The 449,568-nt window shown below is 72.1% G+C and carries 407 protein-coding genes, 6 tRNA genes, 1 other RNA gene, 1 pseudogene and 1 riboswitch (2 of these 416 running past the window's edge); of the genes and pseudogenes, 218 read left to right on the forward strand and 197 right to left on the reverse strand.

Annotation, left to right across the window (positions count from 1 at the left end; all coding sequences use genetic code 11):
- Window positions 1-287: the 3' portion of a metallophosphoesterase family protein gene (locus ACZ6B1_RS03890; RefSeq protein ID WP_468774686.1), read on the forward strand. The gene continues 208 nt to the left of window position 1, outside the view; 287 of the gene's 495 nt are visible here — the last part of the coding sequence; the start codon falls outside the window, past its left edge; the stop codon is at window positions 285-287.
- A gap of 37 nt (window positions 288-324) precedes the next feature.
- On the forward strand, window positions 325-924 hold the full coding sequence (locus ACZ6B1_RS03895) for a GNAT family N-acetyltransferase (RefSeq protein WP_468774688.1): 600 nt from the start codon (window positions 325-327) through the stop codon (window positions 922-924).
- Window positions 925-953: 29 nt separating this feature from the next.
- Here ACZ6B1_RS03895 and ACZ6B1_RS03900 read toward each other — a convergent pair whose 3' ends face one another.
- The 7 genes from ACZ6B1_RS03900 to ACZ6B1_RS03930 form a co-directional block, all read right to left on the reverse strand.
- Window positions 954-1,610 carry an SRPBCC family protein gene (locus tag ACZ6B1_RS03900; protein WP_468774690.1) on the reverse strand — a complete coding sequence of 219 codons (657 nt, stop codon included), beginning with the start codon at window positions 1,608-1,610 and terminating at the stop codon, window positions 954-956.
- Between the two features lie 16 nt (window positions 1,611-1,626).
- Window positions 1,627-2,733: an XdhC family protein gene (locus ACZ6B1_RS03905; RefSeq protein WP_468774691.1), complete on the reverse strand. Its 1,107-nt coding sequence runs from the start codon at window positions 2,731-2,733 to the stop codon at window positions 1,627-1,629.
- The gene (locus ACZ6B1_RS03910; RefSeq protein ID WP_468774693.1) at window positions 2,726-3,853 is read right to left on the reverse strand and encodes a vWA domain-containing protein; all 1,128 of its coding nucleotides are present in this window, start codon (window positions 3,851-3,853) and stop codon (window positions 2,726-2,728) included. Before ACZ6B1_RS03910 ends, ACZ6B1_RS03905 begins: the two co-directional genes overlap by 8 nt.
- Before the next feature lie 194 nt (window positions 3,854-4,047).
- Window positions 4,048-4,923 carry an AAA family ATPase gene (locus tag ACZ6B1_RS03915; RefSeq protein ID WP_468774694.1) on the reverse strand — a complete coding sequence of 292 codons (876 nt, stop codon included), beginning with the start codon at window positions 4,921-4,923 and terminating at the stop codon, window positions 4,048-4,050.
- A 15-nt stretch (window positions 4,924-4,938) separates the two neighbouring features.
- The gene (locus tag ACZ6B1_RS03920; protein WP_468774696.1) at window positions 4,939-5,793 is read right to left on the reverse strand and encodes an FAD binding domain-containing protein; all 855 of its coding nucleotides are present in this window, start codon (window positions 5,791-5,793) and stop codon (window positions 4,939-4,941) included.
- Entirely contained in the window at window positions 5,790-8,276 is a 2,487-nt protein-coding gene (locus ACZ6B1_RS03925; RefSeq protein WP_468774697.1) for a xanthine dehydrogenase family protein molybdopterin-binding subunit, read from the reverse strand. The genes ACZ6B1_RS03920 and ACZ6B1_RS03925 overlap by 4 nt, the downstream gene beginning before the upstream one ends.
- A complete protein-coding gene (locus ACZ6B1_RS03930; RefSeq protein WP_468774699.1) occupies window positions 8,273-8,755 on the reverse strand; it encodes a (2Fe-2S)-binding protein in 483 nt (160 codons plus the stop codon). Before ACZ6B1_RS03930 ends, ACZ6B1_RS03925 begins: the two co-directional genes overlap by 4 nt.
- Before the next feature lie 262 nt (window positions 8,756-9,017).
- Between ACZ6B1_RS03930 and ACZ6B1_RS03935 the strand changes: the two genes are divergently transcribed.
- Complete coding sequence (locus tag ACZ6B1_RS03935) at window positions 9,018-10,988, forward strand: GTP-binding protein (RefSeq protein WP_468774701.1); 1,971 nt, start codon at window positions 9,018-9,020, stop codon at window positions 10,986-10,988.
- A 78-nt stretch (window positions 10,989-11,066) separates the two neighbouring features.
- On the opposite strand, the gene ACZ6B1_RS03940 is transcribed toward ACZ6B1_RS03935, so the two are convergent.
- Window positions 11,067-12,320 carry a YncE family protein gene (locus tag ACZ6B1_RS03940; RefSeq protein WP_468774702.1) on the reverse strand — a complete coding sequence of 418 codons (1,254 nt, stop codon included), beginning with the start codon at window positions 12,318-12,320 and terminating at the stop codon, window positions 11,067-11,069.
- Window positions 12,321-12,457: 137 nt separating this feature from the next.
- Between ACZ6B1_RS03940 and ACZ6B1_RS03945 the strand changes: the two genes are divergently transcribed.
- The 11 genes from ACZ6B1_RS03945 (at window position 12,458) to ACZ6B1_RS03995 (ending at window position 24,036) form a co-directional block, all read left to right on the forward strand.
- The gene (locus ACZ6B1_RS03945) at window positions 12,458-13,117 is read left to right on the forward strand and encodes a TetR/AcrR family transcriptional regulator (RefSeq protein WP_468774704.1); all 660 of its coding nucleotides are present in this window, start codon (window positions 12,458-12,460) and stop codon (window positions 13,115-13,117) included.
- A 115-nt stretch (window positions 13,118-13,232) separates the two neighbouring features.
- Window positions 13,233-14,258, forward strand: coding sequence for an alcohol dehydrogenase (locus ACZ6B1_RS03950; RefSeq protein WP_468774706.1), 1,026 nt, complete (start codon window positions 13,233-13,235; stop codon window positions 14,256-14,258).
- Window positions 14,259-14,581: 323 nt separating this feature from the next.
- Entirely contained in the window at window positions 14,582-14,707 is a 126-nt protein-coding gene (locus tag ACZ6B1_RS03955; protein WP_351673548.1) for a hypothetical protein, read from the forward strand.
- 132 nt (window positions 14,708-14,839) lie between these two features.
- Window positions 14,840-16,237: an MFS transporter gene (locus ACZ6B1_RS03960; RefSeq protein WP_468774707.1), complete on the forward strand. Its 1,398-nt coding sequence runs from the start codon at window positions 14,840-14,842 to the stop codon at window positions 16,235-16,237.
- Window positions 16,221-17,462: a tetratricopeptide repeat protein gene (locus ACZ6B1_RS03965; protein ID WP_468774709.1), complete on the forward strand. Its 1,242-nt coding sequence runs from the start codon at window positions 16,221-16,223 to the stop codon at window positions 17,460-17,462. Before ACZ6B1_RS03960 ends, ACZ6B1_RS03965 begins: the two co-directional genes overlap by 17 nt.
- A complete protein-coding gene (locus ACZ6B1_RS03970) occupies window positions 17,459-19,375 on the forward strand; it encodes a B12-binding domain-containing radical SAM protein (protein WP_468774711.1) in 1,917 nt (638 codons plus the stop codon). The genes ACZ6B1_RS03965 and ACZ6B1_RS03970 overlap by 4 nt, the downstream gene beginning before the upstream one ends.
- Complete coding sequence (locus ACZ6B1_RS03975) at window positions 19,375-20,313, forward strand: multinuclear nonheme iron-dependent oxidase (RefSeq protein WP_468774712.1); 939 nt, start codon at window positions 19,375-19,377, stop codon at window positions 20,311-20,313. The genes ACZ6B1_RS03970 and ACZ6B1_RS03975 overlap by 1 nt, the downstream gene beginning before the upstream one ends.
- On the forward strand, window positions 20,303-21,094 hold the full coding sequence (locus ACZ6B1_RS03980) for a hypothetical protein (RefSeq protein WP_468774714.1): 792 nt from the start codon (window positions 20,303-20,305) through the stop codon (window positions 21,092-21,094). Before ACZ6B1_RS03975 ends, ACZ6B1_RS03980 begins: the two co-directional genes overlap by 11 nt.
- Entirely contained in the window at window positions 21,091-21,948 is an 858-nt protein-coding gene (locus tag ACZ6B1_RS03985) for a JmjC domain-containing protein (protein WP_468774716.1), read from the forward strand. The genes ACZ6B1_RS03980 and ACZ6B1_RS03985 overlap by 4 nt, the downstream gene beginning before the upstream one ends.
- Entirely contained in the window at window positions 21,945-23,000 is a 1,056-nt protein-coding gene (locus ACZ6B1_RS03990; protein WP_468774718.1) for an aKG-HExxH-type peptide beta-hydroxylase, read from the forward strand. Before ACZ6B1_RS03985 ends, ACZ6B1_RS03990 begins: the two co-directional genes overlap by 4 nt.
- Window positions 22,993-24,036, forward strand: a complete 1,044-nt coding sequence (locus tag ACZ6B1_RS03995) for a metallopeptidase TldD-related protein (RefSeq protein WP_468774719.1) — start codon at window positions 22,993-22,995, stop codon at window positions 24,034-24,036. The genes ACZ6B1_RS03990 and ACZ6B1_RS03995 overlap by 8 nt, the downstream gene beginning before the upstream one ends.
- Before the next feature lie 28 nt (window positions 24,037-24,064).
- On the opposite strand, the gene ACZ6B1_RS04000 is transcribed toward ACZ6B1_RS03995, so the two are convergent.
- The 4 genes from ACZ6B1_RS04000 to ctaC all read right to left on the reverse strand — a co-directional run bounded on the left by ACZ6B1_RS04000 (window position 24,065) and on the right by ctaC (window position 28,754).
- Window positions 24,065-25,597: an MFS transporter gene (locus ACZ6B1_RS04000; protein ID WP_468774721.1), complete on the reverse strand. Its 1,533-nt coding sequence runs from the start codon at window positions 25,595-25,597 to the stop codon at window positions 24,065-24,067.
- 168 nt (window positions 25,598-25,765) lie between these two features.
- Window positions 25,766-26,101, reverse strand: a complete 336-nt coding sequence (locus tag ACZ6B1_RS04005) for a hypothetical protein (RefSeq protein WP_468774722.1) — start codon at window positions 26,099-26,101, stop codon at window positions 25,766-25,768.
- Window positions 26,098-27,792, reverse strand: a complete 1,695-nt coding sequence (gene ctaD, locus ACZ6B1_RS04010; RefSeq protein WP_468774724.1) for an aa3-type cytochrome oxidase subunit I — start codon at window positions 27,790-27,792, stop codon at window positions 26,098-26,100. The genes ACZ6B1_RS04005 and ctaD overlap by 4 nt, the downstream gene beginning before the upstream one ends.
- Window positions 27,789-28,754, reverse strand: a complete 966-nt coding sequence (gene ctaC / locus ACZ6B1_RS04015; protein ID WP_468774726.1) for an aa3-type cytochrome oxidase subunit II — start codon at window positions 28,752-28,754, stop codon at window positions 27,789-27,791. The genes ctaD and ctaC overlap by 4 nt, the downstream gene beginning before the upstream one ends.
- Before the next feature lie 314 nt (window positions 28,755-29,068).
- Between ctaC and ACZ6B1_RS04020 the strand changes: the two genes are divergently transcribed.
- On the forward strand, window positions 29,069-30,451 hold the full coding sequence (locus tag ACZ6B1_RS04020; RefSeq protein WP_468774728.1) for an aminotransferase class V-fold PLP-dependent enzyme: 1,383 nt from the start codon (window positions 29,069-29,071) through the stop codon (window positions 30,449-30,451).
- A gap of 40 nt (window positions 30,452-30,491) precedes the next feature.
- Here ACZ6B1_RS04020 and ACZ6B1_RS04025 read toward each other — a convergent pair whose 3' ends face one another.
- Window positions 30,492-31,466: a carbohydrate kinase family protein gene (locus ACZ6B1_RS04025; protein WP_468774730.1), complete on the reverse strand. Its 975-nt coding sequence runs from the start codon at window positions 31,464-31,466 to the stop codon at window positions 30,492-30,494.
- Window positions 31,467-31,625: 159 nt separating this feature from the next.
- Here ACZ6B1_RS04025 and ACZ6B1_RS04030 point away from each other — a divergent pair, with 159 nt between their 5' ends.
- Both ACZ6B1_RS04030 and ACZ6B1_RS04035 read left to right on the forward strand, forming a co-directional pair.
- Window positions 31,626-31,835 (forward strand): hypothetical protein, encoded by a 210-nt coding sequence (locus ACZ6B1_RS04030; RefSeq protein ID WP_468774732.1) that lies wholly within the window; start codon window positions 31,626-31,628, stop codon window positions 31,833-31,835.
- A gap of 101 nt (window positions 31,836-31,936) precedes the next feature.
- A complete protein-coding gene (locus tag ACZ6B1_RS04035; protein WP_468774733.1) occupies window positions 31,937-33,757 on the forward strand; it encodes a hypothetical protein in 1,821 nt (606 codons plus the stop codon).
- A 95-nt stretch (window positions 33,758-33,852) separates the two neighbouring features.
- Here the strand turns inward: ACZ6B1_RS04035 and ACZ6B1_RS04040 are convergent, their stop codons facing one another.
- Entirely contained in the window at window positions 33,853-34,209 is a 357-nt protein-coding gene (locus ACZ6B1_RS04040; protein WP_061919812.1) for a HesB/IscA family protein, read from the reverse strand.
- 264 nt (window positions 34,210-34,473) lie between these two features.
- On the opposite strand from ACZ6B1_RS04040, the gene nadA reads away from it, so the two are divergent.
- The gene (gene nadA, locus ACZ6B1_RS04045) at window positions 34,474-35,658 is read left to right on the forward strand and encodes a quinolinate synthase NadA (protein ID WP_468774734.1); all 1,185 of its coding nucleotides are present in this window, start codon (window positions 34,474-34,476) and stop codon (window positions 35,656-35,658) included.
- Between the two features lie 63 nt (window positions 35,659-35,721).
- Here nadA and ACZ6B1_RS04050 read toward each other — a convergent pair whose 3' ends face one another.
- From ACZ6B1_RS04050 to ACZ6B1_RS04060, 3 genes are all read right to left on the reverse strand, one after another.
- Complete coding sequence (locus tag ACZ6B1_RS04050) at window positions 35,722-38,820, reverse strand: efflux RND transporter permease subunit (RefSeq protein ID WP_468774736.1); 3,099 nt, start codon at window positions 38,818-38,820, stop codon at window positions 35,722-35,724.
- Window positions 38,821-38,979: 159 nt separating this feature from the next.
- Window positions 38,980-39,657 carry a response regulator gene (locus tag ACZ6B1_RS04055; protein WP_468774738.1) on the reverse strand — a complete coding sequence of 226 codons (678 nt, stop codon included), beginning with the start codon at window positions 39,655-39,657 and terminating at the stop codon, window positions 38,980-38,982.
- Window positions 39,654-40,874 (reverse strand): sensor histidine kinase, encoded by a 1,221-nt coding sequence (locus ACZ6B1_RS04060; RefSeq protein ID WP_468774739.1) that lies wholly within the window; start codon window positions 40,872-40,874, stop codon window positions 39,654-39,656. Before ACZ6B1_RS04060 ends, ACZ6B1_RS04055 begins: the two co-directional genes overlap by 4 nt.
- Before the next feature lie 162 nt (window positions 40,875-41,036).
- Between ACZ6B1_RS04060 and ACZ6B1_RS04065 the strand changes: the two genes are divergently transcribed.
- On the forward strand, window positions 41,037-42,434 hold the full coding sequence (locus tag ACZ6B1_RS04065) for a DUF3616 domain-containing protein (protein WP_468774741.1): 1,398 nt from the start codon (window positions 41,037-41,039) through the stop codon (window positions 42,432-42,434).
- A gap of 74 nt (window positions 42,435-42,508) precedes the next feature.
- Here ACZ6B1_RS04065 and pspAA read toward each other — a convergent pair whose 3' ends face one another.
- Together pspAA and ACZ6B1_RS04075 are read right to left on the reverse strand one after the other, a co-directional pair.
- Window positions 42,509-42,787 (reverse strand): PspA-associated protein PspAA, encoded by a 279-nt coding sequence (gene pspAA / locus ACZ6B1_RS04070; RefSeq protein WP_468774743.1) that lies wholly within the window; start codon window positions 42,785-42,787, stop codon window positions 42,509-42,511.
- Between the two features lie 34 nt (window positions 42,788-42,821).
- Window positions 42,822-43,613 (reverse strand): PspA/IM30 family protein, encoded by a 792-nt coding sequence (locus tag ACZ6B1_RS04075; RefSeq protein ID WP_468774744.1) that lies wholly within the window; start codon window positions 43,611-43,613, stop codon window positions 42,822-42,824.
- Window positions 43,614-43,891: 278 nt separating this feature from the next.
- Here ACZ6B1_RS04075 and ACZ6B1_RS04080 point away from each other — a divergent pair, with 278 nt between their 5' ends.
- The 3 genes from ACZ6B1_RS04080 to ACZ6B1_RS04090 all read left to right on the forward strand — a co-directional run bounded on the left by ACZ6B1_RS04080 (window position 43,892) and on the right by ACZ6B1_RS04090 (window position 46,456).
- Window positions 43,892-44,518 (forward strand): DUF3043 domain-containing protein, encoded by a 627-nt coding sequence (locus tag ACZ6B1_RS04080; protein ID WP_468774746.1) that lies wholly within the window; start codon window positions 43,892-43,894, stop codon window positions 44,516-44,518.
- 80 nt (window positions 44,519-44,598) lie between these two features.
- Window positions 44,599-45,303, forward strand: coding sequence for a class I SAM-dependent methyltransferase (locus ACZ6B1_RS04085; RefSeq protein ID WP_468776018.1), 705 nt, complete (start codon window positions 44,599-44,601; stop codon window positions 45,301-45,303).
- A gap of 82 nt (window positions 45,304-45,385) precedes the next feature.
- Window positions 45,386-46,456, forward strand: coding sequence for a S1C family serine protease (locus ACZ6B1_RS04090; protein WP_468774748.1), 1,071 nt, complete (start codon window positions 45,386-45,388; stop codon window positions 46,454-46,456).
- Between the two features lie 39 nt (window positions 46,457-46,495).
- Here ACZ6B1_RS04090 and ACZ6B1_RS04095 read toward each other — a convergent pair whose 3' ends face one another.
- Window positions 46,496-46,708 carry a hypothetical protein gene (locus ACZ6B1_RS04095; RefSeq protein WP_199210263.1) on the reverse strand — a complete coding sequence of 71 codons (213 nt, stop codon included), beginning with the start codon at window positions 46,706-46,708 and terminating at the stop codon, window positions 46,496-46,498.
- 80 nt (window positions 46,709-46,788) lie between these two features.
- Between ACZ6B1_RS04095 and ACZ6B1_RS04100 the strand changes: the two genes are divergently transcribed.
- The gene (locus tag ACZ6B1_RS04100; RefSeq protein WP_468774750.1) at window positions 46,789-47,991 is read left to right on the forward strand and encodes a bifunctional adenosylcobinamide kinase/adenosylcobinamide-phosphate guanylyltransferase; all 1,203 of its coding nucleotides are present in this window, start codon (window positions 46,789-46,791) and stop codon (window positions 47,989-47,991) included.
- A 57-nt stretch (window positions 47,992-48,048) separates the two neighbouring features.
- On the opposite strand, the gene ACZ6B1_RS04105 is transcribed toward ACZ6B1_RS04100, so the two are convergent.
- On the reverse strand, window positions 48,049-49,029 hold the full coding sequence (locus ACZ6B1_RS04105) for a class I SAM-dependent methyltransferase (RefSeq protein ID WP_468774752.1): 981 nt from the start codon (window positions 49,027-49,029) through the stop codon (window positions 48,049-48,051).
- Between the two features lie 133 nt (window positions 49,030-49,162).
- Between ACZ6B1_RS04105 and cobT the strand changes: the two genes are divergently transcribed.
- The 3 genes from cobT to ACZ6B1_RS04120 are packed head-to-tail and all read left to right on the forward strand — an operon-like array spanning window position 49,163 to window position 52,983.
- The gene (gene cobT, locus ACZ6B1_RS04110; protein WP_468774754.1) at window positions 49,163-50,248 is read left to right on the forward strand and encodes a nicotinate-nucleotide--dimethylbenzimidazole phosphoribosyltransferase; all 1,086 of its coding nucleotides are present in this window, start codon (window positions 49,163-49,165) and stop codon (window positions 50,246-50,248) included.
- A gap of 55 nt (window positions 50,249-50,303) precedes the next feature.
- Window positions 50,304-52,259, forward strand: coding sequence for a phosphatidylglycerol lysyltransferase domain-containing protein (locus ACZ6B1_RS04115; protein ID WP_468774756.1), 1,956 nt, complete (start codon window positions 50,304-50,306; stop codon window positions 52,257-52,259).
- A 10-nt stretch (window positions 52,260-52,269) separates the two neighbouring features.
- Entirely contained in the window at window positions 52,270-52,983 is a 714-nt protein-coding gene (locus ACZ6B1_RS04120) for a hypothetical protein (protein WP_468774758.1), read from the forward strand.
- Between the two features lie 74 nt (window positions 52,984-53,057).
- Here ACZ6B1_RS04120 and ACZ6B1_RS04125 read toward each other — a convergent pair whose 3' ends face one another.
- The gene (locus ACZ6B1_RS04125) at window positions 53,058-53,822 is read right to left on the reverse strand and encodes a hypothetical protein (protein ID WP_468774760.1); all 765 of its coding nucleotides are present in this window, start codon (window positions 53,820-53,822) and stop codon (window positions 53,058-53,060) included.
- 91 nt (window positions 53,823-53,913) lie between these two features.
- Between ACZ6B1_RS04125 and ACZ6B1_RS04130 the strand changes: the two genes are divergently transcribed.
- From ACZ6B1_RS04130 to ACZ6B1_RS04170, 9 genes are all read left to right on the forward strand, one after another.
- Complete coding sequence (locus ACZ6B1_RS04130) at window positions 53,914-54,699, forward strand: adenosylcobinamide-GDP ribazoletransferase (RefSeq protein ID WP_468774761.1); 786 nt, start codon at window positions 53,914-53,916, stop codon at window positions 54,697-54,699.
- A 57-nt stretch (window positions 54,700-54,756) separates the two neighbouring features.
- Window positions 54,757-55,404: an RDD family protein gene (locus ACZ6B1_RS04135; protein ID WP_468776020.1), complete on the forward strand. Its 648-nt coding sequence runs from the start codon at window positions 54,757-54,759 to the stop codon at window positions 55,402-55,404.
- Between the two features lie 166 nt (window positions 55,405-55,570).
- Window positions 55,571-57,097, forward strand: coding sequence for a leucyl aminopeptidase (locus ACZ6B1_RS04140; protein WP_468774762.1), 1,527 nt, complete (start codon window positions 55,571-55,573; stop codon window positions 57,095-57,097).
- Between the two features lie 284 nt (window positions 57,098-57,381).
- Window positions 57,382-58,770, forward strand: coding sequence for a dihydrolipoyl dehydrogenase (gene lpdA, locus ACZ6B1_RS04145; RefSeq protein ID WP_174266524.1), 1,389 nt, complete (start codon window positions 57,382-57,384; stop codon window positions 58,768-58,770).
- Between the two features lie 62 nt (window positions 58,771-58,832).
- The gene (gene sucB / locus ACZ6B1_RS04150; protein WP_468774763.1) at window positions 58,833-60,638 is read left to right on the forward strand and encodes a 2-oxoglutarate dehydrogenase, E2 component, dihydrolipoamide succinyltransferase; all 1,806 of its coding nucleotides are present in this window, start codon (window positions 58,833-58,835) and stop codon (window positions 60,636-60,638) included.
- 176 nt (window positions 60,639-60,814) lie between these two features.
- Window positions 60,815-61,438: a GntR family transcriptional regulator gene (locus ACZ6B1_RS04155; protein ID WP_468774764.1), complete on the forward strand. Its 624-nt coding sequence runs from the start codon at window positions 60,815-60,817 to the stop codon at window positions 61,436-61,438.
- Between the two features lie 293 nt (window positions 61,439-61,731).
- Window positions 61,732-64,434, forward strand: a complete 2,703-nt coding sequence (gene aceE / locus ACZ6B1_RS04160) for a pyruvate dehydrogenase (acetyl-transferring), homodimeric type (protein WP_468774765.1) — start codon at window positions 61,732-61,734, stop codon at window positions 64,432-64,434.
- Between the two features lie 77 nt (window positions 64,435-64,511).
- Window positions 64,512-65,498: a helix-turn-helix transcriptional regulator gene (locus ACZ6B1_RS04165; RefSeq protein WP_468774766.1), complete on the forward strand. Its 987-nt coding sequence runs from the start codon at window positions 64,512-64,514 to the stop codon at window positions 65,496-65,498.
- A 56-nt stretch (window positions 65,499-65,554) separates the two neighbouring features.
- Window positions 65,555-66,073: a DUF4240 domain-containing protein gene (locus ACZ6B1_RS04170; protein WP_358939132.1), complete on the forward strand. Its 519-nt coding sequence runs from the start codon at window positions 65,555-65,557 to the stop codon at window positions 66,071-66,073.
- 146 nt (window positions 66,074-66,219) lie between these two features.
- Here the strand turns inward: ACZ6B1_RS04170 and ACZ6B1_RS04175 are convergent, their stop codons facing one another.
- On the reverse strand, window positions 66,220-67,047 hold the full coding sequence (locus ACZ6B1_RS04175; protein ID WP_468774767.1) for a peptidoglycan recognition protein family protein: 828 nt from the start codon (window positions 67,045-67,047) through the stop codon (window positions 66,220-66,222).
- A 202-nt stretch (window positions 67,048-67,249) separates the two neighbouring features.
- On the opposite strand from ACZ6B1_RS04175, the gene ACZ6B1_RS04180 reads away from it, so the two are divergent.
- Window positions 67,250-68,443, forward strand: coding sequence for a MarP family serine protease (locus ACZ6B1_RS04180; RefSeq protein WP_468774768.1), 1,194 nt, complete (start codon window positions 67,250-67,252; stop codon window positions 68,441-68,443).
- 34 nt (window positions 68,444-68,477) lie between these two features.
- Here the strand turns inward: ACZ6B1_RS04180 and ACZ6B1_RS04185 are convergent, their stop codons facing one another.
- Window positions 68,478-68,960, reverse strand: coding sequence for a GNAT family N-acetyltransferase (locus tag ACZ6B1_RS04185; protein WP_468774769.1), 483 nt, complete (start codon window positions 68,958-68,960; stop codon window positions 68,478-68,480).
- Between the two features lie 56 nt (window positions 68,961-69,016).
- Here ACZ6B1_RS04185 and ACZ6B1_RS04190 point away from each other — a divergent pair, with 56 nt between their 5' ends.
- Window positions 69,017-69,910 (forward strand): TIGR01777 family oxidoreductase, encoded by an 894-nt coding sequence (locus ACZ6B1_RS04190; RefSeq protein ID WP_468774770.1) that lies wholly within the window; start codon window positions 69,017-69,019, stop codon window positions 69,908-69,910.
- 214 nt (window positions 69,911-70,124) lie between these two features.
- Window positions 70,125-71,489, forward strand: a complete 1,365-nt coding sequence (locus tag ACZ6B1_RS04195; protein ID WP_468774772.1) for an NAD(P)/FAD-dependent oxidoreductase — start codon at window positions 70,125-70,127, stop codon at window positions 71,487-71,489.
- Between the two features lie 40 nt (window positions 71,490-71,529).
- Here ACZ6B1_RS04195 and ACZ6B1_RS04200 read toward each other — a convergent pair whose 3' ends face one another.
- Window positions 71,530-72,996, reverse strand: a complete 1,467-nt coding sequence (locus ACZ6B1_RS04200; RefSeq protein ID WP_468774774.1) for a regulator — start codon at window positions 72,994-72,996, stop codon at window positions 71,530-71,532.
- A gap of 239 nt (window positions 72,997-73,235) precedes the next feature.
- Here ACZ6B1_RS04200 and lipB point away from each other — a divergent pair, with 239 nt between their 5' ends.
- The 4 genes from lipB (at window position 73,236) to ACZ6B1_RS04220 (ending at window position 76,295) form a co-directional block, all read left to right on the forward strand.
- Window positions 73,236-74,033, forward strand: coding sequence for a lipoyl(octanoyl) transferase LipB (gene lipB, locus ACZ6B1_RS04205; protein WP_468774776.1), 798 nt, complete (start codon window positions 73,236-73,238; stop codon window positions 74,031-74,033).
- A gap of 107 nt (window positions 74,034-74,140) precedes the next feature.
- Window positions 74,141-75,106, forward strand: coding sequence for a lipoyl synthase (gene lipA / locus ACZ6B1_RS04210; RefSeq protein ID WP_468774777.1), 966 nt, complete (start codon window positions 74,141-74,143; stop codon window positions 75,104-75,106).
- 228 nt (window positions 75,107-75,334) lie between these two features.
- Window positions 75,335-75,532 carry an SCO2195 family GlnR-regulated protein gene (locus ACZ6B1_RS04215; RefSeq protein ID WP_468774780.1) on the forward strand — a complete coding sequence of 66 codons (198 nt, stop codon included), beginning with the start codon at window positions 75,335-75,337 and terminating at the stop codon, window positions 75,530-75,532.
- 61 nt (window positions 75,533-75,593) lie between these two features.
- Window positions 75,594-76,295: a DUF4191 domain-containing protein gene (locus ACZ6B1_RS04220; protein WP_468774782.1), complete on the forward strand. Its 702-nt coding sequence runs from the start codon at window positions 75,594-75,596 to the stop codon at window positions 76,293-76,295.
- 103 nt (window positions 76,296-76,398) lie between these two features.
- On the opposite strand, the gene ACZ6B1_RS04225 is transcribed toward ACZ6B1_RS04220, so the two are convergent.
- A complete protein-coding gene (locus tag ACZ6B1_RS04225; protein WP_468774783.1) occupies window positions 76,399-76,866 on the reverse strand; it encodes an RDD family protein in 468 nt (155 codons plus the stop codon).
- 209 nt (window positions 76,867-77,075) lie between these two features.
- On the opposite strand from ACZ6B1_RS04225, the gene glnA (ACZ6B1_RS04230) reads away from it, so the two are divergent.
- The gene (gene glnA, locus ACZ6B1_RS04230; RefSeq protein WP_199210275.1) at window positions 77,076-78,485 is read left to right on the forward strand and encodes a type I glutamate--ammonia ligase; all 1,410 of its coding nucleotides are present in this window, start codon (window positions 77,076-77,078) and stop codon (window positions 78,483-78,485) included.
- Between the two features lie 94 nt (window positions 78,486-78,579).
- Here the strand turns inward: glnA (ACZ6B1_RS04230) and ACZ6B1_RS04235 are convergent, their stop codons facing one another.
- On the reverse strand, window positions 78,580-78,834 hold the full coding sequence (locus ACZ6B1_RS04235; protein WP_468774786.1) for a hypothetical protein: 255 nt from the start codon (window positions 78,832-78,834) through the stop codon (window positions 78,580-78,582).
- 271 nt (window positions 78,835-79,105) lie between these two features.
- Here ACZ6B1_RS04235 and ACZ6B1_RS04240 point away from each other — a divergent pair, with 271 nt between their 5' ends.
- From ACZ6B1_RS04240 to pspAB, 3 genes are all read left to right on the forward strand, one after another.
- Window positions 79,106-79,363, forward strand: a complete 258-nt coding sequence (locus tag ACZ6B1_RS04240) for an SCO2583/SCO2584 N-terminal domain-containing protein (RefSeq protein WP_390059025.1) — start codon at window positions 79,106-79,108, stop codon at window positions 79,361-79,363.
- 102 nt (window positions 79,364-79,465) lie between these two features.
- Window positions 79,466-80,386, forward strand: a complete 921-nt coding sequence (htpX, locus tag ACZ6B1_RS04245) for a zinc metalloprotease HtpX (RefSeq protein ID WP_468776022.1) — start codon at window positions 79,466-79,468, stop codon at window positions 80,384-80,386.
- A gap of 2 nt (window positions 80,387-80,388) precedes the next feature.
- Window positions 80,389-80,973, forward strand: a complete 585-nt coding sequence (gene pspAB, locus ACZ6B1_RS04250) for a PspA-associated protein PspAB (protein WP_468774788.1) — start codon at window positions 80,389-80,391, stop codon at window positions 80,971-80,973.
- A 19-nt stretch (window positions 80,974-80,992) separates the two neighbouring features.
- Here the strand turns inward: pspAB and ACZ6B1_RS04255 are convergent, their stop codons facing one another.
- A complete protein-coding gene (locus ACZ6B1_RS04255; protein ID WP_468774790.1) occupies window positions 80,993-81,265 on the reverse strand; it encodes a hypothetical protein in 273 nt (90 codons plus the stop codon).
- A 131-nt stretch (window positions 81,266-81,396) separates the two neighbouring features.
- Here ACZ6B1_RS04255 and ACZ6B1_RS04260 point away from each other — a divergent pair, with 131 nt between their 5' ends.
- Together ACZ6B1_RS04260 and ACZ6B1_RS04265 are read left to right on the forward strand one after the other, a co-directional pair.
- Complete coding sequence (locus ACZ6B1_RS04260; protein WP_468774792.1) at window positions 81,397-83,055, forward strand: alpha/beta fold hydrolase; 1,659 nt, start codon at window positions 81,397-81,399, stop codon at window positions 83,053-83,055.
- Window positions 83,056-83,135: 80 nt separating this feature from the next.
- Window positions 83,136-84,317, forward strand: a complete 1,182-nt coding sequence (locus tag ACZ6B1_RS04265) for a winged helix DNA-binding domain-containing protein (protein WP_468774794.1) — start codon at window positions 83,136-83,138, stop codon at window positions 84,315-84,317.
- 45 nt (window positions 84,318-84,362) lie between these two features.
- Here ACZ6B1_RS04265 and ACZ6B1_RS04270 read toward each other — a convergent pair whose 3' ends face one another.
- Entirely contained in the window at window positions 84,363-84,677 is a 315-nt protein-coding gene (locus tag ACZ6B1_RS04270; protein WP_468774796.1) for a hypothetical protein, read from the reverse strand.
- A gap of 254 nt (window positions 84,678-84,931) precedes the next feature.
- On the opposite strand from ACZ6B1_RS04270, the gene ACZ6B1_RS04275 reads away from it, so the two are divergent.
- From ACZ6B1_RS04275 to ACZ6B1_RS04315, 9 genes are all read left to right on the forward strand, one after another.
- Window positions 84,932-85,300, forward strand: a complete 369-nt coding sequence (locus ACZ6B1_RS04275) for an arsenate reductase family protein (RefSeq protein ID WP_468774798.1) — start codon at window positions 84,932-84,934, stop codon at window positions 85,298-85,300.
- Between the two features lie 120 nt (window positions 85,301-85,420).
- Window positions 85,421-86,134: a hypothetical protein gene (locus ACZ6B1_RS04280; RefSeq protein WP_468774800.1), complete on the forward strand. Its 714-nt coding sequence runs from the start codon at window positions 85,421-85,423 to the stop codon at window positions 86,132-86,134.
- Between the two features lie 354 nt (window positions 86,135-86,488).
- Window positions 86,489-87,520 (forward strand): glutamine synthetase, encoded by a 1,032-nt coding sequence (gene glnII / locus ACZ6B1_RS04285; protein WP_468774802.1) that lies wholly within the window; start codon window positions 86,489-86,491, stop codon window positions 87,518-87,520.
- A 152-nt stretch (window positions 87,521-87,672) separates the two neighbouring features.
- The gene (locus ACZ6B1_RS04290) at window positions 87,673-87,795 is read left to right on the forward strand and encodes a hypothetical protein (protein ID WP_268894189.1); all 123 of its coding nucleotides are present in this window, start codon (window positions 87,673-87,675) and stop codon (window positions 87,793-87,795) included.
- Between the two features lie 119 nt (window positions 87,796-87,914).
- Window positions 87,915-88,502, forward strand: coding sequence for a winged helix-turn-helix domain-containing protein (locus ACZ6B1_RS04295; protein ID WP_468774804.1), 588 nt, complete (start codon window positions 87,915-87,917; stop codon window positions 88,500-88,502).
- A gap of 67 nt (window positions 88,503-88,569) precedes the next feature.
- Window positions 88,570-89,595, forward strand: coding sequence for an NAD-dependent epimerase/dehydratase family protein (locus tag ACZ6B1_RS04300; protein ID WP_468774806.1), 1,026 nt, complete (start codon window positions 88,570-88,572; stop codon window positions 89,593-89,595).
- Window positions 89,596-89,646: 51 nt separating this feature from the next.
- The gene (locus ACZ6B1_RS04305; RefSeq protein WP_468774808.1) at window positions 89,647-90,918 is read left to right on the forward strand and encodes a sensor histidine kinase; all 1,272 of its coding nucleotides are present in this window, start codon (window positions 89,647-89,649) and stop codon (window positions 90,916-90,918) included.
- Window positions 90,903-91,556, forward strand: coding sequence for a response regulator transcription factor (locus ACZ6B1_RS04310; protein ID WP_468774809.1), 654 nt, complete (start codon window positions 90,903-90,905; stop codon window positions 91,554-91,556). The genes ACZ6B1_RS04305 and ACZ6B1_RS04310 overlap by 16 nt, the downstream gene beginning before the upstream one ends.
- Before the next feature lie 175 nt (window positions 91,557-91,731).
- Window positions 91,732-93,303, forward strand: a complete 1,572-nt coding sequence (locus ACZ6B1_RS04315) for a DUF1996 domain-containing protein (protein ID WP_468774810.1) — start codon at window positions 91,732-91,734, stop codon at window positions 93,301-93,303.
- An 80-nt stretch (window positions 93,304-93,383) separates the two neighbouring features.
- On the opposite strand, the gene ACZ6B1_RS04320 is transcribed toward ACZ6B1_RS04315, so the two are convergent.
- A complete protein-coding gene (locus ACZ6B1_RS04320) occupies window positions 93,384-93,776 on the reverse strand; it encodes a hypothetical protein (RefSeq protein WP_390059004.1) in 393 nt (130 codons plus the stop codon).
- Window positions 93,777-93,893: 117 nt separating this feature from the next.
- Here ACZ6B1_RS04320 and ACZ6B1_RS04325 point away from each other — a divergent pair, with 117 nt between their 5' ends.
- The 5 genes from ACZ6B1_RS04325 (at window position 93,894) to ACZ6B1_RS04345 (ending at window position 99,160) form a co-directional block, all read left to right on the forward strand.
- Window positions 93,894-94,412, forward strand: coding sequence for a tetratricopeptide repeat protein (locus ACZ6B1_RS04325; RefSeq protein WP_468774812.1), 519 nt, complete (start codon window positions 93,894-93,896; stop codon window positions 94,410-94,412).
- Window positions 94,413-94,475: 63 nt separating this feature from the next.
- Window positions 94,476-96,395: a hypothetical protein gene (locus ACZ6B1_RS04330; protein WP_468774813.1), complete on the forward strand. Its 1,920-nt coding sequence runs from the start codon at window positions 94,476-94,478 to the stop codon at window positions 96,393-96,395.
- A gap of 93 nt (window positions 96,396-96,488) precedes the next feature.
- Window positions 96,489-97,385 carry a metal-dependent hydrolase gene (locus ACZ6B1_RS04335; RefSeq protein ID WP_468774815.1) on the forward strand — a complete coding sequence of 299 codons (897 nt, stop codon included), beginning with the start codon at window positions 96,489-96,491 and terminating at the stop codon, window positions 97,383-97,385.
- Window positions 97,385-98,434 carry a PDR/VanB family oxidoreductase gene (locus ACZ6B1_RS04340; protein ID WP_468774817.1) on the forward strand — a complete coding sequence of 350 codons (1,050 nt, stop codon included), beginning with the start codon at window positions 97,385-97,387 and terminating at the stop codon, window positions 98,432-98,434. The genes ACZ6B1_RS04335 and ACZ6B1_RS04340 overlap by 1 nt, the downstream gene beginning before the upstream one ends.
- Before the next feature lie 36 nt (window positions 98,435-98,470).
- Window positions 98,471-99,160, forward strand: coding sequence for a TetR/AcrR family transcriptional regulator (locus ACZ6B1_RS04345; RefSeq protein ID WP_468774819.1), 690 nt, complete (start codon window positions 98,471-98,473; stop codon window positions 99,158-99,160).
- Between the two features lie 4 nt (window positions 99,161-99,164).
- Here the strand turns inward: ACZ6B1_RS04345 and ACZ6B1_RS04350 are convergent, their stop codons facing one another.
- Window positions 99,165-99,527 (reverse strand): 5-carboxymethyl-2-hydroxymuconate Delta-isomerase, encoded by a 363-nt coding sequence (locus tag ACZ6B1_RS04350; protein ID WP_468774821.1) that lies wholly within the window; start codon window positions 99,525-99,527, stop codon window positions 99,165-99,167.
- Between the two features lie 32 nt (window positions 99,528-99,559).
- Window positions 99,560-104,962 (reverse strand): pullulanase-type alpha-1,6-glucosidase, encoded by a 5,403-nt coding sequence (gene pulA / locus ACZ6B1_RS04355; RefSeq protein WP_468774823.1) that lies wholly within the window; start codon window positions 104,960-104,962, stop codon window positions 99,560-99,562.
- Between the two features lie 488 nt (window positions 104,963-105,450).
- On the opposite strand from pulA, the gene ACZ6B1_RS04360 reads away from it, so the two are divergent.
- The gene (locus ACZ6B1_RS04360) at window positions 105,451-106,884 is read left to right on the forward strand and encodes a hypothetical protein (RefSeq protein WP_468774825.1); all 1,434 of its coding nucleotides are present in this window, start codon (window positions 105,451-105,453) and stop codon (window positions 106,882-106,884) included.
- Here ACZ6B1_RS04360 and ACZ6B1_RS04365 read toward each other — a convergent pair.
- From ACZ6B1_RS04365 to ACZ6B1_RS04390, 6 genes are all read right to left on the reverse strand, one after another.
- Window positions 106,859-108,313: a hypothetical protein gene (locus ACZ6B1_RS04365; RefSeq protein WP_468774827.1), complete on the reverse strand. Its 1,455-nt coding sequence runs from the start codon at window positions 108,311-108,313 to the stop codon at window positions 106,859-106,861. The genes ACZ6B1_RS04360 and ACZ6B1_RS04365 overlap by 26 nt on opposite strands.
- A 119-nt stretch (window positions 108,314-108,432) precedes the next feature.
- Window positions 108,433-109,806 (reverse strand): alpha-amylase, encoded by a 1,374-nt coding sequence (locus tag ACZ6B1_RS04370; RefSeq protein ID WP_468774829.1) that lies wholly within the window; start codon window positions 109,804-109,806, stop codon window positions 108,433-108,435.
- 154 nt (window positions 109,807-109,960) lie between these two features.
- Entirely contained in the window at window positions 109,961-111,646 is a 1,686-nt protein-coding gene (locus ACZ6B1_RS04375; protein ID WP_468774831.1) for a glycoside hydrolase family 13 protein, read from the reverse strand.
- 159 nt (window positions 111,647-111,805) lie between these two features.
- The gene (locus ACZ6B1_RS04380; RefSeq protein WP_468774833.1) at window positions 111,806-112,714 is read right to left on the reverse strand and encodes a sugar ABC transporter permease; all 909 of its coding nucleotides are present in this window, start codon (window positions 112,712-112,714) and stop codon (window positions 111,806-111,808) included.
- A gap of 13 nt (window positions 112,715-112,727) precedes the next feature.
- Window positions 112,728-113,732 (reverse strand): carbohydrate ABC transporter permease, encoded by a 1,005-nt coding sequence (locus ACZ6B1_RS04385; protein WP_468774835.1) that lies wholly within the window; start codon window positions 113,730-113,732, stop codon window positions 112,728-112,730.
- A 100-nt stretch (window positions 113,733-113,832) separates the two neighbouring features.
- Window positions 113,833-115,104 carry an extracellular solute-binding protein gene (locus ACZ6B1_RS04390; protein ID WP_468774836.1) on the reverse strand — a complete coding sequence of 424 codons (1,272 nt, stop codon included), beginning with the start codon at window positions 115,102-115,104 and terminating at the stop codon, window positions 113,833-113,835.
- Between the two features lie 448 nt (window positions 115,105-115,552).
- On the opposite strand from ACZ6B1_RS04390, the gene ACZ6B1_RS04395 reads away from it, so the two are divergent.
- Window positions 115,553-116,587, forward strand: coding sequence for a LacI family DNA-binding transcriptional regulator (locus tag ACZ6B1_RS04395; protein ID WP_358939930.1), 1,035 nt, complete (start codon window positions 115,553-115,555; stop codon window positions 116,585-116,587).
- Between the two features lie 132 nt (window positions 116,588-116,719).
- Entirely contained in the window at window positions 116,720-117,580 is an 861-nt protein-coding gene (locus ACZ6B1_RS04400; protein ID WP_468774838.1) for a phosphatase PAP2 family protein, read from the forward strand.
- Here ACZ6B1_RS04400 and ACZ6B1_RS04405 read toward each other — a convergent pair.
- Window positions 117,562-120,564, reverse strand: a complete 3,003-nt coding sequence (locus ACZ6B1_RS04405) for a bifunctional [glutamine synthetase] adenylyltransferase/[glutamine synthetase]-adenylyl-L-tyrosine phosphorylase (RefSeq protein WP_468774840.1) — start codon at window positions 120,562-120,564, stop codon at window positions 117,562-117,564. The two genes, ACZ6B1_RS04400 and ACZ6B1_RS04405, sit on opposite strands and share 19 nt — an antisense overlap.
- A 225-nt stretch (window positions 120,565-120,789) precedes the next feature.
- Between ACZ6B1_RS04405 and ACZ6B1_RS04410 the strand changes: the two genes are divergently transcribed.
- The 6 genes from ACZ6B1_RS04410 to ACZ6B1_RS04435 all read left to right on the forward strand — a co-directional run bounded on the left by ACZ6B1_RS04410 (window position 120,790) and on the right by ACZ6B1_RS04435 (window position 126,668).
- Window positions 120,790-121,677 (forward strand): alkaline phosphatase family protein, encoded by an 888-nt coding sequence (locus ACZ6B1_RS04410; RefSeq protein WP_468774842.1) that lies wholly within the window; start codon window positions 120,790-120,792, stop codon window positions 121,675-121,677.
- A gap of 1 nt (window position 121,678) precedes the next feature.
- The gene (locus tag ACZ6B1_RS04415) at window positions 121,679-122,977 is read left to right on the forward strand and encodes an MFS transporter (RefSeq protein WP_468774844.1); all 1,299 of its coding nucleotides are present in this window, start codon (window positions 121,679-121,681) and stop codon (window positions 122,975-122,977) included.
- Window positions 122,974-123,993, forward strand: coding sequence for a TolB family protein (locus tag ACZ6B1_RS04420; protein ID WP_468774845.1), 1,020 nt, complete (start codon window positions 122,974-122,976; stop codon window positions 123,991-123,993). The genes ACZ6B1_RS04415 and ACZ6B1_RS04420 overlap by 4 nt, the downstream gene beginning before the upstream one ends.
- A gap of 237 nt (window positions 123,994-124,230) precedes the next feature.
- Window positions 124,231-125,178 carry a DUF2637 domain-containing protein gene (locus tag ACZ6B1_RS04425; protein ID WP_468774847.1) on the forward strand — a complete coding sequence of 316 codons (948 nt, stop codon included), beginning with the start codon at window positions 124,231-124,233 and terminating at the stop codon, window positions 125,176-125,178.
- A 117-nt stretch (window positions 125,179-125,295) separates the two neighbouring features.
- Window positions 125,296-125,724, forward strand: coding sequence for a hypothetical protein (locus tag ACZ6B1_RS04430; RefSeq protein WP_468774848.1), 429 nt, complete (start codon window positions 125,296-125,298; stop codon window positions 125,722-125,724).
- A 446-nt stretch (window positions 125,725-126,170) separates the two neighbouring features.
- A complete protein-coding gene (locus ACZ6B1_RS04435) occupies window positions 126,171-126,668 on the forward strand; it encodes a hypothetical protein (protein ID WP_468774850.1) in 498 nt (165 codons plus the stop codon).
- Between the two features lie 216 nt (window positions 126,669-126,884).
- On the opposite strand, the gene glnA (ACZ6B1_RS04440) is transcribed toward ACZ6B1_RS04435, so the two are convergent.
- A complete protein-coding gene (gene glnA, locus ACZ6B1_RS04440) occupies window positions 126,885-128,246 on the reverse strand; it encodes a type I glutamate--ammonia ligase (RefSeq protein ID WP_199210301.1) in 1,362 nt (453 codons plus the stop codon).
- Window positions 128,247-128,599: 353 nt separating this feature from the next.
- Between glnA (ACZ6B1_RS04440) and ACZ6B1_RS04445 the strand changes: the two genes are divergently transcribed.
- Window positions 128,600-129,787, forward strand: a complete 1,188-nt coding sequence (locus tag ACZ6B1_RS04445) for a globin domain-containing protein (RefSeq protein WP_468774852.1) — start codon at window positions 128,600-128,602, stop codon at window positions 129,785-129,787.
- Window positions 129,788-129,897: 110 nt separating this feature from the next.
- Here the strand turns inward: ACZ6B1_RS04445 and ACZ6B1_RS04450 are convergent, their stop codons facing one another.
- On the reverse strand, window positions 129,898-130,353 hold the full coding sequence (locus ACZ6B1_RS04450; protein ID WP_468774854.1) for an Rrf2 family transcriptional regulator: 456 nt from the start codon (window positions 130,351-130,353) through the stop codon (window positions 129,898-129,900).
- A gap of 136 nt (window positions 130,354-130,489) precedes the next feature.
- On the opposite strand from ACZ6B1_RS04450, the gene ACZ6B1_RS04455 reads away from it, so the two are divergent.
- From ACZ6B1_RS04455 to ACZ6B1_RS04470, 4 genes are all read left to right on the forward strand, one after another.
- Window positions 130,490-131,164: a DUF3105 domain-containing protein gene (locus ACZ6B1_RS04455; protein ID WP_468774855.1), complete on the forward strand. Its 675-nt coding sequence runs from the start codon at window positions 130,490-130,492 to the stop codon at window positions 131,162-131,164.
- Window positions 131,161-131,793, forward strand: coding sequence for a DUF305 domain-containing protein (locus ACZ6B1_RS04460; protein WP_468774857.1), 633 nt, complete (start codon window positions 131,161-131,163; stop codon window positions 131,791-131,793). Before ACZ6B1_RS04455 ends, ACZ6B1_RS04460 begins: the two co-directional genes overlap by 4 nt.
- A gap of 219 nt (window positions 131,794-132,012) precedes the next feature.
- Window positions 132,013-133,956 carry a S53 family peptidase gene (locus ACZ6B1_RS04465; protein WP_468774859.1) on the forward strand — a complete coding sequence of 648 codons (1,944 nt, stop codon included), beginning with the start codon at window positions 132,013-132,015 and terminating at the stop codon, window positions 133,954-133,956.
- A gap of 131 nt (window positions 133,957-134,087) precedes the next feature.
- Window positions 134,088-136,136 (forward strand): NAD(+) synthase, encoded by a 2,049-nt coding sequence (locus ACZ6B1_RS04470; RefSeq protein WP_468774861.1) that lies wholly within the window; start codon window positions 134,088-134,090, stop codon window positions 136,134-136,136.
- Here the strand turns inward: ACZ6B1_RS04470 and ACZ6B1_RS04475 are convergent.
- Together ACZ6B1_RS04475 and ACZ6B1_RS04480 are read right to left on the reverse strand one after the other, a co-directional pair.
- Window positions 136,126-136,305 (reverse strand): DUF397 domain-containing protein, encoded by a 180-nt coding sequence (locus tag ACZ6B1_RS04475; protein ID WP_468774863.1) that lies wholly within the window; start codon window positions 136,303-136,305, stop codon window positions 136,126-136,128. The genes ACZ6B1_RS04470 and ACZ6B1_RS04475 overlap by 11 nt on opposite strands.
- Complete coding sequence (locus ACZ6B1_RS04480) at window positions 136,298-137,161, reverse strand: helix-turn-helix domain-containing protein (protein WP_468776024.1); 864 nt, start codon at window positions 137,159-137,161, stop codon at window positions 136,298-136,300. Before ACZ6B1_RS04480 ends, ACZ6B1_RS04475 begins: the two co-directional genes overlap by 8 nt.
- 133 nt (window positions 137,162-137,294) lie before the next feature.
- Between ACZ6B1_RS04480 and ACZ6B1_RS04485 the strand changes: the two genes are divergently transcribed.
- The 4 genes from ACZ6B1_RS04485 to ACZ6B1_RS04500 all read left to right on the forward strand — a co-directional run bounded on the left by ACZ6B1_RS04485 (window position 137,295) and on the right by ACZ6B1_RS04500 (window position 139,980).
- The gene (locus ACZ6B1_RS04485; RefSeq protein ID WP_468774865.1) at window positions 137,295-137,519 is read left to right on the forward strand and encodes a hypothetical protein; all 225 of its coding nucleotides are present in this window, start codon (window positions 137,295-137,297) and stop codon (window positions 137,517-137,519) included.
- Window positions 137,516-137,941: an ATP-binding protein gene (locus ACZ6B1_RS04490; protein WP_468774867.1), complete on the forward strand. Its 426-nt coding sequence runs from the start codon at window positions 137,516-137,518 to the stop codon at window positions 137,939-137,941. Before ACZ6B1_RS04485 ends, ACZ6B1_RS04490 begins: the two co-directional genes overlap by 4 nt.
- Entirely contained in the window at window positions 137,938-138,702 is a 765-nt protein-coding gene (locus tag ACZ6B1_RS04495; protein ID WP_468774868.1) for an aminoglycoside adenylyltransferase domain-containing protein, read from the forward strand. Before ACZ6B1_RS04490 ends, ACZ6B1_RS04495 begins: the two co-directional genes overlap by 4 nt.
- A gap of 120 nt (window positions 138,703-138,822) precedes the next feature.
- Complete coding sequence (locus tag ACZ6B1_RS04500; RefSeq protein ID WP_468774870.1) at window positions 138,823-139,980, forward strand: DUF6215 domain-containing protein; 1,158 nt, start codon at window positions 138,823-138,825, stop codon at window positions 139,978-139,980.
- 23 nt (window positions 139,981-140,003) lie between these two features.
- Here ACZ6B1_RS04500 and ACZ6B1_RS04505 read toward each other — a convergent pair whose 3' ends face one another.
- The 3 genes from ACZ6B1_RS04505 to ACZ6B1_RS04515 form a co-directional block, all read right to left on the reverse strand.
- Complete coding sequence (locus tag ACZ6B1_RS04505; protein ID WP_468774872.1) at window positions 140,004-140,387, reverse strand: VOC family protein; 384 nt, start codon at window positions 140,385-140,387, stop codon at window positions 140,004-140,006.
- Between the two features lie 91 nt (window positions 140,388-140,478).
- Window positions 140,479-141,027: a DUF1062 domain-containing protein gene (locus ACZ6B1_RS04510; protein ID WP_468774874.1), complete on the reverse strand. Its 549-nt coding sequence runs from the start codon at window positions 141,025-141,027 to the stop codon at window positions 140,479-140,481.
- Between the two features lie 237 nt (window positions 141,028-141,264).
- The gene (locus tag ACZ6B1_RS04515) at window positions 141,265-142,032 is read right to left on the reverse strand and encodes a hypothetical protein (RefSeq protein ID WP_468776026.1); all 768 of its coding nucleotides are present in this window, start codon (window positions 142,030-142,032) and stop codon (window positions 141,265-141,267) included.
- A 128-nt stretch (window positions 142,033-142,160) separates the two neighbouring features.
- On the opposite strand from ACZ6B1_RS04515, the gene ACZ6B1_RS04520 reads away from it, so the two are divergent.
- Together ACZ6B1_RS04520 and ACZ6B1_RS04525 are read left to right on the forward strand one after the other, a co-directional pair.
- A complete protein-coding gene (locus ACZ6B1_RS04520) occupies window positions 142,161-142,700 on the forward strand; it encodes a GNAT family N-acetyltransferase (protein ID WP_468774876.1) in 540 nt (179 codons plus the stop codon).
- Between the two features lie 488 nt (window positions 142,701-143,188).
- Window positions 143,189-143,608 (forward strand): hypothetical protein, encoded by a 420-nt coding sequence (locus ACZ6B1_RS04525; protein WP_468774878.1) that lies wholly within the window; start codon window positions 143,189-143,191, stop codon window positions 143,606-143,608.
- A 486-nt stretch (window positions 143,609-144,094) separates the two neighbouring features.
- Here ACZ6B1_RS04525 and ACZ6B1_RS04530 read toward each other — a convergent pair whose 3' ends face one another.
- The 4 genes from ACZ6B1_RS04530 to ACZ6B1_RS04545 form a co-directional block, all read right to left on the reverse strand.
- Window positions 144,095-145,309 carry an MFS transporter gene (locus ACZ6B1_RS04530; RefSeq protein ID WP_468774879.1) on the reverse strand — a complete coding sequence of 405 codons (1,215 nt, stop codon included), beginning with the start codon at window positions 145,307-145,309 and terminating at the stop codon, window positions 144,095-144,097.
- Between the two features lie 94 nt (window positions 145,310-145,403).
- Window positions 145,404-146,453 carry an endonuclease/exonuclease/phosphatase family protein gene (locus ACZ6B1_RS04535; protein ID WP_468774881.1) on the reverse strand — a complete coding sequence of 350 codons (1,050 nt, stop codon included), beginning with the start codon at window positions 146,451-146,453 and terminating at the stop codon, window positions 145,404-145,406.
- A 182-nt stretch (window positions 146,454-146,635) separates the two neighbouring features.
- Complete coding sequence (locus ACZ6B1_RS04540) at window positions 146,636-147,271, reverse strand: TetR/AcrR family transcriptional regulator (protein ID WP_468774883.1); 636 nt, start codon at window positions 147,269-147,271, stop codon at window positions 146,636-146,638.
- An 85-nt stretch (window positions 147,272-147,356) separates the two neighbouring features.
- On the reverse strand, window positions 147,357-148,943 hold the full coding sequence (locus ACZ6B1_RS04545; RefSeq protein WP_468774885.1) for an MFS transporter: 1,587 nt from the start codon (window positions 148,941-148,943) through the stop codon (window positions 147,357-147,359).
- 214 nt (window positions 148,944-149,157) lie between these two features.
- On the opposite strand from ACZ6B1_RS04545, the gene panB reads away from it, so the two are divergent.
- The 3 genes from panB (at window position 149,158) to ACZ6B1_RS04560 (ending at window position 152,079) form a co-directional block, all read left to right on the forward strand.
- Window positions 149,158-150,024, forward strand: coding sequence for a 3-methyl-2-oxobutanoate hydroxymethyltransferase (gene panB, locus ACZ6B1_RS04550; RefSeq protein WP_468774887.1), 867 nt, complete (start codon window positions 149,158-149,160; stop codon window positions 150,022-150,024).
- 205 nt (window positions 150,025-150,229) lie between these two features.
- Window positions 150,230-151,255 (forward strand): ATP-binding cassette domain-containing protein, encoded by a 1,026-nt coding sequence (locus ACZ6B1_RS04555; RefSeq protein ID WP_468774889.1) that lies wholly within the window; start codon window positions 150,230-150,232, stop codon window positions 151,253-151,255.
- Window positions 151,252-152,079 (forward strand): ABC transporter permease, encoded by an 828-nt coding sequence (locus ACZ6B1_RS04560; protein WP_468774891.1) that lies wholly within the window; start codon window positions 151,252-151,254, stop codon window positions 152,077-152,079. The genes ACZ6B1_RS04555 and ACZ6B1_RS04560 overlap by 4 nt, the downstream gene beginning before the upstream one ends.
- Before the next feature lie 12 nt (window positions 152,080-152,091).
- Here ACZ6B1_RS04560 and ACZ6B1_RS04565 read toward each other — a convergent pair whose 3' ends face one another.
- Window positions 152,092-155,394: a BTAD domain-containing putative transcriptional regulator gene (locus ACZ6B1_RS04565; protein WP_468774893.1), complete on the reverse strand. Its 3,303-nt coding sequence runs from the start codon at window positions 155,392-155,394 to the stop codon at window positions 152,092-152,094.
- A gap of 14 nt (window positions 155,395-155,408) precedes the next feature.
- Window positions 155,409-155,888 (reverse strand): DUF6578 domain-containing protein, encoded by a 480-nt coding sequence (locus tag ACZ6B1_RS04570; protein ID WP_468774894.1) that lies wholly within the window; start codon window positions 155,886-155,888, stop codon window positions 155,409-155,411.
- 105 nt (window positions 155,889-155,993) lie between these two features.
- Here ACZ6B1_RS04570 and ACZ6B1_RS04575 point away from each other — a divergent pair, with 105 nt between their 5' ends.
- Window positions 155,994-156,794 carry a site-2 protease family protein gene (locus ACZ6B1_RS04575; protein ID WP_468774895.1) on the forward strand — a complete coding sequence of 267 codons (801 nt, stop codon included), beginning with the start codon at window positions 155,994-155,996 and terminating at the stop codon, window positions 156,792-156,794.
- On the opposite strand, the gene ACZ6B1_RS04580 is transcribed toward ACZ6B1_RS04575, so the two are convergent.
- Together ACZ6B1_RS04580 and npdG are read right to left on the reverse strand one after the other, a co-directional pair.
- Complete coding sequence (locus ACZ6B1_RS04580) at window positions 156,784-156,975, reverse strand: hypothetical protein (protein ID WP_468774896.1); 192 nt, start codon at window positions 156,973-156,975, stop codon at window positions 156,784-156,786. The two genes, ACZ6B1_RS04575 and ACZ6B1_RS04580, sit on opposite strands and share 11 nt — an antisense overlap.
- Before the next feature lie 74 nt (window positions 156,976-157,049).
- The gene (gene npdG / locus ACZ6B1_RS04585; protein WP_468774898.1) at window positions 157,050-157,763 is read right to left on the reverse strand and encodes an NADPH-dependent F420 reductase; all 714 of its coding nucleotides are present in this window, start codon (window positions 157,761-157,763) and stop codon (window positions 157,050-157,052) included.
- 141 nt (window positions 157,764-157,904) lie between these two features.
- On the opposite strand from npdG, the gene ACZ6B1_RS04590 reads away from it, so the two are divergent.
- Window positions 157,905-158,498: a hypothetical protein gene (locus ACZ6B1_RS04590; protein ID WP_468774900.1), complete on the forward strand. Its 594-nt coding sequence runs from the start codon at window positions 157,905-157,907 to the stop codon at window positions 158,496-158,498.
- 102 nt (window positions 158,499-158,600) lie between these two features.
- Here ACZ6B1_RS04590 and ACZ6B1_RS04595 read toward each other — a convergent pair whose 3' ends face one another.
- Window positions 158,601-158,837, reverse strand: coding sequence for a hypothetical protein (locus ACZ6B1_RS04595; protein ID WP_359544945.1), 237 nt, complete (start codon window positions 158,835-158,837; stop codon window positions 158,601-158,603).
- 58 nt (window positions 158,838-158,895) lie between these two features.
- Here ACZ6B1_RS04595 and map point away from each other — a divergent pair, with 58 nt between their 5' ends.
- Window positions 158,896-159,753: a type I methionyl aminopeptidase gene (gene map, locus ACZ6B1_RS04600; RefSeq protein WP_366910981.1), complete on the forward strand. Its 858-nt coding sequence runs from the start codon at window positions 158,896-158,898 to the stop codon at window positions 159,751-159,753.
- A 162-nt stretch (window positions 159,754-159,915) separates the two neighbouring features.
- Window positions 159,916-160,563, forward strand: a complete 648-nt coding sequence (locus ACZ6B1_RS04605; protein ID WP_468774902.1) for a biliverdin-producing heme oxygenase — start codon at window positions 159,916-159,918, stop codon at window positions 160,561-160,563.
- Between the two features lie 21 nt (window positions 160,564-160,584).
- Here ACZ6B1_RS04605 and ACZ6B1_RS04610 read toward each other — a convergent pair whose 3' ends face one another.
- Window positions 160,585-161,229 carry a PhzF family phenazine biosynthesis protein gene (locus tag ACZ6B1_RS04610; RefSeq protein WP_468774904.1) on the reverse strand — a complete coding sequence of 215 codons (645 nt, stop codon included), beginning with the start codon at window positions 161,227-161,229 and terminating at the stop codon, window positions 160,585-160,587.
- Between the two features lie 187 nt (window positions 161,230-161,416).
- Here ACZ6B1_RS04610 and efeO point away from each other — a divergent pair, with 187 nt between their 5' ends.
- The 4 genes from efeO (at window position 161,417) to ACZ6B1_RS04630 (ending at window position 165,843) form a co-directional block, all read left to right on the forward strand.
- Window positions 161,417-162,553 (forward strand): iron uptake system protein EfeO, encoded by a 1,137-nt coding sequence (efeO, locus tag ACZ6B1_RS04615; protein WP_468774906.1) that lies wholly within the window; start codon window positions 161,417-161,419, stop codon window positions 162,551-162,553.
- A gap of 17 nt (window positions 162,554-162,570) precedes the next feature.
- Window positions 162,571-163,848, forward strand: coding sequence for an iron uptake transporter deferrochelatase/peroxidase subunit (gene efeB, locus ACZ6B1_RS04620; protein ID WP_468774907.1), 1,278 nt, complete (start codon window positions 162,571-162,573; stop codon window positions 163,846-163,848).
- Window positions 163,849-163,851: 3 nt separating this feature from the next.
- On the forward strand, window positions 163,852-164,724 hold the full coding sequence (efeU, locus tag ACZ6B1_RS04625) for an iron uptake transporter permease EfeU (protein WP_468774908.1): 873 nt from the start codon (window positions 163,852-163,854) through the stop codon (window positions 164,722-164,724).
- Between the two features lie 126 nt (window positions 164,725-164,850).
- Window positions 164,851-165,843: an SCO2278 family lipoprotein gene (locus ACZ6B1_RS04630; protein ID WP_468774909.1), complete on the forward strand. Its 993-nt coding sequence runs from the start codon at window positions 164,851-164,853 to the stop codon at window positions 165,841-165,843.
- A gap of 51 nt (window positions 165,844-165,894) precedes the next feature.
- On the opposite strand, the gene ACZ6B1_RS04635 is transcribed toward ACZ6B1_RS04630, so the two are convergent.
- From ACZ6B1_RS04635 to ACZ6B1_RS04655, 5 genes are all read right to left on the reverse strand, one after another.
- Complete coding sequence (locus tag ACZ6B1_RS04635; RefSeq protein ID WP_468774910.1) at window positions 165,895-166,623, reverse strand: bifunctional DNA primase/polymerase; 729 nt, start codon at window positions 166,621-166,623, stop codon at window positions 165,895-165,897.
- Window positions 166,624-166,738: 115 nt separating this feature from the next.
- Window positions 166,739-167,353 (reverse strand): TetR/AcrR family transcriptional regulator, encoded by a 615-nt coding sequence (locus ACZ6B1_RS04640; RefSeq protein ID WP_468774912.1) that lies wholly within the window; start codon window positions 167,351-167,353, stop codon window positions 166,739-166,741.
- 94 nt (window positions 167,354-167,447) lie between these two features.
- Window positions 167,448-168,443 carry a small ribosomal subunit Rsm22 family protein gene (locus tag ACZ6B1_RS04645; RefSeq protein WP_468774913.1) on the reverse strand — a complete coding sequence of 332 codons (996 nt, stop codon included), beginning with the start codon at window positions 168,441-168,443 and terminating at the stop codon, window positions 167,448-167,450.
- Window positions 168,444-168,595: 152 nt separating this feature from the next.
- Window positions 168,596-169,762 carry a serine hydrolase domain-containing protein gene (locus tag ACZ6B1_RS04650; RefSeq protein WP_468774915.1) on the reverse strand — a complete coding sequence of 389 codons (1,167 nt, stop codon included), beginning with the start codon at window positions 169,760-169,762 and terminating at the stop codon, window positions 168,596-168,598.
- Window positions 169,723-171,054 carry a multidrug effflux MFS transporter gene (locus ACZ6B1_RS04655; RefSeq protein ID WP_468774917.1) on the reverse strand — a complete coding sequence of 444 codons (1,332 nt, stop codon included), beginning with the start codon at window positions 171,052-171,054 and terminating at the stop codon, window positions 169,723-169,725. Before ACZ6B1_RS04655 ends, ACZ6B1_RS04650 begins: the two co-directional genes overlap by 40 nt.
- 86 nt (window positions 171,055-171,140) lie before the next feature.
- On the opposite strand from ACZ6B1_RS04655, the gene ACZ6B1_RS04660 reads away from it, so the two are divergent.
- Both ACZ6B1_RS04660 and ACZ6B1_RS04665 read left to right on the forward strand, forming a co-directional pair.
- Window positions 171,141-172,163: a Gfo/Idh/MocA family protein gene (locus ACZ6B1_RS04660; protein WP_468774919.1), complete on the forward strand. Its 1,023-nt coding sequence runs from the start codon at window positions 171,141-171,143 to the stop codon at window positions 172,161-172,163.
- A 95-nt stretch (window positions 172,164-172,258) separates the two neighbouring features.
- Window positions 172,259-173,017: an SDR family oxidoreductase gene (locus ACZ6B1_RS04665; protein ID WP_468774921.1), complete on the forward strand. Its 759-nt coding sequence runs from the start codon at window positions 172,259-172,261 to the stop codon at window positions 173,015-173,017.
- A gap of 249 nt (window positions 173,018-173,266) precedes the next feature.
- Here the strand turns inward: ACZ6B1_RS04665 and ACZ6B1_RS04670 are convergent, their stop codons facing one another.
- A complete protein-coding gene (locus ACZ6B1_RS04670) occupies window positions 173,267-174,466 on the reverse strand; it encodes a D-alanyl-D-alanine carboxypeptidase family protein (RefSeq protein ID WP_468774923.1) in 1,200 nt (399 codons plus the stop codon).
- A 199-nt stretch (window positions 174,467-174,665) separates the two neighbouring features.
- Here ACZ6B1_RS04670 and ACZ6B1_RS04675 point away from each other — a divergent pair.
- Window positions 174,666-175,136 (forward strand): annotated as a pseudogene (locus ACZ6B1_RS04675) (ABC transporter permease); the annotation flags it as partial.
- A gap of 121 nt (window positions 175,137-175,257) precedes the next feature.
- Here ACZ6B1_RS04675 and ACZ6B1_RS04680 read toward each other — a convergent pair.
- Window positions 175,258-175,584: a nuclear transport factor 2 family protein gene (locus ACZ6B1_RS04680; protein WP_351659993.1), complete on the reverse strand. Its 327-nt coding sequence runs from the start codon at window positions 175,582-175,584 to the stop codon at window positions 175,258-175,260.
- 126 nt (window positions 175,585-175,710) lie between these two features.
- On the opposite strand from ACZ6B1_RS04680, the gene ACZ6B1_RS04685 reads away from it, so the two are divergent.
- From ACZ6B1_RS04685 to ACZ6B1_RS04705, 5 genes are all read left to right on the forward strand, one after another.
- Window positions 175,711-176,256: a DoxX family membrane protein gene (locus ACZ6B1_RS04685; RefSeq protein ID WP_468774925.1), complete on the forward strand. Its 546-nt coding sequence runs from the start codon at window positions 175,711-175,713 to the stop codon at window positions 176,254-176,256.
- A 70-nt stretch (window positions 176,257-176,326) separates the two neighbouring features.
- Window positions 176,327-176,692, forward strand: coding sequence for a MazG-like family protein (locus ACZ6B1_RS04690; protein WP_468774926.1), 366 nt, complete (start codon window positions 176,327-176,329; stop codon window positions 176,690-176,692).
- A gap of 223 nt (window positions 176,693-176,915) precedes the next feature.
- Window positions 176,916-177,944 carry a beta-ketoacyl synthase N-terminal-like domain-containing protein gene (locus tag ACZ6B1_RS04695; protein WP_468774928.1) on the forward strand — a complete coding sequence of 343 codons (1,029 nt, stop codon included), beginning with the start codon at window positions 176,916-176,918 and terminating at the stop codon, window positions 177,942-177,944.
- Window positions 177,945-178,084: 140 nt separating this feature from the next.
- Complete coding sequence (locus ACZ6B1_RS04700) at window positions 178,085-178,315, forward strand: PEP-utilizing enzyme (protein WP_468776028.1); 231 nt, start codon at window positions 178,085-178,087, stop codon at window positions 178,313-178,315.
- On the forward strand, window positions 178,282-179,289 hold the full coding sequence (locus ACZ6B1_RS04705) for a hypothetical protein (protein ID WP_468774929.1): 1,008 nt from the start codon (window positions 178,282-178,284) through the stop codon (window positions 179,287-179,289). The genes ACZ6B1_RS04700 and ACZ6B1_RS04705 overlap by 34 nt, the downstream gene beginning before the upstream one ends.
- A gap of 45 nt (window positions 179,290-179,334) precedes the next feature.
- On the opposite strand, the gene ACZ6B1_RS04710 is transcribed toward ACZ6B1_RS04705, so the two are convergent.
- From ACZ6B1_RS04710 to ACZ6B1_RS04720, 3 genes are all read right to left on the reverse strand, one after another.
- Window positions 179,335-180,315, reverse strand: coding sequence for a hypothetical protein (locus tag ACZ6B1_RS04710; protein ID WP_468774930.1), 981 nt, complete (start codon window positions 180,313-180,315; stop codon window positions 179,335-179,337).
- A gap of 101 nt (window positions 180,316-180,416) precedes the next feature.
- Window positions 180,417-181,034 (reverse strand): hypothetical protein, encoded by a 618-nt coding sequence (locus ACZ6B1_RS04715; RefSeq protein WP_468774932.1) that lies wholly within the window; start codon window positions 181,032-181,034, stop codon window positions 180,417-180,419.
- 16 nt (window positions 181,035-181,050) lie between these two features.
- Window positions 181,051-181,875 carry an MBL fold metallo-hydrolase gene (locus tag ACZ6B1_RS04720; protein WP_468774934.1) on the reverse strand — a complete coding sequence of 275 codons (825 nt, stop codon included), beginning with the start codon at window positions 181,873-181,875 and terminating at the stop codon, window positions 181,051-181,053.
- A 243-nt stretch (window positions 181,876-182,118) separates the two neighbouring features.
- Between ACZ6B1_RS04720 and ACZ6B1_RS04725 the strand changes: the two genes are divergently transcribed.
- Genes ACZ6B1_RS04725 through ACZ6B1_RS04745 form a run of 5 tightly spaced genes read left to right on the forward strand, consistent with a single transcriptional unit; the run spans window position 182,119 to window position 186,449 of the window.
- Window positions 182,119-182,640 (forward strand): NUDIX hydrolase, encoded by a 522-nt coding sequence (locus ACZ6B1_RS04725; protein WP_468774936.1) that lies wholly within the window; start codon window positions 182,119-182,121, stop codon window positions 182,638-182,640.
- Window positions 182,641-182,654: 14 nt separating this feature from the next.
- A complete protein-coding gene (locus tag ACZ6B1_RS04730) occupies window positions 182,655-183,680 on the forward strand; it encodes a pyruvate kinase (protein WP_468774938.1) in 1,026 nt (341 codons plus the stop codon).
- On the forward strand, window positions 183,643-183,951 hold the full coding sequence (locus tag ACZ6B1_RS04735) for a CU044_2847 family protein (RefSeq protein WP_468774939.1): 309 nt from the start codon (window positions 183,643-183,645) through the stop codon (window positions 183,949-183,951). Before ACZ6B1_RS04730 ends, ACZ6B1_RS04735 begins: the two co-directional genes overlap by 38 nt.
- A 28-nt stretch (window positions 183,952-183,979) precedes the next feature.
- Window positions 183,980-185,695, forward strand: coding sequence for a trypsin-like peptidase domain-containing protein (locus ACZ6B1_RS04740; protein WP_468774941.1), 1,716 nt, complete (start codon window positions 183,980-183,982; stop codon window positions 185,693-185,695).
- A 16-nt stretch (window positions 185,696-185,711) separates the two neighbouring features.
- Window positions 185,712-186,449, forward strand: a complete 738-nt coding sequence (locus ACZ6B1_RS04745; RefSeq protein WP_468774943.1) for a class I SAM-dependent methyltransferase — start codon at window positions 185,712-185,714, stop codon at window positions 186,447-186,449.
- Window positions 186,450-186,478: 29 nt separating this feature from the next.
- Here the strand turns inward: ACZ6B1_RS04745 and rnpB are convergent.
- The 3 genes from rnpB to ACZ6B1_RS04760 all read right to left on the reverse strand — a co-directional run bounded on the left by rnpB (window position 186,479) and on the right by ACZ6B1_RS04760 (window position 189,097).
- An RNA gene (gene rnpB, locus ACZ6B1_RS04750) (RNase P RNA component class A) lies at window positions 186,479-186,883 on the reverse strand.
- A gap of 51 nt (window positions 186,884-186,934) precedes the next feature.
- Entirely contained in the window at window positions 186,935-187,513 is a 579-nt protein-coding gene (locus ACZ6B1_RS04755; RefSeq protein ID WP_468774945.1) for a Uma2 family endonuclease, read from the reverse strand.
- Window positions 187,514-187,663: 150 nt separating this feature from the next.
- Window positions 187,664-189,097 (reverse strand): RNB domain-containing ribonuclease, encoded by a 1,434-nt coding sequence (locus tag ACZ6B1_RS04760; RefSeq protein ID WP_468774947.1) that lies wholly within the window; start codon window positions 189,095-189,097, stop codon window positions 187,664-187,666.
- Window positions 189,098-189,170: 73 nt separating this feature from the next.
- On the opposite strand from ACZ6B1_RS04760, the gene yaaA reads away from it, so the two are divergent.
- Both yaaA and eda read left to right on the forward strand, forming a co-directional pair.
- Window positions 189,171-189,953 carry a peroxide stress protein YaaA gene (yaaA, locus tag ACZ6B1_RS04765; protein WP_468774949.1) on the forward strand — a complete coding sequence of 261 codons (783 nt, stop codon included), beginning with the start codon at window positions 189,171-189,173 and terminating at the stop codon, window positions 189,951-189,953.
- A 100-nt stretch (window positions 189,954-190,053) separates the two neighbouring features.
- The gene (eda, locus tag ACZ6B1_RS04770) at window positions 190,054-190,716 is read left to right on the forward strand and encodes a bifunctional 4-hydroxy-2-oxoglutarate aldolase/2-dehydro-3-deoxy-phosphogluconate aldolase (protein ID WP_468774951.1); all 663 of its coding nucleotides are present in this window, start codon (window positions 190,054-190,056) and stop codon (window positions 190,714-190,716) included.
- Here the strand turns inward: eda and ACZ6B1_RS04775 are convergent.
- Genes ACZ6B1_RS04775 through ACZ6B1_RS04785 form a run of 3 tightly spaced genes read right to left on the reverse strand, consistent with a single transcriptional unit; the run spans window position 190,688 to window position 193,569 of the window.
- Window positions 190,688-191,959 carry a bifunctional RNase H/acid phosphatase gene (locus tag ACZ6B1_RS04775; RefSeq protein WP_468774953.1) on the reverse strand — a complete coding sequence of 424 codons (1,272 nt, stop codon included), beginning with the start codon at window positions 191,957-191,959 and terminating at the stop codon, window positions 190,688-190,690. The two genes, eda and ACZ6B1_RS04775, sit on opposite strands and share 29 nt — an antisense overlap.
- 12 nt (window positions 191,960-191,971) lie before the next feature.
- Window positions 191,972-192,715, reverse strand: coding sequence for a zinc ribbon domain-containing protein (locus ACZ6B1_RS04780; protein ID WP_468776030.1), 744 nt, complete (start codon window positions 192,713-192,715; stop codon window positions 191,972-191,974).
- Window positions 192,712-193,569, reverse strand: coding sequence for a Nif3-like dinuclear metal center hexameric protein (locus ACZ6B1_RS04785; RefSeq protein ID WP_468774955.1), 858 nt, complete (start codon window positions 193,567-193,569; stop codon window positions 192,712-192,714). The genes ACZ6B1_RS04780 and ACZ6B1_RS04785 overlap by 4 nt, the downstream gene beginning before the upstream one ends.
- Window positions 193,570-193,755: 186 nt before the next feature.
- Between ACZ6B1_RS04785 and ACZ6B1_RS04790 the strand changes: the two genes are divergently transcribed.
- A complete protein-coding gene (locus ACZ6B1_RS04790; RefSeq protein WP_468774956.1) occupies window positions 193,756-194,964 on the forward strand; it encodes a hypothetical protein in 1,209 nt (402 codons plus the stop codon).
- Between the two features lie 311 nt (window positions 194,965-195,275).
- Here ACZ6B1_RS04790 and ACZ6B1_RS04795 read toward each other — a convergent pair whose 3' ends face one another.
- Window positions 195,276-196,133: a MaoC/PaaZ C-terminal domain-containing protein gene (locus tag ACZ6B1_RS04795; RefSeq protein ID WP_468774958.1), complete on the reverse strand. Its 858-nt coding sequence runs from the start codon at window positions 196,131-196,133 to the stop codon at window positions 195,276-195,278.
- Between the two features lie 241 nt (window positions 196,134-196,374).
- Between ACZ6B1_RS04795 and ACZ6B1_RS04800 the strand changes: the two genes are divergently transcribed.
- Window positions 196,375-197,652 carry a sensor histidine kinase gene (locus tag ACZ6B1_RS04800; protein WP_468774960.1) on the forward strand — a complete coding sequence of 426 codons (1,278 nt, stop codon included), beginning with the start codon at window positions 196,375-196,377 and terminating at the stop codon, window positions 197,650-197,652.
- On the opposite strand, the gene ACZ6B1_RS04805 is transcribed toward ACZ6B1_RS04800, so the two are convergent.
- On the reverse strand, window positions 197,630-199,198 hold the full coding sequence (locus ACZ6B1_RS04805; protein ID WP_468774961.1) for an alpha-L-arabinofuranosidase B: 1,569 nt from the start codon (window positions 199,196-199,198) through the stop codon (window positions 197,630-197,632). The two genes, ACZ6B1_RS04800 and ACZ6B1_RS04805, sit on opposite strands and share 23 nt — an antisense overlap.
- Window positions 199,199-199,413: 215 nt before the next feature.
- Here ACZ6B1_RS04805 and ACZ6B1_RS04810 point away from each other — a divergent pair, with 215 nt between their 5' ends.
- The 5 genes from ACZ6B1_RS04810 (at window position 199,414) to ACZ6B1_RS04830 (ending at window position 204,831) form a co-directional block, all read left to right on the forward strand.
- Complete coding sequence (locus ACZ6B1_RS04810; protein ID WP_468774963.1) at window positions 199,414-200,052, forward strand: response regulator; 639 nt, start codon at window positions 199,414-199,416, stop codon at window positions 200,050-200,052.
- Between the two features lie 157 nt (window positions 200,053-200,209).
- Entirely contained in the window at window positions 200,210-201,949 is a 1,740-nt protein-coding gene (locus tag ACZ6B1_RS04815) for an MFS transporter (RefSeq protein WP_468774965.1), read from the forward strand.
- Window positions 201,950-202,149: 200 nt separating this feature from the next.
- Window positions 202,150-202,800, forward strand: coding sequence for a class I SAM-dependent methyltransferase (locus tag ACZ6B1_RS04820; RefSeq protein ID WP_468774967.1), 651 nt, complete (start codon window positions 202,150-202,152; stop codon window positions 202,798-202,800).
- Window positions 202,801-202,891: 91 nt separating this feature from the next.
- Window positions 202,892-203,860, forward strand: coding sequence for an N-acetylmuramoyl-L-alanine amidase (locus ACZ6B1_RS04825; protein WP_468774970.1), 969 nt, complete (start codon window positions 202,892-202,894; stop codon window positions 203,858-203,860).
- A gap of 161 nt (window positions 203,861-204,021) precedes the next feature.
- A complete protein-coding gene (locus ACZ6B1_RS04830) occupies window positions 204,022-204,831 on the forward strand; it encodes a hypothetical protein (protein WP_468774972.1) in 810 nt (269 codons plus the stop codon).
- Window positions 204,832-204,983: 152 nt separating this feature from the next.
- Here ACZ6B1_RS04830 and ACZ6B1_RS04835 read toward each other — a convergent pair whose 3' ends face one another.
- The 4 genes from ACZ6B1_RS04835 to ACZ6B1_RS04850 form a co-directional block, all read right to left on the reverse strand.
- On the reverse strand, window positions 204,984-205,547 hold the full coding sequence (locus ACZ6B1_RS04835) for a hypothetical protein (RefSeq protein ID WP_468774974.1): 564 nt from the start codon (window positions 205,545-205,547) through the stop codon (window positions 204,984-204,986).
- A 163-nt stretch (window positions 205,548-205,710) separates the two neighbouring features.
- Window positions 205,711-206,781 (reverse strand): prenyltransferase/squalene oxidase repeat-containing protein, encoded by a 1,071-nt coding sequence (locus ACZ6B1_RS04840; RefSeq protein ID WP_468774976.1) that lies wholly within the window; start codon window positions 206,779-206,781, stop codon window positions 205,711-205,713.
- Window positions 206,778-207,530 (reverse strand): class I SAM-dependent methyltransferase, encoded by a 753-nt coding sequence (locus ACZ6B1_RS04845; protein ID WP_468774978.1) that lies wholly within the window; start codon window positions 207,528-207,530, stop codon window positions 206,778-206,780. Before ACZ6B1_RS04845 ends, ACZ6B1_RS04840 begins: the two co-directional genes overlap by 4 nt.
- On the reverse strand, window positions 207,524-208,936 hold the full coding sequence (locus tag ACZ6B1_RS04850) for a glycosyltransferase family 4 protein (protein WP_468774979.1): 1,413 nt from the start codon (window positions 208,934-208,936) through the stop codon (window positions 207,524-207,526). The genes ACZ6B1_RS04845 and ACZ6B1_RS04850 overlap by 7 nt, the downstream gene beginning before the upstream one ends.
- Before the next feature lie 220 nt (window positions 208,937-209,156).
- Here ACZ6B1_RS04850 and ACZ6B1_RS04855 point away from each other — a divergent pair, with 220 nt between their 5' ends.
- The 11 genes from ACZ6B1_RS04855 (at window position 209,157) to ACZ6B1_RS04905 (ending at window position 220,804) form a co-directional block, all read left to right on the forward strand.
- Window positions 209,157-209,798 carry a TetR family transcriptional regulator gene (locus ACZ6B1_RS04855; protein WP_468774981.1) on the forward strand — a complete coding sequence of 214 codons (642 nt, stop codon included), beginning with the start codon at window positions 209,157-209,159 and terminating at the stop codon, window positions 209,796-209,798.
- Window positions 209,799-210,037: 239 nt separating this feature from the next.
- A riboswitch (cobalamin riboswitch) is annotated at window positions 210,038-210,188 on the forward strand.
- Between the two features lie 117 nt (window positions 210,189-210,305).
- Complete coding sequence (locus ACZ6B1_RS04860) at window positions 210,306-211,535, forward strand: prenyltransferase/squalene oxidase repeat-containing protein (protein ID WP_468774983.1); 1,230 nt, start codon at window positions 210,306-210,308, stop codon at window positions 211,533-211,535.
- Window positions 211,532-212,176, forward strand: a complete 645-nt coding sequence (locus ACZ6B1_RS04865; protein WP_468774985.1) for an SCO2322 family protein — start codon at window positions 211,532-211,534, stop codon at window positions 212,174-212,176. The genes ACZ6B1_RS04860 and ACZ6B1_RS04865 overlap by 4 nt, the downstream gene beginning before the upstream one ends.
- Entirely contained in the window at window positions 212,169-213,446 is a 1,278-nt protein-coding gene (locus tag ACZ6B1_RS04870; protein ID WP_468774988.1) for an energy-coupling factor transporter transmembrane component T, read from the forward strand. Before ACZ6B1_RS04865 ends, ACZ6B1_RS04870 begins: the two co-directional genes overlap by 8 nt.
- Complete coding sequence (locus tag ACZ6B1_RS04875; protein ID WP_468774990.1) at window positions 213,443-215,344, forward strand: ABC transporter ATP-binding protein; 1,902 nt, start codon at window positions 213,443-213,445, stop codon at window positions 215,342-215,344. The genes ACZ6B1_RS04870 and ACZ6B1_RS04875 overlap by 4 nt, the downstream gene beginning before the upstream one ends.
- Entirely contained in the window at window positions 215,341-216,192 is an 852-nt protein-coding gene (locus tag ACZ6B1_RS04880; protein ID WP_468774992.1) for an ECF transporter S component, read from the forward strand. Before ACZ6B1_RS04875 ends, ACZ6B1_RS04880 begins: the two co-directional genes overlap by 4 nt.
- 336 nt (window positions 216,193-216,528) lie before the next feature.
- Window positions 216,529-216,942 carry a lytic transglycosylase domain-containing protein gene (locus ACZ6B1_RS04885; RefSeq protein ID WP_468774994.1) on the forward strand — a complete coding sequence of 138 codons (414 nt, stop codon included), beginning with the start codon at window positions 216,529-216,531 and terminating at the stop codon, window positions 216,940-216,942.
- Window positions 216,943-217,108: 166 nt separating this feature from the next.
- The gene (locus ACZ6B1_RS04890; protein ID WP_468774995.1) at window positions 217,109-217,795 is read left to right on the forward strand and encodes a YoaK family protein; all 687 of its coding nucleotides are present in this window, start codon (window positions 217,109-217,111) and stop codon (window positions 217,793-217,795) included.
- 317 nt (window positions 217,796-218,112) lie between these two features.
- Window positions 218,113-219,486 carry a glycine betaine/L-proline transporter ProP gene (proP, locus tag ACZ6B1_RS04895; protein ID WP_468774997.1) on the forward strand — a complete coding sequence of 458 codons (1,374 nt, stop codon included), beginning with the start codon at window positions 218,113-218,115 and terminating at the stop codon, window positions 219,484-219,486.
- A 31-nt stretch (window positions 219,487-219,517) separates the two neighbouring features.
- Window positions 219,518-220,006 (forward strand): DUF2330 domain-containing protein, encoded by a 489-nt coding sequence (locus ACZ6B1_RS04900; RefSeq protein WP_468774998.1) that lies wholly within the window; start codon window positions 219,518-219,520, stop codon window positions 220,004-220,006.
- Between the two features lie 129 nt (window positions 220,007-220,135).
- Window positions 220,136-220,804 carry an O-methyltransferase gene (locus ACZ6B1_RS04905; protein ID WP_468775000.1) on the forward strand — a complete coding sequence of 223 codons (669 nt, stop codon included), beginning with the start codon at window positions 220,136-220,138 and terminating at the stop codon, window positions 220,802-220,804.
- 29 nt (window positions 220,805-220,833) lie between these two features.
- On the opposite strand, the gene ACZ6B1_RS04910 is transcribed toward ACZ6B1_RS04905, so the two are convergent.
- The gene (locus ACZ6B1_RS04910; RefSeq protein WP_468775002.1) at window positions 220,834-221,226 is read right to left on the reverse strand and encodes an FHA domain-containing protein; all 393 of its coding nucleotides are present in this window, start codon (window positions 221,224-221,226) and stop codon (window positions 220,834-220,836) included.
- A 135-nt stretch (window positions 221,227-221,361) separates the two neighbouring features.
- Here ACZ6B1_RS04910 and ACZ6B1_RS04915 point away from each other — a divergent pair, with 135 nt between their 5' ends.
- Entirely contained in the window at window positions 221,362-221,796 is a 435-nt protein-coding gene (locus ACZ6B1_RS04915; RefSeq protein ID WP_468775003.1) for a DnaJ family domain-containing protein, read from the forward strand.
- Window positions 221,797-221,819: 23 nt separating this feature from the next.
- On the opposite strand, the gene ACZ6B1_RS04920 is transcribed toward ACZ6B1_RS04915, so the two are convergent.
- The gene (locus tag ACZ6B1_RS04920) at window positions 221,820-222,812 is read right to left on the reverse strand and encodes a hypothetical protein (protein WP_468775005.1); all 993 of its coding nucleotides are present in this window, start codon (window positions 222,810-222,812) and stop codon (window positions 221,820-221,822) included.
- A 2-nt stretch (window positions 222,813-222,814) separates the two neighbouring features.
- Window positions 222,815-223,486, reverse strand: coding sequence for a hypothetical protein (locus tag ACZ6B1_RS04925; protein ID WP_468775007.1), 672 nt, complete (start codon window positions 223,484-223,486; stop codon window positions 222,815-222,817).
- 148 nt (window positions 223,487-223,634) lie between these two features.
- Between ACZ6B1_RS04925 and ACZ6B1_RS04930 the strand changes: the two genes are divergently transcribed.
- The gene (locus ACZ6B1_RS04930; RefSeq protein ID WP_468775009.1) at window positions 223,635-224,144 is read left to right on the forward strand and encodes a GNAT family N-acetyltransferase; all 510 of its coding nucleotides are present in this window, start codon (window positions 223,635-223,637) and stop codon (window positions 224,142-224,144) included.
- Here the strand turns inward: ACZ6B1_RS04930 and ACZ6B1_RS04935 are convergent.
- Entirely contained in the window at window positions 224,131-226,170 is a 2,040-nt protein-coding gene (locus ACZ6B1_RS04935) for a DHA2 family efflux MFS transporter permease subunit (protein WP_468775011.1), read from the reverse strand. The genes ACZ6B1_RS04930 and ACZ6B1_RS04935 overlap by 14 nt on opposite strands.
- A 150-nt stretch (window positions 226,171-226,320) precedes the next feature.
- Here ACZ6B1_RS04935 and ACZ6B1_RS04940 point away from each other — a divergent pair, with 150 nt between their 5' ends.
- Window positions 226,321-227,268, forward strand: a complete 948-nt coding sequence (locus tag ACZ6B1_RS04940) for a peptidoglycan-binding domain-containing protein (protein ID WP_468775013.1) — start codon at window positions 226,321-226,323, stop codon at window positions 227,266-227,268.
- Window positions 227,269-227,334: 66 nt separating this feature from the next.
- On the opposite strand, the gene ACZ6B1_RS04945 is transcribed toward ACZ6B1_RS04940, so the two are convergent.
- Entirely contained in the window at window positions 227,335-228,003 is a 669-nt protein-coding gene (locus ACZ6B1_RS04945; RefSeq protein WP_468775015.1) for an HAD-IA family hydrolase, read from the reverse strand.
- 188 nt (window positions 228,004-228,191) lie between these two features.
- Window positions 228,192-228,773: a TMEM165/GDT1 family protein gene (locus ACZ6B1_RS04950; protein ID WP_468775017.1), complete on the reverse strand. Its 582-nt coding sequence runs from the start codon at window positions 228,771-228,773 to the stop codon at window positions 228,192-228,194.
- Window positions 228,774-229,149: 376 nt separating this feature from the next.
- Here ACZ6B1_RS04950 and ACZ6B1_RS04955 point away from each other — a divergent pair, with 376 nt between their 5' ends.
- On the forward strand, window positions 229,150-229,794 hold the full coding sequence (locus tag ACZ6B1_RS04955) for an HNH endonuclease family protein (protein WP_468775019.1): 645 nt from the start codon (window positions 229,150-229,152) through the stop codon (window positions 229,792-229,794).
- A 100-nt stretch (window positions 229,795-229,894) separates the two neighbouring features.
- On the opposite strand, the gene ACZ6B1_RS04960 is transcribed toward ACZ6B1_RS04955, so the two are convergent.
- From ACZ6B1_RS04960 to ACZ6B1_RS04970, 3 genes are all read right to left on the reverse strand, one after another.
- Window positions 229,895-230,506: a DedA family protein gene (locus ACZ6B1_RS04960; protein ID WP_468775021.1), complete on the reverse strand. Its 612-nt coding sequence runs from the start codon at window positions 230,504-230,506 to the stop codon at window positions 229,895-229,897.
- A 222-nt stretch (window positions 230,507-230,728) separates the two neighbouring features.
- A complete protein-coding gene (locus tag ACZ6B1_RS04965) occupies window positions 230,729-231,184 on the reverse strand; it encodes a DoxX family protein (protein ID WP_468775023.1) in 456 nt (151 codons plus the stop codon).
- A gap of 421 nt (window positions 231,185-231,605) precedes the next feature.
- Entirely contained in the window at window positions 231,606-231,839 is a 234-nt protein-coding gene (locus ACZ6B1_RS04970) for a DUF2277 domain-containing protein (RefSeq protein ID WP_468775025.1), read from the reverse strand.
- Between the two features lie 93 nt (window positions 231,840-231,932).
- Here ACZ6B1_RS04970 and ACZ6B1_RS04975 point away from each other — a divergent pair, with 93 nt between their 5' ends.
- Both ACZ6B1_RS04975 and ACZ6B1_RS04980 read left to right on the forward strand, forming a co-directional pair.
- Window positions 231,933-232,886, forward strand: coding sequence for a ketopantoate reductase family protein (locus ACZ6B1_RS04975; protein ID WP_468775027.1), 954 nt, complete (start codon window positions 231,933-231,935; stop codon window positions 232,884-232,886).
- A 72-nt stretch (window positions 232,887-232,958) separates the two neighbouring features.
- A complete protein-coding gene (locus ACZ6B1_RS04980) occupies window positions 232,959-233,312 on the forward strand; it encodes a hypothetical protein (protein ID WP_468775029.1) in 354 nt (117 codons plus the stop codon).
- 112 nt (window positions 233,313-233,424) lie between these two features.
- Here ACZ6B1_RS04980 and ACZ6B1_RS04985 read toward each other — a convergent pair whose 3' ends face one another.
- On the reverse strand, window positions 233,425-234,231 hold the full coding sequence (locus ACZ6B1_RS04985; protein WP_468775031.1) for a glycine-rich domain-containing protein: 807 nt from the start codon (window positions 234,229-234,231) through the stop codon (window positions 233,425-233,427).
- 242 nt (window positions 234,232-234,473) lie between these two features.
- Window positions 234,474-234,548: transfer RNA gene (locus tag ACZ6B1_RS04990), tRNA-Val, on the reverse strand.
- Between the two features lie 214 nt (window positions 234,549-234,762).
- On the opposite strand from ACZ6B1_RS04990, the gene ACZ6B1_RS04995 reads away from it, so the two are divergent.
- The 3 genes from ACZ6B1_RS04995 (at window position 234,763) to ACZ6B1_RS05005 (ending at window position 237,249) form a co-directional block, all read left to right on the forward strand.
- Complete coding sequence (locus tag ACZ6B1_RS04995) at window positions 234,763-236,163, forward strand: hypothetical protein (protein ID WP_468775033.1); 1,401 nt, start codon at window positions 234,763-234,765, stop codon at window positions 236,161-236,163.
- 227 nt (window positions 236,164-236,390) lie between these two features.
- Complete coding sequence (locus ACZ6B1_RS05000) at window positions 236,391-236,996, forward strand: DUF4383 domain-containing protein (protein ID WP_468775035.1); 606 nt, start codon at window positions 236,391-236,393, stop codon at window positions 236,994-236,996.
- A 31-nt stretch (window positions 236,997-237,027) separates the two neighbouring features.
- A complete protein-coding gene (locus tag ACZ6B1_RS05005) occupies window positions 237,028-237,249 on the forward strand; it encodes an FmdB family zinc ribbon protein (protein WP_199210381.1) in 222 nt (73 codons plus the stop codon).
- On the opposite strand, the gene ACZ6B1_RS05010 is transcribed toward ACZ6B1_RS05005, so the two are convergent.
- From ACZ6B1_RS05010 to ACZ6B1_RS05020, 3 genes are read right to left on the reverse strand one after another with little or no spacing between them, the layout of a single operon-like run.
- On the reverse strand, window positions 237,250-238,080 hold the full coding sequence (locus ACZ6B1_RS05010) for an HAD family hydrolase (RefSeq protein ID WP_468775036.1): 831 nt from the start codon (window positions 238,078-238,080) through the stop codon (window positions 237,250-237,252).
- Window positions 238,080-240,539 carry a phosphoribosyltransferase gene (locus ACZ6B1_RS05015; RefSeq protein ID WP_468775038.1) on the reverse strand — a complete coding sequence of 820 codons (2,460 nt, stop codon included), beginning with the start codon at window positions 240,537-240,539 and terminating at the stop codon, window positions 238,080-238,082. Before ACZ6B1_RS05015 ends, ACZ6B1_RS05010 begins: the two co-directional genes overlap by 1 nt.
- 22 nt (window positions 240,540-240,561) lie before the next feature.
- Window positions 240,562-241,728, reverse strand: a complete 1,167-nt coding sequence (locus ACZ6B1_RS05020) for an HpcH/HpaI aldolase/citrate lyase family protein (RefSeq protein WP_468775040.1) — start codon at window positions 241,726-241,728, stop codon at window positions 240,562-240,564.
- A 176-nt stretch (window positions 241,729-241,904) separates the two neighbouring features.
- On the opposite strand from ACZ6B1_RS05020, the gene ACZ6B1_RS05025 reads away from it, so the two are divergent.
- The gene (locus tag ACZ6B1_RS05025) at window positions 241,905-242,714 is read left to right on the forward strand and encodes a TerD family protein (RefSeq protein ID WP_468775042.1); all 810 of its coding nucleotides are present in this window, start codon (window positions 241,905-241,907) and stop codon (window positions 242,712-242,714) included.
- A gap of 3 nt (window positions 242,715-242,717) precedes the next feature.
- Here ACZ6B1_RS05025 and ACZ6B1_RS05030 read toward each other — a convergent pair whose 3' ends face one another.
- The 6 genes from ACZ6B1_RS05030 to ACZ6B1_RS05055 all read right to left on the reverse strand — a co-directional run bounded on the left by ACZ6B1_RS05030 (window position 242,718) and on the right by ACZ6B1_RS05055 (window position 247,436).
- Window positions 242,718-243,455 carry a TerD family protein gene (locus ACZ6B1_RS05030; RefSeq protein ID WP_468776032.1) on the reverse strand — a complete coding sequence of 246 codons (738 nt, stop codon included), beginning with the start codon at window positions 243,453-243,455 and terminating at the stop codon, window positions 242,718-242,720.
- Between the two features lie 177 nt (window positions 243,456-243,632).
- Window positions 243,633-244,772: a DUF475 domain-containing protein gene (locus ACZ6B1_RS05035; RefSeq protein WP_468775044.1), complete on the reverse strand. Its 1,140-nt coding sequence runs from the start codon at window positions 244,770-244,772 to the stop codon at window positions 243,633-243,635.
- A gap of 256 nt (window positions 244,773-245,028) precedes the next feature.
- A complete protein-coding gene (locus ACZ6B1_RS05040; protein ID WP_358927190.1) occupies window positions 245,029-245,607 on the reverse strand; it encodes a TerD family protein in 579 nt (192 codons plus the stop codon).
- 116 nt (window positions 245,608-245,723) lie between these two features.
- Window positions 245,724-246,299 carry a calcium homeostasis/redox stress adaptation protein gene (locus ACZ6B1_RS05045; RefSeq protein ID WP_116151371.1) on the reverse strand — a complete coding sequence of 192 codons (576 nt, stop codon included), beginning with the start codon at window positions 246,297-246,299 and terminating at the stop codon, window positions 245,724-245,726.
- A gap of 114 nt (window positions 246,300-246,413) precedes the next feature.
- Window positions 246,414-246,872, reverse strand: a complete 459-nt coding sequence (locus tag ACZ6B1_RS05050) for a peroxiredoxin (RefSeq protein ID WP_468775047.1) — start codon at window positions 246,870-246,872, stop codon at window positions 246,414-246,416.
- A 126-nt stretch (window positions 246,873-246,998) separates the two neighbouring features.
- Window positions 246,999-247,436, reverse strand: a complete 438-nt coding sequence (locus tag ACZ6B1_RS05055) for a DUF3052 domain-containing protein (RefSeq protein ID WP_468775048.1) — start codon at window positions 247,434-247,436, stop codon at window positions 246,999-247,001.
- A 406-nt stretch (window positions 247,437-247,842) separates the two neighbouring features.
- Here ACZ6B1_RS05055 and aceE (ACZ6B1_RS05060) point away from each other — a divergent pair, with 406 nt between their 5' ends.
- Window positions 247,843-250,590 (forward strand): pyruvate dehydrogenase (acetyl-transferring), homodimeric type, encoded by a 2,748-nt coding sequence (gene aceE, locus ACZ6B1_RS05060; RefSeq protein ID WP_468775050.1) that lies wholly within the window; start codon window positions 247,843-247,845, stop codon window positions 250,588-250,590.
- 87 nt (window positions 250,591-250,677) lie between these two features.
- On the forward strand, window positions 250,678-251,421 hold the full coding sequence (locus tag ACZ6B1_RS05065) for a potassium channel family protein (RefSeq protein WP_468775052.1): 744 nt from the start codon (window positions 250,678-250,680) through the stop codon (window positions 251,419-251,421).
- A gap of 146 nt (window positions 251,422-251,567) precedes the next feature.
- Here the strand turns inward: ACZ6B1_RS05065 and ACZ6B1_RS05070 are convergent, their stop codons facing one another.
- Together ACZ6B1_RS05070 and ACZ6B1_RS05075 are read right to left on the reverse strand one after the other, a co-directional pair.
- The gene (locus ACZ6B1_RS05070; protein WP_174266320.1) at window positions 251,568-251,876 is read right to left on the reverse strand and encodes a small hydrophobic protein; all 309 of its coding nucleotides are present in this window, start codon (window positions 251,874-251,876) and stop codon (window positions 251,568-251,570) included.
- Between the two features lie 236 nt (window positions 251,877-252,112).
- A complete protein-coding gene (locus ACZ6B1_RS05075; RefSeq protein ID WP_468775054.1) occupies window positions 252,113-253,732 on the reverse strand; it encodes an MFS transporter in 1,620 nt (539 codons plus the stop codon).
- Window positions 253,733-253,845: 113 nt separating this feature from the next.
- Between ACZ6B1_RS05075 and ACZ6B1_RS05080 the strand changes: the two genes are divergently transcribed.
- The 3 genes from ACZ6B1_RS05080 to ACZ6B1_RS05090 all read left to right on the forward strand — a co-directional run bounded on the left by ACZ6B1_RS05080 (window position 253,846) and on the right by ACZ6B1_RS05090 (window position 256,703).
- The gene (locus ACZ6B1_RS05080; protein WP_468775056.1) at window positions 253,846-254,472 is read left to right on the forward strand and encodes a TetR family transcriptional regulator; all 627 of its coding nucleotides are present in this window, start codon (window positions 253,846-253,848) and stop codon (window positions 254,470-254,472) included.
- A gap of 92 nt (window positions 254,473-254,564) precedes the next feature.
- Window positions 254,565-255,782 (forward strand): alpha/beta hydrolase, encoded by a 1,218-nt coding sequence (locus ACZ6B1_RS05085; RefSeq protein ID WP_468775059.1) that lies wholly within the window; start codon window positions 254,565-254,567, stop codon window positions 255,780-255,782.
- A gap of 66 nt (window positions 255,783-255,848) precedes the next feature.
- Window positions 255,849-256,703 carry a DUF4429 domain-containing protein gene (locus tag ACZ6B1_RS05090; protein ID WP_468775061.1) on the forward strand — a complete coding sequence of 285 codons (855 nt, stop codon included), beginning with the start codon at window positions 255,849-255,851 and terminating at the stop codon, window positions 256,701-256,703.
- Window positions 256,704-256,724: 21 nt separating this feature from the next.
- Here ACZ6B1_RS05090 and ACZ6B1_RS05095 read toward each other — a convergent pair whose 3' ends face one another.
- Entirely contained in the window at window positions 256,725-257,180 is a 456-nt protein-coding gene (locus ACZ6B1_RS05095) for a MerR family transcriptional regulator (RefSeq protein WP_468775063.1), read from the reverse strand.
- 110 nt (window positions 257,181-257,290) lie between these two features.
- On the opposite strand from ACZ6B1_RS05095, the gene ACZ6B1_RS05100 reads away from it, so the two are divergent.
- A complete protein-coding gene (locus ACZ6B1_RS05100; RefSeq protein ID WP_468775065.1) occupies window positions 257,291-257,761 on the forward strand; it encodes a GNAT family N-acetyltransferase in 471 nt (156 codons plus the stop codon).
- Window positions 257,762-257,779: 18 nt separating this feature from the next.
- Window positions 257,780-258,601 (forward strand): serine hydrolase domain-containing protein, encoded by an 822-nt coding sequence (locus ACZ6B1_RS05105; protein ID WP_468775067.1) that lies wholly within the window; start codon window positions 257,780-257,782, stop codon window positions 258,599-258,601.
- A gap of 46 nt (window positions 258,602-258,647) precedes the next feature.
- On the opposite strand, the gene ACZ6B1_RS05110 is transcribed toward ACZ6B1_RS05105, so the two are convergent.
- The gene (locus tag ACZ6B1_RS05110; protein WP_468775069.1) at window positions 258,648-259,298 is read right to left on the reverse strand and encodes a pirin family protein; all 651 of its coding nucleotides are present in this window, start codon (window positions 259,296-259,298) and stop codon (window positions 258,648-258,650) included.
- A gap of 75 nt (window positions 259,299-259,373) precedes the next feature.
- Between ACZ6B1_RS05110 and fasR the strand changes: the two genes are divergently transcribed.
- The 5 genes from fasR to fabF all read left to right on the forward strand — a co-directional run bounded on the left by fasR (window position 259,374) and on the right by fabF (window position 264,344).
- Entirely contained in the window at window positions 259,374-260,579 is a 1,206-nt protein-coding gene (fasR, locus tag ACZ6B1_RS05115) for a fatty acid biosynthesis transcriptional regulator FasR (RefSeq protein ID WP_468775071.1), read from the forward strand.
- An 89-nt stretch (window positions 260,580-260,668) separates the two neighbouring features.
- Entirely contained in the window at window positions 260,669-261,616 is a 948-nt protein-coding gene (locus tag ACZ6B1_RS05120; RefSeq protein ID WP_468775073.1) for an ACP S-malonyltransferase, read from the forward strand.
- A 17-nt stretch (window positions 261,617-261,633) separates the two neighbouring features.
- Window positions 261,634-262,665, forward strand: coding sequence for a beta-ketoacyl-ACP synthase 3 (locus ACZ6B1_RS05125; RefSeq protein WP_468775075.1), 1,032 nt, complete (start codon window positions 261,634-261,636; stop codon window positions 262,663-262,665).
- An 80-nt stretch (window positions 262,666-262,745) separates the two neighbouring features.
- Window positions 262,746-262,994 (forward strand): acyl carrier protein, encoded by a 249-nt coding sequence (locus tag ACZ6B1_RS05130; protein ID WP_133921367.1) that lies wholly within the window; start codon window positions 262,746-262,748, stop codon window positions 262,992-262,994.
- Between the two features lie 87 nt (window positions 262,995-263,081).
- Window positions 263,082-264,344 carry a beta-ketoacyl-ACP synthase II gene (gene fabF / locus ACZ6B1_RS05135; RefSeq protein WP_468775078.1) on the forward strand — a complete coding sequence of 421 codons (1,263 nt, stop codon included), beginning with the start codon at window positions 263,082-263,084 and terminating at the stop codon, window positions 264,342-264,344.
- Window positions 264,345-264,453: 109 nt separating this feature from the next.
- On the opposite strand, the gene ACZ6B1_RS05140 is transcribed toward fabF, so the two are convergent.
- On the reverse strand, window positions 264,454-264,948 hold the full coding sequence (locus ACZ6B1_RS05140) for a DUF3145 domain-containing protein (RefSeq protein ID WP_351659796.1): 495 nt from the start codon (window positions 264,946-264,948) through the stop codon (window positions 264,454-264,456).
- Window positions 264,949-265,205: 257 nt separating this feature from the next.
- On the opposite strand from ACZ6B1_RS05140, the gene ACZ6B1_RS05145 reads away from it, so the two are divergent.
- Together ACZ6B1_RS05145 and ACZ6B1_RS05150 are read left to right on the forward strand one after the other, a co-directional pair.
- Window positions 265,206-266,108 (forward strand): SGNH/GDSL hydrolase family protein, encoded by a 903-nt coding sequence (locus tag ACZ6B1_RS05145; RefSeq protein ID WP_468775080.1) that lies wholly within the window; start codon window positions 265,206-265,208, stop codon window positions 266,106-266,108.
- 14 nt (window positions 266,109-266,122) lie between these two features.
- Window positions 266,123-267,094: an aldose epimerase family protein gene (locus ACZ6B1_RS05150; RefSeq protein ID WP_468775082.1), complete on the forward strand. Its 972-nt coding sequence runs from the start codon at window positions 266,123-266,125 to the stop codon at window positions 267,092-267,094.
- 204 nt (window positions 267,095-267,298) lie between these two features.
- Here the strand turns inward: ACZ6B1_RS05150 and ACZ6B1_RS05155 are convergent, their stop codons facing one another.
- The gene (locus ACZ6B1_RS05155) at window positions 267,299-268,090 is read right to left on the reverse strand and encodes an EI24 domain-containing protein (protein ID WP_468775084.1); all 792 of its coding nucleotides are present in this window, start codon (window positions 268,088-268,090) and stop codon (window positions 267,299-267,301) included.
- A 20-nt stretch (window positions 268,091-268,110) separates the two neighbouring features.
- The gene (locus tag ACZ6B1_RS05160) at window positions 268,111-268,548 is read right to left on the reverse strand and encodes a MarR family winged helix-turn-helix transcriptional regulator (RefSeq protein WP_468775086.1); all 438 of its coding nucleotides are present in this window, start codon (window positions 268,546-268,548) and stop codon (window positions 268,111-268,113) included.
- Window positions 268,549-268,637: 89 nt separating this feature from the next.
- Here ACZ6B1_RS05160 and ACZ6B1_RS05165 point away from each other — a divergent pair, with 89 nt between their 5' ends.
- Both ACZ6B1_RS05165 and ACZ6B1_RS05170 read left to right on the forward strand, forming a co-directional pair.
- Window positions 268,638-269,636 (forward strand): NADP-dependent oxidoreductase, encoded by a 999-nt coding sequence (locus tag ACZ6B1_RS05165; protein ID WP_468775088.1) that lies wholly within the window; start codon window positions 268,638-268,640, stop codon window positions 269,634-269,636.
- Window positions 269,637-269,733: 97 nt separating this feature from the next.
- A complete protein-coding gene (locus ACZ6B1_RS05170) occupies window positions 269,734-270,156 on the forward strand; it encodes an organic hydroperoxide resistance protein (protein ID WP_468775090.1) in 423 nt (140 codons plus the stop codon).
- A gap of 64 nt (window positions 270,157-270,220) precedes the next feature.
- On the opposite strand, the gene ACZ6B1_RS05175 is transcribed toward ACZ6B1_RS05170, so the two are convergent.
- Both ACZ6B1_RS05175 and ACZ6B1_RS05180 read right to left on the reverse strand, forming a co-directional pair.
- Window positions 270,221-271,381: a serine hydrolase domain-containing protein gene (locus ACZ6B1_RS05175; protein WP_468775092.1), complete on the reverse strand. Its 1,161-nt coding sequence runs from the start codon at window positions 271,379-271,381 to the stop codon at window positions 270,221-270,223.
- Window positions 271,382-271,523: 142 nt separating this feature from the next.
- On the reverse strand, window positions 271,524-272,642 hold the full coding sequence (locus tag ACZ6B1_RS05180; RefSeq protein ID WP_468775094.1) for an SCO2400 family protein: 1,119 nt from the start codon (window positions 272,640-272,642) through the stop codon (window positions 271,524-271,526).
- A 201-nt stretch (window positions 272,643-272,843) separates the two neighbouring features.
- On the opposite strand from ACZ6B1_RS05180, the gene ACZ6B1_RS05185 reads away from it, so the two are divergent.
- The 8 genes from ACZ6B1_RS05185 to ACZ6B1_RS05220 all read left to right on the forward strand — a co-directional run bounded on the left by ACZ6B1_RS05185 (window position 272,844) and on the right by ACZ6B1_RS05220 (window position 283,116).
- Complete coding sequence (locus ACZ6B1_RS05185; RefSeq protein ID WP_468775096.1) at window positions 272,844-274,001, forward strand: mandelate racemase/muconate lactonizing enzyme family protein; 1,158 nt, start codon at window positions 272,844-272,846, stop codon at window positions 273,999-274,001.
- Window positions 273,998-275,011, forward strand: a complete 1,014-nt coding sequence (locus ACZ6B1_RS05190) for a zinc-dependent alcohol dehydrogenase (RefSeq protein WP_468775098.1) — start codon at window positions 273,998-274,000, stop codon at window positions 275,009-275,011. Before ACZ6B1_RS05185 ends, ACZ6B1_RS05190 begins: the two co-directional genes overlap by 4 nt.
- A gap of 113 nt (window positions 275,012-275,124) precedes the next feature.
- Window positions 275,125-276,093: a hypothetical protein gene (locus ACZ6B1_RS05195; RefSeq protein ID WP_468775100.1), complete on the forward strand. Its 969-nt coding sequence runs from the start codon at window positions 275,125-275,127 to the stop codon at window positions 276,091-276,093.
- Window positions 276,094-276,131: 38 nt separating this feature from the next.
- A complete protein-coding gene (gene chvE / locus ACZ6B1_RS05200) occupies window positions 276,132-277,241 on the forward strand; it encodes a multiple monosaccharide ABC transporter substrate-binding protein (RefSeq protein WP_468775102.1) in 1,110 nt (369 codons plus the stop codon).
- A gap of 34 nt (window positions 277,242-277,275) precedes the next feature.
- Window positions 277,276-278,835, forward strand: a complete 1,560-nt coding sequence (gene mmsA, locus ACZ6B1_RS05205; RefSeq protein ID WP_468775103.1) for a multiple monosaccharide ABC transporter ATP-binding protein — start codon at window positions 277,276-277,278, stop codon at window positions 278,833-278,835.
- Complete coding sequence (gene mmsB / locus ACZ6B1_RS05210) at window positions 278,832-280,076, forward strand: multiple monosaccharide ABC transporter permease (RefSeq protein WP_468775105.1); 1,245 nt, start codon at window positions 278,832-278,834, stop codon at window positions 280,074-280,076. The genes mmsA and mmsB overlap by 4 nt, the downstream gene beginning before the upstream one ends.
- 58 nt (window positions 280,077-280,134) lie before the next feature.
- Window positions 280,135-281,289, forward strand: coding sequence for an aldose epimerase family protein (locus tag ACZ6B1_RS05215; protein WP_468775107.1), 1,155 nt, complete (start codon window positions 280,135-280,137; stop codon window positions 281,287-281,289).
- 120 nt (window positions 281,290-281,409) lie between these two features.
- Window positions 281,410-283,116, forward strand: a complete 1,707-nt coding sequence (locus tag ACZ6B1_RS05220) for a pyridoxal phosphate-dependent aminotransferase (RefSeq protein ID WP_468775109.1) — start codon at window positions 281,410-281,412, stop codon at window positions 283,114-283,116.
- Between the two features lie 42 nt (window positions 283,117-283,158).
- Here ACZ6B1_RS05220 and ACZ6B1_RS05225 read toward each other — a convergent pair whose 3' ends face one another.
- On the reverse strand, window positions 283,159-283,815 hold the full coding sequence (locus tag ACZ6B1_RS05225) for a hypothetical protein (RefSeq protein ID WP_468775111.1): 657 nt from the start codon (window positions 283,813-283,815) through the stop codon (window positions 283,159-283,161).
- A 116-nt stretch (window positions 283,816-283,931) separates the two neighbouring features.
- On the opposite strand from ACZ6B1_RS05225, the gene ACZ6B1_RS05230 reads away from it, so the two are divergent.
- Window positions 283,932-284,186, forward strand: a complete 255-nt coding sequence (locus ACZ6B1_RS05230; protein ID WP_468775113.1) for a DUF397 domain-containing protein — start codon at window positions 283,932-283,934, stop codon at window positions 284,184-284,186.
- Between the two features lie 9 nt (window positions 284,187-284,195).
- On the opposite strand, the gene ACZ6B1_RS05235 is transcribed toward ACZ6B1_RS05230, so the two are convergent.
- Both ACZ6B1_RS05235 and ACZ6B1_RS05240 read right to left on the reverse strand, forming a co-directional pair.
- Window positions 284,196-284,846, reverse strand: coding sequence for a DUF4360 domain-containing protein (locus ACZ6B1_RS05235; RefSeq protein ID WP_468775115.1), 651 nt, complete (start codon window positions 284,844-284,846; stop codon window positions 284,196-284,198).
- 194 nt (window positions 284,847-285,040) lie between these two features.
- Window positions 285,041-285,499 carry an RrF2 family transcriptional regulator gene (locus ACZ6B1_RS05240; protein ID WP_468775117.1) on the reverse strand — a complete coding sequence of 153 codons (459 nt, stop codon included), beginning with the start codon at window positions 285,497-285,499 and terminating at the stop codon, window positions 285,041-285,043.
- A 75-nt stretch (window positions 285,500-285,574) separates the two neighbouring features.
- Between ACZ6B1_RS05240 and ACZ6B1_RS05245 the strand changes: the two genes are divergently transcribed.
- Window positions 285,575-288,541, forward strand: a complete 2,967-nt coding sequence (locus ACZ6B1_RS05245; protein WP_468775119.1) for a glycoside hydrolase family 35 protein — start codon at window positions 285,575-285,577, stop codon at window positions 288,539-288,541.
- A gap of 9 nt (window positions 288,542-288,550) precedes the next feature.
- Here the strand turns inward: ACZ6B1_RS05245 and arfA are convergent, their stop codons facing one another.
- The 3 genes from arfA to ACZ6B1_RS05260 all read right to left on the reverse strand — a co-directional run bounded on the left by arfA (window position 288,551) and on the right by ACZ6B1_RS05260 (window position 291,768).
- A complete protein-coding gene (gene arfA / locus ACZ6B1_RS05250) occupies window positions 288,551-290,071 on the reverse strand; it encodes an arabinosylfuranosidase ArfA (protein ID WP_468775121.1) in 1,521 nt (506 codons plus the stop codon).
- A 63-nt stretch (window positions 290,072-290,134) separates the two neighbouring features.
- Window positions 290,135-290,998 (reverse strand): SMP-30/gluconolactonase/LRE family protein, encoded by an 864-nt coding sequence (locus tag ACZ6B1_RS05255; protein WP_468775123.1) that lies wholly within the window; start codon window positions 290,996-290,998, stop codon window positions 290,135-290,137.
- Window positions 290,995-291,768, reverse strand: coding sequence for an IclR family transcriptional regulator (locus tag ACZ6B1_RS05260; RefSeq protein ID WP_468775124.1), 774 nt, complete (start codon window positions 291,766-291,768; stop codon window positions 290,995-290,997). Before ACZ6B1_RS05260 ends, ACZ6B1_RS05255 begins: the two co-directional genes overlap by 4 nt.
- 133 nt (window positions 291,769-291,901) lie before the next feature.
- Between ACZ6B1_RS05260 and ACZ6B1_RS05265 the strand changes: the two genes are divergently transcribed.
- On the forward strand, window positions 291,902-292,459 hold the full coding sequence (locus tag ACZ6B1_RS05265) for a hypothetical protein (protein WP_468775126.1): 558 nt from the start codon (window positions 291,902-291,904) through the stop codon (window positions 292,457-292,459).
- Window positions 292,460-292,466: 7 nt separating this feature from the next.
- On the opposite strand, the gene ACZ6B1_RS05270 is transcribed toward ACZ6B1_RS05265, so the two are convergent.
- Window positions 292,467-293,297 carry an oxidoreductase gene (locus ACZ6B1_RS05270; protein ID WP_468775128.1) on the reverse strand — a complete coding sequence of 277 codons (831 nt, stop codon included), beginning with the start codon at window positions 293,295-293,297 and terminating at the stop codon, window positions 292,467-292,469.
- Window positions 293,298-293,405: 108 nt separating this feature from the next.
- Between ACZ6B1_RS05270 and ACZ6B1_RS05275 the strand changes: the two genes are divergently transcribed.
- Entirely contained in the window at window positions 293,406-294,317 is a 912-nt protein-coding gene (locus ACZ6B1_RS05275; RefSeq protein ID WP_468775130.1) for a LysR family transcriptional regulator, read from the forward strand.
- Here the strand turns inward: ACZ6B1_RS05275 and ACZ6B1_RS05280 are convergent.
- A complete protein-coding gene (locus ACZ6B1_RS05280; protein WP_468775132.1) occupies window positions 294,314-295,201 on the reverse strand; it encodes an ATP-grasp domain-containing protein in 888 nt (295 codons plus the stop codon). The genes ACZ6B1_RS05275 and ACZ6B1_RS05280 overlap by 4 nt on opposite strands.
- A gap of 185 nt (window positions 295,202-295,386) precedes the next feature.
- Between ACZ6B1_RS05280 and ACZ6B1_RS05285 the strand changes: the two genes are divergently transcribed.
- The 4 genes from ACZ6B1_RS05285 to ACZ6B1_RS05300 are packed head-to-tail and all read left to right on the forward strand — an operon-like array spanning window position 295,387 to window position 299,955.
- Window positions 295,387-296,475, forward strand: coding sequence for a MerR family transcriptional regulator (locus tag ACZ6B1_RS05285; protein WP_468775134.1), 1,089 nt, complete (start codon window positions 295,387-295,389; stop codon window positions 296,473-296,475).
- A 9-nt stretch (window positions 296,476-296,484) separates the two neighbouring features.
- Complete coding sequence (locus tag ACZ6B1_RS05290; protein WP_468775136.1) at window positions 296,485-297,090, forward strand: O-methyltransferase; 606 nt, start codon at window positions 296,485-296,487, stop codon at window positions 297,088-297,090.
- 41 nt (window positions 297,091-297,131) lie between these two features.
- Window positions 297,132-298,619 (forward strand): acyl-CoA synthetase, encoded by a 1,488-nt coding sequence (locus ACZ6B1_RS05295; protein WP_468775138.1) that lies wholly within the window; start codon window positions 297,132-297,134, stop codon window positions 298,617-298,619.
- Window positions 298,612-299,955, forward strand: a complete 1,344-nt coding sequence (locus ACZ6B1_RS05300; RefSeq protein WP_468775139.1) for a carboxyl transferase domain-containing protein — start codon at window positions 298,612-298,614, stop codon at window positions 299,953-299,955. Before ACZ6B1_RS05295 ends, ACZ6B1_RS05300 begins: the two co-directional genes overlap by 8 nt.
- A gap of 61 nt (window positions 299,956-300,016) precedes the next feature.
- Here ACZ6B1_RS05300 and ACZ6B1_RS05305 read toward each other — a convergent pair whose 3' ends face one another.
- Window positions 300,017-303,631, reverse strand: coding sequence for a S8 family serine peptidase (locus tag ACZ6B1_RS05305; RefSeq protein ID WP_468775141.1), 3,615 nt, complete (start codon window positions 303,629-303,631; stop codon window positions 300,017-300,019).
- A gap of 80 nt (window positions 303,632-303,711) precedes the next feature.
- Between ACZ6B1_RS05305 and ACZ6B1_RS05310 the strand changes: the two genes are divergently transcribed.
- Both ACZ6B1_RS05310 and ACZ6B1_RS05315 read left to right on the forward strand, forming a co-directional pair.
- Entirely contained in the window at window positions 303,712-304,194 is a 483-nt protein-coding gene (locus ACZ6B1_RS05310) for a CU044_2847 family protein (protein ID WP_468775143.1), read from the forward strand.
- Window positions 304,195-304,245: 51 nt separating this feature from the next.
- Window positions 304,246-305,283, forward strand: coding sequence for a rod shape-determining protein (locus tag ACZ6B1_RS05315; RefSeq protein ID WP_468775145.1), 1,038 nt, complete (start codon window positions 304,246-304,248; stop codon window positions 305,281-305,283).
- A 9-nt stretch (window positions 305,284-305,292) separates the two neighbouring features.
- Here ACZ6B1_RS05315 and ACZ6B1_RS05320 read toward each other — a convergent pair whose 3' ends face one another.
- The gene (locus ACZ6B1_RS05320) at window positions 305,293-306,237 is read right to left on the reverse strand and encodes an anti-sigma factor RsbA family regulatory protein (protein ID WP_468776034.1); all 945 of its coding nucleotides are present in this window, start codon (window positions 306,235-306,237) and stop codon (window positions 305,293-305,295) included.
- Window positions 306,238-306,448: 211 nt separating this feature from the next.
- Here ACZ6B1_RS05320 and ACZ6B1_RS05325 point away from each other — a divergent pair, with 211 nt between their 5' ends.
- Entirely contained in the window at window positions 306,449-307,144 is a 696-nt protein-coding gene (locus ACZ6B1_RS05325; RefSeq protein WP_468775147.1) for an ANTAR domain-containing response regulator, read from the forward strand.
- Window positions 307,145-307,512: 368 nt separating this feature from the next.
- Here ACZ6B1_RS05325 and ACZ6B1_RS05330 read toward each other — a convergent pair.
- The 3 genes from ACZ6B1_RS05330 to ACZ6B1_RS05340 form a co-directional block, all read right to left on the reverse strand.
- Window positions 307,513-307,586 (reverse strand) — tRNA-Ile (locus ACZ6B1_RS05330).
- A 176-nt stretch (window positions 307,587-307,762) separates the two neighbouring features.
- Window positions 307,763-307,835, reverse strand: a tRNA-Asn gene (locus ACZ6B1_RS05335).
- A 6-nt stretch (window positions 307,836-307,841) separates the two neighbouring features.
- Window positions 307,842-307,914 (reverse strand) — tRNA-Asn (locus ACZ6B1_RS05340).
- Between the two features lie 161 nt (window positions 307,915-308,075).
- On the opposite strand from ACZ6B1_RS05340, the gene ACZ6B1_RS05345 reads away from it, so the two are divergent.
- The 4 genes from ACZ6B1_RS05345 (at window position 308,076) to ACZ6B1_RS05360 (ending at window position 313,694) form a co-directional block, all read left to right on the forward strand.
- Window positions 308,076-308,381: a YtxH domain-containing protein gene (locus tag ACZ6B1_RS05345; protein ID WP_358927246.1), complete on the forward strand. Its 306-nt coding sequence runs from the start codon at window positions 308,076-308,078 to the stop codon at window positions 308,379-308,381.
- 64 nt (window positions 308,382-308,445) lie between these two features.
- Window positions 308,446-309,900 (forward strand): xylulokinase, encoded by a 1,455-nt coding sequence (locus ACZ6B1_RS05350; RefSeq protein ID WP_468775148.1) that lies wholly within the window; start codon window positions 308,446-308,448, stop codon window positions 309,898-309,900.
- Between the two features lie 132 nt (window positions 309,901-310,032).
- Complete coding sequence (locus ACZ6B1_RS05355) at window positions 310,033-311,766, forward strand: ABC transporter ATP-binding protein (protein WP_468775149.1); 1,734 nt, start codon at window positions 310,033-310,035, stop codon at window positions 311,764-311,766.
- Window positions 311,766-313,694 carry an ABC transporter ATP-binding protein gene (locus ACZ6B1_RS05360; protein WP_468775151.1) on the forward strand — a complete coding sequence of 643 codons (1,929 nt, stop codon included), beginning with the start codon at window positions 311,766-311,768 and terminating at the stop codon, window positions 313,692-313,694. Before ACZ6B1_RS05355 ends, ACZ6B1_RS05360 begins: the two co-directional genes overlap by 1 nt.
- Window positions 313,695-313,731: 37 nt before the next feature.
- Here ACZ6B1_RS05360 and ACZ6B1_RS05365 read toward each other — a convergent pair whose 3' ends face one another.
- From ACZ6B1_RS05365 to ACZ6B1_RS05385, 5 genes are all read right to left on the reverse strand, one after another.
- Window positions 313,732-314,949, reverse strand: a complete 1,218-nt coding sequence (locus ACZ6B1_RS05365; RefSeq protein WP_468775152.1) for an RNA polymerase sigma factor — start codon at window positions 314,947-314,949, stop codon at window positions 313,732-313,734.
- Window positions 314,950-315,041: 92 nt separating this feature from the next.
- A complete protein-coding gene (dnaG, locus tag ACZ6B1_RS05370) occupies window positions 315,042-316,949 on the reverse strand; it encodes a DNA primase (protein ID WP_468775154.1) in 1,908 nt (635 codons plus the stop codon).
- A 58-nt stretch (window positions 316,950-317,007) separates the two neighbouring features.
- Entirely contained in the window at window positions 317,008-318,273 is a 1,266-nt protein-coding gene (locus ACZ6B1_RS05375; RefSeq protein ID WP_468775156.1) for an NAD(P)/FAD-dependent oxidoreductase, read from the reverse strand.
- 78 nt (window positions 318,274-318,351) lie between these two features.
- Window positions 318,352-319,668, reverse strand: coding sequence for a deoxyguanosinetriphosphate triphosphohydrolase (locus ACZ6B1_RS05380; protein ID WP_468775158.1), 1,317 nt, complete (start codon window positions 319,666-319,668; stop codon window positions 318,352-318,354).
- A gap of 100 nt (window positions 319,669-319,768) precedes the next feature.
- Entirely contained in the window at window positions 319,769-320,641 is an 873-nt protein-coding gene (locus ACZ6B1_RS05385; RefSeq protein ID WP_468775160.1) for a sirohydrochlorin chelatase, read from the reverse strand.
- 171 nt (window positions 320,642-320,812) lie between these two features.
- Here ACZ6B1_RS05385 and ACZ6B1_RS05390 point away from each other — a divergent pair, with 171 nt between their 5' ends.
- Both ACZ6B1_RS05390 and ACZ6B1_RS05395 read left to right on the forward strand, forming a co-directional pair.
- Window positions 320,813-321,490, forward strand: coding sequence for a SanA/YdcF family protein (locus ACZ6B1_RS05390; protein WP_468775162.1), 678 nt, complete (start codon window positions 320,813-320,815; stop codon window positions 321,488-321,490).
- A gap of 103 nt (window positions 321,491-321,593) precedes the next feature.
- Window positions 321,594-323,738, forward strand: a complete 2,145-nt coding sequence (locus ACZ6B1_RS05395) for a molybdopterin oxidoreductase family protein (RefSeq protein ID WP_468775164.1) — start codon at window positions 321,594-321,596, stop codon at window positions 323,736-323,738.
- A 26-nt stretch (window positions 323,739-323,764) separates the two neighbouring features.
- On the opposite strand, the gene ACZ6B1_RS05400 is transcribed toward ACZ6B1_RS05395, so the two are convergent.
- A complete protein-coding gene (locus ACZ6B1_RS05400; protein ID WP_468775166.1) occupies window positions 323,765-324,196 on the reverse strand; it encodes a gamma-glutamylcyclotransferase family protein in 432 nt (143 codons plus the stop codon).
- A 141-nt stretch (window positions 324,197-324,337) separates the two neighbouring features.
- Between ACZ6B1_RS05400 and ACZ6B1_RS05405 the strand changes: the two genes are divergently transcribed.
- From ACZ6B1_RS05405 to nirD, 6 genes are all read left to right on the forward strand, one after another.
- On the forward strand, window positions 324,338-325,987 hold the full coding sequence (locus tag ACZ6B1_RS05405) for a M4 family metallopeptidase (protein WP_468775168.1): 1,650 nt from the start codon (window positions 324,338-324,340) through the stop codon (window positions 325,985-325,987).
- 386 nt (window positions 325,988-326,373) lie between these two features.
- Window positions 326,374-326,955 carry a hypothetical protein gene (locus ACZ6B1_RS05410; RefSeq protein ID WP_468775170.1) on the forward strand — a complete coding sequence of 194 codons (582 nt, stop codon included), beginning with the start codon at window positions 326,374-326,376 and terminating at the stop codon, window positions 326,953-326,955.
- A 158-nt stretch (window positions 326,956-327,113) separates the two neighbouring features.
- Window positions 327,114-327,734 carry a class F sortase gene (locus ACZ6B1_RS05415; RefSeq protein WP_468775171.1) on the forward strand — a complete coding sequence of 207 codons (621 nt, stop codon included), beginning with the start codon at window positions 327,114-327,116 and terminating at the stop codon, window positions 327,732-327,734.
- A 176-nt stretch (window positions 327,735-327,910) separates the two neighbouring features.
- Entirely contained in the window at window positions 327,911-329,125 is a 1,215-nt protein-coding gene (locus ACZ6B1_RS05420) for an NAD(P)/FAD-dependent oxidoreductase (RefSeq protein ID WP_468775172.1), read from the forward strand.
- On the forward strand, window positions 329,125-331,734 hold the full coding sequence (gene nirB / locus ACZ6B1_RS05425) for a nitrite reductase large subunit NirB (RefSeq protein ID WP_468775174.1): 2,610 nt from the start codon (window positions 329,125-329,127) through the stop codon (window positions 331,732-331,734). Before ACZ6B1_RS05420 ends, nirB begins: the two co-directional genes overlap by 1 nt.
- Window positions 331,731-332,081, forward strand: coding sequence for a nitrite reductase small subunit NirD (nirD, locus tag ACZ6B1_RS05430; protein WP_468775176.1), 351 nt, complete (start codon window positions 331,731-331,733; stop codon window positions 332,079-332,081). Before nirB ends, nirD begins: the two co-directional genes overlap by 4 nt.
- A gap of 68 nt (window positions 332,082-332,149) precedes the next feature.
- Here the strand turns inward: nirD and ACZ6B1_RS05435 are convergent, their stop codons facing one another.
- Window positions 332,150-333,073: an oxidoreductase gene (locus ACZ6B1_RS05435; protein WP_468775177.1), complete on the reverse strand. Its 924-nt coding sequence runs from the start codon at window positions 333,071-333,073 to the stop codon at window positions 332,150-332,152.
- Window positions 333,074-333,750: 677 nt separating this feature from the next.
- Between ACZ6B1_RS05435 and ACZ6B1_RS05440 the strand changes: the two genes are divergently transcribed.
- Window positions 333,751-334,593 (forward strand): hypothetical protein, encoded by an 843-nt coding sequence (locus ACZ6B1_RS05440; protein ID WP_468775179.1) that lies wholly within the window; start codon window positions 333,751-333,753, stop codon window positions 334,591-334,593.
- 126 nt (window positions 334,594-334,719) lie between these two features.
- On the opposite strand, the gene ACZ6B1_RS05445 is transcribed toward ACZ6B1_RS05440, so the two are convergent.
- The 3 genes from ACZ6B1_RS05445 to ACZ6B1_RS05455 all read right to left on the reverse strand — a co-directional run bounded on the left by ACZ6B1_RS05445 (window position 334,720) and on the right by ACZ6B1_RS05455 (window position 340,421).
- On the reverse strand, window positions 334,720-335,811 hold the full coding sequence (locus tag ACZ6B1_RS05445; RefSeq protein WP_468775181.1) for a tyrosine-type recombinase/integrase: 1,092 nt from the start codon (window positions 335,809-335,811) through the stop codon (window positions 334,720-334,722).
- 273 nt (window positions 335,812-336,084) lie between these two features.
- Complete coding sequence (gene ppdK / locus ACZ6B1_RS05450; RefSeq protein WP_468775183.1) at window positions 336,085-338,805, reverse strand: pyruvate, phosphate dikinase; 2,721 nt, start codon at window positions 338,803-338,805, stop codon at window positions 336,085-336,087.
- Window positions 338,806-339,200: 395 nt separating this feature from the next.
- Window positions 339,201-340,421, reverse strand: a complete 1,221-nt coding sequence (locus tag ACZ6B1_RS05455) for an ROK family protein (RefSeq protein WP_468775185.1) — start codon at window positions 340,419-340,421, stop codon at window positions 339,201-339,203.
- Window positions 340,422-340,541: 120 nt separating this feature from the next.
- Between ACZ6B1_RS05455 and ACZ6B1_RS05460 the strand changes: the two genes are divergently transcribed.
- The 3 genes from ACZ6B1_RS05460 to ACZ6B1_RS05470 all read left to right on the forward strand — a co-directional run bounded on the left by ACZ6B1_RS05460 (window position 340,542) and on the right by ACZ6B1_RS05470 (window position 346,045).
- Entirely contained in the window at window positions 340,542-341,972 is a 1,431-nt protein-coding gene (locus ACZ6B1_RS05460; RefSeq protein ID WP_468775187.1) for an MGH1-like glycoside hydrolase domain-containing protein, read from the forward strand.
- Complete coding sequence (locus ACZ6B1_RS05465) at window positions 341,969-343,906, forward strand: amylo-alpha-1,6-glucosidase (RefSeq protein WP_468775189.1); 1,938 nt, start codon at window positions 341,969-341,971, stop codon at window positions 343,904-343,906. The genes ACZ6B1_RS05460 and ACZ6B1_RS05465 overlap by 4 nt, the downstream gene beginning before the upstream one ends.
- Window positions 343,907-344,080: 174 nt before the next feature.
- Window positions 344,081-346,045 (forward strand): sulfatase-like hydrolase/transferase, encoded by a 1,965-nt coding sequence (locus ACZ6B1_RS05470; protein ID WP_468775191.1) that lies wholly within the window; start codon window positions 344,081-344,083, stop codon window positions 346,043-346,045.
- Here ACZ6B1_RS05470 and dusB read toward each other — a convergent pair whose 3' ends face one another.
- Window positions 346,046-347,188: a tRNA dihydrouridine synthase DusB gene (gene dusB / locus ACZ6B1_RS05475; RefSeq protein WP_468775192.1), complete on the reverse strand. Its 1,143-nt coding sequence runs from the start codon at window positions 347,186-347,188 to the stop codon at window positions 346,046-346,048.
- An 81-nt stretch (window positions 347,189-347,269) separates the two neighbouring features.
- Between dusB and ACZ6B1_RS05480 the strand changes: the two genes are divergently transcribed.
- Window positions 347,270-348,721 carry an MFS transporter gene (locus ACZ6B1_RS05480; RefSeq protein WP_468775194.1) on the forward strand — a complete coding sequence of 484 codons (1,452 nt, stop codon included), beginning with the start codon at window positions 347,270-347,272 and terminating at the stop codon, window positions 348,719-348,721.
- A 42-nt stretch (window positions 348,722-348,763) separates the two neighbouring features.
- Here ACZ6B1_RS05480 and ACZ6B1_RS05485 read toward each other — a convergent pair whose 3' ends face one another.
- Window positions 348,764-349,651, reverse strand: coding sequence for a helix-turn-helix transcriptional regulator (locus ACZ6B1_RS05485; RefSeq protein ID WP_468775196.1), 888 nt, complete (start codon window positions 349,649-349,651; stop codon window positions 348,764-348,766).
- A 101-nt stretch (window positions 349,652-349,752) separates the two neighbouring features.
- Here ACZ6B1_RS05485 and ACZ6B1_RS05490 point away from each other — a divergent pair, with 101 nt between their 5' ends.
- Both ACZ6B1_RS05490 and ACZ6B1_RS05495 read left to right on the forward strand, forming a co-directional pair.
- Entirely contained in the window at window positions 349,753-351,183 is a 1,431-nt protein-coding gene (locus ACZ6B1_RS05490) for an MFS transporter (RefSeq protein WP_468775198.1), read from the forward strand.
- A 101-nt stretch (window positions 351,184-351,284) separates the two neighbouring features.
- On the forward strand, window positions 351,285-351,509 hold the full coding sequence (locus ACZ6B1_RS05495; protein ID WP_390058521.1) for a hypothetical protein: 225 nt from the start codon (window positions 351,285-351,287) through the stop codon (window positions 351,507-351,509).
- Window positions 351,510-351,561: 52 nt separating this feature from the next.
- Here the strand turns inward: ACZ6B1_RS05495 and ACZ6B1_RS05500 are convergent, their stop codons facing one another.
- Entirely contained in the window at window positions 351,562-352,164 is a 603-nt protein-coding gene (locus ACZ6B1_RS05500; protein ID WP_468775200.1) for a TetR/AcrR family transcriptional regulator, read from the reverse strand.
- Between the two features lie 26 nt (window positions 352,165-352,190).
- Complete coding sequence (locus ACZ6B1_RS05505; RefSeq protein ID WP_468775202.1) at window positions 352,191-353,201, reverse strand: aldo/keto reductase; 1,011 nt, start codon at window positions 353,199-353,201, stop codon at window positions 352,191-352,193.
- Between the two features lie 189 nt (window positions 353,202-353,390).
- Here ACZ6B1_RS05505 and ACZ6B1_RS05510 point away from each other — a divergent pair, with 189 nt between their 5' ends.
- A complete protein-coding gene (locus ACZ6B1_RS05510; RefSeq protein ID WP_468776036.1) occupies window positions 353,391-354,443 on the forward strand; it encodes a chitinase in 1,053 nt (350 codons plus the stop codon).
- 88 nt (window positions 354,444-354,531) lie between these two features.
- Here the strand turns inward: ACZ6B1_RS05510 and ACZ6B1_RS05515 are convergent, their stop codons facing one another.
- The gene (locus ACZ6B1_RS05515) at window positions 354,532-355,914 is read right to left on the reverse strand and encodes a glycine--tRNA ligase (RefSeq protein WP_199210452.1); all 1,383 of its coding nucleotides are present in this window, start codon (window positions 355,912-355,914) and stop codon (window positions 354,532-354,534) included.
- A 160-nt stretch (window positions 355,915-356,074) separates the two neighbouring features.
- Here ACZ6B1_RS05515 and ACZ6B1_RS05520 point away from each other — a divergent pair, with 160 nt between their 5' ends.
- From ACZ6B1_RS05520 to ACZ6B1_RS05535, 4 genes are read left to right on the forward strand one after another with little or no spacing between them, the layout of a single operon-like run.
- Window positions 356,075-357,052, forward strand: coding sequence for a metal ABC transporter substrate-binding protein (locus ACZ6B1_RS05520; RefSeq protein WP_468775204.1), 978 nt, complete (start codon window positions 356,075-356,077; stop codon window positions 357,050-357,052).
- Window positions 357,053-357,072: 20 nt separating this feature from the next.
- Window positions 357,073-357,840 (forward strand): metal ABC transporter ATP-binding protein, encoded by a 768-nt coding sequence (locus ACZ6B1_RS05525; RefSeq protein ID WP_468775206.1) that lies wholly within the window; start codon window positions 357,073-357,075, stop codon window positions 357,838-357,840.
- Window positions 357,840-358,742, forward strand: coding sequence for a metal ABC transporter permease (locus ACZ6B1_RS05530; protein WP_358927285.1), 903 nt, complete (start codon window positions 357,840-357,842; stop codon window positions 358,740-358,742). Before ACZ6B1_RS05525 ends, ACZ6B1_RS05530 begins: the two co-directional genes overlap by 1 nt.
- A 59-nt stretch (window positions 358,743-358,801) precedes the next feature.
- On the forward strand, window positions 358,802-359,221 hold the full coding sequence (locus ACZ6B1_RS05535) for a Fur family transcriptional regulator (protein ID WP_468775208.1): 420 nt from the start codon (window positions 358,802-358,804) through the stop codon (window positions 359,219-359,221).
- Between the two features lie 130 nt (window positions 359,222-359,351).
- Here ACZ6B1_RS05535 and ACZ6B1_RS05540 read toward each other — a convergent pair whose 3' ends face one another.
- The 3 genes from ACZ6B1_RS05540 to ACZ6B1_RS05550 are packed head-to-tail and all read right to left on the reverse strand — an operon-like array spanning window position 359,352 to window position 361,245.
- Window positions 359,352-360,191: an isoprenyl transferase gene (locus tag ACZ6B1_RS05540; protein WP_468775210.1), complete on the reverse strand. Its 840-nt coding sequence runs from the start codon at window positions 360,189-360,191 to the stop codon at window positions 359,352-359,354.
- Between the two features lie 33 nt (window positions 360,192-360,224).
- Window positions 360,225-360,971 carry a DNA repair protein RecO gene (gene recO / locus ACZ6B1_RS05545; protein WP_359544663.1) on the reverse strand — a complete coding sequence of 249 codons (747 nt, stop codon included), beginning with the start codon at window positions 360,969-360,971 and terminating at the stop codon, window positions 360,225-360,227.
- A 49-nt stretch (window positions 360,972-361,020) separates the two neighbouring features.
- Window positions 361,021-361,245, reverse strand: coding sequence for a hypothetical protein (locus ACZ6B1_RS05550; protein WP_468775212.1), 225 nt, complete (start codon window positions 361,243-361,245; stop codon window positions 361,021-361,023).
- Between the two features lie 317 nt (window positions 361,246-361,562).
- Between ACZ6B1_RS05550 and ACZ6B1_RS05555 the strand changes: the two genes are divergently transcribed.
- The 6 genes from ACZ6B1_RS05555 to ACZ6B1_RS05580 are packed head-to-tail and all read left to right on the forward strand — an operon-like array spanning window position 361,563 to window position 368,190.
- Entirely contained in the window at window positions 361,563-363,197 is a 1,635-nt protein-coding gene (locus tag ACZ6B1_RS05555) for an ABC transporter substrate-binding protein (RefSeq protein ID WP_468775213.1), read from the forward strand.
- Between the two features lie 4 nt (window positions 363,198-363,201).
- Window positions 363,202-364,158: an ABC transporter permease gene (locus ACZ6B1_RS05560; RefSeq protein ID WP_468775215.1), complete on the forward strand. Its 957-nt coding sequence runs from the start codon at window positions 363,202-363,204 to the stop codon at window positions 364,156-364,158.
- Window positions 364,158-366,134 (forward strand): dipeptide/oligopeptide/nickel ABC transporter permease/ATP-binding protein, encoded by a 1,977-nt coding sequence (locus tag ACZ6B1_RS05565; protein WP_468775217.1) that lies wholly within the window; start codon window positions 364,158-364,160, stop codon window positions 366,132-366,134. Before ACZ6B1_RS05560 ends, ACZ6B1_RS05565 begins: the two co-directional genes overlap by 1 nt.
- A complete protein-coding gene (locus ACZ6B1_RS05570; protein WP_468775220.1) occupies window positions 366,131-366,262 on the forward strand; it encodes a hypothetical protein in 132 nt (43 codons plus the stop codon). The genes ACZ6B1_RS05565 and ACZ6B1_RS05570 overlap by 4 nt, the downstream gene beginning before the upstream one ends.
- Window positions 366,259-367,263 (forward strand): oligopeptide/dipeptide ABC transporter ATP-binding protein, encoded by a 1,005-nt coding sequence (locus ACZ6B1_RS05575; RefSeq protein WP_468775221.1) that lies wholly within the window; start codon window positions 366,259-366,261, stop codon window positions 367,261-367,263. Before ACZ6B1_RS05570 ends, ACZ6B1_RS05575 begins: the two co-directional genes overlap by 4 nt.
- Window positions 367,264-368,190 (forward strand): dihydrodipicolinate synthase family protein, encoded by a 927-nt coding sequence (locus tag ACZ6B1_RS05580; RefSeq protein WP_468775223.1) that lies wholly within the window; start codon window positions 367,264-367,266, stop codon window positions 368,188-368,190.
- Window positions 368,191-368,224: 34 nt separating this feature from the next.
- On the opposite strand, the gene ACZ6B1_RS05585 is transcribed toward ACZ6B1_RS05580, so the two are convergent.
- The 7 genes from ACZ6B1_RS05585 to leuA all read right to left on the reverse strand — a co-directional run bounded on the left by ACZ6B1_RS05585 (window position 368,225) and on the right by leuA (window position 373,746).
- Window positions 368,225-368,635 (reverse strand): Imm50 family immunity protein, encoded by a 411-nt coding sequence (locus ACZ6B1_RS05585; RefSeq protein WP_468775225.1) that lies wholly within the window; start codon window positions 368,633-368,635, stop codon window positions 368,225-368,227.
- On the reverse strand, window positions 368,622-369,161 hold the full coding sequence (locus ACZ6B1_RS05590; RefSeq protein ID WP_468775227.1) for an Imm50 family immunity protein: 540 nt from the start codon (window positions 369,159-369,161) through the stop codon (window positions 368,622-368,624). Before ACZ6B1_RS05590 ends, ACZ6B1_RS05585 begins: the two co-directional genes overlap by 14 nt.
- Before the next feature lie 39 nt (window positions 369,162-369,200).
- Window positions 369,201-369,437 (reverse strand): hypothetical protein, encoded by a 237-nt coding sequence (locus ACZ6B1_RS05595; protein ID WP_468775228.1) that lies wholly within the window; start codon window positions 369,435-369,437, stop codon window positions 369,201-369,203.
- A complete protein-coding gene (locus tag ACZ6B1_RS05600) occupies window positions 369,434-369,793 on the reverse strand; it encodes a hypothetical protein (RefSeq protein ID WP_468775230.1) in 360 nt (119 codons plus the stop codon). The genes ACZ6B1_RS05595 and ACZ6B1_RS05600 overlap by 4 nt, the downstream gene beginning before the upstream one ends.
- A 108-nt stretch (window positions 369,794-369,901) precedes the next feature.
- The gene (locus tag ACZ6B1_RS05605) at window positions 369,902-371,089 is read right to left on the reverse strand and encodes a sialidase family protein (protein ID WP_468775231.1); all 1,188 of its coding nucleotides are present in this window, start codon (window positions 371,087-371,089) and stop codon (window positions 369,902-369,904) included.
- Between the two features lie 55 nt (window positions 371,090-371,144).
- Window positions 371,145-371,840 carry a TerB family tellurite resistance protein gene (locus tag ACZ6B1_RS05610; protein WP_468775233.1) on the reverse strand — a complete coding sequence of 232 codons (696 nt, stop codon included), beginning with the start codon at window positions 371,838-371,840 and terminating at the stop codon, window positions 371,145-371,147.
- Between the two features lie 184 nt (window positions 371,841-372,024).
- Window positions 372,025-373,746, reverse strand: a complete 1,722-nt coding sequence (gene leuA / locus ACZ6B1_RS05615) for a 2-isopropylmalate synthase (protein ID WP_468775235.1) — start codon at window positions 373,744-373,746, stop codon at window positions 372,025-372,027.
- 352 nt (window positions 373,747-374,098) lie between these two features.
- On the opposite strand from leuA, the gene ACZ6B1_RS05620 reads away from it, so the two are divergent.
- The 4 genes from ACZ6B1_RS05620 (at window position 374,099) to ACZ6B1_RS05635 (ending at window position 378,086) form a co-directional block, all read left to right on the forward strand.
- On the forward strand, window positions 374,099-375,169 hold the full coding sequence (locus ACZ6B1_RS05620) for a M4 family metallopeptidase (protein WP_468775237.1): 1,071 nt from the start codon (window positions 374,099-374,101) through the stop codon (window positions 375,167-375,169).
- A 21-nt stretch (window positions 375,170-375,190) separates the two neighbouring features.
- Window positions 375,191-375,457 (forward strand): protealysin inhibitor emfourin, encoded by a 267-nt coding sequence (locus ACZ6B1_RS05625; RefSeq protein ID WP_468775239.1) that lies wholly within the window; start codon window positions 375,191-375,193, stop codon window positions 375,455-375,457.
- Window positions 375,458-375,528: 71 nt separating this feature from the next.
- Complete coding sequence (locus tag ACZ6B1_RS05630) at window positions 375,529-376,842, forward strand: GH1 family beta-glucosidase (protein ID WP_468775240.1); 1,314 nt, start codon at window positions 375,529-375,531, stop codon at window positions 376,840-376,842.
- Window positions 376,839-378,086: an MFS transporter gene (locus ACZ6B1_RS05635; protein WP_468775241.1), complete on the forward strand. Its 1,248-nt coding sequence runs from the start codon at window positions 376,839-376,841 to the stop codon at window positions 378,084-378,086. Before ACZ6B1_RS05630 ends, ACZ6B1_RS05635 begins: the two co-directional genes overlap by 4 nt.
- 3 nt (window positions 378,087-378,089) lie before the next feature.
- Here the strand turns inward: ACZ6B1_RS05635 and ACZ6B1_RS05640 are convergent, their stop codons facing one another.
- Window positions 378,090-378,935 (reverse strand): NAD-dependent epimerase/dehydratase family protein, encoded by an 846-nt coding sequence (locus ACZ6B1_RS05640; protein ID WP_468775243.1) that lies wholly within the window; start codon window positions 378,933-378,935, stop codon window positions 378,090-378,092.
- Window positions 378,936-379,059: 124 nt separating this feature from the next.
- Here ACZ6B1_RS05640 and ACZ6B1_RS05645 point away from each other — a divergent pair, with 124 nt between their 5' ends.
- On the forward strand, window positions 379,060-379,908 hold the full coding sequence (locus ACZ6B1_RS05645; protein WP_468775245.1) for a helix-turn-helix transcriptional regulator: 849 nt from the start codon (window positions 379,060-379,062) through the stop codon (window positions 379,906-379,908).
- A gap of 17 nt (window positions 379,909-379,925) precedes the next feature.
- Here ACZ6B1_RS05645 and era read toward each other — a convergent pair whose 3' ends face one another.
- Window positions 379,926-380,879, reverse strand: a complete 954-nt coding sequence (gene era, locus ACZ6B1_RS05650) for a GTPase Era (RefSeq protein ID WP_468775247.1) — start codon at window positions 380,877-380,879, stop codon at window positions 379,926-379,928.
- A 174-nt stretch (window positions 380,880-381,053) separates the two neighbouring features.
- Here era and ACZ6B1_RS05655 point away from each other — a divergent pair, with 174 nt between their 5' ends.
- On the forward strand, window positions 381,054-382,376 hold the full coding sequence (locus ACZ6B1_RS05655) for an ammonium transporter (protein WP_468775249.1): 1,323 nt from the start codon (window positions 381,054-381,056) through the stop codon (window positions 382,374-382,376).
- Window positions 382,373-382,711, forward strand: coding sequence for a P-II family nitrogen regulator (locus tag ACZ6B1_RS05660; RefSeq protein WP_358927314.1), 339 nt, complete (start codon window positions 382,373-382,375; stop codon window positions 382,709-382,711). The genes ACZ6B1_RS05655 and ACZ6B1_RS05660 overlap by 4 nt, the downstream gene beginning before the upstream one ends.
- Before the next feature lie 16 nt (window positions 382,712-382,727).
- Here ACZ6B1_RS05660 and ACZ6B1_RS05665 read toward each other — a convergent pair whose 3' ends face one another.
- Window positions 382,728-383,090 carry a cytidine deaminase gene (locus ACZ6B1_RS05665; protein WP_468775251.1) on the reverse strand — a complete coding sequence of 121 codons (363 nt, stop codon included), beginning with the start codon at window positions 383,088-383,090 and terminating at the stop codon, window positions 382,728-382,730.
- A gap of 28 nt (window positions 383,091-383,118) precedes the next feature.
- Complete coding sequence (locus ACZ6B1_RS05670; RefSeq protein ID WP_468776038.1) at window positions 383,119-383,940, reverse strand: helix-turn-helix transcriptional regulator; 822 nt, start codon at window positions 383,938-383,940, stop codon at window positions 383,119-383,121.
- A 148-nt stretch (window positions 383,941-384,088) separates the two neighbouring features.
- Here ACZ6B1_RS05670 and ACZ6B1_RS05675 point away from each other — a divergent pair, with 148 nt between their 5' ends.
- Window positions 384,089-385,522, forward strand: a complete 1,434-nt coding sequence (locus ACZ6B1_RS05675) for an MFS transporter (protein WP_468775253.1) — start codon at window positions 384,089-384,091, stop codon at window positions 385,520-385,522.
- Here the strand turns inward: ACZ6B1_RS05675 and ACZ6B1_RS05680 are convergent.
- The 8 genes from ACZ6B1_RS05680 to ACZ6B1_RS05715 all read right to left on the reverse strand — a co-directional run bounded on the left by ACZ6B1_RS05680 (window position 385,507) and on the right by ACZ6B1_RS05715 (window position 393,394).
- The gene (locus tag ACZ6B1_RS05680) at window positions 385,507-386,526 is read right to left on the reverse strand and encodes a S66 family peptidase (protein ID WP_468775255.1); all 1,020 of its coding nucleotides are present in this window, start codon (window positions 386,524-386,526) and stop codon (window positions 385,507-385,509) included. The genes ACZ6B1_RS05675 and ACZ6B1_RS05680 overlap by 16 nt on opposite strands.
- 41 nt (window positions 386,527-386,567) lie before the next feature.
- On the reverse strand, window positions 386,568-386,927 hold the full coding sequence (locus ACZ6B1_RS05685; RefSeq protein WP_468775257.1) for an MmcQ/YjbR family DNA-binding protein: 360 nt from the start codon (window positions 386,925-386,927) through the stop codon (window positions 386,568-386,570).
- Window positions 386,924-388,222 (reverse strand): hemolysin family protein, encoded by a 1,299-nt coding sequence (locus ACZ6B1_RS05690; protein ID WP_468775259.1) that lies wholly within the window; start codon window positions 388,220-388,222, stop codon window positions 386,924-386,926. The genes ACZ6B1_RS05685 and ACZ6B1_RS05690 overlap by 4 nt, the downstream gene beginning before the upstream one ends.
- A gap of 16 nt (window positions 388,223-388,238) precedes the next feature.
- Entirely contained in the window at window positions 388,239-388,736 is a 498-nt protein-coding gene (ybeY, locus tag ACZ6B1_RS05695; protein ID WP_365123631.1) for an rRNA maturation RNase YbeY, read from the reverse strand.
- Window positions 388,737-388,748: 12 nt separating this feature from the next.
- On the reverse strand, window positions 388,749-389,828 hold the full coding sequence (locus ACZ6B1_RS05700) for a PhoH family protein (RefSeq protein ID WP_468775261.1): 1,080 nt from the start codon (window positions 389,826-389,828) through the stop codon (window positions 388,749-388,751).
- Between the two features lie 144 nt (window positions 389,829-389,972).
- Window positions 389,973-391,097, reverse strand: a complete 1,125-nt coding sequence (locus tag ACZ6B1_RS05705) for a carbohydrate kinase family protein (RefSeq protein ID WP_468776040.1) — start codon at window positions 391,095-391,097, stop codon at window positions 389,973-389,975.
- Between the two features lie 114 nt (window positions 391,098-391,211).
- Entirely contained in the window at window positions 391,212-392,501 is a 1,290-nt protein-coding gene (locus tag ACZ6B1_RS05710) for a glucarate dehydratase family protein (protein WP_468775263.1), read from the reverse strand.
- Window positions 392,498-393,394, reverse strand: coding sequence for a 5-dehydro-4-deoxyglucarate dehydratase (locus tag ACZ6B1_RS05715; protein WP_468775265.1), 897 nt, complete (start codon window positions 393,392-393,394; stop codon window positions 392,498-392,500). Before ACZ6B1_RS05715 ends, ACZ6B1_RS05710 begins: the two co-directional genes overlap by 4 nt.
- A gap of 355 nt (window positions 393,395-393,749) precedes the next feature.
- Here ACZ6B1_RS05715 and ACZ6B1_RS05720 point away from each other — a divergent pair, with 355 nt between their 5' ends.
- Window positions 393,750-394,991 (forward strand): MFS transporter, encoded by a 1,242-nt coding sequence (locus tag ACZ6B1_RS05720; RefSeq protein ID WP_468775267.1) that lies wholly within the window; start codon window positions 393,750-393,752, stop codon window positions 394,989-394,991.
- Here ACZ6B1_RS05720 and ACZ6B1_RS05725 read toward each other — a convergent pair.
- The 10 genes from ACZ6B1_RS05725 to hrcA all read right to left on the reverse strand — a co-directional run bounded on the left by ACZ6B1_RS05725 (window position 394,955) and on the right by hrcA (window position 405,762).
- The gene (locus ACZ6B1_RS05725) at window positions 394,955-395,947 is read right to left on the reverse strand and encodes an adenosine deaminase (RefSeq protein ID WP_468775269.1); all 993 of its coding nucleotides are present in this window, start codon (window positions 395,945-395,947) and stop codon (window positions 394,955-394,957) included. The two genes, ACZ6B1_RS05720 and ACZ6B1_RS05725, sit on opposite strands and share 37 nt — an antisense overlap.
- Window positions 395,948-395,967: 20 nt before the next feature.
- Entirely contained in the window at window positions 395,968-396,873 is a 906-nt protein-coding gene (locus ACZ6B1_RS05730) for a ribonuclease Z (protein WP_468775270.1), read from the reverse strand.
- Window positions 396,874-396,879: 6 nt separating this feature from the next.
- Window positions 396,880-397,233 (reverse strand): histidine triad nucleotide-binding protein, encoded by a 354-nt coding sequence (locus ACZ6B1_RS05735; protein WP_468775272.1) that lies wholly within the window; start codon window positions 397,231-397,233, stop codon window positions 396,880-396,882.
- Between the two features lie 65 nt (window positions 397,234-397,298).
- A complete protein-coding gene (locus ACZ6B1_RS05740; protein ID WP_468775273.1) occupies window positions 397,299-400,505 on the reverse strand; it encodes a S41 family peptidase in 3,207 nt (1,068 codons plus the stop codon).
- A 46-nt stretch (window positions 400,506-400,551) separates the two neighbouring features.
- Complete coding sequence (locus tag ACZ6B1_RS05745) at window positions 400,552-401,106, reverse strand: hypothetical protein (RefSeq protein ID WP_468775275.1); 555 nt, start codon at window positions 401,104-401,106, stop codon at window positions 400,552-400,554.
- Between the two features lie 96 nt (window positions 401,107-401,202).
- Window positions 401,203-401,595, reverse strand: coding sequence for a VOC family protein (locus tag ACZ6B1_RS05750; RefSeq protein WP_468775277.1), 393 nt, complete (start codon window positions 401,593-401,595; stop codon window positions 401,203-401,205).
- Between the two features lie 16 nt (window positions 401,596-401,611).
- Window positions 401,612-402,364 (reverse strand): 16S rRNA (uracil(1498)-N(3))-methyltransferase, encoded by a 753-nt coding sequence (locus tag ACZ6B1_RS05755; protein ID WP_468775279.1) that lies wholly within the window; start codon window positions 402,362-402,364, stop codon window positions 401,612-401,614.
- Complete coding sequence (locus ACZ6B1_RS05760; RefSeq protein ID WP_468775280.1) at window positions 402,361-403,437, reverse strand: nitronate monooxygenase; 1,077 nt, start codon at window positions 403,435-403,437, stop codon at window positions 402,361-402,363. The genes ACZ6B1_RS05755 and ACZ6B1_RS05760 overlap by 4 nt, the downstream gene beginning before the upstream one ends.
- Window positions 403,438-403,608: 171 nt before the next feature.
- Window positions 403,609-404,745, reverse strand: a complete 1,137-nt coding sequence (gene dnaJ / locus ACZ6B1_RS05765) for a molecular chaperone DnaJ (RefSeq protein ID WP_468775282.1) — start codon at window positions 404,743-404,745, stop codon at window positions 403,609-403,611.
- Window positions 404,746-405,762 carry a heat-inducible transcriptional repressor HrcA gene (hrcA, locus tag ACZ6B1_RS05770; RefSeq protein ID WP_468775284.1) on the reverse strand — a complete coding sequence of 339 codons (1,017 nt, stop codon included), beginning with the start codon at window positions 405,760-405,762 and terminating at the stop codon, window positions 404,746-404,748.
- Between the two features lie 159 nt (window positions 405,763-405,921).
- Between hrcA and ACZ6B1_RS05775 the strand changes: the two genes are divergently transcribed.
- Window positions 405,922-406,644 carry an MBL fold metallo-hydrolase gene (locus ACZ6B1_RS05775; protein ID WP_468775285.1) on the forward strand — a complete coding sequence of 241 codons (723 nt, stop codon included), beginning with the start codon at window positions 405,922-405,924 and terminating at the stop codon, window positions 406,642-406,644.
- A gap of 34 nt (window positions 406,645-406,678) precedes the next feature.
- Window positions 406,679-407,488, forward strand: coding sequence for a DUF3097 domain-containing protein (locus tag ACZ6B1_RS05780; protein ID WP_468775287.1), 810 nt, complete (start codon window positions 406,679-406,681; stop codon window positions 407,486-407,488).
- A 160-nt stretch (window positions 407,489-407,648) separates the two neighbouring features.
- Here the strand turns inward: ACZ6B1_RS05780 and hemW are convergent, their stop codons facing one another.
- The 4 genes from hemW to lepA form a co-directional block, all read right to left on the reverse strand.
- Window positions 407,649-408,881: a radical SAM family heme chaperone HemW gene (gene hemW, locus ACZ6B1_RS05785; RefSeq protein ID WP_468775289.1), complete on the reverse strand. Its 1,233-nt coding sequence runs from the start codon at window positions 408,879-408,881 to the stop codon at window positions 407,649-407,651.
- Window positions 408,882-408,908: 27 nt separating this feature from the next.
- Window positions 408,909-410,720, reverse strand: coding sequence for a SpoIIE family protein phosphatase (locus ACZ6B1_RS05790; RefSeq protein WP_468776042.1), 1,812 nt, complete (start codon window positions 410,718-410,720; stop codon window positions 408,909-408,911).
- 188 nt (window positions 410,721-410,908) lie between these two features.
- Window positions 410,909-412,783, reverse strand: a complete 1,875-nt coding sequence (locus tag ACZ6B1_RS05795) for an AMP-dependent synthetase/ligase (RefSeq protein ID WP_468775290.1) — start codon at window positions 412,781-412,783, stop codon at window positions 410,909-410,911.
- A gap of 262 nt (window positions 412,784-413,045) precedes the next feature.
- Window positions 413,046-414,920 (reverse strand): translation elongation factor 4, encoded by a 1,875-nt coding sequence (gene lepA / locus ACZ6B1_RS05800; protein ID WP_468775292.1) that lies wholly within the window; start codon window positions 414,918-414,920, stop codon window positions 413,046-413,048.
- Between the two features lie 226 nt (window positions 414,921-415,146).
- Here lepA and rpsT point away from each other — a divergent pair, with 226 nt between their 5' ends.
- Complete coding sequence (gene rpsT / locus ACZ6B1_RS05805; RefSeq protein WP_468775294.1) at window positions 415,147-415,413, forward strand: 30S ribosomal protein S20; 267 nt, start codon at window positions 415,147-415,149, stop codon at window positions 415,411-415,413.
- 189 nt (window positions 415,414-415,602) lie between these two features.
- Here rpsT and ACZ6B1_RS05810 read toward each other — a convergent pair whose 3' ends face one another.
- From ACZ6B1_RS05810 to leuS, 9 genes are all read right to left on the reverse strand, one after another.
- Window positions 415,603-415,998 (reverse strand): nuclear transport factor 2 family protein, encoded by a 396-nt coding sequence (locus ACZ6B1_RS05810; RefSeq protein WP_468775296.1) that lies wholly within the window; start codon window positions 415,996-415,998, stop codon window positions 415,603-415,605.
- Window positions 415,999-416,184: 186 nt separating this feature from the next.
- A complete protein-coding gene (holA, locus tag ACZ6B1_RS05815) occupies window positions 416,185-417,174 on the reverse strand; it encodes a DNA polymerase III subunit delta (RefSeq protein WP_468775298.1) in 990 nt (329 codons plus the stop codon).
- A 140-nt stretch (window positions 417,175-417,314) separates the two neighbouring features.
- Entirely contained in the window at window positions 417,315-417,560 is a 246-nt protein-coding gene (locus ACZ6B1_RS05820; protein ID WP_351659459.1) for a hypothetical protein, read from the reverse strand.
- 32 nt (window positions 417,561-417,592) lie between these two features.
- The gene (locus ACZ6B1_RS05825) at window positions 417,593-418,438 is read right to left on the reverse strand and encodes an arylamine N-acetyltransferase family protein (RefSeq protein ID WP_468775300.1); all 846 of its coding nucleotides are present in this window, start codon (window positions 418,436-418,438) and stop codon (window positions 417,593-417,595) included.
- Between the two features lie 28 nt (window positions 418,439-418,466).
- The gene (locus tag ACZ6B1_RS05830) at window positions 418,467-421,049 is read right to left on the reverse strand and encodes a ComEC/Rec2 family competence protein (RefSeq protein ID WP_468775302.1); all 2,583 of its coding nucleotides are present in this window, start codon (window positions 421,047-421,049) and stop codon (window positions 418,467-418,469) included.
- The gene (locus ACZ6B1_RS05835) at window positions 421,046-422,194 is read right to left on the reverse strand and encodes a ComEA family DNA-binding protein (protein ID WP_468775304.1); all 1,149 of its coding nucleotides are present in this window, start codon (window positions 422,192-422,194) and stop codon (window positions 421,046-421,048) included. Before ACZ6B1_RS05835 ends, ACZ6B1_RS05830 begins: the two co-directional genes overlap by 4 nt.
- Window positions 422,195-422,360: 166 nt before the next feature.
- Window positions 422,361-423,206, reverse strand: coding sequence for a DegV family protein (locus ACZ6B1_RS05840; protein ID WP_468775306.1), 846 nt, complete (start codon window positions 423,204-423,206; stop codon window positions 422,361-422,363).
- 72 nt (window positions 423,207-423,278) lie between these two features.
- Complete coding sequence (locus ACZ6B1_RS05845; RefSeq protein WP_468775308.1) at window positions 423,279-424,016, reverse strand: hypothetical protein; 738 nt, start codon at window positions 424,014-424,016, stop codon at window positions 423,279-423,281.
- A 160-nt stretch (window positions 424,017-424,176) separates the two neighbouring features.
- The gene (gene leuS, locus ACZ6B1_RS05850) at window positions 424,177-427,047 is read right to left on the reverse strand and encodes a leucine--tRNA ligase (RefSeq protein ID WP_468775310.1); all 2,871 of its coding nucleotides are present in this window, start codon (window positions 427,045-427,047) and stop codon (window positions 424,177-424,179) included.
- 427 nt (window positions 427,048-427,474) lie between these two features.
- Between leuS and ACZ6B1_RS05855 the strand changes: the two genes are divergently transcribed.
- Window positions 427,475-428,755 carry a cytochrome b/b6 domain-containing protein gene (locus tag ACZ6B1_RS05855; RefSeq protein WP_468775311.1) on the forward strand — a complete coding sequence of 427 codons (1,281 nt, stop codon included), beginning with the start codon at window positions 427,475-427,477 and terminating at the stop codon, window positions 428,753-428,755.
- Window positions 428,752-430,362 carry an NADH-ubiquinone oxidoreductase-F iron-sulfur binding region domain-containing protein gene (locus ACZ6B1_RS05860; protein WP_468775313.1) on the forward strand — a complete coding sequence of 537 codons (1,611 nt, stop codon included), beginning with the start codon at window positions 428,752-428,754 and terminating at the stop codon, window positions 430,360-430,362. The genes ACZ6B1_RS05855 and ACZ6B1_RS05860 overlap by 4 nt, the downstream gene beginning before the upstream one ends.
- Before the next feature lie 185 nt (window positions 430,363-430,547).
- Here ACZ6B1_RS05860 and ACZ6B1_RS05865 read toward each other — a convergent pair.
- Window positions 430,548-430,620 (reverse strand) — tRNA-Ala (locus tag ACZ6B1_RS05865).
- A 102-nt stretch (window positions 430,621-430,722) separates the two neighbouring features.
- On the opposite strand from ACZ6B1_RS05865, the gene ACZ6B1_RS05870 reads away from it, so the two are divergent.
- The gene (locus ACZ6B1_RS05870; RefSeq protein ID WP_468775315.1) at window positions 430,723-431,961 is read left to right on the forward strand and encodes a glycosyltransferase 87 family protein; all 1,239 of its coding nucleotides are present in this window, start codon (window positions 430,723-430,725) and stop codon (window positions 431,959-431,961) included.
- Here ACZ6B1_RS05870 and ACZ6B1_RS05875 read toward each other — a convergent pair.
- From ACZ6B1_RS05875 to ACZ6B1_RS05910, 8 genes are all read right to left on the reverse strand, one after another.
- Window positions 431,940-432,173: a hypothetical protein gene (locus tag ACZ6B1_RS05875; RefSeq protein ID WP_006136074.1), complete on the reverse strand. Its 234-nt coding sequence runs from the start codon at window positions 432,171-432,173 to the stop codon at window positions 431,940-431,942. The two genes, ACZ6B1_RS05870 and ACZ6B1_RS05875, sit on opposite strands and share 22 nt — an antisense overlap.
- A 548-nt stretch (window positions 432,174-432,721) precedes the next feature.
- Window positions 432,722-432,794 (reverse strand) — tRNA-Ala (locus tag ACZ6B1_RS05880).
- A gap of 128 nt (window positions 432,795-432,922) precedes the next feature.
- Complete coding sequence (locus tag ACZ6B1_RS05885; RefSeq protein WP_468775317.1) at window positions 432,923-433,591, reverse strand: histidine phosphatase family protein; 669 nt, start codon at window positions 433,589-433,591, stop codon at window positions 432,923-432,925.
- Window positions 433,588-434,034 (reverse strand): ribosome silencing factor, encoded by a 447-nt coding sequence (gene rsfS, locus ACZ6B1_RS05890; protein WP_143632222.1) that lies wholly within the window; start codon window positions 434,032-434,034, stop codon window positions 433,588-433,590. The genes ACZ6B1_RS05885 and rsfS overlap by 4 nt, the downstream gene beginning before the upstream one ends.
- A gap of 101 nt (window positions 434,035-434,135) precedes the next feature.
- Window positions 434,136-435,872: an LCP family protein gene (locus ACZ6B1_RS05895; protein WP_468775319.1), complete on the reverse strand. Its 1,737-nt coding sequence runs from the start codon at window positions 435,870-435,872 to the stop codon at window positions 434,136-434,138.
- Between the two features lie 16 nt (window positions 435,873-435,888).
- On the reverse strand, window positions 435,889-436,551 hold the full coding sequence (nadD, locus tag ACZ6B1_RS05900) for a nicotinate-nucleotide adenylyltransferase (RefSeq protein WP_468775321.1): 663 nt from the start codon (window positions 436,549-436,551) through the stop codon (window positions 435,889-435,891).
- A 56-nt stretch (window positions 436,552-436,607) separates the two neighbouring features.
- A complete protein-coding gene (locus ACZ6B1_RS05905; protein ID WP_468775323.1) occupies window positions 436,608-436,772 on the reverse strand; it encodes a hypothetical protein in 165 nt (54 codons plus the stop codon).
- A gap of 141 nt (window positions 436,773-436,913) precedes the next feature.
- Window positions 436,914-437,078 carry a hypothetical protein gene (locus ACZ6B1_RS05910; protein ID WP_358927355.1) on the reverse strand — a complete coding sequence of 55 codons (165 nt, stop codon included), beginning with the start codon at window positions 437,076-437,078 and terminating at the stop codon, window positions 436,914-436,916.
- 102 nt (window positions 437,079-437,180) lie between these two features.
- On the opposite strand from ACZ6B1_RS05910, the gene ACZ6B1_RS05915 reads away from it, so the two are divergent.
- A complete protein-coding gene (locus ACZ6B1_RS05915; RefSeq protein WP_468775325.1) occupies window positions 437,181-438,287 on the forward strand; it encodes a M48 family metallopeptidase in 1,107 nt (368 codons plus the stop codon).
- A gap of 72 nt (window positions 438,288-438,359) precedes the next feature.
- On the opposite strand, the gene ACZ6B1_RS05920 is transcribed toward ACZ6B1_RS05915, so the two are convergent.
- From ACZ6B1_RS05920 to proB, 5 genes are all read right to left on the reverse strand, one after another.
- Window positions 438,360-439,430, reverse strand: coding sequence for an SCO2583 family membrane protein (locus tag ACZ6B1_RS05920; protein WP_468775327.1), 1,071 nt, complete (start codon window positions 439,428-439,430; stop codon window positions 438,360-438,362).
- An 89-nt stretch (window positions 439,431-439,519) separates the two neighbouring features.
- A complete protein-coding gene (locus tag ACZ6B1_RS05925; RefSeq protein WP_468775329.1) occupies window positions 439,520-440,092 on the reverse strand; it encodes an SCO2584 family spore wall biosynthesis protein in 573 nt (190 codons plus the stop codon).
- 109 nt (window positions 440,093-440,201) lie between these two features.
- A complete protein-coding gene (locus ACZ6B1_RS05930) occupies window positions 440,202-441,488 on the reverse strand; it encodes a glutamate-5-semialdehyde dehydrogenase (protein ID WP_468775331.1) in 1,287 nt (428 codons plus the stop codon).
- A 132-nt stretch (window positions 441,489-441,620) separates the two neighbouring features.
- The gene (locus tag ACZ6B1_RS05935) at window positions 441,621-442,055 is read right to left on the reverse strand and encodes a hypothetical protein (protein WP_468775333.1); all 435 of its coding nucleotides are present in this window, start codon (window positions 442,053-442,055) and stop codon (window positions 441,621-441,623) included.
- 150 nt (window positions 442,056-442,205) lie between these two features.
- Window positions 442,206-443,321 carry a glutamate 5-kinase gene (gene proB, locus ACZ6B1_RS05940; RefSeq protein ID WP_468776044.1) on the reverse strand — a complete coding sequence of 372 codons (1,116 nt, stop codon included), beginning with the start codon at window positions 443,319-443,321 and terminating at the stop codon, window positions 442,206-442,208.
- Window positions 443,322-443,551: 230 nt separating this feature from the next.
- Here proB and ACZ6B1_RS05945 point away from each other — a divergent pair, with 230 nt between their 5' ends.
- On the forward strand, window positions 443,552-444,955 hold the full coding sequence (locus ACZ6B1_RS05945; RefSeq protein WP_468775334.1) for a polysaccharide pyruvyl transferase family protein: 1,404 nt from the start codon (window positions 443,552-443,554) through the stop codon (window positions 444,953-444,955).
- Window positions 444,956-444,972: 17 nt separating this feature from the next.
- Here ACZ6B1_RS05945 and ACZ6B1_RS05950 read toward each other — a convergent pair whose 3' ends face one another.
- From ACZ6B1_RS05950 to ACZ6B1_RS05960, 3 genes are all read right to left on the reverse strand, one after another.
- A complete protein-coding gene (locus tag ACZ6B1_RS05950) occupies window positions 444,973-446,211 on the reverse strand; it encodes a glycosyltransferase family 2 protein (protein WP_468775336.1) in 1,239 nt (412 codons plus the stop codon).
- Window positions 446,212-446,437: 226 nt separating this feature from the next.
- Window positions 446,438-448,558, reverse strand: a complete 2,121-nt coding sequence (locus tag ACZ6B1_RS05955) for a hypothetical protein (protein WP_468775338.1) — start codon at window positions 448,556-448,558, stop codon at window positions 446,438-446,440.
- A gap of 175 nt (window positions 448,559-448,733) precedes the next feature.
- Window positions 448,734-449,568: the 3' portion of a D-ribitol-5-phosphate cytidylyltransferase gene (locus ACZ6B1_RS05960; protein WP_468775340.1), read on the reverse strand. The gene runs 662 nt beyond the window's last position; only the last 835 of its 1,497 coding nucleotides appear in the window; its start codon lies beyond the right edge, outside the window — the gene reads right to left on this strand; it ends in the stop codon at window positions 448,734-448,736.

Below are 449,568 nucleotides of genomic sequence, written 5' to 3' on the forward strand. Positions count from 1 at the left end.
TCCCCGAGGTGGCGTACGCCGAACTGGGCGGCCTGCGCTTCGGCGTGATCCACGAGACGGGGCCCGCGCGGGGCCGTGAGGCCCGGTGCGCCGCCCGCTTCCCGGACCTGGACGTGCTGGTCTTCGGCCACAGCCACATCCCCTGGGACACCGTCGCCCCCGGCGGGCTGCGGCTGCTCAACCCCGGCTCCCCGACCGACCGCCGCCGCCAGCCGCACCACACCTACCTCACCGCGACCGTCGCCGACGGCGCCCTCACCGACGTGACCCTGCACCGCCTCACCTAGGGCTTCGTGTTCCGAGCCCCTGTGGCAGGATGCGGCGATGACCTCCCGCCCCGCGGCACCCGCCACCGCACCCGCCGCCGTACCCGCGGGCCGGCTCGCGGCCGGCGAGCAGCCCGTACTGCCGCTGAGCGGCGAACTGGAGCTGCGGCCCTGGCGGCTCGACGACGCCGACGCCGGCGCCCTGCTCGCGGCCGGCCAGGACCCGGACATCAGCCACTGGAACCTCTTCACCGTCGGCAGCCGTGCGGAGGCCCGCGACCGGATCGCACACATGCACCGGCGTCGAACCGCCGGGACGGGCGCCGTCTGGGCCGTCGCGCCCCTCGGCGGTGCGGCGATCGGGCTCGCCGGACTCAACGACGTCGACCTCGCGGACGGCTCCGCCGAGGTCGCCTACTGGGTGCTGCCCGAGGCACGCGGCGGCGGCATCGCCGTCCTGGCCGCCCGGCGCCTCGGCCGGTGGGCCCTGGACGAGCTGGGACTGCGCCGGCTGACCCTGCGGCACTCGACCGCCAACCCGGCGTCCTGCCGGGTGGCCGAGAAGGCCGGCTACACCCTCGAAGGCACCCTGCGCGACGCCCTGGCGCACGCGGACGGCCGGCACGACGTCCATCTGCACGCGCTGGTGGCGGGCTGACCCGGGCCCCGGCCGGGGGGGGATCACCCTCAGCGCCTCCCGCGTGACCGCTTGGCCCTGCGGCCGTGGCGGGAGCGGCCGCGTCGGAGCCGGGCGGCGGCCAGCACCAGCAGGGCCACCGCCGCGGCGGCCGCGAGCCCCCGCTTGGCCACCGGGAGGCCCGCGGTGCGCAGCAGGTCCAGCGGCTCCTGCTCCTCCCGTCCGGCGGCCGGCGCGGCCTCCCGCGCGGCGGGCCCGGGCTCCGGGCCGCTCAGCCGGTCCGCCAGGCACGCCGCGAACTGCCCCACCAGGCGGTCGCCCACCTCCCCCAGCACCCCGCGCCCGAACTGCGCCGGACGCCCGGTCACCTTCAGATCGGTGTCCACGGCCACCGCCGTGCCGCCGTCGCGCTCGTTCAGCACCGCGGTGACCGTCGCTCTGGCCGTGCCCTGTCCCCGGGTCTCCCGGCCGCTCGCCGCGAGCACCATCCGGTGGGCCGCCGCGTCCTGCTCCTCGAAGACCGCGGTGCCCCGGTAGGTCACGGTGACCGGGCCGACCTTGACCTTCACCGAGCCGGTCACGGTCTTGCCGTCGTACTCCTCCACCACCGCGCCCGGCAGGCACGGCGCGACGCGTTCGATGTCCAGGAGTGCCCGCCAGGCCTCGTCGACGGGGACGGGGACGGCGAACTCGTGGTGCAGTTCCATGGGTTGCTCCTCGCACTCAGGGGGCGGCGGCCGGATGGATGGCCCCGGCGGTCGTGGTCAGCGGCGCGCAGCTGCCGCCCCAGCGCAGGGCGACGATCTCGGCGGCTACGGACACCGCCACCTCCTCCGGCGTCCGGGCCCCGAGATCGAGCCCGAGCGGCGAGCGCAGCCGGGCCAGTTCGGCCTCGGTGACACCGGCCTCGGCGAGCCGTTCGCGCCGCTCGTCGTGGGTACGGCGGCTGCCCATCGCCCCGATGTACGCGGCCGGCCGGCGCAGCGCCTCCTCCAGCAGCGGCACATCGAACTTCGGGTCGTGGGTGAGGACGCAGATCACCGTGCGCCCGTCGGTGCCGGTGGCGGCGAGATAGCGGTGCGGCCAGTCGACGACGACCTCCACGCCCTCCGGGAAGCGCTTCGGCGTGGCGAAGACCGGGCGGGCGTCGCAGACGGTGACCCGGTAGCCGAGGAAGGCGCCGATGCGGGCCACGGCGGCCGCGTAGTCGATCGCCCCGAAGACCAGCATCCGCGGCGGCGGCGCGAACGACTGCAGGAACACCGTGACCGAGTCCTCGCGGCGTTCTCCGTGCGGCCCGTAGTGCCTCAGCCCCGAGGCGCCCAGGGCGAGTTCACCGCGGGCGTCGGCGGTGACCGCCACGTCGAGCCCGGCCGCGCCCAGGGTGCCCTCGACGTCGTCCGGCCAGACCGCGCGGGCGGCCCCGCGCGGGGCGGGCCCGTCGACCACCGTGGCCACGGTCACCGGCTCGCCCGCGGCCACGGACGCCGCGACCCGGCCGAACGCCGGGTCCGAGCCGGGCGTCACGGGCCGCACCAGCAGCGTGATCTCGCCGCCGCAGGTGAGCCCGACGGCGAACGCGTCCTCGTCGCTGTACCCGAAGGTCACGAGCCGCGACTCCCCGTTCGCCACGACTTCCTGGGCGAGTTCGAACACCGCCCCTTCCACACAGCCCCCGGAAACGCTGCCCACGACCTCGTCGTCCGGCCCCACGGCCATCGCGGCACCGGGGCCGCGCGGCGCGCTGCGGCTGACCGCGACGACCGTGGCGAGCCCGAACGGCACCCCCGTCCGGTACCAGCGATCCAGCGCCGGGAGGATCTCACGCACCTTCCGCTCCCTTCACCGGGACCCGGCCGTCGGTGGCCCCGCGCACCACCGCTGCCAGCCGTTCCAGCGCCGCGAGGCTGTGCCCCTCGACGAAGGCGTCCACGCTCGGCAGGGCGGCCGCCATCCCGGCGGCCAGCGGCGAGTAACCGGGCCGGGCCTTGCGCGGGTTGGCCCAGATCACCTGGTGGGCCAGGGCGTGCAGCCGGCGCATCTGCGCACCGAGCAGCTCAGGATCACCCCGCTCCCACCCGTCCGAGAGCAGCACCACCACCGCGCCGCGCGCCATGCCCCGCTGCCCCCAGCGGTTCAGGAACTCGCGCAGCAGCTCGCCCAGCCGGGTGCCGCCGCGCCAGTCCGGCACCGCCGCCGCGAGGGCCGCCATCGCGAGGTCCGGGTCGCGGTGCGAGAGCTCCCGGGTCGCCCGGGTCAGCCGGGTGCCGATGGTGAAGACCTCGGTGCGGCCCCCGCGCACCGCGGCGTGCGCGAACCGCAGCAGCGCGTCGGCGTACGGCGCCATCGAGCCGCTCACGTCGACGAGCAGCACGACCCGGCGGGGCTGCTCCACGCGCGCGTGACGCCGCAGGCGGGCCGGTTCCCCACCGCGCCGCAGCAGTTCCCGCACGGTGCGGCGCGGATCGACCTGCCCGCGCCGGGCGGGCCGCCGCCGGGCCGAGCGCCTGCTCTGTCCGTGCAGCGCGAACGCGGCCAGCAGGCGGCGCAGTTGAGCCCGCTCGGCGCAGTCCAGGTCCGCCACGTCACGGTGCCGCAGCACCTCGGCGGAGCTGGCGAGCGTGGCCGCCGGCGGTCCGGACGGCTCGTCCTCGCCGGGTGCGCCGGGCACGGCGGACGCCTGACGGGCGACCAGGCGCAGCCGGGGCGGGGGAGCGGACCGCACGGTGCGCGGTGCGGGCTCGCCGGGCGAGTCGAAGTACGCCGCGAACACCCGCTCGTAACGCCCCAGATCGTCGTGCCCCCCGCACAGTGTCGCCCGTCCCGCCCAGTAGACGTCCGCCCGCGCTCCCGGCCGCAGCACGGCCACGGCACGCAGAAACGCGTGCACCCGCTCGCTGCCGGCCTCGAGCCCCGCGGCACGCAACGCCCGCACGAACCCGAGCAGCACGGCATCGGCTCCGAGCGGTCCGGTGCCCGGCCCGGGCGGTCCGGTGCCTGGCCCGGGCGGTCCGGCGCCTGCTCCGAGCGGCCCGGCGGCCGCCCCGGGCGATGCGGCGTCCGCCCCGGACACCCGGACCGCCCCGCCCCCGAGGCGTGACCCCGGTGGGCGGTCCGGCCATCTGTCCGCCGTGTGCATTCCGTTCACGTCCCTCGTGCCGCCAGGACCGCGGTCAGGTCGAGGCCCCGGGCGCGGTCCGCGTCCTCGCGGTACTTCAGCGCCGAGCCCAGCGTCGCCACGGCCAGCTCCGCGTCCACCTCCGTCGCCCCGAGCGCGTCCAGCGCCTCGGCCCAGTCGATCGTCTCCGCCACTCCCGGCGGCTTGAGCAGGTCCGCGCCGCGCAGGGTCTGGACGAGCGTGGTGACCTGCTCGGCCAGCCGGGCCGAGACCCCCGGCAGCCGGCGCCGCACGATGGCCAGTTCTCGGGCGAAGGACGGGTGGTCGAACCAGTGGTACAGGCACCGCCGCTTGAGCGCGTCGTGCACCTCCCGGGTCCGGTTGGAGGTCAGCACCACCACCGGCGGCTGCTCGGCCCGCAGCGTGCCCAGTTCGGGGATGGTCACGGAGTACTCCGACAGCAGCTCCAGCAGGAACGCCTCGAACTCGTCGTCGGCCCGGTCGATCTCGTCGACGAGCAGCACCGACGGCTGGGTCTGCAGCGCCCGCAGCAGGGGCCGGGCGATCAGGAACCGCCGGTCGTACAGCTCGCTCTCCAGCCTCTCCGCGTCCTGGACCCCGGCCGCCTCGGCGGCCCGCAGGTGCAGCAGCTGGCGCGGGAAGTCCCAGTCGTACAGGGCCTGGGAGGCGTCGATGCCCTCGTGGCACTGCAGCCGGATCAGCGGCGCGCCGAGCGCCTCGGCCAGGGCGGAGGCGAGCGCGGTCTTGCCCACGCCCGCGTCGCCCTCGCAGAACAGCGGCCGGTTCAGTCGCAACGCCAGGAAGCAGGTGACGGCCAGCCCTTCGTCGATGAGGTACCCCGTCTCCTCCAGGCGGGCCCGCACCTGCTCCGGGTCGTCCATCCGGGTGATCGGCGCTCACCCCGTTCCGGTGGCGGTCAGCACCGCCCGCCTGGTCAGCACCCGTGCCAGGTGCTGCCGGTACTCGGGCGTGGCGGCCAGGTCCTGCGACGGCTCGGTGCCCTCGGCCGCCGCCTCGGCGGCCCGGGCCACGGCCTCGGGTCCGTCGGCGCCGGACAGCGCCTCCTCGGCCGCCGTGGCCCGCAGCGGGGTGGCGCCCATGTTGGTCAGCCCGACGCGCGCCTCGGCGATGCGCTCGCCGTCGCGGCGTACGAGCGCCGCGACCCCGACGATGGCCCAGGACTGGGCGACCGGGTGGAACTTCTCGTAGTGGAAGCTCCAGCCGTCCGTCTTCGGGATCCGCACCTCCACGAGGAGTTCGTCCGGTGCCAGCGCCGACTGGAGGTAGTCGACGAAGAACTCCCGGGCCGGGATGGTGCGCCACCCGCCCGGGCCCACGACGACCAGCTCGGCGTCCAGGGCGAGGGCCACGGCGGGCAGGTCACCGGCCGGGTCGGCGTGCGCGAGCGAGCCGCCGAGGGTGCCCCGGTGCCGTACCGCGGGGTCGGCGACGGTGGCCGTGGCCTGCGCGAGCAGACCAGCGTGCCGGCGCACCAGCGGATCGTGGACCACCTCGTGGTGCGTGGTCATCGCCCCGATGGCCAGCGTCCCGCCGTCCTCGCGGACGCCGCGCAGCTCCGGGATCCGGCCGACGTCCACGACGAGCTCCGGGAAGGCCAGCCGCAGCCGCAGCAGCGGCAGCAGGCTCTGCCCGCCGGCCAGCACCTTCGCGTCCTCGCCGGCGTCGGCGAGCACGCGCACCGCCTCGTCGACGCTCGTCGGACGGGTGTACTCGAACGCGGGGGGAATCATGCCGAGCCCTCCTCTCCGGACGGGCCGTACTGCCCGACGTCGCCCGCCTGGGCCGCCTGCCCGGACTGGCCGGACTGCGCGGGCCCCGTGCCGCCGGCCTCCTCGGCCACGTTCGCGGCACCGGACCGGGCGGCCTGGATCGCCTGCCACACCCGGTGCGGGGAACACGGCATCCGCACCTCCCGAACGCCCAGCGGCCGCAGCGCGTCGACCACCGCGTTCACCACGGCCGGTGTCGAGGCGATCGTGCCCGCCTCGCCGACTCCCTTGACCCCCATGGAGTTGGAGGCCGCCGGCGTCTCCGTCCGGTCGGTCACGAAGTCCGGCAGGTCCGCCGCCGACGGCACGAGGTAGTCGGCCATGGTGCCGGACACCAGGTTGCCGTCGTCGTCGTAGACGGCCTCCTCGAACAGCGCCTGGGCGATGCCCTGGGCGAGCCCGCCGTGCACCTGGCCCTCCACGATCATCGGGTTGACCACGCGGCCGACGTCGTCGACGCAGACGTAGGAGCGGATCCGGGTCTTGCCGGTCTCGGTGTCCACCTCGACCGCGCACAGGTGGGTGCCGTGCGGGTAGGAGAAGTTCTCCGGGTCGACCAGGGTCTCGGCGTTGATGGACGGCTCCACGCCGTCGGGCAGGTCGTGCGAGGTGAACGCCTCGAAGGCGATCTCCTGGATGGTCTTCCGGGCCTCCGGCGACCCCTTGACGGAGAACGCGCCGTCCTTGAAGTCGAGGTCCTGCTCGCTCGCCTCCAGCAGGTGCGCGGCGACCTTGCGGGCCTTCTCCACCACCTTCACCGCGGCCCGGTGCACGGCCTCGCCGCCGACCGACAGCGAGCGCGAGCCGTAGGTGTCCATGCCCTGCGGGGCCGCCCTGGTGTCGCCGTGCACCACCTCGACGTCCTCGAAGGGCACGCCCAGGACGTCCGCCGCGATCTGGCTCCAGCAGGTCACGTGCCCCTGGCCGTGCGGGCTGGTGCCGGTGACGACCTCGACCTTGCCGGTGGGCAGCATGCGGATGCTCGCCGCCTCCCAGCCGCCGGCCGAGTACCTGAGGTCGCCCAGCACCCGGCTCGGCGCGAGCCCGCACATCTCCGTGAAGGTGGACACGCCGATGCCGAGGCGTACGGTGTCCCCGCGCTCGTTGCGCTTGCGCTGCTCGGCGCGCAGGTCGTCGTAGCCGAACAGGGCGAGGGCCTTGTCGGTGGCCGCCTCGTAGTCGCCGCTGTCGTAGGTCAGACCGGCGATGGTGGTGTACGGGAACTCCTCGTGCCGGATCCAGTTGCGGCGCCGGACCTCCACCGGGTCGAGACCGAGTTCGTGGGCGAGTTCGTCCATGGTCCGCTCGATGGCGAACGTGGCCTCGGGGCGGCCGGCGCCGCGGTAGGCGTCGGTCGGGGTGCGCGTGGTGAACACGCCGGTGCAGTTGAACTCGTAGGAGTCCATCTTGTAGATCGCCGGGTACATGAACGCGCCGAGGATCGGGATGCCCGGGGTGACGAGCATCAGATAGGCGCCCATGTCGGCGAGCAGGTCGACCTTCAGGCCCAGCAGCCTGCCCTCGGCGGTGGCCGCGATCTCGACGTCCTGGATCATGCCGCGGCCGTGGTGGGTGGCGAGGTAGCCCTCCGAGCGGGACTCGGTCCACTTGACCGGGCGGCCGAGCCGGCGCGCGACGGTGAGCGCGAGCGCCTCCTCGCCGTAGACCTGGAGCTTGGAGCCGAAGCCGCCGCCCACGTCCGGGGCGATCACCCGCAGCTTGTGCTCGGGGATCCCGGTGACGACGGCCAGCATGATGCGCAGGATGTGCGGAATCTGCGTCGCGGAGTACACCGTGTACTCGCCGGAGGCGGCCAGCGGTGTGACGACGACGGCGCGCGGCTCCATGGCGTTGGGGATCAGCCGCTGCTGGTGGTAGCGGCGTTTCAGGGTCACCTCGGCGCGTTCCCGCACCGCGTCGAAGCTCTCGCCGGTGGCGAGCGGCCAGGTGTAGCAGCGGTTGGTGCCCTTGTCGGTGTGGACCAGCGGGGAGCCCTCGGCGAGCGCGGCCTCCAGGTCGAGCACCGGGGGCAGCGGCTCGTACTCGACCTCGATCGCCTCCAGCGCGTCGGCCGCGGCGTACCGGTCGCGGGCCACCACGACCGCCACCGGGTCACCGGCGTAGCGGACCTCGTCCACGGCGATCGGCGGGTGGTCGGGCAGCACGATGTCCTCTGTCACCGGCCAGGCGCAGGGCAGTGAGCCGAGCCCCTCGGCGAGGTCGGCGCCGCTGAACGCCGCCACGACACCGGGGCGTTCCAGGGCGGGCGACACGTCGACCGAGGTGATCCGGGCGTGGGCCATCGGGCTGCGCAGGACGGCCAGGTGCAGCAGCCCGGCGACCTGGATGTTGTCGGTCCAGTTGGTCTGGCCCGTGATCAGCCGGGCGTCCTCCTTGCGCAGCCGGGAGCGGCCGATCTCGTGTTCGACGGCCTGGTCGGTCATGCCGTGGCCTCCTCGGTGACCTCTTGCCCGGAGGCGGCCAGGACCGCGCGGACGATGTTCTGGTAACCGGTGCACCGGCAGAGGTTGCCCTCCAGGGCCTGCCGGACCTCGCCGGCCGTGGGCCGCGGGTTCTCGCGCAGCAGATCGCGCGACGCCATGATCATGCCGGGGGTGCAGTAGCCGCACTGCAGGCCGTGCCGCTCATGGAAGGCGCGCTGCAACGGGGTCCACTCGCCGTCCCGCGCCAGTCCCTGGACGGTGGTCACCGTGCCGCCGTCCGCCTGCACGGCCAGCACCGAGCAGCTCTTGACGGTGGCGCCGTCCAGGTCGACCGTGCACGCCCCGCAGTTGGAGGTGTCGCAGCCGATCGTGGTGCCGGTCAGACCGAGGCGGTCACGCAGATAGTGGGCCAGGAGCAGACGGGGTTCCACGTCGTCCTCGTAGGCCGTGCCGTCCACGTTCACCGAGATGTGGGTCATGCGCCCTCCAGACCGTGCGGGCAGGAGCGAAAGCTGGATGAATCCGTCAGGCTGGCGTGATGTAGGTCACTCTAAGGCGGCGCACCTGACCCGGCGAGTGCTGCGGCGGGTGATTGTTGAGGATTAATCCATTGCCCTGGTGACCCCGGCCCTGGTGCACTGCACCGGTCGAGTCCCCGACCGGAACCAGGAGCGATCATGCGCGCGACGTCCATGTCCACCCAGGAAGGAACGCCACCCTCACACAAGGACATGACGCTTCGTGCACTTGCTCAACCTCGGGATCCTGGCCCATGTCGACGCCGGTAAGACCAGCCTGACCGAACGGCTGCTGCACGCGGCCGGGGTCACTGACGAGATCGGCAGCGTCGACGCCGGCAGCACCCGGACCGACACCCTCGCGCTGGAACGCCGGCGCGGCATCACGATCAGGTCGGCCGTCGTGTCGTTCCCGCTCGACACCGTGACCGTCAACCTCATCGACACCCCCGGCCACCCGGACTTCATCGCCGAGGTGGAACGGGTGCTCGGCGTGCTGGACGGCGCCGTCCTGGTCGTCTCGGCCGTCGAGGGCGTCCAGGCGCAGACCAGGGTGCTGATGCGGGCCCTGCGCAGGCTGCGCATTCCCACTCTCGTCTTCGTCAACAAGATCGACCGCCGCGGAGCCCGGGACCGGGCCGTGCTCGACGAGATGGCCCGCAGGCTCGCCGTACCGCTCGTGGCCATGGGAACGGCCGCCGCGCCCGGCACCCCCGCCGCCCGCTTCGTCCCGGGCCTCGGCCCCTCGGCGCTCGACGCGCTCACCGACCACGACGACGCCCTGCTGTCCGCGTACGTCGACGGCCGGGTCACCGCCCGGCGGCTGCGCGCGGCCCTGGCCCGGCAGACCCGGCGGGCGCTGGTCCATCCGGTCTACTTCGGCTCAGCCGTCACGGGGGCCGGGGTGCCCGAGCTGATCGAAGGCGTCGAGCGGCTGCTGCCCCCGGCCGGCGGCGACCCGGACGGCCCGCTGTCCGGCACGGTCTTCAAGGTCGAGCGGGGTCCGGCGGGGGAGAAGGTCGCCTACGCGCGGGTCTTCTCCGGCACCCTGCGGGTGCGCGACCGCGTCCCGTTCGGTGCCGCCCGCGAGGAGGGCAGGGTCACCGCGCTCACTGTCTTCGACCGGGGCGCCGACACCCGGCAGGACGGCGTCGCGGCGGGCCGGATCGCCCGGGTGTGGGGGCTCGGCGGCATCCGGATCGGCGACGCGCTCGGCACGCCCGGGCAGGCGTACGAGCACCACTTCGCGCCACCGAGCCTGGAGACCGTCGTCGTGGCGGGCCCAGGCGCAGACCGGGGCTCGCTGCACCTGGCACTCACCCAGTTGGCCGAACAGGACCCCCTGATCGGCGTCCGCCACGACGAGGCGCGCGGCGAGACCTCTGTGTCCCTGTACGGCGAGGTGCAGAAGGAGGTCGTCCAGGCCACGCTCGCCGAGGAGTACGGGCTGGACGTCACCTTCCGGGAGACCACCACCCTGTGCGTCGAACGGCTCACCGGCACCGGTCACGCGGTGGAGTTCAACAAGAAGGACGCCAACCCCTTCCTCGCCACCGTCGGCCTGCGAGCCGACCCCGCCGAGCCCGGCTCGGGCGTCGAGTTCCGGCTGGAGGTCGAGCTGGGCTCCATGCCGTACGCCTTCTTCAAGGCCGTGGAGGACACGGTCCGCGAGACCCTCGGCCAGGGGCTGCACGGCTGGCAGGTCCCCGACTGCACGGTCACCATGACCCACTCCGGCTACTCACCCCGGCAGAGCCACGCCCACCAGGGGTTCGACAAGAGCATGTCCAGCACCGGATACGACTTCCGCGGGCTGACCCCGCTGGTGCTGACCGAGGCGCTGCGCCGGGCGGGCACCCGGGTGCACGAGCCGATGCACCGCTTCCGCCTCGAGGCCCCCGCCGACACCCTGGGCGCCCTGCTGCCGGTGCTGGCCCGGCTGGGCGCCGTACCGGAGCACACCGGGGCCCAGGGTCAGGTTTGTGTGCTGGAGGGTGCCGTGCCGGCCGCGCGGGTGCACGAACTGGAGCAGCGGCTGCCCGGACTCACCCGGGGCGAGGGCGAGCTGGAGACCGCGTTCGACCACTACGCGCCGGTCACCCGCCGTCCGGTGCCCGAGCGCCCGCGCACCGACCACAACCCGCTCGACCGGAAGGAGTACCTGCTGAACGTGACGCGCAGGGTGGGCGACTGAGACCGTCTCCCCGCGGCGTCCTCGCCGGCGTGGCACGGCCCCCGGGGTCATGGGGGCACCCCGGGGGCCGTGCGCCGCTCAGTTTCCGCCCGGGCCCGTCCAGCCGTCCCGCACATGCCCCAGCCGGACGCGCTGCGGATGGTCGCCGACCGGGACCGACGTCACCTTCCGGCCGGTGGCGAAGTCGATCGCGGTGACCTGGTCCGCCCCGGACTCGGAGACCACGCAGTCCTTGCCGTCCCCGCTGACCGTGGCCCAGTACGGCTTGGACGCGGAGACCAGGGGGCCCTCCTGGAGGGTGGCGCGGTCGACCACCGCGGCGTAGTCGTCCATCGTGCCCGCCACGCAGAGTTTGGTGCCCGCGGGATTCATCGAGAGCCCGTGGTGGCGCGAGTCGTTGACCCAGGTGGTGCGGTCCGGACTGGTCGCCGGGTTCTTCGGCAGGGTCTTCATCCGGGTGATCTTGTCGGTGGCGACGTCGTACTCCAGGAAGCCGTTGAAGAACGACACCTGGAAGTACAGCTTGGACTCGTCGGGGGAGAAGACGGCGGGGCGCACGGCGTCGGAGAAGTCCTTCAGCCCGTAGGCGTCCAGCCGCTGCCGCATGTCGATGACCTTGACCTGCTTGAAGGTCGTCGCGTCCACGACCGTGATGTGCCGGTCGCCCTTGGTCCAGTCCCAGAGCGGGTCGTCCAGGGCGGTGTTGACGTCACCGATGGACATGTTCCAGATGTACTTGCCGTCCCTGGTGAAGATGTTCTCGTGCGGCTTGTCGCCGGTGGCGAACGAGCCGAGCTGCCTGCCGGTACCGATGTCCAGCACGTGCACGGTGTTCGCGGTCGAGGCGGACACCGCGACGCGGGTGCCGTCCGGTGAGACGGCCATGTGGTCGGCCCGGTAACCGGACACGGCGAAGCGCCAGTCGACCTTTCCGGTGGCCAGGTCGATCGAGACGACGTCCGCGAAGCTGGGGCGGGAGACCACGACGGAGCGGCCGTCCGGGGTGGAGTACATGTCGTCGGCGAACTGGTCGTGGCCCTCGCCCACACTGTTGCGGACGGCCTGGAAGTAGATCCACTTGATCGGGTCCGCGTTGATCTCCGCCATCCGCTGGTCCTTGTCCGGGACCACGTCGATCCGGCCGATCTTCGCGTAGTCGCCGGAGGACCTGATCACATCGGCGGTGCCGTCCCAGTTGTTGCCGACGAACAGCGCCTCCCGCAGACCGCCGGCGTCCGAGGCGGAAGCGGTGGCGGCGGTCGCCGGGCCGGCGAGGGTCAGCGCGAGGGCGGCGGCCATGGAGCAAAGGTGCCTGGTTCTGGAGGCAGGCATGACTGCTCTCTTTCCTCGGGGAATCTGAACACGGGCGCTTTCACTGTGAACTTACTGAAAAGTAAGGAAGGGTCGGCCTTCTCGACAAGATGTGTGCACGACAAGATTGGGGGAGCGGTGAAGCGGGAGGGGGCAGCGTGACGGGCAGGCTGAGGGCGCCGACGGGCCGTTACGGCGGCAGGTCCGCCGAGGAACGGCAGGCCGAGCGGCGCCGCCGCTTCCTGGACGCCGCGCTGCGGCTGTTCGGCGACACCCCCGGCTACCGGGCGACCACGGTGTCCGCCCTGAGCCAGGCCGCGGGCCTGTCCACCCGCCAGTTCTACGAGGAGTTCCGCACCCTGGAGGACGTCCTCGCGGAACTGCACCTGGAGGTCAACGGCTGGGCGGAAGCGGCCGTGCTGGACGCGCTCGCGGAGGCGGAGGGGCTGCCGCTGGCCGAGCGGGTCGCCGTGCTGTTCCGCGCCTACGCCCGCGACGTCACCCGGGACCCGCGCCGCATCCGCATCGCCTTCGTGGAGATCATCGGCGTCAGCGCCCGGCTGGAGGAGCAGCGGCTCGCCCGCCGGGCCCGCTGGGTCGACCTGATCCGCGCGGAGGCCGACGCGGCCGTGTCCCGCGGGGAGGCGGCGGTGCGCGACTACCGCCTCGCGGCCACCGCCTTCATCGGCAGCGTGAACGGCCTGCTGCACGACTGGAGCGCCGGCTGGGTGGACGCGACCCTGGACGAGGTCGTCGACGAACTCGTCCGCCAACTGCTGGGCATCCTGCGCCCGGGAGGCTGGCGGCCCGGGGGGTGAGCGGGGCGCGAAACCGGGCCGGGTGGCCGGTGGGACGGGGCTCGGCGCGCGGCATCCGGCCGTAGCTGGTCTGCTGGTTTCTGGGGGCCGTCGTACCCGTTCTCCGGAGATGCAGATGAGTACCTACCGAGTCGCGCAGGTGACCGCCCCGGACGGCACGTTCGAACTGGCCGAGCGAGAGGTGCCCCGCCCCGGGCCCGGACAGGTCCTGATCGCCGTGGAGGCGTGCGGGATCTGCCACAGCGACGCCCTCTTCGTGAGCGGCGGACTGCCGGGCGTGTCGTTCCCCGAGGTGCCCGGGCACGAGATCGCCGGGCGGATCGAGGAACTGGACGAGGGAGCACAGGACCGCGGATGGCGGGCCGGTGACCGGGTGGCCGTCGGCTGGTTCGGCGGCAGCTGCGGCCACTGCGCGCCCTGCCGCGAGGGCGATTTCATCGTCTGCCGGAACCTGAAGGTCCCGGGCTGGACGTACGACGGTGGCTTCGGCGACAAGGTGCTCGTGCCCGTCGACGCGCTGGCCCGGATCCCCGAGGGGCTTGCGGCGGGCGACGCCGGGCCGATGGCCTGTGCCGGCGTCACCACGTTCAACGGGCTGCGGCGCAGCTCCGCCAGGCCGGGCGACCTGGTCGCGGTGCTCGGACTCGGCGGCCTCGGGCACCTCGGGGTGCAGTACGCGGCCGCCATGGGCTTCGAGACCGTGGGGATCGCCCGGGGCGCCGAGAAGGCCGACTTCGCCAAGCAGCTGGGCGCCCACCACTACGTCGACAGCACCTCCGGCACTCCGGTCGCCGAGGCCCTGCAGTCCCTCGGCGGGGCCAAGGTCGTCCTCGCCACCGCCGGGCACTCCGAGGCCATCACGGCGACCGTGGACGGCCTGGCGCACCGCGGCGAGCTGGTGGTCATCGGAGCGGACACCGAGCCGCTGGGCATCAGCCCCGTCCAGTTGCTCATGAGCGGCCGGGTGGTCCGCGGTCACCCCTCCGGCACCGCCAAGGACGTCGAGGACACCATGGCCTTCAGCGCCCTGCACGGCATCCGCCCGATGACGGAGTCCGTGCCGCTGGAGCAGGCGGACGAGGCCTACCGGAAGATGCTCGCCGGCCGGGCCCGCTTCCGGATGGTGCTCACCACCGGCTGAGACGTCCTCCCACGGGCCGGAATCCCCCCGGGCGCAATGCTTCGAAGTCACCCTTTCGGGAAGCGGGCACCAGGTTTCCGCGGGCGAAGTACCGAACATGACCGGAACGAGCCACTGCGCGTGTGAAGAAACGGCGGACTCCGTTCCCTTTCCCGCCGTTTCCTGGCGTGCGGCAATGACCGGAAAGCGGAACCCGGGCCGCCTCGCGTGCTTTTCGGTCAAACTGTCCATGCCTTCTGTGGGCGAGTGAGGGGTGTCCCCTAGGATCAATTCAGAGCGCTGCGGGGTTGGGCCTGTGGTGCCCTATTTCCGAGGGAGACGCAATGGGCGAGTCGAACACCGACCAGAAGATCCTCGAGGAGATCGAGGACCTCGACTCTCTGGAGGTCCTGGAGGCCGAGGACCTGGACGACAGCGTGGCCTTCCACGCATTCCGGTTCCGCAGCTAAGGCCGGCCCGGACCAGACATGAAAACGGGTGGGCGGCCCGGTTTTCCGGCCCGCCCACCCGTTGTCGTCGTGCGGATCGTTTTCGAGGAATGAATCCCGGCGTTATCGGCGAGAAAGGGTTCACGGCCCCCTGTGGCGATTTATGTACGGCTGTTGCGGCACCGGCGCTTCGCCGGTCTATGTTTCGGGCAGATAGTCTCCCTTCTCGGTGACGCGTTTTTCCCCATCATTGTCGTGGTGGCGGCCGCGAAGGCGGGCACGCCCGCCGAGACCATCGGCGCCGTCTTCGCCGCACGCTTCGTCGCCCTCGGCGGAGTGGTGCTGTTCAGCGGAGCCCTCCTGGACCGGTTCGACCCGGTCCGCGCGGCCGTCGTCGCGGACTCCACCCGCGTCGCCGCTCTCGCCGCTCTCGCCCTGGTCTGGGACGGCGGGCTGGACGCCGTCGTCATCGTCGTCGCCGTACTGATCGGACTGTGCGAGGCGGTCAGCGAGCCGGCGCTGCTCGTCGTCGCGCCCCGGGTCCTCCCGGACCGCGCGGCCCGGAGCGCCGCCGACGAGGAGGACGCCGAGGTCACCGCCGCCTACGGCCTGCTGGAAGGCATGCGCAACAGCGCCGGCATGGTCGGACCCACCCTGGCCGCCGCCGTCGTGGGCGCACTCGGCGCGCCGACGGGCGCCGTGCTGGCCGCGTTCGCCTTCGGTGTCTCCGCCGCCGCCACCCGCTGGGCCGGCGCGCACATCGGGACCCGCCGCCAGGCCGGCCCCGCCGAGACGGAACAGGCGTCCGAGAAGGCGGGGCCCGAGCCGGACGGGGCGCCGGGCGACCCCCGGGGTGAGGACGCCGGGGAAGCCGAACCGTCCCTCCTGCGCACCGCCGTCCAGGGCCTCGCCGTACTGTGGCGCATCCCGTGGCTGCGCCACGTGCAGCTCCTCGCCGTCGTGCACGTGGTGTTCGCCGTCGGTCCCTGGATGGTCGCCCTGCCCGTCTTCCTGATCGAGCGTGGCCACAGCGCCACCGTGTACGGGTTCGTCCTGGGTGCCTTCGCCATCGGCAACGCAGTGGGTGCCCTCGTCGGCGGCCGGATCGGCGGCCCTCACCGCGGTCTGTGCGCGCTGGCCCTGCTCGCCCTGTACGGCGTGACCGTGCTGGCGCCCGTGGTGACCGGGTCCGTCGTGCTGCTCGCCGCGGCCTTCTTCGCGGGCGGTGTCGGGCAACAGGCCTTCGACGTCGTCAAGATGACCGGCCTGCGCCGGGACGTCCCCGAGGACCTGCACGGGCGCGCCTTCTCGGCGGACTTCTTCTTCTCCTTCGCCTCCCTGCCGCTCGGGCAGTTGATCGGCGCCGGACTGCTCCGCTTCGCCGACGCCCGCTCGATCATGCTGTGGGGCGGCGCCCTGGTGCTCGTCTCCACCGCCGCGGTGGCCGTGCGGCCGGACGTCCGCCGGTTCGCCTCCGCGCGGCCCGCGGACACCGTCCCGGCACCGGGTACACCTCTCATGGAACGGTCGCAGGATGCCGGCACACGTTGATCTCTTCGAAGAGCACGGCGAGGTCGCGGCACTGTGGTCCGGCCGCCCCTACAGCGGCCGCACGGTCGTGTGCTTCGACCGCCACCTCGATCTCAAACCCCTGGCTCCGGGCGGCGCCGAGGCGCTGCGGGCCGCCGCTGACGAGGGCGGCTCCCCGGCTCCGCTGGTGCGCCGGCTGCCGGTGCGCGGGGTGCCGGGCGCCTTCGGCCTCGACGACTTCTGGTCCGCCGCAGCCATCGCGGCCGGCCTCACCGACCTGGTCTGGGTGCCGAGTTGGCGCTCCTTCGACGGCTGGCCGGAGCACGCGCTGGACGCCGTCTCGCTGATCGGCACCGCGGGCGCACCTGCCGACCCGCGGGCCGAGCGCTGCTGTCTCTCGGTCACCCTGTGCGGGGTCCGGCTCTCCGTCGTACCTCCCGACCTCCTCGTCGACCACCTCGACCGGCACGTGCGCACGGACGTCCTGACGGACATCGACCTGGACTGGCTGGTGGACGAGCACGGCCGGTCCGAGCACAGCACGGACGAGCTGGCCCGTCTGGTCGACGCCTGCGGAGGCGAACTGACCGCGATGACCTGGTCCACCCGGTCGGGTTTCCTGCCGTCCGAGTACCGCACCGTGGGTGCGGACGTCGCCGCGCGGCTCGGGCTGCGCGCGCGCCGGTCCTCGTATCTGCCCGCGACACCGTGGCCGGAGGACCTGATGCTGCGCGTCCACCAGGGCGCCGAACCGCCCGGACCCGAGGCGGACGGCGACGGACAGGAAGCGGGCGTCGTCACCGCCCTGCGCGGCCTGGCGCACACGGCGGAACGCCCCGACGCGGCGCAGCAGTGCTTCGAGCGGGCCGCCGCCCACGGCTACCGCTCCAGCTGGCTCGCCTACCGCATCGGCGCCGCCCGCTTCGCCCAGGGCGACCACCGCACCGCCCGCTCCTACCTGCGCGAGGCGGCGGCCATCGACGCCCAGGACACCCTCGGCGCACACGCCCGGATCATGGCCGCGCGGGCCACCCTGCGACTGGACGGCGCCGGCGCCGCCCTGGACGAGTTCCGCGCCCTCGCGGCCGAACTGCCGTTGCGCAAAGGGGTCTGGAAGACGCTGCGCGTGCTCGCCCGCGCCCAGGGCGACCCGGACACGGCGGAGGCGGCCGGGCGGGAGCTGCGGCGGCTGGCCCGCCTGACCGGGCCCGGTGCCGCCGCCGGGCCGGAGGCGGACCGGCCGTGATCGACGTACTCCTGGTGATGCCACCGGTCAGCGAGGCCGTGCAGTTCCCGTACCTGGCCCTGCCCCAGCTCACCGCTGCCTGGACCGCCCAGGGACACCGGGTACGCACCCTCGACCTGAACCTGGAGTACCGCGACGAGGTGCTCCTGCGGCGCCCATCAGTCCCGGAGCAGCGGGAAGCCGACGGCGCGTCGACCGCGGCCGCCGTCTACCGCGGTGTCAGCGAGGCCTACCGGGCCGCCCACGGGGACCTGCTGCTGCGCACCGCCCGGGACCGCTCCGCAGGCTTCGCCCAGGAGACGGCCATCACCGCGACCGGCCGCTATGTCCTGCAACAGGCCGCCCGGGACGGCTGGATCCTCCCCGGGACGCCCCGGCTGGGGCGGATCGACGAGCTGGTCGAGGCGTCCCTCGGCACCTGGTCCGCCCGCTGGTGCGCCGACCGCCTCGAAGCGCTGCTCGCCGAACACCGGCCCCGCCTCCTGGCCTTCACCGTCCCGTTCTTCAGCCAGGTGGTCCCCACCCTCGCGCTGACCACTCTGCTCAAACGGCGCCGGCCGGACCTCCCCATCGCCCTGGGCGGCCCGACCGTCCAGATGTGGGCCGCTCTGCTGCGCCGCAGGACCGCGGCGGCCGGCTCGGTCGACCACTGGTGCGCGGGCCACGGCGAGGACTTCCTGACCGGTGTACTCGGGACCGGCCCGGCCCGCACCCGTGAGGTGCCGGAGCGGCCCGCCGACGGCCTGCGTGACGGGTTCGTCCTCAACCACCAGCCCGCGCCCGACTTCCGGCAGTTCGACTTCGCGGACTACAGCAACCAGGCCCATCAGTTCCCCTACCGCCTGACCGTGGGCTGCTACTGGGGAAGGTGCACGTTCTGCTCGTACGGCAACCGCTACCGCGACGCCCGGGCCTTCCAGCAGATCGACCCCGAAACCGCGGCCCGGCACCTCGTCGGACTCGCCCGCCGGCTCGGCATCACCGATGTGGCCGTGGCCGACGAGAACACCGGCCTGCGGCACCTGTTGCGGGTCATGGACGCCGTGCGCCGCAGCGGAGCGGACCTGACCTTCCGGGTACGGGCCCGTCTGGAGCCGGAACTGGCCGACCCCGGCTTCTGCCGCCGGCTGCGCGAGGCCGGCTGCGTGCAGATCTCGACCGGTTTCGAGACGGCCCACCAGGACATACTCGACTCCCTGCACAAGGGACAGGACGCGGCCCACGCCGAGCGGGCCGTGCTCAACCTGACCGGCGCGGGCATCGTCACCAACCTCTCCTTCATGGACGGCTACGACCACCCCCGGGCCGTCGAGGGCCATCACGACACGGTCGGCGTCATCCAGCGCCACCCGGCGGACATGGGCCTGGACACCCTGCAACTGGTCGTGGCCGAACCCGGCAGCTACCTGTGGGCGGACCGGCGGCGCGAGGACGACGACCCGCTCGTCACCAACGACGGACTGGCCTTCGCCGCGGGACGCGTCGGCGGCGCGGTCCTCGACGGCACCGCGACCGACGAGGCCCGCGACCGGCTGCTGCGGATGACCGTCGAGGCCGTACCCGACGCCGAACGCGCCGGCCGCCCCGACCTGCCGCAGCACACGGACGGACGGCCGGAAGTGACCGAGGGCCCGGCGACGGCGGCCCGGCCGCGGTTCGCCGTCGCCCTGCGACGGGTGGGCGGCCGCTGGTTCCTGGCCGACGTGGCCTGGCCGCGGATGGCGGCCGTGCCCGCCGCCCTGACGCCCACCCCGGACGGCCGGTTCCGGGCCGAGGACCGGGACGGCCGGCGCTGGCTGCACCGGATGCTCGACAAACGCCTGCTGGAGCCCGACGGGCCGGACACGTCCACGGCACCCGGCACCCGCCGGGCACCCGCTGCGTCCGAGACCCTCGGAGGGAGGAGCGTGTGATGGAGAAGCTCGGACTGGGGCTGGGCATGGACCTGGTCTGGGGGGAGCGGATCGGCTTCGAGAAGACCGGACCCGGCCGCCCCACCGACCAGGTGGCCGCCTTCCTGAGACACAACGCCCCCGCCTACGACTACATGTTCGTCGCCTTCCAGCCCATCGACTACGGGCCACTCGCCGCCGAGCGCTACTTCCCGGCGTACGACCGGCTCTTCGAACTGTTCGGCGCCGAACGGCCCCGCGCCTTCCACCACACCATGCTCAACACCGGCAGCCCGGAGCGCTACCGGCGCGCCGAGATCGCGGACTTCACCAACACGCTCATCGAGCGCTACGGATTCCGCTGGGTCATCGAGGACCTCGGCATCTGGTCCCTCGCGGGCCGCAGTATGCCGTACCCCATGCCGCCCGTCCTCACCGCGGAAGGCCTGGAGCACTGCGTGAGCGGTGTGGCCGACTGGGTGGGGCGGCTGCGGGCGCCCCTGTCCGTGGAGTTCCCGGGTTTCACCGAAGGCGGCAGCTTCCTCGTCGGCGACCTTGACGCCTTCACCTTCTACGACACGGTGATCCGGGAGACCGGAGCCCTGGCGACGATCGACATCGGGCACATCCTCGCCTACCAGTGGCTCACGGGACGCACCGGACCGCGGATGTTCGAGGGCCTGGACGCGCTGCCGCTCGACCGCTGCCACGAAGTGCACCTGTCGGGCTGCCAGATCGTCGACGGGCGCTTCCGCGACCTGCACCACGGAGTGCTGCTCGACGAACAACTGGCCCTGCTGGAGCACCTGCTGCCGCAGATGCCGAACCTGACCGGAGTCACCTACGAGGACCCCAAGTTCACCGCCGACGGACACCTCGTGCCGAAGTCGCGGCCCAACGCGGAGCGGCTGTTCGCGCTCGTGCGGTCCTGGAAGGAGGGCGGCGCCCGTGCCGCATGAGACCCCGGCGCCCGTCCGCACCCCGCCCGCGCGGCACGAGCGGATCCTGAAGGTCCTCGACCGCCTCCTGTACGACAGGGAGTTCCGCGAGGCGTTCACCGCCGACGGCCCCACCAGTGACCGGCTGGCGCTCGACGCCGACCTCGTGGCGGCCTTCGGCCGGGTGGACGTGCACGAACTGGCCCTGGTGGGACGGAACATACGCTCCGAGGTGGTCTCCGGCGGCACCGGCACCGGACCCGGCCTCAAGGGGGCGTTCCCCAGAACCCTGGACGAGCTGCGGGAACGGCGCGGGGTGGCCGTCAACCAGGTGGCCGAGCAGTTCGTCGCCTCGCCGTCCTTCCAGCGGTTCCGCGACGTCCCGTTCTCCCCCTACGGCCGCGGCACGACCCTGCCCGAGTGCTTCCACCGCTTCATGGCAGGCCGGCCCCCGGCACTCGACCCGCTCGGCGAACTGGAGCCCCTCGTCCACCACGAGGCCGCCGCCGCCGTCGTCCGCGCGGTCGCCACCGGAGCCCACGCCACCTTCGACGTCACCCTCGCGCACACGGCCTTCCACGGCGGCGTCCTGTGCGGGTTCCGCGCGTACGACGAGGCGCCCGGGGAATGGCTGCTGAAACCGACGATGTTCCTGGCGGGCGGCGGCCGCTGCGTCATCGGCCCCGCTCGCCGCCCACTGTACGAGGCCCTGACCACCTTCCTGGACGGGCGCCTGGACGCGCTCGCACCGCCGGTGCGGACCTCACTGGAGGACCGAGTGCGCGCATGGGGGCTGCGATGAACACTCGGCGAACGGAGATCCGCCGGCCGGACGAGACGGACCGGCTCGACCTCGACCGTTTCCACCGCGACCACTGGCGCCGCCGGCCCGTCGTCCTGCGCGGCTGCGGCCCGCGCTTCCTGGCGCCCGCGCTGACCTGGTCCGACGTCACGGCCCTGGAGGCCCGCCTGGACGGGGACACCTCCGGAGCCGGCGTGCACCGGCGCCCCGACGGCACCGTGCTGTTCGTCAACCAGGCCCAGCACACCGTGCCGGAACTGGCCGCCGCCTGCGAGAAGCTGGCCGGTCTCTTCGGCTGGGACGAGTGCACGGCCGACCTCTCGGTCACCCGCGGCGGCGGCGCCGGAATCGGCTGCCACTTCGACCACAGCGACAACTTCGTCGTACAGCAGCAGGGCTCCAAGAGCTGGCGCGTCGGACTGCCCGAGCACACCAGCCGCGAGCGGCAGCGCAAACGCATGCTGGAGACCAAGGGATTCGTCCCCTCGGGCAGGCTCCCGCAGCGGCCCTGGGAAGTGCTGCTGCACCCCGGTGACGTGCTCTACCTGCCGCTGTTCGCACCCCACGAGGGGGTCGAGAACCCGGACGGCGCCGACGAGGGCTCGGTCAGCGTCTCCTTCTCGTACAACGCGCGCAGCGCGCTGGGCACCCACCTCAAGCCGCTGCTGCGCGCACTGACCGCGCAGGACGCCTGGTGGGAGCCGCTGCCCGTCGACGGGGCCGACCCCGAACGGCTCGAGGCGGCACTCGTACGGGCCCTGCGCACCATCACGCGCCCGGCGCCGGAACCGACGCAACAGCTCGCGGAACCGGCGGCACGAGGGGCAGAACCGGCGGGACAGGGGGAGGCATGAGGCTGAAGGAACTAGCGGCGGACAGGTCGGCGGCGGGACTGCCCGATCTGTCGCTGATCGTCCTGGCCGAGGACGCCGACGCCGTCGCAGCCGACGAACAGGTGCGCCGGGTAGTGGCCCGGCAGTACCTCGTACGGCTCCTGCGCGCGGTCAGGACGCTGCGCGAGGACCGTCCCGACGCGCCCGAGGTCGCCCGCGCCCTGGAACTGCTGGACGCATGGGACGTCGACGAGGCCCTGGACCGGGCACTGCGCCCGGACATGACCGGCTGGATCTGGCGCAGCACCAGGCCCGGCACCGACCCCGGGACCCTGCTCACCCAGCTCGGCCGGTGCCTGGACCCCGAACGGGAGGGTGCGACGGCCCACGTGGACCTCGGCGGCCGGCGCCCCGCGGCACCGGTCGTCACCACCGCCGCCGGAAGCCGCGCCGCCCAGCTGTTCGGATGGGCCTGCGAGGGCGACGAGGACCCGCTCGACCTCACCCCGGAGCGGGCGCGGGAGTTCGCCGCGACCGTGCAGCGGGGAGCCGACGCGCTGGCGGCGGTGTGGCCCGAGGGCCGGGAGATGGCGGCGATCGACATCCAGGCGTTCGCGGCACTGGGCGGCCAGCGCGGGCTGCGGCCCCTGAACTTCAGCATCCACGGGCTGCGGGGCCTGGTCCTGACCAGCGAACGGCCCGCCTACATGCTGGCCCAGACCCTGGTCCACGAGGCCACCCACCAGCGCTTCAGCGGCATCCTCGACTGTGTGGCGGTGGTCCGCAATCCCGAGGCGCGGCACCACTCGCCGTTCGTGGACGCCGAGCGCCCGCTCGGGCACATCGTGCACGGCATCCTCTCGTTCATCAACGACGTCCACGTGGCCGCCCGCCACCTCGGGGCCGAGCGCGATCCGGTCGAACGGGCCCGCATCCAGCGGTACCTGGCGCTGAAGACCGATCAGCTCCGGGTCGCCGAGAAGAACCTGCTCGAGGTCGCCGAACCCACCGAGCACGGCGCCCGGCTGTTCGCGGGGTGCCGGAGCGCGATCGACCGGCTCGACCGTGGCTGACCAGGGACCCCATGGCCCACCCTCCGTCCTGACCGGCCCCGGCGAGGACGTCGTCGGCGAGGCGCTGGCGCGGGCCCGCGCCCGGCTCGGCCCCCGGGCGCACATCGACCGCGACGAGCACGACGGGCTGTGCCGGGTGCGGATCCGCCTCGGCCCGGCCCGGCACGGCCACACCCCGCAGTGGGGCGTCGCCGCCCACGACAGCGCCTACGTGGCGGCCGAACTGGACGGCGGTGTGGCCCGGCTGCTCGACGACCGCGCGCTGCTGGCCCGGCGCCGTCCGCTGTCCGGCCCGCTGTCGGGCCCGGCGCTGCTCACGCCGCAGATGGCCGGGATCCTGGTGCACGAGTGCTTCGGGCACACAAGCGAGGCCGACAACTACCTGGCCCAGCGGCAGGCCCTCGGCCGGTCCCTCGGCGACGCGTGGACCCGGGCCCCGCTGACGGTACGGGACCGCCCGACGGCCCGTCCGTACGCGGGCAGCTACCTCCGGGACGACGAGGACACCGTCCCCCGGACCGTCACGCTGGTCGGCGACGGCCGCTGGAGCGCGCTGCTCACCTCGCGGGGGACCCGGGCCCTGAGCGCGGGCAGCAGCACCGGGCACGGCCGCGGCGCCCGGGGCGCGGTCGTACCGCGCTGCAGCGTGCTCGATGTGGAACCAGGCCGGCACGCCCAGCCGGAGCTGCTCGAACGGGTCGGTGACGGCTGGGTCCTCGGAACCGCGGTCGGCGGCTTCTCCGTGCGCGAACACCTCATCCTCGAGGCGCTGTGGGCCCGCCGGGTGCGCGACGGGCGGCCGACGGACGACGTCGTGGGGCCGGTGGCCGTCTGCGCGCCGAAGGCGGCGCTGGCGCGGCAGATCACCGCGGTGGGCAGCGACGTACGTGTGCACAGCTCGCCGTACGCCTGCGTCAAGGACGGTCATGCGGTCGGCTCCACTCTCATCAGCCCCTCCCTGCTCCTGGCCCGCTGCGTGGTACGGCCGCTGGAGCAGGTGCGGCGACTGGTCCGCCGTTCGGGATCCGCTGCCTGAGCCACCGCGGGGCCCCGAAGCACGCCGCTCAGGTCTGCCGGGCGTTCACCGGAGTGTTGGCGACCTCGTCCGGGCATTTCCGGCGCGGCCCCCGTATCCGCCGGTCGCGCCGCCAGTCCGACGTCGCGAGGGCCAGGGAGGCCGCCATGCCGGCGAGGGCGGCGGCCAGAGCGGCGAAGAGGGCGCCGCGGTAGTCGTGGCTCCTGCCGAGCACCAGATAGAAGAGCCCGGGCAGGGCCGCGGTGCCCACCGCCGCGCCGAGCCGCTGCCCGGTCTGCAGGGCGCCGCCGGCCGCGCCCGCCATGCGCACCGGCACGTCCCGCAGGGTCATGGTGATGTTGGGGGAGACGACGAACCCGCCGCCGACACCGCCCAGGAGCAGCAGCGGGGCGGCGAGCCAGGGAGCGCTGCCCGCGGGCCCGTAGCGCAGCAGCAGCGCGGTGCCGCCGAGGCCGAGGACCACGCCCGTGAGACCGCACACCGTGAGCAGCCGGCCGAACCGCTCCACCAGCCGGCCGGCGACCACGGAGGTGATCGCCGAGCCGGCCGCGAACGGGGTCACCGCCAGGCCCGACCGCAGCGGGGAGAAGCCGAGGCCGTGCTGGTAGAAGAGGGCGAAGACCAGCCAGACGCCGCTGAAGCCGATGAAGTACAGCGTGCCGACACCGGCCCCGACGGCGTAGCCGCGCACGGTGGTGAACAGCCGCGGATCGAGCAGAGGCTGCGTGCCACGGGCGACGAGGCGCCGCTGCCACCCGGCGAAGACGACCAGAACCGCGACTCCGACGGGGAACAGCCACCAGAGCTGCCCGATGCCGCCCGAGTCCGCCTGCACCAGCGGATACATCAGGCAGAGCACGCCGAGACCCAGCAGCAGGACCCCGGGCACGTCCACGTGCCCCCGGCCGGACCGCCGGGTACGGGGCAGCAGGCGCCGGCCGAGCAGCACCGCGAGGATGCCGATGGGGACGTTGACGTAGAAGATCCACCGCCAGCCCTGGGCGCCGGAGGCGAGGGCGAGGATGACGCCCCCGGTGATCGGGCCCACGGCCGAGGAGATACCGACGGTCGAACCGAAGAACCCGAAGGCACGACCGCGCTCGGCGCCGCGGAAGAGCTGCTGGATGAGCGCGGAGTTCTGCGGGGCCATGAAGCCCGCCGCAAGGCCCTGGGCCAGCCGGGCCGCCACCAGCAGCGTGATGCCGGGAGCCGCGCCGCAGGCCGCGCTGAAGATCACGAAGGCGCTGAGGGCCAGCAGGAAGATGCGCCGCCGGTCCAGGGCGTCGCCGAGCCGCCCGGCGGTGACGAGGGCCAGGGCGAAGGTGAGGGCGTATCCGGAGACCACCCACTGCACCTGTGCGGCGGAGGCGTGCAGGTCGCGCTGGATGGTGGGCAGGGCGACCGCCACGATCGTCACGTCCAGCAGACTCATGAAGCCGGCCACCAGGGTGACCCACAGGGCCCGCCACCGGCGCGGGTCCGGCTCGTACCCGGCATCGCGGGCGTCCGGATCCTGGGCGCCCGGCTCCCGGCCGCCCGCCGCAGACGCCGACCCTGTCACAGGGGCCGCTCCTCTCAACCGCCCGAACCCGGACGAATCAGGTTCCCCGCCGGGCACGCCGCACACATGGCCACCACCACGGATGAGGCCGGGCCCGGCACGGCGAGAGCACGCACCTGACGCCGCCCGGCCGCCCTGCGGGCGAACGACGCGACTTGCGGACACGACCTAGGCGGCCGCCACGACCAGCAGGCCCGTCGCCGCCACGAGGGCACACCCGAGGACACACCAGGCCGCCAGCCGCAGGCGCAGCGTCCGGTACCTGTTCTCGTAGGCCAGCCGCAGTTCCTCGGCGCGCCGCGCCGTGCGCCGCCAGGAGGTGCGGGCCAGCGTCAGGTACTCCGCCTCGAACTGCCGCTCGAGGTCCTCCCGCTGGGTGTCGGTGAGCCAGTCCAGCCGCGCGGCCAGCCGGGTTGCCGCCGCGCGGCCCTCCGCGCGTGCGGCGGCGAGCAGCAGATGGCCCTCGATCTCCCGGACCAGCGTCCGGCCGTCGTCGGCGGTCATCGCGCGGTCAGCTCCCGTTCCGGCGCCGGGAAGCGCGGATGGTGCAGGTCGAACGCCGGGGACTCGCTGCGGATCCGCGGCAGGGCGAGGAAGTTGTGCCGCGGCGGCGGGCAGGACGTCGCCCACTCCAGCGAACGGCCGTAGCCCCACGGGTCGTCCACGCCGACGGGCTCGCCGTACCTGGCCGTCTTCCACACGTTGTAGAAGAACGGCAGCATCGAGGTGCCGAGCAGGAAGGAGAAGACCGTCGAGACGGTGTTGAGCGTGGTGAGCCCCTCGACCGCCAGGTAGTCCGGGATCCGGCGCTGCATCCCGTTCACGCCCAGCCAGTGCTGGACCAGGAAGGTGCCGTGGAAGCCGACGAACAGCGTCCAGAAGGTGATCTTGCCCAGGCGCTCGTCCAGCATCCTGCCGGTCATCTTCGGCCACCAGAAGTGGAAGCCCGCGAACATCGCGAAGACGACGGTGCCGAAGATGACGTAGTGGAAGTGGGCGACGACGAAGTAGGTGTCGGAGGTCGGGAAGTCCAGCGGTGGCGAGGCCAGCATGACCCCGGTCAGTCCGCCGAAGACGAACGTCACCAGGAAGCCCATCACCCAGAGCATCGGCGTCTCGAAGGAGAGGCTGCCGCGCCACATGGTGCCGATCCAGTTGAAGAACTTCACACCGGTCGGGACCGCGATCAGGAAGGTCGTGAAGGAGAAGAACGGCAGCAGCACACCGCCGGTGACGTACATGTGGTGCGCCCACACCGTCACGGACAGACCGGCGATCGCGATGGTCGCCGCGACCAGGCCCATGTAGCCGAACATCGGCTTGCGGGAGAAGACCGGGATGACCTCGGAGATGATGCCGAAGAACGGCAGGGCGATGATGTACACCTCTGGATGGCCGAAGAACCAGAAGAGGTGTTGCCACAGCAGTGCGCCGCCGTTGGTCGCGTCGAAGACGTGCGCCCCGAACTTGCGGTCCGCCTCCAGGGCGAACAGCGCGGCCGCCAGGACCGGGAAGGCCAGCAGCACCAGCACGGCGGTCAGCAGCACGTTCCACACGAAGATCGGCATGCGGAACATGGTCATGCCCGGAGCGCGCATGCAGATGATCGTGGTGATGAAGTTGACCGCGCCGAGGATGGTGCCGAAGCCGGAGAAGGCCAGACCCATGATCCACAGGTCGGCGCCCAGACCCGGGCTGCGGACCGCGTCCGACAGCGGGCTGTAGGCGAACCAGCCGAAGTCGGCCGCGCCCTGCGGGGTGAGGAAACCGCCGACCGCGATGGTCGAGCCGAACAGGTACAGCCAGTAGGCGAACATGTTCAGCCGCGGGAACGCCACGTCGGGCGCGCCGATCTGCAGCGGCATGATCCAGTTCGTGAAACCGGCGAACAGCGGCGTCGCGAACATCAGCAGCATGATCGTGCCGTGCATCGTGAACGCCTGGTTGAACTGCTCGTTCGACATGATCTGCAGGCCCGGACGGGCCAGCTCGGCGCGCATCAGCAGCGCCATCACGCCGCCGATCAGGAAGAACGCGAACGAGGTGACCAGATAGAGCGTGCCGATCGTCTTGTGGTCGGTGGTCGTCAGCCACTTGACCACGACGTTACCGGGCTGCTTGCGCCTGACCGGCAGCTCGTTCTCGTACGAGTCCTCAGCTGCCGCGGCACCCTGGGGTTCGTTGAGGATGCTCACAGGTTGTTCGTCTCCCGGTTCTTCTCGTGGCTCGTCTGCGCGATGCCGGCGGGAATGTAACCGGTCTGCCCCTTCTTGGCGAGGTCCTTGAGGTGCTGCTGGTAGCGCTCGGGGGAGACGACCTTCACGTTGAACAGCATCCGGGAGTGGTCGACGCCGCAGAGCTCCGCGCACTTGCCGAGGAAGGTGCCCTCCTTGTTGGGGGTCACCTCGAAGGCGTTGGTGTGGCCCGGGATGACGTCCTGCTTCATCAGGAACGGCACCACCCAGAAGGAGTGGATGACGTCACGCGAGGTCAGGACGAAGCGAACCTTCTGCCCCTTGGGGAGCCAGAGGGTCGGGCCCGGGTTGCCGGTCTGCGGGTTCCGGGTGCCCGGCGTACCGACGTCGTAGACACCGCCGGCGTTGGCCGGGAAGGCGTCCTTGAACCGGTCCGGAATGGCGGACAGGTTCGGGTCGGTCTTGGCGTTGCCGGTCGAGCCGGGAACGTTCTCGATGTAGTTGAAGCCCCAGCTCCACTGGAAGCCGACCACGTTGACCGTGACGTCCGGCTTCTTGGAGAGGCTCAGGAGCTTCGTCTCGTCCCGGGCCGTGAAGTAGAACAGCACCGAGATGATGATGATCGGGACCACCGTGTACAGGGCCTCGATCGGCATGTTGTACCGGGTCTGCGGAGGAACCTCGACCTTGGTGCGGCTGCGCCGGTGGAACATGGCGCTCCACAGGATCAGGCCCCACACCAGCACGCCGACGGCGAGCGCAGCCGCCCAGGAACCCTGCCACAGGGAGAGGATCCGCGGAGCCTCTTCCGTGGTCGGGGTGGGCATACCAAGGCGGGGGAAGTCTTCCCAGTTGTACGAGCAACCGGTGGCTGTCGCCAGGACCAGGCCCGCGGTCAGTGCCTGCAGCAGCTTCCGCCGCATCGGGCGCCGCGGCGAGCGGTCGGAGCCGTTGGGACTCACGTAGCGCCTTCCCGAGAGTCTCGCCCGCGCTGTACGGCTGCGGCCTTCTCGCTGGTCGGTCGCCGCCCTGCGTCGGGCAGGGGTTTGGATGTTTATGCGGACCAAACCCTAGCCGACGCTCTTCGAGGGTTCGCGGGGAGGGTGCCATACGCGCTGCGGGTCACTCGAAAGCGCCTGGCGCCCCGAGTGGTTTCGGTGCGTTTGTGGCTGCTGGACCTGCGTCGTGGCTGGTCGCGCCCCTCGGCGCGGCCGCGGATGAACACAGCCTCGCACCCCTGAGGTCACTCGCCCCGCCGGAGTTCTAACGTTGCTGTGTGGCTTACTTCGACGCGGCCTCCGCCGCTCCCCTCCATCCCGTCGCCCGGCAGGCGTTGTTGGCCTCGCTCGATGACGGGTGGGCCGATCCGGCTCGGCTCTACCGGGAGGGGCGGAAGGCGCGGATGCTGCTCGACGCGGCCCGGGAGGCGGTGGCCGAGGTCGTGGGGTGCCGGGCGGACGAGGTGGTCTTCGGCCCCTCCGGGACGTGGGCCGTGCACACGGGTGTCGCCGGGGCGTTGGCCGGGCGGCGGCGGGTGGGGCGCCACCTGATCGTGTCAGCCGTCGAGCACTCGTCGGTCCTCCATTCGGCTGAAGCGTTCGAGGCGGAGGGCGGTTCGGTCCACCGGGTGGCCGTGAACCGGGCCGGGGCGGTGGATCCGTCGGCCTATGCCGCCGCTCTGCGGCCGGACACCGCCCTGGCCTGCCTCCAGTCGGCCAATCACGAGGTCGGGACGGTGCAGCCGGTTGTCGAGGTGGCCGAGGCGTGCCGGGCAGCCGGGGTGCCTTTGCTGGTGGACGCCGCGCAGTCGCTGGCGTGGGGGCCGGTCGAGGGCGACTGGTCGCTGCTGGCGGGCAGCGCGCACAAGTGGGGCGGCCCCCCGGGCGTCGGACTGCTGGCCGTGCGCAAGGGGGTGCGGTTCGCGCCGCAAGGGCCGGTGGACGAGAGGGAATCGGGGCGGGCGCCCGGGTTCGAGAACCTGCCGGCGATCGTGGCGGCGGCCGCCTCCCTGCGGGCGGTGCGGGCCGAGGCGGCTCAGGAGGCGCTGCGGCTGCGGGAGCTGACGGAGCGGATCCGGGCCCGGGTGCCGCGGCTGGTGGGGGATGTCGAGGTGGTGGGCAATCCGGAGCGACGGCTGCCCGGGATCGTCACCTTCTCCTGTCTCTATGTCGACGGAGAGGCGCTGCTGCACGAGTTGGACCGAGAGGGCTTCTCGGTGTCGTCCGGGTCCTCCTGCACCAGCAGCACGCTGACGCCCAGCCATGTGCTGAGGGCGATGGGCGTGCTGAGCGAGGGGAACGTGCGCGTGTCGCTGCCCGCGGGGACGGCGGAGGACGACGTGGAGCGGTTCCTGGAGGTGCTGCCCGGGGTGGTGGCGGGCGTCCGGGAGAAGCTGGGGGCTCCGGCGGCCGCGCCCGTGACGGCCGTACGGGCGGAGGAACTACTGGTCGACTCCCTCGGCAAGCGCTGCCCGATCCCGGTCATCGAGCTGGCCAGGGTCTTCGGGGAGGTGCCGGTGGGCGGGACGGTCCGGGTCCTGTCGGACGACGAGGCGGCCCGCCTGGATATTCCGGCCTGGTGCGAGATGCGGGGCCAGGAGTACGTGGGCGAGGAGCCCGCGGAACGGGGCTCGGCCTATCTGGTCCGCCGGGTGAGCTGACGAGGGGGCGGGAGACCCGCCCCCTCCTTCGTGCGAGCGCTCAGCCGAGGTGGGCGCGCACCTCTTCGGCCGCGTCGTGCCCGTACGCCTTGGTGAACCGCTCCATGAAGTGGCCCCGGCGCAGCTGGTACTCCTGGGTGCCGACCGTCTCGATGACGAGCGTCGCCAGCATGCAGCCGACCTGCGCCGCGCGCTCCAGGGAGACGCCCCAGGCCAGACCGGAGAGGAAGCCGGCCCGGAAGGCGTCGCCGACGCCCGTGGGGTCGGCCTTGCGCTCCTCCTCCGCGCAGCCGACCTCGATCGGGTCCTCGCCGGAGCGTTCGACGCGGACGCCGCGCGAGCCGAGGGTGGTGACCCGGTGGCCGACCTTGGCCAGGATCTCCGCGTCCGACCAGCCGGTCTTGGACTCGATCAGGCCCTTCTCGTACTCGTTGGAGAACAGGTACGTCGCGCCGTCCAGCAGTATCCGGATCTCCTCGCCCTCCATGCGGGCGATCTGCTGCGAGAAGTCGGCGGCGAAGGGGATGTTCCGGGACCGGCACTCCTCCGTGTGGCGGAGCATGGCCTCCGGGTCGTCGGCGCCGATCAGGACCAGGTCCAGGCCGCCGACGCGGTCGGCGACGGTCTTCAGCTCGATGAGGCGGGCCTCGCTCATCGCACCGGTGTAGAAGGAGCCGATCTGGTTGTGGTCGGCGTCGGTGGTGCACACGAAGCGGGCGGTGTGCAGGGTCTCGGAGATCCGGACCGACTCGGTGTCCACGCCGTGGCGGTCCAGCCAGGAACGGTACTCGTCGAAGTCGAAGCCGGCGGCCCCGGCGAGGATCGGCTTCGTGCCGAGCTGGCCCATGCCGAAGGCGATGTTGGCGCCGACGCCGCCCCGGCGGACGTCCAGGTTGTCGACCAGGAAGGAGAGCGAGACCGTGTGCAGCTGGTCCGCGACGAACTGGTCGGCGAAACGGCCGGGGAAGGTCATGAGGTGGTCGGTGGCGATGGAGCCGGTGACTGCGATGCGCACGGCGTGGACTCTCCTGTGGAGTTAAGAGGGGGCGCGCGATAGCGCTCGTTGGAAGAGGCTGACAGTTCACGCTACCCGGTTGGCGCGGGACGCTGAAGCAGGCAAAACTACCTGATAGTAGGTCTTTCTTCGTCGCTCCCACGTGCATACGGTGCCGCCATGACGAACCTCAAGGTCCACACGCCCGCTCCGGCCGATCTCGAAGGCGACCTCGCCTCGCTGCGCGGGGACTGCGCCCGGATGGCCCCGCACTGGGCACCGCCACGGCACGCCGGCTCCCGTCCGGTGCCGCCGTCGCTGATCCACGGGGTGACGGTGCCGGCGCGGTCCGCGCGGCTGCTGGACGCGATGTCCGACTACGGCGACTGAGCCGGGCGCGCGCGGGCGGGAACCGTGCGCTCCCCTGGCGCGTCCCATCGGCGTTCCCCCCTGCCGGGGACGCGGGACACGAGCCAGCGAGGAGCGATGCGGTGAACACCGAGCGACCCGAGAACCCCGAGGATCCCAGGGACTCCGCCGAGCCGGGGGTCTCCGGTGGCGGAAGGGCCGGGACCGGCGAGGCGGCGGACGGCGCGGCCGGTGAGACCCGTGCGGCGGCCGACAGGGATGCCGGTGACGACCGCGCGACGGCCGACGAGGACGCCGGCGGAATCGGCGCGGCGGCCGACGCTGACGCCGGTGACGCCCACGCAAAGGCCGACAAGGGCGCCGGCGGAATCGGCGCGGCGGCCGACACGGACGCCGGTGACGCCCACGCAAAGGCCGACAAGGGCGCCGGCGGAATCGGCGCGGCGGCCGACGCTGACGCCGGTGACGTCGGCCCGGCGGGCGACGGGGACGGCGGCGAGTGGGCCCGGCGGGGCCGCTCGCGGGCGGTGATCGTCTCGGTCGCCGCGGCCGTACTGCTGGTGGGTGGCGGGGGCGCGTACCTCGCCGCCGCCGGCGGCGGTTCCGGCCAGCGTGCGGACGCCGGCGCGCCCGGTGGGGGCGCGACTCCCTCGCCGCTCCACCTGGACGGGTGGACACGGGGAGGTACGGAGGGCATCGCGCCCGGGGAGCCGAATCCGTACGGCGCGACCTATGTGGCGGTGGGCGAGCTGCCGGACGGCCCCGGCTCGGCACCGGTGTACGAGCCCGGGGGCGAGGTCGGCAGGGAGCGGGTGGCCCGGCTGGCCGAGGCGCTCGACGTCGACGGGGCGCCGGTGGCCGAGGGGCGCGGCTGGCGGGTCGGCGGGAAGGACGGGTCCGGGCCGGTCCTGCGGGTGAACCGGGACGCGCCGGGCGACTGGACCTACAGCCGGTACGCGCCCGGCACCGACAACTGCCGGAAGGTGACCGTCTGCGCACACGACCCGGCCGCTCCGGCCGCCGACCCGGTGAGCGTGGCCGCCGCCGAGAAGGCGGCGGCGCCGGTACTGAAGGCGCTCGGCCAGGACGACGCCAAGATCGACGCGAGTCAGGTCATGGGCGCGCAGCGGGTGGTCAATGCCGATCCGGTGGTGGGCGGTCTGCCCACCTACGGCCTGACGACCGGCCTGACCGTGGACGCCAAGGGCGAGCTGGTCGGCGGCCACGGGCAGCTCGCGGCGCCGGTCAAGGGCGACACGTACCCGGTGCTCGGCGCGGCCAGGACGCTGGAGCTGATGAACAAGGGGCCGAAGAGCACCCACCGCATGGGGATCGGCGGCTGCGCCAGCCCGGTGCCGCTGAAGGACCGTGACGAGCAGCCGTGCGGCGGGTCGACGGCGGTGCCGAAGGCGGCGGACGAGATGAAGGTGGGGAAGGCGGTGTTCGGGCTGGCCGCCCGCTCGTCCGGCGGCCGTCAGGTGCTGGTGCCGGCATGGCTGTTCGAGGTGCGGGGCGCGACGGCGGGCGGCGCCTTCACGGTGGCGTACCCGGCCGTCGACCCGAAGTACCTGGTCGAGCAGTCCCCGGCCACCGACCCCGGCACGGCGACCTCGCCGGGCGGGCCGGCGACCTCGAAGCCGGGCGCGACGACCAGGAGCGTGAAGGCCGACGGTTACAGCACCGACGGCCGTGAGCTGAGTGTGAGCTTCACGGGCGGGGTGTGCTCGGAGTACCGGGCGGCGGCGAAGGAGAGCGCGGGCCGGGTGACCGTGACGGTGACGGAGCGGTCGCGGCCGGGCGAGATGTGCGTCGCCATGGGCAAGCTGTACACGAAGCGCGTGCACCTCGACGCCCCGCTCGGCGGCCGTGAGGTGGTCGGCAGCGACGGCCGGCGGCTCCCCGAGGTGAAGCGGGCGGAGCCGCGCGCACACAACGCCCGCTGAGACCCGTACCACTCGGCGGCGCACGGAGCGCGACGGACGAAGCGGCGGCCCCCAGGAGAGGGGGCCGCCGCTTCGTCCGTCAGGCCGTGGCCGGTTCAGCTGAAGGAGTCGCCGCAGGCGCAGGAGCCCGTCGCGTTGGGGTTGTCGATCGTGAAGCCCTGCTTCTCGATCGTGTCCACGAAGTCGACGGTGGCGCCGCCGAGGTACGGAGCGCTCATGCGGTCGGTGACGACCTTGACCCCGCCGAAGTCCTTCACCACGTCGCCGTCGAGCGAGCGCTCGTCGAAGAAGAGCTGGTAGCGCAGGCCGGAGCAGCCGCCGGGCTGGACGGCGACACGCAGGGCGAGGTCGTCGCGGCCTTCCTGGTCGAGCAGGGCCTTGACCTTCGACGCGGCGGCGTCGGTCAGGATGATGCCGTCGGTGACGGTGGTGGTCTCGTCCGATACGGACATCTACATCTCTCCCGGGTTGTACGGAGACTGCTTGCCGACGAGTGCAACCGGCGTTTCCGCGGATTCATTCCGGGCCGGGCATTCGCGTGGTCGCGTTTCTGGTTGTCTCTTCATGCTCGCACACGCGCGTGGACACGGACAGCGGCCCGTGGAGCGACCCGGGCGGGATTCACGTCACATGGACACTATGGACGTCGTCAAAGTGACGTGAAGCGGCTATGATAGATAGCGTCAGTTAGACGAAAAGTAGAAAGGGTGCGTGTCGTGACCACCGCCCAGACCCAGGAGCTCGACGTACAGCCGACTCCGCTCGCCCTGCTGCTGCTCGGCCGCGAGGCCGACCCGAAGAGCGAGCGGGGTGTCGAGTGCCCCGGCGACCTGCCCTCGCCGTCCGACCCGGACCTGGTGGCGCGTGCCCGCGCGGCCAAGGAGAAGCTCGGGGACAAGGTCTTCGTGCTCGGCCACCACTACCAGCGCGACGAGGTCATCCAGTTCGCGGACGTCACGGGCGACTCCTTCAAGCTGGCCCGGGACGCGGCCGCGCGCCCGGAGGCCGAGTACATCGTCTTCTGCGGTGTGCACTTCATGGCCGAGTCGGCGGACATCCTGACGTCCGACGACCAGAAGGTGGTCCTGCCCGACCTGGCGGCCGGCTGCTCCATGGCCGACATGGCCACCGCCGAGCAGGTCGCCGAGTGCTGGGACGTGCTGACCGAGGCGGGCGTGGCCGGCCAGGTGGTGCCCGTCTCGTACATGAACTCCTCGGCGGACATCAAGGCGTTCACCGGCAAGCACGGCGGCACCATCTGCACCTCGTCCAACGCGAAGCGGGCCCTGGACTGGGCCTTCGAGCAGGGCGAGAAGGTGCTCTTCCTGCCCGACCAGCACCTGGGCCGCAACACCGCGGTACGGGACATGGGCATGTCCCTGGACGACTGCGTGCTCTACAACCCGCACAAGCCGAACGGCGGGCTGACCGCCGAGGAGCTGCGCGCCGCGAAGATGATCCTCTGGCGCGGTCACTGCTCGGTGCACGGCCGCTTCAGCCTGGACTCGGTGAACGACGTCCGGGAGCGCATCCCGGGCGTGAACGTCCTCGTCCACCCCGAGTGCAAGCACGAGGTCGTGGCCGCCGCCGACTACGTCGGCTCGACCGAGTACATCATCAAGGCGCTCGAGGCTGCCCCGGCCGGATCCAAGTGGGCCATCGGCACCGAGCTGAACCTGGTCCGTCGCCTGGCGAACCGTTTCGCTCCCGAGGGCAAGGAGATCGTCTTCCTCGACAAGACGGTCTGCTTCTGCTCGACCATGAATCGCATCGACCTGCCCCACCTGGTCTGGGCCCTGGAGTCCCTGGCCGAGGGCAACCTGGTCAACCGGATCGAGGTCGACCGGGAGACGGAGGCGTTCGCCAAGCTCGCCCTGGAGCGGATGCTGGCGCTGCCGTAACGGTTCACCGGCAGACAGCGGGGCCCGGCCCACGGAGAACGTGGACCGGGCCCTTTCGTTCGCTCACACGCCCGCGGGCTCCAGCACCTCGGACTCGGGCTCCCGCTTGGCCGCCTTCTTCTTCGCGCGCCGTTCCTTGCGGAGTTCGAGCATCGCGTAGAGCGTCGGGACCAGGAGGAGGGTCAGCAGGGTCGAGCTGATCAGGCCGCCGATGACGACCACCGCCAGCGGCTGGGCGATGAAGCCGCCCTCGCCGGTGACGCCCAGGGCCATCGGGAGCAGGGCGAAGATGGTCGCCAGCGCCGTCATGAGGATCGGGCGCAGCCGGTGCCGGCCACCCTCGATCACGGCCTCCACGACGCCGTGGCCCTGCCTGCGGTACTGGTTGATCAGGTCGATCAGCACGATCGCGTTGGTCACCACGATGCCGATCAGCATCAGCATGCCGATCATGGCCGGCACGCCCATCGGGGTGCCCGTGGCCACCAGCAGGCCGATCGCGCCCGTGGCCGCGAACGGGACGGACACCAGCAGGATCAGCGGCTGGACCAGCGAGCGGAACGTCGCCACCAGCAGCATGAAGACGATCGCGATCGCCGCCAGCATGGCCAGACCCAGGTTCTTGAACGCGTCGTCCTGGTCGGAGGAGACACCGCCGATCTCGGCCCTGGCGCCCGCCGGGAGCTTCAGGTCCTTGATCCGCGACTGGAGCTGGGTGCTGACGGCACCGGTGTTGTCACCGGTCGGCCGGGCCGTGACGGTCGCGGCGCGCTGACCGTCGATGCGGGTCATCGACACCGGGCCGTCCACCAGCTTGACGGTGGCGACGTCACCGAGCTTCACCGGGCCGAGGCGCAGCGCCTTGAGCTGGGCGAGGGTGGTGGCGGGCTTGGCCGACTTCACGACGACGTCGCGCTCGGTGTCGTCGAGGACCGCCTTCGCGGCCGTCGTGCCGCGCACGGCCTGTGCGACGGCGGCGCCCAGCTTCTGGTCGTCGAACCCGGCCGCGGCCGCCCTGGAGTTGGCCTTGACCGAGATCCGCGGCACGCTCTGGGCCAGATCGCTGGTGACGTCGGTGACGTCGTCCAGGCCGGCCACGGTGGAGCGGACCCGCTCGGCGGCCTCGCGCAGCGCCCCGGAGTCGGAGGCCTTCACCACGACGCTGAGGTCCTGGCTGCCGAATCCGTCGCCGGCGGAGACCGTGGTCGTACCGATGCCGTCGAGCTTCTTCAGGCCGTCCTCGAGGTGCTTCTGCACGTCGTCGTAGGACGCCGAGTCCTTCAGCATGACCTGATACGACGCCTGGTTGGTGTCGGTGCCGCCGCCGAAGGCCGCCATGAAGCCGGAGGAGCCGACGGTGACCTGGTAGTCCTTGACGCCCTCGGTGGAGGCGAGAAGCTTCTCCACCCTCTTCGCCTGCGCGTCCGTCGCGGCGAGGCTGGTGCCGGGCTTCAGCTTCTGCTTGACCGTGAGGACCTCCTGCTCGCCCTGGTCGAAGAAGTTCGTCTTCAGCAGTCCGGACATGCCGAACGTGACGGCCAGCACGGCCACCGCGATCAGCACGCTGGTGAGCCGGCGACGGGTGGCGAAGCGCAGGACGGGGACGTAGAAGCGCTGGAGGCGGCTCCTCGCCTCCTTCTCCTCGGCCAGCCGGCGCGCCTCGTCGGCGTCCTCGGGGGTGCCCTTGGGCGCGCGCAGGAACCAGTACGACAGGACCGGCACGACCGTGAGCGACACCAGCAGGGAGGCGAGCAGGGCCGCCGTCACGGTGATGCTGAACGAGCCGAACAGGGCGCCCACCATGCCGCCGACCAGGCCGATCGGCAGGAACACGGCGACCGTGGTGAGGGTCGAGGAGGTGACCGCACCGGCCACCTCGCGCACCGCCTCGATAATGGCCTCCCGGCGCTCCTCGCCGTAGCCGAGGTGCCGCTTGATGTTCTCCAGGACCACGATCGAGTCGTCGACGACCCGGCCGATGGCGATGGTCAGCGCGCCGAGCGTGAGCATGTTCAGCGACAGGCCGCGGGTCCACAGCACGATGAGCGCGAGGACCACCGACAGCGGGATGGACACCGCCGTGACCAGTGTGGAGCGGATCGAGGCCAGGAACACCAGGATGATCAGGACCGCGAAGAGCAGGCCCAGCGCGCCCTCCGTGGTCAGGCCCTTGATGGATTTGGACACGGCCGGGCCCTGGTCGCTGACGACCGTGAGCTCGGCACCCGAGCCGAGGTCCGCCCGCAAGCCGGGCAGCTTGTCCTGGACCGCGTCGGAGATGGAGACCGCGCTGCCGTCGTGGTCCATGGTGACGTTGACCGCGAGGCTGGGCCGGCCGTCGGTGCGGGTGATGGAGTCCGCCGGAGCCGGCCGCTGCTTCACGGTGGCCACGTCACCGAGGCGCACGGGCTTGTCCACGCCCTCGCCGCCGACCCGGAGGTCCTGGATCTGCTTCAGCGAGGTGAAGCCGCCGCCGACCTGGACGGTGCGGTTGGCGCCGTCCTCGTCGAAGGAGCCGGCCGGCACGGTCGCGCCGCCCGCCTGCAGGGCCTGGCCGAGGGCGGCGGAGGTGAGCCCCGCCTTCGCCAGCTTCGCGTCGTTCGGGGTGACGGCGATCTGCAGGTCCCGCGCGCCGGTGATCTGGACGCGGCCGACGCCGTCGATGTCCTTCAGCGCCGGCACGACGGTGGTGTCGAGCTGGTCGGCGAGGGCCTGCTGGTCCTTGTCGGAGGTGACGGCGAGGACCACGGTCGGCATGTCGTCCGTGGAGCCGGAGACGACCTGCGGGTCGACGTCGTCCGGAAGCTGGTTGCGGGCCCGGTTGACGGCCTGCTGGACGTCGGAGACGAGCCGCTTGGTGTCGTTGCCGTAGTCGAAGGACGCCATGATCACGGCGTTGCCCTCGCTCGCGGTGGAGGTGACCGCGGTGACACCGTCGACGCCCTGGAGGTTGTTCTCGATGGGCTCGACGACCTGCTTCTCGACGACGTCGGGCGAGGCGCCCTGGTACGGCGCGATGACCGACACCATGGGCAGTTCGATGGTGGGCAGCAGTTGCTGCTTGATCTGCGGTATCGCGATCAGCCCGAAGACGAGCGCGATGAGCGACATCAGGCCGATCAGGGCCCGTTGCGCGAGGCTGAACCTCGACAGCCAGGACATGGGTCAGGGGTCTCTCTTCTGTGAGCGGCAGAAGCTGCTGCGGGGCGCGGACGAGCGCCCACCCCACCACCTTGGGCCATGCCGGAAGGCGGTTCCGTAGCCCCCAGGTCCATTTCCTTATCCGGTGCCTACTCCGCGCGCAGTACGCGCGGGTGGAGGTCAGTCCATCCTCGGACGTACCAGGCCCGACTCGTACGCGATGACGACGAGCTGCGCCCGGTCCCGGGCGCCCAGCTTGGCCATGGCCCGGTTGACGTGCGTCTTCACGGTCAGCGGGCTGACCTCGAGGCGTTCGGCGATCTCGTCGTTGGAGTGGCCGCCGGCGACCTGCACCAGGACCTCGCGCTCCCGGCCGGTGAGCGCGCCGAGCCGCTCGGAGCGGGCCGGGTCGCGACCGTCGTCGTCGCCCTGGGCGAGGAAGCGGGCGATCAGGCCCTTGGTGGCGGCCGGGGAGAGCAGCGCCTCGCCGCCGGCGGCCACCCGGATCGCGTTCAGCAGCTCCTCGGGTTCGCTGCCCTTGCCGAGGAAGCCGGAGGCGCCGGCGCGCAGCGACTGCACCACGTAGTCGTCGACCTCGAAAGTGGTCAGTATGACCACGTGGACCCGGGCGAGGGCGGGGTCGGCGCTGATCAGGCGGGTGGCGGCGAGGCCGTCGGTGCCGGGCATGCGGATGTCCATGAGGACGACGTCGGGGTCCCGCTCCGAGGCCAGCCGGACCGCCTCGGCGCCGTCGGAGGCCTCGCCCACCACCTCCATGTCGGGCTCGGAGTCGACCAGCACCCGGAACGCGCTGCGCAGCAGCGCCTGGTCGTCTGCGAGCAGGACACGGATCGTCATGCGGTCTCCCCCGGAGCCGTCGTACGGGTCGTGACCGGCAGGATCGCATGGACGCGGAAGCCTCCGCCGTAGCGGGGCCCGGTGGTCAGGGTGCCGCCGACGGCGGTGACCCGCTCCCGCATGCCGAGCAGTCCGTGCCCGCCGCCGTCCCCGGGCTCACCGTCCGCGCCCGCGCCGTCGTCGACCACGGTGACCTCGATGTTCCCGCCGACGCGTACGACGCTGACCTCGGCCCTGACCTCGGTGCCCGCGTGCTTGCGGACGTTGGTCAGGGCCTCCTGGATGCACCGGTAGGCGGCCAGGTCCACGGCGGCCGGGAGTTCGGTGCCGTGGTCGGTGCGGGCCACCTCGACCGGGAGTCCGGCGCTGCGGAAGGTGCCGGCGAGTTCGTCGAGGCGGCTGAGGCCCGGGGCGGGCTCGGTGGGTGCCTCCGGGTCGCCGGACTGGCGCAGCAGGCCGACGGTGGCGCGCAGTTCGTCGAGCGCGCTGCGGCTGGCCTCGCGGACGTGGGCGAGCGCCTCCTTGGCCTGGTCGGGCCGCCGGTCCATGACGTGCGCGGCGACTCCGGCCTGCACGTTGACCAGCGCGATGTGGTGGGCGACGACGTCGTGCAGATCGCGGGCGATGCGCAGCCGCTCCTCGGCGACCCTGCGGCGAGCCTCCTCCTCACGGGTCCGCTCGGCGCGTTCGGCGCGCTCCCGGATGGCCTGCACGACGGCGCGGCGGCTGCGTACCGCGTCCCCGGCGGTGGCGCCGATGCCGGTCCAGGCGAGCAGGCCCAGGTTCTCCTGGGCGTACCAGGGCAGGGGGCCGGCGAGCATCGCGGCCGCGGTCAGCACGGTCATGGTGAGCAGGCCGACGCGCCAGGTGGTGGTGCGGTCGGTGGTCGCGGCGACGGTGTACAGGGCGACGACGGCGGCCATCGCGACCGGGGCGCGCGGGTCTCCGGTGAGGCACTCGACCAGGGAGATGGTGCCGGTGACGGCGAGGACGCCCTTCGGGAAGCGGCGGCGCAGGACCAGCGCGGCGGCGGCGAGGACCATCAGGACGAGGCCGAGCGGGTCCGGGGAGCGGATGCCCCAGGTGACGCCGTTCGCGCCGCGGGGCACCGCGAAGGAGCCGGCGACCATGCACGCCAGCACGCCCGCCGCGATGGCCGCGTCCAGCGCGAGGGGGTGGGCCTTGAGGCTGCACCGGGCGCGTTCGAGAGTGCTCACCCGCTGAACAGTACGGGGCCGGACGGGGGCCGGAACACAGCGAGGCGCGGCTCACCCGCCGCCGGCCGTCGACCGGTGTTCGCGGCGCGTACGGCGGCCGGACGCCCTGCGTTGGCCGTACATGCTCAACGTTCTCGTCGGCATGCGCGCCGGCCCGGCCGGATGCCTCCTGTCGACGAAAGGCAGTCCCCTGTGCGCGCTTCCTTCCTCTGGCCCGCCGCGGCCCTCGCACTCGCCTCGGCCACAGCCCCGGTCACGCCCGCGCAGGCCGTCACCTACGGCACGCCGACGATCAAGCTGTCGTCCGCCTATCTGTCCGGCGCGGTCGGCGCCACCGGCGACCCGACGGTCGCGGTGGCCGTCGCGCAGAGCGGCGCGGACGCCTCCGCGCTGACGGTGACGGCGACGAAGAGCACCCGCACCACCGTGACGGCCGCCTCCGACGTGCGGGTCACGGGCACCGGCGGCGCCCGTACCGTCTCGGTGACCGCGCACGCCCAGGGCTACGCCGACCTCACGCTGAAGGTGACGGGGCTCGGCGGGAAGACGGCCACCACGACCCTGCACTACGCGGCCTCCCCCGCCGTCCAGCGCCCGGCCGACACCCGGTACCTGACCGGTGCCTCGGACGCCTCCGCCGCCGTGGACGTGGGCGGCGGCTACGTGGTGGTAGGCAACGACGAGGACAACACGCTGCGCCTCTACGACGGCTCGGTCTCCGGCGCTCCGGTGCGGACCTGGGACCTCGACGGTGCCCTGGGCGCCGACAAGGAGGTCGACATCGAGGGCGCGGCGCGCGTCGGCGACACGATCTACTGGACCGGTTCGCTGGGCAACAACAAGGACGGCGTGTACAAGGCGGACCGCGACACCGTCTTCACCACGACGGTCTCCGGGTCGGGCCCCGCCACCGGGCTCACCTTCGGTACCGCCGGGCACCGGCTGCGCGACGACCTGGTGGCCTGGGACCGGGCGAACGGCGACCGGTACGGCTTCGCCGCCGCGACGGCGGACGGGCAGACCCCCAAGCAGGTGGACGGCTTCAACGTGGAGGGCCTGGAGTTCGCGCCGGGCTCCACCACCACCGCCTACGTCGGCTTCCGCGCCCCGCTGGTACCGTCGCTGCCGGGCGGCAGGGCGCTGATCGTACCGGTGACCGACATGGACCAGGTGGCCAAGGGCGCCCGGGCGACCGTCGGAACGCCGATCGAGCTGGACCTCGGCGGTCTGTCCGTACGGGACCTGCGCCGCGACGACAAGGGTCAGTTCCTGATCCTGGCCGGCTCCTGGGCGGCCGACGACAACAGCGACCCGTACGCCCTGTACACCTGGGACGGCGTGGCCGGGCACCAGCCGGTGAAGAGGCTGGACCTGCCCACCTCGGACGCGGGCGGCTGGGAGTCCGTCGTCTCCGTGCCCGACCTGGACGCATCCGGCGCCCGGGTGCGGCTGATCACCGACGACGGGGCCGCCGATCTCTACGGCGACGGCACCGAGGCGAAGGACCTCACCCACCCGGAGTGGCAGAAGTCCCGCTCCACCTGGTTCCCGCTGGACTGACCGCGGGGCGGTCCGGCCCCGGGGCTGCCTGACCCCGGGGGCTCCCGGCCGCCCCGGGCTGCGCCGGGGCGGGCTCAGCCCGGGATCAGGCCGTCGTCGCCGAGCAGTCCCCGGACCTCCTCCAGCGTCGCCTCCGGGGACGGGAGGATCAGGTCCGAGGGTTCCAGGGCGTCGTCCGGGAGCGGGGTGCCGAGGCGACGGACGGCGTCCAGCAGGGTGGAGAGCGTGCGGCGGAAGCCCGCCTCGTCGCCGCCCTCCATCTCCGCGAGCAGTTCGTCGTCCAGCTTGTTCAGCTCGGTGAAGTGGGCGTCGTCCAGCTTCACCTGGCCCTCCCCCATGATCCGTACGATCACGTCGGCCTCCTCGGCTCGGGGTCCCGGCGCCGGACTACTGCTTGTCGAAGCGCGGGGTGTCCTGCGGCTGCTGCTGGGACTGCGCCTGGCCGGTGCCGCCCTCGAGGGCCTGCTGCGGGGAGCCCCCGGCCAGCTCGGCCTTCATGCGCTGCAGTTCCAGCTCCACATCCGTACCACCGGAGAGCCGGTCCAGCTCGGCCTGGATGTCGTCCTTGGCCATGCCGGAGGGGTCGTCGAGGGCACCCGAGGCGAGCAGTTCGTCGATGGCGCCGGCCCGGGCCTGAAGCTGGGCGGTCTTGTCCTCGGCGCGCTGGATGGCGAGGCCGACGTCGCCCATCTCCTCGGAGATGCCGGAGAAGGCCTCCCCGATGCGGGTCTGGGCCTGGGCGGCGGTGTAGGTGGCCTTGATGGTCTCCTTCTTCGTCCGGAAGGCGTCCACCTTGGCCTGCAGCCGCTGGGCCGCGAGGGTGAGCTTCTCCTCCTCGCCCTGGAGCGTGGAGTGCTGCGTCTCGAGGTCGGTGACCTGCTGCTGGAGGGCGGCGCGGCGGGACAGCGCCTCGCGGGCCAGGTCCTCACGGCCCAGCGCGAGCGCCTTGCGGCCCTGGTCCTCCAGCTTGGTGGACTGCTGCTGCAGCTGGTTGAGCTGGAGTTCCAGACGCTTGCGGGAGGTCGCCACGTCGGCGACCCCGCGGCGCACCTTCTGCAGCAGCTCGAGCTGCTTCTGGTACGAGTAGTCGAGGGTCTCGCGCGGGTCCTCGGCCCGGTCAAGGGCCTTGTTCGCCTTCGCGCGGAAGATCATCCCCATACGCTTCATGACACCGCTCATGGGCTTCGCGCGCCCCCTTCTGACGGACTCCAGCTCACCGATCCAGCGACAGAACCCACAGTACGGGCCCTGACTCCATTACCGCACTGTTCGGGGACCGATGCGCTCATCCCCAAGGACGACTGCGGACCCCGCCACTCCGGCGTGAGGAGTAGGTGATCCCCGGGGCGGCCGCTCGGGCCCTTCCGGTGACCTCCGGGTGAAGCGTCCGCGACGTCCCCTCTGTCCACCTACAGACGTCCGGTGTTGCCGGATCGTTCCCGGCCGGGCTGGGGTCCATGCCGGTGAAGCCCGTACCCTTGGGTTTTGTGTTCCGTAGCCGTGCCAAGGAAGAGAAGGCGTCCGCCGACAAGGCGGCCGTGAACTTCTCCAAGCAGCCCCGTGACCCGCAGGCCCCCAAGGGCAGGCCCACTCCCAAGCGCAGTGAGGCCCAGTCCCAGCGCCGCAGCGTCGCCAACACGCCGACGACCCGCAAGGACGCCGCCAAGCGTCAGCGCGAGGAGCGCCGTCAGGCGCTGGACCGGCAGCGCCAGGCCCTGGCGGGCGGCGACGAGCGGTACCTGCCGGCCCGCGACAAGGGCCCGGTCCGCAGGTTCGCGCGCGACTGGGTGGACTCGCGGTTCAACATGGCGGAGTTCTTCCTGCCCTTCGCCGTGGTGATCCTGGTGCTGAGCGTGGTGCGGGTGCCGTCGATCCAGGCGCTGGCGCTGTGGCTGTGGGCCGTGGTCATCGTGCTGATCGTGGTGGACGCGGTGATCAGCGGCTTCCGGCTGAAGAAGCGGCTGGCCGAGCGCTTCCCCGACCAGAACCGCCGGGGCGCGGTCGCCTACGGCCTGATGCGCTCGCTGCAGATGCGCCGGCTCCGGCTGCCGAAGCCGCAGGTCAAGCGCGGAGAGCGGCCCTGAGCGCTGAGGCTTTCACCGGGGATGCGGCCGACGCCTGGCTGGACAGGCTGGGCGGGCTGCGTGATGTCGTACGACAGGAGCTGGTCGCCCGGCAGCTCGACGAGCAGATAGCCGGGCGGTTCCCGGTCGGGCAGCGGCTGCGGGTGCTCGACGTGGGGATGGGCCAGGGCACGCAGGCGCTGCGGCTGGCCCGGCTCGGTCACCAGGTGACCGGTGTCGAGCAGGACGCGACGATGATCGCGGCCGCGCGCCGGACCCTGGCGGGTGAGCCCGAGGGCATCCGCGAGCGCGTCCGTCTGGTGCAGGGCGACGGCCGGGACACCGGGGTGCACTTCCTGCCCGGCAGCTTCGACGTGGTGCTGTGCCACGGCGTACTGATGTACGTGGAGGAGCCCGACCCGCTGGTGGCCGGCCTGGCCCGGATGCTCGCGCCCGGCGGACTGCTGTCCCTCCTGGTGCGCAACGGCGACGCGCTCGCCATGCGGCCGGGCCTGTCCGGCGACTGGCTGGGCGCCCTCGCCGCCTTCGGCACCACCAGCTACCACAACCGCCTGGGCCTCGACGTGCGCGCCGACCGGCTGTCGGCCCTCACCGCCACCCTGGCCGGCATCGCCGCCCCGCTGCACGCCTGGTACGGGGTACGGGTCTTCACCGACACGGCGGCGGACGACGCGGAGATCCCGGACGACCTCCAGTCCCTGCTGGCAGCCGAGGAACGAGCCGGCCGCACCGACCCCTACCGCTCGGTCGCGGCGCTGCTGCATCTGTGCGGGGTGCGCGGCTAGAGCCGGGAACGGCGACCGGCGTCGGCGGCCGTTCGGGCGTATGGGGCGGGCCGGGGGCGTTCCCCGTGGAAACACTCGGGGCATGGACGGTTCCCTTGCCCGTGCCCGCCGGCGGGGCGTACGTGTTCCCGTGCTGGTCTGCGCCGTGCTGCTCGTGGCCGGCTGCACCGCGTCGGCGACTCCGGTGGAGCGGCCCGGCGCGTCCGACCGGGCGGCGCTCCCGCTGGCGCTGGACGACGTGCAGGGCCGGTACCTGAAGGTGATCAGGGAGGTCCTGCCGTCGGTCGTGCAGATCCAGGCGAGCCGTGATCTGGGCTCCGGGGTGGTGTACGACGGCCAGGGGCACATCGTCACCAACGCGCACGTGGTCGGGTCCGAGAAGACCTTCCGGGTGACCACGGCCAACAGCGAGGAGCCGCTCACCGCGAGCCTGGTGTACTCCTACCCCGAGCAGGACCTCGCGGTGATCAAGCTGGACCGGGTGCCGGCCGGGCTGCGCCCGGCGGTGTTCGGGGACTCGGAGACCGTGCAGGTCGGCCATATGGTGCTGGCCATGGGCTCGCCGCTCGGGCTGTCGTCCAGCGTGACCCAGGGCATCGTCTCGGCGACCGGCCGGACCGTCAGCGAGGGCGGCTCGGACGGGGGCACGGGCGCCACCATCGCGAACATGGTGCAGACGTCGGCCGCCATCAACCCGGGCAACAGCGGTGGGGCGCTGGTGAACCTCGACGGGCAGGTCATCGGCATCCCGACGCTCGCCGCGTCCGATCCGGACCTCGGGGGCGGCGCGGCCCCCGGCATCGGATTCGCCATCCCGGCGTCGATGGTGCGGACGGTCGCCGACCAGATCGTCCGGAACGGCAAGGTCGTGGACTCGGGGCGGGCCGCGCTCGGCGTCACCGTGCGGAGCGTCGTGGACGACGCCTACCGGCTCGCCGGGGTCGCGGTGGTGACCGTCAGCGGCGGCGGTGCGGCCGAGCGGGCGGGACTGCGGCCCGGCGACGTGATCACCAAGGTGGACCGCACCCCGGTCACCTCCGCCACCGCGCTCTCCGAGGCGCTGGCGACCCGGCGGCCCGGGCAGCGCACCCCGGTGACCTTCCAGCGCGACGGCGCGGCGAAGACCGTGGAGGTGACACTGGGTGAGCAGTGAGGAGGGTGGTGGCAGACCCCTCCTCACTCCCCGGCCGGACTAGGACGCCTCGGCGTGCAGGCTCATCGGGCCGTAGATCTCGCTGGTCTCCTCGAACAGGCGCACCTGGTCCGCGCCGCCTTCCTCCAGCGCCTTCCAGTGCTCACCGATCCAGGACTCGGCGTCCCCCTGGGTGGTGAACTCCTCCGGCTGCACCGCGGGCTGGACCTCCGTCCCGTCGGCCTTCTCGAACCGCCACGTCCATGCCGTCATATGGGCCTCCTCTGATCCAACTCTGCCCCGGAAGACTAGCCGGAAGCGCAAGACCTGCTGGGACGGGTGAAAATCGGTCCGTGGAAGTCACTCTGCTCGGCACCGGTGCCCCCGCGGGACTGCCCCGCCCCGACTGTCCCTGCGCCGTCTGCGCGACCGCGCTGGGCCCCGAGGCGCGGGCGGCCACCGCGCTGCTCGTGGACGGGGCCCTGCTGCTCGACCTGACGCCGGGCGCGGCGTTCGCGGCCGCCCGGTCCGGGCATTCCCTGGGCGGAGTACGGCAGGTGCTGCTGTCGCATCCGCACGACGGGCCGGCGGTGGAGGTGCCGGCCGGGGTGCCGCAGCCCGGCCGGGTGCCGGACGGACGGGAGTTGGCGCTGCTGACGGGGCATCGGGTGCGGGCGGTGGCGATGGACGCGGGCGGCACCGGATACGCGGTCACCGGTCCGGACGGCCAACGGCTGCTGTACCTGCCGCCGGGCGGGGCACCGGCCGGTCTGGAGGAGGCGACGGCGGAGTCGTACCAGATGGTCCTCGCCGATGTGGTGGGACGCCCGGACGCGCTGGCCCGGCTGCGTGCGGTGGGTTCCGTGGACCCGACGACGGACGTCGTCGCCGTGCACCTCGACCACGACGTGCCGCAGGGCGCGGAGCTGCGGCGGCGGCTCGCGGCGGCGGGGGCGCGGGCGGTCCCGGACGGTACGACACTGATGGTCGGGGCGTACGAGGACGTGCCGGACGTGCCGCGCCGGACGCTGGTGCTTGGCGGGGCGCGGTCGGGCAAGTCGGTGGAGGCCGAACGGCGTCTGGAGGCCTTCCCGGACGTGTTGTACGTGGCCACGGGCGGGACGCGCGGCGGGGACACCGAGTGGGCGGCGCGGGTGGCCGCGCACCGGGACCGGCGGCCGGGGTCGTGGCGTACGACGGAGACCACGGACCTGCTGCCGCTGCTGGCCGAGGACGGGCCGCCGGTGCTGATCGACTGTCTGTCGCTGTGGCTGACGGACGTCATGGACTCCGTCGGGGCGTGGGACGACGCGGAATGGGCGGGGGGCGGGGAGAGGGCGCTGCGCGAGCGGGTGCGGGAGTTGACGGCCGCGGTGCGGGGCGCTCGGCGGACCGTGGTCGCGGTGTCCAACGAGGTGGGGTCGGGGATCGTGCCGGCGACTGCCTCCGGGCGCCGGTACCGGGATGAGCTGGGGCGGTTGAACGCGGGGTTCGCCGGTGAGTGCGAGCAGGTGCTGTTGGTCGTGGCGGGACAGGCGATGGTGCTACGGGGATGAGCGGTTGCCCGGTGTTGCGGCCGGGCGGGGGTGTCTCGCCTGCCCGCGGCTGCGCGGTTACCCGTTCTTGCGGGCCACGAGGCGGTAGGCGTTGGAGAAGGGGGTGTGGCGGGTCAGGGGGGCGAGGGTGTGGTCCAGGGCCCAGGCCAGGTCGGTCAGGGGGGCTGCAGCGGCTCGCAGGAGGGGGTGGGTGTGGGCCAGGGCGAGGGTGAGGGCCGCTGACAGGTCGTAGGGTGCGTGGGGGGCGCTGCGGTCGGTGACGAGGATCGTGCAGCCCTGCCGTTCCAGCTCCGTGCGGAGGTTGGCCAGGGGCAGCAGGTGCAGGTGGCGGGGCTGGCCGTAGGACCACCACCACCTGCCGAGCAGCGCGGCGAACGCGCAGCGCGGATCGGGGACTTCGATGACGAGGTGGCCGCCCGGGCGCAGGACGGTGAGGGCGGCGCGGAGCTCGGCGCGTGGCTCCGGGGCGTGCTGCAGGTGGTGGAACATGCTGACCACGTCGTAGCGGGCGCGCAGTCGGGCCGCCGTGCCGGGGGTGCTCAGGTAGCCGCGGTGGGCCTCCTCGACGCGGCCGTCCAGCAGGGCCTGTTCGACGCGCGCCGTCGGGTCCAGGCCGTCGAAGCTGGTGTACGGGAAGAACTCCTTCGCCGTGTCGGGGAAACCGCCGTGTCCCGTGCCCACGTCCAGCCAGCTCTCCGGGTCGGGCAGCGCCGACAGCGCGTGGGCGGCGGCGCGGTGGCGGCGGCGGACCGTGCGGGCGGAGCGGAGGCGCTCGGCGAACTCCTCGAGCTGTCTCTCGTAGAAGTCCCGGTGATAGAAGGCGAAGCCCTCCGCCGTGAGCCGGGGGTTCTGGAAGACGTGGGCGCAGTCTGCGCACTCGTCGAGGGCATGGGTGCCCGGCCGGTGCCGCAGCGGGTCGGGGGCGCGCAGCCGGGTCCGCAGGCGCCGGGAACCGCACCAGGGGCAGTCCTCGCGGCGGGGTTCCAGGAAGGGGTCGTAGGGCTCGGTGACCTGTGTGGTGGAGAGCGAGGGCTGCATGGACGGCTCCCAAGGCGACATTCCGCGGCAAACCGGAACGTATGGGATACCACTCCCGGGTGCAAAGACGTGGTCACCGCGTGGTGGCGATGTGGCGCCGGAGCGTTCGCCCGCTGCCGGTACTGTTCGGCGAATGAGCAGCCTTGAACTGGACGACTTCACCGATCTGATCGAGCGCCCGGACGGGGGCGTTCGCCGTGACGCCGAGGCCCTGCGCGAGCGCCGGATCGTGCCGCCCGGGTCGCTGGGGCGGCTGGACGAGCTGGGCGAGTGGCTGGCCGCCGCGCAGGGCGCCGTACCGGTACGGCCGGTCGAACGGCCGCGTGTGGTGCTCTTCGCCGGTGATCACGGTGTCGCGGAACTCGGTGTCTCCGCACGGCCGGCGGGCGGCGCCGAGCGGCTGGTGCGGGCGGTGCTCGAGGGCGGCAGCCCGGTGGCGGTGCTCGCGCGCCGGCTGGACGTCCCGGTGCGCGTGGTGGACATGGCGCTGGACTGCCCGCCGGAGGCCTTCCCGGAGGACGTAGCGCGGCACCGGGTGCGGCGCGGCAGCGGCCGTATCGACATCGAGGACGCCCTCACCGCCGACGAGGCCGAGGCCGCGTTCCGGGCCGGCGTGGCCGTCGCCGACGAGGAGGCCGACTCGGGAACGGACCTGGTGGTGCTCGGCGATGTGAGCGTGGGCGGGACCACGGCCGCGGCGGTGCTGGTCGCGGCGCTGTGCGGGACCGACGCCTCCGTGGTGACCGGGCGGGGTGGGCTGCCGATCGACGACCTGGCGTGGATGCGCAAGTGCGCGGCGATCCGGGACGCGCTGCGGCGGGCGCGGCCGGTGCTCGGGGACCAGTTGCAGCTGCTCGCCACCGTCGGCGGCGCCGACCTGGCCGCGATGACCGGGTTCCTGCTGCAGTGCGCCGTGCGCAAGCTGCCGGTGATCCTGGACGGCGTGGTGGCCGCCGCGTGCGCGCTGGTCGCCCAGCGGGTGGCGTTCCGGGCGCCGGACTGGTGGCTGGCCGGGCACGACAGCGGGGAGCCGGGGCAGGCCAAGGCACTGGACCGGATGGCACTGGAGCCGCTGCTGGAGCAGGGCGTGAGGGTCGGCGAGGGGGTGGGGGCGCTGCTGTCCCTGCCGCTGGTCCGGGCCGCCGCCGCGCTGGCCGCGGAGCTGCCGGAGAAGGACGGGCCGGAGGCGGACGAGAAGTCGGGGCCGGAGAAGGAGTAGCCGGCCGCGGTCGGCTGCACGGTTCGCGGCAAGGGCACACATATGATCCCCTCTCATGGGAGATGCCCGAATTGCCGTGGAGCAGCAGGCCGAGCCGGGGCGGCGGTCCTGCGGTACCTCCCGTCGGGCCGCCGGGTTCGCCGTCTGGTACCTGCGGGCCGTCGCCTTCGTCAACTTCCTGAGCGCGGTGTGGGTTTCGCTGGGGCAGGACGTGCGCCGGCACAACCAGGAGAACCTCTTCACGCCGTATCTGCTCACGGCCGGCTTCGCCTCGGGCGTCTTCACCACCTTCCTGGCAATCACCATGCGGCGGCGCAAACGGGCCGCCTGGATCCTGAACCTGGTGCTGAGCGGGTCGTTCCTGGCCCTGTTCGCCTTCGCCATGGCGTTCCCGGAGATCCGGCAGTACGCGCAGAACTGGATCTCCCTGGCGCTCACGGCCGTCTTCACCGGGGCGCTGCTGGCCGGCCGGCGGGAGTTCTACGCCAAGGGTGACCGGTCGAACCCGCGGCTGGCCGCGACCGTGGCGGTGGGCGGCGGCCTGCTCGCCTCGCTGCTGGCCGGAGTGCTGGTCACGGTCACCAACCAGGCGCCGGACGCGGCCCGTTCGACGTTCCTGGAGCGCTGGCACTACGGCACCCTCCGGCTGGTCTCGGTGGCCGCCGACGAGAGCCGCTTCCCCGGGATCGACCCGCCCAACTGGGCCAACGTGACCGTCAACGTGCTCAGCACGGCGCTCGTCCTGGCCGTGTTCTACGCCGCCTTCCGCTCCCGGCGTGCCGTGGACCCGCTCACCGAGGACGACGAGAAGCGGCTGCGGGCGCTGCTGGAGCGGCACGGGGAGCGGGACTCGCTCGGCTACTTCGCGCTGCGCCGGGAGAAGAGCGTGGTGTGGTCGCCGACCGGGAAGGCGGCCGTGGCCTATCGCGTCGTCGGCGGGGTGAGCCTCGCCTCCGGCGATCCGCTCGGCGATCCGGAGGCGTGGCCCGGGGCCATCGCGCCGTGGCTGACCGAGGCGCGGGCGCACGGGTGGATCCCGGCGGTGATGGGGGCGAGCGAGGAGGCGGGGACGGTCTACGCCCGGCACGGCCTGGACGCGCTGGAACTCGGTGACGAGGCGCTCGTGGAGGCCGCCGAGTTCACCCTCGAGGGGCGGGCGATGCGGACCGTCCGGCAGGCGTACAACCGGGTGCGGCGAGCCGGGTACCGGGTGCGGATCCGGCGGCACGAGGACATTCCGGCGGCGGAGATGGCGTACCTCGTGGAGCGTGCCGACGACTGGCGGGACGGGGCCACCGAGCGCGGCTTCAGCATGGCCCTGGGGCGGCTCGCGGACCCCGAGGACGGCCGGTGCGTGATGCTGGAGTGCACGGACGCCGAGGGCAGGCTGCGGGCCCTGCTCTCCTTCGTGCCCTGGGGGCCGCACGGGCTGTCCCTCGACCTCATGCGGCGGGACCGGGACTCCGACAACGGGCTGATGGAGTTCATGGTCATCGAGCTGCTGCGGCGGTCCCGGGAGATCGGGATCACGCAGGTCTCACTGAACTTCGCGATGTTCCGCTCGGTCTTCGAACGTGGCGCGCGCCTCGGTGCCGGTCCGGTGCTGAGGCTGTGGCGGTCGCTGCTCAGCTTCTTCTCCCGCTGGTGGCAGATCGAGTCGCTGTACCGCGCCAACGCCAAGTACCGGCCCATCTGGGAACCGCGGTTCCTGCTCTTCGAGAAGAGCGCGGACCTGCTGCGCATCGGCCTCGCGTCGGCGCGGGCGGAAGGGTTCCTGGGGGGCCTGTCGTCGGATTCCCGTCGTCCACCCGGAGGGCGGGCCGCGCGGCGTCTGGTGCGTGCGATCGCAAGGCGCCGGAGCGCCCGCGTGGCTCCCCCACGAGGGCGGGTCGGCAACGCGGCGAGCGTCCGTGCCGGACGCCGCGCGGCAGGCGGGAATCCGACGACAGGCCCCACGGCCCCTGGACTGCCGAAGTGGCTGCACCGCAGGCATCTGGAGACGCACCGATGAGGAACGCCTGATGGAGAGGCTCGCCCGCTGGGCCCGCGCCGAGTGGGGGCCGCTTTACGTCGCCGTGCGCGACCCCCTGCGCGCACGGTGGCCGCGGGCGGCTCCGATGACGGCCGGGGCGGTGTGCCTGACCGCGCTGCTGCAGTACGCGCAGAACCAGCCGTGGGGTTACCGGTTCGTGCAGGACGTGGGCGCGGTGCGGGCGGAGGACCCGCTGTGGCAGGCGCTGTCACGTACGCCGCTTTCGCTGTTCGTGCCTGCGCTGGACCTGCCCGTGTGGGGGGCGCTCGCGCAGATCCTGTTCGTGTTCGGGGTCGCCGAGATCTGTCTGGGCCGGTGGCGGACGCTGGCGGTCGCGTACGTCGCCACGCTCGCCGGGACGCTGTACGCGCGAATCGGCATCGCCCTCGGCCCGCACGCCCCGTTCGGTCTGCCCGCCTCGGACGCCCGGGTGGTGGACACCGGCCCCTCGGCGGCCGTGGTCGGCCTCGCCGTGTACGTGGCCTGGCGCTACGGCGCCCATGTCACGGTGGGCGCGGTGACCACGGCGATGGTGGCCGAGGTGCTGGTGAAGGAGAACCTCGCCGGCAAGGAGCACCTGGCCGCCCTGATGGGCGTCGGCACCCTCTGCCTGATTGCGGCCCTGCGCCACCGCCGCGCCTACCGCACCCTCCCCGCCACACCCACCGAGCCCAGCACCACCCCGCCCCCTCTCCGCCCCTGAGCACCGCATCGAGTCCCAGCCCGGCGACGGACACCCCGACGGCCACCGAACCGCGTCCCGCCCCCGCGGAGCGCTCAGTGGGGCCCGGGCAGGCGGGTCGGGCGGGGGTCGGGTTTGCCGCCGATCCAGTCCTGGACCGCGCGGCGGGGGCCGGACCAGCGGCGGTCGTGGCGGTAGGCGCGCAGGGCGGCCCTGGCGCGGGCGCGGGGGCGGCGGCCGTAGAAGCGGCGGGCCCACAGGGAGCCGGGCCGGGCCAGGCGGACCGCGCCGACGAGCGCGACCAGCGGCACGATCGCGCCGAAGACCGCGATGCGGGCCTTGCCCTTGCTCAGCGCCATCAGCGCGAAGAGGAAGTTCATGGCGATGGTGCCGATGACGCTGCCCCGGTCCTGCAACTCCTGCTCGGACAGGTCGTTGACGCCGAACGGCGAGAAGCCGGCCAGTAGCAGGCCCACCAGGGCCGCGGTGAGGACGACCGCCTCGACGCTCTTGCGGCCCTCGGCGGTCCAGTAGACGTCGTCGAGGTGCAGGATCAGCGCGAACTCGTCCAGGACGAGACCCGCGCCCATCCCGAAGACCACGGCCGCCAGGGCCCCGCCGGCGCCGTTCCGGTCGCTGGCGACCGCGCCGAACCCGCCGACGACGGTGAGCACCACCCCCGGGACCACGTGGTGGATGTGCAGCCCGCCCGCCTTGACGTTCCCGAACGGGCCCCTGCCGGCCCGGATCAGCCGGGTGATCACCCGGGTGACGACGAACGTCACCACGAAGGCGGCGAGAGCGAGCAGCAGCGGGAGCTTGCCCGGCTCCAGGATGTTCCGCTCCCACCAGTGCCCCATGTGCGCACATTACCCGGAATTGCCCCAACCCTCAGTGCCGTTCGTCCGATCACCCGGCGGGAGCCGCGCCGGGGACCGGTACCCTGCGCCGGTGTCCAGGACCCCCTCTCTCCACGGCCTCCGCTTCGCCTTCGGCACGCTCACCGTGCTGCCTGTCCGGGTGCACCGCTGGGACCGGGAGGCCGCCCGCGGGGGCATGCTGAACGCCCCCGCGGCCGGACTGGCCGTCGGCGTCTGCGCGGCCGGGCTCGGACTGCTGCTGCTCCTGCTGGACGCGGGCCCGCTGCTCGCCGCCGTGGCCACGGTGGCCGTACCGGCCGCGCTGACCCGCGGACTGCACCTCGACGGGCTCGCCGACACCGCTGACGGACTGGGCAGCGGCAAGCCGGCCGATGACGCGCTGCAGATCATGAAGCGGTCGGACATCGGGCCGTTCGGCGTCATCACCCTCCTACTCGTCCTGCTGGCCCAGGTCGCCGCACTGGCCCAGCTCTACGGCGACTCCTGGACCCGGGGCGCGACCGCCGCGCTGACCTCGGCGGTCACGGCCAGGCTGGCGCTCACCCTGGCCGCGCGCACCGGGGTGCCGGCCGCCCGGCCGGAGGGGCTGGGCGCGGCGGTCGCCGGGGTGGTGCCGGTGCCGGGCGCGCTGGCCGTCGCGGCCGCCGTCACGGTCGTCTCGGCCGCCTGGGGCGCGGCCCTCGGCCCGTACGGGGCCCTGCGCGCCGCGGCGGCCGTGGCGCTCGCCCTGGCCGCCGCCGAACTCCTGCTGCGCCACTGCACCCGGCGCTTCGGCGGGGTCACCGGCGACGTGTTCGGCGCCCTCGCGGAGACGGCCGCGACGAGCGCCCTCGTGGTGCTGTCCTTCGGCCGCTAGTCTCTCCGCCCGTACACGGACGGACAGGATCGATCGGGGGGATCATCCGTGCTCACCATGCGCCGCGCCCTGGCCTGGTTAATCGACTTCGCGCTGGTGCTGACGGCGGCCTGGCTGCTGGCCGCGCTCACCTTCCACCGGATCACCGCGCTCGTCACCGACGTGCCGGAGCTGGCCACGCGCGGCGGCTTCGACCTGCTGACCTCGCGCGGTGACGTCCTCGACGCGTCCGAGACGGTGGGCCTCTCGCTGTGGAACGAGGCGGTGCTGGACGTCGAGGAGGCCTTCGGGGCGCTCGTGCTCGCCGCCTTCCTCTACCAGTGGGCCTGTCTCGCGCTGCTCGGCCGCACCCTCGGCAAGGGCCTGCTCGGCCTGCGGGTCACCCCGCGCCTGTCCCGCCGGGCGCTGCGCCGGGCCGCCGTCACGACCGCCGCCGACGTCGCCGTGTACGCCCTCGCCTGCGTGCTGCTGATGGAGGGTCAGTTCCTGCTGTCCGTGCTGGTGTGGGCGGCCGCCGTGACGCTCTTCCTGGTGAACGCGCTGCCCGTGCTCACCCCCGGCCGCCGCTCCCTCGCCGACCGTCTGGCCGGCACCTCGGTCGCCGCGGTCACCCTCCGCGCCGGGGGTTCCGGGGATAGGGATTACCCGAAGGCATGGCCGAGGGATTACCCGAAGGCATGGCCCGGGGACCACCCACAGGGCTGAGGGAACGGGCGCACGCGCGTAGTCTCGTTCCGGGTGTTCGCCGACAGGGTGAAGGCCCCGGTTGCCACCTGCCTCCAGGCCTGGGCCTAGGGTCGGCTGTCGGGCCCGGTCGACCCACCCCTTTTCGGCCACAGCAACTTCACATCGGAAGCGAGATCTCACCACCGTGACTGCTCTGACTCTCAGCACCTCCGCGGCGCCCGGCCTGCGGGCCGACGCGATCGTGATCGGTGTCGCCAAGGGTGCCAAGGGGCCCGTCGTCGCGCCGGGCGCCGAGGCCGTGGACAAGGCTTACGACGGCAAGCTGGCCGGCGTCCTGGAGACCCTCGGTGCCTCCGGTGCCGAGGGCGAGCTGACGAAGCTGCCCTCCCCGGCCGGCTTCAAGGCGCCGCTCGTGGTGGCGGTGGGCCTGGGCGCGGAGCCCGACAAGGACGCCGGGTACGACGCCGAGGCCCTGCGCAAGGCCGCCGGCGTGGCCGCCCGGGCCCTGACCGGGGCCCGCAAGGCCGCGTTCGCGCTGCCCGTCGACGGCCCCGGCGCCATCGGCGCGACCGGCGAGGGCGTGCTGCTCGGCGCGTACGCCTTCGACACGTACAAGGAGAGCGCCAAGGACGCGCGGGCCAAGAACGGCAAGGCCCCGCTGGCCGAGGCCGTGCTGCTCGGCGGCAAGCCGCGCGACGCCGCCCACAAGAGCGCGCTGGCCCGTGCCGTCGCGGTCTCCGAGGAGCTGAACCGCGCCCGCGACCTGATCAACATGCCGCCGAACGACCTCACCCCGCAGGCGTTCGCCGGCGTGGCGCAGAGCGCGGCCAAGGAGCACGGCCTCAAGATCCAGGTGCTCGACGAGAAGGCCCTCGTCAAGGGCGGCTACGGCGGCATCATGGGCGTCGGCGGCGGCTCGGCGGCGACCCCGCGGCTGGTCAAGCTGTCCTACTCGCACCCGAAGGCGGACAAGCACCTCGCCCTCGTCGGCAAGGGCATCACCTACGACTCGGGCGGCATCTCGCTGAAGCCGGCCGGCCACAACGAGACGATGAAGTGCGACATGAGCGGTGCCGCCGCCGTGTTCGCAGCGGTCGTCGCCGCCGCCCGGCTGGGCCTGCGGGTCAACGTCACCGGCTGGCTGGCGCTGGCCGAGAACATGCCCTCGGGTTCCGCCGTCCGCCCCGGCGACGTGCTCAACATGTACAGCGGCAAGACGGTCGAGGTGCTCAACACCGACGCCGAGGGCCGGCTGGTGCTCGCCGACGCGCTGTGGGCGGCCTCGCAGGAGGCTCCGGACGCGATCGTGGACGTCGCCACGCTGACCGGCGCGATGGTGCTGGCGCTGGGCAGCCGGACCTTCGGCATCATGGCCAACGACGACGCCTTCCGCTCCGCGCTGCACGAGGCGGCCGAGGAGGTCGGCGAGCCCGCGTGGCAGATGCCGCTGCCCGAGCACCTGCGCAAGGGCATGGACTCGTCCGTCGCCGACATCGCCAACATGGGTGAGCGCATGGGCGGCGGACTGGTCGCCGGCCTCTTCCTGCGCGAGTTCGTGGGCGAGGGGATCACCTGGGCGCACCTCGACATCGCGGGCCCCGCGTTCAACGAGGGCGGCCCGTTCGGCTACACCCCGAAGGGCGGCACCGGTTCCGCCGTCCGCACGCTGGTGCGGCTCGCCGAGCTGACCGCCGCGGGTGACCTGGGCTGATGAACGCCCGGTAGCCCGGGCCGCCCCCCCGACGGGGCGGCCGCCGGAGCGCGGGGACCGTTCGCCCGGTCCCCGCGCCCGTACCCCTGCGCGTCTTCGTTTGCGGGGGTACGTGGGGTGTCTCACACTCAGGCCCCGCGTCTCGTCCGCCTCGAACAAGTGCAAAGATGGAGCCCGGCAGGACAGGGCCCCCACCGAAGGGCCGAAGCATCAAGCGGCCGGACACCAGCCGCCCGCCGGTCATCGGAGATCGGCGCAAGGCGCACATGCATGGAGGACGTGACGTGGCGAACGACGCCAGCACCGTTTTCGACCTAGTGATCCTCGGCGGTGGTAGCGGTGGTTACGCCGCGGCCCTGCGCGGGGCGCAGCTGGGCCTGGACGTCGCCCTGATCGAGAAGGACAAGGTCGGCGGCACCTGCCTGCACCGGGGTTGCATCCCCACCAAGGCCCTGCTGCACGCGGGCGAGGTCGCCGACCAGGCCCGCGAGAGCGCGCAGTTCGGCGTCAAGGCCACCTTCGAGGGCATCGACATCGCCGGGGTCCACAAGTACAAGGACGGTGTCATCTCCGGCCTGTACAAGGGCCTACAGGGTCTCGTCGCCTCCCGCAAGGTGACGTACATCGAGGGTGAGGGCCGGCTGTCCTCCCCCACCTCCGTCGACGTGAACGGCCAGCGGATCCAGGGCCGCCACGTCCTGCTGGCGACCGGCTCCGTGCCGAAGTCGCTGCCGGGCCTGGAGATCGACGGCGACCGGATCATCTCCTCCGACCACGCCCTCGTCCTGGACCGCGTGCCCAAGTCCGCGATCATCCTGGGCGGCGGTGTCATCGGCGTCGAGTTCGCCTCGGCGTGGAAGTCCTTCGGCGCCGACGTCACGGTCGTCGAGGGCCTGAAGCACCTCGTCCCGGTCGAGGACGAGAACAGCTCGAAGCTGCTCGAGCGCGCCTTCCGCAAGCGCGGCATCAAGTTCAACCTGGGCACCTTCTTCCAGAAGGCCGAGTACACCCAGGACGGCGTGAAGGTCACCCTCGCCGACGGCAAGGAGTTCGAGGCCGAGGTCCTGCTCGTCGCCGTCGGCCGCGGCCCGGTCTCCCAGGGCCTGGGCTACGAGGAGCAGGGCGTCGCCATGGACCGCGGCTACGTCCTGGTCGACGAGTACATGCGCACCAACGTTCCGACCATCTCCGCCGTCGGTGACCTGGTCCCGACGCTCCAGCTCGCGCACGTCGGCTTCGCCGAGGGCATCCTGGTGGCGGAGCGTCTGGCCGGTCTGAAGACCGTCCCGATCGACTACGACGGTGTCCCGCGGGTGACGTACTGCCACCCGGAGGTCGCCTCCGTCGGTATCACCGAGGCCAAGGCCAAGGAGATCTACGGCGCGGACAAGGTCGTCGCTCTGAAGTACAACCTGGCGGGCAACGGAAAGAGCAAGATCCTCAACACCGCGGGCGAGATCAAGCTCGTCCAGGTGAAGGACGGTGCCGTCGTCGGCGTCCACATGGTCGGCGACCGCATGGGTGAGCAGGTCGGCGAGGCCCAGCTGATCTACAACTGGGAGGCGCTGCCGGCCGAGGTCGCCCAGCTCATCCACGCCCACCCGACGCAGAACGAGGCCCTCGGCGAGGCGCACCTGGCGCTCGCCGGCAAGCCGCTGCACTCCCACGACTGAGCCTTCGGTCAACGGGCGCGACGACACAGACTTTCCGCAATTCGTAAGGAGCAACCGAAACCATGGCGGTTTCCGTAACCCTTCCGGCGCTCGGTGAGAGCGTCACCGAGGGCACTGTCACCCGCTGGCTGAAGGCCGAGGGCGAGCGCGTCGAGGCCGACGAGCCGCTGCTCGAGGTCTCGACCGACAAGGTCGACACCGAGATCCCCTCGCCCGCCGCCGGCGTGCTGGCCTCCATCAAGGTCGCCGAGGACGAGACCGTCGAGGTCGGCGCCGAGCTGGCCGTCATCGACGACGGCTCCGGCGCCTCCGCGGCCGCTCCGGCCCCGGCCGCCGAGCCCGCTCCGGCCCCCGAGCCCGAGCCCGCTCCGCAGGCCGCCGCCCCCTCCACCGAGCAGGCGGCCCCCGCCCCGGCCCCGACCGCCGAGGCCACCTCCGGCGGCGGTTCCGCCGAGGGCACCGACGTGGTCCTGCCCGCGCTCGGTGAGTCCGTCACCGAGGGCACCGTCACCCGCTGGCTGAAGTCGGTCGGCGACTCCGTCGAGGCCGACGAGCCGCTGCTCGAGGTCTCCACGGACAAGGTCGACACCGAGATCCCCGCGCCCGCCTCCGGCGTGCTGCTCGAGATCGTGGTGAACGAGGACGAGACCGCCGAGGTCGGCGCCAAGCTCGCCGTCATCGGCGCCCCGGGTGCCGCCCCGGCCGCCGCTCCGGCTCCGGCCGCCGCGGCGCCCGCCGCCGCTGCTCCGGCCCCGGCCGCTCCCGCCGCCCCGGCCCCGGCCCCCGCCGCCCCGGCCCCGGCCCCCGCCGCTCCGGCCCCGGCCGCCGCCGCTCCGGCCCCGGCCGCCGCTGCTCCGGCCCCGGCCGCCGCCGCTCCGGCCCCGGCTCCGGTCACCCCGGCGGCCGCGCCCACCGCGCCGACCGCCACCCAGGCGACCGACGAGGGGGCGTACGTCACCCCGCTGGTGCGCAAGCTCGCCGCCGAGAACGGCGTCGACCTGGCGGACGTCAAGGGCACCGGCGTCGGCGGCCGTATCCGCAAGCAGGACGTCCTCGCCGCCGCCGAGGCCGCGAAGGCCGCCTCCGCGCCGGCCCCCGCCGCCGCCCCGGCCGCCGCGAAGAAGGCCCCGGCGCTCGAGGTCTCCCCGCTGCGCGGCCAGACCGTCAAGATGACCCGCATCCGCAAGGTCATCGGCGACAACATGGTCAAGGCCCTGCACGAGCAGGCCCAGCTCTCGTCGGTCGTCGAGGTCGACGTCACCCGTCTGATGAAGCTGCGCGGCAAGGCGAAGGACTCCTTCGCCGCCCGTGAGGGCGTCAAGCTCTCCCCGATGCCGTTCTTCGTCAAGGCCGCCGCCCAGGCGCTGAAGGCCCACCCGGTCATCAACGCCCGGATCAACGAGGCCGAGGGCACCATCACCTACTTCGACGCCGAGAACATCGGTATCGCGGTGGACTCGGAGAAGGGCCTGATGACCCCGGTCATCAAGGGCGCCGGCGACCTCAACATCGCGGGTATCGCCAAGGCCACGGCCGACCTGGCGGGCAAGGTCCGCGCCAACAAGATCACCCCGGACGAGCTGTCCGGCGCGACCTTCACCATCTCCAACACCGGTTCGCGCGGCGCGCTGTTCGACACGATCATCGTGCCGCCGAACCAGGTCGCGATCCTCGGCATCGGTGCCACGGTCAAGCGTCCGGCCGTCATCGAGACCGAGGAGGGCACGGTCATCGGCGTCCGCGACATGACCTACCTGACCCTCTCCTACGACCACCGCCTGGTGGACGGCGCCGACGCGGCCCGCTACCTGTCAGCGGTCAAGGCGATCCTGGAGGCGGGCGAGTTCGAGGTCGAGCTCGGCCTCTGACCTCCTGATCAGACAGTGCGGCACCCCGTCCGGAACGTTCCGGGCGGGGTGTTCGCGTTTGTCGGGGTGCGCGGCGTGTAAGCCTCGTCTCACCTGCGTCAAAGCACCCCCGCGCGCCCGCTCCGCGGCGTGAACCCGCCGTATTGTCTAAACGTCAGCCCCTGGGAGGAGCCTCCATGACCGCGCCCGTCGTCCACTCGCTGCGCGAACAGATCCGCGAGCACATCGTGGAGGGGATCGTCAGCGGGCGCTGGCAGCCGGGCGAGCGCATCGTGGAGCGGCGGATCGCCACGGAGCTGGAGGTCAGCCAGACACCGGTGCGGGAGGCCCTGCGCGAGCTCGAGTCCCTCCGCCTGATCGAGTCGGCCCCCAACAAGGGCGTGCGGGTCCGCAACCTCACCGCCGCCGACCTGGAGGAGAGCTACCCCGTCCGGGCCGGTCTGGAGGCCATCGCCGCGGAGCTGGCGGCCGACCGCCTCGCCGGGGACTGCTCGGCCCTGGAGCCGCACGTCCTGGCCCTGTACGAGGCCGACCGCGAGGCCGACGGCACGGCCCAGGTGCGCCACACGGTCGGCTTCCACCGGGAGCTGGTCCGCGCGGCGGACAACTCGGTGCTGCTCCACACCTGGGAGGGCCTGGGCATCGAGGTGTTCACGGCTCTGTCCATCCGCTGGCTGGGCACGGTCCAGCAGAGCTACGCGGAGGAGCACGAGGAGCTGGTGCAGGCGTTCAAGCGGCGTGATCCCCGGATCGCCGAGCTGGTGAAGGCCCACGTCCTCGGCTGCGCCCCGCGCGCCTGACGCCAGCCGAGCGCACCCTGGCGCAGTCGAGCGCACCCCCGCTCAAACGCCGTCCGACCTGCGAAAACCCTCGCCGATCACGACACTCGGTGCCCCTGCCCGAGGCACCGCGTGCCGACTTTCTCGATATCGAGAAGTTTTCCCCTTCCAACCTTTGATCGATCATCGATCACGGGGTTAGAGTCTCCGGCGGACCTCCACCGAGGTCCGCCTGCCCTGTCCTGCCAAAGACCAAGGGCAACCCCGAACCCTTCACGATGAGGGAACCCCCTTCGACTGAGGAAGGCGGCGACATGACCGACCCCAACGCCATCCAGCCGAGCGCGCTCGACCAGCTCCCGGACCGCGACCCGGAGGAGACCGCCGAATGGCAGGCCTCCCTGGACGCCGTGGCCAGGGAGGCCGGGCCGCACCGCGCCGCCTACCTGATGCGGCGCACGCTGGAGCGTGCCGAGGCGGGCGGCGTCGCGCTGCCGAAGCTCCTCGAGACGGACTACGTCAACACCATCCCCACCTCCGCGGAGCCGGGCCTGCCCGGTGACCCGGAGATGGAGGCCCGGATCACCGCCTGGAACCGCTGGAACGCGGCCGCCATGGTGACTCGCGGCGCGAAGCACGGCGTCGGCGGCCACATCGCCACCTTCGCCTCCGCGGCCTGGCTCTACGAGACCGGCTTCAACCACTTCTTCCGGGGCAAGGAGCAGGACGGCTCCGGCGACCAGCTCTACATCCAGGGCCACGCCTCCCCCGGCATCTACGCCCGTGCCTTCCTCGACGGCCGGCTGAACGAGGGACACCTCGACAACTTCCGCCAGGAGGCCGGCGGCAACGGCCTGCCCTCGTACCCGCACCCGCGCCGGCTGCCCTGGCTGTGGGAGTTCCCGACGGTGTCGATGGGCCTCGGCCCGCTCTCCGCGATCTACCAGGCGCGCTTCAACCGGTACCTCACCAACCGCGGCGTCAAGGACGTCTCCGCCTCGCACGTCTGGGCCTTCCTGGGCGACGGCGAGATGGACGAGCCCGAGTCGACGGCCGCCCTCGCGCTGGCCGCCCGTGAGGAACTGGACAACCTCACCTTCGTCATCAACTGCAACCTGCAGCGCCTCGACGGCCCGGTCCGCGCCAACTTCAAGATCGTGCAGGAGCTGGAGGCCCAGTTCCGCGGCGCCGGCTGGAACGTCGTCAAGACGCTCTGGGGCTCGGCCTGGGACGAGCTGTTCGCCCTCGACACCACGGGCGCGCTGGTACGCCGGCTGCGCCAGGTGCCGGACGCGCAGGTGCAGACGTACCAGACCCGCGACGCCGCCTACATCCGCCAGGACTTCTTCGGCGCCGACCCGGCGCTGGTGGAGATGGCGAAGCTGCTGAGCGACGACAAGATCCTCGAGTGCTTCCACCTGTCCCGCGGCGGTCACGAGGCCCGCAAGGTCTACGCCGCGTACAAGGCGGCCGTCGAGCACAAGGGCGCGCCGACCGTGATCCTGGCCCAGACCGTCAAGGGCCACACCCTCGGCAGCGGCTTCGCCTCGAAGAACGCCAACCACCAGATGAAGAAGCTCTCGGTGGACGAGTTCAAGGCGATGCGCGACCTGCTCGGCCTGCCGATCAAGGACAGCGACTTCACCGACGGCGTCGTCCCCTACGGCCACCCGGGCGCCGACTCACCCGAGGTCCGCTACCTCCAGGAGCGCCGCGCGGCCCTCGGCGGTCCGGCCCCGGCCCGCCGCGTCCACCCGCTGGCCCCGCTGCCCGCCCCTGCCGAGAAGGCCTTCACCGCCTTCGACAAGGGCTCCGGCTCCCAGAACGTCGCCACCACCATGGCGTTCGTCCGCCTGGTCAAGGACCTGGTCCGCGACAAGGAGACCGGCAAGCGCTGGGTGCCGATCGTCCCGGACGAGGCGCGCACCTTCGGCATGGAGAGCCTCTTCCCCTCCCTCGGCATCTACTCGCCGAAGGGCCAGACGTACGAGCCGGTCGACCGCGACCAGCTGATGTACTACAAGGAGGCCAAGAACGGCCAGATCCTCAACGAGGGGATCACCGAGGCCGGTTCGATGGCCGACTTCATCGCCGCGTCCAGCGCGTACGCGACGCACGGCGAGGCGATGATCCCGTTCTACATCTTCTACTCGATGTTCGGCTGGCAGCGCACCGCCGACCAGATGTGGCAGCTCGGCGACCAGCTCGGCCGCGGCTTCCTGGTCGGCGCCACGGCGGGCCGTACGACGCTGACCGGCGAGGGCCTGCAGCACGCCGACGGCCACTCCCCGGTGATCGCGGCAACCAACCCGGCCGCGCTCAGCTACGACCCGGCCTTCGCCTACGAGGTCGCGGTGATCGTCCGCGAGGGTCTGCGCCGGATGTACGGCGAGGCCAAGCCGGGCGAGGACCAGGACGTCTTCTACTACCTCACCGTCTACAACGAGCCGCTGCCGCAGCCGGCCAAGCCGGCCGCCCCCGGCATCGACGCGGGCATCGTCAAGGGCCTGTACCGCTTCAACACGGCGGAGTCCGCGGGTGTGACCGCGCCGGCCAACGCCCCGCGCATCCAGCTCCTCGGCTCGGGCACGGCGATCCACTGGGCCCTCGACGCGCAGAAGCTGCTGGCCGAGGAGTGGGGCGTGGCCGCCGACGTGTGGTCCGCGACCTCCTGGGGCGAGCTGCGCCGCGACGCGCTCGACGCGGACGCGGCCCTGCTGCGCGGCGAGGAGCGGGTGCCATACGTCCGCCAGGCGCTGCAGGGCGCCGAGGGCCCGGTGCTGGCCGTCTCCGACTACATGCGCCAGGTCCCGGACCAGATCGCGCAGTGGGTGGAGCAGGACTGGTCCTCGCTGGGTGCGGACGGCTTCGGCCTCTCCGACACCCGCGAGGCGGCCCGCCGCCACTTCGGCGTCGACGCCCAGTCGATCGTCGTCGCCGCGCTCGCCCAGCTCGCCAAGCGCGGCGAGGTCCAGGCGACGGCGGTGAAGGAGGCGCGGGAGAAGTACGGGCTGTAGGCACCGGCTTCTTCCGGAAGGGGTACGGCGACCGCCGTACCCCTTCCGCTGTCAGTGGCCCCCGGCATCATGAGGCCATGCGCGCCGCCCGCCTCATCAAGATGGTGCTCCTCCTCCAGTCCCGGCCCTCCATGACCGCCGCCGAACTGGCGCGGGAGCTGGAGGTGTCGGAGCGGACGGTCACCCGGGACGCGCAGGCGCTGTCGGAGGCGGGCGTGCCGGTGTACGCGGACCGGGGGCGGGCCGGCGGGTACCGGCTGGTCGGCGGGTACCGGACGCGGCTGACGGGGCTGGGGCGCACCGAGGCCGAGGCGCTGTTCCTGAGCGGGGTGCCGGGTGCGCTGCGCGAGATGGGGCTGCAGGACGCGGCCTCCGCGGCCCGGCTGAAGGTGTCCGCCGCGCTGCTGCCCTCCCTGCGGGACGCCCCGGACAGCGCCGCCCGGCGGTTCCACCTGGACGCGCCCGCCTGGTTCCAGGAGCCGGAGACACCCGCGCCGCTGCCGGTGATCGCCGAGGCGGTGTGGGCCGACCGGCGGATCGGCGCGGTGTACCGCCGCGGGGAGCGGTCGGTGGAGCGGCGGCTGGAGCCGTACGGGCTCGTGCTGAAGGCAGGCGTCTGGTACCTGTGCGCGCGGGTGGCCGACGGCGGTGCCTTCCGGACGTACCGGATCGACCGGTTCGACGCCGTCGACGCCCTCGAGGAGCGCTTCGACCGGGTGCCGGACTTCGATCTGGCGGCCTTCTGGGCCGGGCAGGCCGAGCGGTTCGCCCGGTCGATCCTGCGCGCCGCGATCGTCGTACGGCTGTCCCCCGAGGGCGCGCGCAGGCTGCCGTACGCCGTGGACCCGACGGCCGCTCGCGAGGCGCTCGGGGGCGCGGGCGAGCCGGACGGCGAGGGGTGGGTGACGGTGACCGTGCCGGTGGAGTCGGAGGACGTGGCCCACGAGCAGCTGACGGCGCTGGGTCCGGAGGCGGAGGTGCTGGCACCGGCGGGTCTGCGGGAGCGGTTCGCGGCGGACGCGGCCCGGCTCTCCGCGCGCTACGGGCGTGCGGACGGCGGATAACGATCCGCCACACTCCACGTGCGCCCCACCCGTGAAGGCCCGATGCTGGTGCCGTGATGGACGAGACGGAGTTCTGGGAGCTGATCGACGCGGCCCGCGAGGCCGCCGAGGGCGATCCCGAGGAGCAGGCGGACCTGCTGGTGGAACGGCTGCTCCAGTTGGACCCGGAGCTGGTCCTGGACTTCGCCCGTCACTTCGAGGCCCGGTACAACCGGGCCTACCACTGGGACCTGTGGGGTGCCGCCTGGGTCCTGCTGGACGGGGCCAGCGACGACGCGTTCGACTACTTCCGGTGCTGGCTGATCGGCCAGGGCCGGGAGGTCTTCGAGGGCGCCCTGCACGACCCGGACTCCCTGGCCGACCTCCTCGAGGACTTCGACGAGGAGATCGACGGGGACGGCGAGGAGCTGGGCTACGCGGCGGACGAGGCGTACGAGCAGCTCACCGGCACCGTCGCCCCGGACCTCGGTATCGCCCCGGCGCCGGCCGAGCCGGAGGGCACCGCGATCGCCTTCGAGAACGAGCGGGTGCTCGCCGAGCGCTATCCCCGGCTGTGGGAGCGCTTCAAGGAGTAGCCGTGCCCGCGCGGGCGGCACCGGGCCGCCTCATGCGGCCGTGCGCCTCCGAGCGGTGTCCGACGGCGGCCAGGCGGCCGTGTCGGCGCCGACCGGGTGGTGCGGGGGCGCGGCGTCGGTCTGGTCGAGGGCGCGGGCGGTGACGGCTACGGCCTCGCTGCGGGCGTCCTGCCCTGGAGCCGGGCCGCCGTCTGCCTGATCTCCGGCAGCCGGGCGGTCAGGGCGGCGCCGGGGCAGGTGGTCATGAAGCCCTCGTTGTGGCCGGCAACGGCGGGCAGGGTGGTGCCGGTGCCCGCCTTGAAACGGCTGTGTCCGTTGCTGGAGACCAGGTGGGCCCGGGCCCGCGGGTCGACGCCGGCGAGGCCGAGCTTCCAGGCGGCGAGGGCGGCGATCGCGTCGGTCATGGCCCGCGGCACGGGCACACCGGCGGTGAAGGTGCCGAGGGCGGCGATGCCCGCGGTGCGGTGGTTGAAGCCCTGGGTGTGGGCGCCGGTCACCGGCCGGTCCACGCCTCCGGCGCGGCCCTCGTAGATGGTGCCGCAGCGGTCGACGAGGAAGTTGTAGCCGATGTCGTCCCAGCTCCGGCTGCCGGTCTGGCCGGCGTACAGGGCGCGGATGATGCGGGGTGCGTCGGCGCAGTCGTAACGGTTGGGCGAGTCGGTGTGGTGGACGAACACGGCGACCACCTTGTCGTCGTAGCGCGGGGGCGGCTGGCTGCGCGGGGTGGCGGCCTGGTCCAGCCAGACGGAGCGGGACAGTATGCGCGGCCGGGCGGCGTGGTGGGCCGGGGCCTGCCGGTCCGCGCCGGGCCTGGCGAGGCGGACCGGCGCGGCGCTCTCGACGCCCCGGGCGCACAGGGCCAGCGCCAGGACGGCGGTCAGGCCGGGGAGGCAGCCGAGCAGCACCATTACGGCGGCGGGGACGCGGGCGGGCCGCCGTCCGCGTGTTCCCGGCGTTCTTCGGGGGACGCGCATGGTCCCACTGTCGGCTCGCCGCGCCGTGGTCGCGATGTGGGGTGTGCCACCTGGTGGAACCATCGTCCTTGTCCGGGCCGTTTCCGGGGATATACGCACACGTGGCCGGTCGGCGGTCCGGGTGGCCGATCACGCACGCGCGTGACTGATCACCGGAGCCGCCCGGCCCGTATCTCAGGGGGTCCGAGAGAAAGGCGGCTCCGTGGACCTGCTCGACCTGGTGCTCGCACTGGTGGTCGTCGTCTACGCGGCGTCCGGATACCGGCGCGGGCTGGTGGCCGGCTGCCTGTCCCTGGCCGGGTTCGTGGGCGGCGCGGCGGTCGGGGTGTGGGCGCTGCCGTGGGTGACCGGGCTCGCGGCGCGCGGATCGGCGACGGCGACCGTGCTGGCGGTGCTGACCGTCCTGGTGCCGGGTGTGGTGGGGCACGAGCTGGCGGCCCGGCCGGCGCTGCGGCTGCGGCGTGAGCTGGACCGGGAGGGCCGGGGGCCGCTGCGGGTGGCGGACGGGACGGGGGGCGCGGTGGCGAACTCGGTCGCCGTGCTGATCGTGGCCTGGGTCGCGGCGAGTGTGCTGGGCGCCTCCTCCTCGCAGACCGTGACCACGGCGATCCGGAACTCGGCGGTGCTGGGCGCGGTGCAGCAGGCGATGCCGGAGACCACCCCGGTGTGGTTCTCGCGGGCCACCTCCGCGCTGACGGAGGCGGGTTTCCCGCAGGTCTTCAACCCGTTCGAGAACGAGTCGACGGCCCAGGTGGCCCGGCCCACCGGGGACAGCGTCACGTCCGCGGCGGCGAACGCGGCCAGACGCAGCTCGGTGAAGATCGAGGGCGCCTTCGGTACCGAGGGCCGGGAGGGCAGCGGCTTCGTGTACGCGTCCCGGCACGTGATGACCAACGCGCACGTCGTGGCGGGCATCGCCCGTCCCAGCGTGCGGGTGGGCGGCATCGGGCCGGCGTACCGGGCCCGGGTGGTGCTCTTCGACCCGGACCGGGACGTGGCGGTGCTGTACGTGCCCCGGCTGCGCGCCCCGGTGCTGCGGTTCGACCACAGCGCGGTGCGCGGCGAGCCGGCGGTGGTCGCGGGCTATCCGCAGGACGGCGGCCTCGACCTGCAGGCGGCCACGGTGGCGAACCGGGTGCGGGCGCGGGGGCAGAACATCTACAGCACCCGCACGGTCACCCGGGAGATCTACTCGATCCGTTCGACGGTCCGGCCGGGCAACTCCGGCGGCCCGCTGCTGTCGGCCGACGGCCGGGTGTTCGGCATGGTCTTCGCCCGGTCCACCTCGGACGCCGAGACGGGGTACGCGCTGACGGCCGACGAGGTGGCGGGCGACGCCTCGAGCGCGGCCACGGCGACGGCGCCGGTCGACACCGGCCACCTCGTCACGTCGTAGGGCGCACGGCCCGGGCGCGTTCCGGGGGCGGGGCTCAGAGGGCGCGTCCCATGAGCACGTCGTCGACGAACACGCCCTCGATCAGCCACTCCCCGGGCAGCACGCCCTCGACCGCGAAGCCCTGGGACTCGTAGAGCCGCCGGGCCGGGGTGTTGTGCCCCAGCACGCGCAGGGTGAGGCGACGCGCGCCCCGTGCCCGCGCCTCCTCGACGGCGGCCCGGACCAGCGCCCCCCCGACGCCCTTGCCGCGGGCCTCGTCGGAGACGACCAGGCCCTGGATCTGGCGGACGTGCGCGTTGGCGGCCAGCGCGGTGGGCAGGACGAGGCGGATGTAGCCGGCGATGCGACCGTCCAGTTCGGCGACGAGGTGGTCCCCCGGCCGGTGGCGGTCGTCGAAGAAGGGCGGGTACGGCGGCCGCGGTGCGGGCAGTACGGCGTGCAGCGGGGACCAGGCGGCCCGGTCGAGAAGGGCCAGCTCCTCCTCGTCGGCGGGCCGGGCGATGCGTATGGACGGCATGGTGATCACCCTAAGCAGGCCGGAGAGGAACGGCCCCGGCGGGGAAGGATGGGCGCATGGAACGTTCGCGAATCGCGGTGGCCGGTGCGTCCGGTCTCATCGGCAGCGCCCTGGTGCGGTCCCTGACCGCGGACGGGCACGAGGTGGTGCGCCTGGTCCGCCGCGCGCCCCGGGACGGAAGCGAGGTCCGCTGGGACCCGGAGCGGCAGCAGGTGGACGCGGCCGGGCTGGCGGGCTGTGACGCGGTGGTCAACCTCGCCGGGGCGGGCATCGGCGACCGGCGCTGGACGCCGGAGTACAAGCGGCTGATCCGGGACAGCCGGGTGCTCGGGACGGCGGCGCTGGCGGACGCGGTGGCCTCGCTGGACACCCCGCCGCGGGTCTATGTGAGCGGCAGCGCCATCGGCATCTACGGCGACACCGGGGACCGTGCGGTGGACGAGGACGCGCCGCCCGGTGACGGCTTCCTGCCCTCGCTGTGCGTGGAGTGGGAGGAGGCCGCGGCGCCCGTGCAGGAGGCGGGGGTGCGGACGGTGTTCCTGCGCACGGGTCTGGTGGTCGCGCGGGGCGGCGGGGCCTGGGGCCGGCTGTTCCCGTTGTTCAGGGCGGGGCTCGGGGGGCGTCTGGGCAGCGGGCGGCAGTACTGGTCGTACATCGCGCTGCACGACGAGGTCGCCGCGATCCGGCATCTCATCGACGACGACACCGCGTCCGGGCCGTTCAACCTGACCGCGCCGCAGCCGCTGACGAACCGTGAGGTCACGGAGGCGATGGGGCGGGTGCTGCACCGGCCGACGGTGTTCGCGGTGCCGGACCCGGTGCTGCGGGCGGCGCTGGGCGAGATGGCCGGGGACGTGCTGGGCAGTCAGCGGGTGCTGCCCAGGCGGCTGCTGGAGTCGGGGTTCACGTTCGCGTTCCCCGGCATCGAGGACGCGCTCCGCGCGGCCTGACCGGCTGTCAGTGGCCCGCCGGCGTCTGCTGAGGCCTCGTGTGATCTGTTGTGTTCTCTTGTGACCGTGTGCGACCGCCGTGCGACCGTGCCCTGTCGATGCGCTGACTGCCCCTGACCGGTCAGGGACCTAACCTCGAGCCGAACTCGGGTATCCCCGGAGCCAGTTGGGGGCATGACGTCTCCACCGGCCGCGCAACCACAGGAGGGGCCTCGTGCTTGAGCCCGCGTACCAGGTGGACGTCGTCATCGTGGGAGCCGGGATCGCCGGACTCTCGGCGGCCCACCGGCTCACCAGCGCAGGAGTAACCACCGCAGTCCTGGAGGCCGCCCCCTGTGCGGGCGGCCGTATGTCGACCGAGAAGGTCGACGGCTTCCGGCTCGACCGCATAGGACAGCTGCTGTCCACGTCGTATCCCGAACTCCGCCTGACGCCGGGGCTCGGTGCGCTCGCCCTGCGCCGGTTCGCGCCCGGCGTGCTGCTGCATCGCGACGGGCGCACGCACCGCGCGGGCGCACCGGCGGCCGCAGGGAGCGCGAGGGGCGCACTTCATGTGGTGCGCGCCCTGGCGAGCGCCCCCCGCGGTCCGGCGGCCCCGCCCGGCCGGACCGGCGCGCCGGTCGGCGGCGCGGTCGACCAGGCCCGGCTCGGCACCGCGCTGGGCAGGATCGCCGCCACCCCGGTCGAACGCCTGCTGTCCCGGCCCGAGCTGCCCGCGGCGCAGGCGCTCGCGGCCCGGGGAGTGCCGGCGCGCACCATCGAGGGCTTCCTGCGCCCGCTGCTCGCCGCACTGCTGTGCGACCCGGAACTGTCCACGTCCAGCCGGTGCGCCGATCTGGCGCTGCGCGCCTTCGCGAGCGGCCGGCTGTGCGTGCCGGAGGGCGGCGCCGAGGCGCTGCCCGAGCTGCTGGCCCAGACTCTGCCGCCCGGCACCGTGCGCACCGGGGTGCGGGTCACCTCGGTGTCCACCACCTCGGTGACCACCGCCGAGCACGGCGAGATCCACTGCCGCGCGGTGCTGCTGGCGACCGACGCGCGGGCCGCGGCGGAGCTGCTGCCGGGCCTGAGGGTGCCGGACTTCCATCCGGTGACGGTCCTGCACCACACCACGGACGACCCGTCGCCGGCCTTCGCGACCGGCACCTCGCTGCTGCTGGACGCCGACCGCGGCGGACCCGTCGCGCACACGGCGGTCCTCAGCAACGTCGACCCGAGCCGGGCACCGGCGGGGCGCGTGCTGATCTCCTCGACCGTGCTGGGCACCCCGCCCGGCGGGATCGACACGGCCGTCCGCATCCATCTGTCCCGGCTGTACGGCACCTCGACCCGGCGCTGGGAGACGCTGGCGGTGCACCACACCCCGGAGGCGGTGCCGGCCATGCGCCCCCCGCACGACCTGCGCCGCCCGGTACGGCTGATGGCCGGCCTGTACGTCTGCGGCGACCACCGCGACACCAGCACCGTCCAGGGCGCCCTGCACTCGGCCCACCGGGCGGCCGCGGCCGTCCTCGCGGACCTGGGCGCGGCGGGTTCGATGCACCGGTCGGATCCGGCGCCCACCCTGCCGAGGGCCGCCTGATCCGCCGGAGCGGCCCACGGCCCGATCCGCGGGACGGGCATCAGCCGAGCGCGGCGACCTTCTCGCGGTAGCCCCGCACGGGAGCCGCGTCCTTGTACGGCTCCAGGCGCCGCTCGAAGTCCCTGACGTACTCGACGGCCCGCACGGACCGCATCTGGGCCGCCTGGCCGGCGGCCTCCGCCGCCAGCGCGCACGCCTGGTCGAGTTCGCCGAGGCCGAGCCGGGCGGTGGCGAGGACGACCCGGCAGAACAGGCGGCTGCGGGCGTAGGCGGGGGCGCGCAGGTGCAGGGAGCGCTCGGCGTGCTGCGCCGCCGCCCGGAACTGCTGGAGGTCGCGGTGGCAGTGCCCGAACTCGTCGGCGAGCTGCGCCTCGTCGAAGAACCGGGCCCAGTACGGCACCTCGTCCCCGGCCCGGGCCGCCTCCAGGGCGCGCTCGGCCCGCACCAGCGCCCCGGTGCAGGCGCGCACCTCGCCCAGCACCCCGTGCGCGCGGGCCTCGGCGGCGTGCAGCAGCGCCTGCACCACCGGCGGGGCGCCGGTCCCGACGCCCTGCTGCGCCACCCGCGCGAGCTGCACGGCCTCCCTGCCGTGCCCGAGGTAGACGGCCTGGCGGCTCATGGTGACGAGCACATAGGAGCCGTAGAACCGGTCGCCGGCCGCCTGGGCGAGCCGCAGGGCCTGCACGAAGTAGCGCTGGGCGAGGCCGTGCGCGGCGATGTCGTACGAGGTCCAGCCGGCGAGCCGGGTGAGGTCGGCGGACGCCGCGAACAGGCGCCGCCCGGTCTGCTCGTCGTAGGCGCCGCGCAGCAGCGGCTCACACTCGTGCTCCAGGTAGCGCACGAGGGCCTGCCGGGCGTGGCCGCCGCCGTAGGCGTCGTCGAGGGTGCGGAACAGCTCGCCGACCGAGCGCAGCGCGGCGACGTCACCGCCGGTGACCCGGTGTCCGGGCGCCCGCTCGGCCTGGCCGCGCGGCCGGGCCGGGGCGGTCACCGCCTCCAGCCTGCTCCTGACGGCGGCCGGGCGGCCCTGGGAGGGCACCCGGGGCACCGGGTCGCGGGCCACCCGGTCGTCGGCCTTGCCGATCAGCCAGTCCCGGCTGGGCACGACGAGACCGGCCGGGGTGAAGGCGATCTTGCGCAGCTCGGCGTGGCTGCCGGAGTCCTTGCGCCACAGCCCGCTGACGATGTCGACGGCCTCCTCCGGGGTGGCCGCGAACTCGAGCCCGGCGTACACCGGCGCACACGCGTCCAGGCCGAGATCCTGGGCCGTGAGCCGGCGTCCGAGCCGGCGCGTGAACACCTCGGCGATCAGCGCGGGCGTCGTCCCGCGGGGCTGCTGGCCGCGCAGCCAGCGGGTGACCGACGTCTTGTCGTATCTGAGGTCCAGCCCGTGCTCCAGGCCGAGCTGGTCGACGCGACGGGCCAGACCCGCGTTGGAGAACCCCGCTTCTGCGATGAGCGCGGCGAGCTGTCGGTTGGGGGTGCGCTGCGCGGGTCGGTCCGTCATCTGCGGTGCGTTCTCCTGCCTTACGGCTCTGCTGAAGTGCCCGGATTGCCGGTGAGCAGCCCTTATGGCCTCATGGACGGCGCGAATGTAGCGGAGAGTGAGCAGACGATCGCACAGTTCCCGGTTCATTCATCCGATCGTGTGAGGATTGCCCTCAGGGCTGACGTACGCCGGACGGTCGTACAGTGGCGTGGGCGCGCCACGCGCCTGACACCGGTTCGCTGAGGGAGGCGCTTGCCGTGAGTGAGTTGCGGTTCGTCCACATGGGGTTCGGCGCGGACGCCGTCGAGTACCGGGAGGCGTGGGACGAGCAGCGCCGGGTGCACGCGGCCCGGTTCGCCGACGAGGTCCCGGACACCGTCATCCTGCTGGAGCACCCCCCGGTCTACACGGCGGGCCGCCGCACCGAGGACAGCGAGCGCCCGCTGGACGGGACCCCGGTCGTCGACGTGGACCGCGGAGGCAAGATCACCTGGCACGGGCCCGGTCAGCTGGTGGGCTACCCGATCCAGAAGCTGCCCCGCCCGGTGGACGTCGTCGCCCATGTGCGCCGCCTCGAGGAGGCCCTGATCCGCACCTGCGCCGAGTTCGGCCTGGAGACCACCCGGGTCGAGGGCCGCAGCGGGGTGTGGGTGCTCGGCGACCCGGTCGAGCAGCGGCCGGCGCTCGGAGGGCTCTCCCTCGACTTCGACCCGCGGCTGACGGACGAGGAGTTCGACCCCCGGCTGAACGGCCCCGAGTACGCTCCCTCCAACGCCGGCCAGCGCCGCGAGGACCGCAAGATCGCCGCCATCGGCATCCGCGTGGCCAAGGGCGTCACCATGCACGGGTTCGCGCTGAACGTGAACCCCGACAACAAGTGGTTCGACCGGATCATCCCGTGCGGCATCCGGGACGCGGGCGTGGCCTCGCTGGCCGCCGAACTGGGCCGGGACATCACCGTCGAGGACGTGCTGCCGGTCGTCGAGCGGCACCTGCGGGACGTGCTGCAGAACGCGGACCTCAAGCCGCGCGTGGTGGAGAAGGCCTCCGCCTGATCCGGGAATGCGCCCTGCGGCCCCGGGGTTGGCCTCGGCGGCAGGGCTCAGTAAATACGGGCGTACCCTGGTGTACGCCGAGGAATCGAAGTCACAGGGAGCCGGTCGTGTCCGCAGTCGCACCCGACGGACGCAAGATGCTGCGCCTGGAGGTCCGCAACAGCCAGACCCCCATCGAGCGCAAGCCCGAGTGGATCAAGACCCGGGCGAAAATGGGTCCCGAGTACACGAAGATGCAGAACCTCGTGAAGAGCGAGGGCCTGCACACGGTCTGCCAGGAAGCCGGCTGCCCGAACATCTACGAGTGCTGGGAGGACCGCGAGGCGACCTTCCTCATCGGCGGCGACCAGTGCACCCGGCGCTGCGACTTCTGCCAGATCGACACCGGCAAGCCCGAGGCGCTCGACCGCGACGAGCCGCGCCGCGTGGGCGAGTCCGTGGTCACCATGGACCTGAACTACGCCACCATCACCGGCGTCGCCCGCGACGACCTGGAGGACGGCGGCGCCTGGCTGTACGCGGAGACCGTGCGCCAGATCCACGCGCAGACGGCGGAGCGCGAGGGCGGCCGGACCAAGGTCGAGCTGCTCGCCCCCGACTTCAACGCGGTCCCGGAGCAGCTCGCCGAGGTCTTCGAGTCCCGGCCCGAGGTGTTCGCGCACAACGTCGAGACGGTGCCGCGGATCTTCAAGCGCATCCGCCCCGGCTTCCGCTACGAGCGCTCCCTGAAGGTCATCACCGAGGCCCGCGACTTCGGCCTGGTCACCAAGTCCAACCTGATCCTCGGCATGGGCGAGACCCGCGAGGAGGTCGGCGAGGCGCTGAAGCAGCTCCACGACGCCGGCTGCGAGCTGGTCACCATCACCCAGTACCTGCGCCCCTCCGTGCGCCACCACCCGGTGGAGCGCTGGGTGAAGCCGCAGGAGTTCGTGGAGCTGAAGGAGGAGGCCGAGCAGATCGGCTTCTCCGGCGTGATGTCCGGCCCGCTGGTGCGGTCGTCGTACCGCGCGGGGCGCCTCTACCAGATGGCCATCGAGAAGCGGGGCTCGTACATCGCCGCCCAGGCCATGTGAGCCGAGCGTGTGAATTCACGCACAAGTTACTACTGGCCAGTAATGGCCGAGTCGACGCGGTCCCGGCCGTCCTCGCTGATGAGGGCGCCGCCGGGGCCGCGTCGGCGTTGCGGGGCTCCACATCAAGGCGTCACGGGCGTTTGACCGGCCGGTCACGCCCTGGTAACACCAATCAGTGACTCTGGTATCACGCCCCGTATCCCACCAGTGACGAAGGGGACACCGATCATGCAGGCCGCGCCCGTTCGCGCCACACCCATTCCGTCCTTCACCGACGCGCTCCGCGCCGTCGAGTCCCTGCTCATGAGCGGTGGGCAGCGCACCGCCCGCCGCAACGCCTGGAACTCCGTCCTGGAGGACCGCCGCCGCGCCAAGGACCGGTTCGAGGCGCAGCGCGTGCTCGAGCAGGCCGCCGGCCGGTCCTGAAGCTCCTCCCGCGCGGGCACTGCCGTCGTGGGCGCTCCCCGGGCCACGTAGACTTCGTGGCATGGCGAGGAAGGAAAACGCGGCGGACGCCGCGAACGCAGGGCGACTGAAGCAGATCGCCCTCACGTACAAGATGACCCGCAAGGCCGACAAGAAGCTCGGGCTTGTACTCGCGGCTGTCGGTATCGGCACCTTCGGTGTCTTCCTCGCGATCGGTTTCTTGATCGACCACCCGTACTACCTGGGCATCCTGGGCCTGCTGCTCGGATTCCTGGCCACGGCGATCGTGTTCGGCCGCCGGGCCGAGCGGGCCGCCTTCGGGCAGATGGAGGGCCAGCCGGGCGCCGCCGCGGCCGTGCTGGACAACATCGGCCGGGGCTGGACCACGACTCCGGCGGTGGCGATGAACCGCAGCCAGGACGTGGTGCACCGGGCGGTCGGCAAGGCGGGCATCGTGCTGGTCGCGGAGGGCAACCCGAACCGGGTGAAGAGCCTGCTGGCCGCCGAGAAGAAGAAGATGAACCGCATCGTCGCGGACGTCCCGGTGCACGACGTGATCGTCGGCACCGGCGAGGGCCAGATCGAGCTGAAGAAGCTGCGCACGACCCTGCTGAAGTACCCCCGCGTGCTGACCGGTCCGCAGGTCACCGCCACCAACGACCGGCTGCGCGCCCTCGGCGACCTGATGAGCAACATGCCGCTGCCCAAGGGCCCGATGCCGAAGGGTATGCGGATGCCGAGGGGCGGGCCGAAGGCCCGTTAGAACTCCTCGAACGAGACAGGGGGCGCCCGGACCTGGTCCGGGCGCCCCCTTCGTCGTGGTGGCGCTCCGCGCCTCGTGGCGTCGCCACGGGCGGGTGCGGGAGCTACCGGCGGACCTCGACGGTCTTCGCGAGCCGGTCGTGCAGGCCGCGGCCGTCCCGGTCCCAGATCAGCGCGGGGATCGCGAGGCAGAGCAGAACCGAGCGCAGCAGCGCGCGCCCCGGGTTCACGGTGCCGGTCTCCAGCGCCACGACCCGGAGGCCGAAGAGGCGCTTGCCGGGCGTGAAGCCGATCGTGCCGACGGTCAGGACGCTCATCACGAAGAAGACGAGCAGGGCCCAGTTGCTGGTGGCGGGGCTGTTGCCGTGCGTGATCAGGCCGTATGCGATCAAGACGCACAGACCCCAGTCCACGGCCAGCGCGCCGAGGCGCCTGCCGGGCCGGGCGATCGAGTTCGGCCCCTCCTCGGGCAGACCGAGCTGCTCGCCCCGGTATCCGAAGTCGGCGCCGGCGTCTTCCAGCGCCGCGCGCGGCCCGGAGAGCCACGATCCCATTGCTTGCCTGTTGTCCACGCGTCCACGGTACTGCGCCCGGATTCGGGCAGGGCGCACCGGGGTGTGTCGGGGCTAGGGTGGTGGGGTAGCCGGTTAACTTCTGCGAAACAAATGGGTCACGCCCGAGAAATCACCCGTCCCTAGGGTCGAGGGCAGCGTGTGCCACCGCACTGGCCGCACGAACGATCTACCACCCCGGCGGGATGGTCGGGAGTAGGAGGAGCTGGATGTTCCAGAACGCCGACGAGGCCAAGAAGTTCATCGCGGACGAGGACGTCAAGTTCGTCGACGTCCGTTTCTGCGACCTGCCGGGCGTCATGCAGCACTTCACGTTGCCCGCGGAGGCGTTCGACCCCGACGACGAGCAGGCCTTCGACGGGTCGTCGATCCGCGGTTTCCAGGCCATCCACGAGTCGGACATGTCCCTGCGTCCCGACCTGTCCACCGCGCGCGTCGACCCGTTCCGCCGGGACAAGACGCTCAACATCAACTTCTTCATCCACGACCCGATCACGGGCGAGCAGTACTCCCGTGACCCGCGCAACGTGGCGAAGAAGGCCGAGGCCTACCTCGCGTCGACCGGTATCGCGGACACCGCGTACTTCGGTCCCGAGGCCGAGTTCTACGTCTTCGACTCCGTCCGCTTCGCGACGGGCGCGAACGAGTCCTTCTACCACATCGACTCCGAGGCGGGTGCCTGGAACACCGGCGCCCTGGAGAACAACCGTGGTTACAAGGTCCGCTACAAGGGCGGCTACTTCCCGGTCCCGCCGGTCGACCACTTCGCCGACCTGCGCGCCGAGATCTCCCTGGAGCTGGAGCGGTCCGGCCTGAAGGTCGAGCGCCAGCACCACGAGGTGGGCACCGCCGGCCAGGCCGAGATCAACTACAAGTTCAACACGCTGCTCGCCGCCGCCGACGACCTCATGCTCTTCAAGTACATCGTGAAGAACGTGGCCTGGAAGAACGGCAAGACCGCGACCTTCATGCCGAAGCCGATCTTCGGTGACAACGGCTCGGGCATGCACGTGCACCAGTCGCTGTGGAGCAACGGCGACCCGCTGTTCTACGACGAGGCCGGTTACGCGGGCCTGTCGGACACCGCCCGCTACTACATCGGCGGCATCCTCAAGCACGCCCCGTCGCTGCTGGCCTTCACCAACCCGACGGTGAACTCCTACCACCGCCTGGTGCCGGGCTTCGAGGCGCCGATCAACCTGGTGTACTCGCAGCGCAACCGGTCCGCCGCGATGCGTATCCCGATCACCGGCTCGAACCCGAAGGCCAAGCGCGTCGAGTTCCGCGCCCCGGACTCCTCCGGCAACCCGTACCTGGCGTTCTCCGCGCTGCTGCTCGCGGGCCTGGACGGCATCAAGAACAAGATCGAGCCGGCCGAGCCGATCGACAAGGACCTCTACGAGCTGGCTCCCGAGGAGCACGCCAACGTGGCTCAGGTCCCCACCTCGCTCGGCGCCGTCCTCGACCGCCTCGAGGCCGACCACGAGTTCCTCCTCCAGGGCGACGTCTTCACGCCGGACCTGATCGAGACGTGGATCGACTACAAGCGCACGAACGAGATCGCGCCGCTGCAGCTTCGTCCGCACCCGCACGAGTTCGAGCTGTACTTCGACGTGTGACAGGCGCCCCCGGGACCGGCAGGTCCTGAGGGGTCCCGTGCGGAGGGCCGCCACCCGGAACGTGTCCGGGTGGCGGCCCTCCGCCGTGTGTCCGTCAGCTCACCACGACGATGACGACCGGTACTCCGCCGTTGTTGAAGTTGTTGCGGAAGAAGTCGCCCCGGTCGAAGCGGTTGAAGCGGTCGAAGCAGTTGCCCCACCAGTCGCAGCCCCGGTTGGTGCTGACCTGCGTGACGTGGTTCGGGGTGGCCGCCGATGCGCCGGCCGCCGAGGTGGCGACGGCTCCGCCTGCCATCAGGACGCCGACGGCGGACACTGCGGCGAGACGCCTCGCGCGATGTGCTTTCATGGATCCACCTTCCTTCCACCCCTCGTGCGGCATTCCGGGCACGAGTCGGATGGCCGCGGCCTCGGAGCGAGAGTCCGGCGCGGTCGTAGGGGGGCCGCACGAGTGTCGTAGCGGGGCGTCACCATGACGCAGCCCGCAGTGCGGCTTCTCCTCTCGATGCTAGCCGCCCCTTGGTCACCCAGCATCCTGGGCAACCTTTGCCGCTTCCCATGGCTCATATTCTCGGGAGATCATCACCCTGGCTCTGTCCGACGAGAGAGGTTGAACGGGGATGTCTGAACAGGACGACTGGGAGAAAGAGTTCGATCACAGGTGGGCGAACTCGGCCGAGCACAAGGAGCCTTCGGCCCGCGCCCGTATGCTCGCCGCCCGCTGGAAGGAGAACCCGCCGGACCCGGCGCCCTTCCGTGCCGACCCGGAGCGCTCGGCGCCACGCCGGTCCTCGTGGATATCGACGGTCGTGGTCCTCGGCTGCGTCGCCGCGGTGATAGTCCTGCTCGGCTACGCGCAGATGCACTCGCCGTACTAGCCCGTCACTCCGTGTGAACGGCCCGTCCAGGGTCCCCCGCAGGGGTATCCGCAGGTGCACACTGGACAGCGGGACGAGTGCCTGACCGTGGGGTGGTGCAAGATGCAGAGCCGCTTCCGGAGCGATCGGCGGCTGACCGTGCGGATGACGGTCACGCTGTTCCTGCTCGGACTGCTGTACGTGGCCTTCGTCGCCGCGCTGATCGTGCTGCTGAAGTCCTGGCTGCTGGTCGTCGTGGTGGTCGGAACGATGTTCGTCGCGCAGTTCTGGTTCTCCGACCGGATCGCGATGTTCGCCATGCGCGGGCGGGTCGTGGAGCGGGAGGAGTATCCCGAACTGCACGCCGTGGTCGACCGGCTGTGCGCGATCGCGGACATGCCGAAACCGGTGATCGCCGTCTCCGAGATGGGCATGCCGAACGCGTTCGCGACCGGGCGCAGCCCCGATCACGCCGTGGTCTGTGTGACCACGGGTCTGCTGCGCCGGCTGGAACCCGCCGAGCTGGAGGGCGTGCTCGCGCACGAGCTGTCGCACGTGGCGCACAAGGACGTCGCCGTGATCACCATCGCTTCGTTCCTCGGGGTGATCGCGGGACTGATCGTGCGGTTCGCCTTCTACTCGCAGGTCTTCGGCGGCGGCCGCAGGGACCAGAACACGGCCGCCGTCTTCGCCGCTGTGATGGCGGTCTCCGCGGCCGTGTACGCCATCAGCTTCCTGCTGATCCGGGCACTGTCCCGGTACCGGGAACTGGCGGCGGACCGGGCCGCCGCGCACCTGACCGGCCGGCCCTCGGCGCTGGCGTCGGCGCTCACCAAGGTCTCCGGGGACATCGCCCGGATCCCGACCGAGGACCTGCGTACGGCCCAGGCCTTCAACGCCTTCTACTTCACCCCGGCGACCGGCAAGGAGCCCGGCATCGAGCGGTTCTTCTCCACCCACCCCACCCTGCAGCAGCGGCTCGACCAGCTCGGGCGGATCTCCGCGGAGCTGGGTGAGGCGGCCACGCCGGGGAAGGCGGGCTGAGCATGGGGCTGCTGGACATCCTGCTCGGCCGTACGAAACCGGTCGCGCCCGATCTGGACCGGCTGTTCGCGCTGCCCTCGGCGGCGATCACGCTCGAGGCGGCGGCCGGGTTCGCCCCGGCAGGCGTCGGCGCGGTGTGCTTCGCCACGGTCGAGGGCGCGGCCTTCGAGCAGACTCACCGCGAGATCCAGGCGCTGCTCGACGCGGACGCCGACCGGGCGGGGAGCCCGGTGGAACTCACCCAGGACGGCTACGGCTACTCCTGGCTGATCTCCCGCCGGCCCCCCGATCGGCTCCCCGAGCTGGTCAGCGACCTGCACGCGGTGAACACCTCCCTGGAGGCCAACGGCTTCGGCCCCCAGCTCCTGTGCTCACTGGTCACCTTCACGAACGACACCGGCCGTCGGCTGGCCCTCGTCTACTTGTACAAGCGAGGTTCGTTCTACCCCTTCGCCCCGCTCCCCGGCGCCTCCGAACGCCGGGACAGCGCGCTGGAGCTGCAGGTGAAGGCGGCGCTCGCGAGTGATCTGCGGATAGAGCCGGATCTCGGCCGGTGGTTCCCGGTGTGGGGCGCGCCCGGTCTGTGACGACCGGGGGCGCCTCGGCTCACCTGCTCTTCTCGCGTGCCTGGCGCCGGGTCTCGAAGGGGCGCTCGCGGCGATAGCGGCGCTCCCACCTGGCCTGGCGGTCACGGCGCTCGCGGTACGCCCGGTAGGAGTCGGGCACCGGGCCCGCTCCGCCCGGCGGGGGTGTGGCGGGCGAGCCCCGGCCGTACTTCGCGTACAGGTACAGCAGCGCGCCGGCGGCGAGCCACCAGGTGTGGTTTCCGAATCCGAGGATCACCAGGACGATGGTCCCGGTGCTGACGATGCCACGCATGACGGACCTCCTCCATGAGGTGAGTGGGGACGGGGTGTCGGCTTCGCGACGTTTGTTCAGGGTAGGGAGGCCGCTTCCCGGCGCGCACCTGATTTTCCGTGCGGTCCGGCGGCTGTGAGTGAATGGCCCGTATGAGCGAACTCCGCGCATCCGCAGGTGAGTACCGGGACTTCGGGCACGCGTACGACGGTGAGCGGATCAGCGGGGTGAGCGCCGGTCCGCCCGGACGGGCGACGGCGGTTCTCCTGCACGGCGCGGGGAACGGCAGCAAGGAGCGGTTGCTGCCGCTGCTCGCCGAGTTCGCCGGCCACGGCACGCACGCCCTGGCCTTCGACTTCTCCGGGCACGGTGAAAGCACCGGCGCGCTCGCGGAGTCGAGCCTGCGGCGGCGGTTCGCGCAGGCGGTCGCGGTGATCGACACGCACGCCCCGGCGGACGATCCGCTGGTGCTGGTCGGGTTCAGCATGAGCGGGCAGACGGTCGCGGACCTGGTCCGGCACTACGGGCGCCGGGTGGTGGCGGTGGGCCTGTGCGCGCCCGCCGTGTACGCGCCGGAGGCGTGGGACGAGCCCTTCGGCGATGGCAGCGGGCGGTTCAGTACGGTCATCCGCACGCCTGGGAGCTGGCGGACCTCCCCGGCGCTGGAGGTGCTGCGCGCGTTCGAGGGGCGGGCGGTGCTGGCCGTGCCGGGCACGGACGACGTGATCCCCCCGGAGGTGACGGAGGCGGTGCAGGACGCGCTCTCGGCACGCGCCCAGTACACCCGGCTCGAACTCCCCGATGCCGGACACCGGTTGGGCCTGTGGTTCCAGGACCACGCCGAGGACCGGCGAGCCCTGGCGGCCGCGCTGCTGGGCGGCCTCGACGACGGCGCCTGGGCGGCGACCCGGGGCTGGGTGGCCGAGCGGCTGCCGCTGAGCCGCGGGGTGGTGGACTCCCGTCCGCTGTCCGGGGGCTGGTCCGCGCAGATGCGGGGGCTCACGCTGGACGACGGGGAGGAGCTGGTGCTGCGCACGTTCGTGCGGCCGTTCTTCCGGCGGCACGCCCCCGGGCTGCTGTCCCGGGAGGCGGCGGTGCTCGGTCTGCTCGCCGGGCAGGAGGGCGTTCCGGCCCCGGCCCTGGTCGCCGTCGACGCCGCCGCGGAGCACTGCGACCACCCCAGCCTGCTGATGACCCGGATGCCGGGTCTGGTGCGGGTGGACGACGAGGACGGGGAGTTCCTTGACCGGCGGCTGGACCTGCTCGCCGCCCAGTTGGTCCGCGTCCACGCGGTCGAGCCGGCGGAGCGTCCGCGTCCGTACCAGGCGTGGACCTCGCCGGAGAGGGTGCGTACGCCGGAGGGCGCGTTGTGGGAGCGGGCGGTGGACGTGATCCGGCGGGACCCGCCGCCGTACCGCGGCCGGTTCCTGCACCGGGACTACCACCCCGGCAACGTGCTGTTCACGGGGGCCGGGGACGGACTCCGGGTGAGCGGGGTCGTCGACTGGGTGGAGACCTCCTGGGGTCCGGCCGACCTGGACGTCGCCCACTGCTCCACGGCGCTGGCGCTGCTGCACGGCCCCGGGCACGGGCTGGCCTTCCGGGACCGCTACGAGCGGCACGGCGGCCACGGCCTGGCGGACGGGCCGGACCACCTGTACTGGCGGCTGCTCGACGCGCTGGCCTACTCCCCCGACGCGGCGAAGCTGGCCGGGCCCTGGCGTGAGCTGGGGCGTACGGATCTGACGCCCGGGGTGCTGGGCGAACGGCTGGCGGCGTACGTGGGCGGGCTGATGGAGCGGTACGGCTGATTCGCGGGCGCCGGACACCGGCTCTCGGTGGTGCCGGCGGGCATGCTGGGTGTGGCACGGTGGGCGACGGGGAGGTCGGCATGGGCGACGCGCGGCGGCACATCGGTACGGCGGAGCGGCGGGCGCGGCTGGCGCTGCGCCACCGTCTCGCGGACACGGCGCGGGCGGCGGCCCCCGAGGAGGTGGCCGCCGCCCTCGTGGCTCTGCACGGCACGGACCCGGCGACGGTTTACCTGGCGGTGGCGGCGCGGCTCGCCGACGCGGCGAAGGCGGTACCGGAGACGGAACGGGCGCTGTACGAGGACCGGACGCTGGTCCGTATGCACGGCATGCGGCACACGGTGTTCGTGTTCCCCTCGGAGCTGACCGCCGTCGTGCACGCGTCCACCGGTCTCACGGTGGCCGCGCGGGAGCGCGCCTCGCTGGTCAAGGACATGGCCAAGGCGGGCGCCCCGGACGCGGACTGGCTGGCCGAGGTCGAGGCGTCCGCGCTGGCGGCGCTGGCCCGGCGCGGCCAGGCGACGGCGGCGGAGCTGACGGCGGACGAGCCGCGGCTGCGCGAGCAGTTCGTGTACGCGGCGGGCAAGAGCTACGAGGGGGTGCACACGGTCTCCTCGCGTCTGCTGCGGGTGCTCGGCGTGGAGGGCAAGGTGGTCCGGGGCCGCCCGCTCGGCTCCTGGACGTCCAGCCAGTTCCGCTGGGCGCCGGCCCCGCCGCACCCGGAGCTGGACCCGGCGCGGGCGCAGGCCGCTCTGCTGGAGCGCTGGCTGCGTGTCTGCGGGCCCGCGACGGAGGCGGACCTGAAGTGGTGGACCGGCTGGCGGGTGACGGAGGTGCGGCGCGCCCTGGCCGCCATCGGCGCGCACGAGGTCGCCCTGGAGGAGGGCGCGGGATTCGTGGCGGCCGGTGACGTGGGCCCGGTGGCGGCTCCCGGCCGGCCCTGGGCGGCCCTGCTGCCGGCGCTGGACCCCACGGCCATGGCCTGGCAGCAGCGCGACTGGTACCTGTCCGACGGGCTGCGGCCGGAGCTCTTCGACCGCAGCGGCAACGTGGGCCCGACCGTGTGGTGGAACGGCCGGGTGGTGGGCGGCTGGGCCCAGCGCGCGGACGGCGGGATCGTCTGGCGGATTCCGGACGCCGGCGTCCGCCGGGAGGCGGAGCCGGTGGTGGCGGCGGAGGCGGAGCGGCTGCGGGGGTGGCTGGGCGCGACGAGGGTCACTCCGCGGTTCCGTACCCCGCTGGAGCGGGAGTTGTCGGCCTGACGGTCCGGGTGCCCCGCGCCGGCCCGGGGCACCCGGCACCCGTCCTCACCGGGTGTAACGCATCAGCGCCCGCACCATGTGGCACGTCGTGGCGGACGGCGGGTGCACGCCGATCCGTTCGGCGGTGCCGCGGATCGCCTCGTCGTGCGCCTGGTTCGGCAGGTAGACGCCGGTGTCGAGCAGGGCTATGGCGAGGCGCATGGCCTTAAGGCGCCGGTTGTGGGTGACGTACCACTCGCGGGGCCGCCCGGCCGGCAGCGGACGCTTCTCCATCGGTGTGCAGGGCGAGTCGAGCCGGACGGCGCGCTTGGCGGTGGACTGGGTCGGCAACGGCTTGGACTTCAGGGCGGCAGCGGGCACGGGCATCCTCCTGTCGCGGTCAGGGAACCCGCCGGAAGGCCTCCGGCGATTCCCTCGAACACTGCTCCCATTCTACTGCCGGGCACTGACATTCAGGCAGTCCGCATGGGCCTCAAATATGCAGGTGGGGACGGAAGTTGTCGTCGCGTCACGGCAGGTTCGGGAGGTGCGGGTGGGGTGGCAGAAAATCGAACAGAGCGGCCGCTCCCGCCGCGCTGCGGGTGCCCGCCCGGTTCTCGCGTACGGTGTGCCGCATGGAGATCTGGATCAACCCGGCCTGTTCCAAGTGCCGCAGCGCCATCAGCCTGCTCGACGCCGAGGGGGCCGACTACACCGTCCGCCGCTATCTGGAGGACGTGCCCAGCGAGGACGAGATCAGGGCCGTGCTCGGCCGGCTCGGGCTCGAGCCGTGGGACATCACCCGCACCCAGGAGGCCGCCGCCAAGGAGCTGGGCCTCAGGGACTGGGCGCGGGACGAGAGCGCGCGGGACCGGTGGATCACGGCCCTCGCCGAGCACCCGAAGCTGATCCAGCGGCCGATCATCACGGCGGACGACGGGACCGCCCTGGTGGGCCGCTCCGAGGAGGCCGTGCAGGAGGCGGTGTCCCGGAGCAAGAGCTGAACGAGGCTCAACTGCACTGTGACGCAGGTTACTTGGAAGAACCCCGGTGACCACTGAGTAACCCTGTTCGGGATCTCGTACATAGCGGCGTACGCTCCCCTACCTCTTCAGGAGGCGCGCATGTCGCGCAGGAGAACTCTCAGCACGAAGAAGAAGCTCGCGCTGCTCGTCAGCGCCGCGGCGGTGGCGGGCGGCGGAGCCTTCGCGCTGGCGTCCACCTCGAACGCCGCGCAGAGCCCGCAGAACGCCCGGACGCTGTCCGCCGGGGACTCGACGGTGTGCCAGGGGCTTGCCACGGCCCACGGCAACAACGACAAGTTCATCGCGGACCAGAAGGCGAACCCGGACGCGCAGTCGGCGGCCCGGATCGCCAACCGCGAGGCGGTCATCAAGCAGATCGAGGTCCAGCAGAAGGCCGCCGGATGCACCGTTGGGGAGTCGGCTCAGGGCTCCCAGGCGGCGCAGGGCGGCCAGCAGGGCAACGGACAGCAGGGTGCCGGCGCGCAGGCCGGTGGGGCGCAGCAGTCCGCGCAGCCCTCGGACCCGGCGGCCGGCGGGAACGGCGCCGGCGGCGCCGCGGCCTCGGGCCAGCAGGTGTGCAAGGGCTCGACCGTCACGCTGTCCGGTGAGGGCGGCGCCCCGGCCGCGTCCAGCAACCAGTTCCCGGCCGGCACGACCCTGAAGGTCACCAACCTGGACAACAACAAGTCCACCACGGTGAAGGTCACCTCGGTCTCCGGCAGTTGCGCGCTGCTGAACAACGCCGCCTTCGAACAGGTCCGGGAGCCGGGCAAGTTCCTCATCCGCCGCGCGCTCATCGAGAAGGTGGGGTGAGGCTCGGCCGTTGAGGCGCGGGCCACGACGGCACCGGCAGGGCGACAGGTACGCCGCCTTGTACCCGGCGGAGCAGGAGACCGGGTACAGGAGGAACAGGCGGCGTACCCGGCCCGGCCGGTGCCTCGCGGTCCGTCGGCCGGTTCGCCGGCGCCCCTGTCGTACGCAACCACGCGCCGCCTCACAGCGTGAGTCCGGGCACAGAACGACCAGGTAACACGGGGTTCACATTCGAGCAATGGCCGGGAAACCGCCTGTTGACAGGCTGCCGGGCAGATCGACGCGGCGCGCCAGTGCCGCAGCGCCGCAAGCACCCGCGAGTGCGCCCGACCCACCCCCGAAGGATGTGGCCCCGTGACCTTCAAGGCTGAGTACATCTGGATCGACGGCACCGAGCCGACGGCCAAGCTGCGTTCCAAGACGAAGATCATCACGGGTGCTCAGGCCGGTCTCGAGTCGCTGCCGATCTGGGGCTTCGACGGCTCCTCCACCAACCAGGCCGAGGGACACTCCTCGGACCGTGTGCTCAAGCCGGTCTTCACCTGCCCGGACCCGATCCGCGGCGGCGACGACATCCTCGTGCTGTGCGAGGTCCTCGACATCGACATGACCCCGCACCGGTCCAACACCCGCGCCGCGCTGGCCGAGGTCGCCGGGAGGTTCGACGCGCAGGAGCCGATCTTCGGCATCGAGCAGGAGTACACCTTCTTCGACGGCACCCGCCCGCTGGGCTTCCCCGAGGGCGGCTTCCCGGCCCCGCAGGGCGGCTACTACTGCGGTGTCGGCGCCGACGAGATCTTCGGCCGTGACGTGGTCGAGGCGCACCTGGAGAACTGCCTGAAGGCGGGTCTGGGCATCTCCGGCATCAACGCCGAGGTCATGCCCGGCCAGTGGGAGTTCCAGGTCGGCCCGCTCGCCCCGCTGGAGGTCTCCGACCAGCTCTGGGTGGCCCGCTGGCTGCTGTACCGCACCGCCGAGGACTTCGGCATCTCCGCGACCCTGGACCCGAAGCCCGTCAAGGGCGACTGGAACGGCGCCGGCGCGCACACCAACTTCTCCACCAAGGCGATGCGCGAGGGCTACGACGCGATCATCACCGCGTGCGAGTCGCTCGGTGAGGGCTCCAAGCCGCTGGACCACGTCAAGAACTACGGCGCCGGCATCGACGACCGCCTCACCGGCCTGCACGAGACCGCCCCGTGGAACGAGTACTCCTACGGCGTGTCCGACCGTGGCGCCTCGGTCCGCATCCCGTGGCAGGTCGAGAAGGACGGCAAGGGCTACATCGAGGACCGCCGCCCGAACGCCAACGTGGACCCGTACGTGGTGACCCGCCTGCTGGTGGACACCTGCTGCTCCGCGCTGGAGAAGGCCGGCCAGGTCTGATCCGCACCGCTTCCCCGAGGGGCGCCCGCCAGGACGGCGGGCGCCCCTCGGGCGTCTCCGGTGACGCGCGCGGGGTCGGCTTCGAGCCGGTTGTGCGTCCAAGCTGTGAGAGAGGGGTCCTGCCCGGGGCCCGCGTCTGCTTCAATGGCCCCATGGCCAGCTTCCAGAACCGCACCGCGACGGGTCGTCACGACCTCGAGCCGTTCTGGCCCTCCCGTCAGCACCACGACTTCGACCGGGTGTGTTGCCGCGCGGCGAACGCGCGGGCCCTCTAAAGCCGTACACCCCGGCCTTCGGCCAGCGCGGAACGACGTACGTCTCCCGGCGCGCCCGACCACGAATCGCGGCCGCCGCACCTTCCGACGAACTCCTCGCGCGAAAGAGCTGACCTCTCATGGCGACCACTCGTTCCCTCTCCACCGCCACCCTTCCCGCCCCGTCCCAGAGCGGCCCCCGGCACCGGCTGCGGGCCGTCGACCGGGACGAGGTCGTGGACGTCGCGGACTTCCTGCCGCCGGGCGCCACCTGGCTGCCCGCGCCGCAGCACACCCTGCCCACCCTCCCCGGACAGCCGCCGATGGTCGGCTACCTGGTGCTGGTCCCGGCCGACCAGCAGCCGCCGTTCCTCCCGGTCGCGCTGTCGGACGGCCCCGGGGCGGCGGAGGACCCGGCGGCCGGGACGGACGGCGACCCGCTGGTGCGGATCGACGCCGTGCAGCGCACCGTCAGCGTCGACGGCCGCGAACTCGACCTCACCTACCTGGAGTTCGAGCTGCTGGCCCATCTCGTGGCGAACCCGAACCGGGTGCACACCCGCGACCAGCTCGTGACCACGGTGTGGGGCTACGGCCACGTCGGTGACGGCCGTACCGTCGACGTCCACATCGCCCGGCTGCGCCGGAAGCTGGGCGAGCGGCACCGCCGGTCGATCCAGACGGTGCGCCGGGTCGGCTACAAGTACACCCCGCCGACCGGGGACTGAGCCGGGCCGTCTGCCCTCGGCAGACAGCCCTTCCCTCCCCGGCCCGGTACCGGGCACGCTCGACGGCATGAGACTTCTGGTGCTGGGCGGTACGGAGTTCGTGGGAAGGACCGTCGTGGAGGCCGCGCTCGCCCGTGGCTGGGAGGTGACCGTCTTCCACCGGGGACGGCACGCGCCTCCCGCTGGGGTGCGGTCGCTGCACGGCGACCGCACCGCGCCCGACGGGCTCGCCGCCCTCGCCTGCGACGACGGCACCTGGGACGCGGTGGTCGACACCTGGTCGGCCGCGCCCCGCGCGGTCCGGGACGCGGCGCAGTTGCTGCGCGGCCGGGCCGGCCGGTACGTGTACGTCTCCAGCCGGTCCGTGTACGCCTGGCCCTGGCCCAGGGATGGCCGCGAGGACGCCCCGCTGGTCGAGGGCGCCGCCGCAGACGCCGGGGCGACCGACTACCCGCGGGACAAGCGGGGCGGCGAACTCGCGGCCGTGGAGGCCTTCGGCGCCGGGGGCTCGCTGCTGGTCCGGGCGGGGCTGATCCTCGGCCCGTACGAGAACGTGGGCCGGCTGCCCTGGTGGCTGAACCGGATCGCCCGCGGCGGCCCGGTCCTGGCGCCGGGGCCGCGCGACCTGGCCGTGCAGTACATCGACGTACGCGACCTCGCCGGCTGGGTGCTCGGCGCGGTGGAGCGGGCGCTGAGCGGCCCGTACGACCTGGTCGGCCCGCCGGGTATGACCACCATGGGCGAGCTGCTCGAGGCGTGTGTCCGGGCGACCGGAGCCGACGCCGAACTGCGGTGGGCCGAACCGAGGTTGATCCTGGACGCCGGGATCGAGCCGTGGACCGGACTGCCGGTGTGGGTGCCGCCGGACGGCGAGATGTACGACGCCGTGCACCGCTCGGACGTCTCCCGGGCCCTGGCCACGGGACTGGAGTGCCGGCCCGCGGGCGAGACCGTCGCGGACACCTGGCGGTGGCTGACCGGCATCGGGGGCACGGCCCCGCAGCGGCCGGACCGGACCCTGAAGGGTGTCGATCCGGAGGTCGAGGCGAGGGTGCTCGCCGCCGCCGGGGGTGTATCCGGCACCACCCCCTGACCGGGGCTTCAGGCGAGTGACCGCCGCCCGGGGGTCGGCCAGACTGGCCGCATGACTACCGACACGAAGGGCGGCGCGGTGCGCGCGCGGGCACGGGACGCCGCACTCGCCGCCGTACGGGGGCTCGTACTGGCCGTGGCGATGCTGCCTGTCACGGTGCTGTGTCTCACGCTGACCCTCGTCTCCATCGCGCTCATACCGATCGGTGTCGGCATCGTCACGACCCCCTGGATCCTCGGCGGGGTGCGGGACGTGGCCGACACCCGGCGCAGGCTCGCGGCCCAGTGGGGCGGGGTGCAGATCCCGTCGGCGTACCGGCCGGTGCCGGCCCGCGCCAACCCCTGGACGCGTACGTTCACGATGCTCGGGGACCGGCAGGTGCGGCGGGACGTGCTGTGGCTGCCGGTGGACATGACGGCGGGCTTCGTCACGGCGCTGCTGCCCGCGGTGCTGTGCCTCTATCCGTTCGAGGGCTTCGCGGTGGCCGCGGGGCTGTGGCGGGTGCTCGCGGCCGGCGGGACCTACTGGTACGGCTTCGTGCCGGTCACCGACCAGCCGACCGCGCTCGGCGCCGCCGCCACCGCCGCGGTCCTGCTGGTCGCCGCCTATCACCTCGCCCCGCGCCTGCTGACCGCCCACTTCCGCCTCACCCGGGCCGTCCTCGGCGCGGACCGGGGCGAACTCACCGAGCGGGTACGGGTGCTGACCGAGACCCGGCGCGACGCCGTGGACACCTCGGCCGCCGAACTCCGCCGCATCGAACGGGACCTGCACGACGGCGCCCAGGCCCGGCTGGTCGCGATGGGCTTGGACCTCGGGACCGTCGAGATGCTGCTCGACAAGGATCCGGAGCAGGCCAAGCGGCTCCTCACCCAGGCCCGCCGCAACTCCGTGGAGGCTCTGGAGGAACTGCGTGACCTGGTCCGGGGCATCCATCCCCCGGTGCTCGCCGAGCGCGGACTCGGCGACGCCGTGCGGGCGTTGGCGCTGCGACTGCCGTTGCCGAGCGAGGTGACCGTGGAGCTGCCCGGCCGGGCGGAGGCGCCGGTGGAGTCCGCCGCCTACTTCGCGGTCAGCGAGGTTCTCACCAACGCCGTCAAGCACTCCGGTGCCGACCGGCTCTGGGTGGACCTGCACCACGCGGACGGGATGCTGCGGATCACGGTCACCGACAACGGCAGGGGCGGCGCGGTGATCGGCGCGGGGTCCGGGCTGGCCGGGGTGGAGCGGCGGCTGGGTACATTCGACGGCGTCCTGGCCGTCAGCAGCCCCGCCGGCGGTCCCACCCTGGTCACCCTGGAGCTCCCGTGCGCGTTGTCCTAGCCGAAGACCTCTTCCTGCTGCGCGACGGACTGGTCCGGTTGCTGGAGGCCTACGGCTTCGAGATCGTGGCGGCGGTCGAGTCCGGCCCCGAACTCGCCCGCGCCCTCGCGGAGCTGAAGCCGGACGTCGCCGTCGTCGACGTACGCCTGCCGCCCACGCACACCGACGAGGGCCTGCAGTGCGCGCTGCGGGCCCGGCATGAGCGGCCCGGGCTGCCGGTGCTGGTCCTGTCCCAGCACGTCGAGCAGCTCTACGCGCGTGAGCTGCTGGCCGACGGCAGCGGCGCGGTGGGCTATCTGCTGAAGGACCGGGTGTTCGACGCCGACCAGTTCGTGGACGCGGTACGGCGGGTGGCCGCCGGCGGTACGGCGATGGATCCGCAGGTGATCCAGCAGCTGCTGTCGCGGCGGGCGGCCGACGACCGTCCGCTCGGCCATCTCACCCCGCGCGAGCTGGAGGTGCTGGAGCTGATGGCGCAGGGCCGCTCGAACGCGGCGATCGCCGGGCAGCTCGTGGTGACGGAACGGGCCATCGCCAAACACACCTCCAACATCTTCACCAAACTGGGCCTTGAGGTGTCGGACGACGACAATCGGCGCGTACTGGCGGTGCTGGCGTACCTCGACCGCGGCCGCTGATGCGAAACTCAACTACCGCTGGTCATGGGCCATTTGAGGCCCATGACGCACAGGGTTCCCCGGACTGGTTCGGGAGACGGCTGAACACCTCCGGGGCGGCGTCCGTATGGAAGGACGCCGCTTCACTCCTGTCGGGCGCCTCGATGCTGCCCCGCAAGGAAGTCAGAGGAGTTCCATGGGACGCAACACACGAAAACGCCGTACGCCGCTGGCCACCAAGGCCATAGCCGCATCGGCGGCCCTAGCGCTCGGTGGGGGCGGGCTGATCTGGGCGAACTTCTACGCCTCGGCGCACGAGTCGAACCACCAGTCGTGGGGAGGCAACCAGACCAAGGCCTCGACGGCGCAGGTAGCGACGATCTCGTGTCCGGACGTGGGCCAGAAGCTGACCAACGTGCCGAACCAGGCCCGGGGCGAGGTCGCCGGGGAGCTGTCCAACCTCGACCGCCAGATCACCGACGCCTACCAGCGTCTGGCGACCACGCGGGACGCGCAGGCCAGAGACACGAGCTTCGTCCAGAACTCCATCCTGCAGCCGCTCCAGGACCGGCGGAAGGCCATCCTGGACCGGATCAGGCTGGAGATCACCCGGGTCGGCGGCACCGCGCCCGGCGACCTGGACACCCTGGCCACCTGCACGGCGCAGAACGCCAACCAGACCACCGGCGGGCAGCAGCAGAACGGCGGCCAGCAGCAAGGCGGCCAGCAGCAAGGCGACCAGCAGCAAGGCGGCCAGCAGCAGGGCGGCCAGCAGCAGCAAGGCGGTCAACAGCAGGGCGGCCAGCAGCAGGGCAACAACGGGCAGCAGCAGAACAACGGCGGGCAGGCCGGCAACGGCCCGGCCGCGGCCGACTTCGTCGACATCACCAAGGTCCAGGCGAATGTGCAGGCCAAGCCCCGCAACTCCCGCAACGCGTCGACCGGCACGTTCACCACGCGCTGCGGGGTGAACGCGAACAAGAACCACAACACCGACAACGTGATCGTGGCGCCCGGTGTGACCAACGGCGCCCACCACCTGCACGACTACGTCGGCAACCAGAAGGTCAACGCGTTCTCCAGCAACAACACGTTCCTCCAGGGCGGCACGAGCTGCCAGAACAGGAACGACCTGTCGTCGTACTACTGGCCCGTGGTCCGCGTCCAGGACGGCTCGCAGGACTTCGACCAGAACGCGGACGGCGGCGGCAAGGAGGGCAACGTCGGCAAGATCCTGGTGCCGGCGCAGGCCCAGATCAAGTACGTGGGCAGCCCGACCGCCAAGGTCGTCGCGATGCCGCAGTTCCTGCGGATCATCACCGGTGACGCCAAGACCACCACCAACGGCCTGGCCAACGCCAACGCGCACTGGAGCTGCACCGGCTTCGAGAACAAGGTGCAGCTGACCACGCAGTACCCGATCTGCCCGCAGGGCAGCAAGGTGGTGCGCACGTTCGCCTTCCAGAGCTGCTGGGACGGGCAGAACGTCGACAGCGCCAACCACCGCACGCACGTGGCCTTCGCCGACGCGAACGGGAACTGCCAGAACGGCTTCAAGGCCATTCCGCAGCTCACGATGCGCCTCGTGTACAACATCACCCCGCCGACCGTCCAGAACGGCCAGGTGAAGAACGCCTACGCGGTGGACGGCTTCCCCGAACAGCTGCACAAGCCGGCCACCGACCACGACGACTTCATCAGCGTCACGACCGGCGGACTGGCCAACAAGATCGCGAACTGCGTCAACCGCGGTCAGAACTGCGCGTGATCCCCTGAGGGGCGCGAACAGTAGAAGGCCGGTGGCGGGTCCCTCCCGCCACCGGCCTTCGCCGTGTCCGCGCGGCCGGCTCAGCCGCTGTGCGCGTGGTGGTTCGTGCCGATCTCCACGTCGCCGCCGAGCGTGCCGCGCAGCGCCTCGACGACACCGTCGTCTCCGACGGCGACCCATTTGCGGCCGACGAGGTAGTAACCGCCGTAGTCCTTGGCGTCGTTGATCCACTCGCGCTGCCCGCGGTCGGTGGCGAAGGTGGCGAGGATGAACTTCCCGTCGCCGTTGCGGCAGATGGCCTGGCGGATCTCGTCGGCGTCGGTCTGCATGTTCGGCTTGCACCGCACCTCGGCGGCCAGGCTCTCCAGGCTGCCGGTCGCGGTGGGCGGCACCTTCTCACCCTCCCCGCCCGCACCGCAGCCCGCCAGCGCCAGTACGGCCGCGGCGCCGAGCACCGCACGTGTCAACCTCATCGTTCCTCCGGTCCTGGTACGCCCCAGCATGCCGCGTGGAGTCCCAGCGCGGGACCCCGCCCAACGGATACGGCCGCGGGGCGCGGTGCGCTCAATCCGCCGCGGCGCCGGGCACAGGTGTGCGAGGGTGACCCGGTGAACCAAGACTGGGAAGACCGTGTGACCGCCGCCTGGGCCTCCTTCGACGACTATCCGGAGGAGCGCGCGCAGGAGTTCCGCGACCTGATCGACAAGCTCGTGGCCGAGCTGCCGGAGGGCAGCCCGCTGGGCCCCTTCGAGCAGGCCTGCGCCTGGGACTCCACCGGCCACTCGGACCGGGCGGTGCCGCTGTACCGGGAGGCGCTGGCGCGGGGCCTCGACGGCTACAAGGGTCGCCGGACGCGGATCCAGCTCTCCAGCTCGCTGCGGAACACCGGTCGGCCGGAGGAGGGTGTCGCCCTGCTCACGCCCGAACTCGACGCTCCATCAGATGAGTTGGACGACGCGGTGCGGGCCTGTCTCGCCCTGTGCCTGTCCAGTCTGGGCCGCGACCGCGAGGGACTGTCCCTGGTGCTCGGCGCCCTCGCCCCGCATCTGCCCCGCTACCAGCGGTCGATGGCCAACTACGCCCGCCTGCTGGTCGAAGCGGAGGAGTGAGCGGCCCGGAGTGAGCCGCCCGCCCGGCGGTGACCTGCCGACGGCTCGCTCGTTCACCGGGATGTGCAGTCACAGGATGTAGCCCAGCGTCACACGAAAACCGCCGCCGGTCCCGACGTCGGCGTCGACCAGGCCGAGGCCGCGCTCGTCGAGCACTACCCCCGGCTGGTCCGGCTCGCCTACCTGGTCCTGCCACCCGACCTCGGCCGCCGCCGCGGCCGCCGGGTGCTGACGGCACACGCCCTCGCCCAGCGTGCCCTGCCCCGGGGCCGCCGGCGGAAGTCCGTGATCCCGGCCCAGTTCGCGGGCCGGGACGGCGACCCGGCGTACGCGTTCGTCCGGCAGGAGGTCGTGCGTACGGCGCTGGCTGCGGCCCGCACCCGCAGGGGCCGGCCGCGGCTGTCGCCGCTGCCTCCGCTGCTGCCCCGGGTGTGGGGTCTCCGGCTGTTCCCGAGGTCCGGCGGGGCCGACGAACTCGCGCTGGACCAGCGGCTGTCCGTCCTGTCCGGCCCGGCCCGCGCCGTGTACGCGCTGCGCGGCCTGGAGCGGCTGCCGGACTCGGGCATCCGCGGGATCCTCGTGTCCGCCGGGGTCGACCACCCCGAGGCCGCGCTGTCCGAGGCCAACGGGGTGCCCGCGCAGGACGCCCTGCTCTCCTCCCCGGAGTTCGACCCCTGCTCGCTGCAGGCCAGGCCCACCGACCTGGTGCGCCGCCGCCAGCACACCAAGGCGGCGCTGGCCGCGGCCGCCGCGCTCGCGGTGTGCGGGGCGCTGGTGACCCTGCCGGGCGGCGGCTGGGGCCCCGACGGCGCCGCCGCACCGCTCTACGCGCGGAACCCGGCCGCCGAAGCGGCCCTGGATCCCGGCAGACTGATCCGGATCGCCCCGGCCGCCTGGCGGTCCTCCGCCCGCACCGACTTCTCCGTGTGGCCGGCGCGCGGCACGCTCACCGGCGACCGGGCGCTGCTGCGCCGCGCCCTCGCCGTCTGGGCCCGGCCCGGCGAGACGGTCCGCGTCTCGGCGACACCCGGCACCCAGACCGGCGGCCCGGCGGGCCCGCCCCAGCTCTTGTACGCGGGCGAGGTGGACAGCGCGCGCGTGGTGGTCCTCTACGACGGCCTGCGCGTCACCCGTTACGCCGAGCCCAGGGACGGCACGGTGGGCGCGGCCCTGGACTTCGCCCGGGTCGACGGCGCGACCGGCACCGAGGCGAGCGCGCTGGTGCTGGGCCGCTCCGACGGCAATGTGCGCTATCTGACCGCCCCCTGGGTGCGCAAGGCGGCCCAGCGGGACCTGATGAAGCCGGACGCGGCCCCGCTGCCGCTGCCCGTCACCGACGGTGTCACCGCGCCGCTGGCCAGCCCGGCACTGCGGACCGGCAGTTGCACATCCTGGAACGTGCTCCAGCTCACCGGCGCCTCGGGCGATCAGCTCCACACCGATCTGGGCGAGCTGGTGCCCGCGCATCTCACCGCGGGGCGTCCGGGCGCCCCCGTCGAGGCGGCCGGGGCCGAGGGGCTGCGCGCCTGGGCGCCGTTCGCCTGCTCACTGGCCACGGAGCGCTCGGTGGGGGTGCGTGGCGTCAACGCCTGGGCGTTCGCCGAGCAGCCGCTGCCCGACGCGAGCGGGGCGGGCCAGTGGGTGTGCACCAGGGCCGAGACCTGGCGCGGCGGCGGTACGGCGGCGCTGGCCCAGTTCCGGACGCCGGGCGGGTCCGCCGGGGCGGTCGTCGCGAAGGGCGCCGATGTGGCGGCCTGCGGTCCCCGCGATCCGCAGGTGCTGGCCGGGGTGTTGTGGAAGGCCAGGACCGGGGACTGGTACCTGCTGGCCGCGGGCGGCCCGGACGTCACCGGGATCCGGGCGAGCGGCGGGATCACCGCGGCCGGTCCGGGGCCGCTGCTGGCGGTCAAGGCCGGTCAGGGCACGCGGGCCGACCTGAAGGGGACCCTCAAGGACGGCAGGACGATCGGCGGACTGCGCTAGACGGGACGTTCACGGCAGACCTAGTTGACACTGGCGTCAACAAGGCTGCGCAGAGGGGTTCTCAGCGGACCTACCCGTCAGTACATTGACGCCATGTCCAATAAGCAGGCCCGGCCGGTGGAGTCCGAGCGGATACCGCTCAAGGCCCGCGACGTGTCCTTCTCCTGGGGGGACACACCGCTGCACTGGGTGCCCGGCGACCCGTTCACCACGCACACCATCAACGTGCTGCACCTGTTGCTGCCCGCCGGTGAGCGGTGGTTCGTGCACGTGTACAAACAGGTGCTGCCGCTGATCCGGGACGACCGGCTCCGCGAGGACGTCATCGGCTTCATCGGGCAGGAGGCCATGCACTCCAAGGCCCACGACGAGGTCCTGCCGCACCTCAGGGAGCAGGGGCTCGACCCGACGCCGTACACCGCGCAGGTCGACTGGTTCTTCGAGAAGCTGCTCGGCGACCGGACCCTGCCACCGGGCCGGGCGCGCCGGTGGTGGCTGCTGGAGCGGGTCGCGCTCATCGCGGCCATCGAGCACTACACCGCCTTCCTCGGCGACTGGGTGCTCAACGCCGGTGAACTGGACCGGCTGGGCGCCGATCCCATCATGCTGGACCTGCTGCGCTGGCACGGCGCCGAGGAGGTCGAGCACCGTTCCGTCGCCTTCGACCTCTTCCAGCACCTCGACGGCGGCTACCGGCGCCGGGCGCGCACCTGGGCGGCCGCCTTCGGCGCGCTGGTGTTCCTCTGGCAGCGCGGGGCGCGCTTCTTCATGGAGAACGACCCCACCCTCGTGGACGGCAGGGCCTCCTTCGCGGAGTTCCACCGCAGCGGCCGCCGCGGCACGCTGCCCACCACCGGCGCCATGCTGCGTTCCATCCCCCGCTATCTCAGCCGCTCCTACCATCCCTCGCAGGAGGGCTCGACGGCCCAGGCCGTCGCCTATCTGGCCGTCTCCCCCGCCGCGTCGGCCGCACGGAAGGACGGGTCGTGATGCCGAAGCCGCTGACCGTCGCGCTGGTCGCGGGCGCCGCCCTGCTGACCCGGCGGGCGCTGCGCCGCCGCGTGCGGGTCTCGCCGCTGTGGCCCCTGCCCGCCCTGGACCCGCCGGTCTCCGGCCGTCCCCGCGCCCGGACCCGGCGGCCGCTGCTCACCGGGCTCGAGACGATCGCCGAGGGGGTCGTGCAACTGCGCCTCGAAGGCCCCGACCTGCCACGCTGGGAGCCCGGCGCTCATCTGGACCTGGTACTCCCGTCGGGGCTGGTGCGGCAGTACTCGCTGTGCGGCGACCCGGCGGACACCTCCTCGTACACGCTGGCCACCCGGCTGGTGGCGGACGGGCGGGGCGGCTCGCGGGAGGTGCACGAGCGGCTCGCCGAGGGGATGGAACTCGAGGTGCGCGGGCCCCGGAACCGCTTCCCGCTCCGCGCCGCACCCTCGTACGTGTTCGTCGCGGGCGGTATCGGCATCACCCCGATCCTGCCGATGCTGCGCGCGCTGCCGGACGGCGCCGATTGGCGGCTGCTGTACGGCGGGCGGACAAGGGCTTCGATGCCGTATCTGGAGCAGGTGCGGGAACTCGCCGGGGACCGGCTGACGCTCGTCGCCGAGGACGAGGACGGGCGCCCCGACCTGGAGGCGCTGTTCGCCGGTCTGCCCGAGGGCACGGCCGTGTACTGCTGCGGGCCCGAGGGGCTGATGGCGGCGGTGGAGGCGCGGCTGCCGGAGGGCGCCACGCTGCACCTGGAGCGGTTCGCCGCCCGTGCCTCCGCCCCGGGGGACGGCGGGTTCGAGCTGGAGCTCCGGCGCAGCGGGCGGACGTTGACGGTTCCGGCCGGCTCCTCCGTGCTGGCCGCCGTGCGGAGCGAACTGCCGGACACCGCCTACTCCTGCGAGCAGGGCTTCTGCGGAACCTGCCAACAGCGGGTCGTGGAGGGCGAGGTCGACCACCGGGACGAGCTGCTGACGGACGCGGAGCGTGCCGACTCGATGCTGATCTGTGTCTCGCGTGCCAGGAGCGACCGGCTGGCGCTCGACATGTGAACGCCGACGGCCGAATTCGATCGGTAAGGTGTTCGTATGACAACCGGGGTTCGCCGCAGGATGGGCGTGGAGGAGCGGCGGCAGCAGCTGATCGGTGTCGCCCTGGACCTGTTCAGCAGGCGCTCGCCGGACGAGGTCTCCATCGACGAGATAGCGGCCGCCGCGGGCATCTCGCGCCCGCTGGTCTACCACTACTTCCCCGGCAAACTCAGTCTGTACGAGGCCGCGTTGAAGCGCGCCTCCGAGGATCTGGCGAGCCGCTTCGCCGAGCCGCACGAAGGCCCGCTCGGGGCCCGGCTGCTGCGGGTGATGCGCCGCTTCTTCGACTTCGTGGACCAGCACGGCCCCGGCTTCTCGGCGCTGATGCGCGGTGGCCCGGCGGTCGGCTCCTCCACCACCAACGCACTGATCGACTCGGTGCGCCAGGCCGCCTACGAGCAGATGCTCGCGCACCTGGGCGTCGCGGACGCTCCCCCGCGCCTGGAACTGGTCGTCCGGAGCTGGATCTCGCTGGCCGAGTCGACGGCGCTGATCTGGCTGGACGGCCGGCGCGTCCCGCGTGCCGAACTGGAGGTCCAGCTCGTGCACGACTTCGCCGCCCTGGCCGCCGTCAGCGCCACCCACGACGCGGAGATGGCGCTGCTGCTGCGCACGATGACGGAGAACGAGCCGGCCGACGGCCCCTTCGCGGAGCTCGTCGGCCGGCTCATCGCCCTGGCTTCCTAGGCGCTTACCGGTCGAACTTCCGGTACGACGCGTCCAGGTCGCGGATCTCGGCGGACCCGTGCACGCTCAGGTCCGCTTCGCCGACGTACTTCTGGAGCAGTTCCAGCACGGCCTCGGTGAGCCGTGCCTTCGTCTCGTCGCTGCGGCCGGCGAGGAGCCCGATGGTCACGTGCACGACGGCGTCCCGCTGTGCCTCCGGGTCCTCGGTGCCGAACACCGTGTAGGCGCTCGGCCGGAACTGCGTCTTGCAGGCCTCCAGCTTCGCCGCCGCGATCCCGGCGGTCGCCTCGTGCAGCTCCCGCGCGAAGCCGGCGCGGTCGAAGGCGGCCTCCATGGTGTGGGAGTAGTCGACGGTGATCTGCGGCATGAGCACTCCTGTTCTAAGGCGTCGGCCCGACCCTACTTGTTCGATGCGCTGAACACCGCCACGGTCCGCGCCGGGACGGTGAACGTGCCCGAACCAGCCGCGTAGGAGGCGGACTTCACCACCGGGTCGCTGCCCTTCGCCTGCGCCGGGTGCAGCCGGAAGTGCGTGCCGACGAGGGCGCCGATCCGCTGCTCCTGGCGCTGCGGGGTGGCGTTGAAGACGACGACCAGGTCACCGAGGCGCATGGTGATCACGCCGGGCGTCTCGTCCTTCCCCGACAGCGGGAAGGACAGCCGGTCCTGCACCCGCGCGGCCGTGCCGAGGGAGAAGGCCTTCTCCGAGGTACGGATGCGCAGCAGGTCCTGGTACGCGGCCGAGGCGCCGGTGATCTGCGGGCAGCCCACCTTCACCGTGCCCAGCAGCGGCTTGGCGTACGGCCACTTCGACTCGTTGTCGGCCGCCATGGGCAGCCCGCGCCCGAAGCCGTTGCCGTCCGCGCAGTTCCAGTGGACGGCGTTGAACCAGTCGCCGCTGTCGAAGGAGTTGCGGTCCAGCGACTTCGAGCGCAGCAGGTCGGTGCCCGCCTGGGAGAGCGCCGGGCCCTGCGAGAGGGCGGCCGTGGCCATCGCCAGGACCTGCATGCGGGCCCGGTCGGACGCGGAGGTGTCCTTGGGGAGCTTGTAGGCCAGGGCGTCGAACAGCGACTCGTTGTCGTGCGCGTCCACGTAGGCGAGGGCGTCGCCGGGCGCGTCCGCGTAGCCGGCCGGGGCGCCGTTGTAGTCGATCTCGGCGCCGGTGACCTCCTTGCCGGCCGAGCCGGTGAACCGGTACTTGGCGAGGTTGCCGCTCAGGCCGACCTTGATCAGGTCCTGGTAGTGCAGCAGCCGGGCCTTCTGCTCCTCCTGGGTGCCGTTGGCGGTGGAGGAGTTGGGGTCGGTGTACAGCCCGGACGCGAAGCCCTGGACGCCGGGGTCGGAGTCGAAGGGGCTTCCGCCGCGCACCGCGTCACGGGCCCGGTCGGAGAAGGTCGCGATGCCGGTGCCGGCCATGTTCTTCTGCGTGGCCTGCACGAAGCGCGCGTCGTCCGCGACCTCGCCGAAGTTCCAGCCCTCCCCGTACAAAATGATCTTCTTGCCGTCGACGCCGTCCTTCTCGAGGGTGAGCGCGTCGAGGGCCTTGCGGACCGCGAGGATGTTGGCCTTCGGGTGGTGGCCCATGAGGTCGAAGCGGAAGCCGTCGACCTTGTACTCCTTGGCCCAGGTGACGATCGAGTCCACGACCAGCTTGCCCATCATCGCGTTCTCCGTCGCGGTGTTGGCGCAGCAGGTGCTGTTGGCGACCGAGCCGTCGGCGAGGAGCCGCTGGTAGTAGCCGGGCACGATCCGGTCCAGCACGCTGGTGCCGGCCTGGCCGCTGGCGGCCGTGTGGTTGTAGACGACGTCCATGACGACCCGGAGGCCGTCCTGGTTGAGCGCCTGCACCATCTTCCGGAACTGGACCGTACGGGCGGTGCCGTCGGGGTCGGTGGCGTACGAGCCCTCGGGGACCGTGTAGTGGTACGGGTCGTAGCCCCAGTTGTAGGCGTCCTTGGCTGCGGTCTTCGCCACGCACTCCTGCTGCTTGTCGGAGTCGGCCGGGTAGGAGGCCAGGTCGCACTCGGTGCTCGCCTGGTCGGCCTTCTTCTCGGGGATGGTGGCGATGTCGAAGGCCGGCAGCAGGTGCACGTACGAGGTTCCGGACTTCGCCAGTGCGCGCAGGTGCCTGGAGCCGTCGCTGTTCTTGTCGGTGAAGGCCAGGTAGGTGCCCTGGTCCTTGGCCGGGACGGTCTTGTCGGCGACCGAGTAGTCCCGGATGTGCAGCTCCTGGATCTGCGCGTCCTTCAGCGGTACGGCCTTGGGCTTGCGCAGGCCCGACCAGCCACCCGGGGCCAGGGTCCGGTCGTTCAGGTCGACGACGAGGCTGCGCTCGGAGTCGGCGGTCAGGGCGACCGAGTAGGGGTCGGTGACCTTGTTGGTGACCATCTTGCGGACGCTGGGCGCCCACACCTTCACCACGTACCGGTAGGGCTTGCCCTTCCAGGACGCCGGGCCGGTGACGGACCAGACGCCGGTGGCGGCGCCGCGGTGCATGGGCACCGTGCGGCCGTCCAGTTCGAGCTTCACGGACTGGGCGGTGGGCGCCCAGACGGCGAGCGTGGGCCTGCCGTCGTGGAACACCGGCCCGAGCCTGGCGCCGGTGGCGTCGTAGACGTCGTCCAGCACCCCGGCGATCTGCACGCCGGTCGCGGCCAGCACGGCGCCGTTCGCGGCCCGCTGCGAGGCCACGATCTGCCCGGTGAGGGCCGCGCGCACCCGGTCCCGGTCACGCGGGTCGACGGACCAGGCGGTGTAGTTCTTCAGGTGCGGGAACTTCGCCTTCTGGGCGTCGGTGAGCGCCGTCTTGGCCAGGCGCAGCCAGTGCTCGTCGTCGCTGGTCAGCGTCCCGTCCTTGACGGCGATGGAGCCGTCCGGGGAATAGAGGAGCTGGGTGGAGGCGGCGCCGTCGACGCCGTTCCAGGCGACGGTGTCCCGGTCGATCCAGATCGCCTTGGAGGTAGTCAGGTCGAGGGCGGCCGCGCTGCCCACGGGCTGCGGCAGGAGGTACTGCTCCTGGCCGTTCAACAGCCACACCTCGTGCCCGTCGGCCTTGAGGTCCAGGGACTGGTCGGTCGGGAGATCCTTGTCGTCGCCCTTGTGGATGATGTAGCTGAGACTGGTGGCACCCTGGGTGAGCGGTACCTCGAAGACCGCGCCATAGGCGTCAGTCTTCACCGGCTTCAGGGGGTTCGACCAGTCGGTGGGGTTCGCGGCGCCCGTCCATACGTGCAGGCCCCAGCCGTCGTAGTCGCCGTCGGCGCGGTGGTAGTGCAGGACCGCCTTGGCGGTGTCCTGGGCCGGGTAGTCGGGCTTCTCGGTGAGTACGTCGTCCTTGCCCTGCTCGATCCAGACCTCACCCGTCCTGGTGACGTCGATGGACCGGTCGGCGGAGACGTCCTTGTCGCCGTCCTTGTCGATGACCAGGAAGCCGACGTTCGAGGCGCCGGGCTTGAGCTTGACGTAGGCGAAGGCGCCGTAAGCGTCGCGGCCCACGAAGGGGTGGCTGGCGGGCCAGTTCGTCGCCTCGCCGTCGGCGAGGTCGCCCCAGGCGTACAGGCCCCAGTCGGCGTAGTCGCCGTCCGTGCGCTTGTAGTGGACGACCGCGTAGTCGCGGGAGGAGGCCGTGGGGACCTCGGGGGCCGCCGGGGTGCCGGTGGTGCTGCTCGCCGTGGCGCTCGCGGTGTGCCCGGCCGAGTCGATCACGACCGCCTTGTAGCGCAGGGTGGTGCCGGCCGGCACCTCCTCGCCGATGGCCTGGGTGACCTTGTAGGGGGCGTGGTCGGCGGAGCCGAGCGTGCGCCACTTGCCGTTGCCGACCTGGGCGGCGAAGACGACGCGGTTGAGCCGCCCGCCCTCGACGTCCGCGCTCGGCTCGACGGTCCCGGTGGCGCCGGCGGCCGGTGCCTCAAGGGTGATCGTCGGCTCGGTGGCGGGCTTGGCGAGGGTGCCCGCGGCCTTGTAGACGACGGTGGTGCCGGCCGGGACGGTGACGGTGAGCTCGCGGTCGGCGTCGGAGGCGCGGGTGTCGTCGGCGCCGTAGAGGCCCCGGTAGGACATGCCGGCCGAACCGGTCGCGAAGGTCGCCGTCTTCGCCTCGTCGGCGTTGTTGAGGGCGACGACGTACTCCTGGCCGGTCCGGGCGTCCGTGCGGGTGAACGCGTAGATCCCGGCGCCGTCGGCGGCGTAGCGCTCGGTCTGGACCCCGTCGGTGAGCGCCGGCTCGGCCTTGCGGAGCTTCGCGAGCGCGGCGATCTGCCGGTACAGCGGGGCGCCGGTGTCGTAGGCGTCGCTCGCGTGGGTGCGGTCGGTGCCGATCTCGTCGTCGTCGAGGTAGTCGGCGACCTTCGAGGCGAACATCGTCTGGCGGGCGTCCTTGTCGCCGCCGGAGCCGGTGAAGCCCTGCTCGTCCCCGTAGTAGACGACCGGGTTGCCTCGGCTGAGGAACATCAGCTCGTTGGCGAGCTTGTCCTTCTTCAGGATCTCGGCGTCGGTGGCCTTGGGGTTGTCCTGCTTCAGGAAGTACCCGACGCGGCCCATGTCGTGGTTGCCGAGGAAGGTGACCTGCTCGTACGCGTTGGCCTTGTCGGTCGTGTACTTGTAGTCGTCACCGAAGACGCCCGCGAGCTTCCGCGCGCTGCCGCCCTGGGAGGCGTAGGCGCGGGCCGCGTCCTGGAAGGGGAAGTCGAGGGTGGCGTCCAGCCGGCCCTGGGTGACGTACGGGGAGGTGACGGAGGTGTCGGCGGAGTAGACCTCGCCGAACATGAAGAAGTTCTTCCGCCCGTGCGCGGCCGCGTAGGCGTCCAGCGCGGTCGCCCACTGGGTCCAGAAGTCCATGTCGACGTGCTTGACGGTGTCGATGCGGAAACCGTCGATGTCGTAGTCCGCGACCCACCGCTGGTAGATCTTCTCCATGCCCCGCACGACCTCGGGACGCTCGGTCCACAGGTCGTCGAGGCCGGAGAAGTCGCCGTAGGTGGTGGACTCGCCGGCGTACGTCGAGTCGCCCCGGTTGTGGTACATCCTCGGGTCGTTGAGCCAGGCCGGGACCTTGCTCCGGCTGTTGACCTTCGGGGCGTAGGGGAAGGAGCCGGCGTCGGTGGCCGGGAACCCCTTCGTGCCGTCGGCGTAGTCGCTGTCGTCGAAGGGCCTGCCGTCCTTCGTCAGGTACGGGAAGGCGCCCTTGGAGAGGTAGCCGTAGGACTTCTCCTTGTAGTCCACGACGTCGGCGGTGTGGTTGGTGATGACGTCGAAGAAGACCTTCATGCCCTTGGCGTGCGCCTTGGAGATGAGGGTCGACAGGTCCTTATTGGTCCCGAAGTGCGGGTCGACCTGGGTGAAGTCGGTGATCCAGTAGCCGTGGTAGCCGGCCGAGGCGTTGTCACCGGTGCCCTGGACGGGGCGGTTCTTGAAGATCGGCGCCATCCAGATGGAGGTGGTGCCGAGCCCCTTGATGTAGTCGAGCCGCTTGGTCAGGCCCTTGAGGTCACCGCCCTGGTAGAACCCCTTGTCGGTGGGGTCGTAGCCGGTGCTCAGGCGCGAACCGGTCAGTCCGCCCTTGTCGTTGGAGGTGTCCCCGTTGGCGAAACGGTCCGGCATGACGAAGTAGAACTGCTCGCGCGTGTCGTCGTGCCGGGCGGCCTGGGCGGCGAGCGCGGCGTCCGAGGGGGGCGCGGGCGGCGTGTCCGCGTGGGCGGACACCGGCTGCACGAGGGCGGCGGCGAGAGCGGCGGCGGTCACGGCCGCGGCCCTCCGCCGGTACGGGGTACGGCGCCTCGAGGGCGCCGGCCATCTCGGTATCACAGGCGGGAACTCCTAGCGATTACGGCTCTTCTGGGTCCGACCCCACGCCGCGGCTCGGCTCCGATGCCGGGCGCCCGCGCGACCGTATCGCCCACGAAAGGCTTACAGCAAGAGGGTTGAAACCCATAGCAAGTACTTGCACCTCGCCTCTCCGTGGCCGGGCGCCTCGCGAGGGAGGTCCGCCGATCACGCGATAGCGGGGCGAAGGGCACGCTCACACCGATCGATTGACGGCACAACCGTTGACGCTTCAATAGGGTTTCGCGTCCGCCGCGGGACGGAGCGGCACCGCTCCAGGCACCCCGGTTGCGGCGCGCCGCCCCCGGAGCGAGCGTGGAGGGAGGGGGTGGCTGCGACGGCGACGCGCGGCCCTCCGGTCCGTGCCCGGTGCACTGCCCGGAACCATCGCCGAGGGCCGGGCCCACCCGGCTTCCCCCTCGGCGCGCCCTCCGTCGCGGGACACGGCGAACGGGTGAAGAGGACTCATGATGGCCAGCACCACCCGGCGGCACGTCGCGCACCTGGCCGGTGCGTCCGTCCTGGCCGCGGCGCTCTCGTTCCCCTTGGGCCAGGCAGCCGCCACGCCGGCGCCCAGGGCCGGCGACCGGGCCGCGTCGGATCCGCCCGCCGAGTCCACGCCTCCCTCTCCGGAGCCCCCGTCGCCGACACCTCCGGCTCCGACCCCGACCACCACGTCGCCCTCGACACCCCCCGGCCCGACGCCGCCACCCAGCACGCCCTCGGCGACGTCGCCTTCCCCGTCCACCACGAGCGGGACGGGGACCCCGAACCCCACCGACAGCGACACGGGGCACTCGCACTCCACCGCCCCCGAGCAGCCGGAGCAGGAGATCGACGGGGCGACCGCGGACCTGGACCGGAAGAAGGACGAAGTGCCCGGGGAACTGGACGCGAGCGTCGAGCAACTGACCGCCGCCCTGCGCACGGTGCGGGATCGGCGGACGCCGCCGCAGGAACGTGACGCGGTCCTGCGCAGCGCCCAGGCGGTGAGCTCCGCCCTGGACGTGATCGGTGACCCCCGGACACCCCCGGCGGTGCGCAGGGAACTGACCGGCCTGGTGAAACAGATGGTCTCCACCCTGGACGCGGCCGGCAACTCCGCGCTGCCGCCCGAGGATCGGCTACAGGCCTTCTCCGTCGTCGGCGGCCTGGCCTCCGGTCTCCCCCGGATCGGTGACCGCGACATGCCGGAAGGGGTGCGCGAGTACCACGTCCGGACCACGAGTCGGCTGCTCCACTACACACGGAACGCGGCGAGGATGAGTCATACCGGTTCGGGCGGCTGGCAGAACGCGCGGGCGGTCGTGGTGGCGGTGCTCACGAGCGGCGACCCGAACACGCCCGACGGAGGGCGCAAGGAACTGGCGCAGAGCGCGTACGAGGCCAGTTCGTCGCTGGACAGGGCGGGAGACCCCAGGGCGTCGGACGAGGAACGACAGAAGGCGCGCAAGGAGCTGGACAAGCAGCTCGAGCGCATGGGGAAGAAGCAGGAGGAAGCGGTCTCCGCGCAGGGTCTGCCGGACGTACGGCTCGGCAAGGCGGCCGAAGTCTGCACCAACTCCATCTTCGAGTACGCCCCGGAGAAGAGCCTCGGCAGGGATCTGAAGGACCTGCTCCCCGAGAAGTGGAACACGGAGGGCGTCAAGGACTTCTGGAAGTCCAGGGAGACGGGCGACGACTTCCTCGACGTCCTCACCCAGTTGCGCAACGACAAGTTCGCCGACGCGGAGCTCGAGATCAAGCGGCTCATTCCCAAGCTGGCCGACTCGGTACCGGCGGGCGAGCTGTTCGGGGCCCTGGGCACTCCGGCGCTGCATTGCCTGCGGGCCGCTCTCCAGCTCGACCAGGACTCGGGGGTCGAGTCGGGCACCTGGGTCAAGGTGGCGAAGGAGAAGGAATAGACTTCAGCAATTCCGCCATGGAGACCTCCGACTCCGCGCCGATCGTCGCGACACCGTACCGGTCCAGCTCTCGCTTCTCCTGCGAGAAGATGATGCCCCTGCTCTGGAAGTGGTACGAGGATATGGAATACCGGGGCGTTGTCGCCGGAGCCCAGATCGCCAGGGCGTAGCGCGGGCCACGGGTCACGTCGACCAGATTGTTGTCGCTGCGCAACCTGGCGAGATGTATGAGCTGCGGCGGGCACGGATTCTCCGCAGAACAGTAGAATCGGCCCTCGCTCTTCCTCCACGACGGATGCGGCCTGCGAAATTCAACGGCGTCGATATGACCCCGGTCCGTCTTTATGTATGTTATCTGCGCCATGGCGTAGAGCACATCATATTTTGCGCTTCTGGGGATCTGGAACACATGCTCCAGGGTGTCTTCCTGGCCTCCCTCGATCACCTGGCCGGGCGAGTAGAAGCGTTCGCTGCTTATGAGGGTGAAGGCCGGCTGATCGACGTGCAGTTCCGCCTCCTCATCGTTCTCGTCGAAGCTCTTCCGCCACGTTTCCGTGGTCGATGTGCCGTGCTCGGAATACTTGGCGGTTCTCCCGTAGACGCTCAAGTCATCGATGACGACGTGCACGGAGAAATCTCCGGTATTCTTGACGGAGAGTTTCAGCGGGATCTGGACGAAGGGGAGTGCACGGTCCGCCCGCGCTGTTCCGAACTCCGTCTTCAGGGTCAGGCGTATGGGGGCCACCGCGGGCTGGAACATGGTCGAGTACGCCAGGCTGAGAGCGGTGAAGACAGCCGGCACGAACACGCCGGCCGCGAATGTCCTGGGGTGCGCCACTCCCTGCCACGCCCGCTGCCGGACCAGCAGCCAGAGGGCCCACACGGACCAGCACCACAGCGGCATGAACGCCAGCAGGTAGGGCGTGTACTCCGTCTCCTCCAGCCACATCAGGATGAGAAGGCTGTCGGTGGCCAGCGATATGAGGACGCCGAGCAGGACGACGGCACCGGAGAGCCGGGACTGCCGTCTCCCCCAGCGGTCGACCACCGCGACCGCCGCCGCGAGCTGCACCAGACCGGACAGCACGAACAGGACCCCGGTCAGCCGTTGCGCGAACGTCTGGGCGCCGGAGGCGTCCGGCCAACCGATCAGCACGCCGAGGACGGCGGAGGCGAGCAGTCCCGCCGCCATGAGCGCACCGGTCGCACGCCGCCGGAGGGTCCGGTCGGGCCAGGTACCGCTGTCCCCTCCGCGCCAGCACACCGTGGCCGGGTCCGCCAGATCGAGGCCCGGGTACCCGAGGCGGTCCAGCATCCGGCGCAGCTCACGCCGCGACCAGGCGCTGCCCACGGTGTCGTTGCCGATGGTGACCCGGCGCAGGCCACGGCCGTCCGGCGCCTCGACGACGACCCAGGGACGGATGCTCATGGGGCCAGCCTCGAACAGGTGCCGGGAGCGCGCACGCGCGATTGCTCCGGTCGGCCCCGGCGGCCGCGACCGGGCCCACAGCGCCGTGGCGGGACTCGGTGGGCCCGGTCATGGGCGGGTCAGCAGCTCGACTTGCCGGCGTAGATGGCCAGGGCCGTGTTGGAGCCGAGGGTGGCCGAGAACTGGCCGCTGGAGTTCACCGTCACCTTGGTGTTGTTCTGGACGTTGCAGTAGGTGCCCGCGGGCAGCGAGGTCTGGTAGGTGCGGGTCAGCGAGGAGGACTCGTGGTTGATGGCCACGTAGCCCTTGCTTCCCCGGCCGAACGCGATCGCGTTGTTGCCGTTGTCCCACCAGTTGGTGACCGACTGGCCCCGGGTGGCGTTGCGGAAGGGCACCATGCCGATGATCTCCGGCCACTTGTGCTGGCACTTCCAGCCGTCCTGCCAGCAGGCGTTCAACTGACCGCCGTTGGGCGGGCCGGCATCCGCGTCGGACCACTCGTAACCGGAGTTGATGTCGGGTGCGCCGTAGGGCCAGGCCAGCATGAAGACGTTGGCCAGGGTGTAGTTGGCGCCGCTCTTGTAGTTGAGGGTGGAGCCGTTGCGCTCGGTGTCGTGGTTGTCGACGAAGACGCCGGCCTTGGAGCTGCTCATGTAGCCCCAGCCCTCGCCGTAGTTGGTGAGGTAGGCCAGCTTCTCGTTGTTGAAGACCCGCTTGAGGTCGTAGGCGTAGCGGAACTCCTGGACGTCCCCGTTGCCGGTGTACTCGGTGGGCTGGACGGCCTCGCCCGCGCCGTAGATGACCTCCTGCTTCCAGTAGACGCCAGGGTTCGTCAGCCGCGACTTGATGTTGGCGAGGTCGGCGCTGTCGATGTGCTTGGCCGCGTCGATGCGGAAGCCGTCGGCGCCCAGGGAGAGCAGGTCGTTCATGTAGCCGGCGATGGCCTTGCGGACGTACTCCTCGCCGGTGTCGAGGTCGGCCAGGCCGACCAGTTCGCAGTGCTGGACGTTCCAGCGGTCCTGGTAGTTGCTGATCTGGGAGGTGCAGTCGTCGAAGTCGTAGGACGAGTACAGGCCGGGGTAGTCGTACTTCGTGTACGACGAGCCGCCGGTACCGGTGCCGCTGCCCGCCGCCATGTGGTTGATCACCGTGTCGACGACGACCTTCACGCCCGCCGAGTGGCAGGTGTTCACCATGTTCTGGAAGGCCGTGCGGTCGCCGAGACGGCCCGCGATCTTGTAGCTGACGGGCTGGTACGAGGTCCACCACTGCGAGCCCTGTATGTGCTCGGCGGGCGGGGAGACCTGGACGTAGCCGTATCCGGCGGGGCCCAGGGTGCCGGTGCACTCGCGGGCCACCGAGGCGTAGTTCCATTCGAAGAGCACCGCGGTGACGTCCTTGGTGCCGGGCGGGGAGGCCTGCACGATTGTCGGGGCCATGACAAGTGCGACGGCCGTGAGGGCGACCGCCGCTGAGAGGGTTCTGCGTGCCATGTGGGGTTCCTTCTTCATCGAAGGGTGTGGGGTACCGCCGAAGTCGCTTGCTGAAATGTTTCAGCAAACTTGCGGTGACGCAGATGTTAAAGGCCCGCTGCCTGAAAGGCAGCGGGCCGGTGTGAAGTTGATGCAAGAAATTTCAGAGGAGGAGTCAGTCCGCCGCGGTCCACCAGACGGTGGTGTCCGCCGGCACCTTCGCCTCGCCGCCCGCCTCGGTCACCTCACCGCTGGCGAGCAGGACCCGGCCGTACGCCGGCATGGTCACCGACTCGCCGGTGGTGTTGGCGACGCAGACGAACTCGCCGCGGCGGAAGGCCACCACGCCCTCCGGGGCCCGCAGCCACTCCACCGACTCCCCCGCGCCCAGACCGGGCTGGGAGCGGCGCAGGCCGAGCGCGGAGCGGTACAGCTCCAGCGTCGAACCGGGCACGCCGGTCTGCGCCTCCACGCTCAGCTCGGCCCAGCTCGCCGGCTGCGGCAGCCAGCTCCCGCCGTCTCCGAAACCGTAACTGGAGCCCTCGCGGGTCCACGGGATCGGCACCCGGCACCCGTCGCGGAAGCCGTCCTGGCCGGCGCCCCGGAAGTACGCGGGGTCCTGGCGCACCTCGTCGGGGAGGTCCACCACGTCCGGCAGGCCCAGTTCCTCACCCTGGTAGATGTACGCCGAGCCGGGCAGGGCGAGCATCAGCAGGGAGGCGGCGCGGGCCCGGCGCAGACCGAGGTCGCGGTCGCCGGCGGTGCGGATCTGGGTGCCGAGGCCGGGCGGGTTGGCGAAGCGGGTGGCGTGCCGGGTGACGTCGTGGTTGGACAGGACCCAGGTGGCCGGGGCGCCGACCGGGCGCATCGCCTCCAGGGTGCGGTCGATGACCGTGCGCAGCTCCGCCGCGTCCCACTCGGTGCCCAGGTACTGGAAGTTGAAGGCCTGGTGCAGCTCGTCCGGGCGGACGTAGTTGGCGGTGCGCTCGACGGTCGGGGTCCACGCCTCGGCGACAAAGATGCGCTCACCGGCGTACTCGTCGAGGACGGTGCGCCACTGGCGGTAGATCTCGTGCACGCCGTCCTGGTCGAAGAACGGCATGACATCGTTGCCCAGCAGCTTGAGCTGGTCGTGGGAGCCGAGGTCGGGCAGGCCGTCGGCCTTCACCAGGCCGTGGGCCACGTCGATGCGGAAACCGTCCACGCCCATGTCCAGCCAGAAGCGCAGGATGGAGCGGAACTCGTCGCCGACGGCCGGGTGCTCCCAGTTGAAGTCGGGCTGCTCGGGGGCGAACAGGTGGAGGTACCACTCGCCGGGGGTGCCGTCCGGCTCGGTCACCCGGGTCCACGCCGGGCCGCCGAAGATGGACTCCCAGTCGTTGGGCGGCAGTTCGCCGTCCGTGCCCTTGCCCGGACGGAAGTGGTAGCGCTCGCGCAGCGGTGAGCCGGGGCCCTCGGCGAGGGCGCGCTTGAACCACTCGTGCTGGTCGGAGGAGTGGTTGGGGACCAGGTCGACGATGACCCGCAGGCCCAGCCCGCGGGCGTCGCGGATCAGGGCGTCGGCGTCGAGCAGGTTGCCGAACATGGGGTCGACGGCGCGGTAGTCCGCGACGTCGTAGCCGGCGTCCGCCTGCGGGGACGCGTAGAAGGGGCTGAGCCACACGGCGTCGACACCGAGGTCGCGCAGGTACGGGAGGCGGGAGCGCACGCCCTCCAGGTCGCCCATGCCGTCGCCGTTGCTGTCGGCGAAGCTGCGCGGGTAGACCTGGTAGATGACCGCGTCCCGCCACCAGTCACGGCTGGCGGCGACGGTGGCGACGGCGGAGTCGGTGGCCGGGGCTGCAGAATTCTGCTGGCTCATGGCGTCCTTGATGAGGTGTAACAGGGGCATGGTGGGGGTGACGTACGGCGGCGGGGACCGGAGCTTGCGAGGCGGCCGCGGTGCCGGCGGGGTCGGATGGACACCGCGGCCGCCTACCCGCGCGCACTGCGGCGCGCGGGAGCATTCCTCCGGCGGGCGTCAGCCCTTGGTGCCGCCGGCGGTAAGGCCGGTGACGAGGTTCTTCTGCACGAGGTAGAAGAACGCGGACACGGGTATCGCGACCAGCACGGCGGTGGCCGCCATCAGGTTGCGCTGGGCGTCGTGCTCGCTGACGAAGCTCTGCAGACCGACGGCGAAGGTGTACTTGCTGTCGTCGAGCATGAACGTCGAGGCGAAGGCGACCTCACCGAACGCGGTGATGAAGTTGTAGAAGGCGGCGACCGCGAGGCCCGGCTTGGCGAGCGGCAGGATCAGCCGGAAGAAGGTGCCGAACGGGGTGAGGCCGTCGACGCGTCCCGCCTCGTCGATCTCGAACGGGATCGTGTCGAAGTAGCCCTTGAGCAGCCAGGCGCTGTAGGGCACCGCGGTCGAGCAGTAGACCAGGATCAGGCCCAGGTAGCTGTCGATGAGCTGGAGGTCCGACAGGATCTGGTACATCGGCACGATGAGCACGGCGATCGGGAACATCTGGGTGACCAGCAGCACCCACATGAACTTCTTGTAGCCGGGGAAGCGCATCCGGGACACGGCGTAGCCGGTGGTCGCGGCGACCATGACGCCGATGACGGTGGTGCCCAGCGAGACGATCAGCGAGCTCTTCATCCAGTCGAAGAAACCGGTGTGGTTCAGGACGAACGAGTAGTTGCTGAACGTCATCTTGTGCCAGATGCCGCCCGGGTGCAGGTAGTCGTCCTTGTCCGGGCCCAGCGAGAGGAAGACCAGCCAGGCGATCGGGAAGAGGGCGATGAGGCTCGCGACGGTGAGGATGCCGTGGGAGGCGAGCCTGGTGAGACGGCCGTTCTCGCCGCGGCGGCGGACCTTGCGGGCGTCCTGCGCCGGGCGCTGCTCGGCGGCCGGGGCGGAGGTCTCGACGGTGGTCGTGGTCATGGGAACTCCTGCCTCAGACCGCGAGCTGCTGCTCGTTGCGGTTCAGCCAGCGGCGGTAGAACGAGGTGAAGACGATCAGGATGGCCAACAGCAGGATGCCGTAGGCGGCCGACTGCGCGAAGTCACGCGGCTGCTGTCCGAAGCCCAGGTAGTAGGCCCAGGTGACGAGGATCTGTGCGTCCGGCGCGGTGTTGCCGAACAGCAGGAAGATGACCGCGAACTGGTTGAACGTCCAGATGATGCCCAGCAGGACGACGGTGGAGCTGACCGACCTCAGCCCGGGCAGGGTGACGAACCGGAAGCGCTGCCAGGCGTTCGCGCCGTCCATCTCGGCCGCCTCGTAGAGCGAGGAGTCGATGGACTGGAGGCCGCCGAGCAGGGAGACCATCATGAAGGGCACACCGCACCAGGTGTTGACCATGATGGCGGCGAACCGCTGCCAGAAGGTGTCCTCCAGCCACAGCGGCGCCGGCAGGTGCAGCGCGTCCAGCGCCGAGTTGATGATGCCTCCGTCGGCGAGCATGAAGCGCCAGCCGAAGACGGTGACGAAGGTGGGCACGGCCCACGGCAGGATCAGGATCAGCCGGTAGAAGGTGCGGCCGCGCAGCTTCTGGTTGAGCAGCAGGGCGAGGCCGAGGCCGATGCAGTAGTGCAGGGCGACGCAGAGGGCGGTCCAGGCGATCGTCCAGATGAAGTGCGACCAGAAGCGGTCGTACGCCGTCGGGCCGAAGAGGATGTCCTTGTAGTTGTCGAGCCCGATGAACTTGTAGGTGGCGTCGATGTGGTTGACGCCGATGGTGCGGGCGGTGTTGAGGCTGTTGGCGTCGGTGAGCGTCAGGTACAGGCCGTACACCAGCGGGTAGATCACCAGCGCGCCCAGCACGACCGCCACCGGGGCGATCATCGCGTAGGCGTACCAGTATTTCTGGTAGCTGCTCTTGAAGCGCCGGCCCAGCCCGGGCCGAGGCGCGCGGTCACCGCGGCGCTTGCCGGTCGCGCGGTCGATGGCGACTGTCATGGTTCGACACCTTCTGGAAGATCAGGGTTGGGCCGGGCACAGGGCGGTGGCCGCCGGATCCTTCCCCCCTTCAAGGAGAGGATCCGGCGGCCACTCGGGCTCACTTGCTGAAGTCGGGCACCAGCTTGGCGACGGCCAGCTCGGCGTTGCTCAGGCCCTTGTCCAGCGACTCCTTGCCACCCGCGATCTTGGGCAGTTCGGTGTCCAGCGGACCCCACAGGGAGCTGTACTCGGGCAGCGCCGGGCGGGGCTGGGCGGCGGAGAGGACGCCCTGGTAGCCGGCGATGCCGGGGTCGGCCTTGACCTGGGCGGTGTAGGCGTCACCGCGGGTCGGCAGGGTGGAGTTCTTCAGGGCGATGGTCTCCTGGGACTTCGCCGAGGTCATGAACTTCACGAACTTCAGCGCCGCGGCCTGGTGGGCCTTGTCGGAGCCGGCGTAGACCGAGAGGTTGTGGCCGCCGGTCGGGGCGCCCGCCTTGCCGGCCGAGCCGGCCGGGACGGTGGCGATGCCGAGGTTGGACTTGTCCTTGAAGGCGCTGCCCTTGTAGAAGTTCGTGATCTCCCAGGGGCCCTGGATGATCGCGGCGACCTTGCCGTTGACGAACGCGTCCTGGATGTGGGCGTAGGCGTCGGCGGTGGTGTCGGCCTTGTGCAGACCCTTGCCGGAGAACAGGCTCAGCCAGGTGCCGTAGGCCTTCTTGGCGGCGGCCGAGTTCACCGTGACCTTCTTGGCGGCGGCGTCGACGGTGTCGGTGCCCTCGCCGTACAGGAAGGACTGGGCGTAGTAGGCCTGGGTGGAGCCCCAGTAGCCGGGCACGCCCGCCTTGGCCTGGACCTTGGCGGCGTCGGACTTCAGCTCGTCCCAGGTCTTGGGGGCCTCGGTGATGCCGGCCTTCTTGAAGAGGGCCTTGTTGTAGACCAGGGCGAGGGTGTCGGTGACCAGCGGCGCGCCGTAGGTCTTGCCCTCGTACTGGGCCTGCTTGATCAGGTTCGGCTCGAACTTGGCCTGGTCGGCGAGGGCGTCGGTGCCGTCCAGCGGCAGGAAGAAGCCCTTCTTGGCGAAGGCCGGGGTCCAGCCGACCTCGGAGCGCAGCACGTCCGGGGCACCCTTGGAGCCGGCCGCGGTGTCGAACTTGTTCTGCGCCTGGTCGAAGGGCACGTTGACGTACTTGACCTTGACGTCCTTGTTGGCGGCCTCGAACTGCTGGACCAAGGCCTTGTACGTCGGCGCCTCGTTGGTGGCGTTGGAGGTGTCCCACCAAGTGATGGTGACCGGGCCGTCCGACTTGCTGTCGCTGTCGCCACCGCCGCACGCCGTCGCCGCCAGGGCGAGGGACGCCACCAGCGCGGAGGCCGCTATGCCACGCCGCATGAGTTCTCCTTGAGGGTTAAAGCCCGTGTGATGCAGGGGCGGTCCCGTCCACCGGCCCTGCTGTCTTGCCGACTGCGCCGTTGCGGCGGCCGGGCGACCAGGAACGTAACAGCGTTGTAAGCCCTGCGAAAGACCTTGCAGCAAAAAAGTGCAAGAGAACACGAGGGTTACCTCGCCGTGACCTGCGCTTGATCCCACCCGAACCCTGATGCGCCGCCGGTACACGGGTTGACGGACACTTGTGCAAGACTCTGCAAGGCCTTGCCATCCGTCTCCGTCGCCGGAATCATCCCCTTGCGAGCGGACACCGGCTCGACAAGGACCTCACAAGGGACCGCCAAGGACGAGGAGCGCGATGAGGCAGCAATCCACGGCAGGCCGTTCGGCCGCCCGCGCACGGCGTCCCGTCGGTGTGCAAGGTGGGGTCCGGCCGGTACAGTCCGGTGCCGTGACCACAAGGCTTGCGGACATCGCTGCGCAGGCGGGGGTGAGCGAAGCGACCGTCAGCCGCGTTCTCAACGGCAAGCCGGGCGTCGCGGCCACCACCCGCCAGTCCGTGCTGGCCGCGCTGGACGTGCTCGGCTACGAGCGTCCCGTGCGGCTGCGGCAGCGCAGCGAAGGGCTCGTGGGGCTGATCACCCCCGAGCTGGAGAACCCGATATTCCCGGCCCTGGCCCAGGTCATCGGTCAGGCACTGACCCGGCAGGGCTACACCCCGGTGCTCGCCACCCAGACCCCGGGCGGGTCGACGGAGGACGAGCTGACCGAGATGCTCGTGGACCGCGGGGTGGCGGGGATCATCTACGTCTCGGGACTGCACGCGGACACCACCGCCGACATGCAGCGCTACGAGCGGCTGCGGGCGCAGGGCGTTCCGTTCGTGCTGGTGGACGGGTTCTCGCCGAAGGTGCAGGCGCCGTTCATCTCGCCGGACGACCGGGCCGCGATGTCGCTGGCGGTGACGCACCTGGCGTCGCTGGGCCACACCCGCATCGGGCTGGCGCTCGGCCCGAAGCGGTTCGTGCCGGTGCAGCGCAAGATAGAGGGCTTCGTACGGGCGGTGCAGGAGCAGCTCGGGCTCGCCGCGCAGACGGTGGAGACCGAGCTGATCCAGCACTCGCTGTACACCCTGGAGGGCGGCCAGGCGGCCGCGACCGCCCTGATCGGGCGGGACTGCACGGCGGTGGTCTGCGCGAGCGACATGATGGCGCTCGGCGCGATACGGGCCGCCCGGCAGCTCGGCCTCGAGGTGCCGCGGGACATCTCGGTGGTGGGTTTCGACGACTCCCCGCTGATCGCCTTCACCGACCCGCCGCTGACCACGGTCCGCAAGCCGGTCCCGGCGATGGGCCAGGCGGCTGTGCGCACGCTGCTGGAGGACATCGGCGGGACGCCGGCGCCGCACAGCGAGTTCGTGTTCATGCCCGAACTGGTGGTGCGCGGTTCGACCGCCTCCGCCCCGGGGGACCGCGCCCGCGGCTGAGCCGGTGCGAGCACGCGTGACGACCGGGCCGGGACCGCGGACGGAAGCCCCGCGCCCGTCGTAGGACGTGCGGCCCGGAACCGGGCTTGGGATGATCTGTCGGAGAAGTCTTTTCTGGCAGACTCTGTGGCTATGAGTGACTCGACCGTGACAGAGCCGGAAGGTCGCGAGGAGGTGGCCGTTCCGCGGGCCGTCACGGGCGAGGACAGACAGGGTCGTCGGCACCGCCTGCGCAGCCCGCGCCGGCCCCGGCTGTGGTTCGAGATCCTGCTGATCGCGGTGAGTTACTGGACGTACTCCATGATCCGCAACGCGGTCCCGGAGCAACGGGCGAAGGCGCTGCGCAACGCCGACTGGGTCTGGCGGGCCGAGCACCAGGCGGGCATCGCCGTCGAGCAGTCCGTCAACCATGCCGCCAATGCCGTGACTTGGCTGATCGTCGGGATGAACTACTACTACGCCACGCTGCACTTCGTGATCACGCTCGGCGTGCTGGTGTGGCTCTACCACTGGCATCCCGGGCGCTACGCGGCGACCCGGCTGGCGCTGTTCGCGACCACGGGCGCGGCCCTGGCCGGCTACTACCTGTTCCCGCTGGCCCCGCCCCGGCTGATGAACGGCGGGCTCTTCGTCGACACCGTGACGGCGCACCACACCTGGGGTTCGATGGCATCGGGGGACCTGAAGCACATGTCGAACCAGTACGCGGCGATGCCGTCGATGCACATCGGCTGGTCGCTGTGGTGCGGTCTGACGCTCTTCGCGCTGGCTTCGGTGCCGTGGGCGCGGGTGCTGGGACTGCTGTACCCGGCGGCGACCCTGCTGGTGATCGTCGCCACCGCCAACCACTTCTGGCTGGACGCGGTGGGCGGGGCCGTCTGCCTGGCCTTCGGCTTCACGGTGGCCCGGCTCTGGTACGGCGGCCTGCCGTACGAGCTGCCGAGGCTGGTGCCGTCGCGGGCCGCGGCGCGGGCTCAGGCACCGTCCGCGTAGAACTGCTGCTCCACGACCGTGCGCGCCCTGCGGGTGGTGCGGCGGTAGGCGTCCAGCATGTCGCCGGCGTGCCCGGCGCCGTAGCCGAGGTAGCGGCCGACGGCGGCCAGTTCGCGCGGCTCGGTGGGGAAGGTGTCGCCGGCCCGGCCGCGGACCAGCATGACCGCGTTGCGCACCCGGGTGGCCAGCACCCACGCCTCGTCCAGCACGGCGGTGTCCTCGGCGGAGAGCAGCCCAGCCTCGTGGGCGGCGGCCAGGGCCGCACGGGTGCGGGTGGTACGCAGGCCGGGCTCGCGCGCGCCGTACCGGAGCTGGAGCAGTTGCACGGTCCATTCGACGTCGGACAGGCCGCCGGGGCCGAGCTTGGTGTGCAGTTTGGGGTCGGCGCCGCGCGGGAGCCGCTCGGACTCCATACGGGCCTTGAGCCGGCGGATCTCCCGGACCGCGTCCTCGCCGAGCCCCGTCTGCGGGTGGCGCAGCGGGTCGATCAGCTCGGTGAAGCGGCGGCCGAGGTCCGCGTCCCCGGCGACCGGCTCGGCCCGCAGCAGCGCCTGCGACTCCCAGACCAGGGACCAGCGGCGGTAGTAGGCCTCGTACGACTTCAGGGTGCGCACCAGCGGCCCGGACTTGCCCTCGGGGCGCAGACCGGCGTCGATGAGCAGGGGCGGGTCGGCGCTGGGGAGCGCCAGCAGCCGGCGCATCTCGGCGACGACCTTGTTGGCGGCCGCCGAGGCCTCCTGTTCGGCGACGCCGTCCTGCGGCTCGTGCACGAACAGCACGTCGGCGTCGGAGCCGTAGCCGAGTTCGTTCCCGCCGAAGCGGCCCATGGCGATGATGGCGAACCGGGTGGGCAGGGTGTCGCCCCAGCCCTCGCGGACCACCGCGCGCAGGGTGCCGGCCAGGGTGGCGGCGGTCAGGTCGGAGATCGCGGCCCCGACCCGGTCCACCAGGGCGCCCTGGTCGGCCTCGGCGGCGCTGGTCTCGGTGCCGTAGGAACCGACGATGTCCGCGGCGGCCGTCCGGAACAGCTCGCGGCGGCGGACGCCGCGGGCCGCGGTGACGCCCTGGGCGGCGTTCTCCGCGCGGCGCACGGCGGCGAGCACCTCCTGCTCGAGCTGGCCGCGCTCGCGGGGCTCCAGGCCGCCGCCGCGGTCGCCGTCGCCGAGCAGCGCCACCGCCTCGGGGGCGCGCATCAGCAGGTCGGGGGCGAGGCGGCCGGCGGACAGGACGCGGGCCAGGTTCTCGGCGGCCGCGCCCTCGTCCCGCAGGAGCCGCAGGTACCAGGGGGTCTTGCCCAGCGCGTCGGAGACCTTGCGGAAGTTCAGCAGGCCGGCGTCCGGGTCGGCGGAGTCGGCGAACCAGCCGAGCAGGACGGGCAGCAGGGTGCGCTGGATGGCCGCCTTGCGGGTCACTCCGGAGGCGAGGGCCTCCAGGTGGCGCAGCGCGGCGGCCGGGTCGGCGTAGCCGAGGGCGACCAGGCGCTCGCGGGCCGCCTCGGCGCTGAGCCGGGCCTCGCCGGGCGCGAGCTGGGCGACCGCGTCGAGCAGCGGACGGTAGAAGAGCTTCTCGTGCAGCCGCCGTACGACGCCGGCGTGCCGCTTCCACTCGCGCTGCAGGCCGGTCACCGGGTCGGTGCGCAGGCCCAGTGAGCGGCCGAGGCGGCGCAGGTCGGCCTCCGCCTCGGGGACCAGGTGGGTGCGGCGCAGCCGGTAGAGCTGGATGCGGTGCTCCATGGAGCGCAGGAAGCGGTAGGCCTCGTCGAGGCGGGCGGCGTCCTCGCGGCCCACGTAGCCGCCGGACGCCAGGGCCCGCAGCGCGTCCAGGGTGGTGCCGCTGCGCAGGGTGGCGTCGGTGCGGCCGTGCACGAGCTGCAGGAGCTGTACGGCGAACTCGACGTCCCGCAGCCCGCCCGGGCCGAGCTTGAGCTGGCGGTCGAGCTCGGCGGCGGGGATGTTCTCGATGACCCGGCGGCGCATCCGCTGCACGTCGGCGACGAAGTTCTCGCGCTCGGCTGCCTGCCAGACCAGGGGGCCGAGGGCGTCGGCGTAGGCCTTCCCCAGCTCGGCGTCACCGGCGACCGGGCGGCCCTTGAGCAGGGCCTGGAACTCCCAGGTCTTGGCCCAGCGCTGGTAGTAGGCGAGGTGGCTGCTGAGGGTGCGCACCAGGGGGCCGTTGCGGCCCTCGGGGCGGAGGTTGGCGTCGACGGGCCAGATGGAGCCCTCGACGGTGGTCTCCGAGCAGATCCGCATCATGTGCGAGGCGAGCTTGGTGGCGGATCTGAGCGCCTTGTCCTCGTCCGCGCCGCCGGCCGCCTCGGCCACGAAGATCACGTCCACGTCGGAGACGTAGTTCAGCTCGTGGCCGCCGCACTTGCCCATCGCGATCACCGCGAGCCGGCAGGCGGCCGCGTCGTCCGGGGCGGCCTCCCGGGCCTGAGCCAGCGCGGCGCGCAGCGTGGCGGTGGCGAGGTCGGCCAGCTCGGCGGCGGTGTCGGCGACGTCGATGGTGCCGCAGACGTCCCGGGCGGCGATGGAGAGCAGACAGCGGCGGTAGGCCACACGGAGGGAGACGGGGTCGGTGGCCTCCGCGAGGCCCCGCTCGAACTCCTCCACGCCGCGGTGCAGGTCCCGGGGCTCGTAGGTGACCAGGGCCTGCCAGTCGCCGGCGTGCCGGGCGAGGTGGTCGGCGAGGGCGGCGGAGGCGCCGAGGACGCCGAGCAGGCGGTCGCGCAGCGGCTTGGCCGCGGTCAGGGTGTCCAGCAGCTCGCGGCGGGCGGTCGGGTCGGGCTGCGCCTCGAGGAGCCGGACCAGTCCGTGCAGGGCGAGGTCGGGGTCGGCGGTGGCGCCGAGGGCCTCCAGCAGCACCGGGTCGTCGCGCACCGCCGCCAGCTCGCCGCTGTCCAGCAGCCGCTCGGCGTCGGACGGATCGGTGAAGCCGTGCCGCAGCAGTCGCGTGAAGGTACTGCTCCTGCGCCCCGGCGTCATGCCCGGCCTCCCCTGCGATCAGTCCGCCTCGTCCTGCGCCGAGCCTAACCGCAGTGGGGCCGGGGCCGCCTGATGCCGGCGGCGGGGTGCCCGCGCGGACGAGGGCGGCACCCAGCAGTTCACCCGCTCTTCATCCGCGGGGTTCGGGCCCGTGGGCCACGGGAATATTGGCGTGTGCATGCTCTGTCCGCACCGCCAGCCCCGTACCCCCTCCCGGAGGTTGATGTGTCCGGCAGTCCCGTGTACCGCCGTGCCCGTACGCTCGTGGCCTCGGTGACCGCGCTCGCCGCGGCCGCGATCGGTCTGTGGACCGGGCTCGGCGGTGAGTCCGCGCATGCCGCGGGCGCCGTGCCGAGCCCGGACCACGTGGTCGTCGTGGTCTTCGAGAACCACGCCTACAGTCAGGTCATCGGCTCCTCCAGCGCCCCGTACATCAACTCGCTCAAGTCCGGCGGCGCCAACCTCAGCCAGGCGTACGCCGAGACCCACCCGAGCCAGCCCAACTACTTCGCCCTGTTCTCCGGTTCGACGCAGGGCATCACGGACGACAGCTGCTACACCCCGGGCTTCTCGTCCGCCCCGAACCTGGCCTCGGAGATGATCGCCGCAGGCCGTAGCTGGGCCAGCTACAACGAGACGCTGCCCAGCCAGGGTTCGACCACGTGCAGCAGCGGCAGGTACGCGCGCAAGCACAACCCGTGGTTCGGCTTCGGCAACGTGCCGACGTCGAGCGCCAGGACGTTCGCACAGTTCCCGTCGGACTACTCGACGCTGCCCCAGCTCTCCTTCGTCGTCCCCGACCTGTGCAGCGACATGCACGACTGCTCGGTGTCGACGGGTGACACCTGGCTGCAGAACAAGCTCGGCGCGTACGCGACGTGGGCCAAGACCCACAACAGCCTGCTCGTCGTCACCTTCGACGAGGACAACCGGCTCAGCGGCAACCGCATCCCGACGGTCCTGTACGGGCAGCCGGTCACCCCGGGGTCCTCGTCCTCCACCACCTACAACCACTACGACCTGCTGCGCACCCTGGAGGACACCCAGGGCCTGAGTACGCACGCGGGCAACGCGGCCTCCGCCAAGGACATCACCGGCGTCTGGGCGTCCTGACGTGTACGTAGCGGACAGCCGCGCCGGCACGCCGGCGTCCGCGGAAGGCGCCGTCCGGCCCGTGGCCGGGCGGCGCCGTGCCGCGGTCGCCCCCACGGTGCTCGCCCTCGGCACGGTCAGCCTGGTCACCGACGTGTCGTCCGAGATGGTCACGGCGGTGCTGCCGCTGTACCTGGTGGCCGGGCTCGGCCTGTCCCCGCTGGGCTTCGGCCTGCTCGACGGCATCCACAACGGCTTCTCCGCCCTCGTACGGCTGGTGGGCGGGCACCTGGCCGACCGGGGCGGCGGCCGGCACAAGTGGGTGGCGGAGCTGGGCTACGGCGTCTCGGCGCTGTGCAAGCCGCTGCTGCTGGTGGCGCACTCGCTCACGCCGATCGGGATGGTCCTGGCCGCCGACCGCACCGGCAAGGGGCTGCGCACGGCTCCCCGGGACGCGCTGATCTCGCTGTCCAGCACGCCGGAGACACGAGGCCGGGCGTTCGGGGTGCACCGCGCGATGGACACCGCGGGTGCCCTGCTCGGCCCACTGGCCGCCTTCCTGATCCTGCGGGCCACGGTGGACGGTTACGACGCGGTGTTCACGGTCAGCTTCTGCGTGGCGGTGACCGGGGTGCTGGTACTGGTGCTGTTCGTGCCGGGCGGCGGCCCCGCGGGGCCGGCCCCGGCCCCGGCCGAACGTCCCACGGTGCGCGCCGCGCTGGGCCTGCTGCGCCGCCGCGACCTGCGCCGCGTCACCGTCTGCGCGCTGCTGCTGGGCCTGGCCACGGTCAGCGACTCCTTCGTCTACCTGCTGCTGCAGCGCCGTCTCGGCGTGCCCGACCGCTGGTTCGCGCTGCTGCCGCTCGGCACCGCCGCCGCGTTCCTGCTGCTGGCGATGCCGCTGGGCCGGCTGGCGGACCGGGTGGGCCGCTGGGCGGTCTTCCTGGCCGGCCACGCGGCCCTGCTCCTCTGCTACGCCCTGCTGCTCACCTTTTGGCACGGCACCGCCCTTCCGTACCTCGTCCTGGCCCTGCACGGCACCTTCTACGCGGCCACCGACGGGGTGTTGATGGCGGCGGCCTCGGACGGCGTACCGGAGGCACTGCGCTCCTCGGGCCTGGCCGTGGTGCAGACCGGGCAGGCGCTGGCCCGGTTCGCCTGTTCGCTGCTGTTCGGCGCGGCCTGGACCGTGTGGGGCGACCGTGCGGCGCTGGCCGGGGCGACGGTCGCGCTGGCCGGGTGCGCGGCGTTCTCCCTCACCCTGCGCCCCGGGAACACCCCCCGCGTCCCGGGCACACCGGAAGGCACCGCCACCGCATGACCGCACGCACCCGCATCCTGATCCTGCTCACGGCCGTCGCGGTGCTGGCGGCGGTCGCCCTGGCGTCCGTGCTGCACGCGTCCGCGCGCGCGGACCGCCGCGACCGTACGCAGGCCGGCGGCCCCGCGGTCGCACCGGGTCCGGTGACGCTGACCGGGCACGGCCGGATGGTGTTCCGCAACATGGCGTGGGGCCCGCACCGCGACGAGCTGACCACGGTCCGGGCCGCCGACCCGTCCGGGCCGCGCACCGCCTCGGGCGTCAAGTGCCTGCGCTTCCACGCCGCCGCCGGCACCGGGGTCTGCCTGCAGGCCGTGCACGGCCCGGTCTCGGACACCTACCGCGCGCTGATCCTGGACGCGCGCCTGAAGGAACGGGCCCGCTACGACGTCCCCGGCATCCCCTCCCGGGCCCGGGTCTCCCCCACCGGGCACTTCGCCGCCTGGACGGCGTTCGTGGGCGGCGACTCGTACGCGGGCACCGACTTCTCCACCCGGGCGGCGATCGTCGACACCCGTACCGGCAGGCTGATCCCGACTCTGGAGTCCTTCCGGATCGTCAAGGACGGGCGCCCCTACCGGGCGGCCGACGTCAACTTCTGGGGCGTGACGTTCGCCGCCGACGACCGCACGTTCTACGCGACGCTGGCGACCGGGGGCAGCACCTACCTGGTGCGCGGCGATCTGGGCACCCGCACGGTCACCACCCTGCACGCGAACGTCGAGTGCCCGTCCCTCTCCCCCGACGGCACCCGCGTCGCCTACAAGAAGCGGGTCAGGGGCCTGCCCGAGGACGCCCCCTGGCGCCTGTACGTCCTGGACCTGCGCACGATGCGCGAGACGCCGCTGGCGGAGATCCGGAGCGTGGACGACCAGGCGCTGTGGCGGGACGACCACACGGTGGTGTACGCGCTGCCGGGCGACTACGGGGCCGATCTCTACGCGGTCCCGGCGGACGGGACCGGCACCTCCCGGCGCCTGCTGGCGGCGGGCCTGTCACCCGCGTTTCCGGGTTGAACGCCTTTTTAACGGAGTATTCGACTCTTCATCAGAAATGACGTCGGCATTGCTCTGTCCGGATCAGACTCACTCGAATGCCGCGCATCCGGAGGAGTTCGGCCGCGTTAGCGGAATATGACGAAAGCAAGGCGCTTGAGGATGCTCGAAGCGGCCCAGGGGGACCTCGGCCGGCGCCGGAACGACCAGGGACGCTCCGGCTGCCACGCGGCCGGCTGACGGGGGCGGATCTTTTCCGTGAACAACGAATACGCGGATTTCTATTCGACGGCCCCCCTGGAGGAGAGCTGGGACCCGGTCGAGGAACTCACCTATCTGCTGCAGGACGCCGCGAGCGCGCAGGCCGCACAGCAGACGGCCGCCGTGCCGCCCCCGCGCATCGGGCAGCAGTACGGCACGGAGCCGGTGTACGGCACCGCCGAACCGGTGTACGGCACCGGGGCCGCGTACGGGGGTGAGCCGTCCTACGGCACCGGCACTGTGTACGGAGGTGAGCCGTCGTACGGCGGGGGTGAGCCGTCCTACGGGGCCGAGCCGTCGTACGGGGCCGAGCCGTCGTACGCCACCGGGGCCGAACCGTCGTACGGGGGTGAGCCCTCGTACGGGGCCGAGGCGTCGTACGGGGCCGAGCGCGGCACCCGCGACCCGATGGAGAACCTGGCGCGGATCACCAGCGAACTTCCGCCCCTGCGGCGCCATCCCGCCGGGCACCGGAAGGTGCGGACGCGGAAACTGCGCATCACATGGCTCCAGACGGTCAGCTTCCTGATCGCCGCGCTCGCCGCCGTGATCGTGGCGATGGTGAGCGTCTTCGGCGGCCTGGCCGCCTACGCCCCGCTGCAGCACATCGCGGCCAGGACCCGGAGCGGCCCGTTGCACTGGTGGCCGCTGCTCGTCTACGGCCCCTGGATGGTGGCCTCTCTCTCCATCCTGCGGACCGCCCTGCACCGGCGGCGCGCCCTGCACTCCTGGTGCGTGGTGCTGCTGTTCTCCTCCGTCGCGATGACGCTGTGCGTGGCCGAGGCCGAGAGGTCGTTCACCGGGATGGCCGCGGCCGTCCTGCCGGCTCTCGCCGCCCTGACCTGCTTCCAGCAACTGGTCCGGCAGGTCACCCTGACCCGGCCACCGCGCCAGCGCATCTCCCGCCACCGGCAGCGTCCCACGCAGGGGGCCCGGGGCAGATGACCCGCACGACGGGCCACCGCCCCCGGTGGCCCGTCCGGGCGGCGGACCTCCCCGGACGGTGGTGTCACCGACGGTGCTGGATTGCGATCACACGGCCACCGTGAACCCATTCATCACATGATCAGACACGCGATGCGCACGCTCTGCGCCGCCGCCCTCGTGGCCGCCCCCCTCGCACTGACCGCGACGCCCGCACAGGCCCTGACGTCGTGCACGGTCAACGGCGTTCCCGTCTCCGGCACGACCGTCAGCGGGACCGCCGGCTCCGACTACATCAGCTGCGGCGCCCTCGCCCCGGGCGACAGCGTCAACGGCCTGGGCGGGTCCGACTACATCGCCATCAACGGCGTGGTCGCCGGCACCGTCGACGGTGGCGCCGGCGGTGACTCCGTCACGGCCAACTCCGGTACCACGTCGAGCGGCCGGGTCCTCGGCGGTGACGGCGGCGACTCCCTCTTCGTGGGTCCGAACGCCGGCACGGTCGACGGCGGGCCCGGGGCGGACTTCTGCCGGGTCGCCTCCGGCAACCCGCCCGTCAACTGCTGACAGGCCGTGCGGGGGTTCCCTATTCCTCCGGCTCCCAGGCCCGGAGCAGGTCGATGAGCCCGGCGTCCCCGTCGATCCGCACGGAGTCGGCCGGGACGCGGTCGTAGAAGAACAGGACCAGCTCACCGGCCGTGCCCCGGACGCAGACACCGGCGGGCTCGGGGCCCTCCCCGGCGGCGGCGTTCAGACGGCTGAACCGAGCGCCGTCGCCGTCCCGGCGCCGGGACAGCGCTTTTCCCGCCCACCAGGAGCGACCGCCCGCGCCCGAGGCAGCCGCGGCGACGGGGATGCGCTCTCCTCGGCGTGCTCAGGGGAGGGCGAGTCGATGTTCGGTCGAATCTTTCATCTGATCACCAGTGATCCGCTCGAGCCCTGCGCGTGCTTGGCCACGGTACGGCGATCCTGCCGACGTCGGAAACCGGCTGGAAGTATTGGGAAACTTCGTCATGACCTTGACCTATTCGAGCCTGCGGACGGCCCAGCTCGCCGGATGCTCCGTATTGGTGTCGGCGTTCCTGCTCGGCGCGTGCACAACGTCTGGCAGCGGTGAGGACAGTGCGGATTCTTCACAGTCGCCCGCACCGAGTTCGGCTCGGACGGCATCCAAGCCGTCGGAGCAAGAACTCAGCAAGCAGGCCCAGGCGGCTCTTGCCGCCGTCCACAGCGGCACGCCTGTCGAAGCCGGCGCGGAACGCGTAACCGACGGTATTCACAGCGAACCCACCCTGAGCAAGGGAAAGACCTACCGAATCAGCCTCGCATGCGCCGGAAACGGGACCGCGCAGCTGACCTTCGTGCCCGCGAACGCCGGCACGAAGACCACGGTGCCATGCGACAAGTCAGTGGTTCAGCAGCGGATCACCGCGGACAAGCCGGTCCGCATCAACGCCGACGGAACCAGGGGATCGACCGGCGTGATCGCCTGGCAGATCAACGCTCTGTAGCCCGATCACCGGCCCGCGGCCGGTGGCTTAAGCACTTACGAGCGCCTGGACGCGGGGAGCGCTGGTAGACAGAGTTCGATTGCTCAGGCCTCGTTCGTGTCGAGGCCGGACGGTGCCGGCGACGTGCGGCGGACCGGCTTCCACGCCGTGTGGCCGACCGCTACCAGCGGTCGGCCACACGGGATGATCAATGCCTTACAGCGCTCTGACCTGTCCTTACAGCACCGGCAGGTTCTTCCGCAGCTCGAACGCCGTCACCTCGGACCGGTACTCCTCCCACTCCGACTTCTTGTTGCGCAGGAAGAAGTCGAAGACGTGCTCGCCGAGGGTCTCGGCGACCAGGTCGCTGCTCTCCATCAGGGTCAGGGCCTCGCCGAGGTTCTGCGGGAGGGGCTCGATGCCCATCGCGCGGCGCTCGGCGTTGGACAGGGCCCAGACGTCGTCCTCGGCGCCGGGCGGGAGTTCGTAGCCCTCCTCGATGCCCTTCAGACCCGCCGCCAGGAGGACGGCGTACGCCAGGTACGGGTTGGTGCCGGAGTCCAGGGAGCGGACCTCCACGCGCGCGGAGCCGGTCTTGCCGGGCTTGTACATGGGCACGCGGACCAGGGCCGAGCGGTTGTTGTGGCCCCAGCAGATATAGGAGGGGGCCTCGCCGCCGGCGCCCGCCGTGCGCTCGGAGCCGCCCCAGATGCGCTTGTAGGAGTTCACCCACTGGTTGGTGACCGCGGAGATCTCCGCCGCGTGCCTGAGCAGGCCCGCGATGAAGGAGCGGCCGACCTTGGAGAGCTGGTACTCGGCGCCCGACTCGTAGAACGCGTTGCGGTCCCCCTCGAAGAGGGACAGGTGGGTGTGCATGCCGGAGCCGGGGAACTCCGAGAACGGCTTCGGCATGAAGGTCGCCTGCACCCCCTGCTCCAGCGCCACCTGCTTCATGACCAGGCGGAACGTCATGATGTTGTCCGCCGTGGACAGGGCGTCGGCGTAGCGCAGGTCGATCTCCTGCTGGCCGGGGGCGCCCTCGTGGTGGGAGAACTCCACCGAGATGCCCATCGACTCCAGCATGGTGATCGCCTGCCGGCGGAAGTCCATGCCCACGTTCTGCGGGGTGTGGTCGAAGTAGCCCGAGTTGTCGGCCGGGGTCGGCCGGGAGCCGTCGACGGGCTTGTCCTTGAGCAGGTAGAACTCGATCTCGGGGTGGGTGTAGAAGGTGAAGCCCAGGTCGGAGGTCTTGGCCAGAGCGCGCTTGAGGACGTAGCGCGGGTCGGCGAAGGACGGGGATCCGTCGGGCATCAGGATGTCGCAGAACATCCGGGCGGTGCCGGGGGCCTCGGCGCGCCAGGGCAGGATCTGGAAGGTGGAGGGGTCCGGCTTGGCGATCATGTCGGACTCGTAGACCCGGGCGAAGCCCTCGATGGCGGAGCCGTCGAAGCCGATGCCCTCGTCGAAGGCCTGCTCCAGCTCGGCCGGAGCCACGGCCACGGACTTGAGGAAGCCCAGCACGTCCGTGAACCACAGGCGTACGAACCGGATGTCGCGCTCCTCCAACGTCCGGAGCACGAACTCCTGCTGCTTGTCCATCTTCCGCTTCCCCATCCTTGCTGGTCAGGCCGCCCGGTTTCCCGCATCGCGGGGCAGGCGGTCGGGCACCTGAGCATCACACCACAACACCGTTTCACGTGCGTTGCGGACCTTGATCGCCCGGGCGTCCTCGGCCTGAACGCCTCACATACGGCAGGTGTACCGCTCTGCCGCCCATCTTGCCTGCCCGGGGCGGCATCCGTAATGGCCGGTCCCCCTCAATGGCCGGTCCCCCTTCGGTCGTGACCGACACCACCGTCTTTAATTTGCATCCCAGATGCAAGTTTACCTACCGTTCTGATCAGCCGAGCGATCGAGCGAGTCGAAGCGATCGAGCCCATCGAGGAGTCCTGATGCTGTCCGAGCAGTCAGCAGCCACCGTCCGCGCCACCCTGCCCGCCGTCGGCGCGGCCATCGGGGAGATCACCGAGCGCTTCTACGTCCGGCTGTTCGAGGCCCACCCCGAACTGCTGCGGGACCTGTTCAACCGCGGCAACCAGGCCGCCGGCATCCAGAAGCAGGCCCTGGCCGCCTCCATCGCCGCCTTCGCCACGTACCTGGTGGACAACCCCGAGCAGCGGCCCGACGCGATGCTCGAGCGGATCGCCCACAAGCACGCCTCGCTGGGCATCGTCCCGGAGCAGTACCCGATAGTCCACGAGCACCTGTTCGCCGCCATCGCCGAGATCCTGGGCGACGCGGTCACCCCCGAGGTCGCCGCCGCCTGGACCGACGCCTACTGGCTGATGGCCAACGCCCTCATCGCCATCGAGAAGCGGCTGTACGCCCGGAGCGAGCAGCGCGGCTGGCGCGAGTGGAAGGTCGTCGAGCGGACCGACGAGACCGCCGACGTCGCGAGCTTCAGGCTCCGCCCGGTGGACGACGGCCCGGTGCCCGGCTACCGCGCCGGCCAGTACGTCTCGGTCGGCGTCACGCTCGCGGACGGTGCCCGACAGATCCGCCAGTACAGCCTGACCGCGACCCCCGGCTCGCCGGAGCGGCAGTTCGCCGTCAAGCGGGTGACCGGCGACGGCACCGCGCCCGACGGCGAGGTCTCCAACCACCTGCACGCCCACGTGCGCGAGGGCGGCGTCCTGCGGCTCTCCGCGCCCTACGGCGCCCTGGTCCTGCAGGACACCGGGGCGCCGCTGCTGCTCGCGTCCGCCGGTATCGGCGTCACCCCGATGATCGCCATGCTGGAGCAGCTCGTCCTCACCGGCCACCGGGCCCCGGTGACCGTGGTGCACGCCGACCGCTCCCCCGCCGCGCACACCCTGCGCTCCGACCACGAGGCGTACACGGCGAAGCTGCCCGACGCCGAGCCGGTCTTCTTCTACGAGCAGGATGCCGAGGGCGCCGGGCGGCCCGGCCTGGTCGACCTGTCGGACGTCGACGTCCCGGCCGGCACGCACGCCTACCTCTGCGGCCCGCTGCCCTTCATGCGCGCGGTGCGCGCCCAGCTCGTCGACAAGGGCGTGGCCCCCGCCGACATTCACTACGAGGTGTTCGGCCCGGACCTCTGGCTCGCCGACGCCGCCTGACCCGGACGAGCGCGAAGGGCGCCCCGCGGGACCCCACCGGCCCCGCGGGGCGCCCTTCCGTGTCACCGGGCACCTCGCCCGCCCCCCTGCCGGAGCCGCGGCGCGCTCCCCTACCGGGGCTGCGGCGCCCGGCCGATCTCCAGCAGCAGCGGAGCCGTCGGGTCGACGACGATGTCCTGCACCGTCACCGGGTCCAGCGCCGCGTAGAACGCCTCCTGGGCCCGGCGCAGCGCGCCCCGCAGCCGGCAGCCAGAGTTCAGCGGGCACGGTGCGACGCCCTGGCCGGCGCCGTCGCAGTCGACGACGTCGCCGTCCCCCTCGAAGGCGCGCACCACGGCGCCCACCGACGCCGTGCGCCCCTTTCCGGTCAGACTCAGGCCGCCGCCCCGGCCGCGGCGGGCGTCGACCAGCCCCATGTGCTGGAGCTCGGCGACGACCTTGGCCGCGTGGGTGTAGGGCACGTCCATGTCCCCCGCGACCTGACGTGTCGTGGGGCTGGTCCCGTCGGCGACGGTGAGTCGCATGAGGACCCGCAGGGCCAGGTCGGTGGAGCGCAGCAGCCGCATACCACGAGGGTAGGTAATGCGCATCATGGGTTCAAATTATTCGGTTCCCGTGCCCTCGCTGCGGAACGGGACCGCGAGCGCACTACGATCGGCGAGCCCCATCGTCCACGCCCCTTTCCCCAGAAGGACACGCCTCATGGGTTCCGCCAAGAACAGCAGCGCCGCGCGCAAGGCACGCATCGAGGAGATGCGGCGCGCCGAGCATGCCCGCGCGCGCCGCAACCGGGTGCTCACCGTCGCCGCCAGCGTGGTGGTCGTCGCCGGCCTCGCCGTCGGCGGTGTGGTGCTGGTGAACTCGCAGTCCGGCAAGAAGGACTCGGCGGCGAGCGGCGACGCCAAGAACTCCGGTGACTCGGGGCACTTCACCACCGGCGCGGACGGGGTGCGGACCTGGTCCGGGAAGCTGTCGCGGACGCACGTCACCAGCAAGGTGTCGTACCCGATGCACCCGCCGGTCGGCGGCAACCACAACCCGGTGTGGCTCAACTGCAACGGCGACGTCTACACCGAGCCGGTGCAGGACGAGAACGCCGTGCACGCGCTGGAGCACGGCGCGGTCTGGGTGACGTACACCGGCAAGGCCGCGAAGGCGGACGTCGAGGCGCTCTCGGCGAAGGTGAAGAAGACGCCGTACTCGCTGATGAGCCCGTACGCGAACCAGGCCGCCCCGATCATCCTGTCCGCGTGGGGCCACCAGGTGACCGTGAAGAGCGCGAGCGACCCCGAGGTGGACAAGTTCTTCGCCACGTACGTGCAGGGCAAGCAGACGCCCGAGCCGGGCGCCTCGTGCACCGGTGGGGCGATGAAGTGAGGCGGCAGCACGTCGGCTGGGCGGCGGGCGCGGCCGCGGCGGTGCTCGTCGCGGCCGGCGCGATCACCTACGCCGTGGCCGAGGACACGGGCGGGACGGACACGAGGACGCCGACGGCCGAGTCCGCCGACGCCGGGTTCGCGCGGGACATGGCCGTCCACCACCAGCAGGCCGTCGAGATGTCGTACATCGTGCGGGACCGCACGAAGAACGAGGAGGTGCGCCGCCTCGCCTACGACATCGCGCAGACCCAGGCCAACCAGCGCGGCATGCTGCTGGGCTGGCTGGACCTGTGGGGGCTGCCGAAGGTGTCCGCCGACCCGCCGATGACCTGGATGGGCATGGGCGACATGCCCGCCGGCAAGGACGGCGCGCTGATGCCGGGGATGGCGACCAACGCCGAGCTGAAGAAGCTCGGCACGCTCGACGGCAAGCAGGCGGAGGTCTTCTACCTCCAGCTCATGACGGACCATCACAAGGGCGGCGTCCACATGGCCCAGGGCTGTGCCGCCAAGTGCACGGTCGGGGTGGAGAAGCGGCTCGCGCAGGGCATGGTCGAGGCGCAGCGGTCGGAAATCGAGCTGATGGCCGGAATGCTCAAGGAGCGTGGCGCACAGCCCCGTTCATAGCATCACCATCCGGACTCTCATCATAAAAACCTCAAATCACCTTGAATGAAGGTTCTTTGAGCTTCTCTTGACCTCTGCGTTCCCCTGGCATGAACGGTTCATCGCAAGAGTGGCCATCGTCGTGTGATCCATTCGCCGGTCCGAACCGCCGCGGGTCGGTGCGTACGTCCACGACGTACCAGCCACTACATGCATGCGAACCGCATCGCAGGGGGTTCTATGAGATCCAACCGCGCCAAGATGCGCGCCGGCGTGAGCATGGCAGCGACGCTGCCGATGATCGCCGGCGCGCTGGCGCTGGGCATACCCACGGCGCACGCCGCGGACGGCCCGGCCCGTGACGCGCTGAAGGGCACCAGGCCCACGTGGGCCACCGCCACGGCGGACAAGGGTGCCACCTCGAACGACGCCCAGGTCAAGGCCCGGGTCTATCTGGCGGGACGGGACTCGGCGGGACTGGCGGCCTACGCCAAGGCCGTGTCCGACCCGAACTCGCCGCTCTACGGCAAGTTCCTCAGCGCCAAGAAGGCGCAGGCCCGCTTCGGGGCCACCAAGGCCCAGGTGGCCGCCGTCAAGTCCTGGCTGAAGTCGGCCGGCCTGACGGTCACCGGGGTCACCTCGCACTACGTCGCCGTCTCCGGTGACGTGGCCGCCGCCGAGAAGGCGTTCGGCACCCAGTTCCACAACTTCGCCAAGGGCTCGAAGACCTACCGCGCCCCGGCGAAGACCGCGTCCGCGCCGGCCGGCCTGAAGGGCGCCGTCCTGACCGTCACGGGTCTGGACAACGCCCCGCACAAGGCGCACCACAAGGACCAGCTTCCGCCGCCGGACGCCGTGTTCAAGAACTCCGGGCCGTTCTCCTCGTACTACGGCTCGAAGACCGCGAGCACGCTGCCGGACGCGTACGGCCAGAAGGTCCCGTACGCGATCAAGGGTTACACCGGCAAGCAGCTGCGCGCCGCCTACGGCGCCGGCACGTACACCGGCAAGCACGTGCGCATCGCCATCACCGACGCGTACGCCTCGCCGACCATCGCCTTCGACGCGGGCAAGTACGCGGTGAAGAACGGTGACGCGGCCTGGAAGACCGGTCAGCTCCACCAGGTGCTGCCGAAGAACTACACGAAGACCGAGGAGTGCGGCGCGGCCGGCTGGTACGGCGAGGAGACCCTCGACGTCGAGGCCGTGCACGCGGTGGCGCCGGACGCCGACGTCACGTACGTGGGCGCCGCGTCCTGCTACGACGACGACCTGCTGGACTCGCTCAGCAAGATCGTCGACGGTCACCTGGCCGACATCGTCTCCAACTCCTGGGGCGACATCGAGGCCAACCAGACGCCGGACCTCCTGGCCGCCTACGACCAGGTGTTCCAGCTCGGCGCGGTGCAGGGCATCGGCTTCTACTTCTCCTCCGGTGACGACGGCGACGAGGTCGCCAACACCGGTGTGAAGCAGGTCGACACCCCGGCCAACTCCTCGTGGGTGACCGCGGTCGGCGGTACCTCGCTGGCCGTCGGCAAGGGCGACGAGTACCAGTGGGAGACCGGCTGGGGCACCGAGAAGGCGACCCTGTCGGCCGACGGCAAGAGCTGGACGGGCTTCCCGGGCGCCTACACCTCGGGCGCGGGCGGCGGCACCAGCAGGACCGTGCCGCAGCCGTACTACCAGAAGAACGTCGTCCCGAAGGCGCTCGCCACGGCCAACAACGCCGCCGGCAACCGCGTCGTCCCGGACATCGCGGCCATCGCGGACCCGAACACGGGCTTCCTGGTCGGCCAGACCCAGACCTTCCCCGACGGCACCGAGCAGTACAGCGAGTACCGCATCGGCGGCACCTCGCTGGCCGCCCCGGTGATCGCGGCGGTCCAGGCCCTGGCCCAGGAGGCGCGCGGCGGCAAGGCGCTCGGCTTCGCCAACCCGGCGATCTACGCGAAGTACGGCAAGAAGGGCGTCTTCCACGACGTCACGGACAACCCGACGGGCTCCGGCCTGGCGGTCGCCCGGATCGACTTCGTGAACGGCTTCGACGCCGCCGACGGCCTCGCGACCTCGGTCCGCAGCCTTGGCAAGGACAGCTCGCTGTCCGCGGTGAAGGGCTACGACGACGTCACCGGCGTGGGCTCGCCCGCTGACGGCTACGTCCAGTCGTACCGGCGTCACTGATCATCTGACCCGCCAGAAGGGGCGTGGGGTGCGTGCACCCCACGCCCCTTCGTCGTCCCCTTCGCCGTCCGGGGGCGCGGCACACACCCCCGCACCCCCCATCGTGTCGCTCTGACGATTACACTGGGCGTGTGCCTCCGTTGAACTTCTGGTCGATCTATCAGCATGGCTTCGCACGGGTTGCCGCGTGCACGGGTCACACCGTCATCGCGGATCCGCACGCCAACGCCGAAGCGGTCCTGCGTCACGCACGCCGGTGCGCCGGGGAGGGCGTCGCCGTGGCCGTCTTCCCGGAGATGGTGCTGTGCGGCTACTCCATCGAGGACCTGCTGCTCCAGGACGCCCTGCTCGACCAGGTCGAGGCGGCGCTGCAGGAGGTGGTCGCGGGGTCGGCGGACCTGTTGCCGGTCCTGGTGGTCGGTGCCCCGCTGCGCCACCGCAACCGGGTCTACAACTGCGCGGTGATCGTGCACCGCGGCCGGGTCCTCGGCGTCGTGCCGAAGTCGTACCCGCCGAACTACCGGGAGTTCTACGAGCGCCGGCAGATCGGCGACGGCGCCGACGAGCGCGGCGGATCGATCCGGCTCGGCGGCGAGAGCGTGCCGTTCGGCGTGGACCTGCTGTTCGCGGCCGAGGACGTGCCCGGTCTGGTGCTGCACGCGGAGATCTGCGAGGACATGTGGGTGCCGGTGCCGCCCAGCGCGGAGGCGGCCCTCGCAGGCGCGACCGTCCTGGTCAACCTCTCGGGCAGCCCGATCACGGTCGGCCGGGCCGAGGACCGCAAGCTGCTGTGCCGCTCGGCGTCCTCCCGCTGCCTGGCCGCGTACGTCTACGCGGCGGCCGGTCTCGGCGAGTCGACCACCGACCTGTCCTGGGACGGCCAGGCGATGGTCTACGAGAACGGCCTGCTGCTGGCCGAGACCGAGCGGTTCCCGCTCGGCGACAGCTACGCGGTGGCCGACGTGGACCTCGACCTGCTTCGGCAGGAGCGGCAGCGGATGGGCACGTTCGACGACAACCGCCGTACCCACAAGGCGCGCACCGACGACTTCCGGACGGTCGCCTTCGAACTCGATCCGCCCCGAACCGACCTGGGCCTGCGCCGCCGCCTGGAGCGTTTCCCGTTCGTGCCGGCCGACGCCGACCGCCTCGCGCAGGACTGCTACGAGGCCTACAACATCCAGGTCGAGGGCCTCCAGCAGCGGCTGGCGGCGATCGGCGGCCCGAAGGTGGTCATCGGGGTGTCCGGCGGCCTGGACTCCACGCACGCGCTGATCGTCGCCGCCCGCGCGATGGACCGCGCGGGCCGCCCGCGCAGCGACATCCTGGCCTGGACCCTGCCCGGCTTCGCCACCAGCGACCACACCAAGGACAACGCCCACAAGCTGATGGAATCGCTCGGGGTCACCGCCGCCGAGCTGGACATCACGCCGACCGCGCGGCTGATGCTGCGGGAGATGGGCCACCCGTTCGCCTCCGGCGAGCCGGTGTACGACGTCACCTTCGAGAACGTGCAGGCCGGTCTGCGCACGGACTACCTCTTCCGGCTGGCCAACCAGCGCGGTGGCATCGTGCTCGGCACCGGAGACCTCTCGGAGCTCGCGCTCGGCTGGTCGACGTACGGCGTCGGCGACCAGATGAGCCACTACAACGTCAACTCCGGTGTGCCGAAGACGCTGATCCAGCATCTGATCCGCTGGGTCATCAGCAGCGGCCAGTTCGGTGAGGAGACCGGCCGGACGCTCGCCGCGATCCTCGACACCGAGATCAGCCCGGAGCTGGTCCCGGGCGAGGAGATGCAGTCGACGGAGTCGAAGATCGGCCCGTACGCGCTGCACGACTTCACTCTCTTCCACGTGCTGCGCTACGGATTCCGGCCGTCGAAGATCGCCTTCCTGGCCTGGCACGCCTGGCACGACCCGGACTCCGGTGACTGGCCGCCGAACTTCCCGGAGGCCAAGCGGGTGGCGTACGAACTGCCGGAGATCCGGCGCTGGCTGGAGGTCTTCTGCCGTCGCTTCTTCGGGTTCGCCCAGTTCAAGCGCTCGGCCATGCCGAACGGCCCGAAGGTCTCGGCCGGCGGCTCCCTCTCCCCGCGCGGCGACTGGCGCGCCCCGTCCGACGGCAACGCGCGCGCCTGGCTGCGGGACCTGGCCCGCTTCGACGACCTTACGACTTGAGCGCGTCGACGAAGGGGGCCCAGGCGGCCGCGCCGATGAGGAGGGCGGGGCCGTCGGGGCGCTTGGAGTCGCGGACGGGGACCAGGCCGGGGATGTTGTGGGCGACTTCCAGGCAGTTGCCGCCGCTTTCGTTGCTGTAGCTGCTCTTGAGCCAGAGCGCTTCACTCAAGTCGATCCGGGTGCATGCCATTTCGATAATCCTCTGCCGCTGCCTTGATCATGGCGAGGGACGTGTCTGGTGACAGCGCAACGGCCCTCAGGTGATCGTAGGCCTTGCGGTACTGCTCCACGAGGGCCGGATCGTCGACGGTGTCTCCGCTGTAGGAGGCCTCGGTGTAGACCAGCGGCGGGGCATCCGGGAACGTCATGGTCATGATGGAGGCGGCCATCAGCGGATACGCCCTTTGTTTCCGCGGAACGATCTGCGGAGTGATCCGGCGCCGGTCCGCCAACTCCACGATGCGGTCTAGCTGCGCAGCCGTGTCCTCGGCCTCCAAGAGCGGTTCAGTGAGCAGTGACTCGTGCAGGATGACCCAGTACTCCGGAGTGCGGTGATCCACCTCGAAGAGGTCGGCGCGCGCCATGCGGGCATCGACCTTCTCCTTCACCTCGGCCTCGAGAGACAGCGGGAGGCCCGCCAGAATGACGGCCCGTGCGTACGCCGGGGTTTGGAGCAATCCCGGGAACACGTTGGGGCTCCACTCCTCGATGGTCCTGGCGTGCTTCTCCGCCTCCAGGACCTTCTCGAAGTACTCGGCGTGCCCAGCGCGCCGCGCCCTCCGAACATCCTCACAGTGCCGTTCGAAGTAGCCGTCGGTGCCCAGTACCCGGTCCACGTGCCGGGCCAGATCCATCGGCATGCGCCGCTTGCCGTGTTCGATGTCGCTGAGGTGTGACTTGCCGTAGAAGCTGCCCTCGACCAACCGCTCCAGCGAGAGTCCCGCAGCCTCCCGCTGCCACCTCAACTCCTTGCCGTAGAAGTCGGGGACGCTGACCGAACCGTCGATGTCCTTGCGCCGGACCACGTGCTCACCGCCGTAACTCATCCTGCCGTTTCCGCTGCTCGCGTCGCGGACGCGAACCCTCTTCCACGGTAGCGAGCCGGACGACACTCTGTGAGGTGTTCGTAACTCACCGCACAGAAGGCCGAAGCCCCCCATGCCCGACCACTCCCCCACCGCCTACGACGTCACCCTCTGCGTGGAGAACCTGCGCACCGCCCTCGCCCTGCACGGCATCACGCTGCCCTCGCTGCGCGTCGACCTGCCGAGCCTCGCCGGTTCGTACACGCCGCCCGCCGGCCTCGTCGCGCTCGGGAACTGCAACACGGCCACGGCCCAGGCACTCGCCGCCGCCCTGCGCGGGACGGCGGCGGAGCGATGACCTTCGAACTCGACCTGCTCGCCACCCCGAAGGCCGTACCGGAGCTGCGCCACCGCCTGCGCGCCCTCGACCACGAAGTGCGCCTGTGCGCGACGGAGTTACTGACCAACGTCATCGATCACCTCGGCGAGGGCACTCCGGTCACGGTCCGAGTGACCGGCACCCCCCACGGTCACACCCGCGTCGAGGTCACCGACCCCGACGCACGCGCCCTTCCCGTTCTCCTAGCGGCCACCGACACCGCCGAATCCGGCCGTGGCCTGACCCTGATCGACGCCCTCGCCCAGCGCTGGGGCGTGGACCAGGGCCCGGACCACAAGACGGTCTGGTGCGAACTGCCCGGACACGGGGGCCGACTTGAGCCGCCGGTCACGGAAAACGCCGTGCGGCCGGACGGGCGACCCCGGACACTGGCGCGGTGAATCAGACGCAGGAGATCGCGAAGCTGCTCGACGGCGTGCTGGGCCCGGATGCCATCGGCACCTACCTCCACGGTTCCTCGGTGCTCGGCGGCCTCAGACCGGCCAGCGATGTGGACCTGCTGGTCGTCTCCCGACGGTCGATGTCCGAGCGGAAGCGGCGGACGCTGCTCGAGGGACTGCTCCCGCTCTCCGGCTCCGGGAACAAGGCCCACCCGGTCGAGCTCACCGTGGTCGTCCAGTCAGAGGTCCGGCCGTGGCGGTACGCGCCGACCTGCGACTTTCTCTACGGCGAGTGGCTGCGCGCCGAGTACGACGCCGGGCGGGTACCCCGTCCGGAGCCGATGCCCGACCTGGCCCTGGCGATCAGCATGACGCTGGTCGGTGACCACGCGCTCACGGGCCCCCCTCCGGCACGGGTTCTGGCCTCCGTCCCGCCCGCCGACCTGGTCCGGGCGAGTCTGGCGGGCATCCCCGGCCTGCTCGACAACCTGGCCGGCGACACCCGTAACGTCCTGCTGACCTTCGCCCGCATCTGGACCACGCTGGCCACCGGCAGGATCGTGTCGAAGGACAGTGCCGCCGACTGGGCTCTCGCCCGTCTCCCGCCCGAGCACCGCCCCGTCCTCGCGCACGCCAGGCACCTGTACCTCGACTGCCGCTACTCCGAGGAGAGCTGGAGCGACGAGTCGCGGGCACAGGTCCGCCCGCATGTGGACCATGTGCTCGCCCAGATCGACCGGCTGCGCACCCGTACCTCATGAAGGAGTGGCTCGACCACATCGCGTACTGGGCCGGCCCTGGCTCGCCAGGCGCCAGAACGTCCCCCGGAACTGTGGCCTCCACCACGGCGAATGTGGTCATGTACCTGGTGAGATCACCGGATGCTCGGTCTACTCCTGCGCGTGCTGCCCTTCTGGGTCCGCGAACCCCTGCTCATCGTGATCGGGTCCGTCGTCGGCCTGCGCATCATGTATCTCGCCGTCCGCGACACCGACCGGGTCGCGGCCGCCATCGGAGCGGCGTTCCTCGTGTTCACGGCGATACGCGTCCACACGGTGGTCCGGGCACTTCGCGCACGCCGGAACCGGGGTCAGGGTTCGGCGTGCGCTGCGCGTGGGATGTTGACCGATACCACCGCACCGGCGCCGGATCAGGCCGGGGCCTCGACCACGGCCCGGGCTCAGGCCCCTGCCCCGACCCCGGCCCCGACTCCCATGCAGTCTCAGGCCCCGACCCCAGCCCCGGTCCCGACCCCGGTCCCGGTCCCGGTCGGAGGCCATGCCGGAGCCGGAACCGGACCGCGTTCCGGCCAGGGCAAGCCGGAGAAGGACCACAACGCGTGGGGTCAGGCCGTCGCGGCCCTGGCCGTGTTCGGGGCGCTCGCGGCCGCGGTGTGGCTGGGTGACCGCGTGATGCCGGCCGATGCCAACACGGCGCAGCCCGCCTCCTGTTCGGACTTGGACACGGAACACGAGAAGCTGCCGAAGGCTTACAAGAACACGCCCCGGGCCGTGACCGGCGACGATCTGTGCAAGGCGCTCAACCGGCCCGACCTGGCCCGGCTCCTGGGAACCCCCCAAGAGATCGCGGACTCGGCTTCCGGCAGCAACGGCACCGCGCTCCTGAGCGACGGGAAGGTCGCCGAGCCGGACGCCCAGATCACGTTCGACACGTACACCGTGAAGCTCTCGGCCACCTACGGCCAGCTGTCGACCGCTCAGTACATCAGGCTGATCGACATGGCGGGTGACAGGATCGAGAGCAACATGAGGACGGCCCAGGTTCTCGGCAGGCCCGCGGTCTTCTCCTCGGAGCACACCATGAAGTTCGAGATCAACTTCGGCGGTGACCAGAAGAGCGCGCCGGCCCAGCAGGGTCCGCTGGCCAGGACGCTGTCCGTGGCCCTCGACCGGAAGGACCGGGGCGGCTACTACGACCTCACCGTGTGGAGCCAGACCGGCGCCCTCCCGAACGACAGCGCTCTTCTCGACATCGCCGAGAAGGTCCTCCCGGAGATCCCCGAACGGAGTGCTCACTGAGCCGTTCTGCCGCCCCGGAAGCGTCAGGCGGTAGTGGCCGCCCGGTCGGACTCGCTGCGCAGGACACAGAACTCGTCGCCTTCCGGATCGGCGAGGATCACCCAGCCCGAGCCATCGGGATTCCGGTGATCGGCGACAAGGGTGGCGCCGAGGCCCAGCAGCCGTTCCACCTCCTGCTCACGCGTGGTCTCCGGGCGCAGGCACAGATGGATCCGGTTCTTGCTCGTCTTGGACTCGGGTACCTGGTTGAAGTGCAGCACCGGGCCCTCCGCCAGCAGCACCTGGACCTCCGGATCACCCGGTCCGTCGTCCGGATGCAGCGGACGGCCGGTCGCCCTGCTCCAGAACCGGGCCAGTTCGTAGGCATCCGCACAGTCGATCGCCACGTTCTGCACCACCGAGACCATGCGCGCGAGCCTTCCTGATTTCCACTCCGGACGCCACCCAGGGGCCTGCCCGGCGAATCCTGCCGGACAGGCCCCTGCGCCCAAGCAGGACTCAGCGCTTGAGCGTGAAGGCGAAGTCGCCGGAGAGCCTGCCGCTCAGCCGGACGGCCGAGACGATCTTCCCCTCCATGACCAGTCTCTCGACCTCGGCCCGTGAAAGACCGCAGCCTTCGGCGATCAGCCGCACCGGCCGGACCGGGATCCGGGCCGCGAAGCGGACCGAGACGTCGATCACCTCGCGGTCAAGGTGATCCGATCCGCCGGTGTCGAGACGCCAGGCGGCGTCCCAGTCGAGGGCGATGCGATTGCGTCGCCGCACGACGGGATCCTGGAGCAACTCGGCTGCCAGACCTGGGTCGTTGTCGTGCGCCCGGTCCAGCAGGTCGGATCGTACGGAGCGCACGTTCGACCGCTCCAGGACCGTGAGTTTCGTCGTCTCCCCGCAACTGGTGCAGAGCGCGAGGAGCCAGACGTCGATGAGCTTGTGGTTCGCGTTGACCCGGAACTTGCCGCTCGTCCGGAAGCGTTCGGACGCGCACGCGTGGCAGCGCCGGAGAACCAGTGGCAGGCAGGTGGGCATGACCACCCAGCTATTGAGCACAGAAGTACACCGTCTTCAGTGAGAAGTCCGCAGCAAAAAGCAGCGCGGCGCAGATGCGCGAAGCGCGACCAATCAGCAATCGGGGGGTCTCACACGGTGTACAACGGCACGTCCTTGCCCAGGCGACTCGGTCCGGCAGCACGATAGTGACAACCAGCGGTACCGCTCCACCGGTTTTCCAACGCCCCGCCACAGATGGAGCGCGGTCACGAAAGCCGCCTGGCCGCCCGCCGGCCGTCAGTAGCGGTGGCCGGGCCAGTGCGGGTCCGTGTAGCGGTCCTCGCCAGTGAGTCCGAGCAGCCGTATCCGGTGCTGCAGATCCGCCGAAGCGCCCGACTCGCGAAGCCGCACCGCAGCGGGGCCGAGAAGCCAGTCGACCAGTTCGACGCGCGTCTCCTCCTCGTCGTGCTCGTACCAGTCGACGTGCCACGGCAGGCCGTCTCCCAGGAGCTCGTACTCCCATTCCGCTGCCGCCTCGGCGAGACGTCGGTCGCTGAGGCACCCGGTCTCCTGCTCCCAGTCGGCGAGCCAGGGGCCGACCGTTCCGGACGCCTCGGCACACATCGCGAAGACCTGGTGCGCCGGCACGGCCGCATCCGCATCGGTGAGGCTCTGCACCCACCAGGCATGCAGGAACTCCCTTACCGGACCGGCGTGCTCGTCAGGCCACTGCTGCCAGCGGGCGCGGGCGAAGGAGTACCCGGCCTCTTCCAACCCGAACAGCGGCTCCACCCGACCGGCGACCAGGGCAGTGGCGAACTGCGGCAGGATGCGGCGCAGCACAGCCGCGTGATCAAGCCAGTCGATGGCCTGCCAGGTCCGGCGCAAGAGGTCCGGCTCGAGTTCCACGTCCGGAGTCTTCAGAAGGGCAAGCTCCTCCGAACTACCCCAGTGACACTCACAGTTACGCTCGTCCGGATGGGCGGTCATGCTGCGGAAGGTGACCGAGAGGTCGTCCAGGGCGGCAGTGAGGCGGCGGCGTGCAGGGCGGTCGGCGAGAGGCATGATGACCTGGCATTCGAGGACTCCGTACGGCTTCCGCCGGCCGAAGATCGACACCTTACCCGGTGGGGCGGCGCACTCGTCCAAACTTTTCCCCTTCCGTTGGTCTGACCACCTGTTAGCGTTCGCGGATGGAAGATCTGGGAGCCATAGCTTGGCCGCCCGAGCCGATCAGGACCGAGCGGCTCGTGCTTCGTGAGCCCGAGGCCCGGGACCGTGCGGTGTTCATCGAACTGCTCGCCTCGCCCGAGGTGAACACCTACCTCGGTGGCCCACGGCCGCGTGACGAGCTTGAACGCGAGACTCCTGCGGTGCCCGAACGGTGGCCCGGGAGTTTCGTCGTCGATCTCGACGGGTCGATGATCGGCCAGCTCCTGCTCAGGAGAGCAACGGGGCACCGTCGCCCGGCTGCCGCGGGGAAGGTCGATCTCGGCTATCTGTTCCTGCCGCGGGCGTGGGGATCCGGCTACGCCTACGAGGCGTGCGAGGCGGCGCTCGGCTGGCTCGCCGGCGCGCTTCCCGGCGAGCCGGTGGTGCTCACCACCCAGACCGCCAACGTCGGCTCGATGCGTCTCGCGGCGAAGCTGGGGTTCACCGAGGTGGAGCGGTTCGAGGCCTGGGACGCCGAGCAGTGGCTCGGCATGCGGCCCCCGGTTCCGCCGCCCAGTTGAGCGAGAGTCATACCAAGGCCCGGACGATCAGGGCTGGTTGCCCGCATCATCCTGCTGGCGACCGCCGCCGCGGTGATCGCCGGCCTCGCCGTCCGGCCCGACCTCGCCCGCCTCACGGACCGGGACGACGCGACCCCGGTCGGGGACTCCTACGACGGCTACGACACCAAAGCGGCCGAGCAGCTGCGCGGGGACCAGTGCGTAGCCGCCGACGCCCTGCGCAAGGGCGGACCCAGCATGTTCGCCCTCGCGCAGAACTCCCTCGGGCTGCCGCCCGCCCAGCTCCACCAGAAGCTCGACCGGGACCTCTACAACACCGGCACCCCGCTGCACCAGGCGTACGCCGCCGACGAGACCGGCAGCGACCAGTGGGTCAAGAAGACGGATGAGCAGGAGCGGGCGGTGGTCCGGCCCCGTCAGCGGTCTGGATTCCCACCCCGGCGCACCGCAGGGACAGGACAAGATCTTCGACCAGGTCGGCTGCTTCCGTGGCTCTGTTCGACGTGCGCCGCGCAGGGCCGCTGCGCAACGCCGCGACCGGCAAGTGCCTACACCTGCCGACGTTCGACAACAGCAAGGACGCCGTGCTGTCGACCTGCAACGGCTCCGCCATGCAGAAGCTCAAGATCGTCCCCAAGAGCCACACCGGCACCGCTCCGTCGAAGACCGACGTGGACAAGGCCAAGGCGGCCATCACGGGCGCGCAGTCGGAGGCGAAGAAGCAGCTCGGTGTCGTGAAGGCGCGGCTGGCGTCCGCACACTCGCGACCACCTACCCGACGGACTGGCGGCCGACTACTTTTGTTTCCGAGTTCACCCGCGAAGCCATTGAGGCCGCCACTACACAGCCGAGGCGCTGATCCCGATCAACATGGGACAGGACCAACCGGCACAGGGGAGATAAAGTAGATGCCGACCCCTCCCCATGATGGCGTAAGTTCCGCCGTCATGTTCAAGTCCGACCGGACCTTCAGGGTCTGGCGTTATGGGATCGGACATTCCCAACTGCTCCTTCGGGCAGTTCCCGACAGCGGGAACCCCGCTTGCCTGGACCTGCTTTTCGAGGGCGTGAGTGCCATGCAGTTGGTCCAGCAGTACAAGTCCATCGAGCTCTGCTCCGCGAGCGGGACCGAGGCTGAAGAGATGCTCGGCTTCTCCGGCATCAACCCGTCCGACAGGGAACGCCACCTGCCTGTCGTCCTCCGGTCCAGAACCGGATCAGGGTTCGTGCTGTGCCGAAGCGTCACCGCTGAGCGCGGCGGAGAAGACCCCCTCGGATCCGATCTCCCACATGAGGACCGCAGCGTCATCTGGAGCAGTCGGCCGCGGTCGTAGCCGGACCGGTCGCGCGGGGCGGGTGGAGGCAGGAGTTCCTCCGCCCGCCCCCGCGGCGTATCAGCGGCGAAGCGCCCCCGCCTGCTCCGGTACGTGCGCGGCGACCACGCGGCCCACCCGGGCCACCTCGCGCCGCCGGTCGACCGCGTACGCCGCGCCCGCCACGCCGAGGCCCAGTACCGCCAGCGCCGCCCCCGCCAGCGCCGGTGACGTCACGCCGAAGCCCGCTGCCAGGGCGAGGCCGCCGATCCAGGCGCCGCCGGCGTTGGCCAGGTTGAAGGCCGCCTGGTTGGCGGAGGAGGCGAGGGAGGGGGCCGCCGCGGCCTTCTCCATGACCATCAGCTGGAGGGGGGAGCCGGTGACGAAGGCCGCCATGCCGAGGAGGGCGACGGACAGGGCCGCGCTCCACTCCGCCCGCATGAGGACCGGGAACAGCAGCAGCACCGCGGCCAGGGAGACCAGGCCGCCGAAGAGGGTGCCGCGCAGGGAGTGGTCGGCCAGGCGGCCGCCGAGGAGGTTGCCGGCGGTCGCGCCGACGCCGAACAGCGCCAGGAGCAGCGTCACGTTGGTCTCGGCGAAGCCCGCCGCGTCCGTGAGCATCGGGGTGATGTAGCTGTAGGCGGCGAAGAGGGCGCCGAAGCCCGCCACCGTGGTGCCCAGGGCCAGCCACACCGGTACCGAGCGCAGGGCCGCCAGCTCGCCGCGCAGGCCGGTCGTGGGGGCGGCGGCCCGCTCGTGCGGGATCAGCAGGGCCAGCGAGGCTATCGCCGCCAGGCCGATCGCGCTCACGCCGAGGAAGGTGGCCCGCCAGCCCAGGTGCTGGCCCATCAGCGTGGCGGCGGGGACGCCCGCGATGTTGGCGACGGTCAGACCGAGGAACATCAGGGACACCGAGCGGGCCTTGCGTTCCGGCGCGACCATGTTCGTGGCGACCACGGCGCCGACGCCGAAGAACGCGCCGTGCGGCAGGCCGCTGAGAAAGCGGGCGGCCAGCAGGGCGTCGTTGCCGGGGGCGAGGGCGGAGAGCGCGTTGCCCGCCACGAAGAGGCCCATCAGGGCGATGAGGACCGTGCGCCGGGACATGCGCGCGGTCACGGCGGCCAGCAGCGGCGCGCCGATGACCACGCCCAGCGCGTACGCCGAGACCAGGTGCCCGGCGGCGGGGATGGAGATGCGCAGGTCGTCCGCGACGTCGGGGAGCAGCCCCATCATCACGAACTCGGTGGTGCCGATACCGAAAGCGCCGACGGCCAGTGCGAGCAGGGCCAGGGGCATGAAGGGCCTGTGCCTTTCGAAGGGAGAGCGGAGTTCCATTGCAGCGTATGTTCCCCTGCGGAACAAAGTCTCTCAGGCCCACTATTCCGGCCGGTTACGCGGACGTGTCGAGCTTCACACGGGCGGCGATCGGCAGGTGGTCGCTGTTGGTGCGCGGCAGGGTCCAGGAGCTCTCCGGCTGGACGCCCTTGACCAGGATCTGGTCGATCCGCGCCATCGGGAACGACGCCGGCCAGCTGAACCCGAAGCCACTGCCCGCCGCCCCCTGGGTGGAGCGCAGCTGGGAGGTGACGGCGTTCAGCGCGCGGTCGTTCATGGTGCCGTTGAGGTCGCCGAGCACGACCACCCGCTTCAGCTTCTCGTCGGCGATGGCCTCGCCGAGCGCGTCCGCGCTCTTGTCCCGCTGGCGTGCGGTGAACCCGGCCTCCACCTTCACCCGCACCGAGGGGAGGTGGGCGACGTAGACGGCGACCGGGCCCTCGGGGGTCGTCACCGTGGCGTGCATCGCGCGCTTCCAGCCGAGCTTGATGTCGACGGCTTCGACGCCGGTCATCGGGTACTTGCTCCACAGGCCGACCGTGCCGACGACCGCGTGGTACTTGTACGTCGCCGCCAGCGCCTTCTCGTACACCGGGACGGCCGAGGCGGGCAGCTCCTCCAGGGCCAGCAGGTCCGCGCCCGAGGAGGCGACGTCCTGGGCCGTCGCCGCCGGGTCGGGGTTGTCGGCGTTGACGTTGTGGGTGGCCACCGTGAGGTCGCCGCCCTCGCCCGCCTTGTCGAAGACGAGGCCGCCGAAGAGGTTCAGCCACACGATGGCCGGGAGCAGCACCGCGATCAGGGCGGTCGCCGACCTGCGGACCAGGCCGAGGACCAGCAGCACCGGGATGGCCAGCCCCAGCCAGGGCAGGAAGGTCTCGGTGAGGCTGCCGAGGTTGCCCAGCCGGTTGGGGACGCGCGAGTGCACCAGCATCACCAGGGCGAGCAGCAGCGCGAGGACGGCGAGCACGATGCCCCGCCGCCAGACACGTGGGTCGCCGCGCCAGCCCGTGACGAGGCGGTGCGCGAGGCGCCGAAGCCGGGATCCCGGTCGCTCGGGCCCCGAGCCGCCGTTGTCCGTCTCCGTCATGTACGCCTGCTGCGCCATACCGTCTGCCTCACTGCCTGCCGTGCACGCCGTCGTTCCCCCGCGCTTCTGTCGACCCTAGGGGATGATCGGCTCGTTCCCGCCGTCCCATGACGGCCGTACGGAAGACGAGGACGAACGAGGCGGCGCCGGGGGTTCCGGTTACCCCCCGTACGGGCGAGGTCTGTGACGAAACACGCACATTAGACCGGCGGGACGGCGGGACTGACGGGGCGTAGGCCCGCAAGGACCGTGTCCACGATCCGTTCGGACAGCCCTTCGGGCAGCTCGGCGTCGGGGCGCATGACGGAGCGGACCAGCATGGGGCCGACGAACATGTCGTTGGCCAGCTCCAGATCGATGTCAGGCCGGAGTTCGCCGCTCTCCTGCCCGCGGCGCAGCACGTCCATGACGAGTGCGCGCCGGGGCGCTATGACGCTCGCGTGGTACGCCACCCAGATCTTGGGGCTGGACTTCATCTGCGCGTACACGTTGTGCAGGATCGCCGAGGAGCGGCTGACGAGGCCGCGCCGGCGCAGGGCCTCCACCAGCACGACGAGGTCGTCGCGCATGGAGGTGCCGCGGAGTTCGGGGTCGGGGGGTTCGGCGGCGCGGATGACGTCGACGAACAGTTCCTCCTTGCCGCTCCAGCGGCGGTAGATCGTGGCCTTGCCGACCCCGGCCGTGCGCGCGACGCGCTCGATGGAGAGTTCGGCGAGGGGAACGCCCTCCTCCAGGAGCTTCATCACTCCCTCGATGATGGCGCGTTCCACGGCCTCACTGCGCGGGCGGCCCCTTACGGGTCCGTCCGGTCGCGGCCGGCTGTCGGCAAGGCTCACGTCGTCCGTCCTTCCACTGTGCTGCGGGAATTGTCCCGCAGCCGCCTCCTTCCCCCGTGGAACCGCTGTCCCTCTTCCTGCCCGGTCAGTCCGCGGCCGCCACCAACTCCGGCTCCCGCTCGCCCTGCTGACCGGCCGGCGGCCTGCCCGGCAGGAACAGGGCCACCACCACGGCGCCGACGAGCGCGACGCCCGTACCGCACAGGGCGGTGATGTGCATGGCGTGCAGGAAGGCGTCGTTGGCGGGTGTGACCAGGGCCTGTCCGCGCGGGCCGAGCTTCTCGGCGATGCCGAGGGTGGCCTCGATGGACTCACCGGCCGTGTCCCGCAGGGCGGGCGGCAGCATGTTCAGCTTGCCCTCGACGCCGTTGCGGTACGCGGCGGAGAGCACCGAGCCGAGGACGGCGATGCCGAGGGCGCCGCCGACCTGGCGGAAGGTGTTGCTGAGCGCGGAGGCGGAACCGGCCTTCTCACGGGGCAGTGCCTGCATGATGACCACCGAGGTCGGCGTCATGATGTGCGCCATGCCGGTGCCCATGAGGAAGAAGACGACCTCCAGCAGCCAGATCGGCGTGTCGGTCTCGAAGGTGGCGAACGCGGCCAGGGTCGCCGCGATCAGCACCAGACCGGCGGTGGTGGTCGCCTTGTTGCCGAACCGGTCGACGACCAGCCGGGCCCGCGGCGCGAAGATCATCTGAGCGGCGGCCAGCGGCAGCATCATCACGCCGGACTCCAGCGGCGAGTAGCCGCGCACGCTCTGCATGTAGAAGACCGAGAAGAACGTGACGCCCATCAGCGCGAAGAAGACCAGCGCGATGGCGGCCATGGCGGCCGAGAAGACCTTGTTCTTGAAGTAGGTGACGTCCAGCGACGGGTGGTCGCTGCGCTTCTCGAAGATCACGAAGCCGGTGAGCACCACGAGACCGGCGACGATCGTCGCCAGCACCTTGGCGTCGGTGAAGTCGGCCAGCTCGCCGCCCTTGATGATGCCGTAGACGAGCAGCACCAGGCCGACGACGGACAGGACCACGCCGACCGGGTCGAGGCGGCCGGGCTTCGGGTCGCGGGAGTCGGGCACCAGCCACACCATCAGGGCGACCGCGATGATCACGATCGGCACGTTGATGAGGAAGACCGAGCCCCACCAGAAGTGGTCGAGCAGCGCGCCGCCGGTGATCGGGCCGATGGCGATGGCGAGGCCGACACCGCCGGCCCAGATGCCGATGGCCTTGGGCTGCTCGTCACGCTCGAAGACGTTCATCAGGACGGCCAGGGTGGCCGGCATCACGAACGCGGCACCGAGGGCCATCAGGGCGCGGAAGGCGATGAGCTGGTCCGGGGAGCCGGACTCGGCGGCCAGGGCCGAGCCGATGCCGAACACGACGAGACCGCCGAGCAGCACCTTCTTGCGGCCGAGCCGGTCACCGATGAGGCCCGCGGTGAACAGCAGGCCCGCGAAGACCAGGGTGTAGCTGTTGATCGCCCACTCGATCTCGCTCTGGGTGGCGCCGAGGCCGGTGGGCGCCGGGGTCGAGATGGTCTTGATGGCGACGTTCAGGATGGAGTTGTCGAGCACCACGATGAGCAGGCTCAGCATCAGCACGCCGAGGATCGCCCAGCGGCGCCGGTGCACCGCTTCCGGTATCCGGGAGGCAGGGACGGAAGTTGTCATGTGTTCGAGCCTAGGGCCATTTCAATACGGCACCGTCTCGTATCTTATTTCTTTACCGAGACCTTACGCACCGGACCCTTCCGTTCCGCACCAGGACCGCTATTCGCGGGGATCACAGGGGGGTCCCCTGGCCCTCGGCGGCACCAGGTGCCACCATGGAGGCGATCCGGGGACGCCGTCAGGGCGCCTCGAGATGACTGAAGGAGCCGTTGCCATGACGCAGCTTTCGGCTGCCCACACCAAGCCCTCCGACGGCAGCAAGGCGCTGTACGGGGGGAAGGGCACCCGCCGCATCACCGTCCGCGACATCGCCCTCGCCAAGGAGCGCGGCGAGAAGTGGCCCATGCTCACCGCCTACGACGCGATGACCGCGTCCGTGTTCGACGAGGCCGGCATCCCGGTGATGCTCGTCGGCGACTCGGCGGGCAACTGTCACCTCGGGTACGAGACAACCGTGCCCGTCACCCTCGACGAGATGGCCGTACTGTCGGCGGCCGTCGTACGCGGCACCCATCGCGCCCTGATCGTCGCCGACCTGCCGTTCGGCTCCTACCAGGAGGGTCCGGTGCAGGCGCTGCGCTCGGCGACCCGGCTGGTGAAGGAGGCCGGGGTGGGCGCGGTGAAGCTGGAGGGCGGCGAGCGCTCGCACGAGCAGATCCGGCTGCTGGTCGAGTCCGGCATCCCGGTCATGGCCCACATCGGGCTGACCCCGCAGTCCGTCAACGCGATGGGCTACCGCGTGCAGGGGCGCGGCGAGGAGGCGGCGGCGCAGCTGCTGCGGGACGCGAAGGCGGTGCAGGACGCGGGCGCGTTCGCGGTCGTCCTGGAGCTGGTCCCGGCCGAGCTGGCGGCCGAGGTGACGCGGGTGCTGCACATCCCCACCGTCGGCATCGGCGCCGGGCCGGAGACGGACGCGCAGGTGCTGGTGTGGACCGACATGCTCGGTCTCACGTCCGGCCGGGTGCCGAAGTTCGTCAAGAAGTACGCGGACCTGCGTGAGGTCATGGGCAACGCGGCGAAGGCGTTCGCCGAGGACGTCGTCGGCGGGACGTTCCCGCTGGAGGAGCACTCCGTCCACTGAGCCATCGCGGCAACACCCGGGCAGCCCGCCGACCGTCCCCCGTCGGCGGGCTGGCCCTTTTTTCGCGCCTGAGCCCGCGCCTCGGTCGCGTCGGTGGCCGCTCAGCGTCGTGGTCCCTCGACCGACGGCATGGTCGTCGGGGATCTGTCGGTGCTGTCGGCGGCCTGTCGGTCGTCTGTCGGTGGCGGCTGTCACTGTCTTGCCCATGACGCGAATCGATGACAACCCTGCCGGCGGACGCTCCGCCGTGACCGTACGGGGACTGGTCAAGCACTACGGCGAGACCAAGGCGCTGGACGGGGTCGACCTGGATGTCCGGCCGGGCACCGTGATGGGGGTCCTCGGGCCGAACGGCGCCGGGAAGACCACCCTGGTACGGATCCTGTCCACCCTGATCACCCCGGACGCCGGAGAGGCCGTCGTGGCCGGCTACGACGTCGTACGGCAGCCCCGGCAGCTCCGGCGGGTGATCGGGCTCACCGGTCAGTACGCCTCCGTGGACGAGAAGCTCCCGGGCTGGGAGAATTTGTACCTGATCGGGCGGCTGCTGGACCTGTCCCGCAAGGACGCCCGGGCCCGGGCCGACGAGCTGCTAGAACGGTTCTCGCTGACGGAGGCCGCGCGGCGGCCCGCCGGCACCTACTCCGGGGGCATGCGGCGGCGGCTGGACCTCGCCGCCTCGATGATCGGCCGGCCCGCGGTGCTCTACCTGGACGAGCCGACCACCGGGCTGGATCCGCGGACCCGCAACGAGGTGTGGGACGAGGTCAAGGCCATGGTCGGGGAGGGGGTCACCGTACTGCTGACCACCCAGTACATGGAGGAGGCCGAGCAGCTCGCCTCGGAGCTGACCGTCGTGGACCGCGGGAAGGTCATCGCGAAGGGCGGCATCGAGGAGCTGAAGGCCCGGGTCGGCGGGCGCTCGCTGCGGGTACGGCCGGTCGATCCGCTGCAACTGCGGCCGCTGGCCGACATGCTGGACGAGCTGGGCATCACCGGGCTCGCCACCACCACCGTGGACCACGAGACCGGCACGCTGCTGGTACCGATCCTCAGCGACGAGCAGCTCACCGCGGTGGTCGGCGCGGTCACCGCGCGCGGCATCACCATCTCCTCCATCACCACCGAACTCCCCAGCCTGGACGAGGTGTTCCTCTCCCTCACCGGCCACCGCGCCAGTGCCCCGCAGGACACCACGCCCGCCGACTCCCTCGAGGAGGTCGCCGCATGAGCGCCGCCACTTTCACCCCGCCCGCCGCCCAGCTCAAGGGCGACACCCCCATCTCGGTCCGCGCGCATCTGCGACACACCGGCGCGCTCATCCGCCGCAACCTGCTGTGGATCCGGCAGGACCCGGAGTCGATGTTCGACGCCATCCTGTTCCCGGTGATCTTCACCCTGCTGTTCGTGTACGTCTTCGGCGGCTCGATCGGCAAGTCCCTGGGCGGCGGCCAGGACCAGTACGTCCAGTACGTCGTGCCGGGCCTGATGGCCATGATGGGCATGAACATGGCCCAGGGGGTGGGCACCGGATTCAACCAGGACTTCAACTCCGGTGTCATGGACCGCTTCCGGTCCCTGCCCATCGGGCGCGGCTCCGTGCTCTTCGCCAAGATCGCGGTGGAGCTGATGCGGATGCTGTTCGCGACCGCGGTACTGATGCTGGTCGCCGTCCTCGTGGGCTACGACGTCCACCACTGGGACGGCCTGCTGGCCTCCGTGGGGCTGTCCGTGGTGTTCGGCTCGGCGCTGATGTGGGTGTTCCTCACCCTCGGCGTGATGATGAAGAACGCGCAGTCCGTGCAGGCGATGGGCTTCCTGGTGCTGATGCCGCTGCAGTTCGGCTCCTCGATCTTCGCGCCGACCGCCTCGATGCCGGGCTGGCTGCGGAACTTCACCGACTACAACCCGCTCTCCGCGCTGGCCGACACCGCGCGCGGCCTGATGGAGGGCGGCCCGGTCGCGCACGACCTGTGGGTGACGCTGATCTGGTCGGTGGGGCTCACCGCGGTGATGGCCCCGGTCGCCATCCACAAGTTCCGCACCAAGAGCTGACGTCCGGCGATGTCACAGCAGGGCGGTGGCCTCCGCGAGGGAGAGGCCACCGCCTTCGGCGTACGCGGCGTCGAAAGCCGCCCGGTCGAGCACGGCGAGGACGGCGCCCTCGGCGTGCTCGCGGGTCGCCCGCTCGACGGTCGCCGCGACATGGCCCGGGGGCAGCAGCGCATGGGCGGCGCCCAGGCAGCGGGCGGCGTCGGCGGCGTGGCTGCCGCCGTCGACCAGGGCGAGGGCGGCAGCCGCGATGGTCAGGTACTGGGGCTGCAGGTGCGGAGCGATGGCCAGGGACAGCGGATCGCAGGCGCGCGCCAGCGCCCGCCGGATCTTGTCCACGGCGTCCTCGACACGGCCGTCGATGATGTCCACCCAGGCCTCCTGGCCGAGGATGAGGGCGTCGAAGACGACGAAGTGCGCGATCCCGAAGCCCTCGCGCAGCAGCCTCAGTTGTTCGCGCGCCTCCGCGACCCGGCCGGTCAGGCAGAGCCGGGCGGACAGGAAGAGGCGTGCCATGGGCAGCGCCTCGCTGTTGCTGCCGTCCGTGCGCTCGATGACCTCGCGCAGCAGGCTTTCGCCCTGCTCCGGCTCGCCGGTCTCCAGCAGCACGGCGCCCAGCCGGATGGTGAGCACCGATGACTGGGCGCGGGCGCCGAGGCGCTCCGCGTGCGCGACGGCCGCCCGGAAGTCGGCGGCGGCCGCCTCGTACTCGCCCTTGCGCTCGCGCGACTCACCGCGTGCGGAGAGCGCCTCGGCGGCGCCCCAGGCGTCCCCGAGGCGTTCGAAGATCTCCAGCGCCTCGTCGGCGTCGCGGGTGGCGTCGCCCGCCCACTCGGTGCGGTTGGCGAGGATGTTGGCGCGCATCTGCAGGGTGCCGGCCAGCTCCCACTCGAATCCGGGGGTCTCCCGGCAGGTGCGGACACAGGAGTCGAGGATGGTGCGCAGCCGGTCGATGCCGCTGGTCAGCAGCTCGGCGAAGAACCAGAGCATGCCCGGGACCCGGCAGGTCTGCGGCATCCCGGGTTCGTAGGCCCGGGTGATGGCGCGCAGCTTGGCCTGGGCCGCGGGGGTCTGCCAGGTGTCCAGCTCCGTGTCCATGCAGGCCAGATGGGCCAGGTGCAGCCCGCGCCGGGCCTCGTCGAGGAGTTCGCCGGTGTAGGGGGGCGGGAGGTCCGTGCAGCGCTGCCACACCGGGGAGGCGCGGCGCACGGGCTCCTCGAACGGGTCGGGGCCCAGCGCCATGACCTCCCGGCACAGGTTGCGGGCCTCGACGCGCAGGTCGCGCATCTGCCAGTACCAGATCAGGGCGTGGATGATGCAGAGCGCTTCCTGCTCGTCCCGGCCGGCGATGGCGTGCCGCAGGGCGGTGCGGACGTTCTCGTACTCGAGCTGGAGCCGATCGACGGCGGCGCGCTGGCCGGAGCCGCGCAGCAACGGGTCGGTGGTGCGGGCGAGTTCGCGGTAGTACGTCAGATGGGCGCGTTCGGCCTCGGTACGGAGGCCGGTCTCGTCCAGCCGCTCGGCCGCGTACTCGGCGACGGTCTCCAGCAGGCGGTAGCGCATCTGGGCGTCGGCCGAGGGGGCGGCCACCACGAGCGACTTGTCGACCAGGGAGCCGAGCGCGTCCAGCGCGACCGGGCCGCAGACGGCCTCGGCGGCGGCCAGGTCGCAGCCGCCGGCGAACACCGACAGCCGGCTGAGGACGTCGCGTTCGTCCCTGTCGAGCAGGTCCCAGGACCAGTCCACGACGGCGCGCAGGGTCTGCTGGCGGGGCAGCACGGTGCGGCTGCCGCTGGTGAGCAGCCGGAAGCGGTCGTCCAGCCGGTCGGCTATCTGGCGGGGCGTCAGCATCCGCAGCCGGGCAGCCGCCAGTTCGATGGCGAGGGGCAGTCCGTCGAGCCGCCGGCAGATCTCGGCGCACGCCTCGGGGTCGTCATCGACCCGGAACCCGGGCCGGGCCGCCGCGCCCCGGTCGGCGAGCAGCCGCAGCGCGACCGGCTCGGGCAGCGGCTCCACGGGCCGCACCACCTCCCCCGGCACACCGAGCGGTTCCCGGCTGGTGGCGAGCAGGGTCAGCTCCGGGCAGTGCGCCAGCAGGCGCTCGGCGAGCCGGGCGGCTGCCTCGACGACGTGCTCGCAGTTGTCCAGGACGAGCAGCATCCGGCGCCGGGCGCAGTGCTCCACCAGCCGGTCGAGCGGGTCGTCGTGCCGGTCGGCGACGGCCCGCATGCTCTCGGCTCCGGCGCCGTGCAGCACGGTCTCGCGGGCGCCGATGGCGGTCAGCACGGCCTGCGGTACGGCGTCCGGGTCGTCCACGGGCGCCAGCTCGGCCAGCCACACCCCGTCCCGGGCGGTGTGCCGCACCGACTCGGCGGCCTCCTGGGACAGCCGGGTCTTCCCGGCCCCGCCGGGTCCGAGCAGGGTGACCAGCCGGGCGCCCCCGAGGTCGGCGCCGATGGCCGCGATGTCCGGCTCGCGGCCGACGAAGGAGGTGAGCCGGGCCGGCAGATTGCCCAGGACAGCGGCGGGCGGCGTGCGCCCGGGTTCCGGAGCGGCCGGTGCGGTGGGTGCGGCGGCGGTGCCGGTGCCCGAGTTGAGCAGCAACTCGCTGTGCAGTGCACGCAGTTCGGGACCGGGGTCGGAGCCGAGCCGGTCGGCGAGCAGTTGTCGTACGCCGTCGTAGGCGGCCAGTGCCTGGGCGGGGCGGCCAAGGTCCCTGAGCGCCCGCAGCCGCAGCGCCTGCAGCCGCTCGTCCAGGGGGTGGCTGTCGCACAGCGCGGCCAGCTCGGGCAGCGCCCGCTCGGCGTGGCCGAGGGCGAGGGCGGCGGTGTGCCGGCCGCGCAGGGCGTCCAGGCGGCGGGTCTCCCAGCGGGCCGCCTCGGCGGTGCGGTCCGGCAGGTCGGCGAGGGCGGGGCCGCGCCACAGGGCGAGCGCGTCGTCCAGGACGACGGCGGCCTTCGCCGGGTCGCCGTCGGCCAGCGCGCCGAGCCCCTCGCCGGTCAGCCGGTCGAAGCGGGTGAGGTCGACGTCGTCGGGGGCCGCGACGAGCCGGTAGCCGCCCTCGGCTGAGGCCACGGCGGAGGGACCGAGCGCCCTGCGCAGCCGGCCGACCAGTGCCTGCAGCGCGCCGGCCGCGTCGGCGGGCGGGTCGGCGCCCCACACCTCGTCCACCAGGACGCCCGCCGGGACGGTCCGGCCGGCCCGCAGCGCGAGCACGCTGAGCAGGGCGCGCAGCCGCGCTCCGCCGACCGGGACGGGCGTGCCGTCGGGGCGGTGGGCCTGGGTGGTTCCGAGGAGCTGATAGCGCACGGGGTCCATTCTCTCCGGAGCGGTCAGCGCCGGTCACCGGGTTCGCGCGGGGCGGCGTCCGGCACCTCCAGGGTGACGAGGGCGCCGTGGACCCGGCGGACGCGGTGCGGGCCCTGCGGCGGGGCGTAGTCCTCCTCCGCGAACCATTTCGGGCAGTGGTCGACGGGTTCGAACGTCACCGAGCCGGGCACCGGTTCCGGGGAGCGTCCCGAGGGAAGGAGCGTCACCTTCCCGCCCGGCGGCGCCGCGCGTCCGAGGTCACGCAGGTCCAGGTCGACCGTGTACTCCTGGTGCACGAGGTCGATGGCGCGGACCCGGCCGGTGGTCGGGTGCGTGGCGTCCGAGTGGTTCTCCACCCAGGCCTCGGCGCCGTGGCAGTACCCGTCGAGGAGCTGCCGTTCGTCGAGGTCGACCAGCGGCCAGTCGATCTCGTCACCCACCGAGAAGGGCCGGCCGCAGCAGCCCATCTGCCATTCCTCGTAGAACACCTTCTTCAGTGCCATTCCCCCACCATCCAGGAACCGGACGGCCACCGCTAAGCGTTTTCCCGGCGTGTCCGCCGCCCGGTACGGTCGGCCTTCCGACCGCCCCGTCCACAGGAGCCGCCCATGACCACCGCCACCACCAGCCGCGGCGAGCGCCGTGTCAGTCCCGTCTTCGTCGGCATCCTGGCCGTGACGGCGGTGACCGGCTGGGCCACCTGGACCGGCTTCGCCGAGCAGCCGGGTGTCGCGGTGTTCCTGTTCGTGACGGCGGCCTGGATCGTCTCCCTGTGCCTGCACGAGTACGCGCACGCCCGCACCGCGCTGCATTCCGGGGACATCTCGGTGGGCGGGAAGGGCTATCTCACGCTCAACCCGCTGAAGTACACGCACGCGCTGCTGAGCATCGTGCTGCCCGTGGTGTTCGTGATCATGGGCGGGATCGGCTTGCCGGGCGGCGCGGTGTTCATCGAGCGCGGCCGGATCCGGGGCCGCTGGCGGCACAGCCTGATCTCGGCGGCCGGCCCGCTGACGAACGTGCTGTTCGCCGCGGTGTGCACGGCGCCCTTCTGGCTGCACGCCCTGGACGGCGTGCCCCGCGACTTCCGGTACGCGCTGGCGTTCCTCGCCCTGCTCCAGGTGACGGCGGCGATCCTGAACTTCCTGCCGGTGCCGGGCCTGGACGGCTACGGCGTGATCGAGCCGTGGCTGTCGTACGGCGTGAAACGCCAGGTGGAGCCGTTCGCGCCGTTCGGGCTGCTGTTCGTGTTCGCGCTGCTGTGGGTGCCGTCGGTGAACATCGCGTTCTTCGACGCCATCGACGCGATCCTGCGCGGTCTGGGCGTCGACGACTTCTCCCAGGCGTGCGGCCACGAGCTCTACCGCTTCTGGCGCGAGGCCCCGGAGGTGTGCACGATCAGCCCGTGACGGACTTGCCCTGCCCGACGGCGACCCGGCCGCGCTTGACGTAGTACCAGGTCATGTTGGACGACAGGCCCGCGAGGAGCACCCAGACGATCCCCAGCCAGCTGCCCTGGGCGAAGGAGACGACCGCGGCGGCGACGGCGAGGACGCAGACGATCAGGGTGCAGAGGGCGATGCGGGGCATGGGGCTGGGCTCCTGTCGGGGGACACTGCTCGGTGCTGCTTCACCGACCAGTGTCCCCCATCGCCCGGTACGGCTCACACGTCGGTGACGCGGAGCCCCGCGTGCGCCTTGTACCGGCGGTTGACGGAGATCAGGTTCGCCACCAGCGACTCCACCTGGTGGGCGTTGCGCAGCCGCCCGGCGAAGACGCCGCGCATGCCGGGAATGCGGCCGGCCAGCGCCTGCACGGTCTCCACGTCGGCCCGGTCCTCGCCGAGCACCATCACGTCGGTGTCGATCCGTTCGATCTCCGGGTCCTGGAGCAGCACGGCCGACAGGTGGTGGAAGGCGGCGGTGACCCGGGAGTCCGGCAGCAGCACCGCGGCCTGCTCGGCGGCGCTGCCCTCCTCGGGCTTCAGGGCGTAGGCGCCCTGCTTGTCGAAGCCGAGCGGGTTGACGCAGTCCACGACGAGCTTGCCGGCCAGCTCCGCGCGCAGCGACTCGAGGGTCTTGCCGTGGCCCTCCCAGGGCACGGCGACGATCACGATGTCGCTGCGGCGCGCGGTCTCGGCGTTGTCGGCGCCCTCGACGCCGTTCCCCAGCTCGTCCGCGGCGGCCCGCGCGCGCTCGGCGGCCCGCGAGCCGATGATCACCTTCTGGCCGGCCATGGCGAGCCGGCGGGCGAGGCCCTTGCCCTGCGGGCCGGTGCCGCCGAGCACGCCGACGACCAGCCCGGAGACGTCGGGCAGGTCCCAGGGGTCCTTCGCGGGGGCCTTGGCGGGAGTCTGTGCGCTGTCGGTAGAGGTCATGGGGCCGACTCTACGTCCGCGGGGCCGCGGGCAGCGGGTCGGGTGAGCCACGGAAGGGGGCCGGCCGGCCTGTCCCCGGGTCGGGCGAATTCGGCGTGAACTCCGGGCCACGGGCCATCCGTTGCGGCAGGATGCGGCCGCATGGACGCCGTACGTGTCGCGTTGCTGCGCGAAGTGCTCGCCGGGACCGAGTGGCTGGGGGCCACCCGGCGGTTCGCCGGGGTGCTGCGCGGGTCGGTGGTGTCGCACGGGGGCGGGCTGCTGCTGGTGGGCACGCCGAAATACGAGCCCTGGCACCTCGCCGCGCACCTGGTGGACGAGGCCGCCTGGTCGGGCACCCCCGAGCTGGCACCGACACTGGTACGGCACGACGCGCGTCCCGCCGACCCCGCGCACCTGGCCGTCGGCCCCGGCCGGATCGAGGCGGCGCGGCGGGGCGAGACCCTGCTCGTGGTCGCCCCCGAGGAGCCCGCGGAGCTGCTGGAGCGGGTGCACGGCGCCCGCCGGGCCGGGGTGACGGTGCTGGCGCTCGGCGCGGGCGGCGGCGAGCTGGCCGCGATGGCCCACGACACGCTGGCCGTGCCCGAGGGCGCGGAGCTGGACCTGGACAGCGTGCAGCACCTGGTCAGCGCGGCGGCCGGCGAGAACAGCTCCCCGAGAGCCGGGCGGGGATTCCGGGACCGCCTGTCCCGCCTTGCGGACATCCTGACGGCACCACCCGCCGCGCCCTGGTGAGAGAAACCGTGCGACTTCGGCAGCTCACGACGCCCGGACCGACGAGCACGCGGTGCGGCCGCGCGAGCGGCGCGCCGGCACCGCGTCCGTGCCCTGTGTGAGTCAGTCCTCGTCGGTGTCGCGGCCGCCCGCCGAGGCGTCGTGCCAGCGGGGGTCGGTCTCCCATTCGAGGTTGCGCTCCTGCGCGGTCTCCATCGCGCGCTGCGCCTCCTGCGGGCTGGCGTACGGGCCGAAGCGGTCCTTGCCCGGGCAGTCCGGGCCCTCCTCGACCTTCTTGTGCTCCAGGCAGTAGTACCACTCACCCGGCTTGCCGGCGGTGCGCTTCTTGAACAAGGCCATGGACAGCTCCTCTCGCCACGCACATATTCCCCCATGCCCGCTGGTTAGACTCGCTGGCATGTCTGGCCAGTCTCTGCTCGTACCAGGGGAGATCTCCCCCACCCGTTCGGTACCCGGGAACATCCGCCGCCCCGAGTACGTCGGCAAGCCCGCGCCGGCGCCGTACACCGGTCCGGAGGTGCAGACGCCCGAGACCGTCGAGGCGATGCGCCTCGCCGGCCGCATCGCGGCGCAGGCGATGGAGGAGGCCGCGAAGCTCATCGCGCCCGGCGTCACCACCGACCGGCTGGACAAGGTCGCCCACGAGTACATGTGCGACCACGGTGCCTACCCGTCGACCCTCGGCTACCGCGGCTTCCCCAAGTCGCTGTGCACCAGCGTCAACGAGGTCATCTGCCACGGCATCCCGGACACGACGGTCCTCAACGACGGCGACATCGTCAACCTGGACGTGACCGCGTACATCGGCGGGGTGCACGGCGACAACAACGCCACCTATCTCGTCGGGGACGTGGACGAGGAGTCGCGGCTGCTGGTGGAGCGGACCCGGGAGTCCCTGAACCGCGCGATCAAGGCGGTCCGGCCGGGCCGGCAGATCAACGTCATCGGGCGGGTCATCGAGTCCTACGCCAAGCGCTTCGGCTACGGAGTGGTGCGGGACTTCACCGGGCACGGCATCAGCTCGTCGTTCCACTCCGGCCTGATCATCCCGCACTACGACAGCCCGCACGCGACGACGGTCATGCGGCCCGGCATGACCTTCACCATCGAGCCGATGCTGACGCTGGGGACGTACGAGTACGAGATGTGGGACGACGGCTGGACCGTCGTGACCAAGGACCGCAGGCGGACGGCGCAGTTCGAGCACACGCTGGTGGTGACCGAGACGGGCGCGGACATCCTGACCCTCCCGTGACCCCGCCCGCCCGGACCCCCTGGAGGCCCGCCCCCACCCGGTGAGGGCGGGCTTTCCGCTGCCCGCTCCGCCCCGCCCGCCGATGTCTTCCCGACACCCTGTCGGTAAACTTGCCGACAGCGGGTCGGCACACCGCCCTGCGCCCGAGTCCGGGGAGAGTCCATGGAGTCGTTCTCGACCGTCATCCGCACCGCGTCGCACCAGCAGCACGTGGCGGCGGAGACCTCGTCGTTCATGAGCGACCTGCTCGGCGGGCGGCTGGGAGTGGCGGCGTACGCGCGCTACACCGAGCAACTGTGGTTCGTCTACGCGGCACTGGAGAGCGCGGCCGGGCGGCTGGCGGCGGATCCGGTGGCCGGGCCCTTCATCCGGCCCGAGCTGCTGCGGCTGCCCGCGCTGGAGCGGGACCTGGCGCATCTGCGCGGCCCGCGCTGGCGCTCGGAGGTGTCCGCCCTGCCCGCGACCGAGGCGTACGCGGACCGGGTCCGGGACTGCGCCGAGCGCTGGCCCGGCGGATACGTCGCCCACCACTACACCCGCTACCTGGGCGATCTGTCCGGCGGCCAGATCATCCGGGACCGGGCGGAGAAGACCTGGGGTTTCGCGCGCAAGGGCGACGGCGTCCGCTTCTACGTCTTCGAGGACATCTCCAACCCGGCCGCGTTCAAGCGGAGTTACCGGGAGCACCTGGACGCGGTCGACGCGGACGAGCTGGAGAGGCAGCGCATCGTGACGGAGTGCAGGCGGGCGTTCACCCTCAACACCGCCGTCTTCGAGGCCCTGGGCGAGGAGTTCGCGCGGAGCGCCTGACGATCGGCGCCCCGCGCCCGACTAGCGCTCGAGGAAGACCCGGCCGCCGACCTCCACCCAGCCGTGCGGCTGGGGCGCGGTGAGGATCTGGGAGCCCCTGCCCTGGGTGATGTTCAGCGCCCGGCCCAGCCGCTCGGTGAGCAGCAGCGCCGCCGCGCCCGTCGCCTCGTCCTCGTCGATCCCGTCGTCGCGGCCCGGGAAGGCGCGGGCGCGGACCCGGCCGGCCGCCTCGTCCTCCCAGGCCCAGGCGTAGACCCACTCGCCGGGCGGCGGCACGTCCAGGGCGTCGACCTCGACGGCGGTGCCGTACTGGCGCAGCGTGCGCGGCGGGGCCCACTCCGCGCGGGCCTCGATCCAGCTGAACTCGCCGTCCAGCCGGACGCCGACCGACCCGGCGGGCGTGACGAGCTCGGGCACGTCCAGCAGCCAGGCCGTGCCGACGCAGGGGTGACCGGCGAAGGGCAGGCGCAGGGTGGGCGTGTAGATGTCGATCATCCCGCGCTCGGGGTCGTCCACGAACACGGTCTCGCTGAAGCCGAGCTTGGCGGCCAGCGCCTGCCGGTCGTCCCGCTCGGGCAGCACCGATCCGTCCCGGACGACGCCCAGCTCGTTGCCGTAGCCGCCGTTGGGTCCGCAGAAGACGCGGAGCACGTCGTAGTCAGTCACGAGATGATTGAATCACCCCTTGACCTTCCCTTTACCTTTCGCTGGCGCCGCCTTTGAGACGCCGAGATCAAGCCGTGTCTGTGATCTTTCCGTGAGAGCCGAATCACGACCCGGGTGTGTATCGCTGAGGTAAGCCTCAGCTATGTTAGGTCAGCCTCACCACCCCAGATCCGCCCTTGGAGCCTGCATGCGAGCCGCCCGACTGACCGTCACCGCCGCCACCACCGTGGCCGCTCTGACCGCCCTCTCGGCCTGCACCGCGAAGAGCGATGCCAAGGACGGCAAGGCCATCGAGGTCACCGCCGCCGACTCCAAGTGCGACACCTCGGCCAAGTCCGTCCCGGCCGGCCAGGTCACGCTGAAGATAGAGAACAAGGGCTCCAAGGCCACCGAGGTCGAGATCGTCTTCCCGGACGACCGGATCGTCTCCGAGAAGGAGAACATCGGCCCGGGCACCAAGTACACGCTGACCGCCGAGGTGAAGGCGGGCACGTACGAGATCGCCTGCCGCCCCGGCATGAAGGGCCACGGCGTCCGGCAGAAGCTCACCGTCACCGGCGGGGGCAAGACGGCCCGGCGCGACCCCGCGCTGGACAAGGCGGTCGCCGACTACCGCCAGTACGCGCAGGACCAGGCCGACGAGACGCTGCCGCGCGTGGAGACGTTCGTGAAGGCGGTCAAGGCCGGCGACGTGGCGGCCGCCAAGAAGGCGTACCCGCTCTCCCGCCTCGGCTGGGAGCGCACCGAGCCGGTCGCCGAGTCCTTCGGCGACATCGACCCGAAGGTCGACGTCCGCGAGGACGGACTCGAGGAGGGCCAGAAGTGGACCGGCTGGCACCGGCTGGAGAAGGCCCTGTGGAAGGACGGGAAGATCGGCGCCGAGGAGAAGACCCTCGCCGGCCTGCTCGTCACCGACCTCGAGGACTGGCAGAACCGGGTCGGCAAGGCGGAGATCACCCCGTCCTCCATGGCCAACGGCGCCAAGGAGCTGCTGGACGAGGTCGCGACCGGCAAGGTCACCGGTGAGGAGGACCGCTACGCCCACACCGACCTGGTCGACTTCAAGGGCAACGTCGAGGGCGCGCAGAAGGCCTACGAGCTGCTGAAGCCGGTCGCCGCCAAGAACGACCCGGCGCTGGCCAAGGAGCTGGACAAGCAGTTCGCGGCGCTGAACGCCGTGCTCGACAAGTACCGCTCCGACAAGAACTCCTACGAGTTCACCTCCTACGACAAGGTCACCGGGGAGCAGCGCAAGGAGCTGTCGGACGCGGTGAACGCGCTCGCCGAGCCGCTGTCCAAGCTCGCCGCCGCCGTCGTCAAGTGAGCAGGGGGGACAAGGCGATGACCGAGACCCAGGAGACCCGGGAGACCCGGGAGCCCCGCGACGGCAGTCCGTCGCGCCGGGCGCTGATCGGCTGGGGAGGTGCCGGGCTGGCGCTCGGGGCCGCCGCGGCCGGCGGCGGGATGGCGATGGCCAGGGTGGGCGACGACATCGACCCCGCCTCCGCCGAGGTGGGCGGGGCGGTGCGGTTCCACGGCGCCCACCAGGCCGGCATCGCCACCCCCGTGCAGGACCGGCTGCACTTCGCCGCGTTCGACGTGAAGACCGACGACCGCGACGCGTTCGTGCAGCTGCTGAAGGACTGGACGGACGCGGCCCGGCGGATGACCGCGGGGAAGACCGTCGGCGAGGGCGCCTACGGCGGGCTCGCCGAGGCGCCGCCGGACGACACCGGCGAGGCTCTCGGACTCAAGCCCTCCCGGCTGACGCTGACCATCGGGTTCGGCCCGTCGTTCTTCGACAGGTTCGGCCTCCACGACCGCCGGCCGGCGGCCCTGGTCGACCTGCCCGCCTTCCCCGGCGACAACCTGGACAAGACCCGCACCGGCGGCGACCTGTGCGTCCAGGCCTGCGCGGACGACCCCCAGGTCGCCGTGCACGCCATCCGCAACCTGGCCCGGATCGGCTTCGGCAAGGTCGCCATCCGCTGGTCCCAGCTCGGCTTCGGCAAGACCTCGTCGACCACCCCGGACGCCCAGACCCCGCGCAACCTGTTCGGGTTCAAGGACGGCACCCGCAACATCGCCGGAACCGAGAGCGACCGCCTGAAGAAGTTCGTGTGGGTCGGCGACGGGGACGGGCCGGACTGGATGACGGGCGGGTCCTACCTGGTCGCCCGGCGCATCCGCATGAACGTCGAGACCTGGGACCGGACCTCGCTGCAGGAGCAGGAGGACGTCTTCGGCCGCGACAAGCGCGAGGGCGCCGCGGTCGGCAAGGCCAAGGAGCACGACGAGCCGTTCCTGAAGGCGATGAAGCCGGACTCGCACGTGCGGCTCGCACACCCCGACTCCAACGACGGCATCACCATCCTGCGCCGCGGCTACTCCTTCACGGACGGCACCGACGGCCTCGGGCGCCTCGACGCCGGTCTGTTCTTCCTCGCCTACCAGCGCGACGTGCGCAAGGGCTTCATCCCGCTGCAGCGCAGGCTGTCCGCGCACGACGCGCTCAACGAGTACATCCAGCACGTGGGTTCGGCGGTCTTCGCGGTTCCCCCGGGCGTCCGGGACACCGGCGACTGGTGGGGACGTTCGCTGTTCCAGAAGGAGGCGTAGCCCGTGTTCTCCAACTACCTGATCGGTCTGCGCGAGGGCCTGGAGGCGTCGCTCGTCGTCTGCATCCTGATCGCCTACCTGGTCAAGACCGGCCGCAGGGACGCCCTGAAGCCGATCTGGATCGGCATCGGCATCGCCGTCGCCATCGCGATGGGCTTCGGCTGCGCCCTGGAGTTCGGCTCCCAGGAGATGACGTTCCAGGCGCAGGAGGCGCTCGGCGGCTCGCTGTCCGTCGTCGCCGTCGCCCTGGTGACCTGGATGGTGTTCTGGATGCGGCGCACCGCCCGGCACCTGAAGTCGGAGCTGCACGGCAAGCTGGACGCGGCCCTCGCGATGGGCACGGGCGCGCTGGTCGCCACCGCGTTCCTGGCCGTCGGCCGGGAGGGCCTGGAGACCGCCCTGTTCGTGTGGGCCTCGGTGCACGCGGCGAGCGACGGCACCCCGCGCCCGCTGATCGGCGTGGCCCTGGGCCTGGCCACGGCCGTCCTGCTGGGCTGGCTGTTCTACCGGGGCGCCCTGAAGATCAACCTGGCCAAGTTCTTCACCTGGACCGGCGGCATGCTGGTCGTGGTCGCGGCGGGCGTGCTGGCGTACGGCTTCCACGACCTGCAGGAGGCGAGCTGGATCCCGGGCATCAACCACCTGGCCTTCGACATCAGCGGCACGATCCCGCCGGACAGCTGGTACGGCACCCTGCTCAAGGGCGTGCTCAACTTCCAGCCGGACCCGACGGTCGTCCAGCTCACGGTGTGGGCCCTCTACCTGGTGCCGACGCTGGCCGTCTTCCTGCTCACGCCGGAGCTGCGCGCCCGGCTGCGCGGCGCACAGCGGGGCACGGCGGCTCCCGCCGGGGGCAAGGTCCCGGCGTCCGAGTGACGGGTGTTCCCGGCGTCCGGGTGACGGGCCCGGACAACGGGGCGGCACAGTACGGGAACCGGCCATCCGCGCGCCTTCCCGTCCCGGTAGGGTTCGCCTCCGGGAAGGGGAGGGTGAAGGCACCTCATGAGCAGGGATCGCAGTCGTCGCGGGCTTCGCAGGCGTGACCGGAACGCACTCATAGCGGCTTCGCTGACCGCTTTGTCGTTGACGGCCGGCGGTTGCGTGGTGGTGCACGGGGAGCGCGAGGTGCTCCCGTCCGCCGGCCGCGCCGAGGCCGCCAAGGCCCTACGGCAGTTCACGGCCGCCTACAACGAGGCCGACAAGGCCTACGACCGCTCCCTGGACGCGAAGCACGTCACCGGCGCCCTCGCCGACATCGACGGCGCCCGGCTGAAGGCCGGACACGCCAACAGCCCGTCGGGCAACGCGAACCACTCGCCGCTGGAGCTGACGGACGCCAAGTTCACGATCCCCAAGAAGGCCGGGTGGCCGCGCTGGTTCGTCGCGGACGCCAAGGGCAACAAGGGCGGCAACGCCCGCTGGCTGCTGGTGTTCACCCGGCACGGCCTCGGAGAGCCGTGGCGGGTGGCGTATCTGACGCTGGTGGCGCGGGGGGACGTGCCGGAGTTCAAGAGGGACGCGGACGGCTGGGCCGAGGCCGTGCCGGCCGGCTCCACGGGTCTTGCCGTGTCGCCCGCCGAGCTGAGCAAGGAGTACGCGAGCCATCTGAAGAGCGGCGGGAACACCTTCGCGGACGGCCCGTACACCAGCACCCTGCGCGCCAACCGCCAGAAGCTGGCGAAGCGGCCGGGTCTGGTACGGCAGTTCATCGACGAACCGCTGACCAGCGGCGACTACGCGCCGCTCGCGCTGCGCACGGCGGACGGCGGGGCGCTGGTGTTCTTCACCACGCACCACTACGAGAAGCAGACCGCCGCAGCGGGCACGTCGGTGCCCACCCCGAACCGGGATGTGCAGGCCCTGACCAAGGGCGAGATCAAGCAGTCGCTGACGCTGGAGATCATCGCCAACGAGGCCGCCCTCGACCCGGCGGGCGGCGGCCGGGTGTCGGTGCTGGGGCGGGTCCAGGGGCTGACGGCGGCGCAGGGCGAGTAGCCGGCGCGAGGGCGCGGCGCGAGCGGCCCGCGCGGGTAGCCGTGGGAGGGCTCAGTGCCGCAGCGGCCAGGCCGTGCCGGCGGTGTCGCCGGTGTGGCGGGCGCAGGCGTCGGTCAGCGTCTCCAGCAGGGTCAGCGGATCGGGCAGCGGCTGCTCCGGGCCGCACAGCCAGCGCAGCCCCCGCTCCCCGTCGCCGGGCAGCCGGGCGGGCGGCACGAGGACGTAGGAACCGCGGCAGTGCCAGCGCAGGCCCGGGTGCTCGTCCATGGTCTCGGGGTGGCAGTCCAGCTCGCAGGGCCACCACTCGTCCTCGTCCTCGGGGGTGCCCCGGGTGAGGGTGAAGAACATCATGCGGCCGTCGTCGCTCTCGGCGACCGGCCCGACCTCCACACCGGCGTCGAGCAGCCGCTCCAGCGCCTCCCGGCCGGCCTCCAGGGGGACGTCCAGGACGTCGTGCACCATGCCGGTCGCGGTGATGAAGTTGGCCTGCGGCTGGTGCCGGGCCCAGCGCTCGATCTGGGCGCGGTCGGTGGTGGACTGCGTCTGCCAGGCGAACGACACCGGATGCCGGGCCGGGGTGGGGCAGCCAACGCGGTCGCAGGAACAGCCGTAGCCGGTCCCGGGGTGCGCGGCGGGCGCGAGCGGCAGGCCCGCGGCGGCGGCGGCGAGCAGCAGGGCCTCACGGCCGCCGGGGTCGGCGGTCTCCTTCGGGCGGCGTCCACGCAGCCACTGGGAGAGTTTGCCCTGCCGGCCGCTACGGCCGCCGAACGTCGCGCTCATCTGTCCCCTCGCCTCGCCTGGTGCGGACAGCATGCCTCATCGTCCCATCTTCCTGCGCTTCGGGGGGTCACCGGGGCCATCCGGAGAAACCGGACGAGACGCGCCTCACAGGAGGTCAGCGCGGGGCCAGGCCGTGCAGGGCGTAGTCGACCAGGGTGTCCGTGTAGTCGTAGGTGATCGGTCCGGTGCGCTGGAGCCAGCGCTGGGCCAGCGGGGAGACGAAGAGTTCCAGGGCGATGCGCGGGTCGAGGTCGGGGCGCACCTCGCCGGTCTCCTGGGCGGAGCGCAGCCGCTCGACGTAGAGCTGGAGCTGGGGCAGCAGGAGCTTGTCGACGAACTCGCGGCCGAGCTGCTCGTCGACCAGGCCCTCGGCGGCCAGCGCGCGGGCGGGTGCCTCGAAGCGCGGGTCGAGCAGTTCGTCCACGGTGGCCCGCAGCACCGTCTTGAGGTCGGCGGCGAGGTCGCCGGTGTCGGGGAGGCTGTACGGCTGCTGGCCCGCCGCCCGTGCCGCCTGCTCCCCGAGGTCCAGGAACGCCTCAAGCAGGACGTCCGCCTTGGACGACCACCACCGGTAGATGGTCTGCTTGCCGACCCCGGCGCGGGCGGCGATCCCCTCGACGGTGGTCTTCCGGTAGCCGGTCTCACCGACCAGGGCGAGGGCGGCGGCGTAGATCGCCCGGCGGGACTTCTCACTGCGCCGGGTGGCGTCGGGGGCAGGCTTCTTGACCATGGGCTGACGCTAACAAGCCCGGCCGGTCAGATCCTTTCGTTCGGACCGGGCCGGACCCCGCTCCCGGATCCGGCCCGGTCCGAACGAGAGGGCCTTAGGCGGGCGGGTCCTGGGGCGGCCAGGGGTCGCCCCAGTCGGCGTCCCGGGCCGCCCGGTACAGGTCGCCGTGGCGCTTGGTGACGGTCGTGCGGCGCAGCCGCTCCTCCGCCTCGCACAGGTCCAGCAGCACCTGCCCCTTGCGGATCTGGGGGCGCCGGACCACGCGGTTCGGGGCCGGCTCGGCGGGCAGCCGGGTGGCGGCGACGTAGCTGAACTTCTCGTCCTCGTACGCCAGGGAGCCGCCCTTGACCTGCCGGTGCAGCGAGGAGCGGCTGACCCGGGCGGAGAAGTGGCACCAGTCCGTGCCCGGGAGGATGGGGCAGGCGGCGCTGTGCGGGCAGGGTGCGGCGACCCGGAAGCCGGCGCGGACGAGGCGGTCGCGGGCCTCGATGACGCGCTCGTAGCCCGCGGGCGTACCGGCCTCCACGATCACGACGGCCTGCGCGGCGGCCGCGGCGGCGTCCACGAGGGCGGCACGGTCGGCCTCGGCGAGTTCGTTGAGGACGTACGACACGGTGACGAGATCGGTGGGGCCCAGGGTGAGCGCGCTGCCGATCCGGGCCCGCTCCCAGCGGGCGTCGCGCAGGGCCGGGTTGGCGGCGGCGATCTCCCGGCCGAGGGCGAGCGCGGGTTCGGCCCAGTCGAGCACGGTCACCGGCCGGGCCCCGTCCCAGGTGGCGGTCACCGCCCAGGTCGCCGCGCCGGTGCCGCCGCCGACGTCCACATGGCCGCCGGGTGCCCAGCCGGGCACGGAGTCCGCGAACGCCTCCAGCGCCGAGCGGACCGCCTCGAAGGTGGCGGGCATCCGGTAGGCGGCGTAGGCGGCAACGTCGGCGCGGTCGCGCAGGATCGGGGCGTGGGTGGGGGTGTCGCCCCGGTAGCTGGCGATCAGCCGCTCCACGGCCCCGGCGGCCTGCCGGGGCGGAAGCCCGTCGAGCAGCGCGCTGACGGAGGCACGGAGGGCGTCGGCTGGGGAGGCTGGGGCGTTCACCCCGTGATTCTCTCAGCTACCCGGAGGGGACCGATCCCGGTGGGAGCGATGCTGCCGGGGCGCCGGGCGCGCTCGTCCCACGGCACCGAAGCGCCCGGGGCGGAAGGCAGCGCCGGCGCGGCGCGGGCCCGCGCCGGCGGGACGCCCGCCGCTCACGCGCCGCGGACGGCCCGGGCCAGGTGGGTGGCCATGGTCGCCCTCGGTCTGCTGTCCGGCAGGCGCCTGCGGGGGTGGACCGTGTTCGCCAGCAGGACCAGGAAGGTGTCCGTGGCGGGGTCCAGGACCAGGGAGGTGCCGGTGAAGCCGGTGTGGCCCGCCGCTCCCCTGCCCGCCAGCTCGCCCATGAACCACGGCTGGTCCACGGCGAAGCCCAGGCCGGGCCGGGTCAGCAGCAGTTCCGTGAAGTCGGGGCCGAGGATGCGGGCCGGGCCGTACGCGCCGCCCCCCAGCAGGGCCCGGCAGAAGACCGCGAGGTCCGGCGCGGTGGAGAAGAGGCCGGCGTGACCCGCCACCCCGCCGAGCGCCCAGGCGTTCTCGTCGTGCACCACGCCGCGCAGCATCCCCCGGTCGGCCTTGGCCCACGGCAGCCGCTGGTCCTCGGTGGCCGCGGCGCCGGGGCACGGTCCGAAGCCGGTGTCCGTCATCCCGAGCGGCCGGGTGATGCCGTCCTCGATCAGCACGTCCAGGGTCCGGCCGGTGATCCGCTCCAGGACGAACTGGAGCAGGATCATGTTCAGGTCCGAGTAGAGGTAGGTGCCGGGCACGGCGGCCGGCGCCTCGGCCCGCAGCATCGCCAGCCGGGCGGCGGTGTCCGGACGGTCGTACAGCGGGAGTTCGGGCCGCAGCCCCGAGGTGTGGGTGAGCAACTGCCGCACGGTGATGCCGTGTTCGGCGGCGGCGGTGAACTCGGGCAGGTAGGCGCCGACCCGGGCGTCCATGCCGAGGGTGCCGCGCTCGATCTGCTGCACGGCAGCGACGGACGTGAACAGCTTGGTGAGGGAGGCCAGGTCGAACGGGGTGGAGACACCGGCCGGGACCTGCTCGGCGGGCGGCAGCTCGACACCGGCCCCGGTCCCGGGGTCGTAGGAGGCGTAGCGCACCGCCCAGCCGGCGGCCTCGGCGACGGCGACCACCGGCCCACGTCCGGCCAGCACGACGGCACCGGCCGCCCAGGGGCGCACTCCGGCGGTCAGGGCGTGCACCTCGTCGGCCAGGTGCCCGAGTTCCGTGGGGTCGAGCCCGGCTCGTTCGGGTGTGCCGGGGCGCAGTCTCGGCGTGCTCAGTTCTGGTCCTCCTCCGACCCCGTACGTGCCTTCCACGGACGGCACAGTCCCACGAAGCAGGCCACCGCGACCGACGCACCCGCCAGTTGGACGATCGCCATGGGCACGGCGGTGTGCTCCCCGGCGACGCCGACCAGCGGGGAGGCGACCGCGCCGATCAGGAAGGAGGACGTGCCGAGCAGCGCGGAGGCGGATCCCGCGGCGTGCCGGGTCCGCAGCAGGGCGAGGGACTGGGCGTTGGGCAGGGTGACGCCCATCGCCGACATGAGCACGAAGAGCGCGGCGGCGACGGGGACCAGGCCGACCTCGCCGAAGGCCCCGGCGGACATCAGCAGCAGGGCGGCCGCCGCGAGCACGGTCACCGCGAGGCCGGCCGCGAGCACCTTGTCCAGGGCGACCCGTCCGACCAGCAGCTTGCCGTTGATCTGCCCCGTGATCATCAGCCCGACCGAGTTGAGGCCGAAGAGCAGGCTGAAGGTCTGTGGGGAGGCGCCGTAGATCTCCTGCACGACGAACGGCGAGGCGCTGACGTACGCGAACAGCGAGGCGAAGGCGAAGCCGCCGGCCAGCAGGTAGCCGCTGAACGGCGCGTCGGCGAGCAGGACGCGCATCGCCCGCAGCGCCTCCCCCACTCCACCCTGGTGCCGGCGGGCGGGCGGCAGGGTCTCCGGCAGCCGCGCCCAGACCAGGGCGGTGAGCGCGGCACCGGCCACGGTGAGGACGACGAACACGCCCCGCCAGTCCGTCACCCGCAGGATCTGGCCGCCGATCAGCGGCGCCACGATCGGGGCGACCCCGGAGACCAGCATCAGGCTGGAGAAGAAGCGGGCCATGGCCAGGCCGTCGTAGAGGTCGCGCACGACTGCCCGGGCGATGACGATCCCGGCCGAGCCGGCGAGGCCCTGCGCCAGCCGGAGCCCCACCAGGGTCTCCACGTTGGGCGCGAGCGCGCACAGGGCGGTGGCCACGAGGTAGACGGCGAGGCCGGTCAGCAGCGGCCGGCGGCGCCCCCAGCGGTCGCTCATCGGTCCCACGACCAGTTGCCCGAGGGCCATCCCGGCCAGGCAGGCGGTGAGGGTGAGCTGGACCGTGGCGGCGGGGGCGTGCAGCGTGCGGGTGACCTCCGGCAGCGAGGGGAGGTACATGTCCATCGCCAGCGGGGTGGTGGCGGTGAGGCCGCCGAGGAGGATGACGAGGAGCAGGCCGGCGGGCCGGGCGGGCGCGGGCTGCGCGGTATCGGGCGCGGGCTGCGCGGTATCGGGCGCGGGCTGCGCGGTATCGGCCGGGTGCGCCGTCTCCGGTGCCGATGCCGCCGTGTCCTCGCGCATGTGTCCCTCCCTCTCGTGCTCTCCCGGCACCTATGCTCTCAGCTCGTACACACTGCCGAGGTACACATGAGCGAGGGCGGGGCGGGATGGGGCAGCGGAGCGTGCGGTGGGGCATCCTGGCGACGGGCGGGATCGCGGCGGCCTTCGCCGCGGACCTGGTGGATCTGCCGGACGCGGAGATCGTGGCCGTGGCCTCGCGCCGGATGGAGTCCGCGGAGGCGTTCGCCGAGCGGTTCGGGGTGACCCGCGCCTACGGCGACTGGGAGTCACTGGCCGCGGATCCGGACATCGATGTCGTGTACGTCGCCACCCCGCACTCGGCGCACCGGGTCGCGGCCGGGCTGTGCCTGACGGCCGGGCGGAACGTGCTGTGCGAGAAGGCGTTCACGCTCAACGCCCGCGAGGCCGGGGAACTGGTGGCGCTGGCCAAGGAGCACGACCGCTTCCTGATGGAGGCGATGTGGATGTACTGCAACCCGCTGGTGCGGCGGCTGAAGGCACTGGTGGACGACGGGGCGATCGGTGAGGTCCGTACCGTGCAGGCCGACTTCGGTCTCGCGGGTCCGTTCCCGGCGGCGCACCGGCTGCGGGACCCGGCGCTCGGCGGCGGGTCGCTGCTGGACCTCGGGGTGTATCCGGTGTCGTTCGCGCATTTGCTGCTCGGCGAGCCGGACGCGGTCGCCGCGAGCGCGGTGCTCTCGGCGGAGGGCGTCGACCTCCAGACCGGCGCCCTGCTCTCCTGGGAGAGCGGCGCGCTGGCCTCGCTGCACTGCTCCATCGCCGGGGGCACCGGCACCACCGCCTCGGTCACCGGCTCCCTCGGCCGGATCGACATCCCCGCCGGCTTCTTCCACCCGGAGCGTTTCGTGCTGCACCGGGACGGCCGCGACTGCGAGGAGTTCACCGCGGACCCGGCCGACGGACCGCGTACCAGCCTGCGGCACGAGGCGGCCGAGGTGATGCGGGCTCTGCGGGCGGGCGAGCGGGAGTCGCCGCTGGTGCCGCTGGACGGCAGCCTCGCGGTGATGCGCACGCTGGACGCGATCCGGGAGCGGATCGGTGTGCGGTACCCCGGGGAGGCCGTGACCGCGGCCGCGGTCGCGGGTTAGGACCTGCCCGGCTGCTACCGGGGTCCTGGCCGGCTCCAACCGTATGGCGGACAGCCGATTCCGCATGGCGGACCCGCCGCCTACGCTGCGGAGCCATGACTGACAGGGAATCGAAGATCGCGGTGGTGACCGGCGCCGGTTCCGGCATCGGGCGGGCCGTCGCCGTGGAACTGCTGCGCGCCGGCTGGTCGGTGGTCCTGGCCGGCCGGCGCTTGGAGACGCTCGAGGAGACGGCCGCCCGGGCGCCGGGGGGCCCGTGGCTCGCGGTGCGCACCGACGTGTCCCGGCCCGCGGACGTGGAGGCGCTGTTCGCGGCGGCCGTCGAGCGGTTCGGCCGGGTGGACCTGCTGTTCAACAACGCGGGCACGTTCGGGCCCGGCGGGGTGCCCGTCGAGGACCTGCCCTACGAGGCATGGCGGCACGTGGTGGACACCAACCTCAACGGGGCGTTCCTGTGCGCGCAGGCGGCGTACCGGCGGATGAAGGAGCAGGACCCGCGGGGCGGCCGGATCATCAACAACGGCTCCGTCTCCGCCCACACGCCCCGGCCCATGTCGGTCGCCTACACCGCGACCAAGCACGCGCTGACCGGCCTGACCAAGTCGCTGTCGCTGGACGGGCGGCCGTACCGCATCGCCGTGGGCCAGATCGACATCGGCAACGCGGCCACCGAGATGACGGCCCGGATGGAGACCGGCGCGCTCCAGGCCGACGGGCGGACCGCCCCCGAGCCCGTGATGGACGTCGCGGACGTCGCGCGCACCGTGCGGCACATGGCCGAGCTGCCGCTGGAGGCGAACGTGCAGTTCGCGACGGTGCTGGCGACCGCGATGCCCTACATCGGGCGCGGCTGAGGGCAGTTGGGCAAACGGAATTCGAACATCCGCGGCATTGCGGCGGATCGGCCACATGTGTTCAAATTTTCTCCACAAGAGCTTCACACTTGGAGCGCGGGGGTTCCGTAGCCATAGCGAGGGGGGAGACGGCAGCCGTTCCGCCGGCCGCAGGTTGGGGGTGGACCCCGCGGGCGACCGCGGGGTGCGCACCGGCCGGTGGAACGGCTGCCGCGAATCGTCCTCACGGCCCCTTCGGCTCCCGGTGACTCAGGTCCGGCGACGTCCGCCCGATCCGCTCTCCGGCCGCGCCTCGGCCCCGGCCGCCCTCCCCCGGGTCAGCCGCCGGCGCAGCGCCCACGCACCCGCGCCCAGCAGGGCCGCGGAGCCGGCGGCGCCCTCCACCAGCCGCCACGACGAGGTGTGCCCGGCGGCCGGGCCGGGAGCGCCCGCCGCGCCCCGGGCCGCCTTCCGGGACGTGCCCGGCGCCGTACTCGCGCTCGCCCCGCCCGCGCTGAGCGGTTCGACCAGCGTCCCCACCGACTGCACCGAACTCCCGTGCGCGAAGCCCCAGTCGAGCAGCGCGGCGGTCTGCTCGTAGACCGCGTTGCCGCCGACGTGGGGGTGCATCACGGTGACCAGCAGGGTGCGGCCGCCGCGGGTTGCCGCACCGGTGAAGGTGTTCCCGGCGTGGCTGGTGTAGCCGTTCTTCACGCCGATCAGGCCCTCGTACACCTCGAGGCCCCACGCCCCGGTGAGCAGACGGTCGGTGTTCTGGATCTGGAAGGTCTTCTTGCCGCCCGCCGGGAAGTCGGCGGTCCGGGTGCCGCAGTAGCCCCGGAAGTCGGCGTCCTTCAGTCCGTGCCGGGCGAACAGCGTGAGGTCGTACGCCGAGGAGAGCTGCCCCTTGTGGTCGAAGCCGTCGGGGCTGACCACCCGGGTGTCCAGGGCCTGCAGGTCCTCCGCCCTGGCCTGCATCTCGGCGACCGTCTTCGCGATCCCGCCGTTCATGTGCGACAGGACGTGCACCGCGTCGTTGCCGGAGCGCAGGAACACCCCCTGCCACAACTGCTCGACGGTGTAGGTGATGCCGGGCTTGATGCCGACCAGGCTGGAGCCGGCCGGGACGTCGGCCAGATCCTCGTCGGTGACCTTGTACCGCTCGGTCCGGTCGAACTTCTTCAGCACGGTGTCCGCGAAGAGCATCTTCAGCGTGGACGCGGGGGCGAGGCGCCGGTGCGCGTTGAACGAGGCGAGCACCTCGCCGCTCTCGCCGTCGGCGACGAGCCACGCGCGGGCGTCGAGCTTCCTGGGCAGTCCTGAGGCGCCGCGCACCTGGACTCCGCCACGCGCCAGCCGCTCACCGCCCACGACGGTGGTGGCGGCGGCCGGGGCGGCCGCGGAAAGGGGAAGGGCGGCGGCCGTCAGCCCGAGGACGGCACGCCGGCTGAGCCGGGAACTATCACGCACCCCGGGACCGTACACCGCGTCGAACAGGGGTTTGTCCGCAGGAGCCGGGGAGACGACCGGAATTTGCCGTCCCATGAGAATCCGGTGAGCCACCCGCCTTCTCAGCCCTTGCACATCCTTTACCCAGGGCTCCTCCAAGGTTCCTCCCTAGCTTGAGGCCGCGCCCGCAGCAGGCGCCAAGAACCTTTCGAGGAACGGGATGTTCGGCATCTATCTCAAGCGCGAGCTGAGCCGCCGCAAGAAGGCCGCTCTGGTGATCGCGATGGGTCTGGCGCTCGGTATCGCGCTGGTCATCACCGTCAACTCGGTGTCGGCCGGCATGGCGCAGGCCCAGGACGAGGTCCTGAAATCGCTGTACGGCCTCGGCACCGACATGACGGTCACCAAGGCGCGTTCGGCCCCCGAGGCGGGCAGCTCACAGGGGCCGAACTTCACGTTCGACGCCAAGCGGAGCGGCACGTCCACGCAGAGCTCCGACCGGGTGATGACGCAGGGCGGCGAGGCCCTGAAGTCCTCGCTGGTCGCGAAGGTCGCCGCGCAGATGGGCGTGGCGGCGGCGGTCGGCGCGCTGTCCCTGAACGTCACCAAGGTCGACGGTTCCTTCACCCAGGGCAAGGCCGACTCGTCCACCTCGTCGTCCGGCTCCCAGCGGCGGGGCGGTCGAGCAGGGGTTCGGCGGCTACGGCTGCTGACGGCCGCTGATGCGCCCGGTACGGCCCGAAGGGCCGCTCGTCACCCCGGCGGACGGTCGGCCTCGGCCGGCTCCATGATGACGAGCGGCCCTTCGGTGTTCACGCCTGCCCGGTCTCGAACCGCGAGATCCGCCCGTCGTCGCCGACGGTGAAGGTCCACCGGGTGCGCATCTCGCCCCAGGTGTCGTTGCGGTAGCGGGCGAGGAGGGTGTGGCCGCCGTTGGACTCGTTGTCGACCTCCATGTGGCCGTGGGAGGAGAAGATCTCCCGGTCGATCCAGTCGGCGAGGTCGCGGTCCGAGCCGTCGTCGGCCATCGTCGCGTCGGGCGCGAGGAGGGACAGGAAGCTCTCGCGGTCGTGGGCGTTGACGGCGTGGACGAACGCCCGGACGGCCGGATCGCGCAGCTTGGCTGGCTGAATGGTCATGGCGTCAGGCTCACACCGGTCCCCCGCCGCCGCCACCCGAACGCCATCCAGGACGGGCCCGGTGGGGTGAGGGGTGCGACCGTGGGAACGCGGAGGGGACCTGTCGCCTGCTGATGGAGAGTCACCGTGACCTGTTACGACCGACGCGACGTGGGCCTGCTGCTGCTCCGGCTGGGGACCGGCGGGGTGCTGGCCGCCCACGGCGCGCAGAAGCTGTTCGGCTGGTTCGGCGGGCACGGCCTGGAGGGCACCGGCCAGTTCATGGAGTCCGTCGGCTACGCACCGGGCAAGGCGAGCGCGACGGCGGCGGGCGTGGCCGAGGCGGGCGGCGGCGCCCTGCTGGCGCTGGGCCTGGCGACCCCGGCGGCGGGCGCGGCGGCGGCGGGCGCGATGGCCGGGGCGGCGGCGGTCCACATGCCCAACGGCTTCTTCGCCCAGGAGGGCGGCTACGAGCACGCGGCGTCGCTGGGCCTGGCCGCGGCCGGCCTCGCCGTCACCGGCCCCGGCCGCCTCTCCCTCGACCACGCCTTCGGGCACGTCTTCGACCGCGGCTGGATGGTGCCGGTGGCCCTGGGCGTGACGGCGGCGGCGACGGCCGTGGTGGTGGGTGCCCGGAACCGGCGGCTGCGGCAGCAGAAGGAGGGCGAGCAGGAGGCCCTGTTCGAGGAGTAGGAACCCTGTTCGAGGAGTAGGGACCCTGTAGCGGGACAACGCCGGGCGGCGGCATGGCAGTCTGCGCGGCATGACCCGACAGGACACCACCGGTACCGCCGGCACCGCCGGCCCCACCCCCGGCCTCTGGCCGGCCGTGGACGAACTCTGGGCCCGCCTGGAGGCCACCCGCAGGCACCCGGGCCAGGAGGGCGTACTGCTGCGCGTCCTCAAACTCTCCGAGGAGATCGGCGAGGTGGCCGAGGCCGTCATCGGCGCGACCGGCCAGAACCCCCGCAAGGGCGTCACCCACACGTGGGACGACGTCCAGGCGGAGCTCTGCGACGTGGTCATCACCGCCCTGGTCGCCCTGCGCACCCTGACCCCGGAGGCACGGGAGGTCTTCGAACGCCACCTGGTCCGGGTACGGGAGCGGCCGCTCGAGCCGCCGGCGTGACCGCCTGCGCACTCTTCCAAAGCTGGTCCACCGGCGTTATGTTCATGTCCGACTGTCTGCACCGCCCACACCACGTGAATGCGGGGACATGAAAGTCAACGTTGTCGGCTTCGGCGCCGTCTCAGGGTACGGGTGGGGCGTGGACTCCCTGGTGCGGGGCCTTGCCACCGGGCACTCCGCCATCGCGAATCACCCCGAGGCGATACCAGGTCACAGTGGTCGCATGGACATGGCACGGGTGCCCGTGCGGCCACGCGGAGGCAGTGACGCACCGTACTGCCGGTACACGGCCGCCGTCCATGCGGTCGTCGACGAGGCCGTCGCCGAGGCTCGGTCGCACGGTTGGCGTCCCGGATCCAAGGTCGGCATGGTGCTGGCAACCGCCCGCGGCGACGTCGAATGCGTGGAAGCCCAGTACTCGTCCACGAGTACGGAGTCGGACCGGCGGCGCTACGTACGTGCGCTGCCCTCCACCCCGATTCTCGAAGTCATGCGGGCACATGGCTTTTCGGGGCCGACGATGACGGTGAGCGCGGCATGCGCGGCGGGACTGACGGCCCTGCACAGCGCACGCGCACTCGTCCATATGCGGAGCGCCACCGATGTGATCGTGGTCGGGGTCGACATCGGGACGAGCCGGGAAACGGTGCTGCCCCTCGCCGCCCTGGGTACACTGCGCCTCGACTCCTCCGACGGGGCCGCCCTACGGCCCTTCGCAGCGTCGTCCCGCGGCTTCCATCTGGGAGAGGCCGCCGTCGCCCTGGTCGTCACCGGACGATCCCACCCGGGCCAGGTGTGCGTTCTCGCCACCGGCATCGCCAATGATCACCATCATGCCACCTCCATCGATCCGGACGACGGCGTGCTGATCGACACGGTCGACGACACGCTGAAGACGGCCGGCGTGGATTCATCGCTTGTCCGCGGCTACCTCGCCCACGGCAGCGGAACACCGCAATGCAGAAGAGCGGAGGAATCGGTCCTCCGCCATATGCCGGAAATCGGGCGGGTGCTGGCCCTCAAACCACTGCTCGGACATTGCCGGGCCGCCGGTTCCCTCCTGGAACTGACCGCACTCGCCAGAGCGGGTCTGCGGCGGATACCGTCGTCCGCCTTCCCCGTCGAGCGGTCGGCCGGAAACGAGGAGAACACCAGTACCTGGCTCCAGATCTCGCTGGGCTTCGGAGGCAACATCGGGGCAGGGGTGATCCGGCTGCCTCCTCCAGAATCGTCGGCGGTGATCCCTGAGTGACCGACGCCGATCCCTTGCCACTTCCCTCCGGACAGGTCGCCGGTACGTTCCTGGTCCCGGCCTCGACAGCGGGGCGGGCGGTGGCCGTCGGACGCGGCGCGCCCGTACTGCCCCCCAGCTCGCGGACGTCCATCCTGATCGTGGAGTCATGGGACCCGGCTCAGGCGCTCAGCATCGCGAATGCGTCAGGGGTGGTCATCCTCTCCAGGTCGCCGACGAGCCACGCCGCCATGATCGCTCTGCAACTGTCCGTCCCCAGTTGCTGCGTCGAACCCGAACGCTGGGTTGCCCGACTGCCCGCATGGGTCGAACTGCGTCACGCCGAGGGATTGGTCAGATGGAATCCACTGAGCTGTCCGAGAAGTTCCTGAAACTGCTTCGGGACAACGGTCCGGGGAAGCTCAAGGACGGACACTGGCCCATATCGTCCTGGGATTCCTCGCCTGGCGTCCGCTTGGCCTTGGAGGTGCTGAGCGGGCACCACGGACGAGGAGTCGCATTCGATGGCCGAGGATATCCGACCGTTTTCCTCAATCTCTTCTACTCGGCCGGGCTCGCGTTGGGTCACGGGACGAAGACATGGGCCGGCAGGATTCCGGCGGCTTTCATGGCGGCGTTCGGAGAGGGGCGAGCGGACGGACTCGCCGACGCGGGTGAAGTCATACACGCGGACGTGAGCCCCGCATGGGCGCGACGAACGTTCCACGGCACCCTGTCGGGCCGCGATATGCGCTGGGCCCTTCGGCTCAGCGCCGTTCTTGCCGCTCTCGCGGAGTGTTACGGCTGGTCGTTCCACCGGCTCTGGAACTGCCTGCACGGCCCCTACCCGCTGGCGAGCGACGGTCACGTACTCATACAGGACTTCAACCTGGCGGCCGAGTACCCGACGACCGGCGGCCGGCTGCCCGGAGTGTCCGGAGCGGTCGGCGTACGTATCGTCTTCCGGCTCGGGAAGGGAGCGGTCGAGTCCCGGCTGCTCGACTTCTTCGGGCACCTCACACGCGATCTCGAGCGTGTCACCGAGTCGGCAAGCGTGTATCTGCCGACCGGACCCCGCACGGACGGTGACCCGCTCGCGATCCCTGAAATCGCCGGCATCGTCTCCTCGGCCGCAGGGATCATCGGCGGGGAGACGGAAGCGGTCAACTCCCTGGACCGCGGCGAGCGGTGTGCCGGTTTCGCGCGCAGGTTCATGTTCGCGTCCATGTGGACTCTGGGTCTGGCGGATAAGGCGCTGTCCGGCTGCCTGGAGTCACTTCCGTCGCGCATCGAACCCGCGGAACCGTGGAATCGGAGCAGGGACGAGTTCCTCGATCTGCTGCTGAGAGCGGTGGACGTTTCCTAGGGCGCTCACCTGTCGAGTACCGAGGCCCGGCAGGATGGACATGGGTCAGGTGGTTTCGCCACGCCGGGCCAGTGCGGTGCTCACGGTGTCGACCGCTCCATCGGCGGCCAGCAGCGCCTGGACACGTGCTCGCGACGGAGGAAGAAGTCCCAGGGTGACCGCGTCCCGGAAGCGCCGGCTCCACGCGGAGCTCCAGAGCGCCGATTCGCCTCCCACGATCGCGAGCGCCTGCCGGGTGGCGTGTTGGGCGAAGGCGTCGGCCTCCGTCTTCGCCGTGATGGCGAGTCGCCTGTCGCCCTCCGATAGCCGTCTCCGCGCTGCGGCGCTCAGCGTCGCCTCGCTCACGCTCTGCGCGTGGACGAGCGCTCCGAGCCGGTGCTCTTCCCACTCGCCCCACCGGCCGTCGGCGACGAAGGATTCGCGGTGACCGGAGAGCGCGGCCACGGTCGCACGCCCGATCCCCTGGGCGATGGCGGCGTAGCCGAGGGACCACAGCTCCGTGGGGATCTCGGCCGGTGATCCGAGGACCAGATCCGAGGGGATGCGGGCGTCCACGCTCACCGTTCGCGAGTCCGTGGCCCGGAGCCCCAGCAGGTCGTAGGAATCTCCGACCGAGATCCCGTCGGAATCGAGTGGCAGCAGGACGGCCACGGTTCGGCCGGCTTCCGGGTCTCCCACCATGGAGAAGGCCATGTCCGCGTGTGACACACCGCTGCAGAAGTGCTTCGTCGCCTGTACCCGAGTGAGGTGACCGTCGGCGGTGACGCGGGAGAGGCGCACCGCCGTCCGGCGGTAGTGCATGCCCGGTTCGCTGTTCATGGAGCTGAGAACAGGAACCTTTCCCGGGCCGTCGTGGCCGGTCGTGGTGGTGAGAAGGCCGGGTGCCAGACAGTCGACGAAGAGGCACGCACTGTAGTGCATGTGCACGACGAAGGCCGTGGAAGCGCAGTCCTCGGCGAGACTGGAGAGGGAGCGCAGGTACGCCGGAAGGCCCTCCTGGATCTCCTTGGGCCTGATACTGAACACGCCCTGGCCCACCAGGGCCGCCATGTACGACGGGGACAGAGCGCCTTCCCGGTCATGGGCCCCAGAGGAGGCCCGAGCCAGGGACCGCACCCGGTCCGTGATCAGCAAGGAGTCGAACCCGCCGCAGACCGGATGAGCTGCCCCGCCCGGCCGATCGCCCGGCTTCGCTCCTCACCCGAGACCTCGCCTCCGGCGACCGCGGAGTCGACCCGTGCGTAGCGCCGGGCCCACCCCCGTTCCAGGCCGGGGACGTCGACGAATCTCTCCTGGCGTACCTCGGGGCCGCGGAGCACTATCGTCAAAGAGGGCTCAAGAGCCTCGATGGAATGCACATGGCTCGGCCACAACGCATAGGAGACGCCCGGGATTTCCTCCCTGGACATGACCAGCGGCTCCCGGCCGGCCGGCCTCCCCGCATAGACGGTGTCTTCCTCGAAAAGACTGTGCCGGAGTCTTCCCGCGATCACGCAGGACCCGAAGGCCCAACGATGACTGTGCCTACTGCCGATACCCGGGCTCGGGAACAGGTGCAGGCGCATGGAGGAGCCGTTCGGGAACTCCCGCAGGACGACCTTGAAGAAGTTGGGGAACCGTTCCACCCGAGACGAGCCGGCCTCCAGGAGGAGTTCCAGGCCCTCGGGTGCACCGGCCATACCGCACAGCCCGGCAGTGACGTCCTTCGACACACTGTCGGTGTCGTCCCAGCGGATCTTCTCCACCCAGTCGACGAGCGAGTCAGCCGAGATCATACCACTCACCGACCCTGGGAATGATTACCTTCCCACCGAAATACCGTCCGATCTCAGCAGTCACCGCATCGACCTCCGACGCCTTCGACAAATGCTGCACGAAAACCTGTCGACTGCCCCACTCGTCAAGCAGGCGTCCCGCCTGCTCCGCGGTCGGGAACTTGAATCGCTGTGCCATTTCGCCACTGCTTTCCGGCCCCCAGACGGACATCACCACATTGGCGACGCCTGCGAGAGCATGGGACTGCGCCCGCAATCCCGCCGCGGTGGAATCCGGCAGGTAGGCGAACGAGGTCGCGCCGGCGGTGACGACGGATCCCCAGGTCTCCACCGTGTGGTCCAGTGGGACCCACTGGAGAGTGGTCTCGTTCAGCCGGACCGTCTCGCCGGTCAGGTCGACCCTCCGGGGCAGGGCACCGTTGAACAGCAGAGGGTACGCGGATTTGGCATAGTGCAGCATGGCCAGATCGGTGTGCGGCACGGCCCAGGTGAAGGACTCAGGCATCTTCGCCGAGTCCAGAAGCCATGTCATCAGAAATGCGGGAATGCCGCCACAGTGGTCTGCATGGTCGTGCGAGGCGAAGAGAACACGCACGTCGTCGGGGGTCAGAGCGACTCTTTTGAGCCCTTGGACGGCGTACGGCCCGGGATCGAGCAGAATCCTGTCCTCCGCGGGAGTCTCGATCACCACCCCAAGCGAAGTGCTGCGATCAGGATCGACGTTCTGAATTCCCAGGAAGCAGATTCGCAATGAGGGCTCCGGTGGCCGACAGTATGCCAGGCAGTGCCGAATATGAAAGAGGCCTTTCATTCCTGGCTGCCTGACACGCTATCAGAAAGCCAGGCCGCGGGGAACCGGTGAACGGGCCCCGGCGTCACCACCGCCGGCCCGCGATGTTGACGAAGTGGCTGCTTGATCAGGTCGCGCCGTGCCACACTGCTGCCGTGTCCAAGCTCCGTCCATCGCCGAGGACTTGGGAGCCCGACCGCCCAACTCGCCTCGTGGACCGAGAACGAGTTCAGCCCTCGAGTGCTTATTCATGCGGAGGTTGCGATGACAGAACCCGAGATCGCCTGGGCCGGTAAACACTTCGAGGTACTCCGGGTACGCGTGCCCTATCCCGACGGCTCGACACACATTCACGAGCAGGTACGAGCTCCTGATGTGGTCAGGGTGTACGGAGTCACCGATGGCGCGGTTCTCCTGACCAATGAGTACCGTGCCGACGTCGCGGACCGGGTCATCCGTGTTCCGGCCGGCCGTGTGGAACCGGGCGAGACTCCCGAGGACGCGGCTCGGCGGGAGTTCGAGGAGGAGGCGGGGTGGCGGGCCGGGAACCTCGAACTGCTTCGGGTGACCACGCCGGTGCTCAAATTCCGTCACCAGGTGTGGCATTTTCTAGCAACGGATATCTCGCAGACCGATCAACGTCTCCAGTTCGGTGAAGACATCGATCTCATGAGCGTGCCGCTGGGCGAGATCGAGGATCTCGTCTTCGGGAAGGGAATCCCTGAGGACAGCATCGCGATGACCCTTCTCGTCATCGCCCGCCGGTTCCGCGTCAACGGCGCCTGACCCGAGAGCGACTGATGCTCAACGTGCTCACGACGGTCAACGGCTTGGATCCCCCCGGGCTGGCCGGCTTCCGAGAGCTGATCGACGCCGGAGTGAACGGCGCCCGCGTCGTGGCGAAGGGAAGAACCGCGGCACGTACTGCCGAGGTGGTTCGTGGGCTCGCACACCTTCGCGAGAAGGGCGAGTTCCAGGGGCCGCTGTGGCTCGACCTTCCGGGGAGACGCCCTCGTGTCACCGGGCTGCCCGGCACCCCGGCCCGACTGCCCGCCGGAGCATCGGTGTCCGTCTCCGACGGATCGGTGCCGGCGGACGTGGAGATCGCCCACCCCGGCTTCGTCACCGGTCTGACCGAGGGATGTGTCCTGCTCTTCGCCGACGGGCTGATCCGGTTCCTGGTGGTCGACGTGTCGGCTCACGTAGCCCGCTGCGAGGTACTGCGTGGCGGCGATCTCACGGTCGGCCGGTCGGTGGCGTACCACGGCCAGCCTGCGGACGACTTCTTCCATCTCGCCCAGGAAGAGGTGGAGTTGGTGCGCGATTTGGGCGACGTGGACGGACTGGGGGTGGTGCTCTCGTGGGTGTCCGACCCCGAGCAGGTGCGGCATGCCATGCGGCATCTGGGTGGCCGCCTCCTGATACCCAAGCTGGAGAGCGAGATGCCGGTGGGCCGGCTCGAAGGAATCCTCGGTCTGACCGGCCAGATCCTGGTCGGCCGTTCCGACCTCATGTCGGCGGTCGGACCGCACCGCCTTCCCCGGACGGTGGACCACTACCTTCGGTGCGCGGTGAACGCCGGGGTCGCACCGCATGTCGGTTCACTGGTGCTGGACTCCCTGGAGCACCGGACGACACCCACGTCCACCGATGTCGACGACGTCTGCCGGCTCCTCGCCCACGGCGTGACGACTTTCCTGCTGGGCGGCACGTCAAGCACGGAGGCGATGGGCCGTAGAGCACGGGCGATGACGCAGATCCACCGACACGGGAAGCGGGCTTTCAGTGATGGACACGACGGAGACAGTGCAGATCGTTGTCGCTGACGGACAACGGCAGACCGGTGCCGGTTCCTATGTGGAGGCCGGGGAGGGGGCAGCCAGGAGGAAGCTGAGGGAGCTGGGGCAGAACAGCACACGGGAACTCGTCAGCACCATCTCCACGCTGGCACAGGAGTTGAGCCGGGCGGAACTGCCGACGGGAGTCGAGTCCGTCACGGTCTCGGTCGGACTAACCCTCTCCGCCGAGTTTGGGGTCTCGATAGCGGGAACCGGAGTGGAAGCGGATGTCAGCGTCGAACTTTCCTGGAAGCCCTGAGGAGTACCTCCCGAGGATCGTCGGGAAGGTGGTCAACGCGCACGCCGGGTCGACGGGGTCCTGCTTCCTGATCGACTCGAACAGGGTGCTGACGAGCTGGCACCTCGTGCGGGACCTGACCGCGGATGGCGTGGAAGTGTCCTGGCCCCGGCTCGGGGAGTCCCACACCGCGAGCCTGGAGAGCGCTGACCGCGTGAACGACGTGGCCGTGCTCCGACTGCCGGACGCCTCGGCGGCGGAGGTTGCCGAGGTGATAGAGGCGCCGGGCGCGCGTGCCTTCGACGCCTTCGGCTATCGGCATGCCGGTGACTTCGAAGGGCTCTTCGCCTCGGGGGACGTTCTCGGCCTCGTGATGCGCGCCGGAACGACGGACCAGAAGCTGCTGCAGTTGCGGTCGACTTCGTTGGACAGGGGTATGAGCGGTGCCCCTGTCCTCGGCGAGGTGGGCGGCAGATGGTGCGTCGTCGGAATGGTGGCGGGGATCTGGGACGCGCCGAAGGTCAGGGACGGCGACATGGCGTTCGCCGTACCGGGCGGCGTTCTTCTCCGGGCCATGCTGCCTCCGCTGCGGACGGGCGAACTCGGTGACCGGGAGAGGAGAGTCATCGCCTCCAGTGACTTCCTCGCCCAGGACCGGTTCGATGACGGAGCGTGGGGGAAGTCCTTCGTACCCAAGGAAGGCGCCTTCTCGCAGGACGCGCGGATGCCCGGTGCTCACGAAGGGAAGCGGGCGCTCAGCGTGACGAGCTGGGCGGCGACAGCGCTGCTGAGGACGGCCGGGGAACGGACTCGTCCCTACGCACTGCAGAGCAAGCCCTTCGTGATGTCCGCGTATCTGCCCGGCGCCGGTGCGTTCGGTCATGTGCACCGGTTCAGGTCCGCCACGCCGTTCGTGCCGCCGGTCGAGTCGGAGATGGCGAACCCTCGTCACACGGGTTCCGCCGTGTCCTTCCTCATGGAGGTCGAGGGGCCGTCACCCGTGGTCGCCCGTGCGCTCCGGTTTCTCGCCGACAGCGCCGACGCGGACGGCGGGTGGGGTGAGGGCGTGGAGGGCGAGCCGAACAGTCTCGCCACCTCGTTCGTGGTCGACGCGCTCTCCAAGAGTCTGGGACAGTGGGAATCGGTCGCGCCCTTCCTTCTTCCGCATGAGAGTGAACGTCTCAGAGGCGACCTGGAGGCCGCCCGGGAGGAAGCGCTCGACTGGCTGGCCCGGCGGCAACAGCCGGACGGCACATGGCGTTACCTGAAGGGGCCGGGGGGCGAGGTCACGGCTCCGAGCATCACCGCTCATGTGGTGGCGTTCGCGCCGGAAGTGCTGGAGTCGTCCCGTCGGGTCGAGACCCGGCTCATCGGTTACGTCCAAGGGCAGATGGAGGAGTCGAGGGGCGTGCCGATCCAGGTGGGCGGCAAGGACGTCGCCGCCCCGTCCCTCATGCTCGCCCATGGCCTGCGACGCCTGGGCGAACGATTCGCGGACCTGGCGGAGGAGCTCGCCACGCTCGGGGTCCAGGCCCTCAGCCGCAGGGAGGAAAGCAATGTGCGCACCATGGCCCACATCTTTCTCCTGCTGTACGAGTCGTCCGCGAAGCGGCTTGCCTCCGTGCACACCGTGGAGACGCTGGTGAGCGGACTTCTGACCGGCCATGACTTCAGGGCGAGAGGGAGCGACATTGTCGACGACGCGTTCTGGAACGCCTGGTACGAATCGGCCCGACCCGGTTGGTCCTTCCCCGATCGCGTCTGACCCGGCCCCGGCAGCGGTGCCCGCCGGCGCCGAGAACTCGGCGTGGCGCGCCTTCGACCGGGTGGCCGACTCCTATGCGCGGGAGGAGCACCTACGCGCCGAGCGCGAACTGTACGAGACGCCGGCTCTGCGGTCACTGATGGGCGACCTGACCGGACGCAGGACGCTGGACCTCTGCTGTGGTTCGGGAGAGAACGCGGTCTGGATGGCACAGCGGGGGGCGGTGGTGACCGCTGTCGACGGCAGCCCGCAGATGCTCATGAACCTCGCCCGCACGAGTTCACGGTTGGGGTTGCGGATCGCACGGTCGAGGACGGTGCTCCCCGGACGTCTCGACGCGGCAGACGAGTCACAGGATCTCGTCGTCATGGCGCTGGCGCTCCACTTCTTCGAGTCCTGGGAGGAGATCGTCCTCGAGATAGGACGTGTGCTGCGACCCGGCGGTGAGTTCCTGGCGTCGCTGTGCCATCCGTCGGACGTGCTGTACAGCGCCGGTCCCTACCTGAGTTCCTACTTCACTGCCGCCGGCTACACGACACGGCGTTACGGCGCCGAGGCGAGGGTGTTCCGCAGGTCTCTGGAGTCCACCTTCGCCCCGTTCCTCCAGCACGGATTCACTCTGTCGGGGTTGGTGGAACCCAGGTTGTGCGTGGACGACCGCGATGCCCAAGGCCTCGAAGCGGTGACCAGACGGCTTCGGTACCGACCCAAGTGGCTCTGCCTCCGCATGCGCAAGTCGTCGGCGCCCGGCTGAGGCCGTGGTCGGCCGACAGCCCTTGGGGGCAGACGAGTCGGGCTGTACGCCGGGTTCTGTTCCCCGGGGTCCTCGCGGGCCCCGGGGCGACGGCCATCCATCTAGGGCCGGTGTTGCCACCGGCCTCGTGCGGTCTACCCGCGGACTCGGGCGGGCAGCCCTCGAACGTCCGCGCAGAGCGCTTTTCACGGCGCTCCTTTTGACCTTGCTCCGGGTGGGGTTTACCTAGCTGCCCAGGTCACCCTGGGCACTGGTGGTCTCTTACACCACCGTTTCACCCTTACCGAGGGCCGGAGCCCCCGGCGGTCTGCTTTCTGTGGCACTGTCCCGCGGGTCACCCCGGGTGGCCGTTAGCCACCACCCTGCCCTGTGGAGCCCGGACGTTCCTCGGGAAGCCCCTCGCGGGAACTTCACGCGGCCGCCCGCCCGGCTCGTCTGCCGTGCCGACCATGTTACCGGGCGCATGGGGCGCCCGATTCCGCCGGTCAGATGAAGTCCGTGGTGTCCAGGTCGAAGGCGAAGGGCTCCGGGAGAGTCAGGGACTTGCCGAACGGCAGCGTGCAGTGCTGCCGGTAGTCGTCGTTCTCCGGCTCGCCGAAGAGAGTGAGCGAGGATGCCTCACGGTCGACCAGCAGGTGGAGGGGGATACCGCCGCGCGCATAGCAGCGGCGCTTCGCCTCGCGGTCGATCCGGGGCTTGGTGGACGTCACCTCGAGGACCATGGCGACGCCGTCGCAGGGCATCCACGGTTCCGCTCCCCGGTACAGGCGCAGGGCCGCGGGCGCGAAGGTGCCGTCCGGGATCACGTGGTCCTTGGGGCAGGCGCCCCCGCTCTTCAGTCTCAGCCCTTTGTTGCCCGAGAGGTCCATGTCGGTCCTGGACCGTCGGATCACCTGCTTCATGATCTGGCTGATGGAGTCCTCGTGCTCCCCGTCCGGCGGCGGTGTCACGACGATCTCCCCCTCGATCAGTTCGGCCCGGAAGCCTTCCGGGGTGTCGAGGGACAGGAAGATGTCCAGCAGGCCTTCGGCCGGCGTGGTGGGTTCATGTGCCACGGCGGTCATGTCACGCCCCTCCTTCGGTCGGTCGCCAGAGTGGGACATCCCAAGATCACCTGTCCGAGAGATCGGGAACCGTTCCCTCGATCGTGGCACAGGAGCGGGGAGCTCGTCAGGCGTGCCGGGCCGGCGGTCCGGCTGAGCCGGGCGGTGGCCTCAGGCGGGGGTGAAGAGGACCTTCGCCGTTCCCGGGTCCGCCTGGGTGAGGCGGACCCGGAGCCGCTCGCCGAGGGGCAGGTGGTCGCCCTCGACGCGGCCGATGACGGCCGGGGACTCCAGTTGCACGGTGCCGATGTCCGGGTGGTGGTCGGCGAGGTCGACCACGAAGCCCTCGAAGACGTCCCCGACGCGGTCCTTGAGCAGGGCCGCCTCGACGAGGTCGACGCACTCGCGCTCGACCGCGGCCGCGCGGTGGGTCCCCTCGGCCATCCGCGGGGGCAGGGTGTCGAGCGCGGTGCGCACCCAGGCGGGCGGGGTCTCGCCGGCGACGGCAGCGAGGCAGATCTCGGAGGCGTAGCGGTCGGCCAGGCGGCGCAACGGGGCCGTGCAGTGGGCGTAGGGGGCGGCCACGGCGGCGTGGGTGGTGAGCGGGGGCAGGTCGCCGTCCTGGAACACCGTGTAGCCGGCGCCGCGCAGCAGGGTGGTGCACTCCTGGAGGAAGGCCGCGTGGCGCGGTTCGCGCGGGTCGAGGGTGCGCAGCAGTGCCGCGTACGAGACGTGGTGCGGCCAGTCGACGCGCAGGGCGGTGGCGGTACGGCGCAGCCGGGCCACGGCACCATCGGGTGCGGCGGGGAGGGTGCGCAGGATGCCGGTGCCGGTGGCGAGCATCAGGTCGGCGGCGGCCATCCCGGCCAGCAGGGAGAGCTGGGCGTTCCAGCCCTCGGCGGGCAGCGGGGCGCGGTAGGCCAGCAGGTAGGTGTGGTCCCGCTCGGTGATCTCCTGCTCGGGGACGTCGAGGGAGATGCCGCCGCGTTCGGTCTCCAGCCGCTGCCTGGCCCGGCCGATCTCCTTGAGCAGCGCGACCGGCTCCTCCGCCGTACCGCCGTCGATCTGCCGCTGGACGTCCGCGTAGTCGAGCCTGGCGCGGCTGCGGACCAGGGCCCGGTGCACGTCGACGGCGAGGGTGCGGCCCTCCGCGTCCAGGTCGACCGTCCACAGCACGGCCGGCCGGGTCCGGTCGGGCAGCAGGCTCGCGGCGCCCTCGCTGAGCACGGCGGGGTGCAGGGGGACCCTCTTGTCCGGGAAGTAGAGGGTGTTCACCCGCCGGTGCGTCTCCGCGTCGAGGCCTCCGCCGGGTACGACGAAGGCGGCGACGTCGGCGATGGCGTACCTGACCCGGTAGCCGGTGCCCTGCCGGGACAGGTGCACCGCCTGGTCGAGGTCGGTGGAGGAGGCCGGGTCGACGGTGAAGAAGGGCAGCTCCGTGGCGTCGTGCGCGGGCAGCACGGGGTTCTTCGCCGCGCGCTCGGCCTCCTCCCGCACCTCGGGCGGGAAGTCCTCCGGTACGCCGAGTTCGGCGCGGAGCGCGGCGAGGGCGGCCCGCAGCGGGGCTTCGGGGACGCCGGTCAGCCGGATCTTGCGGCGGGGCATGTGTCGAGCGTAGGGCGACGGGGCGTGCGCAGCACCCCGTACGCTGGCGCTGAACCGATGAGAAGGAGTACGCGTGCTTGTCCTGCTGCCGCCCTCGGAAGGAAAAGCGTCCTCGGGCCGTGGCGCCCCGCTGAAGCCGGAGTCGCTGTCCCTGCCGGGACTGGCGGAGGCACGGGAGGCGGTGCTGGCGGAACTCGTCGAGCTGTGCTCCGCCGACGAGGAGAAGGCACGGGAGGTGCTCGGGCTCAGCGAGGGACTGCGCGGAGAGGTGGCGAAGAACGCCGGGCTGCGCACGGCCGCGGCCCGGCCCGCCGGGGAGATCTACACCGGTGTGCTGTACGACGCCCTGGACCTGGCCTCGCTGGACGCGGCGGCGAAGAAGCGGGCGGCGCGCTCACTGCTGGTCTTCTCGGGGCTGTGGGGCGCGGTGCGCGTGACGGACCGTATCCCCTCCTACCGCTGCTCGATGGGCGTGAAGCTGCCGGGGCTCGGCGCGCTGGCGGGGCACTGGCGGGCGCCGATGGCCGAGGTGCTGCCCGAGGCGGCGGGCCGGGGGCTGGTGCTGGATCTGCGCTCCGCCGCGTACGCGGCGGCCTGGAAGCCCAGGCGTGAGGTCGCCGGGCGGACCGCGACCGTACGGGTGCTGCACGCCCCGACCCGGAAGGTCGTCAGTCACTTCAACAAGGCCACGAAGGGCCGGATCGTACGGAGCCTGCTGTCGGCCGGGGCCGCGCCGAAGGACCCCGCCGGGCTGGTGGCGGCGCTGCGGGACCTCGGGTACGTGGTGGAGGTGGAGGCGCCGGGCGGGGCGGGGAAGCCGTGGGCGCTGGACGTGCTGGTGGAGGAGGTCCACTGAGTGCGGTCGCTTGAGCGTTTGAGTGCGGCCGCTTGAGGGTGCCGTTGCATCATGCGCAACGCTCATTGCGGAGGATGTCGCTCCTGGGCACGATGAGGACATGACCTCACCGCTGCCCTCCGCTTCGGCTGCCTCCGTGCTGGATCTCGCGCCCGTCGTCCCGGTCGTGGTGGTGTCGGACGTGTCCGACGCCGTACCGCTGGCGCGCGCGCTGGTGGCCGGGGGGCTGCCCGCCATCGAGGTGACCCTGCGGACGCCCGCCGCGCTGGACGCGATCCGGGCGATCGCCGGAGCGGTGCCGGAAGCGGTGGTCGGGGCGGGCACGGTCCTCACCCCGGAGCACGTGGCTGACTGCGTGGCGGCCGGGGCGCGGTTCCTGGTGAGTCCGGGGTGGACGGACGCGCTGCTGGAGGCGATGCGCGGGTCCGGGGTGCCGTTCCTGCCCGGGGTGTCCACCACCTCTGAGGTCGTGGCGCTGCTGGAACGGGGGGTGCGGGAGATGAAGTTCTTCCCGGCGCAGGCCGCGGGCGGCACGGCCTATCTCAGGTCGCTGGCCGGGCCGCTGCCGCGGGCCCGCTTCTGCCCGACGGGCGGGATCGGTCCCGCGACCGCGCCCGAGTATCTGTCCCTGCCCAACGTCGGCTGTGTGGGCGGGAGTTGGATGGTCCCGGCGGATGCGGTGGCCGCCGGGGACTGGGGGCGGATCGAGGAACTGGCACGGGGCGCGGCGGGGCTCAGGGACGCAGGTGGGACGTGTCGTTGAAGAGCCGTACGCTCGCGTTGCCGTCCGCGTAGTACGCCACCGCGGACAGGGAGGCGGCGGACAGTTCCATGCGGAACAGGGACTTCGGCGGGGCGCCAAGGGCGAGCCGGATCAGGGTCTTGATCGGCGTGACGTGGGTGACCAGCAGGACCGTGCGGCCGGTGTGGGCCGCGACCAGCTTGTCCCGGGTGGCCGCGATCCGGGTGGCGGTCTCCGCGAAGCTCTCGCCGCCGCCGGTGGGGTGGGCCTCCGGGTCGGCGAGCCAGGCGTTCAGGTCGTCCGGGTGGCGCTCGCGGACCTCGCCGAAGGTGAGGCCCTCCCAGGCGCCGAAGTGCGTCTCCCTGAGCCCCTCGTCGATCGTCACGTCCAGGCCCAGCCGGGCGGCGACGATGCCGGCGGTCTCCTGGGTGCGGGCGAGGGGTGAGGCCACGACGGCCTGGATGGTGCCGCGCCTCGCCAGTGCTTCGGCGACGCACCGGGCCTGCTCCCGCCCCGCGTCGGAGAGCGAGGGGTCGGTGCCGCCGCTGCCGGAGAAGCGCTTCTGGGGGGTGAGCGGGGTTTCGCCGTGCCGGAGGAGGACGAGGGTGGCGGGGGCGCCGAGGTCGGGGGCGGCACTCCAGCCGGGTGCCTGCGACTGCTCGGCGGGGCCGGCAGACCGCTGCCCGGCGGTGCTGGAAGGATGCCGCTCGCTGGGGGCGGCCGGACGCTCATCGCCGAGAGGTGCCGCTGCGGCCGCGGCGTCACCGGCCGCGGCCGCCGCGGTCTGCGCCGCACCCGTCGCCTCGCGCATCGCCTCGGCTTCGACGTCGTCGCCGGCCGCGGACCACTGCTCGCCCCGGGCGCCCGCGTCCATCGCCTCGTTGGCGAGGCGGTCGGCGTGGGTGTTCCGGGCGCGGGGGATCCACTCGTAGGTGACCTGGCCGGGCGGGAAGACGCGGTTCGCCTCCGCGGCCAGGGGCTTCATGTCGGGGTGCTTGATCTTCCAGCGGCCCGACATCTGCTCGACGACCAGCTTGGAGTCCATCCGGACGTGCACCCTGGCGGTGGGGTCCAGGGCGTGCGCGGTGCGGAGGCCGGCGAGGAGGCCCCGGTACTCGGCGACGTTGTTCGTGGCGACACCGAGGTACTCGGCCGCCTCGGCAAGGGTCTCCCCCGTCACCGCGTCGCTCACCACTGCGCCGTACCCCGCGGGCCCCGGGTTGCCCCGTGACCCGCCGTCCGCCTCGACGATGAACTCCCGCACCGCGCCGGCTCCTTACAGACCCGACTCGGCGGTGCGCACCAGGATCCGGCGGCAGTTCTCGCAGCGGACCACCGTGTCCGGAGCCGCCACGCGGATCTCGTTCAGTTCGGTGATCGCCAGCTCCTGGCGGCAGCCCTGGCAGGTCCGGGCGTACAGCTTGGCCGCGCCGATGCCGCCCTGCTGCTCGCGCAGCTTGTCGTACAGCTTGAGCAGGTCGGCGGGGACGGACCCGGCGACGACCTCGCGCTCCTTGGTGACGGAGGCGGCCTCGCCGTCGATCTCCTCGAACGCGGCGTCCCGGCGGCCGTTCGCGTCGTCGATCTTCGCCTGGACGGAGCCGACCCGCTCGGTCAGCTCGGCGACCCGCTCCTGCGCGGACTCGCGGCGCTCCATGACCTCCAGGACGACGTCCTCCAGGTCGCCCTGCCGCTTGGCGAGGGAGGCGATCTCGTGCTGGAGGTTGGACAGGTCCTTGGGCGAGGTGACCGCGCCGGAGTCCAGGCGCTGCTGGTCGCGGGCGGCGCGCTGGCGCACCTGGTCCACGTCCTGCTCGGCCTTGGTCTGCTCGCGGGCGGTGTCGCTCTCCTCGGTCTGCGCGGCCACCAGCAGGTCGCGGAGCTGCGTGAGGTCCTTGTTCAGCGACTCGATCTCGGCGTGCTCGGGCAGCGACTTCCGCTTGTGCGCGAGCTGCTGCAGGCGGACGTCGAGGGCCTGGACGTCGAGGAGTCGGATCTGGTCGGCGGGCGCGGCGTTCAGTTGGGGGCTCCCATTGAGCTAGTGGTGACGGTGGACGCCGCGTGGGCGGTCCAGGGGTCGGTGACCGTCCTGGAGACGTGGACCCTGAGGTCCCAGCCGTGACGGTCGGAGATCTCGTCGAGCTGGGCTGCGGCCAGCTCGCACCAGGGCCACTCGGTGGCCCAGTGCGCCGCGTCGAGCAGCGCGAGAGGACTCTGGGCGACGGCCTCGGAGGCCGGGTGGTGGCGCAGGTCGGCGGTGAGGAACGCGTCCACGCCGGCCGCGCGGACCTGGTCGAAGAGGCTGTCGCCGGAACCGCCGCTGACGGCGACGGTGCGGACGACGGCCTCGGGGTCGCCGGCCACCCGGATGCCCTGCGCGGTGGCCGGCAGCCGGTCGGCGACCCGGGCGGCCAGCTCGCGCACGGTGAGCGGACGGTCGAGTTCGCAGATCCGGCCCAGGCCCCGGCGGCCCGCCGGGTCGGTGGGGTCCGGCACGAGGGGGCGTACGACCCGCAGGTCGAGCGCACCGGCCAGGGCGTCGGAGACGCCGGGGTCGGCGGTGTCGGCGTTGGTGTGGGCCACGTGCAGCGCGATGTCGTTCTTGATCAGCGTGTGCACGACGCGGCCCTTGAAGGTGGACGCCGCGACCGTGGTCGTCCCGCGCAGGTAGAGCGGGTGGTGGGTGACCAGCAGGTCGGCGCCGAGCTTCACCGCCTCGTCGACGATCTCCCGCACGGGGTCGACGGCGAAGAGGACCCGGGTGACCTCCTGGTCGGGGTCGCCCGCCACCGTGCCGACCGCGTCCCAGGACTCGGCCCGCTCGGCGGGCCACAGGTTCTCCAGCGCGGCGATGACTTCTGACAGACGGGGCACGGGGAAAAGGCTACCTGGCTGTTCTGTGCGGAAGTACCGCGTCCGCCTCGTCGGGACCGCTCAGCACAGGGGCCGCCGTGCCCTCAGCTGAATCGCTTCTGCGCCACCCGTATGTGTGAAGCCGCCGCCCACCGGTCCCCCGCCCGTGCGTACGAAACTAGCTTCGTCGCCGGAGGTGACCGAACGATGACGGCCTGTGCGATCGAACCCCCATCGACCGACCGGTCCTGCGAGGGCGACGGTGTGCCGGGGCTGGGGTGCGCCATCACGGCGGACGGCGCGTACGCCGCCCGTCTCGCGCCGGACGGTGACTCCTGGTTCCCGGAGCGCTGGACGCTGGACGGCCCGGAGCCGTACGCGGTGCCGCTGCCCGGCCATCAGCCGGAGGAACCCGGTACCCAGGTGCAGCCGATGGGCGACGGAAGGGTGCTGATCCACCGGCTGGTCGAGGAGTACCGGCACACCTTCTGCCTGCTGTACCCGACCGGGCCGGGCACCGGCGAGCTGCCGCTGGGCGCGGTGGAGTGCCCGGAGCCCGGCGCCCGGCTCACGCTGCTGCCCCCGGCTCCGGGCGGCGCGCGGGCGTACGCCCTGGCCGTCGGCCCCCGGGCCACGGTGGTGTGGCTGGTGGCGGGCGCCGCGTTCGGGCCCGAGCGGCTGGCCGAGGTTCCGGGGCGCTGCTCGGGCGGGGTCTGGCTCGACGGCACCGGGCGGCTGCTCGCGCTGGACCGGGAGCTGGACGGTCGCACCAAGACGGTGGTGGTCGACCTGGAGCGCGGCGGCGAGGTCTCGCCCCTGCTGCAGATCGCGGACGGCAGCGACGACCGGCTGCTGCTGGCCGATCCGGACAGCGGGCTGCTGCTGATCTCATCGGACGCGCCCTCCCCCGGGCAGGAACGATTGGGCTGGGGGGTCCTGGGCAGCACGCTGCCGGTGCGCTTCCCGGAGTGCCTGCGCGTGCCGGACTGCTCGGTGACGCCGTTCGCGATCCAGCCGGGGCAGATGCTGATGCCGGAGAACTGCGCGGTGGCGCTGCGCCTCGGGGGGCCGTTCGGCAGTTGGGTGGGCACCTGGCGGCCGGCCGAGCGGAGGATGCGTCATCTCCCGGCTCCGCAGGGGTGGTTGACCGGGTGCGGACTGTGGACGCGGGACGGGGTGCTGCGGCTGCCGTACGCCACGGGGGAGGTCCCGTGCGGCGTGGCGGAGCTGACGGCGCCCTGGGGGGAGACGGGGGGACCGGGGGCGGCGGGGCCGGGGGATCCGGTCCGGGACGGCACGGCCGGCGAGGCGCTCGAGATGCCCCGGCAGACGCCGGTACCGGATCCCTCGGAACCGGTGACGGTCCGTCCGGTGCCGTTGCGGGAGGCACCGCTTGGACGTCTTGTAACGAAGTAGTGCCGGTCGGCGCGCCCGCCTGGATCCGGCCGTGGGTGGGTTGGTTACACTCGCCCGGCTGTAAAAGGATCATGTTGACGGGGTGAATTCTTCCGATGAGCGACACCAGCACGACTCAGCCGCTGTCTGCCGGCTCTCAGGACGCGGACGGCCATGGCCGCCACCGGGGCCCGGTCGCGGCCCAGGACGGTGACACGGCTCCGCGTGGGCGTCACCGCAAGCCGGCCGGGGAGACCGCCGAGGCGGCTGCCTGACGGCAGTGGATGAGGAGGGGCTCCCCGTCGTACGACGGGGAGCCCCTTCCGTGTTTCTCAGGAGTGTTCGACGACGGTGTCGGCGAGGACGGGCGCCTCGTCCCGGTCGACGGCGCTCACGGCCACCCGCACCGTGCCCTCCCCCCGCCACATGCGGATCCGCAGGGTCTCCCCCGGGAAGACCACTCCCGCGAACCGGGTGGCGTACGACCGCACCCGGCTCACCTCGCCGCCGAGCAGCGTGTCGACGACCGCCTTGAGGGTCATGCCGTAGGTGCACAGGCCGTGCAGGATGGGCCGTTCGAACCCGGCGGCCCGGGCGAACCCGGGGTCGGCGTGCATCGGGTTCCAGTCGCCGGAGAGGCGGTAGAGGAGGGCCTGGTCCTCGCGGACCGGACGGTCGACGGTCCGGTCGGGCTCGCCCTCGGGCGGGCCGGGGCGGGTCGAGGGGCCGCGCTCTCCGCCCCAGCCGCCCTCACCGCGCAGGAAGATCCGGGCGTCGCCGGTCCACAGCGGGCCGTCGGCGTCGGCGACGTCGGTGCGCAGCACGAGGACGGCCGCGTCGCCCTTGTCGTACAGGCCGGCGACACGGGAGGTGGCGGTGGCGGTGCCGCGCTCCGGGACGGGACGGTGGACCGTGAGCGACTGGCCGCCGTGCAGGACGCGGACCAGGTCGACCTCGATGCCCGGCGTGGACAGGCCGCTGATCACTCCCGGCGCACCGCCGCCCGCGACGGTGGCGAAGCTCGGCAGGACGTGCAGCCGGGACTCCAGGGTGTAGCGCAGCTCGCCGGGGTCGGTGGCGGGGATGCCGGCGCCGATGCCCAGGTGGTAGAGCTGGACGTCCTTGGCGGTCCAGGCGATCTCGCATGAACGGGGCTCGGCGGCGAGGGCCTTGGCTGCGTCGATGGGCATGCGGCTCCTGGGCTGAGGTGGGCCGGCCGAAGTGGAACGCGTTTCCGGTGCGGCGGCCCTCTGTATAGCCGAGCACTCACGGGTTGTGAAGGCTCCCGATGCCGCGCCGGACCGGCACCCGTGACATTTGTCCCGCCGGGGTCCGTACGCGCGGACCTGCCGTGAGCGGGCGCTCGGTTCGTACGCTGGCCGTCGTACCGCCGCCGCGGGGCGGTGACCATTCGATCGGGGGACGAGAGACATGTCGTGGTGGGCACGTACCAGAGACGGGCTGCGGGAACTGCGCGGGGAGCGGTCCCGCCGGCGGGCTGAGACGGAGCGCTCTCGGGACGCGCGGCGAAGCGGGCGGAAGAGCGGCGGGGACGCGGCCGCCGGCCACCCGGGGCCGCCTCCCACCGGCTTCTCCCTGCTGCCCTGGCTGCTGATGGGCCTGGGGTCCTTCTCCAACCTGCTCCAGGGCGAGACCCCCGACCCCTGGATCGGCGGCCTGGGCCTGCTGACCTTCAACTCCCTGTACATCTACGTCACCTTCCGCTCCTTCGACCCGGACAGGCGCCGGGCGCTCTCCACCCGGGTGGCGCTGCTGCTGATGGGCCTGCTGACCACGGCCCTGGGTCTCGGGTACGGCGGAAGCTGGCTGATGTTCTTCCCGCTGCTCGGGCTCGCGACCGGTGCCACCCTGCGCGGTCCGTGGCTGGGCCGCGTAGGCCTGCTCCTCACGGTGTACGCGGGCGCCGTCTCCGCCGTCCGCGACGGCTGGTCGGACGCCACGAACATCGCCTACGCGACCTTCCTGTCCAGCATGGTGACCGCCGCGATCCTCGGCCTGTCCGAGGCCGTGCGGGAACTGCGCGCCGCCCGGGAGGAACTGGCCCGGCGGGCGGTGGAGAAGGAGCGGCTGCGCTTCTCCCGCGATCTGCACGACCTGCTCGGCCACACCCTGTCGGTGATCGTGGTGAAGTCCGAGGCGGCCCGGCGGCTGGCCCCGCGCGACATGGACGCGGCGCTCACCCAGATCGGCGACATCGAGTCGGTGGGCCGGCAGGCCCTCACCGAGATCCGGGAGGCGGTGACCGGCTACCGCGAGGGCAGCCTGGCCACCGAGCTGGCCCGGGCCCGCTCGGCGCTGTCCGCGGCGAGCGTGGAGCCGGTGGTGCGCCGGTCCGGGACTCCGCTCACGCCGGCGGCCGAGGCACTGCTCGGCTGGGTGGTGCGCGAGGCGGTCACCAACGTCGTCCGGCACAGTGACGCCACCCGCTGCGAGATCACCATCGACAACGCCGTCGAGCAGGTGCGCCTCACCGTCACCGACAACGGCACCGGCGGGGCCGCCCCGCGCGCGGCGGAGGGCATCGGCGGCACGGGGCTCACGGGGCTGACCGAGCGCCTCGCGGCGGCGGGCGGCTCCCTCAGGGCCGGCCCGTCGCCGCGCGGCGGCTTCACGGTCACCGCCGAACTCCCGGTGGAGCCGGCCGGGACGGCTGCCGTAGGGGTCGCTACGGCGCCCAGGGAGAGCTGACCGCCCAGCTCACGTCGTCGCCCCACGAGGTGCCGCTGTCCCAGGCGTTGGAACCGCCGTCGCTCGCGATGTAGACGTTGTGGTCGTAGTGGCGCAGATACCGCGTCGGGTAGTTGTACGAGGCGAACGAGGTGCCCGTGCCGCTCCTGCCGGTCTGCGGGCAGAAGGTGGCGTCGGCCCGGAACTGGGCGGTGCCGTCCATGGGCTGCCGCTGGAGCCGGTAGTCGAAGTGGCGCAGGAAGTCACCGGGGTAGTTCCGCGACTCGAAGGAGACGCAGGAGGCGGCGGCCAGTCCGCGCCGCACGATCCAGGTCGCGTCGCTCTTGTCGAGGGCCGAACTGCCCGACGTCACCGCCGAGATGACCGCCGCGTCGTTCCGGTGGCGGACGTACTCGGTGGTGCAGCAGGAGGTCGTCGCGCGCAGCGAGATCTCCGAGCCGGGCGTCAGGGACCCGGCGCTGCCGGTCGGGCCGCCGTAGCCGGCGGAGACGATGCCGGCCTGGACGGCGTTGTCGGCGGCGTCCGTCGGGATGCCGGAGGTCATCGCGCCCTCGAAGAAGGAGCCGATGGAGCCGTTGCTGTTGTCGCCGCCGGTGCCCAGGACGATCGCGCCCTCCTGGTGCATCGGGGAGTAGCCGCCGGCGGTGGGCTCACCGCCGGAATAGGTGGTCGTGAGTCCGCCGGATTGCGCGTTGCCGTATTTCAGCGCGAAATGGTTCTGCCCGTTGTTCTTCAGCAGCGCGGTCACGAACGGCAGGGCTCCGGTGCCGGTGTTCGAGGTGTTCCTGCTGTACCCGGCGTCCGACTGGAACAGCCCGTTCTCCAGGTCGGCCTGCACCCAGGGGCCCTGTCCGTGGCAGGGCGCGAACCAGCACTCGGTGCCGAAGTTGATGGCGTCCATGTGCCCGTTGCCGGTGTCCGTGTTGCTGGTCTCGGCGTTGCCGTAGTCGAAGCAGCAGCGGTTGTTGACGTGGGTACCGGAGGTCACCATGTACATCCCCTCGGCCTGCCCGTTCACGGCGACGCCGGAGGTGGAGTTGTCCCGGTAGCCCATGCCGGCGGAGACCTCCAGGCCGTAGACCTGGTGGCCGCCGACCGTCACCGGAAGGGCGTCCGCGGGCGCCCCCACGTCGGCCGCGCCGGCCCCGCCCGCGCCCTCGATCGTGAGGTCGTTGTGGCGCGGGGACTGGTCGTGGATCTCGGTGATGACGCAGGTCGTGCCGGAGCAGAAGGAGTCCTGGGCGGCCGCGTCGGCGTATCCGCCGGCGGACAGCGGGCGGATGTCGGCCTTCGCTCCGTCCTTGGCGCGCTGCACCTGGTACAGCGGGCCGTCGTACGAGGAGTACAGGGCGCGGACGAGGCTGTGCGCGGCGACGCACGGCGTGCCGGCGGTGCCGTAGACGTCGCAGGGCAGCGAACTCGCGGCGGCGGCGGGCGGGGCGCCGGTGCCGAGCAGCAGCGCGGCGAGGGCGGCGCAGACCGCGAGGACGGAGAGGGCGGCGCTTCTCGGCCGCCGGGGGCGGGGGCGCGCGGGAGTCGGGACCACGGGTGCACCTCGGTCGGTTGTGGGGGAATTGCGGGTTCCGTACCTGGTGAGCGGTGGTGCGGGAACGGCTGTTCGGTATACCGGACATCGTTCGACCGAAATACCGAACCAATTCAGCCGTCGAAATACCGAACGATTACCTGAAATTCAGAGGCGATTGTTTGCGTATTACTGAGGGAGCGTCAACCCCCGGTACCGAACGAGGGGGAGTCTTCATGGGCGGCCCTGGCTACCCTTGGCCCGTGAACGACATCCGAGTCCTGCTCGCCGAGGACCAGGGCATGATGCGCGGAGCCCTCGCCCTGCTGCTCGGCATGGAGGACGACATCGAGGTGGTCGCCCAGGTGTCGGCCGGTGACGCGATCGTCGAGGCGGCGCTGCTGCACCGGCCGGACGTGGCCCTGCTGGACATCGAACTCCCGGGCATCAGCGGCCTGGACGCGGCGGCCGAGCTGCGGGAGCAGGTGCCCGGCTGCCGGGTGCTGATCCTGACCACCTTCGGCCGGCCCGGCTATCTGCGCCGGGCCATGGAGGCCGGGGCGGCCGGGTTCCTGGTCAAGGACGGCCCGGTGGAGGAGCTGGCCGCGGCGGTCCGGCGGGTGCTCGGCGGGGAGACCGTGGTCGATCCGGCGCTGGCCGCGGCCGCGCTCAGCGCCGGGCCGAATCCGCTCACGGCCCGCGAGCGCGAGGTGCTGAAGGCGTCGGTGGACGGGGCGACGGTGGCCGACATCGCCGGCCGGCTCCATCTGTCCGAGTCCACCGTCCGCAACTACCTGTCCTCGGCGATCGGCAAGACCGGCACCCGCAACCGCGCGGAGGCGGTCCGGGAGGCCCGGCAGCAGGGGTGGCTGTGACCTGCTTGATCAGCTTGGGGGCCGGAGGCTGACGGCTGACGGCTGATCAGAAACCCATGGTCAGGTCAAGAATTCGTTAGAGGCTCGAAGCAACGGAATAGTTGCCTGTGCATACGAGGTTTACCGGGCACTCATGTCACGCGGGAGGCCTCACTCAATGACCCACACGACCGATCACCCAAGCCGGAGGGCCGGCGGGGCCGTGGTCCCGGTGCTCGCCTTCGCGGGCATCGTGGTCGCGGTGATGCAGACCCTGCTGGTGCCGGTCATCAAGGATCTGCCGCAACTGCTGGCGACCGCTCCCAGCAACGCCACCTGGGTCCTCACCTCGACCCTGCTGTCCGGCGCCGTCGCCACACCGATCATGGGCCGGCTCGGCGACCTCTACGGCAAGCGCCGCATGCTGGTCCTCAGCCTCACCGTGATGGTGGCGGGCGCCCTGGTCAGCGCCGTGACCAGCACGCTGCTCACCATGATCGTCGGCCGTACCCTGCAGGGCTTCGCCATGGGCGCGATCCCGCTGGGCATCGGCCTGATGCGGGACATGCTGCCGCGCGAGCGGCTCGGCTCGGCCATGGCCCTGATGAGCTCCTCCATCGGCGTCGGCGGCGGACTCGCCCTGCCCGCCGCCGCCCTGGTCGCCCAGCACACCGACTGGCACGCCCTGTTCTACGGCGCGGCCGGGCTCGGCGCACTGGCCATCGCCCTCACCCTGCTCGTCGTGCCCGAGTCCCCGATGCGCGCCAAGGGCTCCTTCGACCTGCTCGGCGCGCTCGGCCTGTCCGCCGGCCTGGTGCTGCTCCTGCTGCCCGTCACCAAGGGCAGCGACTGGGGCTGGTCCTCCGGTACGACGCTCGGCCTGTTCGGCGCCTCCGTCGCCGTGTTCGTCCTGTGGGGCCTGTACGAGCTGCGTGTCCAGGCGCCCCTGGTCGACCTGCGCACCACCGCCCGCCGCGAGGTGCTGCTCACCAACCTCGCCTCGATCATGGTCGGCGTCAGCTTCTACGTCGTCTCGCTGGTCCTGCCCCAGCTCCTCCAGCTGCCCAGCGCCACCGGCTACGGCCTCGGCCGGTCCATGGTGGTCGCAGGCCTGTGCGTGGCCCCGCTCGGCCTGACGATGATGTTCACGGCGCCGGTGTACGCCCGCCTGTCGGCCCGCTACGGCCCGCGGACCACCCTCATCACCGGCCTGCTGATCATCGGCATCGGCTACGGCGGCGGCCTCGGCCTGATGGACGCCGCCTGGCAGACGATCGTCACCTCGGTCGTCCTCGGCGCCGGCATCGGCCTCGCCTACTCCTCACTGCCCGCCCTGATCATCGGCGCGGTCCCGGCCTCGGAGACCGGCGCCGCCAACGGGCTCAACACCCTCATGCGGTCCATCGGCACCTCCGTCTCCAGCGCCGTCATCGGCATGGTGCTGGCCAACACGGCGAACGACGTGGGCGGTGTCGCGATCCCCACCATGCACGGCTTCCGCGTCTCCTTCCTCATCGCCACGGCCGCCGTCGCGGTGGGCCTGCTGCTCGCGGTGTTCCTGCCCCGGGCTCCCCGCCCGGCCCAGCACACCCAGCTGCGCGCCAGCAGCGAGGAGGAGGCCGGCATCCGGCACGCCGAGGAGGTCCTGCGCGGCTTCCGCGGCCGGGTGCTGGACGCCGCCGGCACCCCGGTCGCCCGCGCCAAGGTCACCCTGATCGACCGCCGGGGCCGCCAGGCGGGGGCCACCCTCTCCGGGGAGGACGGCTCCTACGCCCTCGCGGTCCCCGCTGAGGGACCGTACGTGCTGGCCGCCAAGGCCGCCGGGCACGGGCCGCTGGCCTCGGCCGCGACGCACGGCGGCGGCGACCGCCCCGTCGATCTGGACCTGCCCCTGCCGGGCGGGACGGCCGGCGCCTGACCCGGATGTCCGGCCCGGACGCCGCGAGACACCGGACGCCGGGAGAGCCGGGCGCTTGAGAGCCACGCCATACCCACCCCCTGTCGCCGCCCGGCAGGGGGTGCGGCAGCATGGGGCGCCCGGAAGGCCCCACGACCGGGTGTGTCCGAGCACGACCGCACCGAGCACGACCGCACCGAGTACGACCGAGAGGAATCCCCATGCCCGCGGCACCCAAGCCCGAGATCCTGGCCGCGTTCGAGGCGGCGAAGGGGTTCATGCCCGCGGACGAGGGGCTGGCGCTGTACGCGGCCGCGGCCGAGGCCGGGCGGCTCGGGCTGCCGCTGCTGGAGGTCGGCACCTACTGCGGGCGGTCCACCGTCCTGCTCGCGGACGCGGCCCGCGAGGCCGGCGTCACCGCGTTGACCGTGGACCACCACCGGGGCAGCGAGGAGCAGCAGCCGGGCTGGGACTACCACGACCCGGAGACGGTCGATCCCGAGATCGGGCTGATGGACACGCTCCCCGCCTTCCGCCGCACCCTGCACCGGGCGGGCCTCGAGGAGCACGTGGTCGCCCTCGTCGGCCGTTCCCCGCAGATCGCCGCGATCTGGAACTCCCCGCTCGGCCTCGTCTTCGTCGACGGCGGCCACACCGACGAACACGCCACCGCCGACTACGAGGGCTGGGCGCCGCACGTCGCCGAGGGCGGCTTCCTCGTCATCCACGACGTCTTCCCGCACCCCGAGGACGAGTTCACCGGGCAGGCGCCGTACCGGGTCTACCTGCGGGCCCTGGAATCGGGGGCGTTCACCGAGACCGCCGTGACCGGGTCGCTGCGCGTGCTGCGGCGGACCGGGCCGGGGATCTGACCCCGGCGCGGTCGCCGGCGGCGCCCGGACCCGTCCCCCGTTGGGCCCCACCGCCATGTGGGCCTCCCGCACGGCGGTTAGGGTGGCAGACGTGTCGTACGTAGGACCGGACTTCGATCCCCCGCAGCCGCGCCGGCCCCGGCGCGGACCGCTGACCGTCGCGCTCGCCGCCCTGGTGCCCGGCGCACTGCTCGGCTGGCTCGTGTACGAGACGGCGGGCGGATCGGGCGGGTCCTCCGGCGTCGCGGGCTCCGCCTCGCCCACCACCTCCTCCTCCGTCCGCGCGTCCGCTCCGCCGGCCGCGCCCTCGCGGACCGGCGACTCCGCCCACGACGCCAAGGATCCGGGCCCGGTGGCGGGCAGTTCGGCCCCCGCCGCCTCCGGCCCGCTCAAGGGCAAGGTCGTCGTCATCGACCCGGGCCACAACCCCGGCAACTTCCAGCACTCCTCCGAGATCAACCGCCAGGTGGACATCGGCACGAACCGCAAGGAGTGCGACACCACCGGCACCTCCACCAACTCGGGTTATACGGAAGCCCGGTTCACGCTGGACGTCGCACACCGGCTGCGCACACTGCTGGAACGGCAGGGCGCCACCGTGAAACTGACGCACGACGGCGACTCCCCGCCCTGGGGCCCGTGCGTCGACGAACGTGCCCGCATCGGCAACACCGCGCGCGCGGACGCGGCCGTCTCGATCCACGCGGACGGCTCGGCTCAGGGCAACCGCGGCTTCCACGTCATCCTGCCCGCGTCCGTGCACGCGGGCGGCGCCGACACCCGCCCCATCGCCGGCCCCTCCAAGGACCTGGGCACGCGCATCGCGGGCCGGTACCTGCGGCTCACCGGCGAGCCGCCCTCCAACTACGTGGGCGACGGCACCGGCCTCGTCACGCGGGAGGACCTGGGCGGTCTCAATCTGTCAACGGTTCCCAAGGTGTTCATCGAGTGCGGCAACATGCGCGATACCAAGGACGCGGCGCTGCTCACCAGCGGCGCCTGGCGGCAGAAGGCGGCGCAGGGAATCTCTGAGGGAATCGTGAGTTTCCTGCGCGGGTAGCGATCGGCGGGTCCATCCGGGCGGACAGGGTGATCGTGCGGGCGATAGTGTCGTCCCTACGATGAGGGGCCACCCCTGCGCTCAACACCGGGACTTGGAAACGACTTGGTGACAGCGACGCCTCCTCCGACGACGAGACGACCTACGAAGGACCTGCTGAAGTGAATATCCGCTCCCTCACTCGAGGCGACGGCGTGGTGATCGGAGCAGCGGTGTTGCTGTTCATCGCGTCGTTCCTCGACACGTTCGACAAGTCCGGCAGTGGCGCCCCGAACGCCTGGGACAACCTCGGCCTGGTGATGAGCATGTACGTCGGCGGCATCGCCGGCGCGGTCCTGATCGTCGTCGCCCGGGCGCTCCCGCAGCCTCGCAAGGTGATCGGGCTCGACCTCGGCCAGATCGGTGTCGCGCTGACGATCTTCGCCGCGTGGACCTCGTTCTGGACCATCATCGACCCGCTGGGTTCGTTCAGTGACAGCTTCGACAGCCTCGACGTCGGCGCGGGGGCGGGCCTCATCCTCGGCCTCATCGCCGCTCTGCTGCTGGCCGCCGCCGCCGTCGCCACTCCCCTCGTCCCGCCCCTGCAGGCCGCGCTGGTCCCGGCTCCCAAGCCGGCCGCCCCGCAGCCCTACGGCGCCCAGCCGCCCGGTGGTTACGGCTACCCCGGCGCCCAGCCGCAGCCGGGCCAGCCCTACGGTGCCCAGCCGCAGCCGGGCCAGCCGTACGGTCAGGCCGCCGCTCCGGCGGCCCCGGCGCCGCAGCCGGCCGGCGGGGACTTCTCGCCGTTCTGGTTCGCCGTGCCGGCGACCCGCCCGCTGTTCGCCGAGGACGGCAGCGCGACGCCCATCGCCGAACTGGCCCCCGGCACCTGGTACCTCGCCGTCGAGCAGCGCGGTGCCGCGCTGGTGGCGCAGACCCAGGACGGCCGCCGCGGCGTTCTGCAGGACACCTCGGGGATCCAGCGCGGCTGAGCCGCCCCCCCCCGTACCCCCGTGCACGGCCCCTCGCCCTTCAGGGCGGGGGGCCGTCGCCGTACGTGCCGTCTCCAGGACGGTATGTGACGCACCATCAGAGACCGGCCAGGTGGTCCGGCGGCGTCGCACGCCGCGAGGCGATCGCCGCCCTAGGAACCGTTCTTGACGTCGGACAGGGACGGCACCTTGTTCTTGACCTCGGCGCCGGCGTTCTTCCCGGCGTCCTTCACCTGGTTGATGATGTCGTTGAAGTCGTTGGCCGCCCCGCCGTCACCCTTGCGGAGCTTGGCGGGCAGTTTCTTCAGCGACTCGATGCCCGCCGTGATCGGGGCGATGGCCTTGGAGAGGGTGGGATCGCCCTTGGCGTTGCGCGCCGCGGCCTTCAGGCGGTTGTACGCGAACGCACCGGCGAGGCCCGCCTTGACGAGGGTCAGCTTGCGGCCGTGCGCACCCTTCTTGAACTTGCCCGCCTTGTAGGGCTTGTAGATCCACTGGTAGACGGCTCCGGCCGCGAGGCCCGCGTTCGCCACGAACCGGGTCTTGGCGAACTTCTGCTTCTCGGCGGAGGTGCTGGGGCTGGGCTCGGCCGCCGCGACGGCGGCCGTCGGGTTGCGCTGCGAGGTGCCGTGGCTCGACGCGTAGGCCGTGGAGCCGGCGAGTAGCGCGCAGCAGAGGGTGAGGGCCACGGCGATGTGGCGTATCGGTACGGGCACGGTGTCCTCCTGTGGAGGTGTCGCTTTCGGTCCATGTGCTCCGTGGAGCCGTGTGACCTCACGCACCCCACCCGAAACATGGACATGTCGCGCAACACGCGCATATCTCGCCACGGTTCGGCACGCGGGGTAGCCGTGCGGCGACCGACCGTGCCGGCGCCTGTCAGTCGCAGCAGTCGGGGTCCAGCCCGGACGGCAGGTACTCCCCGCCGAAGACCGCGCAGGTGGCGTCGTGGCCGCCCAGCGCGGCGACGGCCAGGAGCAGCGAACCCGCCGTCCAGGTGGTGAGCTCGCGGGGCCATATGGCGTCGTCGTCGAAGACGTAACCCGTCCAGTACAGGCCGCTCTCCGCGTCCCTCAGGTGCTGCACCGACTGCAGGATGTCCAGCGCGCGGTCGGACTCGCCCATCGCCCACAGGGCCAGCGCGAGTTCGCAGGACTCGCCGCCGGTCACCCAGGGGTTGGGGACGACGCAGCGCACACCCAGGCCCGGGACGACGAAGCGGTCCCAGTCCGCCTCGATGCGCTCCTTGGCCTCGGATCCGGTGAGCGCGCCGCCGAGGACCGGGTAGTACCAGTCCATCGAGTAGCGGTCCTTGTCGAGGAAGCGCTCGGGGTGCCGGCGGATGGCGTGGCGCAGCGCCCCGGCCGCCAGCTCCCAGTCCGGCTGCGACTCCTCGCGCTGCTCGGCGATGGCGAGCGCGCAGCGCAGCGCGTGGTGCACGGAGGAACTGCCGGTGAGCAGGGCGTCGGCCGTGGGGGTGCCGTCGTCGTCACGGCGCCAGCCGATCTGGCCGCCGGGCTGCTGCAGCCGCAGCACCCACTCGACCGCCGCGTACACGGTGGGCCACATGCGGTCCAGGAACGTGTCGTCGCCGGTGGACAGGTAGTGGTGCCAGACGCCTACGGCTATGTAGGCGACGAAGTTGGACTCACGGCCGCGGTCGGTGACGTCGTCGTGGGCGCCGTCGGCGTAGGCCGCGTACCAGGAGCCGTCCTCGTTCTGGTGGGCGGCGAGCCAGTCGTACGCCCGCTCGGCGGCCTCGTGCTCGCCGGCCGCGTCCAGGGCCATCGCGGCCTCGGTGTGGTCCCACGGGTCGAGGTGGTGCCCGCGGAACCAGGGGATCGCGCCGTCCTCCCGCTGTACGGCGAGGATGCCGCGTACCGTCGCGGCGGCCTGCTCGGCGGTGAGGACCCCGGGCAGGACGAGGTGTTCTGTCCGGGGGGTGGTCACTTGGCGGCCGCCTCGGAGGTCTCGTCCACCCGCGGGAGGTGGGGCTTGGTGGCGTAGACGACGAAGCTCTTGCCGATGACCGGGTTCAGCGCCTGCTCGGCGATCCGGGTGGCGAGCGGCTTCTTCATGATGTCCCAGACCAGCAGCTTGTGGTACGCCCGCACCGGCAGCGCCTTGTCGTTGTCCACGCCGAACGCGCACTTCAGCCACCAGTACGGCGAGTGCAGGGCGTGTGCGTGGTGGCTGCCGTACGGCCGCAGGCCCGCCTCGCGGACCTTGCCCAGCAGCTCGTCGGCCTTGTAGATGCGGATGTGGCCGCCCTCGACCTCGTGGTAGGCGTCGGACAGCGTCCAGCAGACCTTCTCGGGACCGTAGCGGGGCACGGTGATGGCGATGCGGCCGCCGGGCCGGAGCACGCGCACCATCTCGGCGAGGACGCCCTTGTCGTCGGGGATGTGCTCCATCACCTCGGAGATGATGACGACGTCGAAGGACTCGTCGGGGAAGGGCAGCGCGAGGGCGTCGCCCTCCATGGCGGTGGCGGTGGCGCCGGCCGGTGCCTCGCCGGCCTCCTTCATGGCCGCGAACCATTTGGCGACCTCGCGGATCTCCTCGCCGTTCTGGTCGAGGGCCACGACCTGCGCGCCGCGCCGGTAGCACTCGAAGGCGTGCCGGCCGGCCCCGCAGCCGAGGTCCAGGACACGGTCGCCGGGGGCGAGCGGGAACCGGGAGAAGTCGACGGTCAGCACGTGGCCCTGCTTTCACGGTCGGAGGTTGCGCGGTCGGAGACGAGTGGTTCTCGGAGAACGGCGGCGGGCGCGGCGCCGGACCGGTCCCGGGCGTCCGGGCGGCCGCCGTGACCGGCGATGGCCTCCCGGTAGCGGGCCACCGTTCCCTCGGCGGCCCGGGCCCAGGTGAAGCGGCTCAGTACCCGCTCGCGGCCGGCGCGGCCGAGGCGCTCGCGCAGCCCGGGGTCGCCCAGCAGCCGGACGAGCCCGACGGCGAGGGCCCCCGCGTCACCGGGCGGCACGGCGAGGCAGGTCTCGCCGTCGCGTCCGGCGACCTCGGGGATGGCGCCGCCGGTGGTGGCGACCAGGGGGGTGCCGGTGGCCATGGCCTCGGCGGCGGGCAGCGAGAAGCCCTCGTAGAGCGAGGGCACGCAGGCGACCTCGGCCGAGCGGATCAGGTCGACCAGTTCGGCGTCGGAGATGCCCTTGACGAACTCGACTGAGTCTTCGAGGCCGTAGCGCTCGATCGCCTGGGCGACGGGTCCCTCCGTGGGGCGCTTGCCGACGACGACGAGGTGGGCGGCCGGGTGTTCGGTGCGCACCTTGGCGAGGGCCTCCACCAGGAAGACCAGGCCCTTGAGGGGGACGTCGGCGCTGGAGGTGGTGACGATCCGGCCGGGCACCTCGGCGACGGCGGGATTCGGCGCGAAGAGGTCGGTGTCGGCGCCGATGTGGACCACGTGGACGCGGTCGTCGCGGACGCCGAGATGGTCCACGATCTCCTGGCGGGAGCTGCCGGAGACGGTGAGCACCGAGGGCAGGCGGCGGGCGACGCGCTTCTGCATCCGGGTGAAGGCGTACCAGCGGCGCACGGACAGACGGCGCTGCCGGCTCTCGGCCGCGTCCAGCTCCAACTGCCGGTCGACGGTGATGGGGTGGTGGATCGTGGTGACCAGGGGGGCGCCGATGTCGCCGAGCAGGCCGTAGCCGAGCGTCTGGTTGTCGTGGACGACGTCGAACTCCCCGCGCCGGGCGCGCAGATGGCGGCGGGCGCGCAGGGAGAACGTGAGCGGCTCGGGGAAGCCGCCGGTCCACATGGTGGCGACCTCGAGGGCGTCGATCCAGTCCCGGTACTCGTCCCGCCCGGGGGTGCGGAACGGGTCGGGCTGGCGGTAGAGGTCGAGGCTGGGCAGCTCGGTGAGGCTCAGGCCGTCGTGTCCCTCGTCGAGCACGGGATAGGGCTGGGCTCCGATGACCTCGACGCGGTGGCCGAGGCGGGCCAGCTCGCGGGAGAGGTGCCGGACGTAGACGCCCTGGCCGCCGCAGAACGGGTTCCCCTTATAGGTGAGGAGCGCGATGCGCAGCGGTGGCCCGCCGTCGGCTGCGAGCTCCGGTCGGGGCCCCGCCTGACTGGCCTCAGCGGTCACTCCGGGCCCCCTTCTCGCTGCACTCTCCCGCGACACTATGACGGGACGCTAATCTAGAACAAGTTTCAGACTTGATCGTTCAAGAGGCTCTGAATCTACCGGCAGGTAGGGGCCCTGACAGCAGTGGAACAGGTGATTCACGCCACGGCGCGAACCCCCCGCATGCTGGATGATCACGTGCCCTACAGATGTCCTCACCGACTGTCACGGAGCGGGACCCATGCCTGCGGAATCCAAGCTGGAAGCCGGGAGTGTCCGGCCCCCCACGGCGCCGCTGACCGAGCGGCAGGAGGCCCGCCGCCGCCGGATCCTGCACGCGAGCGCGCAACTGGCGAGCCGGGGCGGTTTCGACGCCGTGCAGATGCGGGAGGTCGCCGAGTCCTCGCGGGTCGCCCTCGGCACCCTGTACCGGTACTTCCCGTCGAAGGTGCATCTGCTGGTCGCCACCATGCAGGACCAGCTGGAGCACATGCACGGCACCCTCCGCAAGAAGCCTCCGGCGGGCGACTCGGCAGGCGAGCGGGTCGCGGAGACCCTGATGCGGGCGTTCCGGGCCCTGCAGCGCGAGCCGCAGCTGGCGGACGCGATGGTCCGCGCCCTCACCTTCGCCGACCGCAGCGTCTCCCCCGAGGTCGACCAGGTCTCCCGGCAGACCACGGCGATCATCCTCGACGCGACGGGCCTGGACCACCCGACGCCGGAACAGCTCTCCGCGGTCCGCGTCATAGAGCACACCTGGCACTCGGCCCTGATCACCTGGCTCTCGGGCCGCGCCTCCATCGCCCAGGTGAAGGTCGACATCGAAACGGTGTGCCGGCTGATGGACCTGACGGATCCGGAGGCCGGCCCGAGGGGGCACTGAGGGCGACTACCCGGGGCGCTCCGGAACGGCGCCACCCCGCGTCAACCTGTCAAGTCGCGTTGACAGTTGCGGGAGCGGTGGGTGAGGATCAGGACACGGAGAGCAAGATCGACTCACCTCGGGTGCCGTCTATGGGGGAGCGGCATCCGGGGTGTTCCGGTGCGACGGGCACGCCTCCGCCGTCAACTCCCTCCCGAAATGGCCGTGACCCCGGTCACCGGGCCCGTGTGCTCACAGCCACTCATCAGCCCCGGCAGGGCTGCCGGTAAAGTGGCGACGTCGTCATCACACCCGTACGGGGGGAAGCCGGTGCAATTCCGGCGCTGACCCGCAGCCGTGAGCCGTTCGTCCATCGACGGTGAGCCGGACCGCCTCGTACGGGACGTTGACCGGCTCACGTGCGCGGCGGCCCGCCGCGCACGGCACCGTCGAGGTTTACGGGGCCGAGCCGCCCGGGGTGTTTCCCGTGCGCTGCCGGTTCCCCCGCAGGAGAGGCAGTCGCCGACCATGAACGTCCGCCGCAGTGCCGCGGCTCTCGCCGCCATAGGCGTGCTGGCCGCCGCCGCGCCCGCCACGGCCGCCGACACGTCCCCCTCCGCTTCGCCCAAGGTGGCGGTCCCGTCCGGACTGTTCGGCAAGTCCGACCCGACGTACGACGGCGTGTGGCGCCAGTCCCTCGCCCTGCTCGCCCAGCGCACCCTCGGCTACCGGCCCGCCGCCTCGGCCGTCGACTGGCTGGTGGGGCAGCAGTGCGCCCATGGCGGCTTCGCCGCGTTCCGGGCGGACACGGCCAAGCCCTGCGGGGGCAAGGGCGGCGCCCAGCCCGACACCAACAGCACGGCCGCCGCCGTCCAGGCCCTGCAGGCGCTCGGCGGACACGACACCGACATACGCAAGGCCCTGGTCTGGCTGAAGAACGCGCAGAACAAGGACGGCGGCTGGGGCTACACGCCGGGCAGCCCCAGCGACACCAACTCCACCTCGGTCGTCATCGGCGCCTTCGCCGGGGCCGGGGAGGACCCCGGCAAGCTCCGCGCCGACAAGGGCACTCCGTACGAGCTGCTGAGCTCGCGGGCGCTCGCCTGCGGCGAGGACGGCGGTGGCGCCCTCGCCTACCAGCCGGACAAGAAGGGGCGCCTGGTCGCCAACGCGGACGCCACGGCTGCCGGTGTGCTGGGCGCCCTCGGCAAGGGGTTCGTGAACGGGCCCGTCAAGGCCCGCGCCAAGGCCCCCGCCTGCTCCTCCTCCGGCAAGGCCACCGACACCCGGGTCGCGGACAACGCCGCCGCCCATCTCGCCCACGCCGTCGCCGGGACCGGCCACCTCAAGTCGGCACTGCCCGGCGCCGAGGACCAGCCCGACTACGGCAACACCGCGGACGCGGTCGTCGCGCTGGCGGCGGACGGCTGGAGCGCGCAGGCGAAGAAGCCGTACGCCTGGCTGGAGAAGAACGCGGCCGGCTGGGCCGGGCAGAGCGGCCCGGCCGCCTACGCCCAGCTCATCCTCGCCGCGCACGCGGTCGGCGCCGACGCACGGCACTTCGGCGGCACCGACCTGGTGCGGTCGCTCAACGCCACCGGCCCGGCGCCGCGCGCGGCAGCCCACACCGAGGAGTCCGGCAAGCGCGCCGAGGACGACTCGAACACCGGCGTCTGGTGGATCGTCGGCGTCGGCCTCGTCGCCGGCATCGGCATCGGCTTCCTGCTCAGCGGCCGCCGGAAGAAGCAGCAGCCGTGACCGCCGTCCGCCGTGCCGCCGCCCTGCTCCTCGCCGCGTTCGTCGTCCTGGCCGGCGCGGCGAAGGCGCGGGCCGCCGGGTACCGCTACTGGTCGTTCTGGGAGCGGTCCGGCGGGCACTGGTCGTACGCCACCGAGGGTCCCTCGACCGCCCGCCCCGACGACGGCGCCGTACAGGGCTTCCGTTTCGCGGTGAGCGAGGACTCGCGGGACGCGACCCGGCCGCGCGGCACGGCGGACTTCGCCACCATCTGCGCCGGCACGCCCGCGAAGGCGGGCACGAAGCGGGTGGCCCTCGTCATCGACTTCGGCACACCGGCGGACGCACCCTCCGGCGAGACTCCGCCGAAGCGCCGCACGGCCTGCGCCCGGGTCTCCCCCGACGCGACGACGGCCGAGGCGCTGGCCTCGGCCGCCAAGCCCCTGCGCTACGACACCAACGCCCTGCTCTGCGCGATCGCCGGATATCCGCACAAGGGGTGCGGGGAGCAGGTGTCGGCGGAGGAGAGGCCGGCGAAGGCCGCGAAGCCGGAGCAGCCGGACAGCGGTCCCTCGCTGGGGCTGCCGATCGGTGTGGGCGTGGTCGCGGTGCTGGCCGGGGCCGCGGCGTGGCGGTCCCGGCGGCGGCGCGGGAATGCGTAGCCGTCACAGCACTGCCACCGCGGCGACCGCGCAGGCGGGCGGCCGCACCGACGCGGCCGCGGAGGGCCGTACCACCGCGAGCGTGGAAAGCGGCACCACCGGGACCGCGGGCAGCCGTCTCGCCGGAGCGGGGAGGCCGGGCGCGGCCGCCGGCCACGAGCGCGGCCGGGCGGAAGCCGCCGCCTTCCGGCCCCGGCACGGCCGCGTGCCGCTGCACCCCGGAGCCTGGTGGCTGTGGTCCCTCGGCCTCGGCACCGCCGCCACCCGCACCACCAACCCCCTGCTCCTCGCCCTGCTGACAGCCGCGGCGGGCTATGTGGTGGCCACCCACCGCTCCTCCTCCCCCTGGTCCCGCTCCTACGCAGCCTTCGCCAAGCTCGCCGTCGCCGTGCTCCTCATCCGCCTCGTCTTCACCGTGGTCCTCGGCTCCCCGGTCCCCGGCACGCATGTGCTGCTCACCCTGCCCGAGATCCCGCTCCCGCACTGGGCCCAGGGCATCCGGCTCGGCGGCCGGGTGACCGCGGAGGCGCTGCTCTTCGCCGGCTACAACGGCATGAAGCTGGCCACGCTGCTCATCTGCGTCGGTGCCGCCAACGCCCTCGCCAGTCCGGCCCGGCTGCTGAAGTCCCTGCCCGGCGCGCTGTACGAGGTGGGTGTGGCCGTGGTCGTCGCGCTCACCTTCGCGCCCCACCTCATCGCCGACGTCCAGCGGCTGCGCGCCGCCCGCCGGCTGCGCGGCCGTCCGGACCGGGGTGTACGGGGCCTGCTCCAGGTCGGACTGCCGGTGCTGGAGGGCGCGTTGGAGCGTTCGGTCGCGCTGGCCGCAGCGATGGACGCCCGTGGCTACGGCCGTACCGCCGAGGTTCCGGCCCGTGTGCGCCGTACGACGACCGCGCTCACTCTGGGCGGGCTGCTCGGCGTGTGCGCGGGAACGTACGGGCTGCTGACCGCGGAGGGCGGCACGTACGGGGTACCGGTGCTGTGCGCGGGGGCCGCCGCCGCGCTGGCCGGCCTGCGCCTGGGCGGGCGCCGCTCCCCGCGCACCCGGTACCGGCCGGACCCGTGGGGGATGCGGGCGTGGCTGGTCGCGGGCTCGGGGGCCGCGGTCGCCGCGCTGCTCACGCTCGCCGCCGTACGGGATCCGGACGCGCTGCACCCCGGAGTGGTCCCGCTGGTGGCGCCCGCCCTCCCCCTGTGGCCGGCCGCGGCGGTACTGCTCGCGCTGCTGCCCGCCTTCGTCGTACCCGAGCCCGTCGAGGAGCCGTCGTGATCCGCTTCGAGGATGTCAGCGTCACGTACGAGGGCGTGGGCGAACCGACCGTCCGGGGCGTGGACTTCGAGGTGCCCGAGGGCGAACTCGTGCTGCTCGTCGGCCCGTCCGGGGTCGGCAAGTCGACCGTGCTGGGCGCGGTCAGCGGGCTGGTGCCGCACTTCACCGGCGGCACCCTGCACGGCCGGGTCACCGTGGCCGGCCGGGACACCCGCACCCACCAGCCGCGCGAACTCGCCGACGTGGTCGGCACGGTGGGCCAGGATCCGCTCGCGCACTTCGTGACGGACACGGTGGAGGAGGAACTCGCCTACGGCATGGAGTCGTTGGGCCTCGCTCCGGAGGTGATGCGCCGCCGGGTGGAGGAGACCCTGGACCTGCTGGGCCTCGCCGACCTGCGCGACCGCGCCATCGCCACGCTCTCGGGCGGGCAGCGGCAGCGGGTCGCGATCGGTTCGGTCCTCACCCCGCACCCCCGGGTCCTGGTCCTCGACGAGCCGACCTCCGCGCTCGACCCGGCCGCCGCGGAGGAGGTGCTGGCCGTGCTGCAGCGACTGGTCCACGACCTCGGTACGACGGTGCTGCTGGCCGAGCACCGGCTGGAGCGGGTGATCCAGTACGCCGACCGGGTGGTCCTGCTGCCCGCCCCCGGCGCCGCCCCGCGCCACGGCGACCCGGCCGAGGTGATGGCCGTGTCCCCGGTGTACCCGCCGGTGGTGGGCCTGGGCCGGCTCGCGGGCTGGTCGCCGCTGCCCCTCACGGTCCGGGACGCCCGCCGCCGCGCCGCCGGCCTGCGCGACCGCCTCGCCGGCGGGCTGCCGGGGCCCGGCGAGGCGGTCACGCAGACCGCCTCCGACTCCCCGGCGCCCGAGCCGACGTCCGGCCGTCCCCCGCGGAGCGCACCGACCGCCTCCGCCAACCCGTCGTCCCCGCGGACCGGTCCGACCGGCTCCCCCACCCCGCCGACCGAGCCGACTGGCTCCCCCACACCGTCTTCCGAGCCGACCAGCTCCCACACGCCGCCGGCCGAGCCGACCGTCCCCGCTCCCTCTGCCACGCCCGAAGCGCCCCCCGCCCGCCTTCCCTCCCCCCGCCGCCGCCTCTTCCGGCGGAACTCCGCGCCCCTCCCCCCGTCCTCCGCCGCGACGCAGGTCGCCGAGGTTCGGGGCCTGGGGGTCCGGCGGGGGCCGATCACCGCGCTGCGGCACGTCGATCTGGGCGTGGCGCGTGGTGAGACGGTCGCGCTGATGGGGCGCAACGGTGCCGGGAAGTCCACCCTGCTCGGCTCCCTGGTCGGCCTGGTGGAGCCCACCGCCGGCTCGGTGCGCGTCGGCGGAGCCGTTCCGCACCGCACCCCGCCCCGTGACCTCGTCCGCCGGGTCGGTCTGGTCCCGCAGGAGCCGCGGGACCTGCTGTACGCGGACACGGTGGCCGCCGAGTGCACGGCCGCCGACCGGGACGCGGGCGCCGAGCCGGGCACCTGCCGGGCGCTGGTGTCCGAACTGCTGCCCGGCATCACCGACGACACCCATCCCCGGGACCTGTCCGAGGGCCAGCGTCTGACGCTGGCACTGGCGGTCGAGCTGACCGCCCGCCCTCCCCTGCTCCTGCTCGACGAGCCGACGCGCGGCCTGGACTACGCGGCCAAGGCCAGGCTGGTCGCCGTGCTGCGCGCGCTGGCCGCCGAGGGGCACGCCATCGTCCTCGCCACGCACGACGTGGAACTGGCGGCGGAGATCGCGCACCGGGTGGTGCTGCTCGCCGACGGCGAGGTGATCGCCGACGGCCCCACCGCGGAGATCGTGGTCTCGTCGCCGTCCTTCGCCCCGCAGGTGACCAAGATCCTCGCCCCGCAGCAGTGGCTGACGGTGTCCGAGGTCCGGGAGGCCCTCGCGTGAACCCCTCTCCCGCTCCCCGCCCGGCCCCCACTCCACGCCCCGTCCGGGCCGTGCGTCTCGGCCCGCGCTCCCTCGCCGCGCTGGGCCTGGTCAGCGCGGTCGGCGCGGTGGCCTTCTTCTGGCCCTTCCTCGCGCCGCCCGCCTCGCGGCTCAGCGCGCACGCCGAGGACGCGCCCTGGCTGTTCGCCGGTCTGCTGCTGCTGATGATCGCGGTCGTGGCGGCGACGATCTCCGAGTCCGGCCTCGGTCCCAAGGCGGTCGCGATGCTGGGTGTACTGGCCGCGACCGGTGCGGCACTGCGCCCGGTGGGCGCGGGAACCGCGGGGATCGAGCCGATGTTCTTCCTGATGGTGCTCAGCGGCCGGGTGCTCGGCCCGGGCTTCGGATTCGTACTCGGCTCGGTGACGATGTTCGCCTCCGCGCTGCTCACCGGCGGGGTCGGGCCGTGGCTGCCGTTCCAGATGCTGGCGATGGGCTGGTTCACCATGGGCGCCGGGCTCCTGCCTGGGCAGATCCGGGTGCGCGGCCGGGCCGAAGTACTGCTGCTGGCCGCCTACGGCTTCTGCGCGGCCTTCGCCTACGGCACGGTCATGAACCTCGCCGGCTGGCCCTTCATGGGCTCCGGTACCTCGAACATCGCCTTCGACGCGCACGCCTCCGTCCCCGCCAACCTGGCCCGGTTCGCCGCCTACTGCCTGGCCACCTCGCTCGGCTGGGACCTGGGCCGGGCGCTGTGCACGGTCGCGCTGACCCTCGCGCTCGGTCCGGTGCTGCTGCGGGCGCTGCGCCGGGCCACGCGGCGCGCCGCCTTCGAGACCGCGGTCACGTTCGACGCACCCGCTGGGTGAGGACGCGTATCCGGGCCGTCAGGCAGCCGGTGAAGCACCCCACATGACGCAGGTCACCTACGATCCGGGGCCGTACTCCCGTTTGTCCGATACATCCCCTCGTGCACACCTCCTGACCTGCACTTCGAGACGCGGGCCACACGGGCACGAGACCCTGCCGATCCGGCCACAACTAGTAAAAGGGGTCATTGCGGACACTCCTCGGGCCTGTTTCTCTGGACGACGTCGCCAGGCGCCACAGCCCGAAAGGGCCGGGGCGCCGACGTACGCGGCCCCCGCCTGACGGGTGGCTCCGGCATACGGGCGATCCCCCGTCCCCGACGCAAGAGGTTCTCCGTGTCCGTCTCCTTCATCCGCCGCATCGCCTCCCCGAAGAAGGCCCTCACGACCGTCGCCCTGGCCGCCGCCACCGCCGGTATGGCTATGTCCGCGGCGCCCGCCCAGGCCGCCACCGACTCGGGCTCCTCCGCCCAGACGATCGCGCACAAGATGATCCCGGACGCCGCGCAGTACAACGCCTTCAGCAAGATCGTCGAGCACGAGAGCGGCTGGAACCCCAGCGCCACCAACAGCTCCTCCGGCGCCTACGGCCTGGTGCAGGCTCTGCCCGGTTCGAAGATGGCCTCCGCCGGCTCCGACTGGAAGACCAACCCGGCCACCCAGATCAAGTGGGGCCTGGACTACATGAACTCCCGCTACGGCAGCCCGGTGAAGGCCTGGAGCTTCTGGCAGGCCAACGGCTGGTACTGAGCCGCCCGCGCTTCCGCACCCGCACCGCATCCGCACCCTCGCCCCGCCGGCGAGGGTGCGCGCGCATGTCCGCACGCCGCGCGGCGCCTCACCGAGGGCGGCCTCCGGCCGGGAGACCATGGTGGACCTGGCACCAGCCCTGTCCGTCCGGCCGACCGGAGGAAGCATGACCACGCCGTCACCGCCCGCGCCGGAGCCGGAGACGCGGGGGGTGCGGCTGGTGACCGTACTGCTGGCGCTGACCGTGGTGAGCGGCCTGATCGACGCGGTGAGCTATCTGGGCCTGGGCCGGGTGTTCACGGCCAATATGACGGGCAACGTGGTGGTCCTGGGCTTCGCCGCCGCGGGCGCCCCCGGTTTCTCGGTCCCGCTCACGGCGACCTCCCTGGCCGGCTTCCTGCTGGGCGCGGTGGCCGGCGGCCGGGCGGCGGCCAGATTCGCCGGCGGCCCGCGGCGCGGGTGGGCCCGCCGGATCCTGGCGACCGAGGCGGTGCTGCTCGGCGGCTCGGCCGCGGTCGCCTTCGCCTGGCCGGGTACGACCGGCACCCGGTACGCGCTGATCGCCCTGACCGCCTTCGCGCTGGGCCTGCGCAACGCGACCGTCCGCAAGCTGAGCATCCCCGATCTCACCACCACGGTCCTGACGATGACCCTGACCGGCCTGGCCTCCGAGTCCCGCCTCGGCGACGCCACCGGCCACCGCTCACCGCGCCGCACGGCGGCGGTGGTGGCCATGGTCGTGGGCGCCTGCCTGGGCGCCTGGCTGGTCCTCCACCAGGGCCTGGGCGTCCCACTGCTGCTGGCGGCGGCGGCCTCGGGGGTGCTGGCGGTGGTGGCGTCGGGGCGGGAGTGACCACCCCCCTAACCGACGCGAGGACACACCGCCACCAATGCGCTCATAACCGTATTTCCCGCCGGAGCACCGAACGCGCGATCGGGCTTCGGTTCCCCCAATCGGGCGCGACAAGGATCACAGCGCGGGGCCGGCATGACCCGGCGCGACGGGGCAGGAGTCCCTGCATACGCGCCCTTTAGCTGCACTATGCATCGACTCGCGTACGTGACGTAAGCGGGCCAAGTCGGCCTATCGTCGCTTTTCGGCCTGCTGTCCGACACCGCCGTCGCCCGGGCCCTGTCCCTGTCCCCGTCGAAAGGTAGGCGAGCTCCGTTTTGGCGACCGCCACTGCCGTCACCCCGCATCTGAAGACCCCGCGGGCCACCAAGGCCCACGCCGACGTCACCGTCACCGACTCCGCCATGGTGAAGCGCGCCGTGAAGGCGGCCGCGCTCGGCAACGCCATGGAGTGGTTCGACTTCGGTGTCTACAGCTACATCGCGGTCACCCTGGGCAAGGTCTTCTTCCCGTCAGGCAACCCGACCGCACAGCTGCTCTCGACGTTCGGCGCCTTCGCCGCGGCCTTCCTGGTCCGCCCGCTGGGCGGCATGGTCTTCGGCCCGCTGGGCGACCGCGTGGGCCGCCAGAAGGTCCTCGCCCTCACCATGATCATGATGGCGGCGGGCACGTTCGCGATCGGCCTGATCCCGTCGTACGCCTCGATCGGCGTGGGCGCGCCGCTGCTGCTCCTGGCCGCCCGCCTGGTGCAGGGCTTCTCCACCGGCGGCGAGTACGCGGGCGCCACGACCTTCATCGCGGAGTACGCGCCGGACAAGAAGCGCGGCTTCCTCGGGAGCTGGCTGGAGTTCGGCACCCTGGCCGGCTACATCGGCGGCGCGGGCCTCGTCACCCTCATGACGGCCCTGCTGTCCACGCACGACCTGCTGACCTGGGGCTGGCGCATCCCGTTCCTGATCGCGGGCCCGATGGGCATCATCGGCCTGTACCTGCGGATGCGCCTGGAGGAGACCCCGGCGTTCGCGGCCGAGGTCGAGAAGGCGGAGGCGTCCCGGCCCAAGGTGCCGCTGCGCGAGATGGTCGCGGGCCAGTGGAAGGCGCTGCTGCTGTGCATGGGCCTGGTGCTGGTCTTCAACGTCACCGACTACATGCTGCTGTCGTACATGCCGAGCTACCTGACCAGTGAGCTGAAGTACGACGAGACGCACGGGCTGCTGGTCGTGCTCGGCGTGATGGCCCTGATGATGATCGTCCAGCCGTTCGCCGGTGCGCTGACCGACCGTGTCGGCCGCCGCCCGGTGATCGCCGCGGGCTGCGCGGGCTTCCTGCTGCTGTCCGTCCCGGCCCTGCTGCTGATCCGCCAGGGCAGCCTGGTCGCGGTGGCCCTGGGCATGGGCGCGCTGGGCCTGCTGCTGGTCTGCTTCACCGCCGCCATGCCGGCCGCGCTGCCCGCGCTCTTCCCGACCCGGGTCCGCTACGGCTCCCTGTCCATCGGCTTCAACGTGTCGGTGTCCCTGTTCGGCGGTACGACCCCGCTGGTGGTCACGGCACTGATCGGCGCCACCGGGAACATGATGATGCCCGCGTACTACATGATGGCCGCGGCCGTCGTGGGCGGCTTCGCCGTCTGGCGCATGTCCGAGTCGGCGGGCCGCCCGCTGCCGGGCTCGGCCCCCTCGGTGGAGCGGTAGGCGTCATTCACCCTCGATCGGCCCCCGGAGCGTGAGCGCCCGGGGGCCGATCGCGTCCGGGGTACGGCGGACCGGCACGGCCGCCGCCCGGAGCCGCGCTCCGGAAACGGTTCCCCCACGGCCTCGCCGGCTGTCCCGCCTGGCCCGCACCCCGCAGTCCCTCGGCCTGTGCGTGCTCGCCGCGCGCCGGACGGAGCCGCGCACGGCGATCGGCGGCGCGCCGCCCCGCGTGGTCTTCGCCGGCCGCCTCGGCGAGCCCTCCGGCACGCTGGGCGGGCTCGCCGCCGGGACGCCGTACCTGACGGCCCCGAACCAGCGCTTCCCCGAGCCCGCCCGGATCTCCGGCGACCACGAACCGTGCCGCGCGGCCGCCGGCACCCCCGTCCAGCAGGTGTTCCACGAGGACCGGCTGCGCGAGGGGGCCGGCTTCCCGGCGTGGCTGCTGACCTGGGCAGCGGGCTGCTGCTCGCCGTCACGGCCGTCGCGCCGCTCGCCGTACGCCGCGCCCGGCGGCCGGTGACCCTCCGCCGCCGGTGCGGCCACCGCCGCCGCTCCCCCCGTCGGCGCCCATCGGCTGAGACGATGCAGGGGAAGGCCCAAGGAGCCCGGGAAGAGACTCGGGCGGACACCCGGGAAAGGCAGCAGACGCATGAGCTCGCAGCTCTGGGACGACGTCGACTTCTACTTCAGCAGCCATCTCGCACCGGAGGACGATGCGCTCCAGGCGGCCCTGCGCGACAGCGAGGTCGCCGGGCTGCCGCACATCAGCGTGACGGCCACCCAGGGCAAGTTCCTCCAGCTGCTCGCGGAGATCCAGGGCGCCAGGACCGTCCTGGAGATCGGCACGCTCGGCGGTTACAGCACCATCTGGCTGGCCCGGGCCCTGCCGGCCGACGGCAGGCTGATCTCGCTGGAGTACAGCGCCAAGCACGCCGAGGTGGCGACCCGCAACATCGCCCGCGCCGGTCTGGAACGGATCGCCGAGGTGCGGGTGGGCCCGGCCCTGGAGTCGCTGCCCAAGCTCGCCGACGAGAACCCCGCCCCCTTCGACCTGGTCTTCATCGACGCCGACAAGCCCAACAACCCCCACTACGTGGAGTGGGCGCTGCGGCTGAGCCGGGCGGGCAGCCTCATCGTGGTGGACAACGTGGTGCGCGGCGGGCGGGTCGTCGACACCGACAGCAAGGAGCCGGACGTGGTCGGCACGCGCGAGGCCATCGAGCTGATCGCCGCCCACCCCCGGCTGAGCGGCACGGCGGTACAGACCGTGGGCAGCAAGGGGTACGACGGATTCGCGGTGGCCCGGGTCCTGGGCTGAGCCACCCGCCGGCCGCTCCTCCCCAGGGCTCAGACCTCGTGGTAGAAGCCGACGTTGACGCTGCGCGGCGCCGTTCGGTCCTGGACGACGACCTCGCCGGAGCCGCCGCGCGGCAGCGTCACGGCGGCGCCGTAGGCGATGGTCTGCGCGTACTCGCCGACGATCAGCCGCACTTCGGCGGACGGCTCGGCCTGCGAGCCGCGCAGCCAGGACAGCTGCCAGCCGCCGTCGGGGCCGCACCGGAACTCCAGGTGGACGCGGGAGACGAACAGCCAGTCCTCGGGGGTGACCAGCCGGCACACGGACGCGTCCCGGCCCACTCGCAGCACGGCGCCCGGCTCGCTGGGCGCGTCGGCCATCGTCATGCCGGCGGTGGCGCCCGTGTCGGCCCCGGAGACGGTGGCCATGGTCAGTTCGAGCACGTGCGTTCCCCCTGAAGATGCTGCGACGTCGAAAGAAGCGGCGACATCGGAGTCGTTCTCGCGCGGTGGCCGGTTTGCCGCACCGCCGCCGCATGATAAAACGCCCGGCCCGGCCGCGTCCGGCACAATGGGCTCATGACCGAGCGAAAGCCACCGGGTGTTCCGTTCGAGTCCTGGGTCGACAAGCAGATCCGGGACGCGCAGGGGCGCGGTGAGTTCGAACGGCTGCCGGGCGCGGGTGAGCCGCTGCCCGCAGAGCTCGACTCCACGTACGACGAACTGTGGTGGGTCAAGCGGAAGATGGCCCGCGAGGGCCTCGCGGTGCTGCCGCCGGCGCTGGCGCTGCGCAAGGAGGCGGAGGACGCGCTCGTCGCGGCCTACGCGGCGCCCACGGAGCGGATGGTCCGGAAGATCATCACCGACGTCAACGTGAAGATCCGCGACATGATGTTCAAACCACCGCCGGGACCGTATCTGGGCAAGAAGCCGTACGACGTCGAGGAGGTAGTGCGCGAGTGGCGGCAGCGCAGGACCGCCGCCACACGCGCCGAACCGGGCCCGGCGGGCTGAACCGGGCCCGGGGTCCGCCCGGTTCAGAGGTGGAGCAGGCGGTCGGCCAGTTCGCGGTAGTCGCGCAGGGCCAGGCGCAGTTGCTCGGTGTCCGTCTCGCGGCCCGGGCCGCTCTCCTCGCCGCTCTGCCAGGACATGCGCAGCGTCCTGCGGCGCCGGGTCACGGCCTCGCCGAACCGCGCGGCGATCTCCTCCAGCGTCCGGTCGGCCTCCTCGACGGCCGTCCGCGGTTCCTCCACGAACCCGGCGAGCGTCTGGCGCAGCTGCGCCTCCCACTTGTCCGCCTCCTCGGTCGCGAGAAGCGGGTAGTGCCTGCCGGAGTCCTTGCCCTCGGTGCCGGCCCGACCGGTGTCGCGCGTCCGGGCGGCGGCGGAACCGGCGTGCCCCGTGTGCGCCGCCCGGCCCTCGGCCGTCGCCGCCTCGCCCTCCGTGACGTGGCCCGGAGCCGGCGCCGCAAGCCCGTCGCCGGTCATCCGGGTGCCCGCCCCGGAGGCGCCGAGCGCCCCCTCACCGCGCGTGCCCGTCCCGGACTCGCTCCAGCCCGCCCCGCCCGCGCCTTCGGCGGCGCCGGTTCCGGTGGTGCCGGTGCCGGGGGTGCCGGCCCGGGCGGGGTCCGTCCCGGGGGTGCCGGCCTCGGCGGTGTCCATCCCGGGGGTCCTGGTGGCGCCCATCGCGGTGGTGTCCATCTCACGGGTTCCGGCCCCGGCATGGCCGATGCCGGCCGCGTCCGTTCCGGCCGCTCCCGTCGTCCCGGCGGCGGCCGCGCCCGGGTGAGCCTCCGTGGCTCCCCCCGGCGTGCGGTCGTCTCCCGTCAGCCCCTCCTGGCCGGCGCCGGCCGCTCCGTGGAGCGAGCCCGCCCCGTCCTCGGGGCGGTGCACCGACTCTCCCTGCACCGGCGCGCCCGTGAGCCGCTCACCGACCCGGCGCTGGTCGTCGGGGCGTCGCCCGGCACCGGTGACGTCGCCTTCGGCCGGGTACCTCTCGGCATCCGCCGCCGCATCCCTGTTCTGGGCCATGGTCAGACTCCCCTCGGGTGGCTCTTGCCGAACATCCCCGGCTTGCCGGACGACTGGTGCCGGGTGTCGTCGCCCGCCCCGGTGACAACCTCGGAGCGGTGGCCGGTCGCCCGGGCGGAGTCGTTCATCAGGTCGTCGAAGAGGGCACGCGCGTCCATCAGAGCGGTGCGCAGCTCCTCGGTTCCGGCGGCGGACCCGCCCGCCCCGGTGCCCGGTCCGGCCTGGCTCACCCGGTGCACCCGCCGGTATCCCTCGACGTGCTGGGCGTGGTGCACGGACAGCGCGGCGAGCTGCTCCTCGTAGCGCCCGCCGTCCGGGTAGCCGCGGAAGGCCGCGAGGTCCGACAGCAGCCGGTCGGCCTCGGCCACCGCCTCTCGGGGCGCCTCCACGAACCGCTCCTGCACGGCCGTCCAGCGAGCGCTGTACTGCTCGCGCTCGGCGGGCTCCAGGGGGCGTTCACGCAGCTTGCCGTGGCGCTCCAGACGCTCGGTCAGCTCTCGCTCGGCGGCCTTGGCGTCGCCGTCGTGCCGGGCCACGGTCCGCTGGTACTCGGGCCCGAAGCGCCGCTTCAGGTCCGGTCCGCCCTGCCGGCCGCGGCCGCGCACTATCAGGGTGGCGGCGAGGACCAGGGCCGCCACGACCACGATCACAGCGATGATCATGCCTGTTGACATGGTTGCCTTCCGGAATCGGACCGGCCCCGCTGGCCGGCTCTCCTTTCGTGTGACCCGGAAGTCAGCGCACAAACGGTGGGCCACCGGCGAAGCGGCGCAGGCATATCCGGTTGCGCCCGCCACCCGCGGGCGGCGCACAATCTCCGGCATGACGTGGACGATCGCCCCGGAACCGTACGACTCCCCGGCCGCCGCAGCCCTGTGGCGGGCGTACTACACGGAGGTCAGTGACCGCTGGTACCTGCTGCACGAGGGACGCCGCACCGCGCCGGAGGAACTGGAACGGGAGATCGCGGCCCACACCGGCACCGAACTGGTCCCTCCCACCGGGCAGTTGCTGATCGGCCGGTACGACGGCGAGCCGGCCGGCTCGGCGGGCGTACGACTGCTCGACCCGGAAACCGCCGAACTCACGCGGGTGTTCGTGCTCGAGGGGATGCGCGGCCGGGGCGGTGCGGCGCTCCTGGTCGCCGCCGCCGAGGAGGCCGCCCGCGCCCTCGGCGCCACGGCGCTGGTCCTCGACACCCGCGGCGACCTGGTCGAGGCCCGCGCCCTGTACGCCCGGCTCGGCTACCCGGAGACGGCACCGCACAACGACGACCGGTACGCCGAGCACTGGTTCCGCAAGGAACTGCCCAGCCCCGTCAACGGGTTTTGAGCACCGTGCCGTTGTGCGGCCGCTCGCCTTCCGAGCCGCACAGTTCGCCGGTCAGCTCCTTCACCAGCCGGGTGAGGTCGGTGGACCGGCCGGGCGCCCACCAGTCGCCGAGCAGTTCGGCCAGGGACTCCTCGCGGGCCGTGGCGAGCCGTTCGGCGACCTCGCGGCCGGACGCGGTCAGCATCAGGTCCAGACCCACCCGCTCGGCCAGGCGCCGCTCCTCGACCTGGCGGGCGGCGGCCAGGACGGCCTGCAGCGGCACGGGACAGCGCTCGGCGAGCACACCGGGCTCCACCGAGCCGTACCTGCGGATGCGCAGCAGCAGCCAGCTCGCGGCGGGCAGCAGGTCGTACCCGGCCCGCGCGGTGATGTCCCGGTAGACCTCGCGGCGACCCTCGCGGGTGCCGAGCACGGACAGCGCGCGGCTCACCTCCTCGTGGGAGGAGCGTTCGACCGGGTTCGGTGGGATGGTCTCGGAGGCGTCCGGCGCGGTGACCGAGCCGCGCAGCCGGTCCTCCTTCAGGAACCACGCCAGGAGGAAACCGAGGGCGGCGACCGGGGCGGCGTACAGGAACACGTCGGTGATGGCGGACGCGAACGCGTGCAGGGCCGCCGGGCGCAGCGGGGGCGGCAGGGCGGCGATGCCGCGCGGGTCGGCCTTCAGGGCGTCGGGCGTGGCGCCGGGCGGCAGCCGGACGCCGCGGAAGGCGTCGGCGAGCTTGTCGGCGAGGCGGCTCGCGAAGACGGAGCCGAAGATGGCGACGCCGAAGGAGGCGCCGATGGAGCGGAAGAAGGTGACGCCGGAGGTGGCGACGCCCAGGTCCTCGTACGACACGGCGTTCTGCACGATGAGAACGAGGACCTGCAGGACCAGGCCGAGGCCCAGACCGAAGACGAAGAAGTAGGCGCTCATCTCGGCGGTCGGGCTGTGCTCGTCGAGCCGGTGCAGCAGGAGCAGGCCGATGGCGGTCACGGCGGTGCCGGCGATCGGGAACACCTTCCAGCGGCCGGTGCGGCTGACGATCTGGCCGGAGACGGTGGAGGACAGCAGCAGGCCGATCACCATGGGCAGCATGTGGACACCGGACATGGTCGGGGAGATGCCGTGCACGATCTGGAGGAAGGTCGGCAGGTAGGTCATCGCGCCGAACATGGCGAAGCCGACGATGAAGCTGATGACGGCGGCCAGGGTGAAGGTGCGCAGGCGGAACAGCTTGAGCGGCAGGACCGGCTCGGCGGCCCGCCGTTCCACCACGACGAAGGCGGCGGCGAGCACGACGCCGAGCACGGCGAGCCCGATGATCTGCGGCGAACCCCAGCCCCATGTCGTGCCGCCGAGGGAGGCGACCAGCACCAGGCAGGTGGCGACCGAGGCGATCAGGGCGGTGCCCAGGTAGTCGATGACGTGGTGGGCGGCCCGGCGCGGGATGTGCAGCGCGGTGGCGATCACGGCGAGGGCGACGACACCGAGGGGCAGGTTGACGTAGAACACCCAGCGCCAGCTCAGGTGCTCGGTGAACAGCCCGCCGAGGAGTGGCCCGAGCACGCTCGTGGCGCCGAACACGGCGCCGAACAGGCCCTGGTACCGCCCGCGTTCGCGTGGCGGCACGATGTCGCCGACGATCGCCATCGACAGCACGATGAGCCCGCCGCCGCCCAGACCCTGCAGCGCCCGGAAGGCGATGAGCTGCGGCATGTTCTGCGCCATTCCGCACAGCGCGGATCCGATGAGGAAGATCACGATCGCGGCCTGGAACAGCTTCTTGCGCCCGTACTGGTCGCCGAGTTTGCCCCAGAGCGGGGTCGCGGCGGTGGAGGCCAGCAGGTAGGCGGTGACGACCCAGGACAGGTGCTCGAGCCCGCCCAGGTCACTGACGATCGTGGGCAGCGCGGTCGCCACGATGGTCTGGTCGAGCGCGGCCAGCAGCAGCCCGAGCAGCAGGGCGCCGATCGATACGAGCACGTTGCCGGAGACGTGCTCGGCGGCCGCCGCGTCCTTCGCCGTGCCGTGCGTGTCCAGGGCCATGGAGACCTCCCGGGGCTCGATGCACCTCTTCCATCCTGAGTGGTGTCACCACTTATGGCCCGTCGAGTTCTGTGGTTGTCCCGTTGAGTCCTGTGGTTGTGGAGGAAATATGCATATCCTCTGAAGTTCGCGAGGGGACGGGGCGAGCACATGACGGAGTCGAGCGGCCACACCTGCCCGGAGTGCGGCGCGCCCAGAGGGCCGGACAACACGCCGTCGTGCGACTGCACGGAGCGGGCGTCCGAGGCGCTGCGCGAGACGCGCACGGCGGAGGCGGCCGCGGCGGAGGACTTCGACCCGCTGCGCATACGGCCGTACGTGGAGGTAGGGGGCCGGGACGGTTCGGCCGCCCCGGCGGGGAAGGGGGCCTCGCCGGACGGGGAGGCCCCGGCGGGCAGGGCGGCCCCTCCGGACGAAGAGGCCGCGGCGGACACCACCCGGGTGAGCGGGCCGGCGGCGGAAAGCGCCGCATCGCACGAGTCCGGTACCGGGGACTTACGGCCGTTCGGGGACTCGGGCGCGGAGCCGTTTCCGGCCCCGTCAAGACCCGTCGGCCGTACGCGTCTGCGCCGTACCGCCCTGCTGTGTGTGACGGGCGCCGGTGTGATGGCGGCCGCCGCGGGGCTCGCGAGCGGGCTGTTCTCCTACCAGGAACCGAGCCGGGGGCGTTCGGCGCCGCAAGTGCGGGAGAGCGTTCCGGACGAGGCGCCGACGTCGCCGGGCTCCGCCTTCTCGTCCGGGCCCGCGTCCCCGTCGGCCGCCCGTCTCCCGGCGCCCCCGCCCCCCTCGCCCACCGGGGCGACCCCCTCGGCCTCCCGCAGCGCCTCCGGTCCGGCCCCCTCGGGCACGGTGTCGGGCAGCCCCGGCCCGACCGCCACGGCGCTGGTCCTGCGCCGCGGTGACCAGGGCCTGGAGGTCATCGACCTGCAGAGCAGGCTGAGCGCGCTGAACCTCTACCCCGACCACATCGACGGCGTGTACACGCGCCCGGTCGAGGACGCCGTACGCACGTACCAACTGGCCCGCGGCATCCGCGGCGACACACCCGGGGTCTACGGCGCGGCGACCCGCGCGGCGCTGGAGTCGGAGACCTGGTAGCCGCCGCCCCCGTGGGGCCGCGTTCACAGGGGGCGCCTCGGGGCGGCGGCTCCGAGTGGGTACGGCTCAGGCCAGGTGCAGCCGGATCGTTCCGTCCCCGGCGGGTTCCACCCGTACCCGGGTCAGGTCCGGCACCACGACGTCCGGCCCGTGCGAAGCGGCCCGCGCCCCGACACCGACGACCCTCATCCCCGCGGCCCGTCCGGCCGCGATGCCGGCCCCGGAGTCCTCGAACACGACGCAGTCCGCCGGGTCCACGCCCAGCTCCGCCGCCCCCTTGAGGAACCCCTCGGGGTCGGGCTTGCTCGCCCCCACCGACTCGGCGGTGACGCGCACCTCGGGCAGCGGCAGCCCCGCGGCTGCCATACGGGCGGTGGACAGGGCGACGTCGGCGGAGGTCACCAGGGCGTGCGGGACGCCGTGCAGGGAGGCGAGGAAGGCGCCGGCGCCGGGCACCTCGACCACGCCGTCCATGTCGGCGGTCTCCTCGGCGAGCATGCGGGCGTTGTCCGCGAGATTCCGCTCCACCGGCCGCTCGGGCAGCAGCACCGCCATCGAGGCGTGACCCTGGCGCCCGTGCACGACCTTCATCACCTTGTCGCCGTCCAGCCCGTGACGCTCCGCCCAGCGCCGCCAGACGCGCTCGACCACGGCGTCCGAGTTGACGAGGGTGCCGTCCATGTCGAGCAGGAGGGCACGGGCGGTGAGGACGGTGGGCGTCGCGGTGGCCGGCATCGGCGGTTCCTCCTTGGGGCTCCCCGCGGAAGGGCGTGAAGGGGCTGGGCAGGGTGGGGCAGGGCGGAAGACAAAACGGCCCCGCCCGCCGGTCAGGGAAAACGGACGGGAGCCACTTTGTTTCTCCACGGTACAAAACATGTCGCGGTACCGCCACCGCCGCCGGCGAGGGTTCACCGTCCGTTCGCTCAGCCGGCGACCGCCTCGTACAGGCTCCACACGCCCAGACCCAGCATCAGCAGCGCCGCGATCCGCGTGATCAGCCGCAGCGGCACCCGCTTCATCAGGGCCTTTCCGCCGACGATGCCGAGCCCGGCGACGGCCCACAGGCCGAGCACCGCCCCGAGGCCGACGGAGATCGGGTCGTCGTAGCGGGCGGCGAGGTTGGCGGTCATGATCTGGGTGAGATCGCCGAACTCGGCGACCAGGATGAGCATGAAGCCGGTGCCGGCGACCTTCCAGAAGGACTGGTCGGCGGGCTTCTTCACCTCCTCCTCGCCCTCGTCCTTCTTCAGCAGCAGCATCGCCGCGCCCCCGAGGAAGAGCACACCGGTAATCGCGTGCACGATCTGCTGCGGGAGCAGGGTCAGCACGCTGCCGGCCGCCACGGCCAGCACGACGTGCAGCAGGAAGGCGGCGGCGACGCCGGCGAAGACGTACGAGGCGCGGTAGCGGGTGCCGAGGACGAGGCCGGCGAGCGCGGTCTTGTCCGGCAGTTCGGCGAGGAAGACGACGCCGAAGACGAGCGCCGTGACGGTGATGCTGATCAAGGTCCCTCAATCGGTCGGGGCTGCCCCACCGAGAGTGCTGTACCTCACAAAGGACACCTCGGCACGGCAGCGCACTCGGCGCCCGCGCCTCGGAGGCACGGGCGGGCACTGCTTGCCGAAGGTCTCGCTGGGCGATCCGCACGGGATCCGCCTCCGGGCGCCGGCTCAGGCTCGCTGAGCAGTATGTCGACGGTCCGGCGAAGAGCTACTCCCCTTCTGCGCCGTCCATCGTACGGGATCGAAAGTTCAGCCCCGAACCTTGTCGTGTCATGCACACGACACTAACTTCTAACCGAGCGCTCACCAACCGGCAACACGGCAGCGCGAGCATTCCCACGCCCGCGCTCCAACACCCCCACCCCACAAGGGAGTTCGCATGACCCGGTTCTACGCGCGTCGACGCCTGAGCATACTCGCCACCCTCAGCGGACTGATAGCCTCCGTCGCTTTGTTCAGCGCGCCCAACGCCTCCGCGGCCCTGCCCACGCCGGTCAGCGGCGCCACGGCCCGCAGCTACCTCTCCCAGCTCACCGTGGCCACCGAGAACCGCACCGGCTACGACCGCGACCTGTTCCCGCTCTGGATCACCATCAGCGGCTCCTGCAACACCCGCGAGACGGTCCTGAAGCGGGACGGCACGAACGTCGTCACCGACTCCTCCTGCGCCGCCACCAGCGGCAGTTGGTACTCCCCGTACGACGGCGCCACCTGGACCGCCGCCTCCGACCTGGACATCGACCACCTCGTGCCGCTGGCCGAGGCCTGGGACTCCGGCGCGAGCAAGTGGACCACCGCCCAGCGGCAGGCCTTCGCCAACGACCTGACCCGCCCGCAGCTCCTCGCCGTCACCGACAACGTCAACCAGGCCAAGGGCGACCAGGACCCGGCCACCTGGATGCCGTCCCGCACCGCGTACCGCTGCACGTACGTCCGTGCCTGGGTGCAGGTGAAGTACTACTACGGCCTGTCGGTCGACACGGCGGAGAAGTCCGCGCTGACGAACTACCTGGCGAGCTGCTGACCGCCGGCCCCCCACAGCCCTCTCCGGCCGCCACGAACCGGCGTCCGGAGAGGGCGGCGCCGTGCATGCCCGGGGATCACGCGCCCCCGCACCGGGACCGCTACGCCGGCCGCCGCCGCACCAGGAACCCGGCCGCCGCACCCGCGCCGACCAGTGCGGCCACCGAGACACCGGTGGCCAGCCAGGTGGCGCCCAGCCAGCGGGCGCCGAAGTAGCCGAGGGCGACGCTGTAGGCGGCCCAGGACAGGCCGGCCAGCGCGGACCAGGGGACGAAGTCACGGGCCCGGCGGTGCGCCGCACCCGCGCAGAAGGACACCACCGAGCGGCCGGCTGGCGCGAACCGGGCCAGCACCACCAGGGCCCCGCCGCCCCGGGACAGCGCCTCGCCGAGACGTTCCTGCGCGACGGTCAGCCGGCGGGAGCGGCTTATCGCCCGGTCCAGGCGCTCCCCGCCCCGCCAGGCCAGGCGGTACGCCGCGAAGTCACCGAGGAGCGAGGCGGTCGCGGCGGAGAGGATCAGGGCGAGGATGTCCGGCACCTCGTGCGGGACCCGCCCCGTCGCGGCACCCGAGCCGGCGGCCGCCGCGGTGGCCGCCGTGATGACGAGGACACCGCTCGGCAGCACCGGCAGGAAGACGTCGAGCAGCACCGACAGGGCCACCAGGACGTAGATCCACGGGCCGGCGGCCAGTGACCCCAGGCTCTCCCACACGACTACTCCCCGTTCCCCCGTGACTCCCCCCGATGGCAGCCATACAGCGTACGCCGCGGGTGTGACAGGAGGTTCTCAGGGGGCGCACGTGATCGTCACCCCTTTTTTCACGCCCTCCACACCGGGCGGACCCGACGGCGCCCCACCCCGCACCGGAGCGGGATGGGGCGCCGTGTCCGTATGCCCTGCCGAGGAACCTTGATGCGGGCCCCGGTGAGCGGGTCAGGCCGCTATCGGCGCCTGCTCGGCGGAGGGCTGCCGCGTCGTGGCCGTACGCCGGGTGACCAGCCGGTCCAGGCCGAAGGCGCCGGAACCGGTGAAGACCAGCAGCAGGAACGACCAGCAGAACAGCACCGACAGCTCGCCGCCGTTCTGGATGGGCCACAGGGCGGCCTGCTGGTGGACGTCGAAGTACGCGAACGCCATCGAGCCCGAGGCGACCAGCGCGGCACCACGGGTACCGAGGCCGAGCAGGACGAGGCCGCCGGCGACGAGCTGGATCACCGCCGCGTACCAGCCGGGCCACGTACCGGCCTCGATGGTCCCGCCGTGGGTGCCCATGGCACCGCCGAGGACGCCGAACAGCGAGGCGGCGCCGTGCACCGTGAACAACAGGCCGACGACCACGCGGAACAGTCCGATGGCGTACGGCTGAGCGGAATTGAGACGTGCGGACATGAGGGGGGTCTCCTCTTCGGTTCGGTCGGGCCGGCCGGGGACGGGCCGGTCGTGGGGGCGGCGGTACCGAATGGAGCCCAGGTTAGGTGCACCTAATCACTGCTTGCAAGTTCAACATTTGGCCATGGTTCGACATCCGCTCGCGGCGCCCTCCCGGGCGCGAGCGCACGTGGCGGGACCCTCACCGCCATGACAGGGTCCGAAAATGTGACCGAATCCACTCCCTGCACAGCCACCCGTCACCGCCACTCGACCCACGCCGGTCACGACAGACTCCGCGCCAACTGCCGCACAAGCGGCGGATTGTGATGCACCATCAGATTCGGCCCTCGGCGGACCGGGATTCCCGACACGGGCAGCACGGCCCACCCGAGCGGCGACCGGTCGGCCGCCCGGGACACCGTGGCACTCGGAGCGCGCTCTACTCCGCCGCCGTCCGCACGGCCCGCCCCCGCACCTCCAGCCCGCCGAGCAGCTCGGCCGTGGCCTCCGCCACGGCATCCACGGCCCGTTCGAACACCTCGCGGTTGTGAGCGGCGGGCACCCGGAACCCCGAGACCTTCCGCACGTACTGCAGCGCGGCGGCGTGAATGTCGTCCTCGGTGGCCTCGTCGGGCAGAACCGGCGGGCGCAGCGTCTTGATACTCCGGCACATGCCCCCAGTCTCACGCAACGCGCGCACCCCTGCGAGGATCACGCCGAAGGCGGCCACCGACCCCCGGGGCCGACCGGCGAGAGGAACTCCCTCATGACGACGAAGCAGACCGGGACGACCGGGCAGGCCGAGAACACGGAGCAGCCGGAGCGAACGAGGCGGACCGTGGCCGTACTCGGCCCCGGCGGCGTCGGCGGCCTCCTCGCCGCCCTCCTGTCCCGCTCCGGCCACCGCGTCATCTGCCTGGCCCGCGAGGACACGGCCGACACCCTGCGCACCGGCGGAATCCGGGTCCGCAGCCGCCAGTTCGGCGACTTCACCGCCGCCGTGGAGGCCGACACCGAACTGCGCGAACCGGTGGACGCCTGCCTGATCACCGTAAAGCAGACCGGCCTGGACGGCGCCCTCACCCGCGTCCCGGCCGCCGCACTCGGCGACGCCCTCCTCGTACCGCTCCTCAACGGCGTCGAACACCCCTCGGCCCTGCGCGCCCGCTACCGCCCGGACCTCGTGGCGCCGGCGGTGATCCGGGTGGAGACGACCCGGACCGCACCGGGCGTGCTCGAGCACGACAGCCCCTTCACCGAGATCGACCTCGCGAGCGACACCGCGCCCCGGCCGCGCCTGGCCGCGCTCGCCGCGGCCCTGTCCGACGCCGGCCCCACCACCCGGGTCGTCGAGGACGAGACGGCGGCGCTGTGGGCCAAGATGGCGTTCCTCGCACCCCTCGCCCTGCTCACCACGCGGTACGACCTCCCCCTCGGCGAGGTGCGCACCCGGCACGACGGGGAACTGCGGTCGCTGGTCGCCGAGACGGCCGCGGTCAGCCGCGCCTGCGGCGCCCCCGCCGACCCGGCCGGCGCCCTGGCCCGGTACGCCGCCTTCCCGGCCGCCACCAGGTCCTCCATGCAGCGCGACGCGGAGGCGGGCCGCCCGCTCGAACTCGACGCCATCGGCGGGGCGCTGCTGCGCGCGGCGCACCGGCACGGCGTACCGGTGCCGGTGGCGGCGCGGCTCGTCGGGGAGCTGCGCGAGCGCGGCCACTGAGCCGATCACCCGTTCGACTGAACCTCGGCAACGGCCTCGCCACCCAAAATCGAACAGGCGTAGCATTGCCGCGTGGGTACGTCCTATGACTTTCCGAGTGACCTGCTCGCCGGTCAGGAGGAGCTGCACCAGATACGGGCCGAGCTGTCGGCCCTGCTGAGGCGGCTCCCCTGGTCGGTCGAGCCGCTGGACGGCTTCAGCGACGACAGCGGGTGGCGCAAGATCGAGCGGTCCGCGTCCCCCGGGTGGACCGAGGACGAGCAGGCGGAGGTGGAGAAGCTGCGGCAGCGGGAGCACGAGCTCGCGGTGTTCGTCAGCACCCACCGCTACTGGTCGGACCTCACCGGCCCGGACCGCGTGGACGCCCGCAGCAGGCTGAAGCACGCACCCGAGACGCCCGAGAAGGAGCGGACGGAGCAGGGCTGAGGCGCGCCCCGGGCAGCGGGTGCGCACGCGAGGACCCCGGCGGCCGCGCCGCCGGGGTCCTGCGCGTCACGGCCCGGAAGGGTCGAGCCGGGCATGATCCGAACGAGAGGCCCTAGGCGAACACGACGAGATAGCCGCCCCCGCCGTTGCCCCCACTGGTGCCCGCGCCGCTCGCCGGAGCACCGCCGTTACCGCCGTCGCCCCCGCTGCCGTCCCTCGCGGGAGGCGCGACGATGCCGTCCACCGCGGCCCCGCCCGCGCCACCGGTGGGCCCGGAGCCGGGCCGCCCGTACGCGCCGGTCCGGTTCACCGCGACGGCGCTGGTGCAGTAACCGCTGCCGCCGGGTCCGCCGGCGCCCGGTGTACCGGCGGCGGTCGCGCTGGCCCCGCCGCCGGCGCCGCCGCCCCCACCGCCGGTGGCGGTGAGCAGGGTGGTGTGGCTCGGCGAGGTGAAGGTCGTCGCGCCGCCGGTGCTGCCGTTGGTGCCGTTCTGGCCGGCGCCGCCCCCGTTGCCGTGCGTGCCACCGACGCCCAGGGTCACCCGGTACTGCTGACCGGGGTTGACGTTGAGGACGCACCAGGTGAAGCCGCCGGCACCGCCTCCCCCGCCACCGCCGCCGGCCCGCGTCCCGACGGCACCGCCTCCGCCACCGCCACCGCCACCGGCGCCCCAGGCCTGGACGTGGATCTGGGTCACCCCCCGGGGCGGCGTGAAGGTGCCGTTCGCGGTGTACTCCCTCACCCCGCGGATGACCTCGGGCAGCACCGGCCCGGCACTCGGCGTGGGACCGCCGGCCGCGTGCGCGGCGGGCGAGAGGGCCAGCACCTGGCCGGTGAGCGCGGCCGCCATCGCGGCGGAGCCGAGCAGGACCCGGCGCCGGACACAGGACCGCCGGGCAGTGACGTTCGGACCGTTCACGTGTTGTCTTCCTTCCCCGCGGCGGGCCCCACAGCTGTCGCGAAGCATGAGAGGGGAGAACTGGGGAGCACTACAGAACGGCCCGCAGGCCCATCGCACGTCCACCGCGCGGCCCCCGCACCCCGGCGAGGCGCCGATTGACCCGCGCAGGTGATCATCGAGGTCCGGCCGGGCGACAAACCCGCCCCACCCCGAAGCAGAAGGCCCGGCCCCCGTGGGGGCCGGGCCTTCGCACATCCTCATGGTGGGCGCGGACGGTTTCGAACCGCCGACATCCTGCTTGTAAGGCAGGCGCTCTACCCCTGAGCTACGCACCCTGGAACAGGTCGACAGCCTACATTGTCCCCGCTGCGGCCCTGCAAGCCCGAGTGGGCGTGTGGGCAGGCAGGCCGCGCTCTCCGCCCGGTGTGCGTTCGGGGCGCAGTCGGCGAAAGTCACGGAGTGTCCGGCGAACTGATCGGCTCGTGTGTTCGTCTTCAACAGGTGGGAGAATGACACCAGGTAGGGCGGACCACAGCACGGGAGAGGGATGTGAGGGCGACACCGGGCACGCCATCCACGCAGTCGTACCCGCCGTCGCCGACCGGACGGACCCGGCGTGGGTTCGCGGGGGTGCGTGACGTCCTGACGCTGATGAGTGTGCCGGTGGTGGCCGCGCTGGTGCTGCCGGCCGCGTTCGCCGGGGGCGGCACCCGGCGGTGGTTCGGCGGGCGGGCGGAGGGTCAGCGGGCCGAGGCGCAGGCCGCGAAGGACGCCGCGGCCGCCGCGTTCTACGAACTGGACACCGCCCAGCGGGATCTGCGGATCTCGGTGGAGACCATCACGGCCGTCGACGACTCCCCCGCCGCCCGGCGCGCGGCCGCCGACTTCGAGGCGCTGGGCGCTCGGATCGACGAGGTCAGTCAGCGGTACATCCAGGCCGTCGACGCCCATGACCTCGACCGCGACGGTCTGGAGGCCGCCACGGCCGCCCGGGCGCGGAGCGAGCTGACCGCCGCGAAGGACGAGCTGGTCCGGGTCAAGCAGGAGCTGGACCGTTTCGGCAGCTCGCTGGGGGCGTTGCTGGGCAAGGCCGAGACCCAGCTCGCCCGGCTCGCGCCGGCCGTCGAGCGGGCCCGGCAGGCGCTGCTGGGTGCGAGCAACGCGCTGGACGCCGTACGGGGGAAGGGTCTGGCGGCGGATGATCTCGCCGCCCGGCTCGCCGCGCTGTCTCCGGAGCTGACGAGACTGAACCAGGGGGCCGGACAGCACGGGGTGCCACAGACGCTGGAGCGGGCCGAGCGGGTGCAGCGGGAGGCCGCCGCGATCCGGGCGGAGGCCGAGCGGCTGCCGGAGCGGGCGGCGGAGATCGATCACCGGCTGGTCAGTCTGCGCACTCGCGCACAGGCGCTGACCACCCGGGCCGGGCAGGTCGACCCGGTGCTGAGTGAGCTGCGGCGGCGGTTCACGGCGGCGTGCTGGCAGGACTTGCAGCAGGTGCCGGCGCAGGCGGCGGAGAACGTGCGGCAGGCCGAGCTGAAGCTGCGGGAGGCGCAGGCGGCGCGGGAGGCGCAGCGGTGGCCGGACGCCACCTCGCTGCTGTCGACGGTGCGGGCGCTGCTGAACAGTACGGACGAGGCCGTGTCGGCCGCCGGTGACCGGCTCGCCCGGCTGAACGCGGTGCAGAAGGATCCGCAGGCGGAGACGGAGCGGACCCGGTTCGCGATCCGGGATGCCCAGCGGCTGGCCATGACGGGGCGTACGACGCCCGATCCGCGGCATGCGCGTCCGCTGGACGACGCGGTGGGCCGGCTGGAGCGGGCGGTCGGGTCGCTGGAGGGGCGGCACCCGGACTACTGGCACTTCCTGACGGAGCTGGAGGCGGTGCGGCAGGCGGTGGCCGGTGTGGTGTCGCGGATCCGCGAGGAGCGCGGGGGCGGCGCGGGCCGCTGAGGCACCGGGGATCCGGTGGCGCCGGGGGTCTGGTGCGGCGCCGGTGATCCGGTGGCTCCGAGGGTCTGGCGCGGTGCCGGGGAGCCCGTGGCGCCGCGGGTCTGGGGGCACCGCATCGGATCCGGTGCTGTGCCTCGCGCTGATCCGTGTGGTGGCGGTTCGGGGTGGTGGGGCGGATGCTGGATGGACGGACGGATGGCCTCCGCTAGCGCCCGGAGGAGGCGGACATGGCCACACACGCAGTGCACACGAAGCCTGGACGGCACATCCGGTTCGACGAGCATCTGCCCGTCGACCACCGGCTGAACATGGTCTACCGCATCGGGGCCGGCCTGATCGGCGCGTTCCTGCTCGTCTTCGGCATTCTGGGGCTGATCGACCAGATCGGCTTCTTCAACACCGGCGGTGACAGGGTCATCGGGCTGAACACCAACGGCACGCTGAGTGTGCTGTCCATCGTCGTCGGGGTGATCCTGCTGGCGGGCATGGTGATCGGCGGGAATGTGGCGTCCACGCTGAACATGGTGTTCGGGGTGCTGTTCCTGCTGAACGGCTTCCTGAATCTCGCCCTGCTGGACGGCGACTACAACTTCCTGGCGTTCCGGATCCAGAACGTGATCTTCAGCTTCATCGTGGGTCTGCTGCTGATGACCTTCGGTATGTACGGCCGGGTCGGTTCGACCTTGCCGCCCGACAACCCGTACTACAGGGCCCGTCATCCCGAGCCGGGCACCGAGCCTCGGGGGCGTGAGCACGAGATGGGCGCTCCACCGGCGACGATGCCGCTGCCGGGCAAGGAGGAGGGCGGGTCCGGCCGTCCCGGTTTGCGGTGAGTCCGCGGCGGGTGCCGGTTACTCTGGGCGCATGCCTCGCTATGAGTACCGTTGCCGTACCTGCGGTGACACCTTCGAACTGAGCCGTCCGATGGCGGAGTCCGCCGCCCCCGCCGCCTGCCCTGCGGGCCATGACGACACGGTGAAGCTGCTGTCGACGGTGGCCGTGGGCGGCACGGCCGGCGCCCCGGCCGCGGCGCCGAACGCGGGCGGCGGAGGCGGCGGCTGCTGCGGCGGGGGCTGCTGCGGCTGATCAGCGGGACGGGCCGGCCGGTGTTTCGCCACGGGCGGCCCGCAGGAACTCGCGGGTGATCCGTTCGCCGGCGAGCACGCCCCGCTCGGGCAGGGCGGTGATGGCCGGTGCGGTCCACTGGCTGTCGGCCAGTTCGCCGTGTCCGGGGCGCCATCCCCGGTCGGCGGCGAGGAGCAGGTCGGCGTCGAGGAGGGAGTCCCCGGCCGCCAGGGTCAGCTCGGCTCCGGTGCGCCGGGCGACTTCGCGTACGGCCGCGCTCTTGGTGAGCGGTTTGGGGACGGCGTAGATCTTGCGGCCCTGGAGGGAGACCGTCCAGCCGCGGTTCTCCGCCCAGGCCGCCAGTTCCTTCATCCAGTCGTCGGGGAGCAGTTCGCGTTCGATGACGAGGTAGGCGAAGAGGTCCTCGGCGATCCGGTGCTTGCGCACCCAGACGGGGTCGGCGGTCCGCATCAGGTGCTCGCGGATCTCGTCCAGGGGGGCGCACTCGTCGGCGAGGCGTGCCAGTACGCGCGCGTGCCAGTCGTGGTCGGTGGCCCCGTCGACCAGCAGGTGTCCGCCGTTGGCGCAGATCGCGTAGGCGGGCTGGGGGCCGGGCAGGTTGATGCGCTGGTACTGCTTGCGGGTCCGGGTCGTGGTGGGCACGAAGACGGCCGCGTCGCCGAGGTCGGTGAGCAGTTGGGCCGCCGTCTCGGTCATGTAGGACAGTGGCCTGCTCTCGTGGACCTCCACGCAGAGCAGGCGGGGAGCCCGTGCGTCGGGCATGGTCAGGGCCAGGGCCGCGGCGGAGTAGATGAGTGTGCGGTCGAGGTCGCTCGCGACGAGTACCGGCATCAGACGTTCACCGCCCGGCCGTCGGCGCCGGTGGCGCCCCGGGTGTACTTGGGGTGGATGAGTCCGACGCAGGTGTAGGGCAGTTCGTCGACCTCCTCGACCGGTACGCCGCGTTGTTCGGCGAGCAGGCGCACGTGGTGCAGGTCGGGGCCGGCGCCGGCCTTGGCGAGGATCTTCCAGGGCACGCGGCGCAGCAGTACCCGGGTGGTCTCGCCGACGCCGGGTTTGACGAGGTTCACGTCGTGGATGCCGTACTCCTCGCTGATCCGCTCGACGGCCTGCCAGCCGGCCCAGGTGGGGGTGCGGTCCTCGGTCATGAGTTCCTTGACGGAGCTGTCGACGATTTCGGTGACGTCCTGGAAGCGGGCGCGTACGGCGTCCAGGAAGGCCATGGAGACGTCGGCGCCGGCGAGTTCGCGGTAGAACTTCGCGCCGTGGAAGTCGTGCGCGCCGACCAGGTCGGCGCGCAGGACCGTGCGGGAGATCAGGCCGGAGACGGTGGAGTTGAGGCAGGCGGAGGGGATGAGGAAGTCCTCGCGGGTGCCGTAGGTGCGGACGCAGGAGCCGGGGTCGGCGAGTACGGCGATCTCGGGACTGAAGCCGGTGATGCCCTCGGTTTTCTCGAACTCCTCTATCGCCTGGGCGAGTTCGCGGGTGATGGCGCCCTTGCCGGTCCAGCCGTCGACGAAGACGACGTCCCGGGGGTCGTGGTGGGCGGCCAGCCAGCGCAGTGCGTTGGCGTCGATGCCGCGGCCGCGGACGATGGAGACGGCGTAGTGCGGGAGGTCGAGGCCGTGCCGGAACTGGGCCCAGCGGCGCATCAGGATGCCGACGGGGGTGCCGGCGCGGGCGAGGGAGACCAATACGGGGCGGGGTGAGCCCTCGTCGAGGACGGTCTCGGTGACGACTCCGACGGCGTGCGCGATCCGGGCGGCCGAGGCGTCCAGGGCGGCGTGGAAGAGCTGCTGGTACTGCTCGCTGGGCTGGTACTCCACGGGGAGCGATTCGGCGTAGTGGGCCCCGCCGCTCTGGATGGCCTCCTCCCGCTCCTCGGTCGGCGCCTCGAGGGTGACGTCCGAGAGGTCCTGCAGCAGCCAGCCGACCTCGTCGGGCGGGTACGAGGAGAAGGCGGGGCCGCGGAGGGGCTCGGGCAGCATGGCCGGCCTTTCGGGGGTGGTGGAGGGGGGCGTGGGGACGCGGGAGGGGACGACGGCGAGCAGGACGTGCGGGGTGTGGGCGGCGAGGCGGGCCAGCAGTCCGTCGGGGGTGTGCAGTGCGGGGGTGTCGGCGGCCGAGTCGACCACGGCGACGACGGCGTCGAAGCCGGCGCCCGCGACGTTGTAGGCGTACCGCTCGCCGGGGCCGTCGGCGGGGTCGTCGTGGGCGGGGAAGACCAGGCGGGTGCGGATCGCGTAGCCGGGGTCGTCGACGGCGAGGACGGGTGAGCGGGTGGTGGTGGAGAAGCGCACCTGGGTGTCCGGGGCGATCTGTTCCAGTTCGCGGGCGAGGCGCAGCGGGGCGTACATCAGTTCTTCGAAGCCGAGCACGAGGACGTGCCGGGCGCCGGTGGGCAGCGCTTCGGCGACCCGGGCCGCCATGGCGGGCAGGGCGGCTTCCAGGCGGGCGCGGTGCGCGGGGGTGAAGCCGTGCCGGCCGCCGTCGGGCAGGCCGTGGGGCCAGCGCAGGTCGACGCGGGTGATCCGGCCGTGGGGCGGGGCGGGCGTCTCGTCGGGCCGGGCGGTCTCGTGCCGTGCGACCAGCTCGCGGCCCTTGTCGAGGACGTCGTCGGGCAGCCGTACGGTGCCCGAGGCGGCGGCGATCAGGTCGACGCGGGCGCCGATGCCCTCCGCGAAGCGCTGCAGGCGTGCGGTGTCCTCGGGTGAGCGCATGTCGACCAGGGCGACCACCACGTACCGCTCGCGGGGGTGGCGGGCGTGCAGGTCGCGGATGGTGTTGAGGACCGTGTTGCCGGTGGAGAACTCATCGTCGACCAGGACCAGCGGGCCGTCGCCGGCCAGCAGGGCGGGGTCCTCGGGGAGCAGCAGGTGCGAGGTGGCGTGGGAGTGGGACTCCTCGAAGCCGCCGGCGGGGGCGACGCCGGTCACGGGGCGGCGGGTGGAGTGCAGGTACGGGGCGAGGCCCAGGCCGTCGGCGACCGCGTGGCCGAGGCCGGTGGCGGTCTCCGCGTAGCCGAGGACGACGGCGGAGGCGGCCGCTGTCTCGCCGAGCAGCGCGCGGACCCGGCGGCCGAGCCGGATTCCGTGGCCGTAGACCACGGACGGCGACTGGGGCACGTGTTTGCCGAGCACGTTGGAGACCAGCAGGTGGGCCCGCTTGGGGTTGCGGCGCAGCGCGAGTCCGAGCAGGTCCGGCAGCCCGTCGTCGCCCTCCAGTCCGACTCCGAGTCGCTCGGCGACCCAGCTGCCGGACCAGACCCCGTCGTTCACTGCGTTGTTCATGCGTTCCTTGGGTTGGGAGGGGTCAGCCTGGTATTCCGGCGGTGAGCAGTTCGACGAAGCCGACGTCCTCGCCGGCCACGCCGAACACCTCGGCGCGCAGCAGGGTTCGTTCGGCCCAGGCGCGGTGCGGTTTCACTTCGTTCATCTTGTTCGTGTAGGCCGACCGGAGTACACCCCCGCCGCCGCGTTCCGGCCGGAGGATGTCCGCGGCGTCGCTGAACTCCTCGTGGCTGACCACGGACAGCGCGTGCACGGGCAGGACGTGGGAGGGGTGGATGCAGGTCTTGCCGAGCAGGCCGTTGGCCTGGTCGAGGGAGATCTCCCGGAGCAGTCCGTCCATGGCGTGCTCGATGAGCTTCTCGCGCAGGTCGACGGCCTGCACCTCGAGGAAGGGGCTCTGCCGCAGCTGTGGCTTGAACATGCGCTCGGGGACCCGGAAGTACTCCCAGACGGGGCCGGTGACGGTGAATCCGCTGCCGTCGGCGCGGCCCAGCATGTTGACCACGTCGGCGATCACCGAGGCGACGATCTGGACGTCGTAGGCGGTCATGTCGGGGGCGCGGCGCAGGCCGTAGGAGGAGCAGAAGTCGGTGACGCCGAGGCGCAGGGCGAGGACCCGGTCGCGGCGCTTGCCGACCGCGCGGGCGATGCCCTCCAGGGTGTCCACGCGGCTTTCGCGGTAGAGCAGCTCGGGTGATTCGAGGACGGGCATGGCGAAGAGCCGGCGTCCGCTCTGGGCCTCGGCGAGGGCGAGGGCCTCGAGGAAGGGGTTGCCGCGTTCCTCGGTGAACTTGGGCAGGACGAAGCCGGACAGCAGCCGTACGGAGGGTCCGAGGCGCCGTACGAGGTCGGGGATCTGTTCGGGGACCCGCACCCGGATGAACAGCAGGGGCGGTTCGGTTCCCGTGCGGGAGTCGAGGTCGGCGAACTGCCGGACGAGGTTCTCCTCGCCCGCGGCGACGTCCGCGTCGTCGATGGAGTCCTCCAGGCACAGCACCATCGAGACCACGCCGTTGCCGGCCTGTTTGACGATGTCGTCGGCCAGCTGCGGCCGGGTGGCCGGGCTGTACAGCGTGGCGCCCAGGGCCGCGGAGAGCAGCCGGGCCGGGGAGTCGGCGGTGAACTCGCACGGCTCCTGATGGAAGAGACGCTTCCGCACCTCGGGGGCGATGTGCCCGAAATGACGCATACGGCTCCTTGGGGGTCCGGGTCGGACCTCTGGATTCGGTAAAGGGTGGCCGGTAATAGTACGTAGGGATCTATGTCAGGGGTTCCCTCCGGGCATGAACTTCCGGTAACCGGCCCGCGTCGGCGCCACCACACCCCGCATTGTCGTGGCCAGGGCCCAGAAGGCAGGATGACCGCATGACGCACGCGATGCTGAAGGGGTCCAACGTCCCGCTCGAGGCCACCACGGTGCGCGCCGTGCTGCGCTGGACGCCCGGGCAGGGGGTTCCGGACGTGGACGCCTCGGCGCTGCTGCTGGGCCAGGACGGCCGTGTGCGCTCCGACGAGGATTTCGTGTTCTACAACCAGCCCCGGCATCCGTCGGGGAAGGTCTGGCGGCTGGGCAAGAAGCGGGCCCCGGAGGGCCTGACCGACACCATCCAGTCGGACCTCGCCGGTGTGGAGCCCGGTGTCGGCCGTGTTCTGCTGGTCGCTTCGGCGGACGGTGTCTCCTTCGATCAGGTCCCGGCCCTGTCCATCCTGCTGTACGACGCCGCCGTCGCGGACGGCGAGCCGCTGGCCCATTTCGAGATCAAGCCGGAGACGGGTGCGGAGACCGCCCTGATCTGCGGTGAGCTGTACCGGCGTGGCGAGGGCTGGAAGTTCCGTGCGCTGGGTGAGGGCTATTCGAACGGGCTGCGGGGCCTGGCCACGGACTTCGGTATCTCGGTGGACGAGTCGGAGGTGGAGGAGCCGCGGCAGGCTCCGCCGGAGACGACGTCCCAGCCGCTTCCGCCGGAGCAGCCGACGACGGCGGTGCCGTCCCAGCCGGCGTACGGCTATCCGCAGCCGGCGTCGCCCCGGCAGCCGGCGTACGGCTATCCGCAGCCGGCCTCGGGGCTGCCCGCCTACGGCTATCCGCAGACCCAGCCGCAGCCGGACCCGGTGGCTCCGCTGGACCCGGACTTCCGGCTGCCGCCTCAGGGGCCGCAGTTCATCGGCCGGTAGGCGCTACTGCTCAACCTTCGACTTGTAGCCCCGTCCCCAGGTCAGTCCCCATCCGTACAGCCGGTCCAGTTCGCCCTGGAAGCCGTAGACGAACTTGACCTCGCGCCGGACGACCAGCTCCCCCTTCACGTTCTCGATCATCACGACCGCGCAGGACCGGGCCTGGGGATGGCGTTCGTCCAGGCCTATCTCGATGCGGGGCCCGTTGCTGGGGTAGAGCGTGACGATGGCGTGCGTGCGGTCGAAGGCCGGTGTGCGGTCGTAGATGTACACGAACACCAGGAGCCGCTTGATGGCGTCCCGGTGGTCCAGGTTGACGTACATGGTCTCGCCGGACGCCGAGCCGAACCGGTCGTCGCCGCTGAGCTTGATGTAGGGCGGTGCGTTGACGTCGCCGAGGTAGCCGCCGAGGGGCTGGACGACCCCCTTGGTGCCGTCGGTCAGCTCGTACAGGCAGCCCAGGTCGAGGTCGACGTTGACCATGCTCTCCCCGTGGCCGAGCACCTCCGGCGGTTTCAGGGCCCGGAAGGGGTGCCGGAAGAGGCTGGTGCGCTGGGTGATGTCGAAGTCGGAGGTCCGCATCCGCCAGGTCAGGTTGACGCGCAGGTGGCCGGTGGCCGCGTCCTGTCTGGTGAGGGACACCTGCTGGTGCCGCCGGGTCAGTTCGATCGCGTTGCTCGCGGCGCTGCCCGAGTCGAACTCGGCGGCGCGTCCGCCGCGCAGCCCGTCGAAGAATCCCATTCCCGCCCCCAGGTACTCGTCTCGAACGCCGTCGGGGCGGCCGACCACGTCGGCCGCCCCGATCAGAGCGTTCCTCACGGCGCGGGGCGTCACACCCCGTCACGTCCCTGATCTTGCCCTTAGGGGCCCCTCGCCGGTCCTTTCCGGACGAGGCGGCCCCGGGGCTCACCAGGGCTGTCAGACCCCGGAGGAGACCTCCGCCTTCTCGTCGGAGCCCTCGCCCGCGGCCGCGAGGGCGCGGTTGCGGCGCACGGAGGACCAGAAGGACCAGGCGATCAGGACGACGCCGACGAGACCGGTGATGACCTCGTTGATCTCGTACTGGATGGTGACCATGAGGATCACGGCCAGGGCGCCGATGGCGTAGTGGGCGCCGTGCTCGAGGTAGACGTAGTCGTCGAGGGTGCCCTGGCGGACCAGGTACACGGTCAGGGACCGGACGTACATGGCGCCGATGCCGAGGCCGAGCGCCATCAGGACGATGTCGTTGGTGATGGCGAAGGCGCCGATCACACCGTCGAAGGAGAAGGACGCGTCCAGGACCTCGAGGTAGAGGAACATGAAGAACGCCGCCTGGCCGGCCAGGACGACCGGCGAGCGCTTCTTACCGGCGCGCGCGGCCTCTTCCTCCTCCTCGTGCTCGCGCTCCTCCTGCTCCTCGAGGCGGTCCTCGAAGAAGCCGGAGAGACCGCCGACGATCATGTAGGTGATCAGGCCGGCGATGCCGGCGATCAGGACCGTCTGTGCCTTGTCGACGTGGGCGCCGCCGTGCTGGTGGGCATGGGTGGCGAAGGTGAAGGCGGTGACGAGCAGGACGATCAGGGCGATGCAGACCGACAGCATGTCGACCTTGCCGAGCTTGGCGAGCGGCCGCTCGATCCAGCGCAGCCACTGGATGTCCCGGTCCTCGAAGATGAAGTCGAGGAAGATCATCAGCAGGAACATGCCACCGAACGCGGCGATCGCCGGATGGGCGTCGGTGACGAGTTCCTGGTAGCGGTCCTTGTTGTTGAGCGCGAGGTCGACGGCCTCGATCGGGCCCATCTTGGCGCTGATCGCGACGATGACGACGGGGAAGACCAGCCGCATGCCGAACACCGCGATGAGGACGCCGACGGTGAGGAAGATCTTCTGCCAGAAGGCGCTCATCTTCTTCAGGATCCCGGCGTTGACCACCGCGTTGTCGAACGACAGCGAGATCTCGAGGATGGCGAGGATCGCCACGATGCCGAAGGCGGTCCACCCCCCGTAGAACGCGGCCGCGACAAGGCCGAGCGCGGTGACCGCGAACGACCAGCCGAAGGTTTTCAGAAGCACTGGCTACCCCATCGTGTTGTGGGGGCACCTCCCAGACGATGTCTGGGGGGAGAGTTTCCCCCGCGCCGTACTCGGCTTTGCTAAATGTTGACCACGAGTCTAGAGGGGCACGGCGCCAGGAGGGGCGGCGAGGGGACAACCGTCACAACACCGCAGGTCCCCGCCTCGCGCCGACAGCGCACCTACCCCCCTCGAAGATCACGGCGGCGGGTGAGGTGACCCCCGGCCGCCTCGTTCGCGCGCGCCGTGTCCGGCTTCAGGAGACGTTGACTCCGAAGTCCAGGGCAATGCCCCGCAGACCCGACGCGTACCCCTGACCCACGGCCCGGAACTTCCACTCGCTCTGGTACCGGTACAGCTCGCCGAAGATCATGGCGGTCTCGGTGGAGGCGTCCTCGCTGAGGTCGTAGCGGGCCAGTTCCTGGCCGTCGGCCTGGTTGACCACACGGATGAAAGCGTTGGAGACCTGGCCGAAGGTCTGGCCCCGCTCGTCGGCGGCGTGGATCGAGACGGGGAAGATGATCTTCTCGCACTGGAGCGGGACCTTGGTCAGGTCCACCAGGATCGACTCGTCGTCGCCCTCTCCCTCACCGGTGAGGTTGTCGCCGGTGTGCTCGACGGAGCCGTCGGGGCTCGTGAGCTGGTTGTAGAACACGAACCAGTCGTCGCCCAGCACACGGTTCCCGGCGCCGCACAGCAGGGCACTGGCGTCCAGGTCGAAGGGGGCGCCCGTGGTGGAGCGCGCGTCCCAGCCGAGCCCGATCATGACGTTGGTGAGGTTCGGTGCGGCCTTGGAGAGGGAGACGTTGCCTCCCTTGGCGAGCGTGACGCCCATGATGCTGGTCCTCCCCTAGTGGTGCTTGTTTGGTTGTCCTGCACTCCCCCAGACGGGGCACCCCCAGGCGCCGCCCGCGAACGGTGCGGCGCCTGGGGGTGGTGCTGCCGTATGTGTCAGACGTTGACGCCGAAGTCCTGGGCGATGCCGCGCAGACCGGAGGCGTACCCCTGGCCGATGGCGCGGAACTTCCACTCCGCGCCGTGCCGGTAGAGCTCGCCGAAGACCATGGCGGTCTCGGTGGAGGCGTCCTCGCTGAGGTCGTAGCGCGCGATCTCCTGCTCGCCCGCCTGGTTCACCACGCGGATGAACGCGTTGCGGACCTGACCGAAGGACTGCTGGCGGTTCTCGGCGTCGTAGATCGACACCGGGAAGACGATCTTCTCGACGTCGGCCGGCACGCCGGCCAGGTTGATCTTGATCTGTTCGTCGTCGCCCTCGCCCTCACCGGTGATGTTGTCACCGGTGTGCTCGACCGACCCGTCGGGGCTCTTGAGGTTGTTGAAGAAGACGAAGTGCTGGTCGCTCGCGACCTTGCCGGAGTTGTTCAGCAGCAGCGCGCTGGCGTCGAGGTCGAAGTCGGTGCCGGTCGTGGTGCGCACGTCCCACCCCAGACCGACGATGACGGCGGTCAGGCCCGGGGCCTCCTTCGTCAGCGATACGTTGCCGCCCTTGCTGAGGCTGACTCCCACGGGTCCTCCATGTGGTGTTCAGGGGCCGGAAGCCCCGTCGTGCTTCGGATATGGGATCAACGTGCCGATCCTAGTGACGGGTTCCCGGTCTCCGCAGACCCTGGACCCGGAGGATCACAGGGTGTCGAGCGCCTTCACGTACTCGTTCAGGTCCCGGGCGTCCGGCAGTCCGTTGACCACGGTCCACCGCACGACGCCCTCCTTGTCGATGATGAAGGTGCCCCGGACGGCGCAGCCCTTGTCCTCGTCGAAGACGCCGTAGGCGCGCGAGACGTTGCCGTGCGGCCAGAAGTCGCTCAGCAGCGGGTACTCCAGGCCCTCCTGCTCGGCGAAGACGCGCAGGGTGTGGATGGAGTCGTTGGAGACGGCGAGGAGCTGGGTGTCGCGGTCGGTGAACTTCGGCAGGTTGTCGCGCAGCTCGCACAGCTCGCCGGTGCACACGCCGGTGAAGGCGAAGGGGTAGAAGAGCAGCACCACGTTCTTCTCGCCGCGGAAGTCGGAGAGACTGACGGTGCGGCCGTGGTTGTCCTTGAGCTCGAAATCGGGCGCCTTGTCGCCGACCTGGATCGCCATCGTCGTGCATCCCTTCGGTGGGCTGTTCGGGTCAGAGCGCGGCAAGCGCTCGGTTCCACCCTACGCAGCGATCACCGGTGGGCCCTCGGCGGCCGGACCGGGCCCGAGGGCCCGGTCCGGCGGCGGTCACTTCTTCGACTTGGCGGCCTTCGGCGTCGCCAGACGGCTGCCGCTCCAGTCCTTGCCGACACTGACGCTCTTGGACGCGGTCAGGCCGGCCGTCGTCGCGGCCTCCGAGATGTCGCTCGGCTCCACGTATCCGCTGCGGCCGGTCTTCGGCGTGAGCAGCAGGATGGCGCCGCCCTCCTCGATGTACGTCGTGGCGTCGACGAGCGCGTCGGTGAGGTCACCGTCCTCGTCGCGATGCCACAGCACGACGGCGTCGGCCACGTCGTCATATTCCTCGTCCATCAGGTCGCCCTCGACGGCTTCCTCGATGGCCTCGCGGAGCTCCTGATCGACGTCGTCGTCGTAGCCGATCTCCTGGACCACCTGCCCGGGCTGGAACCCCAGCCTGGCGGCAGGGTTCGTCCGCTCCTCCGCGTGGTCCGCGGTCGCGCTCACGGTTTGCCTCCTGATCAGTCTTGGTGAATATCTCAGCCACGCGCGGGCGCGAAGCATTGGCCGTAGTCCACACGGGCGGGACGGATCGCGCAAGTACCCGGCCGTCCAGACCGCCGAAACGGTGACGATCCCGGCCGTGTCGGCGCAACTCCTGGCACCGTATCCCGATTCATCGTGGCCCACATCACACGCTTGTGCCCGCTTTATCCCATTCGGAATCATCCAGTCAAACGACTCTCGAACAAGTTTGGCAAGCCTGTCACACCCCGGGCGTATCGTTGCGTTTTGACCGACCCTGTGTGCCGGTTACCCCACGGTAGAGATGACGTACGTCTTCCCGAGGTACACGATGGGGAACGGTGTAGGCACGAGTGAAAAAGTGGCCCTCCGACAGGTAAGGAACAGCGTGGCTTCCGGATCCGATCGCAATCCGATCATCATTGGCGGCCTTCCGAGTCAGGTTCCTGACTTCGATCCCGAAGAGACCCAGGAGTGGCTCGACTCCCTCGACGCCGCGGTCGACGAGCGCGGCCGGGAGCGGGCCCGCTATCTCATGCTCCGCCTGATCGAGCGGGCCCGCGAGCGGCGCGTGGCCGTGCCCGAGATGCGCAGCACGGACTACGTCAACACGATCCCCACCAGGGCCGAGCCGTTCTTCCCGGGCAACGAGGAGATCGAGCGCAGGATCCTCAACGCGACGCGCTGGAACGCGGCCGTGATGGTCTCGCGCGCCCAGCGCCCCGGTATCGGCGTCGGCGGTCACATCGCCACCTTCGCCTCCTCCGCCTCGCTGTACGACGTGGGCTTCAACCACTTCTTCCGCGGCAAGGACGAGGGCGACGGCGGCGACCAGGTCTTCTTCCAGGGCCACGCCTCCCCCGGCATCTACGCGCGCGCCTACCTGCTCGACCGCCTCACCGAGAAGCAGCTGGACGGCTTCCGGCAGGAGAAGTCGAAGTACCCCGACGGCCTGTCCAGCTACCCGCACCCGCGGTCCATGCCGGACTTCTGGGAGTTCCCGACGGTCTCCATGGGCCTCGGCCCGCTCGGCGCGATCTACCAGGCGCGGATGAACCGCTACATGGAGGCGCGCGGCATCGCCGACACCTCCAGGTCGCACGTGTGGGCGTTCCTCGGCGACGGCGAGATGGACGAGCCGGAGTCGCTCGGCCAGCTGAGCATCGCCGCCCGCGAGGGCCTGGACAACCTGACCTTCGTGGTCAACTGCAACCTGCAGCGCCTGGACGGCCCGGTGCGCGGCAACGGGAAGATCATCCAGGAGCTGGAGTCGGTCTTCCGGGGCGCCGGCTGGAACGTGATCAAGCTGATCTGGGACCGCTCCTGGGACCCGCTGCTCGCCCAGGACCGGGACGGCGTGCTGGTCAACAGGATGAACACCACGCCGGACGGCCAGTTCCAGACGTACGCGACCGAGACCGGGGCGTACATCCGCGATCACTTCTTCGGTGACGACCACCGGCTGCGCGCGATGGTCGAGAACATGAGCGACCACCAGATCCTGATGCTGGGCCGAGGCGGGCACGACCACCGGAAGATCTATGCGGCGTTCAAGGCGGCCGTGGAGCACAAGGGCCAGCCGACGGTCATCCTGGCGAAGACGGTCAAGGGATGGACGCTGGGCCCGAACTTCGAGGGCCGCAACGCGACGCACCAGATGAAGAAGCTGACGGTCGACGACCTCAAGCGCTTCCGTGACCGGCTGCACCTGCCGATCTCCGACAAGGAGCTGGAGTCCGGCGCGCCGCCGTACTACCACCCGGGGCGGAACTCCGAGGAGATCCAGTACATGCACGACCGGCGCCGGCAGTGCGGCGGGTACGTGCCGACCCGGGTCGTTCGCTCCAAGCCGCTGGCCCTGCCGGACGACAAGGCGTACGCGACCGTGAAGAAGGGCACCGGTCAGCAGTCCATCGCCACGACCATGGCGTTCGTACGGCTGCTCAAGGACCTCATGCGGGACAAGGAGCTCGGCAGGCGGTTCGTGCTGATCGCGCCGGACGAGTACCGCACGTTCGGCATGGACTCGTTCTTCCCGAGCGCGAAGATCTACAACCCGCTCGGCCAGCAGTACGAGGCGGTCGACCGCGATCTGCTGCTCGCGTACAAGGAGTCGCCGACCGGCCAGATGCTGCACGACGGCATCTCCGAGGCGGGCTGCACGGCCTCGCTGATCGCGGCCGGATCCGCCTACGCCACGCACGGCGAGCCGCTGATCCCGGTGTACGTCTTCTACTCGATGTTCGGTTTCCAGCGCACCGGCGACCAGTTCTGGCAGATGGCCGACCAGCTCGCGCGTGGATTCGTACTGGGCGCGACCGCGGGGCGTACGACCCTGACCGGTGAGGGTCTGCAGCACGCGGACGGCCACTCGCAGCTCCTCGCCTCGACCAACCCGGCGTGCGTGGCCTACGACCCGGCGTACGCCTACGAGATCGCGCACATCGTGCAGGACGGCCTGCGCCGGATGTACGGCAGTGACGCCGAGCACCCGCACGGCGAGGACGTCTTCTACTACCTCACCGTCTACAACGAGCCCATCCAGCACCCGGCCGAGCCGGCGAACGTGGACGCCGAGGGCATCGTCAAGGGCGTGTACAAGCTGAGCGAGGGCACCGGCGGCTCGGTACCGGCGCAGATCATGGCGTCCGGTGTCGCGGTGCCGTGGGCGCTGGAGGCCCAGCGGCTCCTCGCCGAGGAGTGGGACGTCAAGGCGGACGTGTGGTCGGCGACCTCGTGGAACGAGCTGCGCCGCGAGGCCGTGGCCTGCGAGGAGCACAACCTGCTGCATCCGGAGGAGGAGCAGCGGGTGCCGTACGTGACGCGGAAGCTCAGCGGCTCCGAGGGGCCGTTCGTGGCCGTGTCCGACTGGATGCGGTCGGTGCCGGACCAGATCGCGCGCTGGGTGCCGGGGACGTACCAGTCCCTCGGCGCGGACGGCTTCGGCTTCGCCGACACCCGTGGCGCGGCGCGTCGGTTCTTCCACATCGACGCGCAGTCGATCGTGGTCGGGGTGCTGACCGAGCTGGCCCGCGAGGGCAAGGTCGACCGGTCCGTGCTCAAGCAGGCCATCGACCGGTACCAGCTGCTGGACGTGACGGCGGCGGATCCGGGGGCGGCGGGCGGCGACGCGTAGCGCTGCGCGGCCTGTGAGAGGGCTCTGGGCGTGAGGGCGGCGGAGTTCGAGTCTCCGCCGCCCTTACGCGTTCTTTACGATGCGGGCATGGAGACGAATGCGGCGCAGGTGCGGTGGGAGCGGCTCACCCAACGACCCCTGCTGGCGCTGACCGTGGCCTTCGCCGTCGCGTACGCCGTGCCCATCGTGGACGCTTCGGCGGGGCACTCGCTGACGGCCCTGTGCACGGCGGTGGAGTGGGTGGTGTGGGGCGCCTTCGCCGTGGACTACCTCATGCGGCTGGCGCTCGCGCCCCGGCGCGGGGAGTTCGTGCGCCGGCACTGGCCCGATCTGTGCGCGGTGGTGCTGCCGGTGCTGCAGCCGCTCAGGCTGCTGCGGCTGGTTTCGACGCTGCTTCTGGTGGGGCGGCGGGCGCGGATGGCTCCGCAGATCCGGCTGACGACGTATGTCGTGGGGTCGGTGATCGGGCTGCTGATGTTCGGCTCGCTGGCGGTGCTGTCGGTGGAGCGGGAGTCGCCGGACGGGAACATCCGGACGCTGGGTGACGCCGTGTGGTGGTCCTTCACGACGATGACGACGGTGGGGTACGGGGACCACGCGCCGACCACCGGGCTGGGACGGATGATCGCGGTCGGGCTGATGCTGTCCGGGATCGCGTTGCTGGGTGTGGTGACGGCGAACATCGCGGCGTGGTTCATCTCGCGGTTCGAGAAGGACGACGTGGAGGAGCGGCGGCAGACGGAGGCGATCGCCGCGCTGGCGGAGGAGGTCCGGTTGCTCCGGGCGGAGGTGGCTCGGCTGGCCGGGGAGCGGGAGGGGCAGCGGCGGTGAGGGTCGGCTCCGCCGGGTGGCTGGGAGTTGGCCTGGCTGCGGTGCCGTGAGGCTTCTGCTGCGCCGGGGTTCGCTGGTCGCCAGTTCGGGACGCCGACGCCCGCAGCTCCGGCCTGGAGCTGCGGGCGTTGAGGTCGGGGGTCGGCTCAGAGGAGGCCGTGGCCCCAAGTGGCCGCGCCTGCGAGGGCGATGAGGGACAGCAGGGTGTCGATCGCGCCCAGGACCAGGGCGACCACGGCCGGGATGTTGCGGTCGGTGGACCATTTGCGGCCCATGGACTGCCAGCCGCAGAACATCGCCACCGGGCCGAGAATGATCCCCAGTGCGAAGAATCCGGCGACCGCGCAGACGGTTCCGATGATCCCGAGCGTCGCGCGGTCCGGCCCGGTCCGCTGCCACGAACGGCCGCGTGACCGGGGGTACCCGCGCGTTCCGTGCCCGAAGCCAGCCATCATCAACTCCCTGGTGGTCATGGTCAGTTCGGCCTCACTCGGCGGGTACCCCGGTTTTCCCCGGACAGACCTGCGCGCGCTGCCCCCCTCCAGCAGCGCGCGCCGCGGCCCGGCGGCCCTCGCATGCCCTGCGGAGGACCTGACCCACTGTGACCTGCGGCGCGCACCCGGAGCGAGGGATCTTGAGCGGAGTCACCCTGATGAGCGAACTCCGCCGGGAACATGCATGGGACGGAAAGTCAGATGTGACCGACTCCCGCGCCCGCCTCCGCGTTCACGCCCCGCTTGGTGAGGAACGCGACCAGCACAGCGACCGCCGCCACGCCCGCCGCGACCAGGGAGGCCAGGCTCATGCCGGAGATGAAGGTGTCGTGGGCGACCGTGGTGATCTTCGCGACGAGAGCCTCCGGCATGCCCTTGGCCACCGGTGCCACGCCCACCTGGACCGCCTCGGAGGCCTGGTCGAGCTGCTCCGGGGTCAGCTTCGGCAGCCCCGCGCCGGCCCAGTTGCCCGGCAGCTCGCTGTCGACCCTGGAGGCCATCACGGCACCCAGCACCGCCGTACCGAGGCTGCCGCCGATCTGCATGGCCGCCTGCTGGAGGCCGCCCGCCACACCGGACAGCTCCATGGGCGCGTTGCCCACGATCACCTCGGTGGCGCCGACCATGACCGGCGCGAGGCCGAAGCCCAGCAGGGCGAACCAGATCGACATCAGACCGCTGCCGGTGTCGGCCTTCAGCGTCGACATGCCGTACATGGCGATGGCGGTGGCCGCCATGCCGCCGGCCAGCGGGATGCGCGGGCCCAGCTTGGTGATCGCGGCACCCGCGAGCGGGGAGCCGACGATCATCATGCCGGTCAGCGGAAGCAGGTGCAGGCCCGCGTCGATGGGGCTCATGCCGTGGACGTTCTGGAGGTAGAACGTCACGAAGAACAGACCGCCCATGAAGGCGATCGCCATCAGGACCATCAGGACGACGCCTGCGGTCAGCGGGATCGAGCGGAACATGCCCAGCGGGATCAGCGGCTCGGCGACCTTCGTCTCCCAGACCGCGAACAGGACGAACAGCAGCGCCGAGGCGCCGATGAAGCCCCAGGTCTTGAGGTCGCCCCAGCCCCAGGTCGGCGCCTTGATGAGCGCCCACACCAGGCAGAACATCGCGCCGGACAGCAGCACGATGCCCGGCAGGTCGAAGGAGCGCGGCGCGTTCTCGGCACGGTGGTCCAGCAGGATCAGCAGGCCCAGCAGCAGGGCGAGGACGCCGACCGGCACGTTGATGAAGAACACCGACTGCCAGTTGACGTGCTCGACGAGGACGCCGCCGAGGATCGGGCCGCCCGCGGTGGAGGCGCCGATGACCATGCCCCAGATGCCGATCGCCATGTTCAGCTTCTCGGCCGGGAAGGTGGCCCGCAGCAGGCCGAGCGCGGCCGGCATCAGCAGCGCGCCGAACAGACCCTGGAAGACGCGGAAGGTGACGACCGCGGCGATGCTGTTCGACAGGCCGATGGCGCCCGAGGCGGCGGCGAAGCCGGTCACGCCGATCAGGAAGGTCTGCCGGTGGCCGAAACGGTCACCCAGCTTGCCCGCGGTGATCAGGCAGACCGCGAGGGCCAGGAAGTAGCCGTTGGTGATCCACTGGACGTCGGCGAAGCTCGCGCCGAGGTCCTTCTGGATGGCCGGGTTGGCGATGGCCACGATGGTGCCGTCGAGGGCCACCATCATGACGCCTACGGCGACGGTGATGAGGGTGAGCCATGGGTGGCCGCGCAGCCCCGCGGCCGGGGCCGGACCCGACGGGTCGGTCGATGCCCGGTCCCCCGGTCCCGTCGTGTCGATGGTGGTCTGACTAGTCATACCTTCGAGGCTAGTGTCAGTCGCTGACAGTTGACAAACCAAATCACAAGTCGGTAACTGACACGACACCAGCGCATAGCCTGAGCTGGGGGGACATTTCACGGGAGAGGCCAATGGAGACGCTGCGCGACCGCAAGAAGCGGCGCACCCGGGAGGCGCTGCTGCGGGCCGCTCTCGAACTGTTCACCACGCAGGGCTACGAGTACACCACCGTCGACGAGATCGCCGAGGCCGTCGACGTCTCGCAGCGCACCTTCTTCCGTTACTTCGCCGGCAAGGAGGAGGTGGCCTTCGCCGTCCAGGAGATGACGGAGGCACTCTTCGTGGAGTCCGTTCGGGCGAGGCCCGCGCACGAGGCGCCGATGGAGGCGCTGCGGCAGGCGGTCCTGGAGGGCTGGGAGGCGATACAGGAGACCGTCGACTCGGCCGTCCCGGTGGAGCTGTACCTGCGCATGTACCGGACCATCGAGTCGACGCCCGCGCTGCTCGCCGCCCATCTGCGACGTTCTGTGGCCACCGAGGAGACGATCGCGCGGCTGCTCGCCGAACGGGAGGGCGTCGACGTGGACACCGATCCGCGGCCGCGGCTGGCCGTGGCCGTGTTCGGCGGGGTGATGAGGGTCACCGAACGGCAGTGGTGCACGGGTGACGACTTCAGCCTGGAGGCGATCCGACGGCTGACCGCTTCGTACCTGGACCAGTTGGGCTCGGCGCTGACCGGGAACTGGCGCGCGGGCTGAGGGCGTCGGGGGAGCGTTCGACCTTTACCGAAACGTGATACCCATCACTCGGTTACCCCGAGACCCTCCCGTTCTCCTAGTGTGTCCTCCCAGTGACTTCCTTCGACACCTCCCCGCCCCTCAACGTCTGGCGCGCCATGCTCGCGCTGTCCGTCGTGTTCGTGATGCTCGCGACCACCGGCTGGACGGCCATGCGCACCCACCGGGAGTCGACCGCGCTGCAGCACTCGCTCGACAAGTGGGAGCACGGCACGCTGCGGGGCCTGCGCCTGCCGGACCCCGAGTCGGCCCCCGCGCGCCTGACCCGGTTCTTCGCCTCGCTCACCGCGCACGAGCGCGACCGGCTGGTCCACCGCTACCCCCTGGCGGTCGGCAACATGAACGGCGCCCCCGCCAAGCTGCGCTACCGCGCCAACCACATCGCGCTGGGCCAGGCGCGTGAGGTCGAGCGCGAGCGCATGCACGACAACAGGATCAGCAGGGCCGGGCAGCAGGACGCGGGCCAGCGGATGGAGCGCTACGAGGCGCTGATGCGTCCCGGGCGGCACGTCCTCGCCTTCGACCCCGCGGGCTCGGGCCGGGTCGCGGAGGTGTTCGGCAGCCTCGCCAAGGCCGACCGGATCTCCGTGGTCGTCCCCGGTGTCGACACCGACCTGCTCACCTTCCAGCGCACGTACCGCAGGTACAGCGCCCCGGTCGGCATGGCCAAGGCCCTGTACGCGGCCGAGCGGGCGGAGAGCCCCTCGACGCGCACGGCCGTGATCGCCTGGGCCGACTACACCGCACCGGACGGACTCGGTGTGGACGCGGCCACCGGACTGCGCGCCGAGGAGGGCGCCGTCCGTCTGAACGCGCTGCTGCGCGGCCTGCCCGGCCGGGCGCCGGTGTCGATGTTCTGCCACAGCTACGGCTCGGTGGTCTGCGGGGTCGCCGCGCACGGCATGCCGGGCCGGGTGTCCGATCTGGCGGTGGCCGCGAGCCCCGGCATGCGCGCCGCGAGCGCCTCCCGCCTGGGCACCTCGGCCCGGGTGTGGGCGATGCGGGACGCCAGCGACTGGGTGCAGGACGTGCCGTACCTGGAGCTCGGCGGGCTCGGCCACGGCGCCGACCCGGTGTCCCCGGCGTTCGGCGCGCGGGTCCTCTCGGCCCTTGACGCGCAGGGCCACAGCGGCTACTTCCAGCCGGGCACGGACAGCCTGCGCAACCTCGCGCACGTCGGCGTCGGCGCGTACGACGCGGTGACGTGCGCACGCGAAGACGATGCCTGCCGGGCGGATCTGCCCCGCACGACAACGGCCGGACGCGCGTAGAAACAGCAGGAAGTGCGGTCTGCGCGGGTGGCGACGGAGGAGCACGTGCCGCATACGATGAGCCGCATGGGTGACGTACTGGCGGGTTTTCATGCCGTCTGGGAGTTCGAGTCCGACTCCGTGCTCATCCGTTACGAACGGGGGATTCGGACACCCAGGCTGTTCCAGGCGCTGGGCGAGCGGCGCATTCCGCTGGCCGCGGTCGAGGAGGTGACCCTCACTCCCGGCAAGCGCGGCTCCGTCGTACTGCGGCTGCGGCCGCGACCCGGCGCCGATCCCCTGATGGACGCGGCGGCCGGGCAGTTGCGGGAGAGTTCCGACCCGTACCGGCTGGTGCTGCCGGCCGAGCGGGCGACCCTCGCCGAGTACTACGCCGACGAGCTGAAACCGCTGCTGACCGAGTTCGGGCCGGAACCCGCCGAGCGTTGTCTGGTGGCCGTCCCCGAGGCCCCGCTGCAGTTCAAGGCGTACGACGGGAAGGCGACCTTCGACGGGACCTCCGTACGGTTCCGCTGGTCCTGGACCGGTGCGTCCTCGGCGAAGTGGAAGGCAGGGGACCAGAGTTGGCGGGTCGCCGACCTCAGCGGAGTGGAGTGGCGTTCGCCGGAGGTCTTCGAGGGGCATCTGCGCCTGGTACCCCGCGACGGCGGCTCCACCCGCCCCGCGCAGCCCGACCAGGATCCGGCGGCCGTCGTCTTCGGCCTCGGCTACGGGCCGGTGCACGAGTCCCTGCCGTTCGCCGCCGCCGTCCTCGCGGCGCTGCGGAGCCGCGGACCGGTACCGGTGGCACCGGCCCCGTCCCGGCGGGACCCGGCCGACATCGCCGAGCGCATCCGGCATCTCGGGGAACTGCACCAGGCGGGCCTGGTCACCGACGAGGAGTTCTCCTCGAAGAAGGCCGAGTTGCTGGCCGAGCTGTAGCGGTCCCGCGCCGCCGGCGGGTCAGCGCTCCGTGGCGTAGAAGCTGATCTTCCGGTCCAGCACCGCCAGGGTGTCGTGCAGTTCGGCGATGCGGGCCAGGACGTCCCGGCGGGTCGACTCCAGCAGTTCCTGGCGCTCGGCGTAGGTGCTCTCGCCCTCCCGCACCAGCTCCGCGTAGCGGACCATGTCGGCCACCGGCATGCCGGTCAGCCGGAGCTTGTTCACGAACTCCAGCCAGTCCAGGTCCCGGTTGCTGTAGCGGCGCTGACCGGTGTGCGAACGGTCGACGTGCGGCATCAGGCCGATCCGCTCGTACCAGCGCAGCGTGTGCGCGGTCAGACCGGTGAACGCGACGACCTCGCTGATCGTGTAGCGGTCCTGGCCTTCGGGGCGGGGGTGGCGCCGGGGCGGGGCGGAGCAGATGTCGGCGGGGGTTGCTTGCCCGGCGGCCGCCGGCGGGGTCTGCGTCACCGTCATGCCCCCAACGCTATGGCCTTGGAGTGCACTCCAGGCAAGCGGCTCCGGAGAAAAGGGGTGTGGGGAAAACGGCGCGACGGGCCGGCGGTGCGGTGGTTAGCGTGCCAGGCATGAGTCTCGTACGCCGGGCCGAGCCCGAGGACGCCGCGGAAGTGCTGCGGCTGCGCCAGGTCATGATCGACTCGATGGCCCACGCCGACCGGTCCACCGACTGGCACGCCGAGTCCCTCCCCACCCTGCGGGCGAGGCTCGCGGAACCGGAGGGGGACTTCGTGGCCTTCGTCGTGGACCGTCCGGAGCGGCCGGGGACGCTGGCCGCGCTGGTGGCGGGCACGCTCGACTACCGGATCGGCCGGGCGGCCAACCCGCGCGGCACCGTCGGGTACGTCTTCAGCGTCGCCACCGACCCCGACGCCCGCCGGCGCGGGTACGCGCGCGCGTGCATGGACACGCTCCTCGGCTGGTTCCGCGAGCGCGGTGCCGACCGGGTGCAGCTCACCACGTCCGTGGAGGGCGCGCCGCTGTACGCCTCGCTCGGCTTCCGGCCCAAGCCCGACCCGTTGCTGGAGCTGCGGCTCTGAGCGCATAGGCTCGGCCCCATGTCGTTGAACAGCCTGGCGTCGATCGAGAACTGGCCGGTCCCCACCGCAGCGGCGGGCGTGGTCCGCGCGGACGGCACCGTCCTGGGCACCCACGGCCCGGCCGCGCAGCGGTTCCCCCTAGCCTCGGTCACCAAGCCGCTGGCGGCCTACGCCGTGCTCGTCGCCTACGAGGAGGGTGCGATCGAGCTGGACGAGCCGGCCGGCCCGCCCGGCGCCACGGTCCGCCATCTGCTCGCGCACACCTCCGGGCTGGCCTTCGACGAGCACCGGGTGATGGCTCCGCCCGGGGAGCGGCGGCTGTACTCCAACGCGGGGTTCGAGCAGCTCGGTGATCAGGTCGCCAAGGCGACGGAGATCCCGTTCGCCGAGTATCTGCGGCAGGCGGTGCTGGAACCGCTGGGCATGACGTCGACGTCGCTGGCGGGGTCGCCGGCGAAGGACGGGGTGTCCACGGTGGCGGATCTGCTGCGGTTCGCCGCCGAGATCCAGGCGCCGCGACTGCTGGATCCCCGCACGGTGGCCGCGGCGATGAGCGTGCAGTATCCGGGGGTCAAGGGGGTGCTGCCGGGATACGGGCACCAGAACCCCAACGACTGGGGGCTGGGGTTCGAGATCCGGGACTCCAAGTCGCCGCACTGGACGGGGGCTTCGTCGTCGCCGCGGACGTTCGGGCACTTCGGACAGTCCGGTACGTTCCTGTGGATCGACCCCGACGCGGGGGTCGCCGGGGTCGCGCTGACCGATCGGGCGTTCGGGCCCTGGGCGGTGGAGGCGTGGCCGGTGTTCACGGACGCGGTGCTGGCGGAGTTGCGGGGCTGAGGCCCGCTGGGGCCGGAAGGCCGGCGGGGAGCCGTCAGGGCATCGGCTAGGGCATCTCCCACATCAGCAGTTCCGCCGACGTCACCCCTCCGGCGTCCAGCCCCTCGGCGTCCGTGACGCGGGCCGAGTCGCCCTCGCCCAGGGTCTCATCCCCCAGGATGATCTCGCCCCGGACCACGTGGACGTACACATGGGGCGCGTCCGGTACCGCCGTGCGCTCCCCCGGTGTCAGGCGCCGGACGTGGAGCATCGCGCCGGCGGCCGGGAGGGCGTAGGGGGTGGAGTCGGCGATGCCGGGGATGATCGCGTAGGACGGGTCGCCGCCCGGCTCCAGCGGGGCCAGCCACATCTGGACGAAGGTCAGCGGTGTGTCCCCCTCGTTGCGTTCCACATGGCGGACGCCCGCCGCTGCGGCGAGGTGCTGGACGTCGCCGGGCCGTACCTTCGTCTCGTGTCCCGTGGAGTCACGGTGAGTCAGTTCGCCCTCGACCACCCACGTGACGATCTCGGTGTGGCTGTGCGGGTGCTCGTCGAAGCCGGAGCCGGGGGCGAGCCGCTCCTCGTTGCAGGCGATCACCGCGCCGAAGCGCAGGTTGCCGGGGTCGTAGTGCGGGCCGAAGGAGAAGGCGTGGCGGGATTCGATCCCCGCCTCCGGTTCCCCTCCGCGGTAGCGCTCACCGGCGCGCCGTACGTCCATCACAGGCACCACCGTAGACCGCGCACGGCACCCCGCCGACGCATGCTCCCGTCCCGATAAGGCAGTCTTGTCCCCGTGCCCGAACCCGAAACCCGTAGCGGCGGACCCGCAGCGCACGCCGTCCACCCGCACTCCGCGACCCTGAAGCGGCTGGAGAGGTCCTCCGGGAGCCTCGCCGCGCAGGCCATCGCACGCATGGACGAGACCCTGCCGTGGTACCGGGCCATGCCGCCGGAGAACCGTTCCTGGATCGGACTCGTGGCACAGGCGGGCATCGCCGCGTTCACCGAGTGGTTCCGGCACCCCGACGCGCCGCAGGCCATCTCCACGGACGTCTTCGGGACGGCGCCCCGCGAGCTGACCCGGGCCATCACGCTGCGGCAGACCGTGGAGATGGTGCGGACCACCATCGAGGTGATGGAGTCCGCCATCGACGAGGTGGCGGCCCCCGGGGACGAGAGCGTGCTGCGCGAGGCCCTGCTCGTGTACGCCAGGGAGATCGCGTTCGCCACCGCCCAGGTGTACGCCCAGGCCGCAGAGGCACGCGGTGCCTGGGACGCACGGCTGGAGTCGCTGGTGGTCAACGCCGTGCTCAGCGGGGAGGCCGACGAGGGCGCCGTCAGCCGGGCCGCCGCGCTCGGCTGGAACTCGCCCGACCATGTGTGCGTCGTGCTCGGCACCGCGCCCGACGGGGACAGCGAGCTCACCGTCGAGGCCATCCGGCGGGCCGCGCGCCACGCCAAGCTGCAGGTGCTGACGGGGGTGCTCGGGGACCGGCTGGTGGTGATCGCCGGCGGCAGCCCCAATCCGCTCGCCGTCGCCAAGTCGCTGATCGGGCCGTACGCCGCCGGTCCGGTCGTCGCCGGGCCCGTCGTACCCGACCTGCTGGCCGCCACCCGGTCCGCGCAGGCCGCGGCGGCGGGACTGAAGGCGTGTTTCGCCTGGCAGGACGCGCCGCGGCCGGTGCTGGCGGACGATCTTCTGCCGGAGCGGGCCATCGCCGGTGATCCGGGCGCGCGCGAGCAGTTGGTGGAGGAGATCTACAGACCACTGGAGGAGGCCGGGTCGGCGCTCCTGGAAACCTTGAGTGTCTACCTGGAGCAGGCGAGCAGCCTGGAGGGCGCGGCCAGGATGCTGTTCGTTCACCCGAACACCGTGCGCTACCGGCTCCGACGTGTGACAGACGTCACCGGATGGTCGCCCTCGGATGTACGATCCGCGTTCACGCTGCGGATCGCGCTGATCCTGGGGCGTCTGGCCGACGGTGAACCCCAGGCCTAGGGTTTTGTCGGGGGTCCACAAAACCCCTACGTGTTCTTCGTCCCTGTCCTCACGGGCGGCTTCGGCCGTCCCCAAGAGAGAGTGTGAGAGTGCTCGTACTCGTCGCTCCCGGCCAGGGCGCCCAGACGCCCGGCTTCCTGACCCCCTGGCTCGAACTCCCCGGTGCCGCGGACCGCGTCGCCGCGTGGTCGGACGCCATCGGCCTCGACCTGGTCCACTACGGCACCCAGGCCGACGCCGACGCCATCCGTGACACCGCGGTGGCCCAGCCGCTGCTGGTCGCCGCCGGGATCCTGTCCGCCATGGCACTGGGTGACATGTCGGAGATCGCGCCCGGCGCGGTCGCCGGCCACAGCGTGGGTGAGATCACCGCCGCCGCTTTCGCGGGCGTTCTGGACGACACCGCGGCGCTCGGCCTCGTCCGCCGTCGTGGGCTCGCGATGGCCGAGGCCGCCGCGATCACCGAGACCGGCATGTCGGCGCTGCTCGGCGGTGACCCCGAGACCTCCGTCGCGCACCTGGAGAAGCTGGGCCTGACCCCGGCGAACATCAACGGCGCGGGCCAGATCGTCGCCGCCGGCACGCTGGAGCAGCTCGCCGCGCTGGCCGAGGACAAGCCCGAGGGTGTCCGCAAGGTCGTCCCGCTGAAGGTGGCCGGCGCCTTCCACACGCGCCACATGGCCCCCGCCGTCGAGGCGCTGGCCGAGGCCGCGGCGCGGCTGGCGCCCGCCGACCCGAAGGTCCCCTACGTCTCCAACAAGGACGGCCGCCAGGTCGCCTCCGGCGCCGAGGTGCTGGAGCGGCTGGTCGGCCAGGTCGCCAACCCGGTGCGCTGGGACCTGTGCATGGAGACGTTCAAGGAGCTCGGCGCCACCGCGCTCATCGAGGTGTGCCCCGGCGGCACGCTGACCGGTCTGGCCAAGCGCGCGCTTCCCGGTGTGCGCACGCTCGCCCTGAAGACCCCCGACGACCTCGACGCGGCCCGCACGCTCATCGCCGAGACTGCGACACCTGCCGCTGACGCGGCGAGCGCCTGACAAGGAGCCCAAGACCCATGTCGAAGATCAAGCCCAGCAAGGGCGCCCCGTACGCGCGCATCCTCGGCGTCGGCGGCTACCGGCCGACCCGCGTGGTGCCCAACGAGGTGATCCTGGAGAGGATCGACTCGTCCGACGAGTGGATCCGTTCGCGCTCCGGCATCGAGACCCGGCACTGGGCGGGCCCCGAGGAGACGGTCGCCGCGATGTCCGTCGAGGCGGCCGGCAAGGCGATCGCCGACTCCGGCATCGACGCCGAGCAGATCGGCGCCGTGGTCGTCTCGACCGTCTCGCACTTCAGCCAGACCCCGGCCATCGCCACCGAGATCGCCGACAAGCTCGGCACGAACAAGGCCGCCGCCTTCGACATCTCGGCCGGCTGCGCGGGCTTCGGCTACGGCCTGACCCTCGCCAAGGGCATGGTGGTGGAAGGTTCCGCCGAGTACGTGCTCGTCATCGGTGTGGAACGGCTCAGCGACCTCACCGACCTGGAGGACCGGGCCACGGCCTTCCTGTTCGGCGACGGCGCCGGCGCGGTCGTCGTCGGCCCCTCGCAGGAGCCGGCCATCGGCCCGACCGTGTGGGGCTCCGAGGGCGACAAGGCCGGCACCATCAAGCAGACGGTCTCCTGGGACCGTTTCCACGTCGGCGACCTCGCCGAACTGCCCCTCGACAGCGAGGGCAACGTCAAGTTCCCTGCGATCACGCAGGAGGGCCAGGCGGTGTTCCGCTGGGCCGTGTTCGAGATGGCGAAGGTCGCCCAGCAGGCGCTGGACGCGGCCGGAATCAGCCCGGACGACCTGGACGTCTTCATTCCGCACCAGGCCAACGTGCGGATCATCGACTCGATGGTGAAGACGCTGAAGCTGCCGGAGCACGTCACGGTCGCCCGTGACATCCGCACCACCGGCAACACCTCGGCCGCCTCGATCCCGCTCGCGATGGAGCGGCTCCTGGCGACCGGGGAGGCGAAGAGCGGCGACACCGCGCTCGTCATCGGATTCGGGGCGGGTCTCGTCTACGCCGCCACGGTCGTTACCCTCCCCTAGGCACTCCGTGCCGGATCTCGCTTCCGGCCCGGTGCAAACTGCCACAAACCGTCTGGATTATCGAAGAAGGAGCGCCTGACATGGCCGCCACTCAGGAAGAGATCGTCGCCGGTCTCGCCGAGATCGTGAACGAGATCGCCGGGATCCCCACCGAGGACGTCCAGCTGGACAAGTCCTTCACCGACGACCTGGACGTCGACTCGCTGTCCATGGTCGAGGTCGTCGTCGCCGCCGAGGAGCGCTTCGACGTGAAGATCCCGGACGAGGACGTCAAGAACCTCAAGACCGTTGGTGACGCCACCAACTACATCCTCAAGCACCAGGCCTGAGTCACCCCTTAGGCCGTCAGGCTGCTAGGCCCCGCCACCCGGCGGTGGCGCCGTCGAATCCCGTTTTCCGTTGGAGAAAGAATTCCCGTGAGCCCGACCAATCGCACCGTGGTCGTCACCGGTATCGGCGCAACCACACCGCTGGGTGGCGACGCAGCCTCGTTCTGGGAGGCCCTGGTCGCCGGCAAGTCCGGTGTCGGCCCGCTCGAGCAGGAGTGGGCGGCCGAGCTGCCGGTCCGCATCGCCGCGCAGATCGCCGTCGAGCCCGGCGAGATCATCCCCCGCCCGCAGGCCCGCAAGCTGGACCGGTCCGCGCAGTTCGCGCTGATCGCCGCTCAGGAGGCCTGGAAGGACGCCGGTTTCACCGCCAAGGCCGGTGAGGACGCGTCCGTCAACCCCGACCGTCTCGGTGCGGTCATCGCCTCCGGCATCGGCGGCGTGACGACGCTCCTGGACCAGTACGACGTGCTCAAGGAAAAGGGCGTACGCCGCGTCTCCCCGCACACAGTGCCGATGCTGATGCCCAACTCCCCGGCGGCCAACGTCGGCATCGAGCTGGGTGCCCGCGCCGGTGTGCACACCCCCGTGTCGGCCTGCGCCTCCGGCGCCGAGGCCATCGGGTACGCGATCGAGATGATCCGCACCGGGCGGGCGGACGTGGTCGTGGCCGGTGGTACCGAGGCCGCCATCCACCCGCTTCCCATCGCCGCCTTCGGCAACATGATGGCGATGTCCAAGAACAACGACGACCCCGAGGGCGCGTCGCGTCCCTACGACGCGGGCCGCGACGGCTTCGTGCTCGGTGAGGGCGCCGGTGTGATCATCCTGGAGTCCGAGGAGCACGCGAAGGCCCGCGGCGCCCGGATCTACGTCGAGGCGGTCGGCCAGGGCATCTCCGCCGACAGCCACCACATCACGCAGCCGGAGCCGTCCGGCAACGGCATCGCGCACGCGCTGCAGAACCTGCTCGACAGCACGGACCTGAAGCCGGCCGAGATCGTGCACGTGAACGCGCACGCCACCTCGACCCCGCAGGGTGACGTCGCCGAGATCAAGGCGCTGCGGAAGGTGTTCGGCGACGACGTCGACCACATGGCGATCTCCGCCACCAAGTCGATGACGGGTCACCTGCTCGGCGGCGCGGGCGGTATCGAGACCGTGGCGTCGATCCTGGCGCTGGTGAACCGTACGGCTCCGCCGACCATCAACGTCTCGAACCTCGACCCCGAGGTCAACGCGGACGTGGTGACCGGTGAGGCCCGCGAGCTGCCCGAGGGGCGGATCGCCGTGCTGAACGACTCGTTCGGCTTCGGCGGGCACAACGTGGTCCTGGCCTTCCGGACCGTCTGAGAGCCAACGTGAGGAGCCCCCACCGGACGGTGGGGGCTCTTTCGTGTGTACCGCGGGTTCTTCGGCGTGTCCGGGGGGCTCCCGCGCGTTTCCGCGCGTCCGGGAGGGCTCAGACCACCTGGTGCAGCCAGCGCACCGGTGCTCCCTCGCCCGCGTAGCGGAACGGCTCGAGCTCGTCGTCCCAGGGTTTTCCGAGGAGCTTGGCGATCTCCGCCTCCAGGTCGGTCTCCTCGCGCTGGGAACGCGTCAGCGCCGCGCGCAGCCGGTCCTCGGGAATGAGGATGTCACCGTGGATACCGGTGACCGCGTGGAAGATTCCGAGGTCGGGGGTGCAGCTGTAGCGCTCACCCTCGGCGGTGGCGCAGGGCTCGGCGGTGACCTCGAACCGCAGCAGATGCCAGCCGCGCAGCGCGGAGGCGAGCTTGGAGGCCGTACCGGCCTCGCCCTGCCAGGAGAACTCCGAGCGCCAGGTGCCGGGTGCCGCGGGCTGCCGGATCCAGTCGAGGCTGACGCGCGTGCCGAGCACCCCCGCGACGGCCCACTCGACGTGCGGGCACAGCGCGCGCGGCGCGGAGTGCACGTACAGAACTCCACGTGTCGTCACCGGAACCTCCGGGCAGAGCGGGACATCTTGCGGACTGGCTGGGCGGCCCAGGCGCGACGGCCGCGTTGATGGCGAGGCTACCCTGCGGCGGGGCAAGGAGTGTGACGTACCGTCGGTCCCGGTGCCAGGAAACCCGCGCCATTCACCCAGGGGGACGCTTGTACGGGGGTTCGGCGTTCCCAGGTCCCCGGTCCGGGAACCCTCGCGCGTTGTCATGGGAGGGAGCACCGCACCGTCGAGCGAGGGGAGCAGCCAAGATGCGCGAGCGAGGCCACCGGGCGCGGGGCGTTGTCGCCGTCATGGCGGCGGCCGTCCTGACCCTGACGGGGTGTGACGCCTTCGGCGGTGGCGGCGCCGACGGCAAGAAGGACTCCGGTGCGCCCGCCTCCCGTCCCCCGGCCAGGCCGGCACCGGTGTGGAACCGCAGCCCGGACTCGATCGCCGCGGTCGGCGACTCCATCACCCGGGGCTTCGACGCGTGCGCCGTGCTCTCCGACTGCCCCGAGGTGTCGTGGGCGACGGGCAGCGACGCCGGGGTCGACAGCCTGGCGGTGCGGCTGCTGGGGGTGCGGGGGGCGGCGGAGCACAGCCGTAACTACGCGGTGACCGGCGCCCGTATGTCCGACCTACCGCGGCAGATGGCCGGCGCGATCGCCGGGCGGCCGGAACTGGTGACGGTGATGATCGGCGCGAACGACGCCTGCCGCGCGTCGGTCTCGGCGATGACCCCGGTGGCGGACTTCCGGGCGGACTTCGAGGCGTCGCTGGCCAGGCTGCGTACGGCGCTGCCCAGGACGCAGGTGTACGTGGCGAGCGTGCCGAACCTGCTGCGGCTGTGGTCCCAGGGCCGGACGAACCCGCTGGGCAAGCAGGTGTGGAAGCTGGGCATCTGCCCGTCGATGCTGGCCGAGGCCGACGACCTGACCAGCGTGGCCACGCGGCGCCGGGCGAAGGTGCAGCGGCGGGTGGAGGACTACAACGCGGCGCTGCGAGCCGTGTGCGCCAAGGACCGCCGCTGCCGCTTCGACGGGAACGCGGTGTTCGACTTCCGCTTCGGCACCGACCAACTCAGCCGCTGGGACTGGTTCCACCCGAGCCGCGACGGGCAGGCGCGGCTTGCCGAGATCGCGTACCGCACTGTCACCGCGCGGAGACCCTGACTAGGGTTTCCCACATGAGCGAACTTTTCTGCACACTTCCCGACGGCGCACCCGTGCACCGCTGGACGCTGGAGCGGGCCGGGGTGCGGGTGCGGGTGCTGTCGTACGGCGGGATCGTGCAGTCGGTCGAGGTTCCGGACCGGGACGGGCGTACGGCCGACGTGGTGCTGGGATTCCCCCGGGTGGAGGGCTATCTGGAGCATCCGGAGCCCTACCTCGGCGCCCTGGTGGGGCGGTACGCCAACCGGATCGCGGGCGGCCGCTTCGCGCTCGACGGCCGTACGTACGCGCTGCCGGTGAACGACGGGCCCAACTGCCTGCACGGCGGGAAGCGCGGGTTCGACAAGCGGGTGTGGGAGTCGGAGCCGGCCGGGGACGGCGTCCGGCTGCGCCGGGTGAGCCCGGACGGCGAGGAGGGCTTCCCGGGCCGGCTGGAGGTGTCCGTGACGTACACGCTGGACGACGCCGGGTCGCTGCGGATCGCCTACGAGGCCGTGACGGACGCTCCGACCGTCCTCAACCTCACCAATCACTCGTACTGGAACCTGGGCGGTTCCGGTCCCACGGGCGGTCATGAACTGCGGCTCGCCGCCTCCCGGTTCACCCCGGTGGACGCGGACCTGATCCCCACCGGGGCCCTCCGGGACGTGACCGGCTCCCGCTTCGACTTCCGGACGGTGCGCGAGGTCGGTTCCGGCTACGACCACAACTTCGTGCTGGACAAGGGCGTGACGGACGCCGCCGAGGAGGTGGCCGAACTGCACGACCCGGTGTCCGGGCGGGTGCTCACGGTGGCCACGACCGAGCCCGGGCTCCAGTTCTACACCGCCGACCATCTGGCCGCGCCCTTCGCCCCCGGCGAGGGGGTCGCCCTGGAGACCCAGCACTTCCCCGACTCCCCGAACCGCCCGGACTTCCCGGGCACCGTGCTCCGGCCGGGCGAGGTGTTCCGGTCCGAGACGGTGTACGGCTTCTCGGCGCGCTGAGACAAGGGACGAGCCCCGGTCCGGAGGTCAGGTTTCCGGGCCGGGGCTGTCCACGGGGGACTTGTCCCGGTCCCGACGTTAAACGCCGCGCCCGCCCAGGGGCCCGTGACAGCCCCCCTCACGGCGATCCCGTACGAACCCTTCACAAACGGCCCGGCCTCGGGGCACCGCCGTTCCCGGCGCACGGTGGGGCTGGGGCGGGGTTCAGGAAGCGATCGGTTCGTTCGCTTCGGCGGGGGTGCGGTCGGTGGTCTCCTCGCCCAGGAGGTCGCGGGCGAGAAGGGTGGCGCCGGCCACCGCGCCCGGCATCAGGAAGACCGCGACGAACGGGATCAGGAAGGACAGGCCGAGTGGGGTGCCGAAGCCCCAGACCAGGGTCTTGCGGGAGCGGAGCAGGGTGAGGCGGGCGCGCAGGTCCACGCCGCGGCGCTGGAGGGCGATGGCGGTCAGTTCCTCGGTGAGGAAGAACCCGGTGACGAAGAAGCCGATCACCGGGACGACCGTCTGGCCGACGAGGGGCAGGAAACCGGCGGCGAAGAGCAGCACGCCCCACAGCAGGGCCCGGACCAGGATGCGCAGGCTGTCCCGGGCCGAGATCCACAGCTCGCGCCAGAGCGGGAGGCCGGACTCGGGTGCCGTGCCGTCGGGCGAGACGTCCTCGTCGACCTTCTCCGAGAGGCTGTCGTAGAAGGGCTGGCCGATCAGCAGGGTGAGGGCCGTGAAGGTGAGGACGGCCAGCAGCAGGCCCAGGGCGAACAGGACGGCCGTCAGGAAGCCGCGGAAGAGGCCCTGCCAGGGGCTCCCCCAGCCATCCGCGAACGGGGTGGCCCAGGCGACCCCGCCCTCGCCCCACACGGCGAGCACGACCAGCGCCGCCGCGTAGAGGACCAGCGTGATCAGGCCCGGCAGAAGGCCGAAGCCGAACTGGCGGCCGTGCCGGGCGACCCAGCGCTGGCCTGCCAGGAGATAACCGAAACCCACCCCGAGATCGCGCATGGCGAAGACTTTACTGGGACTCAGGCGTCCAGCATCCGCCGCAGCAGGTCCCGCAGGGAGCGGCGCTCCTCGGCGGAGAGCCCGGCGAGGGGCTCACGCGCGAAGCGCAGGCCCTCGCGCAGGTCCCGGGCGACCCTGCGGCCCTCGTCGGTGGCCGCCGCCACCTTCACCCGGCGGTCCGCCGGGTCGGGGCGGCGCTCCGCCAGGCCCCGGGACTCCAAACGGTCGACTATCCCGGTCACGTTCGACGGCTCGCACTTCAGCTTGTGCGCGAGCTTGCGCATCGGCAGCGGCTCCAGCGACAGCAGGCTGAGCAGGCGTGCCTGCGGGCCGGTCAGCGCGTGGGCGGCCGCCGCCTCCTCGTAGTCCGCGTAGAAGCGGGCCACGACGTCCCCGATCAGCTCGACGACCTCCATGGTCAGCTCGTCTGGGCGGGGGGTATTCGGTGGTGTGGCCATGTCGTCCAGGATAGCCGGTTACTTGACATCATGAAATATTCAGGCTCATTGTTGTTTCAGGTACTGAAGTAAATGAAAGGCGACCCCCCATGATCAACCGCGAGTGGCACCTCCTCAGCCGTCCGGTCGGCTGGCCGAAGCCCGAGGACTTCGCCCTGGTCGAGAGCCCCGTCCCGACCCCCGGCGAGGGCCAGGTACTGGTGCGCAACGAGTACCTCTCCGTGGACCCCTACATGCGCGGCAGGATGTCGGCGGCCAAGTCGTACGCCGCCCCGTTCGAGCTGAACAAGGTCATGCAGGGCGGCGCGGTCGGCGAGGTCGTCGCCTCCAACGCCGAGGGCATCGCGGTCGGCGACCATGTCCTGCACTTCTTCGGCTGGCGCGAGTACGCGGCCGTGGACGCGAAGAACGCCGTCAAGGTCGACCCCCAGGCCGCCCCGCTGTCGACGTATCTCGGCGTGCTCGGCATGACCGGCCTGACCGCGTACGCGGGACTGCTGCGCACCGCCTCCCTGAAGGAGGGCGACGTCGTCTTCGTGTCCGGCGCGGCGGGCGCGGTCGGCAGCCAGGTCGGGCAGATCGCGAAGCTCAAGGGCGCCTCGCGGGTCATCGGCTCGGCCGGCTCCGACGAGAAGGTCCGGCTGCTGACGGAGGAGTACGGCTTCGACGCCGCCTTCAACTACAAGAACGGTCCGGTGAGCGAGCAGCTGCGCGCGGCCGCCCCCGACGGGATCGACGTGTACTTCGACAACGTCGGCGGCGAACACCTGGAGGCCGCGATCGGGTCGCTGAACCTGAACGGCCGGATCGCCGTCTGCGGCATGATCTCCGTCTACAACAACACCGAGCCGGCCCCCGGCCCGCGCAACCTGGCCCGCCTCATCCAGACCCGCGGCCGTATCGAGGGCTTCCTGGTCGGCGACCACTACGACCTGCAGCCGCAGTTCGTCCAGGAGGTCGGCCCCTGGGTCGCGTCGGGCGCGCTGAAGTACCGCGAGACCGTGGTCGAGGGCATCGAGAACAACCTGGAGGCGTTCCTCGGGGTCCTGCGGGGCGACAACACCGGAAAGATGATCGTCAAGCTCTGACCCTGGCCAGCTCTTTCCGGCATGCGGTAACTTCATTCCGAAATCCGCCGTCGACCGTGGGCGCGAGTCACGGCGGACCGAGGAGGAAGACAACCGCATGCCCATTCAGCAGTCCGACGTCCTGTACACGGCCGTCGCCACCGCCGAGAACGGCCGTGACGGCCGCGTCGCCACCGACGACGGGAAGCTCGACGTCGTCGTGAACCCGCCGAAGGAGATGGGCGGCAGCGGCGCCGGCACCAACCCGGAGCAGTTGTTCGCCGCCGGGTACAGCGCCTGCTTCCAGGGCGCGCTCGGCGTGGTCGCCCGGCAGGAGGGCGCCGACGTCTCCGGTTCGACCGTCACGGCCAAGGTCGGCATCGGCCGCAACGAGGACGGCTTCGGGATCGTCGTGGAGATCTCCGCGAACATCCCGAACGTGGACGACGCCACCGCGCGGGCGCTGCTCGGGAAGGCGCACCAGGTGTGCCCCTACTCGAAGGCGACGCGCGGCGACGTCACCGTGACGCTGGCCCGGTAACGGTCGTTGCTACGACGGCGGCCGCATCCTTGGACGTGGGATGCGGCCGCCGCCGTACGCCGTGTCAGCCGGCTGCCAGTGCCGCCCGGTGGACGGCCGCCACCAGCCGGTCGTTCTCCGCGGCCGAGCCGCCCGGGAACGCGAACCGGCGCCTGGTGTAGCCGTAGGCGAGGCCGCTGCGGGGATCGGCGAAGGCCTGGGAGCCGGCGGCGCCGCTGTGGCCGATCGCGCCGGCACCCAGGAAGGGGTGCCAGGTGTCGGCCGTGTCCTGGAAGCCGAGGCCGTACGACTTGTGGGTCCGGGCCACCAGGTCGTACCCGGTGGAGTGCGGCTGCCCGAACTCCGCGACCGTGTCCTGCTTCAGCAGCGGGGCCTTGCCGTCGACCTCGCTGATCATCGCCGCGTACATCCCGGCCAGACCGCGCGCCGAGGCGACACCGCCCACCGACGCCGGGCCCCGGGCGCGGACCGCGCGCCCGTTCGGCAGCGACTCGAGGTCGGTCGGCTCGGCCGCGTGCCGGTTGAAGGCGATCGCGCCGAGGGTGTGCGGCCCGCTCGCCAGCGCGTCGAGCACCGCCTGCTCCTCGGGGGTGGGCAGCATCGGCAGGGTGGTGCGGAAGCGGCCCTCGCGGGAGGCCGGCAGGCCCAGGTGGAAGTCCAGCCCGCAGGGGACTCGCACGCGCTCCTCGTACACCTCCTGGAGCGTACGGCCGGTGGCGCGGCGGACGACCTCGCCGGTGAGCGCACCGATCACCAGGGCGTGGTAGCCGAAGGCGGTGCCCGGCCGCCAGAACGGCCGCTGGTCGGCGAGGCGTTCGGCCAGCGCCCGGTCGTCGGCCAGCTCGGCCGCGCTGAAACCGGTGTCGGTGCCGATCAGACCGGCCCGGTGCGCGAGCAGCTCGCGCAGGGTCAGCGCGCCCTTGCCCTCGGCCCCGAACTCCGGCCAGTAGTAGGTGACCCTGCGGTCCAGCTCCAGCGTGCCGTCCTGCACCAGCAGGGCCACGACGAGGTGCGCGGCGCCCTTGGTGGACGAGAACACGCCGTACAGCGAGTCGCCGTCGGCGCCCTCGCCGGCCCACAGGTCGACGACCCGCCGGCCGTGCACATGGGCGCACAACTGGCCCTCGTAGTCGTCCCGTTCCTCCGCCACGAAGGCGGCGAACTCCTCGCGCACCGCTTCGTAGCCCTCGGCGACCGTGCCGCGCACGGTGGTTCCCTGCGTCATCCGCTCTCCTCGACCGAGCCGCTCGCGCGTCGCTCCCTCTTGCGCACAACGCCCGCTCCGCCACCGGGCGTTCCCAGGATCGGTACGGCGAGGTGTACCGGTTCGACTCAACCGCGCCGAGCGCGGACCGGTTTCTCCGGTCCTACGTGCACCACCACAGGAACCGGTTGCACGACCTCGTCGGGGACGCGGCGGGTGTCGGATCCGAGGTCGTCGGGCCGGCCGTCGGGGTGGCGCTGGGCTGGGACGAGGGCTGGGCCGGCGGGGCGGCGGTCGTCGTGCCGGCACCCGAGGTGGCGGACTGCTCCGCCTTGTCGTCGGCGGGGGACTTGGAGGGCTTGTCCGTCGGGGACTCGGACGCGGACGCCGAGGCCGAGGGGCCGGTGGACGACGAGGCGCTCGGCGCCGTCGTGCGGGCGGAGGTGCCGTCGGCGGGGGCTGCCGTGCGGTCCGGGGAGGCGGAGGCGCTGCCACCGTCGGCCGAGTTGTCCCCGGCCGTCGTCGAGGTGTCGCCGGTGAAGGGCGCGAACGGGGCGTCCGTGCCGAGTTCGGCGATACTCAGCCCGCCGGCGGCCAGCACGAACCCCGTGGCGATCAGCACCGTACGGCGCCGGCGGCGCCGGTGCGCGGCGGCCTTGCGGTCCCGGCGGCTGGCGTCGGCGACGGCAGGGCCGCCGGCGGCCTCGCCGCCCCCGGCTCCCCCGCGGCCCCGGCCGCGCGACTGACGCCGGGCGGCACGGCCCACCGGCTCGTCACGGCCTTCCCGGTCGTCGTACTCGTCCTGGTCGTCGTACTCGTCCCGGTCGCGGGCCTCATCCTCGTGGCCGTCGTGGCCGTCGCCGTGGTCCGCGTGGGCGCCGTAGGCGTCGTCCCGGCCACCGTGTCCGTCGTGGCCGCCCGCGGCCACCTGCCCGTCGGCGCCCGCGTGGTGCCCGGCCCCGCCCTCGTACGTGTACGCGTCCGGGACCGCAGCGGCGCCGGACTGCTGCGGCACTCGCACGGCCTGCGCCGCACCCGGGTGGGGGTAACCGCCGGACTGCTCCGGTGCGTAGGGCGCCGGATACCCGCCCTGACCGGCGTACGCGTACCCCGCCGTGGCGCCGGTGTGGGCCTCCTGGCCGTACGGGCCCGCTGTCGCGCCCGCGTACCCGGGCGCGACGGGCGCGCCCGCGCGCGGGGCGGAAGGCCGGGCCGGTGCGCCACATCCCGGGCAGACCAGGGCGCCGTTGAGGTGCCGTTGGCACGGGTGGCAGAAGTCCATGACGCCGGAAGACTAGATTCCCCGCCGGTCACGTAACCAGGCGCCTCTGTGAAGGTTTCGTGCGGGACCGCAAAGGTTCTCGAAAGTCACGTCGAAACTGTTACCTGTTCGACCCATTGACACCCCTGCCACGGCGTCCTTACTGTCACGCCAGCATTTCGAACGAGTGACGAAATATCGAACAGCTGAGGGGCAACTGCCGTGCGCATCACCGGAATCAGCACGCACGTGGTCGGGACGCCGTGGCGCAACCTGACATACGTCCAGGTGCACACCGACGAGGGAGTCACGGGCGTCGGCGAGACCCGGATGCTCGGCCACACCGACGCGCTGATCGGCTATCTGCGCGAGGCCGAGGCCAACCACATTCTCGGCTCGGACCCGTTCGCCGTCGAGGACCTCGTTCGGCGGATGAAGTACGGCGACTACGGACGGGCCGGCGAGATCGTCATGTCCGGCATCGCGGTCGTCGAGATGGCCTGCTGGGACATCAAGGGCAAGGCGCTCGGCGTGCCGGTGTGGCAGCTGCTGGGCGGCAAGGTCACCGACAGGGTCAAGGCGTACGCCAACGGCTGGTACACCACCGAGCGGACACCGGAGGCGTACCACAAGGCCGCCCAGGGGGTCATGGAGCGCGGTTACAAGGCGCTGAAGATCGACCCCTTCGGCACCGGGCACTTCGAACTGGACCACGAGCAGACCCTGTACGCGGTCTCCCTCATCGAGGCCGTGCGGGACGCCATCGGACCGGACGCCGAGCTGATGCTGGAGATGCACGGCCGCTTCTCCCCCGCCACCGCCGTCCGGCTGGCGAAGGAGATGGCGCCCTTCAAGCCGGCCTGGCTGGAGGAGCCGTGCCCGCCGGAGAACCTGAAGGCGCTGGAGAAGGTGGCCGCCAAGGTGGACATCCCGGTCGCCACCGGTGAGCGCATCCACGACCGCATCGAGTTCCGCGAGCTCTTCGACAGCCAGTGCGTCGACATCATCCAGCCCGACGTCGGCCACATCGGCGGCATCTGGGAGACCCGGAAGCTGGCGGCCACCGCGGAGACCCACTACATCCTCGTCGCCCCGCACAACGTGGGCGGGTCCGTGCTGACCGCCGCCTCGCTCCAGGTCGGCTTCACCTCGCCGAACTTCAAGATCCTCGAGCACTTCAACGACTTCGCCGACGCGGACATCAAGAAGGTGGTCAAGGGCGCCCCGGAGGTCGTGGACGGCTACTTCCAGCTCTCCGACCGGCCCGGGCTCGGCGTCGAGCTGGACACCGACGCGGCCGCCGAGTTCCCGCAGCAGCAGGCCCGGTTCGACCTGTGGGCCGAGGGCTGGGAGCAGCGCAGGCCGAAGGACACGAAGTGACCTCGCCGGGTTCGCAGGTCCTCGTCGAGGCGCCGGGCGTCCACCGGGTCGAGGAGCACACTCCCCGGCAGCCCGGTCCCGGCGAGGCACTGGTCGCGGTGCACGCGGTGGGCATCTGCGGCAGCGACCGCGAGGTCTACCAGGGCAACCGGCCTTCAGGGTACGTCCGTTACCCGCTCACACCCGGCCACGAGTGGTCCGGGACCGTGCGGGCGGTGGGCGCCGGGGTGCCGGACGGCCTGGTCGGCCGCAAGGTCGTCGGTGAGGGCTTCCGCAACTGCCAGGTGTGCGACCGCTGTCACGCGGGCGAGACCACGCTGTGCACGGCCGGGTACGAGGAGACCGGGTTCACCCGGCCGGGCGCCATGGCGGCCACCCTCACCCTGCCGGCCCGGCTGCTGCACCCGCTGCCGGACGACGCCGACCTCACCGCCGCCGCCCTGCTGGAGCCGGCCGCGTGCGTCGCGGCCGCCGCGCTGAAGGCCCGGGCCCTGCCGGGCGAGCGGGTCGCGGTGGTCGGCACGGGCACGCTCGGGATGTTCGCGGTGCAGTTCCTCAAGGCCGTCTCGCCGGCGGAACTGCTGGTCGTGGGCACCGGGAACGACCGTGAGGCACTGTCCCGGCGGTTCGGGGCGAGCGACTTCCGGCTCAAGGACCAGCCGTCGTCCGGCGACTTCGACGTCGTGATCGAGACCGCCGGCTCCTCGTCCGCCGCGCGCACCGCGGCCGCGCTGCTCAGGCGCGGCGGGCGGCTGGTCCTGACGGGCATCCCGGCGCCGGGCGCGGACGGGCTCGACCCGACCGATCTGGTCGTACGGCAGCTGGAGGTGCACACCGTCTTCGGGGCGCCGCCGGAGGCCTGGGCGCACGCCGTGCGGGTCTTCGGCGCGGGGCTGCTCGACCCGCTGCCCCTGGTCACCCACGAGCTGCCGCTGACCGAGTTTCCGCAGGCCATCGAGCTGGTGGGGGCCGGTGATCCGAAGGTGGGCAAGGTGCTGCTCCGTCCCTGACCGTACGCCGGCCGGGATGTGACCCGACGGCGCCCCGGCCGGCGTACCGCGAGGCCTTTTCCATACCCAGAGCCGCGAACCTTGTCCGAAATACCGAACACGAAGGACAGCACGTGACCGACGCTTCCGCTCCGGCAGTCCGCAGGCCCGGCGAGCAGGTGCTCGCCGCACTCGGCCTGGACGCGCCCGCCCTCGACCCCGCCGACGCCTCCGCCCACGGCTTCCCGGGCGGCGGCCGCTGGCGCACCGAGATTCCCTCGTGCGAGGGTCCCGAAGCGCTGGCGGTCGCGCTGAAGGAGGCGTCGCGCCTCGATGTGCCGATCCACCGGATCAGCCAGGGCAGCGGCGTGTGGATGCTCACCGACGCCGAGATCACCGAGATGGTCGAGGCGACCGCCGAACGGGACATCGAGCTCTGCCTGTTCACGGGCCCGCGCGGCACCTGGGACATCGGCGGCTCGGTGCGCTCCGACTCGCGGGGGGCCGGACTGCGCGCCAGGGGCCACGACGCCGTCGCCGGCTGTGTCGAGGACGCCGTCCGCGCCACCGAACTGGGCGTCAAGTGCCTGCTGGTCGCCGACGAGGGCGTGCTGTGGACCCTGCACCGGGCGCGCACGGCCGGGATCATCCCGGCCGACACCACCCTGAAGGTCTCCGCGCTGATCGGCCCGGTCAACCCGGCCTCGTACGCGGTCTACGAGCGGCTCGGCGCCGACTCCGTCAACGTGCCCAGCGATCTGACGCTGGACCACCTCACCGAGATCCGCCGGGTCTCCGGCGCCCCCATGGACATGTACATCGAGGCCCCCGACGACCTCGGCGGCTATGTGCGGATGTACGAGGTCGCCGAGCTGATCCGGCGCGGCGCACCGCTCTACCTGAAGTTCGGTCTTTCCAGGGCTCCCGGCATCTACCCGTGGGGCACCCATCTGCGGGACGTGACCCTGGACACCGCCCGGGAGCGGGTGCGGCGCGGCCGGCTCGCCCTGGACCTGCTCGCCCGGCACGGCGCGGACGGCGACATGGCGCCGCTCGGCTCCCGGCTGCCCGGCACGCTGCACCGCTTCCCCAGCACCGTGTGACCCCATCCCGACGACGAGAAGAACTAGGACGGATCATCATGCTCAACCGCAGAGCCGCACTCGCCACGATGGCCACGGCAGCCTCGCTCGCCCTCACCCTGACCGCCTGCGGGCAGAACAGCGAGGGCGGCAGCGACGACAAGGGCGGGGACGCCAAGGGCGGCACGATCGGCATCGCGATGCCGACCAAGTCCTCCGAGCGCTGGATCGCCGACGGCAGGAACGTCGAGAAGAACCTCCAGGCCAAGGGCTACAAGACCAAGCTGGTCTACGGCGAGGACGACCCCGACACCCAGGTCTCGCAGATCGAGAACCTGATCACGCAGGGTGTGAAGGGCCTGATCGTCGCGGCTATCGACAACAAGTCGCTGAACAACGTGCTCCAGGAGGCCGCGGACGCCGACATCCCGGTCATCGCCTACGACCGGCTGATCCTCGGCACCAAGAACGTCGACTACTACGCCTCGTTCGACAACGAGAAGGTCGGCAAGCTGCAGGGCCAGTACATCGTGGACCGGCTCGGCCTGAGCAAGGGCAAGAAGGGCCCGTTCAACATCGAGCTGTTCGCCGGCTCCAACGACGACAACAACACCAAGTACTTCTTCGGCGGCGCGATGAGCGTGCTCCAGCCGTACATCGACAAGAAGCAGCTCGTGGTCAGGTCCGGGCAGACCGCGCTCAACAAGGTCACCACCCTGCGCTGGGACGGCACGACCGCGCAGAAGCGCATGGAGGACATCCTCACCTCGTCCTACAAGAGCGGCCGGGTCGACGCGGTCCTCTCGCCCTACGACGGCATCTCCATCGGCATCCTGTCCGCGCTGAAGTCGGACGGCTACGGCTCCGGCGGCAAGGCGCTGCCCGTCGTCACCGGCCAGGACGCCGAGCTGGCCTCGGTGAAGTCGATCATCTCCGGCCAGCAGACGCAGACCGTCTACAAGGACACCCGGCAGCTCGCCAAGGTCGCGGCCACCATGGTCGACGACGTCCTGAAGGACAAGAAGCCGCAGGTCAACGACGTCAAGACCTACGACAACGGCAGCAAGGTCGTGCCCGCCTACCTGCTCCAGCCGGTCAGCGTCGACAAGTCCAACTACAAGCAGGTCCTGGTCGACGGCGGCTACTACACCGAGTCCGAGCTGAAGTAACCCGCCCGCTACCTACGGATTGGAAGGCACGACCATGGCGGGACCCGTCCTGGAAATGCGCTCGATCGTCAAGACCTTTCCCGGTGTCAAGGCGCTGTCGGACGTCACCCTGACCGTCCGTCAGGGCGAGGTCCACGCCATCTGCGGGGAGAACGGCGCCGGCAAGTCGACGCTGATGAAGGTGCTCTCCGGCGTGCACCCGTACGGCAGTTACGAGGGGGACATCCTCTTCGAGTCGGAGGTCTGCCGGTTCAAGGACATCCGGGCCAGCGAGCAGCACGGCGTCGTCATCATCCACCAGGAGCTGGCGCTGGTGCCGTACCTCTCCATCGCGGAGAACCTCTTCCTCGGCAACGAGCACGCCAGGCGCGGGCTCATCGACTGGAACGAGACCCTGCGGCACGCCACCGAACTGCTGCGCCGGGTGGGGCTGGACGAGCACCCGGAGACCCGCGTCGCCGACATCGGCGTCGGCAAGCAGCAGCTCGTGGAGATCGCCAAGGCACTGTCGAAGCAGGTGAAGCTGCTCATCCTGGATGAGCCGACCGCCGCGCTGAACGACGAGGACAGTGGCAAACTCCTCGATCTCATCCTGGAGTTGAAGAAGCAGGGCATCACCTCGATCATCATCTCCCACAAGCTGGGCGAGATCCGCCGGGTCGCCGACTCGGTGACGATCATCCGGGACGGCCGGTCCATCGAGACGCTGGACGTGAAGGCGCCCGAGACCACCGAGGAGCGGATCATCGCGGGCATGGTCGGCCGCGACCTCGACCACCGCTTCCCGGAACGCACCCCGCACCATCCGGAGGAGGGCGCGGCACCGGCGCTGGAGATCCGCGGCTGGACCGTGCACCACCCGATCGACCAGCAGCGCAAGGTCGTGGACGACGTCTCGCTTCAGGTGCGCCGCGGGGAGATCGTCGGTATCGCGGGGCTCATGGGCGCGGGCCGCACCGAACTCGCGATGAGCGTCTTCGGGCGCGCCTACGGCCGGTACGCGGGCGGCACGGTCCTGAAGGACGGCAAGGAGATCCGCACCAAGTCCGTGGCGGAGGCGGTCGGGCACGGGATCGCGTACGTCACCGAGGACCGCAAGCACTACGGCCTCAACCTCATCGACACCATCAACCGCAACATCTCGCTGACCGCCCTGAGCAAGGTGGCCAGGCGGGGCATCGTCGACGAGCACGAGGAGCGGCAGGTCTCCGAGGGCTTCCGCAGAACCATGAACATCAAGGCACCCACGGTGTTCGAGCCGGTGGGCAAGCTGTCGGGCGGCAACCAGCAGAAGGTCGTCCTCAGCAAGTGGATCTTCGCAGGACCCGATGTGCTGATCCTCGACGAACCGACCCGCGGCATCGACGTGGGCGCCAAGTACGAGATCTACACGGTGATCGACCAGCTCGCCGCCCAGGGCAAGGCGGTGGTCTTCATCTCCTCCGAGCTGCCCGAACTGCTCGGCATGTGCGACCGCATCTACACGATGGCCGCCGGGCGGCTGACCGGTGAGGTGCCGCGGGCCGAGGCCACGCAGGAAGTTCTGATGCGCCATATGACGAAAGACACGCAGGACCAAGAGGTGACGCGATGAGCACGGATGTGACCGCCAAGAGCCCGGCCCCCGCGCCACCGGGCGGGAGCGGATCGGCCGCCGGCAGGGGACTGCTCCAGGTGATGCTGGACGGCCTGCGCCGCAACATGCGCCAGTACGGCATGCTGATCGCGCTCGGCCTGATCGTGGTCCTCTTCGCCGTCTGGACGGACGGGGACCTGCTGCTGCCCCGCAACGTCTCCAACCTGGTGCTGCAGAACAGCTACATCCTGGTCCTCGCGATCGGCATGATGCTGGTGATCATCGCCGGGCACATCGATCTGTCGGTCGGCTCGCTGACCGCGTTCGTCGGCGCCTTCGCGGCGGTGCTGACCGTCCAGCACGGCGTCTCCTGGCCGATCGCGCTGGTGCTGTGCCTGCTGGTGGGCGCGGCGGCCGGCTCGGTCCAGGGCTACCTCATCGCCTATCTGGGCATACCCTCCTTCATCGTCACGCTCGCCGGAATGCTGCTCTTCCGCGGTCTGACGGAGATCCTGCTCAAGGGCCAGACCCTCGGCCCGTTCCCCGACGGGCTGCAGAAGCTCGGCAACGGCTTCCTGCCGGAGACCGGCCCGGACACCAACTACCACAACCTCACCCTGCTGCTCGGTCTCGTGCTGATCGCGGCCGTGGTGTGGCAGGAGGTCCGGGACCGGCGCCGCCAGCAGGAGTTCGCGCTGGAGGTGCTGCCCACCCGGCTGTTCCTGCTCAAGCTGACCGCCCTGGTCGCCGCGATCCTGGTGCTCACCCTGCTGCTCGCCAGCTACAAGGGCGCCCCGATCGTGCTGATCATCCTCGGCGCGCTGGTCGTGGGCTACGGCTACGTCATGCGCAACGCCGTCTTCGGCCGTCACATCTACGCGATCGGCGGCAACCTGCCGGCGGCCAAGCTGTCCGGCGTGAAGGACAAGAAGGTCACCTTCCTCGTCTTCCTGAACATGGGCGTGCTCGCGGCCCTGGCGGGTCTGGTGGTCGCCGCCCGGCTGAACGCGGCCTCGCCGAAGGCGGGCGTCAACTTCGAACTCGAGGCGATCGCCTCGTCGTTCATCGGCGGCGCGTCCATGAGCGGCGGTGTCGGCACCGTCCTCGGCGCCATCATCGGCGGTCTCGTCCTCGGCGTGCTGAACAACGGCATGAACCTCCTCAGCGTCGGCACCGACTGGCAGCAGGTCATCAAGGGCCTGGCCCTGCTGCTGGCGGTCGGGTTCGACGTGTGGAACAAGCGCAGGTCCGGTTCGTAAGTCAGCTCGGGCCCCGCCGGATCACCGGCGGGGCCCCTTCCTTCCACGGGAGCCGTCAGTGGAACTGAACAGACGTACGGTCATTGCAGGAGCAGCGGCGGCGGGCATCGCCGCCACCACCCTCGGCTCGGGCACCGCCCAGGCCGCCGCCCCTGGCGGAAAACCGGTGAAGCACCTCTTCGGCAGGCTCGCCGACGGCACCAAGGTGTACCGCTGGTCGCTGGAGAACGGCGGCATCCGGATGAAGGTGCTGTCGTACGGCGGCGTCGTCCAGACCCTGGAGGTCCCGGACGCCCGCGGCCGGCACGCCAACGTGGTCGCGGGCTTCGACGACATCGACGACTACGTGGCGAAGAGCCCGTACTTCGGCGCACTGATCGGCCGCTACGGCAACCGCATCGGCAAGGGGCGGTTCACTCTCGACGGCAGGAGCTACCAGCTCTCCGTCAACGACGGCGTGAACAGCCTGCACGGCGGAGCCAAGGGCTTCGACAAGCGGGTGTGGGACGTGGAGCCGTTCACCGACGGTTCCGACGTCGGCCTGCGCCTGTACTACACGAGCGCCGACGGCGAGATGGGCTACCCGGGCACGCTCCGGTCGAGGGTGACGTACACCCTCACCCGGCGCGGCGAGTGGCGCGTCGACTACGAGGCGACCACCGACCGGGCCACCGTCGTCAACCTCACCAGCCACGTCTACTGGAACCTGGCCGGCGAGGGCAGCGGCACGATCGAGGACCACGAACTCACGATCGCCGCCGCCCGGTACACCCCCACCGACTCGGGTCTGATCCCGACCGGTGAACTGGCGCGGGTCTCGGGCACCCCGTTCGACTTCCGCCGCGCCAAGCCGATCGGCCGGGATATGCGGGCAGGCCACGAGCAGCAGGTGCTGGCCAAGGGCTACGACCACAACTGGGTGCTGGACAAGGGCGTCACGACGCGGCCCGAGCACATCGCCACGCTCCGCGACCCGCGCTCCGGCCGCACCCTGCGGATCGCCACCGACCAGCCGGGCCTGCAGTTCTACTCCGGCAACTTCCTGGACGGCACCCTGACCGGCACCGGCGGACGCACCTACCGCCAGGGCGACGCGCTCTGCCTGGAGACCCAGCACTTCCCGGACTCCCCGAACCACGCCGCCTTCCCGTCGACCGTGCTCCGGCCCGGGCAGACATACCGGACTGCCACGGTGCACACCTTCGGGGTGTGAGTCGCGGGCGAGGCGTGAACCGGCTCACACCACAGGTGAGTTGAACGCCACTGGCGCCCCCTCCGTATCCATGGGTGGCCCGTGCTCCCCCGCACGGGCCACCCTTCGACGGAGGTCCTCTTGCCTGACAACGTCACCTCGTTGTTCCGCAACACCGCCGCGCACAGCCCTTCGATGGCGGCGCTGACGCGGGAGAGCGACGGGTCGGGCCCCGTGGACTTCTGCATCCCGTGCAATCCGTACTTCCCCACTCCCGCCATGTTCGAGGAGATGGCGGTCCGGCTGCGCGAGATCATCACGTACTACCCGAGCGGCGCCGACACCATCACCGCCGAGCTGTGCGGCCTGCTCCAGCTCCCGCCGCAGTGCGTGGCGATGGGCAACGGCTCGACGGAGCTGATCACCTGGATCGACCACCTGCTGGTCCGGGAGTCGCTGGCCGTGCCGGTGCCCACCTTCGGCCGCTGGACCGACCAGCCGATGGAGACCGGCAAGCGGGTGGACATGTTCCCGCTCCAGGAGGCGAACGGCTTCGGCCTGGACCTGGCGCAGTACGCGGAGTTCATCCGGGCCCGGGGCACCCGGGCGGCGGTCATCTGCAATCCGAACAACCCCGACGGCGGCTATCTGCACAAGCAGCAGATCGTCCAGTTCATGGACTCGATGGCGGACCTGGACCTGGTGGTGATCGACGAGTCCTTCCTGGAGTTCGCCGACGCCGAGGCCGAGCCGAGCGTGGTGCAGGAGGCCATGCTCCGCCCGAACGTGATCGTCCTGCGCAGTCTCGGCAAGAACTTCGGGCTGCACGGCATCCGGTTCGGCTACCTCGTGGCGAACCCGGCCCTGGCCGGGCGGGTCCGCTCGATGCTGCCGAAGTGGAACCTCAACTCCTTCGCCGAACACGTGGTGTTCATGCTGCGCGAGCACGGCCCGGAGTACGCGCAGAGCCTGCTGCAGGTGCGCCGCGACCGCCTCGACATGGCCAGCCACCTCTCCGCGCTGCCCGGCCTCACCGTCTACCCCTCCCAGGGCAACTTCCTCTTCGTGCGCCTGCCCGTCGGCGCCGAGGGCACCGTGGTCCGGGACCGGCTGCTCACCGAGCACCGGATCCTGGTCCGCGAGTGCGGCAACAAGATCGGTTCGTCCAGCCGCTTCCTGAGACTCGTGGTGCGCCCCCAGGTCGACGTGCGTCGCCTGGTGTCCGGCCTGGAGCAGGTGCTCTACGGGACCAGGAGGGGAGCCGCCGTACCCGAGCTGAGCAACGGGACCAGCTACAGCTCGGGTACGGCGGCCGTGGACCGGCTGATGAACGAGACCAACGGAGCCGGTGTACCGGGACTGGCGGCGCAGGCCGCCGGTGTCGGCCCCGCCCCGGCCGCCGGCACCGGTATGCCGCTCCCCGCCGCCACGCCGATGGGCGGCGGGATGCCGATGCCGGCGGCAGCCCAGGTCCCGCCCGCGGCACCCGCCCCCCAAGCTCCGGCGCCGGTCCCCCTCCCGGCGCCGGTCCCCACGCCCGCCCCGGCCCCGATGGCCCCGGCTCCGGCCCCCGCCCCGATGGCCCCGCCTCCGGTCGCGGTGCCCGCTCCGGCCCCGGTACCGGCCCCGGCCCCCGTACCGACGCCGATGCCCGTGCCCGTCCCGGCGCCTGCCGCCGCCTTGGGGCCCACCCCGCCCGGCGTCCCGGCGCGCGGCGGCCTCACCGCCGCCCAGGTGCGCGGCACGACGGCCCCGGCTCCCCCCACCGGCCTGACCCCGGCCCCGGCGACAGGCTGGCCCAACGCCCAGAGCTGGCCGAACGCGGCGGGGATGGGCCAGACGGGATAGTGGATCAGCGGACGCTCCTCGCGAGACCGGTGTCCTTGACCGTCAGAGGCTCCGGGTGGTCAGACGCTCGCCGCTCGGGCCGAGGAGGAGGAGGTTCCACGCGGTGGCGTCGTCCCCGTCGTCGCCGTCCCACCAGGCCGCGAACGCGTCGGCGAGCCGTTTGGCGTCGGCCCGGGCGCTCCTGCCGGTACAGGTCGTGGTGAGTTCGACGTCGTAGTCCCGGTCGCCGAGGTGGACGAGGACGACCCGACGCACGTGCCGGGCGGGCTGCTCCCCTCCGTTTGCGGCGGCCCAGGTCCGGAACCGGGCCAGGAGGCTGGGGCCGGACTCGCGGCGCGTCACCGGCCGGGCGGGCGGATGCCGGTCGGTACCCGACATCACGGCCTGCTTGCAGCCCAGCACCCAGGCGCCGCGGTCCTTCTCCACCACGTCCTGCGGCCCGGCCGTGAGGGACCGGCGGACACAGCCTCCCCACACCACCTCGCGGACCGCCGCGCCCTTGCCGCCGTCCTCGAAGAGCCGTTCACCGGTCCGCCATCCGGCGTCGTACGCCGACGCGTAGCCGTGCTCGGCACCGGCAGGGGACGAGGCCGGTTCCGCACTGCTGCCACCGCCGCTGCCGCAGGACACGGCGAGCAGGCCCAGTAGAACCGCCGCGGCCGTGAGCCCGAACGGCCGTGCCCGTGCGGGTGCGTCCATGCCCCGCGTCCCCTCTCGATGCCTGACAGTCCAACCAGGCAGAGCGGTCTCACGAGGCCTTGGTTGCCTTGTGGACCGACCTTCACGTTCGAGCGCGGACGGGCTCCGCGACCGGCGTGGAGGTCGCCGACCTCCGACGGCTCGTTCACCGGCGGCTCGACCCTCCACACGGGGCACCTCACCCGGGACTCCGTCCACGACGGCGAAAGCGCCTCGTCGGGCCCAGCGGTGGCGGCGGCGACCGCGTCGAGGTCGCCCCCACCCCCGCCGTCATCCACATCCGTCACTCACAGGACAGGGAGGGCAGCCGGCTCGCCCTCTCCCCTCGCGTCCGGGCCGGCTTCCTCGACTGCGCCGGCACGGCCCGGTAGCGGACGCGCCTAGCTGTGCGGGCACTCCTTCCAGGCCAGGTGGTACACCGTGCTGATGTCGCCGTCGGTCGAGTCCATCGTCATGAAGCTGACCTTGCCGGGGTTGGCGCTGCCCGCGTTCACCCGTAGCTCGGTGTTGATGTTGAAGTTGCGCAGCACCCCGCAGGGCGCCCAGACCAGTTGGGCCCAGTCGGTCTGGTCGGTGGCCTGCCAGTCGTCGTTGTAGGCGCCGCTGAACGGATGCGTCTTGGCCGCGGTGTTCGAGGAGCCCTGGAAGTAGTACGACGCCTTCTGGGTGGCGCTCGCGCCGGGCTGGAGGGAGAGGAAGCCCCGGTAGTCCGCGCTGGCGACCGCGTAGGTGAAGCCCTGCGGGACGTGCACGACCAGGTTGAGCTGGCAGTTCTTGCGGAAGGCCGTGGGGTCGGAGTTGCCGCCGGCCTGGGCCAGGTAGTCGCTGTAGGTCACCGTGAAGGCGGTGTTGTCCGGGGAGACGGCGACGGCGGCCGTGCCGGCCGGACAGCCGGAGCCGTTCACCGTGGCGACGTCGATGACGATCTTGTCCGGGGGAGGGTCGTCGAAGACGGACGACGGGGACTGGGCGGGTAGCGCGGTGGTGAGCAGAGCGGCTACGGCGCCGCTCAGCAGAAGTCCACCAGCCATGGTTTCTCCAGGTTGTCGAGTGGGGGGTCCGACCTCCGACCCATCCGTTCACCGTTGAAGAAACTGTGTTGAACCTGTGAAGGACGGGGAGGCGAGGGGAATCGTAGGTAGCCCCACTCCGGCCCGGCAGGGCGAACTCCGGCCATTCACATCCGGCTTTTCACGCACCGCGCCCCCGGCGTCCCACCGGCCCCTCAGGGGTTCTCCCAGGCCGCCGGTTCCGCCGCCAGCGCCCGTACCGGCTCGGGCAGCGCGCCGGCCGCGAGGTCGCCGACGGTGACGCCCTCCAGGATGCGGCGCACGTTGGCGCGCAGGGCGATCCACAGCGGGAGCAGGGGCTCGGCCGTGCCCGTGTACGCCAGCCCCGTCGGACGCTCGCCGCGCACGGAGACGATCGGGCCGTCCACCGCCCGGATGACATCCGCCACAGTGATGGCGGCCGCGGCCCGGGCCAGCCGGTAGCCACCGCCCCCGCCGCGCCTGCTGTCGACGACCCCCGCCCGCCTGAGGTCACCCAGGATGCCCTCCAGGAACTTGTGGGGAATGTCCTGCTCGACAGCGATTTCCTCTGCCTTCACCGGGCCGTTACCCTCCCGTACGGCCAGCTCCAGAACCGCCCGTACCGCGTAATCCGCCCGCGCCGAGATCCTCATGGGTCCATTGTGGGGCGTATCTCCATGGAGAATGGCCGGACCGCGCCCCCGTACGATCGCCCGGGAGGGTCCACCTTGGCGCTCAGCAGACGTACCTTCAGTGCCCTGGCCGGCTCGGCCGCGCTCGGCTTCGCCCTGGGCGGCAGCGGCGGCCCCGGGGCACCCTCGGCGTTCGCGGCGCGCAGTGTGCCCACCGGTCCCGCGCCGGCCCCGCCGAGCGCCGACGGCGAGCGCCACACGATCGGGTACGACGCCTACTCGCTCCTGGTCGACGGCAAGCGCCTGGTGGTGTGGTCCGGCGAGATGCACCCCTTCCGGCTGCCCAGCCCGTCCCTGTGGCGCGACGTGCTGCAGAAGATGCGGGCGCACGGCTTCAACGCCGTCAGCGTCTACGTGGCGTGGAACTACCACTCCCCCGCCCCCGGCGAGTACGACTTCACCGGCGTGCGGGACCTCGACCTGTTCCTGCGCATGGCCACCGAGACGGGGCTCTACGTCCTGCTGCGGCCCGGCCCGTACATCAACGCGGAAGTCGACGGCGGCGGCTTCCCGGGCTGGCTGACGGCGGCCGAGGGCAAGGCCCGCACCGCCGACCCGGCCTATCTCCGCCACGTCGACGAGTGGCTGACCCAGGTGAACCGGATCGCCCGCCGGCACCTGTTCACCCAGGGCAGGGGCACGATCCTGCTCTACCAGATCGAGAACGAGTACGACTCCCACGTCGACGAGGCGACCGGCCGGGACTACATGTCCCATCTGTACAAGAAGGTCCGCTCCGACGGGATCGACGTCCCGCTCTTCCACAACGACAAGGGCCGCAACGGCCACTGGATCCCCGGCTCGTTCGACACGGGCGGGGAGAAGGGCGGCTGGCTGTACGGGTTCGACGGGTATCCCTCGCCGGCCCAGGTGCCGCCGGACTGGGGGCACTACGGGCCCGGCGGCCTCACCGGCGGCGCCACGGCCTCGCCGCACACGCCCGGCTTCGTGCCGGAGTTCGGCGGCGGCTGGTTCGACCCGTGGGGCGGGGCCTGGTTCGACGGCAAGGGGTACGCCGAGTCCCGGCGCACCCGGGACTCGGCCTACGAGCGCCGCTTCTACCTCACCAACCTCGCCAACGGCATCACCCTGCACAACGTGTACATGACCTTCGGCGGCACCTCCTGGGGCTGGCTGCCCGCGCCGGTCGTCTACACGTCGTACGACTACGGGGCGGCCATCGACGAGGGGCGCAACGTCACCGAGAAGATGGCCCCGATGCACCAGCTCGGCCATCTGATGCAGCGCGTGCCCGACTTCGCCCGGCTGGACCGGGCGGCGGACGTCGAGGCCGAGGGGCTGAAGGTCTACCACCTGACCAACCCGGACACGGGCAGCCATGTGTACGTGGCGCGCAACGACGGCTCGGCCCCGGTCACCACCGACCTGCCGACCCACGAGGGCGAGCTGCGGATCACCGTGCCCGCGCGCGACGCCCGCATGCTGACCACCGGGCTCTCCCTCGGCAGCCGGACGCTGAAGTACAGCACCGCGCAGCCCGTGATGTGCCTGACCGCGGGGCGGCAGGAGATCGCCGTGTTCGCGGGCCGCCGCGACGACATGGCGGAGCTGGTGCTGAAGTGCCCGGTGGAGCCGTACGTCATGCGGCTCGACCCGGAGGCGGCCTGGGCGTTCGAGGGCGACCAGCTGCACGTGAACGTGCCCCTCGGACAGGGCGGCCTGACCCGGGTGTCGGTCGCGCAGGGCGAGAGCGACACCCCGCTGCTGCTGCTCTTCGCCGACGACGCCACGTCGGTGCGCATGTTCCCGTACGACACCCCGTCCGGGACGCTGCTGGTGTACGGTCCGGCGCTGCTGCGCCACGCCGAGGTGCGCGGCTCGGAGGTCCATCTGACGGGTGACGTCACCGGGACGACCAGCGTGGAGGTGTGGGGACCCCGCGGCGTCACGAGCCTGGTGTGGAACGGGCGCAAGGTGCCGACCCGGGTCACCATGTCCGGCAGCCTGATGACCACCGGGCTGCTGCCCGCCGCGCCGCAGGTGACGCTGCCCGCGCTCGGCGGCTGGCGGATGCGGACGGAGAACCCGGAGGCGGGCCCGAACTTCGACGACTCGAAGTGGCGGGTCGCCGACCGGACCTCCTCGTCCAGCACGACGCCGGTCCCGAAGGGCGCTCCGGTGCTGTTCGCGGACGACTACGGCTTCCACTACGGGGACGTCTGGTACCGGGGCACCTTCACGGACGCCTCCGGACTGGAGGAGATCTCGCTCGCCTACACCACCGGCACCCAGGGCCTGCTGATGGCATGGCTGGACGGGGAGCCGCTGGGCACCCACCGGATGCCGGTGCCGGACAAGAAGACCATCCGCAAGGGAAGCTGGGACGCCACGGCGGTGTTCCCGGTGGCCGAGCGGCTGCGCGGGTCCGGCCGGCACGTGCTGTCGGTGCTAATCCGGCGCATGCAGCACGACCAGGACGGCAAGGCGCAGGACACCCACAAGGTGGCCCGCGGCCTCACCGCCGCCGTCTTCGAGGGCGCCTCGCCGAAGGTGACGTGGCGCATCCAGGGCGAGGCGGCACCGGACCCGGTGCGCGGGCCGCAGAACAACGGCGGCCTGTTCGGCGAGCGGGCGGGCTGGCACCTGCCCGGCTTCCCCGACCGGGACTGGAAGCCGGTCGGCTTCCCGCGGGCGGAGCGGCGGCAGGGCGTGACCTGGTACCGGACCACGTTCCGGCTGTCCGTGCCGGGCGACATCGACGCCTCGATCGGACTGACCCTGGAGGACGACCCGTACCGGGCCTACCGGACGCAGATCTTCCTCAACGGCTGGAACATGGGCCAGTACATCAACAACGTCGGCCCGCAGCACACCTTCGTGCTCCCGAACGGCATCCTGCGCACCCGGGGCACCAACACCCTGGCGCTGGCGGTCCTGTCGGAGTTCACCACGGAGTCCGGTCCGGGCAAGGTGGGTCTGACCCTGCTGGGCAGGGCGGCCGGCGGGACACCGGTGACCCCGGTGCCCTCCCCCGGCCGCTGAGCCCCGGCGCTACGCCAGCCTGATCACGTTCCAGGACAGCGGCTCCAGTACGGCGGTGAGGACGCCGTGGGTGAGGGCGGTGCCCCGGACCTGGTGCGGGGTGACCCGCTCGGGGTCGGCCAGGGTGTTGCGGGCGTCGGGGTCGGCGTCCGCGAGGGCGCTGTGCTCGGTGACCGTGGTCAGGTCGAGGCCGTTCAGGGCGACTTCGAGCGGCAGCGGTGCGGTGCGGCCGCGGTTGACCGCGAACACGGTGACCGTGCCGTCCGCCGCGCGCACGGCGGTGGCGTGCAGCAGGTCGGTCTCGCCGTACTTCCGCGTCTCGTACGTCGGCGAGTCCACGCGGACGTCGAGGACCTCGCCGCGTCCGTGCCGGGAGGCCTGCGCGAACGGGAAGAACGTCGTCTGCCGCCAGGCCGGGCCGCCGGGCTCGGTCATGATCGGGGCGATCACGTTGACGAGCTGGGCGAGGCAGGCGACGGTGACCCGGTCGGCGTGCCGGAGCAGCGCGATCAGCAGCGAGCCGAGGACGACGGCGTCGGTGACGCTGTAGTCGTCCTCCAGCAGCCGGGGGGCCTCGGGCCAGTCGCCCTGGTCCATGTCCCGCGCGTGCTCCTCCCACCGGGAGAGGTACCAGACGTTCCACTCGTCGAAGGAGAGGTTGATCTTCTTCCTGGACTTCAGGCGGGCGCCGACGTGGTCGGCGGTGGCCACCACGTTCTCGATGAAGGACTCCATGTCGACCGCGGAGGCGAGGAAGGAGTCCAGGTCGCCGTCGACGGGTTCGTAGTAGGCGTGCAGGGAGATGTGGTCGACGAGTTCGTACGTCTCCTGGAGGACCGTCGCCTCCCAGGCGGCGAAGGTGGGCATGGCCTGGCTGGAGGAGCCGCAGGCGACCAGCTCGACGCCGGGGTCGAGCCGGCGCATCGCCCGGGCCGTCTCGGCCGCGATCCGGCCGTACTCCTGCGCCGTCTTGTGGCCGGTCTGCCAGGGACCGTCCATCTCGTTGCCGAGGCACCACAGCCGGATGCCGAAGGGCTCCTTGTCGCCGTGGGCGGCGCGGAGGTCGGCGAGGGCGGTGCCCGCGGGATGGTTGGCGTACTCCTGGAGGTCCAGGGCCTCGGCGACGCCCCTGGTACCGAGGTTTACGGCCATCATGGGCTCGGCCTGGGGGCCGATCTTCCGCAGGAAGGCGATGTACTCGGAGAGGCCGAACCGGTTGGTCTCGGTTGAGTGCCAGGCGAGGTCGAGCCGGCGGGGGCGGTCCTGGACGGGCCCGACGGAGTCCTCCCACCGGTAGCCGGAGACGAAGTTGCCTCCGGGGTAGCGGATCGCCGTCACCCCGAGCTCGCGCACGAGGTCGAGGACGTCGGTGCGGAGGCCCTCGGCGTCGGCGGTGGGGTGGCCCGGCTCGAAGATGCCCGTGTAGACGCAGCGGCCGAGGTGTTCCACGAAGGAGCCGAACAGGCGGGGGTTCACTTCGCCGACGGTGAAGGCGGGGTCGAGGGTGAAGCGGGCGGTGCGCTTGCTCATGGGTGCCTTTCCAGGTGGGTGGCTGAACAGACCTCACAGGCAGCCGGCCCGGGCCGGCACCGGTCACCCGGCGAACGCCGGCTGCGGCACCCCCCGCCCGGCCCCCGGCACCACCAGCACCGACCCGGACACAGGATGCGGCGCCGTCAACCCGACCCGCGCGGTGGTGATGTACAGATCCGTCAGGTCGGACCCGCCGAAGGCGCAGGCGGTCGTCAGTGGAGCCGGCACCTCCACCACGCGCTCCAGCTCACCGCCCGGCGTGTACCGCCGCACCGCGCCCCCACCCCACAGCGCCACCCACACGCACCCGTCCGCGTCGACCGTGAGCCCGTCCGGGAACCCCGCCCCCTCCTCGATCTCCACCAGCGGCCGCCGCCCCCGGATTGCACCCTCGGCGTCGGGTTCGAAGACGTCCACCCGCCGCGTCGGGGTGTCGGCGTAGTACAGCAGCCGGCCGTCCGGGCTCCAGCCCAGGCCGTTGCTGACGGTGACCTCGGGCAGCACCGTCCGCACGTCGCCGTCGCCGGTCAGACGGGACAGCGTGCCGCCGCCCACCGCCTCGTCGTACCGCATCGTGCCCGCCCAGAGGGACCCGTCCGGGGCCACCGCGGCGTCGTTCGCCCGGCGGCCCGGGACCGGCTCGCGGTGCAGCCAGCGAAAGGCGCCGTCCGGGTCCAGCAGTGCGACGCCGTCCCGCAGGTTCAGCACCAGACCGCCGCCCGCCCTCGGCTTCGCCGCGCCGACGTGCTGCTCGGTGGTGCGCACCGTGCGGCGGCCAGAGGCGGGGTCGTAGGTGTGTACGCGCATGCCGAGGACGTCGACCCAGAGGAGACGGCCCGTCGCCGGGTCCCAGGTCGGGCCCTCGCCCAGCTCCGCCTCGGCCCGTACGGCGACCTCGTACGCCGCCCCGGACCCGGCCCTCACGCCGTCCCCCGGTGGCCCAGCCGCTCGGACAGCTCCGCCGCGCCCTTGACGGCCAGTTGCTCCAGTTCGGCCCGGCGCTCCTCGCTCCAGCGGATCATGGGGACCGAGATGGACAGCGCGGCGACCACCTTTCCCGCGCGGTCGCGCACCGGGGCCGCCACACAGGACACGTCCGGGTTGGACTCGCGGCTCTCCACCGCGATGCCCCGCTCCCGGATCTCCGCGAGGGCCTCGCGCAGCGCTCCGGGATCGGTGATGCTGTTGGGCGTCATCGCGGCCAGCCCGGCGCCGTCCGGTATCCGCGCGGTCAGCTCCGGCTCGGGCAGCGAGGCCAGCAGCATCTTGCCGACGGAGGTGCAGTGGGCGGGCAGCCGGCGGCCGGCGGCGGACACCATGCGCACGGCGTGCGTGGAGTCGACCTTGGCGATGTAGATGACGTCGGTGCCCTCGAGGATGGCCACGTGGACCGTCTCGTCGCAGGTCTCCGCCACCGAGCGGGCCACCTGCTGACCCTCGGCCGCGAGGTCGAGCTGCTCGGCGTACCGGCTGCCGAGCTGGTACGGGCGCACTCCGAGCCGGTACCGTCCGGTCTGTCCCGGCACGGGCACGATGTACGAGCGCGCGGCGAGCGTGGTGACCAGCTCGTGCACGGTGGTGCGCGGCAGTTGCAGCTTGCGCACGATGTCGGGGGCGGAGAGCGTCCCGTCACCGTCGAGGAACAGCTCAAGAATGTCGAGAGCCCGGGTCACGGCAGGCACGAGGCGTCCCACGTCCGGCCCCCTCCCTTGGGGTTAAGCGCCTATGTTCGAGATTTCAACAGGCGATCGGCATGACGAACACAGGCTAGCCACGCGGGGTTGCCCGGGCAATGGTCCCGACCGCCTCCACGGCACCATGGGTGTCATGCCTCTCGACTTCCAGCTCGTGCTGCTGCGCCGCATGGCCGACCACAACCCGGACCTGGTCGACGAGGCCCAGCGGCGGCTCGGGGCGTCCATGGCGCAGATGCGGGAGGCCAACAAGCGCTGGCAGGCGATGGTGCGCTCCCCCAGGTCCCGGTCCGCCGCCGCCCGCTACCGGTCCGTTCTCGGCGAGCCCGAGTCGGTGCTCCCGCGCCGCCTCGGGGACGTCGACTGCGAGGCCCGGCGGTGGGTGCTCCCGCTCTGGCCGGACCTGCGTTTCGAGGTGCTGGTCTCCCCCGACGGCGCGGTATGGAACGAGTGGCTGGTGCGCGCGCCCGGCGCACCGGCCCCCGCCCTGCACACCCTGGACGACCTCGCCCCGTGGTCCTGCACGGTCGACGAGGCCGCCCGCGCCTTCGCCCCGGCCCGTCCACTGGAGGGCACCGCCCCCACGCGATGGGGTCTGGCCTTCTCGGCGCCCGGCCGGGACGGCGTCCGGCACGAGGTGGTCGCCGAGTTCACCTGGGGGCTGCTCCAGCGGACGGCGGTCCGGGACTGAGACCGGCTCAGTCGTCGAAGGCCGTGGCCCGGGCCTGCTTCTCCCAGCCGGCGACGTCCTCACGGACCTGGTCGAGGTGGGCCAGCACCGCGCTCACCCCGTCCTCGCCGAGCGGCAGCCGCAGCGGGGTTCGCTCCGCCTCCAGCGCGGCCAGGATGAGGGCCGCGGCCTTGGCCGGGTCACCGGGCTGCGTGCCGTCACCGTTCGCGACGAGACCGCGGGTCCGGGCCACGTTGGCGTACAGCCCGCTGTCCGCGCTCACACCGGCCCGGGTGGTCTCCATCAGCGAGGTCCGGAACCCGCCAGGCTCCACGATCAGCACCTTGACGCCGAACTCCCGCACCTCGTCGGCGAGCGCCTCGGACAGGCCCTCCAGCGCGAACTTCGTCCCGCTGTAGGCCCCGAAGCCCGCGAAGGACATCTGCCCGCCCATGCTGCTCATCTGCACGATCGCGCCCGAGCGCCGCTCCCGCATGTGCGGCAGCACCGCCCGCACCAGGGCCGCCGGGCCGAAGAAGTGCAGTTCGAAGAGGTCCCGCAGTTCCTGGTCCGTGGTCTCCTCGACCGCACCCACGTGGGTGCGCCCCGCGTTGTTGACCAGCACGTCGATCCGCCCGTGCCGCGCCACCACGTCGCGTACGGCCTCCTCGATCGCGGCGCCGTCCGTGACGTCCAGCCGCAGCGCCTCCATCTGGTCGGGACGCGCGGCCACCAGATCGGCCAGCGCCTCCGGGCGCCGGGCGGCTCCGATCACCACGTCCCCGGCGGCGAGCGCCGCCTCCGTGATCGCCCGCCCGAAGCCACTGCTCGCACCGGTCACCAGCCACACCTTGTTCATGGCAACTCCCCGTGGGATCACGTTCTTTCCGGTACCACTTCCTGACATGGAACAGCCTGCCGGGGGATACCGTTGCCCGTCCAAGACCAACGGTGATAACCAACGGTCATGACGATGGACGTCCATTCCCGGGACCTGCGCTACTTCGTCGCGGTCGCCGAAGAACTGCACTTCACGCGGGCGGCCGAGCGGCTGTACGTGTCCCAGCCCGCACTCAGCAAGCAGATCCGGGCCCTCGAAGGGCGGTTGGGGGCCGAGCTGCTGCGCCGCGACCGGCACGGGGTGGCGCTGACGGCGGCCGGCGAGGCGCTGCTGCCGCACGCCCGGCGGGTGCTGGCCGCCCTGGCGGAGGGCGCGGCGGCGGTGGAGGCGGCCAAGGCCGCACAGCGCAGCACGCTCGTGGTGGGCATGAGCACCAGCCCGGGCCGGGGCGGAATGCTGCCGGCCATCCGCTCCCGCTTCACCGCCGCGCATCCCCGGGTCACCGCGCGGCTGCGCCAGGTGAGCTGGGACGACCCGACGGCGGGCCTGGCCGACGGCAGCGCGGACGTCGCCTTCGTCTGGCTGCCGTTGCCCGGCGAGGAGCGCTACGCCTGGACGGTGCTCGCCGAGGAGGCCCGCCTGGTCGCCCTGCCCGACACGCATCCGCTCGCCGCCCGCGACGAGATCGACTTCGCGGACCTGCTCGACGAGCCGTTCCTCGCCCTGCCGAAGAGCGCCGGCCCGCTGCGCGACTACTGGCTCGCGCTGGACGCCCGGGCGGGGCGGGCACCGCGCGTCGGAGCGGAGATCGCCGGGGCCGAGGAGACGTACGAGGCGCTGGTCGCCGGGCTCGGCATCTGCCTGGTGGCCGCGGGTAACGCCCCGCTGATCACCCGGGGCGGGGTCACCACCCGCCCGGTCCGGGGCATCGGCCCCAGCCGCTACGCCCTGGCCTGGCGCCGTGAGGACGAGGACCGGCCCCTGGTCCGGGCGTACGCCGAGGCCTGCCGGGCCACGGCCGGGCTCACGGGCTCCTAGCCTGTCGGGCCCTGAGACTCCGCCGCCGCCAGGATCGCCTCCGTGACGTGGGGCAGGGAGGCGGGGTGCAGGAAGAGGAAGAGGTTCGGCTCCACCAGTTCGAGCTCCATCACCCGGGGCAGGCCGTCCTCGCCGTCGACGAGGTCCACGCGCGCGTACAGCAGTCCGGGCGCGCCGGGCACGGACGCCAGCGCCTTCTCGGCGACGGCGAGTTCGGTGTCCGTGGGCTGCCAGGGCTCGAGCTCCGGGTGGGCCACCTTGTCGGCGTCGTACGGGGTGCCGGGCGCGAGGACGGCGCCCTTGCGGCTGGCGTGCAGCAGGCGCCCGCCGAAGAACTGCAGCGCCCGTTCCCCGCTGACGTCTATGTTGCGCAGATACGGCTGCACCATCGCGGTGAAGCCCTCGGCGTGCATCCGCGCGAGCTGCCGTACGGCCGTCTCGTGCCGGTCCGGCGTGTAGCGGGCGGCGAACCGGGCGCCCGCGCCGGAGGTCGGCTTGATCACGTACTCGTGTCCGGCGGGCAGCTCGGCCGGCTCGCCGGGGGCGATGTAGCGGGTCTCGACGGTCGGCACGCCTGCCGCCGCCAGCTCGCCGAGGTAGCGCTTGTCGGAGTTCCACCGGACCACGGCGGCCGGGTTGGCCAGCCGGGTCAGGCCGCCGACCCGCTCCACCCACGCCCCGAACTCCCCGGCGCGCCAGCTGTAGTCCCAGGTCGAGCGGATGACGACCAGGTCGTAGCCGCCCCAGTCGGCCGTCGGGTCGTCCCAGTACCGGGCCTCCGCGTCGGCCCCCGCCTCGCGCAGGGCGCGCACCAGCACCGGCAGGTCGCGGTCCTTGCTCGGCCGGTCGCCGGGGTCGTAGGTGGCGAGGGCGATACGGGGCACGGCGGGCTCCCTGTCGTACGGCGGTTCGATCGGTTGCGAGGCTAACAACCGCCCCGGGAACCGGGACAGCCCATTTGACCTTCACCTTCGGGGAAGCCCCAGCATCGGTGGCGGAAGCGAGGAACGCGGCGTTCTCCCGGACGGCGTTCTCCTGACGACGGGATTCCTGTGGAGCTGAGGTCCGTATGGAGCTGCTGACGATCGGCGCCTTCGCCAAGGCGAGCCGGCTGTCGCCGAAGGCGCTGCGGCTGTACGACGAGCTGGAGTTGCTGCGGCCCGCCCGGGTCGACCCGGACACCGGCTACCGGTACTACGCCGTGGAGCAGCTCCGGCGGGCCCGGCTCGTGGCCTGGCTGCGACGGCTGGGCATGCCGCTGGCCGAGATCCGCGCGGTGTGCGCCCTGGACGCGGCGCAGGCCGCACAGGAGGTCCGGGCGTACTGGGCGCGGGTCGAGGCGGAGACGGCCGTACGGCGGGATCTCGCCGCGTTCCTCGTCGACCAGCTGACCGGAGAGTCGAGAAAGGACCACACCACCATGCTGGAACTGCGTTATTCCGCCCACTCCGACCGTGGGCACGTCCGCCCGTCCAACCAGGACTCCGTGTACGCGGGCCGCAGGCTGCTCGCCGTCGCCGACGGCTGCGGCCCGGCGGGGGCGCCCGCGAGCAGCGCGGCCATAGAGGCGCTGAGGTTCCTGGACGAGGGGGCGGAACCGGGCGCCGGCGATGTGCTGAACCTGCTGGAGGAGGCGGTGCGTTCGGCCGGCGAGGCCGTACGGGACGTGGCCGACGGGAGTGCGGAGGTCGGCACGACGCTGACGGCGCTGCTGTGGACGGGCTCGAAGCTGGCGCTCGTGCACATCGGGGACTCGCGGGCGTATCTGCTGCGGGACGGCGGGCTGTTCCGGATCAGCCACGACCACAGCGTCGTGCAGTCGCTGATCGACGAGGGGCGGCTGAGCCCCGAGGAGGCGCAGAGCCATCCGCAGCGCGCCCTGCTGCTGAAGGCGCTCGGTATCGGCGGTCCGGCGGTGGCCGCCGATCTGCGGCTGCAGGAGGCCCGGGCGGGCGACCGGTACCTGCTGTGCTCGGACGGTCTGACGGGGGTCGTGGCCGACGCGCGGATCAAGGAGCTGCTCGCCGGTGAGGCGGACCCCGAGCGAGCCGTACGGGTGCTGATCGACGCGGCGAACGCGGCGGGCGGCCCCGACAACGTGAGCTGTGTCGTGGCCGATGTGGTCCTTGCCGCCGCACCGTCGGTCCCGGTGGGATAGAAGTGCCGTATGGCGACCGACGGCACCGACGCGTACAGCGGTGCGGCCGGGCTCCCGCCGCTCGTGCGGGACGCCCTGGCCGCCGCCCGCGCCCACGGCTTCGCCCACTCCTGCCGGCCCGAACAGGGCCGGCTGCTGCACGCGCTGGCGGGCGGGGCCGGGGCCCGGATCGGGGAGACCGGCACCGGGCTCGGGGTGGGGCTGGCCTGGCTGGCCTCCGGGGCCCGGCCTGGCGTGCGGCTGTACAGCGTGGAGCGGGACCCCGAGCGGGCGCGGCTCGCCGCCGGGGTCTTCGCGGACCGGCCCGGGGTCACGGTGCTCACCGGCGACTGGCGGCGGATCGCGGAGCACGGGCCGTTCGATCTGCTCGTCCTCGACGGGGGCGGGCAGGGCAAGGTGCCGGGGGACGAACCGGCCGACGTGGCGGAGCTGCTCGCGCCCGGCGGAACGGTCGTCGTCGACGACTTCACCCCGGCGACCGGCTGGCCGCCGCTGCACGAGGGCGTGGTGGACCGGGCGCGGCTGCACTGGCTCGGACATCCCGCGCTGCGCTCGGCCGAGCTGCGGCTCGCGGCGGATCTGAGCGCCGTCGTGGGAACGCGGCGGCTGGTGTAGGAAGGGAGGACCGAAGCCCCCGAGTCCAAGGAGTGCGCCGCGTGTCCTCCCTCTTTCCCGCCCTGGTGGACGGTCCGGGCAAGCGCAGCGATATGGGGGCTCCCCCGGACGAAGTCCGGGGGAGGGTCGCCCTGCGGTTCGGCGAGCGGTCGCTGACGTACGGCGCGCTCGCGGGTGCCGCGGGTGCGGTCGCCGCGCGCCTGTGCGGTGCCGGCCGGGTCGCCGTGTGGGCGACCCCGGAGCTGGAGACCGCCGTCGCGGTGACCGGCGCGCTGCTCGCCGGGGTGGCCGCGGTGCCGCTGAACCCGAAGTCGGGCGACAAGGAGCTGACGCACATCGTCTCCGACAGCGCGCCGAGCCTGGTCCTGGCCGCACCCGGCGCGGAACTCCCCTCCGCCCTGGACCACTTGGAGCGTCTCGACGTCGACGCCGGCGGCACCGCCCCGCTGCCCGAGGAGCGGGCCGGTGACGGCGACCCCGCGCTGATCGTCTACACCTCCGGCACCACCGGCCCGCCCAAGGGCGCGGTCGTCCCGCGCCGGGCCCTGGCCGCGACCCTGGACGCGCTCGCCGACGCCTGGCAGTGGACGGACCGGGACGTGCTGGTGCACGGGCTGCCCCTGTTCCATGTGCACGGGCTGGTGCTGGGCACCCTCGGTCCGCTGCGCCGGGCCGGCTCGGTGCGGCACCTGGGGCGGTTCAGCACCGAGGGCGTGGCACGCGAGCTGAACGACGGCGCGACCATGCTGTTCGGGGTGCCGACGATGTACCACCGCATCGCCGAGGCCCTTCCCGGCGATCCGGAGCTGGCCAAGGCGCTCGGCGGGGCCCGGCTGCTGGTCTCCGGCTCGGCCGCGCTGCCCGTGCACGACCACGAGCGGATCGCGGCGGCGACCGGCCGGCGCGTGATCGAGCGGTACGGCATGACGGAGACCCTCATGAACACCAGCGTCCGGGCCGACGGCGAGGCCAGGGCCGGGACGGTCGGGGTGCCGCTGCCGGGTGTGGAGCTGCGGCTGGTGGAGGAGGACGGGACGCCGATCACCGGGTACGACGGGGAGAGCGTCGGCGAGATCCAGGTGCGCGGCCCGAACCTGTTCACCGAGTACCTGCACCGGCCCGACGCCACCGCCGCCGCGTTCACCGCCGACGGCTGGTTCCGCACCGGCGACATGGCGGTGCGCGAGCCCGACGGCTACGTCCGCATCGTCGGGCGCAAGGCCACCGACCTGATCAAGAGCGGCGGTTACAAGATCGGGGCGGGTGAGATCGAGAACGCGCTGCTGGAGCATCCGGGGGTGCGGGAGGCGGCGGTCACCGGGGAGCCGGACGCCGACCTGGGCGAGCGGATCGTGGCGTGGATCGTCCCCTCGGACCCGCAGGCGCCGCCCTCCGACGCGGAGCTGGCCGACCACGTGGCCCGGCGGCTCGCCCCGCACAAGCGCCCGCGCGTGGTCCGTCACCTGGACGCCCTTCCCCGCAACGACATGGGGAAGATCATGAAGCGGGCGCTGGTGGCCGATGCCTGAGCGGCTGTCGGCACGGGAGATCCTCGCACTGCTCGCGGACGAGGCGAGTTTCCACGAACTCCCCTCCGCCACCAGGACCTACGACACCGACGGCCCCCTCGCCTGGGAGGGTCACGACGCCGCGCGCGCCGGTGCCGCCGAGCGCACCGGCGAGGAGGAGTCCGTGGTGTGCGGCACCGCGAGCGTCGGCGGCACCCGGGCGGTGCTGATCGCGTTCGAGTTCGGCTTCCTCGGCGGCTCCCTCGGCGAGCGCACCGGGGACCGGCTGGAGGCCGCGTACCGGCACGCCCGCGCCCACCGGCTGCCGGTCGTACCGCTCGTCGCCACCGGCGGCAGCCGGATGCAGGAGGGCATGCTCGCGCTGACCCAGCTCCAGCGCGTGGCCCGCGAGTCGGCGCTCACCCGTCAGGCGGGGCTGCCGCAGATCGCGGTGGTGCGGGACCCCACGACCGGCGGCGGCTGGGCCACCCTGGGCGCGGGGGCCGACGTGATCCTGGCGCTCCCGGGCGCCCAGGTGGGCTTCGCCGGTTCCCGGGTACGGCCGCCGGACGCGGACCCGGCCGCCTACACCGCGGAGTCGCAGGTGGCCGCGGGGTCGGCGGACGCGGTGGTGCCGCCGGCGGAGCTGCGCGAGACGCTGGGGCGCTGGCTCGGACTCCTCACCACCCCGGCGCGGGAGGCACCGGCGCCGCACGCCCTGGGCGCGCCGGCCCTCCCGGACACCGGCTGGGAGGCCGTCGTACGGGCCCGCTCCCCCGAACGGCCGCGCGCCCGGGCCTATCTGGACACCTACTTCGGCCGCCGGGTGACCGTCCAAGGTGATCGCTGCGGCGGCAGCGACCCCGAGGGCATGCTGTGCGGCTTCGGCGAGCGGGACGGCCGTACGGTGGCCTACGCGGCGCAGACGGGGGCGGCGACCCGGCCCGCCGGGTACCGGACCGCGGCCCGGCTGATCCGGCTCGCCGACCGGCTGGACATCCCGGTGCTGACCCTGGTGGACACGCCGGGCGCGGCCAACGACGCCGAGGCCGAGCGGCAGGGCGCCGGGGCCGCGATCGCCGAGGTGTTCGGCGCGGTGGCGGCGGCCCGGGTGCCGATCACCACGCTGGTCATCGGCGAGGGCGGCTCCGGCGGGGCACTCGCGCTGGCCGCGCCCGGCAACACCTGGGCCACCCCGGACAGCTACTTCTCGGTGATCGCCCCGGAACTGGCGGCGGCCATCCTGAAACGCCCGCCCGGGGAGGTGGAGGCGACCGCGGGGCAACTCCGCATTCGCCCCCAGGACCTGGTGGAGCTGGGGGTGATCCGGGGCATCATGTACCACCCCGGTCCCTGAGACCCCCGTACGGGCCTGACGGAGCGGGAGCGGCCTGACGGAACCGCCCCCGCTCCACCGGTCACCGCACCCCCACCGCCCGGGTGATCTCCTGGGTGACCGAGCCGCCCCTGTCGTCGTGGGCCGAGGCCCGCAGGGAGACCTGGGTGGCGTCGCGGGGCACGGTCAGGGTGCCGTGCCAGGAGGCGTTCCGGTCCGCGGTGAGCCGGACCGTCCGCCAGGTGGTGCCGTCGTAGGACACCTCGAGCCTGCCGCCACCGAGGGTTCCGGTGCCGGCGGCCTCCGCCACGTACGAGGCGGCGATCCCGACCGGTACGCGGTGCCCGGCGGGCACCGTGCCGGCGAGGTCGGTGTCGACGTCGAAGGCGAGGTTGATCAGCGGCAGGTAGGTCCAGCGGTCCTCCGGGGTGGCCGCCGACCGGAACGTCCACTCGCTGTGGCCCTCGGTACCGGGCTTCCAGAGGCCGGGGTCCAGGGCGGTGTCGGTGACCACCTTGTAGGTGTGCTCGTCGGCGGGCGCGTCCCACACATAGGCGCCGGAGCCGGGGCGCCGGGCGACGAGCGTGCCGTCCAGGTAGACGGCGGTGGTCTGGGTCATCCCGCTGCCCTCGCTCCACACGTCGCCGAAGCCGGTGTGGTCGGGGCCGGAGTCGCCCCAGCCGGGGGTGTTCAACTGGATGCCGTTCCCGGCACGTTGCTGCCCCCAGCCGAGACCGGTGCCCAGCCACGGGTGCCACACCGGGCGGAACCAGTTCAGCTCCTGCCGTGATCCGCCGTCGTAGCGGATCAGTCCGCTGCGCTCCTCCAGCGCCCCGTCGCGGGCGGTGACGGACTCGTGCCAGAGCTGGCCGGGGCCGGTGGAGACGTAGTCGGTGCGCTCGGCGGGCAGGTCCACGCGCTCCTGGAAGCCGACACCGATGGGGAAGGTGCCGGTGATCGAGTACCGGAACTCACCACCGCTCACCGGCTCCGCGGCGTGGAACCGGGTGTGCACGGCTGCCAGTCGGCGGCCGGAGGGCGCGTAGGTGAGGTCCCGGTCCGGGATCGCCCCCGGGTGCCCCTCGGACAGGTCGTACACGTACGGGGAGTTGCGGGTGCCGGTCATGTCGACCTTGCCGGCCGCCCGCAGCCGGGCCGCGTCAGCCCCGCTCACCGTGGCGATCTGCAACGGCCGGTCGGCGTTGTCGTCCGTGCCCCACCAGGCCATCAGCCGGCCGGGGGCGTCGTCCGTGACGAACAGCGCCTTGGCGCCCGCGTCCTGGGCCGCCTGGGCCAGCGCGGCCGGGTCGGCGCCGTCGGCCAGGTGCGCGAGCACCGCCTTGCCCTCGACCCCGGTGAACGGCCCGCCGCCGACATCGGTCAACGGCAGCCTCGTGCGGCCCTGGACGAGCGAGCCGCCCGCCTGCACGGTGGCCTCGCCGATCCCGTTGACCTCCAGCAGCGGCTTGGCGAGCCGCCACACGGTCCGGTACTCGAAGGCGCCCTCGGTGACCTTCGCGGTGGGCGCGGCGAAGACACTGTCGTAGGTGAGCGGCACCTGGACCGCGCCGAACAGGTCGGCGCCGTTCGCCTTCCGGTCGTACTCCATGAGCAGCTGCCGGGTCTCGGTGCGCCGGCGGACGTCGGCCTTCACCTCCCGCAGTTTCCGTCCGTCGAGGGTGACGTCCTGGTCCCGGTCGAGGGTGATCTCGGGGGCGGCGAGGAAGCCGAGGCCGAGCGAGTCGGCGCCGTGGCTGCCGCGCACGTCGAGGAAGGAGGTCAGGCTGTACGTGCCCGGCTTCAGCCGCAGCTTCAGGGTGCCGGAGTCGCCGACGTGCGCGGGCTGGGCGTCCTCGCCCGCGGCGAGCCGCTGCACGGCGAGGTCGGCCGCGGTGGCCGCGCCCGCGCGGTCCTTGACGTGGACGGTGAGCGTGTACCGCTCCGCCTCCTTGACCAGTCCGAACACGGTGTGCGCGACCGGGGTGCCGTCCGGCACCGAGGCCACGATCTGCCCGCCGCTCTCGCCGACCGGTGCCTTCGCGCCGTCACCGGTGACGGTGGTGGAGGCGGCGCCGTGCGCGGGGACGGTCAGGGAGGAGTCGGCGAGGGTGGCGAGGCCCTCCGGACCGCCCTCGACGGCCAGCGTCAGCCGTATGTCCGCGTCGGAGGAGTTGCGGTAGGTGAGGGTGCGGGTGACCGGCTTGTCCGCGTCGTACGGCCAGCCGTAGAAGCCGAGGTCGGCGCTGCCGGTGGCGGTGATGTCGGCCTCGACGGCGTCCGGCACGCTGACCCGCCCGGCGCCGAGCGTGTACGGGGACGCGTCCAGCCGCGTGGAGCTGGACATCAGCGCGTCCTTCAGCCGGGCACCGGGCCAGTCCGGGTGGGCCTGGGCGAGCAGGGCGGCCACCCCGGCGACGTGCGGTGTCGCCATGGAGGTACCGCTCATCGTGGTGTACGGCCCGCTGCCCTCCACGAGTTGGGAGCGGGCGGCGAGGATGTCGACACCGGGCGCCGAGACGTCCGGCTTGAGGGCGTTGTCGCCGTACCGGGGCCCCGCGCTGGTGAAGTAGGCCGCCTGGTCGCCGGAGTCCACCGCGCCGACGGTGAGGGCGGCGTCGGCGGCGCCCGGCGAGCCTATGGAGGAGGGGGCGCCGGTGTTGCCGGCCGCGATGACGAACAGGGCGCCGGTCTCCGCGGAGAGGGTGTTCACGGCCTGCGCCATGGGGTCGGTGCCGTCGCTGGCCTCGGTCGAGCCGAGGCTCATGGAGATCACCCGGGCGTGCACGTCGCGCGCCGCCCACTCCATGCCCGCGATGATCTGCGACTCGCTGCCCGAGCCCTGGTCGCTCAGCACCTTGCCGACCGCGAGAGTCGCCCCGGGCGCGACGCCCCGCTCCTTGCCCTCGGATGCGGCACCGCTGCCGCCGACGGTGGAGGTGACATGGGTGCCGTGGCCGTTGCGGTCGGCGACCTCCTCGCCCTCGATGAAGCTCCGGCTGTCGGTGACCCGGTCCTTCAGATCGGGGTGGGTCAGGTCGGCGCCGGTGTCCAGCACGGCGACCGTGACGCCCTTGCCGGTGAGGCCCGCGTCCCAGGCGGCCGCCGTCCCGATCTGGGCGTTGCTCTCGGCCATGTCGGCCTTGACTCGCCCGTCGAGCCAGACCTTGTCCACGCTCCCGCGCCGGGTGAAGGACCGCCAGAAGGTCCGCCCCCGGGCGGCCTCCACGGCGGCCCCGCGCAGGCTGGGCAGCGCCCTGGTCCGCTCGGCGCCGGCCGGGGTGGCGGCACGCGAGCCCCTGCCGTAGGTCACGATCAGCGGCAGCGCGTCCGCCTTGGTGTCGGTGAGCCCCTGCCGGATGAGCCCGCTCACGTCGAACAGCCGCCGGTCCAGGCTGCCGGTCCGCAGGTAGGGCTGTGCCTCGTCCGGTACGACCGTGATCTCACCGCCGTTCACCTGGGTCCGCACGGCACCGGTGGCCCCCTGGGGCCGCCGCACGGTGACCGTCTTCCTCCCCTGCCCCAGGTCGGTGACGGTCACCTTGTCGCCGGTGACGAGGGTGACGGTGGTGGCGGTGTCCGGGGTGCGCCGTGCCGCGGTGACGGCCTGCTGCGCGACCGCCGGCCCGTTCGGCAACAGGGCGATCACAAGCCCCGCCGACAGCAGGGCCGCCCCGCGTCTGACTGGTCCTCTGGTCATCCACGCCTCTTCTCGTGTCGAGCGCGTCGAGTGCTGGGACGAGTGTCATGTGTCGCGTGGTACTGGGGTGTTGAACGACCGTGGCGGAAAGGTGTCCTGGCGGCTTCCCGCCAACGGCGCTTACGGCCAACGGCGTTGACGGCACGCCGTCGCCCGGCGCGCCTCGGCCGCCGTCCGCCGCTGCGGCAGGGGGCGCGGCGCCGGCGGTGCGGGCCTCACGCACTGGGGAGAGCGCCCCGGACAAAGCGCGCGCGGCGGCCCCGTCCGCGCCGAGGGTCTTCCGGGACGGCTCTCTCCGGCGCGCCTCCGCCGAACTGGAGTTCGGGGTGAAACCGGGCCCGGAGGCGGGCCCCGTCATCACCAAGGGCGCGGCGGACGGGCAGCCAGTGGTCCGGCCGAGCTGGGCCGGACAGCCCTCGAACCGGGCCGCGGTCCGTCACCGGGGCAGAGCCGCGCCGCGCGGACCCTCCGAAACGGCCGTCCGGCGCCGAACCCCCCATTCAGCGGCGCCCCGCCCGGCCCCCTCCGGCAGGCGCGCCGTCGACGTCCCCCGGAGAGTGTGAAGGAAACCACCGTCCGGCCTCCAAGGCCCTGCGCACTCGGGAGGATCCGCCGTGACCGTCAGCCTGGAGCAGTTGCGTCGCTGCCACTTCGCCGTCGACCTGGGCGCGGCCCGTACCCGGGTGTATGTGAAGGGTGCCGGTCTCGTCGTCGATCAGCCGTCGGTCGCGGCCGTGAACACCCGGACGGGGGCGCTGATCGCGGTGGGCGAGTTCGCGGAGAAGATGACGGGGCGGACGCCGGGATACATCAAGGTCGTGCGGCCCGTCTCCGGCGGCACGGTGGTCGACATCGAGATGGCGCAGCGCATGCTGCGGCAACTGCTCGGCGAGAAGGTGCGCCGTGCCCTGCGCCGCAAGCCCCGGCTGCGGGCGGCGGCCTGCACCCCGCACGACGCGGACCCGCTCGCCCAGCGGGCGACGATCGAGACGCTGGTCGGGCTGGGGGCGCGCCGGGTCGAGCTGGTGGACACGCTGATCGCGGCCGCGGTCGGGTGCGGACTGCCGGTGGAGCAGCCCGAGGCGACCATGATCATGGTGTGCGGGGCGGCGGCCACGCAGGTCGCCGTGCTCTCCATGGGCTCGCTCGTCACCGCCGAGCGGATCCCGGTCGGCGGGGAGGCCGTCGACAACGCGATCGTGCAGCACCTGCGGCTCGAGCACCGGCTGCTGCTGCCCAGCCAGGCGGTACGGCCGCTGCAGCTCGCCCTGTCCGGCACCGGGCTCACGCTGGACGGGCCCTCGCTGACGGAGATCCACGGGCGGGACGTGGTCACCGGACTCGCCCGCAGTGTGCGGGTCAAGACGGCGGCCGTCCGCAACGCCATCCAGACCCCGCTGACGTCGGTCCTGGACGGCATCGGCAAGGTGCTGCGCGAGTGCCCGCCCGACCTGGTGGCCGACCTCGCCGACCGCGGGATCATGATGGTCGGCGGCTCCGCGCTGCTGCCCGGCCTCGACCAGATGCTGCGTCAGGCGACCGGTATCCCGGTGCACATCGCGGAACGGCCGGAGCTGTGCGCGGTCCAGGGCCTCGGCGCCATGCTGGAGGGCAACGTCGAACCCCTCGTCCTGAACCCGCGCGCCGCCTGAGCGGGTGCCCTACCGGGACAGGTAGCTGCGGATCGTCGTACCGGACTCCGCCGTGTGCGTCCGGACCAGGTCGGACAGCAGGTTGACCAGGAGCAGTCCGCGGCCGCCGCTCCGCCCGCCGGCGGCGGGACGGCGCCCGGCCAGCGGGTCGGTCAGGCGGCCCCGGTCCCGGACCTCCAGCATCACGTGCCCGCCCTCGGCCCAGACCGTGAGCACGCCCGTGCCGCCGCCGTGGACCACGCTGTTGGTGGTCAGCTCGGCGGTGATCAGGGACAGGTCCTCGAGCCGCAGGCCGGTCAGGCCGAGCCGGCGGCCGTGCTCGGTGACGAGGTGCCTGGCCCTGGAGAGGGAGCCGCTGCCGTAGGCGAGGGCGAGGACGGCCGGCCCGGGGACCGGGGTGAGCGGCAGCGGCCGGTTGTAGCGGGCGACGACGCCACCGGGGTCGTAGGCCTCACTGGGACGGGGCTCCGCGGTGCCGGGCGCGATGACGACGGGGTGGGTGGCGTGGGCGTCGGCGAGCGCCCGCTCGTCCAGGTGTGCGGTGTCGTAGGGGCACAGGATGGTGACCTCGCGGCCCCGGAACGCCGTGTTGATGAGTGCCTCGTGCTGGGCGCAGGCGGGGTACTCGACGGCGCTGCGGTCCGCCCACACCGGCTCGCCGATGATGTGCACGCGCCGGCCGGGCGGTCCGCCGTCGGCGACGGCGTGCAGCACGCCGGGGATGATCCGGCCGGGGTTGCGTCCGGCCTCCCGCATGTCCAGGCATCGCACGGCGTCGGCGTCGGCGCCCAGCGCGTCCCGGATCAGCCGCAGGTTCTCCCCCGGCACGGCTACCGCGACCGGCTCACCGGCGGCCAGGGCGGCGCGCACGAACGGCACGGTGCCGGCGAGGTACTGCTCGGTGTCCGCGTAGAAGAGGGCGGGGTGCGCGAAGGGTCCGAGGGCCGTGGTCATGACGCCGGCACGTCCGGGCAGCGCACCGCGGCCGGCGGTACGGCGGCGGCCCTCGGGGGCCACGCCGGCTCCGGCACGCTCACGACGCCTCCCTGCGGCACTGGGAACAAGGGCCCCAGTATGCGCCCCGGTGCCGCTGCGCGAGGGTGTAGGGGCCTCGACGTGAGGGCAGGTGAGGGGCGAGCCACGAGGACCGAAGCAGGGCGGAGACATGACCTCAGCGGCACGAGACCCTCACACCGGAAGGCTGGACGCGCTGGTCGTCGAGGGTCGGACGGTACCTGACCGGGTTTTACTCCAGGCGCGCGGGGAGCTGGTGCACGGCTGCGCGGACACGGTGGCGAGAGCCCTGGCCGCCCTCCCGGCGGACGTCGCCCGGGTCGAAGTGGACATGCGGGACGTGTCCTTCATGGACACCTCGGGCCTGCGGTTCCTGGACGTGCTGGGCGAGTACGGGCGCCGGCGCGGCGTGCCGGTCGCGCTCACGGGCTGGCGGGGCCAGCCGCGCCGGGTGCTGGAACTGGTGGGCCTGGACGACACCGACCCGCTGCCGGCCACGCCGTTGACCGGCCGGCCCGCCCGCAGTGCCTCCGCGGTGGCCCGTGAGCGGGCCGAGCAACTGCGGCTGCTGCGGGCGGAGATCGCACAACTACGGCACGCGATCGACTCCCGCCCGGTGATCGACCAGGCGCGCGGCATTCTGATGGCCGCTCACTCCTGCACCCCCGAACAGGCCTGGCACATCCTGCGGGAGGCCTCCCAGCGCACCAACACGAAGCTGCGCGAGGTGGCGGGCGCAGTCACCGCGAGCACGGCGCCCGACGGTCCCGCGCCGCCCGAGGCCCTGCGTGCCGCGCTGCGCGCGGCGGCGGCCCGCCACGTGCCGCCGGCCGACGACGACCGGTGACGGCGGGCGCGGCGGTCAGTACGGGAGGATGCGCCCGGAGGGCGTCCTGCGGTCGATCTCCTGCTCGCGCGGGGCGGCGGGCCGACGAATGACACGTACCCGGATACGACGGTCCATGACGCCCTCCTCCTGCCGGCGCCGCCCCCGCGGCGGCTCCCGGTAGGAGGTCCGTGCCCAGCGCAGGGCATGTCCAAGCCAAAATCACGGCAAGTCATGACCGTTCGAGGGCTGTTGGCCGAACCGCTTGACGAACCCGAACGATTCGTCCGACCGCCGGCGGCGGGCCGTACGGCGGCCCGGGGCAGTGATCGTCGGCGTCCTCGGCCGGGCGCCGGATGGTGAGACGTTTCTGCGGGAGTAGTACTGAGTGGGGCGGGTGGGACTCGAACCCACGGCCGACGGATTATGAGTCCGCTGCTCTAACCGGCTGAGCTACCGCCCCATAGCGGCGTGTCGCGTACATGTGTGCGCGCCGTCTGCCGCAGCATAGCCGCTCATACGATCTCCTGCTTCGGATGGTCGGCTTCCGCGCTGCTTCCTGACCTCGAGGACTTCACCAGGTCGGCGGCGGTTCCCAGGGACATGAAAAAGGACCCCGAAGGGTCCTCGTTCAACGCGCTCCCCCGACTGGACTCGAACCAGTAACCTGCCGGTTAACAGCCGGCTGCTCTGCCAATTGAGCTACGGAGGACCGAAGCTCCCCCGACTGGACTCGAACCAGTAACCTGCCGGTTAACAGCCGGCTGCTCTGCCAATTGAGCTACGGAGGATCGCCTCGTTGCATCGAACGCACCTACCTGGGTATTCGCCAGGGGGCGCGCGCTCGCTGCGACACATACATTAGCGCAAGCAGGGGGGTGCTCCGCCAATCGGTTCTCCCCCGGCGCCGACGCCGCACCAGAGACCTCAGACAAAGGGAAGGGTGGCAGCCATGCGCTACCGGCTTACGTTCCTCGCCGGAGTGGCCCTCGGTTACGTGCTGGGCACGAGGGCCGGACGCGAGCGCTACGAGCAGCTGAAGAAATCGGCTCGCCGGCTCGCTGAGAACCCCGCCGTCCGGAACACCGCGGAGACGGCCGCCCAGCAGGGCCGCCAGTACGCGGGCAAGGCGTTCCACACGGTCAGCGACAAGGTGGGCGACCGGGTCCCCGCGTCGGTGGCCCAGCGGGTGCGCTCCCTGCGCGAACGCAACGTGAACGGCACCCCCGAGGACGACTGGGGCACCAGCAACACGTAACGCTCCGGCGGCACCGCTCCTCCCAGGGCCGAAGCAATGGCCGCGATGCGGCAGAATTTTCGCCATGGGGATAGTCGCCGGCTTGGACAGCTCACCCGATTTCACGCGCATCGTGGTCTGCGACACGGACACCGGAGCCGTGCTGAGGCAGGGGTATGCCCCGCATCCGGTCGAAACGCCGGAGGGCGGCGGGCGCCCCAGTGACGTGGACCCGCAGGCCTGGCTGCTGTCCCTGGGCGAGGCCGCGGGGGGCGGGCTGCTGGAGGGTGTGCAGGCCATCGGGGTCTCGACCCAGCAGAACGCGCTGGTCCCGCTGGACGCCCAGGGCAACACCGTCCGGCCGGCACTGGTCGGCGGGGACAAGCGGGCACAGGTCGCGGCGGCCGACCTGGTCGACGCGCTGGGCGGCCGGGAGGCCTGGGCCCAGGCCGTGGGGTCCGTACCCCAGGCCGCCCAGCCCGTGACCAAGCTGCGCTGGCTCGCCAAGAACGAACCTGAGAACGCGCAGCGCACCGCCGTGCTGCTGCAGGCCCACGACTGGCTGGTCTGGCAGCTTCTCGGGCGGCCGGTGCGCCGCACCACCGACCGCGGCGGGGCGTCCGGCACCGGGTACTGGTCCGCGGCCACCGGCGGCTACCGGCCCGACCTGGTCGAGCTGGCGCTGGGCCACCAGGTGATGCTGCCCGAGGTGATCGGCCCGTCCGACGCGGCCGGCACCACCCCGGAGGGGCTGCTGATCTCCGCCGGGACCGGGGAGACCATGGCCGCGGCCTTCGGGCTCGGGATCGGCCTCGGGGACGCGGTCGTCTCCCTCGGGGCGTCCGGGTCCGTGATGGCCGTGCACCCGGAGGCGCTCGCCGACCAGTCCGGGATGATCACCTCCCTGGCCGACGCCACCGGCATGCATCTGCCGGTCGTGACCACCCTGAACGCGGTGCGCACCCTGCGCGGCACCGCCGAACTGCTCGGTCTGCCCGATCTGGAGAGCCTGTCGGACCTGGCGATGAAGTCGACGCCGGGGGCGCACGGGCTGGTGCTGCTGCCGTATCTGGAGGGCGAGCGGACACCGCTGCTTCCGCACACCGCGGGCACGCTGGCCGGCCTGCGGCGCGAGTCGATGAAGCCCGAGCATCTGGCGCGGGCCTCGTTCGAGGGCATGCTGTGCGGGCTGGCCGACGCGCTGGACGTGCTGCGCGGGCGGGGTGTCGAGGTGCGGCGGGTCTTCCTGCTCGGTGCGGCCGCCGAGCTGCCCGCCGTGCAGGCCGCGGCACCGTCGCTGTTCGGCGCGCAGGTCGTCGTGCCGCAGCCGGCCGACTACGCGGCGATCGGTGCGGCCCGGCAGGCCGCCTGGGCGCTCGGCGTGTCGCAGGGGGCGCTCGACCCGCGCACCCCGCCGGCCTGGCACGGCGCGGCCGCGCAGGTGCTGGAGCCGGGCGAGGAACTGGCGGTGGGGCAGGCCGTGCGGCAGCAGTTCGTGTCGGTCCGGGAGCAGACCCATCCCGGGGCGTTTCGTCCGTGACCCGCCCAAACCCTCCGGGGTGCGGGAGCACGCCGATGGCTTAATCGGTTGAGGTAACGCGGGTGGAGTGTCCGACGATAGGGGCGAAGGGCACATCGATCAGCCCCTGTCGCCGACTCCGAGAGACGTAGCGTGCTCATACGACTTCTGCGGACCTGTCTCAGGCCCTACAAGAAACCCATAGTGTTTTTGGTGCTGCTGCAGTTCCTGCAGACCTGCGCCACCCTCTACCTGCCCACGCTCAACGCCGACATCATCGACAACGGTGTCGTGAAGGGTGACACGGACTACATCCTGTCCTTCGGCGCCCTGATGATCGGCATCTCACTGGCACAGGTCGTGTGCAACATCGGCGCCGTGTACTTCGGCGCCCGGACCGCTTCCGCGCTCGGCCGGGACCTGCGCGGTGCGGTCTTCGACCGGGTCCAATCGTTCTCCGCCCGTGAGGTGGGTCACTTCGGGGCGCCCTCGCTCATCACCCGCACGACGAACGACGTGCAGCAGGTCCAGATGCTGGTCCTGATGTCGTTCACCCTGATGGTCTCGGCGCCCATCATGTGTGTCGGCGGAATCGTGCTGGCGCTCGGTCTCGACGTGCCGCTGTCCGCGGTGCTCGTCGCCGTCGTGCCGGTGCTCGCCGTCTCCGTGACGCTGATCGTGCGCCGGCTGCGGCCGCTGTTCCGGTCGATGCAGACGCGCCTGGACACGGTGAACCGGGTGCTGCGCGAGCAGATCACCGGCAACCGGGTGATCCGCGCCTTCGTCCGGGACGAGTACGAACAGGGCCGGTTCGGCAGGGCGAACGGCGACCTGACCGAGATGCAGCTGGCCACCGGCCGGATGCTCGCCCTCATGTTCCCGATCGTCATGACGGTGGTGAACGTGTCGTCCATCGCGGTGGTCTGGTTCGGCGCCCACCGCATCGACAGCGGCGGGATGGCGATCGGCGACCTGACCGCGTTCCTCGCCTATCTGATGCAGATCGTCATGTCCGTGATGATGGCCACCTTCATGTTCATGATGGTGCCGCGTGCCGAGGTGTGCGCCGAGCGCATCGAGGAGGTCCTGGGGACCGACTCGAGCGTGGTGCCGCCGGTCGCCGCGGTGACCGAGCTGCGCCGGCACGGGCATCTGGAGATCCGCGGCGCGGGCTTCCGCTATCCGGGTGCCGAGGAGCCGGTGCTGAAGTCCATCGACGTGGTGGCCCGGCCGGGCGAGACGACCGCCGTGATCGGCTCGACCGGCAGCGGGAAGTCGACGCTGCTCGGCCTGGTCCCGCGGCTGTTCGACGCCACCGAGGGCGAGGTGCTCGTGGACGGCGTGGACGTCCGCGACGTCGACCCCGAGCTGCTCGCCGGAACCGTCGGGCTCGTGCCGCAGAGGCCGTACCTGTTCGCCGGGACGGTCGCGACCAACCTGCGCTACGGCAATCCGGACGCCACCGACGAGGAGTTGTGGCAGGCGCTGGAGGTGGCGCAGGCCAAGGACTTCGTCACCGAGCTGGAGGGCGGGCTCGACGCGCCGATCGCGCAGGGCGGCACCAACGTCTCGGGCGGTCAGCGACAGCGGCTCGCCATCGCCCGCACGCTGGTGCAGCGCCCGGAGATCTACCTCTTCGACGACTCCTTCTCCGCGCTGGACTACGCCACCGACGCGGCGCTGCGCTCCGCGCTCGGCCGCGAGACCGCCGAGGCGACCGTCCTGATCGTCGCCCAGCGGGTGGCCACCATCCGGGACGCGGACCGGATCATCGTGCTGGACGAGGGACGGGTGGTCGGCACCGGCCGGCACCACGAGCTGATGGCGACCAACGAGACCTACCGGGAGATCGTGCTCTCCCAGCTGACGGAAGCGGAGGCCGCCTGATGGCCGGGCCCATGGGACGCATGATGGCCGGGGGCGGCCCCGACCAGCGCTCGATGGACTTCAAGGGCTCGGGCAAGCGGCTCCTCACCCAGTTCAGGCCCGAACGGGTCACCATCTACGCCCTGCTGCTGTGCGTGGTCGTCAGCGTGACCCTGAGCGTGCTCGGCCCGAAGATCCTCGGCAGGGCCACCGACCTGGTCTTCGCCGGTATCGTCGGCCGGCGGATGCCGGCCGGGGCCACCAAGGAGCAGGTGCTCCAGTCGATGCGCGAGCGCGGCCAGGGCCAGATCGCGGACATGCTCAAGGGCACCGACTTCACCCCCGGCCAGGGCATCGACTTCGGTGCCGTCGGGCAGGTGCTGCTGCTCGCGCTCGGCACCTTCCTGGTCGCCGGTGTGCTGATGGCGGTCGCCACCCGGCTGGTCAACCGGGCCGTGAACCGCACCATGTACCGGCTGCGCGAGTCCGTGCAGACGAAGCTGTCGCGGCTGCCGCTGTCTTACTTCGACAAGCGCCAGCGCGGTGAGGTGCTCTCCCGGACCACCAACGACATCGACAACATCGGGCAGACGCTGCAGCAGTCGATGGGCCAGCTCATCAACGCGGTGCTGACCATCATCGGCGTGCTGGTGATGATGTTCTACGTCTCCTGGCTGCTGGCGCTGGTCGCCCTGGTGACGGTGCCCCTGTCGTTCGTGGTCGCCACCCGGGTCGGCAAGCGGTCGCAGCCGCACTTCGTGCAGCAGTGGCGCACCACCGGCAAGCTGAACGCGCACATCGAGGAGATGTACACCGGGCACACCCTGGTGAAGGTGTTCGGCCGGCAGGAGGAGTCGGCGAAGCAGTTCGCCGAGCAGAACGAGGCGCTGTACGAGGCCGCGTTCCGGGCGCAGTTCAACAGCGGTGTCATGCAGCCGCTGATGATGTTCGTCTCGAACCTGAACTATGTGCTGGTGGCGGTCGTCGGTGGCCTCAGGGTCGCGTCGGGCGCGCTGTCCATCGGTGACGTGCAGGCCTTCATCCAGTACTCGCGGCAGTTCTCGATGCCGCTGACGCAGGTCGCGTCGATGGCGAACCTGGTGCAGTCGGGTGTCGCCTCGGCGGAGCGGGTCTTCGAACTCCTGGACGCGGAGGAACAGGAGGCGGATCCGGTGCCCGGCGTGCGGCCCGAGGAGCTGCGTGGACGGGTGTGCCTGGAGCACGTGTCGTTCCGGTACGACCCGGAGAAGCCGCTGATCGAGGATCTGTCGCTGACGGTGGAGCCCGGGCAGACGGTGGCGATCGTCGGCCCGACCGGTGCGGGCAAGACCACGCTGGTCAACCTGCTGATGCGGTTCTACGACGTCTCCGGCGGGCGCATCACTCTGGACGGGGTGGACGTGCGGCGGATGTCCCGGGACGAACTGCGGTCCGGTATCGGCATGGTGCTCCAGGACACCTGGCTGTTCGGCGGCACCATCGCGGAGAACATCGCCTACGGCGCCTCCCGGGACGTCACCCGGGGCGAGGTCGAGGAGGCGGCCCGGGCGGCCCACGCGGACCGGTTCATCCGCACCCTGCCCGACGGCTACGACACCGTGATCGACGACGAGGGCTCCGGAGTCAGCGCCGGTGAGAAGCAGCTCATCACCATCGCGCGGGCGTTCCTGTCCGACCCGGTGATCCTGGTGCTGGACGAGGCCACGAGTTCCGTGGATACCCGTACCGAGGTGCTGATCCAGAAGGCGATGGCCAAACTCGCGCACGGGCGGACGTCGTTCGTCATCGCGCACCGGCTGTCGACGATCCGGGACGCCGACACCATCCTGGTGATGGAGAACGGCTCCATCGTCGAACAGGGCGCGCACACCGAGCTGTTGGCGGCCGACGGGGCGTACGCCCGGCTGTACAAGGCGCAGTTCGCCCAGGCCGTGGCCGAGGTGGACTGATCCGCCGCGGGGCCGCTCACACCGTGGGCGGCCCCGGTCAGTCCAGGTAGCCCCGCAACTGGTCGGCGAACGTGTGGTCGCGCAGCTTGTTGAGGGTCTTGGACTCGATCTGCCGTATCCGCTCCCGGGTCACGCCGAACAGGCGCCCGATCTCCTCCAGGGTGCGGGGGCGGCCGTCGGCGAGGCCGTAGCGGAGCTGGACGACCTTCCGCTCGCGCTCGCCGAGGGTGGAGAGCACGGCCTCCAGATGCTCCCGGAGCAGCAGGAAGGCGGCCGACTCCACGGGGCTCGTGGCGTCGCCGTCCTCGATGAGGTCGCCGAGGGCCACCTCGTCCTCCTCGCCGACCGGGGCGTGCAGGGACACCGGTTCCTGGGCGAGCCGCAGTACCTCGCGGACCCGCTCGGGCGGCAGGTCGAGCTGGCCGGCGACCTCTTCGGGGGCGGGTTCGTAGCCGCGTTCCTGCAGCATGCGGCGCTGGACGCGGACGACCCGGTTGATCAGTTCCACCACGTGCACGGGCACCCGGATGGTGCGGGCCTGGTCGGCCAGGGCACGGGACATGGCCTGCCGGATCCACCAGGTGGCGTAGGTGGAGAACTTGTAGCCGCGGGCGTAGTCGAACTTCTCCACGGCCCGGATGAGCCCGAGGTTGCCCTCCTGCACCAGGTCGAGCATGGTCAGGCCGCGGCCGACGTACCGCTTCGCCACGGACACCACGAGCCGCAGGTTGGCCTCGATCAGCCGGCGTTTGGCCATCCGGCCCATGACGACCAGCCGGTCCAGGTCGTGCGCGAGCCGGCTGTCCAGGTCGGGGGTGCTGCTCAGCTTCTCCTCGGCGAACAGCCCGGCCTCCACCTTGCGGGCGAGGTCGACCTCCTCGGCGGCGGTGAGCAGCGGGATGCGGCCGATCTCGCGCAGGTACTGGCGGAACAGGTCCGCGGACGGGCCGCTGGTCTCGGCCCGCCCGGCGGCCGCGGGCCCGGGGGGCTCGGCGGCCTCCTCCGGTTCCTCCGTCAGCGCCTCGGCGGGTGGCTCCGCCGGTTCACCGGTCTGCTCCTGGCCCGCCTCGGGGTGGCCGATGGCGCGGCTCTGCGGGGGGACGGCCACGAGGACTCCGGACTCCGCGCCGGGCCCGTCGGCCGCGGCGCCGGCGCTGCTGTCGGTCTGGGTGAGGGTCTGGGTCTGCACGGGGGCGACCTCCTGGGGCAGGCACCGGGGACTCGGGCACCGCCCCCAGTGTGGGGTAAGACACATCGCTGCCACGAGGGTCGTGCGGTGACTTTTTGCGTCCGGTCCGTGACGCGGTGGTTACCCGGCCCGCTCCCTGGGCGGCAGGGCCCGGCCCCTCACAGTGCCGAGGCGCCCCGTTCGCGCAGGGCCTGGTCGTACTGCTGGAGGACCCACATCTCGTTCTGCACGGCTGCCAGTTGGGCCGGGTCGCCACCGGTGGACAGGCGGGTGAGCTGGGACTGGATGTCGCGGATGCGGCGCTCCACGGCGCGGCGGCGGATCTGCACCAGCACCGTGCCGGCGTACGTCTCGTCCACCGTGCGGCGCAGGATCGGCTCGACCGCCAGTTCGGTGACCATCGCCCGGGCGGTGTCGTCGGGCGCGGCGTCCCGGACACGGACCAGGTACCCCTGCCCGTCCTCGACGCCGTACTCGGCGCCGCCCGCCTCCGCGATGGTCTGGCGTACGGCGGCGTAGGGCGGGGCGGTGAACTCGTCCACGCCGTACGCGTCGAAGGCCGGGGAGACCAGGTCGGGGCGCTGGAGGGCGAGTTTGAGCAGTTCGCGCTCGGCGGCGTAGACAGGGTTGCGCAGGGTGAGGGCGGGGCCGGACGGGACCGCGGTGCGGGGTCCGGTCTCCCACTGCTGCTGCGGGCCGCGGGGCTGCTGCTGGGGCCCGCCCTTGCCGCGTTCGCGGGCCCAGCGGGCGAGTTGGGCGACCCGCTTGACCACGAACTGGGTGTCGAGGATGCCGAGCATCCCGGCCAGCTCGACGGCGACCTCGTGCTGGGCGCCGCTGTTCTTGATGCGGGCGACGACCGGGGCGGCCTCGTCCAGGGCGGCGGCCCGGCCGGCCGGGGTGTCCAGGTCGTAGCGGGCGACGATCTGGCGCAGCGCGAACTCGAAGAGCGGGGTGCGCGGTTCGGCCAGGTCGGCGACCGCCTCGTCGCCCTTGGCCAGGCGCAGCTCGCAGGGGTCCATGCCGTCGGGGGCGATGGCGATGTAGGTCTCGGCGGCGAACTTCTGGTCGTCCTCGAAGGCGCGCAGGGCCGCCTTCTGGCCGGCCGCGTCACCGTCGAAGGTGAAGATCACCCGGGCGGAGCCGTTGTCCATGAGGAGCCGGCGGAGGATCTTGATGTGGTCGCCGCCGAAGGCCGTGCCGCAGGTGGCGATGGCCGTGGTGACCCCGGCCAGGTGGCAGGCCATGACGTCGGTGTAGCCCTCGACGACGACGGCCCGGCTGGTCTTGGCGATGTGCTGCTTGGCCAGGTCGATGCCGTACAGGACCTGGGACTTCCTGTAGATCGCCGTGTCGGGCGTGTTCAGGTACTTCGGCCCGTTGTCCGCCTCGTACAGCTTGCGGGCGCCGAAGCCGACGACCTCGCCGCCGATGTCCCGGATGGGCCACATCAGACGACCCCGGAACCGGTCGATGGGGCCGCGGCGGCCCTCCTGGGAGAGGCCGGAGAGGATCAGTTCCTTGTCGGTGAAGCCCTTGCCGCGCAGATGGCGGGTGAGGTGGTCCCAGCCCTGGGGGCTGTAGCCGACGCCGAAGTGGACGGCGGCGGCCTGGTCGAAGCCACGCTCGGCGAGGAAGACCCGGCCGATCTCGGCCTCGGAGCCGGTGGCGAGCTGTTCGGCGTACCACTGGGCGGCGATCTTGTGCGCCTCGACCAGGCGGATGCGCTCGCCGCGCTGGTGGGCGGGGTTGTACCCACCCTCCTCGTAGCGCAGGGTGATGCCGGCCTGGGCGGCGAGCCGCTCCACCGCCTCCGAGAAGGAGAGGTGGTCCACCTTCATGACGAAGGTGATGGTGTCGCCGCCCTCCTGGCAGCCGAAGCAGTGGAAGAGTCCCTTGCTCGGGCTGACCTGGAAGGACGGCGACTTCTCGTCGTGGAAGGGGCAGAGCCCCTTGAGGTTGCCGCCACCGGCGTTGCGCAGCTGGAGGTACTCGGAGACCACGGCGTCGATCGGGACCGCGTCCCGTACCGCCTTCACGTCCTCGTCGTTGATCCGTCCTGCCACGATGCGATTCTACGGGGCCGGACCGACACTCCCCGGCGCCGCCCGGCCCCCGCGGAGATCAGGAGGCGAGGCCGTCGAGGGGTACGTGGGGGTCGGCGAGCGCGTCCGTGTCCACCCGGGCCCGGGAACGGATGAGGTTCTGGACGGGATCTGTGACATCCCACACGTTCACGTTCATTCCGGCCAGGACCCGGCCCTCCCGGACCCAGAACGCGATGAACTCCCGCTTGCCCGCGTCGCCCCGGATGACCACCTCGTCGTACGACCCGGGCGGCGCCCAACCGCTGTACTCCATGCCCAGGTCGTACTGGTCGGTGAAGAAGTAGGGCACGCGGTCGTAGGTGACGTCCTTGCCGAGCATGGCGCGGGCGGCGACCGGGCCGCCGTTCAGGGCGTTGGCCCAGTGCTCCACGCGGAGCCGGGTGTCGAACAGGGCGTGCGGGAAGGAGGCGACGTCCCCGGCCGCGTGGATGTCCGGGTCGGACGTCCGCAGCCGTTCGTCCACCACGACCCCGCCCCCGTGCGCGCGGTCGGCCAGCTCCAGGCCCGCCGCCTCGGCGAGGGCGGTCCGCGGGGCCGCGCCGATCGCCGCGAGCACCGCGTGGGCGGGGTGCTCCTCGCCGTCGTCGGTGCGGGCGGCGAGGACCACGCCGTCCTGGCCGACGATCTCGGTGAGCCGCACCCCGAAGCGGAAGCGGACGCCGTGGGCGCGGTGCAGCTCGGCGAAGACATTGCCCAGCTCGGGTCCGAGGACGCCGTGCAGCGGGGTCGAGGCGGGCTCGATCACGGTGACCTCGGCGCCGTACTCGCGGGCCGCCGCCGCGACCTCCAGCCCGATCCAGCCGGCGCCGGCGATCACCAGGTGACCGTTGTCCCGGCCGAGCGCGGCCAGGACGCCCTTGAGCCGCTCGGCGTGGGCGAGGCGGCGCAGATGGTGCACGCCCGCCAGGTCGGTGCCGGGGATGTCGAGGCGGCGGGGTTCCGCGCCGGTGGCGAGCAGCAGCTTGTCGTAGTGGACGAGGGTGCCGTCGTCGCCGAAGCGCACCGTCTTCGCGGCGCGGTCGATCCGGTCCACGGTCTGGCCGAGGTGCAGCTCGACGTCGTTGCGCGCGTACCAGGCGGGCTCGTGCACGAAGACACTGTCCCGCTCCTCCTTGCCGAGCAGATAGCCCTTGGACAGCGGGGGACGCTCGTACGGGTGGTCGCGCTCGTCGCAGATCAGTATCACCCGGCCGGTGAAGCCCTCCGCACGGAGCGTCTCGGCCGCCTTCGCGCCGGCGAGGCCGCCTCCGACGATGACGAATGTCTGATCCGCGTCGACCACTTGATGCCTCCTCGTAAGGGTGCCGCCACATGCGAGCGTCCCGCACCGGGCGTGCTGCGGGAAGAGGGAGTGCCCCGATCAGGCCACTGGCGGGGCACTTTCCCAGTGGGTATGCCCCGTCAGTCTCGCGTGCAGCGAGCGGGCGGAGGCGTCGGTCAGGGAGGCGATCTGGTCGACGATCACCCGCTTGCGCGCGTGGTCGTCGGGCGCCTCGTCGAACAGGGCCCGGAACTGGGGCTCGAGACCGTCCGGAGCGCGGGCGGTGAGCGCCTCGGCCAGTTCGGCCACGACCACCCGCTGGTCGGCGCGCAGCCGCTCCTGCTCGGCGCGCTGCATCACGTACCGGTCGGCGACCGCCTTGAGCACGGCGCACTCCATGCGGGCCTCGCGGGGCACGACGAGTTCGGCGCCGTAGCGGGTGAGCCGGCCGCCGCCGTACGCGGCCCGGGTGGCGCCCTCGGCGGCCAGGCAGAACCGGCCGATGAGCTGGCTGGTGGCGTCCTTGAGGCGGGCCTGGGCGACCGCCGTGCCGTCGTAGCCGTGCGGCCACCACTCCTGGTCCTGGAGCCGGTCGAGGGCCTCGGCGAGTTCGGCGGGGTCGGTGCCCGCCGGGACGTACCGGCCGACGGCGACCTCGAACACCGCCTGCCGCTCGGGTTCGGCGTGCAGGCAGTTCGGGTCGATGTGGCCGGCGTGCAGCCCGTCCTCGACGTCGTGCACCGAGTAGGCCACGTCGTCGGACCAGTCCATGACCTGTGCCTCGAAGCAGGTGCGGGTGCCGGGGGCGGTCTTGCGGAGCCAGTCGAACACCGGGCGGTCGTCCTCGTACACGCCGAACTTCACGGACGCCGGGTCGGTGGGGTGGGCGCCGCGCGGCCAGGGGTACTTGGTGGCGGCGTCGAGGGCGGCGCGGGTGAGGTTCAGGCCGACGGAGCCCTCGGGGGTGAACCGCTTGGGCTCGATGCGGGTGAGCAGTCTGAGGGACTGGGCGTTGCCCTCGAAGCCGCCGCAGTCGTCGGCGAACTCGTTCAGCGCCTGTTCGCCGTTGTGGCCGAAAGGCGGGTGGCCGAGGTCGTGGGAGAGGCAGGCCGCTTCGACCAGGTCGGGGTCGCAGCCGAGGGCGGCGCCCAGCTCACGGCCGACCTGGGCGCACTCCAGGGAGTGGGTCAGGCGCGTCCGGGGACTGGCGTCCCAGGCCTGGCTGCGGGTCCCGGGGGTGACCACCTGGGTCTTGCCGGCCAGCCGGCGCAGGGCCGCGGAGTGCAGGACGCGGGCGCGGTCGCGCTGGAAGGCGGTGCGGCCCGGTCGCTTGTCGGGTTCGGGTGCCCAGCGTTCGGCCGACGTCGGGTCGTAGGCCAGGAGGGGTGCGGTGCCGGTATGTGCGGTGCCTTCCATGGCTCGACAGTACGGGGCGGTGGTGACGATCGGGGGGTACGGGGCGCCTGATCGCCCGCCGGGGTGTGTCGGGTCGGTGGTTCCGCGCCACCGTCGGGTCTCAGGCCGACGCCAGTTCCGCCTCTGTCAGCGCCTGTGCCTGGTCGTAGCGGTGCAGGACCAGGCGGGCCATCGAGTCGTGGGCGCCCAGCGGGGCCGAGGCGATCCACGGCGCCGCCTGTGCGCACTGGGTCGCGAACCGCCCCGGCGCGGTGAAGCAGGAGGCGATCGCCACCCGGTCGCGGCCGCGTGCGGCCAGAGCCCGCACCGCGGTGTCGACCGTCGGGGTGGCCGCCGAGGCGTAGGCCGGGATCACGGGGACGCCGAGGCGGTCGGCGAGGAGGCGGGCCGTGCGGCGGGTGTCGGCGGCCGAGTCGGGGTCGCGGGAGCCCGCCGCCGCGAGGACGACCGCGCCCGTGCGGCGCGTGGCGGCGTCCTGAGCCGGGGGCCACCCCGCCTCCAGCAGGCGGGCGTGCAGGGTGTCCACCAGCAGCGGGTGCGGGCCCAGCGGGGCGGCCACGCGTGTAAGCGCGGACGAGGCGGCGGCCATTTCGGGGATGTCCCGCTTGACGTGGTAGCCCCGGCCGAGGAGCAGCGGTACGAGGACCGCGGGGGCGGCTCCGAGTGCGGCCAGGGTGTCCGGGAGCAGCGGCTCGTTCAGCTCGATGTGGCCCAGGTGGACGGAGAGGCCGGGGCGCTGCTCGCGCACCCGGTCCCGCAGGGCCCGTACGGTCCGCAGCGCGTTCGGGTCGCGGCTGCCGTGGGCGACCAGGACCAGGGCGGGCGGGGCGGGGGCCGGTGCGGTGCGGTGGCGTCCGCTCGGCGAGACGAGCCGGAGCCGGTCGGCGAGCCGGCTGCTGATGCTGTTCATGAGGTTCGCCGTGCTGTCGAGGTGGAGGGTGGACTCGTCGCTGAGAGGGTTCGACGCCGTCATGGAACGATCCTGACGTGGGTTCGTTGCGCCGCCGTTGCCGGACGGTCACGGGTATTTTCCGCGGCTTCACCCCGTGCGGATGCACGCTGTGAGGGCGAACCGGTTCGTCCGGCTGAACCGGATCCGCGTGACCCGCGTCCTTCTGGTCGGAACCGATCATGGGGGGACCGCATGAAGATGCGCCGACCGCGGCTGCCGCGCACCCGCAGGGGGTGGCGGCGGCTGGTGCAGGGCGTGATGGCCGGGTGCGTGCTGGCGCTGCTGCCGGCGACCTGGCTGTACGTGTCGACGGCGGACCGGCTGCGGACCGCGGCGGACGTGCCGCGCACCGGGGTCGCGGTGGTGTTCGGGGCCGGGCTGTGGGACGGGGAGCCGTCGCCGTACCTCGCGCACCGCCTGGACGCGGCGGCCGGGCTGTACCGGGAGGGGCGGATCGAGGCGGTCCTCGTCACCGGCGACAACAGCCGCGAGGACTACGACGAGCCCGACGCCATGCGCGCCTATCTGACCCGGCACGGGGTGCCGGAGGCGCGCATCGTCAGCGACTACGCGGGCTTCGACACCTGGGACTCCTGCGTGCGGGCCAGGAAGATCTTCGGGGTGGACCGGGCGGTGCTGATCAGCCAGGGCTTCCACATCCGGCGGGCGGTGGCGCTGTGCGAGGCGGCTGGGGTGGACTCGTACGGCCTCGGGGTCGACGCCAAGCACGACGCGACCTGGTACTACGGCGGCACGCGCGAGGTGTTCGCGGCGGGCAAGGCGCTGCTGGACGCGGTGTTCCAGCCGGATCCGCGGTTCCTCGGGCCGAAGGAGCCCGGGGTGGCGCGGGCGCTCGCGTCCGGCCGGTGACCGGGGCCTCACGGCGGGCGGGCGGGCGCGGGGAGGTCGGCTTCCCGGCCGTGTAACAAGGAGCCGCCGCGGGCCGTAACACTCCGGAAGCACGCTGGTCGGCATGGAGACCACCTCGACGCCCACCCACTGCCCGTACTGCGCCCTGCAGTGTGGGATGAACATCACGCCCCTGCCCCAGGGTGGCGTCGAGGTGACCGAACGGGCGGACTTCCCGGTGAACCGGGGGGCGCTGTGCGGCAAGGGCCGTACGGCCGCCCAGGTGCTGTCGCCCGCGGCCCGGCTGACCTCGCCGCTGGTGCGGTCCGGGGGGCGGCTGGTGGAGGCGGGCTGGGAGGAGGCGCTGGACCGGATCGCCGGGGCGCTGTCGGGGGTGCGTGCGCACAGCGGGCCGGACGCGGTGGGGGTGTTCGGCGGGGGCGGCCTGACGAACGAGAAGGCGTACGGGCTCGGCAAGTTCGCGCGGGTGGTGCTCGGCACCTCGCAGATCGACTACAACGGCCGGTTCTGCATGTCCTCGGCGGCGGCCGCCGGCACCAAGGCGTTCGGCCTCGACCGGGGGCTGCCGTTCCCGCTGGAGGACATCCCGCGCACCGGCTGCGTCGTCCTGGTCGGCTCCAACCTCGCCGAGACGATGCCGCCGTCGCTCCGCTTCTTCGGCGAACTGCGCGACAACGGCGGCACGCTGATCGTCGTCGACCCGCGCCGCACGAAGACGGCCGAGCAGGCCGATCTGCACCTGGCGCCCCGGCCGGGCACCGATCTCGCCCTCGCTCTGGGCCTGCTGCACCTGGTGGTGGCCGAGGGCCGCACGGACGAGGAGTACATCCAGGAGCGCACGACCGGCTGGGAGGAGGCCCGGGCGGCGGCGATGGCGCACTGGCCGGAGTACGTGGAGCGGATCACGGGGGTGTCCGTTCCTCAACTGCGGCAGGCGGTGCGGATGTTCTGCGAGCCGGAGTCCGCGATGGTGCTCACGGCGCGGGGGCCCGAGCAGCAGTCCAAGGGGACGGACACGGTGGGCGCGTGGATCAACCTGTGCCTGGCGACGGGCCGGGCGGGCCGTCCGCTGTCCGGGTACGGCTGTCTGACCGGGCAGGGCAACGGGCAGGGCGGACGCGAACACGGGCAGAAGGCGGACCAGTTGCCCGGCTACCGCAAGCTGGACGACCCGGCGGCCCGGCGGCACGTGGCCGAGGTGTGGGGCGTGGACCCGGACAGCCTGCCCGGCCCGGGGCGCAGCGCTTACGAGCTGCTGGACGCGCTGGGCACGGACATCCGGGCGCTGCTGCTGATGGGGTCCAACCCGGTGGTGTCGGCGCCGCGCGCGGCTCATGTGGAGGAGCGGCTGCGCTCGCTGGACTTCCTGGCCGTGTGCGATGTCGTCCTCTCGGAGACGGCCGAACTCGCGGACGTCGTCCTGCCGGTGACGCAGTGGGCCGAGGAGACGGGCACGACGACCAGCCTCGAGGGCAGGGTCCTGCTGCGCCGCCGGGCCGTCGCCCCGCCCGCCGGGGTCCGCAGCGACCTGGAGGTGCTGCACGGCCTGGCCGCCCGGCTCGGCGTGGAGAAGGGCTTCCCGACCGACCCGGAGGAGGTCTTCGGGGAACTCCGCCGTGCCAGCGCGGGCGGCCCCGCCGACTACTCGGGCATCACCTACCGCCGCCTGGCGGACGAGAACGGTGTGTTCTGGCCGTGCCCGGAGCGGCCGGCGGAGGGCGCCGACGGCGCGGCCACCGGAGCCCCCTCACCGGACGGGCCCGCCTCGCCCCCCGCCCACCCCGGCACCCCCCGCCTCTTCCTCGACCGTTTCGCCACCGACGACGGCCGGGCACGGTTCGTCGCCGTGGCGCACCGGGCCAGTGCGGAGGAGCCGGACGCGGAGTATCCGCTGCTGCTGACCACCGGCCGGGTGGTGTCCCAGTACCAGTCGGGGGCGCAGACCCGCAGGGTGGCCGAGCTGAACGCGGCCGCGCCCGGCCCGTTCGTCGAACTCCACCCGCGCCTCGCGGCCCGTCTCGGCGCGGCCGAGGGCGACCCGCTGGCGGTCGTCTCCCGGCGCGGCCGCGCCGTGGCCCCCGCCCGCATCACCACCGCGATCCGCCCCGACACGGTCTTCATGCCCTTCCACTGGCCGGGCGAGGGCCGGGCCAACACCCTCACGAACCCGGCCCTGGATCCCACGTCGAAGATGCCCGAGTTCAAGACCTGCGCGGTACGCGTGGAGCCCCTCGGGCCCCAGCGGTAGAACGCCGCAAGGCCTCCGGGTCGGGCTCAACCGCGTTCCCGCCAGTTGCCGCCCGTTATCCGCCGTCCCCCGGTCCGCAGGCGGGCGGCGATGGCGGGGGACGCCAGGTAGACCCAGGCCCGGGTCGTCGTGCCGTTGGGGCGTTCGACGGGGCGGGCGACCCGTTCGTAGAGGTTGTGTGGGTCGCCAGGGGTGTATTCCTCCAGGCGGTCGAGTTCGGCCAGGAGCCCGGCGTAGGACCGTGCTGACGCGGTGACGAGTTCGCCGCTGACCGTGCCGCCGGGCTCCTCGACGGCGTAGGGGTAGCCGGGGCCGTCGTACAGCGCGGCGCCCAAAAATCGTCCCGGTTCCTCCTGTTCCGTCCGTCCGCGCAGGAACAGGTCGTGGTTGCGCTCGCCGGGGCGGAGGGTGCCGTAGACGAAGAACGGCAGCGGGTCCAGGGCGTCCGGAGTGATCACGGAAACGATTCTCCTCCTACGCCGCCTTCTCACACATCTCCATGAAGGCGCTATGGACATGACATGTCATGGGCCCCTTAAATCTCAGTCAACACAGCGCCCCCGCCCCCACGCCTCGAAGGCGCCTCCCCAAGGAGACAGATGAGCCGGATACGTCAGCACATCCGGGGTTCCCGTCGCCTCGCCACCGCCGGCGTCGCCGCCACCACCGCGACACTCCTGGCCGCCGCCCTCTCCCCCGCCGCCCACGCCGACGGCCGCCCGACCCGGGCCACCGCCGTCGAGAACGCGGCCTCGGCCATCGTGGCACAGGCGAAGAACCTCGGTCTGACCTCCGCCCAGGACACCAGCGTCCGGGACGTGATCGTCGACAGCAACGGCATCCAGCACGTCCGGTACGACCGTACGTACCATCAGCTTCCGGTACTCGGCGGCGACTTCGTCGTCCACCTCGCGCCGGACGGGGCCTACCGCAGCGCCGACCGCGCGACCAGAACCAGGATCTCGGTTCCCTCCACCACCCCGAAGCTGTCCGCGCCCAGGGCCGCCGACCTCGCGGTGAACGCCCTGCGGGCCGCCAACCTCGGCGAGAAGCTGCGGCAGGTGAAGGCCAAGCCCGAGCTGGTCGTCGACGCCCTGCACGGCGCCCCGAAGCTCGCCTGGCGCACCAACGCCGTCGGCCAGGACTCGCTCGGCAACCCGGTCGCCCGGACCGTGCTGACCGACGCCCTCACCGGCGCCCAGATCGACGCCTGGGACAGCATCGAGACGGCCACCGGCGACGGCAAGTCGCTGTACAGCGGGACCGTGCCGATGGAGACCACGCAGTCCGGCTCCTCGTACCAGCTGAAGGACCCGACCCGCGGCAACACCTACACCGGTGACGCCGAGGGCAAGACCGACCTGTGCTTCTTCGGGATCTGCTTCAGCCGGGCCCCCGCGACCCTGTTCACGGACGCGGACAACCACTGGGGCACGGGCAGCACCGCCGACCGCGCCTCGGCCGCCGTCGACGCCCAGTACGGCACCAACGAGACCTGGGACTACTACAAGAACGTCCACGGCCGCAGCGGCATCGCGGGCGACGGCAAGGGCTCGTACAACCGCGTCCACTACGGCAGCAACTACAACAACGCCTTCTGGGACGACAGTTGCTTCTGCATGACGTACGGCGACGGTGACGGCACCACCTTCGGGCCGCTGGTGGCGCTGGACGTGGCCGGGCACGAGATGAGCCACGGTGTGACGTCGAAGACGGCCGCGCTGACCTACTCGGGCGAGTCCGGCGGCCTGAACGAGGCCACCTCGGACATCCTCGGCACGATGGTCGAGTGGTACGCGAACAACTCCTCCGACCAGGGTGACTACCTGATCGGCGAGAAGATCGTGAAGCCGGGCTTCGGCAAGGCGGCCCTGCGCTTCATGGACAAGCCGTCCAAGGACGGCAGCTCCGCGGACTACTGGAGCTCGTCGGTCGGCAACCTCGACGTCCACTACTCCTCGGGCGTCGCCAACCACTTCGCCTACCTGCTGAGCGAGGGCAGCGGCGCGAAGACCATCAACGGCGTCGACTACAACTCGCCGACGTCCAACGGCTCGACGGTCACCGGTATCGGCCGGGACAAGGTCGGCAAGATCTGGTACCGGGCGCTGACGGTCTACATGACGTCCTCCACGAACTACGCGGGCGCCCGCACGGCCACCCTGAACGCCGCCAAGGACCTCTACGGCGCGGGCAGCGCGGAGTACAACGCGGTGGCCGCCGCCTGGAGCGCGGTCAACGTCAACTAGGTCTCGGCGACACGCGCGTCGGGCGGCCGTCCCGGTCCACTGGGTACCGGGGCGGCCGCCCTGCGCGTGCGCCGTGCGGCGCGCCCGGTCCGCTCCCGCCCGCCGTCGGCGAGGCGGGTTCCCACCGCCACACGGGTGCCGGTCACCCGTTCACCCCCGCCCCGCGCTCCATTCGTGTGCTCTTCCCCAGGCCCCCCTCACCCGCCTCTGACCAGCCACGATTCACCTCCTCTAGCCCGTGTGGGGGTCCCGCGCGCCACCCGTTCAGCACGTTCCTGACCGAGCGTCAGCAAGCGCCGCGGCCCGACTGCGATTTTCCTCGGAAGGGCAGGGGCGTGCCCCTGAGCGAGTCGGAGGAACGTGACGGACAAGCCCTGGGGAGCACCATGCGACGCACCGCCCGTCTGCTGACCGGTACCGCGCTCGCCGTGGCCACGGCGGGACTCGCCACGGCACCGGCCCACGGCGGCACGGCTCCGGCGGCGGCTCGCCTGCGAAGCGCTCCGGCCGCGGCCGGGACCGGCGGCCTGCAGGTGAACCCGGCCACCGCGGTGCCCGGCGGCGAGGTCACCGTGAACACCGCGGCGTGCGGCGCGAAGGGCACGGCGATCGCCGACGCGGGCGCGGTCGGCACCGGAACCTTCATGCTGGCGCCGGGCGCGAACGAGGGCGAGGCGACCGGCGGGTTCCGGGTGCCGGCGGGCGCCCAGCCGGGGACGTACGAGATCGTCGCGAAGTGCGCCGAGGGCGACCGGCTGGTCACGGGCGACCTGGTGGTGGCGCTCAGCACGGCGCGCATGGGCGCGGCGCCCGAGCAGGTGCGGCCGCGGGGAAGCGTGAAGACGGGGGTCGGTGGCGCACTCGGCACCGACCCCGTGCAGACCGCGGCGGGCGTGACGGCTCTGGCCGTCGCCGCCGCGGGCGGTACCTGGCTCCTGCATCGCCGGGCGAGAGGCGACGGGATCTGACGGACACCCTCCGCTGTCCGTCCGCCGGTACCGCACATCCCGCCCCCTCCGGGTCCGACGCCCCTCGCGGCCCGGAGGGGGAGGGGGTCCGCCCCGTGGTGGGCCGCAACGATTCCGAAGGGCCCGTTCGGGGTGCGCCCCGTGGAGATGGGGATCTCATGCGCAGAGTCGGGGACACCGCGATAGCCGCCGTCACCGTCGTCGCCCTGGGCTCGGGGGCGTGGCTGCTCGCCGGTCCGGGCGTGACGCACGCGCCGCCGCAGCCGGCCGCCGCCGAGGGCCGGCCCGACCCGGTCGAGCAACGGCTCGGGGCCACCGCGCTGGCGCCCTCCCCGCCGACCCGCATCCGCATCCCCTCGATCCGGGTGAACGCCCCTCTGACGGGCCTGGGCCTCACCCCCGCGGGCAGCCTGGACGTGCCGCCCGCGGGGAACAAGAACCTCGCCGGCTGGTACGAGGCCGGCACCACTCCCGGCGAGACGGGCACCGCGATCGTCGCCGGCCATGTGGACAACTCCGAGGGCCCGGCCGTCTTCTACGACCTGGGCGCCCTGAAACGCGGAGCCGTCATCGAGATCGACCGGCGCAACGGCGGCGTGGCCGTCTTCACCGTGGACGCGGTGGAGGTGTACCCGGCCAGCGCCTTCCCCGACGACAAGGTGTACGGCGCGGCCGAGCGGCCCGAGCTGCGGGTCATCACCTGCGGCGGCGGCTATTCGAAGGCCACCGGGTACCAGGGCAACGTGGTGGTCTTCGCCCACCTGACCGGCAGCCGCTGACGACCGCCTCCCAGGGCGGTGAAGCGGGCCCGCCCCGGCATTCGCGCACCTCACAGCCCTCGCCCGGCACCCGGCGGGACCCTCACACCCCCGGCCCGGCACCGCTGAGGGCAGCGTTCCCCACGGGAAACAGGGGTGATGCGGCCGGGTAACGTCGAAGCCGCACGCTGCGTTGCATGACCTCGAATACGCGTGTGGTGGTGATCGGCGCCGGCCTCGCGGGCGTACGGCTCGCCCGGCGGCTCGGAGAGCTGGGCACGCCCGCGCTGCTCGTCGGCGAGGAGGAGCACCGGCCGTACAACCGGGTGCTGCTCGCCGAGGTGCTGGCCGGGCGGTATGCCCCGGAGGTGATCGCCCTCCCCGCGCCCGGCGGGCTCCGGCGCGCCCGGGTCACCGGCATCGACCGCGCGGCCCGGCGGCTGCGGTGCGCCGACGGCTCGCTGATCGGATACGACACCCTGGTGCTGGCCACCGGCTCCAACCCGGTGCTGCCGCCGCTGCGCGGCCTGTTCACTCCTGACCACCAGCTTCCCGAGGGCGTCCACGCGTTCCGCACGATGGACGACTGCCTGGGCCTGTCCAAGGCGGTTCGGCCGGGCGCGCGGGCGGTCGTCGTCGGCGGTGGGCTGCTCGGGGTGTCCGCGGCCCGTGCGCTGGCCGTGCGCGGCGCTCAGGTGATGCTCGCCCAGCAGGCCGAACGGCTCATGGAGCGCCAGCTCGACCCGAACGCCTCCCGGCTGGTGCTGCGGCACCTGACGGACCTGGGCGTCGAAGTGCACACCGAGTGCCGGGTGCGGGACGTGCGGTGCGTCGGCGGCGCGGTCCGCTCGGTGGAGATGGCCGACGGGTACGCTCTCGACGCCGACCTCGTGGTCCTGGCCTGCGGAGTCCACCCGCGCACCGGTCTGGCGGAACAGGCCGGCCTCGCCGTCCGCAAGGGCGTCCTCGTCGACGACGAACTGCGCACCTCCGACCCGCACATCCACGCCCTGGGCGACTGCGCCGAGCACGACGGCACGGTCTACGGGCTCGCCACCCCGGCCCTGGAACAGGCCGAGGCGCTGGCCGCCCTGCTCGCCGGCGACGCCGGCGCCCGCTACCGCGGGACCCGTTCGCTGACCCGGCTCACCCTGACCGGACCCGACTCCCCCTTCGACCTGGCCGCGTTCGGCGAGACCGAGGCCCGCCCCGGCGACGACGTCGTCCAGCTCGCCGACGCCACCCGGGGCACCTACCGCAAGGTCGTCGTCCGCGACGACCGCCTGGTCGGCGGGGTCCTGGTCGGCGAACTCGGCACCGTCGGCGCGCTCGCCCGCGCCTGGGAGGGAGCGGAACCGCTCCCCGGCGACGGTCCCCTGCTTCACCTGCTCACCAACGATGGAGGCTCCTGATGACCGCCACCCAGGGGGCCACCCCCACGATCGTGCTCGTCGGCCACGGCATGGTCGGCCAGCGCTTCCTCGAGGCGCTCGCCGAGCGTGGCCTGACCGCCACGCACCGCGTGGTCGTGCTGTGCGAGGAACCGCGTCCGGCGTACGACCGGGTGCAGCTCACCTCGTACTTCTCGGGCCGCACACCCGAGGAACTGTCCATGACCGACATGGAGTTCATCAAGGACCACGGAATCGAGCTGCACGTCGGCGACCCGGCGGAGACGGTCGACCGCGAGGCGCGGAAGGTGACCGCCCGCTCGGGTCTGGTCGTCGGATACGACGTCCTCGTCCTGGCCACCGGCTCCTACCCGTTCGTGCCACCGGTGCCGAACAAGGACGCCACCGGCTGTTTCGTCTACCGGACCATCGAGGACCTCCTCGCGATCGAGGAGTACGCGCGGACGAGGGCGACCACCGGCGCGGTGGTCGGCGGTGGTCTGCTCGGCCTGGAGGCGGCGGGCGCGCTCAAGGGCCTCGGACTCACCTCCCACATCGTGGAGTTCGCGCCGCGCCTGATGCCGGTGCAGGTGGACGAGGGCGGTGGCGCGGCGCTGCTGCGCACCATCGAGGACATGGGCCTGAGTGTGCACACCGGTGTGGGCACGCAGGAGGTCGTCGTCGGTGAGGACGGCGCGGTCACCGGCATGAAGCTGTCGGACGGCTCCGAACTCGCCACCGACCTGGTGGTGTTCTCCGCCGGTGTCCGCCCCCGCGACCAACTGGCCCGGGACTGCGGCCTGGCGGTCGGCGAGCGCGGCGGCATCACCGTCGACGATCAGTGCCGTACCGTCTCGGACCCGCACGTGTTCGCGATCGGCGAGTGCGCGCAGGCGTCGGACGGCCGGGTGTACGGCCTGGTGGCCCCCGGCTACGAGCAGGCGGAGACGGCGGCGGCGACCATCGCCGAGGACGAGGCGTCCTTCACCGGCGCCGACCTCTCCACCAAGCTGAAGCTGCTCGGCGTGGACGTGGCCTCCTTCGGCGACGCGCACGGCACCGCCGAGGACTGCCTGGACGTCGTCTACTCCGACTCCCGCGCCGGCCTGTACAAGAAGCTGGTCATCGGCCGGGACGGCACGCTGCTCGGCGGCATCCTGGTCGGCGACGCGGAGGCGTACGGCACCCTGCGCGCGCTGACCGGGTCGGTTCCCCCCATCTCCCCCGAGTCGCTCGTCCTGCCCGCCGGAGCGGACTCGGGGGCCCAGCTCGGCCCGTCGGCCCTGCCGGACGAGGCGATCATCTGCTCCTGCCACAACGTCAGCAAGGGCACCATCCGCGGCGCGGTCACCGAGCACCGGTGCACCACCGTGCCCGAGGTGAAGAAGTGCACCAAGGCCGGTACCGGCTGCGGCAGTTGTGTGAAGGTGCTCGGGCAGCTCGTCACCGCCGAGCTGGAGGCGTCCGGCGTCGAGGTCGACAAGGGCCTGTGCGGCTGCTTCGCCCAGACCCGCGAGGAGCTCTACGAGATCGTCCTCGCCCTGCGCCTCACCTCGTACCAGGAGCTGCTTGACCGTTACGGCCGCGAGGACGCCCGGGGCGGCGACGGCTGCGAGGTGTGCAAGCCGGCGGTGGCCTCGGTCATCGCCTCGCTCGCCCCGGCGATCGGCGCCAGCGGCTATGTACTGGACGGCGAGCAGGCGGCCCTCCAGGACAGCAACGACCACTTCCTCGCCAACCTGCAGAAGAACGGCTCCTACTCGGTCGTGCCGCGCATCCCCGGTGGTGAGATCGCGCCCGAGAAGCTGATCGTGATCGGCGAGGTCGCCCGGGACTTCGGCCTCTACACGAAGATCACCGGCGGTCAGCGGATCGACATGTTCGGCGCCCGGGTGGAGCAGCTCCCGCTGATCTGGGCCCGCCTGGTGGACGCCGGTTTCGAGTCGGGCCACGCGTACGGCAAGTCCCTGCGCACGGTGAAGTCCTGTGTGGGGCAGACCTGGTGCCGCTACGGGGTGCAGGACTCCGTCCGGATGGCGATCGACCTGGAGCTGCGCTACCGGGGCCTGCGCTCCCCGCACAAGCTCAAGTCGGCCGTCTCGGGCTGTGCCCGGGAGTGCGCGGAGGCCCAGTCCAAGGACTTCGGCGTCATCGCCACGTCCAACGGCTGGAACCTGTACGTCGGCGGCAACGGCGGCGCCACCCCGCGCCACGCCGACCTGCTCGCGCAGGACCTGTCCGACGCCGAACTGGTGCGGCTGATCGACCGGTTCCTGATGTTCTACATCCGTACCGCCGACCGTCTCGAGCGCACCTCCACCTGGCTGGAGCGGATCCCCGGCGGCCTGGACCACGTGCGGGACGTGGTGGTGCACGACTCGCTCGGTATCTGCGACGAGCTGGAGGCCCTGATGTGGGCCCATGTCGCGCACTACCGGGACGAGTGGGCCGAGACCATCGACGACCCCGAGAAGCTGGCCCGGTTCGTGTCCTTCGTGAACGCCCCGGACACCCCGGACCCGGTGGTCGCCTTCGTACCCGAACGCGACCAGATGAAGCCCGACCTGCCGCTGCTGTCCATCGGCCTGCGACCGGCCGACGACGTTCTGGAAGGAAGCGCCAAGCGATGACCCTGGCTCCCGAGACGACCGATCTGCTGGTCCAGCTCCGGCTGGAGGACGGCTGGTTCACCGTGTGCGACCTGCACCGGCTGGTGCCCGGCCGCGGCATCGCCGCCCTGCTGCCGGACGGCCGCCAGGTGGCGGTGTTCCGGGACCGCGCGGACCGGCTGTACGCCATCGACAACCGCGACCCGTTCGGCGGCGCCGCCGTCCTCTCCCGCGGCCTGACCGGCACCCACCAGGGCCGCCCGTTCGTGGCCTCCCCGCTGCTGAAGCAGCGTTTCGACCTGGAGACCGGGCAGTGCCTGGACGACGAGTCGGTCCGGGTGACGGCGTACCGGGTGCGCAGCGCCTGAGGCGGCGGGCTGGACGGTGGTGCCCGGGCCGGCGACGGCCCGGGCACCACCGTCCCGTCGTCGGCCGGTCAGGTCCGCAGGGCGTCGTACGGTACGCCCGTGAGCTGCTCGGAGGCGGCCCAGAGCCGGGCCGCGGCCTCGTCGTTTTGGGCCCAGGGCGCGCGGCGGGAGGGGGCCGGGGAGCCGCGCCACATCGCGAAGGACGGTCCCCAGAACGAGTCGGGCCGTACGCCGGGCGCGGTCGCCGCGTACAGCGTGGGCAGCGCGCCCGCCTCGGCCGGCTGGGCGAAGGCCCGGTTGCCGAGTTCCATCATCCGCTCGGCGCCCCGGCGCCCCTCGGCACGCGGTCCGGCCGTCTGGAGGTTGGTGGCGGCGTACCCCGGGTGCGCGGCGGCCGCGACGGCATCGGAGCCGTGGGCGGCCAGCCGGCGGCACAGTTCGTGCGTGAAGAGCAGGTTGGCGGTCTTGGAGCGGGCGTAGGCGGTCCAGCGCCGGTAGTGCCGCTCGCTATTGAGGTCGCGCGGATCGATGTTGGCGAGGACGTGCATGAAGCTGGACACGGTGACGATCCGGGCGCCCGGGGTGGCCAGCAGGGCGGGCAGGAGCAGTCCGGTGAGCGCGAAGTGCCCGAGGTGGTTGGTCCCGAACTGCCGCTCGAACCCGTCGGCGGTCGTGCCGTACGGCACCGCCATCACACCGGCGTTGTTCACGAGCAGGTCGAGCCGTTCGTACGGCAGCGAGGCCGCGAACTCACCGACGGACGCCAGATCCCCGAGGTCCAGCCGGCCGAGCTCCACCCGGGCACCCGGCACCTCGCCCCGCAGCCGCTCGACGGCGTCCCTCCCCCGCGTCTCGTCGCGGCAGGCGAGCACCACCCGGGCCCCCTTGCGGGCCAGCTCGCGCGCGGTGACGTAACCGAGCCCGCTGTTGGCACCGGTGACCACGGCGGTGCGGCCGCTCTGGTCGGGGATGTCCTGCGCGGTCCAGCCCATACGGGCCCCTCCTCAACTGCACAGGGTGCACGGGCCGACGGCTCGGCCCGGAACCTGGCGGCTCCAGCCTAGGCGCCGGGGCCACGGTTCCCCCGACGACATGGCGACCGGAACGGGACGGAGGGGCGGCACCCCCGCACAGGGTGTACGGCTGACCGTCTGAGCTGGGACATCACCCCTTCCCTCTTACCTGAGGGCACTCTAAGGGCACTCCGGGAGCGCCCACGGCATGAGGCAGGTGGGCGTCAACGACAGACGCATCGCTGGGAACGAGCAGAACCCATTGCCGATAGTGGCGTTGCCGTCAGATCCTCCGTCCGACCATCCTCATCCGGTTGACTCGGCCATCGAGACTTCGGCGACCTCGCGTTGCGGCCAGGGCTTCTGGTGTCCGTCCAGATTGCCCTACGCGCGGCAGCGAGTACGGTGGAATTGCGTGCATAGCCCAGTCGTCAGCGCTTGCCACCTGAAGGTGAGGACTCGACGCCGAGCGCCGAGCCGGTTACAGACGCCCCCCACGGCATGCATGCAGCGCGGGCCGAAAAATCGGACACGCTCTCTTTCAGAGAGTTAGTCGACCTTTCAAGCGTAGAACGATTTCGCTACGATCACACACATTCCTCCGCCGCCGCGCATTGCACAACATTTCGCGATCGGCAACAAGAGGGAGAATAACGATGCAAGTAAAGGGAATAGGCGATCACGAGGCCGGAGTATACGGGACAAGCGAGACGGAAGACGGCGTCCTCGGGGTCGGGAAAATCGCTGCCAAAGCGGGCGTGGCCGGCGTCAACGACAACGGCGGCAACGGCGTATGGGGCAGTGGTCGCACGGGAGTAGCAGGTGCTGGGGGAGATGGGAATGGCGTCGTAGGAACAAGCGAGACGAACGACGGCGTCCTCGGGGTGGGGAAGGCTGCCGGTAAAGCGGGCGTGACCGGCGTCAATAACGGCGGCACCGGTGTGTATGGTAAAGGTTTGCACGCCGGTAAGTTCGACGGAAAAGTCGTGGTCAATGGACCTGTAGACGTTGCAGCGTCCGTTCAAGCAAGTGCCATAAATGCGGTCGCCGCGAATTTTTCAGGAGTCGTGGACTGCCAGAGAGTCCACGAACATGGAGGCGACTACGCGGAGACATTCGGGTCGGAGAATGACGCTGAACCCGGCACAGTGCTCGTCATTGACGATGACGGTCTACTGACACCATGTCACGCCGACTACGACAAACGCGCTGCGGGCGTCGTATCGGGTGCGGGCGGGTTGTTGCCCGGTAGCGTCATGCAGAGCCAGCCCGACGCGGCGCACCAAGTGACGGTGGCCCTAGCTGGACAGGTATACGCCAAGGCAGATGCCAATTACGGAGCCATCTCCGTAGGCGATTTGCTCACCACCTCGCCCACCGAGGGTTTCGCCATGCGAGTAGAGGATCCCGATCGTGCAGTCGGCGCAATCGTCGGGAAGGCGTTGTCCTCCATGAGCAGCGGAACAGGCCTAATCCGCATGCTGGTGCTGCCCTGTTGAGGTGAACTACCACGCACCAGTGACGACGCAGAGCGTGAAGCCGAACACCGGCGCGCGCGAGAGGGGAACCCTCACAGGCTGTACGGCTGACTTCCCCACTTGAGAAGTCAGCCGTTCTTCACACCCTCAGGGCAAATCGCCCAGCGCGGCCTCCATCATGGCGGCTGTCCGGTCCTCCTCCGCCTCCCACAGATGCGTGTAGACGTTCAGCGTGATCGACGGCTTGGCGTGACCGAGCCTCATCTGTACCTGCTTCGGCGTCGCCCCGTTCTTGATCAGGACTGAGGCGTAGAAGTGACGCAGATCGTGAAGCGTCGTGTCCTCGGGGACGCGAACCTTGCTGCCGGCCTTCTTCAGGTGTTCGTTCGCCCGCTTGACGTTCCGGGCCCACACCTTCGCCCAGCTCCCCCGCCGGATCGCTCCGCCGGTCTCGCTGGTGTACAGCAACCGAGCATGGCGCCATACGGGCTTCCTCGGGTTCGTCCGATCCTCGATGTGCACGGGCTGCGGTGGGAACTTCTGGCGGTGCCGTGCCATCTCGTCCACGACCGAGCGCCCCTGAGGGACAGACCGATAGCTCTGCCTGGTCTTCGGTTCTCCGAGGTAGGGCACCCCCTTGTCGGGGCCGATCAACTGCTGTTTGACAGTCACGGTCTCCGCAGGATCTCCGTCCTCCAGCCCGAACAACTCACCTTGTCGTAGGCCGGTTGATGCGGCTTGCCTCACCAGGGCACGGTATCGGGGAGACGCGGTCACGATGAGCGCCTTCACCGCTTCCGGATGAAGCGGGTGAATCTCCGGATAAAAGACCTCCGGCGGCTTCAGTCCCTCCCATGGGTACTTCGGAATGATCCCCTCTTGGTGAGCCGTCTTCAGGATGCTGGTGCAGACGTTCCATGGCGTCGCAAAGGTCGACGGAGCGATGACGGCCGACCGTTCCTTGATCCACCTCTGTCCGTCTGCCCGCTCAATCTGCCCGATCGCCCGATCACCGAACGTCGGGTAGATGTGCAGTCGTAGGGCGCGCTCTACGTTCGTCTCGGTTCGCTCGCGGTGTACGGCTGTCTCCTGCCAGCGTTCGGCGATAGCCCTGAACTTCTGCTTACCCAACTCCCGGTTCACGAAGGTGCTGGTGTCGAGTTCAGTTGTCACCTTGGCGGCCCGGGAGTCCGCAGCCGACTTCTTCTCGAAGTTCTCCTTGCACTGCTTGCCGGACAAGTCCCGCCCCCGGCGCACGCCACCGAACGTGTCACGCCCGAGCCGCACCCCCAGGGCACAACGAGGGCACAACGGCGTCGCGCGGGTTCAACGGCAGCCAACAGCAGCAAACGTCATTCTTCCTGGTCAGCGGCGTAGCTTGACAGTCTCCGCAGATGATGTACGAAGGGGCGGCACCCCCGCACAGGGTGCCGCCCCTCCTTGGTGCGCCGGAGCCGCCGTCGATCGGTCTTGAGGGTCGGGGACCGACGACGGCTCCGGGGCCGGTGGGGGTCAGCGGTGGTCGCTGCCCGCCGACTGGGTGGCCGCCCGGCCCGCTTCCAGGCGGGCGACCGGGATGCGGAACGGGGAGCAGGAGACGTAGTCCAGGCCGGCCTCGTGGAAGAAGTGGACCGACTCCGGGTCGCCGCCGTGCTCGCCGCAGACGCCGAGCTTGAGGTCGGGCCGGGTGGCCCGGCCGGCCTGGGCGGCCGCCTTCACCAGGGAGCCGACGCCGTCCTTGTCGATCGTCTCGAACGGGCTGACGCCGAAGATGCCCTTCTCCAGGTAGGCCGTGAAGAAGCTCGCCTCCACGTCGTCCCGGGAGAAGCCCCACACCGTCTGCGTCAGGTCGTTGGTGCCGAAGGAGAAGAACTCGGCGGCCTCGGCGATCTGGCCGGCGGTCAGCGCGGCGCGCGGCAGCTCGATCATCGTGCCGATGGCCAGCTTGAGCTTCGTGCCGGTCGCCGCCTCGACCTCCGCGATGACCTGGTCGGCCTCGTCGCGGACGATCTCCAGCTCCTGGACCGTGCCGACCAGCGGGATCATGATCTCGGCGCGCGGGTCGCCCTTGGCCGCCTTGCGCTCGGCCGCGGCCTCGGCGATGGCGCGGACCTGCATGGTGAACAGGCCGGGGATGACCAGGCCGAGACGGACACCGCGCAGACCGAGCATCGGGTTCTGCTCGTGCAGGCGGTGGACCGCCTGGAGCAGGCGCAGCAGGTTCTCGTGCGGCTCCTGACGGGCCTCGGCGAGGGCCACGCGGACGGAGAGTTCCGTGATGTCCGGCAGGAACTCGTGCAGCGGCGGGTCGAGCAGGCGGACGGTGACCGGCAGGCCGTCCATCGCCTCGAACAGCTCGACGAAGTCCTTCTTCTGCAGCGGCAGGAGCTGCTTCAGGGACTCCTCGCGCTCCTCCTCGGTGTCGGCGAGGATCAGGCGCTCGACCAGTTCCCGGCGGTCGCCGAGGAACATGTGCTCGGTGCGGCACAGGCCGATGCCCTGGGCGCCGAAGCGGCGGGCGCGCAGCGCGTCCTCGGCGTTGTCGGCGTTGGCGCGCACGCGCAGCCGGCGCTTGCGGTCGGCGAAGGCCATCATGCGGTGCACGGCTTCGACCAGTTCGTCGGCGTCGTCGGCGCCCGGGTGCATCCGGCCCTCGAAGTACTCCACGACCGGGGAGGGGACCACCGGGACCTCGCCCAGGTAGACCTTGCCGGAGGAGCCGTCGATGGAGATGACGTCGCCCTCCTCGACGACGTGGCCGCCCGGCACCGTCATCCGGCGGCGCTTGGTGTCGACCTCGAGCTCCTCGGCGCCGCAGACACAGGTCTTGCCCATGCCGCGCGCGACCACGGCCGCGTGGGAGGTCTTGCCGCCGCGCGAGGTCAGGATGCCCTCGGCGGCGATCATGCCGTCCAGGTCGTCGGGGTTGGTCTCCCGGCGGACCAGGATGACCTTCTCGCCCGAGCGGGACCACTTGACGGCGGTGTAGGAGTCGAAGACCGCCTTGCCGACCGCGGCGCCCGGCGAGGCCGCGATGCCCCGGCCGACCTTCTCGACCTTGGCGGACTCGTCGAAGCGCGGAAACATGAGCTGGGCGAGCTGGGCGCCGCTGACGCGCTGCAGCGCCTCGGTCTCGTCGATCAGGCCCTGGTCCACGAGCTGGGTCGCGATCCGGAAGGCGGCACCGGCGGTGCGCTTGCCGACGCGGGTCTGCAGCATCCAGAGCTGGCCGCGCTCGATGGTGAACTCGATGTCGCAGAGATCCTTGTAGTGGTTCTCCAGGGTCTCCATGATCTGCATGAGCTGGTCGTACGACTTCTTGTCGATGTTCTCCAGCTCCGCGAGCGGGACCGTGTTGCGGATGCCCGCCACGACGTCCTCGCCCTGGGCGTTCTGCAGGTAGTCGCCGTAGACGCCCTGGTGGCCGGAGGCGGGGTCGCGGGTGAAGGCGACGCCGGTGCCGGAGTCGGGGCCGAGGTTGCCGAACACCATGGAACAGACGTTGACGGCGGTGCCCAGGTCGTGCGGGATGCGCTCCTGACGGCGGTACAGCTTGGCGCGGTCGCCGTTCCAGGAGTCGAAGACCGCCTTGATGGCGAGGTCCATCTGCTCGCGCGGGTCCTGCGGGAAGTCCCGGCCGGCCTCGGTCTTGACGATCTTCTTGAACTTGGTGACGAGCTTCTTGAGGTCGGCCGCCTCGAGGTCGGTGTCGACCGTGATCTTCTTGGCCTCCTTGGCGGCCTCGAGCGCCTCCTCGAACAGCTCGCCGTCGACGCCGAGGACGGTCTTGCCGAACATCTGGATGAGGCGGCGGTAGGAGTCCCAGGCGAAGCGGTCGTCGCCGGCCTGCTTGGCCAGGCCCTGCACCGACTTGTCGGAGAGGCCGATGTTCAGGACGGTGTCCATCATGCCCGGCATGGAGAACTTGGCGCCGGAGCGGACGGAGACCAGCAGGGGGTCGTCGGCCTGGCCGAGCTTCTTGCCCATCTTCTGCTCGAGGGCGTCGAGGTGCGCACTCACCTCGTCACGCAGTGCCACGGGCTCCGAGCCGCTGTCGAGGTAGACCTTGCAGGCCTCGGTGGTGATGGTGAACCCGGGAGGGACCGGCAGGCCCAGGTTGGTCATCTCGGCGAGGTTGGCACCCTTGCCGCCGAGAAGGTCCTTGAGGTCCTTGTTGCCCTCGGTGAAGTCGTAAACGAACTTCGCTACGTGGGGTTCTTTGTTTTCCGACACGGGTCTCGACTCCTTGAGGCCGCGGTGGCTGCCCTGACGGCGAGGAACATACCCAGATCGAAGGCACCTGGGTACGTCCACTTGTGCGTCATGCGCCCGTAACCACGCGTCCGCCAGTGGATTGAAAGTCAAGGCTTGGCAAGTGGAGACGCCTCGATGTTTTCACTTCTTGAACGCACCCCTACCCACAGGGGTCGCTTTTCGCTCATGTGAGCGGCTCCCAACACGCCTGAGTTCGATCGATGAACGATCAAAGGGTGGCACCCAGTGCCACTCTTTGGAGAAGTGCAGTCGCTCAAGATCCGCTCATCTGAGCGCGACCCTTATCAGGGGTGGCGAGAATCACGCTGTCACACAGAGCCGGATTTCACCATGCGGACGCCGAAACGCCCGGTTCACACGCCGAGCGCGGTGAGCCGTTCCTCCACCCGCTGCGGCGCGTACAGGTGCTCCACGACCAGCGCACCCGCGCCGACCAGCGCGGCCCGCTCACCCAGCCGCGACGTCACGATGTCCAGGTGGGCGGTGGAGCGGGGCAGTGCCCGCTGGTAGAGCAGCTCACGCACGCCGGTGAGGAAGGGGGTTCCGGCCAGATCTCCGGCGATCATCAGCACGCCCGGGTTGAGCAGGGTCACGACCGTCGCCAGCACGTCGCCCACCCGGCGCCCGGCCTCCCGGGCCAGCGCGGCCGCCTCCGGGTGCCCGGCGGCCAGCAGCTCCCGCACGTCCGAGCCGGAGGCGGCCGGCACTCCGGCCTCCGTCAGCCGCCGGGCCACGGCGCCGCCGCTGGCGACGGCGGCGAGACAGCCGTACGAACCGCACCGGCACAGCGCCTCCGCACCCACCCGGATGTGCCCGATGTCGCCCGCGCCGCCGTCCACGCCCCGGTAGATCGAGCCGTCGACCACGACTCCGGCGCCGATGCCCGTGGACACCTTGACCAGCACGAAGGCCGCGCAGTCCGGATGCCCGGTGCGCTGTTCGCCGTACGCCATGAGGTTGGCGTCGTTGTCCACCAGGACCGGGACCCCGGGGGCGCCGGTGCACTCGGTGACGGCGCGGGCGAGGCGGCCTCTTATGTCGTAGCCGTCCCAGCCGGGCATGATCGGCGGCTGCACCACCCGGCCGCTCTCGCGGTCCACCGGCCCGGGCACCGCGAGCCCGATGCCGCAGACCTCCGCCGCCTGGTGCCCCGCCTTCGCGAGCGACTCGGCGAACCAGCGGCCGAGTTCGCCGAGCACGGCCTCGGGGCCGTCCTCGATCACCAGGGTGCCGGAGCGCTCGGCGAGGATCTCGCCGGTCAGGGTGAGGACGGCGGTCCGGGCGTGCCGTGTGTCCAGGTCGGCGGCGAGGACCACCGCGTGGGAGTCGTCGAACTCCAGGGTGATGGAGGGGCGCCCGCCGAGCGGCGAGTCGACCGGGCCGCCGGCGCCCTCGCGCAGCCAGCCTGCCCGGAACAGCCGGTCCAGGCGCTGGCCGACGGTGGCGCGGGACAGGCCGGTGGCCTGCTGGAGGGCGCCGCGTGTCACGGCCCGCCCACTGCGCACCAGTTCGAGCAGATCGCCGGCGCTCGCCTGACTCCCCCTCTTCCCGGTCCTGCCCGGCCGTCCGGTCATGCGCACCCCCTTGTGTTTCCCAAGCCTGCATTACATATTGGGTTTTGCGTGTTAAATAGACGTAACCCTGCGGTAGCCACAGCCAAACCCGGTCGGCCGGACGTCTTCGGGGAGCCCCGAGTGGATCGCACTGCCCAGCTCACTGCCCGTCTCCCGGAGCGGGAGTTCGCATACGATCCGCCGCCGTCGGCGTCGTCCCTGCACGCCGGGGCCGCCCGGGTGCTGGCGGAGAACTGGACGGGCACGTCGACGGTCCCCTCCCGGAGCCTGTATCCGCACCAGTGGTCGTGGGACTCGGCGTTCATCGCGATCGGGCTGCGCCACCTGTCGCCGTTACGGGCGCAGACGGAGCTGGAGACGCTGCTGGCGGCCCAGTGGGGCGACGGGCGCGTGCCGCACATCGTCTTCAACCCCTCCGTACCCCTGGACGCGTACTTCCCGAGCCCCGACTTCTGGCGCTCCTCGACCGCCGGGCGCGCCGCCGGCGCCCCGCGCACCGTACAGACGTCCGGCATCGTGCAGCCACCGGTGCACGCGCTGGCGGCCTGGCTGGTGCACCGCGCCGATCCGGGCCTGTCGCGGGCGCGCGGCTTCCTGGCCCGGGTGTACCCCCGGCTGGCCGCCTGGCACCGGTATCTGCTGCACCGGCGGGACCTGGGCGGGGGCGGGCTGGTGTCCGTCGTGCACCCCTGGGAGCAGGGTATGGACAACAGTCCCTGCTGGGACGCCCCGCTCTCCCTGATCACCCCGGCCCCCGCCCGTTCCTTCCGCCGCGCCGACCTCGACCACGGAGCGCCCGAGGACCGGCCGACGGATCTGGACTACGGGCGGTACGTGCGGCTGGCGGCCGACTACCGCGACGGTGGGTACGCCGACGGCGGCGGGAAGTTCGCGGTCGAGGACCCGGCGTTCAACGCGCTGCTGATCGCCTCCGAGCAGGCGCTGGCACGGATCGCGGGGGAACTGGGGGCGGCCGGCACCGCCCGGTACGCACGCGCCGAGCGGCTGACGGCGGCCCTGGTGGAGCGGCTGTGGGACCCCGCGAGCGGCATGTTCCGCTGCCTGGACCTGCGGGGCGGGGGCCAGGTCCCCGAGCGGAGTGTCTCCGGTCTCGTCCCGCTGCTGCTGCCGGGGCTGCCCCGGAAGACCGCGGGCGCTGTCGTCCGCACGCTGTGCGGACCGCACTTCGGGCTGGGCACCAGCACCGAGCTGGTCCCCAGCTACGACCTCCTCGGCGAGGCCTTCGACCCGCACCGGTACTGGCGCGGCCCGGCCTGGTTCAACACGAGCTGGCTGCTGGAGCGGGGCCTGCGCGCGCACGGCCACCTCGAGCGGGCCGACGCGCTGCGCGCCGCGGTGCTGCGCCTGGCACAGGCCGGCGACTTCGCCGAGTACGTAGATCCGCACACCGGCGAGGCCTGCGGCACGACCGGCTTCGCCTGGACGGCCGCGCTCGCACTGGATCTGCTGCACCGGGGCCCGGGGGGCGACGGCGCGGACGGCGCCGGGGACACGGCCGACATGAGGGACAAGGGAGGGGACCGGGGATGACGGATCGGCAGCATCTGCTGGTGCACGGGGCGACGTTCGCCGCCCTGGGCGACCGGGGTGACATCAGCGGGGTGCGGGGCGGCAGCTCCCCGGACGGGCTGTTCGTACGGGACGCCCGGCACCTCAGCCGGTGGCAGCTCACCGTGGACGGGGCGGTGCCCGAGGTGCTCGCCCCCGTCACGGACGGCGACGCGGCCCGCTGTGTGCTGGTGCCGCGCGGCGGCCGGCAGGAGCCGCCCGCCTGCACCCTGTTCCGCGAACAGGCGGTCGGCGACAGCTCGTTCGTGGAGTCACTGCGGGTGACCGGCAACCGCCCGGTGCCCACCACGGTCCGCCTCGCCCTCACCGTCGACGCCGACTTCACCGACCAGTTCGAGCTCCGTTCCGACCACCGCACCTACGCCAAGGCCGGCGCCGTGCGCTCCCGTGAGGTGCTGGACGACGGGATCGAGTTCACCTACCGGCGCGCCGAGTGGCACTCCGTCACGACCATCACCGCCGACCCGGCCCCGGACGCCGTCGAGGAGACCGGCACCGGCGCCCGCCGCCTGGTGTGGGCCCTGGACCTGGAGCCCGACGGCACCGCCGAACTGGTGCTGCGCGTGATGGCCCGCCCGCACGGCGACCGGCGTGCCCTGCGGGTGCCCCGCTCCCCCGCCTCGGTGAACGAGCAACTCCTCGCGGCGGAGGGCCGGTTCGTCGAGGGCGTGGCCTTCCCGACCGGCTGGCCGGAGCTGGCGGCGGCCTGCGCCCGGGGCCTCGCCGACCTGGCCGCGCTGCAGGTCCCGGCGACCGGACCGGACGGCGAGGAGCTGCGGGTGCCGGCGGCGGGCGCCCCCTGGTTCCTCACCCTGCTCGGCCGGGACGCCCTGCTCACCTCCCTGTTCACGCTGCCGTACCACCCGCGGCCGGCCGCCGCCACGCTGCTCGCGCTGGCCGCGGCCCAGGCCACCGGCTCCGGCGCGTCCTCGGTCGCCCAGCCCGGCAAGATCGTGCACGAGGTACGGCACGGGGAGCTGGCGCACTTCGGGCAGGTGCCGTTCGGCCGGTACTACGGCTCGGTCGACGCCACCCCGCTGTTCCTCGTCCTGCTCGGGGCGTACACCGAGGGGACCGGCGACACCGCTCTGGCCCGGCGCCTGGAGCCGCACGCCCGCGCGGCCATCGGCTGGATGCTGGACCACGGCGGGCTGACCTCGCGCGGCTATCTCGTCTACCGCGCCGACGAGGGCGGCCTCGCCAACCAGAACTGGAAGGACTCCCCCGGCGCGATCTGCTGGGCCGACGGCACCCGGCCCAGCGGCGCGGTGATGGCGGCGGGCGCCCAGGGCTACGCCTACGACGCGCTGCGCCGCACCGCGTGGGTGGCGCGCGCGGTGTGGGGCGACGAGACGTACGCAGCCCTGCTGGAGCAGGCGGCGGCCGATCTGCGGGACCGCTTCCAGCGGGACTTCTGGATGCGCGAGCACTCCTTCCCGGCGCTGGCGCTGGACGGCACGGGCCGCCAGGTCGACGCGCTGGCCTCGGACGCCGGGCATCTGCTGTGGTCGGGGCTGCTGGACAAGGAGTACGGCGAGGCGGTCGGCCGGCGGCTGCTGGAACCGGACTTCTTCTCCGGCTGGGGCGTCCGCACCCTGGCCTCGGGCCAGCCGGCGTACCACCCTCTCTCGTACCACCGCGGCTCGGTATGGCCGCACGACAACGCGCTGATCTCCCTGGGCCTCGCCCGCTACGGCCTGCACGACGAGGCCCGTACGGTGGCGCACGCGCTGGTCGACGCGGCGACGGCCACCGGGCACCGGCTTCCGGAGGTGCTGGCGGGCTACGGCCGCGACACCCACCCGGAGCCGGTCCCCTACCCGCACGCGTGCGTCCGCGAATCCCGCTCGGCGGCGGCCCCGCTGGCCCTGCTCACGGCGGTCGGCGGCGCGTAGCACTCCGGGCGCCGCAGTTTGCCCGGTGTTTGCCCAGTGGCGTGAACAGGGGCGGGTGACCACGCGTACGACATGGGCGGCGGGCCAGGCGGGCCGGGGTTGCTTCGGCCCTGCCCAACCTCCCAGCGTGGCCCGCCGCCTCCGTCACGGGTCTCGCAGGGAAGGACCTCCGGGTTGCCTCAGCACACGAGTACGCGCCACACACCGGATACGGCCGGAGGAAACGAGGCCGTCCTCGACGAACAGGAGGAGCGGGCGGAGGCCGAGCGGGTCGATCGAGCCGGCCAGGCCGATCGAGCCGGCCAGGCCGATCGAGCCGGCCAGACCGAGCAGGCCGAGCAGGCCGAGGCGACCGCGCAGGCCGATCGGACCGAGCAGGCCGAGGGCGCCCAGCGGGCCCCCGCCGCCGACAAGCCCCCCGCGCCCGAGGGGGCCAACCCCGTCCGCCGTGTACGGGCCGCGTGGTCCGCCCGTGCCGAGCGCTGGCGGCAGGCGCATCCGGGGGCCGCACAGGGGCTGTCCGTGACCGTCACCGTGCTGGCCGCCGCCCTGGTCGTCGCCGCGCTGGTGCTGCCGAACACCGTGGTCGGGCTGGGGCCCGCCAAGTTCACGCGCATACCGGCCGAGGCGGTCATCGGGGCCGCCGTGCTGCTCGCGCTGCCGCGCCGCCCGCGGGTGGTGCTGGCCGCGGTGTCCGGCGTCGCGCTGGCCGCCATGACCGTGCTGAACCTGCTCGACATGGGGTTCAACCAGTACCTGGGCCGTCCCTTCAACCCCGTGCTGGACTGGAGCCTGCTCGGCGACGCGCAGTCCTACCTGGAGGACTCGCTCGGCCGCACGGCCACCCTCGCCGCCACCGCCGGCGTGATCGTCCTCGTGCTGCTGCTGGCCGTCCTGCTGGCCCTGGCCACCGTCCGGCTGGGCGACCTGCTCGCCCGGCACAGCGCGGCCGCGACCCGCGGCACCATGGTCGCGGGCGTCGTCTGGATCACCTGCTCCGCCCTCGGCCTGCAGATATCCGGGGTGCCGGTCGCCTCCGACCGCACCACCACCGCGCTGAGGATCGAGTCCCGCCGGGTGTCGGACACCCTCAAGGACGAGGCGCAGTTCCGGAAGGTCGCCGGCGAGGACCGGTTCGGCGGCACCCCGGGCAGCCAGCTCGTCCCTGACCTGCGCGGCAAGGACATGGTCTTCACGTTCATCGAGAGCTACGGCCGCAGCGCCATCGAGGACCCGGTCATCGCCCCGGGCGTCGACACCACCCTGGACGCCCGTACCAAGGCCCTCGCCAAGGCCGGGTTCCACGCCAGGAGCGGCTGGCTGACCTCCGCGACCTACGGCGGCAGCAGCTGGCTCGGGCACTCCACCACCATGTCGGGCCTGTGGGTCAGCAACCAGCAGCGCTACCGCACGGTCATGGCCAGCGACCACCTCAGCCTGACCGAGGCCTTCAAGAAGACCGGCGACTTCGACACCGTCGGCGTCATGCCGGGCGTGCAGAAGGGCTGGCCCGAGCAGAAGTGGTACGGCCTCGACAAGGTCTACAACGCCTTCCAGCTCGGCTACCGGGGCCCGAAGTTCAGCTGGTCGACCATGCCCGACCAGTACGCGCTCCAGCAGTACGAGGATCGGGTGCACAGCAAGCGCCCGGCCGACGGGAAGTCGCGGATGTCGCTGCTGATCCTGACCTCCAGCCACCAGCCCTGGGCGCCGGTGCCGAAGATGGTCGGCTGGGACGAGCTGGGCGACGGCTCGGGGTTCAAGGACATCGAGGCCGCGGGCAACAGGCCGGCCGACATCATCGCCGACACCACCAAGTCGCGTGAGCAGTACGGCAAGTCGATCCAGTACTCGGTGACCGCGCTGACCGAGTGGCTGGAGCGCCACGGCACCGACGACACCGTGCTCGTGTTCCTCGGCGACCACCAGCCGATCGCCCGGGTCAGCGGCAACCACGCCAGCCGTGACGTGCCCGTCTCGATCGTGGCCAAGGACCCGAAGGTGCTGGACCGGATCGCCGACTGGCACTGGACGGAGGGGCTGCGCCCCGCCCACGACGCCCCGGTCTGGCGGATGAGCTCCTTCCGCGACCGCTTCCTGACGGCCTACGGCTCGGTCCCGCACCCGAAGAAGGGCTGATCAGCCGCCGGAGGTGTCCAGCTCCGCTTCCTCGCCGACGCCCGCGCAGTCGTACGGGTCCTTCAGCCAGCCGTCCGGCAGCACCACACGGTTGTTGCCGGACGTACGGCCGCGGGGCCCGTCGGCGCCGGCGGGCCAGGGCTGGTCCAGGTCCAGCTCGTCGAGACCGGACCGCAGCTCCTGGAGCGAGGAGGTGATCGCGAGCCGCTTGCGCATCTCGGAGCCGACCGCGAAGCCCTTCAGGTACCAGGCGACGTGCTTGCGGAAGTCGACGACGCCCTTGGACTCGTCGCCGATCCACTCGCCGAGCAGGGTGGCGTGCCGGACCATGACGTCGGCGACCTCGCGCAGGGAGGGCCGCGCGATGTCGTCCGTCCGGCCCTCGAAGGCCGCCACCAGGTCGGCGAACAGCCACGGCCGGCCCAGGCAGCCGCGGCCCACGACGACACCGTCGCAGCCGGTCTCGCGCACCATGCGCAGCGCGTCCTCGGCCGACCAGATGTCGCCGTTGCCCAGCACCGGGATCTCCGGGACGTGCTCCTTCAGGCGGGCGATGGCCTCCCAGTCGGCGGTGCCGCCGTAGTGCTGGGCGGCCGTGCGGCCGTGCAGCGCGATCGCCGTGACACCCTCCTCGACGGCGATGCGGCCGGCGTCGAGGTAGGTGATGTGGTCGTCGTCGATGCCCTTGCGCATCTTCATCGTGACGGGGAGGTCCCCGGCGCCGGAGACCGCCTCGCGCAGGATGGCCCGCAGCAGGTTCCGCTTGTAGGGCAGCGCGGATCCGCCGCCCTTCCGGGTCACCTTCGGGACCGGGCAGCCGAAGTTCAGGTCGATGTGGTCGGCCAGGTCCTCCTCCGCGATCACGCGGACGGCCTTGCCGACGGTCGCCGGGTCCACGCCGTACAGCTGGATCGAGCGCGGCTTCTCGGTCGCGTCGAAGTGGATCAGCTGCATGGTCTTCTCGTTGCGCTCGACCAGCGCCCGGGTCGTGATCATCTCACTTACGAACAGGCCCTTGCCACCGCTGAACTCACGGCACAGGGTGCGGAAGGGAGCGTTGGTGATACCGGCCATGGGGGCCAGGACCACCGGCGGCCGGACGGTGTGCGGGCCGATCTGCAGGGGGGACTCGGGCGTGGGCATTCCCCCATTGTCACGTATCCGCGGAGATCATGTAACGGTCATTAGTTAACCGCACTATCGAAATCCCGTACCATGGTCCGCATGCCCGAGCTCAGTCACCGCCGACGCCTGCTCGTGCTCGCGATCTGCTGCATGAGTCTGCTGATCGTGAGCCTCGACAACACCGTCCTCAACGTCGCGCTGCCCTCGATGCAGCGCGAGTTGCACGCCACCACCTCCGGCCTGCAGTGGACGATCGACGCCTACACGCTCGTCCTGGCCTCGCTGCTGATGCTCGCGGGCTCCACGGCGGACCGGATCGGCCGCAGGAAGGTCTTCATGTCGGGCCTGGTGGTCTTCTCCATCGGCTCCCTGCTCTGCTCCCTCGCGCCGAATCTGGAACTGCTGGTCGTCTTCCGCATGGTCCAGGCGGTCGGCGGCTCCATGCTCAACCCGGTCGCCATGTCGATCATCACCAACACCTTCACCGACTCCCGCGAGCGGGCCCGCGCGATCGGCGTGTGGGGCGCCGTGGTCGGCATATCCATGGCGGCGGGCCCGCTGGTCGGCGGCCTGCTGGTGGAGTCGGTCGGCTGGCGCTCGATCTTCTGGGTCAACCTCCCGGTCGGCCTCGCGGCCCTGCTGCTCACCCTGCGCTTCGTCCCCGAGTCCCGCGCGCCCCGAGCCCGCAGGCCCGACCCGGTCGGCCAGCTCCTGGTGATCGCGCTGTTCGGCTCGCTGACGTACGCGATCATCGAGGCGCCGGACTCGGGCCCCGGCACGGTGGCCCCCTTCGGCGCGGTGGCCCTCGTGGCCCTGCTCGGCCTGCTCGGCTATGAGCCCCGGCGCGAGGAACCCCTCATCGACCTGCGCTTCTTCCGCTCGGCTCCGTTCACCGGGGCGACGGTGATCGCGATCAGCGCGTTCGCCGCGCTCGGCGGCTTCCTGTTCCTGTCCACGCTGTACCTGCAGAACGTGCGCGGCCTCGACGCCCTGCACGCGGGCCTGTGGATGCTGCCGATGGCCGCGCCGACGTTCCTGTGCGCGCCGCTGTCCGGCCGGCTGGTGGGCAGCCGGGGACCGCGGCTGCCGCTGCTGGTGGCGGGCGCCGCGATGACCGCGAGCGGGGTGCTGTTCGCGGCCTTCGAGGCGGAGACCTCGAACACCACGCTGTTCGCCGGGTACGTGCTGTTCGGCGTCGGCTTCGGCTTCGTGAACGCGCCGATCACGAACACGGCGGTGTCGGGGATGCCCAGGACCCAGGCCGGGGTCGCCGCCGCCGTCGCCTCCACCAGCAGGCAGCTCGGGCAGACGCTGGGCGTCGCCGTGGTCGGCGCGGTGCTGGCCGCCGGGGTGGGCTCCTCGCCGTACCGGGACACGTTCGTCGCGGCGGCCCGGCCCGGGTGGTGGATCCTCGCGGGGTGCGGTCTGGCCGTTCTGCTCCTCGGCTGGGTGACCAGTGGCCGCTGGGCCCGGCGCACCGCCGAGCTGACCGCCGACGAGCTGGAGTCGGCGGACCTGAAGGACTCCGTGGGGGTCACGGCAGGCCGCTAGGGAGCCGGGGCTCTCGGGCCGGCCGCCAGGGCGCCGGGGCTCTCAGGACGCCCGCGGACCGGCCGCCAGCTCGTACAGCTTCTCCAGGCGCTCGCGGGTCTCGTCGTTCTTCGGCGTGTACGTGACCAGACGGGGCCCCGCCTGCGGGCCCAGCCACAGGTCCGTGTGCTCCAGGGTCAGGTGGCCGACGTACGGGTTGAGGAACTCCTTGGTCTTGGAGCGGTTGCCCACGACCTCGTAGCGCTGCCAGTTCTCGCGGAACTCCGGGGACTCGCACTCCAGGCGCCTGAGCAGCATCTTCCAGGCGGGCTCGCCGAGATGCCCGGCCATGGAGGCGCGGAGCCGGGCGGCCATCAGGCGCATGGTCTCGTCCAGGTGCACGATGGCCGCCCGCCAGTCGCTGTCGGTGTACACGAGGAGCATGCAGTTGCGGTCCTCCGGCGGGACCGCGTCCAGGTCGCCCATGAGGCGGGCGTAGGTGCGGTTGTAGGCGAGGATGTCGTACCGGCTGTTCTGGACGCAGGCCGGGAACGGCTCCAGCGCGCGCAGCGTCTCGCGCAGGGCCGGGGTGACGCTGGGGCAGCTCGCTGCCGGTGTCGGATCGGCGGCCGCGGCGAGCTGGAAGAGGTGGGCGCGCTCACTGGCGTCCAGCAGCAGGGTGCGGGCCAGGGCGTCCAGGACCTGGACCGAGACCTGGATGTCCCGGGCCTGTTCCAGCCAGGTGTACCAGGTGACGCCGACCGCCGAGAGCTGGGCGACCTCCTCCCGGCGCAGACCGGGCGTGCGGCGCCGGGTGCCGCGTGGCAGCCCCACCTGCTCGGGTGCGATCCGCTCGCGCCGGCTGCGCAGGAACGCGGCCAGCTCGTGCCGCCGGATCTCCGCGCCGCGCGGGAGCCGCGGGGTGGCGGTCACCTGTGCAGTCGTCGTCATGTCTCCAGGGTGCCGCCCTGCGGATCCTGTTGCCAGGTACTTCTTCTACCAGGATCAGAACACTCTGGTACCAGTCTGAGCACGGGCGCAGGCTCGGTGCCATGACCGAGACCGTCACCACCCCCGCCGTCCGTGCCCCGGCGGCCGCGCCGCCCGCGCTGAGCGGGCCGGGGCTGTTCACCGTTCTGCTGGCCGCGGCGCTGCCGCTGGTCGACTTCTTCATCGTCAATGTCGCGCTGCCGACCATCGGCGCCGATCTCGCCGCGGGCGAGGCCGTGCTGGAGCTGGTCGTGGCCGGGTACGGGGTCGCCTACGCCGTGCTGCTCGTGCTCGGCGGGCGGCTCGGGGACCTGTTCGGGCGGCGCCGGCTGTTCCTCTTCGGAATGGCCGCCTTCGGGCTGACCTCGCTGGCCTGCGGGCTCGCCCCGGGCGCCTGGAGCCTCGTCGCGGCGCGGGTCGCGCAGGGCGCCTCGGCCGCCGCGATGCTGCCGCAGGTGCTCGCCACCATCCAGGCCGCCACCAGCGGCACCCGCCGGGCGAAGGCCATGAGCCTGTACGGCGCCACGGCCGGGCTGTCCATGGTGGCGGGCCAGATCCTGGGCGGCGTGCTGGTCGCGGCGGACATCGCCGGTAGCGGCTGGCGGGCGATCTTCCTCGTCAACGTCCCGGTCGTCCTGCTGGGGCTGGTGCTGGCCGTGCGGCACATGCCGGAGACCCGCTCGCAGCGCCCGGAGCCCGTCGACGTACCCGGTACCGTCCTGCTCGCCGTGTCCCTGCTGACCCTGCTCGCCCCGCTCACCGAGGGCCGCGCGGCGGGCTGGCCGCTGTGGACCTGGCTGTCGCTGGCCGCGTTCCCGTTCGCCGCGGCCGCGTTCTACGCGGTGGAGCGGCGGGCGGACCGGTGGGGGCGGACCCCGCTGGTGCCGCCCAGCCTGTTCGCGCTGGCGTCGCTGCGGCGGGGGCTGGCGCTGATGCTGCCGTTCTCGATCGGCTTCAGCGGCTTCATGTTCGTCATCGCGCTGGCGCTGCAGCGGGGAGCCGGACTCGGTCCGGTGCCGGCGGGGCTCGCGCTCGCGCCGATGGCCGTGGCGTTCCTGTTCGTCTCGCTGGCCGGGCCGCGTCTGATCGCCCGGTACGGCACCCGGGTGGTCACCGCGGGCTCCGTCCTGCAGGGCGTGGGCGTGCTGCTGATCGCCCTCGCCGCCTGGCGGGACTGGCCGCACCTGGGCTTCGGCGCGCTGCTGCCGGGCGCGGCGGTCGCCGGTGCCGGGCAGGCGCTGCAACTGCCCAACGTGCTGCGCATCGTGATGTCCGAGGTTCCGCCGATCCGGGCCGGAGTGGGCAGCGGTGTGATGGTCACCACCCAGCAGTCGGCGTTCGCCCTCGGGGTGGCCACCCTCGGCACCCTGTTCCTGACCCTGGTCCCGCATCAGGGCATGCGGGACGCGCTGGTCATCACGCTGCTGGTGCAGCTCGCCGGGATCGTCCTGACCGGCCTGCTGAGCCTGCGGCTGCCCCGCCGGGTCGGCTGAGCCCGGCTCGGCCGGGGCAACTCGCCGCCGGGGAATCCCCGTTGATGTTGGACTTGCTGCACACTCCTTGCGGTCGGACGTGCCGGACGCGGGGAGGCGTCATGTCGCGGGACAACAGCACCAGCAAGGTCAGCCGGTGGGACCAGCACGGCCGGGAGCACGTGGTCCGGGTGCGTCGCACCGGTGTCCAGCGCACGATCGGATGCGACACCTGCGGCTGGTCCCGCAGCGCCCAGTTCCTGCCCTGGTTGAAGGCCGAGGAACATCTGGCCGAGGCCCACCAGGCGACGGTGGACCCTGCGGGAACCCGGCAGCCGTCACGCTGACGGCCTCGGGGTGTGATGATCCGGTGCCCCCCGCTGGGCGCACCGCTGGCGCTCAGTCCCGGCCGTCGGCCGATCGCAGCCCTCGTGTCAGCAGCTCCACGACGGCCGTGAACTCCTCCTCGATGCCGGGCCCCTGCCACTCCCGGGCGTAACACGGGTCGTGGAAGCGGCCGGTGGCCTGGAAGACGGCGCGGGCCGTGGTGGCGGAGTCGGCGGGGGCGAAGGCGCCCGACGTCATGCCCGCCTCGATGATGCGGGTGAGCTGGCCGGTCAGGTCGGCGAGGTGGTCGCCGACCACCGTGCCGTTCTCGTCGGTGAGCACGGTGTAGGTGGCGAACAGTTCCGGGTCGTCGCCGGCCTTGTGCCGCTTGGCCTCGAACAGGGCCGCCAGCCAGTCCCGCAGCCGGTCCTCCGGGGCGCCGGCCCCGGCGGCGATCCCGGCCAGCCGCTCCGAGGTGCGGTCCAGCCACCGCTTGGTCACCGCCTCGCGCAGCGCCGCCTTGGTACGGAAGTGCCGGTAGACGCTGCCGTGGCTGACGCCGAGCGCGCGGGCCACGTCGACCACGGTGGCCTTGGCCGGGCCGTGGCGGCGCAGCACCTCCTCGGTCGCTTCGAGGATGCGCTCGGCGGTCAGGGTCTCGCTGGTCGGTGCCATGCCTTAGACCGTACCGGGGAGCCGGATCAGCGTTCGCTGTCGAGGAGTGCCATCTGCGCGCTCGGGTAGCGGTCGCCCGCCGCCGCGTCTGCCGGGACGGCCTCCTCGATCGCGGCGTGGTCGGCCTCGTCCAGGGTCACGTCCAGCGCGCCCAGGGACTCGGCGAGCCGCTCGCGGGTGCGGGCGCCGACGAGCGGCACGATGTCCTCGCCGCGCGAGAGCACCCAGGCGATGGCGATCTGCGCGACCGTGACGCCCTTCTGTTCGGCGATCTTGCGCAGCGCTTCGACCAGGTTCAGGTTGTGCTGGAGGTTCTCGCCCTGGAAGCGGGGCGAGAAGGAGCGGAAGTCTCCCGCGGGCAGTCGCCGGTCACGGGTGTAGTGCCCGGAGATCAGTCCGCGGGAGAGCACGCCGTAGGCGGTGATGCCGATGCCGAGCTCCCGGGTGGCCGGCAGGATGTCCCGCTCGATGCCCCGAGAGATCAGGGAGTACTCGATCTGGAGGTCGGCGACGGGCGCGGTGGCGGCGGCCCGGCGGATGGTCTCGGCGCCGACCTCGCTCAGGCCGACGTGCCGGACGTATCCCTTCTCGATCAGCTCGGCGATCGCGCCGACGGTCTCCTCGATCGGGACGTCCGGGTCTAGGCGGGCGAGCCGGTAGACGTCGATGTGGTCCACGCCGAGGCGCTGCAGGGAGTAGGCGGCGAAGTTCCGCACGGCGGCGGGCCGGCCGTCGAAGCCGCTCCAGTCGCCGTCCGGGTCGCGCAGGGCGCCGAACTTCACGCTGACCAGCGCGTTGTCCCGGGCGGCCGCCGGGGCGGTGCGCAGGGCCTCGCCGAGCAGCATCTCGTTGTGGCCCATGGCGTAGAAGTCGCCGGTGTCCAGCAGGGTCACACCCGCGTCCAGGGCCGCGTGGACGGTCGCGACGGACTCGGCCCGGTCGGTGTCGCCGTACAGCGCGGACATGCCCATGCAGCCGAGGCCGAGGGCGGAGACCTGGGGGCCGGTGTTTCCGAGGTTTCGGGTTGGCATCGTCATGCCTCCACCATGACATGACGGATGACAGATTTCAATATCTGTCACTCCATACTTGTCAGCCGCCATGTCGGACGCCCCTTGCCTCAGCGCACCCAGGGTTGAATTGGTCCAGACCTATTGACGAAAGGTCTGGACCAGAGCACTGTCATGCCTACGACACCTCACCGCACCCCCACCGGGAGGATCCGCATGCTCCGCCGCACGCTGAGACTGCTCACCGCCGCGCTCACCACCGCCGTCCTCGCACCGCTCGCCGTGGCGACCGCCCCCACCGCCTCCGCCGCCGACACCTGCGCGGTGAAGTCACGGCCGGCCGGCAAGGTGCTCCAGGGCTACTGGGAGAACTGGGACGGTTCCGCCAACGGCGTCCACCCGCCCTTCGGCTGGACCCCGATCACCGACTCCCGCATAGCCGCGCACGGCTACAACGTCGTCAACGCGGCCTTCCCGGTCATCCGCTCGGACGGCACGGCGCTCTGGGAGGACGGCATGGACAGCGGCGTGAAGGTGGCCACGCCCGCCGAGATGTGCGCCGCCAAGGCCTCCGGGCAGACGATCCTGCTCTCCATCGGGGGCGCGGCCGCCGGCATCGACCTGTCCTCCGGCGCGGTCGCCGACCGGTTCGTCGCGACCATCGTGCCGATCCTGCAGAAGTACAACTTCGACGGCATCGACATCGACATCGAGACCGGCCTGGTGGGCAGCGGGGACATCAGCCGGCTCTCCACGTCCCAGGCCAACCTGATCCGCATCATCGACGGGGTGCTGGCCCGCATGCCGTCCGGCTTCGGCCTGACGATGGCCCCGGAGACCGCGTACGTCACCGGTGGCAGCGTCGCCTACGGCTCGATCTGGGGCGCGTACCTGCCGGTCATCAAGAAGTACGCGGACAACGGCCGGCTGTGGTGGCTGAACACGCAGTACTACAACGGCAGCATGTACGGCTGTTCCGGCGACTCCTACCCGGCGGGCACGGTGACGGGCTTCACCGCGCAGACCGACTGCCTGAACAAGGGGCTGGTGGTGCAGGGCACGACGATCAGAGTGCCGTACGACAAGCAGGTCCCGGGCCTGCCGGCCCAGCCGGGCGCGGGCGGCGGCTACATGTCCCCGTCCCTCGTCTCCCAGGCCTGGCGGCACTACGGCACCTCGCTCAAGGGCCTGATGACCTGGTCGGTCAACTGGGACGGCTCGAAGAACTGGACCTTCGGCGACAACGTGAAGTCGCTGCAGGGACGTTGAGCCCGTCACCGGACACAGCACGAACGCCCGCTCCCCGGCCGGATGAACCGGCCGGGGAGCGGGCGTTCAGGCGTGGGTGCCGCGGGCCTCAGCAGCCCAGCAGGCGCTGGGCCAGGTAGCCCTCGATCTGGTCCAGGGACACGCGCTCCTGCTTCATGGTGTCGCGCTCGCGCACGGTCACCGCGTTGTCCTCGAGCGTGTCGAAGTCGACCGTCACGCAGAACGGGGTGCCGATCTCGTCCTGGCGGCGGTAGCGGCGGCCGATGGCGCCCGCGTCGTCGAACTCGATGTTCCAGTTCTGGCGCAGCGCCTGGGCGAGGCCCTTGGCCTTCGGCGACAGCTCCGGGTTGCGGGACAGCGGGAGCACGGCGACCTTCACCGGCGCGAGGCGGTGGTCCAGGCGGAGCACCGTGCGCTTCTCCATCTTGCCCTTGGCGTTGGGCGCCTCGTCCTCGACGTAGGCGTCGAGGAGGAAGGCCAGCATCGTGCGGCCGACACCGGCCGCGGGCTCGATGACGTACGGCGTCCAGCGCTCCTGGGCCTCCTGGTCGAAGTAGGAGAGGTCCTGGCCGGAGGCCTTGGAGTGCGCGCCGAGGTCGTAGTCGGTGCGGTTGGCGACACCCTCGAGCTCGCCCCACTCGCTGCCGCCGAACTGGAAGCGGTACTCGATGTCGGCGGTGCGCTTGGAGTAGTGGGAGAGCTTCTCCTTCGGGTGCTCGTACCACCGCATGTTCTCGGTGCGCAGGCCGAGACCGGTGTACCAGTTCCAGCGCTGCTCCATCCAGTACTCCTGCCACTTCTCGTCCTCGCCCGGCTTGACGAAGAACTCCATCTCCATCTGCTCGAACTCGCGGGTCCGGAAGATGAAGTTGCCGGGCGTGATCTCGTTGCGGAAGGACTTGCCCATCTGCGCGATGCCGAACGGCGGCTTGCGGCGCGAGGTGGTCTGGACCTGGGCGAAGTTGGTGAAGATTCCCTGGGCGGTCTCCGGGCGCAGGTAGGCGACGGAGCCGGAGTCCTGGGTCGGGCCGAGGTGCGTCGACAGCAGACCCGAGAACTGCTTGGGCTCGGTGAACTGGCCCTTGTTGCCGCAGTTCGGGCAGTTGATGTCGGCCAGGCCGTTCGCCGGGGCGTGGCCCTTCTTCTCCTCGTACGCCTCCTCGAGGTGGTCGGCGCGGAACCGCTTGTGACACGAGGTGCACTCGGTCAGCGGGTCCGTGAACGTGGCGACGTGACCGGAGGCGACCCAGACCTCGGAGGCCAGGATGACGGACGAGTCGATACCGACCACGTCCTCGCGCGACGTCACCATGTAGCGCCACCACTGACGCTTGATGTTCTCCTTGAGCTCGACACCCAGCGGTCCGTAGTCCCAGGCGGCACGCTGTCCGCCGTAGATCTCACTGCAGGGGAAAACGAAGCCACGGCGCTTGCTCAGGCTGACGATGGTGTCGATCTTGTCGGCGGCCACGGTGCTCTCTTCATTACGACGACGGGCGTTGAAGCGAGATGCTTCCAGCGAATGATTCAGGTTACCGGCGCAGGCTCCCCCACAACCAAATCGGCCCCCTGTCCACGGTCTCACCCGGCGTTGTTGACAACGGTTTCCATGTTAGTTGAAAATGACTGTCATGAACGAACGTCGACGCCGCGCGTCCTCCCGAATAGGCACGGCCGGACCCGCGGTCGCGGTCGCCACCGCGCTGGGCCTGGCGACCCTCACCGGCTGCTCCACCGACAGCGCCGCTGCGGGCCACCCGGGCAGGTTCGGCGTCGTCGCGTCGTTCTACCCGATGACCTTCCTGGCCGAGCGGATCGGCGGCGGTCACGTCGACGTCACCACGCTCACCTCCCCCGGACAGGAGCCGCACGACCTGGAGATCAGCCCCCGGCAGATCGGCCGGCTCGAGCAGTCCGACGCCGTGCTGTACCTGAAGGGCCTGCAGCCGAGCGTCGACGAGGCGGTGGCCCAGTCCCCGGTCCGGACCAAGATCGACGCGGCCTCGCTGACCACCCTGGAACAGCACGGCGACGAGGTCGGCGGCCACGCGGCCGAGCACGACACGCACGAGGGCGAGGAGTCCGGCGGCAAGGACCCGCACATCTGGCTCGACCCGGTGCGCTACGCCCAGGTCGCCGAGGGCGTCGGCAGGGCCTTCGAGAAGGCCGACCCGGACCACGCGGCCGACTACCGGAAGAACACCGCGGCCCTGGTGAAGAAGCTGGACGCCCTGAACACCCGCTTCAAGGACGGCCTGGCACACACGGACACCAAGGTCTTCGTCACCACCCACGCCGCCTTCGGCTACCTCGCCGAGCGCTACGGACTCACCGAGGAGGCCATCAACGGCCTCGACCCCGAGTCGGAGCCCAGCGCCGCGCGCATCAGGGACCTGCAGGGGATGGCCGGGGCCGACGGCGTCACCACCGTCTTCTACGAGACGCTCGTCAGCGACCGGACCGCGAAGACGGTGGCGAACGACGCCGGCCTGCGGACCGACGTCCTGGACCCGCTCGAGGGCATCACGGCCAAGTCCCGCGGCACGGACTACTTCTCGGTCCAGGAGGCCAACCTCAAGGCGCTCCAGCTGGCTCTGGGCGCCAAGTGACCGGCATGGAGGGGCAGATCATGGACGAACCCGTCATAGCGATGCGCAGGGTGACCGCCGAACTCGGCGCGCGCCCCGTGCTGCGCGGCATCGACATCACCGTGGGCCGCGGCGAGGTGGTCGCGCTGCTCGGCGCCAACGGCTCCGGCAAGTCCACGGCGATCCGCACGATCATCGGCCAGGTGCCGGCCGCCGGCGGCACGATCGAGCTGTTCGGCACCCCCCGCCGCACCTTCCGCGACTGGGGGCGCGTGGGCTACGTACCGCAGCGCACCACGGTCGCCGGCGGGGTGCCGGCGACCGTGAGCGAGATCGTCTCCTCGGGCCGGCTGTCCCGCACCCGCTTCGGCCTCTTCCGCAAGGCCGACCGGGAGGCCGTGCGCCGCGCCCTGGAGCTGGTCGGCATGGCGGACCGCGCCGGGGACTCGGTGAACGCCCTCTCGGGCGGCCAGCACCAGCGGGTGCTGATCGCCCGCGCCCTGGTCGCCGAGCCCGAGCTGCTGATCATGGACGAGCCGATGGCGGGCGTCGACCTGGCCAGCCAGGAGGTACTGGCCGCGACCCTGCGCGAGCAGGTCGCCCAGGGCGCCACGGTCCTGCTCGTACTGCACGAACTGGGCCCGCTGGAGCCCCTGATCGACCGGGCGGTCGTCCTGCGCGACGGCTGCGTGCTGCACGACGGCCCGCCGCCGAAGGCGCTGGGACAACACGCCCTGCCCGGCCACGACCACGTACACCCGCACGCGCCCGCGGGCACCGAACCGATCCGCACGGGACTGCTGAGCTGATGGAATTCCTGAACTACGCCTTCATGCAGCGAGCGCTCCTCGCGGCCGTCCTGGTCGGCGTCACCGCGCCCGCGATCGGCATCTACCTCGTCCAGCGCCGCCAGCCCCTGATGGGCGACGGCATCGGGCACGTGGCGATGACCGGCGTCGGCCTCGGCTTCCTGCTGAACGCCTCCCCGGTGTGGATGGCCACGGCCGTCTCGGTGCTCGGCTCGGTCCTGATGGAGCTGATCCGCTGGTACGGCAGGACGCGCGGCGACATCGCGCTCGCCATGCTCTTCTACGGCGGCATGGCGGGCGGCGTGATGTTCGTCAACATCGCGCCCGGCGGCTCCAACGCGAACCTGACCTCGTACCTGTTCGGCTCGCTGTCGACGGTCTCCCCGTCCGACGTGACCGCGATCATGGTGCTTGCCGCGTTCGTGGTCCTGGTCACCCTGGGGCTGCGCCGCCAGTTGTTCGCGGTCAGCCAGGACGAGGAGTTCGCGCGGGTCACCGGTCTTCCGGTGCGCGCGCTGAACCTGCTCACCGCGGTCACCGCGGCGGTCACGGTGACGGTCGCCATGCGGGTGGTCGGGCTGATCCTGGTCTCCGCGCTCATGGTCGTGCCGGTCGCCGCCGCCCAGCAGCTCACCCGCAGCTTCGCCGCGACCTTCGCGATCGCCGTCGCCCTCGGCATCACCGTGACGATCAGCGGCACGATCACGTCGTTCTACCAGGACGTGCCGCCCGGCGCGACGATCGTGCTGCTGACCATCGCCGCGTTCGTCGCGCTCACCGCGGCCGCCGCTCCGCTGGCCCGGCGGCGCGCCCGCGCGGCGGCCGCGGCACGGCCGGCCGGGGACCCCGCGGAGTGCTCGATTCCGGCCGGACGGGCGGCCGGGGACGGCGTCGGCGTCTGACCGCGGGCGTCCCGGGCTGGCACAATGTCCCGGGCAGACGCGAGACGAGGAGGCAACCGGTGACGACCGCTGGACCGCCCGTGAAGGGCCGCGCCACCCGGCAGCGTGCCGCTGTGGCGGCGGCCCTGGACGAGGTCGACGAGTTCCGCAGCGCGCAGGACCTGCACGACATGCTCAAGCACAAGGGCGACTCGGTCGGGCTCACCACCGTCTACCGCACCCTGCAGTCCCTCGCCGAGGCCGGCGAGGTCGACGTCCTGCGCACCTCCGAGGGCGAGTCCGTCTACCGCCGCTGCTCCACCGGCGAACACCACCACCACCTGGTCTGCCGCACCTGCGGCAAGGCGGTCGAGGTCGAGGGCCCGGCGGTGGAGAAGTGGGCGGAGGCCATCGCGGCCGAGCACGGCTATGTGAACGTGGCGCACACGGTGGAGATCTTCGGCACGTGCGCGGACTGCGCGACGGCCTCCGGCGGCTGACCCCTCGCCCCGCTCCCCCTCACCGGCCAAGCCGAAGGGGCGACGTCCCCAGGGGCGGGAGGAGGGGGGCGGCGGGGGCCAGGAGACCCCCGACGGCCCCACCGGCACCCGGCGCAACCGGCGACCGCCGTCACTCCTCCTCGGTGCGGCCTTCCATCGCGGCGAGCTCCTCGTTGGGGATCGCACCGCCGAAGCGGCGGTCGCGGGAGGCGAACTCGATGCAGGCCCGCCACAGGTCGCGGCGGTCGAAGTCGGGCCACAGCACGTCCTGGAAGACCATCTCCGCGTAGGCGCTCTGCCAGAGCAGGTAGTTGGAGGTGCGCTGCTCACCGCTGGGGCGCAGGAAGAGGTCGACGTCCGGCATGTCCGGGTAGTACAGGTACTTCTGGACGGTCTTCTCATTGACCTTGGACGGGTCGAGCCGGCCCGCCTTCACGTCCTCGGCGAGCCGCTGCGCCGCGTCGGCGATCTCGGCCCGGCCGCCGTAGTTCATGCAGAAGTACAGGGTGAGCAGGTCGTTGTCCTTGGTCTGCTCCTGGGCGACCTGGAGCTCCTTGGCCACCGACTTCCACAGCCTGGGCATACGACCCACCCAGCGCACCCGGATGCCCAGCGCGTCGAGCTGGTCGCGGGTCCGGCGGATGAAGTCGCGGTTGAAGTTCATCAGGAAGCGGACCTCGTCGGGCGAGCGCTTCCAGTTCTCGGTGGAGAAGGCGTACAGGGAGATGTTGCGGACGCCGATCTCGATCGAGCCCTGCAGCACGTCCAGCACCCGCTCGGCGCCGACCTTGTGCCCCTCGGTGCGCGGCAGCCCCCGGTCCTTCGCCCAGCGGCCGTTGCCGTCCATGACGATCGCCACGTGGTTCGGCACCAGCTCGCCCGGGAGCTTCGGCGCGCGGGCACCGGACGGGTGCGGCTCGGGCGCCCTGTACTCGCGGCGCCGGCTTCCCAGGATCCCGCGTACGACCATGTGCTCCTCGACTCCTTCTGGCTCTGCTCGCGCTTACTTCTCGACATACCGGAGCGAGCGCAGCCCGCGCTCCAGATGCCAGTGCAGATAGGCGGACACCAGCCCGCTGCCCTCCCGGACGTAGCGCGCCTCGCACGCGTCCGCCGTCTCCCAGTCTCCCGTAAGCAGCGCGCCCAGCAGCACCAGGGTCTGCGGAGAGGGCACGACACTGCCCGGCACCCGGCAGTCGACGCAGACCGAGCCGCCGGAGGCGACCGAGAAGAACCGGTTCGGGCCGGGCATCCCGCACTTCGCGCAGTCGCCGAAGCTGGGCGCGTAGCCGTTGACGGCGAGCGAGCGCAGCAGGAAGGCGTCGAGGACGAGGTGCGGGGCGTGCTCGCCGCGGGCGAGGGTGCGCAGCCCGCCGACGAGGAGCAGGTACTGCTGGACGGCCGGCTCGCCCTCGTGGTCGGTGAACCGCTCGGCGGTCTCCAGCATGGCGGTGCCCGCGGTGTACCGGGCGTAGTCGGCCACGATCCCGCCGCCGTACGGGGCGATGGTCTCGCTCTGCGTGCACAGCGGCAGCCCGCGTCCGACCAGTTCGCTGCCCCGCGCGAAGAACTGCACGTCGACATGGGAGAACGGCTCCAGCCGGGCCCCGAACTTCGACTTCGTCCGACGCACACCCCTGGCCACGGCCCGTACCCGGCCGTGCCCGCGGGTGAGCAGCGTGATGATGCGGTCCGCTTCGCCGAGTTTCTGGGTCCGCAGGACGATGCCGTCGTCGCGGAACAGACTCATGGCTCCATTCTGCCCGCCCGCACGGGCCGCCGGGCCCGCGGGCGGTTCTTCAGGCCACCGGCCTCCCGTGCCCGGCCGTGCGGGCGCTGACGTACGCCGTCTCGGCGTGGAGCCGTTCGGCGTGGGTGGCCTCCCGCACGGCCCGCGGGTCGCAGTCCCACTCCCGGCCGCCCCCGTAGGGCCGAAGCTGTACGTACGGCCCCTCGTGCCCCATGACGATGCCGAGGCGTCCGGTACGGGTGTCGACGGCACAGGAGCCGGCGGGGAGATTCATCGCGTCCACCTCCGGTGGCTCCCCTGCCTCCGGCATTTTCACTCTTCGCATGCCCCTGGTGGCCCAGTGTGTCTACACTCGGCCGGAGTCTGCCCGCGGCGCCGCCGGCCGGCCCGCGTCAACTCCGCGCCCACCGCCGTTCGTTGCCCGCCATTGGCACGACCTTTGGCGGCCGGGCCGGCGGCTGGGCCATTCGTGTGCGATCCCTTGACCACCCCTGTGGGCCCTCCTATGGTCGCGCTGACGAATCGGACGTAGAACGTCCCATCTCCCCCTCTCACCGCCTTGCCCCGACCTCCCGACCCGCTGGAGGAACCGTGCGCGACGATGTGACCCCCGACGTGCCGGCCCCGCGCCGCCGGTCGTTCCTGACGTACACCGGGGCGCTCGGCGCGGCCGCCGCCCTGCCGCCCGCGCTGGCGGGCTGCTCCGCCGGGCCGGAGTCGACGAACGACACCGGGGACGGGGGCGCCGGCAAGGACCGCACCCTGACCGCGGTGATCGGGTACGGCAACGACGGGAGCTGGGATCCGACGCAGACGGCGTCCGCGTTCTGCATGGCCGCGAACAACCACATCTACGAGGGGCTGCTCGACACCGACCCGATCTCCCGGGCGCCGTACCCGGCGCTCGCCACCGCGCCGCCGGCCGACCCCGGCGCCACGACCTGGCGGTTCACCCTGCGCACCGGGGCGACCTTCCACGACGGCAGGCCCGTCACCGCCGACGACGTCGTCTTCGTCTACGACCGGATCCTCGACCCGCACACCCAGAGCCTCGCCAAGGGCTTCTTCGCGAGCTGGCTGAAGGAGGTGCGGAAGGTGGACGCCCGGACCGTCGAACTGGTCCTCCGGTTCCCCTTCCCGGACGGCCTCGCCCGGCTCACCCTCGCCAAGATCATGCCCAAGCACGTGTTCTCGCGGCCCGGCGCCTGGGACGACGCGATCAAAGGGCTCGCGGTGGGCTCCGGACCGTACCGGCAGACCGCGCACCACCCGAAGTCGAACACCGTCTTCGAGGCTTACGACGCCTACAACGGCCCCCGCAGGCCGGCGTTCCGGCGGATGAACTGGCTGACGATCGTCGACGCGGCGCCCCGCGTGGCGAAGATCTCCGGGACCGGCGCGGGGGCCCAGATCGCCGACAACATCCCCTACGCCAACATCCCCCGCCTGGAACAGGGCGGTCTGAAGGTCGCCGGCGGGTCCGGGATGAACAACCTGTTCCTGATGTTCGACACCCGGCACAAGCCCTTCGACGACGTCCGCGTCCGGCAGGCGCTGCACTACGCCATCGACACCGAGAAGATGGTGCGGGTCGCGCTGAAGGGGCACGGCAGGCCGGCGACGTCGTTCCTCGACGAGGCCAACCCCGGCTACCGGCGGGCCAGGACCGTCTACGGCCACGATCCCGCGAAGGCCAGAGCACTGCTGAGGGCCGCCGGGGTCGAGGACCTGGAGATCGAGATCCTCGCGGTCAACGTGAGCTGGATCGTGGACTGCCTGCCGACCATCAAGGCGTCCTGGGACGCCGTCGGCGTGCGGACGACCCTCGCCCCGCAGGAGACCACCGCCGTGTTCACCAAGATGGACCAGAAGCGGGACTACCAGGTGGTGGCCGCGGCCTCCAACCCCAACCAGTTCGGACTCGACGCCGACCTGATCATGCACTACAACTACGGCCCCGAGAACCTGTGGATGCGGTACACCCGGTGGGCCGGCCACCCCGTCGCGAGGCGGCTCTTCCGGGACATGGACCGGGCGACCCGGGAGCCGGACCCGGCGCGGAAGAAGGCGATGATCCAGGACTACATCGACGTCGTCGCCGAACAGGCCGTGCTCTACCCGGTCGTCCACAACGAGCTGATGACCGCCTGGGACCCGCGCCGCCTCACCGGGATAAGGCCACAGCCGTACCCCGGGATCAACCTCCTGCGGGCCCGGTGGGTCTGACGGCATGACGGCCGTCGTCCGGATCCTGCTCCGCCGCGTCGCCCTGCTCGTACCGCTGCTGCTCGGGATCGTGCTGTTCGTGTTCCTGGTGATGCGGTTCTCCGACGCCGACCCGGCCTCCGCGTTCTTCCAGGGGGCGAACCCGACCCCGCGGCAGCTGCACGACTTCCGCGAGCGCAACGGCCTGCTGGACCCGCTCCCGGTGCGGTACGTCCACTTCGTGGGCGACCTGCTCCACGGCGACCTCGGCACCAGCGCCCTGACCCGCGCCCCCGTCGCCGACCAGGTGACGACCGCGCTGCCGCTCACCCTCCAGCTCACCTTCCTCGGCCTCGGCATCGCGGTGGTGCTGGCGCTGGCGGCCGGCGTCACGGCGGCCGTCTACCGGGACCGGCTGCCGGACCAGGTCATCCGGGTCGTCTCGCTGGTCGGGGTCGCCGCGCCCGGCTTCTGGCTGGCGCTGCTGATGATCCAGTACCTGGCCGTGGACCGGGGCTGGTTCCCGACCGGCGGCTATGTCAACCCGGCCGACTCGGTCACCGGCTGGCTGCGGACCATGGCCCTGCCCGCCTTCGCGCTCTCCCTGCCGGTGGCCGCGCAGCTCACCCGGATCGTACGGACCTCGGTGGTGGAGGAACTGGACAAGGACTACGTGCGCACCGCGATCGGCAGCGGGCTGCCGCCCCGGGTGGTCGTCGGGAGGAACGTGCTGCGCAACGCCCTCGTCAACCCGCTCACCGTGCTGGGGCTGCGCGTGGGCTATCTGCTCGGCGGCGCGGTCGTCATCGAGACGATCTTCTCGCTGCCCGGCATGGGCAAGCTGATGATCGACGCCGTGCGCAACGGCGATCCGGCCGTCGTCCAGGGGGCCGTGCTGACCACGGCCACCGGGTTCGTCGTCGTCAACCTCGTCATCGACATCCTCTATCTGCTCGTCAACCCGCGTCTGAGGACGGCCTGATGGTCACGCGCGCACACCTCGCCGAGCGGCTCTCCCGGCCCGGCCTCCGGCTCCGCGGATGGCGCCGGCTGCCACCGCCGTCGAAGGCGGCCGGCTGCTTCCTGGTCCTGGTGGTCCTGCTCGCCGCGCTCGCCCCGGTGCTCGCCCCGGACGACCCGCTGGACCAGCTCGACCCGGCCGGCGGCACCGGCCACCCGTCCGCCGCGCACTGGATGGGTCAGGACAGCCTCGGCCGGGACGTCCTCAGCCGGCTGATGTACGGCGCCCGCTGGTCCCTCGCCATCGGGCTGGGCGCGACCGCGCTCGCGCTGGTCGCCGGGGCACTGACCGGCGCGGTGGCGGCCACCTCCCGCAAGGCCGTCGACGAGACGCTGATGCGCTGCCTGGACGTGGTGATGGCGTTCCCCGGGATCGCGCTCGCCGCCGTGCTGGTCGCCGTGTTCGGCGGCGGGATCGGCGTGCTGGTCTGCGCGATCGCGTTCCTGTTCACCCCACCGGTGGCGCGGGTGGTGCGGGCCAATGTGCTCGACCAGTACGGCGAGGACTACGTCACCGCCGAACGCGTGCTCGGCGCCCGCACCCCGCACATCGTGCTGCGCCACGTGGCCGTCAACTGTGCCGCCCCGGTGCTGGTGTTCTGCACGGTCCAGGTCGCCGAGGCCATCGTCTTCGAGGCGTCGCTGTCCTTCATCGGCGCCGGTGTGCGGCCCCCGGACCCGTCCTGGGGCAGTGTCATCGCCGACGGCAAGAACATGGTGCTGACCGGCGGCTGGTGGGCGACCGTCTTCCCCGGTCTGCTGATCCTGCTGACCGTGCTGTCGCTGAACATCCTCTCCGAGGGCGTGTCCGACGCCTGGGCGGCCCCGGCGGCCCGGGAGGTGGCGGCACCGGAGGACCGTCTTCAGGCGCCGGAGCCCGGCACCGGCGAGGTGCAGCCGCTGCCCGGCCTGGCCGAGGCCGCGCGGCGGCTGCGTTCCCGGGCCCGGCCCCGGCCCGCGCCCGGCGGGCCGCCGGTGCTCGCGGTGGAGAACCTGGCCGTCGGCTTCCCCGGCCGGCACGGGGGCGTGGACATCGTGGACGGGGTCGGCTTCGAGGTGCACGCCGGTGAAGTGCTGGGCCTGGTGGGCGAGTCGGGCTGCGGCAAGTCGCTGACCGCGCTCACCGTGATGGGCCTTGAGCCCCGGGGGGCCCGGGTGCGCGGGCAGGTCCGCTTCCGGCAGCGGGACCTGCTCGCCGAGCCGGCCCGGGTACGGCGCCGGCTGCTCGGCCACGAGATGGCGATGGTCTACCAGGACGCCCTGTCCTCGCTGAACCCGGCGATGACCGTCCGCGCCCAGCTCGGGCAGCTCGTCCGGCGCGGCGGCCGCCGTACCCCGGAGGAGCTGCTGTCGCTGGTCGGCCTAGAACCCGCCCGCACTCTGCGCAGCCATCCGCACGAACTCTCCGGCGGCCAGCGCCAGCGCGTCCTGATCGCCATGGCCCTCTCCCGCAACCCCGCCCTGATCGTCGCCGACGAACCGACGACCGCCCTGGACGTCACCGTGCAGGCCCAGGTGATGGAGCTGCTGCTGCGGCTGCGCGAGGAGCTGGGCTTCGCGCTGGTCCTGGTCTCGCACGACCTGGCGCTGATCGCCGATGTCACCGACCGGGTGGCGGTGATGTACGGCGGGCGGATCGTGGAGACGGGCGTGACCGCCGACCTGGTGGCGGCACCGGCGCACCACTACACGCGCGGTCTGCTCGGCAGCGTGCTCTCGCTGGAGTCGGCCGCGGAACGGCTGACGCAGATCAAGGGCGTCGTACCGGCACCGTCCGGCTTCCCGGCGGGCTGCCGCTTCGCCGACCGCTGCCCGCGGGCGACCGGGGTGTGCCACACCACCGTGCCGGTCCTCACCGGCACGCCCACGCACACGGCCGCCTGCCATCACCCGGCCGTGGCACTGACCTCGGCGGAGAACGAGGAGGCCGTGCGGTGAGCGCTGTCGTGGAGGTGCGGGACGCACCGCAGGGTGCGGTACCGGCGTCGGCGGGCTGCCGCTCGGCCGGCCACCGCCCGCCGGTGACCGAGGTCCGCCCCACGTCGACGGAGGAGGCCCCGCGGTGAGCGCTGTCGTGGAGGTCCGCGACGCCCATGTGGTCCACCGGGCGCGCACCGGGGGCCTGTTCGCCCGCGACCGGGTGTACGCGCTGACCGGCGCCGATCTCACCGTCGCCCCCGGTGAGACGGTCGGCGTGGTCGGCGAGTCGGGGTGCGGGAAGTCGACGCTGGCGAAGGTGCTGGTGGGTATCGAGCGGCCGGTCTCCGGGTCGGTGTCATTCCGGGGCCGCGACCTGTGGGCGATGCCGCCCGCCGAACGCCGGGCCACGGCGGGCGCGGGCACCGGCATGATCTTCCAGGACCCCGCGACGGCCCTCAACCGCCGGCTGACGGTACGCCGGGTGCTGCGCGACCCGCTGGACGTCCACGCCCGCGGCACCAGGGCGGAACGGGAGGAGCGCGTCGCGGAGCTGATGGCCCTGGTGGGCCTCCCCCGGGCCCTCGCCGACGCCCTGCCCGGGCAGTTGTCCGGCGGACAGCGCCAGCGGGTCGCCATCGCCCGGGCGCTCGCCCTCGACCCCGCCCTGGTCGTCGCCGACGAGCCGACCAGCGCGCTGGACGTCTCGGTCCGCGCGCAGATCCTCAACCTGCTGCTGGATCTGCGGGAACGCCTCGGGCTGGCCCTGGTGTTCGTCTCGCACGACATCCAGACGGTACGGCGGATGAGCGACCGGGTGATCACCATGTACCTCGGCCGGATCGTGGAGGACGCCCCGGCCGGCCGGGGCACCGGCGCCGCCCGGCACCCGTACACCCGCGCCCTGTTCTCCGCCACGCCCGGTCTGCTGGACCCCGTGGACCCGATCCCGCTGACCGGCCCGGTGCCGTCGGCGACCCGGCCGCCGAGCGGCTGCCCCTTCCGCACCCGCTGCTGGAAGGCCGACGAGCTGTGCGCGCGGGAGATGCCGGGGTTCTCGGCCGCGTCGCGCCCCGGACACCGCTACCGCTGCCACCATCCTGTGGAGGAGGACCAGCCGATCCGCGACCCAGCCCGCCAGGAGCCGTGAATGACCTTCCCCGCCCCGCTCACCGGTGTCGTCCCACCCGTATGCACCCCCCTGACACCGGAGCGCGAGGTGGACGTGCCCTCGCTGCTGCGGCTGGTCGACCATCTCGTCGCGGGCGGGGTGCACGGGCTGTTCGTGCTCGGGTCGACCTCGGAGGCGGCGTTCCTGACGGACCGGCAGCGCCGGCAGGTGGTGGAGGCCGTCGCCGGCCACGCCGGCGGCCAGCTGCCCGTGCTCGCCGGGGCCATCGACATGACCACCCCGCGCGTCCTGGAGCACGTCCGGGCGGTCTGCGCGGCGGGGGCGGAGGCCGTCGTCGTCACCGCCCCCTTCTACGCCCGCACCCACCCGGCCGAGATCGTCCACCACTACCGCCGGATCGCCGCCGCGAGCCCGGTCCCGGTGATCGCCTACGACATCCCCGTCGCCGTGCACACCAAGCTCCCCGCCGAGCTGGTGCTGGGCCTGGCCGCCGACGGGGTGCTGGCCGGGCTGAAGGACTCCAGCGGGGACCTGGCGGCGTTCCGGGAGGTCGTCACGGGTGCCCGCGCCCACGCCGGTTTCAGCGTGCTGACCGGCTCAGAACTCATCGCGGACTCGGCGCTGGCGCTGGGCGCCGACGGGGCGGTGCCAGGGCTGGCCAACGTCGACCCGCACGGGTACGTCCGGCTGTACCGCCTGTGCCGGGCCGGCGACTGGGAGGGCGCACGAGCCGAACAGGAACGCCTGTGCGCGCTGTTCGGCATCGTCGGGGTGGGCGACCCGGCCCGGATGGGCGGCAGCTCCTCGGCCCTGGGCGCCTTCAAGACGGCCCTGCACCTACGCGGAGTCATCGCCTGCGCGGCGACGGCCGAGCCCCAGGTGCCGCTGTCGGGGGACGAGGTGGCGCGGGTGGGGAAGTTGCTGGCGGCGGCGGGGCTGTTGTAGGGGTGGGTGGGCGCGCCGGCCCTAAAAGCGAATTCTATGGGACGTCAGAAGCCAGGTATACGCGGGTACGCACCAACCGCATCGATGAAGCCATGAAATGAATTCCCGCCCCTACACCACCCATGGAAACTTCGATCACCCCCTCGGATGCAGTCAGAAAATCGACATTCCGAGCCTCCTGCATACCCCACCCGTTGACCTGAAAGTCCGACACGTCGGAAAACAACAGATGGAACTCGAATCTGTTGTAGGTCGTTTCACTCCATTCCGAACTGGGACGCGAAGGCAGCCTCCGAGTATCGAACCCGACGGTCACCGAATTACCCCGCTCATCAACGTGAACGTAAAAAAGTTCACACTCACCAAGGCCGGGCGGGTTGCCTCCGTAAAGGCCACCCAGAAACGACGGGCCCCCTAGGATTCGCTGCCACTCAGATGCGTCCATAGTAGGCCTTCTCCCAGGTTTCCGGCAAGAAAGTGTACCGACGGGCGTCAATTCGACTCACAAATGAATGCGGACCGCCGTCATTCCCGTCCACACCAGCCCTGAAAGCACTTACATGACCTACGAGTACCGAGTCACCGCAGTGGAATTCAGTCTCCAACCCGTCGCCATGAATCCCTACGTGAAGACACCTCTCTGCCTCTCTGTGGGTTGCCGTCACGCGACAGACCGCAGGCGGATGCCATTCTCGAAGCGAAAGGTTCTCGACCGCCAAAAATTGCAGGTGGCATTGCACCGTGTCCAACCCTGCAGCCCGCCACTCCTCCGGGGGTGATTTGGGAAAATCCGGCAGATCTATGCGAATGATCACGGCAGGGCCACGCCAGTTGATATTGAGCGAGCGAACCCTGACACCCTCCCCTATCCTTGGCACTTCACCATAGACCTCTCGAAGCGCATTGGAATTTAGTAGGAATTCGTCAACGGTCATAGTAATAGTGCTCCTCACATCCGGGAACCTGACCATTCCGAGTGTCCTCGAACGGTCGCACGTGATGGTTCACCTCTACGGGCTCGGCACCTTCGGGAATTCCCGCCTCACGCAACGCCTTTGCCTTTGCTTCATCGAGCGTCCGGCCAACCTTTGCCGCTCCAGGCCGGCGAAACCACGCCCCGCCCCCGCCCAGCCCTTCATCGTGCCGAGCGAATCCAGCTCGGTCAGCGAAGCGTTGATGCCCTCCGCGATCAACTTCAGCCCCTGCACCTGCAGATTCGGCTGTCCGCCCCCACTCGGCGTCGTCATACCCGCTCCTCCCCCGTCAATCCTTCGGCCCCGGCATCCGAGCCCGCATCCGTGCCCGGCAGACCAAGCACGCGTGCACCGCTCTCACCGTCCGGCCCGTTCACGGCCACCGCATCCGGCACGATCCCGACGACCGGCGGCAACACCAGCCCCCGCTCGCCATCACCCGCGTCCGCCAGCACCTCGCACGGCAACCCCGCCCCCGCCACCGCCGGCACACCCGCATCCAGCACCGCGGCACCCCACACCACCCGATACCGCCACGCACGATCACGCTCCCCGCGCGCCAGCGCATACCGCGCCAGCGCCCCCTCATCGGTGAACGCCAGCAGCCGACGCGCCCCCTGCGCCTCCACCGTCAGAGCCGCACCGCTCTGCCCGTACGGGACGAGCGCCCGGCGACGCCGGAACTCTCCGAGCCGAGCACGGAACCGGCGCCGGTGAGCCCTGAGCCGCATGGCCGGTCAGCGCGCCATGCCCGTCGGCAGCCGCCGGAACTCGATCGTCTCGTACGGCCCCTTCGTCCCGGTCTCGTAGAGCAGCCCGACCGTGTCCCGGTCGACCCTGACGAGGTCGGAGTAGGCGGCGGGCCGGTCGGACAGGGTGAGCGCCTTGCCGAAGGTCCGTCCGCCGTCGGTGCTGTGCCACAGGGCCATCGCCCGGCGGGCCGTGGGCACGGAGGGCGCGGAGAACAGCAACGGGGCCTGGAAGCCCCGCAGTTGCAGGACGCTGCCCTGGACCACCGGGACGTCGTTCAGGGTGCTCTGGGCGGCGTAGGGGCCGTCCAGGGTCTCGCCCGCGTCGCTCGACCAGGCGTCGAGCCGGTTGCCGGGGGTGCTGCCGTTCTGGTCGCGCGAGGAGAAGTACAGCCGTCCGTCCGGGAGCTGGGCGGCGCTGGTCTCGTTGGCGTTGGTCACGCCGTCGTACGAGTCGTCCACGAAGCCCAGCCGCCAGGTGCGGCCGCCGTCGTCGCTGTAGAGGGCGTGGGCGCCGTAGTACCGGGGCTCCTGGCCGGTGTCGGGGGAGCCGGGCGGCGGCGCGGCGGAGTGGTCGGCGGGGACGAGGAGGCGGCCGGCGTGGGGGCCGCGGGTCATGGCCAGGGCGTGGCCGGGGCCGGTCGCGTACCAGCGCCAGTGCGGCGGCTTCACCGCGGCGGTGATGTCCCGTGGCGGCGTGAAGCGGCGGCCGTCGTCCCGGCTGCGCTGCACGAACACCCGGCGGCTCTGTGCGGGGGTGACCTCGCCGCGCATGATCTGCGCCTCGGTCACCGCCCCGCTGTTGTACGAGGTGACGAGCACGACGGTGCCGGTGCGCGGGTCGACCACGGGTGCCGGGTTGCCCCGGGTGTCGCCCCGTCCGGCGGCCACCACCGTCAGCGGTCCCCAGGTGCAGCCGCCGTCGGTGGAGCGGCGCAGCACGACGTCGATGTCGCCGCTGTCACCGGCGCCGTCGTGCCGGCCCTCGGCGAAGGCCAGCACGGTTCCGCGCCCGGTGACGACGGCCGCGGGGATGCGGTAGGTGTCGTAGCCGCCCTGCCCGGCCGTGTACGGCACCGAGGAGACGCACCCGGGCGCGGACCGGGCGGGGTGGACGGCGGTGAGCGGGGCGAGGAACGCGGCGGCGACGAGGAGGGCTCGGCTCAGCGGGGTCACGGCTCCATGCTCCCCGCACTCACCGGTCGTCGCTCACGGGCTTGCCCCAGGAGTGTCAGGACGGCGTCCGGGCCGCCGCCAGCAGCCTGCTGACGTCGTCGGCGCAGATGGTGAGGGCGGCACCGACGGTGGTGAGGACGTCGCGTTCGGCGGGTGTGTAGGGGCCGTCGGCCAGGGCGACGCGGGCGGCGTCGAGGAACAGGGACTCGCGGCCGGCCGGGGCGAGATGCGGGGCGAGCGGGTCCAGGGCCTCGTGCAGCTCTATGGCGAGGCTCGCGCCGCACGGCCCGCCGAGGACCCGGCCGGTGTCGGCGGCGAGCGCCTCGACCATGGCGGCCAGCCGGTCCTCGGTGCACTCCTGGAAACCGGCGGCGCGGACGGTGCCGGCGGCCGTCTCCAGGGCCGTGCGGGAGGAGGTGCCGCCGGCGGCGAGGACGGCGAGGGCGACGGTGTGCACCGCGTCGCGGAGCATCGCGGAGAAGCGGCGGGTGGTGGGGTGGTCGAGCACCTCGGTGCCGTAGTGGTGTCCGCAGGCGGCGCACTCCACGACCGGTCCGGTGGCGCCGCGCGGCAGCAGGGGCACGCCGAGGAGCGTGAGGCGGCGGCGGCCGGCGAGCCGCTGGTAGTTGCGGTCGCCCCCGCAGCCCGGGCAGTAGAACTCGCCGTCCCCGACGGGTGTCCACGCGGTGCGGGTGCCCAGGATGCGGGCAGCCCTGGCGGCACGGCCGTCTCGTCCCCGTACTGGCAGCACGTCGCACCTCCGTAACCGCGCGGCAACATCGCAGCGCTTGCGTGATGTTAGCCACATCCCGGAGGCTGAGTCAGTACCCCGTACGAGACCTTTCCGTGACCTGCCCGGCGCGATGGCCGATATACGACGGGGCCCCGGCCGCCGTGTACAGCGGCCGGGGCCCCGAAAAGCCCGGTCAGCGGGGTCAGCGGGCCGCGCGGTTCACCGCGGAGACGACGGCCTTCAGCGACGCACGCGTCGTGTTCGCGTCGATGCCGATGCCCCACAGAACCTTGTCGTCGATCGCGCACTCGATGTAGGAGGCGGCCTGCGCGGAGGCGCCCTCGCTCATCGTGTGCTCCTGGTAGTCCAGCAGGCGTACGTCGATGCCGATGGACTGCAGGGCGTCGAAGAAGGCGGAGATCGGGCCGTTGCCGGAGCCGGTCAGGACGGTGTCCTCGCCGTCGACGGTCGCCTCCACGGTCAGCGTGTCCACGCCGTCCGTGTCCGTGGTCGACTGGCCCGTGCGGACCTGGATGCGGCCCCACGGGTTCTCCGGGTTGGGCAGGTACTCGTCCTGGAAGGTCGCCCAGATGTCCTTCGGCGTGATCTCGCCGCCGTCGGCGTCCGTCTTGGCCTGGATGAGCCTGGAGAACTCGATCTGCATGCGGCGCGGCAGGTCCAGCTTGTGGTCGTTCTTCAGGACGTAGGACACACCGCCCTTGCCGGACTGCGAGTTGACCCGGATGACCGCCTCGTAGGAGCGGCCGACGTCCTTGGGGTCGATGGGCAGGTACGGCACCGCCCACTCGATGTCGTCGACGGTGACACCCTTGGCCTTCGCGTCGGCCTCCATGGCGTCGAAGCCCTTCTTGATGGCGTCCTGGTGGGAGCCGGAGAAGGACGTGTAGACCAGGTCGCCCACGTACGGGTGGCGCGGGTGGACCTCCATCTGGTTGCAGTACTCCCACGTACGACGGATCTCGTCGATGTCGGAGAAGTCGATCTGGGGGTCGACGCCCTGCGAGAACAGGTTCATGCCCAGGGTCACCAGGTCGACGTTGCCGGTGCGCTCGCCCTGGCCGAACAGGCAGCCCTCGACGCGGTCGGCGCCGGCCATCAGCGCCAGCTCGGCGGCGGCGACGGCGGTGCCGCGGTCGTTGTGCGGGTGGACGGACAGGCAGACGTACTCGCGCCGGGACAGGTTGCGGTGCATCCACTCGAACCGGTCGGCGTGCGTGGCCGGGGTCGAACGCTCCACCGTGGCGGGCAGGTTGAGGATGATCTCGCGGCCCGGCCCCGGCTGGTAGACGTCCATCACCGCCTCGCAGACCTCCAGCGCGAAGTCCAGCTCGGTGTCGGTGAAGATCTCCGGGGAGTACTGGTAGCCGAACTCCGTCTCCGGGCCCAGCAGTTTCTCGGCGTACTCCATCACCAGGCGGGTGCCGTCGACGGCGATCTGCTTGATGTCGTCCTTGGAGCCGCGGAAGACGACCCGGCGGAACACCGGAGCGGTCGCGTTGTACAGGTGGACGGTGGCCCGCCTGGCGCCCTTCAGGGACTCCACGGTCCGCTCGATCAGGTCCTCGCGGGCCTGGGTCAGGACGGAGATCGTCACGTCCTCGGGGATCGCGCCCTCTTCCTCGACGATCGAGCGTACGAAGTCGAAGTCGGTCTGGCCGGAGGCGGGGAAGCCGACCTCGATCTCCTTGTAGCCCATCGCCACCAGCTGGTCGAACATCCGGCGCTTGCGCTCGGGCGACATCGGGTCGATCAGGGCCTGGTTGCCGTCGCGCAGATCGGTGGAGAGCCAGCGGGGGGCGACGGTGATCCGCTTCTCCGGCCAGGTGCGGTCCGGGATGCCGACCTGCTCGTAGCGGCCGTACTTGTGGATCGGCATGGAACTGGGCTGCTGGCGGTTGGCCATGATGCGTGGGCTCCTCAGGGTGTCCGGATGTCCGAGTGGACGGCCGACGACGCAACGCCAGAGCTCCGCGGGGAGGGGGTCGGCCTTGTCTACAGGCCCTCGCCGCGGCAGCTAAGGAGAAGCAGCCCGAAACGCATGATGCTCCGCAGCCTAGCCGAGCCGCACCGGGTGCGCGGGCCTGTCCCAGTATGCGGGACCGCTGGGACCAATCGGACATAGAGTGCGCAATCCCACTCGGCGACTCCCATCTCTTACCATCCCGTGACGCAGCGCGACGAGGGATGTCCGGGTATTTCACCAATCATGGTTGCGAGTAGTGACAGTGGTGTCACACAGTGCGATGGTGCCGGGTATGACCACCAACGGGGGCTTCGAGCCCGTCTTTTGCACGATCGTCCCGCCGCACGTCCTCGACCGGCTCGCGCAGGCCGAGGACTCCGCGGTCTCCGGCCCCGCCCGCCGGTCCCTGGAGCACGACGCCTTCCAGCGCACCAGGCGCCGCCTGACCACGGTGCTCGGCGCGCCCGCCGTCGCCCCGCCCGCCGGCGCCGCCGCCGGCCGGCCGCACCGCACCGTCTACGACGCCCGGCACCGGCAGGACCTGCCCGGCACCAAGGTCCGCGAGGAGGGCTCCGAGCCGGGCAGGGACGCCTCGGTCAACCGCGCCTACGCGGGGCTCGGCGCCACCTTCGACCTGTACCAGAAGGCCTACGGCCGCGACTCCATCGACGGCGAGGGTCTGCCGCTGGACGCCAGCGTGCACTTCGGCACCGACTACGACAACGCCTTCTGGAACGGCGAGCAGATGGTGTTCGGGGACGGGGACAACGAGATCTTCCTGGACTTCACCATCCCGGTCGACGTCATCGGCCACGAGCTGACCCACGGCGTCACCCAGCACACCGCCAACCTCACCTACTTCGGCCAGCCCGGCGCGCTCAACGAGTCGCTGTCCGACGTCTTCGGCTCGCTGATCAAGCAGTACAGCCTCGGCCAGACGGCCGCCGAGGCCGACTGGCTGATCGGCGCGGGCCTGCTCGCCCCGGGCGTGCACGGCACCGCCCTGCGCTCGATGAAGGCACCGGGCACGGCGTACGACGATCCCAACCTCGGCAAGGACCCGCAGCCGGCGACCATGGAGCACTACGTCCGCACCGGCCGCGACAACGGCGGCGTGCACATCAACTCCGGCATCCCCAACCACGCGTTCTACCTGGTCGCCACCGCCATGGGCGGCCACTCCTGGGAGAAGGCCGGGCAGCTCTGGTACGACGTGCTGACCGGCGGCGAGCTGAAGCAGCAGGCCCTGTTCACGGACTTCGCGACGCTGACCGTCAAGGCGGCCCGCGAGCGGTACGGCGCCGGCGACGAGCTCGAGGCCGTGCAGAAGGCCTGGGAGCAGGTCGGGGTGCGGACGCTGTAGTTCCGTACTAGACAGGCACCCATGCGTATTCAGGTACGGCGCACGGGCGGTTTCGCGGGCATCGAGCGCCGGGCCGAGGTGGACACCTCGGCCCGGCCCGACGACCGGGAGCTACGGTCCCTGGCCGAACGGGTCCTGGCCTCCGGCAGGCCCACGCCACCGGCGGGGGTACCGGACGGCTTCGCCTACGAGATCACGGTCGACGGCCGCACGGTCTACGCGGCCGACCCCCGACTGACCGAAGAACAGAGGGAGTTGATCGCGAGAGTGCTGAAGGAGGGGGCCTGAACGGGGCCACTCCGCGCCAGTTCGCGCCGGGGCGTTGACTTCCGTTACCGACGGTACGGATGATCCAGGCCATGGCGACTGACGCAGGCAAGGCGATTCCCCGTTTCCCGGCCGGCTTCCTGTGGGGCGTATCGACCTCGGCCCATCAGATCGAGGGGGCGGCCGACGAGCGGGAGCCCTCCGTGTGGGACGTGTTCACGGCCGGGCCGGGGCGGGTGAAGGACGGCTCGACGGCGGCGGTGGCCTGCGACCACTACCACCGCTACCGGGAGGACGTGGCGCTGCTGGCCGGCCTGGGCGTGGACGCCTACCGCTTCTCCGTGTCGTGGCCCCGGGTGAAATCCCCCGGGGGCCTCGACTTCTACGACCGGCTGGTGGACGAGTTGTGCGCGGCGGGCGTGCGGCCCGTGCCCACCCTCTTCCACTGGGACCTGCCCGCCGGCCTGGACTGGCTGGAGCGGGACACGGCCGCCCGGTTCGCGGAGTACGTGTCCCTGGTCGCCGGACGGCTCGGCGACCGGGTCACCAAATGGATCACGCTCAACGAACCGGCCGAGCACACCCTGCTGGGCCACGCCCTGGGCGTGCACGCCCCCGGCCGGAAGCTGCTGTTCGACGCGCTCCCCGTCGCCCACCACCAACTCCTCGCCCACGGCCTCGCGGTGGGTGCCCTGCGCGCCGCCGGGGCGGTGGACATCGGCATCGCCAACTCCCACGGCCCGACCTGGCCGGCCTCCGGGGACCCGGCCGACCAGGAGGCGGCCGGCTTCTACGACCTGCTGCTCAACCGGCTGTTCGCGGAACCGGTCCTGCTGGGCGCGTACCCGGAGGGCGTCGGCGAGCTGATGCCGGGAGACGTGGAGTCCGACCTGTCGGTCATCTCCGCGCCCGTCGACTGGTACGGCGTCAACTACTACGCCCCTGCCAGGGTGGGCGCCCCGCAGGGCACCGCGACCGAGTTCGGCGGTATCGACATGCCCGCCGAACTCCCCTTCTCGGTACGGCGGATCGAGGACCGCCCGGTGACGGACTTCGGCTGGCCGGTGGTCCCCGAGGGGCTGACGGAGCTGCTGACCGGCTTCCGCGACCGGTACGGCGACCGGCTCCCCCCGGTCGTCATCACCGAGAACGGCTGCTCCTACGAGGGTGTCGACGACCAGGACCGGATCGCCTACCTGGACGCCCACATCCGCGCCCTGCACACGGCAATCGAGGCGGGCGTCGACGTGCGCGGCTACTTCGTCTGGTCGCTGATGGACAACTTCGAGTGGGCGGAGGGGTACGCGCGCCGCTTCGGTCTGGTGCACGTGGACTACGAGACGCTGGAGCGCACCCCGAAGGCCTCCTACCACTGGTTCCGGGACGTGCTGCGGGCACGGAGATGACCGCGGCCCCGGCCGCCCTGGCCGAGCCCGCCGAGCCGGTCCGCCCGGGCTGGACGGCGGCGCTGGCGCTGGCCAACGGGGCGATCTGGGTGGGCTGGTTCGGCCCGCTGCAGATCCTGCTGGCCTCCCAGGCGAAGGACCTCGCGCCCGGCTCCGGGATGCCGAAGGAGACGATCCTGGCCTGGGTGACCGGTGCGGGCGCGGTCGTCTCGCTGCTCGCGAACCCGCTCTTCGGCGCCCTGTCGGACCGCACCACGGCCCGCCGGGGCCGCCGTACCCCGTGGATCGTGGCCGGTGCGGCGGGCGGCGCGCTCTCCCTGCTGCTGCTCGCGGGCGCGGACGGGGTGTGGACGATGGCCGCGGGCTGGTGCCTGGCGCAGCTCACCCTGAACGCGGCCTTCGCGGCGGTGACGGCGGCCGTTCCGGACCGGGTGCCGCGCGGCGAGCGGGGTGCGGTGGGCGGCTGGCTGGGCGCGGCCCAGATCCTGGGCGTGGTCGGGGGCACGGGTCTGGCCACGGCGGCGGGCGGCACCGCGGCCGGGTACGTGGCGTGCGCGGTGTTCACGGTGGTGGGCGTACTGCCGTACGTGCTGCGGTACGAGGATCTGCGGCTGGCCGGGGCGGATCGGCCGCCCTGGTCCTGGCGGGCCTTCCTGACGGGCTTCTGGCTGAGCCCGCGCCGCCACCCCGATCTCGGCTGGGCCTGGCTGACCCGTTTCCTGATCAACCTCAGCAACGCGCTCGTCCTGCTGTACCTGCTGTACTACCTGCGGGACCGCCTGCACTACGGCGATCCCGGCGAGGGCGTACTGATCCTGACGGCCGTGAACGGTCTGACCCTGCTCGCCACGGTCGTCGTGGGCGGCGTGTGGTCGGACCGCACGGGGCGCCGCAAGCCGTTCGTGATCTGGTCGGGCGTGCTGATGGCGGTGGCGACGGCGGCCCTCGCCGGCTGGCAGACCTGGCCCGGTGCGATCGTCGCGGCGGCGGTCCTGGGGATCGGCTTCGGGGTGTTCACCTCGGTCGACTTCGCGCTGATGACGGACGTCCTGCCGAAGGCGCTGGACCGCGGCAAGGACCTTGGCGTGATCAACGTGGCCAACGCGCTGCCGCAGGTCGCGGCGCCCGCCCTCGCCGCGCCGATCGTGACGTACCTGGGCGGCTACCGGGTGCTGTACCTGGTGGCGGCCGTGATCGGTCTGGCGGGGGCGGTGCTGGTGGGGCGGATCAGGGGCGTGGAGTGAGCGTCACAGGGCGCCGGCGTCCCGGGCGCTCCACAGGGTCGGGAAGCGGGGCCGGTAGCCCAGCTCGCGGCGGATGCGGTCGGTGGAGACGAGCCCGTACCAGGGGTCGGGGTCGGGGCCGTCCGCGGGCGGCTCGGCTCCGAGGAGCTGGTGGATCTCCAGGACCGTGACCGGGGCGTCGTCGGCGATGTTGTAGATGCGGCCGCCCGCACCGGGGGCGTGGAGCAGGCGGGTCAGTCCCTGGGCGACGTCGGCCACGTGCACGAGATGGTGCCGTTTGGTGGCCGGCTGGCTCGTGGTCCAGCGGGTGATGCCGGGCAGGTGCGGGTCGCCCTCGCCGTAGACGAAGGCGAGCCGGCCCACCCGCACGTCCAGCCCGTCCAGCGCCAGCAGTCCGCGCTCGGCCTCCAGCTTGGACTCCGGGTACGTCATCCACAGCAGGCCGCCGGGCACCGTCGGATCGTCCTCGAGGAGCGGCCGGCCGCGGCCGGTGCCGTACGACAGGATCGTGCCGGCCTGCACGAAGCGCCGTACGCCGGAGGCGATCGCCGCCCGGCCGAGCTCCACCGCCGCGTCCCGGTTGACCGCCCACACCTCCTCGTCCGGCACGCCTCGGAACGAGGCGGCTACGTTGACCACGGCGTCGGCCCCGGCGAGGGCCTTGCCGAGCACGTCGGTGTCGCGGAGGTCGCCGACGACGACTTCGGCGCCGCGGTCGGCGAGACCGGCGGCGCGGGTCTCGTTTCGCACGAGCACACGGATCCGCTCGTCCGGCCGGGACTGGGCCAGCAGGCGGGGGACGAATCCGCGTCCCACCTGTCCGGTGGCACCGGTGATCAGGGTCAGCATGGCTGGGTTCCTCTCGTTCGGTGCTCCCAGCCTCGGGCGCGTTCGGCGGCGCCGGGAGAGACCTCCCGATCGGGGGACCGGCGGTCCCTGGATAACGCCGCCGGACTGCCGCAGCCTTGGGAGGGTGAACCGACCCGAACTCGCCGACTTCCTGCGCCGCGGCCGGGCCCGCCTGGAACCGTCCGACGTGGGCCTCGCGGCGGGCGCCCGCCGCCGTACCCCGGGACTGCGCCGGGAGGAGGTGGCCCAGCTGGCCGGGATGTCCGTCGACTACTACACCCGGCTGGAACAGCGCCGCGGCCCCCGCCCGTCCCGCCAGATGCTGACGGCCCTGGCGCGCGCCCTGCGTCTGACCGACGACGAACGGGACCACCTCTTCCACCTGGTGGGCGAGGAGCCCCCGCGACGGGGCGCGGCCTCCGCGCATGTCCGCCAGGGTCTCCTGCTGGTCCTGGACCGGCTGTACGACTCACCCGCCCAGGTGGTGACGGACTGCGGCACGGTGCTGGCGCAGAACGCCCTGGCCAAGGCACTGGTCGGGGACGCGCTCGCCCGTCCGCCCCGCGAGCGGAACCTGACCCGGCGCTTCTTCCTGGACCCGGCGGCCCGCGACCTCTTCCCGGCGGAGGACCGTCCGGCGCACGCCTTCGACCACGTGGCCGGCCTCCGCGCGGTGGCCGCGGCCCGTCCCGACGACCCGGAACCGGCCGCGCTGGCGGCCGAACTGCGGGCGGCCAGCGAGGAGTTCGCCAGGCTGTGGGAGGCACACGAGGTGTCCCTGCGCCGCCCGTCCTCGAAGCGCTTCGTGCACCCGGTGGTGGGGCTGCTGGAACTGGACTGCGAGGTCCTGCTGAGCCACGAGGGCCATCAGCAACTCGTCATCCACACGGCCCGCCCGGGTACGGAGTCGTACGAGAGGCTGCGGCTGCTGAGGGTGGTGGGGCTGCAGGACATGAGCCCGGCGAGCCCGTGAGCCCGTGCGGGGTGCCCTCAGAAGCCCAGCCGGCGCAGCTGCTTGGGGTCCCGCTGCCAGTCCTTCGCCACCTTGACGTGCAGGTCGAGGAAGACCGGCGTACCCAGCAGTGCCTCGATCTGCTTGCGGGACTTGATGCCGACGTCCTTCAGCCGCTTGCCCTTGGGCCCGATGACGATGCCCTTCTGGCTCGGGCGCTCGATGTAGAGGTTGGCGTGGATGTCCAGCAGCGGCCGGTCCGCCGGTCGGTCCTCGCGCGGGAGCATCTCCTCCACGACGACCGCGATGGAGTGCGGCAGCTCGTCGCGGACGCCCTCCAGGGCCGCCTCGCGGATGAGCTCAGCGATCATCACCTGCTCGGGCTCGTCCGTGAGGTCGCCCTCGGGGTAGAGGGCCGGGCCCTCGGGCATCAGCGGGATCAGCAGGTCGGCCAGGAGGTCCACCTGCTTGGCGCCGACGGCCGACACGGGGACGATCTCGGCCCACTCGATGCCCAGGTCCTTGCCGAGCTGGTCGATCGCGATGAGCTGCTCGGCCAGGGTCTTGGAGTCGACGAGGTCGGTCTTGGTGACGATGGCGACCTTGGGGGTCTTGCGGATCCCGGCCAGCTCCTTGGCGATGAAGCGGTCGCCGGGGCCGATCTTCTCGTTCGCCGGCAGGCAGAAGCCGATCACGTCGACCTCGGCCCACGTCGTCCGCACGACGTCGTTGAGCCGCTCGCCGAGCAGGGTGCGCGGCTTGTGCAGTCCCGGGGTGTCCACCAGGATCAGCTGGGCGTCGGGGCGGTGCACGATCCCGCGCACCGTGTGCCGCGTGGTCTGCGGCTGGTTGGCGGTGATCGCCACCTTCTGCCCGACCAGAGCGTTCGTGAGGGTGGACTTGCCCGCGTTGGGGCGGCCCACGAAGCAGGCGAAGCCGGCGCGGTGGGCGGTCTCGCCCGACGGCTCGGATGACTGGGTACGAACGCTCATGGCGTTCATTGTCCCTGATCCACGGGACCGCGCCGTACCAACGGCCGCCACCGTCTCTTGATGTGAGCTCGACGAAACCCCCACGCAACGAAACGTCACCGAAACACACCTGTACGCAACCGGAAATGCCGACCGGTGACCCTCTGACGAGCCCCCACACCGTTGGAGACGCCCGTGACCCTCGCCGCAGCCCACGTCGACACCGGCGACACCGCCTGGCTCCTAGCCGCCACCGCCCTCGTCCTGCTGATGACCCCGGGTCTGGCCCTCTTCTACGGCGGCATGGTGCGCACGAAGAGCGTCCTGAACATGCTGATGATGAGCTTCGTGTCGATCGCCCTGGTGACGGTGGTGTGGCTGGCGGCGGGCTACTCGCTCGCCTTCGGGGACGACGTCTTCGGCGGGCTGATCGGCGGCCTGGGGCACTCCGGGATGAGCGGGATCGGCCCGGGCAGCGTGCACGGCACCGTTCCCACCCTGCTCTTCGCCACCTTCCAGCTCACTTTCGCGATCATCACGGCGGCCCTGGTCAGCGGCGCGGTCGCGGACCGCACGAAGTTCTCCGCCTGGCTGGTGTTCGTCCCGGTCTGGACGCTCGCCGTATACGTTCCCGTGACCCACTGGGTGTGGGGTCCCGGCGGCTGGATCGTGGACCGGCTCGGGGCGCTCGACTTCGCCGGCGGCATGCCCGTGGAGATCACCTCCGGTGCCTCCGGGCTCGCCCTGTGCCTGGTGCTCGGGCCACGGCTCGGGTTCAAGAAGGACGCCATGCGTCCGCACAACCTGCCCATGGTGATCCTCGGCGCCGGTCTGCTCTGGTTCGGCTGGTTCGGCTTCAACGCGGGCTCCGCGCTCGGCGCGAACGGCCTCGCCGCGGCGGCGTTCCTCAACACGCTCGCGGCGGGCTGCACCGGCCTGCTCGGCTGGCTCTTCGTCGAGCAGCGGCGCGACGGCCACCCGACCACGCTGGGCGCGGCCTCCGGCGCGGTGGCCGGTCTGGTCGCGATCACCCCGTCCTGCGGCACGGTCTCCCTGCTGGGCGCGCTGGTGGTGGGTCTGGCCGCCGGTGTCGTCTGCTCCTACGCGGTGAGCTGGAAGTTCCGGCTGAACTACGACGACTCGCTGGACGTGGTCGGCGTCCACCTGGTCGGCGGCATCATCGGCACCCTGCTGATCGGACTGTTCGCCGAGAAGGCGATGACCGGCGGCGCCGAGGGACTGTTCTACGGCGGCGGCCTGGTCCCGCTGGGCAGGCAGCTGCTGGCCGTGGCGGCCGTCGGGGCGTACGCCTTCGGGGTGACGTACGGGCTCGGCAAGCTGATCGACCGGGTGCTGGGCTTCCGGGCCGGCGAGGAGCAGGAGCACACCGGCCTGGACCTTACGGTGCACGCCGAGACGGCTTACGATCACGGGGTCCTGGGCCATGGCGCCCCGGTCACCCACTCCCTCGTCGCCGCCCAGCAGGCCCCCACCCGGAAGGTCGAGAGCCAGGCATGAAGCTCATCACCGCGATCGTCAAGCCGTACCGGCTGGACGAGGTCAAGACCGCCCTGCAGGAACTGGGCGTGCACGGCCTGACCGTCAGCGAGGCGAGCGGGTACGGCCGGCAGCGCGGCCACACCGAGGTCTACCGGGGCGCCGAGTACCGGGTCGACCTGGTGCCGAAGGTGCGCATCGAGGTCGTGGTGGAGGACGCGGTCGCCGACGACGTGATCGACGCGATCGTCGGGGCCGCGCAGACCGGGAAGATCGGGGACGGCAAGGTCTGGGCGCTGCCCGTGGAGACCGTCGTACGGGTGCGGACCGGCGAGCGCGGCCCCGACGCCCTCTGACGGGCAGCGCCGCCGGCTACTCGGCGGTGCCCGCCGGGGCCGTCCGCCGCACTTCTCCGTCGGGTCCGGCGAGCAGCACCGGCGTCCCGGCCCCGCCGAGGTCCGCCACGGCGGCCCGGTCCTCCGGCGCGACCTCCTCGGCCTCGCTCACCACGGCCGCCGCCTCCAGCGACCGCGCGCCGGAGGCCACCGCCATGGCGACGGCGGTCCGCAGGGCGCTCAGCCGCAGCGAGGGGAGCTCCACCGACCCGGCGGCGTAGGTGCGTCCGGTCTCGTCCCGTACGGCCGCCCCCTCGGGCACACCGTTGCGGGCGCGCACGGAGCGGGCCAGCGTGACGATCTTCCGGTCCTCGGGGTCAAGCGCGTTGCTGTCGGTCATGCCCAGAGCATACGAAGCCACCCCGGGCTCACCCCGCGACGGGGTGCATGGCGTCCCGCCGCCCCTCGGGAGACGCCAGCCACTCCAGCTTCGCCGCGGTGTTCTCCTCGTCCAGCGGAGTGTGCAGCACGATCATCAGATCGGGCCGGGCCGGCACCTTCATCACCGTCGACTCCACGACCAGCGGCCCGACCAGCGGGTGGGTCAGCTCCTTGCGCACCTGTCCCTGGTCCTCGATGTCCCGCTCGGCCCACAGCGCCACGAACTCCGGGCTGCGCGCCGACGCCTCGGCGAGCACCGTCTGGAAACCCTCGTCGTCCGGCCGGGCCGCGCACGCGGCCCGGAACTGGGCCACGACCGTCCGCGCGTTCCGCTCCCAGCTGTTGCTGCGCGACCGGTACAGCGGATCGACGAAGAAGTCGACGAGGCAGTTCTGGGTGATGTCCGGCCGCATGCCGAGGACCAGCGCCGCCGCATCGTTGTACATGACGCAGTTGTAGTACGTGTCCATGATGTGCGCCGGGTAGGGCATCCAGGTGTCGATCAGCCGCCGCAGCCCCTCACACATGTCCCGTTTCCCCGGCGCCACTTGAGGTGCCGGCGGGTTCATCCCGGCCAGCAGGTACAGGTGCCGGCGTTCGGCGTCGCTGAGCCGGAGCACCCGGGCGACGGCGTCGAGGACCTGCGGCGAGACGGAGATGTCCCGCCCCTGCTCGAGCCACTGGTACCAGGACGCGCCCACCCCGGCCAGCACGGCGACCTCCTCCCGGCGCAGTCCGGGCGTCCGCCGACGGCCCCCGCCGCCGGGAAGTCCGGCCTCCTCCGGGCTGACCCGGGCCCGCCGGCTCATCAGGAACTCCCGCAGCTCGTCCCGCCGTTGACTGCGCGTCGCCTCCGCAGCGGCCACGTACCGCTCCTCCCCCGTCGTGTCTGGTGGTGCCACCACCACCATAAGTTCCGACTCCCCACGCGTATTCCGCTCGCCCGAAGCTCTTTCCATGGCGTTCGACACCACCACCCAGACCACCACCCAGGCTCCCGCCCCCGCGGGCGAACCGCTCGGCACCCCCCGGCTGTCGACACGGGACAAGCTGGTCCTCTTCGTCCTGTGCGCGGCCCAGTTCATGGTCGCGCTGGACTTCTCCGTCCTGAACGTGGCACTTCCCGAGCTGGGCACCGACCTCGGCATGAGCCGCTCCGCCCTGCAGTGGGCGGTCACCGCGTTCGCGCTCCCCTCCGGCGGCTTCCTGCTGCTGTTCGGCCGCGTCGGCGACCTGTACGGCCGCCGGAAGCTGTTCCTGACCGGCCTCGCCCTGTTCGGCGCGGCCTCCCTGCTGGCGACCCTGGCCTGGGACCCGGTGTCCTTCCTCACCGGGCGCGCGCTGCAGGGCCTCGGCGCGGCGGCCATCGTGCCGACGGGCATGTCCCTGCTCACCACCACCTTCCCGGAGGGCCCGGCCCGCGACCGCGCCCTCGGTATCTCCGGCACGCTGCTGTCGCTGGGCTTCACGATCGGCATGGTGGCGGGCGGCGTCCTGACCGACGCCCTCGGCTGGCGCTCCACCATGGCCCTGCTCACCGTGTTCGCGCTGATCGTGCTGCCGCTGGCGCCGGCTCTGCTGCCGGAGTCCCGCACCCCCGACCGCCCGCGCCTCGACGTGCCCGGCGCGGTCACCGTCACCGCCGGCCTGCTGTCGCTGATCTACGCCCTGTCCACGGCCGCCGACCACGGCTTCGGCCGCGCCGACGTCATCGCCGGGCTGGTCGCCGGGCTGCTCCTGCTGGCCCTGTTCACGGCCTTGGAGTCCCGCTCGGTCTCTCCCCTGGTGTCCCTGCCCATGCTGCGCCGCCGCACGGTGGCGTGGGGCAACCTGGGCGGCCTGGTCACCTTCTCGATGATGTCGACGGTGATCTTCGTCCTGACCCTGTACTTCCAGGAGACCCTGCGTCTGTCGGCCTTCGAGACGGGTCTGGTCTTCGGCTTCCAGGGCGTGCTGTCGGCCGTCGCCGGCACGCTGGCTCCCCGGGTCATCGGCCGCTTCGGCGCCCGCCGTACGCTGGTCGGCTCGCTGACCGGACAGGGCGCGCTGATCGCCGCCCTGCTGCCGCTGAACGCCGGCACCTGGTCGGTGTGGCTGGCCGCGGCCGCGGTGTCCCTGGCGAGCATGTGCCACCTGGGCGCGATCATCTCGTACGGCCTCACGGTCACCTCCGGCGTCCCGGACGAGGAGCAGGGCCTGGCCACCGGCCTGGTGACCTCCACCCAGCAGGTGGGCATCACCGTCGGCATCCCCCTGCTGGGCGTACTGGCCACCACCTCGGGCGACCTGCTGTCCGGCGTCCACACGGTGCTGGCGCTGGACGCGGCGATCGTGCTGACCGCCGCGGTCCTCGTCGGACTGGGCCTGCGCCGGGGTCAGTCCAGGGTCTGAACGATCTCGCTCCGCGCGGCCGTGTGCACCACACGGCCGCGCGCGCCGTTCACCAGCGCCAGGTAGGGCGGCACGTGCCCGCACTCGATGTCGGCGACGATCGGCACCCCGAGCGGGCCCAGGGCGTCGAGGACCGCCTCGGCCTGGGTGAGGGTGCGGCCGTCGGGGGCCTTGGTGCGGCCCACGAGGACGGCTGCGGCGCGGTCGAAGAACCCGGCGAGCCGCATGCCGTGCAGGTTGCGGCAGATGGTGTAGGCGTTGTCCTCGCACGCCTCGACGTAGACGAGCAGGTCGTCGCCGGCCGCGAAGGACCGCGTGTCCAGCAGGCGCGTGCCCGCGAGGTTGACCAGGGTCTCGATGCAGCCGCCGATCAGCCGGCCCTCGACGTCCACGTCACCGGTGCCGTCGAGCCGGGTCCAGCTGCCGGCCGTGTCCAGGGTGAGGTCGCGGATCTCCGGGTGGAGCGCGTAGTCGTCCCAGCCGGTGGCGCGGTGGCGGCCGGGCGGGGTCTGGGCAAGCTGCCGGCCCTGCGGGGCGGTCACGACGTCCAGCCAGGACAGCAGGCCCCCGGGCGTCCGGTAGGGCGTGTCCATCAGGTTGTTGCCGTGCACGGTGGCGACACCGGTGAGCAGGGTCAGCGGGGTGATGATCGTCGAGATGTCCGACCAGCCGACGACCCAGGTCGGCTCGGCCCGCCCGATCGCGTCGAAGTCGAGCAGCGGCAGCAGGTCGATGGCGGTCTCCCCGCCCCACGGCGGCACCACGGCCCGGATGGTGGGGTCGGTCAGCATCCCGGTCAGTTCGGCGGCGCGTTCGGCGGCCGGGGCGCTGACATGGGTCGAGCCGTCCATGCACCGGCCGACGACGACCTCGTAGCCGCGCGCCTCGAGGTCCCGGACCGCGACGTCGAGCCGCCCCCGGTGCTCCTTCGCCACTCCGCTGGACGGAGAGGTCACGCCGATACGGTCACCGGGGCGCAGGGGGCGCGGATATCGAACAGTCATGCGCGATTCTGACATGCCGTCGACGGACCGGACCAAGGCATTTACGGCCGGTCCAGCCGCAGCCGCTCCGCTCTCGGCAGGCCCGCGACGACCAGGTCGTAGGAGTCCTCGATCAGCTCCCGGACCTGGCGGTCCGGCAGAGCGCCGTCGACGGTCACGGTGTTCCAGTGGCGCTTGTTCATGTGCCAGCCGGGGACGATCAGCCCCTCGTGCTCGCCGCGCAGCCGGACCGCGTCCTCCGGGTCGCACTTGACGTTCACCGTCAGGGGCCGCGCGCCCAGGTTCGTCAGGGCGAACATCTTGCCGAGGACCTTGAACACGGAGGTCTCCGGGTTGAACGGGAAGTCCTCCGCGACCGCGTTGAAGGACAGGCAGAAGGCGCGCAGCTCCTCGGGGGTCACTCGGGCGTCTCCTCCCCGGCGGGCTTGCCCGCCGGCTCCACCAGCACCGTCACGATCTTGTTCCGGCGTCCGGCCGCCGCCTCGGCGGTCAGCCGCAGCCTGCGCTCGTCGGGGAGTTCGACCTCTGCGGACGCGCCGGCGATGGGGACGCGGCCGAGCGCCTTGGCGAGCAGCCCGCCGACGGTCTCCACGTCCTCGTCGTCGTACTCCTCCAGGCCGTACAGCTCGCCGAGGTCGGTGATGTCCAGGCGCGCGGTGACCCGGTGGCGGTCGTCGCCGAGGTCCTCCACGGGCGGGAGCTCCCGGTCGTACTCGTCGGTGATCTCTCCGACGATTTCCTCGAGGATGTCCTCGATGGTGACGATCCCGGCGGTGCCGCCGTACTCGTCGATGACCACGGCGACGTGGTTGCGCTCCTTCTGCATCTCGCGCAGCAGGTCGCCGGCGTTCTTGGTGTCGGGGACGAAGACGGCCGGGCGCATGGCGGTGGACACCAGGTCGTTCTCGGCGTCGCGGCTGATGTGCGTCTTGCGGACCAGGTCCTTCAGATACACGATGCCGACGATGTCGTCCTCGCTCTCGCCGGTGACCGGGATGCGCGAGAAGCCGGAGCGCAGGGCGAGGGTGAGCGCCTGCCGGATGGTCTTGTAGCGCTCGATGACCACCAGGTCGGTGCGCGGCACCATCACCTCGCGCACCAGGGTGTCGCCGAGCTCGAAGACCGAGTGCACCATGCGGCGCTCCTCGTCCTCGATCAGCGACTCCTTCTCGGCGAGGTCCACCATCGCGCGCAACTCGGCCTCGGAGGCGAAGGGGCCGCGGCGGAAGCCCTTGCCGGGGGTGAGCGCGTTGCCGATGAGGATCAGCAGCGACGGGATCGGGCCCATGATCCGGGCCAGCGGCAGCAGCACGTACGCGGCCGCCGTCGCCGTGCTGAGCGGGTGCTGGCGGCCGATGGTGCGCGGCGAGACGCCCACGGCGACGTACGACACCAGCACCATGACGCCGATGGCGACCAGCAGGGCCTGCCAGGTGGCGGCGAACTCCTGCAGGCAGGCGTACGTCACCAGGGCCGCGGCCGCCATCTCGCAGGCGACGCGGACCAGCAGGGCCACGTTCAGATAGCGGGTGGGGTCGGCGGCGACCTGGGCCAGCCGGGCGCTGCCGCGCCGGCCGGACTTCACGGCCTCCTCGGCCCGGAAGCTGGAGACGCGCGCGATGCCCGCCTCGGCGCAGGCGGCCAGCCAGGCGACGACGACCAGCGCGATCGCGCCGATCACGATCTGCGGACTCATGCGTGGACCGACCCGCCTACGAGACGGTCGGCGCCGGGGACGGCCCGGTCAGTCCCCGCTCGGACCGCCATCCGTCGACGATGGCGGCCTGGAGCCCGAACATCTCGGCCTTCTCGTCGGGTTCCTCGTGGTCGTACCCGAGCAGGTGCAGCACGCCGTGGACGGTGAGCAGTTGGAGCTCCTCGTCCATGGAGTGCTGCGTCGGCGCCTCGTCGCCCTGCTTCTTGGCGACCTCCGGGCACAGCACGATGTCGCCGAGCAGACCCTGCGGCGGCTCGTCGTCGTCCTTCGACGGCGGCCGCAGCTCGTCCATCGGGAACGACATGACATCGGTGGGCCCGGGCAGGTCCATCCACTGGATGTGCAACTGCTCCATGGCGTCGGCGTCCACGACGATCACCGAGAGCTCGGAGAGCGGGTGGATGCGCATCCGCGCGAGCGCGTAGCGGGCGATGTCGAGGATCGCCTGCTCGTCGACCTCGGTACCGGACTCGTTGTTGACGTCGATCGACATGGGCGTGCTGGTCTACTTCCCCTTGGAACCCTTGGCGCCGGTTCTGCCACGGCCGCCCGGGTGGGTGCCGTTCTCGGTGCCGTGCTTGCTGTCGTACATCTCGTACGCGTCGACGATACGGCCCACCAGCTTGTGCCGTACGACATCCTGCGACGACAGCCGGGAGAAGTGGACGTCCTCGACGCCCTCCAGGATCTCCTGCACCTGCCGCAGACCGCTCCTGGTCCCGTTCGGCAGGTCGACCTGGGTGACGTCACCGGTGATCACGATCTTCGAGTCGAAGCCGAGCCGGGTGAGGAACATCTTCATCTGCTCGGGCGAGGTGTTCTGGGCCTCGTCCAGGATGATGAAGGCGTCGTTGAGCGTACGGCCGCGCATGTACGCCAGCGGCGCGACCTCTATGGTCCCGGCGGCCATCAGGCGCGGGATCGAGTCAGGGTCGAGCATGTCGTGCAGCGCGTCGTACAGCGGGCGCAGGTAGGGGTCGATCTTCTCGTAGAGCGTGCCGGGCAGGAAGCCGAGCCGCTCGCCCGCCTCCACCGCCGGGCGGGTGAGGATGATCCGGTTGACCTGCTTGGACTGCAGGGCCTGGACCGCCTTGGCCATGGCCAGGTAGGTCTTGCCGGTACCGGCGGGGCCGATGCCGAAGACGATCGTGTGCTTGTCGATCGCGTCGACGTAGCGCTTCTGGTTGAGTGTCTTGGGCCGGATCGTCCGGCCGCGCGAGGACAGGATGTTCTGCGTCAGCACCTCGGCCGGGGTCTCCGGGCCGTCGCTCGTCCCGTTCTCGCTCGCCTTGAGCATGGCGATCGAGCGTTCCACTGCGTCCTCCGTCATCGGCTGCCCGGTGCGGAGCACCAGCATCATCTCGTCGAACACGCGCGAGATCAGGGCGACGTCCGCGGGTTCGCCGACCGCGCTGATCTCATTGCCCCGGACATGTATGTCGGCTGCCGGGAAGGCCTTCTCGATCACGCGCAGGAGGGAGTCGCCGGAACCCAGCACGGTCACCATGGGGTGCTGGGCGGGGACGGTGAGCTGTGCTCGCGCCTGCTCCCGCGCGGGGATGTGAGCTTGGGGTGTCTGAGTCATGGGCCGGCGCTTAAGGCCTGCGGTTCCTCCTCGTCACGGCCGCGTAGCTGAGGGCGGCCTCGCACTGTCCAGAGTACGACGGGCCACCGACAACGCCGTAGGGCTTTTCCGTGCGGGTCGGCCCCTCGGCCGGGGCCTGCACCGTCACGCCGAACGCCCGAACCCGAGCGTCGGCACCGCCCGCCGCAGCGGCCACGGCCGGTCCAGTTCCTCGGGCACGAGCCCGTCGAGGAAGCCGTACCGGCGCAGCGCCTCGGGGTTCTGGCCCGGCACCGACTGGACGCGGCGCCACCACGCCCCGATCTCGGACCACCCCGGCGCCGACAGCGAGCCCCCGAACTCCTGCACGGACAGGGCCGCGGTGAGTCCCGCGAGCGCGAGCCGGTCGGCGAGCGGCCGGCCCGCCAGGGTCGCCGCGACGAACCCGGCCACGAAGACGTCCCCGGCCCCGGTGGGATCCAGCGCCTCCACCGCGATCGCCGGGACCTCCGCGGTCTCCCCGGTGCTCCGGTCCACGGCGTACGCCCCCTCCGCGCCGAGGGTGACGACGGCGACCGGGACGTGCTCGGTCAGCGCGTGCGCGGCCGCGCGCGGGCAGTCGGCCCCGGTGTAGCGCATCGCCTCCGCCGCGTTGGGCAGGAACGCCTCGCAGTGCCGGAGGTCGGGGAGCCCGCCCAGGTCCCAGGCACCGGTCTCGTCCCAGCCGACGTCGGCGAAGATCCGGGTGCCCGCGCGGGCGGCCTCCGCGATCCAGGGGGCGCGCTTGCCGGGGGCCAGCGAGGCGACGGCGGCCCGCGCGCGGGGCGGGAAGTCCGGCGCCGGTTCCTCCGGGGGCGGTTCGTGGCCGTGGGAGACCATCGTCCGCTCCCCCTCGTACGCCATGGAGACGGTGACCGGCGAGTGCCAGCCGGGCACGGTCCGGGAGGGCGCGAGGTCGATGCCCTCGCCCTGGGCGAGGGCGTCCCAGCAGTACTCGCCGTAGTGGTCGTCGCCGAACGCCGCCGCGAGGGAGGTGCGCAGGCCGAGCCGGGCGAGCGCGGTGGCCATGTTGGCGACCCCACCGGGGCTGGAGCCCATCCCCCGGGCCCAGGACTCGGTGCCGCGCACGGGCGCCGAGTCCAGGCCGGTGAAGACGATGTCGAGGAAGACGGTGCCCGTGAGGTACACGTCCCAGGGAGGGTCGCCGGGTGCCCGGAGGCCGGCGAGCGGGTCGACCTGGGCCTGGCAGCGCGCTGCCTGCGTGAGGTGTTCGGGTTCCTCTCCGGCGATCGGGCGGGACGGGGTCACGGTGCGCTCCCTGAGCTGGTGCGGATCTGGCCAGTGTGCACCACTTCCCGCCAGGGGCACGGCCGCTCGCGGTGGCGGCGGCGTCACCGTCGGGCGTCACCAGCGGGGCATCACCGGCGTCCGCCACCCGGGCTCGGCCTGCCGCATCGCCGCCGCGTCGTCGCGGTCCCGCAGCGTGCCGTCGTCCCGCGTCCACCGCCCGTGCAGCCGGGCCAGTTCGTCCCGGTCCAGCTCGACGCCGAGGCCGGGCGCGTCGGACACCGCGACCCGGCCGCCGGTGAAGGCGAGCCGCTCGGTGAGGACGTCCTCGGACTGCCAGGGGTAGTGGGAGTCGCACGCGTGGTGGAGGTTCGGCACGGTCGACGCCACGTGGGTCATGGCGGCGAGGCTGATGCCGAGGTGGGTGTTGGAGTGCATGGACACGCCGACGCCGAAGGCGGCACAGATGGCGGCGAGCTGACGGGTGTTGCGCAGCCCGCCCCAGTAGTGGTGGTCGGAGAGCACCACCTGCACGGCGTCCTCGGTGAACGCCTGCCGGATCTCACCCAAGGTGGTCACGCACATGTTGGTGGCCAGCGGCACCTCGGTCCCCGCGGACACCTCGGCCATCGCGGAAGTGCCCAGCGTCGGGTCCTCCAGGTACTCGAGGACGTCACCGAGTTCCTTCGCGACCTTCAGCGAGGTCTCCACCGACCAGGCGCCGTTGGGGTCGAGGCGCAGCGGGTGGCCGGGGAAGGCCTCCGCGAGGGCGCGTACGGCGGCGATCTCCTGCTCGGGCGGGAAGACGCCGCCCTTGAGCTTGAAGGAGGTGAACCCGTACCGCTCCTTGAGCAGGCGTGCCTGGGCGACGACGCCGGCCGGGTCCAGGGCGGCGCCCCAGTCGTCCGGCTCGCAGGCCACGCCCTCGGGGTGCCCGGCCCACTTGTAGAACAGGTAGGCGCTGTACTCGACCGCGTCGCGGAGCCTGCCGCCGAGGAGCGCGTGCACGGGCAGTCCGAGCGCCCTGCCCTGGGCGTCGAGGCAGGCCACCTCGAAGGCGGACAGCACGGACAGCCGGAGCTTGTCGGCGCTCTGCACGCCCCGCAGTCCGCCGGCGTCCACGGCGCCCCGGACCAGGCTCTCGTCCACGGCGAGGTCCAGCGCGAAGAGGCCGTTCACATCCATGACCGAGCGTCCCGGAAGCCGCTCGGCCAGGGGGCGGGCCAGCTCCAGGTACTTGGTGTCGCCGTAGGTCTCGCCGAGGCCGGTGATGCCGTCGGCCGTGACGACCTCCACGATCAGCCGGGGGGTGTACGGCTGGTGCACGCCCTGGGTGTTGAGCAGCGGCGGGTCGGCGACCAGGATCGGCGTCAGGCGTACCTCGGCGATGGTCAGGTCACGGGTCACAGGGAGGCTCCTACGAGGTCGAGGCCGGCGGCGAGCAGGGTCCTCAGCTCGGCGAGGTCGGCGGGCGAGGGGTCGGTGAGCGGGGCCCGGACCGGGCCGACGCGCTCCCCGCGCAGCCGGGCCGCCGCCTTCACCAGGGACACCGCGTATCCGGGGACGCGGTCGCGGAGTTCGACGAGCGGGACGTAGAAGTCGCGCAGCAGTTTCCCGGTCGTCGCGTGGTCGCCGTCCCGCAGCGCGGCGAAGAAGGCGCCTGCGATCTCGGGGGCGAAGGCGTGCACCGCGGAGGAGTAGGCGGGGACGCCGACGGTGGCGTAGGCGCGGGCCTGGATCTCGGCGGTGGCGGCGCCGTTGAAGAACAGGAAGCCCTCGGGGGCGGCGAGGGTGAGGCGCTGGAGGCGGTCGAGGTCACTGTGGCCGTCCTTGAGGCCGATGACTTTCGGGATGCGCGCGATGCGCCGCAACGACGCCACGGTATAGGCGACCTGGCCGCGCTGGTAGGCGACGACCGGCAGCGGGGTGCGGTCCGCGAGCCGCTCGAGCTGTGCGGCGAGGCCCTCCTGCGGCGCGGCGACGAGGTAGTGCGGCAGCACCAGCAGGGCGTCGGCGCCGGCCTCCTCGGCGATCCGCGCGAACCGGGCGGCCTGCGCCCAGCCGTACCCGGTGCCGGCGACCACGGGCACCCGGCCCGCCGCCTCCTCCACGGCGATGGTGACGACCTGCCGGTACTCCTCCTCGTCAAGGGAGAAGAACTCCCCGGTGCCGCAGGCCGGGAAGACGGCTCCCGGTTCCGCGGCGAGCCTGCCCGCGACGTGCGCGCGGGAGCCGTCGGGGTCGAGGGTGCCGTCCTCGTGGAAGGCGGTGAGCGGGAAGGACAGCACACCGCGCGCCATGCCCTCCCTCAGTCGCCGCGCCACGTCCTGCGGACTTCGGTCGCCATCCACCAGACCATCTCCCGTTGTGAATGTCGTCTATGTATGAGAACTGAGGCTAGATACACGAACATGGGGCCGTCAATGGCACCCCGATGCCGGACGGCTGCGCGACGGGCGGGAGTTCGAAAGGCGCGCACTTTTACCCGTGATCATTCGAAACAAACACAAGGGTGATCCAGATCACTCCACCCGAACTTCTTCTGGAACCGCGTGCTTGATACAACTTGCTCGCGCGTTCCCGTCCGTCGACGGCCGTCGCCCTCCCCTCTCCCCCGGCTCTCGAGCCGCTCCTCCGCCTGCCCTGGGAACGCCCGTGTCCGCCCCCCGCTCCATGCCCTGGCCCCTCGTCGCCCTTTTCACGGCCGGGTATCTCGCCCCGTATCTGCTGCCGACCACCGTCGGCCGGCTGGACACCGGGCTTCCGCTCACCACCACCCAGGCCGGGGCCATCGGCAGTGCACTGCTGCTGAGTTCGGCGGCCGCGGGCTTCCTGCTGGCCTCCCGGGTCGAGCGGGCCGGTGCCCGCACCCTGGCCCGCCTCGGCCTCACGCTCGCTTTCCTGGGCTACGGCGGCGCCGCGCTCAGCCAGGCCGTCCCGGCCGTCGTCGTGGGCGCGCTCCTCGGCGGGTTCGGCTCCGGCACGGTCACGGCGGTCGCCGCCAGTGGCATCGCCGCCCATCGGGACCCGCACCGGGCCACCACGTTCGGCCTGCTCGGCGTCTCCGCGCTCGCCGGTGCCCTCTATCTGACGATCCCCCACCTCGGCCCCGGCCACGGCCTGCCGCTCGCCGCGATCGCCCTGACCGCGCTCGCGGTGTGGCCGTTCACCGGACGGCTGGCCGGCGCCACGGCCCCGGCCCGCCGTCCGGCCGGTCCCGGCGCCCGGCTGCCCCACCGGCGTGCCGGACTGCTGCTCGCCGCGGCCATGCCCTGCTGGTCACTCGCGCAGAACGCGCTGTGGGGCGTCAGCGGACGCATCGGTCTCGGCCAGGCCCACCTGACCGAGGTCACCGTCGGCGCGGTGTTCGCCGTCGCGCTCGGCGCCGGGCTGGTGGGCGTGGTGGGCGCCGGGGCGCTGGGCCCGCGCCTCGGCCGGGCGGTCCCGATCGGCGCGGGTACGGCGCTCATCGCGGGCTGCATCGTGCTCAGCGCCTCGGCGACCGGCCTGCCGGCCTTCGCGGCGGGCGAGATCTCCTGGAACCTGCTCTACCCGGTCGTGCTGTCGTACGTCATCGGCCTGGCCGCGTCCCTGGACCAGCGGGGCCGCTGGGCGGTGCTGGTCGGCTCGGCGGCGTCGCTGGGCACGGCGGCGGGCCCGCTGACCGGGAGCGTGCTCGCGGCGGGGGCGGGATTCCCGGTCATGGGCCAGGTCCTGGCCGCCGGCCTGCTGGCGATCGCGGTGCCGATGACGCTGGTGGCGCTGCGCGCGGGCCGGCTGCCGCTGTCGCTGCCCGTGGTGGAGATCCAGGTGGAGGCCCCGGTCCCGGCCGCGCAGGGGGCGTACGACACCGCCGCCGCCTACCCGAACTCGTACGCCTCCACCTCGGCGAGGTAGCGGGCCCGGCGCTCCTCGTCGTCCTCCAGGAAGGAGGCGAGGAAGGAGTTGCGGGCCAGTTCCCGGAGCCGTTCGTCGCCGAGGCCCAGCTCCGAGCGCACCGCGTCGAAGTTGTCGCCCGCGTACCCGCCGAAGTAGGCGGGGTCGTCGGAGTTGACCGTGCACCGCAGACCGGCGTCCAGCATCGCCGGCAGCGGGTGCTCGGCGAGCACGTCCACCGTGCGCAGCCGGACGTTGGACAGCGGGCACAGGGTCAGCGGGACGCGGTCCCGGACCAGCCGCTCGACCAGCGCCGGGTCCTCCATGCAGCGCAGACCGTGGTCGACGCGCTCCACGCCGAGGACGTCCAGGGCCTCGGTGATGTACTCCGGCGGCCCCTCCTCACCGGCGTGCGCCACGCGGCGCAGCCCGAGCGCGGCGGCGGCCTCGTACACCTCCCGGAACTTCACCGGCGGGTGGCCGACCTCGGCGGAGTCGAGGCCGACGCCGGTGATCCGGTCCAGGTAGGGCCGTGCCGCCTGAAGGGTCTCGAGCGCCGACTCGGCGGATTCGTCACGCAGGAAGCACAGGATCAGCCTGGTGGAGACGCCGTGGTTCTCCTCGCTGCGGCCGAGCGCCCGCCACAGCCCCTCCACGACGGTGCCCATGTCCAGCCCCCGGGCGAGGTGGGCCTGCGGGTCGAAGAAGATCTCCGCGTGCCGGACGCCCTGCGCGGCGGCGCGGGCGAGGTAGGCGTCGGCCAGGTCCGCGAAGTCCTGCTCGGTGCGCAGGACGGCCATCAGCTCGTAGTACAGGTTCAGGAAGGACTGCAGGTCCTCGAACCGGTAGGCCTCGCGGAGCTGTTCGGTGTCGGCGTAGGGCAGCTCGACACCGTTGCGGGCGGCCAGCGCGAACGCCAGCTCGGGCTCCAGGGTGCCTTCGATGTGCAGGTGCAGTTCTGCTTTGGGGAGGGGCATCAAAGCATCGTACGGGGGTTTTATCTCCGTTTCGGAACCGGCACCCGCAGCAGGTCGTAGGCCACGGTCAGCTCGCCCTCGAACCCGGCGGCCCGCGCCTGCCGCTCGAACTCCTCCGGGTCCGGGTAGCGCTGGCTGAAGTGGGTGAGGACGAGGTGCCGCACCCCCGCGTCGCGCGCCACGGCCGCCGCCTGTCCCGCCGTCAGATGGCCGTGGTCCGCCGCCAGCGCGGCGTCCTCGTCGAGGAACGTGGACTCGATGACGAGCAGGTCGCAGCCCTCGGCGAGCGCGTGCACCCCGTCGCACAGCCGGGTGTCCATGACGAACGCGAACCGCTGCCCGCGCCGCACCTCGCTCACGTCCTCGAGCGTCACGTCGCCGAGCCGGCCCTCGCGCTGGAGGCGGCCGACGTCCGGGCCTCCGATGCCGTGCGCGGCGAGCCGGCCGGGCAGCATCCGGCGCCCGTCGGGCTCGGTCAGCCGGTAGCCGTAGGACTCGACGGGGTGGGACAGCTTCCGGGCTTCGAGCGTGTACGACGGGGTCGCGGCGAGGACGCCGTCGGCGGCGACCGGTGCCTCGTTGAGCCGGACCGTCTCCCGGTAGGCGGTCGCGTACCGCAGCCGGTCGAAGAAACGCTGACCGGAGCGCGGGTAGTGGGCGGTCACCTCGTGCGGCACCTGGTCGAGGTTGATCCGCTGGATCACTCCGGCCAGCCCCAGGGAGTGGTCGCCGTGGAAGTGCGTGACGCAGATCCGGTTCAGGTCGTGGGCGGCGACCCCGGCGCGCAGCATCTGCCGCTGGGTGCCCTCGCCGGGGTCGAACAGGATGCCCTCGCCGTCCCAGCGCAGCAGGTAGCCGTTGTGGTTGCGGTGCCGGGTCGGAACCTGGCTGGCGGTGCCGAGGACGACGAACTCACGGACGGACATGACCGGTTATCCGGGGGGCCATTCCAGGCCACGGCCGCCGAGGACGTGCGCGTGGGCGTGCCAGACGGTCTGCCCGGCGCCGCTGCCGGTGTTGAAGACGACGCGGTAGCTGTCCAGCTTCTCCTCGTCGGCGACGGCCCGGGTCTCGGCGAGCACGTCGGCGGCGAGCCGCGGGTCGCCGGCGGCGAGTTCGGCCGCGTTCTTGTAGTGGGCCTTCGGGATCACCAGGACGTGGGTGGGGGCCTGCGGGTTTATGTCCCGGAAGGCCACGGTGGTCTCGGTCTCGCGGACGACCGTCGCCGGGATGGCCCCCGCGACGATCTTGCAGAACAGGCAGTCGTCCTGCGGTTCCCCTGCCATGGGTGTGCCTCCTGACGCCGGTGATCAGTACCGGGGCATCGTATCGGGGGTGCCGCGGAATCCGGTCACGGCAGTTCGGGCGGCATCCTGGCGGGAGTCGCCTCCAGCGCCTCCAGGGCCAGCCGGATCGCCTCGTCCAGCTGGACGTCCCAGCCCGCCGTGTGGTCCTGCGGGCGCTGCACGACCTCCACGTCGGGGTCGACGCCGTGGTTCTCCACTCCCCACCCGGCGCCCTCCAGCCAGTACGCGTACTTCGGCTGGGTGATCAGGGTGCCGTCGACCAGGCGGTAGCGGCTGTCGATGCCGATGACTCCGCCCCAGGTGCGGGTGCCGACGACGGGGCCGATGCCGAGGGCCCGGATCGCCGCGTTGACGATGTCGCCGTCGGAGCCGGAGAACTCGTTGGCGACGGCGACGACGGGGCCGCGCGGGGCGTCCCTCGGGTAGCTCTCGGGCCGCATCCCGCGCGGCAGGTCCCAGCCGACGATCCGCCGGGCCAGCTTCTCCACGACGAGCTGGGAGGTGTGGCCGCCGCGGTTCTCCCGGACGTCGACGACCAGCCCTTCGCGCGCCACCTCGATCCGCAGGTCGCGGTGGATCTGGGCCCAGCCGGGAGCCTGCATGTCGGGTACGTGCAGATAGCCGAGCCGGCCACCGGAGCGCTCGTGGACGTGGGCGCGGCGGCCGGCGACCCAGGCGTGGTAGCGCAGGGGCTCCTCGTCCGCGACCGGGACCACGACCACGTGGCGCAGATCGCCGCCGCCGGCCGGCGAGACGGTCAGCTCGACGGGCTTGCCGGCCGTGCCGGTCAGCAGCGGGCCGGGGCCGGTGACCGGGTCGACCGGCTGCCCCGCGACCGCGACGATCGCGTCCCCGGGCCGCACGGCGACACCGGGCGCGGCCAGCGGGGAGCGGGCGTTGGGGTCGGAGGTCTCGGAGGGCAGGATGCGGTCGACGCGCCAGCCGCCGTCCTCGTGGCGGGAGATGTCGGCGCCGAGAAGTCCCTGCCGGGCGCCGTCGCCGAAGCCGCCGCGCGGGGTGACGTAGGCGTGCGAGGTGCCGAGTTCGCCCTGCACCTCCCACAGCAGGTCGACCAGGTCGTCGTGGGTGGCGAGGCGGTCGAGGACGGGCCGGTAGCGGTCGAGGACGCCGTCCCAGTCGACGCCGCCCATGTCGGCCCGCCAGAAGTTGTCCCGCATGATGCGGCCCGTCTCGTCGTACATCTGCCGCCATTCGGCGACCGGGTCGACGGTCTGCCGGATCCGGGTGAGGTCGACGGCGATGTTCGAGTCGCTGTCCTCGTCGTCGGAGGCGTGCCGGTCGGCGGGTACGACCCTGAGCCGGCCGTCGCTCCACAGCAGTACTCGCCTGCCGTCGCCGCTGACCTCGAAGTGGTCGGCGTCGGCGGCGAGATGCTCCAGGCGCTGCTGGGCGAGGTCGTAGCGCTCCAGCCGGGTCTTCGGGTCGGGGGCGTCGGGTGTGGCGCGGCCCGCGCCGAGCACGCCGCGCACCGGGTGGCGCAGCCAGAGCAGCCCGTCCTTGGCCGCCCGCAGGTTGGAGTAGCGGGCTGCCTCGACCGGGAAGGGCACGATGCGGTCTGCGAGGCCGTCGAGGTCGATCCGGGTCGCCGGGGTGCCCTCGCTGTCCGGTGTCTCCTCCTTGTCGGGGGTGCCGAAGGGCCGGCCGTGCCGCTGCGGCCCGAACGGCGACGGGGTGGTCGCGGCGAGGGTGATCAGGTGCGGGCGCACGCCCTCCACGAAGGCCAGGTCGAAGACGTGCTCGTCGTAGACCGGGTCGAAGGAGCGGCTGGAGAGGAAGGCGAGGTGCCTGCCGTCCAGGGTGAAGGCGGGCGCGTAGTCCTGGAAGCGCAGCGGGGTCGCCTCGGTGACCGACAGGTCGGTGGTGTTGGCGAGGCGGAGCTGGGAGAGTGGGTGGGGCCCGGGGTGCGCCCAGGCGAGCCAGCCGGAGTCCGGTGAGAAGGCCAGGCCGTGGACGTCGCCGTGCTCGCTGCGGGTCACCTCGCGCACCTCGCCGGTCTCCCGCTCGACCAGCAGCAGCCGCCCGTCGTGTGCGGCGACGGCGGCCCGGCTGCCGTCGGGTGCCATGGCCAGTTCCAGGACGCGGCCGAGCTGCCCGGCGGCGAGCCGGCGCGGTGGCGTGCCGAGGGCGGCGCCGGTGGCGGGCGCGAACTCCAGGGCGTCCTCGCCCTCGGCGTCCGTCACCCACACCACCCACTCCTCCCCCTCGGAGCGGAAGGTGCGCGGCAGCCGGGTCCGCACGCCCGGCTGGGCGGCGAGCGCGCGGGCCGGGCCGGAGCGGTGGGTGACCCAGTGGACGGCGCCGCGCACGGCGACCGCGCTGCCGCGCGCGGTGTGGTCCGGGGCGGCGGTGCCGAACCAGTGGGAGGCGTTCACCGGGAACGGCTGGAGGTCCACGCGCGGTCCGCCGAGCCGGATGTCCAGCCGGCGCGGTTCGGCGCCGTCGAGGTCGTCCAGCAGCCAGAGTTCACCGGCGCAGGAGTAGACGACCCGGGTGCCGTCGGTGGCGGCGTGCCGGGCGTAGAAGCCTTCCAGCGGGGTGTGCCGGCGCAGGTCGGAGCCGTCGGCGAGGGAGGAGTAGAGCGCGCCGGTGCCCTCGTGGTCGGAGAGGAACGCGATCCGGTCGCCGGCCCACAGCGGGTACTCGATGTTGCCGTCCAGCTCCTCGTGCAGCCGGACGAACTCGCCGTCGCCCTCCCGGTCGATCCACAGCTTGCCCGCGGTGCCGCCCCGGTACCGCTTCCACCAGGCGGCCTCGCGGCCCATCGGGGCGGACAGCAGCACGGTGTGCGGGCCGTGGGCGACGTCGCCGACCGGCCCGTACGGCAGGGTGGTGGCCGGTCCCCCGTCGAGCGGAACGGCCCGGGCCCAGCTTCGGCGCAGGCTCGCCTGGCCCTGGGTGCTGAGCGCGAGCACCTCGCCGTCCGGGGTCCAGCCGCGCACCTGTGTCCGCCAACTGCCCCAGTGCGTCAGCCGTCTGGCTGGGCCGCCGGCCACCGGGGCGAGGTGCACCTCGGGGGCGCCGTCGCGGGTGGAGGTCCAGGCGACGGCGGTGCCGTCGGGCGAGACGCGAGGGTGGTTCACGGGCACGTTGTCGGCGCTGACCCGCCAGGCACGGCCGCCGTCGAGCGGAGCCAGCCAGACGTCGTCCTCGGCGACGAAGGTCACCAAGTCGCCGTGCGGGTGCGGGAATCGGAGGTAGCCGGAGGATGCCGTCGAAGCCGCCTGAGTCACCCCGTCACTGTACGCAGCGACCGGCGTCCCCCGCTCCCGGTTCCGATCACTTGCCCTCCACCGGCCAGCAACTGGGGTCCTTCTTGCACCAGATGGTCCGCGTCACCGTCACGGTGACGGTGGGCTGCCCGCCCTGCCGGGTGGGCGGCCGGTACGTCGGACCGGGTGTGGCGTCGCAGTCGCCGAGCCCGCTGACCCGGAAGACCTGCCTGCCGCCGACCCTGGCCGTCAGGTCCCCGCGCACACAGGCCCCGTCGACGGCCCGGGTCACCTTCCCCCTGACGGTGATCTTGCGTCCGTCCCTGGTCTCCCCCTGGCAGTCGACCGATACGACGGTGCTCTCCGTCGGCGAGGGCGAACTGCCGGACGTGCCGCCGCGCTTGCCGCCGTAGTCTCCGGTGCAGGTGAGCCAGCTCACGTCCACGTGCCGCCGTTTCAGCTCGGCGGTCGCGGTGCTGTCGGTGGTGTACGCGGCCGAGGCCGAACTCAGGTCCCCGGGCTGACACGCCACCACCGCGCCCGCGCCCATCACCAGCAGTCCCGCCACGGCCACACCGCGCGCGGCCCGCGGCCGGCGCCGAATCCGCCTCGATGCCCCCATGGAGGGCAGCGTGCCACCACCGCCCCCGGGGCGGAAGGCCGCATACGGCCACTCACCCGTTCGGGCAGCGACGGCCGGGCCGCTGTTCCCTCGCCGTCAGACGCGCAGGAGGAGCCATTCCTGGAGTTCCACCAGGTTGCCCTCCGGGTCCTTGAGGTGAGCCACGCGCATGCGCTCGGTCATCGGGGCCGGGCCGTGCAGCAGGGTCGCGCCCCGGGCGGTGATCTCCGCGCAGTACGCGTCGAGGTCGTCCACGCGCAGCACGACCAGGGAGCGGTGGCCGGTGGCGGTCTCGCCCAGCTCCGCCAGGACCCCGGCCATCATGGCGCGGTCCTGCAGCGCGATTCCGGCCGAGCCGGCGTGCGGGCTGAACTTCTCGTACGGTCCCTCGCCGGTGCCGGACTGCGGCTTGAGGCCGAGGACATCGGCGTAGAAGCGGTAGCAGGCGGCGAAGTCGGTGACGAGGAGCCGGACTTGGGCGAGTTCCATGGTGTTCCCCCAGTGCTCAGGACCAGCGGCCGGTGCGGCCCAGCAGGAGGGCCGCCGCGGCGGTGCCGGCGGTGGACGTGCGCAACACCGTAGGCCCCAGCACGCACGGCTTGGCGCCCGCCTCTTCGAAGAGGGCCAACTCGTCCCGGGCCACGCCTCCTTCGGGCCCCACGACCAGCACGATCTCACCGTGCTCCGGGAGCCGGGCGGTGGCGAGGGGGGCGCTGTCGTGCTCGAAGTCGGAGTGGAGCACGGCGGCGAAGTCGGCCGCGGCCAGCAGGGCGGCGACCTGCTTGGTCGTCGCGGCCTCCGCGACCTCGGGGAAGCGCAGGCGGCGGGACTGCTTGCCGGCCTCGCGGGCGGTGGCACGCCACTTGGCGAGGGCCTTCTGCCCGCGGTCGCCCTTCCACTGGGTGATGCAGCGCGCGGCCTGCCAGGGCACGATCGCGTCGACGCCCGTCTCGGTCATCATCTCCACGGCCAGCTCACCGCGGTCGCCCTTGGGGAGGGCCTGGACAACGGTGATACGGGGGCTGGGTTCGGGCTCCACCGGGAACGCGCGGGGCTCGACCACCAGGTGGTCCTTGCCCGAGGTGCTGAGGACCACCCCGGACGCTCCCCGGCCCTTGCCGTCGGTGATCACGACTTCCTCGCCGGGCTGCAGCCGGCGCACCGAGACCGCGTGCCGCCCCTCGGGTCCCTCCACGTCGATGACCGAGCCGGGGCCCACACCCTCGAGCGAGTCGACGACGAAAACCGGCGCGGTCATCGCGCGTCACCTCCGGCCGACAACGCGGTCCGGGCCGCGGCGAGCTCGGCCGTCAGCACTTCCACCAACTGCCCGGCCGGCAGCTCCCGGGCCAGCCGGTGGCCCTGGCCCGCCCACAGTGCCATGCCCTGCGCGTCACCGGCCTTGGCGGCGGCCCTGCGTAGCGGCGCCGTCACATGGTGGACCTCGGGGTAGGCGGCGGGGGCGTAGGGGCCGTGCTCGCGAAGGAAGCGGTTGACCAGGCCGCGCGCGGGGCGGCCGGAGAAGGCGCGGGTCAGTTCGGTGCGCGCGAACAGGGGGTTGGTCAGCGCCTGCTTGTGCAGGGCGTGGGCGCCGGACTCCGGGGTGGCGAGGAACGCCGTGCCCAGCTGGGCGGCGCTCGCGCCCGCCGCGAGGACGGCGGCGATCTGGCCGCCGCGCATGATGCCGCCGGCGGCGACGACCGGGATGCTCACCGCCTCGCGGACCTGCGTGAGCAGCGACAGCAGTCCGATGCCGGAGCCGTCGTTCTCGGGGACGTCCCGGTGGGTGCCCAGGTGGCCGCCCGCCTCGACGCCCTGCGCGATCACCGCGTCCGCCCCGGCCCGCTCGACCGCGCGCGCCTCCTCCGGGGTGGTGGCGGCGACCAGCGTGAACGTCCCGGCGCGGTGCAGGGAGTCGATGACCTCACGGGCCGGGACACCGAAGTGGAAGGAGACCACCGGCACCGGGTTGTCGAGCAGTACGGCGAGCTTGGCGTCGTAGCCGTCGTCCCGGCCGCTGTCCGGGTCGCCCAGCTCGGTCTCGTACCAGGCGGCCTCACCGGCGAGCTGGTGGGTGTAGATCTCCACGGCGCCGGACTCCGCATACTCCGGCTGCGGCATGAAGAGGTTGACGCCGAAGGGCCGGCCCGTGAGTCCCCGTAGCTGCTTGATCTCCTGGTACATGCCGTCGGCGGTCTTGTATCCGGCGGCGAGGAACCCGAGCCCGCCCGCCTCGGACACGGCCGCGGCGAGCTGCGGTACGGAGACCCCGCCCGCCATGGGAGCCTGCACGATCGGCCTGGGGAAGAGATCGGTCAGCGCGGAGGACATGCCCGCATGTTGTCACGTCCTGGGGAGAGCGCCGAATCGGGTCTTTCCCATGGCACATGCCACTTTTTCCGGCCCGCGGCTCCAGCCCACCGAGCCGGGCGGCGGGTGGGCGAGGGCCGGGCCCAGGGGGCTCGAGCCCCCTGGGCCCGGCCCTCGTGGCCTCGGCCCGCCTCAGCGCCCGTTGAACGCGTCCTTCAGCCGCGAGAACAGTCCCTGCTGCCCCGGCTGGAACTGCCCCTGCGGGCGCTCCTCGCCCCGCAGCTTCGACAGCTCGCGCAGCAACCGCTCCTGCTCGGGATCCAGCTTGGTCGGGGTCGTGACCTCGACGTGGACGATCAGGTCGCCTCGGCCGCCGCCGCGCAGATGCGTGACGCCCCGGTTGTGCAGCGGGATCGACTGTCCGGACTGGGTGCCCGGCCGGATGTCGACCTCCTCCAGGCCGTCCAGCGTCTCCAGCGGGACCTTGGTGCCGAGGGCCGCCGCGGTCATCGGGATGGTGACCGTGCAGTGCAGGTCGTCGCCGCGCCGCTGGAAGGTCGAGTGCGGCAGCTCGTGGATCTCGACGTAGAGGTCACCGGCCGGACCGCCGCCGGGGCCGACCTCGCCCTCGCCGGCGAGCTGGATCCGGGTGCCGTTGTCGACACCGGCCGGGATCTTCACGGTGAGGGTGCGGCGGGAGCGCACCCGGCCGTCGCCCGCGCACTCGGGGCACGGGGTCGGCACGACCGTGCCGAAGCCCTGGCACTGGGGGCAGGGGCGGGAGGTCATGACCTGGCCCAGGAAGGACCGGGTGACCTGCGACACCTCGCCGCGGCCGCGGCACATGTCACACGTCTGGGCGGTCGTGCCCGGAGCCGCGCCCTCGCCGCTGCAGGTGTTGCAGACGACCGCGGTGTCGACCTGGATGTCCTTGGTCGTGCCGAAGGCCGCCTCGTCCAGCTCGACGTCGATCCGGATCATCGCGTCCTGGCCGCGCCGGGTGCGCGAGCGCGGCCCGCGCTGCGACGCCGTACCGAAGAACGCGTCCATGATGTCGGAGAAGTTGCCGAAGCCACCGGCCCCGAAGCCCCCCGCGCCCCCGCCGCCCGCCTGGGAGAGCGGGTCGCCGCCGAGGTCGTAGACCTGCTTCTTCTGCGGGTCCGACAGCACCTCGTAGGCGGCGTTGATCTCCTTGAACCGCTCCTGGGTCTTCGGATCGGGGTTGACGTCCGGGTGCAGCTCGCGCGCGAGCCGACGGAACGCCTTCTTGATCTCATCCTGCGACGCGTCGCGGCGCACGCCGAGAACGGCGTAGTAGTCCGTGGCCACTTACGACTCCGCCAGGATCTGTCCGACGTACCGTGCCACTGCGCGTACCGCTCCCATCGTTCCCGGGTAGTCCATGCGGGTCGGTCCGACCACGCCGAGCTTGGCAACCGCCTCGCCGCCCGAACCGTAGCCGACCGACACGACGGACGTGGAGTTGAGTCCCTCGTGTGCGTTCTCGTGCCCGATGCGCACCATCACGCCCGGATCCTTCGCCTCGCCGAGGAGCTTGAGGAGCACGACCTGCTCCTCGAGGGCCTCCAGGACGGGCCGGATCGTGAGGGGAAAGTCATGTCCGAAGCGGGTGAGATTGGCGGTGCCGCCGATCATCAGCCGCTCCTCGTTCTCCTCGACCAGTGTCTCCAGCAGAGTGGAGAGCACTGTGGAGACCGTACCGCGATCCTCGTGCTCGAACGCCTCGGGCAGGTCCTCGACCAGGTGCGGCACGTCGGCGAACCGGCGGCCCGCGACCCGGCTGTTGAGCCTCGCCCTGAGGTCGGCGAGGGCGGTCTCCCCGAACGGCGCCGGGCAGTCCACCATCCGCTGCTCGACCCGGCCGGTGTCCGTGATCAGCACGAGCATCACGCGCGCGGGGGCGAGCGAGAGCAGCTCCACGTGCCGCACGGTGGACCGGGTCAGGGACGGGTACTGCACGACGGCGACCTGCCGGGTCAGCTGCGCGAGCAGCCGCACCGTGCGCGCGACGACGTCGTCGAGGTCGACGGCGCCCTCCAGGAAGTTCTGGATCGCCCGCCGCTCGGGTCCGGTCATCGGCTTGACGCCCGCGAGCTTGTCCACGAACAGCCGGTAGCCCTTGTCGGTGGGGATGCGCCCGGCGCTGGTGTGCGGCTGGGCGATGTATCCCTCGTCCTCCAGGGCGGCCATGTCGTTGCGCACGGTCGCCGGCGACACGCCGAGACTGTGCCGCTCGGTGAGCGCCTTGGAGCCGACCGGCTCCTCGGTGCCCACGTAGTCCTGGACGATGGCGCGCAGCACCTGAAGCCTGCGTTCATTCAGCATCCGCGCGCACCTCCAGCATGTCTTCCGCTCGGCCCTTCGGCGTCCGCCTGGCACTCTGCGTGTCCGAGTGCCAGCGTTCCCCGGCCAGTGTACGGCCGTGGGGTACTCACTGGGCAAGGTCGGTCCCGCCATACCCCGTCCTACCGCTAGCGTCGCGTTATGACCGTGACTTGGGAAGAGCTGGGATGGGAGCGGTTGGCCGACGGGGTCGGGCGGTGCCGGCTGCCCGGCTGGGACTGCACGGCGGGCCTGGTGCTCGGGGCCGGTACGGCGCTGTTGGTGGACGCCGGGTCGAGCCTCGCCGAGGGCGCGCTGCTGCGGGAGCGGGCGCAGCGGCTCGCGGGGCACCGTGTGACCCATCTCGCGCTCACCCATCCCCACTTCGACCACGTCTTCGGGGCGGCCGCCCTCGCCGGCGCCGAGGTGTACGCGGCGGTCGGCATGGACGCGTTGCTGGCGCACGAGCGCGACGGGCTGCGCCTGGACGCGGTCAGGAACGGCCTGCCGGTCCCGGACGCCGACGAGGCGGTGGACGCGCTGGTGCCGCCCCGGCACCTGGTCTCCGGGGAGTGGACGCTGGACCTCGGCGACGGGCGTCAGGCGCTGCTGGCCAACGTGGGTCCCGGCCACACGGCCCACGATCTGGCGGTGCTGGTGCCGGGCGACCCGGAGGTCGTCTTCTGCGGCGACCTGGTGGAGGAGTCCGGCGAACCGCAGGCGGGCCCGGACGCGGTCCCGTCCCGCTGGCCGGACGCGCTCGACCGTCTGCTGTCCCTGGGCGGTGAGGACGCGCTGTACGTGCCCGGTCACGGAGCGGTGGTGGACGCGGCGTTCGTGCGGTGCCAACGCGAAGGGCTGGCGACGCGTTTCGGCGTGTCATGAGCACAGAGCCGCCGGTTCTCCTATCGTCGTCCGAATGCGCCAGTACGCCTCCGATCTGACCCCACCGTGGAAGAAGTCCCAGCCCGTGCCCGAGGTCGCGGCCGAGCCGGGGCTGGTGGTGGAGGAGCCCGGTACCGGGTTCTGCGGGGCGGTGATCCGCTGCGAGGCGGGCACGGTGACGCTGGAGGACCGTTTCGGCAAGCACCGGGTGTTCCCGCTGGAGCCGCGCGGTTTCCTGCTGGAGGGCCGGGTGGTGACGCTGGTGCGGCCGCCGTCGGGCCCGGCGCGGCCCACCCGTACGGCGTCCGGTTCGGTGGCCGTTCCCGGCGCACGCGCGCGCGTGGCCCGCGCCGGCCGCATCTACGTCGAGGGCCGGCACGACGCCGAGCTGGTCGAGCGGGTGTGGGGCGACGACCTGCGCATCGAGGGCGTGGTCGTGGAGTACCTGGAGGGCGTGGACGATCTGCCGTCGATCGTGGCGGAGTTCGCGCCGGGCCCGGACGCGCGGCTCGGCGTCCTGGTGGACCACCTGGTGCCGGGCACGAAGGAGTGGCGCATCGCCGAGTCGGTGACGAGCGAACACGCGCTGGTCGTCGGCCATCCGTACATCGACATCTGGGAGGCGGTGAAGCCCGCCTCCCTCGGCATCGAGTCCTGGCCCCGCGTCCCGCACGGCCAGGACTGGAAGACCGGCGTCTGCCGGTCCCTCGGCTGGCCGGAGAACACGGGCGCGGCCTGGCAGCGGATCCTGTCCCGGGTGCGGTCCTACAAGGACCTGGAGCCGGAGCTGCTGGGGCGGGTGGAGGAACTGATCGACTTCGTCACGGACAGCGATGGGGTCTGACGCCCTTCTAGGTGCCGGACTCTGCAGCGCCCAGCACAGCATCCGGCAGCTCCGACGGCCACGGCGAGCCCTCCGTGTCCGTTCTGCGGATGTGACCGGCTGTAACCCCCGGATACTTCTTGCCCACGCCCGGGCTCCGCGGTGTCACCTGCCGGAGTGATCAGTCCACCAGGTCCCGCACCACCGCGTCCGCCAGCAGCCGGCCGCGCAGGGTCAGGACGGCGCGGCCCTCCTCGTACGGCTCCTCCTGGAGCAGTCCGTCCGCCAGGGCCCGGCGCGAAGCCGCCAAACCGTCCTGCTTCAGCAGGGACAGCGGCGCTCCCTCCCGCAGCCGCAGCTCCAGCAGGATCCGCTCCACTCGCCGGTCCTCGTCCGAGAGCAGTTCGCGGCCGGCGCCCGGGGACCGGCCCGACGCCAGTGCCGCCGCGTAGGCGCCCGGGTGCTTGACGTTCCACCAGCGCACCCCGCCCACGTGCGAGTGGGCCCCGGGTCCCGCGCCCCACCAGTCCGCGCCCCGCCAGTACAGCTCGTTGTGCAGGCAGCGCCCGGCCTCGGAGGTGGCCCAGTTGGAGACCTCGTACCAGTCGAAGCCCGCCGCGGACAGGGTCTCCTCGGCGATCAGGTAGCGGTCCGCGTGGACGTCGTCGTCCGTCATCGGGACCTCGCCGCGGCGGATGCGGCGGGCGAGCTGGGTGCCCTCCTCGACGATCAGCGCGTACGCGCTGACGTGGTCGGGGCCCGCGCCGATCGCCGCGTCCAGCGAGGCCCGCCAGTCGTCGTCGCTCTCCCCCGGGGTGCCGTAGATCAGGTCCAGGTTGACGTGTTCGAAGCCCGCCGCCCGCGCCTCGGCCACACAGGCCTCGGGGCGGCCGGGGGTGTGCGTGCGGTCCAGGATCCGCAGCACGTGCTGCCGCGCGCTCTGCATGCCGAAGGAGATCCGGTTGAAGCCGCCCTCCCGGAGGGTGGTGAGGTACGCCGGGTCGACCGACTCCGGGTTCGCCTCCGTCGTGATCTCCGCGTCCGGCGCCAGACCGAACTCGTCGCGGATCGCCGCCAGCATCCGCACCAGGTCGTCGGCGGCCAGCAGGGTGGGCGTGCCGCCGCCCACGAAGACGGTACGGACCTGGCGGGGGTCGTCGCCGAGGACCTTCCGCGCCAGCCGGACCTCGTCCGTCAGGGTGTCCGCGTAGTTGTCCCGGGAGGCGAGCACGCCGCCGGTGCCGCGCAGCTCGGTGGCGGTGTACGTGTTGAAGTCGCAGTAGCCGCAGCGGGTCGCGCAGTACGGGACGTGCAGGTAGAACCCGAGGGGGCGGCCGGCGGCCCCGGCGAGCGCGGAGCCGGGCAGCGAGCCGTCGTCGGGGACGGGCTCGCCGTCGGGGAGTGCGGAAGGCATGTCCCCCATTGTCCCGTACGGCGGGACTCACCCCGCCTGGAGCACCAGCAGGGCCAGGTCGTCCTCGGGCACGCCGCCGCCGAAGTCGTGCACGAGGCGGCGGATCCGCTCGGCGATCTCCTCGGCGTTCAGGCCCGCGCAGCCGGACAGGGCCCGCGCGAGCCCGTCGCCGTCGTCGAACTGGCGGGAGCCGGAGCGCCGCTCGGTGACGCCGTCGGTGACGCACAGCAGGCTGTCGCCGGGCCGCAGCTCGACGGTCTCGCTGGTGTAGGTCTCGTCCTCGACGACGCCGAGCAGGGTCTGCGGGCGGGCGGCGGTGCGCACCTCGCCGTCGGGGCGCAGCAGCAGCGGCAGGGGGTGCCCGGCGGAGGCGAGGGTGCAGCGGACGCCGCCGTCGGCGTGGGGCGTCAGCTCGCCGTAGAGCAGGGACAGGAAGCGGGTCTGCGGTCCGTCCCCGGCGGCCACGGGACGGCCGCCGGCCGCGACCAGCGCGCGGGCGGCGGCGTCGGCGGCCTCGGTGGCGTCGTCCAGGAGGAGCTGGTTGAGCCGGTCCAGGACGTCGGCGACCCGGTAGCCCTCGCGCGCGAGCAGCCGCAGCCACGGCCGGGCGAGCCCGATCACGACGGCCGCCTCCGGACCCTTGCCCTGGACGTCGCCCACGGCGAAGCACCAGCGGCCGTCGCCCGCCGGGAACAGGTCGTAGAAGTCGCCGCTCGGGCCGCCCTTGTCGCGGGGCTCGTAGACGAGGGCGCTGCTCACCCCGGGGATCTCGGCGACCGCTCCGGGCAGCAGCCCGCGCTGCAGGACGGCGCTGATGGTGGCCTGCCGGGCGTACTGGCGGGCCGCGCCGATGGCGAGGGCCACCCGGCGGCTCAGGTCCTCCACCAGGCCGGTGACCTCGTCGGGGAACCTGGGCTGCCCGCACCGCCCGAGGACCAGGGTGCCGAGCGGGCGGCCGCCGGCGATGAGGCGGAAGGCGAGGGCCGTGCCATGGGTGCCGAGCGCCTCGCCGGGCCAGGGGTAGGTCTCCGGGTCCGGCCTCGGGTCCTGCGGCGGCCGGGGCGGGTTCTTCTCCAGGGCGCGGTGCAGGTCCTCGGCGCGGTCCTCACCGGCCACCCAGATCCCGGCGGGCGCGCCGCCGTCGCCGCCGCGTACGGTCGCCTCGTCCTCCAGCCACACCGCGCACCAGTCGGCGAGCCGGGGCACGATCAGCCGCCCGGTGAGGGCGGCGACCAGGTTCTCGTCGAGCTGCCCGGCGAGCAGGTCGGAGGCCTCGGCGAGGAAGGACAGCGCGCCCCGGCCGAGCCAGTCCCGGTCGCGTCCGGCGCTCCGCGGCCGCGGTGCGAGGACCTCGGCGATGTCCAGGGCGTCGTCGGGGGCGGGTCCGTCCAGGGGTTCGCCGCCGGGCCGCAGCCTCGCCCACACGGTCTTCTCGCCCCGGCGGTAGGTGACGCCCCAGGACTCGGCGAGGGTGGCGACCAGGCGCAGCCCGCGCCCGTACTCGGACGTCTCGCACGACGCCTCGCCGGTGCCGGGGTCGCGCGGGGCGCGGGACGGATGGCGGTCGCCGACCTCGACGACGAGGGCGCCGGTCGTCTCCAGGCGCCAGTCCACGTCGATGTCGGTGCCGGCGTGGACGACGGCGTTGGTGACGAGTTCGCTGACGACGGCCATGGCGTCGTCCACGAAGCGCCGGGGCACCCCGGGGACGTCGGCGAGCGCGGCGCGCACCAGGGCGCGGGCGGAGCCGGGGGCGAGGGGGCTGCCGGGCAGGCCGGCGTGCCCGCGCACCGCCGGGGCGTGGGCGTCGTTCTCCCGCTGCGTCGGTATGGCCGCCATGTCCATGCGGCCAGGGTGACAGACAGGACGCGAGCCTAAGCGGTGAGTCACCGAAGCGGGCGGCAACGCGTGAGAACTGTGCTACTGAGACGCAGGAAGACGGTCAGTTCCGGGCGGGATGCGAAGCGAGTCGTAAGGGGCGGGGGCCGCACCACCGGTGCGGCCCCCGCCGTCCTCACGCGACGGGGTCAGGACTCCCGGGCCCCCGCGTACATCTCGTCGATGAGGTGCTTGTACTCCCGCTCCACGACGGGCCGCTTCAGCTTCAGGCTCGGCGTGATCTCGCCGTGCTCCACATCGAGGTCACGGGGCAGCAGCCGGTACTTCTTGATGGTCTGCCAGCGCTGCAGGCCCTCGTTGAGCTCCTTGACGTAGCCGTCGACCATCTCGACGGTCTGCGGCGCGGCCACCACCTCGGCGTACGACTTGCCGTCGAGGCCGTTGTCCTTGGCCCACTGCAGGATCGCGATCTCGTCGAGGGCGATGAGGGCGGTGCAGTAGTTCCGGTCGGCGCCGTGCACCAGGATGTTGGAGACGTATGGGCACACCGCCTTGAACTGGCCCTCGACCTCGGCCGGGGCGACGTACTTGCCGCCGGAGGTCTTGATGAGGTCCTTCTTGCGGTCGGTGATGCGCAGGTAGCCGTCGGCGGACAGCTCGCCGATGTCGCCGGTGTGGAACCAGCCGTCGGACTCCAGCACCTCGGCGGTCTTCTCGGGCTGCTGGTGGTAGCCGTCCATGATGCCGGGGCCGCGCAGCAGGATCTCGCCGTCGTCGGCGATGCGGACCTCGGTGCCGGGCAGCGGCTTGCCGACGGTGCCGGTGCGATAGGCCTCGCCGGGGTTGACGAAGGAGGCCGCGGAGGACTCGGTGAGGCCGTAGCCCTCCAGGATGTGGATGCCGGCGCCGGCGAAGAAGAAGCCGATCTCGGGGGCGAGCGCGGAGGCGCCGGAGACGCAGGCGCGCAGCCGGCCGCCGAAGGCCTCACGGAGCTTGCCGTAGACGAGGGTGTCGGCGACCTTGTGCTTGGAGGCGAGGCCGAACGGCACCGCGTGGGCGCCGGTGCGGCGGAAGTTGTCCTGCGAGACCTTGGCGTACTCGCGGGCGACCTCGGCGGCCCACTGGAAGATCTTGTACTTGGCCGCGCCGCCCTCACGGGCCTTGGCCGCGACGCCGTTGTAGACCTTCTCGAAGATGCGCGGCACGGCCGCCATGTACGTCGGCCGCACCACCGGAAGGTTTTCGATGATCTTGTCGACGCGGCCGTCCACGGCGGTGACGTGACCGACCTCGATCTGCCCGGAGGTGAGCACCTTGCCGAAGACGTGCGCCAGCGGCAGCCACAGGTACTGCACGTCGTCGCCGCTGACCAGGCCGGTCGCGGCGATCGCCCTGGCCATGTACGCCCAGTTGTCGTGCGGCAGGCGCACGCCCTTGGGACGGCCGGTGGTGCCGGAGGTGTAGATCAGGGTGGCGAGCTGGTCGCGGGTGATCGCGCCGACCCGCTCCTTGATCAGCTCGGGGTGCTTCTCGAGGTAGGCGGCGCCGCGCTGCTCCAGCTCGGTGAGGGTGGTCACCCAGTCGCTGGTCTCGACGCCGGCCGGGTCGATGACGACGACCTTGGTCAGCGCGGGCAGCTCGGCGCGCTTCTCGACGGCCTTGGCGAGCTGGGCCGCGTCCTCGGCGATCAGGACCCGGCTGTCGGAGTCGGAGAGGATGAACGCCGACTCGTCGGCGTTGGTCTGCGGGTAGATCGTGGTGGTGGCACCGCCCGCGCACATGATGCCGAGGTCGGCGAGGATCCACTCCACCCGGGTGGAGGCGGCGAGCGCGACCCGCTGCTCCGGCTGGAGGCCGAGTTCGATGAGGCCGGCGGCGATGGCGTAGACCCGCTCGGCCGCCTCGCCCCAGCTGAGCGACTTCCAGTCGTCGGGGCCCTGCCCGGAGGCTGGGGGTACGGGATGGCGGTAGGCCTCGGCGTCCGGTGTGGCCGCCACGCGCTCCAGGAAGAGGGCCGCCACGGACGGCGGACGGTTCTCGATAAGGGTCTGTGTGTCGCTCACGACATCCTCCGGGGCCCGCGACAGTGCGGCTGGCTCAGGTGCGGCTGGGTTGACTCACGGTGTGGGTTGGGACTCGTTGTTTAACTCGCGAGTAACTATCGAGCAGGGATCAGGGTAAGGGGCGACCGGCCGCTGCGTAAGGGGCATCGGCCTGTCACTTTCCACGCAGAGCGACGCTACGCGCGCGTAGGGGCCCGCCGCACTTTCGCACGACGAGCCCCTCCGTGTCCGTTTTGCGGATGTGACCGGCTGTAACCCCCGGTTACTTCTTGCCCTTGCCCGACCCCGCGCTGTCATCGCTGGACAGGACGGCGATGAAGGCTTCCTGCGGAACCTCCACGGAACCCACCATCTTCATCCGCTTCTTGCCTTCCTTCTGCTTCTCCAGCAGCTTCCGCTTCCGGGAGATGTCACCGCCGTAGCACTTGGCGAGGACGTCCTTGCGGATGGCGCGGATGGTCTCACGGGCGATGACCCGGGAGCCGATGGCGGCCTGGATGGGCACCTCGAAGGCCTGCCGCGGGATGAGCTCGCGCAGCTTGGCGACGAGCCGCACGCCGTACGCGTAGGCCGCGTCCTTGTGGGTGATCGCCGAGAAGGCGTCCACCTTGTCGCCGTGCAGCAGGATGTCGACCTTGACCAGGCTCGACGTCTGCTCGCCGGTGGGCTCGTAGTCCAGCGAGGCGTAGCCGCGGGTCTTGGACTTCAGCTGGTCGAAGAAGTCGAAGACGATCTCCGCGAGCGGCAGCGTGTAGCGGATCTCGACCCGGTCCTCCGAGAGGTAGTCCATGCCGAGCAGGGTGCCGCGCCGGGTCTGGCACAGCTCCATGATCGAGCCGATGAACTCGGTGGGCGCGAGGATGGTGGCGCGCACGACCGGCTCGTAGACCTCGTTGATCTTGCCTTCGGGGAACTCGCTCGGGTTGGTGACCGTGTACTCGGTGCCGTCCTCCATGAGCACGCGGTAGACCACGTTGGGGGCGGTGGCGATCAGGTCGAGACCGAACTCGCGCTCCAGTCGCTCCCGGATCACGTCCAGGTGCAGCAGGCCGAGGAAGCCGACGCGGAAACCGAAGCCGAGGGCGGCGGACGTCTCCGGCTCGTAGACCAGCGCGGCGTCGTTGAGCTGCAGCTTGTCCAGAGCCTCGCGCAGCTCGGGGTAGTCGGAGCCGTCCAGCGGATACAGGCCAGAGAAGACCATGGGCTTGGGGTCCTTGTAGCCGCCGAGCGCCTCCGTGGCGCCCTTGGCCTGGCTGGTGACGGTGTCACCGACCTTGGACTGGCGGACGTCCTTCACACCGGTGATCAGGTAGCCCACCTCACCCACGCCGAGGCCGTCGGCGGGGAGCATCTCGGGCGAGTTGGTCCCGATCTCCAGCAGCTCGTGCGTGGCGCCCGTCGACATCATCCGGATGCGCTCGCGCTTGTTGAGCTGGCCGTCGATGACACGGACGTACGTCACGACACCGCGGTAGGAGTCGTAGACCGAGTCGAAGATCATCGCGCGGGCGGGGGCGTCGGCGACCCCGACCGGCGCCGGGATCTCCTTGACGACCTTGTTCAGCAGGGCGTCGACCCCCAGGCCGGTCTTGGCGGAGACCTTGAGGACGTCGTCCGGGTCACAGCCGACCAGGTTCGCCAGCTCCTCGGCGAACTTCTCCGGCTGCGCGGCCGGCAGGTCGATCTTGTTCAGTACGGGGATGATCGTGAGGTCGTTCTCCATCGCCAGGTAGAGGTTGGCGAGGGTCTGCGCCTCGATGCCCTGGGCGGCGTCGACGAGGAGGATGGTCCCCTCGCAGGCGGCCAGCGACCGCGACACCTCGTAGGTGAAGTCGACGTGCCCCGGGGTGTCGATCATGTTGAGGATGTGGGTCGTGCCCTGGTCGGGGCCCTCGGTCGGGGCCCAGGGCAGACGCACCGCCTGGGACTTGATCGTGATACCGCGCTCGCGCTCGATGTCCATCCGGTCGAGGTACTGAGCACGCATCTGCCGCTGCTCGACCACACCGGTCAGCTGGAGCATCCGGTCGGCGAGCGTGGACTTGCCGTGGTCGATGTGCGCGATGATGCAGAAATTGCGGATCAGAGCCGGGGCGGTACGGCTCGGCTCGGGCACATGGTTAGGGGTCGCGGGCACGCAGGGTCCTGTCTCTTGAGGCGCCTTATGCCTCGGGTCGGATCGATACGTAGTCTCCATGGTCCCACGCGGAGGGACCGAGGACCGTTTTGGGCCGCTCGCTGGGCCACTGGTACTGTAGATGGCTGTGCCTCATGCCCTCTCAGCGCGAGGCACGACCAGGAAATTTTGGATCACCGGCACGGGACCCGAGCGGCCCCGCGCCAGAACCTGAAAAGGCTCCTTCGTGGCGAACATCAAGTCCCAGATCAAGCGGATCAAGACCAACGAGAAGGCTCGGCTGCGCAACAAGGCCGTCAAGTCCTCCCTGAAGACCGCGATCCGCAAGGCCCGTGAGGCCGCTGCCGCGGGTGACACCGAGAAGGCCACCGAGCTGCAGCGCGCTGCCGCGCGTGCGCTCGACAAGGCCGTCTCGAAGGGCGTCATCCACAAGAACCAGGCTGCCAACAAGAAGTCGGCGCTCGCTTCCAGGGTCGCGTCCCTCAAGGGCTGAACCTTCTTTCTGATCTGACCGCCGGAAGGACCCAGAGCGGGCCCTCTCTCATCCGCTCCCGTCCGGCATCCCGGATTCGCACGCGGCCTGCGTTCGCCACGCGGGTGCGGATCCTCAGTCTTGATCCGAAGGCCCCGGCGCTCTCCCTTCCCCAGGGTGGGCGGCGGGGCCTTCGGCCTGCCCCGGGCCTCAGCCCCAGAACTCGTTCTCCTTGTCGACGTCGTCGACGCACTCGTCGATGTCGGTGATCCTTTCGCCGACGATGCGCAGGACGAGGCAGCCGTCCACGCGGTGGCGTCTGCCCTCACGCTCGGCGGTGATGTGGTGCAGGGCCACGGCATGGCCCCTGCCGTCGACGAACACATGGCGCAGCTCGGCGCGGAAACTGCCGCCGGTCTCCTGGAAGAGCCTGCGGTACATGCCGATCACCGCGTCCTGGCCCTTGAAGTCGCCCGAGAGCGCGTGGCTGCCGGGCACGTGGTGGGTGACGTCCGCCGTCATCAGCCCGCGCAGGGCGTCCAGATCGACGCGGAGGAAGGCGTCGTAGGCGTCGCGGACGAGGGTCGCGTGCGGGTGCTCAGCCATGGCGACCGCCACCTTTCAGTGCGTCGGCGATGTACGGCTGACACGTACGATTCTCCTCGCCGGCCGCCACGGGGCGACTGGATCAGGCCGGGTCCCGCTGGACCGGCGGGCGACGGCCCGCGGCACCGGCTCATCGAGCGGGGGCGGTTGTCAGCCCCCAGCCGTTGGAACAGGGGCAGTCCGCTGTCAGCCCCGGCCTCTGGAACGCGCGGCCCTGGCGATGGTCACGACAGCCTTCTCCAGCGCGTACTCGGGATCGTCACCGCCGCCCTTCACGCCCGCGTCGGCCTCGGCGACCGCGCGCAGCGCCACGGACACGCCGTCCGGCGTCCAGCCCCGCATCTGCTGGCGCACCCGGTCGATCTTCCAGGGCGGCATGCCCAGCTCACGCGCGAGGTCCGCGGGCCGGCCGCCGCGCGCCGAGGAGAGCTTGCCGATCGCGCGCACTCCCTGGGCGAGCGCGCTGGTGATGAGCACCGGGGCCACGCCGGTCGCCAGTGACCACCGGAGCGCCTCCAGCGCCTCCGCCGTCCGTCCCTCCACGGCCCGGTCGGCGACCGTGAAGCTGGAGGCCTCGGCCCGCCCGGTGTAGTACCGGCCGACGACCGCCTCGTCGATCGTCCCCTCGACATCGGCGACGAGCTGCGACACCGCGGAGGCCAGTTCCCGCAGATCGCTGCCGATGGCGTCGCAGAGCGCCTGGCAGGCCTCCGGCATCGCCGACCGGCCGAGCGAGCGGAACTCCCCCCGCACGAAGGCCAGCCGGTCCGCCGGCTTGGTCATCTTCGGGCAGGCCACCTCCCGCGCGCCCGCCTTGCGCGCGGCGTCCAGCAGCCCCTTGCCCTTCGCGCCGCCCGCGTGCAGCAGCACGAGGGTGATCTCCTCCGCGGGCGAGCCGAGGTAGGCCTTCACGTCCTTGACCGTGTCGGCCGAGAGATCCTGCGCGTTGCGCACGACCACGACCTTGCGCTCGGCGAAGAGCGAGGGACTCGTCAGCTCGGCGAGCGTCCCGGGCTGCACCTGGTCCGGCGTCAGGTCCCGTACGTCGGTGTCGGCGTCGGCGGCCCGGGCGGTGGCCACCACCTCCCGCACGGCACGGTCGAGCAGCAGGTCCTCCTGGCCCACGGCGAGGGTCACCGGGGCGAGAGGGTCGTCGTTCGCAGTGTTTCTGGCCATCGCCTACAGCATCCCACGCGGCACCGACAGCGGACCGGCCCGCGCACCCCGACCGCCCCCGGCTCCTCCCGATCCGAACTCCTGTCCGAACCCCTGGCCCGCCCTCGACCCGCTCCCCGAGTGGAGCCAGGGGTCACGGGTCACGGCTCCTCGCGCCAGCCGTCCCACCGGCCCGCGAACGCGTCCAGCTCGGCGGGGTCGAGCCGGCCGGCCTCGTCGCGCAGCGCCAGCAGCCACTGGGCGTCCTCGGCGTCGTCCTCGCCGGCCAGGGCGTCCCGGACCGGCCGGGGATCCTCGTCGATGCCGAAGTGCTCGGCGAGCGCCTCGGCCACCTCCTCGGCGGTGTCGCGGTCGGGCAGCACCAGCACATGTCTCACATCGCTCACGGACACATTCTCCGGCACCGCAAGGGGCCGGTTCAGCCCGCCTGGTTCCCCTGCCGCACCGCAGGCACCGCGGCCAGCTCGATCCCGAACTCCTCCTGGTACAGGGCCAGCACCTCCTCGTCCGTGGCCGGCTCCCGGGTCTCCTTCCTCCCGTCGGGCGACGTGGTGGTCAGCGCGCGGCCGCCGAGGGTGATCCGCCCGCCGTCCTCGGTCACCCGTGAGCACACCAGGGACCGGGTGAAATGCGAACGCGGCGAGGTGCTGTGCCACCAGGCCCCGCCCATGAAGTCCCCGAGCGCCCGCGGCCGTGTCTCCAGCCGGTACTGCGGTGCGCCGTCCCGCAGCACGTCCAGGTCCGCGCCCCCGGCCGCCGAACCGGCCCCGGCACCGGTCACACCGGCCGGGTCAGGACCGGCCTCCGTCACCCGGAACGTCCCGCCGGGGTCCGACTGCTCACCGCGTTCGGCGAGCGCCAGCGGAAGGTGGCTGTGCGCCCCGAAGCCGACATCGGCGAGCCAGTCGGTGCCGTCCGCCGTGCGCACCCGCAGCGCGAGATGGTCGTACGGGATACCGAGGCGCCCCTCGCTGCCGTACACCCGCCCCGCCAGCAGCGCGACCTCGTAGCCGAGGGCGGCGAGCAACGCCCCGAAGGCGCCGTTCAGTTCGTAGCAGAAGCCGCCCCGCCGCCGTCCGACCACCTTGTCCAGCAGACGCTCCTCCTCCAGGACGATCTCCTCACCCAGGTGGATGGAGAGGTTCTCGAAGGGGACGGTCCGCAGATGGCGCAGGTGCAACTCGCGCAGCGCCTCGGAGCTGGGGTGCTGCGGGCGCGCGGCCCCGATGCGGCGGAGGTAGGCGTCGGCCTGGGCTGGGTTCATGCGCCCAGTCTGGGCGAAGACCCGCCGCTCAGTCTCTCGTCACCCGCACCTCCCCCTCCGGCCCGCCGTCCCCGCCGACCGCGAGCGCCCCGTCCCGGTCGGTGCGCAGCACCGTCGCCCCGCCGGCCCGCAGCGCGGCCACGGTCACCGGTGCCGGGTGGCCGTAGGGGTTGTCGGCGCCGGTGGAGATGAGCGCCACCCGCGGGGCGACCAGCCGTATCAGGTCCGGGTCCTGGTACGCCGAGCCGTGGTGGGCCACCTTCAGCACGTCCACTCTCGCGAGTCCGGCCGCGGCCCCCGAACGCGACAGAGCCTGCTGGGCCGGGGGTTCCAGGTCGCCGAGCAGCAGCAGCCGCAGCCCTCCGGACCGCACGAGCAGGACGACACTGGCGTCGTTCGGGCCGTCGGGCTCCAGTGCCGGTACCCGGCCCGGGGCGGGGGCCGGGGGTGGCCACAGCACCCGCCAGCTCAGCGCCCCGCTTCGTCGCTCCTCCCCCGCCACCGCCGTGATGAGCGGGATGTGCCGTCGCGCCGCCTCCCTTCTGACGAACTCGGCCTGGTCGGCCGGTTCCTGGTAGACCGTGGTCTCGATCGCGGCCACCGAGCGGCCCCGCAGCACACCCGGCAGTCCCGTGACGTGGTCGGCGTGGAAATGGGTCAGAACGAGCAGCGGGACCCGCGTGACGCCCAGTGCCCGCAGGCAGTGGTCCACCAGCTCCGGATCGGGTCCGGCGTCCACCACCACCCCGGTCCCGTCACCGGCCGCCAGCACGGTGGCGTCCCCCTGCCCGACGTCGCACATCGCGTACCGCCAGCCCGGGGGCGGCCAGCCCGTGATCACCCGGGTCAGCGGCACCGGACGGACCACCGCCAGCAGGAGCAGCACGGCCAGAGCGGCGCACCACCCGGGATGCCGTGGCAGCCGCCGCCCGGCCGACACGACGGCCACGGTGACCGCCGCGAGCAGCAACGCCCCGGGCAGGCTCGCCGGCCAGTCCACTCCCGCGCCTGGCAGTGCCGCGCCGGTCCGGGCGATCTGCGCGATCCATCCGGCGGGCCAGCCGGCGCACCATGCCAGCGCCTTGGCCGCGGGCATCGTCACCGGTGCGACGGCCAGCGCCGCGAACCCCAGCACCGTGGCCGGCGCGACCGCCACCTCGGCGAGCAGATTGCAGGGCACCGCCACCAGGCTCACCCGGGCCGACAGCATCGCCACGACCGGAGCGCACAGGGCCTGTGCGGCGGCTGCGGCGGCCAGCGCCTCCGCGAGCCGGGCGGGTACCCCGCGCCGCTGCAGCGCCTCGCTCCAGCCGGGCGCCAGCACCAGCAGCGCCCCGGTGGCCAGCACGGAGAGCAGGAACCCGTGACTGCGGGCCAGCCACGGGTCGTACAGGACCAGCAGCAGCACGGCCGTGGCCAGGGCCGGGATCATGGATCTGCGGCGTCCGGTCGCCAGGGCGAGGAGGGCTACCGTGCCGCAGGCCGCGGCCCGCAGCACGCTGGGGTCAGGACGGCACACGATCACGAAGCCGAGCGTGAGCGCCGCCGCCAGCAGCGCGGTCGCCCGCAGCGGAAGCCCCAGGCGCGGGGCGAGTCCGCGGCGCTCGGCGCGCTGGGCGAGGCCGGGCGGCCCGAGGAGCAGGGCGAGCAGGATCGTGAGGTTGCTGCCGGAGACGGCGAGCGTGTGCGCGAGGTCCGTCTCCTTGAAGGCCTCGTCGAGTTCCGGCGTGATCCGTGAGGTGTCGCCGACGACCAGCCCGGGCAGCAGCGCCCGGGCGTCGGCGGGCAGTTCCCCGGTCGCCTCCCGCAGCCCGGCCCTGAGCCGGCCCGCCAGCCGCTGCGGGCCGTTCGGCCCCGCCGCGATCTCCGGCTCCGGATCACCACGTACGCGCAGCACGGCCGCGGTGCGGTCCCCGCCCGTCAGGGCGGGCGCCAGCCGGGCGGTCACCCGCAGCCGGGTGGACGGCAGCAGTGCGAGCCAGGCGGAGCGCGCCTCGCGCGGACCCCTGACGGCGGGCACGTCCCCGCCGGGAGGCGCCCTCGGCGCCGGGACGTCCCGGTCCACGACCATCAGTACGGGGCTCCGCGTCCGCACGGTCGTCCCGTCGTCCTGCTCGACGCTCCGCACCTCCGCCCGGGCCAGCACCGCCACGGGTGCCGCGTGGTCGCCCCGCACCCGTGGTCTGCTGAGCCAGGGGTCGCCGCTCAGCTCGATCTCGGCGGTCACGGTGGCGAACCGCCGCGCCGCCTCCGGCACCGGGCCGCGCCGTACGTCCGCGCCGTGCAGCCCGGCGGAGGCGGCGGCCGCTGCCACGCACAGGAGCACCGCGGCGACCGGGGCGCGGGACCGGGCGAACCGGCCGGGACCGGCCCGGCGCCGCGCCGACAGCAGAGCGGCCCCGGCGATGCCGCAGCCGACCGCTAGGACGGCACTCCAGGCCGGCGAGGCGCCGAGCACCACCGCAGCCGTCCCCCAGGCGGCGAGGGCGGGCGGCACCAGGCGCAGGTCGGCCGGGGCCTCGAGCTCGCCCGCGTGGCCGCTCCCGCGCCGGTCCCCGGGAGCCTCCCTGCCGGGTCGCGGCCGTCCCGCCCCGGCCCCTCCCCCGCTCATGGCCGCACCATCGCGCGCAGGTCGGCGAAGCGGCGGTCGCCGATCCCGTTGACCTGGCGCAGTTCGTCCACCGAGCGGAAACCGCCGTGCCGGGTCCGGTAGTCGATGATGTGCTGGGCCAGCACCGGACCGACCCCGGGCAGGGTGTCGAGCTGCTCCACGGTCGCCGTGCTGAGGGAGACCGGGGCCGCGGGCCCCGCGCCCGCCGCCGCTCCGCCCGCGCCGTTAGCGGGACCGGGCGGGGCGGCCGCCGTTCCCACGGACGCGCCGACCAGCACCTGTTCGCCGTCCACCAGGAAGCGGGCCCGGTTGAGTCCTTCGGTGCTCACCCCCGGCCGGACCCCGCCCGCCGCGCGCAGCGCGTCCGCCACCCGGGAACCGGCCGGAAGCCGCCGGATTCCTGGCCTGCGGACCTTGCCACCGACGTCCACGACGATCTCCGCGGCGGGCGCCGTCGAGGCGCCCGCGGCGGACGTGTTCGCGGAGGAGGCGCCGGTGGACCGGCCTGACTTCACGTTCTCGTCCTCGCGCGCGTACGGCGCCTCGGCCCGCACCACCTGAGGAGCGCCGACCGTCTCCGTGCGGCCCGCCCAGAAGTGCTGGACGGCGAACACGGCGGCAGCCACGAGCACCACGGCCAGCGCGGCCACGCCCCGCCGCTCCACCCCGCACCGCGTCTGCATCCAGACCGGCAGACGCTCGCGCACCGCGAGCCCGGTCCGCTCCCGCAGAGTGGGCACGAGCCGTCGCGCCGGTTCGAAGCGGCTTGCGGCATCCGCCGGTTGCGTGTCGTGGACGCCGGCCGGATCCGCGCCGTGGGCCGTGGCGGCCGGCTCGGCGTCATGCGCCGCCTCGTTCGTCCCGCCCGGAGCCGATGGCGCCGTGCTCAGCGACCGCGGTCCGTGCGCGGGCCCTGTCACGCTCGGCGTGTTCGCGGGAAGCCCGCCGTCCGGCGGGGCGTTGCCCGACTCCGGCCAGTGCGCGGTGCGTTCGCCGAAGAGGAGTTCCGCACGGCGGCGTAGTTCCTCGGCCGGTGCGGGGGTGCGGTGCCGGGCGCGGGGGCGGCGGACGCGGCCGTCGGAGGTGGGTCCACGGCCCGGTCCGCTGGTCGGGGTGGCCGTACGTGAACGTGATCGAAGTGCCATGCGGCGAGGATCGGACATCTCGCCGATTCACGATGATCTTGGTCAATTCCCGTGGATCGTCGCCCCGTTGTGGAAATCCCCACCATCCGAACGAGTGATCACATCCCGCGCGATCGCATCCCCCCGTGAGCGCACCCCGCACGAGCACACCGCCGAGCGGCGCCCCTCAGCGCGGCGAGACGACCGCGCCCAGCAGCCCGGGCCCGGTGTGCGCCCCGATCACCGCGCCGACCTCGCTGACGTGCAGGTCGGCCAGCCCGGGCACTCGGGCCCGCAGCCGGTCGGCGAGGGCGGACGCCCGGTCGGGAGCGGCGAGATGGTGGACGGCGATGTCCACCTCGGCGCCGCCCGCCCGGTCGGCGACGATCTCCTCGAGGCGGGCGATCGCCCGGGACGCCGTGCGGACCTTCTCCAAGGGTTCGATGCGGCCGCCCTCCAGCTGGAGCAGCGGCTTGACGGCCAGCGCGGAACCGAACAGTGCCTGTGCGGCGCCGATGCGCCCGCCGCGGCGCAGATAGTCGAGCGTGTCGACGTAGAAGTAGGCGGAGGTGCCGGCGGCCCGCTTCTCGGCGGCGGTGACGGCCTCGTCCACGGTGCCGCCCGCCTCCGCCGTCTCGGCAGCGGCCAGGGCGCAGAAGCCCAGGGCCATCGCGATCATCCCGGTGTCCAGCACCCGCACCGGAACCGGCGCTTCGCCCGCCGCGAGGACCGCCGCGTCGTAGGTGCCGGACAGCTCGGCGGACAGGTGCAGGGAGACGATGGCGCTCGCGCCGGATTCGGCGACCCTGCGGTAGGTCTCCGCGAACATCTGCGGGCTGGGCCGGGAGGTGGTGACCGGGCGACGTTTCTGCAGTGCCTGGGCGAGGGAGCGGGTCGAGATCTCGGTGCCCTCTTCGAGCGCCTGGTCACCGAGGACCACGGTCAGGGGCACCGCGGTGATGCCGTGGCGCTCCATCGTCCGTGGCGGCAGGTAGGCCGTTGAATCGGTGACGATCGCGACATGGCGGGACATGAGCTGGAGGTTACCTGCCGTGGTGCCCGTACGGCAGCCCGGCCCCCGTCCCGCGGTCCCGGAGCGGTCCGGTCAAGTGGTGCTCTCGGGGCGCGGTTTCTTCTGCCAGGGGTAGGCCGGGCGCGGCGACGGCGGGGTGAGCGCGGCCGGCGCCGGCGCCTCACCGGAGCGGGGTGCGCGCGGGCCGGGCCCGGGCTGCCGGCCGGCGGCGTCGTCGGCCGCTGCCGGGGCGTCCGGCCACGGCGGCGGCGCCTGCTGGGGTTCGGTGTGCGTCCAGTGCCGCAGGGCGCCGGTCTCGATGTCGATCTGTGCGCTGAGCGCGTCCAGGTCGTCCTCGGCGAAGCGGTGGGCCCGGTCGCGGGCCGCCCAGCGGAGCGAGTCCGCGGAGTGGGTGATCCGCTCCGTGCGACGGCGCAGTTCGGGAAGGTGCGCGGCGAGCGTCGTCCGGTCCGGCTCGGACTCCAGGCGCTTGAGGTCGGCGTCCAGCTCCTGCCCGTGCGTGCTGAGCCGCTGGAAGAGGCCGAGCGACTCCCGGAGCGACTCGTCCTCGGTCACGCCCGCGTGCAGCGCGTCCTGAGTGGCGCGCATCGAACCGCGCAGTGCGAGCCGCAGCTGGGCGATCTCACCGGCCGGGCCGACCTGGGCGATGGATTTGGCGCGCAGGGTGTGGTCCTCGACCGTACGCCGGGCCTGCGCGATCGTGCGGTCCACACCGCGCTTGGCGGCGCCGACCGCCTTGACCGTGGCGTACGCGCCGAGCCCGATGAAGACCAGGAACAGCAGGGCGAACACGGTGATCACTGTTTCCATGCCGCTCCTCCTCAGCCCGGCGCGGGCTTCGCCGCTGTGCTCTCCACGGTAAACGCAGCGGGCAGGCCCGGGGTTCCGGAGAAACCCCGAACCTGCCCGTAGGGGACTACCCCGAGGTGTCCGGTACCCCGGCCCCCGGCGCGTTCACTCGGCTACGCGGTCACGCCGGAACGATGTTCACCAGCTTCGGCGCCCGCACGATCACCTTGCGGATGGCCGCGCCGTCCAGCGCGGCGACGACCTTCTCGTCCGCCAGCGCCACCTTCTCCAGCTCCTCGTCGGAGATGGCCGGCGACACCTCCAGACGTGCCTTGACCTTGCCCTTGACCTGCACGACACAGGTCACGGTCTCGTCCACCACGTACCGCGGGTCGGCGACCGGGAAGTCCTGGTGGACGACCGAGTCGGCGTGGCCCAGCTTGCGCCACAGTTCCTCGGCGACGTGCGGGGCCAGTGGGGCGACCAGCAGCACCAGCGGCTCGGCGACCGAGCGCGAGACCTCGCCACCGGCCTTGGTCAGGTGGTTGTTCAGCTCGGTCACCTTGGCGATGGCGGTGTTGAAGCGCAGGCCCTCCAGGTCCTGGCGCACACCGTCGATCGCCTTGTGCAGGGCGCGCAGCGTGTCCTCGCCGGGCTCGGCGTCGGTGACGGTGACCTCGCCGGTGTTCTCGTCGACGATGTTGCGCCACAGCCGCTGCAGCAGCCGGAACTGACCGACCACCGCGCGCGTGTCCCACGGCCGCGACACGTCCAGCGGGCCCATCGCCATCTCGTACAGGCGCAGCGTGTCGGCGCCGTACTCGGCGGCGATCTCGTCCGGGGTCACCGCGTTCTTCAGGGACTTGCCCATCTTGCCCAGCAGGCGGGTGACCTTCTCGCCCTGGTAGTAGTACGCGCCGTCCCGCTCCTCGACCTCGGCGGCGGGCACCGCGATGCCGCGGCCGTCGCGGTAGACGTAGGCCTGGATCATGCCCTGGTTGAACAGCTTGTGGAACGGCTCCGCGGAGGAGACGTGTCCCAGGTCGAACAGGACTTTGGACCAGAAGCGCGCGTACAGCAGGTGCAGCACGGCGTGCTCGGCGCCGCCCACGTACAGGTCGACACCGCCGTGCGGCAGGCCCTCGCGCGGGCCCATCCAGTAGCGCTCGATCTCCGGGTCGACCAGCTGCCGGTCGTTGTGCGGGTCCAGGTAGCGGAACTCGTACCAGCAGGAACCGGCCCAGTTGGGCATGGTGTTGGTCTCGCGCCGGTACTTCTTCGGCCCATCGCCCAGGTCCAGGGTGACGTTGACCCAGTCCTCGTTGCGCGACAGCGGGGTCTCGGGCTGCGTGTCGGCGTCGTCAGGGTCGAAGGTGCGCGGGCTGTAGTCCTCGACCTCGGGCAGCTCCAGCGGCAGCATCGACTCGGGCAGCGCGTGGGCGACGCCGTCCTCGTCGTAGACGATCGGGAAGGGCTCGCCCCAGTAGCGCTGGCGGCTGAACAGCCAGTCGCGCAGGCGGAAGTTGACGGTGCCCTCTCCGATGCCCCGGCGGTCCAGCCACTCGGTGATGCGGGCCTTGGCCTCGGTGACGCCCAGGCCGTCCAGGGAGATCTCGGCGTTGGCGGAGTTGATGAGCTTCGCGTCGTACGACCCGAAGGCGTCCTCCCAGGTGGAGGTGTCCGTGCCGCGGCCGTCGGTGGGCTCGACGACGCAGTGGATCGGCAGTTCGAAGGCGCGCGCGAACTCGAAGTCGCGCTGGTCGCCGGCCGGGACGGCCATGATCGCGCCGGTGCCGTAGCCCATCAGGACGTAGTCGGCGATGAAGACGGGGACCTGCTCGCCGTTGACCGGGTTGGTGGCGTACGCGCCGATGAAGACGCCGGTCTTGTCCTTGGCCTCGGCCTGCCGCTCGACGTCCGACTTGGAGGCGGCCTGCGCGCGGTAGGCGGCGACGGCCTCGGCGGGCGTGGCGTGGCCGCCGGTCCACACCTGGTGGGTGCCCTCGGGCCAGGCCTGCGGGGTGAACTTCTCCACCAGCGGGTGCTCGGGGGCCAGCACCATGTAGGTCGCGCCGAACAGGGTGTCGGGGCGGGTGGTGAAGACCGTGATGCGCTCGCCGTCGATCGGGAAGTCGACGCGGGCGCCCTCGGAGCGGCCGATCCAGTTGCGCTGCTGCAGCTTGATGGCCTCGGGCCAGTCCAGCGCCTCCAGGTCCTCCAGCAGCCGGTCGGCGTAGGCGGTGATGCGCATGTTCCACTGGCGCAGCTTGGCCTTGAAGACCGGGTAGTTGCCGCGCTCGGAGCGGCCGTCGGCGGTGACCTCCTCGTTGGCCAGCACGGTGCCCAGGCCGGGGCACCAGTTGACCGGCGCGTCGGAGGCGTAGGCCAGGCGGTACTCGCCCAGGACCTCGGCGCGCTCGACGGCGCTCAGCTCGTGCCAGGGGCGCCCGCCGGGCACCGCGCGCTCACCGGACTCGAACCGGGCGACCAGCTCGGAGATCGGGCGCGCCGCCCCGGCCTCGTCGTCGTACCAGGAGTTGAAGATCTGCAGGAAGATCCACTGGGTCCACTTGTAGTACTCCGGGTCGATCGTGGCGAACGACCGGCGCTTGTCGTGGCCCAGGCCCAGCCGGCGCAGCTGGGCCTTCATGTTCTCGATGTTCGCCTCGGTGGACACACGCGGGTGCGTGCCGGTCTGCACGGCGTACTGCTCGGCGGGCAGGCCGAAGGCGTCGAAGCCCAGGGTGTGCAGGACGTTGTGGCCGGTCATCCGCTGGAACCGGGCGTACACGTCGGTGGCGATGTAACCCAGGGGGTGACCGACGTGCAGGCCCGCGCCCGAGGGGTAAGGGAACATGTCCATGATGAACTTCTTGGGCCTGGCGGCCACCTCGGGGTCACCGGCCAGGTCACCCTTGGGGTTCGGCGCCGCGTAGGTGCCGTCGGCGTCCCAGAAGTCCTGCCAGCGTGCCTCGATCTCGGCCGCCATGGCGGCCGTGTAGCGGTGCGGCGCGGCCACCTCGGCGGTGGCAGCGGGGTTCGTCTCGCTCATGATCCTCAAAGCTCCATCGATCGTCTCTGCCTGCGGCTGCCTGCGGCTGTGACACTCAGGAAACGAAAAATCCCCTCGCACAGGAGGGGACGCCGCGCCGATGCCGACCACACGGTTCGACCGGTGGGTCGGTACTGATCAGCGCGGCCCGCTAAGCAGAAGGCGTACGGCACGCATGGCGCTAGGGTACCGCAGCCCTTGAGCAAGCCGCGACGCGCTTCCGTATGCCTGGTGGACATGACACACCGCCCGACACAACTGAACCAAGGTCAAAGATTACTTCGCGTAACAGCCGCTAAGGGACACCGTCCCAGTCGCATTGTCCTTTGATAACAACGCAATAACTCAAAGCTCCTACTGATCGGTATGGCGCCACTTAGAGTTCGGCAGCGGGACCGCTTTCCCGAAACTGCTCGGAGTTGCCCCCATGAACCCTCGTCGTAGTAACAGCTCGCTCCCCAAACCGGGCCGGTCGGCCTACGGGGTGGCGTCCGCCGTCGTCCTGCTGCTCATACCCGTGGTCGTGCTGGTCGGAGGCAGCCAGTTCCAGGAGTTCCTGAACTTCGGGGCGGGCGTGCTCTCCCTGGTCTCGCTGAGCTCCTCGGTGATCTGGGGGCTGTTCGCCCAGGACCGGATCTTCCTGAACACGCGCCAGCGGATCGTCGGCCAGGCGGTGCACCGGACGACCGCGGTCGCCTCCATCGCGTTCCTGCTGCTGCACATCAGCGCCAAGATCGCGCTGGACCACACCAAGCTGATCGCCGCGATCATCCCGTTCTCGCTCGGCCTCACCGGAAGCGCCGGCCTGATCGGCCTGGGCTCGCTGGCGGGCCTGTTGATGATCTTCGTGGGCGTGACCGGCGCCCTGCGCAGCAACTTCGCCGCGCCGGCCCCGGTCGCCGCCCGCTGGCGGGCGATGCACATGCTGGCCTACCCGGCCTGGTGCGCGGCGCTGGTGCACGGGCTCTACGCGGGCCGCCAGGCCAAGCCGGTCTTCGTGATCCTCTACAGCCTGTCCCTGCTCGGCGTGATGGGCGCGCTGGCGCTGCGCTCCGCCCCGCGCCCCTTCAAGCGCAGGGTCGCCGACCGGCTCGTCGCCGTCCTGGGCAGCTCGGAGCGGCGGGGGTTCGACGAACTGGACGCGAGCCGCTCGCGGGCCACCGAGTCCGCCCTGCCGGGTTTCGAGTCCCGGCGCGAGCCGAGGCCGTCGCCCGCCGGTCTCCCGTCCGCCCCGCTGTACCAGACCCCCGCCGCGCCGGCCGCCGAGCCCGCCTCCGGCTTCGCGGCCGCCTATCGCGCGGTGTCCACGCCGGGCCGCCCCCAGCAGCCGTTCACGGCCGACCGGACCGCGCGCATGGATCTGCCGCTGGACATGCAGGCCACGGAGGCGATGCCGCGTGTGGACGGCCCGTCCAGCACCTCGGGGAGCTGGCCCATCCCGTCCCCGCCGCCGGTCGGCGAGGCCCCGCCGTCGGCGTACGACCCGCTCCAGGACACCGGATACAACATCCCGGCCTACGGCAATCCGGGCACCGGCGGATACGGCGGACGTGACGTGTACGACACCGGTGAGACGAACGCCTCGTACGGGACGTACAACTCGGGTGACACGTACAACAGCGGTCCCGCCACCGAAACAACTCCCGGCGCGTACGACGCGCCGGGTTCGGGCGAACCTTGGAACACGCCTTCCGGAGGCTATAGGTGAACGAGGCCCTGCCCGACGTCCCGGAAGTCCGCGTGGTCGGCCTTCCCCAGCTGACCTCGGGCTTCGACCTTGTGGAGCGGCTCGACCTGCCCATGCACCTGAAGGTGCACGGGCCGCTCGACCCGCTGGGCGGCGAACAGCTCGCCCAGCTCGCCGAGCGCATCGGCCTCAAGGGCCGCGGCGGTGCGGGCTTCCCTTTCCACAGGAAGCTGCGCTCGGTCGCCGAGTCGGCGATCAAGCGCGGGGTGCGGCCGGTCGTCGTCGTCAACGGCAGTGAGGACGAACCGGCCTGCCGCAAGGACACGGTGCTCATCAACCGTGCCCCGCACCTCATCCTGGACGGCGCCCTGCTGTGCGCCGAGGCGCTCGGTGCCCGCACGCTCGTGATCGGGGTCACCCGGGAGTCCACCCAGCGCTCCATGGAGGCCGCGCTGGCCGAACGCGGCCTGAGCAACAGCCGCAGGTCGGCCCTGCGCGCGTGGGTGCAGCGCAACCCGGTCCGGATGGTCACCGGCGCCGCCGCGTCGCTGATCCGTTCGGTCGACGGCGGCCCGGCGATCCCGCCCGGCCGCAAGATCAGCGCCTCGCAGAGCGGCGTCGGCGGTGCGCCCACGCTGCTGTCGAACGCGGAGACGTTCGCGCAGCTCGCCATCGCCGCCCGCATCGGCCCCGAGCGCTACGGCAACACCGGCCTGTACGACGAGCCGGGCACCGTCATGCTCACCGTCTCCGGAGCGGTCGCCCGGCCGATGGTGCTCGAGGTCCCCACCGGCGTGCCGCTGCGCTACGTCCTGCAGCTGGCCGGCGCCCCGCCGGTGCCGCAGGGCGTGCTGACCGGCGGCTACCACGGCAAGTGGATCGACGCCGCGACCGTCAACGAGGCGATCGTCTCCCGCAACTCGCTGGACGCGGTGGGCGGTTCGCTGGGCGCGGGCGCGATCCTGCCGATCAGCCAGGAGACCTGCCCGCTGGGCGAGTCGCTGCGGGTGGCCCAGTGGCTGGCCGAGGAGAGCGCCGGCCAGTGCGGCCCCTGCTACCTGGGACTGCCCGCCGCCGCGCGCGGCCTCGAGGACATCCTGAACGGAGGCGGGCCGGCCGCCCTGGAGGCCCTGAAGCAGGTCGCGAAGAACGTGAAGCGGCGCGGGGCGTGTTCGCACCCCGACGGCTCCGCCATGTTCCTGGAGTCGACCATCAAGGCGTTCACCGACGACCTGGCCGCGCACGTCCTCGGCAACGGCTGCGGACGGCCCGTGGAGGGCGTGCTGCCGCTCTTCGAGGGGGGCAGGGCCCCGGCGGGCATCCCGGGCGGCGCGGAGTCCGAGGAGACCGGCGGCAGCCGCCAGAAGATCCACGTCGACTGGACGCTGTGCCGGGGCCACGGTCTCTGCGCCGACATCCTCCCCGAGGTCTTCGAACTCGGCGCGGACGGCTTCCCGACGGTGGCGCAGGCTCAGGTGCCGCGTTACGCCGAGGCGAAGGCGCTGCGCGCGGTGCGCCGCTGCCCCGCCCTGGCGCTGCGCATCGAGGAGGACACCCGCGGCCAGGCGCCGTCACGCAACCTGCCCGTCCTCTCCCAGGGCCGAGGCCGGCGGGCCCTCGGCCGCTGACGACCCGACCGCGCGCGACGGGGGCCGGGCCGGGCACCCCCCGTCGCGCGTCCGTCGGAGCACACGCGCGCGTACGAGCGGATCGCGATGGCGAACACATCCGCGACAGGGAACGTGACATGAAACGTGACAGGGAACACGTCGAAGGCGGATCATCCGTTCGGATGATCCGCCTTCGATTTCTGTGGAGCTAAGGAGAATTGAACTCCTGACCTCCTGCATGCCATGCAGGCGCTCTACCAACTGAGCTATAGCCCCTTGCCTTGTTCCGCCCGGTTTCCCCGGCGGCGACGCCAACATTACACGGTCCTCGGGGTGCAGTACCAAATCGGTTTCCGCTTGGCTCCCATACGGGGGCTAATGTCTGCTTTCGTGACCCTGACAGCGTTCCCCGGAGCCCGGCGTCGCGTGCCGGTGGCTGCGGGCGCGTGCCTGGTGTCGTTCACGGCGTTCTGGCTGGCCCAGCGGGCCGCGCACGTGTCGATGATCGATCTGATGGTGTACCGGGCCGAGGGCGCCACCGTCCGCGCGGGCGGTGATCTGTACGCGCTGCGGGCGACCGCCGCGCACCTGCCCACCACCTATCCCCCTTTCGCGGCCCTGCTGTTCACCGCGTTGACGCTGCCGAGCACCTCGGTCCTGCGCACGCTGGCCACGGCCGGGAACCTGGTCCTGCTGCTGGTGTTCGTGCGGCTGTCCCTGAGACTCGCCGGCCACACGCGCGTGGAGACCGTCTGGTGGGTCGCGGCGGTGGCGGTCTGGTGCGAGCCGGTGTGGACGACCCTGCGCTACGGCCAGGTCAATCTGCTGCTGGCCACGGTGGTGCTGTGGGACCTGACCCGGCGCCCCGGCGGCGCCGGCCGCTGGGCCGGTGCGGGGCTCGGGCTCGCCGCCGCGGTGAAGCTGACGCCGGCGCTGTTCCCGGTCTTCCTGCTGGCCACGGGGATCGTGGCCCGGCTGCGGGGCGGCGACGGCGAGCCGTGGCTGCGTCACGCGCGCGGGGCGGCCCTCGCGTTCGCCGGTGCCACGCTGCTCGCGGCGGCCGCACTGCCGTACGACTCCTGGAGGTTCTGGACGGACACGGTGTTCCGCTCGGACCGGGTCGGGCACGCCGAGGACACCGCCGACCAGGCCCTGCGCGGCGTTCTGGCGCGGCTGCTGCACACTCCGGACCCGGGAGCCGTCTGGACGGCCTGCGCGGCCGTGGTGGCCGCCGTGGGGCTCGCGGTGGCGGTGCGGGCGGAGCTGCGCGGGATGCGGGCCTGGGCGGTGTGCTGCTGCGCGGTCACCGCGCTGCTGGTCAGCCCGGTGTCGTGGACGCACCACTGGGTGTGGTGCGTGCCCCTGGTGCTGCTGCTGTGGACACGAGGACACCGGGCGGCGGCCCTGGGCACGGCCCTGGTGTTCTGCTCGTACGCCCCCTGGTGGGTGCCGCACGGCCCGGCGCGGCCCGAACTGCACCAGAGCGGCGCCCAGATGACGCTCTCGGCCCTCTACGCGGGGACCGCCGCGCTGTTCCTGGCGCTGGCCCGGACCCCGACATCGTTGCCGGGGCAAGGGCAGAGGTCAGGGATACGTCAAGCGGTGACGAAGGAGTAGAACCTCTTGAGCGTGCAGTGCTCCTCGAGCAGACGGCCGTAGATCGGCTCGCCCTCCAGCTCGCGGTAGGTCTCGATCGGGTCGCCTTTTATGATCAGCGCCCGCGCGCATTCCTCGCACCAGTACTGGTAGTCGGGATTGATCGGCTCCATGTCACGGACGATCGGCGTACCACTGCCGCACCAGTCGCACTTTCGCCTGTGTGCACCCATCGATCAGCTCCAGCTGTGGCCGCAGGCCGTGCACACGTAGGAGATTCCGCCGTTGTCGCCGAGAACTTGCGCCACATGCCCGGAACCGCAGGAAGGGCAGCTGAGCCGGGTGGTCGTGTCCCGTATCAACGCAGCACCGAGGAGGTGGCCGACCTCCCCAAGGATGCTCGCAGGCATCGCTACTCCTCCCGTCGGGCCGCGCCCCCTTCCGGCCGTTTGATTCTGCCACGGCCGGGCCAATACGGTCAGCGACGCCTCGGTACCGGTCCGGACACGGCGCCCCTCGCGGCCGGGCCGGCCGGTGTCCGCGCGCCCACCGGGAACGCCTCCGTGGAGGTATACGCCCGCGGGACCCATGTGACTCAAGCCGGCACGGGACCAGTCTGCCCAACACCGCCCCGCCGGGTCAGCCGGACGGGCCGGTAACGCGAGGACAGGCCATCCGGAACCGTCGCCCGAACGTCGCCGGAACACAGAGGATCCCGCCCCCTGAGGGGGACGGGATCCTCATCAAGCGATCTCTGACAACTCGACAGAGTGTCGATCCGTGGAGCTAAGGAGAATTGAACTCCTGACCTCCTGCATGCCATGCAGGCGCTCTACCAACTGAGCTATAGCCCCTTGTCCCACGCGGCGAGCCGCATGGTGTTTCGCCCCGCTCGGCGGGGCGAACAAGAAGAACTTTAGCCTGTGACCTGCCGGAAAGTGAAATCCGGGTCCCCGGGGGGAACGGCGGGTCCGGGGGCCGCTCAGTCGTCGTCGCCGAGGACGGGCTCCGGGAGGGTGCCCGCGTTGTGCTCCAGCAGGCGCCAGCCACGGGCGCCCTCGCCGAGGACCGACCAGCAGCAGTTGGACAGGCCGCCGAGGCTCTCCCAGTGCGGGGCCTCGAGGCCGAGGAGCCGTCCGATGGTGGTGCGGATGGTGCCACCGTGGCTGACCACCACGAGGGTGCCGTCCTCGGGCAGTTTGTCGGCGTGCCGCAGCACGACGGGAGCGGCGCGGTCGGCGACCTCGGTCTCCAGCTCGCCGCCGCCGCGTCGGACCGCCTCGCCGCGCTTCCAGGCCGCGTACTCCTCGCCGTGGCGGGTGATGATCTCGTCGTGTGTCAGCCCCTGCCAGACGCCCGCGTAGGTCTCGCGCAGGCCCTCGTCGCGGGTGACGTCGAGCCCGGTGAGGGCGGCCAGCTCGGCGGCCGTGTTCGCGGCCCGTCGCAGGTCGGAGGAGACGATCGCGTCAGGCCCGAGGGAGGCGAGCAGCCGGGCGGCGCGGCGGGCCTGGCCGATGCCGGTCTCGGTCAGCTCGACGTCCGTGCTGCCCTGGAAGCGGCGTTCGACGTTCCACGAGGTCTGGCCGTGCCGCCACAGGATGATGCGGCGGCCCCGGCCCCTGCGGTCGGTCACTTCGCCGGTGGCACTCATCGCCAGTCCCCGTCCGGCTCCTCAGCGGCCTCGGCGGCCTGCAGCTTGGCGTGCTCCTCGGCCTTGCCGCGGGTGGCCTTGGCGTCGGCGGGCAGCTCGAGCTCGGGGCAGTCCTTCCACAGCCGCTCCAGGGCGTAGAAGACGCGCTCCTCGCTGTGCTGGACGTGGACGACGATGTCGACGTAGTCGAGCAGGATCCAGCGGGACTCGCGGTCGCCCTCCCGGCGTACGGGCTTGGCGCCGAGTTCCTTCAGCAGGCGCTCCTCGATCTCGTCGACGATCGCCCGGACCTGGCGGTCGTTCGGCGCGGAGGCCAGCAGGAATGCGTCCGTGATCGACAGCACGTCGCTGACGTCGTAGGCGATGACGTCGTGGGCGAGCTTGTCGGCCGCCGCCTGGGCGGCGGTGTTGATGAGATCGAGGGAACGGTCGGTGGCGGTCACTACGCGGCTTTCGGTCGGCGGTCTGTTGACCTCAAGGGTCTCACGGACCGCCTGGCGCACCCCACGCGATTACGGCATCGCGTGGGGTGCCCCGGCCGCGCTCAGGAGGAGGCGGGCCGGTAGTCGCCGCCGAGGACGACCGAGACGTCGGCGCCGGAGGACACGGTGCCCTTGGCCACGGAGCCGGCCGGCAGGCCCAGTGTCTTGGCGACCTCGGCGGCGTTCGCCTTGTCGGCGGCGTCGGCGTAGAGCACCTGGGAGGTGGTCCGGGCGCCGGACGCGGTGCCGCCCTCGAGGAAGGTGAAGCCGCCGTTCAGGAGCACGACGCGGGCCTTCTCGGTGTCGTCCTTCACGCCGGTGGCGTTCTGGACGGAGACCCGCACCGCCGATCCCGCGTCGGGGCTCTTGGCGGTGCCGCCGAGGATGTCCTTGACCACGCTGTCACCGGTCGCCGCGCTCAGGGTGCCGTCGGTCTGCACGGGCAGCACGGCCGTCCGGTAGTCGCCGCCCTTGGCGAGGTCGGCGAGGCCGGCGAGGAAGGTGCCGAGGTCCTTGTCGGTCAGCGGCGGGTCGAGGATCTGCGCCAGGCTCTGCACGGTGGTGGTGGCGCCCGCGGGCTCGGAGGAGAGCTTGCGGAGCACACCCTGCATGACCTGCCCGAACCGCTCGAGCTGGGCGTTCTGGGACTCGCCGGACGCGCGGTAGGTGGCGTAGGCGACGGCCATCTTGCCGCTGAGGGTCTGCGCCTTGCCCCGGTGGACCAGCGCGGAGGAACCCTTCTTCTTGGCGTCCGGGTCGGGCACGTCGGTGTCGGTGTCGATGTCGATGTTGCCGACCAGGTCGACGAGGTTCTGCAGGTAGGGGGTGTCCAGGCGCCAGGTGCCCTGGATGCTGGTCCCGAGGACGGTGTCGAGCTGGTCGCGGGTGCCGGAGGCTCCGTCGTCGTCCACGGACTTGGCGAGCGTCGTGGTGGAGCCGTCGTCGCCGCTCAGCGCGAGGGAGTTGGGCAGCAGCACGGTGGTGCCCTGCTTGGTGGTGGTGTTGTCGACCAGCAGTGCCGTGGAGGTGCCGGACCCGCCGGTGTTGTGCAGGTGCACGACGATCACGTCGCGCTTCTGGGCGCCCACCGGTGTGGCCGTGCCCGTCCCGGAGCCGGAGGAGGACAGGCCGGGCAGCTTGCCTGCGTACCAGAGGTAGCCGACGCCGCCCACGGCGACGAGGGCGAGGACGACGACGAGGGCGATGATCCGGCTGCGGGCGCGGCGGCGGGCCTCCTCGCGGCGCTCGGTGCGGTTCTCCGTGAACGCCAGCCAGTCGATGACGTCCTCGGACTCGCCGTCGGGCTCCTCCACGAAGGCGAACTGCTCGTTGCCCCGTTCCGCCTCACCGGGGGCGGCGGCGGGCTCGGGGGCCTCGGGCTCCCGCGGTGCGGTGGTGCCGCCGGGGCCGGTCTGCTGCGGGATGTAGGCGGTCTGTTCGGCGACCCGGGGGTACTGCCCGCTCGTCGCCGTCTGCCCGTAGGGGTCGTACGGGGCGGAGGTTCCCCGGTCGCCGGTGCCGTAGGCGTCGTACGGGGCCTGGGAACCGTAGGGGTCGTAGGAGGGCGTGGCGGGCTGCGGCCGGCCGGTGCCGTACGCGTCGTAGGACTGCGGCTGCTGGGGGCCCGTCGCGTACGGGTCGTAGCCGTAGCCCTGCTGGGCGTACGGGTCGTAGGACTGCTGTGGCGCCTGCTGTGCCGGGATCTGCCGGTACACGGGCTGCCCGTACTCGTCGTAGCCGACGAGTTCGTACGGGGCGGCGCCCTGGGCGGCGTCATCCGCGTCGTATCGGTCGTTCACCGGTGCCCCTCTCGGCTCACTCGCCGCGGTACAGCTCGCGCTTGTCGATGTAACGCACGACTCCGTCCGGCACCATGTACCAGATGGGGTCGCCCTTGGCGACTCTCGCGCGGCAGTCCGTCGAGGAGATGGCGAGCGCGGGAACCTCGACGAGCGAGACGCCGCCCTCCGGCAGCCCCTGGTCGGTCAGGTGGTGGCCGGGGCGGGTGACGCCGATGAAGTGCGCGAGGGAGAACAGTTCCTCGGAGTCCCGCCAGGTGAGGATCTGGCCGAGGGCGTCGGCACCGGTGATGAAGAACAGGTCGGTGTCGGGGTTGAGGGCCCGCAGGTCGCGCAGGGTGTCCACGGTGTAGGTGGGGCCGCCGCGGTCGATGTCGATGCGGCTGACGGAGAACTGCGGGTTCTCGGCCGTGGCGATGACCGTCATCAGGTAGCGGTCCTCGGCCGGGGACACCTTCCCCTGGGACTTCTGCCACGGCTGGCCGGTGGGCACGAACACCACCTCGTCCAGCTGGAACTGGGCGGCGACCTCGCTGGCCGCCACGAGGTGCCCGTGGTGGATCGGGTCGAACGTTCCGCCCATGACGCCGAGGCGGCGCTTGCCCGGGTGGGCGGGGCCGTTGCCCGGCCGTGGCACCGGGGTGTGCACCGGACCGGTGGGCATGTCCTGCTCTTCCATGCGTGCAGACCCTACCGGCCCGGTCCGAGGGCCCTGGCCGGGGACGGGGTCCCGGTTCAGCGGTCGCGGTTGAAGCGGGTCGTGATCCACAGCAGGAGCAGCAGGATGACCAGCGCGCCGCCGCCGGTGACCGCCGGGTTCAGGCTGTTGTGGTTGCCGCCGCGCTCCTCACCCTCGGCGGCGAGGGTGACCAGCTGGGCGGCGGCGAGGTGGAGGCTCATCGGCAGGACCTATCGCGTGTGGGCGGGATGAACATGTCGGCTCATCGTAAGCGGGCGGCCCGGCGGCGATCACCCCGACTCCGCCGTCGCGGCGGACGCGGGGCGTCGAGTGCGGCGCCGGGTGGGAACTTCAGCGGCCCGTCAGTCGTCCTTCTGCTTGTAGCCGCGCAGCAGGAGCCATGCGGTCAGTGCGCAGCCGAGGAACATCACGATCAGAACGATCCGGAGCAGGTTGCCCGATCCGTGCTGCTGGGCGGCGGTGCCGGCGGCCTCGGTCAGCCAGGTGGCCGGGGGGCGGTACTCCATGACGTGGTCTCCTTCGCTGTACTGCCCGTCCACGGTAACTCCGCCTAGGCTGGCCCCTGTCTCGGGGGCGACAGTGGCACTGACACGCACATGGGGGAAGACATGTCCGACGACGGCCGTGAGCAGACCGGGCACGAGCGCGTGCCGAGCAGGCAGCGCAGGCGTTTCCCGGGGATCTCCTCGCGTGCTTACGAGCATCCGGCCGACCGGTCGGCTCTGGTGGCGCTGCGCAAGCTGAGCGGTTTCGACACCGTGTTCAAGGCGCTCAGCGGGCTGCTGCCGGAGCGGAGTCTGAGGCTGCTGTTCCTGTCCGACTCGGTTCGTGTCTCGGAGCGGCAGTTCGCGCATCTGCACGACATGCTGCTGGACGCCTGCTACATCCTGGACCTGGAGAAGGTCCCGCCGATGTACGTCACGCAGGACCCGCAGCCGAACGCGATGTGCATCGGTCTGGACGAGCCGGTCATCGTGGTCACCACGGGCCTGGTCGAACTGCTCGACGAGGAGGAGATGCGGGCGGTCGTGGGGCACGAGGTGGGGCACGCCCTGTCCGGTCACTCGGTGTACCGCACGATCCTGCTGTTCCTGACGACGCTGGCCCTGAAGGTCGCCTGGATACCGCTGGGCAACATAGCGATCATGGCGCTCGTCACCGCGCTCCGGGAGTGGTTCCGCAAGTCGGAGCTGTCGGCGGACCGGGCGGGGCTGCTGGTGGGGCAGGATCTGCGGGCCTCCATGCGCGGCCTGATGAAGATGGCGGGCGGCAACCATCTGCACGAGATGAACGTGGACGCGTTCCTGGAGCAGGCCGAGGAGTACGAGGCCGGCGGCGACCTGCGCGACTCGGTGCTGAAGATCCTGAACGTGCTGCCCCGCTCGCACCCCTTCGCCACCATCCGGGCCGCGGAGCTGAAGAAGTGGGCCGAGTCCCGGGACCACCAGCGCCTGATGGACGGCCACTACCCGCGGCGCAGCGAGGACAAGGACACCTCGGTGAGCGACTCCTTCCGTGAGTCCGCCGCGAGCTACGCCAGCGATGTGAAGACCTCGAAGGACCCGCTGATGAAGCTGGTCACGGACCTCGCGGGCGGCGCCGGCGACCTCGGCGGACGGGTCCGCCGCGGCTTCGACGGCTTCCGCAGCCCGGCCCCGCCGAAGGACGGCCCGCAGGACGGCCCGCGGGACGCCTCGGAGCAGGACGGGGAGTAGCGGAACCACGCCTCGGCGCCCGGGCCGGGCCGGGCCGGGCCGTCAGAACTTCGGGCGTGAGACCTTCGGGTGTCAGACCTTCGGCTGGGCCTGGGTCGCCAGGGTGCCGCACAGGGCCGTGGTTCTGTCCGCGGCGTAGGGGTCGGTGCCCGCCGGGCCGCCGCTCCGGGCGGTCTGGCCGGGCAGCAGGGGGCGCAGGTAGGAGGTGGCGTCCTCGGCGCAGGACAGCGGGCCCGCCTGGGTGTAGGAGCCGGCCAGCCGGACCTGTCCCACGCGCAGGTCGTCGCGGGTGAAGCGGAAGGCCAGCTCGCGGCGGACGGTGAAGAGGGAGACGGCCGCGTCGGCGGCCGCGCGGGCCGGGCGCAGGGCATAGACGAAGATCGTGTCGGCGCTGATCTCCAGCGTGGCCGCGTCGGCCTCGGTGGCCCGCAGGGTGCCCTGGGCGCGGATCCGGTCGTCGGCCAGGCGCGCGCGGGAGGGGTCGATGCGCACCAGCCAGCCGGTGGGGGCGTGACGGCCGTCCGCCGCAGGGTGGTCGAAGCCGCGGTCGAACTGGGCGAGCTGATCGGAGTCGAGCAGCGCCCGGACCGGGCGGACCTGGCGGCCGGTGAGCACGTCGGGGTCGAGGGACGAGCGGACCAGGTAGTTCCTGGCGATGCTCAGGGCGGCGGTCACCTGGCTGTCCGAGAAGTGCGCGGTGCTGCGGGAGGCGGGCAGCGGGATTCCCTCGGCGCCGACCTCGAACTGAGCGGCCGGGCTGTGCGCGTACAGGTACTCGGCGTCGGTGGCGCCGGGCACCTTGCCCTGCGGGACCAGCGGAATGACGGTGGTCCGCAGGGGCTCGACGGTGCGCCGGGCCTGCGGGGAGCCGTAGGGGTGGCGGACCCCCATGTAGACCGCGGTGGCGAAGGCGACCGCGATCAGCAGGAGGAGGATCAGGGCCTGCCGGGTCAGCCCCCGGCGCAGCGGCCGGCGGCGGCGCACGGCGGGCGCGTGGTCGGTCATGCGCTCCTGTGCGGAGTACTCCTGGAGGCGGGCAGCGCGGACGAACGACTCGTCGAACACGACGGATCGGTACTCGTCCTCGCCACCTGCGGGGCCGCCCTCGGGTGTCCCCTCCGGTGGGTCTCCAGGCCCGCCCATACTTTCAGGGTAGGTCCCGGGGGCCTCCGGTAAACGCACCGCTGTGCGACAACTTCTGACAGGTTCTCACCAGAAACGCGGGGCGGCTTTCACGGGGATCGCGGGATCGCCGAGACCGCGGGGCGTGCGGTGTCGGCGGGGGCCGAGGGGCGTGCCGCCGCTCCCTGCTCCAGGCCGGTGGAGGCGGGTGACGGCATCCGGTCGCGGGTGCCCGAGGAGGCGCCCCGGTAGACGGCCGCGAAGGCCAGCGCGACCATGCCGACCCCCATCACCAGCGCGAGCACCCAGGCGACGGGCCGGTGCCAGCGCACCTGCCTGCCGTAGGGCCAGAAGGCGCCATGGTGGTCGCCGCGGGCATGGTCGTCGTCGAAGTCGTCGTCGTCCTGATCATGACCGAATCCGGTGCCCTCGAGGCCGTAGCCGTCGTCGTAGCGGTCGCCTCCGGCGGGGGCCCTGCGGGCTTCCGCCTCGGAGGCCTCGGCTCTGGCCTGGGCCGCGGCGAGCAGGCGTTCGACGGCGGTCGGCTCGTGCACCACGGCCGCCTGCACGAAGGCCTCGTCGAAGACCACGGAGGCGAACTCTTCGTCCGACACCCCGCGGTCGTGGTCGTCGTCGGGCTCCCAGCCGTCCGAGAACGGCGTGCCCCCCACGTCCTCCGGCACGGCTCCAGAGTAGACCTGGGGGGTCAATTTGGGCAGACGGTACGGAAATTCATCCGCTTCCTGAGACGTCTTTCCGCCAGGCCCGCTCGCCGGCGTGCGCGCGCCCCGGTCAGCGGCGTACGTGCCCGTCGCCGGTGACGATGTACTTCGTGCTGGTCAGCTCCGGCAGGCCCATCGGGCCGCGGGCGTGCAGCTTCTGGGTGGAGATGCCGATCTCCGCGCCGAAGCCGAACTGGCCGCCGTCGGTGAACCGGGTGGAGGCGTTCACGGCGACGGTGGTGGAGTCGACCAGCTGGGTGAAGCGGCGGGCCGCCTGCTGGGAGGTGGTGACGATCGCCTCGGTGTGCCCGGAGGTCCACAGCCGGATGTGCTCGACGGCCTTGTCGAGGGAGTCCACGACGGCGGCGGCGATGTCGTACGACAGGTACTCGGTCTCCCAGTCCTCCGGGGTCGCCTCGACCACGGTTGCCTTGGAGTCCCCGGCGTGGGCCAGCACACGCTCGTCGGCGTGCACGGTGACCCCGGCCTCGGCCAGGGCGTCGAGGGCCCGCGGCAGGAACTCGGCGGCGATGTCCTGGTGCACCAGGAGGGTCTCGGCGGCGTTGCAGACGCTGACCCGCTGGGCCTTGGAGTTGATCAGGATCTCGATCGCCATGTCGATGTCGGCCTGCGCGTCGACGTAGACGTGGCAGTTTCCGGTGCCGGTCTCGATGACGGGGACCACGGACTCGCTCACCACGGTCTGGATCAGGGAGGCGCCGCCGCGCGGGATGAGGACGTCGACGAGTCCGCGGGCGCGCATCAGCTCGCGGACGGAGTCACGGCTCTCGCCGGGCACGAGCTGGACGGCGTCCGCGGGCAGCCCGGCGCCGCCGACGGCGTCCCGGATCACCCGGACGAGGGCGGTGTTGGACTCGTAGGCGGAGGCCGAGCCGCGCAGCAGGACGGCGTTGCCGGACTTCAGGCACAGCGCGGCGGCGTCCACGGTGACGTTCGGGCGGGCCTCGTAGATGATGCCCACCACGCCGAGCGGGACGCGGACCTGGCGCAGGTCGATGCCGTTGGGGAGGGTGGAGCCGCGCACCACCTCGCCGACCGGGTCGGGCAGCTTCGCGACGTCGCGGACATCGGCGGCGATGGCGCGGACGCGCTCGGGAGTGAGGGTGAGCCGGTCGACCACGGACTCGCTGGTGCCGTTCGCCCGGGCCCTGGCCACGTCCTTGGCGTTGGCCTCGACGATCTCGCCGGTCCTGACCTCCAGGGCGTCGGCGATGGCGAGCAGCGCGTCGTCCTTCGCGGCGCGCGGGAGCGGCGCGAGATCGGCGGCGGCGGCCTTGGCCCGGTAGGCGGCCTGGGTGACCGGGGACATGGAGTCGTACGGCGAGAGCGTGGTCATGGGGGAAGGGTAGTGCGCGGCACCGGGCCGCTCAGCCGTCGTCCCACACCGCGAGACGGGTCAAAAGGGGGTGAAGCTCGCCGTGGAGGCCTGCCATGGGACCGGTACCCCTCGGCGGCACCGGGCGGCCGTTCAGAACGGGTGCACACCTACCGGAGTCGCGGGCGCGGGGCCGTATCCCTCGGCGATGCGCTGGTGGTACGTCTCGCGGTCGATGACCTCGAGGCCGACGATCTCCCAGGCCGGCAGCCCGGCGGTCTGCCGGTGCTCGCCCCACAGCCGCAGCGCGACGGCGGCCGCGTCATGGAGGTCGCGGGCCTCCTCCCAGTAACGGATCTCCGCGTGATCGCCGGCGTATCTGCTGGTCAGCAGGAAGGGGTGGTCGTGGGCGAGCTGCTCCAGGGCGCGCCGCAGGTCGGACAGCGGCACCTCCTCCCCGGAGACGCTGAGGGTGACGTGCCACAGCCGGGGCAGATCCCTGGGCCCCTCACGCCGCTCGTAGGTCTCTCCGGCCGCGACACTCGTCAGAGCACCGCGGGACGCCGTCCCGGGGCGCGCTCGTCTCACGACGGCCTCCTTCTCGCATGACCCTTGACGGAACGTGTCCCATCAACATGTCCCCAAGAGAAAGTTGAGCAGGCCGCCGGGCTCCGTGTGGCGGTTTTACGGAACGTCCCCCACCGGGGGCGTTCCGTACGCCCTGTTCTACGAGTGGCCTTACGAGTGCGACGAGTGCAGCAGCACCAGGTCGTCCCTGTGTACGACCTCGCGTTCGTACGCCGGGCCCAGCTCGCGCGCCAGCTCCCGGGTCGAACGTCCGATCAGCAGGGGGATCTCCTTGGCGTCGAAGTTGACGAGCCCCCGGGCCACCGCGCGTCCCGCGCCGTCGCGCAGCTCGACCGGGTCGCCGGCACTGAACTCGCCCTCCACCCCGGCGATACCGGCGGGCAGCAGCGAGGTGCGCCGCTCCACCACCGCGCGGACGGCGCCGTCGTCGAGGGTGAGGGAGCCCTGCGGGGTGGAGGCGTGCTGGAGCCACAGCAGCCGGTCGGCGGAGCGCTTGCCGCTGGGGTGGAAGTAGGTGCCGGTGTCGCCGCCGCTCAGCGCCTCCGCCGCGTGGACGGCGCTGGTCAGCACCACCGGGATGCCGGCGGCCGCGGCGATCCGGGCGGCCTCGACCTTGGTGACCATGCCGCCCGTGCCCACCCCGGCCTTGCCCGTGCTGCCGATCTCGACCTCGGCGAGGTCCCCGGGTCCCCGCACCTCCGCTATCCGCGAGGTGCCCGGCTTGCTCGGGTCGCCGTCGTAGACGCCGTCGACGTCGGAGAGCAGCACCAGCAGGTCGGCGTGGACGAGGTGGGCGACCAGGGCGGCGAGGCGGTCGTTGTCTCCGAACCGGATCTCGTCGGTGGCGACGGTGTCGTTCTCGTTGACGACCGGCAGGGCGCCCATCGCCAGCAGCTTGTCCAGCGTGCGGGAGGCGTTGCGGTGGTGGGCGCGGCGGCTCATGTCGTCGCTGGTGAGCAGCACCTGGCCGACACGGACGCCGTAACGGGCGAGGGAGGCGGTGTAGCGGGCGACGAGCAGGCCCTGGCCGACGCTGGCGGCGGCCTGCTGGCGGGCGAGGTCCCTGGGGCGGCGGCGCAGCCCCAGGGGGGCGAGCCCGGCCGCGATGGCTCCGGAGGAGACCAGTACGATCTCCCGCTCCCCTCCGCTGCGCACCTTGGCGAGGACGTCGACGAGCGCGTCGACGCGGTCGGCGTCCAGACCGCCCGCGGCGGTGGTCAGCGAGGAGGAGCCCACCTTGACTACGATCCTGCGGGCCGCACCCACGGCCTGCCTTGCCTCGGTCACCTTGCCTGCTGTCCCCTCGCCCCGTACCGGCTGCCTGAACGGCAATCGCTGCCTGTGCGGCAATCTACGCGAAGGGGGCCGTGCGGTGCGCATCGGTCCAGTCACCGGACAGGCGCACGGTAACCGTTTGCTCACGGTTCGCGTACGGCAAAAAGGTTGTACCCATTGCCTATAGAAATTAAACGCTTCACCAACTTAAATTGACTGTTGTGTCACCTAACGTTCGCCACCCGAAGCGCATCCTGCTCCGATCGGGCAAGAGCCCCTATGACGTCTTCTCCGTGGAGCAGGCCCTCCACCAGGACGTCATCGCCACCAACTCCGGCAACCTGATCTTCCAGGACGCCGCGCACAAGATCCTCGAGACGCCGGACACCGAGGTCTTCTCGAACGGCGGGCGCACCGAGGTGGCCGCGGCGGCACGCATCAACGCGGAGTACGACGCCTTCGTCGTGCCGCTCGCCAACGCCTTCCGCCCGTCCTTCGAGGTGGCGCTGCAGCGGCTGACCCGTCTCATCTCCAAGCTGCGCATCCCCGTCGTGGTACTCGGCGTGGGCGCGCAGACCGGTGTGGGCTACGACGCGGCGCGGCTGAAGCGGATCGAGCCGACCGTGCGCGCGTTCTGCTCGGCGGTGCTGGACCGCAGCGCCTCGATCGGCGTGCGCGGCGAGTTCACCGAGACGTACCTGCGGGACATGGGCTTCAAGGACATCGAGGTCATCGGCTGCCCGTCCCTGTTCATGTACGGCCGCGAACTCGACGTGCGCAAGCAGGTCCCCGGCCTGACGGCCGAGTCGCGGATCGCGATCAACGGCTCGCACAGCGCGGTGAAGAAGCAGGGGCTGGGGCGGATCATCAGCCGCACCCACGAGCACTACCCCAATCTGCGCTTCATCGGCCAGAACCTCAGCGACGCGCGGCAGCTCCACTGGCGGGACCTGTCGGACCCGAACGCCGCGGTGACCGCGATACCGACGCACCCGGACCACCCGATGTACCGGGAGGACAAGGTGCGGGTGTACGTCGACCCGATCACCTGGATCGACGAGCTGCGCCCGTTCGACTTCTCCTTCGGCTCCCGCATCCACGGCAACATCGCGGCGCTGCTCGCCGGCACCCCCGCGACCGTGCTGTGCGGCGACTCGCGCACGCTGGAGCTGTGCCGCTACTTCGAGATCCCGCACCAGCGCCTGGACAAGGTCGCCAAGGACCCCGAGGCGGCGGACCCGGCGCGCCTGTACGAGCAGGCCGACTTCAGCGGACTGACCGGCAACCACGCCGAGCGCTTCGAGCGGTTCACCGGCTTCCTGGACAAGAACGGGCTGCAGAACACCTTCACGCACGGCGACGGCGGCGCCGCCTTCGAGAAGCGGATGCGGTCGCTGGCGTTCCCGCCGGGCGTGCGCCCCTGGAACGACGCCGACCTGTCCTCGCTCACCACCCGGTTCGGCTGGCTGCACACCCAGGTCGGCGAGCTGTCCAAGGACAACGACCGGCTGCGGCGTGAGCTGGCCCGGTCGAAGCGGGTCAAGGACGCCGTCCCCGCGCCCGCGGCCTCCGTCTACCGGCGCGCCCGCCGCGTGGTGGGCCGGGCTCTGCACTCGGGCAAGTAAGCGGGGCGCGGCGGACGTCACGCCGCCGCCGCGCCGATCCCGCCGCTCGGCAGCAGCCGCCTGATCCTCCGCAGCGCCCGGCGCGGGAGGGAGCGGGCGGCCGGCTCGCGGTAGCCCGGAAAGGCGCGGGCCTCACGGGGTTCGGCGAGATACAGGTCGTCGGGGATGCCGGCCGCCTCCGAACGGAAGTGCGGGTAGGCGAGGTACAGACGGGTGCCGCGCTTCTCCAGCAGTGCGGCGGGCTGCTTCCCGGCCCGCACGAACTCCACGACGTCGAGCAGCGGCTCGGTCCGCTGCTCGGCCACCAGCTGCAGCCGCAGCCGCTCGTGGACCTTCAGGCGGCGGGCCACCCCCGGCGTCCAGTAGGCGTCCATCAGCGGCTTCGCCAGCTCGAGCTTGTTCCGGCGGACCGCCTCGGTGTCCTTGAGGAACTTGGGCCCGAACTGCGGCAGCAGGGTGATGAGGAAGGGCCGGACCATCAGGTCGTCGCGGCGCGGGCCGGCCGGGACCATGTCGGCGATCAGCTTCATCAGGGCCCGCGCGGAGTCGAAGCGCAGCGTGTAGCTGCCGGTCTTCGTCACGTGCTTGCCGTCCTCGCGGCCCACGAGGTAGTAGCAGGTGTGATCGGCGAGCACGGAGACGCCGTCCGCCCGCAGGTAGGCCTCCAGGGTGAAGAGCGCGTCCTCGCCGGTCCACAGCGATTCGTCGAACCGCATGCCGTGGCGCTCCAGCAGCGCGCGGCGGAACAACTTCTGCGCGCTCAGCGTGAACTTGATGTTGGAGGAGAAGACGTCGGTCCGGTCGAGGGTCCGGCCGAACATGGACTTCGGCGGGGTGCGGTTGACGCCCTCGACCCGGCCGAGGACGACGTCGGTGCCGTTGCGGTCGGCCATGTCGACCATGCGTTCCAGGGCCTCGGTCCCGAGCCGGTCGTCGGCGTCGAGGAAGAAGACGTAGCGTCCGGCGGCCTTGCCGAGGCCGACGTTGCGCGGGCCGCTGGGGCTGCCGGAGTTCTCCTGGCGGACGACGGTGACCGGCATACCGGCGCGGGCCGCGAACTCCTCCAGGTACTCCCCCGTGCCGTCCGTCGAGCCGTCGTCGACCGCGATGACCTCCATGCGGGCCGGGCCGATGGTCTGCGCCTCGACCGACGCCAGGCAGTCGACCAGATACGGCATCGCTTCGTACGCCCCGATGACTACGGTCACATCAGGCTGCGTCACGACGGTCACGGTTCCCCCTTGGTCACAGAACATTTCCCCCGAATCGCATCAATACAACCTGTTAGACGGGTTCCCGTCGGAGGCGGTTGCCTGACGCCGAGCGATGAGTGAGGTACGCCACACGGGGCGCGGCGGCCGCAACCGAAGGTACGCACGGCCGGTAAGAGCTGCTCATCCGTGCGACAGGGGGGCGGTAAGGAGATGTGAAAAAGGACCGGCCCCGGGGTCTCCGGGGCCGGCCCTTCAGGTGGCGGAGTCGTCAGACCGCGTTCAAGTCGTCCGTCTCACCGGCGGAGGCCTTGCGCTGGCCCGGCAGCGCGGTGGTCAGCTCGGCCGTCTCGGCGGGGTCGACGTTGGCCGCGCCGACCCGCGACTGCTGGCCGACGTTGCGGGTCTCGGCCTTCCGGGCCAGATCGGCGACGGCGGTGTTGAACTGGTCGATGGACTTCGGCTCGTCCGGGCCCAGCAGGTACTGCTTGAGCTCCTTGCGGTCCCCGGCCAGCGGGTCGGCGGAGGGGACGCGGACCGCGTCCAGCAGGCCGCCCAGCTCGGCCGCGCTGTTGGACAGGATCGTCGCGGCGCGCACGGCGGTGTTCTGCCGCTTGAACTCCTCCACGCCCAGCTCGCCGGAGTCCGTGACCGCGTACGGCTTGCCGCTCGCGATGAAGTCGGAGACCACCGAGGAGATGTCGGAGACCATCGCGTCGGAGACGTTGAAGCAGTCGTACAGGCGCGGCTCGGCACCGGTGATGACCTTGTGCTCGTACGCCGGGATGGAATTCCAGTGGGCGGCGTTCCACTCGGCGCGCAGCCGGGCGATCTCCCGGTGCCGCTCGACGTCGACGATCCCGTCGCGGGTGGCCTCGGCCTCGTCGCCCTTGTCGCCGCCGGCGCCGGCCAGCTCGGCGAGGCGGGCCTCGATCCGGGCCAGCTCGGCCCGGGCCCGCTCCTGCGCGGCGGTGTCGGCGGTGAAGCGGGAGTCGGCGGCGCGCTCGGCGGCGGCCTTCTCGACCAGGGCGGTGACGCGCCGGTGCGCGGCGCCGGCCTGGGCGCTGACGGTGCCGGTGAAGGGGTGCGGCTTGTACAGGACACGCACCGGCGGGTCGGCCTCGACCAGCTTCCTCACGATGTTCTCGCCGGCCAGCACGATCGAGGTGTTGCCGGGGTTGCCGTCCCAGCCCTCCCAGGTGGGGGCGTACAGCACGGTCGGGATGCGGCCCTCGGGCACGCCCTGCCAGGTGGTGATCGGCGCGAGCTGCGGGCGGCCGACCTCGACGATGTCCTCGTCGCGGACGCCGACGTCGGCGATGGCGTAGCGGTCGCGGCCCGCCCGGCCGGCGGTCCACACCTCGTCGTACACCTTGCTGTACGGGTTGACGCTGGCCAGCTTGTCGCTGTCGCCGTGGCCGATGAAGACGTGCTTCATGGTGGGCACGCGCAGCAGGTGGATGTTCTTGCCCACGTTGGCCGCGTAGAGCGCGACGCGCACCGTCGACAGGTCCAGGTTCATCAGGTGCACCCCTCCGGGCACGCAGATGACGGGGACGGTGGTGGGGGCGAGGTTGTTCAGGATGGCGCGCTCGCGGAGGATGATCAGCGGCCGGGTCTCCAGCTGCTCCATCGTCTCCAGCCACATGTTGACCTGGTACGCGGAGTCCTTGGAGCCGGAGAAGTAAAGGACCGTCTCCGGCTTGTAGACGGCCAGCCAGTCGTCCACGGCGGCGAGCACGGTCTCGGCCCTCGGCGGGGTCCGCCGGCCGCGCACGTACGGCAGCAGCACCGCGACGTACAGGCAGCCGAGGGCCACGGTGGCCCCGGCCCCGATGAAGCCGAGGAAGGCGTCGTCCAGCGCGGCGGAGACCAGGAGGCCGGCGACCGCGAACAGGTCGAGGTGCAGCATCTTCTCCGCGGAGCGGTGCAGCAGGCGGCGCGGCGGGGCGTCCGGGATGCGGATGCGGGACTTCAGGTCGATGTTGCGGGTGGCGACCGGCATCCGGCGGCGGTTGCGGATCAGCGTCACGAGCGCGCCGTGGGGGGCCTGCAGGCCGTAGAAGGCGATGAAGCAGGCGACCGCGGCGTAGAAGACCAGGTTGTCCGCCAGGGACATCCGGGCCAGCAGCAGGATGAGCAGCAGCTGCCTGATGAGGAACCGGATCGACAGGCCGGCCCGGACCTTGCTCAGGCGGTTGATCAGATAGCTGCCCTTGCGGTGCAGAAAGTGGTCCGCCAGGTACGTCACGGCGGCCGCGGCCACGAAGGCGTACACGCTGGGGAGGAGCGCGGCCAGCATGAGGCAGGGGAAGCCCAGCATCATGAGGGCCGCCGCGGCCAGCTCGGCCGCGCTGCCCACCCGGGCGACGCGAATAGCGGTGGATATCACGGAGAAACCTGCTCTGGGAGGGGGGAGTGCCGGTTTTGTTCGGTATTGCCGGAATTAAGCGGTGATCGCGGGCCTTACCGATTTTTAAGAGGTGTACGGACTCAGGCCTCTGCAGACGCCCGGTGAATGAGCGCGCACAGAGGCCTGAATTCCCAAAAGCTATTTACCGCGATTATTACACGCCGTCCTGACGGTCCAGCACCGTGGCCAGAGCCTGCTCGAAACCGGAGGCCTTCGCGGCGCCGGCGGTCGGGTCCTGCTGGCGCACGTCGATGACGTGACCGGTCAGCTCCGACAGCAGCACGTCCAGGGAGGTGCGGGCCACCGCCTCGGAGGAGAGCAGCGAGCCGGCCGGCTCCTGGCCGAACGCCTTGGTGCGCATCGGGGTCGCGGTGCGCTCGGGGTTGATGCAGTTGACGCGGATGCCCTCGGACGCCCACTCGTCGGACAGCGCCTGGGTGAGGTTCACCATGGCGGCCTTGGTCGAGGAGTAGAGGCTGTACTCGGCGCGGCCGCGGGTGTAGCTGCTGGAGGTGTAGAGCAGGAGCTGGCCCTTGGTCTCCGACAGGTACTTGTAGGAGGAGCGCGCGATCTGCACCGGGGCCAGGTAGTTGACCTTCAGCGCCTCCTCGATGGTGGCGTTGTCGGTCTCGGCGAGCTTGCCGATGCGCAGCACGCCCGCGGTGTTGACCACGTAGTCGATCCGGCCGGTCTCCGCGTACGCCTTGGACAGCGCGTCGTCGACCTCCTCCGGGTTCTCCACGTGGGTACCGGTGGTGGAGCGGCCCAGCGCGTACACGGAGGCGCCGTAGGACTCGGCGAGTTCGGCGATGTCCTTGCCGATGCCGTAGGAGCCGCCGAAGATGACGACCGTCTTGCCGGTCAGCAGCTCGCGGTAGGCCTCCTCGCCGTTCTGCTCCGGTGCTGCCGTCGAGGCGAGCTGGAACAGCTTGTCGGCGATGAAGACGTCGACCGGCTGGGTCACCTTCATGTTGTACTCGTCACCCGCG

It is taken from the genome of Streptomyces sp. NPDC041129, from assembly GCF_055592265.1.

What these genes read in the sequence shown, in the direction of transcription:
- ACZ6B1_RS03895 (WP_468774688.1), top strand. Translation starts at nt 325, where the DNA reads ATGACCTCCCGCCCCGCGGCACCCGCCACCGCACCCGCCGCCGTACCC.
- ACZ6B1_RS03900 (WP_468774690.1), bottom strand. Translation starts at nt 1,610, where the DNA reads ATGGAACTGCACCACGAGTTCGCCGTCCCCGTCCCCGTCGACGAGGCC.
- ACZ6B1_RS03915 (WP_468774694.1), bottom strand. Translation starts at nt 4,923, where the DNA reads ATGGACGACCCGGAGCAGGTGCGGGCCCGCCTGGAGGAGACGGGGTAC.
- ACZ6B1_RS03920 (WP_468774696.1), bottom strand. Translation starts at nt 5,793, where the DNA reads ATGATTCCCCCCGCGTTCGAGTACACCCGTCCGACGAGCGTCGACGAG.
- ACZ6B1_RS03925 (WP_468774697.1), bottom strand. Translation starts at nt 8,276, where the DNA reads ATGACCGACCAGGCCGTCGAACACGAGATCGGCCGCTCCCGGCTGCGC.
- ACZ6B1_RS03930 (WP_468774699.1), bottom strand. Translation starts at nt 8,755, where the DNA reads ATGACCCACATCTCGGTGAACGTGGACGGCACGGCCTACGAGGACGAC.
- ACZ6B1_RS03940 (WP_468774702.1), bottom strand. Translation starts at nt 12,320, where the DNA reads ATGCCTGCCTCCAGAACCAGGCACCTTTGCTCCATGGCCGCCGCCCTC.
- ACZ6B1_RS03950 (WP_468774706.1), top strand. Translation starts at nt 13,233, where the DNA reads ATGAGTACCTACCGAGTCGCGCAGGTGACCGCCCCGGACGGCACGTTC.
- ACZ6B1_RS03955 (WP_351673548.1), top strand. Translation starts at nt 14,582, where the DNA reads ATGGGCGAGTCGAACACCGACCAGAAGATCCTCGAGGAGATCGAGGAC.
- ACZ6B1_RS03965 (WP_468774709.1), top strand. Translation starts at nt 16,221, where the DNA reads ATGCCGGCACACGTTGATCTCTTCGAAGAGCACGGCGAGGTCGCGGCA.
- ACZ6B1_RS03975 (WP_468774712.1), top strand. Translation starts at nt 19,375, where the DNA reads ATGGAGAAGCTCGGACTGGGGCTGGGCATGGACCTGGTCTGGGGGGAG.
- ACZ6B1_RS03985 (WP_468774716.1), top strand. Translation starts at nt 21,091, where the DNA reads ATGAACACTCGGCGAACGGAGATCCGCCGGCCGGACGAGACGGACCGG.
- ACZ6B1_RS03990 (WP_468774718.1), top strand. Translation starts at nt 21,945, where the DNA reads ATGAGGCTGAAGGAACTAGCGGCGGACAGGTCGGCGGCGGGACTGCCC.
- ACZ6B1_RS04005 (WP_468774722.1), bottom strand. Translation starts at nt 26,101, where the DNA reads ATGACCGCCGACGACGGCCGGACGCTGGTCCGGGAGATCGAGGGCCAT.
- ACZ6B1_RS04030 (WP_468774732.1), top strand. Translation starts at nt 31,626, where the DNA reads ATGACGAACCTCAAGGTCCACACGCCCGCTCCGGCCGATCTCGAAGGC.
- ACZ6B1_RS04040 (WP_061919812.1), bottom strand. Translation starts at nt 34,209, where the DNA reads ATGTCCGTATCGGACGAGACCACCACCGTCACCGACGGCATCATCCTG.
- ACZ6B1_RS04050 (WP_468774736.1), bottom strand. Translation starts at nt 38,820, where the DNA reads ATGTCCTGGCTGTCGAGGTTCAGCCTCGCGCAACGGGCCCTGATCGGC.
- ACZ6B1_RS04055 (WP_468774738.1), bottom strand. Translation starts at nt 39,657, where the DNA reads ATGACGATCCGTGTCCTGCTCGCAGACGACCAGGCGCTGCTGCGCAGC.
- ACZ6B1_RS04065 (WP_468774741.1), top strand. Translation starts at nt 41,037, where the DNA reads ATGCCTCCTGTCGACGAAAGGCAGTCCCCTGTGCGCGCTTCCTTCCTC.
- ACZ6B1_RS04075 (WP_468774744.1), bottom strand. Translation starts at nt 43,613, where the DNA reads ATGAGCGGTGTCATGAAGCGTATGGGGATGATCTTCCGCGCGAAGGCG.
- ACZ6B1_RS04080 (WP_468774746.1), top strand. Translation starts at nt 43,892, where the DNA reads ATGCCGGTGAAGCCCGTACCCTTGGGTTTTGTGTTCCGTAGCCGTGCC.
- ACZ6B1_RS04090 (WP_468774748.1), top strand. Translation starts at nt 45,386, where the DNA reads ATGGACGGTTCCCTTGCCCGTGCCCGCCGGCGGGGCGTACGTGTTCCC.
- ACZ6B1_RS04095 (WP_199210263.1), bottom strand. Translation starts at nt 46,708, where the DNA reads ATGACGGCATGGACGTGGCGGTTCGAGAAGGCCGACGGGACGGAGGTC.
- ACZ6B1_RS04105 (WP_468774752.1), bottom strand. Translation starts at nt 49,029, where the DNA reads ATGCAGCCCTCGCTCTCCACCACACAGGTCACCGAGCCCTACGACCCC.
- cobT (WP_468774754.1), top strand. Translation starts at nt 49,163, where the DNA reads ATGAGCAGCCTTGAACTGGACGACTTCACCGATCTGATCGAGCGCCCG.
- ACZ6B1_RS04115 (WP_468774756.1), top strand. Translation starts at nt 50,304, where the DNA reads ATGGGAGATGCCCGAATTGCCGTGGAGCAGCAGGCCGAGCCGGGGCGG.
- ACZ6B1_RS04120 (WP_468774758.1), top strand. Translation starts at nt 52,270, where the DNA reads ATGGAGAGGCTCGCCCGCTGGGCCCGCGCCGAGTGGGGGCCGCTTTAC.
- ACZ6B1_RS04125 (WP_468774760.1), bottom strand. Translation starts at nt 53,822, where the DNA reads ATGGGGCACTGGTGGGAGCGGAACATCCTGGAGCCGGGCAAGCTCCCG.
- ACZ6B1_RS04135 (WP_468776020.1), top strand. Translation starts at nt 54,757, where the DNA reads ATGCGCCGCGCCCTGGCCTGGTTAATCGACTTCGCGCTGGTGCTGACG.
- sucB (WP_468774763.1), top strand. Translation starts at nt 58,833, where the DNA reads ATGGCGGTTTCCGTAACCCTTCCGGCGCTCGGTGAGAGCGTCACCGAG.
- ACZ6B1_RS04155 (WP_468774764.1), top strand. Translation starts at nt 60,815, where the DNA reads ATGACCGCGCCCGTCGTCCACTCGCTGCGCGAACAGATCCGCGAGCAC.
- aceE (WP_468774765.1), top strand. Translation starts at nt 61,732, where the DNA reads ATGACCGACCCCAACGCCATCCAGCCGAGCGCGCTCGACCAGCTCCCG.
- ACZ6B1_RS04165 (WP_468774766.1), top strand. Translation starts at nt 64,512, where the DNA reads ATGCGCGCCGCCCGCCTCATCAAGATGGTGCTCCTCCTCCAGTCCCGG.
- ACZ6B1_RS04170 (WP_358939132.1), top strand. Translation starts at nt 65,555, where the DNA reads ATGGACGAGACGGAGTTCTGGGAGCTGATCGACGCGGCCCGCGAGGCC.
- ACZ6B1_RS04175 (WP_468774767.1), bottom strand. Translation starts at nt 67,047, where the DNA reads ATGCGCGTCCCCCGAAGAACGCCGGGAACACGCGGACGGCGGCCCGCC.
- ACZ6B1_RS04185 (WP_468774769.1), bottom strand. Translation starts at nt 68,960, where the DNA reads ATGCCGTCCATACGCATCGCCCGGCCCGCCGACGAGGAGGAGCTGGCC.
- ACZ6B1_RS04190 (WP_468774770.1), top strand. Translation starts at nt 69,017, where the DNA reads ATGGAACGTTCGCGAATCGCGGTGGCCGGTGCGTCCGGTCTCATCGGC.
- ACZ6B1_RS04200 (WP_468774774.1), bottom strand. Translation starts at nt 72,996, where the DNA reads ATGACGGACCGACCCGCGCAGCGCACCCCCAACCGACAGCTCGCCGCG.
- ACZ6B1_RS04215 (WP_468774780.1), top strand. Translation starts at nt 75,335, where the DNA reads ATGCAGGCCGCGCCCGTTCGCGCCACACCCATTCCGTCCTTCACCGAC.
- ACZ6B1_RS04220 (WP_468774782.1), top strand. Translation starts at nt 75,594, where the DNA reads ATGGCGAGGAAGGAAAACGCGGCGGACGCCGCGAACGCAGGGCGACTG.
- glnA (WP_199210275.1), top strand. Translation starts at nt 77,076, where the DNA reads ATGTTCCAGAACGCCGACGAGGCCAAGAAGTTCATCGCGGACGAGGAC.
- ACZ6B1_RS04235 (WP_468774786.1), bottom strand. Translation starts at nt 78,834, where the DNA reads ATGAAAGCACATCGCGCGAGGCGTCTCGCCGCAGTGTCCGCCGTCGGC.
- ACZ6B1_RS04240 (WP_390059025.1), top strand. Translation starts at nt 79,106, where the DNA reads ATGTCTGAACAGGACGACTGGGAGAAAGAGTTCGATCACAGGTGGGCG.
- htpX (WP_468776022.1), top strand. Translation starts at nt 79,466, where the DNA reads ATGCAGAGCCGCTTCCGGAGCGATCGGCGGCTGACCGTGCGGATGACG.
- pspAB (WP_468774788.1), top strand. Translation starts at nt 80,389, where the DNA reads ATGGGGCTGCTGGACATCCTGCTCGGCCGTACGAAACCGGTCGCGCCC.
- ACZ6B1_RS04255 (WP_468774790.1), bottom strand. Translation starts at nt 81,265, where the DNA reads ATGCGTGGCATCGTCAGCACCGGGACCATCGTCCTGGTGATCCTCGGA.
- ACZ6B1_RS04260 (WP_468774792.1), top strand. Translation starts at nt 81,397, where the DNA reads ATGAGCGAACTCCGCGCATCCGCAGGTGAGTACCGGGACTTCGGGCAC.
- ACZ6B1_RS04265 (WP_468774794.1), top strand. Translation starts at nt 83,136, where the DNA reads ATGGGCGACGCGCGGCGGCACATCGGTACGGCGGAGCGGCGGGCGCGG.
- ACZ6B1_RS04275 (WP_468774798.1), top strand. Translation starts at nt 84,932, where the DNA reads ATGGAGATCTGGATCAACCCGGCCTGTTCCAAGTGCCGCAGCGCCATC.
- ACZ6B1_RS04280 (WP_468774800.1), top strand. Translation starts at nt 85,421, where the DNA reads ATGTCGCGCAGGAGAACTCTCAGCACGAAGAAGAAGCTCGCGCTGCTC.
- ACZ6B1_RS04290 (WP_268894189.1), top strand. Translation starts at nt 87,673, where the DNA reads ATGGCCAGCTTCCAGAACCGCACCGCGACGGGTCGTCACGACCTCGAG.
- ACZ6B1_RS04295 (WP_468774804.1), top strand. Translation starts at nt 87,915, where the DNA reads ATGGCGACCACTCGTTCCCTCTCCACCGCCACCCTTCCCGCCCCGTCC.
- ACZ6B1_RS04300 (WP_468774806.1), top strand. Translation starts at nt 88,570, where the DNA reads ATGAGACTTCTGGTGCTGGGCGGTACGGAGTTCGTGGGAAGGACCGTC.
- ACZ6B1_RS04305 (WP_468774808.1), top strand. Translation starts at nt 89,647, where the DNA reads ATGACTACCGACACGAAGGGCGGCGCGGTGCGCGCGCGGGCACGGGAC.
- ACZ6B1_RS04315 (WP_468774810.1), top strand. Translation starts at nt 91,732, where the DNA reads ATGGGACGCAACACACGAAAACGCCGTACGCCGCTGGCCACCAAGGCC.
- ACZ6B1_RS04320 (WP_390059004.1), bottom strand. Translation starts at nt 93,776, where the DNA reads ATGAGGTTGACACGTGCGGTGCTCGGCGCCGCGGCCGTACTGGCGCTG.
- ACZ6B1_RS04335 (WP_468774815.1), top strand. Translation starts at nt 96,489, where the DNA reads ATGTCCAATAAGCAGGCCCGGCCGGTGGAGTCCGAGCGGATACCGCTC.
- ACZ6B1_RS04340 (WP_468774817.1), top strand. Translation starts at nt 97,385, where the DNA reads ATGCCGAAGCCGCTGACCGTCGCGCTGGTCGCGGGCGCCGCCCTGCTG.
- ACZ6B1_RS04345 (WP_468774819.1), top strand. Translation starts at nt 98,471, where the DNA reads ATGACAACCGGGGTTCGCCGCAGGATGGGCGTGGAGGAGCGGCGGCAG.
- ACZ6B1_RS04350 (WP_468774821.1), bottom strand. Translation starts at nt 99,527, where the DNA reads ATGCCGCAGATCACCGTCGACTACTCCCACACCATGGAGGCCGCCTTC.
- ACZ6B1_RS04360 (WP_468774825.1), top strand. Translation starts at nt 105,451, where the DNA reads ATGGCCAGCACCACCCGGCGGCACGTCGCGCACCTGGCCGGTGCGTCC.
- ACZ6B1_RS04365 (WP_468774827.1), bottom strand. Translation starts at nt 108,313, where the DNA reads ATGAGCATCCGTCCCTGGGTCGTCGTCGAGGCGCCGGACGGCCGTGGC.
- ACZ6B1_RS04370 (WP_468774829.1), bottom strand. Translation starts at nt 109,806, where the DNA reads ATGGCACGCAGAACCCTCTCAGCGGCGGTCGCCCTCACGGCCGTCGCA.
- ACZ6B1_RS04375 (WP_468774831.1), bottom strand. Translation starts at nt 111,646, where the DNA reads ATGAGCCAGCAGAATTCTGCAGCCCCGGCCACCGACTCCGCCGTCGCC.
- ACZ6B1_RS04380 (WP_468774833.1), bottom strand. Translation starts at nt 112,714, where the DNA reads ATGACCACGACCACCGTCGAGACCTCCGCCCCGGCCGCCGAGCAGCGC.
- ACZ6B1_RS04385 (WP_468774835.1), bottom strand. Translation starts at nt 113,732, where the DNA reads ATGACAGTCGCCATCGACCGCGCGACCGGCAAGCGCCGCGGTGACCGC.
- ACZ6B1_RS04390 (WP_468774836.1), bottom strand. Translation starts at nt 115,104, where the DNA reads ATGCGGCGTGGCATAGCGGCCTCCGCGCTGGTGGCGTCCCTCGCCCTG.
- ACZ6B1_RS04400 (WP_468774838.1), top strand. Translation starts at nt 116,720, where the DNA reads ATGAGTGACTCGACCGTGACAGAGCCGGAAGGTCGCGAGGAGGTGGCC.
- ACZ6B1_RS04405 (WP_468774840.1), bottom strand. Translation starts at nt 120,564, where the DNA reads ATGACGCCGGGGCGCAGGAGCAGTACCTTCACGCGACTGCTGCGGCAC.
- ACZ6B1_RS04420 (WP_468774845.1), top strand. Translation starts at nt 122,974, where the DNA reads ATGACCGCACGCACCCGCATCCTGATCCTGCTCACGGCCGTCGCGGTG.
- ACZ6B1_RS04430 (WP_468774848.1), top strand. Translation starts at nt 125,296, where the DNA reads ATGATCAGACACGCGATGCGCACGCTCTGCGCCGCCGCCCTCGTGGCC.
- ACZ6B1_RS04435 (WP_468774850.1), top strand. Translation starts at nt 126,171, where the DNA reads ATGACCTTGACCTATTCGAGCCTGCGGACGGCCCAGCTCGCCGGATGC.
- glnA (WP_199210301.1), bottom strand. Translation starts at nt 128,246, where the DNA reads ATGGACAAGCAGCAGGAGTTCGTGCTCCGGACGTTGGAGGAGCGCGAC.
- ACZ6B1_RS04445 (WP_468774852.1), top strand. Translation starts at nt 128,600, where the DNA reads ATGCTGTCCGAGCAGTCAGCAGCCACCGTCCGCGCCACCCTGCCCGCC.
- ACZ6B1_RS04450 (WP_468774854.1), bottom strand. Translation starts at nt 130,353, where the DNA reads ATGCGGCTGCTGCGCTCCACCGACCTGGCCCTGCGGGTCCTCATGCGA.
- ACZ6B1_RS04455 (WP_468774855.1), top strand. Translation starts at nt 130,490, where the DNA reads ATGGGTTCCGCCAAGAACAGCAGCGCCGCGCGCAAGGCACGCATCGAG.
- ACZ6B1_RS04465 (WP_468774859.1), top strand. Translation starts at nt 132,013, where the DNA reads ATGAGATCCAACCGCGCCAAGATGCGCGCCGGCGTGAGCATGGCAGCG.
- ACZ6B1_RS04485 (WP_468774865.1), top strand. Translation starts at nt 137,295, where the DNA reads ATGCCCGACCACTCCCCCACCGCCTACGACGTCACCCTCTGCGTGGAG.
- ACZ6B1_RS04490 (WP_468774867.1), top strand. Translation starts at nt 137,516, where the DNA reads ATGACCTTCGAACTCGACCTGCTCGCCACCCCGAAGGCCGTACCGGAG.
- ACZ6B1_RS04500 (WP_468774870.1), top strand. Translation starts at nt 138,823, where the DNA reads ATGCTCGGTCTACTCCTGCGCGTGCTGCCCTTCTGGGTCCGCGAACCC.
- ACZ6B1_RS04505 (WP_468774872.1), bottom strand. Translation starts at nt 140,387, where the DNA reads ATGGTCTCGGTGGTGCAGAACGTGGCGATCGACTGTGCGGATGCCTAC.
- ACZ6B1_RS04515 (WP_468776026.1), bottom strand. Translation starts at nt 142,032, where the DNA reads ATGCCTCTCGCCGACCGCCCTGCACGCCGCCGCCTCACTGCCGCCCTG.
- ACZ6B1_RS04520 (WP_468774876.1), top strand. Translation starts at nt 142,161, where the DNA reads ATGGAAGATCTGGGAGCCATAGCTTGGCCGCCCGAGCCGATCAGGACC.
- ACZ6B1_RS04530 (WP_468774879.1), bottom strand. Translation starts at nt 145,309, where the DNA reads ATGCCCCTGGCCCTGCTCGCACTGGCCGTCGGCGCTTTCGGTATCGGC.
- ACZ6B1_RS04535 (WP_468774881.1), bottom strand. Translation starts at nt 146,453, where the DNA reads ATGGCGCAGCAGGCGTACATGACGGAGACGGACAACGGCGGCTCGGGG.
- ACZ6B1_RS04545 (WP_468774885.1), bottom strand. Translation starts at nt 148,943, where the DNA reads ATGACAACTTCCGTCCCTGCCTCCCGGATACCGGAAGCGGTGCACCGG.
- panB (WP_468774887.1), top strand. Translation starts at nt 149,158, where the DNA reads ATGACGCAGCTTTCGGCTGCCCACACCAAGCCCTCCGACGGCAGCAAG.
- ACZ6B1_RS04555 (WP_468774889.1), top strand. Translation starts at nt 150,230, where the DNA reads ATGACGCGAATCGATGACAACCCTGCCGGCGGACGCTCCGCCGTGACC.
- ACZ6B1_RS04560 (WP_468774891.1), top strand. Translation starts at nt 151,252, where the DNA reads ATGAGCGCCGCCACTTTCACCCCGCCCGCCGCCCAGCTCAAGGGCGAC.
- ACZ6B1_RS04565 (WP_468774893.1), bottom strand. Translation starts at nt 155,394, where the DNA reads ATGGACCCCGTGCGCTATCAGCTCCTCGGAACCACCCAGGCCCACCGC.
- ACZ6B1_RS04570 (WP_468774894.1), bottom strand. Translation starts at nt 155,888, where the DNA reads ATGGCACTGAAGAAGGTGTTCTACGAGGAATGGCAGATGGGCTGCTGC.
- ACZ6B1_RS04575 (WP_468774895.1), top strand. Translation starts at nt 155,994, where the DNA reads ATGACCACCGCCACCACCAGCCGCGGCGAGCGCCGTGTCAGTCCCGTC.
- ACZ6B1_RS04580 (WP_468774896.1), bottom strand. Translation starts at nt 156,975, where the DNA reads ATGCCCCGCATCGCCCTCTGCACCCTGATCGTCTGCGTCCTCGCCGTC.
- npdG (WP_468774898.1), bottom strand. Translation starts at nt 157,763, where the DNA reads ATGACCTCTACCGACAGCGCACAGACTCCCGCCAAGGCCCCCGCGAAG.
- ACZ6B1_RS04590 (WP_468774900.1), top strand. Translation starts at nt 157,905, where the DNA reads ATGGACGCCGTACGTGTCGCGTTGCTGCGCGAAGTGCTCGCCGGGACC.
- ACZ6B1_RS04595 (WP_359544945.1), bottom strand. Translation starts at nt 158,837, where the DNA reads ATGGCCTTGTTCAAGAAGCGCACCGCCGGCAAGCCGGGTGAGTGGTAC.
- map (WP_366910981.1), top strand. Translation starts at nt 158,896, where the DNA reads ATGTCTGGCCAGTCTCTGCTCGTACCAGGGGAGATCTCCCCCACCCGT.
- ACZ6B1_RS04605 (WP_468774902.1), top strand. Translation starts at nt 159,916, where the DNA reads ATGGAGTCGTTCTCGACCGTCATCCGCACCGCGTCGCACCAGCAGCAC.
- efeO (WP_468774906.1), top strand. Translation starts at nt 161,417, where the DNA reads ATGCGAGCCGCCCGACTGACCGTCACCGCCGCCACCACCGTGGCCGCT.
- efeB (WP_468774907.1), top strand. Translation starts at nt 162,571, where the DNA reads ATGACCGAGACCCAGGAGACCCGGGAGACCCGGGAGCCCCGCGACGGC.
- ACZ6B1_RS04630 (WP_468774909.1), top strand. Translation starts at nt 164,851, where the DNA reads ATGAGCAGGGATCGCAGTCGTCGCGGGCTTCGCAGGCGTGACCGGAAC.
- ACZ6B1_RS04635 (WP_468774910.1), bottom strand. Translation starts at nt 166,623, where the DNA reads ATGAGCGCGACGTTCGGCGGCCGTAGCGGCCGGCAGGGCAAACTCTCC.
- ACZ6B1_RS04640 (WP_468774912.1), bottom strand. Translation starts at nt 167,353, where the DNA reads ATGGTCAAGAAGCCTGCCCCCGACGCCACCCGGCGCAGTGAGAAGTCC.
- ACZ6B1_RS04655 (WP_468774917.1), bottom strand. Translation starts at nt 171,054, where the DNA reads ATGCGCGAGGACACGGCGGCATCGGCACCGGAGACGGCGCACCCGGCC.
- ACZ6B1_RS04660 (WP_468774919.1), top strand. Translation starts at nt 171,141, where the DNA reads ATGGGGCAGCGGAGCGTGCGGTGGGGCATCCTGGCGACGGGCGGGATC.
- ACZ6B1_RS04665 (WP_468774921.1), top strand. Translation starts at nt 172,259, where the DNA reads ATGACTGACAGGGAATCGAAGATCGCGGTGGTGACCGGCGCCGGTTCC.
- ACZ6B1_RS04680 (WP_351659993.1), bottom strand. Translation starts at nt 175,584, where the DNA reads ATGACCATTCAGCCAGCCAAGCTGCGCGATCCGGCCGTCCGGGCGTTC.
- ACZ6B1_RS04690 (WP_468774926.1), top strand. Translation starts at nt 176,327, where the DNA reads ATGACCCGACAGGACACCACCGGTACCGCCGGCACCGCCGGCCCCACC.
- ACZ6B1_RS04695 (WP_468774928.1), top strand. Translation starts at nt 176,916, where the DNA reads ATGGACATGGCACGGGTGCCCGTGCGGCCACGCGGAGGCAGTGACGCA.
- ACZ6B1_RS04705 (WP_468774929.1), top strand. Translation starts at nt 178,282, where the DNA reads ATGGAATCCACTGAGCTGTCCGAGAAGTTCCTGAAACTGCTTCGGGAC.
- ACZ6B1_RS04720 (WP_468774934.1), bottom strand. Translation starts at nt 181,875, where the DNA reads ATGAAAGGCCTCTTTCATATTCGGCACTGCCTGGCATACTGTCGGCCA.
- ACZ6B1_RS04725 (WP_468774936.1), top strand. Translation starts at nt 182,119, where the DNA reads ATGACAGAACCCGAGATCGCCTGGGCCGGTAAACACTTCGAGGTACTC.
- ACZ6B1_RS04730 (WP_468774938.1), top strand. Translation starts at nt 182,655, where the DNA reads ATGCTCAACGTGCTCACGACGGTCAACGGCTTGGATCCCCCCGGGCTG.
- ACZ6B1_RS04735 (WP_468774939.1), top strand. Translation starts at nt 183,643, where the DNA reads ATGGACACGACGGAGACAGTGCAGATCGTTGTCGCTGACGGACAACGG.
- ACZ6B1_RS04755 (WP_468774945.1), bottom strand. Translation starts at nt 187,513, where the DNA reads ATGACCGCCGTGGCACATGAACCCACCACGCCGGCCGAAGGCCTGCTG.
- ACZ6B1_RS04760 (WP_468774947.1), bottom strand. Translation starts at nt 189,097, where the DNA reads ATGCCCCGCCGCAAGATCCGGCTGACCGGCGTCCCCGAAGCCCCGCTG.
- eda (WP_468774951.1), top strand. Translation starts at nt 190,054, where the DNA reads ATGACCTCACCGCTGCCCTCCGCTTCGGCTGCCTCCGTGCTGGATCTC.
- ACZ6B1_RS04790 (WP_468774956.1), top strand. Translation starts at nt 193,756, where the DNA reads ATGACGGCCTGTGCGATCGAACCCCCATCGACCGACCGGTCCTGCGAG.
- ACZ6B1_RS04795 (WP_468774958.1), bottom strand. Translation starts at nt 196,133, where the DNA reads ATGCCCATCGACGCAGCCAAGGCCCTCGCCGCCGAGCCCCGTTCATGC.
- ACZ6B1_RS04800 (WP_468774960.1), top strand. Translation starts at nt 196,375, where the DNA reads ATGTCGTGGTGGGCACGTACCAGAGACGGGCTGCGGGAACTGCGCGGG.
- ACZ6B1_RS04810 (WP_468774963.1), top strand. Translation starts at nt 199,414, where the DNA reads ATGGGCGGCCCTGGCTACCCTTGGCCCGTGAACGACATCCGAGTCCTG.
- ACZ6B1_RS04815 (WP_468774965.1), top strand. Translation starts at nt 200,210, where the DNA reads ATGACCCACACGACCGATCACCCAAGCCGGAGGGCCGGCGGGGCCGTG.
- ACZ6B1_RS04820 (WP_468774967.1), top strand. Translation starts at nt 202,150, where the DNA reads ATGCCCGCGGCACCCAAGCCCGAGATCCTGGCCGCGTTCGAGGCGGCG.
- ACZ6B1_RS04855 (WP_468774981.1), top strand. Translation starts at nt 209,157, where the DNA reads ATGCCTGCGGAATCCAAGCTGGAAGCCGGGAGTGTCCGGCCCCCCACG.
- ACZ6B1_RS04860 (WP_468774983.1), top strand. Translation starts at nt 210,306, where the DNA reads ATGAACGTCCGCCGCAGTGCCGCGGCTCTCGCCGCCATAGGCGTGCTG.
- ACZ6B1_RS04870 (WP_468774988.1), top strand. Translation starts at nt 212,169, where the DNA reads ATGCGTAGCCGTCACAGCACTGCCACCGCGGCGACCGCGCAGGCGGGC.
- ACZ6B1_RS04890 (WP_468774995.1), top strand. Translation starts at nt 217,109, where the DNA reads ATGACCACGCCGTCACCGCCCGCGCCGGAGCCGGAGACGCGGGGGGTG.
- ACZ6B1_RS04905 (WP_468775000.1), top strand. Translation starts at nt 220,136, where the DNA reads ATGAGCTCGCAGCTCTGGGACGACGTCGACTTCTACTTCAGCAGCCAT.
- ACZ6B1_RS04915 (WP_468775003.1), top strand. Translation starts at nt 221,362, where the DNA reads ATGACCGAGCGAAAGCCACCGGGTGTTCCGTTCGAGTCCTGGGTCGAC.
- ACZ6B1_RS04920 (WP_468775005.1), bottom strand. Translation starts at nt 222,812, where the DNA reads ATGGCCCAGAACAGGGATGCGGCGGCGGATGCCGAGAGGTACCCGGCC.
- ACZ6B1_RS04925 (WP_468775007.1), bottom strand. Translation starts at nt 223,486, where the DNA reads ATGTCAACAGGCATGATCATCGCTGTGATCGTGGTCGTGGCGGCCCTG.
- ACZ6B1_RS04930 (WP_468775009.1), top strand. Translation starts at nt 223,635, where the DNA reads ATGACGTGGACGATCGCCCCGGAACCGTACGACTCCCCGGCCGCCGCA.
- ACZ6B1_RS04935 (WP_468775011.1), bottom strand. Translation starts at nt 226,170, where the DNA reads ATGGCCCTGGACACGCACGGCACGGCGAAGGACGCGGCGGCCGCCGAG.
- ACZ6B1_RS04940 (WP_468775013.1), top strand. Translation starts at nt 226,321, where the DNA reads ATGACGGAGTCGAGCGGCCACACCTGCCCGGAGTGCGGCGCGCCCAGA.
- ACZ6B1_RS04945 (WP_468775015.1), bottom strand. Translation starts at nt 228,003, where the DNA reads ATGCCGGCCACCGCGACGCCCACCGTCCTCACCGCCCGTGCCCTCCTG.
- ACZ6B1_RS04955 (WP_468775019.1), top strand. Translation starts at nt 229,150, where the DNA reads ATGACCCGGTTCTACGCGCGTCGACGCCTGAGCATACTCGCCACCCTC.
- ACZ6B1_RS04965 (WP_468775023.1), bottom strand. Translation starts at nt 231,184, where the DNA reads ATGTCCGCACGTCTCAATTCCGCTCAGCCGTACGCCATCGGACTGTTC.
- ACZ6B1_RS04970 (WP_468775025.1), bottom strand. Translation starts at nt 231,839, where the DNA reads ATGTGCCGGAGTATCAAGACGCTGCGCCCGCCGGTTCTGCCCGACGAG.
- ACZ6B1_RS04975 (WP_468775027.1), top strand. Translation starts at nt 231,933, where the DNA reads ATGACGACGAAGCAGACCGGGACGACCGGGCAGGCCGAGAACACGGAG.
- ACZ6B1_RS05000 (WP_468775035.1), top strand. Translation starts at nt 236,391, where the DNA reads ATGGCCACACACGCAGTGCACACGAAGCCTGGACGGCACATCCGGTTC.
- ACZ6B1_RS05005 (WP_199210381.1), top strand. Translation starts at nt 237,028, where the DNA reads ATGCCTCGCTATGAGTACCGTTGCCGTACCTGCGGTGACACCTTCGAA.
- ACZ6B1_RS05010 (WP_468775036.1), bottom strand. Translation starts at nt 238,080, where the DNA reads ATGCCGGTACTCGTCGCGAGCGACCTCGACCGCACACTCATCTACTCC.
- ACZ6B1_RS05015 (WP_468775038.1), bottom strand. Translation starts at nt 240,539, where the DNA reads ATGAACAACGCAGTGAACGACGGGGTCTGGTCCGGCAGCTGGGTCGCC.
- ACZ6B1_RS05020 (WP_468775040.1), bottom strand. Translation starts at nt 241,728, where the DNA reads ATGCGTCATTTCGGGCACATCGCCCCCGAGGTGCGGAAGCGTCTCTTC.
- ACZ6B1_RS05025 (WP_468775042.1), top strand. Translation starts at nt 241,905, where the DNA reads ATGACGCACGCGATGCTGAAGGGGTCCAACGTCCCGCTCGAGGCCACC.
- ACZ6B1_RS05030 (WP_468776032.1), bottom strand. Translation starts at nt 243,455, where the DNA reads ATGGGATTCTTCGACGGGCTGCGCGGCGGACGCGCCGCCGAGTTCGAC.
- ACZ6B1_RS05040 (WP_358927190.1), bottom strand. Translation starts at nt 245,607, where the DNA reads ATGGGCGTCACGCTCGCCAAGGGAGGCAACGTCTCCCTCTCCAAGGCC.
- ACZ6B1_RS05050 (WP_468775047.1), bottom strand. Translation starts at nt 246,872, where the DNA reads ATGGCGATCCAGGTCGGCGACAAGGCGCCCGATTTCGAGCTCAAGGAC.
- ACZ6B1_RS05065 (WP_468775052.1), top strand. Translation starts at nt 250,678, where the DNA reads ATGGAGACGAATGCGGCGCAGGTGCGGTGGGAGCGGCTCACCCAACGA.
- ACZ6B1_RS05070 (WP_174266320.1), bottom strand. Translation starts at nt 251,876, where the DNA reads ATGATGGCTGGCTTCGGGCACGGAACGCGCGGGTACCCCCGGTCACGC.
- ACZ6B1_RS05075 (WP_468775054.1), bottom strand. Translation starts at nt 253,732, where the DNA reads ATGACTAGTCAGACCACCATCGACACGACGGGACCGGGGGACCGGGCA.
- ACZ6B1_RS05080 (WP_468775056.1), top strand. Translation starts at nt 253,846, where the DNA reads ATGGAGACGCTGCGCGACCGCAAGAAGCGGCGCACCCGGGAGGCGCTG.
- ACZ6B1_RS05090 (WP_468775061.1), top strand. Translation starts at nt 255,849, where the DNA reads ATGGGTGACGTACTGGCGGGTTTTCATGCCGTCTGGGAGTTCGAGTCC.
- ACZ6B1_RS05095 (WP_468775063.1), bottom strand. Translation starts at nt 257,180, where the DNA reads ATGACGGTGACGCAGACCCCGCCGGCGGCCGCCGGGCAAGCAACCCCC.
- ACZ6B1_RS05100 (WP_468775065.1), top strand. Translation starts at nt 257,291, where the DNA reads ATGAGTCTCGTACGCCGGGCCGAGCCCGAGGACGCCGCGGAAGTGCTG.
- ACZ6B1_RS05105 (WP_468775067.1), top strand. Translation starts at nt 257,780, where the DNA reads ATGTCGTTGAACAGCCTGGCGTCGATCGAGAACTGGCCGGTCCCCACC.
- ACZ6B1_RS05110 (WP_468775069.1), bottom strand. Translation starts at nt 259,298, where the DNA reads ATGGACGTACGGCGCGCCGGTGAGCGCTACCGCGGAGGGGAACCGGAG.
- ACZ6B1_RS05125 (WP_468775075.1), top strand. Translation starts at nt 261,634, where the DNA reads ATGTCGAAGATCAAGCCCAGCAAGGGCGCCCCGTACGCGCGCATCCTC.
- ACZ6B1_RS05130 (WP_133921367.1), top strand. Translation starts at nt 262,746, where the DNA reads ATGGCCGCCACTCAGGAAGAGATCGTCGCCGGTCTCGCCGAGATCGTG.
- ACZ6B1_RS05145 (WP_468775080.1), top strand. Translation starts at nt 265,206, where the DNA reads ATGCGCGAGCGAGGCCACCGGGCGCGGGGCGTTGTCGCCGTCATGGCG.
- ACZ6B1_RS05150 (WP_468775082.1), top strand. Translation starts at nt 266,123, where the DNA reads ATGAGCGAACTTTTCTGCACACTTCCCGACGGCGCACCCGTGCACCGC.
- ACZ6B1_RS05155 (WP_468775084.1), bottom strand. Translation starts at nt 268,090, where the DNA reads ATGCGCGATCTCGGGGTGGGTTTCGGTTATCTCCTGGCAGGCCAGCGC.
- ACZ6B1_RS05160 (WP_468775086.1), bottom strand. Translation starts at nt 268,548, where the DNA reads ATGGCCACACCACCGAATACCCCCCGCCCAGACGAGCTGACCATGGAG.
- ACZ6B1_RS05165 (WP_468775088.1), top strand. Translation starts at nt 268,638, where the DNA reads ATGATCAACCGCGAGTGGCACCTCCTCAGCCGTCCGGTCGGCTGGCCG.
- ACZ6B1_RS05170 (WP_468775090.1), top strand. Translation starts at nt 269,734, where the DNA reads ATGCCCATTCAGCAGTCCGACGTCCTGTACACGGCCGTCGCCACCGCC.
- ACZ6B1_RS05175 (WP_468775092.1), bottom strand. Translation starts at nt 271,381, where the DNA reads ATGACGCAGGGAACCACCGTGCGCGGCACGGTCGCCGAGGGCTACGAA.
- ACZ6B1_RS05180 (WP_468775094.1), bottom strand. Translation starts at nt 272,642, where the DNA reads ATGGACTTCTGCCACCCGTGCCAACGGCACCTCAACGGCGCCCTGGTC.
- chvE (WP_468775102.1), top strand. Translation starts at nt 276,132, where the DNA reads ATGCTCAACCGCAGAGCCGCACTCGCCACGATGGCCACGGCAGCCTCG.
- mmsA (WP_468775103.1), top strand. Translation starts at nt 277,276, where the DNA reads ATGGCGGGACCCGTCCTGGAAATGCGCTCGATCGTCAAGACCTTTCCC.
- mmsB (WP_468775105.1), top strand. Translation starts at nt 278,832, where the DNA reads ATGAGCACGGATGTGACCGCCAAGAGCCCGGCCCCCGCGCCACCGGGC.
- ACZ6B1_RS05225 (WP_468775111.1), bottom strand. Translation starts at nt 283,815, where the DNA reads ATGGACGCACCCGCACGGGCACGGCCGTTCGGGCTCACGGCCGCGGCG.
- ACZ6B1_RS05235 (WP_468775115.1), bottom strand. Translation starts at nt 284,846, where the DNA reads ATGGCTGGTGGACTTCTGCTGAGCGGCGCCGTAGCCGCTCTGCTCACC.
- ACZ6B1_RS05240 (WP_468775117.1), bottom strand. Translation starts at nt 285,499, where the DNA reads ATGAGGATCTCGGCGCGGGCGGATTACGCGGTACGGGCGGTTCTGGAG.
- arfA (WP_468775121.1), bottom strand. Translation starts at nt 290,071, where the DNA reads ATGAGCAAGCGCACCGCCCGCTTCACCCTCGACCCCGCCTTCACCGTC.
- ACZ6B1_RS05265 (WP_468775126.1), top strand. Translation starts at nt 291,902, where the DNA reads ATGCCTCTCGACTTCCAGCTCGTGCTGCTGCGCCGCATGGCCGACCAC.
- ACZ6B1_RS05270 (WP_468775128.1), bottom strand. Translation starts at nt 293,297, where the DNA reads ATGAACAAGGTGTGGCTGGTGACCGGTGCGAGCAGTGGCTTCGGGCGG.
- ACZ6B1_RS05275 (WP_468775130.1), top strand. Translation starts at nt 293,406, where the DNA reads ATGACGATGGACGTCCATTCCCGGGACCTGCGCTACTTCGTCGCGGTC.
- ACZ6B1_RS05285 (WP_468775134.1), top strand. Translation starts at nt 295,387, where the DNA reads ATGGAGCTGCTGACGATCGGCGCCTTCGCCAAGGCGAGCCGGCTGTCG.
- ACZ6B1_RS05290 (WP_468775136.1), top strand. Translation starts at nt 296,485, where the DNA reads ATGGCGACCGACGGCACCGACGCGTACAGCGGTGCGGCCGGGCTCCCG.
- ACZ6B1_RS05300 (WP_468775139.1), top strand. Translation starts at nt 298,612, where the DNA reads ATGCCTGAGCGGCTGTCGGCACGGGAGATCCTCGCACTGCTCGCGGAC.
- ACZ6B1_RS05305 (WP_468775141.1), bottom strand. Translation starts at nt 303,631, where the DNA reads ATGACCAGAGGACCAGTCAGACGCGGGGCGGCCCTGCTGTCGGCGGGG.
- ACZ6B1_RS05320 (WP_468776034.1), bottom strand. Translation starts at nt 306,237, where the DNA reads ATGACCACGGCCCTCGGACCCTTCGCGCACCCCGCCCTCTTCTACGCG.
- ACZ6B1_RS05325 (WP_468775147.1), top strand. Translation starts at nt 306,449, where the DNA reads ATGACCTCAGCGGCACGAGACCCTCACACCGGAAGGCTGGACGCGCTG.
- ACZ6B1_RS05345 (WP_358927246.1), top strand. Translation starts at nt 308,076, where the DNA reads ATGCGCTACCGGCTTACGTTCCTCGCCGGAGTGGCCCTCGGTTACGTG.
- ACZ6B1_RS05350 (WP_468775148.1), top strand. Translation starts at nt 308,446, where the DNA reads ATGGGGATAGTCGCCGGCTTGGACAGCTCACCCGATTTCACGCGCATC.
- ACZ6B1_RS05360 (WP_468775151.1), top strand. Translation starts at nt 311,766, where the DNA reads ATGGCCGGGCCCATGGGACGCATGATGGCCGGGGGCGGCCCCGACCAG.
- ACZ6B1_RS05365 (WP_468775152.1), bottom strand. Translation starts at nt 314,949, where the DNA reads ATGTGTCTTACCCCACACTGGGGGCGGTGCCCGAGTCCCCGGTGCCTG.
- ACZ6B1_RS05380 (WP_468775158.1), bottom strand. Translation starts at nt 319,668, where the DNA reads ATGGAAGGCACCGCACATACCGGCACCGCACCCCTCCTGGCCTACGAC.
- ACZ6B1_RS05385 (WP_468775160.1), bottom strand. Translation starts at nt 320,641, where the DNA reads ATGACGGCGTCGAACCCTCTCAGCGACGAGTCCACCCTCCACCTCGAC.
- ACZ6B1_RS05390 (WP_468775162.1), top strand. Translation starts at nt 320,813, where the DNA reads ATGAAGATGCGCCGACCGCGGCTGCCGCGCACCCGCAGGGGGTGGCGG.
- ACZ6B1_RS05395 (WP_468775164.1), top strand. Translation starts at nt 321,594, where the DNA reads ATGGAGACCACCTCGACGCCCACCCACTGCCCGTACTGCGCCCTGCAG.
- ACZ6B1_RS05405 (WP_468775168.1), top strand. Translation starts at nt 324,338, where the DNA reads ATGAGCCGGATACGTCAGCACATCCGGGGTTCCCGTCGCCTCGCCACC.
- ACZ6B1_RS05410 (WP_468775170.1), top strand. Translation starts at nt 326,374, where the DNA reads ATGCGACGCACCGCCCGTCTGCTGACCGGTACCGCGCTCGCCGTGGCC.
- ACZ6B1_RS05415 (WP_468775171.1), top strand. Translation starts at nt 327,114, where the DNA reads ATGCGCAGAGTCGGGGACACCGCGATAGCCGCCGTCACCGTCGTCGCC.
- ACZ6B1_RS05420 (WP_468775172.1), top strand. Translation starts at nt 327,911, where the DNA reads ATGACCTCGAATACGCGTGTGGTGGTGATCGGCGCCGGCCTCGCGGGC.
- nirB (WP_468775174.1), top strand. Translation starts at nt 329,125, where the DNA reads ATGACCGCCACCCAGGGGGCCACCCCCACGATCGTGCTCGTCGGCCAC.
- nirD (WP_468775176.1), top strand. Translation starts at nt 331,731, where the DNA reads ATGACCCTGGCTCCCGAGACGACCGATCTGCTGGTCCAGCTCCGGCTG.
- ACZ6B1_RS05435 (WP_468775177.1), bottom strand. Translation starts at nt 333,073, where the DNA reads ATGGGCTGGACCGCGCAGGACATCCCCGACCAGAGCGGCCGCACCGCC.
- ACZ6B1_RS05440 (WP_468775179.1), top strand. Translation starts at nt 333,751, where the DNA reads ATGCAAGTAAAGGGAATAGGCGATCACGAGGCCGGAGTATACGGGACA.
- ACZ6B1_RS05455 (WP_468775185.1), bottom strand. Translation starts at nt 340,421, where the DNA reads ATGACCGGACGGCCGGGCAGGACCGGGAAGAGGGGGAGTCAGGCGAGC.
- ACZ6B1_RS05465 (WP_468775189.1), top strand. Translation starts at nt 341,969, where the DNA reads ATGACGGATCGGCAGCATCTGCTGGTGCACGGGGCGACGTTCGCCGCC.
- dusB (WP_468775192.1), bottom strand. Translation starts at nt 347,188, where the DNA reads ATGCCCACGCCCGAGTCCCCCCTGCAGATCGGCCCGCACACCGTCCGG.
- ACZ6B1_RS05480 (WP_468775194.1), top strand. Translation starts at nt 347,270, where the DNA reads ATGCCCGAGCTCAGTCACCGCCGACGCCTGCTCGTGCTCGCGATCTGC.
- ACZ6B1_RS05485 (WP_468775196.1), bottom strand. Translation starts at nt 349,651, where the DNA reads ATGACGACGACTGCACAGGTGACCGCCACCCCGCGGCTCCCGCGCGGC.
- ACZ6B1_RS05490 (WP_468775198.1), top strand. Translation starts at nt 349,753, where the DNA reads ATGACCGAGACCGTCACCACCCCCGCCGTCCGTGCCCCGGCGGCCGCG.
- ACZ6B1_RS05495 (WP_390058521.1), top strand. Translation starts at nt 351,285, where the DNA reads ATGTCGCGGGACAACAGCACCAGCAAGGTCAGCCGGTGGGACCAGCAC.
- ACZ6B1_RS05500 (WP_468775200.1), bottom strand. Translation starts at nt 352,164, where the DNA reads ATGGCACCGACCAGCGAGACCCTGACCGCCGAGCGCATCCTCGAAGCG.
- ACZ6B1_RS05505 (WP_468775202.1), bottom strand. Translation starts at nt 353,201, where the DNA reads ATGACGATGCCAACCCGAAACCTCGGAAACACCGGCCCCCAGGTCTCC.
- ACZ6B1_RS05510 (WP_468776036.1), top strand. Translation starts at nt 353,391, where the DNA reads ATGCTCCGCCGCACGCTGAGACTGCTCACCGCCGCGCTCACCACCGCC.
- ACZ6B1_RS05520 (WP_468775204.1), top strand. Translation starts at nt 356,075, where the DNA reads ATGAACGAACGTCGACGCCGCGCGTCCTCCCGAATAGGCACGGCCGGA.
- ACZ6B1_RS05525 (WP_468775206.1), top strand. Translation starts at nt 357,073, where the DNA reads ATGGACGAACCCGTCATAGCGATGCGCAGGGTGACCGCCGAACTCGGC.
- ACZ6B1_RS05530 (WP_358927285.1), top strand. Translation starts at nt 357,840, where the DNA reads ATGGAATTCCTGAACTACGCCTTCATGCAGCGAGCGCTCCTCGCGGCC.
- ACZ6B1_RS05540 (WP_468775210.1), bottom strand. Translation starts at nt 360,191, where the DNA reads ATGGTCGTACGCGGGATCCTGGGAAGCCGGCGCCGCGAGTACAGGGCG.
- recO (WP_359544663.1), bottom strand. Translation starts at nt 360,971, where the DNA reads ATGAGTCTGTTCCGCGACGACGGCATCGTCCTGCGGACCCAGAAACTC.
- ACZ6B1_RS05550 (WP_468775212.1), bottom strand. Translation starts at nt 361,245, where the DNA reads ATGAATCTCCCCGCCGGCTCCTGTGCCGTCGACACCCGTACCGGACGC.
- ACZ6B1_RS05560 (WP_468775215.1), top strand. Translation starts at nt 363,202, where the DNA reads ATGACGGCCGTCGTCCGGATCCTGCTCCGCCGCGTCGCCCTGCTCGTA.
- ACZ6B1_RS05565 (WP_468775217.1), top strand. Translation starts at nt 364,158, where the DNA reads ATGGTCACGCGCGCACACCTCGCCGAGCGGCTCTCCCGGCCCGGCCTC.
- ACZ6B1_RS05580 (WP_468775223.1), top strand. Translation starts at nt 367,264, where the DNA reads ATGACCTTCCCCGCCCCGCTCACCGGTGTCGTCCCACCCGTATGCACC.
- ACZ6B1_RS05585 (WP_468775225.1), bottom strand. Translation starts at nt 368,635, where the DNA reads ATGGACGCATCTGAGTGGCAGCGAATCCTAGGGGGCCCGTCGTTTCTG.
- ACZ6B1_RS05590 (WP_468775227.1), bottom strand. Translation starts at nt 369,161, where the DNA reads ATGGTCAGGTTCCCGGATGTGAGGAGCACTATTACTATGACCGTTGAC.
- ACZ6B1_RS05595 (WP_468775228.1), bottom strand. Translation starts at nt 369,437, where the DNA reads ATGACGACGCCGAGTGGGGGCGGACAGCCGAATCTGCAGGTGCAGGGG.
- leuA (WP_468775235.1), bottom strand. Translation starts at nt 373,746, where the DNA reads ATGGCCAACCGCCAGCAGCCCAGTTCCATGCCGATCCACAAGTACGGC.
- ACZ6B1_RS05620 (WP_468775237.1), top strand. Translation starts at nt 374,099, where the DNA reads ATGACCACCAACGGGGGCTTCGAGCCCGTCTTTTGCACGATCGTCCCG.
- ACZ6B1_RS05625 (WP_468775239.1), top strand. Translation starts at nt 375,191, where the DNA reads ATGCGTATTCAGGTACGGCGCACGGGCGGTTTCGCGGGCATCGAGCGC.
- ACZ6B1_RS05630 (WP_468775240.1), top strand. Translation starts at nt 375,529, where the DNA reads ATGGCGACTGACGCAGGCAAGGCGATTCCCCGTTTCCCGGCCGGCTTC.
- ACZ6B1_RS05635 (WP_468775241.1), top strand. Translation starts at nt 376,839, where the DNA reads ATGACCGCGGCCCCGGCCGCCCTGGCCGAGCCCGCCGAGCCGGTCCGC.
- ACZ6B1_RS05640 (WP_468775243.1), bottom strand. Translation starts at nt 378,935, where the DNA reads ATGCTGACCCTGATCACCGGTGCCACCGGACAGGTGGGACGCGGATTC.
- era (WP_468775247.1), bottom strand. Translation starts at nt 380,879, where the DNA reads ATGAGCGTTCGTACCCAGTCATCCGAGCCGTCGGGCGAGACCGCCCAC.
- ACZ6B1_RS05660 (WP_358927314.1), top strand. Translation starts at nt 382,373, where the DNA reads ATGAAGCTCATCACCGCGATCGTCAAGCCGTACCGGCTGGACGAGGTC.
- ACZ6B1_RS05665 (WP_468775251.1), bottom strand. Translation starts at nt 383,090, where the DNA reads ATGACCGACAGCAACGCGCTTGACCCCGAGGACCGGAAGATCGTCACG.
- ACZ6B1_RS05670 (WP_468776038.1), bottom strand. Translation starts at nt 383,940, where the DNA reads ATGAGCCGGCGGGCCCGGGTCAGCCCGGAGGAGGCCGGACTTCCCGGC.
- ACZ6B1_RS05675 (WP_468775253.1), top strand. Translation starts at nt 384,089, where the DNA reads ATGGCGTTCGACACCACCACCCAGACCACCACCCAGGCTCCCGCCCCC.
- ACZ6B1_RS05680 (WP_468775255.1), bottom strand. Translation starts at nt 386,526, where the DNA reads ATGACTGTTCGATATCCGCGCCCCCTGCGCCCCGGTGACCGTATCGGC.
- ACZ6B1_RS05690 (WP_468775259.1), bottom strand. Translation starts at nt 388,222, where the DNA reads ATGAGTCCGCAGATCGTGATCGGCGCGATCGCGCTGGTCGTCGTCGCC.
- ybeY (WP_365123631.1), bottom strand. Translation starts at nt 388,736, where the DNA reads ATGTCGATCGACGTCAACAACGAGTCCGGTACCGAGGTCGACGAGCAG.
- ACZ6B1_RS05700 (WP_468775261.1), bottom strand. Translation starts at nt 389,828, where the DNA reads ATGACTCAGACACCCCAAGCTCACATCCCCGCGCGGGAGCAGGCGCGA.
- ACZ6B1_RS05715 (WP_468775265.1), bottom strand. Translation starts at nt 393,394, where the DNA reads ATGGCGCGCGGTGTGCTGTCCTTCCCGCTCACCGCCTTCCACGAGGAC.
- ACZ6B1_RS05725 (WP_468775269.1), bottom strand. Translation starts at nt 395,947, where the DNA reads ATGCCCCTCCCCAAAGCAGAACTGCACCTGCACATCGAAGGCACCCTG.
- ACZ6B1_RS05730 (WP_468775270.1), bottom strand. Translation starts at nt 396,873, where the DNA reads ATGTCCGTCCGTGAGTTCGTCGTCCTCGGCACCGCCAGCCAGGTTCCG.
- ACZ6B1_RS05735 (WP_468775272.1), bottom strand. Translation starts at nt 397,233, where the DNA reads ATGGCAGGGGAACCGCAGGACGACTGCCTGTTCTGCAAGATCGTCGCG.
- ACZ6B1_RS05745 (WP_468775275.1), bottom strand. Translation starts at nt 401,106, where the DNA reads ATGGGGGCATCGAGGCGGATTCGGCGCCGGCCGCGGGCCGCGCGCGGT.
- ACZ6B1_RS05750 (WP_468775277.1), bottom strand. Translation starts at nt 401,595, where the DNA reads ATGGAACTCGCCCAAGTCCGGCTCCTCGTCACCGACTTCGCCGCCTGC.
- ACZ6B1_RS05755 (WP_468775279.1), bottom strand. Translation starts at nt 402,364, where the DNA reads ATGACCGCGCCGGTTTTCGTCGTCGACTCGCTCGAGGGTGTGGGCCCC.
- ACZ6B1_RS05760 (WP_468775280.1), bottom strand. Translation starts at nt 403,437, where the DNA reads ATGTCCTCCGCGCTGACCGATCTCTTCCCCAGGCCGATCGTGCAGGCT.
- hrcA (WP_468775284.1), bottom strand. Translation starts at nt 405,762, where the DNA reads ATGCTGAATGAACGCAGGCTTCAGGTGCTGCGCGCCATCGTCCAGGAC.
- ACZ6B1_RS05775 (WP_468775285.1), top strand. Translation starts at nt 405,922, where the DNA reads ATGACCGTGACTTGGGAAGAGCTGGGATGGGAGCGGTTGGCCGACGGG.
- ACZ6B1_RS05780 (WP_468775287.1), top strand. Translation starts at nt 406,679, where the DNA reads ATGCGCCAGTACGCCTCCGATCTGACCCCACCGTGGAAGAAGTCCCAG.
- hemW (WP_468775289.1), bottom strand. Translation starts at nt 408,881, where the DNA reads ATGCCTTCCGCACTCCCCGACGGCGAGCCCGTCCCCGACGACGGCTCG.
- ACZ6B1_RS05790 (WP_468776042.1), bottom strand. Translation starts at nt 410,720, where the DNA reads ATGGCGGCCATACCGACGCAGCGGGAGAACGACGCCCACGCCCCGGCG.
- ACZ6B1_RS05810 (WP_468775296.1), bottom strand. Translation starts at nt 415,998, where the DNA reads ATGGCTGAGCACCCGCACGCGACCCTCGTCCGCGACGCCTACGACGCC.
- holA (WP_468775298.1), bottom strand. Translation starts at nt 417,174, where the DNA reads ATGGCCAGAAACACTGCGAACGACGACCCTCTCGCCCCGGTGACCCTC.
- ACZ6B1_RS05825 (WP_468775300.1), bottom strand. Translation starts at nt 418,438, where the DNA reads ATGAACCCAGCCCAGGCCGACGCCTACCTCCGCCGCATCGGGGCCGCG.
- ACZ6B1_RS05830 (WP_468775302.1), bottom strand. Translation starts at nt 421,049, where the DNA reads ATGAGCGGGGGAGGGGCCGGGGCGGGACGGCCGCGACCCGGCAGGGAG.
- ACZ6B1_RS05835 (WP_468775304.1), bottom strand. Translation starts at nt 422,194, where the DNA reads ATGGCACTTCGATCACGTTCACGTACGGCCACCCCGACCAGCGGACCG.
- ACZ6B1_RS05840 (WP_468775306.1), bottom strand. Translation starts at nt 423,206, where the DNA reads ATGTCCCGCCATGTCGCGATCGTCACCGATTCAACGGCCTACCTGCCG.
- ACZ6B1_RS05845 (WP_468775308.1), bottom strand. Translation starts at nt 424,016, where the DNA reads ATGGAAACAGTGATCACCGTGTTCGCCCTGCTGTTCCTGGTCTTCATC.
- leuS (WP_468775310.1), bottom strand. Translation starts at nt 427,047, where the DNA reads ATGAGCGAGACGAACCCCGCTGCCACCGCCGAGGTGGCCGCGCCGCAC.
- ACZ6B1_RS05855 (WP_468775311.1), top strand. Translation starts at nt 427,475, where the DNA reads ATGAACCCTCGTCGTAGTAACAGCTCGCTCCCCAAACCGGGCCGGTCG.
- ACZ6B1_RS05870 (WP_468775315.1), top strand. Translation starts at nt 430,723, where the DNA reads ATGTCTGCTTTCGTGACCCTGACAGCGTTCCCCGGAGCCCGGCGTCGC.
- ACZ6B1_RS05875 (WP_006136074.1), bottom strand. Translation starts at nt 432,173, where the DNA reads ATGGGTGCACACAGGCGAAAGTGCGACTGGTGCGGCAGTGGTACGCCG.
- ACZ6B1_RS05885 (WP_468775317.1), bottom strand. Translation starts at nt 433,591, where the DNA reads ATGAGTGCCACCGGCGAAGTGACCGACCGCAGGGGCCGGGGCCGCCGC.
- nadD (WP_468775321.1), bottom strand. Translation starts at nt 436,551, where the DNA reads ATGGAAGAGCAGGACATGCCCACCGGTCCGGTGCACACCCCGGTGCCA.
- ACZ6B1_RS05905 (WP_468775323.1), bottom strand. Translation starts at nt 436,772, where the DNA reads ATGAGCCTCCACCTCGCCGCCGCCCAGCTGGTCACCCTCGCCGCCGAG.
- ACZ6B1_RS05910 (WP_358927355.1), bottom strand. Translation starts at nt 437,078, where the DNA reads ATGGAGTACCGCCCCCCGGCCACCTGGCTGACCGAGGCCGCCGGCACC.
- ACZ6B1_RS05915 (WP_468775325.1), top strand. Translation starts at nt 437,181, where the DNA reads ATGTCCGACGACGGCCGTGAGCAGACCGGGCACGAGCGCGTGCCGAGC.
- ACZ6B1_RS05920 (WP_468775327.1), bottom strand. Translation starts at nt 439,430, where the DNA reads ATGGGCGGGCCTGGAGACCCACCGGAGGGGACACCCGAGGGCGGCCCC.
- ACZ6B1_RS05930 (WP_468775331.1), bottom strand. Translation starts at nt 441,488, where the DNA reads ATGACCACGCTCTCGCCGTACGACTCCATGTCCCCGGTCACCCAGGCC.
- ACZ6B1_RS05950 (WP_468775336.1), bottom strand. Translation starts at nt 446,211, where the DNA reads ATGTTCTGTGACCAAGGGGGAACCGTGACCGTCGTGACGCAGCCTGAT.